Genomic DNA, 455086 nt, shown 5'->3' with positions numbered 1-455086 from the left:
CCAGGACGAAGTCGTCGACGTCGCCGGTGAACTCGCCGTACAGCAGGTCATGGACGGTGAACGACGAGACCTCGGCGCGCAGGCGGATCGCGGCGGGCCGCTCCGACCGTCGTTGCGCGCGCTGCGCCTCGCTGAGGTCGCGGCACGTTCCGGGGTAAGCGCCCTGCGGCGCGTGCGGTGCGCTCGGCGCTTCGAGGATCTCCCGGCGAGTGCAGTAGCACTCGAACGTGCGTCCGGCGGCCACCAATTCGTCGACCACGGCGCGGTACTCCTCGAGCCGCTGTGACTGGTAGACGACAGGCTCGTCCCAGCTGAGGCCGAGCGCCGCGAGATCCCGCAGCTGCCGGACGTCCGATCCCGGTCGGACGCGGTCGAGGTCTTCCATCCGGATCGCGAAACCGCGGCCCGTGGCATGGGCGAACAACCATGCCAGGACCGCGGTGCGCAGGTTTCCGATGTGCAGATCGCCCGACGGCGACGGTGCGAAGCGGCCCGCGGGGCTCGGCGGCAGCATGTCTACACGGTAGTGTCGACCGCCGCCGTCGTCTCCGCCCGGTACCCCGGCCTCGTGCTCTCCGGCCGGACCAGGAAGAGCGCCGCGACCACGCCGACTATCAGGATCGATGCGGGCAGCAGCATCGACTGCGCCATGGCGGTGGAGAACGGCGCCACCAGGAAGTCCGGCAGTTGCCCGACGCCCACCGAGCCGCTGTCGCCCGCGCCGGGCACGTTGGCCTCCAGCCGGGACTGCATGCCGGCGGCGATGGCGGCCGACCCGATCACCGACCCGATCTGTCGAGTGGTGTTGTAGATGCCGGCTCCGGCGCCGGCCTGCCGCGGCGGGAGATTGCGGGTGGCGGTGGTCGCCAGCGGTCCCCACATGCCGGCGTTGGCGATGCCCATCAGCGCGGCGGGCAGCAGGAACATCGGAATGGCGGTGTCCGCGTTCATCATCGACGCATACCAGAACAGCGAGACGCTGTAGAGGCCGAGGCCGGGTACCAGCAGGAATCGGGGATCGGTCCGGTCGAGGAGCTTGCCGGCGAGCGGGGCGAGCACCCCGGCGAGGACGGCCATCGGAATCAGCAGCAGCGCCGACTTCGTGGGGCTCAGTCCGCGTGCCACCTGGACGTAGAACATCATCGGGAGCGTCATACTCGTGACCGCGAAGCCGACGACGGCGATGCCGAGGTTGGAGATGGAGAAGTTCCGGTCGCGGAACAGTGCCAGCGGAACCAGCGGTTCGCTCGCGGTGCGGGATTGCTGCCAGAGGAACAGCGCCATGATCGCCACACCGCCGATCACCATCGTCCACACCCAGGCGGCCCAGTCGTACTTCTCGCCCTCCTGGAGACCGAAGACGATGAGGAAGAGGCCGATCGTGCTGATCGTCACGCCGACGACGTCGAACCGGTGCTGGTGGGTCTCGAGGCGGGGAACCAAGCGCCACGCCGCGGCGAAGCCGATGACGCCCACCGGGACGTTGATGATGAAGATCCACTCCCAACCGGCGTGATCGACCAGCAGACCGCCGGCCAGCGGGCCGACCAGCATCGCCACACCCGCCACCGAACCCCACAGACCCATCGCCGCGCCGCGCTGATGCGCCGGGAACGTTCTGGTGATCACAGCCATGGTCTGCGGGGTGATCATCGCGGCGCCGAGACCCTGGACGGCGCGGAACGCGACGAGCATGGCCAGGGAATTCGACAGACCGCAGCCCAGTGACGACAGGGTGAAGACGGTGATGCCGATGAGGTAGAGATTGCGGGGACCGAAGCGGTCGCCCATCCGCCCGGTGATCAGCAGCGGCACGGCGTAGGCGAGCAGGTAGGCGCTGGTGACCCAGACGACGTTGTCGAGATTGTCGGTGTCGGGGTCGAGCGCCTCTTTGATGGCCGGATTCGCGACCGACACGATGGTCGTGTCGACGAGGACCATGAAGAAGCCGATCACCAGTGCCCACAGTGCGGGCCACGGGCTCCGCTGCGAGTCGGCGGTGCCGGACGAGACTGTCATTTCGAGTCCTTCGAGTCGGTGCGGAGCATGGGTGTCGGTGATGTCGCGGAGTCGACGCCCCACGCGTAGTCGGGATCGGCGAGGCGTTGGAGCAGGCGGTCGGTCCAGCGGAGATCGGTCTCGATCAGATCGGCCTGACGATCCACTTCGATGAGGAACTGCGATTGCACACCGCGGCCGGTGGCATCGCTCAGGCCTCGGCGGTGGACCTCGAGATCGGCGGCGAGCCCCTCGCGCCGCAGCGTCAGGAGAGTGATCACCTCGTCGCGGTCGAGGTTGTGGGCCTCGGCGAGAGCGACCCGGAATTGCGCCGTGCGGTCGCTCCGGGGCAACTCTCGGCGAACCCACTCGGTGACCGCGTCGCGCCCGGCGTCGGTGAGTCGGTACGTGGTCCGCTCGGGGCGGTTGCCCTCGCGGTCCACTCCGACTTCGACCAGGAGTTCTTGCTGATTCAGTCGGTCCACGGTGTGGTACAGCGTGCCGTTCGTGATCGACACCATGCGGTCGTCGCGCCGTTGCCTGAGCAGGCGGACCATCTCGTACGGGTGCATGGCGCCCTCGCGCAGCAGCGCGAGGACCATCACACCGAGCGGCGTGAGCCGCGGTTGTTCAGCCGACATCGAATGCTCCAGATCAATTAGTCCATGTGGACTATATGACGCTGGGTGGTCTCGGTCAATCGGATGGTGTGGGCGGTGGAGGCTGTCTCGACGGTTCGACTAGCCGGGCGGGCGGCGCAGGGGACTCGTACGGGTGACGGCTCCGCTCTCGAGGCGGCCGGTGAAGTACTGCCTCCCCTCGGGGCCGACCACGGTCACCTCGTACCAGCTGCCGTGCACGCGCGTTGCGGTGACGTCACGCCCGTCGACCGACAGGCGCCCGCGGTCGTGGTCGGGCATCACCTGCGCCGACGATCCTCCCGGGCGGAGGGACAGATCGCGCAGGAAGCGGTCGGGACCGGTGACGACGACCCGTCGCGCGCGCTGAGGAAGAGGGACCCGGCGGCGTCCGAGCACCGTGTGATGAGCGGCGTCGCCGTCTGCGAAGACGCCGAAGACGGCGGCGCGACGGCCCGTGTTCACCAGTTCCAGGACACCGTCGACCACGTTCGCGGACAGCCGGTACGGCGTGGGCAGCGCCGTGGCGGTTCCAGTCTCCTGCGTCGGAGCGGCGCCGCCCGGCCGAGCCGTCCAGCGGCGACGGAAAGGTGGCGGCGGTGCGGGCTGTGCCGGAACGCGCAGTCCGTCGGTGCGGCCGAAATCGAAGGTCGACACCAGATCTCCGCACACCGCGCGGCGCCAGGCGGAGATGTTGGGGCAGCGCACGCCGGTGACCGCCTCCATCAGCCGGATCACCGACGTGTGGTCGAAGACCTCGGAGCAGACCCGGCCGCCCACGGTCCACGGGGACACGATGGTCATCGGCACCCGGAATCCGAGCCCCATCGGCTTTCCCTCCCACCACTCGTCGGCCTCCCCGACCGGCGGCAGCGGCGGAACCACGTGATCGAAGTAGCCGTCGAACTCGTCGTAGTTGAGCAGCACCGCCGTCTTGCGCCACACCTCCGGGTTCGACGCCAGCGCGTCGAGCAGTCGGTAGGTGATGCCCGCCGACTGGACCGGCGATGAACTGCGGGGGTGTTCGGAGTCGGCCTCGGAGGTGACGATCCACGACACCGCCGGGAGTCGCCCGCTCTCGACGTCCCGGCGGAAGCGCGGGACCAGAGTGCCCGGTTCGCTGCGATACAGCGCGCGGTCGTAGAGCTCTGCGGCCTGTTCGCCGAGGCCGCGGGCGGCCCGATGCACCGCCCGTGCCCGGGAGCGTTGATCCGCCGACGGGACCACGTTGCCGTGCGCGTCCTTGGCCCCGGTCTCGATCAGCAGAGTGTAGAAACCGGTGAGATCCACTCCGAGCTGTCCGGCGCACGCCACCGCGTCGCGTCCTATGCCTCGGAAGTGCGCGAAGAAGTCGAGGTTGTTGTCGGTGAAGTTGTCCCATTCCTGGTACACGCGCCAGTCGACGCCCTCGCGGTGCAGCGACTCGGCGTACGTCTCCCAGGTGAGACCGGGATGGACGGGTGCGTACATCTCGTTGCCCACCGACCTCGCGCCCCACGGTTCGAATCCGCTGGTGCCGGAGAACAGGTAGTTGCGGTTGGTGCCGGTCCCGGTCGGCGACGATGCGAAGTAGCCGTCGCACACGGTGAACGTCTCGGCGAGCGCGTGGTGGAACGGGATGTCGCGGCGGTCGTAGCAGGCCATCGTGGCCTTGCCCTTCGCCGCGACCCAGCCGTCGCACCGCCCGCCGGCCAGGGCCTGCTGTCCGTCGGCCCACTCGTGAGGCAGAGATGCGAGGTACTCCACCGACAGGGAGCCGCGATTGGCGGCCTCGCGGGCGAGGAACGGGTGGACGCCGCTCTGCAGGAAGACCCCCGGCTTCGCCGAATTGTCGGCGAAGCCGCGGACCCCGCGCATCGTCCCGAAATAATGGTCGAAGGAACGGTTCTCCTGCATCAGGACGACGATGTGCTCGACATCCTCGAGCGATCCCGCAGGCCGGTCCTGTGCCGCTGCCGACACCAACGAAGGAGGAAGAAGCGTTGCGGCGCTTGCGATTCCGGCCGCGCTCGCGGTCAGGCCCAGGAAGTGCCTGCGGGAGTACTCGGAGATCCGTTCGGGAGGAGTCGCCATGAGTGCGCAAGTGTATCGCCCGGCGTCTCCTCCCGGCTCCCGTTACGGGAGCTCGGCACTACCGTGCCTGCGACAGCCGTTCGGCGACGATCAGCCGGGCGGCGTCGCCGCAGGTGATCTTCTTCGATGCCGCGGTGTCCAGGACGTGGCCTGCACGGTCGCGCAGCGCCTCCACCTTCTCCTGGGCGCGGTCGCGGGTCCAGTTCTGCTGCTCGCCGAAGGCCTGGATCACGCCGCCCGCGTTGGCGATGTAGTCGGGAACCCAGGTGACGCCGCGTGCGCCGAGAACCTGCTCAACCGACGGGCTGGTCAGCTGGTTGTTCGCCGCGCCGCAGATGATCGCCGCGGCGGTCTCGCCTGCGAGCGTCTCGGTGACGGTGCCGCCCATCGCGCACGGCGCGTACACGTCGAGCTTGGCCGAACGGACGTCGTCGACGATGCGCGCCTGCGGGAAGCGGGCGGCGAAGGCCTCGCGGGCGGGAGCGTACGGATCGGCCGCCAACACGGTCGCTCCGGCACCTGTCAGCAGTTCGGCCAGCTGGACGCCGACCTTGCCGACGCCCTCCACGCCGACCGTTCGGCCGGTGAGATCAGCCGAACCCCACACGCGTTCGGCGGCCGCCAGCAGTGAGTAGAAGACTCCGAGAGCCGTCATCGGCGCGGTGTCGCCCCAACCGCCGCCCGCGACGGTCTTCGACGCCACATACGAGGTGCCCTCGCCGATCAGGTCCATGTCGTCGGAGGTGGTGCCGACATCGCCGGCGGTGATGTAGCGCCCGCCGAGGGTGTCGACGAACCGGCCGTAGGCGCGGAGCAGATCCGGCGTCTTGTGCACCGCGGGGTCGCCGATGATGACCGCCTTCCCGCCACCCAGGTCGAGTCCGGCCGCGGCCGATTTGAAGGTCATTCCGCGCGAGAGCCGCAGCACGTCGCCGACCGCATCGGCTTCCGCGGCGTAGGGATACATGCGCGTTCCGCCGAGCGCCGGCCCGAGGGCGGTGTTGTGCACCGCGATGATCGCGCGCAGTCCGGTCTCGGCGTCGCGGCAGAACACCACTTGCTCGTGCGGGGGATCGATCGACATGTCCGGGTGCGAGAAGACGCTGGTCTGGGCGAGGACGCGAGTGGCTTCCGACGATGAGTGCGCAGTGGTCATGGTGGTTCCTCCGGGGCGGTTGAGACGGTCGGTTTTCAGCGGATGGGGGTGGTGTCGACGCCGAGTTCGGCGAGACGCGCGCGGTAGCGGTCGATGTTGCGGAGCTTGACGTCCTCGTAGCCGACCACCAGTTCGGGGGCGCGGGCCACGTCGACGGCGGCCGCGTACCGCTGCTCGTCGAACTGAGCGGCGGTGAGGCCGGCGACCAAGTCGGTCACCAGATCGCGGTAGTGCGCGAGCAGGCGGCGCTCGATCTTGCGCACCTCGGCGTAGCCGAACGGGTCGAGCTTGGTGCCGCGCAGGAACTTGCCCTTGGCGAGCACGCGGAGCGCGACGTGCGAGCGCGGACCGAGACCGATCTTCTTCTCGCGGCCCATGGCGCGCAGCACCGGCGGATGCAGCTTGTAGGTGAGGCCGGTGGCACCGGGGATCTCGGCGGCGACCGAGTCGATGAACGCCTGGTCGGTGAGCATGCGCGCCACCTCGTACTCGTCCTTGTAGGCGGTCAGGCGATGCAGGTTCTCGGCGACGGCGGCCGACAGCTCGGTGCTGTCGGTGACCGCCCGCTCACGCTGCCACACCAGCTCCACATCCCGGACGTACCGAGCGGCGGCCCGCTCTCCGGAATGCGCCATCAGCTGCGCCGCGCGCCGCTGAACCAGTTCGAGGACGGTCCCGGTGAGCGTGGTGCGGGTGAACAGATGCGTGGGCACCACGGTGTCGCTGCGCGAGACCACCTCGGCGGCCGCGGTGGCCGCGGCGAACGCCTCCGGATCGGCGACGGCCACCCGGCCCCAGCGGAAGGCCGTCTGATTGGCCTTCACCGCGACGCCGTTGACCGCGATCGCCTCTTCGATCGAGGCGGCCGGGATCGGCAGGGCACCCGCCTGGTAGGCGGCGCCCACCAGCAGGAAGTTCGCCGCCGCGGTGTGGCCGAAGATCGCCTCGGCCGCGCTCAGCGCGTCGAACGAGACCACTCGTCGCGCGTGGTCGGAGACGCGGCGCAGCAGCGTGTCGTCCTCGGGGTAGGCGACGTTGCGGTCGTAGACCATCTCACCGGTCGCGACCGCGCTGGTGGAGGCCACCGTCAGGGTGCGCTCGGCGTCGCCGACGCCCACGTGCTTCGCGTCGGCGGCGGTGAGCAGATCGAACGCCAGGACGCAGTCGGCCGAGGCCGGGCTGATCCGGTTCGATCCCGCGCCGGCAGTCGTCCGGGCCGTTCCGTTGGACGCGGTGTCGTCACTGAGCCGCAGGTGCGAGGTGACCGGACCGGCCTTCTGACTCAGGCCGGTCTGGTCCAGGCCCTCCACGTGGAGCCCGGCGCGCAGGGCGGCGGTGCCGAGCACCTGGTTGACGGTCACGATGCCGGTGCCGCCGATACCCGCGAGGAAGATGTTGTGCGTGCCGCGCAGGGTGTCGACCTCGGGGTCGGCGACCGCCGGCGGCACCGGCGCCGGCTTGCTCGGCGCCTTCGCCCCCGCGCCGTCCTCGGGCAGTTCGACGGTGACGAACGACGGGCAGTCGCCGTCGAGGCAGCTGTAGTCGGTGTTGCAGCTGGTCTGGTCGATCCGGGTCTTGCGGCCGAACTCGGTGTCCACCGGCTGCACCGACAGGCAGTTCGACTTCACGCCGCAGTCGCCGCAGCCCTCGCAGACCGCCTCGTTGATGATGACGCGGGTGCGACGGGTCGGCAGGGTGCCGCGCTTGCGCTTGCGGCGCGCCTCTGCCGCGCACTGCTGGTCGTAGATCAGGACGGTGACGCCCTTGACCTCGCGCAGCAGTCGCTGGGCCTCGTCGAGCCGGTCGCGGTCCCACAGGAGCGTGCCCGCGGCGAGCGAGCCCTTCGGGTGGCGAGACGGATCCTCCGCGCACACGATGATCTTGGCGACGCCCTCGGCGCGCAGCTTGTGCGTCAGCTGTCCGACGGTGAGACCGCCCTCGGCGTCCTGCGCGCCGGTCATCGCGACGGCCGCGTTGAACAGGATCTTGTAGGTGATGTTGACCCCGGCGGCCACACATGCCTGGACCGCGAGCTGGCCGGAGTGGAAGTACGTGCCGTCGCCGACGTTCTGGAAGATGTGCTCGACGTCGGTGTACGGCGCTTGGCCGATCCACTGTGCGCCTTCGCCACCCATCTGGGTGAGGCCGGTGACCTGGGAGTCGGTACGCGAACTCATGGTGACGAGGGTGTGGCAGCCGATGCCGCCGCCCGCGAGGGAGCCGTCGGGCACCGCGGTGGAGCGGTTGTGCGGGCAGCCCGAGCAGAAGTAGGCCGTGCGCTTGGTGTCGAGGAGAGTCAGCTTCGGCGGTGCCGGCTTCGGCACGGTGATCGTGACGCGCCCGTCGAGCACCCGGCGCAGCGGCGCGAGCAGACGGGCGGCGGTGAGCTCGCCGTCGGCGGGCACCAGCGGCCGGCGGTCGGCGTCGCGCTTGCCGAGGATCCGGGGCGCGTCGGCTCGGCCGTAGAGGATGTCGATCACCTGGGACTCGACGAACGAGGTCTTGTCCTCGATCACGAGAACGCTCTCGACGCCGTCGGCCAGACGACGCACCTTCTCCGAGCCGAGCGGGTAGGGCATGCCCACGCGCAGGATGCGGATGCCGGCGTGGAGGAGGTCGTCCTCGGTGAGTCCGAGTTCGCCGAGTGCCTCGCGGACGGAGTCGTACGCGGTGCCGACGGCGACGATGCCGAGCCAGGCGTGCGGCGGATCGACCTCGATGCGGTCGATGTCGTTCGCGGTGGTCATCTTCTCGACCATCGCCCAGCGCGGGCCGTACAGGTCGGCCTCGGCCAGGACGCTGTCGGGCGGCGCCGCCATGACGCGCTGGCGGTACGTCCACGGGCGGCCCTCCCACTCCAGGTCGGGAACCTCGATGTGCAGGTCCGCGAAGTCGCGGTTCAGGGTCCACAGGCCGTCGCACACATCGGCGACGAGCTTCATCGCAGGCCAGCAGCCGGAGGCACGCGAGAGTTCGATGCCGAACATGCCGAACGAGATGATCTCCTCGGCGTTGCGCGGGAACAGGACCGGCATCGAGAGCGCGGCCAGGGAACGTTCACTGGCGGCCGGCACGGTGGACGATTTGGCGGCCGGGTCGTCGCCGACCATCGCCAGGGCGCCGCCCTTCGGGTGCGCGCCGTACATCGCGGCGTGGCGGAAGGCGTCACTCGCGCGGTCGAGACCGGGGCCCTTGCCGAACCAGACGCCGACCACGCCGTCGTGGGTCCGCTTGCCCTTCGGCAGCTCCTGCTGGCTGCCCCAGACGGCGGTCGCGCCGAGTTCTTCGTTCAGGCCGGGGACGAACCGGATTCCGTGCCCGGCGAGATCGGGTACCTCGCCGAAGACCTTGTCGACCGCGGCCAGCGGGCTGCCCTGATAGCCGGAGACGAAGGCGGCCACGTCGCGGCCGGCGCGGCGCTCGCGTTCGTGGTTCTCGATCAGCATGCGTGCCACGGCCTGGACGCCCGTCAGCAGGACCGGTCCCGAATTGGGGCGGTACTTGTCTGCCAGATCGAACGTCGGTGCCTGCGGTTCGGCGACGGAGGTCATATGGGCCACCAATCTGTCGGTCCGCATCTGTGAGGCGGATCACCGGATGATGCTTAAATGGTGGCCATCGGGTGGCAAGGTGGTCAACTGATCGATCTACAACTGGTAGATTTGTTCAGTTGGTGACGTGGATCTCAGTGAGAGGTGACGAATATGCTCAGCATCGACGAGCTCGACGTGGAGTTGTTGAAACTGCTCGAGCGGGATGCCCGCCAGGGCGTGGCGAGTCTGTCGACGACTCTCGGGATCTCGAGGAACACGGTGCAGTCGAGGATCCGGCGGCTCGAAGAAGGCGGCTTGATCGCCGGCTACCGTCCACAGATCGACCTGGCGCAGGCGGGTCTGGTGGTGCAGGCCTTCCTCGCGCTGGAGACCGAGCAGGGCAGCCTCACCAGAATCGCGCGCGAGGTCACCGAGATACCGCAGGTGATCGAGGTGCACACGGTGACCGGGCGGGAGGATCTGCTCGTGCGAGTCGCGACAGCCACTCAGCCCGAGCTGCTGGAGCTGATCGAGACCATCGTGGGGTACCCCGGCGTGATCCACTCCACCACCTGGCTCACCTTGACCGAGCCGCTGCCGCGCCGTGCGGTGCCGGCGCTGGCGGAGTTGGCGAAGGGGACGGGTTGGGGTCGATCGACTCCGCCGCGCGCAGGTGGGGGAGGATGAGACGATGCCGTTGGTTGAACACGATGAGCGAGACGCCCGTTCCTTCCTGGTGTTCTGGCTCTGTCGATTGATCGTCAAAACGCTCATGCGCATCATTCCGGCGACGCCCTCCACCCTCCGCCGGCTGGCGGTCCTCGATCAGTGGGCGGCGCGGAACGCCCGCCCGATCCGAGGCGTCGTCGTGACGCCGGAGACGATCGCCGAGGTTCGCGTCGAGCGCATCACGCCGGACGGGATCGAGGATTCGCGGATCGCCGTGCTGTACACGCACGGCGGCGCGTTCCTGGCGGGCGGCCTCGACACCCACCGGCCGATCGCCGCCGCGATCGCGCGGGCGGTCGGAGCGCCGGTGGTCAACGTCGCCTACCGGCAGTGCCCCGAAGTCGGCGTGGGCACGTCGGTGCGCGACGGCTATGCGGTGTACCGCGAACTGCGGCGGTCGGGCGAGTTCGACGCCGTGGTGGTCGCGGGCGACTCGGCGGGCGGCTACATCGCGGCCAAGATCGTCGAGTACGCCGCGCGGGACGGCCTCGCCTGCCCCGACGCGTACGTCGGGCTGTCGCCGCTGCTCAACCTCTCGCCGGGCGCCGATCGGACGAGCCGTCACGACGCGATGCTGCCGATCAAGAAGATCGAGAAGCTGCGACAGTTCTACGACCAGGGCCCGGAGGTGCTGGACGGCGAGCTGAACGTGACGCTCGACGCGGTGGCGCGGCTGTTCCCGCCCGCGATCGTCGTCTGCGGTCGCGGCGAGGCGCTGCAGAAGGACGCGATGGACCTGTGCGCCGCCCTCGACCGCGCCGGGGTGACCAACGAACTCCACCTGTACGCCGGTCAGATCCACGCCTTCCCCGCCGCGGTCCCCGGTTCGGCGCAGACCAGGGACGCTGTGGCCAGGGTGGCGGAGTTCGTCCGGCGAGCAGTGGGCGCCGGGCGGGAACGCGCCGACATCGCCTGAGCCGTGCCGCCGACGGCCGGGGTGATTGCCAACCACCGGTTGCTCGGCGACGATGAACGGGTGGACCTCCCGGTGAACCCGCCCGTGCAACCGATGCTGGCCAAGGCGGTCACCGCCGTGCCCGACCAACCCGGCGGCGAGCCGGTGTGGTCGTACGAACCCAAGTGGGACGGCTTCCGGGCCTTGATCTTCCGGGACGGGGACGAGGTCGTGATGTCCTCGCGGGGCGGCAAGGATCTGGCCCGCTATTTTCCGGAGCTGGTCGACGCGGCGCATGCGGTGCTTCCCGAGCGGGTGGTCCTCGACGGCGAGGTCGCCGTCGCCCGGCCCATCGGCGGGGTGAACCGGCTCGACTGGGATTCGCTCTCGCAACGCATCCACCCCGCGGCGTCGCGCGTGGCGAGACTGGCGGAGGAGACACCGGCCGTGTTCATCGGCTTCGACGCCCTGGCCACCGACTCGATGGACCTGACGGCGGAGCGATTCGAGGTCCGGCGCAGCGCGCTGCTGGACGCCGCTGCCGAATCCGGAGACGACCGCATCCAGGTCAGCCGCGTCACCCGGGACTCGGCGGTCGCGACCGACTGGTTCACCGCGTTCGAGGGCGCCGGGCTCGACGGCGTCGTGGGCAAGCGGCTCGACGGCGTCTACGTCCCCGGGAAACGGGAGATGGTCAAGGTCAAGCACAAGCGCACCGCCGACTGCGTGGTGATCGGGTATCGCATTCACAAGTCGGGCACCGGACTCGGGTCGATGCTGCTCGGGCTGTACGCCGAGGGGGAACTGCGGATGGTCGGCGGTTCCAGTGCGTTCTCCGACAAGAAGCGGATCGAACTGCAGGAGATGCTCGAGCCGATGCGGCTCGATCCGGATCGCGTCGCACAAGGCGAGGTGAGCCGCTGGCGCGCGGCGGGCAGCGGCGAGTGGATTCCGATCCGGCCGGAGCTGGTGGCCGAGTTCGCCTACGACCAGATGGAGAATCAGCGATTCCGGCACACGGTGAAGTTCCTCCGGTGGCGCCCCGACCGGGAGCCGGAGAGCTGTGGCTACGACCAGCTCGACGTGCCCCTGACCTACGACGTCTTCGACGTTCTCGTGACCGGAGGACAGTGACATGCCGAAACCGAAGCCGGTCCTGCTCGACGTCGACGGGATCGAGGTGAAGCTGAGCAACCCCGACAAGATCTACTTCCCCGAACTGGGCGAGCACGGCGGTCGCAAGGCCGATCTCGTCGAGTACTACCGGAGCGTGGCGCTCGCCGGACCGCTGCTGAGCGCGATCGGCGGGCGCCCGACCTTCCTGCAGCGCTTCCCGGACGGCGTGGACGGTGAGCAGATCTATCAGAAGCACCTGCCGAAGCATCACCCCGATCATGTGCAGTCCACGCGAATCGTGTTCCCGTCCAAGCGGACCGGCGACGCCTTCTGCCCCCGGATCCCGGCCGACGTCGTATGGGCCGCCAACCTCGGGACTGTCACATTCCACACCTGGCCGACGATGGCGCCCGACAACGACCATCCCGATCAGCTTCGGATCGACCTCGATCCGCCGGACGGCAAGGGTTTCGACGACGTCCGCCGGGTGGCGCTCGATCTGGTCAGACCGTTGCTCGACGATCTCGGGATGACCGGGTACGTGAAGACCTCGGGCAGTCGCGGGGTGCACGTCTTCGTACCGATCCGCCCGGAGTGGGATTTCATCGCCACGCGGCGCGCGGTGATCGCGTTCGGTCGCGAACTGGAACGGCGCGACCCCGCCGCCGTGACCCTGTCGTGGTGGAAGGAGGAGCGCGGCGACCGCATCTTCATCGACTACAACCAGAACGCGCGCGACCGGTCGATGGCCTCGCCCTACTCGGTGCGCAAGTCCGCGCGCGCCCGCGTCTCCGCACCGGTGACGTGGGAGGAGTTGGTCGACGTCGATCCCGATGATCTCACCGTCGCCACCGTCCCGGCTCTGGTGGAGCGGCGCGGCGATCCGTGGTCGGGCATCGACGAGCACCCCTCGGGGCTCGAGCGCCTGCTCGAGATGGTCGAGCGCGACGAGGCGAACGGTCTCGGCGACGTGGTCTACCCGCCGAACTACCCGAAGATGCCGGGCGAACCGCCGCGCGTCCAGCCGAGCAAGAAGGTCGCCGAGCATTGGGATGAGGCGGGGAACCGGGTGGAGTGACCGGCAGTCGGAGCAGCGCTCACGCGAACTCCTCGGCCCTGCGCTTCAGCAGGGCGCGCGGCGAGTATCCGGTCAGTTCGGTGAACTCCCGTGACATGTGGGCCTGGTCGGCGTAACCGCACGATGCGGCCACGTCCACGGCCCGGCGCCCGGACTCCAGCCGTGCGCGGGCGGTCTCGAATCGGGTGAGGCGGGCCGCCTGTTTGGGGCCGATGCCGAACTCTGCGTTGAACATCGCGGTGAGGTGCCGCGCCGACCAGCCCGACGATTCGACCAGTTCGGAGACGGTGACATCACCGCGGCGGCGGGCGATCACCTCCCAGACCGACAATGCGTCCGACCGCGGTGTGTCCTCGGAGACCGTCTCGGCGAGCATCGCGGCGCACACCGCGCCCCGCTCGCCTGCCGGAGTCTGCGCGAGTCGTTCGTGAAGTCGGCGGGCGAACGCGGTGTCGATCTGTGACAGTTCCACCATCTGCCCGGCCAGCTCGCCGGCGGGCATCCCGAGCAGTGCGCGTACCGCCTCCGGCGAGAGGTCGAGCTGCACGCCGCGTTGGACGCCGTTGTGGTGGATCGTGACCGGTCGCAGGTGGATCCCGGCGATACAGCACCGGAAGGTGGTGGTGACCGGGCTGTCGCCGGAACTGAGGACGAGGCCGTCGGCGAGGTCGACGACCAGGGTGGCGCTGGTGCCGGGCAGCCCCAGGTGCTCGCCTGGAGCGCTGCCCGTCACGTCGTAGGGGACGATCCCGACGCCGGTCAGCCCGCGTAGGTTCCGAAGCTCCATGTGTTCCCCTCCGGGTCGGCGACGGAGAACCCTCGTGATCCATAGTCCTCCTCCGCCATGTCGCGGACCAGTCGCGCACCGATCGCCGTCGCCTTCGCGTACACGGCGTCGGGGTCGGTGACGACCACGTAGAGGGAGGCCGATCCGACCGGAGTGGAGAACGTCGTGTCCTTCTTGCACGCGGAGTGGACCATGACCCGTCCTCCGTCGGGCCAGAGCATCTCCGAATGCAGGACCTCGCCGTCGCCGTCGCCCTCCACGAGGATTCCGGGTTCGAAGCCGATGGATTCGAGCCATTCGCGCAGTGCGACGGGGTCGTCGGAGGTGATGCCTGCCCAGATGTTGGTGTCTTTTCTCTCGTTCATGTCTCCAGTGTCGGCCCGTGCGTCGCCGTGTTCTTGAAGAAATCGGCACGCGGTGCAGTCTCGGTCGCGGGACTTAAGCCCCATTCGACCGGAAGTGGACATAGGTTAGGCTCGGCTCATGAACAAGCTCCTTCGGGTGGCCGTGCTGTTCGCCGCCGGCCTGACGGCACTGTCGCTGACCGCATTCTGCGTAGGGACTGCCGACGCCAAGACGTGGAAGCCCGCCATCGAGGTGTTCCTCGCCGACGGGGTCACCCCGGCCGGCGCGACGCGACTGCACCCCGGCGATCAGGTGGTCGTCAAGGGCACCGGCTTCGATCCGCGCGCCAACACCTCCGGTCTTCCGGTTCCGGTCCCGCCGGGCGTGCCGCACGGGACGTTCGTGACCTTCGGTGCGTTCGCGCCGGATTGGCGGCCGTCGCAGGGAGCTCCCGAATCGTCGCGGACCACCGTCCGAGCCCAGACCAAGTGGGTGCTCTCGCGCGACGCGCTCGACCGGGTGCCCGACGTTCCGTTCGACATGCGCCGCACCGTCCGGCAGCAGTGGGTGCCGCTGAGCCGCAGCGGCGAGTTCACCGCCCGCATCACGCTGGCCACGCCGAAGACCTCGCCGGCCGGCGGCCGCTGGGGCATCTACACCTTCGGTGCTGCGGACGCGGTGAACGCGGCCCAGGAGCTGTCGGTGCCGCTCGACTATTCGACGCAGCCGGGCCCGAACACGCCTCAGCCCGCACCGAAGAACCTGGTGTGGGCGTATTCGCCGAGCTTCGCGCAGACCGTCCGCGGCACCACCTCGGGTGCGCTGTCGGGGAGCGGCGGCGCGGGGGTGGACGACGCGGGAGCGATGTCGTTCGCGCTCGCCGAGAACACGGTCCGCAACGGGCGGGGAGAACTGCGGTACCGCGGAACCGTCGTCGCGTCCACGAAGTTCCACCTGCTCGAGATCGCGCTCGCCGATCCGATCATCCGCGTCGACGGCACCCGCGCGGTGCTGAGCATGCGCACGTCCACCACCGACATGAACGGCGACGACGTTCTGCGGCGCGTCGATGTCGCCGATCTGACGCTCACGCGGTCGCAGGTGGAGCGGCTCTCGCGCGGTGAGGACGTCACGGCGATCGCCGCCGCTTTCCGCTCGGGGATCACTCCCGTCTCCCTCGCCGTGCTGTCGCTGGGGCAGGCGTCGCCGGTGACCGTGCGGTTCTGACGGCGGATCGGCGGCCTCGACACCGCTCGCGGATCGCCGAGCCCAAGTAAGCTCGCCGTGTGAGCGCCGAACCGGGCGACCGCCCGTCCCCGAACGACCCGTCGTGGGCCGCAGCACAGGTCCATCCGGGCGTTCGCGCGGCCGCCGCGTGGACCTGGCGTCTGTTGATCCTCGCCGCGGGGCTGTACGCGCTCGGCAAGCTCTTCCTCTTCGCACAGGAGGTCTTCGTCCCGGTCGCCGTCGCGATCCTGCTCTCGGCGCTCCTCGTACCGTTGGTGGGATGGCTTGAGCGGCACCGGATCCCGCGATCAGTGGGGGTTCTCACCGCGGTGGTCGCGACCTTCGCGATCATCGCCGCCGGACTCACCTTCGTCGTTCAGCAGCTGATCGTGGGCATCCCCCGGATGTCGGGCGACATCGCCGATTCCATCTCCAAGACCCGCAACTGGCTCGAGACCGGGCCGCTGCACATGGACTCGGAGAACCTGCGCAACGTCAGCAACGACATGATCGACTGGCTCAAGGCTCACGAGGCCAGCATCGCGACCGGAGCCCTCGACACCGCAACCGTCGCCACCAAACTGGTGACGGCCGCACTGCTGACGGTGTTCCTGCTGATCTTCTTCCTGTACGACGGCCACCGCATCTGGGAGTTCGTGACGAGGATCGTGCCGTCGGCGCACCGGGAGCACGTGCGCGGGGCGGGCGACGCCGGCTACCGGACGCTGCAGTCGTACGTCCGCGCGACGGTGCTGGTGGCGTTCATCGACGCCGTGTTCATCGGCATCGGCCTGGCGATCCTGCGGGTGCCGATGGTGATGCCGTTGATGGCGCTGATCTTCCTCGGCGCGTTCATCGCGATCGTCGGATCGGTCGCCGCGGGATCGCTCGCGGTCCTCGTCGCGCTGGCCACGCACGGCTGGTTCACCGCGGTGCTGGTGGTGGTCGTGCTGATCGTCGTGATGCAGGTGGAAGGGCATGTGCTGCAGCCCTTCCTGCTCGGGCGTTCGGTGAAGCTGCACCCCGTGGCGGTGATCCTGGTGATCGCGATCGGCCTGATGGTCGCGGGAATCGTCGGCGGCCTGCTCGCCGTCCCGCTGCTGGCCTTCGCGAACACCGCGGTGAGTTTCCGGCCCCAGGAGGGCCTCGATCAGGACTGGCTCCTGGAGGAGCCCGTCGACGTCTCCGGAGGGGAGAATCCATGAGCTACACGGTCGCAGACCTCATCGTCGACACCATCGCGGCAGCCGGGGTGCGACGGATCTACGGCATCCCGGGTGACTCGCTGAACGGCTTCACCGACGTCCTGCGGACGTCGAAGGACGTGACATGGACGCATGTGCGTCACGAAGAGGGGGCCGCTTTCGCGGCGGCGGGTGAGGCCGCGATCACCGGCGGGCTCGCAGTGTGCGCCGGCAGCTGCGGTCCGGGAAACCTCCATCTCGTCAACGGCCTGTACGACGCGCATCGGTCGCGGGTGCCCGTACTGGCGATCGCGGCGCAGATCCCGGCGGGCAATGTGGGGACGCGGTACTTCCAGGAGACTCATCCCGAGCAGATCTTCGCCGAATGCAGTTCTTTCTGCGAGACGCTGAGCACCGTCGACCAGCTGCCCTACCTTCTCGACATCGCCGTCCGGACGGCGGTGGAGGAGCGCGGCGTGTCGGTCCTGGTGATTCCGGGCGAACTGTTCCTGAAGAAGATCGACAGGCCGGACCGTGTGTCCCGGATTCGGGCGGCGGGCACCGTGATGCGCCCGGACGACGAGTCGCTGCAGCTCGCCGGCGTCCGGCTCAACGAGTCCGAGCGCGTGACCATTCTCGCCGGCGCGGGAGTGGCGGGTGCCCACGACGAGCTCGTGGCGCTGGCCGAGGCGTTGCGGGCGCCGATCGTGCATGCGCTGCGCGGCAAGGAGTTCGTGGAGTACGACAATCCCTACGACGTCGGCATGACCGGCTTGCTCGGCTTCTCGTCGGGTTACCGCGCCATCGAGCACTGCGACACGCTGTTGATGATCGGCACCGACTTCCCGTACTCCCAGTTCCTGCCGTCGAAGGCGTACACGATTCAGCGCGACGTCCGCGGCAGCCAGATCGGTCGGCGCTGCCGTGTGGATCTCCCGCTCATCGGATCCGCGGCCGACACACTGCCCCTGCTGACAGCGCTCATCTCCGGCGGCCGCAGCGACGAGCACTTGACCACGGCACTCGACCACTATGCGCGCACTCGCGCCGGGCTCGACGAACTGGCGACGTCGTCCGCCGACGGCGATCCGATCCATCCGCAGTACCTGACGAAGCTGCTGTCGGAGATGGCCGCCGACGACGCCGTCTTCGTCCCGGACGTCGGGTCGCCGGTGGTCTGGGCGGCCCGCTACCTGAAGATGAACGGCCGGCGTCGTCTCATCGGATCGTTCAACCACGGATCGATGGCCAACGCGCTGTCGCAGAGTGTGGGAGTCTCGGCGGTCGACCCCGCGCGTCAGGTGATCGCGATGGCCGGTGACGGCGGACTGGCGATGCTCCTCGGCGAGCTGTTGACGCTGGTCCAGAATTCGCTGCCGGTCAAGGTGGTCGTCTTCGACAATTCGTCGCTCAACTTCGTGGAGCTGGAGATGAAGGCGGCGGGCTTCGTCACGTTCGGCACCGATCTGGAGAATCCGGACTTCGCCGCGCTGGCCGAGTCGGTGGGGATCTGGGGCCGCCGCGTCACCGATGCCTCGGCCCTGCCCGCCGCGGTGCGCGACTTCCTGGCGCACGACGGCCCCGCCGTCCTCGACGTCACCACCGCGCGGCAGGAGCTGTCGATTCCGCCAGCGATCTCCGCCGCTCAGGCGAAGGGCTTCGCACTGTACGCGCTGCGGACCGTGATGTCTGGCCGCGGCGACGAACTGGTCGACCTCGCCGAGACGAACCTGCTCAAGCGGCTCTTCTGAGCTAGCGCCAGAATCTTGTCGAGTTGAGTACCTGAGAGGGTGCCGACTCGACAGGATTCTGCGCGCGAAATTCAAGTGGTCCCCTGCCCGGAAACGGGCAGGGGACCACATCTGCGGAGGATAGGGGATTCGAACCCCTGAGGGCTGTTTAAGGTTCACCGCACTATCGGGTGAGATTGACTGTGATTCAAACGTGTCATAAAACGCCACTACCAGTGGATACGTGCATCACGGGGGTCATGATCGACAGCGAAAGATCAGATTCAATTCCTGGGATATTCCTGGGATCTATCCGCCGGGGCCAGCACTTCCAGCACCTCCGAAGAGTCCGCCGTCGGACGCTCCTTGGGCTTAGCGACATAGTGCCGAGCAGTCACCTCAGTACCCGCATGCCCCAGCTGCGCCGCTGCATCCTCCAGTGACATCTCCCGCTCCACGAGCGTCGCCACAGTCCGCCGGAACGTATGCGGCGTCACCCACTCCCATTCCGTGCCGCGCGCTGCACGAAGCTGCGTCGCGAGGTTCTTCGGAGCTCGGAGAGTTCCAGTCGACGACGGGAAGATCACGTCATAGTCGTTCGGCACAGCGTGCACTTTCCTCCGCAGCAGCATGTCCACAGCGAACCTCGGCAGCGTCACCGAGAACCGGTCCTTCGCCTTCCGATGCTCCTGACGGGTCAGTCCGCCGCCAGCCTTCTTCCCTCCGGGGATGCGGACGATAGTGCCGCCGATCGTCGCCGTCGGCTTCTCAGCCTCGAGGTCGACGTCCTGCCAGCGCAAGGCAAGTACTTCACCGATGCGGGCGCCGGTCGCAAGTTGCATGTCGACGATGTCGAGCAGGTCCTGGGTGCGCGGCGGGCCGGATCGTTTGCGACCACCGCGGCGCTCGCGTGCTTCGATGTCCTCCGGTGTCGACTCAGTCATCCACAAGAGCACGCGCTGGCGGTATGCCTTCAGCTGGTCGGTGGTGATCTCCTGGGCGTCCTCGCGCTTGGATGGTCCGACAGTGAGTTCGCGGGCTGGGTTCTCACCTTCGTAGGCGTCATGTCTGATCGCGATGGTGAACATCGCGCGGAGCGTGCGGCGCAGGTTCGCGGCCTTTGCGGGGCGATCGCCGGCCTCCGTTTCGATGAACCATTCGAGGGTTCCTGGCGTGACATCACCGATGCGGAGTTCGCCCAGACTCTTCTTGATGGTGTCGCGGTATCCGCGGTAGTCGGGGATCGTCTGAGGCGACAGTTTGCCTTCGTTCTCTTTCTGCTGCATCCACTTGTCGGCCAGCACCGACAGTGGTGTCGTCGGCGTGATGGTCGCGGCTGCGGCGCCGGGCCTCGGGCGGCCGGCCGCCACTGCTCGTTCGGCTGCTCGGGCCTTGACTGCGTCGGTTGCCGCGCCTTTGGACGGGCCGTCGGCTTGCACTGATCGGATCTTCCCGTCGCGGCATCGGACTTCGCAACGTGCGCGGTACTTCTTCGGGGCGAGCTGGGTGACCTTGATCTGTCCGTGCTCGCCGACCTCGAGGCGCCGGCGCCCCATCAGGCTGCCCGCCGTTCGAGTTCGTCTTCGATCCACCGCCGTTCGGCTGGCGTGAGGTCGGCGACGCGTGCTTTGAGCATGGGGACATCGATCCACAGTTCGTCGGCGATTTCGCCGATGTGCTGGGACCAGCAGAGGACATCGAGGAGCTGGTCGAGGGTGACGAGGCGGCGCGCGGCGATGCGTTCGACGGTGGCTTCCTCGCGAGCGTGCAGAACCGGGTCGACGGGGACGAGGCAGCCGCGTTCGATGTGGCCCATCTCGTGGGACAGTGTCGAGCGCCGCTCGTCGCTGAGCGCACCGGCGCTGATCTCTATGCGGTTCCCGCAGCTTTGGCCGCGCACCCCCGGCGGGAGGTTGTCGACGAACACGATCTCGAGGTCCTTGATTCGGGATGCCTCCCGCCACGGGTGGTAGCGCATGATGATCTCCTTCGGGCAGCACGGCTGGTGAGACCGTGCCCGGGTCGTAGTCGGGGCTAGCTGGCGCGACGGTCCTGGTCGTGTAAGTCCTGTCGCGTCAGCGGGTGAGGCTGGTACTGGCCGTACTCGGCGCCGGGGCGGCCGGCGAGCCATGCCTGATTCTCGGCGTCTGCGCGCGCGGCGATTGCTGCGCGAGCGTCCTGTCTCGCCTGCCACCATTCGCCGACCGCCTGGAAGAGCCAGAAGATCGCGACGGCCATGTACGCGTAGGCCAACCAGGTCAGCCACAGCATCCAGAAGATCCAGGCGATCGACCAGTGCAGTCGAGGTGCGCGCCGCGGCAAGGGTGCCGGCCACTTTACGTTCGGCATCGGGTTACCCGCGCTGTTCGCGCTGAAGAGCGTTCTGCTCGGCCAGCAGGCGGTTCTGTTCCGCGATGAGCTTGTTCTGCTTCTTCGCCGCCTTGGCGGCTTTGCCCGTGTTGCTGGCCGCTCGTTCCTTGTCGGAGCGGAAGTCGACGGCACCGAGCGTGCTGATGGACATGAGCTTGCGGGTGATTCCCATGGTGTTCTCCTTGGTCGGGTGATCTGAGGTACAGCGGATCGTATCGGTCGTATCCGACAGCTTTGCGGTTATGCGCCGAACTCTGGGCCTTCTGGGTCCGGCTGCTCACCGCGGCGGGAGGACTCTCGGTTGATGTGCTCCGACTGCGACATCCCATCGATCTTGCGCGCGGCCCAGCGTTCCTGGTCGGTTGGCGGGGTGCCTGTGAGCCCCGCGCGTTCGGCTCGAGCCAGCTTCAGTTCGAGCGACGCGACTGTGTCGTCTGTGCCAATCGTGATTGCCGGCGCAGGCTTGTTAGTGCGCTCGGCAAGGAGCGCGGCGAGCTGAGGCGTGGTCAGCCTTCGGTCGACCAGTTCCGCGAACAGTTTCTCCTCGTCGGCGGTCGCGAGGAGTTCGCCGTCGGAGTCGACGTAGTCCATGGCCTCGTTGATGGTTACGAACTTCATCTCGACAAGTGCTTCGACGGGATTCACTTCGACTGCCCGGCAGATCGTGATGACGTCGTCGGCGGTCAGCCCGTCGGTGAGCCGCTTGTGTGCAGTCTTTCGACTGACTCCGAGGATGCGCGCGATGTCTGCGACGTAGATCCGTCGACCTGCGAGGGCTCCAAGTAGCTCCTGCTGTTCGTCCATGCCCAACAACTGTAGTGGGTAATTTTCTACACATCAAGTGTGTACCTACCTGGCCATATCTCACACCGTTGTGATCCGAGGTGTGTCGTTTCCTTGCCAATGGTCTGAGTAGTGTTTAGATTCGGTGACACCAACTCACCGAAGGAGGCAACAGTGGGAACCTTCCTACTCAGTCTCGATGAGATCGCGCGGGTCAAGAAGGCGCATCGCATCGAGCACACCACCGAACTCGCGGAGCGGACGAACGTCTCCCGGAAGACGTGGACGACCGCTCTCAAGACGCGGCGCGCAACCCCGGACATTCTCGCCGCACTGGCGAACCTTGGAGCTCGACCGGACAAGGTGCTGATCCTCGACGATGCGCCGATCCAGGCGGTGTCGGCATGAGCACCGATCTGGCGCTCGACTTGTCCGATGCTGACCAATCCTACGGCGCGACCGCCGTCATCGAACGATCCAACCCCATCATCTGGCCCGATACGGAGGCACCATGACCGACAATCTGATCGCTGCGCGACTGCGGATCGCTGCAGCCCGCGAGGAGTACCTCGCCGAGCACCCCCTCGATCCGCACGAGAACGCGTTGCTGGGTCACGACCTCGACGGGATGCCTGCAGGGTTCCTCACGATGCCGAACCTCGGCGACATGCAGATCGTGGCCGCGAAGCTCGGCACCGAGTACCTCGCGATCTGCCACGACGAAGACTCGGTCGAGGAGTGGATCAACCTCGTCCTCAAGCTCGCGCAGTCGCCCGAACTCGCCGGGATCATGTTCGCCAATGTCCTTCGAGGCATGAACCTGCTCATCGGGTCGATCCTCGAACGAGCTGGCCTCACCGACGCGATGACGGGGATCGCTGTGGAGGGATGGACCAAGGACTTCTCCGACTTCAAGGAGCAGTCATGACCGGTCTCGCCCTTGTTCCCGAGCCGACACCCGAACCGGCACCGATCGACCCGAACACCCTGATGTCGCCGGACGATCTCGCCGCGCGGCTCAACGTGAGCCGCGGCCAGATCATCCAGATGCGGTACCGCGGCCAACTGCCGCCCGCCATCAAGATCGGCCGCTACGTCCGCTGGGACCCCGCCGACATCGAAACCTGGATCAACAGTCTCAAGGAGAAGGCATGAGCATGCAGAACCTTGACCAGTCGGCCGACGGTGAAGTCCTCGACACTCACGTCGACGACATGCCCGTCCGGTGCCATCACGTCTCAGTGATGTCCGGCATGCAAGCGCGATGCGAACGGATCGACGGGCACCGCGGCCCGCACCGGGTGACCGCGACGTGGATGGGAGGCGAGTTCCTGTGATCGACGCCGATGAACTCCTCGCCCGCGTCCGAGCGCGCCGCGCCGAAGACGGCGACGACATCCCCGCCCCCCGCGCCGACCAGGCACGCCTCCTGGCCGACCTCATCAGCGGGACCCGGAACTAGTTCGGCCGGGCAGCTATGCGGCCCGGGGCACCACCCCCGAGCCAGCTACCCGGCCTGGGCCCGAAGGAGATCGTGCCCTTGACCACCGATCGTAGCCGCTCACCACGGCAATCACCGAAGGAGAACCCTCACATGTCCAACACGAACCTCGTGAATCTGATCGCGCTCGCCGACTCCGCGGCGAAACACGCGTCCGGGTCCCTCGCCTCGTCCGTGTCTGTCGACGTCGAAGTCACGCCCGGGACGGTACTGCCGCGCGTCGTCGCGACCTTACTGGACCTCGACGCATTCCCGCCGCGCGGGGAGTTCGGCGACCGGATCCGGATCACTCACAGCGGCTCATACGCGTTGCTTCGGATCACCGGCGATGTCGGCGACGACGTCGAGCAGCTGCTGCACGAAGCGATCGACATCCTCACCGAGCAGCCGCTGGTCGAGACGGCGGTGACACTGTGATCGCGCAGGCGATGCTGTTCACGCTCGGCGTCGCTGCCCTGTGGTCGCTGATGCCCGATCGGCCGGCGCCGCGGTTCACGGTCGACCCGGATCAGATGCCGGTCGGCCCGATCATCCGGAACGGGGTCCCGCTGTGAGCATCATCGAAATCGACCTTGACCACCCGAGGTTGCGGACGGTCTTGAAGTCCGCGAATCCGGGGGAGTCGGACCCGTCGTGGGAGTTGACCGCTCGCACCGTGATGGGCAACGTCCTCGACTTCAACAGCTCGGACACCAAACCTGGCCTCGTCACGCTGCTCTGTGACCTGCTCGGTCAGCCGGAACTCGTGACCCGGATTGACCTGATCGTGTGGGTGCCGTCGTGACCGGTCACCGACTGCTGCCGTGCCGGTGCGCTGCGGGCCTTCACAGCGCGGGCAGACATGAGGGGTTCTGCCCGCGCTCCCAAGGCCGCTCGTGGTGCGAGGACTGCGGCCGCGAGCACTGTGCTTGCCGCCCCGTCGACGTCCTGATTCCCGCTGACCGTCCCGATCCATGGGAGGAGAAACTCTGATGACTACCACCGTTTTCAAGCCCAGCACCGACTGGAACCCGTACGAGCTTCACGCGACGCTGCTGCCGACGCCGGCCGACGAGATCGCCTGGCTGATGCAGCGACGCGAAGGCGTTGGCGCCAGCGAGTGCGCCGCGATCCTCGGGATGGGGAAGTGGACCGGACAGACACAGTACGGAGTCTGGCTCGACAAGACCGGTCAGATCCCGCTGTCGACGGCGATGACCGAGCAGATGGAACTCGGCCACATCCTCGAGCCCGTCATCCGCGATACCGCGGCAGCGCGCCTCGGGTTCGACGTCATGACGATCGGCGGCCTCGCTTCGCGGGAACGTCCGTGGCAGCGCGCGTCACTCGACTCGGTGGTGATCACCCCGGACGATGGTCCGATCCCGATGGAGGTCAAGAACACCTCGCAGTACCTCGCTTCCGACTGGTCTGACGACCAGGTCCCGGACGCCGCGGAACTGCAGGTTCAGCATCAGCTCGCCGTGTGCGGCGCACCGTATGGCTACGTCGCCGGCATGATCGGCGGATCGCGCATCGTGACGCGTCGCGTCGACCGTGACCAGGAACTGATCGACCACATCATCCGCGAGGAGGAAGCGTTCTGGACGCATGTGGTCGACGGTACGACTCCGCCGGTCACGTCGCGGGAGTCGCTGTCGGACATCATCACGGCCGCGGGCACTCCTGACGTCGACGAGCTGGTCCTCGATCCGGCGGCAGCGGGCGAGGTCCGCCGTTGGGTCGCAGCGTACGAGCAGGCGCGCGCCGAGGAGAAGGCCGCGGTCGCGAAGAAGGACGAGGCTCGCAACAACCTCCTCGTTCTCGCGCAGGGGCATTCGACGTTGCTCGAGCAGACCGGCGACGTCCTCCACGCGGTTCTCAAGGTGCAGCGGGGTGTGTTCTCCAAGAAGCGGTTCCGGGAGGAAGAGCCTGACCTGGCACCGCTTTTCGAGAAGAAGGTGATCGACGTCGACACCGCCGCGCTCAAGGCGGAGGATCCCGATCTCTTCGCACGATTCCAGTCCCGCTCAATCCGCATCCCGAAAGGAGCGTGACCCATGCTCACCATGACCGATTTGTTCTGCGGCGCCGGCGGATCCTCGACGGGCGCGATCCAGGTGCCCGGTGTGTCGGTACGCGTGGCGTCGAATCACTGGGACCTCGCGGTCCAGACGCACAACGAGAATCATCAGGACGCCGACCACATCTGTGCTGACATCTCGCAGATCGACCCTCGGCTGTTCCCGACCTCGGACGTTCTCTGGGCTTCGCCCGAGTGCACCAACCACAGTGTCGCGAAAGGTCGCAAGCGCGCAGGTAACCAGCCGGACTTGTTCGGCGAGGTCCTTCCGGACGCCGCAGCTGAACGATCAAGGGCGACGATGTGGGACGTTCCTCGGTTTGCTGAACACCACCAGTACAGGGCGATCATCGTTGAGAACGTGGTCGACGCCGCCCGGTGGGTGATGTTTGACGCCTGGCTGATGGCGATGCACTCGCTCGGCTACCGCCACCAGATCGTGTGGATGAACTCGATGCACGCGAACTACGTTGGCGCGGGTGCCGCGCAGTCCCGTGACCGCATGTACGTCGTGTTCACGCTCGAGGGCAACCCAGTCCCGAAGCTGAACCGTCTGTGCCGACCGCTCGCGGTCTGCGACACCTGCGGCCCGGTCAAGGCGATGCAGTCATGGAAGAAGCCGGACCGGCCAGCCTGGGGACGCTACCGCGCCCAGTACGTCTATCGCTGCCCGAACGTCACGTGCAGGAACGCGATCGTCGAGCCGATCGTCAGGCCTGCGGCCGACATCATCGACTGGACGCTCGAGGGGCAGCGGATCGGGGACCGACCGCTCAAGGAGTTTTGGGCCGACAAGAAGAAGACCAAGTCGCTCGGATTCCATCCGTTGGCGCCGAAAACTCTCGCGCGGATCCAAGCCGGGATCGACCGCTACTGGCGGCCGCTGATCGTCGAGGCCGCGGGCAACACCTACGACAGTGCCGACCCGAAGCACCCGAACCACGGGCAGAGCGGCGCGTACATGCGAGCATGGCCGATCGACGAACCGCTCCGCACTGTCCACACGACAGCGTCGAAGGGGCTCGTTGTCCCGGTCGAAGGGCGCGTCGGTAAGACCGCCACGTCGACAGCCGACCCGCTGCGCACCATGACCACCCGCAACGAGACAGGGATCGCGGTCCCGTGCGGCGGCACATGGCGAGAGACCGCGAGCTCGCTCGCTGACCCGCTCCCGACCAGAACGACCGTCGAGACCGACGGCATCGCGTTCACCAAGACGCCGCCGTTCATCGCCGAGCTGCGCGGCGGCGGATCGGACGCACGATCGACCACCGACCCGCTGTCCACCGTAACCGCGAGCGGCAACCACCACGCCCTGCTCATGCGGAACAACAGCACAAAGGGGAGCGGTGCGGAGCATGTCACTCCGGTTGCCGAGCCCGCGCGGACGATGACGACGGCCGGCCACCAGTCCCTACTCGCCGCACCCGCTCCAACGATCGACATCAACGACGTCCTGTTCCGGATGCTCGAGCCGACCGAGATCATCCGCGCGATGGACTTCCCCGACACATACACAGTCCTGGGGAACCGCCGCGAGAAGGTCCGGATGGCGGGCAACGCAGTCACTCCCTGCGCCGCACGGGATCTCCTCGCCGTCGTTGCTGAATCGCTGGGGGTGGTGGCGTGATGGCGGCCCCGATCGACGAAATGCTTGTCGACCGGATCGCCGAAGGCACCCGCCGCGGCGAATCGGCCGAACTGATCGCACAACGCATCGGTGTCAGCGCCCGCACCGTCGTCCGCTGGCGAAAGCGCCTCGGCATCGGAAAGAAGCGATCGGCGCTACTCACCGACGAACAGATCACCGTCGCCCGCACGCTTCTCGAGTCCGGAGTGTCGTACCGGATCGCGGCGCAACACATTGGCTGCAACGCCGACCACCTCCGCGTCCGCATCCCGGGGCGCGGACGCGCCGAGGCGGGTGCCGGATGATCCAGACCCGCACGCTCCCGATCGCATCGACTGTCTGCTCGATCTGCGGTGCGATCTACCCCGCCCGTGACGTGCACACCTGCACGTACGAAACCCCCGAAGGAGAAGGAGAACCCATGCCCATCGAACACCCCGACAAGGTGCCCGTCGACCAGCCGTACGTCACCCCCGGCGACCGCAACCGCCACCAGGACGTCCGTCTCGGCTGCCTGCGACTCGCAGCCGAAACCGGCATGCCCGTCACCGACATCAAGACCACCGCCGAACAGTGGGCCACCTGGGTCCTCGGCGGCAACCAGAAGGAGAACTAACCGATGGCCTCGAACCTCAAACAGCGTGCGATGGCACCCGCCCAGCAGGGACAGCCGACGCTCACCCAACTCATCGACCAGATGAAGCCTGAGATCGCACGGGCCCTCCCGAAGCACATGAACCCCGACCGCATGGCCCGCATCGCCACCACCGTTCTGCGGCAGACGCCGGCCCTCGCACGCTGCACCCCCGAGTCGTTCCTCGGTGCCCTGATGACCGCCTCCCAGCTCGGCCTTGAACCCGGGCCCCTCGGCGAGGCGTACCTCGTCCCGTACGGCCGCGACGTCACGTTCATTCCCGGCTACAGAGGGCTGGTCAAGCTGGCTTGGCAGTCCGGGAAACTCGCATCGTTCAACGCTCACATCGTGTACGAGAACGACCAGTTCGACTACGAGTACGGACTCGCACCCACCCTGTCGCACAAGCCGGCGATGAAGGACCGCGGCCAGCCGGTCGCTGCGTACGCCGCGGCCGTGTTCAAGGACGGAGGCAACGTCTTCGAAGTCATGTCGGTCGACGACATCGAGGCAATCCGCCGCCGCTCCAAGGCATCGAACAACGGCCCGTGGAAGACCGACTGGGCAGCCATGGCCCGCAAGACCGTCACCAAGCAGCTCGCGAAGTGGATGCCCCTCTCACCCGAGTTCGCCGATGCCGTCGTCCGTGACGGCACCGTCCGCACCGATCACGGCGATCTCGTCGACGTTGCACCCTCGTACATCGAAGGTGACACCGACGATCCCGCGCCGGCCGAAGTCGAGGCCGCGTCCGAGCCGCAGATGGATCGGGAATCGCTCGAGGCCGCGGTCCTCGCCGCGTTGGCGGACGCCGGCGTCACCGACATCGCCGCCTACCTGTCCAAGCAGTTCGGCGACAAGCTCGAAGCCCTCGCAGACCTCAACGACGAGGAACTCCTCAACACCCTCAACGCGCTGCAGGCGCAGAAGGAGCAGTAGACCATGGCCAAGGTCACCAAGCACAACGGCGAAGGCGGCACCAGCAGTGGCCTGTTCTTCCACCAGTACTCCGGGAAACCGATCGATCAGTACGAGTGGCCGAACAGCGACGGCGACCCCCGCGCGAACATCGGCGACGTCTTCGTCCTCACCGTCCGCGCCGAAGTCGTAAAGGTCGTCGAAGACGAGGTCAAGGACGGCCGCCGTCAGACGATCGGGTTCAAGGTCATCGACTCGCAGCTCGGGAAGATGGTCGCCAAGGCCGACGGCAACGACCCGAACCAGACGTCGATCGACGACATGGGCGAGGGGAGCAGCGACGACTACGGCGACTACAGTCCGCCGCAGTTCGACGCTGACCAGCCGACCATCGACGACCCCGAAGGCGACGGCCCGAACCACAATCAGCCGTTCAAGGTCGTCTGACATGGCGGCCGTCGCGATCCGGATCTGCCCGGTCTGCCTCTGCCATGTGCGCGTCAGTCGCACGGTGTGGACCCACCTCGATACCGCGGGAACGAGATGCCCGATGTCCGGGCAGTTGTCCGTCGAGGAAGCAGCTTGATGGAGGCGCGCCGGGGAGACTGTCGGAATGTCTCCTCGGCGCGCCGAACAACAGTAACGGTGTAACAGTTACTGGCTGATACGGGCAGGAAAGTGAATAGGAAAAGTGACAACAAACCGAAAGGGCAGCACCATGGCGAACTACACGCGCCTCTACCCGTGGACGCTCCGGCACCCCGCCGTCCGCAGCCTCACATTCCGAGCGCGCATCGCCTACGTGGAACTCCTCGCCGACACCGGAAGTGACCCCGACCGCGTCGACGCGAACACGCTCGCCCACCTGACCCGCAAGGATCACCGAGAAACCCTCATCGAAGCCGGTCTGATCCGAGCCAACGGCGACGGGACCTACGCCGTCATCCAGCCCAGCGATCCCCTCGCAGCCCTGGGGAGCGCGTAGATGAGAGCCACCGGAAAGGACCACGCGCGCGTCAACCTCGCACTCTGGGGCGACGACGACTTCCTCGACCTCAGAGTGGACGAACAACTCCTCTACCTGTCCCTGTGGACCAGCCCCGGGCTGTCATACTGCGGCGCCGGAGACTGGCACCCAGGCCGTATCGCCAACCTCGCAGCCGACTGGACACGCGACCGCGTCGAGCATGCCGCGGCCGGACTGTCCCGCAACCTGTTCCTCATCATCGACACCGACACCGACGAATACCTCCTGCGGTCATGGATCAAGCACGACGGCCTCTGGAAGACCCCGAACATGGCCGTCAGCCTCGCGAACGCTCGCGCGGAACTGTCCTCTCGAATGCTGCGAGGAGTAATCGTCCACGAGGTTCGCCGCGTCCGTGATGCGCACCCCGAATCGACGTCGTGGCAGCGCGAAGCAGTCATGTCGATGCTCGACCAGCGAGCAGTCGATCCCGCGGAACTCGAACCGTTCAACCCCCCGTCCAACCCCGTCGCTAACCCCTCGCCTAACCCTTGGGGTCAACCCATAGGGTCAACCCCCGACGCAACGGTTAACCCCAACCCCACGGCTAACCCCGGCCCTACTCCTGCTCCTTCTCCGGCTACTACCTCCATTTCTCCAACTCCACGCGAAATCGTTTACGAGGAACCTCACCTCGCGCACGCGGAGCGCGCGCCAGCGCGACGCGAATCCCGAGCCGAAACCCGCCTCCGCGAACTCAACCGGACCGCACGATCCGCCGACGCCGACGCCGTCGCCCGCCAGTTCAACCAATGGGCCGGTGGAGGCGTCGCATCACAGACCCTCGTCGAGGTCGCGATCGAAGTCGACCGGCTCATCACCGACGGCATCCACCCCATCCAAATCGCGCAAGGCATCAAAGCCTGGCACCACTCCGACCGGCTCTACCCGTCGCAGATCCCGCACTTCGTGTCCAAGGCCGCCCGCCCCGCCGAACGCGAAGCTCAACCGACTAAAGCCACCCAGAAAGCCATGGACACCCACGCCTGCGCCGAGCAGATCATCGCCGAAATGCAGAAAGAAACCGCATGAACCCCGAACCCGAAGTCACCGAACACACCATCCGCGCCGTCGCCGCCGCCATCAGCCGCGCCGAAATCCACGACGACCGCATGACCAGCGACGCCAACCGCATCCGCGTCTGGGCAGACACCTGCGCCAAACACGGCATCGACGACACCCAACTCGCATGCCAAGCAGTCGACGCCCACTACGAGCAACGAGACCCCGACACCCTCCGCGTAGGAACATTCATCGCCAACTACCGCCGCATCCGCGCCCTCGCAGGCGAGATCGACAAAGGCGAACAGATCGCAGCCGCAGAAATCGCCCCACCCGACCCACAACTCGCCGGACTCCCCATCGGCAGCGCAGACGGCAAACCGATCTGGACCGCATACGAGCACGCCCACAACGCGATCGCGCACCCATGCACCACCTGCGGAGCCGCACCCGAAGAATCCTGCACCAACCCCGTCAACGGCAAAGCCCGGAAGATCCCCTGCATCGCCCGCGTCATCACCGGACGGAAAGCCCAGGACAACGCATGAACACCATCCGCATCACCGGCCTCGACCTCAGCCTCACCAGCAGCGGCATCGCCCACATCACCATCGACCGACCACCAACATTCGACCCAAAAACGCAGGTAACCACACACACCATTACCTCGACCGGACGCCGCGACGACACCCTCCCCCAACGCGTCGCCCGCATCCGGAAACTCCGCAACGCGATCGTCGACCAAGCCCGCCACTCCCAACTCGTCGTGATCGAGGCGCCGGCGTACTCACGGAACGTCGGCAGCGTGTGGGACCGCGCCGGCCTGTGGCATTCGGTCGTTGGTGCCCTCGACCACCTCGGCGTGCCGTACGTCGACGTGATCCCGCAGCGCGTGAAGCAACTGGCGGCAGGGAAGGGCAACGCGGACAAGGCGGCCGTCGCGGCCGGAATGGCGCGGCTATGGGGCGAGCAGCTGCAGGCCCGCGACAACAACCAGTTCGACGCGGCGGCACTTGCCACTCTCGGTGCGATTCATGTGGCGCGGCGGCAGCTTCCCGTCAGGGTGTTGGAGCGGCACTTGGAGGTGGTGTCGGCGATCGCGTGGCCGTCGGTCGAGTTGCGGCATGGGTTCCGACCGGCTGGCGGCAACGGAGCGCGACTTTCAGGCGCTCCCGGCAGGTCGGTGCCCGCCGGGTGATTCCGGCCGTTCCTGCGGACACTCAGGCCGATGAAAGAACAGTGACGATAGCAACTGTTACTGTCGAACCACACCGAAGGAGAACCACCACATGCCCACCTGGATCAACCTCATCGCCGCACTCACCTCAGGCCTCGGATGGGGATACCTGCTCACCACCACCGCCATGCGCCGCGGCTGGCTACCCACACCGCCGCGCGCCCCGTCGAACGCAACCCGCTGCCACGGCTGCGGAGGACACCACGGCACCGGCACCGACGCCGACCGGACCGTCGACATGCTCGCCGACATCGGACAGACCGCACTCATCGCCGCCGGCTTCACCCCCGGCATGGCCCCGGGGGCAGCAGCATTCTTCGCCCCTGACCGCGGCGGTGTGGTGCGGCAGGTCATCGTGCATCCCGACGCGTTCCCGGACGTGGCGGTGCTCGCGGACGCGATGTCGGCGGCAGCGAAGGACCTCCGCGACGAGCAGGGCCAGATCAACCACGACACCCACCAACTCCGCCAGAACGGGGCAGGGCAGTGACCACAGATGCCGATTCCCGCGTGAGCGAAAACGCTACAGCGGACGAAACCGCCTCTCCCGGCACCGACCCCCAGCCGATCCCCAATACGGCGATCCGCTGCCCTCGATGCCCGAGCTGGTGGACCGGTACCAGGTCCGGACACTGCACCGCCTGCCACCGCACCTTCACCAGCATCGCCGCCTTCGACAAGCACCGCTCCGGATCGCACGCGAAAAGCACCCGACACTGCGTCGACCCCGAAACGGTCGGCCTCGTCCCGGCCGGCCGCGCGTGGCCCGGATGGTCCCTGCCCGGCACCTGGGCAGGACCAGCGGACGACGCAGCAGCCAGCGAGCCCGAAACCTGCTGATGTTCACGCTCGTCGACCTCGAGAACGTCCTCGAACCCGAGACCTACCGAACCATCAGCCAAGCCCTCGACCGCGCCACCAAATACGCAATCTGGGCCGGCCGCCCCTGGCAAATCACCGATCCCACCGGCCGCCCCGCCTACTCCGCCCGCTACCCGAAAGGCACCTGACATGACCGTCCCGACCGCACCCCGATACCCTTCGCCCGCGTCGACCGCCGTCGACATGCCCGCACTCACCCCCGAGCAGCGCGCCCGCGTCGCAGCACTCCGCGCCGCCAACGGCGTCCTCAACGCACCAGACCCCATCGACCTCGTCAACCTCGCCCAGTACATCGTCACCGGCGACGACCCATGGGAATCCTCCATCACCCGCATCGCCACCGCGGCCGCAGACACCGCCGCAACAGCCCTCGGAGACGCGATCGGAAACACCACCACCACCGGTGGCGAGGACGGAGAAGACCAGTGACCGTTCCCGCACACAACCCGTACCCACCCGACAGCGCCGACAACTACCCCGACTGGCCGGCCGACGACAACGGCACCATGCCCGACAGCGTCAACAACCTCGCCGCCGCCGTCATCGGCCGACGCATCGTCAGCGTCGAGCCGCACGTCTCGTTCAACAGCAACGACTTCGAAGCAGCAGGCGACAGCGAATGGTGGCACGACAGCTTCGCCGCGCTCATGCTGACCCTCGACGACGGGCGCCGCGTCGCCATGGTCGAACAGGGTGACTGCTGCGCGTTCACCGACATCAAGAAGTTCCTGCTGCACCCCGACAAGGTCAACCACGCCATCACTGGCGTCGCCACCGAGAACGGCTACACCAAGTGGCACATCCTCGCAGACCTCGGCGACGTCCTTGAGCTCGACGTCGACTGGTCGTGCGGCAACCCGTTCTACTACAGCTACGGCTTCACAATCGGCATCTCCAACACGATCGACGGCCACGTCATCACCAACGAACTCCCCGCAGGCGGCGACACATGAGTGAGAACACCGGGATGTTCCAGCAGCCCGACGACACCTACACGCACGTCCCCGACGGACCACCGAAGCTGGCCGGCCGCGACTTCTACACTCCCGCGATGCGGATTCAGCGGCTGCCGATCCCGGTCGCAGACGAGGTACTGCCCCCCGGACCCGGATGGGCCGACGCCGGAACCATCAGCGGAGACAACCCGCACACGCCCGAGTACACCGACACTGCGAACTTCGGCACCATCCCAGATTCACCATGGATCCTGACCGGGCCATTCACCGTGCCGATCGAAGTGAAGTTCATCGACATCAACCACGACGTCGTCACCTGGCTCGTCGGTCGTACCCCATGGAACTGGGTCGTCCGCCCCAAGATGAAGCGCCGCGCGGCCCGCCGCATCGCCGGCTACACACGGACAGGACGACGCCGATGATCGCCGACATGCCCTTGGCCGCGTTCGATCTCGAGACCACCGGAACCGACGTCACCCACGACCGCATCGTGACCGCCACCATCATCACCATCGACGGCGCGAAAGTGAACGCCGACGAATGGCTCCTCAACCCCGGCATCGACATCCCCGAAGGCGCCGCCAAGATCCACGGCATCACCACCCAGAAGGCCCGCGCGGAAGGCCAGGACTACAGCGACGGCTACCGGCAGATCCGCGACCGCCTCGAAACCGTGTGGGCCCAAGGGCACGCCGTCGTCATCATGAACGCCGCATTCGACCTGTCGATGCTGCACTGGGAAGGCCTACGGCTCGGGCACCCCGAACTCGTCGTCGGCGCCGTCGTCGACCCATACGTGATCGACAAGCAGATCGACCGGTTCCGGCGCGGGAAGCGCACCCTCACCGCGCTGTGTGAGCACTACGGCGTCGACCAGGGAGCCGCGCACGACGCGACGGGAGACTGCCTGTCGGCGGCGCGCGTCGCATGGAAGCAACTCCGCCTACCGGACATGGCGTCGTTCGACGACGTCGAGTCCCTGATGCGCGCGCAGGCCCAGTGGCGCGCCGAGCAACAGCAGTCCCTGCACGAGTACTTCCTCCGCCAGGGCAACCACGAAGCCGCCGCGACGGTCGACGGCGAATGGCCAGTCAGGAGAACAGCATGAAGCCCAACAAGCTGGGCGAGGTCGTCGAGTCGATCCCGCTGCCGATCGTGTTCACTGCGACCGAAGGTGGCGACGCACCGACCCCGCAGGACATGCACGAGCAGGCCTGCAAGATGGCTGGTATCAACCCGCGGTGGGTCGACACCGTCGGCATGGAGAGCGACAGCGCCGGTACGCGCCTCGTCGTCGAGATGAAGACCATCCGCATCCCTCTGGTGGAGCCATGAGGATCACCCCGAACAGTCCGGCGATCTGCATGCACGAGGAACTCGACACCGACATCGTCGAAGTCCGGTCCGCAGGCGTGCTGCGCGTCGACGTCAGCATCGTGTGCCGCGACTGCGAAACTCTCCTGCAACGCGAAACCCACACCATCCCGATCGGAGACACGGCATGAGGCACCTGATGTGGTGGTGGCAGAACTTCACCGACCGACTCTGGGTCCGCATCGACATCGCCCTCTACCGCGCGCACCGCCGCCGCTGCGAAGCGTGCCGCAACGGCGACGTACGCGACCAACTCGCCGACGACATCGGCGACACCAAATAGCCGCCAGACAACCAGCAGTGACAGTCTGACTGTCACTACCATGATCGTCATGGGTGACGCGAACAAGAGCCCGCGAGTGCAGATCCCCCGCACAGAAGCACACGCCGAATGGCTCGACGACTACATCAGCGGAATGAGCCTGCGCGCGATCGCAGCCAAGCACGGCGTCACGCACCCCGCCGTCCACCACGTCATCCACCGGCAACTCGCCGCAGCACGCGAACGACGAGACCAACTCGCCGACGAACTCTACGAGATCCAAGCCCGCCGCTACGAACTCCTCTGGACCGAAACCGTCAAAGCCCTCGCCGACGCCAAAGCGAACCGCGAAGTCGGCGTCGCCCAACTGATCAGCGCCGGCCGCGGCGTCCTCGACTCCCTCACGAAACTCCACGGCCTCGACCAACCGATGCGCGTCGACGTCACCGTCACCGAAACCAGCGACGTCGACCGCGAACTCGCCGACCTCGCCACCAAACTCCGCGACAAGGCGATCAAGGACGCACAGGCGGCAGGCCTCCCCGCGCCGGACCTCCCCGTCCTCGACGGGATCGTCGAATCCGTCACCGAGGACTGACGCGTGTCCGTCCTCGCCGGGATGACGCACGAGCAGAAGCTCGCCCTGAAACGCGACCTCGCGGAACGCGTCGTCAAAGCCGGGCTCACCCTGCCGTCCGCCTCATCGCCGGGCGCGTTGGCCGCGCACTGCGACCTCGGCCTCACCGTCGAACGGCCCCACACGACCGCGATCGACAACGCACTGACCCCGCTCCTGACGCAGGAGAACGGGCGCGTCATGATCTTCTCGCCGCCCCAGCTCGGCAAGAGTTCCCGCGGTGCGCGCTGGTTCCCGTTCTGGTGGCTCACCATGCGACCCCGCGACCGGATCCTTCTCGCGTCGTTCGCCGCGTCCCTCGCCCAAACGCACGGCGGCGCCGTCCGCGAGTACATCCGCATGTACGGCGCCGACTACGGACTCCGACTGTCCTCGACGCAGTCAACGAAAGCCGCGTGGGAACTCACCACCGGCGGCGGCCTCCGCTCCGTCGGTGTCCGCGGCGGCCTATCCGGTCACCCGATGGACCTCGGGATCATCGACGACCCGTTCGCCGGCCGCGCCGAAGCGGACAGCCCGACGATGCGGGAAGCAGTGTGGAACTGGTACTCGGGTGTGTGGTCGGCCCGACGGTCGCCGACGGCCCGCGAGGTCATCATCATGACGCGCTGGCACCAAGACGACCTCGCTGGGCGGCTCCTCGACCGCGACGGCCGCATCGAAGAAGGCGGCGACTGGACTGTCCTGCATATGCCGGCGCTCGCACTGAAGCCGGAACCCGCGAAGGGAGTGTTCGCGGACCCTCTCGGGCGTGAGCCGGGGGAGCCGCTGTCGCATCCGAAGATCGCCGACGGCGACCACGGTGCGCTGCTGGCGCACTGGGCGCGGCAGAAGCAGCGGTCGACGGCCCGCGACTGGGGGTCGATGTATCAGGGCACGCCGTGGTCGGCGGAAGGATCACTGCTCGATGACGATGCGATCCGTGCAGCGACGATGGGGCGGCCGGATACGTTCAAGCGGGTAGTGATCGGGGTCGACCCTGCGGGTGGTGGCCGGGACAGTGTCGGCATCGTGGCGGTCGGTCTGGATAGTCAGCGGCATGCATGGTTTCTCGACGACCGGACGGGCAAGTTGTCGGCGGCGGAGTGGCCGGAAGCGGTGTGTCTGGCGGCGGCTGAGCATGATGCGGGGACCGTGGTGGTGGAGAAGAACTTCGGCGGCGACATGGCGAAGCAGTTGATCGCGCAGGCGTGGGAGAAGCTCGCGGATCGTGGCGCGGTGTCGGGGTTGTGTCCGCATGTGTCGGAGGTGACGGCGAAGAAGTCGAAGGTGTTGCGTGCGGAGCCGATCGCGCAGGCGATCCTCACCGGGCGGGTGTTCTTCGCTCGCGGTGTCGACCTCAAGCAGTTGGCGACGGAGTGGACGATGTGGGAGCCCGGTAGTACGTGGTCGCCGGGTGCGTTGGATGCGGGTGTGCATGCGGTGACGGAGGTGTTGCCGGCGTCGCCACGCGGCAGTGAGGTGTCGAATCCGGTGCGTCGGCGTCGTGGTGAGGGTGGGTCTGGTCGTGGTTTGGCGGGGCGTCGCCGCTGAACGGAACGTGAGTAACAGTGAGCACTGTTACTGTGTGATGGTTGGGTTCACACCGCCCCGACATGATTCCGAAGGAGAAACCCTGTGAGCATCACGAATCCGGCAGTCTGCCGGTGCCCCCGCAAACCGCGTTTCACGGCGTGGTTCCGCCGCGACTGGACCTGCCCGCGGTGCGGCAGGGCGTGGTTCAGCATTCGCCGTTGGGACGGTCGCCTCGTCGGCCGGGAATGGCTTCCGGCAGGGAAGGGGCAGGCATGACCACCACCGAAGACCTGTACCAGAAGGCGTATGCCGTAGTCGATGACACACTCGGGTGGGAGGCATGTGTCCGCGCTGTCGTGGACCTCGCCCTCGACGCTGAGTATCGCCCCGGATACAGCTCGGGCGACCTCGGAGCGCTTGCCGAGCAGACGGCAGACGGAGAAGCCCTAGCGCAGTTGGTCCGCGACGTGCGGGACGGAGACGGGCACACCGTGCAGATCGACGGCGTACTCATCGCCCAGTGTGACGAGCACGGACGCGTGGAGGCCCGTCACACACAGGCACGTCCCGACTGGGAGGTGCTGCGGGAAGCGGCGGACCTCATACACCCGAAGTCGCACCCGACAGGGATGTGGCTGCCAGCGGAAAGGGTTTTGCGCGACGAGGCGAAGCGCCTCGAAGCCGAGCACCAGGCCGCGCAGGAGGCGGAGGCTGCGGAGGCTGAGCGGGAGAAGCTGATCGAGCAGGCGGCACCGCTTCTGTACGACGGGTACATCACGGAACCTCAGGCATGGCCCGACGACTACCACCCTGGTGGCGTGGAGGTCGCGCGTAGTCGTGCGGCGTCTCTCGTGGACGCTGGTTGGCGACCCGCCCCGGAGTCGGACGGCGGTGAGCAGGCATGAGCGGGCAGGACGCGCGGGACGTCATCGCCGAAGCGATCAACGACGACGGCTGGACGTGCGACGTGCACGAGCCTCATCGGTTCGGCGAGTGCACGCCGTGCCGAGACGCGCAGACGCACACTGCTCAAGCCGCACTCGACGCGCTCACCGACGCCGGCTACGCGATCGTGCGCCTGCCCGAGAGGGACATGACCAGCGAACACGCCACGCCCGAGTCCCAGCACGAGGTGCCCCTCTGGGCGCTCGGCGACGGCCTAGTCGCGGTGGTATCGACCTGCTGCGGCGAACTCTCAGTCACCGGTGGCGATTACCAGCCCGACGAGGGGCGCACTCTCGCCGCCGCTATCCTCGCTGCTGCCGCTCACGCTGAGGCGGGTGAGAGCGATGAGTGACCAGATGACCATCGAGCAGATCGGGTTGGTCGAGCCTGCGGTGATACGGGCTGCACTGGCCGAGCATCAGCGAGTAGCGGGGATAGCTCGCACCGCGATGTGCGTTTGCGGCTGGGAGGTGCCGCTGCGCGGCAATGCGAATCCGGCAGTCCTCTGGTCAGCACACTTCATCGAGGTGGTGACGGCATGACCGGCACTGATCCCGCGATCCTGGCGGCGCAGCGGGCGTGGGAGTCCGAGGGCTGGGGCGGCCCCGGTCGTCCGCTCGAAGAAGGAATGAGCGAGGGGAGGCTCGCCGTGGCCGCCGTCCGCGAGGCTTTCGCCTCGATCCGCGAACTACACAAGCGAAGACGATCCCCTGGCCGTACTTCCGGCGCTACGACTCTCCTACGCACATCACCGGGTGCGATCACTGCAACGGTCAGTGGCCGTGCTCGACCGCCCGCCTCATCTACACCAACGAGGAACTGAACCAATGACTGAAATCCGTATCCGCCACGAGTTCGCTAAACGCGGCGCAGTGCTCGGTGACGTCCCGCTCTACGAGGTCGACACCGTCATCCCGGTGATCAGGCGGTGGGGCCTGTACGACGACGAAGGCAACGTTGATCCGTCGCGACTGTCCGGGCAGTTCTGGTACAGCGCCGATGCCAACGCAGCGTGCTTCGAGGTCCTCATCGAAGCGGAGGCGACCGATGACTGAACAGCCTGCGGAGCCTGACACCACCGACATCGTGCAGCGTGCACGGGAAGCACTCGACGGCATCACGCCCGGACCGTGGAAGATCGATGAGCACGATGAATCGGCGCTCGCCTCCATTGTGTCGGTCGCCGACGACCGACTTGGCGGGTGGGTCGAGGTCGCGCGATCGCTGGGTGACGACGCCCGCTTCATCGCCGCCGCACCCGACCTCGTGCGCAAACTGGCTGCTGAGGTGGAGAAACTGCGGGCACAGCCTGTAGAGCTATCGGCCCAACTCCTGGCCGACGCCGCAGGATGGGAAGCGGTCGCAGAAGAACACGCCGACACTCTCGGCAAGGTCGACGCTGAGGTCGAGAAGCTATGCGCCACCGTCGATCGGGTGCAGAAGATGGCCGAGCGTTGGGAAGCTGATCCTTGCGTGTGCGGCTATCGCATCCCCGACGGCAACGACACGGATTCGCAGTGCCTCCACTGCGGTGCGACTTCGTTGCTCCGCGCACTCGACGGGGAGTCCGGCCGTGGGTGACTTCACGCCCGCCGGCAGTACGTCCGGTGCCCGCACCCGAGGCACTCGTAGAACACGGTCGCGGACGGATGCCCGGGCGGTGCACCCCACGAGCGGACCACGTTCCCGCGCACGATCTGCAATCCCAGATCCGACCACCGCAGACCGCAACCGTGGCAGTCGAGCGGCATCGTCGACACCCACCCACCACCGGGCGCCTCAACCAGGCCCGGCGAATACCAGCACCACGACACCCCATCCACGCGCGCACCCTAACGCGCACCACCGACAGGACACTCCACATGACCGAGCCTGACCGTTCCGATCCCTGCGTCCTCATCGGCGCAGCGATCTGGACACTCCTCGTCCTCATCCTCGCCATCGTCATCGTGACCGCCATCTAATGCCCGCCGGCGTCCACCCCCACTGCGACATCTGCGGAAGCACACTCAACTCCTGGGTAGTCCGTGTCTGCCATCGCTGCGAGACACAAACGGCAGTTACAGTTAACTCTGTTACTGATGCCCCGCCCGAGGAGATCCCTTGTCGACGCTCGTCGCCGTCCTCACAATCGGACTGATCGCACGCCTCACCAGGCTCTGCGTCGCCGACCAACTCACCTACGGCATCCGCGCCCGGATCGTCGTACGCCTCGGCCCCGACCACCCACTCTCGTACCTCGCGACCTGCTCGTGGTGCCTGAGCGTGTGGATCGGGGCCGCAGTCAGCTGCGCCGCATACTTCTGGGCCGACACCCGCTGGTGGTTCATGGTCGCACTCGCTGGCACCGCATCACTGATCACCGGATGGGCCGCCAACTGGCTCGACCCCGCACCCGAGAGCGAGGACGCGTGATGGCACACCTGCCCGGCACCCTGCACATCGCGTGCGGCCAGTGCGGCGACACCATCGCACTGCTCGTCCAGCCGACCACCGTGCATCCCACCGGATACACCAACCCCACCACAGTCCTGTCCGTCGACACCCGCCTGCTCGACGCCCACAACACCAGCCACCACCCGACGAAGGAGGCGTGATGGGACGCGCACCCGACTCCAACGCATCGATGTACGCGCCCCGCCGCCGCGCACCACTCGGCCGCCGCCTGCGCGTACCCGACGGCGCCCAAGTCATGCACGCCGCGAAAGACGCCAACACCCCGTGGCCAGCGATCACCGCATCCGCCCAAGTTCTGTCCAAGCGGAAGATGGACCGCAAGGTCAAACGAGCCCCCGTCGAAGGCTGGCAGAACGAAGCATGGGCGATGCGCGCCGAGACCGGCGAACTCCGCTTCATCGGCGACCGCCAAGCCAACGCCTGCTCCCAGGCCCGCCTCTACGTCGGGAAGAAGGAAACTCCGAGCAGTGACGTCGTCCCCGTCGACGACGGCAGCATCCCCGCACAACTATCGGCCGCACTGTTCGCGAACGCCGGCATGGTCGAACAAACCCTCCGCCGCGCCGCGCAGCACCTGATCTTCAACGGCGAATCGAACCTCCTCATCCGCGAAGACGAGAACGGGCAACTCACCTGGGACGCGCACTCGATCACCGAGATCACCGGCAGCCCTGGCCGCTGGAAGCTCAACAACGGCGTCGACAAGCCCCGCGACATCGGCGACGACGAAATCCTCATCCGCGCATGGCGTGCCGACCCCGAATACTCGGCGCGCGCCGACGCACCCGTCCGGGCGATCCTTTCGACCGCCCGTGAACTCCGCGCCATGAGCATGTACGTGTCCGCGCAGATGGAATCCCGCCTCGCAGGCTCCGGGCTGCTGCTCATTCCAGACGGTCTCGAGTCGATGCACTCGCAAGGCGGCGACGATGACGACGACTTCGACCTCGCCGACGAACTGACCGACTACCTCGTCGAAACAGTCAAGGACCGAGACCTCGCATCGAGCATCGTGCCGTTCATGCTGACCGGTACCCCGGACCTCATCGAGAAGGTCCGGCACATGACATTCTCCACCGAACTCGACCAGCAGGTCCCAGACCTGAGGGACGAGTCGATCCGCCGCATCGGCCTCGGCATGGACTCCGACCCCAGCGTGCTCCTCGGACAGGCGTCCAGCAACCACTGGTCCGCGTGGGCTGTCGACGAGAACGAGATCAAGTTCGGGGTGCAGCCGATCGTCGCGATCATCTGCCATGCCCTCACCGTCGGTCTGCTGCGGCCGCTGCTCGTCGAGCAGGGTGTCTCGGACCCGGATCTGTACTCGGTTTGGTACGACACGACGCCGCTCCTGGTCCGCCCGGACCGGTCGAAGGACGCCCAAGCCTTGTATGACAAGGGCGTCATCTCCGATGCGGTCCTGCGGCGCGAGAACGGGTTCGACGACACCGACGCCCCGAGCGATGAGGAACGCACCCGCGCGATCATCCGGGAACTCCTGTCGACTCGCTCGGACCTCATCGACAAATGGCTCCCCGCCCTCGGGATCGTCGTACCCGGTGTCACCGACAACCCTGTCCGCGTCGACGACACCCTCTCCGACGCGGTCCTCGAACAGCAGCAAGACAACAGCACACCGCCGGCCCCCGACACAACACCCGCGGTGGCACCCGAAGCGGACAACGGCCCACCGATTCCGGGGGAGACGGAGGCAAGCCAGTGACAGACACCGCCCGCGACGTGCTCCTCGCCTGCGACATGGCCGTCCGCCTCACCCTCGAAGCCGCAGCCCGCTCCATCCGCAACCGCCGCGGCCGCGCCGCCCGCGCACTCTACGACGGAGTCCCCGACGACAAGCTGTACCTCGCGCTCACACCAGCACCAACAGTCGCCGAATGGGAACGCTTCGCCGACACATTCACCCGCTGGTGGGGCCTGCCGTCCGTCCTCGCCGACACACCGCGGCAACGGGCCTACATGGTCGCCTGCCACGAATACGTGCGCGCGGCGATCCTGTCGCAGACACCGCACGACGTCGACGCCCTCCACGCATTCCTGGCAGAAGCCGATGCGGTCGCACCCGCCCGCTAGCCTGTCCCGCATGGCAGCCGAACACCGGCTCGTCCTCGCCGAAACCAGCATCGAGGACGCAGTCGTCGCCGCGATGCGCGCCTGGCTCGACGCCGCACGCGTCCTGATCATCGCCGATGCCGCCAACCAACTCGGACTCACCGCCGCCGGACGGCACCGCCAGCCCGAACCCATCGGCCCGGACGTCCCGATGGCGACACCCGGCGTCAACCCCGAAGCCGCAGTACAGGCCGCGACCGGAGCCTGGAACGACTGGCGACGAACGATCGACAACAACGTCCTCCCCGCGGTGTCGATCGCGTTCGGCGACGCATTCCAGCAGTACCGCCTCGAACACCGCGACACCGGCAGCTTCACCCCGCAGATGCAGTACATGGAGACCGTCGCCGACCGCCTCCGAATCTGGCCGGAAGGAGCATTCGAAGAGATCCGGCCCGAACTCGTTGAAGCCCTCGCCAACGCAGAGACGATCGAGCAGATCACCGACCGCGTCGGCATGGTCCTCGGCATCGACAAAGACCAGCGCGCGATCAAGGCCCGCATCAACGAGATTGAAACGATCCTCGACGATCAAGACAACGGGCTTGATAAGGACGAAATCAAGTCTCTCCGCGCCGAACGCCGCGCCCTGTGGGAAGCCCACGACGAGGAAGAAACCCGCTGGCGGTGGAAAGCGCGACGCATCGCACGCACCGAAGCACACGGCGCCGTCAACGCGGGCGCGCTGGCCGCCGCCAGACAATCACAGGCAGCCACGGGCGACCGCTACTGGAAGCGGTGGCTCGCAACTGACGACGTCCGCACCCGCGCATCCCATCGCGTCGCCGACGGACAGACGGTGCCACTCGATGAGAAGTTCCGCGTCGGCGGATTCCTCCTCGACTTTCCCGGCGACCCGATCACCATCGCGCCGCACGAGACGATCAACTGCCTAACCGACCCGGATACGCCGATCGCCACAGACAGAGGGCCGAAGCGGGTGGCCGACATCCAGATCGGCGACCGCGTGCTGACGCACCGAGGGCGGTTCCGCCCCGTGGTTCGGCTCGCACCGTCCCGGACTCACTCAGGCGACGTCGTCTGCCTCGACGTCGGCGACGGCGTTCTTCGCCTGACGGAGAACCATCCGGTGCTGACGGACCAGGGCTGGGTGATCGCTGGGGAACTCAGCCGAGGCCGGATCGTCCTTTGCGCCTCTCCGATTGAGCTCGGCCATGGTTTCGAAGAGCCGAGTCTGCTCGGCGAGCGCCGCAGCAGCGCGCGGACCACGTCCGCCACGGACCCCGACGGGCCAGTTCGCGACGAGTGCGGCATGGCGCTTCTTGATGACGAGGTATGGGAGCAGTGCCGCGCACAGCTCGGTCGCCTGAGAGTTGGTGACCTGCCAGCGGAACATCTTGGACCAGCCGTCCTTGAACGGCTTCCCATTCGTGTAGACGATCCCGACACCGGTGACCTCGTGGAGAAACCGGATGATGCCCTCGTGGCTGTTCACCGCCAGAACCTTCGCGTGGTAGTTGAAGGGCCGAGCGGGGTCCTGTCCCTTGCTGCGCGCACGACCGATGGTGATCGTTCCCTCGCCGTCGATGAAAGCAGCGATGTAGGCGGCAGTGACGGGATCGAGTTTCATCCCACTATACTACCTCGCACAGTGGTGCGTTACTGGGTTGAACGCGCTGATCAAGTCCAGTTGTTCAACTTCGCAGTCGATGAGGACGAGTCCTATGTTGCGAACGGAATCGTCGTCCACAACTGTCGATGCACCGTCCTCATCTACCACGACGATGCGCTGCAGGATGAGTTGCAAGGGCCCGACGGAAGTATGGGGGAGGTACGGCCCGAAGGTGTCCGCATCGGCCCCGATGATCCTGACGATGTGCAGGCCGCGGTCGAGAAGGTCGTTGAGGACGAGCATCGTGCGCCACCAGTCGCACCGGATGACCGCGGAGAAGACCACGGGCAGACACCGCCGGCCGCTCCGGAACCCGTCGAACTGACCGACGAACGAGAGACACCGGTCGGTCCGGCACCAGACCTGGCGTCGTTCTCCGATGACGAACTGCTGGACCTGATGCGCGAAAAGGTCCGCTCCGACGACGGCGTGTACGAGGCGGCGATGGCCGAGTACGACCGCAGGCAGGACGACCGCGACGACTGACGTCCACCGGACCGTACCGGCGGTGGTGGATACTGGCAGACGAGAATGTCGCTGGCGGTAGGGGCCGGACACCCGAAACACCAGGGAGTCCCGCCATGCCCGACACTCTCGCCGCGATCACCGCTGCTGGCGTCGTCTACGACCGCTCCGATTTCGCCGACCCGCACCTCGACGGGCCGACCGCGCTCACTGTCACCGCGGACGGTCGAGTCTTCGGTCACCTCGCCGCCGCCGGTACCTGCCACATCGGGTACGGCGATCGCTGCGTCACCCCACCGACGAGCAAGAGCGGATACAAGTACTTCCACCAGGGAGTGGTCCGCACCAAGGATGGTGACCTCCCGGTCGGGAAGCTCACGATCGGCACCGGACACGCCAGCCTCGGACAGGACTCCGTCGCGGCGGCCGCTCACTACGACAACACCGGTACGGTCGTCGCCGCAGTCCGCGCCGGAGAAGACGCACACGGCATCTGGCTCGCCGGCCGTATCGTCCCGGGCACCCCGCCGGAACGGATCGACGAACTCCGCCGATCCGGAGTATCGGGGGACTGGCGCGGAATCGACGGGAACATGGAGCTCGTCGCGGCGCTCGCGGTGAACGTGCCGGGCTTCCCGGTTCCGCGGACCGAGGAACTCGTCGCCGCCGGCGGGGTCGCATCGCTGGTAGCGGCGGGTGTGGTCGCTCCGGATGCTCCGATGTCGGGGGAGGACTTGGAGCAGATGGTCGCGTCGGCGGCCGAACGGATCGTCGACGAGCGCCTCGCGGAGCAGCGGCGGCGGGCCGCGATCGTCGCGCGGGTCGAGCCGATCGTCGCGTCGGCGGGTGTGGACCGCCGTCAGCGTGTGGTCGCCAACGTAGAGCGGGTGCAGGCGGCGCGCGCGGCCGAGGACGTCGACGCGCTGACTGCCGCGGTCGATTCCGGGATCCCCGGCCACCTGCCCCGCGATCTGAAGAACTATTGGACCAAGGGCGCCGGACTGTCGCGGTGGGCGACGTCTCCTCATCCGTACACCGCGCTGACTCGTGCCCTGCGATCGGAGTTGCCGGCGAAGGCGCAGCACATGGTGAATGGGCTGGCGGCGAACCTGTTCAAGGCGGTGTTCGGGATCTACCCCGGCCAGCGGAAGGAACTCACCGCGGCGTCGGGTCGCCGTGTCCGCACGCAGGAGGGTGCAGATCGGTTCGGTGTGTCGGTGGGGGATCTGATCCCGGAGGCGGTCGAGCAGGCCCAGCAAGTCGGTGGTGACTTCGCAGAGGCCGCGGGCAACGACATCGCGAAGATGATCGACCCGAGCCGCAAGAACAAGCCGAAGCCGCCAGCACCGAAGGACGCGGTCTCGGAGCCAGCGCCGAAGCCCGACCCCAAGACTGAATCGAAGGCGAAGACGGCCGAACCGGTCGCCGCTCCGAAGAGCGGCCCCGGCGCCCTCGTCCCTGAAGGTGACGAGGCCGCGAAACCGTTTACGCAGGATGTCACTCCTGCGCCTGCGGAGAAGGCCGAGGACCTCGATCACGGCCCAGACGGTGCACCTGTCGTCCCCGACGACGCCCCTCCGGCCCGACTCGAGGGGACCGGTCCGATGGACGAGGACCAGTCTCCCTACTCGGGCGCGCTCGGCGGAAAGCTCCTGTCGTTCGATGACGGTAAGGCGTACTACGACGACGGTTCCTGGACCGACGGAGAGCAGTGGCATATCGGCGACGCTCCGACCCAGACTGAATCTGATCCGGCCGCGGCACTGACCGAAGCCGACGTGTACGACCCGGGAGACCCGGCAGCGAACCCCGAAGGCGCAGCGGACGGGGCCAGCATCGATGAAGGCTCTCCGACGCCGGGCACCGAGGTCACCGACACCGAGGTCCCTGCACGTACGGACGGCTCCGGCTACCTCGAGGAAGACCAGGTCCCGGAGACCGGCGCCTACGGTGGCGCGCTCGTCGACTACAGCGACGGCGTCGCGTTCTACGACGACGGCACCGACACCGACGGCACGACGTGGCGGCACTCCGAACCCTACGAGGACCCGGAAACGATTGCCGCGTCCGCAGTCCGCCACGCCCGCATCATGCGCAGACTCGGGTACACGGTCGCGAACCCCCGCCCAAAAGCCTGACCGCTGCCGGACGTCGGCGCGCACTTACCGCTGCTGGTGTGCGCCGCGTCCGGACCGCAGCGGGCGCCGCACGCTACAAGCAGCCCATCGGATCCATCATCGTCACCCAAGGCGGTGGCAAGAAGCCGCTGAACCTGTCGCACATGGACGACGGGCACCTCATGGATCTCATGCACGACCAGATCGCGCAGCAGAAGAACCCGGACATCTACGAGGCGGCCGCCGCTGAATGGTCGCGCCGGCAGCCCCCGTTGGAAGAACCGAGTGCACCGTTCCCCGATCCGTGGGATGAGCCCGATCCAACGCGCACCGACCGACTCGACATGATGACCGCCGAGCGCGATGCTGCCTACGCGCGACTGGCGTCCGGCGCGCACGTCACCGACAGCGAGTGGCAGGACGACGCCGACCGCTACGAGGTGTACTCCGAACTCATCGCGAACGAGCAGAAACTCGCCGCGACCAACTCGACGCCGCAGGGTGCGGTTCCGGGTCTGGTAGAGGAACGGCCGCAAGGTGACGGCGCATCGACGGTCGAGGTCTCAGCCGCGACGCGGAAACGGTGGGCGATCATGGAGCAGGCCGACCAACTCGCCGAAGCCGAGGGGATCAGCTACGAGGACGCGCTCGGTCGCGTTCAGGGCCTCGACCCCGAACAGGTACGACGTCGTGAAGCAGTCCGTCGCGGCACCGAACTCGGGTACTCGTCGACGAGTTTCAACGCGCTTGTCGACGAGATCCATCATCAGTACGTCTCCGAGATGGAACTCCGGATGGAGGACGCCACAAACGGGCACTTCATCGCCACTGAGCACAAGAACAACCCCGAGTTCTGGAAGTGGTGGAACAACAACGGGAAATCACTGTTCTCGATGACTGATGCTGAGGCTCGCAAGTACCTGTCTCCTGAAGCTCGCGAGTACCTGGATTCGATCGGTGGACGCGTCACCAAATCAGATGTGGTCGCGCTGATAGAGCAGGGTAAGCTGAGTGAGAACTTCGAGCCTGACTCTATCCAGGCAGCGTTCTCCAACTCGGAGACCAGATTCCGTCGAGGGGACTACCTCCAATGACTACTACCCGGGAACAGTTTGCGCAGGCGCAGCACGCCGGGGCAACGTCGTCGCTCGATGACACCTGCCCGTACACAGGTCTTCTCGCGCGGGCATGGCGGGATGCACGTCGAGAGATGGTCGCCGAGCGTCGTGAGGCCATGATGGCAAGGGCGCGCGGTGGGATGTAACTGCGGGTCGGGCCGTAAGGTCGTCGTGTACGAAGCGACGCGCTCCAACGGGACGGTGAAGCGGTATCTCACTCAGCGTGAGGCCGAGTCTGATGTGGCCAAGAACGGTGGCTCGTGGCGGCAGGTGACGCAGACCGTGCGGTGAACGCGCTACTCTGAGACTCGATAGCCGCTGGCGGTAGGGGCCGGGCACGCGCGAAATGCGCTCCCCGAGCCTCAAGGAGCACCCCGTGGCTACTCTCAACCTCCAGGCCATCCTCGATCAGACCGCGGGCAAGACCGCGGAAGACGTTGCTGGCATCGTCAAGGCCGCAGCATCCGCCGAAGGCGTCGACCGGGACCAGATCACCGCAGTCATGGACGAGGCGGTCGAGAAGTTCCAGGCGCTCAACGATCAGGACGACCTGAAGGGTGACGACCTCGCAGCGTTCGAACTGATCGGCGAGGTCATCACCGCGACCCGCGCCGTACAGACCGAACTCGCTGAGGCCGACGCCGCGGCGAAGGCCAAGCGTGACGAACTCGCGGCGAAGGTCCTCGGCACCGACGAGACCGCCGAGACCCCCGCCGAGGCGGAGGACCCCAGCGATGACGACGCGCAGACCGACAACACCGCGGCCGACACTGCTGACGAGGCCGCAACCCCGGAGGCCGCGCCGGAACCGGTGACCGCATCGGCGAAGCCGCTGCCCCGGATCAACCTCGCCACCATCAAGGGCAAGGCGCCCGAACCCAAGCCCGTCGAGACTCCGTCCGGACTGGCGATCACCGCCGCCGCCGGCGTCCGCGGCGTCGAGAACGGCGCCAACCTCGACATGGACGGCCTCGTCGCCGCCGTCCAGGCCCGCATCCAGGGCATGCCGCGCGGAGGCAACGGCTACGTCAAGGACGGTGTCGCACAGATCGCGGTCACCTTCCCCGAGGACCTCGTCGCGTCCGGCGACGGTGACGACACCCGAGTCATCAATCACGCCGGAGACCAGAACCGTCTCGACGGTGGACTGGTCGCATCCGGTGGTTGGTGCGCACCCAGCGAGACGCTGTACGACCTGGCTCCGATGCTCGCCGATCCCAACGCCGGACTCATCGATGTCCCCGAGACGCAGGTGAAGCGTGGCGGCATCAACTTCACCCAGGGAGTCGACTTCGCATCGGTGTGGGCGGGCAACGCCGGCCTCATGCAGACCGAAGCGCAGGCCGAAGCGAACGAAACCAAGGCGCTGTACCGGCCCACCTGCCCCGAGTTCACCGATGTCCGCGCGGACGTCATGTACTCCGGCATGACTGTCGGGTTCCTGCAGAACGACGCCTACCCCGAGACCACGAAGGACGCGCTCGCCGGCGTGACCGCGGTGCACGCGCACCGCTTCAACGCCGAGACCATCAAGCGGATGGCCGCCGCGTCGACCGCCGTCGACCTGACCGGCAAGATCGGACCGTCGGCGACCGGGTCGATCCTCAACGGCATCGGCCTGCAGATCACCGACTACCGGTACAAGTACCGTGCACCGGAATCGCTGGTCCTCGACGTCGTCCTCCCGATCTGGACCAAGGAAGTCGCACGCGCCGACTACAGCCTGCGCGAAGGCATCCCGCTCGAGAACGTCACCGATCAGATGATCGCGAAGTGGATCGCCGACCGCGGCGGCCGAGTCCAGTGGGTCTACGACTGGCAGGACGCCTACACCGGTGTCACCGGCGGCTTCGGGTCGACGACTGCGATCACCGAGTACCCGACCAGCGTGGAGGCACTGATCTACGTGTCGGGCACGTTCGTCCGCGGCCGCGGTGAGGTCGTCAACCTCGACATGGTCTACGACTCGGCAGAGGTCCAGAAGAACGACTACTTGCAGATGTTCATGGAGGAGAAGCTGCTCGTCGCCAAGCGCGCGTACAGCTCGCTCAAGGTGAAGCTGGCGCTCGGGGTGAACGGCACCGTCGGTGCCGCGCAGGTCCTCGACAGCAACGGCAAGGTCGTCCCGGCGACGCCGTAGTGACGTCGGGTCGGGTACCGATGACCGCCCCCGTCCGGTACCCGGCCCGGCAACCACCGCCCCTTCTGACTTGAGGAACATCTGATGGCAGTCGCCCCGCCCCTCTTGATCCCCACCCCGCAGCTCGCGCCGCCGCGGGGCGGCCTGCTGTCGGTCGCCGACATCGTCGCCCCAGGGGATCTGCACTGGCAGAACGGCGTCGAGTACGCCACCAATCCCACGCCTGGCGGTGTCGCCGACGAAGTGTCATGCGACCCGATCGACCCGGCCGACCTTCCCGAGGGCGTCCCGGTCGTGACCGACGACCCGCTCCGTGTCCACACCGGATTCACATGCAAGCACCCCGGACTGACCCGCGACGAAATCCAGGCGTACGCGCGTAACAAGCTGACCGCCGGTGAGGGGCCAGCCGTCGAGCGTAGTGTGTGGCCGACGATCATCGCCGACGCGACCACGATCGCCGGAACCGGTGCGGTGTCGCTGCTCGCAGGGCTCGGCGACCTCGAAGCGTGGCTCTACGAGTCGTACGGCGGCACCGGAGTGATTCACGTGCCCCGCGGCGCGCTGCCGTTCCTGGTGAAGGCGAAGCAGATCGTCGTCGGCAGTGGAGGCTCCCTGACGACCGTGCTCGGCACCAAGGTCAGCGCCGGAGCCTATCCCGGGACCGGGCCAGCCGCCGCCGAGCCCGCGGCCGGCGCGGCGTGGATCGCGGCGACCGCCGCGGTCCAGGTCCGACGCTCCGAAACCAAGGTCCGCACCGACAACGGGGCCGCCTACTTCGACCACCGCGACAACAGCGTGATCGGCCTGGCGGAACGCCTCTACGTCGTCAGTTGGGAACACCTGGCCGCCGCTGTTCAGATCACTCTCGAGGAGGCTCCCTGATGCCGACGATCATCCCGAAGGACCGCGCTGATTCACAGCGTCTCGCTCGCGCTCTGCTCGACGCGGCCGGCGATCGACCGGAGCGGGTCCGCACCATCAACCCGCGCGGGCGCCTGGCGTTCGTAGTCGACGACGAACTCGCCGCGGCGGTCGGCACCGGAGACTACGCACCGCCGCCGGAGGCGCCGAAGAAGCGCGCACCACGCAAGACCAGCGCGAAGACCACCGACTAACGGTCCGATCGACCAACAACTGCACATCGAGATTCGCCGCTGGCGGTAGGGGCCGGGCATCGACAACGACCAGAAGAGGTCCCCGTCATGCCGAACAACGTATGGCCCTCCATCCACGCCAAGATCATGCGACTGACCAAGCTCGACAGCTGCGGACAGCCGATCACCGGGGCATCCAACAAGTCGATGCTCGTCACGAAGGGCATCGTCAAGATCAGCATCACCGCCGAAACCGAGGACGGTGAGGACACCGTCAAGAAGAACGGCAACGGCGAGATCTGCGTCCAGCACAAGGACCCCGACCAGATCAAGTACCTCGCCCCCGAGATCGAGTTCTGCGGCGTCGACCCCGAAGCGTGGTCCATGATCACCGGGCAGCCACTCGTCCTCGACGGCGCGGGCGATGCGGCCGGCATCAAGATCAGCTCGGCGCCGATCGAAGCGAACTTCGCGTTGGAGGTGTGGACCGATGTTCCCGGCGCCGCGTGCGGTGCGGGAGGCAATCAGCCGTTCGGATACTTCCTGCTCCCGTTCGTCGGGTCAGGCAAGGTCGGCGACATCGAACTGTCCGTGTCGGCCGCCGAGTTCACGCTGTCGGCGCAGACCAAGCCCGGCACCGGGTGGGGCGTCGGCCCGTACGCGGTTGTCCGCGACGAGGACAACGCCGCCGTGCCGCTGCTCGAGGCGCTGACACCGCAGGATCACGCGATCATGCAGACGGTGACCGTGGCTCCGCCGACCCCGACGGACGGCGCAGTGGAACTGACGCCGGTGACCCCGCCGACCGGACCGTAATTGAACACCCACGGAGGGCGCGCACTGGCCGGACGGCCGGTGCGTGCCCTCTCGTCGTATCGGATCAGAGGGAGACAGTAGATGAGTTTCTGCGGGTGGCCGGTGACGATCCCGGCCGAGTACGCGGAGCGGTGGGCCGAGGCGACGCCCGAGCAGCAGGACCGGGCGACAGCGCTCGCCGGCCGCGTCTTGTGGGCGCTGACCGGGCAGGTGTTCGGGGTGTGTTCGGCGACGGTGCGGCCGTGCTTTCAGCCGCAGCGCGGCGGCTCCCTGTACCGCGGGTTCTGGCCCGGAGTGTCGGTGACACCGGGGGCATCCGGTCCGTGCGGCTGCTCCGACGGCTGCACCGAGGTCGGCTATGACCGCGTGTCCCTGCCGGGGCCGGTCGCCGCGGTGGACGAGGTCATGATCGATGGCGTCACGATCGATCCGGCCACCTATCGGGTGCAGGATCGTCGGTGGGTGCACCGGGTTGACGGTCAACTGTGGCCGACGCACCAAGATCTTCATGCCCCGGACGACGGTCTGGGTGCGTTCACGATCCGCTATCAGCGGGGTATCCCGCTCACTGATGACGCGAAGGCCGCCGCCGGGCGCCTGGCGGTCGAGTTCCTCGAAGGGATGGCGGGTGGGTCGTGCAAGCTCCCGGACCGCGCGACATCGGTGTCCCGGCAGGGAGTATCCATCGATTTGGCAGACATCCGCGAGTGGTTCACCAACGGTGTCACCGGCGTCGCGGAGGTCGACCTGTGGATCATGGCCGTCAACCCAAACCGGTCGAAGCGACCAGCCCGAGTCACGTCGCCGGATCGTCGCCGCACCGTCGTGAGGATGCAGTGATGGAATGCTCCCCGTACGTGCTCGCGGCGTCGTTGCTTGCGAACCTGCAGGCAAACCTGGCCGACACCCGGGCCGGTGCCGCTGACCGTATCGCCGTGTACCCGCACCAGGAACCGGCGGTCGAGTTCTGCGACTCGATGGCATGGGTCGGTATCGGTGCGATCGCCCCAGCGCAGACGAAACCCGTCGGTGGATGCGGAGTTCTCACGTGGCGACTCACGCTGACGATGGGCGTGCACCGCTGCTACCCGGTGACCGAGGACGGATCGGCACCGGATGCGGCCGCGGTGGACTCAGCGGCCCGCGACATCCTCGATGACGGCGAAGCGATGCGCCGCGCGGTCACGTCAGCGTTCGAGGACGAGCAGCCCCAGATCACGGGATGGCGGCCGGTCCCGCCGCAGGGCGGGTCGCATGGATCACGGATGGACGTCCAGGTCGAAATGGCTTGGGGCGCGTACACCGAACCGCGGGCGCCGATGCTGCCGGGAGACCCGCGTCAGCCGTGACGAGAACGGTGAGGGCCCGCACGCTTCCCCTGAAACCGTGCGGGCCCTCTGCACCAAACTCGACCAAGAACCAGATGCACCACCGACGATACCGCACGAGTGACAGTTCAACAGTTACTGTGGACCGTATGAGTGAAGTGACCGTCAAAGCCATCCAGCCCGTGCTCGGCCTCGCCGACGGCGACGTCGTCACCATCGAACGCACACCCCGCATCGACACCGCGATCAAGGCAGGCCGTCTCGTCGTCCAGGACCAGCCGGTCCAGACGACCGACGTCGGCACCACGAGCGACGACCCCGAACCGGTGCCCGACGACAGTCCGCAGCCGGAAACCGCTGAGGCCCAGTCGGAGCAGCCGCGCGTCAAGCGGGTGAAGAAGCTCGCAGGCCTCGACAAGGACACCGATGGCTAGCGTCCGCCTCAACCGCGCGAACTACCAGCGCGCGACTCAGGCCGCCGGCCGCCGCTGGGCTGACCGGGTCGGCAACGACGTCGTCGACGAGGCACGGAAGCGGTGCCCAGTCGATGAGGGAACCTTGCGGGCGTCGATCACTCACGTCACCACAGTCCGAGACGGATCCGCCAAGGTCGTCGTCGGGTCACCGCTGCCGTACGCCGAGTACTTCCACACCGGCACCGGCATCTACGGGCCGAAGGGCACACCGATCACGCCGGTCACCCGCCAGGCCCTCAAGTTCAAGTGGGACGGGCCCGGCGGCGCGACCCGCTCGAAGGACAAACGCGGCTACGTGTTCGCCAAGTCCGTCAAGGGCATCAAGCCCAACCCGTTCCTGGCCGACGCACTGCAGTCCGTCATGGGCGTCGTCCGACGCCGCACCCGATAGAAAGAAGACACCCCGAATGGCTACTGCTCCCGCTCACACCGCACCGAAGGCACGCTGGGCGAAGTTCCTCAACGAGCAAGGCATCGATGTCCCCGACAGCGCGACACGCGCCGACATGATCGACCTGTGGCGACTGAACCAGGACGACCATGACGACGACGTCGATGCGCCGGCCGAGGCCGGTTCGCTCGAGTATTTCCGGCCTGCTCCCGACGAGCGCCTCGCCGATCAGGTCCCCGACGACCTCTCGTTCTCGACCGATTCTGGCGAACGCCGCGACCCCGAGAAGCTGCTGATCTCGATCGACGGGAAGCCGACGTACCTGTACCAGCCGTCGACCGCGCTGCTGATGCTGGTCGCTGGAAGCCTGTCGGCCGAGGCCCCGATCGAGGACCGTCTCCGCACCATGCTGAACCTGGTATCCCAGTGCCTCGATTCCGAAGCTGAGCGTCTCGTCCGCGCGAGGATGTTCGCCCGCGACAACAGCTTCGACGACGGACTCCTGGGGAAGCTCGTCGCGACGATCATCAACAAGTGGGCGCCGTACACGCTCGACGCCGCGGACCTCGATACGTCGTCGAAGCCGAAGGCGTCCCGGCAACAGCGTCGCGCCGCAGCACGCGCCAAGTAGCGTCCCTTGGCGCTCGGAGCGCCGTGGGCGCCCCCACCGGACCGGTGGTTGCTGGACCATCACCTCCTGAGAGTGAGAGAGCCAGCGACCGCCGGTTTCGTCATGGCGCTGATCGTCCCCGAGGATCGGGGCCCTGGCCTCTGGACGACCATCGAATGCACTCATCCTGCTGATCGGTCGGTGATCATCGAATCGATCCTCGTCGACGGCACCGACCTCGATGTCCTCGATGACGTCGCCGACACTCTCGTCGAGAAACTGATCGGCTGGAAGCGGTGGGAAGCGACATTCGTATGGCGCAAGACGATCGAGGCGTGGCCCATCGTCGACGGCGACCTCACCAGCCGCGGCGTCGACATCACCGCGATCCCACCCGCTCGCGCCACCAACACCGCCTACTCATGGTGGAGGCAGAACCTCGGCCGTGACGAGCAGGCGTGGAAGAAGTTCACCCGCGACATGACCCGGGAACCCCGCCGGATCCTGGAACGGGAAGCGTCCAAGCCAATGGACCCGGCGGTGTTCGGTCAACTGCAGGCGTTGACAGCGCGGAAACCGAAACCGGCGACCGCGGTGCCGGAGTCCACGATCACGATGCCTGACCACGTATCCTGAGCAAGAAATAGCTTTGCGCTGCTGGCGGTAGGGGCCGGGTGCTGTAGGTCCAGGAGGCCACAGCATGACCGCACCCGGCGGCGCTTGGGCCTCCGCACACGTCGACGTCGAACTCGACTGGGGCAACCTCGACGAGGAACTGATTCGCCGTCTCGAGCGGTCAGCCCAGATCGCGCAGCGAGCGGTCAACAAGCATCTCGACAAGATCGCCACGAACGCCGAACGCACCTTCGACAAGGTGGAGCGCGGTTTCGACTCGCAGATGCGGGCGATGGAACGACGCTCAGACGTCGCGGCCCGGCAGGTCAACAAGAACCTCGGCAAGATCCGCGACCGCGACATCACGCTGAACGTCGACGTCGACGACACGCAGGCAGTCGGGCAGGTCCGCGGGGCACACCGCGCCATGCAGGCTTGGGCGTCTGCGAACCCGATCGAGTTCGGCGTCAGTGTGGACCACCGCGGCGCGCGGTCCGCTCTCGGAGGGATTCTCGGGACTCTCCAACGCGAAACGTCCCGCCGCCAGGTCAAGGTCGATATCGACGTTGATCGCAGAGGGCTAGGGCGTGCAGCCCTCGGAAGCATCGGATCGATGCTCGGAACCGTCGGTGGGAAGGCTCTGACGGGGGCGAAGTTCCTCGGTAAGTGGGCGGGCATCCTCGGTAGTGCCACGATCGCTGCGGGGTCACTCGTTCCTGTCATCGGCGCACTCGGTTCCGGTCTTGTCGCTATCGGTGGGGCGGCCGGCACGGTCGCGGTGGGCGGATTGTTCGCGCTCGGAGCGGCCGGCGCGGCGGTGATGGTCGCATTCAACGGGATGGGTGACGCCATCAAATCCGCCCTCGACCCGGAAGCATCGCCAGAAGACTTCGCCAAGGCCATCGAAGGTCTGTCTCCGGCAGCCCAGTCGGTCGCTAGATCGGTACGCGGACTCGGACAAGCCTGGGAGGAAGCCGGGGTCAAAGCCGCGGTACAGGAGGCGATGTTCGCTGGCCTCGGACCGAAGATCGCAGGTCTCGGTCGCCTCATCGTGCCGCTTCGGGAATCGCTGCGCACAGTCGCTGAAGGATTCAACGACGGCGCCAACGGCGCGCTTCGGATGATCAACTCTGCGTCCGGCATGTCTATGGTGAAGTCACTTCTCGCCGACGCCGGGAACATGGGCGCGAACCTCGGGGCCGCGGTCACCGCATCGATCCCTGGGTTCCTATCCCTCGGGTCCGCGGCATCCTCGGTGATCTCGCCGCTGACTGATGGCATCGGCGCGATGGCGCAACGCTGGTCGGAGTCGATGCTGCGGATGCAGCAGGACGGGACCCTGCAAGCGAAGATGCAGGGTCTGCTCGACACCGCTCGGCAGGTCGGCGCGGCGCTGATGAAGGTCGGCGAGATCGTCGGCGGGGTGTTCCGGGCTGCTGCTGCGGCCGGCAACGGGAACCCACTCGGCAACATCATGGGGACGTTGACTGCGGTGTCGGACTGGGTTAACGGGCCCGGCCAGGCAGCGCTCACATCGTTCTTTACCTCGGTCGGTCAGGTCACGTCGACACTCGCACCGATTCTGCTGCAGGTCGCCGGGATCATCGGAGGCCAGGTTGCCCCGATGATCGCGCAGTTGGTCACGATGATCGGGCCGGTTGTTGGGGAGATCGTCACCCAACTCGGTTATGGGGTAGCCGCGCTCCAGCCCGCGATCGCACCGCTGGGCGCCGCGCTCTCGCAGATCGGGGCAGCGCTCGCTCCGGTCCTGCCAATCCTGGGTCAGCTGATCGCACAGTTCGTGCAGCTCGCGGGGCCGATCCTAGGAGCCCTCGCCCAGGCACTATCTCCGATCCTGCAGGCCGTAGGTCAGGCGCTGATCGCTGCGTTCCAAGCTCTCATGCCTGCAATCGCGCCGATCAGTAACCTGTTCGCCACGCTCGCGCCGATCATCGCGCAGATAGCCACCGTGCTCGGGCAAGTGCTCGCGTCTGCGATTACCGCGCTGATGCCGTTGTTCCAGACGTGGCTCGACGTGATGAGTCAACTGTTCGCGGCTCTGTCGCCGATCATTCCAGTGATCGGCGAGGCCCTGGTGAGCGCGATCTCGGCGGTTGCGCCGTTCATCCAGCAGCTGGCGACGATGCTGGGCGATGCACTCGGCGCGGCGATCCAGACGATCGCGCCGCTCATCCCGCAGATCGCGTCGGCATTCATGCAGATCCTCGACGCCGTCATGCCGCTGGTGCCGATCCTCCTGCAATTGGTGCTGACGTGCCTGCAGCCGATCATCGGACTGCTGCCGACACTGATGTCGGTAATCGCGTCCCTGGTCCCGGTGCTCGTGCAACTGGCATCCATGTTCGCGTCGCTGGTGTCCGCGGTGATGCCGGTCGTCGCGATCATCGCGAAGGTCATTGGGTTCTTCGTGCAGCTTCTCGGCACGATCATCAACTTCGCTGCTCAGGCACTCGCGACGATCATCGGCTGGGTAGCAGGCATCATCGCGGGATTCCTGAACATGGTGACCACTGTCGTGTCGACGGTGTCGGGATGGGTCGGCAACATCCTGGGGTTCTTCGGCGACCTCGTCTCCCGCGCGATCTCGTTCGTGACGGACATGTGGCAGCGCGTCACGACGGGGTTCTCCGACGGTGTCAGCAAGGCCGTCGATTTCGTGAAGGAACTCCCCGGCAAGATCATGGGGGCATTCGCCGACGCCGGAAAGTGGCTGTGGGACGCCGGCAAGAAGATCATCGGCGGCCTCATCGACGGCATCAAGTCGATGCTGTCCTCGCTCGGGAACGCGATCGTCTCGATCTTCCCGTCGATCATCCAGGGCCCCGTCCGCCGCGTCCTCGGTCTGGCACTCGGCGGCCTGGTGCCGGGACTGGCGGCCGGCGGCATCCTCGATGCGCTCGGCGGCGGTGAGGTCACCGGAGCGACGACCACGATCCGGCCGGGTGGATTCATCGTCAACGCTGCCGCGACCCGCAAGAACAAGGGCCTGCTGAAGCAACTGTCGCCCCGCGGCCGTGTCCTGTCGGGCCCCGGCACGGGTACGTCGGACTCGATCACCGGCCGCTACAACGGGCGCGCGGTCGCTCGAGTGTCGAAGGGTGAGTGGTACGCGCCGCCGCAGGATGCCGCGCAGATCCTGCCGCTGCTGATGGCGGTCAACGCCGGGAAGAAGACCGTCGCGCTGGCGAGGGCTGCGGGTGGGCTGATGCCGGCGTTCGCGCCGGGCGGCATGATCCCGACCGAGCTACGGGACCGCGCCCGCCAAGCCGTGCAGTCGGGCTACGTGTGGGGCGGTTGGGGCAACGGCTGGAACACCGACTGCTCCGGCCTCACCAGCAGCCTGGCGAACATGGCGACCGGCCGCGCATCGGGTCCGGGTGAGGGTGAGCGCACCGCGACCGGCGGTATGCGGGCGTTCCTGGAAGCCAGGAACTTCCAGGACGGTGCGATTCCCGGTGCCTTGCAGGTCGGCTGGTCTGACACCCATTCGGCGGCGACGCTGCCGACCGGCGAGAACATCGAGCACACCGGACCCGAGGGTGCGCCGGCGTCGTTTGGTGCGGACGCGAAGGGCGCGGACAGTCTGCCGAACGTGATGTCGCTGCCGATGGGCGGCGACACCGATTCGGGTGCGCTCGGCGGCGGCCTGACCCCGGGAAGCACCGGTGGCGGTGGCGGGTCGACGCCGATCGGGTCCGGTATCGGCTCCGGGTCCGGCGGCGGTGCGTCGTGGGGCAACTCGGGCGGCTCGTCGAAGGCGAACAGTGCAGCCGACGCCGAGCGGATCGGTCTGACGCCGGTGTGGGTGGAGAACTGGCCCGCCCAGATCGGCGGAGGCGGTGGCACCGGTGGTCTGTCGGTGGGCGATACGACACCGAACGCCGGTGTCGCGCCCGCAGCGACGCCACCGGCGCCGAAGCTGACGGCATCGTCGTCGAAGAAGGACGTCGCGGCGGCGATCTACGCGAAGGCCCGCGACCGCGGCTACAGCCACGAAGAGGCGCTGGCGATCGTGTCGACGGCGATCCAGGAATCCAACCTCGACGCCAACGCGTCCGGTGGTGGTGGAGCGTGGCACGGCTACTTCCAGCAGGACGAGTCCTACCCGGACCGCGACGACCCCGAGGGCAACGTCAACGGGTTCCTCGACCGTCTCGACGAGAAGACGAAGGCCGACCCGAACAGCGATATCTGGAAGCGGATCTTCTGGCTGCAGCAGCGGCCGGGTGAGTCGTCGGCGGAGGCCGCGTACGGCAACGGCCGGCAGGCGTACCTGTCCGAGATCCAGTCCCGCCAAGGCGAAGCGAAGGACCTCGTCGGGCAGGTGCCGGTGACTCCGCAGGGCACCGTCCCGGTCACTGTCACCGATGACCAGACGACGGCGCCGCAGACACCTCCGCCCGCGACGACGACCCCGCCTGCTGATGCCGGACTGTCACCCGGCGGTACGCCCGCCGCGGACAAGCCGCTGTCGGAGTCGATGCCGTACGGGAAGGCCCGAGCTGACCAATACCTGCGCGAGCAGAACCTCGGCCCGGCGTTGCAGGACATCGGAGTCGCCGGCCTCAAGGAGACCTTCGGCGAGTTCGGCGACCTGATCGGCGTGAAGCCGTACGTCGAGCAGGGGATCGATCAGGCCGTCGCCTACCTGAAGCAGATCGCGGAGAGGAAGCCTGCGCCGTCGACGGTGAAGCTCGCCGACACCGTCAACAACTACGGGGACCCGCAGGAGACGAAGCAGAAGACCACCGCCGGGATGACCGCGGTGATGGACACCTACAGGGGAGATTGATCGATGGCGGCGTGTACGAGCGGCATCACGAACGCAGCGAAGGTCGTCCAGCTGATCCTGCGGGACCCGAGGACGAGGGAGGACCTGGTCGTTCTCGATGTCTTGCCGCATGCGGCGTTGGGTTCGGCGGGGTTTCAGGGGATCACGCTCGGCGAGAACATGAGCGGGTTGTATCGGGTGCCGATCGATCAGCCGCTGAAATCGGCCGCGTACCAGGAAGGTGCGACGCCGTCGCAGTACCCCCGGAAGAAGGAACGCCGCCCGAAGGTCACGTTGCATGCGCAAGCATCGACGCCCGAGGCATACGCGCAGGTTGAGACACTGCTGTGGACAGTCCTGTCGGTGAAGTGGGACTGCTACCTGCGGTCGTTCGAGCCTGACGGCACCTGGCGTGAACTGAAAGTCCGTCTGCTGAACGAGCCGGATGATCAGGTCCGCCGATACCACGGGTCGATCACCTACTCCGAGTGGCAGTGTGAACTCCTCGCCTGCGACCCGTTCTGGTACGGGCCACCGTACGAGAAGCGGTTCACGCGCGCCGACATGACCGCAGTGAACGGCGGCTGGGAGATCGACGTCCCGATCACGAACCCGACCGACCAACTCGGTTTCATCGAGTGGAACAGCGGCGAACTCACCACGACGGAGACCTGGTCGTTCCAGGACGGCGAACTGACGCTCGACAACGGCGGTCCCGCGATGATTCCGCTTCCGCCGCTCGCGCCGCCGGTCACCGCCGCGTTCTGGGTGCAGACGTATCCGACCGAGATGCAGTTATTCGTGCGTCGCTCCGACGGCGGTGAACCGTCGCAACAGTGGGCGCGCATGCGCAGCCGGACGTTCACGAAGGCGATCGCGGCGAACACCCCGCACGAACGCCCGATCCGGGCCCGTCTGGTGGGCGGCACCCCGGCGTCGGAGATGCTGCTGACGATCCCGCGGCGCTGGGACCGCCCATTCGGCGGGGAACTCCCGCTGGCAGCGCAGATGGTGAGCGCCTGATGCCGGCGACAGCGCAGGAGATGCGCGCGCAGCTGATGACGGACTACCAGGACTGGATGACGACGGCCCGGTCCCGGCCGATCGTTGAGATCTACGACAAGAACTGGGAGTCGTCGATCCCGATCCTGTCGGAGACGCAGGCCAGCTTCTTGCGCAAGCACAACGACACCGGGGAGGGCACGCTCGTCATCTTCGGGTCCGCGGCGGCCCGGCAGTATATCGTCGACGAACTCGGCGAATGGGAAGACCTCCACGTCCGCGTCCGGACCGGCTACTGGGAGTGGACCGGCAAAGCCTCGAGCATCGAGCACGAGGAGGACGCCGAAGGGTTCGAGTACATCTCGATCAAGTTCCTGCACGAGTTCGAGCACGTCAAGAAGATCATCGCCTACTGCAATCCGTTCTTCCCGGCCGAGTTGCAGTGGCCGAAGATCTGGGCGTACGCCGGCCCGTCCCAATTTGGGATCACGGCGATGATCTTCCTGAACCTCCTGCGACGGTTCGCGCTGCCGTGGACCATGAGCGACAACCTGTTCGACCCGGCGTCGTGGGTCGCGAACTTCAACCCGGCGAACTGGCCGATTGTCGTCGTCCCGAAGCCGGTGTTCACCGACACGTCCGGGTGGACGGTGCTGGCGACGCGTTTCGGGAACGTCTACGACGTCGTCGCGCCGACACTCAAGGACGCCGGCCTGCGTCTGCGGGTGTACCGGTGGTTCCCCGGGATGGCGCAACCCGCGCCCAATCACTACACGCTCACGAAGTCGACACTCGTGATCGACGTCGAGGACGTGTCCGGATACGTCGGCCCGACGGGCACCCTCCTCGACGGCGCGCTGCGTCTGGTGTCCGAGGTCGCCGACGACATGATCAACGAGGTCGTCAACGAGTGGACCTACGAAGAGTCCCCGGAGTACTCGGTCGGTGGGTGGCTCGGCACGACGCGCGAGAACCCGTGGGTCACCTTCCGCGCGCCGAGCAGCACATACGGCATCTCAGGGGTGACGTCGTGGAAGTCGAAGGTCAACAAGGCGACCGCGTCGACGATCATCACTGGCGGCCATTCTCCGGACTGGATCAACGCGGGCATCAAGCTCCTGATGAACGCGGCCCTCGGCTATCTGGGCGCCCTGTTCGGGAACCCGGGTCTCGCGCTCGGGATCTTCGACAAGCAGGTCGAGGACGTCGTCCTCGCGTTCCATCGCGTCCACAACCAGGTGCGAGCGGAGAAGATGGGGGAGTGGGGGCCACCGTACGGTGAGCGGTGGGAATCCACCGGCGGTAAGGGATTCAGCCTGTCCGCGTTGCAGGCGATCCGCGTCGGCTTCTACCGCACCCGCGCCTACCGTGTCTTCGAAGCCACCGTGCAGGCCGGCCGCCCGTACTGGCCGGGCGCGCACTTCATCGAAGGCGACCGCGTCAACGTCGAGATGGGCAACACCGGCCGCCTGTGGACCGACCATGTGTCGGCGATCGGGTGCGAGTGGTCACGCGACTCCGACGTCGACTACCCGGTCACGATCGGTGACGGGCAGATCGAGGACACCCCGGGCGCGATGCTGTCGCGGCAGTTGGCGTCGGTGAAGGAGATAGTGCAGGCCGTCGGCGTCTCCTCGTGAGCGCTGCAGCGGTTTCGTGACACACTGGGTGCAGCGCTGCTGGCGGTAGGGGCCGAGCCACCTGAGGTGTGAGGTGTGCTCGGTTGTCCCGCCGAAAGAAGTCTCCGCTGCAGCGCGGCATCCTCCGCGACGACCAAGGCGTCGTCGTCGGCCGCCGCACTCAGCATCCGCACAGTCATCTGCTGACCGCGATCCCCACTGCGAACCCCGACTATCCGGGGATGCCGCCGTTCAACATGCCGGCGGAGATGAAGCAGCTCATCGCGATCCACGTCTTCGACAACCTCTATCCGGGGTTGCCGGAACCTCCGGCCGAGGGGGAGTCGTGGACGATCACCGACGCGGACGGCAATCACGTCGCGGACGTCGGGTCGTCGCGGTACCGGCTGGTGAACCCTACGGGCGACTCGAAGCCGATGGGCGGCAACGGCGAAACGTGGCTTGCGCACGCGGTTCCGGCCGAGGCTGCGGTGCCTGCGGAGATGGACGAGGACGAGTTGGCCGCCGTCCCGGACGTGGATGATCTGACGGAGGCGCAGTTCGCGGCGTTGCAGGCGAAGGTCGATCAGCGTCTCGAGGACGATGCTCGTCTGGCGGCGATGGATGCGCAGGCGCAGCCGACCGAGACCGAGTGGCAGAAGTGGCGGCGCGAGAAGTTCGGTCTCGACGGCGGTGATGAGTCGTGACGTCACCGGATCACCTGAGGCCTGACGGGACGCAGATCGGGACGACTGTCGGCCCGTACTACCAGAACGCCGACAATTCGGCGATCGGGCGCAGCAAGAACGCCGAGATGAACTCTCTGCTCGGCTTGATGCAGAACAACTTCTTCTTCCAGATCCTGGGCGGTTTCGCGTCCGCGGTCAGTGCCGTTGCGGACGGGATCACGTCCATCGTGGAGGCGATCACGGGGATTCTCGGCGGCACGCTCGGTGATCTCGATCGTTGGTCGAATGACATCGTCGACGGGCAGCTTGCCCTGAACGAGAGCGTGGACCTGTTGAGCCCGCTGCAGGACTACGGCTCGTGCTACGCCAAGGGCGTCGGCGGTCTCGTTACTATGGGGAAGGTCCCGTTCAACCAGCAGATCGGACCTATGACCGGCTGCCACCTCGCCTCAAATGGGATCGTTCTGGACGACAAAGGGCTGTGGGATATTCGGGCCCGGTTGTGGTTCAGCTATACCCTGTCGCCGCTCAACGGGGTCATCAACTGGGAAATCCGAATCGTCAAGGACAGTGACGGGTCGATCTTCTCAGTGCAGCGCGATCAGGTCGAGGACACTGCGGTGAACTCGCGCGAGATAAACACGACTGTCGTGATCCCCTCGGCCGGATATCGGGCTGAGGTGTGGGTGACGAATCTTGCGGCGGCCCGCGCTGTTCAAGGTGGCTCTGAGTTGAACCGTCTTACCGCGCAACACATCACGCGTTCGACTGATTTTCAGATCCAGGATTGAGGCTGTCATGACTGTTCTGTTCGACAGGGTGAGTGACATCGCGGGTGCGACTGAGCACACGCCGATTGTGTTCTGGGCTCCTGAATTGCGGGAATCTGATAGCGGCGACGGCATTGTGACGTTGCAGCATCATTCGGTGTACGCGGAGAACGGTGAGTTCACGACACCGGATATGGATGCCGGTCCGGCGGTCGTGCAGATCGGTGTCCGGCAATACCAGATCACAATTCCGGAATCACCGGACCCGATTCGTTTGTGGCCGCTGATCGACGCTGGGATGCCGGCACCTCCACCGTCTGAGCAGTATCAGTTTGTTCGCAATGGTGGCGGTCTGGTCCGTGTCCAGGCGGTGAACCTCGAAGACTACGAGGACATGGTGTGGGATCCAGGCACCATGTACATCATCAAGGATGCGCAGGTGACGGAGTGAGTGCGGTCCGGTTTGATGCGACACCGTCTGACGGGATGACGACGGCGGTGATCCGCTACGGCACCCCGACTCAGAGCACTGAGGTCGAGTACCCGGATGCGGTTCTGATGCGTGTGTGGGACGACGGCGCGCTCGCTGTTTTCGCGGCTTCTGGCTGCACTCTCGAATTCGCCCAGCCGGGCACTTACTGGTCCTTCACCTGGAAATAGAAAGAGGCACATCATGGCTATCACCCACAACATTTACCGCGGGTTCTTCGAGTCGGTATTCAACAAGGAAATCGATTTCGACTCCGACATCATCAAGGTGATGCTGGTCGGAGCCGGGTACACGCCGGACCAGGCGGCGCACCGCTACAAGTCGTCGGTCACCAACGAGGCGTCGGGCCCCGGCTACACGGCCGGCGGTGTCACTCTCGGTACGGCTTCAATCTCGGGATCAGGCAAGACCGTGACGCTCAAGGGCGACAACGTGTCGTGGCCGTCGTCGACGGTCTCCGGCCGGTATCTGGTGATCTACGACGCGACGCCCGGATCAGATGCACAGCGTCCACTGATCTCGTATGTCGATTTCGGTGAGACCGTCAGCTCTACGTCGGCCGCTTTCCAGGCGACCTGGAACACGTTGGGCATCCTGTCAGTATCTGTGGCCTGACGCATGTCGATCAGTCTCGGCGGACGCTCGATCCGCGGTCTCCGGTACGTCGACGAGGTAGGCGAGGAGCACGTCATCATCCTCGCCTACCTCGACGGCGTCGCGGTGTGGGATGGGCGGATTCCACAGCTCATCCAGGTCCCGCGGGCCCGGGCGTCGGCGGTCGCGTTCGTGCCGGAGGTCGCGGCTGAGGCGCTCTTGGTCGCTCCGATCGCTGTCGCGTACGCCGAGGCGGCCGTCCCGACGGTGGCGGGCGCGGTCGGGATTTCTCCGCCGACTGCCACCGCATCGGCGGTCGCGCATGTGCCGGGTCTGACGAACGGTCACGTACTCGACATTCCGACCGCTATCGCGTCGGCCGAGGCACATGTCCCGGTGGTCGCTGTGGTGGCGGGCATCATCGCGCCGACCGCTGTAGCGACGGCTGTCGCGCATGTTCCGGAAGTGTCCGCGGCGGTCGACGCGGCTGTCCCGCAGGCGCGCGCGTACGCGGAGGCGCATGTCCCGGAGGTGGGGTCGCGCGTTGAGGTGCTGGTGCCACTCGCCGAAGCGACGGCGCTCGCCCACCTGCCAGACGTGCAGGCCACGGTGGCCGTGGCGGCACCGATGGCCACCGCGACCGCAGTTGGGAGCAAGCCGACGGTCTCAGCCGGAGCGGAGGTCGCCGTCCCGCAGGCAATGGCGTCGGCGGTCGCTCACGTACCGGAAGTGAAAGTCAGTACCGGACCGGACCTGGTGGGCACCACTACCTCGTCGTCGACGACAGTGCCACTGCCAGCGCATCAGTCTGGTGATCTCATCCTCGTCTTCGCGTCGAATCTGTCGTCGAATACGGCTACGGCACCCACATTGCCGTCGGGGTGGACGTCGGCAGTTGTGGCGTCGTCGGGTGCGCGTGCCGGATGGAAGATCGCGGCCTCGGGCAGCGAGACGTCCGGGACGTGGACGAATGCGACGCGGATGATCGCGATGGTGTGGCGGGGCGCGCAGATCGGCGCGACCGCCACGGACACGTCAGGCAACGTCGGTCTGACGTCGGTGAATTGGCCGGCGCTCGGGACGAAGCCGGATTCGTGGACCATCCGGTATCTGCACGCCCGCTCGAACGGCGGCGAGGCTATTTCGGCAGATCCGTCGACGGAACCTGACGCGCTGATCTCGTCTATCGGGAACGGTGTGAAGCTGTGGGGCGAGAAGACGCCGGACCCGGTCGAGGCCGGTACCGCGTCTCTGAGTTTCTCGCAGTACTGGCGGAATCTGACGGTGGAGATTCAGCCGGAGGGCGCCCAGTATCCGCTGGACCCGATCGCGTCGGCGACGAATGGAACCTCCGCATCATCGACTGTCACGATCACCCTCCCGGAGGCGGCGACAGTCTTCGCCGCTGTGGCAGGAGTCGGCGGCGGACCGCCTGAGGCATCGACGATGACTAGCGGAGGTATCACAGGCACTCAGGTGTACACGCACGCCGGAAACAACATCCGTCTCACAGTGGCGCGATTCGACCTGCCGGAAGGGACACACACGATCACCAGTGACTCGGATCGGGCGATCGTGGCGGCCGCATACCGAGGTACGGCGACGCTCGGTACACCGGTGTGGACGAACGGCGCTACCTCGGCGTCCGTCGCCGCCGACATGAAGGTCGCGGTCTTCACAACCGGTGGCCAGGTGTCATCTACGACGTCAGGGACGCTTCGGGCGACCGCCTACAAGGGCGGCGGCTGGTCGTGCTCGGTCTCCATCGTCGAGGGCGCCCAGTCATCGATCTCCGGTGCGGAAGGATCTGTCGTGCTGCCGCTGACCTGACCCGCTGTCACACCCTGGCGGTACTGTGCACAGTGCGCGTAGGGAAGATACGCGCAACGAGGCCCCCGACCTTTTTGAGGTCGGGGGCCTTTCGTCGTCTCGATGCATCCTCGCTCCACGTGCCGTATCGTCCGTTCGGGTTAACGTTCGTCAACTATTCGCCTAAGACCGACATTCTGTGCGACCCTCCCGAGCGTGCGTACACGATCACTACTAGCCGTAGTAGCCGCAACAGCCGGCCTCATCAGCATCCCCGTCATCGCGACCCCCGCCGTCGCCGACGCAGCCCCCGCCGCCACCCAAGCGCTCCACACCCTCGACACACTGCAGGTCAAGGGCCGCGCACCCAAAACCGGGTACGACCGCGACCAGTTCAACGTGTGGTCCGACGACGTCGACGTCGCCGGAGGTCACAACGGCTGCGACACCCGCAACGACATCCTCAACCGCGACCTGACGAACAAGACGTACAAGCCCGGCACCCGCAACTGCGTCGTCCTGACCGGCACCCTCGCCGACCCGTACACCGGCAAGACGATCGCCTTCCAGCGCGGCGCGAGCACGTCCAGCAAGGTCCAGATCGACCACGTCGTCGCACTCAGCGACGCCTGGCAGAAGGGCGCCCAGTCCTGGTCGGCGGCCAAGCGCCACGACTTCGGCAACGACCCGCTCAACCTGCTGGCCGTCGACGGCCCCTCGAATCAGCAGAAGCGCGACGGTGACGCCGCGACCTGGCTGCCCGCCAACAAGAGCTTCCGCTGCACCTACGTCAGCACCCAGGTACAGGTGAAGGCCAAGTACGGCGTGTGGGTCACCGCGGCCGAGAAGACCGCAATGCGCACCGTGCTGTCCAACTGCGACAACGCGCCCGCCCCGCAGACACAACCGGCACCGGTAAAGCCCCAGCCGCAGCAGCCGTCCGGCGTGTACTACCAGAACTGCTCGGCCGTCCGCTCCGCCGGCAAGGCCCCGCTGTACCGCGGTGAGCCCGGATACCGGTCCGCTCTCGACCGCGACAACGACGGCGTGGCGTGCGAATGACGTACCCCGAGCCCACCCCGGCCAAGAACACCAAGCGCAACGCGATCATCGGTGTCGGCGCCCTGTTCGCGCTGCTCGCCTCGTGCGGTGTCGGAACAGCGATCGGTGGTGACGACGCACCGAAGGCAGCGGCACCGACCACGGTGACCAGCGTCCAGACTGAAACAGAGACCGTCACCGTCACCAAGTCGACGTCAGTGTCCGCTGCTCCGGTCACCGCGACGGAGACGACCGAGGACACGACCGCGGTGCCGATCCAGGACGAGCCGGAGACGACGCGGCAGCGTGTGCAGCCGCTGATCCCGCAGACCACAGAGGATGTGCCGGCGGCGCCCGCTGCGCCGGAGAGCGCGTACTACGCGAACTGCGCAGCGGCGCGTGCGGCCGGCGCGGCGCCGCTCTATCGCGGGTCGCCCGGGTACAGCAGCAGCCTCGACCGCGACGGCGACGGAGTCGCCTGCGAATAGGTGATCGGTCACCGGGCAGACAAGCCGCCCCGACTCTCATTTCGAGGGAGTCGGGGCGGCTTTCGTCACTGCCCCTGCTGTTCTCGCCGCTTCCGCTCGCGGTAGTACTGGCGCTCGTCCGAGGACGCGGCACGGCATGCGTCGCACCGGCACCCGTACGAGTATCTCGCTACTGTCCCGTGCTCTGCCGTCGTGCCGAGCGCGCGCATCGCCTCATTCTGTCTGGCCTGCCGCCGCAACGCCTCATCTCGCGCCCACACCAGATCAGACGCGAACCACGGTGGGCCCTGCGGCAGTATCTCTCGCTTGATCCAGTTCCTGAGCGCCGTGTCCGACCTGCCCACATACGCCGCAGCCGCCCGCTGCGTGTAGAACGTCCGCTCATCGTCGGCGTGCTCTCGCACCTCCGTCATCAGGAGAGCCTCCCGATCCTTTCGGTCGCGGCGGACGATCTGCCTGATCCGATCCGGCGTCACCCCATACCGTGCGGCGAGGTCGGTAGCCGAGACTCCCTGGGCGGCCGCATCGCGAATCTGGCGATCACGATCCGCATTCGGCGGGGCCTCCTGCATTGACACGGCCGTTTCCCACGCGGCCCAGCACTCGTAGCTGCATGTACGGGCCTGTCGTGCTCCGCCGAACTGGCACCAGGTCGCCCCACACATCACGCACTCGTAGACGCGGCCGACTCGAGTCGCCTTGCCTTTCTTCGCCGATGACTCCGCCCGGGAGGCTTGTGTCTGCGCGCGTACCCCGGAACCGCGGAGCTGATCCATGTCGCGGGATGCGGACGCTGCGAGCGGATCCCGCTTGGCCTCGAAACGTCGCCATCCAGCCGATCCGAGCCGGGCTTTGGATGCCTCGCTGCGCCGCTGGTGGCTGGCCTGGGAGACGAGTGCGGTCCCGCGCGCGAGGCCATGCCTGGCCTTGTACTCGGCAGCCGACATGCCGTGCGCACCGCCCACATGCGCTCCGACCGACTCGAATCGCTGCCCGCACTCGTGGCACAGGACGGTCGTGCCGTCGTCGTCGAGGACCCCGTACAGGCCATGTCCCGACGGGTCTCCGAAGATCTTCTCGGGCCGCGATCGGACATCGACGCCGCGCTGCTCACGCTTGTAGTGCATGAGGCACAGGCGTCTGGCGTGCTGGGGACGGTCGCATTCCCACGCTTCGCAGATTTCGACCGGGCCGCGCTCCCCACGGATCGGCACGTCAGCTGTCCTTTCCGAGCCAGAGGCGCAGGGTACGGCGTGTGACCCCGAGGTCCTGGTGCAGCTGGTACTCGCTGGCACCGTCTTCGACCGCGAGCAGTGCGATCGCGCGGGCCGCGGCCTTGGCATCTTCGAGGGCCGCATTCAGCCGACCGATTTCGCGGCCGGCGTCGGTCGCTGTCGCCTCGCCGAGCAGGTATTGAGTCGCGGCCGACAGGGCAGCGTTGCGGAGGTCCTGGTCTTCGGGCTCGGGGTAGCGGGTGCCGGTGTCGTCCCAGATCGTGATGAAACGGTCGCGCTGCTCGTCGGTGAGGGTGTCAGCGGCGTCACCGAGCCAGGCGTCGATCGCGGTGTCGTCGTTGTGCATCAGAATGCTCCTTCTCCGTAGATGCGGTCGGCTGCGGCGTCGATTTCGTCGAGGAAGCCGTCGTTGATGTTCTCGACCGAGATGATGGCGGTGGGGTAGACGAGGTACTCGCCGAGTTCAGCGTCGACCGCGGCGTTTCCGCTCATCTGGCCTTCGAGTTCGATGAGGTTCCATTCGCCAGCGCCGAAGGGGATCGCGGCCTGTACGAGGTACTCGGCGAGTTCTTCGCGGGAGCCGCAGACCGAGATACCTTCGCGGGAGTCGCGCTCCTCGTCACCTCCCCAGGGTCGGCTGATCTGGTTGTCGGCGACGAGGAGGTCGGCGGCTTCGTAGCCTGCCTCTTGGATTCGGAACCAGCTGCTCATGTATACGAGTATACACACTATGGATACCGGTGTACATACTTGACGGTGAATCACCCAAACGGACTACTCGTGCGACACTTCTCCGCATGCTCGTCACCCTTCACGGCGGACCGCACGACGGCCGCATCATCGACGCCGACACGAGCGTCCCGCTGCGGTTGCCGGTCCTGATGCCGGGCGCAGGCGGTGAAGCGCCTGAGCTCGGCGAGATCGCGGCGTACGCGCCCGATGACGGTGGAGTCTGGCGGTACGCAGGCTCATCGTCATGATGGGCGTCGCCGAGCGGGCCAGTCCGCATCGCACGGTTAGAGGACACTGCGCGATACCCTCGACATAGCTGCTGGCGGTAGGGGCCGAGCGAGCATCATTCGCATCGGAGCAGCACCTTGGTCACCGTCATCGACACCGCCGCGGGATTCCCGTCAGCGACAGCCATCAAGAACGCCGGCCACACCGGCATCATCGCCTACGTGTCGCCGTCCCGGCCCGGCACGAACTTCGCCGGAAAGCCGATCACACGCGCGGTCGCAGACAGCTACCGCGCGGGCGGCGTCGACATCGCGGTCGTGTGGCAGCTCGGCAAGCCCGGCGACCCACAGACGCCCTCGGACTGGACCACCGGATACGCGGGCGGCCGACGCATGGCGAAGCAGGCGCTGGCGAACGCGCGCGCGGCCGGAATGCCAGGCTGGTGCCCGATCTACTTCGCCGTCGACGAAGACATCACCCTCGACCAATGGAACGCGACGGCCAGCCAGTACTTCAAGGGCTGCTGCGACGAGATCGGGCAGGCCTGGGTCGGGATCTACGGGCACTCCCGCGTCGTGGAGTGGGCGGTCGAGGACGGTGTCGTCGACCCGCGGCGGCTGTGGGTGACGCGCGCCTGGTCTGACGACGACGGCCGCGGCTACGCGGCCCTCTACCAGCGGGTGATCGACACGCCCAGCAATCCGGGGCCGACGGTCGGCGGCATCACCGTTGACGTCAACGACGTCTACCGCCCGGATTGGGGCCAGTGGTCGATCGACCGCACACCCGGCGCCGCGCCGACCCCGGAGCCGCCCGTGACGGGTGGCGTGGCGCCGAGGTTCGAGGCAATCAGCCGGATCGGCCAGGCGTCTCAGCCGCGGACCAAGACGCCGATCAACTGGCTGATCCACACCGAGCAGGGCGGCGGCCAGAATCCATCGGAGGATGCTGAGCGCCTGGCCCGGTACTGCAACAACACCGCCAACGGTGTCAGCTACCACTACTCGCTCCGCGCGGGGAAGCTCGTCCAGATGGTGCCGCTCGATCGCGCCTCCTGGTCGGTCCTCGACGCCAACGCGTACACCGTCAACCTGTGCTTCGCCGGATCGTATGCGGAGTGGACACGCGAGCAGTGGATAGCGAACTGCCGCGACGACATCCGGATCGCCGCCTACATCGCGGTCCGCGACTGCAAGGCTCTCGGTATTCCGACCACTGTCATCGCGCCGCCGTACAATCGCGGCTCCGGCATCAGCGACCACCGGTACGTCACGCGTGCGCTCGGTATCGGCACCCACACCGACGTCGGTGGGCCGATGCAGGCACCGTGGTCAGGGTTCCCGTGGGACCTGTTCGAATCCGATATCCGATCGTTCCTCGCACCGGCACCGAACCTCATCGACGCCGAAGCCGCCCGCGCCGCCGCGTGGATCGGGAAGCGCCTGGCACCCGTGGGGGCCGTGGGGGAGACGATCATCCGCAAGGACGGCCGCGAGATCGGCCGGTTCGTCCCGTACGAGAACGCACACATCTACTGGCGGACCGGTGCGACATCCGCGTTCGCCATCCCGCACGCCGACCCGCAGATCCCCGGCTCCGGGCTGTTCGAGACGTGGGGCGCCGACTACCGCTACGAGCAAGGGCCGCTCGGATTCCCCAAGGTCGCGCACTCCGTCGTCACCAACGGCGCCGTCCAGACGTTCGAGGACGGGCAGCTGTTCCGCAAGAACGGGACGCCGCGGGGCTGGCGGGTCCACGGCCGGATCCTCGATGCCTACGCCGCGCACGGCTACGAGCAGGGCCCGCTCGGCTGGCCGATCGGCGACGAACGCGCGGTCGACGGAACCGACAACCGTGAGCAGCAGTTCGAGCGCGGCCGACTCGTCTGGTCGCCGACCGGAGTGACCGTCGACCTCGCGAAGGGAGCATGACGTGTGGACGAAGACATTCTGGGAGGACGCTGCCGAGCGTGCGGTCAAGACCGCAATCCAGACGCTGCTCGCCGTCGTGAGTTCCGCCGCGACCGCCGCGACGATGTCCGGCGGCGACTGGGGCCTGGCACTCAAGACGGCCGGGTTCGCGGCCCTGTTCTCGATCGCGACGTCGATCGCGTCAGCCCGCGTCGGCGACCGCGCGACAGCGGCGGCACTACCAGTGGCCGCGCCCGGCGGCCGACACTCCCGGACAGACGAATGATCCGCCGCGGCACATGGGTCCCGCTCCTTCCCGAGGGAGCCAGATTCGGTGTGATCATCGTTGTCCCGATCGAGCCGATCCTGCGAGGACTCGACTACGTGCTGCCGGGCGCGGTACCTCCCGCCGTTCAGCTATCCCAGGTCGAGCAGGCAATGCCTCTCTGGCTGTGGGGAACCCTGTGCCTGATCGCTGGGCTGACGGCCCTGACTGGGTTCCTCGGCCGCTGGCGCCGCCTGACGGTCGTCGGCCTGTGGATCGGGGGATCGGTGTACGCCGCGCTGGCTGTCGGGCAGTGGATTGCGGTCGCTCACCAGCCCTGGCTCGATGGGCTCCGCGGCCCGTCGATCGTCACCCTGCTGTGTCTCGCGCAGCTCGGGATGGCTATCGGGTACGCCGCGCAGCCGGACGACCGTGAGGTCGAGCGTGAGGCTGCCGAATGAACGACTTGGCGACGGCCGGAGCGCCGTGGTGGGTGATCGGGATCCTGGTGGTCTTCGGCGTCGTGGTCCCGGCCGGCACCTCGCAGCGTGCCGCGACGATCCCGGGACTTCTCGGATCTGCCGCCCGGTGGTGGCAGGACCGCAAGGACCGCCGACGGCGGGAAGCGGTCGCAGAGGCTCGCGCTGCCGCGGAACCGTCTCCGTCAGCGCTGATCGCGGACCGCGAGATCGAGCGACTCAAGGCGTTCTACAAGGGTCTCGCGGATGACTGCGCAGAAGAGGCCCGGCGGTCGAGGGCGGTCAGCCAGGCATTGACTGAGCGCGTCGAGAAACTCGAGGACCGGGTGACCGCGGTGTCGAGGAAGTTCTTCGTCCTCCTCGGCCACTACCGAAAGTCGGTGGATCGACTGCAGCGGGGCGAACCGCTCCCGGAGCCGCCGGAAGAACTGCGCCAGTATCTCCCGTGACCCGGTAATGTAACAGTCCATGAACTGTTACATCGTGGGTGGCGCGTGAGTCGCGCGTACGGCTGGACCGTCGACGGCCAGATCATCGACACCGAGGCCGACACTATCCGCCGGGTCGCCGACCTGGTCCTCGACGGTACCCCGGTCCGTGCAATCGCGAACACCCTCAACCGCGAAGGCATCACGACCGGGACCGGCGCATCGTGGGCGATCCCGCCGATCACTCGCATGCTCAAGAACCCGCGCCTCATCGGGAAACGCGACGAGGACGGGCATCTCGTTGACAACCCCGCGGTGCCCGCGATCCTCGACGAGGACCGGTGGGTCCGGATCAACGAGATCCTCTCCGACAGTGACCGGCAAAAGCACACGCGGAAGCCGCACAGGAAGCACCTCCTGACCGGTGTCTGCCGCTGCGGGGTCTGCGGTGAGCCCGCCTACCCGAGCGGGACGACGGTTCGCGCCTCCTGCTCGCATGTGCAGGCCACCACGGCGGCCGCCGAATCCGAGATCACTGAGCGGCTCCTGGCGCGCGTGACGTCGCGGCCGTGGCTCGACGCTGTCCAGCAGCAGATCGACCGCGGCAGCGATCACTACAGGTCGGTCATCAGCATGGCCGATGAACGGATCGAGGTCCTCGCGAAGACGTTCGGCGGCGGCACTACCGATGCCGCGGCGTTTGAGGCCGGCGTGGCGGCCGCGCGAGAAGTGCGCGCGGAGGCGGAGTCGTCGCTGGCGTTGATCGACGTCGTGGACCGGTTTCCGTCGCTGACGGACGAGGACGTCGTTCGATGGTGGGCGGACGAATCGACGCCGCTTGAGGATCGGCGTGCACTGATCGCTTCGGTGATCGATCACGTCGACATCCTGCCGTTGCGGGAGTCGTCGGACCGGGACCGGTTCGTCGTTCACTGGCGGTAGTTCATGGTCAATCCCTGGGATATTCCTGGGATTTGATGCCGCCAGAAAGAAGAATGCAGGTCAGGAAATGTTTCCTGACCTGCATTTTCTCTGCGGAGGATAGGGGATTCGAACCCCTGAGGGCTGTTAACCCAACCCGCGTTCCAGGCGAGCGCCATAGGCCACTAGGCGAATCCTCCAGGCAGAACGATCGTAGCGGGTGGGGTGCATGGAACCCAAAACGACCCGCTACACTGTTCTACGGATCCCGCGCGGCGTGCATCCTGTGAACTCCCCCAGGGCCGGAAGGCAGCAAGGGTCAACGGGCTCTCTCGGGTGCGCGGGGTCCGCTTAACTTTTTTCGCGCGTTACATCTGCAGCCGCCGCGAGGCCGCGTCTGTGGGAGAGGTTCACGTTGAACTTTCACTCGATGAGTGTCGACCAACTCCGCACCACCCAAGACGATCTGCGAAAGCGCTACGAGGTCCTCCGGGCAGCCGGACTCAAGCTCGATCTGACACGCGGCAAGCCGGCCCCCGACCAGCTCGACCTCTCCAACGAGATGCTGTCGCTGCCGGGGCAGACGTACACCAGCCCGGACGGCACCGACTGCCGCAACTACGGTGGCGTCACCGGTCTGCCAGGACTCCGTGCGATCTTCGGCGAACTGCTCGGCACCGGCGCCGACCGCACCCTTGCCCTCGGCAACGCCAGCCTGCAGATCATGCACGACATCACGGTGCACTCACTGCTCGGCGGAAACCCCGACTCCGACAAGCCGTGGTCGGCCGAGCCGATCAAGTTCCTCTGCCCGGCTCCCGGCTACGACCGCCACTTCGGCATCACCGAGCGGTACGGCATCGAGATGATCACCGTCCCGATGAACCCCGACGGCCCCGACGTCGATGCCTGCGCGGCGCTGACCGCCGCCGATCCGTCGATCAAGGGCATGTGGCTGGTCCCGACCTACTCGAACCCCACCGGGTACTCGGTGTCGGAGGAGGTCGCGCGCAAGCTGGTCGCGATGCCCGCCGCCGCCGACTTCCGCATCTACTGGGACAACGCATACGCGGTGCACACGCTGGTCGAACGCGCACCCGAACCGCTGCCGATCCTGGATCTGGCCGCCGAGGCCGGCAACCCGAACCGCGTCTACGTCTTCGGGTCCACCAGCAAGATCACCTTCGCCGGCGCCGGCGTGGCGTTCTTCGCGTCGTCGAAGACCAACCTCGACTGGTTCACAAAGAACGTCAGCGTCTCGACCATCGGTCCGGACAAGCTCAACCAGCTGCGGCACCTGATGTTCCTGCGCGACGCCGACGGCGTGCGTGAACTGATGGCCCGGCACCGCGAGCTCATCGCACCCAAGTTCGCGAAGGTGCTGGAGATCCTCGAGGACCGGCTCGCCGACAGCAAGATCGCCTCATGGACTCACCCCGAGGGCGGCTACTTCATCAGCCTGGACGTCATCGACGGCACCGCGAAACGCACCATCGAGCTGGCGAAGGATGCCGGCATCGCGCTGACGGCCGCCGGATCCACCTTCCCGTACAAGAAGGATCCGCGCGACGAGAACATCCGTCTCGCCCCGACCTTCCCGTCGATCGACGAGCTCGCCACCGCAATGGACGGCGTCGCCACCTGCGCGCTGCTCGCCGCGACCGAGGTGCTGCTGGGCTCCGAGTAGCGACTCCCGGTGAAGCTCGAACGGTCGACGCCGGCGGTCGTCGGATTCCTCCTCGCCGGGCTGCTCTCGGTCTGGGCACAGCACTCCCTGATCCCCTTCACCGAGCCGTACTGGGGGCTGTTCCAGAACTTCCTCGATCTCGACGTGTACCGGGCGGGCGCCCAGGTGGTGCTCGACGGCGGTGATCTCTACCAGGCCAAGCTGCTCGGCCAGATGGACTTCACCTATGCGCCGCTGTCGGTGGTTCTCTTCGCTCCCTTCGCGTGGATGGCGGCGGGCCCGGCGCACCTGGTCTGGACCATCGCGATCTTCGTCGCGCTGTATCTGGTGGTGGTGCTCGGGTTCAAGAGTCTCGGACACGAGGTCACCTGGCGGCTGCGTGCGATCGCGGTGTCGATCGTGCTGCTGAGCGCGCTGCTCGAGCCGGTACGGTCGACCATCTGGTTCGGACAGATCAACGTCTTCCTGATGCTGCTGGTGATCGCCGATCTGGCGCGGCCCGAGGGCAGCCGGCTTCGGGGCGTCGGCGCCGGTATCGCCGCGGGCATCAAGCTGACACCGCTGATGTTCGGTGCGTACCTCCTGGCGATCCGGCAATGGCGGACCGCGGCGCGCATGGCCGCCGGCTTCGCGGCGTCGGTGGTGCTCGGGTTCGCCCTCATGCCGTCGGCGTCGAAGGACTTCTGGTTCGGCACGATGTTCGACTCCGACCGGGTCTCCTCGCCGCAGACCTATGGCAACCAGTCCATTCGCGGCGCGATCGCCAATTTCACCCACACCGACCACCCGAGCACCCTGCTGTGGCTGGTGCTCTCCGCCGCGCTGGTGCTGCTGGCGGGCCGTGCCTGCGTCCTGGCGCATCGGCACGGTCAGGAACTGCTGGCGCTCTCCATCGTCGGGATGACCTCGTGCGCGGTTTCCCCGGTCGCGTGGTCGCACCACTGGGTGTGGCTGGTCCCATTGCTGGTCGTCGCGATCCACCAGATCGCCGAACGGATCCCCGGCCCGGGCGCCTTCGCGCTGGCCGCGCTCGCCCTCGGCGGGTTCGCATCCGCGATCGCCTGGCGGACGCACTTCGCCTTCCCGATGTGGTACGCCAACCGCAGCGTGGAAGAGGCGTACCTGACGGGCCTGTTCTTCAAGCACCCCCCGCCGTTCGATTGGTTCACCACCCAGCCGTTGACACTGATCCTCGTCGTCACCTCGGTGGTGACGATCGTGGCGTATCGACGGCCCGGACCCGGGCGACCGGCGCCCGCGGCCGGCCGGTCGTGAGCGCCGGCACGGCTGTCGGGGCTCGCCGGTAGTCTTGCGTCGTGGCTCTCTATCGCACCTATCGCCCGGCAACCTTCGCCGAAGTCGTCGGCCAGGAGCACGTCACCGCGCCTCTGAGCCGAGCCCTCGATACCGGCCGCATCAATCACGCCTATCTCTTCTCCGGTCCGCGCGGCTGCGGCAAGACCTCGTCGGCCCGCATCCTGGCCCGCTCACTCAACTGTGAGCAGGGCCCGACGTCGACCCCGTGCGGCACGTGCTCGTCCTGCGTCTCGCTCGGTCCCGGCGGACCGGGCAATCTCGACGTGGTGGAGCTCGACGCGGCCAGCCACGGCGGCGTGGACGACACCCGCGATCTCCGCGACCGCGCGTTCTACGCGCCGGCCGAGTCGCACTATCGCGTCTTCATCATCGACGAGGCGCACATGGTGTCGTCGGCCGGCTTCAACGCGCTCCTGAAGATCGTCGAGGAGCCGCCGGAGCACTTGATCTTCATCTTCGCGACCACCGAGCCGGAGAAGGTGCTGACGACCATCAAGTCGCGGACGCACCACTATCCGTTCCGTCTGCTCGCGCCGCCGGTGATGCGCGGTCTGTTGGAGAACATCTGCGCCAAGGAGGGCGTGGTGGTGGCGCCCGAGGTGTATCCGCTGGTGATTCGCGCCGGCGGCGGATCCCCGCGCGACAGCCTCAGCATCCTCGATCAGCTCCTCGCCGGTGCGGGTGACGAGGGCGTCACCTACGACCGCGCGCTCGCCCTGCTCGGTGTCACCGACTCGGCGCTGATCGACGCCGCGGTGGAGGCCCTCGCGGCGGGCGACGGCGCAGCGTTGTTCGGCGTCGTCGAGCGGGTGGTCGACGCCGGGCACGATCCGCGACGCTTCGCGATCGATCTGCTCGACCGTTTCCGCGACCTCATCCTGGTGCAGGCGGTGCCGGACGCCACCGAGCGCGGGCTGGTGGAGGCCCCCGAGGATCAACTGGCCGCGATGCGCGAGGCCGCGGCCGAACTGGGGCCCGCGACTCTGACGAGGTACGCCGAGGTGGCGCACACCGCGCTCGGCGAGATGCGAGGTACCACGTCGCCGCGCCTGTTGCTGGAGGTGATGTGCGCCCGTCTGCTTCTGCCTGCGGCCTCGGCCGACGACGCTGCGCTGCTGCAGCGAATCGAGACGCTGGAACGGCGTCCCGCGGGAGCATCCGCCCCGGGCTCCGTGCCCGTCGCGGTGACGGACGCTCCCGCCGCCCCCGCCGCGGACGAGCCCGCACCGCGCTTCGTCCGGCCGTCGCAGCGCAAGGCCGTCGAAGAAGCGCGTGCGGCCGTCGACACGGCCGATGCGCCGACGCCGGCATCCGAGCCCCGCGCGCCTGAGCCTCCCGCTCCGCGGCCGAGCACGCCCGCACCCGAACCCAGCGCTCCCGAATCCAGCGCTCCCGCCTCCGAGGCCGCTGAGGCGCCGCGCGCCGAGGAGCCTGCGGTCTCGGCTCCGCATCCGCCGGAGGTGTCTGATCCACGGGCTCCGGAGCCGCCGCAGCAGCGCGAGCCCGTCGGACGCGAGCACACGCAGCGCGAACAGGTGCAGCGCTCCGCCGCGGACGAGGAGATCCCGCCACCGCCCGAACCGCCGATGGACGCTGATCAGCTCCCGCCGGCGGACGAGCCGCACCAGCCCGATCCTGCGTCCGAACCGGCTCCCGAACCGGAACCGCAGGCCCCGACAGGACTCACGGTGGACGCCGTCTCGGCTCGGTGGCCGGACATCCGTGCGGCTGTGCGGACGCAGAGCACCGTCCTCGAAGCGATGCTCTCGGCCGCTTTCGTACATCAGGTCGACGGCACCCAGGTGGTGCTCGGACATCCGCATCCCGCGCTGGTGGGACGCCTGTCCGACGATCGCGGACTGCGTGCCCTGACCGCCGCGGTGGTCGAGGTCTTCGGCGAGGGCTTCAGCGTCGCCGTCGTGCACGCCCAGCCCGGGTCGGCACCGGCGGCGGCGCCGACCCCGCAGCGCACCCCGGAACGGGAACAGCCCCGCCGTCAGACGTACACCCGGCCGAGCAAGCCCCGGTCGGAGCAGACGCACGGTGAGCAGCCGGCGCCGCCGCCCGCGCCGGAGGAACCCGAACCGGAGCCGCCGGTGCCCGACGAGGAGCTGACCGACGCCGAACGTGACGAGATGGTGGCGCAGGCCCAGTCGGGGACCCCGGACGACCGTCTCGACCCCGACCAGGTGGCTCTGGAGCTGCTCAAGTCGGAGCTCGGCGCTCGGCCGGTCGAGTAGCCGCGCGTAGACGAATCCTCGACCCGCCGACTACTCGGCCGCGCAGGCCGGACGGCGAATCGGGGATTCGTTCACGAACTCGGACCTACGGCTGCCACCAGGGGCGCAGCGGCAGATTCGTGGTTCCGTCGAGCTGCATCTTGGTCGCCAGGACGTGGTGCAGCTGCACGATGTCCCGTTCGAAGCCGATGCGGCATCCCGCCATGTACAGCCCCCACAGACGGGCGGTGCCTTCGCCGACCTCGGCGACCGCCTCGTCCCAGTTCGCGACGAGGTTGGCGTTCCAGTCGCGCAGCGTCATCGCGTAGTGGTGGCGAAAGTTCTCCTCGTGCAGCACTTCGAGGCGCGAGACGTCCTGCATCTTCGAGATGATGGTGCCCGATCCCGTGAGTTCGCCGTCGGGGAACACGTAGCGGTCGATGAACGGGCCGGCCTTGCTCCGCGAACGGTTGTCGGGGCGGGTGATCGAATGGTTCAGGATGAGGCCGCCGGTGCGGACCTTGTCGCGCATGAATCCGAAGTACTTCGGGTAGTTGGCGACGCCGATGTGCTCGGTGAGTCCGATCGACGAGATGGCGTCGAAACCCGTTTCGGTGACGTCGCGGTAGTCGCTGAAGCGGACCTCCGCGAACTTCGACAGCCCCTGCTCCTCGATCGCCTGCTGCGCCCACTTGGCCTGCTCGCTGGAGAGGGTCACTCCCAGTGCGTGGACGCCCTGGCGCGCGGCGTACCGGACCATCCCGCCCCAGCCGCAGCCGATGTCCAGGAGACGGTCGCCGGGCTGCAGGTTCAGCTTGTCGAAGATCAGCCGGTACTTGTTCTCCTGCGCCTCCTCGAGGGTGGCGTCGGCGTTCGGGTACACCGCACAGGTGTAGGTCATCGATTCGCCGAGCACCAGCTCGTAGAAGCGGTTCGAGACGTCGTAGTGGTAGTGGATGGCCTCGGCGTCACGCTCGCGGCTGTGTCGCAGCCCCTCGGCGAACCGGCGCCAACGGGGCAGGCTCTCCTGCGGGGGCGGTGGGATCAGCTTGAAATGCTCGAGCCCGATGGCCCTCGCCACCTGAGCCATCTCCAGCGGGCTCGGCTTGGAGAACTTCAGATCGGCGGCCAGTGCCTGCAGTGCGCTGTACGGGTCGCCGGGATGCGCGCCGATCAGCTCGAGGTCGCCGGAGACGTAGGCCCGGGCGAGCCCGAGGTCGCCGGGCGCCGTCACGAGGTACGTGGTGCCGCGCGAGGTCTTGAGATTCAGTCCGTACTCGGCGTCCTCGGGGCCCGCGGTGCTGCCGTCGTATGCCGTGATCCGTACGGCGAGATCGTCGCCGACGAGGGTTTCGAAGATCTGGGCCAGCTTCATGCGCGTTTCACCGCTTTCTCGTAAAGGCCGAGCAGACGGCCGCGGGGATCGTAGCGACGCTTGAGATCGTCGTACGCCTCGCCGCCGTAGAGGTCGTCGAATTCTTCCGGGCCGTAGAAGGATTCGGAGTAGAGGGACTTGTGTCCGCCCAGCTCGCTGACTTTCTGCTCGATGATCCGGTTGGTGTGCCCGGGCCGGCCGGGGGTGACGGGCACCCCGGACCAGAACCCGATGTTGACGTAGAACTTCCCGCGCTCCAACGGATACAGGGTCCACGGCTGGACGGTCTCGTCGTCGCCGGCGACGGCGATCGGCGACGGCTCGGCCAGTTTGAGCGGACAGAGCCAGATCGGTTCGATCGGGATCTCGGCCAGGAACCAGTCGACGAAATCGGCCGTTCGCTCGATCGGGACCTCGATGTCCTGAACCACCCGCTCGGTGGGCGGCAGACCTTTGACGGCGTTCAGCTTGTCGCCGATGTTCCACCGCTGGTCGTATCCGATCAGCTTCCAGTAGAAGCTGCTGCGCAGGTACTTGGCGGGCCAGAACCGGCGGATGCGCGGATTCTGGGCACCGAATGCGCGGGAGCACCAGAACCAGTCGGTGTCCCAGCGCCAGAGATAGTCACGGATGGTCAGCCGATCGCGTTTGGGTTCGGCGCCGTCGTGCTGGATGGATCGGTAGAAGATGTTCGCGTTGGTGTAGTCGCTCACCGGGCCGGGCTCGTCGGTCTGCCGTCCGAGCACGGCGTACGCCTCGTCGGAGGTGAAGACGACCCCGTCGAGATAGTCGACGCGCTCGCCGCGGTATTCGCGGTCGGTCGCGACCCGGTCGAGCAGATCCTGGAGCTCGCGGGTGCTGTGCACGCGAACGTGACGCAACTCGACGAAGGATGGAACCGGTTCGAGCCTGATCTTGAGTCGGACCGAATACCCAAGCGTCCCATAGGAATTGGGGAATCCGAAGAACAGGTCGCGGTGCTCGTTGTCGGGTGTCGCGACGATCAGTTCGCCCGATCCGGTCAGGATCTCCATCTCGAGCACCGACTCGTGCGGGAGACCGTTGCGGAACGAGGTGCTCTCGATACCGAGCCCGGTGACGGCGCCGCCGAGGGTGATCGTCTTGAGCTGCGGGACCACCAGGGGCACGAGGCCGTACGGCAGAGTCGCATCCACGAGGTCCTCGTAGGTGCACATCCCCGCGACCTGCGCGGTCTGTTCCTCGGGATCGACCGAGATCACGCGATGCAGTTCGGAGACGTCGAGACCCGGAGCGGACGTCTCGGCCCTCTTGCGGAACAGATTCGACGTCTTCTTCGCCAGTCGCACAGTGGCGCCGTCGGGGATAGCTCGGTAGCTGTCGAGAAGTTTCTGCTTGCCGCGCGCGAAGGCGGCATCGTCGTACTCGGATGCGTTCAAAGCCACATTCCTACCGTAGCCTGATCGCCGTACGGTGAACGAAGTGAATCGGACCCAAGACGAGTTCAGAAGGAGCCTTCCGACGTGGGACAGGTAACAGCCAGCGCAGCAATCCAGATCAACGCAGCTCCCGAGGCCGTCAGTGCGGCCCTGGCCGACTACGCGAACGTGCGCGAGGGCGTTCTTCCCGAGAACTACCGCGACTATCGCGTCGACGAGGGCGGCAACGGTTCGGGAACGGTGGTCCACTGGATTCTGCAGGCCACCGAGAAGCGCAAGCGCGACGTGCTGGCCGACGTGACGGTCGCGGGCGACACGATCACCGAGACCGATCGCAATTCGACGATGGTCACCACCTACCGCGTCACTGCCGAGGGCACCGGCTCGCGCGTCGAGACCACGACGAGTTGGAAGGGCGCGGGCGGCATCGGCGGGTTCTTCGAGAAGACCTTCGCCCCGAAGGGACTCAACCGCATCCAGACGGCCCTTCTCACCAATCTCAAGCAGCGTCTCGAGAGCTGAGCTGAGCCGCAGGGGACGCCGCCGCGTCAAACCGCTGACCGCCCGGGACGGCATCGATGCCACCCGGGTGGTTCTGCGTCTGCCGGACGGCCCCGGCGGGTGGTCGGTGCGTGAGGCTCTCCTCGCGGCTCCGGTCCTGACCGGCGTCACTGCGGCCGATCTGGAGTTGCGGTCGCGCACCGGTGAACTGGTCGACGCCGACGGCCGTCCGGTCGATCTCGATGCGCCGGTGCTCCGACCGGTTCCGGTGTACCTGTACCGCGACCCGCCGCGGGAGCTGCCGGTGCCCTTCGACATGCCGATCCTGCACCTGGACGACGATCTCGTGGTGGTCGACAAACCGCACTTCCTCGCCACGATGCCGCGCGGAGCGCATGTGGCGCAGACGGCGCTGGTGCGGTTGCGTCGCGAACTCGGCTCCGACGACGTGGCCCCGGCACACCGGCTCGACCGGTTGACGGCGGGCGTGCTGCTGTTCACGCGCCGCCGCGAGGTGCGGGCCGCCTATCAGGAACTCTTCGCGCAGCGGCGCGTTCGCAAGGAGTACCGGGCCATCGCGCCGGCGGACGCCGCTCTGGCCGGCGGCGTGCGGATCGAGAACCGGATCGTCAAGACCGCGGGCGACCTGCGTGCCCGCGTCGTCGAGGGCGAGGTGAACGCGATCAGCGACATCGAACTGTCGACCCGGCTCGGCGACGGGCTGGCCGAATACCGTCTGGCGCCGCACACCGGCCGCACCCACCAGCTCAGGATGCACATGGCTCAGCTCGGCGTCCCGATCGTCGGCGATCCGCTGTACCCCGAGGTCGACGCCGACCTGGCGGCCGCACCGGATCGCGGTGACTTCTCCCGGCCCCTCCGGCTCGTCGCCGCGGCGCTGGAGTTCACCGATCCGTTCAGCGGTGAGCGCCGGGAGTTCCGCACCGCCCGCTGAGCGTCGGGCGCGGGGATCGGCGGCGCGTATCCTCGCGGTCGTGGCGATCATCGGATCCTTCGAACGGCACCCGGACCTCGGCTGCGAGGGTGTGGTGTTCCTCGACGAGGACTCGGACGCCTGCTTCCAGTTGCTGCGCGATCTTCCCGGTGGTCCCCGGGCCGGTGAATACTGTGTGACCACGGGCGCGAGCGCCCCGGTGTACGGGGGCGTCGTGCAGTGGCGCCGTGTCGGTGACGACCGTTTCGAGTTCGCGCTCGCACCGCGGGCGGCTCGACTCTTCGGCGACGAGGTGCTGTCGTTCCGCGTGGTACCGGGTTCGGGCACCACGGTCGCCGAACTCGCCGAACACGTCGAGCGTCTCCTGGCCGGTCCCGGCGACTACCCTGGGAGTCGTGACTGACGCATTCGACCCCAGTGCGCTGTTCGGCGGCGCCGGCGGCGACAACCCGATGGCCGGGCTGATGGCCCAGGTTCAGCAGATGCAGACCCAGATGGAGACGGCGCACGCGGAGATCTCCGCGACGTCGGTGGTGGGGTCGGCGGGCAACGGACTGGTAACGGTGACCGGCGACGGCGCCGGGACGGTCTCCGCCGTCGAGATCTCGCCGGAGGTGGTCGATCCCGCGGACGTCGAGACGTTGCAGGATCTGATCGTCGGTGCGTTCGCCGACTTCGTGGCTCAGCGCGATGCGCTGGTCGCGGAGAAGATGGGGCCGCTGGCGGGCGGCGGACTGCCCGGCCTGGGCTGACGGACTGGCGCATGTACGAAGGCCCGATCCAGGATCTGATCGACCAGCTCGCGAAACTTCCCGGGCTGGGTCCCAAGGGTGCTCAGCGGATCGCCTTCCACCTGCTCGCGGGCGAGAACGTGGAGATCGACCGGCTGATCGCCGCCCTCGGACACGTGCGCGACGACGTCACCTTCTGCGTCGAGTGCGGCAACGTCGCCGCCGATCGGCTGTGCCGCATCTGCGGCGACCCCCGCCGGGACGTCACGAAGATCTGCGTGGTCGAGGAGCCGAAGGACATCTACGCGATCGAACGGACCAAGGAGTTCGACGGTCGCTACCACGTCCTCGGCGGTGCGCTCGACCCGCTGTCCGGCATCGGCCCCGACCAGCTCCGGATCCGCGAACTGCTGCGTCGTCTGGGCGACCAGCCCGACGGCCAGGACGTCTCCGAGATCATCGTCGCGACCGATCCCAACACCGAGGGCGAGGCGACGGCGACATATCTGCTGCGCATGCTCAAAGACTTCCCCGGGCTGTCCGTGACCCGTCTGGCGTCGGGACTTCCGATGGGCGGCGACCTCGAGTTCGCCGACGAACTGACCCTCGGCCGCGCGCTGTCCGGTCGGCGCATCCTGGTCTGAGCGTTGGCCGACGACCACCTTCCACCGGCGGAGCGCGATCCCTCACCGCAGGACTGGGCGTGGCTGGCCGACGAGATCGCGGTCCGCGGAGGGCTGACCGACGCCATGGTGGCGATCGACGGTCCGTCGGGGGCGGGCAAGAGCACGTTCGCAGCGCAGCTCGTCCGTGCGCTCGCCGAGCGCGGCCGCGCCTCAGTGCTGGTCAGCACCGACGACTACGCGACGTGGGACGACCCCGCCTCGTGGTGGCCGGAACTGGTTCACGATGTGATCCGCGCCTACGAACGGCGTCACGACTACTTCTATCGGCCCCGGGTCTGGGTGGACGGCCGACCGGAGGTGGGGCCGGAGGTCTGGATGCGGTGGCAGCCGATTCTGATCGTCGAGGGCGTGACGTCGGCGCGGCGCTGCACGGCCGATCGTTTCACGCATCGGTTCTGGATCGACGGTCCTCCCGCCGCCGACCGGTTGCGCCGAACCGTGCAGCGTGACGGCGAGGCCGAACGCGATCATCTGGCCCGGTGGCAGGACTTCGAGGAGGGCTGGTTCGCGGTCGACGACACGCGGGCGAGGTGCCGGGTGCTCGGTTAGCGAGCGGCGGCGAGCCGTTCCCGGCGCAGCCGGTCCACCTGCGGCAGGTCGAGAGGCTCCAGTTCCGTGCCGACCGCCTTCGACAGCAGATAGTCGGCCAGTTCGGGATTCCGTGCGAGGACCGGGCCGTGCATGTAGGTGCTGACGACACTGCCTTGCACGGCGCCTTCCACGCCGGCGCCGGCGCCGTTGCCGACACCGCGGCGGACCCGGCCCAGCGGTGCGGCCGCGGCGCCCAGGGAGGTCGCGCCGCGGTGGTTCTCGAACCCGGAGAGCGGTTGGCTGAGACCGTCGATGATCGGTGCGGTCACGAGCTCGCCGATCGCCCGGGACTGCCTCGGAGAGGTGGTGAGGTCGAGCATGCTGATCCCCGCGACGCGCTCGCCCGCAGCGGTCTCGTACCAGTGACCCAGCACTTGGATCGCCGCGCAGATCGCGAGCACCGGGCGTCCGGCGTCCGCCGCGCGCTGCAGCCCCGGATACCGCTGCAGATGACGGGTGGCGAGCCGCTGGGCGTAATCCTCGGCGCCGCCGAGGGTGTAGACGTCGAGCGACTCGGGTACCTCGTCGTCGAGCGTGATCGAGACGATCTCGGCGTCGATGGCTCTCATGCGCGCACGCTGTCGCAGGACGAGGGCGTTTCCGCCGTCGCCGTAGGTGCCCATCACATCGGGAAGCACCAGACCGATCCGCAGGGTCGATTCGCTCATCGGGCGTTGTCCTCCACAGTGTTCTCGACCGGCCGGGCTCCGGCGCGTTCCAGTGCGACGCCGAGGTCGCGGAATGCGGTGTAGTTGGCGAGCACTTCCACTCGGCCCGGTGGACAGGCGGCGATCGCCGCGAACGGATCGTCGGTCACCGTGTGCTCGGCGCCCGCGTACAGCAGACGCACCGAGAGGTCGGCGGCGCGCTCGCCCGAGGCGACCACCTCGACCTGCTCGAACTCTTCGAAGCGCACGTCCCAGAGCCACGAGAGGTCTTCCCCGTCGGGGACCTGCCCGTTCACCGCGATCACCAGACTGTCGGCGTCGGTGTCGATCATCGCCAGGGCCTCCTGCCAGCCGGCCGGATTCTTCGCCAGCAGGGTCCTGATCCGATGGTCGCCCAGCTGCACGGTCCCGTATCGGCCGGCCACTTCGCCGACGGTGCCGACGGCCGCGACGGCGTCCGCGGGGTCGGCGCCCATCGCGACGGCGGTCGCGACGGCCTGGGTGGCGTTGCCGCGATTGGCCCGGCCCGGCACCCTCAACGCCATCGGTGCGACGAACCCGTCCGGGCCGTAGATCTTGTCGTCGTCGAACCACCACTGCGGGGCCGGGCGCCGGAAGCGCTCGTCGCCGGTCGAGTACCAGCCCTCACCGTGCCGCACGATCGGCTCTCCCGACCGCGGGCAGCTCACCGAGTCGCCCACCCAGCCGGCCCCCGCGGCCACCCACACCACGTTCGGAGCGTCGAAGGCCGCCGAGGTGACGAGCACGTCGTCGCAGTTCGCGACCACCACCGCGTCCGGGTGGCGGGCGATTCCCCCGCGCAGACTCTGCTCGATGATGTTGATCTCGCCGACGCGGTCGAGCTGGTCGCGGGAGAGGTTCAACAGGGTGAAGACACGCGGCGACGTGTTGTCGGCGACGTGGGCCACGTGCAGTTCGTCCACTTCCAGCGCGGCGACCGGGGCGTCGGGCTGGAGGCTGAGCGTCGCGATGATGCCCGCGTCCATGTTGGCGCCGTCGGCCTGGGTCGCCACTTCGCCGAGCCCGGCGAGGGCGGCGGCGGTCATGCGGGTGGTCGTCGACTTGCCGTTGGTTCCGGTGATCAGCGCGATCTCGCGGCCGGCGGCGAGCCGGAGCATGATGCGCGGATCGATCTTCTCAGCGACGAGGCCGCCGATCATCGAGCCCTTCCCACGGCCGGCGGCACGCGAGGCCCAGCGGGCCGCGGCAGCGGCGGTGAGTGCCACGCGAGTGCGGACGGGCGGGCGCGGACGGTCAGGGATGCGGCGGGCTTCCGACATTCCACGAGTTTCCCATATCCGGGGAGCACGATCGCCCGGCGCCGACTGTGAGGGCGGTGACAGCCCAGCTCACGCGTGTCGCGGCAGCGTGCGGTCGGTCAATGTCAGGGTCGCCGCGCACAGGCCGATCGCCATGGTGGCCCATCCGACGATGTGGAACCCGGCGTCGGTGGCCCGACTGCCGAACGCCGCGGCGATCAGGCCCGCGGAGGTGATGGCGCCGATGTACGCGAAGGTCCGGTACAGGCCGGATGCGACGCCCACCTGGTCGGCCGGGGACTGCATGAAGAGGGCCGCCTGGTTGGCGAAGCTGTTCAGGCCGTTCGCCAGACCGACCAGCAGCGACATGGCGAGGATCGCCCAGACCGGGGCGTCGTGGCGCAGCGCGAGCATCACGGCTCCGGCCGCGCAGAATGCCATGCCGGTTGCGATCAGCGGGCTGCGGACGGTGCTGCGCCGGGAACAGACGGCGGCGACGACGATACTCGTCGCCGACATCGGAGCGAGGAGCATGCCGACCTGCGTCGGCCGGTAGCCGGCCGCGTCCTCCATCCACTGGCTGACGCCGTACATGGTCGTGTACATGCCGAGCGAGGCGAGCGTCTGCCGCAGATAGGTGCGGATCAGCGGGCGGTTCGACACCAGCATCCGGACGTCGATCAACGGAGTCGAGAACCGGCGTTCCCATCCGATGAGGACGGCGGTCGCCGCCACGGCCACCGCCGCGAGCCACCACGTCGACGCGCTGGGCGAGTCGATGAATTGGAGTGCGCTGACGATCGCCACGGCGAACGCCACGATGCCCAGAGGGTCGACGGCGGTCAGAGTCCGACGCAGGTCGGTCGGCTAGGCCACGGTGTCCTTCGGCACACCGGTGAGCACCAGGAGCAGAGCGGCGAGGGCGGCGGGAACATTGATGAAGAACACCGCTCGCCAGCCGAAGACGCCGGTGAGGACGCCGCCGATCGGCAGTCCGACCATCGCGATCACCTGTCCGGTGATCGAGAAGACGCCTAGGATCCGGCTGGGCACTCCGACGCCGGCGGCGTCCGACCGCTTGCGGATCAGCGACATCGCCATCGGATACGCGGCGGAGGTGCCGACGCCGAGCAGTGCGCGGGAGGCCACCAGCGCCCCGAACGACCAGCCCGCTGCGCCGATGACGCCGGCGGTCAGCACGAGCCCGATCCCCGCGATCATCACGCGCCGCTCGCCGAACAGCGGGCCCAGCTTGCCCATGGTGGGCTGGGCGACGGCGCTGCACAGATAGAGCACCGAGATCAGGATCGCGGTGTCGGCGGGGCCGCGGTGGAAGTCGACGCCGATGCCCACCATCGCGGTCGCGATCAGCGAGCTGTTGATCGGGTTGAGGACCGACGCCAGGATCAGCGGCGCGGTGAATCCGATGCCGAACGGATGGGCGTCGAGGCGGCGGTCGGTGTCTGTTCTCACGCCCGGGTCAGCGCAGCGATGACGTCCGCGGCCGATCCCGTCTCGGCGACCTTCGGCAGGACGGAGGCGGCGCTGTAGGCGTGCCGCGCCCCTTCGCTGTCCGAGCAGGCGTCGAGGGCGACGGTGACGTTGTATCCGAGCTCGTAGGCCTGCCGCGCGGTCATCTCGACGCCGATCGACGTCGACACGCCGACCACCACCACCTGGGTGACGCCACGCTCGCGCAGCAGTCGGTGCAGGGGCGTCTCGGTGAAGGCGCCCGGCGACCGCTTCGTGACGCGCCACGCGTCCGGGGCGTCGGAGAAGGGCGCTACCGAGTCGCTCCAGCCGGAGGGGAACTCCATGGGCGGGCCGGAGAGGTCGGTGCGGCCGGGCGGCACGGCGTCGACGGTGACGATGACCACCGGCAGCCGTCGCGCGCTGAACGCGTCGGTCAGCGCCGCGGAACGCTCGACCACGTCCGCGAAGCTGTGCGGTGCGAGGTCGCGGCCCGACAGCCCCTTCTGGAGGTCGATGACGATCAGGGCGGCGTCGCGGTCGAGTGCGGTGACAGGCATGGTGATCCTTTCGTGGGGCGGAGGTGCTTCAGGGCTGGTCCGCGATGCGGCCGAGCAACTCGATCGCATCGGCCAGGCGGGCCACCTCGTCCGGAGTGAGGGCCGCGTCGACGGCGTGCGCGAGCCAGTCCGCTCGCTGGAGCCGTCCGGTGGTCAGTTCCGTGCGGGCGTTCTTGGAGAGGGCGAGCAAGGTGCGGCGGCGATCGGTCGGATCGGGGGAGCCGACCACCAGGCCGGCGTCGGTGAGGGCGGCGACGATCGCGGCCATCGACTGCTGACGCATACCGTGCGCACGGGCGAGATCGGCTGTGGAACAGGCGCCGTGGCGATCGAGGTAGCCGATCACGGCCGACTGCGAACGGGTGAGGTCCAGGACCGACGAATTGGCCCTCAGTTTCCGGTTCAGCTCGGCGATCGTTGCGCGCAGACGGTTTCCGACTTCGGCGGACGAGTGCTGGACCATGAGTGCAACTCTAGCAATTAGACAGCTAACTGCACAGTCAACTGTTCTTATCTGAGGGGTGACCCGATGAGTTGACGGTGATAAGTTCTGCACTGTGAGTCGCGCAACAGCAGTCGAACTGCCTATGTCATTCAAGATCCAGCGGACCGCGCTCAAGGCGTCGGCCAAACTGCCCGCACCCGTGCGGAAGGCGATGAGCCGCCTGACGACGGTGAACGGCGACGGTGATCGTCTCGACCCGATGCTCGCACTGGTCGTGACCGCGGCGGCCTACATTCCATCGTTGGCGCTGGTCGGCGATCTGGTTTCCCGATCACGGCAGTCGATGGACTATCACAGCGCGATGATGGCGGAGGCCTTCGAGCCGTTCGCCGTCGAAGAGGATCTGGTGATCGACACCGACGCCGGAGGCGTGCCCGTCACGCGATACAGCCTCGAGGGCAAGGGCCGAGGACTGATCGTCTTCTATCACGGCGGCGGGTTCGTCCTGGGCAGCCGGGCCAGCCACGACTCGGTGGTCCGGGCGCTCGCGATCGCCTCGGGCGCCGACGTGCTGTCGGTGGATTACCGGTTGGCCCCCGAGCACCTCTTCCCGGCGGCGGTCGACGACTCCGTGGCGGCTTGGCGCTACGCCGTCGAGAAGGCGCCGGACTGGGGCGTCGATCCGCGGCAGATCGCGGTGGCCGGTGATTCCGCGGGAGGCAATCTCGCTGCGGTCGTCGCACAGCAGGTGCGTGGCGAGGAGATCACCCCGTGTCTGCAATTGCTGATCTATCCGGTGGTCGACATGTCGCGGAAGCGGCCGTCGGTCCATGAGTTCTCCACCGGCTACTACCTCACCGAGGAACAGATCGACTACTTCTGCGACACCTACCTGGCCTCGCGCGACCAACTGTCCGATCCTCGGGTCTCGCCATTGCTTGCCGAAGATCTCTCCGGGTTGTCGCCCGCCCACGTGGTGGTCGCCGGGTTCGACCCGCTGCGGGACGAAGGCCTCGAGTACGCGGCTGCGCTCGAACAGGCCGGCGTCCCGGTGACCGTGGAACGCGCCGGGACGATGATCCACGGATTCGCGAATATGGCGCTGCTGAGCCCGGACGCGCAGGCCACCGTCCGGCGGATGGGCGAGGCTGTGGCGAAGGCGGTCGCCTCGGCCGGATAGAGGGTCCGCCCGGCGCTCCCGCCGGGCGGACGTCCTCGCCCCGCCTGGGCCGCTACACCGCGATCCGCACGGGCTTCGGCATCAGTTGGGCGGCCGCTGCACCGACCGCGACCAGTCCGATCATCACCAGGAACGAGACCCGGTAGCCGGTGGCGAGGCCGTATGCGCTCGACACCGACGAGTACACCGTGCCGATCACCGCCGCACCCGTCGCCACCGACAGTGCCTGCACGGTGTTGAACACGCCGGACGCCGCGCCGGCGAGCCCGACCGGCACGTCGTTCAGAACCAGCAGGCCGGCGGCCCCGACGATGAGTCCGAAACCAGCGCCTGCGACGATGAGTGCGACGGTGAACCACAGGGCCGGATGGGCCGAGCGGTCGGCGACGATCATGGACGTCATCCCGACGATGAACACCCACGCTCCGCCCTGCAGGACGTGCTTGCCGAATCGGGCGGCCAGGACAGTCGCGGACAGACCGGCGAAGACGGGTACGGCGATCGAGAACGGCACCCACATCAGGCCGGTGTGCAGGACCGACCAGCCGTGCGCGGCCTGGACGTGCAGGGACTGGACGAGGAAGTACCCGCCGGTCGGGATGCTCAGTGCGGTGAACGCGGTCAGCCCCGCGGTGAACGAACGAGACCGGAACACCGCGGGCGGAACCAGCGGTGTTCCGCCTGCGCGAGCAGTGATGACCTGCCGCCGAGCGAAGAGTGCAAGGCCGGCGACGCCCGCCGCCATCATGACGAATCCCCAAGCGGGCCAATCATTCTCCGGTCCCAGTGTGACCGGCGCCATCAACGCTGCCAGCGAACCGCCGAGCAGCGCCGCGGAGATCGGCGTGATGGGCGCGGGACGGGAAGCGTAAGTCTCCGGGATGAAGACGCGCGCCGCGACCAGGGCGAGCAGCGCCACCGGGACGTTGATGAGGAACACCGGCCGCCACGAGAGTCCGAACCAGTCGCCCGAGGTGATGACGGCGCCCAGCACCGGACCGGCCACGGCGGCGATCCCGATGACGGAGGTGAACAGTCCCATCGCGCGGCCGCGTTCGGCGGGTGGATAGAGCACCTGGATGTTGGTCAGCACCTGCGGGATCATCAGTGCCGCCGCGGCACCCTGCAGGATCCGGAACACGACGAGTTGCGTCGGCGTGTCGGCGAGACCGCAGGCCAGTGAGGTGACGCCGAAGGCGACGAGACCGATGAGGAACAGTCGGCGTCGACCGAACCGATCTCCCAGACGGGCACCGAGCACGAGCCCGGTCGCGTAGGCGAGCGGATAGCCCGCGACGATCCACGACATCGCGGTCGGCGACGCGCCGAGATCGGCACTCATCGTCCGCAGTGCGACGTTGACGACCGTGGCGTCCATCAACTCCATGAACGACGCCGCCAACAGGCAGACCAAGGCGACGGTCCGGGCGCGCCCGACGATCGGCGGACTGTCCAAACTCCTCGTGGACGCGGTTGCCAGGGGAGGGGGCTCGGCTGTGACGGTCATCGGGAACTCCTGTGGTGATGGGGGTCTGTTGCACCGATGACGCTACGAACCATTGCGGACGATTCCCGTCCGGAAGAGCGGCGGATAATCCGGTCAGTTTCTGTCCGTTGTTTGGGGCATGATGCAGTCATGGCCGATACGACGACGCGGACGCTGAAGCTGCTGGCGCTGCTCCAAGCGCACCGCCTGTGGTCGGCGGTGGAACTGGCCGACCGTCTGGAGACCACCGAGCGGACCGTGCGCCGCGACGTCGAACGGCTTCGGGATCTCGGCTATCCGGTGCAGTCGGTGCGGGGCAGCGGCGGCGGATACCAACTGGCTCCCGGCGGGTCGCTGCCGCCGCTGGTTGTGGACGAGGAGGAGGCCGTCGCGATCGTGAGTGCGCTGCGGACGGCCGCGCACGGTTCGGCCGCCGGTATGGCGGAGGCCTCGGTGCGGGCGCTGGCCAAGGTGATGCAGGTGCTGCCGCCTCGGCTGCGCCGGCGTGCGGATGCGCTGCGGGCCATGAGCGTGTTGCTCCCCGGCGAACAGCAGGCGCCGGCCGTGGACGCCGAGACCCTGACGACAGTGGCATTGGCGTGCCGGGACGCGACGGAGCTCACCTTCGATTACGCGCCCGCACCGCGGGCCGGACGTGCGTCCGGCACTCGCCGCACCGAGCCGCTGCGGTTGATTCCCGTCGGTCGCCGGTGGTACCTGCTCGCGTACGACCTCGATCGTCAGGACTGGCGCACGTTCCGGCTCGACCGGCTCAGCGCTGCTCAACCGCAGAAGCGGCGGTTCGCGCCGCGTGCGGTGCCGGGCGGCGACCCCGCGGCCTATGTGCGTGAGAGCCTGCGCGGAGGCCGGGACCAACTCCAGGTGCGCGCCGTGGTTCACGCCGAGCCGGAGGCGGTGCGCGGCCGCATCGGCCGGTGGTCGGAGGTCACCGAGCACCCCGACGGCTGCCTGGTCACCATGCAGACCGACGATCCGGGGTGGATCGCGCTGGCGCTCGGCGGACTGGACGCCGACTACGAGTTCGTCGAGGTTCCGGCCGACGTCGTGCGCGCGTTGCGTGGACGCAACGTGCGGGAGGCTCGGGCGCTGTACCTGTCGGAGCGATAGCTTCCGGTCAGCGAGCTGTGAGCCAATCCAGGTACGCGGCGCCTCGCGGTGAGATCTCGCAACCGACCTCGTGACTGATCGTCAGGCCGTACGGCCCACCGGCGAGCCACGGCGGCGGATTCGGTGTTCGCACTCGCACTGTTTTGACCAGTTCTGTCGTCTATTCGGACGACGACCCGCCGGTAAAGAGGACTTTTGTGCCTCTGGTCACATTTCGCGATTCCCGGCCACGGCTTTCCTGACATACCTGTCCTACGAACGTTGTCAATCATCCCAGTGAAGGATTCTTGAATGAGACTGTCCACCAGCCGAGTGCTCGCCGTGGCGAGCGGATCGGTACTTCTAGCCGGAGCGATGGTGGTCGTCGACGCGCCGGCCTCGGCGGCGACGACCGACACCACCTTCCAGTCGATCTGCGTGGCGAGTTCGATCGTGACGGTCAAGAAGCCTGTCGGCAACACGATCACCGTCGACGCTCCGGAGTCGGTGTCCGAGGGTGAGAAGTTCACGATCCGGATTCAGCCGAACCCGTCCTCGTTCCCCGACAAGGATTCCGGTGCCACCACCACCAACCTGTCGCGTTTGAAGTACGACTTCGCCGTCCCGGCGAACTCCACCTTCGTCAGCGCCGATGTGGTGGCGGGATCGTCCGTCGGCCTCAGTGGCGTGGCGCCGAATGTTCTGCTGGTCGACAACAGCGGGAATGTGAGCCCGACGGGCTCGGTCATCAGGCTGTCGGGCAACAACCAGGTCATCGCGAACAGCCCTACGTCGAGCACGAACAGCGAGGGCGGCATCGTCATCCCGAAGACGAAGAAGAACCTCGACGGCACCACCAATTCGAGCGGTGAGACGTGGTTCCGCATGCCGGCGATCGACGTGACGCTGAAGGCGGGCACCGCCGGCGTCATCGAGCCCACCGTGCGGATCGCGGGTAACGCCGCGAACCAGAACGCGAACGAGAACTTCAGTACACAGTTGGCGAAGGCCAGTCTGTTCGGTACTCAGTGGGCCCCGACCCGTTGCTCGCCGCGCGACAGCGACGGTGGCCCGACCAATGCCGGCGCCGGTCCGCTCGCCACCATTCGCGTGGATGCCGCGCCGGTGGATGAGGACACGGTGACCACCTTGTCGGTGCCGGGCGCCGCGACGACCGGTGACGAGGTGACGTTGTCGGCGTCGGTGTCACCGAATCCGGGTGGGGGCACTGTGCAGTTCAAGGCTGATGGAGCGAATCTGGGTGCTCCGGTGGCTGTCTCCGGCGGTGCGGCTGTGCTGAAGCATTCGTTCGCCTCGGCCGGGGACAAGGAGGTCGCCGCGGTGTTCTCGGGTGCGGCCGGGTTCTCCGGCTCGACGTCGGAGGCCAAGACCATCAAGGTCTCCGATCCCGAGCCGAGCGAGACGGAGACCACGGTGAAGGTGATCGCTCCCGCGACCGCGAAGCCGGGTGCCGCAGTGGAGCTCAAGGCGGAGCTGACGCCGGCCGACCTGACCGGCGGGACAGTGCAGTTCAAGGTCAACGGCGACGACGTCGGCGGGCCCGTGACGGTCTCCGGCGGCGCGGCGAAGCTGCAGCACGCGTTCGCGGCCGCCGGAGACTTCACCGTCACCGCGGTCTACAGCGGCACGGCGGGCCATTCCGGTGCTATCTCCGGTCCGGTCATCGTCTCGGTGAATGACGACGCCGATCCTCCGACTCCCGGAACTCCCGACGGCGACGGAAGCCTCGGCAGCAGCAGCGGCAGTCTGGGCGGCGGTGTCGTCTCCGACCTCGTCCGAGGACTCTTCTGACAGCCGGGCACCGGGCGTGAACGCACCGAACCCCGCGAGCTTCGGCTCGCGGGGTTCGGTGCGTTCGGGGTTCAGTGCTCGGTTCGGCTGCGACGCGGGCGCGTCAGGGAGCCCACGTGCGGGCGCCCTCGGCGACGGTCTCGGCCGGCGTCTCGGTGCGGAAGGCCCGGTTCACCGCGGAGACGACGGCGCGCAGGCTCGCGGTCGTGATCGACGAGGCGATGCCGACGCCCCATACCGTCTCGCCGTTGATCTCCGCCTCGACGTAGCTCGCGGCCTCGGCATCGCCGCCGGCCGTCATCGCGTGCTCCGAGTAGTCGAGGACCCGGACGTCGTACCCGATGGTCGACAGTGCGTCGACGAAAGCGGCCAGCGGACCGTTGCCCGATCCGGAGATCTCCTTCTCGGTGCCGTCGACGAGAACCGTCGCGGTCACCGAGTCCTCGCCGTCGTCGGTCTCGGCAGCCGAAACCTGCTGCCGCACCCGCTCGAGTGGCTTCACGGGCTCCAGGTACTCGCGGGAGAACACGTCCCACATCGCCTTCGGGTTCACCTCGCCGCCCTCGCCGTCGGTGATCTTCTGGATCTCGCGGCTGAACTCGATCTGCAGTCGACGCGGCAGATCCAGTCCGTGGTCGGCCTTCATGATGTACGTGACGCCGCCCTTGCCGGACTGGCTGTTCACCCGGATCACGGCCTCGTAGTTGCGGCCCACGTCCTTCGGGTCGATGGGCAGGTAAGGGACCTGCCACAAGATGTCGTCGACGTCCTTGTCGGCTTCGTCGGCGTCGACCTTCATCTGGTCGAGGCCCTTGTTGATGGCGTCCTGATGGCTGCCGGAGAACGCGGTGTAGACCAGGTCGCCGCCGTACGGGTGCCGCTCGGGAACGTTCAGCTGGTTGCAGTACTCGACGGTCCGGCGGATCTCGTCGATGTCCGAGAAGTTGATCTGCGGGTCGACACCGCGGCTGAACAGGTTCATGCCGAGAGTCACCAGGCAGACGTTGCCGGTGCGCTCGCCGTTGCCGAACAGGCAGCCCTCGATCCGGTCCGCGCCCGCCATGTAACCCAGTTCGGCGGCCGCGACGCCCTCGCCGCGGTCGTTGTGCGGGTGCAGGCTCAAGATGATCGAGTCACGGCGCGCCAGATTCCGGTGCATCCATTCGATGGAGTCCGCGTACACGTTGGGCGTCGTCATCTCGACGGTCGCGGGCAGGTTGATGATCAACGGCTTGTCGGGGGTCGGGGCGATCACCTCGGAGACGGCGTCGCAGACCTCCTTGGCGTAGCTCAACTCGGTGCCCGTGTAGCTCTCGGGGGAGTACTCGTAACGCCAGTTGGTGTCGGGGTACTTCTGCTCCTCGGCCAGGCACAGCTCGGCCGCGTCGGTGGCGATCTTGGTGATCGCGGCCTTGTCAGCGCGGAATACGACGCGGCGCTGCAGGACCGACGTGGAGTTGTAGAAGTGGACGATCACGTTCTGCGCGCCGGCGCAGGCCTCGTAGGTGCGGGCGATCAGTTCCGGGCGGGCCTGGGTCAGCACCTGGATGGTCACGTCGTCGGGGATGGCGCCCTCGTCGATGATCTCGCGGACGAAGTCGAAGTCGGTCTGGCTCGCGGAGGGGAAGCCCACCTCGATCTCCTTGTAGCCCATGCGGACCAACAGATCGAACATGCGTCGTTTGCGGGCCGGGCTCATCGGATCGATCAGAGCCTGGTTGCCGTCGCGCAGATCGACGGCGCACCACATCGGTGCCCGGTCGATCACCTTGTCGGGCCAAGTGCGGTCGGGCAGCGCGATCTTCTCGACCTCATCGGCGAAGCTGCGGTAGCGGTGGACGGGCATCGCCGAATTGCGTTGCGGGTTCCAGCTGGGCTGGCCGTCCGGGATGGGTCCGTTGGGCTCGACGATGCGGCTCGGACCGGAGGTGAAAGCGTCTGCTGGTGCCATGAGGGGTCAATCTCCTGATCAAAAGAAGGGGTTTTGACCGGCGCGTGAAGAGGCCCCGCGACGGAGGGCCGGTCGGATCAGACCCCGCCGCGGCAACCGAGGAGGAGTGCACGCTGCATGACATCAACGATAGCACTTGAGTCCGGCGATGCCGGGGCCGGTTGCCATCACAAGAAGTTAGGTTAGGATCACCTTGTTTACAAATTCTTTAGAGAAATGGAGACGAGATGGGCAGCAGCGGAAGCGTGCAGTGGCATGAGGTGCCGATCATCGGCGACCTCGGGGTCGCCTTCGCACAGTCCGATTTCTACAACAGCGTCTGGCTGCCGGTGTGGGACGGATTCGCCATGGGTGTGAATGCGATTCTCGGGCAAGAGATTCTCTGGCACCGCTGATCCGTGAACGGATGCGCCGAGTAGGCGCACTCCTGCGGCAGGGCGCGGGTCTCGACTGTGGACGTCGGGGCCCGCGTCTTCGTCGTCACACCTCGACGGCTGCTTCGGCGCGGTGCTCGCTGCGGCGCATCGCGAGGACGGTGACGATGCTCAACACCGCGAGCAGCAGACCGCTCACCAGTGTGGTCGCGTGCAGTCCGTCGACGAAGGCTTCTCGCGCGGCCGTTGCCAGGGCGTCTCCGCCGGTGCTCATGGCGTCGGCGCGGACGAGGGTCTCACCGAGCGATCCCGTCACCCCGCTGTCGCCGCCGCGGGACAGGAAGACCGCGGTGGCCAGCGAGCCGAAGAGAGCCAGGCCGAGGGCGGTTCCCAGTTCGAAACAGGTCTCCGAGATGCCCGACGCGGCACCGGACTGCTCCGGCGGCACGGCGCCGACCACCACATCGGTCACCAGCGAGAACTGCACACCGTATCCGATTCCGGCGAGAGCGCTCAGGGCCATGTACACCCACAGCGACGACGTGGTGCCCAGTGCGATGAATCCGAGATTCGCCGTCGCGGCGACCACCAGCGAGCCGGCCAGGGCGTACCGCTTTCCGACCAGTCGGGCGATGCGATCGGCGACGACGGAGAAGACGGCGATCGTCACCGCCATCGGGAGTCCGGCGAGCGCCGCGGCCAGAACGTCGTGGCCCAGCACCGACTGGAGATAGACGTTCGAGAGATAGGCGATGCCGCCCTCGGCCATCATTCCCACCAGCGCGATGGCGAGGCACACGCTCACCGTGGGGTTGCGGAACAGGTTCAAGTCCAGCAGGGGATCGCGCGTGCGCGCCTCGTGGCGGAGGAATACTGCGAACATCGCGATGCCGACCAGACCCGCCGTCGCCGCAAGCGGTGAGACCCCCTCGGTCGCGAGCGCCTTGACCGCGTAGACGGCGGGGAGGATGCCGAGCAGTGACAGCGCGACACCGACGACGTCGAACCGACCGGTGCGGGCCGATCGGTACTCGGGGAGGACGAACGGCCCCGCCGCGAAGAGCACCGCGAGCACCGGCACGTTGATCAGGAACACCACTCCCCACCAATAGTGGTGCAGCAGAAGGCCTCCGAGAACCGGGCCGATGGCGGCACCGCCGGCGAACGCCGAGGTCCACACCCCGATGGCGCGAGCGCGTTCGTGACTGCGCTTGAACATGTTGGCGATCAGCGCGAGGCTCGCGGGCATCAGCGTCGCACCTCCCACGCCCATCAACGCGCGGGCCGCGATCAAAGCCCCGGCACCGGGCGAGAACGCGGCGAGCACCGACGCACCGCCGAATACACCCGCGCCGCACAGCAGAATCCGCCGTCGCCCGATCCGATCGCCGAGGTTGCCCATCGTGATGAGCAGCCCGGCGATCAGGAACCCGTAGATGTCGAGGATCCACAACTGCTGTGTGGCCGACGGGTCGAGCGCCGCGGTGATCGTCGGCATCGCCAGGTACAGCACTGAGAAGTCCATCGAGACCAGCAGCACCGGAAGCATCAGAACCGCCAGCCCGAACCATGTCTTCCGATCGGCCGCGGGTGCGGTGCCGGTGGGCGGCGGGACCGAGGGCATGCGTGCGGGCTCCAGATCTGTGAGGGGTGGATCGCGGGCGCGGCCGGCGATGCAAGCGCGACCGCGGCCCGTTCAGGCTACGCCGGATATGCGGTGGTCAGCGACCTCGTTTCCGGCCGATCGACATCAGAAGCACACCGGTGATTCGATCGCGGACCGCGACGGGCCCGGGTGGAGTACAACGGGCTGTGGAGGCCGCCCACGGCGGCCGGCAAGGAGAGGCGTGGCCACGATCGGCAGGCTGGCCGCCGCGACGATCCTCGTCGCGGCGACCGCCCTCGTGGCCGCTTGCGGCACCGCCGGTCCCGGCCCGGTGCCCATGCGATCGGTCCTCGGTCCGGCAGAGCGCGTGCTGAACGTCCTGGCATGACCGGGCTACGCCGAGGACGGGAGCAACAACCGGTCCGTGAACTGGGTGCAGCCGTTCCGGGACCTGACCGGCTGCCAGGTGGAGGTCAAGACCTTCGGCACCTCCGACGAAGCGGTGTCCTTGATGCGGACCGGTCAGTTCGACGTGGTCTCGGCATCGGGCGACGCGTCGCTGCGGTTGATCGACGCCGGTGACGTACAGCCGATCAACACCGCGCTGGTCCCCTCGTACTCCGACATCTATCCCTTCTTGAAGGGCAAGCCGTGGAATGCGAAGAACGGGATCACCTACGGTGTGCCGCACGGCTGGGGTGCCAATCTCCTGATGTATCGCACAGACGTCGTGCGACCCGCGCCCACGTCCTGGCGGGCCGTGTTCGAGGACGCGCCGCGCTATGCGGGCCGGGTGACAGCTTACGATTCGCCGATCTACATCGCCGACGCCGCGCTGTATCTGATGCGGCACCGGCCCGATCTCGGCATCACGAATCCCTACGCGCTCGACCGGAGGCAGTTCGACGCGGCCGTCGCGCTGCTCGAGGAGCAGTGCAGAGCGGTCGGCGAGTACTGGAACGACATCGTCCGCGAGGTGCAGGCGTTCAGCGCGGGCTGGAGCGTGCTCGGTTCCACGTGGCAGATGGCGGCCAACCTCGCCCGCGACGGCGGTGCTCCGGTGGCGACGGTGCTGCCCGATGAGGGATCGACGGGGTGGTCGGACTCGTGGATGATCAGTTCCCGGGCCGAGCATCCGAACTGCGCGTACCGCTGGGTCGACTACATCGTGAGCGCGCGGGTCAACGCGCGCGTCGCGGAGTACTTCGGCGAGTCACCCGCGAACGCGAAGGCGTGCGAACTGATGCGGGACCGGACGCACTGCGCGGTGTACCACTCCGCGGACCCCGAGTACGCCTCGCACATCTGGTACTGGACCACGCCGATGCGCGACTGCGTCGACGGTCGCAAGAACGTCGAGTGCGTCGGCTACGACGGTTGGTCGAAGGCGTGGCTTCAGATCAAGGGATAGCCGCGCGCCGTCGTCAGATGGCGTACTGGAAGACCGTGAGCATGCGGGCACCGAACCAGCCGGAGAACAGGGCGGCGACGGCGAGGAAGGCGATGATCTCGGTCCGCGGCCGTCGTGCGATCCGCACGGCCACCGGGATCAGCAGGACGAACGCGGGCAGGAGCAGTCGCGCACGGCTCATCATCAGGCCGTCCGACAGCAGGATCGACGCCAGCACGGCCGCCGCGTAGACGAGCACCGGCCACGGCACGCGGTCGGCGACCGACCAACCGAACAACACGAGCACCGAGATGATCAACAGGGCCGTTGCGATCGCTGAGAAGTCCGATCCGCTGCCGAGCGTCTGGGTGAGGAATCGCCAGGTGGCCGCGCCGCCGTCGAATGTGGTGTTCCACCCCGTCGTCTGGATCTGAAACCAGCCCGTCGCCGAGCCGGTCTGCGCCCACACCACTGCCAGGTAGCCGAGGTAACCGAGCGGCGCGAGAATCACGGCGGCCCACGCACGAGGGCCGTCGCGCCGGGCCACGATCGCTGCGAGCATCACGGCGGCGATCACCGCGACGCCGGTCGGCCGGACGAGTCCGGCACCGAGGGCGCAGAGTCCGGCGAGCAGCCACTGCCGCTCCAGGACTCCGACGAGCGCCCAGCCCGCGAGTGCGCAGAACACCGCCTCGGTGTAGGCCATGTTCAGCACCACCGACATGGGCGTGGCGGCGAAGAGGCCCACCAGGACCAGTCCGGCCGTCGAGGCCTGGTCGGGCGTCGACCGAACCGAGGAACGGATCCGCCCGGAGCAGATCACTCCGATACGACCCACCGCCACCGCGGCGAGGCATCCCGCGACCACGTTGACGATCATGGCCGCGGCGAACGGCGACAGGCCGGGGACCAGGGCGACGGTCCGCACCGTCATCGGATAACCGGGGAAGAATGCGTACGCGGTGAACTCCGTGTGGACGCCGTTTCCGTCGGTGAACCACAGGGGGATTCCGCCGTAGCCGTGCTGGGCGATGCCGAGCATCCACTCGCCGTCCCACATGGACAGCAGCGCGGTGAGACCGGTGTGGTGGAGTCCGGCGAAGACCGTGAGGATCACGATGCCGACGACGCGAATCGTCAGGTACACCCCGACGCATCGAAGGGCGAACTCGTGGGTGATGCCGAAGCGTCGCATGGTGGACATCGGGCGCACGGTAGTCATCGGAGGTGATCCTACGGTGGCCTCCGCGAAATGTGCCGCGCCAGGTCCGGCGGGTAAGGTGAACCCCGCGCGATTCCCGCAGAAGCTGCAGAAGCTCATGTAGACGAGACAGCTGTACAGATAAGGAAGGTTGCACGACGTGGCACTGGTCGTCCAGAAGTATGGCGGATCCTCGGTGTCGGATGCCGAGCGCATTCGCCGGGTCGCCGAGCGCATCGTCGAGACCAAGCGCGCAGGGAACGACGTGGTCGTCGTCGCCTCTGCGATGGGTGACACCACCGACGAACTGCTCGATCTGGCAGAACAGGTGAACCCGAATCCCCCCGACCGTGAGATGGACATGCTGCTCACGTCCGGCGAGCGCATCTCCAATGCGCTGCTCGCCATGGCGATCGAGGGCCTCGGGGAGAACGCGCAGTCGTTCACCGGCTCGCAGGCCGGCGTGATCACCACGAGCAGCCACGGCAAGGCCAAGATCATCGACGTGACTCCGGGCCGGGTCCGCAGTGCGCTCGACGAGGGGAAGATCGTCCTCGTCGCCGGTTTCCAGGGCGTCTCGCAGGACACCAAGGATGTGACCACGCTGGGCCGCGGCGGATCGGACACCACCGCCGTCGCCCTCGCCGCCGCTCTCGAGGCCGACGTCTGCGAGATCTACACCGACGTCGACGGCATCTACACGGCCGACCCGCGCATCGTCAGCAATGCCAAGCACCTCGATCACATCTCTTTCGAGGAGATGCTCGAGATGGCCGCATGCGGCGCGAAGGTGCTGATGCTGCGTTGCGTGGAATACGCCCGCCGATACAACGTTCCAGTTCATGTGCGCTCGTCGTACTCGACTAAGCCCGGCACCGTTGTGTCCGGCTCGATGGAGGACATCCCCGTGGAAGAAGCAATCCTCACCGGCGTCGCCCACGACCGCAGCGAAGCTCAGGTCACCGTGGTCGGCATCGAAGACAAGCCCGGTTACGCGGCGAAGGTGTTCCGCGCCGTCGCCGACGCCGAGATCAACATCGACATGGTCCTGCAGGGCGTGTCGGCGGTGGAGACCGGGAAGACCGACATCACCTTCACGCTGCCGAAGGAGCTCGGCGAGGTCGCCGTGGCCGAACTGGGCAAGCTCAAGTCGGAGATCGGCTTCCGCGAGGTGGTGCTCGACGACAACATCGGCAAGGTGTCGCTGGTCGGTGCGGGAATGAAGAGTCATCCGGGGGTCACCGCGACCTTCTGCGAGTCGCTCAGCGACGCGGGCATCAACATCGAACTGATCTCCACCTCCGAGATCCGGATCTCGGTCCTCGTCCGTGAATCCGATCTGGATCCGGCGGTCCGCGTTCTGCACGAGGCCTTCGGTCTCGGCGCCGACGAGGACGCCGTGGTCTACGGCGGCACCGGACGATAGGAGGACGCTCAGATGGGTATTCGACTCGGAGTAGTCGGCGCCACCGGCCAGGTCGGCGGCGTCATGCGTCAGATCCTCGAAGACCGGAACTTCCCGGCCGACGAGGTGCGGTTCTTCGCGTCGCCGCGGTCGGCGGGCAAGAAGCTGCCGTGGCGCGGCGGTGAAGTGGTGGTCGAGGACGCGACGACCGCAGATCCGGCGGGGCTCGACATCGCTCTGTTCTCCGCGGGCGGAACCATGTCGAAGGTGCAGGCGCCGCGGTTCGCCGCCGCCGGAGTAACGGTGATCGACAACTCGTCGGCCTGGCGCAAGGATCCCGATGTGCCGCTGATCGTGTCGGAGGTGAACGGTGAGCTCGCGAAGAACCCGCCCAAGGGCATCATCGCGAACCCCAACTGCACCACGATGGCTGCGATGCCGGTGCTCAAGCCACTGCACGACGCCAAGGGGTTGCGCCGGCTGATCGTCTCCAGCTATCAGGCGGTCTCGGGCAGCGGGCTGTCGGGCGTGCAGGAACTCGCGGGGCAGGTGCGCGCCGGCGTCGACGGCGCCGAGCAGCTCGTCTACGACGGGCACGCCGTCGATCTCGGCGAGAAGATCAATTACGTCGCGCCGATCGCGTTCAACGTGGTGCCGCTCGCGGGCAACCTCGTCGACGACGGCAGCGGTGAGACCGACGAGGACCAGAAGCTGCGCAACGAGTCGCGACGCATCCTCGGCATCCCCGAGCTGTTGGTCAGCGGAACCTGCGTCCGCGTCCCGGTCTTCACCGGCCATTCGCTGTCGATCAACGCCGAGTTCGATGAAGCGGTGACCCCCGAGCAGGCACGCGAGATCCTCGACGGCGCGCCCGGGGTCCGGCTCGCGGACGTGCCCAACCCGCTCGACGCGGCCGGCGGCGACGTCTCTCTCGTCGGGCGTATCCGTCAGGATCCGGGCGCTCCGGAGGGGCGTGGCCTCGCGCTCTTCGTCTCCGGAGACAACCTGCGAAAGGGTGCCGCGCTCAACACGATCCAGATCGCCGAACTGCTGGTCTGACGACGCGCGCCTGGCGGCGGGCGGGTTCGCTCGTCGGCGGCGAACGTCGAAATCGGGACTTACCAAGCGGTAACTTATGGCGTAGATTACTCCCGTGAGAAAAATTCGGGGATTCGTCTCGTCCAGAAGTTCATCCGTTTCCAGCGTCGTCAGGCGCACCGGTTCGATCGCCGTCGTCGGTGCGGTCGCGGCCTCCGGGCTCGTCGCCGGCACCGGCGACGCGGGTGCCGTCGGCGACTTCTATCGCCCTCCCGCTCGGTTGTCGGAGGCCCCGGGATCGGTGGTTCGCACCCAGCCCACGCAGCTCCTGCTGCAGATCCCGGGCGTTCGCAACCAATGGCCGGGGACCGCGACCCGCATCATGTACACGACCACGCGGCAGGACGGGAAGCCGACGGCCGTCACCGGCGCAGTGGTCGAGCCGACCGCGCCGTGGCACGGCAGGGGGCCGCGGCCCACCGTCGTCTTGGCGCCCGGCACCGTCGGACAAGGCGACCAGTGCGCGGGGTCGAAGATGCTCTCGCTGCCGATGTCCATCGACCCGACCAAGCCGAGTCTCGGCGTCAACTACTCCGGGCTCGAGATGAACCTCTTCCTGCTCAACGGCGTGCGGGTGGTGCTCACCGACTACGTCGGCATGGGCACGCCCGGCATCCACACGTACGTGAACCGTCTCGAGTCCGGTCGGGCCGTGCTCGACGCCGCCCGCGCCGCACTCAAGGTGGCCAAGGCACCCAAGGACGCTCCTGTCGCCTTCTCCGGCTACTCCCAGGGCGGCGGTGCGACCGCGTCGGCAGCCGAGCTGGCGTCCACCTACGCCTCCGACCTCAACGTGAAGGCCACCTACGCCGGTGCGCCTCCCGCGGATCTGTCCAAGGTGATCGGCCAGATCGACGGCACCTTCATCTCGGGCGCGATCGGCTACGCCATCAACGGACTCGTGGCGCGGTATCCGGCGCTCGACCCGATCCTGAAGAAGGAGACCAGCGCGACCGGGCGCCGCGCCCTGAAAGACGTCGCGACGCAATGCATCGCCGACACCGGTCTCACGCACGGATTCCAGCGCACCGACCAGTGGACTCGCAACGGGAAGTCGCTGAGCGCGGTCATCAAGAAGTACCCCCGCGTCCAGAAGATGCTCGACGACCAGCGGATCGGCCGCCTCAAGCCGAACGCACCGGTGCTGATCTCCACCGGGGTCAGTGACGACGTCATCCCGCACGGACAGGTGGTGCAGCTGTACCGCGACTGGAAGGCCCAGGGGGCGGACGTGCGGCTCGACAACGATTTCACGCCGCCGATCTTCCCCGGGCTGGTCGTGAATCACGCACTGCCGATGCTGGCCAAGATGCTGCCGGCGACGAGTTACATCCTCAGTGAGTTGAACAGCTGACCAGTCGGTCGTGTGCAAGTGGTCGCCCGTGATCGGCGATCATGTGATCGACTACTGGTCATGACTGACATGAAGCGCTTCCTGATCGCCCTGTCGGCGGCGGTCATCGGGCTCGTCACGGTGTCGACGACGACTGCCGTGGCGAGCCCGGCCGTTCCCGGCGTCGGCCCGGCCTCCACTTCGCTGATGCACGGTGATCCCGAATCGACCGACAGCACCGTCCTGCGCGGGCCGGGCAAGACCGGGCATGTCGCGGCGTCGAGCGTTCCCGGCGGTGTGTGCGCCGCGACTTTCGTGGGCTCGGACGGCTTCCCGGTCTCGTTGTGCACGGCCTACGTCGCGGGTACCCCGCCGCAGTTCGCCACCCCGGTGGTGACCATGTTCGATCCGCGGACCGCCCAGGTCGTCGCGCGGCTGCCGCTGACCAAGGGCAAGCTCCTCGGCGGGGTGTACGGGTTCCTCGACGACCGGAACCGGGTGGTGGTGGCCGACGGCTCGGGCAAGATCCTGCGGGTCGGTCACCACCGGACGCGGTCCGGCTGGGCGCTGCGCGTCGACGAGAGCACCGACGTGTCGAAATACCTCGGCGGCGACGGCGTGACCGGGTTGGCCCCCGACTATCAGGGGCGCACCTGGTTCGCGACCACCGAGGGCGTCATCGGCACCGTGCTGCCCGACGGCCGGGTCGGGGCCACGCGCCTGCCGAAGGGCGAAGAACTGGGCAACGGGCTCACCGTCCGTCGCTCCGGTGCGTCGGTGCTGACCACGCACGCACTCTACGAGATGCGCGCGGACGCCCACGGCGTGCCGCGGACGGTGTGGCGGCGCGCCTACGATCGCGGTGCCGCCCGCCGGCCGGGACAGCTGACCTGGGGATCGGGCACCACGCCGACCTACTTCGGTCCCGGCGGCGACGGCTGGGTCGCGATCGTCGACAACGCCGCGGTGCCGAACCTGATCGTCTACCGCTCCGACGACGGTTCGCAGGTATGCCGGACGCGGGCCTTCGCATCACCGAACCAGGGGACCGAGAACTCCCCGATGGCGTGGGGCGACAGCCTGGTGATCCCCAGCACGTACGGATTCCAGTACCCGCCGATGGCGGTGAGCGGTGGGCCGAGCGATCCGGCGTTCGCTCCCTTCCGCGGCGGTATGACGCGCATCGACGTCCGCGACGGGGCGTGCACGAGAGTATGGGAGAACACCACCGACCGAATGGCCACGCTGCCGCGGCTGTCCCGGGCGGACGGTCTGATTCACGGTCTCGCCTACGGCCCGTACGTGCCGGGACCGCAGCAGTCGGGACCGGTCGACTACGTCGCTGTCGACTTCCAGACCGGTCGACGGGTGGCGACGCGGCGCGTGGGGACCGCGCCGATCGACGAGCCGATGCAGCTCACCGGCATGATCGCGCCGGGCGGAACACTCTGGCAGGGCACCGTGACCCGGATGCTGAAGATCTCCGGCTAGTGCCCACCGGACCGGCGTGCGCGTCGTGCCATCATCAATGACATGACCACTCCCGGACCGTTCGACGACGACGCCGACCGCGATCGGATTCCGACGCAGGCCGAACTCGACGCCGAGGACCTCGCCGAGATCGCGCGGCGGTCGAAGGACAGCGATCTCAGCGGCAGGTATCCGGCGCGTCCCGTCGACCCCGGCCCGCCGCCGGTCGCGCTCGTCCGTGACGCGCGCGTGGTCTGGGCGATCGCCGCGGTGGCGTGCCTGGCGTGGGTCGTGTACGGATTCGCCAATCTCTCCTGGCTCGAGGGGTTGATGGCCGAGCGTCTGCAGCCAGGTCTGCAGAACGTCCCGGGGGTGGATCCGGGAGAGAAGGCGGCCTCGATGGCGTCGTTCTGGACGCCCGCGCTGCTCGTGGGCATCCCGCTGTTCACGGCACTGGGATATCCGCTGCTTGTCGGTACCGCGCGGGCGCACAGCCGCAATCTGCGCAGCATCTATCTCTCGGTGATCACCGTGACGGTCCTGTTCACCGTCGTCGGTGCGGATCTGCTGTTCCACTATCCGGAGGTCTCGGCGTCGCTGCGAGTGCTCGCGTGGGTGCAATGCGGGGTGCTCGTCCTCTCCGCGCTCATCACCCTGCGCAGGCCGATCAACGAGTGGCTGCCGAAGTCGATGGCCATGAAACCCTTCCGGCGCGCCTCCGGCGGGTAGCTTGGGGACAGCGGGTCCGGTTCGGCCATGCGCCTGGAACCGTTCCCGTTTCGAGTTGACCGAACTAAGGAGAACGCAATGACCGTCACCCCCGTGTACCACGTCTCGTCGACCTCGACCGGCGGCGGCCGCGACAGCGAGGTGGTCTCCGAGTCGGGCCGGATCGACCTGGTGCTCGCTCCGCCCGTCGAGATGGGCGGCAACGGCGAGGGCAGCAATCCCGAGGAGCTGTTCTCCGCGGGCTATGCGGCGTGCTTCATGGGTGCGCTCCGGCACGTCGCCAAGAGCAAGGGCGCCACTCTCACCGACGCCACGTCGGTGAAGGTGAACATCGGCATCGGCAGCGACGACGCCGACGGCGGCTTCGGACTCACCGCCGACATCGAGGTGTATCTGCCCGGGCTCGACACCGCCGAGGCCGCCGAACTGGCACAGGCCGCGCACGCCTTCTGCCCGTACTCGAAGGCCACGCGCGGCAATATCGCGAGCACTGTCACATCGCGCGTGTGATTCGCGGCACGGGGCCCGGTACGGTGAACTCTCGTGAACAACTGGGCTATCGTCGCCGCCGCCGCAGTGCTGGCGGCCACCATCGCGACCATCGCATTCGTGCGATACCGGCAGAATGAGACCGCGGTACTCAAACGCGACGCCGAACTCGCCGCGTCGCTGCGCGAGCTGGCGGGCACCGACGCCGTCCGGCTCGCCGCGGTAGAAGAGTTCGAGACAGCGGTTTACGAGCGGCTGTTCTTCAGCCGAGCGATCGGTCCGCGCATTCGATCGGCCGTCTGGGCCCTGCTCGGGGGCGTCCTCGCGGCGTCCGCGGTGCTGCTCCTGGATGGGATCGACAGTGCTGTGGGCGTCGTGGCCTGGGCCGCCGCGATCGTCTTCGCCATCGGATTCACCCTCGCCGCGGTGGTGCACGCCGCTGTGGCGGGATACTCGGCGCTGACCACCCCGCGGGTGTCCTTCGCGGACTCGTACGAGTCCGACGAGGAATGACGCCGGCTCGCACCACCACGGGCCGCGCTCGTCTGTTCTACATCACAGTCGTCACGCTGGCGGTCGCCGCACTGGTGACGGCATCGGCGATTCCCGTGGTCGGAGACCCCGCGGCCGTGGCGTTTGCGAGAGGGTCGATCCGCGTCGTCGACGACGCCGGTGCGCCCGGATCCGTCCTCGTGAGTCGCGAACTGTTCGCCTCGTCGCCGACCGCGGTCGTGGTCGCTCCGACGGCACGAGAGTCGGAGCGCCGCGCCGCGGCGGAGGCCGCGCGCGTCAATGGCGTGCCGGTCTTCGCGGTCGATGACACGAATTCCCGCACTGTCGCAGCGGAATTGGAGCGACTCGGTGTCGAGCGCGCGGTCCGGGTCGGCCGCGTCCCGGCACTGCCGGTTCCGGTCACCGACGACGTCCGGTTGCTCGCCGGCGGTGCCGCGACGCGCGGTGAGGGCACCGTGGTGCTGCTTTCGGCGGCCGGCGACGACGCGATCGCGACCGCCGAGGCGGCACACGCGGAGGTCGCGGCCGTGCCGTCGCCCGATCCGAGAAGCTCCGGGCGCGCAGTGAACCTCGTCAAGGCGCGGCCCGGGGCGCCGATCCTCGCGGTGGGATCGGGATTCGGCGACCCCCGGCTCCTGGCGCGCCGCGTCGAACTCGCGCGGAGCCTCCCGGAACTCCCCGGCGGCGGACAGTTGATGTTCCCGGGGCGCCGCGTCGTCGCGCTCTACGGATCGCCCGGTGCGCCCGAACTGGGGCCTCTGGGCAGGCAGAGCATCAGTGCGTCCATCCGGCGCGCGAAAGCCGTCGCAGCGCAGTACGACCGCCTCTCGCCCGTCCCGGTGGTCCCGGGCTTCGAGATCATCGTGACCGTCGCGTCCGCCGATCCCGGCCCGGGCGGCAACTACACCTCGGCGCTCGACGTGGCGGCGGTGCGGCCGTGGGTCGACGCCGCGCGCAAGGCCGGCGTCTACGTCACCCTCGACCTGCAACCGGGCCGGATGGACTTTCTCGACCAGGCCAAGATGTATCGGGAACTGCTGCTGCAGCCGCACGTCGGCCTGGCCCTCGACCCGGAGTGGCGGCTGAAGCCGAATCAAGTCCACCTGCAGCAGATCGGGTCCGTCTCGCCCGCGGAGGTGAACCGGGTCTCGACCTGGCTCGCCGACCTGGTCAAGAGTCGGAATCTGCCGCAGAAGGCCTTTGTCCTGCACCAGTTCGACGCCGACATGCTGGGTGACAGATCGAAGATCGACACCTCGCGCACCGAACTCGCGTTCCTCGTTCACGCCGACGGCCACGGTGTGCCGAACGTCAAGATGCAGACGTGGAACCGGATTGTCGCGGGCCTGCCTCCCCGGACGTGGCTCGGGTGGAAGAATTTCTACACGGAGGACAAGCCCATGTTCTCTCCACGCCGGACCATGAACGTCGACCCCGTTCCCTGGTTCGTCTCCTATCAATAGAGAGAAGGGAACCGGCCAATGGCTTTGCCCGTCGACCAACTGGCTGCGGTGCCGGAGGCCGCGACCCGCAGGGACTCGCTCGAGATCATCCTCGAACAGGACCGTACGCGGCTGCAGGAACTGACCCCGGTGCGACATCAGCGGATGTCGGCCACGCCGTTCACGTTTTATCGCGGTGCGGCGGCGGTGATGGCCTCCGACCTCGCGGCGACTCCCAGCACCGGCATCGTGACCCAGTTGTGCGGAGACGCGCATCTGAGCAACTTCGGCTTGTTCCGCTCACCGGAACGCGCGATGGTCTTCGACCTCAACGATTTCGACGAGACGCACCCCGGCCCGTTCGAGTGGGACGTGAAGCGCCTCGCGGCCAGCATGGTCATCGCGTCGCAGGCGAACGGCTTCGACGAGACGACGGGCCGCAGCATGGCGCGCCTCGCGGCCAAGGCGTACCGGAAGACGATGATCGCCAGCGAGGCCAAACCCGCCCTCGAATGCTGGTATGCGCGAGTCGACGCCGACGAGGTGGTCGCCGATCTCGGTGACCGCTTCGACACCGCCGCGTCGAAGCGGACGCAGAAGGCGCTCCGGAAGGCGCGGCACCGGGACAGCGCGCAGGCGCTCGAGAAGCTCTGCTACGTCGATCTCGCGGGGGCGCACATCAAGAGCGATCCGCCGCTGCTGGTGCCGGCGTCCGAGGTCGCGCCGTCGATGTCGAAGGTCCAACTCGACGACTACTTCGGTGAGGCCTTCGCACGCTACGCGCGCACCCTGCCCGCGCACGTCGCCGAGTTGTTCTCGCAGTACTCCTTCATCGAGGCGGCGCGAAAGGTCGTCGGCGTCGGCAGCGTCGGCACCCGGTGCTGGATCGCGCTCTTCGGCGGGGCGCGGGGGACCGATCCGCTCTTTCTTCAATTCAAGGAGGCCTCCGAATCGGTCCTCGCGCCGTTCGTGCCGGGCTGCGAGTACACCAATCAGGGACAGCGTGTCGTGTTCGGTCAGCAACTGTTGCAGGCGTCGAGCGACATCTTCCTCGGATGGGTCCGTGCGGCCGGCGGGGAGGCGACGGTCGACACCGACTTCTACGTGCGCCAGCTGCGCGACGGCAAGGGGTCGGTGGTCGTGGAGTCGCTGCTTCCGGCCGGGATGGAGTACTACGGGGCGCTGTGCGGCGAGGTGCTGGCGCAGGCGCACGCGCGTACCGCATCCCGCCACGAGATCGCGGCATACCTGGCCGACGCGGGAAAGGCCTTCGACGCGGCGATCGCCGACTTCTCGGTGGAGTACAGCCGCATCAACATCGGTGACCACGGACGCCTCGATGCCGCGGTCGCCGACGGGTCGGTCAGCTCCGGTGCCCTCGAAAACCCGTCCTGACCTGACGATTTAGTAGTTCGGCCGAGCTCGTTGTACGCTATTGCAGGTCATACACGGGGTATGGCGCAGCTTGGTAGCGCGCTTCGTTCGGGACGAAGAGGTCGTGGGTTCGAATCCCGCTACCCCGACGCTTTGGTTGAGAAGCAGTTGAGGCCCCCGGCCTGCAGAGATGCGAGCCGGGGGCTTCCTCGTATCGTGCGTGTCCGTTCTGCTCAGGTGTCAGATCGTCGTTGAGACCCGGCCTTGCGGTAGAGGTCAGGCTTCCGCGAGCTTACTGCTCAAGCAGATCGTGCCGACCCCGACGCTCGATACCGCGGCGTAACTGTTCCATCGGAGTTCTCTCGGTCAGTGATCGTGCTACGGCCGCCTTCTGGGCGGATTCGGGCTGACGGCGGACGCCCGGCCAGTTCATCAGCGATGGGACAGGCACCCACTCGAGTCGTTCAGAAGGAGGACTCCGGTGGCAGTTCACGCACCCAGTCTTGTGTTGAACTCGTGAGCCTGATTCACTTGAAAAAGTCCGTTGCTAACTGATGCAAGCGGACGCCGCCCCGTCCGGCGGTTGCTCTGGGGAGGGTAGTGAACCGGACGGGTGCGATGACGCGGTCCGTCCCGCTCCTGTCTAAGGGGAGGGAGCCGGACGGACCGCCCTCGAATAGCCGGTCTCGTGCGCCGGGAACTACGCCGCGACCTCAAGCCTCGATCGGCAACTCGCGGATCACTCGCGCGGGATTGCCCGCGGCGAATACATGGTCGGGGAGATCGCGAGTGACGACGCTCCCGGCTCTCATCTGACGCGGCATCACCCAGCTGCCCTCGCCGAGGCCGCCCAGCAATTCACGCAGCAGTGCGTCGCGCACGCCGTCCTCGTCGGCGGCGGTCGCGTTGAATCGGTCCAGCAGCCGCGCGCAGGCCTTGCGCAACCCGACCAATTCGGGATCGGCGTCGCGGTACAACTCGCCGGCCAGCATCCGTTCCCGGTCGGTGGTCATGCCGTCTCGGTCAGCTGAACTGGTCGGCGAGCTGGGGCAACGACTGCTGAACGCTGTCGACGTCGCCGCCGTTCGACACCGCGGTCAGCGTCAGCAGCGACGCCTCCGGGCGGCAGCAGAACCGGGCGGGCGCGTACGGCGAGGTACCGAGGCCCGCGCTGACGTGCAGCTTCATCGTCGAACCCCAGTTGGAGACGCCCTTGACCCGCGAACGATCGAGATGGCAGTTGGTCACCAGCGCGCCGTAGCCGGGCAGGCACAGCTGACCGCCGTGCGTGTGGCCCGCCAGCACGAGGTCGTACCCGTCGTCGGCGAAGGAGTCGAGCACGCGGGGCTCCGGTGAATGCGTCAGCCCCAGCCGCAGTTGCGCGAGCGGGTTGGGTCGCCCGGCGATCGCCTCGTAGCGGTCGCGTTCGATGTGCGGGTCGTCGACGCCGGCCGCGACGATGCGCACCGAGCCGACCTCGAGTTCGCGCACCGTGTGCGTGGCGTCGAGCCAGCCGCGTTCGGTGAAGGCCGCGCGCAGATCCTGCCACGGCAGCGGCTCGCCGTGCGTGCGTGTGTGGTTCTTCTTGAAGTACTTGAACGGGTTCTTCGGTTTCGGGCCGAAGTAATCGTTGGAGCCGAAGATGAACAGGCCGGGGCGCGCGAGCAGCCCGCCCAGTGCCTGCACCACAGCGGGGACCGCGCTGGGATGGGCGAGGTTGTCGCCCGTGTTGACCACCAGGTCGGGCTCGAGTCGCTCCAGCTCGGAGATCCATGCCTGCTTGAGATGCTGGTTCGGCATCATGTGGATGTCGCTGATGTGCAGCACGCGCAAGGGCGACGATCCCGGCTCCAGCACCGGCAGCGTCGCGTGACGCAGGGTGAATGCGTTGCGCTCGATCACCGTCGAATACACGAGACCGGCGGCGGCCGCACCGGCGGCACCGGCCACGACGCGGGTGAGAGCTGAGGCGTCACGTGTGGTGCGCGAGGGCGCACCGAATCCGGGAACCGAGACCATGGACTTCAGGATACGCGCCGAAGACGCCCGCCGACCCCGCGCTGCGCCGTCAGCCGCCGGGCACCTCGATGACCACCGGACCCACTCCCGGCACCTGCACCGTCTTCTCCGCCGGTTTGTCTGACGTGCCGTCGCCGGAGGTCTTGCCGCGGCCGTTGCTCACGTACATCGCGATGGTGCTTCCCGGCATCGCGCTGTCGGAAGGAGCGGTGAAGACGACGGTGCCCTTGGGGCGAGTGCTGTCGACTTCGAGTTCGGTGACCTTGAAACCGGCCTCCTGCAAGCGCGAGGTGGCCTGGCTGGCGGGCAGTCCGCTCACTTGCGGGATGCGTCCGCGGTCACTGCCCGCGACGTACTGCGGATCCACGGGAGGCAGCGCGACCGGACCGAACTTGGTCGCGATCGGTCCGATCGCCGAGAACCACGTCCGTGCCGGCTCGAAGCCGCCGTATAGATTTCCGTCGCCGCACTGGCGCAGCGGCGAGGTGCAGATGCCCGCCGGGTGCGAACCGTCGTTGTAGGTGTAGACGGCGGCGGCGAGGCGGTTGGTGAATCCGAGGAAGGCCGCCGAGCGGTGCGCCTCGGTGGTGCCGGTCTTGCCCGACAGCGGCAGGTTCCAGCCCGCCGCCGAAGCCGCGGCCGCCGACGTGCCGCCGCCCTTGTCGTCCTCGCTCATCGCGTTCGCGAGCGTGTTGGCCAGCCCGGACTCGACGACCTGTTCGCACTTGGGCGGGTTGAACGGGACGTTGACCATCGCGCGCTGTCCGTTCTGGTCGAGCACCGCGTTGCCGTACTGATCGCGCTTGACCTGCTGGATCGACGCGATCGGGTTCGGCGGACACCACGTGCCTCCGGAGGCGAGGGTCGCTGCGACATTGGAGAGTTCGAGCGCGTTCACCGCGAACGGGCCGAGCGTGAACGAGCCGAAATTGCCCTTCTTCACATACTCGGCGAGGCTCTGATCGCCAACACCCGAGGTACCGGGCTCGTTGTACGAGCGCAGTCCGAGCCGCACCGCCATGTCGACCGCGGGCTTCACCCCGACCTGCTGAAGCAGCTGGACGAAGGTGGTGTTCGGCGACGTGGCGAGGGCCTGCGTCACCGACGCCGACGGCGGATACGCGCCGGCGTTCTTGACGCAGTACGCGTTCACCGGACAACCGAACGCACCGTTGCTGTCGCCCATGCCGTACACCGCGACGCTCGACGGGATCGGCAGCACGCTGCCCGTGCCCAACCCCTTCTCCATCGCCGCGGCCGTGGTGAACAGCTTGAAGATCGAGCCGGCGCCGTCGCCGACGAGAGAGAAGGGCTGCGGTTGAACTGTCTCATCGCGTTTGGCGTCGAGGCCGTAATTGCGGCTCGAGGCCATCGCCAGCACGTCGTGAGAGTCCTTGCCGGGAGCGACGATGCTCATCACGGTCGCGATGCCGTCGGTGTCCGGAGCGGTGTGCTGCTGCGCGGACCGCACCGCATCGGCCTGGACCTCGGGATTCAGGGTGGTTCGGATGAGGTAACCGCCCCGCATCACCTGTGCGCGCGGGATGCCGTTGTCGGCCAGGTACTGCAGGACATAGTCGCAGAAGAAGCCGTTGTTGTGCGCGGAGATGCATCCCTGCACGGGGGTCTTCGGCGCGGGCACCACGCCGAGCGGCTTCTTCTTCGCCGCCTCAAGTTCGGCGCGACGTTCGGGGAAGTTCTCGATCATGGTGTCGAGCACGGTGTTCCGCCGCGCCATGGTGGCCTGCGGATCGGTGTACGGGTTCAGCCCGGAGCTCGACTGGACCATGCCGGCGAGCATGGCCGCCTGTTCCACCGTCAGCTCCTTCGCGGAGTGACCGAAGTACGTCTGGGCCGCGGCCTCCACACCGTAGGCGTTGTTGCCGAACGGTACGACGTTCAGGTAGCGGGTCACGATCTGCTTCTTCGCGTCCTGCTTCGCGGCGGCGTCGTCGAGTCCCTTCTCCCGCTTGGCCTGATCGGTGAGCGTCTGCTCCAGAGTCAGGGCCATCCGCACCTCCCGCAGTTTGCGCGCGGGTGTCGTCTCCGTGGCCGCTTCGCGCTCGGCCTCGGTCCGGGCCAGAACCAGCAGTTGGTAGTTCTTGATGTACTGCTGATCGAGCGTCGAGGCACCCTGTTGCACCTCACCCGACGACGAGTTCTTCAGGGCCGCACGGATGGTGCCCTTCCAGTCGACGCCGTCGTGTTCGAGGAAACGCCGGTCCTCGATCGAGATGATCGCCCGGATCATGTCCTGCGAGATGTCGTTGTATCCGACCTGGTAGCGGTACTGGTCGTAGAGGAGCGCAATCGGTGTGCCGTTCGCGTCGGTCACCGTGGTGACTTCGGGGACGGTTCCGCCCAGCAGCTCGGACGACGAGTTCTCCATCGTGGCGGCTGCCCGGTTCGAGAGCACGCCCATTCCGGTGGCGACGGGGAACAGGAGTCCGGCCACGAGGACCGCGGCCATCACGACGGCGACGGCCAGGCCTGCGAGGTTCGAAGTCTTGCGCACGATGGCCAGGATACGTGTGATTCGCCGCGGGGCGCCGTATCCACCTGCGCGGATGTCGGCCCGACCTGCGTCGAACTCAGGACCATAGCCCACCGACTTGCGTTGCATCGGCCGCCTCAATAGATTGGAAACGTGAGTTACCTAACAAAGAAACTCATTGGTAGGTACGAATCACAGCAGGATCTTATGCATGCGCTCAACCAGGGGCATGTCGATGGGTTTGTGAAAGGCGGGATTGCGCAATGACTCTGGCGCCGTTGACCACCGTTGACTCAGAGGCTCGACTGGCTTGGGTTTCCCAGGCGCGTTGTCGTGGAGGTGACCCGGACGATCTGTTCGTCCGCGGAGCTGCTCAGAGGAAGGCTGCGACCATCTGCAGACACTGTCCGGTGCAACTCGAGTGCGGTGCGGATGCGCTCGACAATCGCGTCGAGTTCGGCGTCTGGGGCGGAATGACCGAGCGGCAGCGTCGCGCGCTGCTCCGTCAGCATCCCGAAGTGACGTCGTGGGCGGCGTTCTTCGAAGCGCAGCGCCGACGACAGCGTCTCGGCGCAGTTCCCGACCAGAACTGAACGACGAGGAGCCCGGCACGCGCCGGGCTCCTCGTCGTCTGGGGCTGTGCGGTCCTTCGGTCAGCCGCGGCTGGTGATCTGTTCGGCGACTGCGCGCAGGGCCGACATGTCGGCCACCTCGAAGGGCAGCGCCGGCACACCCACCAGCGGAACGCTCGGGTGCGACGAGGTGAACCGCTGAAGCAGGCGCACCTCGCGCTTGGCGGTGGCGGCGCGCTCGGTGTGCACTTTCAGCACGCCGCGCGTCAGTTCATCGTCCATGCCGGTCATCGCGGTCTCGGCCGCAGCGGCCGTCATGGAGGTGAGGGTCGGGTGGGTCCGGTTCACGATCAGGCCGGTGAGCGGCATCGAGTCCTTCGACAGCCGTTCGACGAAGAACGAGGCCTCGCGCAGCGCATCGGGCTCGGGGGCGGCCACCACGACGAACTCGGTTCCGGGCTGCTTGAGCAGTTCGTAGGTGCGGTTGGCGCGCTCTTGGAATCCGCCGAACATCGAGTCGAGGGACTGTACGAAGGTCGCCACATCGCGCAGGATCTCCCCGCCGACGATCGTGGAGATGCCTCGCATCGCCAGGCTCATCGCCCCGGTCAGCACGCGGCCGACGCCGCGACCGCCGCCGACGAGCATGCGCATCAGTCGACCGGACAGGAACGAGCCGAGGCGCTGGGGGGCGTCCAGGAAGTCGAGCGCATTCCGGGAGGGCGGCGTGTCGACGATGATCAGATCCCACCGCTGCTCGTCGAGGAGTCGGCTCAGCTTCTCCATCGCCATGTACTCCTGCGTGCCCGAGAACGACGACGCCACTGTCTGATAGAAGCTGTTGTTCATGATCGACTCGGCGCGCTCCGGCGTCGAGTGTTCGATCACCATGTCGTCGAAGGTGCGCCGCATGTCGAGCATCATCGCGTCGAGACTGCCCGCGCCGTCGACCCTGTCGAGGGGAACCGGCTGCGGTTCGTTGGTCAGCTCCGACATTCCCAGCGACTGGGCGAGGCGACGTGCCGGATCGATGGTCAGAACCGCCACTCTGCGGCCGCGCTCGGCGGCGTGCAGGGCCATCGCCGCGGCGGTCGTCGTCTTGCCGACGCCGCCCGACCCACAGCACACCACGACGCGGGTTCCAGGGTCGGCCAGGACCGCGCCCATCTTCAGGTCGGGCATTACGCTCCAGCCTCCTTGAGCACGGCGGACAGTTCGTACAGGGCGCCGAGGTCGACACCGTTCTCCACGGTCGGCAGTTCCACCTGCGCGGCGTCGACGTCGTCGAGTTCGGCGCGCGCGATCTGCTGCGCCTGAAGCCGTGCCGCGTAGTCGATGGTCTCGGTCAGCAGACCGGCCAGATCGTCGTCGGACAGGTGAACGCCGGCCTCCGCCAGGCTCTTCTCGATCCGCGCCGAGTCGATGCGGCCCTCGGCGATGGCGTCCGCCTCGGCTTCGGGAAGATAGGACGGGTTGACGCGATTGACGACGATGGCGCCGATGTTGAGGTTCTTGGCACGCAGTTCGGCGACTGCCTCGATGGTCTCCTGCACCGGCATGGCTTCCAGGAGGGTGCATAGGTGTATCGCGGTCTCCGGCGAATGCAGCAGTGCCGCAACACCTTCGGACTGATTCCGAATGGGGCCGCTCTTCGCCAGATCGCGCATCGCGGTGGTCACGTCGAGGAAGTTGCCGATTCGGCCGGTCGGAGGTGAGTCGACGACGATCGCGTCGTAGGTCCGCGCGCCGTTCTTGTCCGTGGCGATGACGCGTTCCTTGATCTTGCCGGTCACCAGGACGTCCTTGAGTCCGGGGGCGACGGTCGTGACGAAGTCGATCGCGCCGACCTTCTTGATCGCCCGCCCGGCGAAGCCGAGGTTGTAGAACATCTCCAGATACTCCAGCAGGGCGTGCTCGATCTGAAGTGCGAGCGCCCACACCGAGCCACCGCCGTCCATCCCGACCAGTTGAGTGTCGGTGGGCGGAAGCGGGGGGACGTCGAAGAGCTGGGCGATGGCCTGCCGTTCCTCGCACTCGACGAGCAGGACCTTCTTACCCTCGGAGGCGAGGGTGAGTGCCAGCGCTGAGGCCACCGTCGTCTTTCCGGTGCCGCCCTTGCCGGACACGAAATGCAGACGCGCGCTCGCCGCCTGCGCCGGCCACGCCCCGGGACCGTCCTTGCGAACTTCGTTGACCACGCCGATCACCTTATCGACCGTGTCTACTGTGACCGCGGTTAACCGTTAAGGTTGGCACCATGAGTGAAGTCACCGCCTGGGAATACGTCACCGTTCCGCTGCTCACGCATGCGACCAAGCAGATCCTCGACCAGTGGGGCTCGGACGGCTGGGAACTGGTGAGCGTTCTGCCCGGTCCCACCGGAGAACAGCACGTCGCATACCTCAAGCGTCCGAAGGCCTGACCGATGAGCGGGCAGTGGTCGAAGCGCTTGGCGGAACTCGGAATCGATCTTCCGACGGTGGTCGCACCGGTCGGCAGTTACACCCCCGCACTCCGCGTCGGCGATCTCGTGTACACCTCGGGACAGATCCCGGTGGCCGACGGTCAGGTGAGCGTCACGGGGAAGGTGTCCGAGGGCGCGGAAGGTATCGTCACGCCGGAACAGGCGAACGCGGCGGCTCGGCTCTGCGCGCTCAACGCGCTCGCGGCCGTGCACGCCGAAGTCGGCATCGACTCGATCGTCCGGGTGGTCAAGGTGGTCGGATTCGTCGCCTCGGCACCCGGATTCACCGGTCAGCCCGGCGTGATCAATGGAGCGTCGGACCTGCTGGGTGAGATCTTCGGCGAGGCCGGCGTCCACGCGCGGTCGGCCGTCGGGGTCGCCGAACTCCCCCTGGGCGTGCCCGTCGAGGTGGAAATCGTCGTCCAGGTGAAATGACCCGACCGGGGAGCGGTGCCCGGAGGCTGCGGACCAGCGTGCGTCCCGAGGAACAGGAAGCGGTGATCCTGGCGGCGGCGCGCCGCGAGTTCGCGGAGGTCGGAGTGCGGCGGGCCGGCATGGACGCCGTGGCGCGCGCCGCGGGCGTCTCGCGCAGCACGCTGTACCGGCGTTTCCCGAACAAGGACGCATTGCTCGCGAAGGTCGGCGAGGCGATCGCACTCGCGACCATGCGGCATCTCGCCGCGGCCGTCCGCGGCCTGCCGCCGCGCGAGGCGGTGGTCGAGGCCTTCGTCGAATGCACGCGGATCGTCGACGAGGATCCGCTCGTGCGCCGACTGCTGCTCGACGAGCCGGACGTCGCCGACGTTCTGGTGAGCCAGACCTCCCGTACCGCCGGAGAGTTCCTGGAAGCCTCCGGCGCCGCGGTCGCGGGCACGCTGCGTCGTGCGGGCGCGACCATGCCCGACGACGATCTTCTGCTGGTGTCGGAGCATTTCGTACGCGTCGCGCTGTCGCTCACGCAGATCCGGACCTCGCGTCTGGACATCGCGGACGTCGAGACCGTCCGGGCCTACGCCACGAAGTTCCTGGCACCGGTGGTGTGGTGACGCGGCGGTCGCTCGGTAGGCTCGGTGAATGCCCCTTCATGCCGACGCTTCCGCCGACGACAAGCCGGTCCATCCCGCATACGGCGTAGTGCGTGAGGTGACGCCGTTCGCCTCTGTGCTGCTGTGTCACAATCCCGGCTCGTTCGAACTCGACGGCACGAACACCTGGATCCTGCGAGCGCCGGGTTCGTCGACCGCGGTGGTCGTGGATCCGGGACCGACCAAGCACGGCAAACACGTGCGGGCCGTCGCGGCCGCGGCCGGGGAGGTCGAACTCGTCCTCATCAGCCATCGCCATCACGATCACGTCGGTGCATGCAAGAGGATGCGCAAACTCGTGGGCGCACCGCAGCGGGCCTACTCGGACGAGTACTCGGTGGGCGCCCCGCGGTTGCGGGACCGTGAAGTCATCGAGGCGGCGGGTGTGACCATCACGGTGATGCACACCCCGGGACATACGGCCGACTCCACGAGCTTCCTCGTCGAGTGGGAGGGGCAGCGTGCGATCCTGACCGCCGACACCATTCTCGGTTTCGGCACCACCGTGCTCGATCCGTCGGACGGTTCGCTGAAGGACTACTTCAACTCGCTCAATCGGCTGCTGGTGGAGGCCTCCGACGCGGTCGTGCTGCCCGGACACGGCCCCGACCATCCGGAGCTGGAACCCATTGCGCGCTACTACAAGTCGCATCGCGAGGAACGTCTCGCGCAGATCGTCGCCGCGCTCGACGAACTCGGTGTCTCACCGGAGAAGGCCAAGCCGATGAAGGTGGTCCGGAAGGTCTACTCCGACGTCGATCAGAAGCTCTGGCCGGCCGCGAAGATGTCGGTGAAGACTCAATTGGAGTATCTCCGCACGCTGTGAGCGCGTGCGGCGGAGATCAGGACTGACAAACAGGTCCGAGGGCGAAATGCCCTCGGACCTGTTTGTCGGTACTGATTGTTGCGCTTGCTCAGCGTGCGCGGCGCGCGAGGCGCTCGGAGTCCGCGATCAGGACACTCTTGCCCTCGAGTCGCAGCCATCCGCGCTGTGCGAAGTCGGCGAGCGCCTTGTTGACGGTCTCGCGCGAGGCGCCGACGAGCTGGGCGATCTCTTCCTGCGTGAGGTCGTGCGTGACGCGCAGTGCGCCGCCCTCCTGCGTGCCGAAGCGCTGCGCCAACTGCAAGAGCTGCTTGGCGACGCGACCCGGGACGTCGGTGAAGATCAGGTCGGCGAGGTTGTTGTTGGTGCGGCGCAGGCGACGTGCCAGCACGCGGAGCAACTGCTCGGCGATCTCCGGACGGTCCTTGATCCACTTGCGCAGCGCGTCGCGGTCCATGGTGACCGCGCGGACCTCGGTGACGGTGGTCGCCGACGAGGTGCGGGGGCCGGGGTCGAAGATCGACAGCTCACCGAACATGTCCGACGGACCCATGATGGTCAGCAGGTTCTCGCGACCGTCCGGCGAGCGGCGGCCGAGCTTCACCTTGCCGGACAGGATGATGTAAAGACGGTCGCCGGGTTCGCCCTCGTGGAAGATGACATGACCGCGCGGAAACTCGACCGGCTGAAGTTCCTTCGCGAGAGCTGCGACGGCGGTGGGTTCGACACCCTGGAAAATGCCGGCCCGTGCTAGTACTTCTTCCACCTAAAGAACCTCTCTCAAATGCTTTTGCCGCGTCCAGTGATAAAGACTACGTGAAAGATCATAGATGTTGGATTGATCACTGTTCGCATTAGTAGGCAACTAGCGCGCGTCGTACCTGCGGCTCGGGCCGCCTGCACGCTCACCGGACTTCAGGACGCGCGACTGGATTCCGGTTCGTCTGTTTCCGCGATCGGCTTGCTGCGCCGGCTCCGGAGCTCGTCGAGTGCGGCGGGCAGCCCGTCTTTCGCGAGGTTGCTCACGTCGGTCTCATCCGCGGCTTCCAGGAACTCCTCGACGTGGGCCGGGCCCACTGACAGTCGGTCGAGTCCCGCCTGCACCCTCTCCATCGCGAGTGCGAAGAGCATCAGCACAGCGGGGAAGAGAAGTCCGGCCAGTCCTTGCATGAGGAACAGTAAACACCGGGGCCGTGGGGGTGCCGCAAACCCAGACGGCTCTCGTCACCGAGTTGTGACCTGCGGTTACCCGGGCCGGCGAGGTCAGCCGACCGCGCGGCCGGGGGCACGGCGGCTAACCTGGTCTGTTGTGAGTAGACGCAAGGAGGAGACCAGGCTGGGCCTGGTCCGGCGGGCGCGGCGGATGAACCGAGCGCTGGAGGCGGCCTTCCCGCACGTCTACTGCGAACTGGATTTCACAACGCCGCTGGAACTGTCGGTCGCGACGATCCTGTCGGCACAGTGCACCGACGTGCGCGTGAACCAGGTGACGCCCGCGCTCTTCGCCAGGTACCCGGACGCGCGCGCATATGCCGAGGCCGACCGGACCGAGTTGGAGGAGATGATTCGGTCCACCGGCTTCTATCGGAACAAGGCCAATTCGATCATCGGCCTGGGGCAGGCGCTGGTCTCACGGTTCGGTGGCGAGGTGCCGGCGAATCTCAAGGATCTGGTGAGCCTTCCCGGCTTCGGGCGCAAGACGGCCAACGTCGTCCTGGGCAACGCCTTCGGCGTGCCGGGGATCACCGTCGACACGCATTTCGGCCGGCTGGTCCGGCGCTGGGACTGGACTCGGGAGACCGACCCGGTGAAGGTGGAGCACGCGGTGGGCGCGCTGTTCGAGAAGCGCGACTGGACCGACCTGTCGCATCGCATCATCTTCCACGGTCGGCGCGTCTGCCATGCCCGCAAACCGGCGTGCGGTGTCTGCGTGCTCGCCAAGGACTGTCCCTCCTACGGTGAGGGGCCCACTGACAAGGGCGTGGCGGCGGCACTGGTGAAGGGGCCGGAGACCGAGCATCTGCTCGCCTTGGCCGGAGTCGAGCAGTCGGGAGCGGCTCAGTGAAGATCCTGAAGGAGCCCGCGGCCCGGGCCACGCTGGCGTTCGTCATCGTCGCGGTCGCGCTGATCGTGGCGCTCTGGCCCCGTGGCGGGCCCGATGACACCGCGGACGGCGGCGGGACGACGGCGGCGACCTCCACCTCTGGTGTGACCGATCAGCAGGTGTCCGAGGACGAGCTGAGCAAGGAGCGCGCGGCGGCCGCACTGCAGCCCTGTCCCGACGGCACGGGGCCGGCCGGCCCGCATTCCGTCCTGGCCGGTGTCACGGTTCCGTGCATGGCCACCGGCGCACCCGTGGACCTCGGCGTGACCACGGCGGGAAAGCCTCTGGTCATCAACATGTGGGCGGTGTGGTGTCTGCCCTGCCGTCGTGAGCTGCCGATCTTCGACCAGTTCTCCACGGACGCGGGCGAGAGCCTGAACGTGCTCGCCGTTCACGCAAGCCAGGGCGGCGACAAACCGTACTTCGTCCTGAAATTCCTGCAGGAGGTCGGGGTGCATCTTCCGGTGGTCACCGATCCGAACGGTGCGGTCGCCAAGGCGATCGGGGCGCCCCGGGTGTTCCCGTCGACCGTTCTGATCCGGTCGGACGGCACCGTGGCCGATGTGCTGCCGCGAGTGTTCGATTCGGAGGCGCAGCTCGCACAGGTGGTCCGTGAGAAGCTGGGTGTCGACGTAGGGGGAGCGCAGTGAGCGGAGTTCCGGTGGGGCCGCTCGTGTCCCGGGACCAGATCCCGCCGTGGCTGCGCCCGGTGACCGACGACCCCGAGGTCGTCAACGAGAAGGTGCTCAGCCGAGGCGGCGGTCGGGCACGGCTCGTCGCGGGCCTGCGCGGACACCGTGCCGCGGCCGTTCTGGTGCTCTTCGCCGGGTCGTTCGCCGCCGACCCGCTGGCGGCCGGAGGACTGCCCGCCGACGCGGACGTGCTGCTCACCGAGCGCGCCGCCACCCTGCGGACGCACAGCGGACAGATCGCCTTTCCGGGCGGCAGCCGCGATCCCGGCGACGACTATCCCGTCGGCACCGCGCTGCGAGAGGCGCGGGAGGAGACCGGACTCACCGACGACGGCGTCAAAGTGCTGGCGAATCTGCCCGCCTTCCCGGTGCCGACCGGTTTCGAAGTGCACCCGGTGCTCGCACACTGGGAACGCCCCAGCCACGTGTACGCCGTCGACCACGGTGAGACGGCGAGGGTAACCAGGGTGAACCTGCGCGAACTCCTGGCACCGGAGAACCGCTTCCAGGTGAGCCGGTCGCTCGTGGGAACCACCGTGTACAAGGGCCCGGCGTTTCTCTACGACGGCATGCTGGTCTGGGGATTCACCGGTGGACTGCTGGCGGCGATCAGCGAAGCCGCGGGCTGGGACGTCCCGTGGGACACCGACGACGTGCGCCCACTGGAGCAGATGATCGCCGAGACCGGCGGTCGGCAGGTGTCGGGGTTCTCCGACCCCCGGGACGGCGGCCTCGCCGCCGACGTGAACGGAGATCGATGAGCGGATCGGTGTGGGTCGACCTGGTGATCCTCGTCGTCGCCCTGCTGGCGGCGCTGAGCGGATACCGCCAGGGTGCGGCAGCGTCCGCACTGGCCTTCTTCGGCGTGGTCCTGGGTGCGGTCGCGGGAATTCTGCTGGCTCCCGTCGTCATCGAACGCTTCGACGACGCCCGGCTGAGGCTGTTGATCGGCGTGGTGCTGATCGTCGTGTTCGTCATCATCGGCGAAGTCGCGGGCATGGTCCTCGGCGGTGCGGTGCGCAGCAGTATCCACTCCCCGGGACTGCGGCGCGTGGACAGCTGGATCGGTTCGGTGCTGCAGGTGATCGCCATCGTGATCGCTGCGTGGCTGCTCGCCTTCCCTCTGCGGAGTACGGACCAATTCCGTCTCTCGTCGGCGATCGACGGCTCGAAGGTGATTCAGACGGTCGACAAGGTGGCCCCGCAGTGGGTGCGCGACCTGCCCGACGAGTTCACCGGTCTGGTCGACAGTTCCGGGCTCAAGGAGGTGATCGGGCCGTTCGGGCAGACGCGCGTGGCGAACGTCGGTCCGCCCGACGCGGCTCTGGTCGACCAGCCCACGGTGCGCTCGGCGAAGCGGAGCGTCGTCAAGATCAGCGGTGTGGCCCGCAGTTGCGGTCAGGCGCTGGAGGGCAGTGGATTCGTGGTCTCGCCCGAGCGCGTGATGACCAACGCGCACGTCGTGGCGGGTACCGACACCGTGAGCGTTCAGACGTCGGCGGGCGGCGATTACGAGGCCACCGTCGTCTGGTTCAACCCGCGCAACGACGTCGCGGTCCTGGACGTGCCGGGACTGCGCGCGCCGGCCCTCGAGTTCGCCTCCGGGCAGGCGCAGACGGGCGACGACGCCATCGCTCTCGGCTACCCTGAGAACGGGCCCTTCACGGTCACGCCGCTGCGCGTGCGGAATGTGGTGGAGCTCAACGGGCCGGACATCTATCAGAGCCCGCGCCAGGTGCAGCGCCAGGTGTACACGGTGCGCGGCAACATCCGTTCGGGCAACTCCGGCGGTCCGATGATCTCCACCGACGGCAAAGTCCTCGGCGTGGTCTTCGGCGCCGCAGAGGACCCTACAGAGGACACCGGCTTCGTCCTCACCGCGGAACAGGTTCAGCGCGATCTCGCGGCTTCGGAGCAGAGCGATTCCGAAGCGGCGACGCAGCAATGCGTCTCGGGCTGATCCGGGATCGATCGGACTCTCGAGCGGCGGCGTTCGTCACCGGCCGAGGAGCTGCAGCAGCAGCGCGTTGAACTCCTCGGGTGCTTCCTGGTGTGCGAAGTGCCCGGTGTCGGGAATGATCCGGTAGTCCATGTCGGCTGCCCAGTGGCGGCTCTGGACCATCACCGAGTCGAGGATGTACTCGTCGTCGTGGCCGCGCACGGCGAGGATGGGGATCGGCAGCCGCTTGTCCATGAGATCCATGAAACGCCGGCCGTCGTTGCGGAACTGCGATCGGAACGCCCACCGCCGGTACTCCAGGCTGCAGTGGGCCACGCCGGGGATCTGAATGGCGAGCCGGTTGCGGGCGATCGTCTCGGCGAAGTCGGGGCTCTGCTGCCAAGCCGGTCCGGAGCGTTCCCGGAAGTACTCCTCGATGAAGGCTCCGTCCGCCCGGGTGAGGCGACGCTCGCCCAGGCGAGGCAGCTGGTTGTGCAGGAACAGCGGGAGAAACGCCGACCGCTCCTCGGAGTTGAAGAGAACGCCGCGCTTGAGCGCGCGCGGATGTGGCGACGACAGCACCGCCACCCGTTCGACGACCGCGGGATGCAGTGTGGCCGTGGCCCAGCAGACGAGTCCGCCGTCGGCGTGACCCACCAGCGTGGCGCTCGTGTGGCCGAGTGCGCGCACGAGTGCGTTGGTGTCGCCGGCCAGCGTCCACCCGTCGTATCCGCGGGGTGGCTTGTCGGAGTCGCCGTAGCCGCGCAGGTCGACGGCGACGGCGCGGTAGCCGGCCTCGGTCAGTGCTTCGAGCTGGTGTCGCCACGACCACCAGACTTCGCCGAAGCCGTGCAGCAGCAGCACCAACGGACGGTCGGCCACGAACCGCTGCGTCTCCACGGCATGAAAGCGCAGACCGTTGGCGCGGACGTCGAAGTGCCGCCACGGTCCATCGAAGCGGACCAGGGTCGGGTCCGGAGGAGTGCTCGTCAATCTGGCGGTGATGGATCAGTTGCGCATCGGGTCGCGCGCAGGCGGGATCTGCGGGTGCGCCATACCGCCGGTCGACTCGTGGTGACCGGGGATCACGGTCGCCAGCTCGTTGACCGATTCGATCGTCTTCTCCGGCGCTCGAAGCCGTTTCAGGAACACGTACCCAGCGACTATCAGGGCGATCGAGACCACCAGGAGCACCAGGAAGACGATGCCGAACGCAGCCCAGGTCGGCAGCCAGATGTCGAGCAGGAAGCCGAGGAACACGAAGAAGAACAGGCTCGCGTACAGCAGCAGCACGGCCGCCACGATCATCAGTCCACCGCCGGCGCCGGCCTTCTTGGCCTCGCGGACCAGCTCGGACTTGGCCAGCGCGATCTCGGCGCGGAACAGGGTGGAGGCGCTCGCGGCGGCGTCCTTGACCAGATTGCCGATCGTCGGTTCGCCGCTCGGTCCGAGGTTCGCGTCCGACATGGGGATCGACGGAACGCGGGGAGCGTTGCTCGGTTCACTCGGCCAGGTGTCGGAATTTCCGCTCACGAATACTCCCTTGAAGATCGTTGGTCGGTCTCATGTTGCCATGTCGGGTCGTACCGCGAAACGACACCGCCGACCCGGGCAGGTCGGCGGTGTCGATGCGGACGGTCCGGCGATCAGCTCTTGCGCGACCGGATGGCTTCGAATACGGACGGATCGACGAGGGTGGAGGTGTCGCCCAACTCGCGGCCCTCGGCGACGTCCTTGAGCAGGCGCCGCATGATCTTGCCCGACCGCGTCTTGGGAAGCTCCGGGACGATGTTGATCTCCCGGGGCTTCGCGATCGGCGAGATGTCGACCGACACCTGTTCGCGGAGTTCGGCGATCAGCGAATCGCCGGAGGCGTCGGCGCCCTCCATGAGGATGACGAATGCGACGATGCCCTGACCGGTGGTCTCGTCCGCGGCGCCGATGACGGCGGCCTCGGCCACGGCCGAGTGCGCCACCAGCGCCGATTCCACTTCGGACGTGGAGATGCGGTGCCCCGACACGTTCATGACGTCGTCCACTCGGCCCAGGACCCACAGTGCGTGGTCTTCGTCGTACCGCGCGCCGTCGCCGGCGAAGTACCAGCCCTGCTCGGCGAAGCGCGACCAGTAGGTCTCCTTGAACCGCTCGTCGTCGCCCCAGATGCCGCGCAGCATCCCCGGCCACGGACGGTCGAGAACGAGGTAGCCCTGCTCGCCGTCGGGCACCGGATTGCCGTTGTCGTCCACCACATTGGCGCTGATTCCGGGCAGGGGGCGCATGGCCGATCCCGGCTTGGTCGCGGTGACGCCGGGGAGCGGGGAGATCATGATGCCGCCGGTCTCGGTCTGCCACCAGGTGTCGACGATCGGGCAGCGGCTGCCCCCGATGACCTCGTGATACCAGCGCCAGGCCTCGGGGTTGATCGGCTCGCCGACGCTGCCGAGGAGGCGCAGCGACGAGAGGTCGTGCGCATCGGGGATCTCGCGTCCCCACTTCATGAAAGTGCGGATGAGAGTCGGCGCGATGTAATAGATCGTCACGCCGTACTTCTCGATCACCTGGAAGTGCCGGTGCTCGTTGGGAGTGTTCGGCGTGCCCTCGTAGATCACCTCGGTGGCGCCGTTGGAGAGCGGTCCGTAGACGAGGTAGGTGTGTCCGGTGACCCAGCCGATGTCGGCGCCGCACCAGAAGACGTCGCGGCCCTCCTTGTGGTCGAAGACGTTGTGGAAGGTGTAATTGGCCTGCGTGAGGTAGCCGCCCGACGAGTGGACGATGCCCTTGGGCTTGCCGGTGGTGCCGGAGGTGTAGAGCAGGAAGAGGGGGTGCTCGGCGTCGAAGGCCTCGGGCTCGTGATGGGGTGACGACTCGCCGACCGTGTCGTCCCACCAGACGTCGCGGCCCTCCACCCAGTTCAGGTTCGGGTCGTGGTTGGTGCGCCGCACCACCAGCACCTTCTCGACCGACTTCGCGGCGTCGTCGCCGGTGCCGAGGGCCTCGTCGACGGCTTCCTTGAGCGGTGCCGGCTTGCCGCGTCGGTACTGGCCGTCGGTGGTGATGACGACCTTGGCCTCGGCATCGTCTACTCGCGACCGGAGGGCGGTGGCGGAGAAGCCCGCGAAGACCACCGAGTGGGTCAGGCCGAGCCGGGCGCAGGCGAGCATCGAGACGACGGCCTCGGGAACCATCGGCATGTAGATGGCGACGCGGTCGCCTGCCTGCAGCCCGATGGACGCCAGATAGTTCGCGGCGCGTGAGACCTCGTCCTTGAGCTGGCTGTAGGTGATGTCGCGCGAGTCCCCGGGCTCGCCGACCCAGTGGATGGCGACGCGATCACCCTTGCCCGCGGCGACATGACGGTCGACGCAGTTGTAGGCGACGTTCAGCCTGCCGCCGACGAACCACTTGGCGAACGGGGCGTTGGACCAGTCCAGGACCTCGCCGAATGGAGTGTCCCAGTCGAGGCGGCGTGCCTGCTGCGCCCAGAACTCGAGCGGATCGGCCTCGGCGCGGTCGTACAGCTGGGCCGTCGCATTCGCGTCGGCAGCGAATTCGGGAGACGGCGGGTAGACCTGATTTGCGCTCGAAGACATCGTCGTTTGCCTTTCCTCTGTTCGTTCATCGACTCCGGCCACACGGTGAGACCGGAACGGGTCTGCAGGGCGAAGAGACTTCCATTGTGAAGGTAATCACTACCGTCTGACAGTGTGACGGCGGGACGGTTGCATGCGGGTTGCGAGCGATGAGCGGTCGGTCGTCAGCGGTCGGCGGCGCTCGCGCAGGTGCCGCTACTGTTGAACGCGTGAGTTCAGATCCGTTGTCGCCGCTGCTCGACCTGCCCGGCGTTCGCGAGGCGTCCGACCGGGCCCGCGACGCGGTCAGCGCGGCACATCGTCATCCGATCAACCTGCGGCAGTGGGACAAGACCTCCCGCGAGGCCTCGTGGCGGGCCGGGCGGTCGTCGGCAGCGATCGACGGCGGCACCACGGACATCTCGCGGTCGGATCTCGGTGACCCGATCGCCGCCGGAGCGGTCCGGGTGGCCCAGTCGCTCGACAGCGATGCGATCGATCAGGCAGTCGCGGTGTTCCGGCGCGCGCCCGCCCAGTCGCTGGCCCGCCTGCACACACTCGCCGCCGCCGACCTGCTCGACGATCCGGAGCTGCTCGGCCGTCCCCGCCCCGAGCCGCATATCGCACAGCGTCTCGACCTGCTCGGGCAGTTGATCACCGGGGGCACGTCGGCGCCGGCTCCGGTGCTGGCCGCCGTGGTGCACGGGGAACTGTTGGCGTTGGCACCCTTCACCGAGGCGAACGGAGTGGTCGCGCGCGCCGCGTCGCGACTGGTCTCGGCGATGACCGGGCTCGACCCGCATCTGCTCGGCGTGCCGGAGGTGACCTGGCTCAAGCGTCTCGGTGAGTACCGGGAACTGTCCGCACGCTTCGCTACCGGCGATCCGGAGGCGATCGGTGCGTGGATCGTTCTGTGCTGCGAGGCGATGGAGGCAGGCGGCGCAGAGGCCAGGGCGATCGCCGACGCGGCCCGCGGCTGATCGGCGGCGTCACCGACGGATCGCCGTCAAGAGTAGGAGCCGCACACATATTTGCGGGCGGCCCACCGATCGGATCTCCGATCGGTGCGGCCGCCCGCAAGCACGGGCCCAAGTGACCAGGCGTGCATATGTGGGTTGTGGTATCCGCCTCGGCGAGGGACTGCTGGCATCTCGTCGTGAATCGAACGTCGGGTTGTCGGCCCAAAAGAGATTTCGCGAATGATGCCCGCAATGTCGCAGGCGCACAACACTTGTGCCAATGCGGCGCGCTCCGCGTGGGTGCTTGCCGCCCGTGCTGGGAGCTTGCCGGTCCGGGGGCTTCTGCCCTTCTCTTCCGGGAGAAGCTGGGCCGTCCGGGGCTCCGTAAGTCATTTGTACATGGTGATTCCCATCACATCAAGCCCTTCGTGAAAAATCTTCACGCGGCCTCTGACCTGGCGTTTTTCGAGTGCCGAAGCTGATAGACGATCGCTGCCGCGGCGGCGGCGCCAATCCCCGTGGCGCACAGCGCCGTACGCGTCACTGTGGCCTTGGACGACCACGGCGATGCGGGTAGCGGATTCGGGAAATCGAATATCTCCCAACCGTTCTCGGTCGCGTGGCGACGGAGCGCCCTGTCTGGATTCACCACGGCGGGGTGGCCGACCGCGGTCAGCATCGGCAGATCGGTGCTCGAATCGGAGTACGCGTAACACTCGTCCAGGCGGTAGCCGCGTTCGTCGGCGAGTGACCGCATGGCGATCGCCTTGGCCTCGCCGAAGCAGTAGAACTCGAGTTCTCCCGAGTATCGACCGTCGACCACGCGCATGATGCTCGCCCGGACCACATCGGCACCGAGGAGGCGGCCGATCGGTTCCACCATCTCGATTCCGGAGGCGGAGATGAGCACGATCTCGTGGCCTGCGCGTCTGTGTTGTTCGATCAGGGCTGCGGCCTCGCTGAAGATCGCCGGCCGGACCACCTCCTCGAGTGTCTCGGAGACGATCTCGCGAACCAGGCCGGCGTCCCAGCCGGTGCACATGTCGGTCACATGCTTGCGGAGCCGCTCCACCTGATCGTCGCCGGTGGAGGCGAGCAGGAATTGCAGCTGCGCAACCGCCGACCTCAGCATTGCGCGACGGGTGAGCAGCCCGCCGTCGAAGAAGGGGCGGGTGAATGCGAGGGCGCTGGATCGGGCGATCACCGTCTTGTCGAGGTCGAAGAATGCGGCGATCCGATCCGATGACGTCGAGGTCACAGGCCGAATCCTAGGTGGAATCCGACGCCCGGGGAAGGGCGCCGGGAAGTGTGACGTAGAAAACACTGGAACCAGATAGTTGGTATTGCAATGTTCGCGTCTACGCGTGTAGCTTGTAGTTATCCGGTTCACGCCGGTAGCTTTCAGCCCGACCCCCCGGGGCTGAAACGCTGATGACCCCGGCCTCCTCCCCCCTGGCCGGGGTCGTCCCATTTCTGCGGTCGGATCTTCCGTTCGAACTCCAGGGTTAAAGGCCAGAATGTGTGTACGGTTCGGGCGTGGCGTCGGGTGGTTTACCGGTTTCGGCCTCCCCATCCGTGTTGGATGCCGTTGCCGTCTTCCCAGTTGAAGCCTGTGTCGTAGGCGGCGGGCCCGATCTGCTCGTCCTCGACGGGCGTTTCCTTCGGTCGCTGCGGTGGTGGGTTGTGGTGCTCTTCGCGGACCAGGCTCCACGGATCGTGTGGGTGGGCGGTGAGGCTGTTGAGCTTCCATTCGGCGGCTCGGCGGGCGTGCTCGGTCAGAAGTCCTCGGTGAGCGCGGAACAGGTCTTTGAGACCTTTGTTGGGGCCGCCTTCGAGCGGTGAGGTGGTCCGCGGCAGGGGGTGCTCTTCATCGGTCAGGCGGGGGTCGATCCAGGTGAACAGGTGCTCTTCTGAGATCAGCCGCCGGAACAGTCCTCGGGTCTTGCGTAGGTCGCGGTGGGTGTACCACCAGGTGCTGGTCTCGGCGACGCCCTTCGGGCGCACAGCGTGCGGGCGGGCGTAGGTCCGGTGCCGGAGGAATCGGTCGTGCTTGATTTCCCAGTCGTTGTAGGCCTGAAGCCAGTGAATCGCCCCGGGTCTGATGGAGGCTCTCAATCCTGGGAAGGATGATGAGAGTCATGGCAGGACCGGGGAAGTACAGCGTTGAGCTCCAGCAGCGGGCGACGCGGATGGCGATGGACGCCAGGAAGGACCCCGAGTCCGCTCGTGGGGCGATCAAGCGGGTCGCCGATCAGCTCGGGGTTCATCCCGAAGCGCTTCGGAATTGGGTCCGTCAGGCCGAGATCGACGGCGGTGTTCGGCCGGGTACCACGACCGACGACGCGCAGCGGCTGGCCGAGCTCGAGCGCGAGGTCCGCGAACTGCGTCGGGCGAACGAGATATTGAAGACATCTGCGGCGTTTTTCGCGGCAGCGGAGCTCGACCGCAAGATCAAGTAGAGGTACCCACCGCGGTGCTGGTCGACTATATCGATCAGCACCGCGACCGGTTCGGGGTCGAGCCGATCTGCGCTGTGGTGAAGGACGCCGGCGTGCAGATCGCCCCGAGCACCTACTACGCCGCTAAGAAGCGGCCACCCTCGGCACGTGCGGTACGAGACGCTGAGCTGGTCATCGATATCCGGCATGCTCACAAGGCCAACCTCGGCGTCTATGGCGCCCGCAAGATTCACGCCGAGCTCAACCGCGAGGGCCTCAAGGTCGCCAGGTGCACCGTCGAGCGACTGATGAAGGATGAGGGCCTACGTGGCATCGGTCGGGAGAAGACCCGCAAGACCACCATCGGCGCCGACGCCGAGACCGAACGTCCGGAAGACCTCGTCGACAGGAAGTTCGTCGCCACTGCACCGAACCAGCTGTGGGTGGCCGATCTGACCTACGTCAGAACACACGCCGGGTGGGCCTACGTCGGGTTCGTCCTAGATGTGTTCAGCCGGATGATCGTCGGCTGGCAGGTGTCGACCTCGCTTCGCACTGACCTCGCTTTGGACGCCCTCGACATGGGGCTGTGGGCCCGGCAGCGCGCCGACCAGGACCTCACTGGCCTTATCCACCACAGCGACAGAGGAGTCCAGTATCGAGCGATTCGCTACACCGAGCGGCTCGCCGAGGCCAACGCCGTCGCATCCGTCGGGTCGAAGGGCGACAGCTACGACAACGCCATGGCCGAGGCGCTCAACTCGCTGTTCAAGGCTGAGTGCATCCGCAACCCCGTCATGCGGCCCAAGGGCGGCTGGAAGAACGTCGGTGACATCGAGATCGCGGTCGCTGAATACGTCGACTGGTTCAACCACCGACGGCTTCACGGCGAGATCGGGCTCGTCCCGCCAGCTGAATTCGAGGCCAACCACTGGGCATCACAACCCACGAAGCACTACCGTCAGAATCCGGTCCTCACCGAGGTCGGATCCAACTAACCGAGCCTCCACGAAACCCGGGGCGATTCACAGAGCACGGCCTGCTCGGAATTGCGGATGTTCATCAAAGCGGTTGTCAGAGTGACAATTTCACGGGCAGCATCGAGTCGGGGTTTGAAGGTGTGGTGGCGGCGCACGGTCTGGAAGATGTGGAAGTAGCAGCGCTGGACTCGAGTGGTGGGCCAATCGTCAGCGATCGCGGCGAGCAGGCCGCGGCCACCGTCGATGACCGCGACGTGCGGGGCGGGTTGGCGTTGCAGGATTTGCTGCCAGGCGATCTTCTTCTCGCGGTCGCACCATTGCCAGTCGACGACGTGGGTGCCGTCGAAGGCGATCAGCAGGCACCAGGATTGGAAGTAGGTGCCATCGAGCATCAATACCTGGGCCGGCTCAGTCGGGGGTGCAGGTGGTGGGACTTCGATGTTCCAGCACCAGGAGCGTGATCGGCGGAACGTGCGGGCGCTGATGTGGTCGGGTTGTCGGCCGTGCAGGAGCCAGGTGAGGAACGCGGTGAGTTCGGCTTTGCGGGTGATGTCGGGGCGTTTCTGGGTGCTGGAGGCGCCGCAGTCTTTGCAGCGCCAGCGGGTGCGGCCGGCGCTGGTGGTTCCGTTCTTGACGAGCTTGCGGCCGCATACACCACATGAGGGGGAATTCCGAGAACCTGACACCGAACATGCTTTCAAAGCATGTCCGGCGCACTGTCAGTCGAGGTCAGACACCGGAAACCAGCGTATCTGTACACACATTTTGGCCTTTAACCCGAACTCCACCCAAGCGAGACGAACATCCTCGATTGTCTCACCACGGTGTGGGCGTCGCGGTAGCTTCAGAGACCAGTGCACCCCGGAGGCGGGTGCGTGTCGTCTAGAGTTTGGACCCTCATGAAGCCCTTCGGACGTCTCGTCCTCGCGATCTGCGCGGTGCTGATCGGTGCCACGGCCCTGGTGGCGGCACCTGCTCAAGCCGCCCCCGCCCAGCCCGAGAACTACAACTTCTTCGGCGGAATCCCCTACGAGCTACAGCACCCGGGCGGTTCGTTGCCCGGATCCAACGACTTCCGCTGCAAGCCGACTGCCGCACATCCGCGCCCAGTGGTCCTGGTGCACGGTACCGGCGGAGCACGCACCACCAACTGGGGAGCCTATGTCCCCATGCTCAAGAACCGCGGATACTGCGTCTTCGCACTGACTTACGGCGCCTTGCCGGGCATGCCGTGGCCGCTGACCGCGGTGGGCGGCATGGACCGGATCGAGGTCAGCGCGGGGCAATTGCAGAAATTCGTCGCACGCGTGCTGGCGGCCACCGGCGCGAAGACCGTGGACATCATCGGCCACTCGCAGGGAACCTACATGCCGGAGTACTACGTCAAGTACCTCGGCGGCGCCGACAAGGTGACCAACTACGTCTCCCTCGCGCCCCTGTGGAAGGGGACCGGGTCGGTGAGTCCGTCCATGAATCAGCTCGGTCGGTTGCTCGGCGACGTCCCGATGCCGATGTGCATCGGATGTGGCGGCATGCTTCGCGGATCGTCGATGAACAAGAAGATCTGGCGCGGCGGAAGCCCGTATGTGAAGGGTGTGCACTACACCAACATCATGACCAGGTACGACGAGTTGCTGGTGCCGTACACCGCGGGCTTCGTCCCCGGCCGCCGGGGCGAGTCGGTGGACAACATCGTGGTTCAGGACAGCTGCGCACAGGACTACAGCGACCACCTCGCGATCGCGGGATCCCGCCGGGCGGCGTACCTGGCACTGAACGCGCTGGACCCGGCACACCCGGTCACGGTGCCGTGCGAGTTCGTGCCGCCGTTCACCGGGCAGTCGTAGCGACTGCGCCGCCGGGACCTGTGGACAACGCGATTTCCTGACTCGGCGCCTGCGGGCACGCTCGGAGCATGAGCGATGTGCTGCTGGTCCTGGCTCAGGAGTCTCTCCACGACGATCTCGCGCGGTGCAGTGCGGCCGCCGGCTTCGCGATGGTGGTCGGCGATCCGGCGCGCTGCAGACACCAATGGCTCAGAGCCGCCGCGGTCGTCGCCGACTCGGCGGCTCTCGACGTCCTCGCCGGGCAGGAGTTGCCGCGGCGCGACGGGCTGTTCGCGGTCAGCGGCGCCGGCGACGACGCGCGGCTGTGGCGGTCGGGCCTGGTTCTCGGCGCCGACGGCGGTTTCGTGCTCCCCGAGGAGGAAGCCGAACTGGTCGCAACGCTGTCGCGGGCGCGCGAACCGCGTCGGCATCCGGCGCGTGCGGTCGCGGTGGTGCCGGGGCACGGCGGTGCCGGGGCCAGCACGCTTGCCGCGGCGGTGGCGCTCGTGGCCGCACGGACGACCGGCGTGCTGCTTCTCGACGTCGACCAGGCCGGTGCGGGTGCGGATCTGCTCTTGGGTATCGAATCGGAGCCGGGCCTGCGGTGGTCGGACGTCAACGGGGAGACCGGTTCCATCGGCGGCGCGGCGTTGCGGTCGGCCGTGCCGCGCACGCGCGGTGTGGGGGTTCTCTCCGCCGGTCGCGAGCAGCCCTCGAGTCTGCGCCCGGAGACCGTGCTCGCGGCGCTCGACGCGAGCCGCGGTGCAGGAGACGCGGTGGTGGCCGACGTGGGACGGGAACCGGGGCCGGTCACGGCCGGGATCGTCGACTCCGTCGACCTGACCGTCGTGGTGACCACGGCGACGGTCGCCGCCGTCGCGGCCACCCGCCGCACACTCGACCGTCTGCTCCGTGAGCGCGAACCGCTGCTGCTGGTCCGCGGCCCGTCGCCGAGCGGACTGACCGCCCCTCAGGTCGCCGATGCCGTCGGACTGGAACTGCTCGGCGGTTTCCGAGCCGACGCATCGTTGCCCGGTCGATGCGAGGCGGGCGGGCTCACGCTGCGCCGGTTCTCCCCGCTGACCCGAGCAGCCGAAGCCGTCTGCCGTCGCGCACGAGTGGGTGCCCGGTGACCGGCGTCGACGCCGAGCTGCTCGAACGGGTCCGGCATCGTCTCGCGGCCGAGGCGGGGCCGGGAGCGCCGTCGCCGGGACCGGAGATGATCGCGTGTGCGATCCGTGCTGAGTCCGGCGGGCTGCTCGGCGACACCGACCTGCTCGCGGCGTTGCGTTACCTGCAGACGGAGATGGTCGGCGTCGGACGTCTCGAAGTGCTGCTCGCCGACCCCGCGGTGACGGACGTACTGGTGGTCGGACCGCGGCAGGTGTGGGCCGACCGCGGTGACGGTCCGCAGCTGACCGACGTGGTGTTCGACGACGAGGCGAGCGTGCGCCGCCTGGCCGCGCGGCTGGCGCTCAGCGCGGGCCGGCGGCTCGACGACGCCCAGCCGTGGGTCGACGGCCGGCTCACGGGAGTCGGCCGCAGCGGTTCGCATCTGCGGCTGCACGCCCTCATTCCCCCGCTGGCACCCGACGGAACCTGCATCTCGCTGCGCGTGCTGCGGAGTGCCACACACGATTTCGAGGCGCTCGTCTCGGGCGGCTCGATCGACGCCGAGGTGAGAGACCTGGTCGCAGGCGTGATCGCGGCTCGGCTCGCCTTCTTGGTCGTCGGAGGGACCGGGGCGGGCAAGACCACTGTGCTGGGGAGTCTGCTGGGTCTGGTCGACCCGAGTCAGCGGATCCTGTGCGTGGAAGACGCGCCCGAACTGGAGCCGTGCCACCCGCACGTGGTGCGCCTGGTGGCTCGCGCGGCCAACGTCGAAGGCGTCGGTGAGGTGACGGTCCGGATGCTGGTGCGGCAGGCACTGCGAATGCGACCCGACCGGATCGTCGTCGGGGAGGTCCGGGGCGCCGAGGTGATCGATCTGCTCACCGCGCTCAATACCGGGCACGACGGCTGCGCGGGCACGCTGCACGCTAACTCGATCACCGAGGTCCCCGCCCGGATGGAAGCGCTCGCGGCCCTCGGCGGGATGGCGCGCGAGGCTCTGCACAGCCAACTCGGTCCCGCGATCCAGGTGATCTTCGGAATGGCCAGGACCGCGGGCGGTCGACGGTCGATGACCGAGATCGGAGTGGTGGAACGGGATCGAGCCGGGCTGGTCCGGGTGGTGCCCGCGTGGCGGGCCGGAACCGGTTTCACCGACCGTCGGGAGACTCTCGTGCGGCTCATCGGGAGTCGGTCGTGACCGTGGTTCCGCTGCTCCTCGCGGCAGCGGCCGCCGTCTTGCTGTGGCCGGCGCCGCAGGCTCACCGCAGACTCGAGGAACTCTGCGGTCGTGCCGATCGGGGCTCGCGCCGGCGGACCGACCCCTGGCTGACGGTCTGGGCGCTGCCCGCGGGCGCGCTGATCGTGTTCGGCGTCGCACCCGGTGTCGCCGGGGCGCTGGTGGCCGGTGCGATTACCCGGCAGCGGAGGCAGACGCGACGGGACGCTGCGCGAGATCGCGACATGGGCGAGCTGATCGCCGCGCTCGGAGTGATGGGAGCCGAACTGTCGGTCGGTGCCCCTGTGGTCCAGGCGTGTCGCGCCGCGGCGTCCGACCTGCTGCAGTCCGGGTCGTCCGGACCGGTCGCGGACGAACTGGCCCGGATGGCGGCCCGGGCCGAACTCGGCGGCGATCCGGGACCACCCCCGTCAACCGCGTCGAACCCGGTCCGGCGTCTGGCGCAGGCATGGGCCATGTCGCTCGAGTTCGGGCTGCCCATCGGTGAGGTGCTCGCCGCGCTGCGGTCGGATCTCCTGTCGAGGCAGGACTTCGCCGCGCGGACCAGAGCCGGGCTCGCGGGGCCACGAGCCACCGCGGTGGTTCTCGCAGGTCTGCCGATGCTCGGACTGGTACTCGGACAGGCGATGGGAGCCGATCCGGCTCGAGTGCTGCTGGGCACGGGGACGGGCGGTGTTCTGCTGGTGATCGGCACGCTGCTGGCGGTCGCCGGACTCGCATGGGCCGGGCGGATCACGAATAGGGCGGTGGCGCCGTGAGTGCGGCGCTGGTGCTTCTGGCGGCGGCATTGCTCGCGTGGCCACCGCCCGGGTGGGTGCTCGCCCGGGTCCGGGAGTCCGAGCAGACCGGTGCGGGGGACGAGGCCGGAGGATCGCCGGATCCCTTCGACATCGCAGCGGGCTACGACACGCTGGCGGTGTGCCTCCGGTCCGGACTGCCGCTGGCGACCGCGGCGGCGGTCGCGGCCCGGACGTCGCCGCCGGTGCTGGGCAGGTCGCTCACCAGAGCCGCGGAACTCCTGGCGCTCGGCTCCGATCCGGACCAGGCCTGGGCAGCCGCAGAGTCCGACAGCCCGGAGTTCGCGGAACTCGCGGCGCTGATCAGGAGGGCATCGCGAGCGGGTTCGGCGGTGGCCGACGTGGTTTCGGGATTCGCCGACGGCACACGGCGGCGTGCGGAGAACGCCGCTCTCGAAGCAGCCGAACGTGCGGGAGTCAAGATCAGCGGACCGCTGGGGCTGTGCTTCCTTCCCGCGTTCGTATGTCTGGGCATCGCGCCGGTGGTGATCGGCCTGGCGTCGGGACTCCTCGCGGGCGTGTGACGGAGGCGTGCGCCGGTGCAGGGCGTCCCGGGTCATTCAGACGGCAGAATTCGGTTCTGCCGCTCTTTCCTCTTCCCGCCCGGACGCGCACGCTTCGTACATGGATACACGTGCGGTCACCCGATGGATGGCCGTGGCGGCCGGAGCGGCGCTGCTGGCGGTCGGAGTCGCGTCTTGCGACAACGGCGACCGCGCCGTGCGGCAGAGCGCCCCGTCGACGGTCGTCACGGTCACGAAGTCGGTAGCGCCCGTGACTGACAGTGGGTCGCCCACGGTGACGGTCATGCCGACTGAGTCGACGGAGACGACCGAGGCGGCCACGGAGACCTCTCCCAGGTCGGATCTGTCGAGCTATTACGGGAAGTGGACCGGGCACGGACGGCAGATGACGCTTCAGCCGGATGGGACCGCATTGGTCACCCTGGCCTCCGGCGCCGCGAATGTGGAGAAGTGGACCGCCACGTGGGGAGCGCACGGCAACGGCATCGTCGTCACGCTGGACACCATGACCTGGCACACGGGCGAACCGCTCGGAAACCAGCCCGGCACGTCGTGGACCGCGGTCCTGGCGCAGTCGGCGGAGGACGGTGTCACGGTGCTCCACATGCCCGGGTTCGCCGACTGGTGCTCGACGAGATTCGGCCGGTCGGTGGTGTGCGGGGCGTGACCGGCCGACGTCGGCCCGCGCGCAGTTCTTAGCCGACACGCCCTACCGCCGCCGTCGGAACCGGTCCGGCCTTTCGCGCGTCTAAGTGATGCAGGGTTTCATCGACGAAAGGGGGACGTCATGACGATTCCGGGGACCGCGCGGCAACGCTGGACGGAGATTCGGGAGTTAACGATCCGGCTCGCGGTCGAAGAGGAGGGCATGTCGACGGCGGAGTACGCGATCGGCACGATCGCGGCGGCGGCGTTCGGGGCGCTTCTGTACACGGTGGTCACCGGCGATTCGGTGCTCTCGGCACTGACCGGGATCATCGGCAAGGCGCTGAGCACGTCGGCGGGGTGAGCCGTGCGTGGCCGGACGGTCGCGCTGATCCGGCGGTGCGCCCGCGACGAGTCCGGGATGGTAACCGTGGAGGCGGCCTATGCACTCGCGGCGATAGCGGCGTTTCTGCTCATCGGCCTTGGAGCGGTGGCCGCGGTGTCGGCGCAGATCCGGTGCACCGATGCGGCACGCGAGGTGGCGCGGCTGACGGCCGCGGGAGACGAGTCGGCCCGCAGCGTGGGCGCGGAGGTGGCGCCCGCCGGTGCGGGAATCGCGGTGTCCGGTGAGAACGACCGGGTGGTGGTCGAGGTGTCGGCGGACGTCCCGCTGCTTCCTTTCGTCAGAGTCTCGGCGAAGGCGGTGGCCGCTCGCGAGCCGACCGGCGATGAGGCGGGCGGACCGGGGGGACGGCGATGAGCGTTCGGCGGACGGAGGGTGACGAGGGATTCTCGACCGTCGCCGGAGCCGCGGTGATCGCGGGTTTGGGGTTCCTGCTGGTGGCGATGCTGTATTCCGGAGCAGCGGTGGTGGCGAGGCATCGGGCGCAGTCGGCGGCGGACCTGTCCGCACTGGCGGCCGCCGCGGTGCGGGTCAGTGGAGACGGGGAGGCGTGTGCGGCCGCGCGGCAGCTGATGTCGAGGCAGGAGGGGGGTCCGAGGATGACCGGTTGCGTGGTCGACGGCGACGACGTGCAGCTGTCCGTCGCGGTCAGGGTTCGGTTGGGTCGCTTCGGTATTCGTGAGGCGCGTGCGGTCGCGCGGGCGGGGCCGGTCGAGTCGCCGTAGGGCCGCGGGTCGGCCCGGAGCTAGGTGTGCAGACGACCGATCAGGCGGAGCAGTTTGATCGCGTGCTCCTTGTCCAGCGGTTCGTTGCCGTTGCCGCACTTCGGGGACTGCACGCACGACGGGCAGCCGGTGTCGCAGCCGCATGAGGAGACGGCGGCCTCGGTGGCTGCGACCCACTCGGTGAACGCCTCGTACCCGCGATCGGCGAAGCCCGCCCCTCCGGGGAAACCGTCGTAGACGAACACGGTCGGCAAGCCGGTTCCCGGATGCAGCGCGGTGGAGAGTCCGCCGATGTCCCAGCGGTCGCACGTCGCGACGAGCCCCAGCATTCCGATGGCCGCGTGCTCGGCGGCATGCAGTGCGCCGGGGAACTTGTCGAGTGCGATGCCGGCGTCGATCATCGCCTCGGGCGTGAGCGTGTACATCACGGCGCGGGTCTCGAGTCGGTGCTCCGGCAGGTCGAGCGGAACCGAGTCGAGGATCTCGCCGCTGAGCGACTTGCGGAGGAAACCGACCACCTGACTGGTGACGACGACCGATGCGAGAGCGACGGTGAGGGGACCGAACTCGCGGCGGTCCACGGTCTCGAGGATCGACACGTCGCTGACCTCGCGAGCCGACGTCGTCCAATCGGGTTCCTCGGGGTGACTCAGTGCGAGGCCGTCGTCGAGATCGAGTTCGTCGACCACGAAGCTCTCGCCCTGGTGCAGGTACACCGCTCCCGGGTACACCGAAGTCATGGCGCGGGCGGTGTCGACGGTGCCGAGCAGACGGGAGGACGTGACATCGACGATCAGCACCTGTCCGCCGATGCCGCCGCGCAGATCGATGTCGCCGTGCGGGTCGAGCCCGGGTGCCGCGTACCAGCCGGCCTTGCGTCGTTTGAGCTTGCCCTCGGCGGCGAGGTCGGCCACCACCTGCTCAGCGGAGAAGGCCGCGACTTCGGCCTCGGTGAGCGGGAACTCGGTCGCCGCGCACAGCATGTGCGGACCGAGGACGAACGGGTTGGTGGGGTCGGTGACGGTGGCCTCCACCGCGCGCTCCAGGAGCGCCTCGGGGTGGTGCACCAGATAGGTGTCGAGCGGATCATCGCGGGCCACCATCACGACGATCGACCCCTCGCCCCGCCGACCGGCGCGTCCGGCCTGCTGCCAGAAGGAGGCGACCGTTCCGGGGTAGCCTGCCACCACCACGGCGTCGAGCCCGGAGATGTCGACGCCGAGTTCGAGGGCGTTGGTGGTCGCGACACCGAGCAATTCGCCTTCGGAGATGGCCCGTTCGAGCCGGCGCCGATCGTCGGCGAGGTATCCGGCGCGGTACGCGGCGACGCGGTCGACCAACTCCGGTGCCGTCTCGGCCAGGATCTGCCGGGCCCGCACCGCGGTCACCTCGACGCCTCGCCGGCTGCGTACGAAGCACAGGGTGCGTGCGCCTTCGATGACGAAGTCGGCGAGCAGTCGTGCCGCCTCCGATCCTGCGGAGCGGCGTACCGGAGCCTCGTTCTCCCCGGTGACCTCTTCGAGGAAACCCGGCTCCCACATGGCGACGGTCCGTTCACCGTGGGGCGAGGCGTCCTCGGTGACGGCGACGACGTCCTCGCCGATCAGCCGAGACAGGGCCTGCGCCGGGTTCGACACGGTCGCGCTGGCCCCGATCACGACGGGGTCGGCGCCGTACTTCCGCGCGATCCGCAGTGCCCGCTGCAGCACCAGCGCGGTGTGCGAGCCGAAGACGCCGCGGTAGTGGTGGCATTCGTCGACGACGATGTAGCGGAGCTTCGCGAAGAACGGCCGCCATCGGGGATGGGTGGAGGTGATGCCGATCTGCAGCATGTCGGGATTGGTGAAGATCCACCGGGAATGCTGCCGCGCCCACTGACGCAGCTCCGAATCGGTGTCGCCGTCGTAAGCGCACGGCTGCAGGTGCGCGAACTCCGGCCGGCCGGCGATCAACTGCGCCACCGACCGGAGCTGGTCGGTCCCGAGAGCCTTGGTCGGGGACAGGTAGAGCGCCGTCGAGTCGGGGTCGTCGGCGAAGGTGGTGAGCACCGGGAGCTGGTAGGCGAGGGACTTTCCCGATGCGGTGCCGGTGCAGACACAGACGTGACGACCGCCGGCGGCGAGGCTCGCGGCCTCGGACTGGTGACGCCAGGGACGCTGCACTCCGCGTTCGACGAACGCCTCGCGCACCGCCGGGTGCACCCAGTCGGGCCAATCGGTGAACTCCGCGCCGCGGGGATCGATCACCGACATGTGCGTGAGGCCCGCGGTGCCCTCCGGCGTTCCCTCGAGGGTGCGGCCGAGAAGTTCGCTGCCGTAACCTCGCTGCGACATGCCGTGTTCTCGCCTCACTGCCCTCAATTCGTCTTGCCCGAAGCACCCATGGTACGCAGGGACTTTGGCGCCTCCTCCGGCGTGTCGCCGAACGACCTGCCGAATGAGGGTGTCATTGGCGTGAGGAACGTGATTAGCTTAAGGCGGTCGCATGCTCCGATCTGATCGAAGTTCGTTGCGGCCGGTGTACTGCAGTTGGTTTCATCGCCCTACGGCGAGGCTTGTTGAAGTATGGCGGTCGGAACAGGCCCCCGTCGCGGCTCCGTTGCGATGGGTGATGCAATGCAATGTAAAGGAATGCAGTAAATGGCACAGGGAACTGTGAAGTGGTTCAACGCGGAGAAGGGCTTCGGCTTCATCGCGCCTGACGACGGCAACGCCGATGTTTTCGTGCACTACTCCGAGATTCAGGGCAACGGCTTCCGTACCCTGGAAGAGGACCAGCGCGTGGAGTTCGAGGTCGGTCAGGGCACCAAGGGCCCGCAGGCCACCGGCGTTCACGCCCTCTAGTCTTCTCTGAGCCCGCCAGGGTTCGACACAAGACTTCACCGGACTCCCGGACCGCTTCGGCGGCCGGGAGTCCGGTCTTTTCGTCCCGCGTCGGCCGGAGACCTCACTGTCACATTCGGGCCGTACCATGGTCGTGTGAGTCAGATGTCGCTGTTCTCTGCGGAGATCGAGGACCCGGCCATCGCGGACCTCGCCGGATTACTTGCGGCACAGGGTCAGTCGGTGCACACGAGTTGGGGTGCACGCGTCTCCGTGGTGATCGGGGAGCAATGGCGCGCGGAGGAGATCTGCGCGGAGATCCGCGGCGCCGGTCTCGAAGCGGAGATCGTGACCTCCGAGGAGGGCCGCCCGATCGCACGGACCGAGGCCAATCCGCGGATCACCGCGCTGCACCGTGCATGGTCTGCCGGTGCAGTGAAGGCGGTTCCTGAGGGGTGGACGCCGACCCCGCACGCGCTGCGCCTGTGGACTCTCGCGTCCGGCCGCCCGGACGGCGCTCATTACCTGCTCGGCCTCGACCCGAGTGCCCCCGACACTCACGCGCCGCTGTCGACCGCGCTCATGCGGGTCGGCATCGCACCGACCCTCGTCGGAACGCGCGGGCCGCACCCGGCGCTGCGGATCTCCAGTCGCAAGCGGGTCACCCGGCTGCTCGAGACCGTCGGCATCGCACCGGACGGGGCTCCGGAAGGTGTGTGGCCTTCCCCATAGGCCGTGAGGTGCGGCGACCCCACCGCATGTCGTCCGTTCGGACTACCCGACGTGTGTCATTCGGGACCAACGTCCCGACCCCACAATCCGAGGTGACGTGCAGAAGACGCGTTATATAAGGTACAACGGCATCGAGCAGCAATTCTCTGACTGAAGGGCACCCGTGGCCGCCTCCGACAACGCATCCTCAGCCGTCCGGCGTCTCGTCATCGTCGAGTCGCCGACCAAAGCCCGCAAGATCGCGGGCTACTTGGGCGGGAACTACGTCGTCGAATCGTCTCGCGGCCACATCCGCGATCTGCCGCGCGGTGCAGCCGACGTCCCCGCCAAGTACAAGGGCCAGCCCTGGGCTCGCCTCGGCGTGAACGTCGACGACAACTTCGAGCCGCTGTACGTGGTGTCCGCCGACAAGAAGTCGACTGTCTCCGAACTCAAGTCGCTGATGAAGGACGTCGACGAGCTCTACCTCGCGACGGACGGTGACCGCGAGGGGGAGGCGATCGCCTGGCATCTGCTCGAGACGCTCAAGCCGAAGATCCCGGTGAAGCGCATGGTGTTCCACGAGATCACCGAGTCGGCGATCCGCGCCGCCGCCGAGAATCCGCGTGAGCTCGACATCGACATGGTCGACGCGCAGGAGACCCGCCGCATCCTCGACCGGCTCTACGGCTACGAGGTGTCGCCGGTGCTGTGGAAGAAGGTCATGCCGAAGCTGTCGGCGGGCCGAGTGCAGTCGGTCGCCACCCGGATCATCGTCGAGCGCGAACGTGAGCGCATGGCGTTCGTCTCCGCCGACTACTGGGACATCGCCGCCACCGTGGACGCCGGCGAGTCCTCGTCGCCGCGGACCTTCGCCTCCCGCCTGGTGAACATCGGCGACGACCGCGTCGCCACCGGGCGCGACTTCGGTGCCGACGGCCAGCTCAAGAAGACCACCGGGGTCACGGTGCTCGATCAGGCGCGCGCGAGGGCCCTCGCGACCGCACTGGAGGGCGCGTCGCTCACGGTGACGTCGGTGGAGGAGAAGCCGTACACCCGCCGTCCCTACGCGCCGTTCATGACCTCGACGCTGCAGCAGGAGGCGGGCCGCAAGCTGCGGTTCTCGTCCGACCGCACGATGAGGATCGCGCAGCGGTTGTACGAGAACGGTTACATCACCTACATGCGTACCGACTCGACCACGCTGTCGGAGTCGGCCATCAACGCCGCCAGGTCGCAGGCCCGTCAGCTCTACGGCGACGATTACGTCCACCCGACGCCGCGTCAGTACACGCGCAAGGTCAAGAACGCGCAGGAGGCGCACGAGGCGATCCGCCCGGCGGGCGACTCGTTCCGCACCCCCGGCCAGGTGGCGTCGGCGCTCGACACCGATGAGTTCCGGCTCTACGAACTGATCTGGCAGCGCACCGTCGCCTCGCAGATGGCCGACGCACGCGGTACCACCATGAGCCTGCGGCTGACCGGGCACGCGACCGCCGGTCCCAGCCCCAGCGGTGAACAGGTCACCTTCGCCTCGTCCGGCCGCACCATCACGTTCCCCGGCTTCCTGTCGGCCTACGTCGAGACCGTGGACGCGCTGGCCGGCGGCCAGGCCGACGACGCCGAGAACCGGCTGCCGAACCTCCGCGAAGGGCAGACGCTCACCGCCGCGTCGCTCACCGCCGACGGACACTCCACCAACCCGCCGGCCCGCTACACCGAGGCCTCGCTGGTCAAGGTGCTCGAAGAGCTGGGCATCGGCCGGCCGTCGACCTACGCGTCGATCATCGGCACCATCCAGGACCGCGGCTACGTGGTGAAGAAGGGCAGCGCGCTGGTTCCGTCATGGATCGCGTTCGCCGTGGTGGGGCTGCTGGAGGGTTACTTCAACAGCCTCGTCGACTACGACTTCACCGCGTCGCTGGAGGACGACCTGGACCAGATCGCGTCGGGCAACGCCGACCGCACCCGCTGGCTCAGCGAGTTCTATTTCGGCGCGGACGAGGCTCAGCACGACGACGACGGAGACGCGGCGGGCGCGATGGCCCGCGTCGGCGGACTCAAGAAGCTGGTCGGAGTGAACCTCGAAGGCATCGATGCCCGCGAGGTGAACTCGATCAAGCTGTTCGATGATTCGCAGGGCCGTCCGGTGTTCGTGCGGGTGGGCAGGTACGGCCCGTATCTGGAACGCAACGTCGCGGGACCGGACGCCGAGCCCGATCTGCAGCGCGCCAACCTGCCGTCGGACATGACGCCCGACGAACTGACGCTCGACGTCGCGGAGAAGCTGTTCGAGACACCGCAGGAGGGCCGTGTGCTGGGCGTGGACCCGGCCACCGGACACCAGATCGTCGCGAAGGAGGGCCGATTCGGCCCTTACGTCACCGAGATCCTTCCGTCCGAGGACGACGAGGACGAGGACCCGGGGACGTCGGCGCCCGTCCCGACCATTCCGGCCGGGCCGACACCGCGCGGCGGCGCGGACGAGGTGGTCTCGCTCGACGACGTGCCGAGCGGCGGATCGGGCGGTGTCGCGACCGCGACGACCACGACGACGGCCAAGAAGACCGCGAAGAAGACGGCGAAGAAGGCTGCCAAGAAGGCCGGACCGAAGCCGCGCACCGGCTCGTTGTTCAAGGGCATGGACATCTCGACGATCACGCTCGACGACGCCCTGAAGCTCCTGTCGTTGCCGCGCGTGGTGGGTGTGGACCCGGAGAGCAAAGAGGAGATCACCGCCCAGAACGGCCGGTACGGTCCGTACCTCAAGAAGGGCACCGACTCGCGGTCGTTGACCAGCGAGGAGCAGCTGTTCACGGTCACGCTCGACGAGGCGCTGAAGATCTACTCCGAGCCGAAGCGCCGTGGTCGTGCGGCCGCAGCGCCGCCGTTGCGCGAACTCGGCAACGACTCGGTCAGCGAGAAGCCGATGGTGATCAAGGACGGCCGATTCGGTCCGTACGTCACCGACGGCGAGACCAACGCCAGCCTCCGCAAGGGCGACGAGGTGGCGACCATCACACCCGAGCGGGCGATGGAACTGCTCGCTGACCGCCGTGCCCGCGGTCCGGCCAAGAAGACGGCGAAGAAGACCGCCAAGAAGACCACGGCCAAGAAGACCACAGCGAAGAAGACGGCTGCGGCGAAGAAGACCACAGCGAAGAAGACCACAGCGAAGAAGACGGCTACGAAGAAGACGGCCGCCAAGAAGACTGCGCCGAAGACCGAGGACTGAGCGGGGCCCGAGGCTGCCGGGGCCGGCCGATCGAGGCATTGCGACCCTTGGCCGGGACCGGTCGGCCGGGGGACACTGGACTGGTGGACTCCCGATCGACGCCTCCGGATCACAGTGCCCCCGACCGCGCTGCCCGACCTGCGACGATGCGGGTCTGGCGCGTGACCGACACCGGCCCGGTGTCGACGACGTCGCCGATCGAATGGACGCGGGAACCGGTCCCGACGCCCTCACCGGGCGAGCTGCTGATCCGCGTCGACGCGTGCGGCGTGTGCCGCACCGACCTCCACGTGGTGGAGGGCGATCTACCGGTGCACCGACCGCATGTCGTGCTCGGTCACGAGGTCGTCGGCACCGTGGTGGAGATCGCGCCGGGCACGACCACCGAGTTCCGGGTGAACGATCGAGTCGGGGTCCCGTGGCTGCACAGCACTTGCGGTCGGTGCGTGTACTGCCGGCGCGGAGCAGAGAACCTGTGCCCCGACTCCACCTACACCGGATGGGACGCCGACGGCGGATACGCCGAGTTCGCGGTGGTGCCCGCCGCCTACGCGCTGCGCCTGCCGACGGGCTACAGCGTCGACGAGCTGGCGCCCCTGCTGTGCGCCGGGATCATCGGCTTCCGTGCCCTGCGCCGCGCCGAACTCCCGCCCGGCGGGCGACTCGGTCTGTACGGGTTCGGCGGCAGCGCACATCTCGTCGCGCAAGTCGCGATTCATCAGGGTGCCCGCGTTCACGTTCTCACTCAGGCTCCCCACGCGCGTCGACTGGCCGCCGATCTGGGAGCCGTGTCCGTCGGCGGCGCCTACGACAGCCCGACCGAACCGCTCGATGCGGCTATCATCTTCGCGCCGGTCGGCGAACTGATCCCCACGGCACTCGAGGCGCTCGACCGCGGCGGAATCCTGTGCCTCGCCGGGATCCATATGAGTGCGACCCCGCCGCTGGACTACCGCAGGCATCTCTTTCACGAGAAGGAGATCCGGAGTGTGGAGGCCAACACTCGCGACGACGCCGTCGCCTTCCTCCAGTTCGCCGACGACCACCGCCTGCAGGTGACGACGAGGCCGTACCGGCTCGACGAGGCGCTGCACGCGTTGCGTGACCTGAAGGCCGGCCGGTTCGCGGGGGCTGCGGTGCTGCATCCGGCCGTCGAACCGGAGCCGTGACGCCTACGGGACGACGAGCACCGGGCACCGCGCGTGATGCACCAGGTTCTGGCTCACCGATCCCATGAACGTGCCCGCCACCGACCCCATCCCGCGTGAGCCGACGATCAGGAGCCGGGCGGACGACGATGCGCCGACCAACCCTCGTGCCGCGGACGAGTCGCCATACACGATGTCGACGTCCACCTCCGGGAACTGCTCGCACGCGGGAGCGATCCGACGCCGCAGCCGTGCGATCCCGTCCTGCTCCACCAGGCTCCAGTTGACGAGGTTGAGCGCGTATCCGGCGCCGATCATGGCGGCGGCCGGGAAGTAATAGGCGACGGTGAGCTCTTCACCGAGAGCCCGAGCCTGATGCAGAGCCACGGTCAGCGCGCGGTCGGCGTGAGGTGAACTGTCGTATCCGACCACCAGTCCGTCGCGATCACTGTCGGCGGGATCGTCCTCGCGCCATGCGAGGACCGGACACGACGACGATCGGATGACCCCCATCACCTGGCTGCCGAGCAGGACGTCGCGAATGGGACCGGACCGCGTCGATCCGATGACCACCATCGACGCCCCGGAGGAGTACTCGGCGACGTGGTCGGCGAGGGTGCCGCTGTAGACCTGGGTGGCGATGTCCAGGTCCGGTGCGACCTCGCGGGCAGCGGCCAGGGCTTCGGTGAGCACCTTGGTCCCGGCTGTGTTCGCCTCTCGGCGGAGCGCTGGGTCGACGCACATCGCGAACGGATCGTGGGCGGCGAACCACACATCGTCCGGAACGGCGTACACGAGCCGGATCGGAGACCGCGTGCGGGCACACCACTCCGTAGCCCATCGGGCGGCTCCGAGCGCGCGCCGGGACCCGTCCACTCCGACGATCACGGGTCGGTCGAGGGTGTAGCTCATCGACCCATCCTCGCGCGTCGAGTCCCATCGCCGACAGTGCCGAACAGGACCGGAGACCACGTGACCAAGGACTGCCACCCCGGGTGACCTCGGGCCCGCCCCGGAACTACTCCAGCGTGGACGTCGGCTCGGCGACGTCGATGTCGGGGCGGGCGAGGAGGGTCTCGATGCCGCGGCCGCGCAATTCGACGCCCTCGCCGATCCGCCAGTGCTCGGCCTCGCCCTCGCCGGCGAGGAAGACGGCGCGGGCGGAGCCGAGCACGCGGGTCGGCTCGTCCTTCGCCAGTTCGGTGAGGCGTGCCGCCTCGTTGACCGGATCGCCGATCACCGTGTACTCGAGCCGCTGCTCCGCGCCGATGTGGCCGGCCACCGCCTTGCCCGCGGAGACGCCGATACCCATGTCCACGTCGCCGAGCCGTCGCGCGAGCTCGACGCGCAGGTCGCGTGCGGCGGCCAGCGCCGAACCGGCGAAATCGTCCTGCTCGAGGGGCGCGCCGAAGATCGCCAGCGCGGCGTCGCCCTGGAACTTGTTGACGAATCCGCCGTGCCTGCCGACCACGTCGACGACCACCTTGAAGAATTCGTTGAGCAGTTCCACCACCTCGCGCGGCGGCCGGTTCACCGCCAAACGCGTCGACCCGACTATGTCGACGAACAGCACGCCGACGTAACGCTCCTCGCCGCCGAGTTCGGTGCCCGTCTCGATCGCCCGACGGGCGACGTCCTCGCCGACATAGCGTCCGAACAGGTTGCGCAGCTGCTGGCGTTCGCGGAGGTCGGAGACCATCTCGTTGAAGCCCGCCTGCAGCAGACCGAGGTCGTTGCCGTCGTAGATCTTCACCGCGACGTTGAGGTTGCCGGCGCGGACCTGATTCAGCGCGACGCGCAGCTGTTTCACCGGATCGGTGATGGACCGGACGAGGCGGGTGATCGCGAGCAGCCCGAACACCAGGGCGGCCGCGGCCATCCACAGGATGGGCCGCTGCAGGCCGACGGCGTCGGTGTCGATGACCGCCGTGCGCTGCAGGATGATGAGCGCGGCGATGATCGTCATCGGCACGGCTACCGACACCACCCAGAACACGGTGATCCGAGTGGCGATGCCGGGTGCGTTGGAGTTGTCCGGGTCGTTGGCCATCGCGGCCACGGTGATCGGCCGCAGTACCTTCTCCGCCTGCATGAAGCTCAGCACGCCCGTGACGAGGGCGCCGATCAGGCTGGCGATGATCACGACGACGAAGTCCTTCATCGACGTGCGCAGGTTGATGACCGCGAGGATCACTCCGCCGATGCCCCACAGGCCGAGGTTCACCGCGGTCAGCAGAGTCGGGAGGTTCAGCGCCCGTTTGCGTGCGGCGTCGTCGTCGAGTCTGGTCCGCCGACGGTGCCAGATCAGCACCGGCATGCTCAGCTGGATGGAGAGATACGCACCGACGATGATGGCGATGAACAGGTACAGCCCGAAGGCCACCTGATTCTGGGCGTTGAACTCGCTGATCGAGATCGAGTCGACGCGCGGCATGCCGAAACGCAGGAAGGCGAATGTGAACAGAGCGCCGATCAGGTTCGCGCGAAGCATATCGAGTGCGAGGACCGGCCACGGTGTGTGTGCCAGCCAGCGCAGGGTGTGCGCTGCTCTGGACAACCACGACCGTCGTCTTACCATGTCATCCAAGGTAGCGGCATGCTTGCAATTGTTAAACAGCGTGCGGGATGCGTGTTGTCTGAACTGGCCTTTAGGCTGGCTGATGTGACAAATGTCTTTGACCGGATGATCGGGCAGCAAGCGCTGATCGAAGAGCTTCTGGCGGCCGCGACGTCGGCGCGGTCGGTGGCCGCTCGACTCGACGAAGCGGACGCCGGGGCGGTGTCGATGTTCGACGAGGGCCCGGGATCCGAGTCCGAGGCGGGTCCGCGCGAGTCGATGACCCACGCCTGGCTGTTCACCGGTCCTCCCGGCAGCGGCAGGTCGGTGGCCGCGACCTGCTTCGCGGCCGCGCTGCAGTGTCAGGCGGCCGACGAGGTGGGCTGCGGTGAATGCCGTGCGTGCACCACCGTGCTGGCCGGGACTCACGGCGACGTCCGGCACATCGTTCCCGAGGGGCTCACCATCTCGGTGGCGCAGATCCGCGACATCGTCCAACTCGCGGCCCGCCGCCCGACCACCGGTCGCTGGCAGATCGTGGTGGTCGAGGACGCCGATCGGCTCACCGAACAGGGCGCCAACGCGCTGCTGAAAGCCGTCGAGGAGCCGCCGGACCGCACCATCTTCCTGCTCTGCGCGCCCTCGGTGGCGCCGGAGGACATCGCGATCACGCTCCGGTCGCGGTGCCGGCATGTGGGACTGACCGCGCCCGCGGCCGCCGACATCGCCCGCGTCCTGGTGGACCGTGACGGGATCGACGCCGACCGCGCGTCCTGGGCGGCATCGGTGTCGGGCGGGCACGTCGGCCGGGCCCGCCGCCTCGCCGTCGATGGGTCGGCACGCGCACAGCGCGACCAAGCGCTCGGCCTGGCTCGGGCAGCCACCCGCGATTCCACCGCGTTCGCGGCGGCCGAGACGCTCGTCAAGACGGCGACCGAGGCAGCGAACCAGATCAGTGCCGAGCGCGACGCCGCCGAGACCGAGGAACTGATGACCGCCCTCGGTGCCGGCGGAACCGGCAAGGGCACCGCACGGCCGCCCCGCGGAACGGCCGGTGCGGTGAAGGAACTCGAGAAGCGGCAGAAATCGCGCCGCACCCGGACGATGCGAGACGTGCTCGACCGCGCGCTCGTCGACCTCGCGGCTCTGTTCCGCGACGGGCTCTCGCTGTCGATGGGAGCACAGGTGACACTGATGCACCCGGACAAGGCTCAGGACCTGACCGTCCCGATGGCGCGGCACGCGTCTCCCGAACAGCTTCTGCGGTGCCTTGAGGCGGTGCTGGAGTGCCGTGAGGCACTCGAGACGAATGTGAAGCCCAAGTTCGCCGTCGACGCCATGGTGGTGCGGATCGGCAGGCAGCTGGCACGCCGCTGAACGCCCGAAGGCGGGCTCCACCGGAGCCGGTTTCTCCGGACCGGAGAAATTCTTCAGTCCTTTGACCAGCAGGTTATCCCGATTCTCGGATCCGGCGATTTCATCCGTCACGCGTGGGCGCGTGAAATGGTTGCATGCTCACTTGGGAGAACTTGGAGGACCGGATCGGCCGGAACTGGGCCATCGTGTCCAGGCTCGTGCTGGCCACAGTCCTCTATTACGCGGTCTCCGTCCTGTACCACGGGACGGTCGGCTACGCCGGCGGCGAGGTGTTCACTCGTCCGCTGACGGGGACTGCGATCTTCGCGGGCATCATGTGCATCCCGGCCGCGGCCGGGTGGTACGTGTCGCGACGGTTCGCTACGGCGGGGGACGCCTAGCGATCAGTCGTCGCCGTCGGCGGCTTCCGCCTCGTCGTGCTCGGCGAGCGGATCGTCGCCGCCGGCACCCTCCAGCACTGTCAGCTCATTGTCGATCGCCGCGGAGACAGCTTCGGCCTTCTCTTTGATCTTGTCGATGAAGTCGGGCATATGAGTCTCCTCGGACGGTGCGGAACCTGCCTCAACTATAGGTGCGCAGGGGAGAGGGACGAGGGTCAGCCGCCGGGGAGCAGCGGCCGGCCTGTCGGGGCTTACGCCCACGGCGCGCTATGAGAGGGGTTAGCGCGTCGGGGCGTGACGTCGAGGAGGCGTCGGAGAGACTGACGGTCGGCACACGACCGTCGGCGTGACGGCCGGTGTGCCGCTCGCACTGTCGGGGATGCGAGCGGCACGCCGGCTGTCGCTGTTGAGCGAGCGTCTGGTTCCTAGGCCGCTTTAGTTCTCAGGCCAGTTGAGCGAGCGGAGCGAGTCGAAACACAGCCAGCGGGAGTTTCGACTCGCTCCGCTCGCTCAACAAGCCTGGGTGGTGGCTGCTCGCTTAACGAGCCTGGGGGCTGGACGCCGAACAAGCCTGTGCGACTGCCCGCTCAACGTCCGGTACCGGCAGGCAGAGGGCGCGGGTCACGCGGTGACGATGCTGCGCTTGGCCAGTCCCATCCAGAAGCCGTCGATCGGCTGCTCGGGTACGGCGTCGGCCCGGGTGGCGGCGCCGAGGGTGACGAACAGCGGCGCGAAGTGCTCGGTTCGCGGGTGCGCGTACGGCATACCGGGTGCGCGGTGCGCGAAGTCGAGGAGACCGTCGACGTCGCCGGCGGCGAAGCGTTCGCGTGTCCATTCATCGAAGTCGACCGACCACTGCGGGGGCGTCGCGCCGGGCGACGGATCGTCGAGGAAGGGCAAGCCGTGAGTGGTGAAACCGGATCCGATGATGAGCACGCCCTCGTCGCGCAGTTCGGTGAGCCGCTCGCCGAGACGCATGAGGCGCGCGGGATCGAGGGTCGGCATCGACATCTGCAGCACCGGGATGTCGGCGTCCGGGTACATGATCGTGAGCGGCACGTATGCGCCGTGGTCGAGCCGCCGCTCGGCGTCGCGATGCACCTGCTCGCCCGACGGCATCAGCCCGGCGACCCGATCAGCGAGATCGGGTGCGCCGGGCGATGGGTACGTCGTTCGGTAGTAGCGGTCCGGGAATCCCCAGAAGTCGTAGGTGAGGGGGACTCTCGAGTCCGTGGCTCCGATGGTCAGCGGTGCGGCCTCCCAATGAGCGGAGACCACCAGGATCTGCCGCGGTCGCGGAAGGTCGGCGGCGAGTCGTTCCAACTGGCCGACCCACCGTTCGTCGTCCACCAGGGGAGGAGCGCCGTGGCTGAGGAACAGTGCGGGCATGCGGTCGGCGGTCGGAGCGTTCATGGCTTCACAATCTCATCTGCGGTGTGACTGCGAATGGAACGTCGGCCAGCCGCCGGGTATTCCGCCCGCGTCAGCTGGCCGAGAGCAGGCTGAGGATGCTCGCGAAATCGGAGCTGCCGACGCCGGACTGCATCGCCAGGCTGCCGAAGTCCAGGACCGAGCCGATGCTGCCGATGCCGCTCGGGACGATCACCGGACGCACGGTGACGCCGACATCAGTCGGGTCGAGCAGGGTGCCCAAACCGCCGCACGTTCCGAGGAACAGGTAGACGCCGTCGCCGACCTTGACGTCCGTGGAGTTGCTGTTGGGTCCGGGACTGATCAGGTTGTTGCTCGCGGCGGGACCGAACCGCAGTCCGGAGTTCAGCATGATCTTGACGATCGTCCCGTAGTCGCCGGCGTTAAAAGCGACGAAGGCCTGCAGTGCCTGAGTGCCGTCGAGCAGCGCTGAGGTGCAGGAACTCCCCAGCACGGTGGCAGGGTTCGGATTGGTCAGTGTCAGCCGCACGTTCTTGCCATTGAACGAGCCCTGCTCCGATTTCAGGGTCGGACCCTGGTAGCGGTCGGCGGCGGCGGCCTCGCCGGGAGTCGCGACGGTCACACCGGCGACGGCCGTCAGCGCGACCGCGGCGGTTAGTACGAGAGTTCGGAGATTTCGGAGCATTCGGGGCACGTCCTGTCGGGTCCGGAACGGGGAGTTCGCCTGAAATATAGCCACCGAAGGCGGATTCGGCGTCATCGACGACGGTTCGTGGCACGGATCTGCACATGGCCGGAGAGTTTCGCGGAGCCGCCTGGCGTGTGAGACTGCGACCTCGGTGGCAGTGACCTCGACGCGGTGAGCCGATGCCACGATCGGGCATGACAACCGAAGACAAACGACTCGCGAAGGACCCGCAGGGCTGGCGCGCCGGGCTCACGAGCTCCCCGTCATCGCCCCGGAACGACCCCGGCAGTGATCACCGACCGAATCATCGCACTGCGCCGACAACTGACCGTCGAAGGCGAAGACGCCGGACCAGTGACCATCGGGTGGCACCGACAACCCGCGAACCCCCGGAAAAGCAATGAGTCGCGACATCGTGTGTAAACGATGTCGCGACTCATCACAGCGGAGCCGCCTGGGGTGTGTGAGACTGCGACATCGTTGACACGTCTCATCGGGGGTTTTCCGCGCACATCGTTGACACCTGCGGCGCGACATCGTTGACGTTTTGGCCGCGGACATCGTTGACACCTGCAGCGCGACATCGTTGACAGTGACCTCGACGGTGAGCCGATGCCACGATCGGGCATGACAACCGAAGACAAACGACTGGTGATCGTCCGCGCGGTCCGCGACCAACACCTCACACCGACACAGGCTGCCGCGCGTTACCGAGTGTCCCGGCAGTGGGTGTACGAACTCCTCAAGCGATACGACCGCGAAGGACCCGCAGGTCTGGTGCCGCGCTCACGAGCTCCCCGTCATCGCCCCGGAACGACCCCGGCAGTGATCACCGACCGAATCATCGCACTGCGCCGACAACTGACCGCCGAAGGCAAAGACGCCGGACCAGAGACCATCGGATGGCACCTGCACAGGGAAGGACTGCAGGTGCCTGCGGCCTCGACGATCCGCCGCATCCTGCACGCCGCGGGCCTGATCACCCCAGAACCCCGCAAACGGCCCCGCAGTTCCTACATCCGCTTCGAAGCCGACCTGCCCAACGAATGCTGGCAAGCCGACATCACTCACTGGTACCTCGCCCACGGAGACCGGGTAGAGATCCTCGACTTTCTCGATGATCACTCTCGATTCCTGCTCCACATCAGCACGCAGAACGCATACACCGGAACAGATGTCGTCACCGTCATGAACGCACTGATCAACCAGTACGGGGCACCGTCATCGACCCTGACCGACAACGGGATGGTGTTCACCACCCGACTCACCGCACGCAACGCCGGCCGTAACGGCTTCGAGAAACTCCTCGAAGCCCACCACATCACCCAGAAGAACGGCTCACCCGGACACCCGCAGACACAAGGCAAGATCGAACGCTTCCACCAAACCCTCAAACGGTGGCTCCGCGCCCGCCCCCGACCCACCACCATCGAGGACCTACAAGCACATCTCAACGACTTCCGCACCTGGTACAACACCGACCGTCCGCACCGTTCGCTAGGCCGCCGCACACCCTGCCAGGCCTACACCGCGCTGGCGAAGGCACACCCGCAGACCACCACCGAACCAGAGTGGCGTACCCGGACCGACCGGATCGACAACCACGGCAAAGTCAGCCTCCGCTACGCCGGCCGCCTACGACACCTCGGAATGGGCCGAGCCAACATCGGCCAGCCAGTACTCATGCTGATCCACGACCACGACGTCATCACCACCCACGCAGAGACCGGCACAATCATCGCCACCCACCACATCGACGACACCCGCGACTACCAGCCGCCAGACAAGAACACACCGACAACCCGCGAACCCCCGGAAAAGCAATGAGTCGCGACATCGTGTGTAAACGATGTCGCGACTCATCACACGGAGCCGCCTGGGGGAATCGAACCCCCGACCTATTCATTACGAGTGAATCGCTCTGCCGACTGAGCTAAGGCGGCGTGCCGTCTGACGACAGCGCTCATGATGGTACCGAGTCGTCAGCCTCGCAGGCAAAACGGGTGCTAGGAGACCGATTCCGCGATGCGTCGGGTCTCCGCTGCGATCACCGCGCGACAATCGTCCGGGTCCAGGACCACGCCGAAGACGTCCGCGAGCAGGACCGGGAGCTCCGCGGGTTCGACGTCGCGGACCTGTGAGAGGCCGTCCGGTTTCTCCGTGGTCCAGGTGACCCCGTCGAGGGTCTCGTGTGTGCGTTCGTCGAAGCGCTGAACGAAGGATCGGGTGACGAACGGTGACCGGGGTGAAGTGGAGACGAAGTGATTGCCGACGGCGTAATCGATCGGGAACTGCGGATCGAACGTGAACGCGTTGCGAGGGATCCACTCTTCGGCCCGCTGGGCGAGGACCCAGCGTGCGGTACCGAACAGGTCGCCGACCGGTGAAGAGGTGAGGCGGAAACCCCAGCCGTCCTGCTCCACCTCCGCGCCGTTCGCCAACGGGATCGGCTCGAGGGGGCCGCGGCCGAAGCCGACGTCACACAGGTATCGACTGCCGTCGTCGAACTCGACGGCGAGGAGCGCATGCGTCGCAGGCCGCGTCTCGGGGTCGCCGCCGAGAATCACCCGCCCGGACAGGGCTGTGAAGCGAAACCCGAGGCGTTCGAGTGCGGCGGCGAACAGCGCGACGTGCTCGAAGCAGTAACCGCCGCGCGATTGCTCGACCAGCTTGCGCTGGACGGCAGCGATGTCGAGCGGAATCGGTCGGCCGACGATGATCTCGAGGTTCTCGAACGGGATGGACGTGACGTGGGCGCGATGGAGCTCGCGCAGCGCGTCGAGCGTCGGTACGGGCGGTGCGGCCGCACCGATCCTGTCCAGATACGCCGTGAAGTCGAGGCCGTCGCTGCACCAGAGGGACATGCGTCCCAGTCTGCCGGTGCGGCGACGGCCTCGGCCAGTGGATTTCGCTATCCGGCGACGCCCTCGGCGCGGGCCGCGGCGGCGACGGCCGCGGCCACAGCGGGGGCCACCCGCTCGTCGAGTGGGCTGGGCACGATGCGGTCAGCGGCCAGATCGTCGCCCACCACCGAGAGGATCGCCTCGGCGGCGGCGATCTTCATGCCCTCGGTGATACGGCGGGCGCCGGCGTCCAGCGCTCCGGCGAAGACGCCGGGGAAGGCGAGGACGTTGTTGATCTGATTCGGGAAGTCGCTGCGTCCGGTCGCGACGATCGCCGCGTACTTGGCGGCCACGTCTGGATGGATCTCCGGGTCGGGATTCGACATCGCGAAGACGATCGCGTCGTCGGCCATCGAGGCGATGAGCTTCTCGTCGACGGTCCCCGCGGAGACGCCGAGGAAGACGTCGGCGCCGTCGAGGGCTTCGGCGACACCGCCGGTGAGCCCGCGCGGATTGCTCCAGGCGGCGACCTCGTTCTTGTACTCGACCATGTCGGTGCGGTCGGTGCCGACGATGCCCTTGGAGTCGAGCACCACGATGTCGTCCACGCCCGCGGCTTTGAGGATCTTGGCGCACGCCACCCCGGCCGCGCCGGCGCCCGAGACGACCACCTTGAGTCCGGCGAGCTCACGGCCCAGGAATCGGACCGCGCCCTTGAGGGCTGCGAGGACGACGATCGCCGTGCCGTGCTGGTCGTCGTGCATCACCGGGCAGTCGAGCGCCTCGATGACGCGGCGCTCGATCTCGAAGCAGCGCGGCGCCGAGATGTCCTCGAGGTTCACCGCGCCGAAGCTGGGCCGCAGCCGGACGAGCGTCTCGACGATCTCGTCGGGGTCGGTGGTGTCGAGCACCAGGGGGATGGAGTTCAGGCCCGCGAAGGTGCGGAACAGGGCGGCCTTGCCCTCCATGACCGGCAGCGAGGCGCGCGGGCCGATGTCGCCCAGCCCCAGGACGGCGGTGCCGTCCGACACCACCGCCACCAACCGGTCGGTCCAGGTGTAGTCGTTGACGAGTTCGGGTTCCCGGTGGATCGCGCGCGATACCTGCGCCACGCCGGGTGTGTAGGCGATCGAGAGATCGCGCTGGGTGGCGATGGGGGCGCTCAGTTCGACGGACAGTTTGCCGCCGCGGTGCGCGTCGAAGATCTCGTCGTCGGTGATGGGCATGTCGGTGGTCTCCGGCTCGCTCGGTGCAGCGATCGTCTCGTCTGCCGTACTGGTCACTGTGTCTCCTCGATGCGGACGCCGTTGTCCGTTGTCAGATCTGCTCCGCGGATGCTGCCGACACGCGCAGAGGTGAAGGGCGCCGCGGAGTGTGTGCAGCGTATTCGTCTCGGCGGCACGGTGGCGCCGAACGGTCGCGTCGTCGCGCAAGTCACATCGCGGGGAGGGTCGCTCGGCCGTCGACGGTGGCGGTGACGCCCGCGTCGAAGAGGATGGAGCCGACGCGGCACGGATGAGATTGTGCCATCGGCGCGCACGAGAAGTGCACGCGCCTGCGGGGTCGCCTCCCCGATGCGGCCGTCGAGGCCGCCGAGCGCTAACATACAACTTGTGTCTATGACGTATTCATCCGCGGACCGCGTGTACGACGAGGTCAAGGAATTGATCCTGACCTGCGACCTTCCCGGCGGGGAGATGATCAGCGAGGGCGAGATCGCCACTCGGTTCGACGTGAGTCGCACACCGGTCCGCGAGGCCTTCCTACGGCTGGCCGCCGAGGGCTGGATGCGTCTGTACCCGAAGCGCGGCGCGCTCATCGTCCCGATCGGCGAAGGCGAGGCCCGGGACGTCCTCGACGCCCGTGTGCTGCTCGAGACTCACGCGATGGAGTCAGTGTCGGGCGACACCGTGGCCATCGCCGCACTGGTCGGCCGACTGGAGGACAACCTCTCGCGGCACCGGCTGGTGGATCCGGCCGACGCGTCGGAGTTCGCGCGGCTCGACGCCGAGTTCCACCAGCTGATCGTCGCCGCCGGGCGCAACGGGCTGTTGGCCGACTTCTACGTCTCGCTGGGCGAACGGCACCGTCGGATGACGGCCGAGCGACTGCGTCACGACCCCGGAATCACCGAACGCATCGTGGCCGATCACGCCGACCTCGCGCAGGTGGTCGGAGCGGCCGACGCCGCCCGTTTCGCGTCGCTGCTGACCGCACACCTCACCGGTGTCCACGGCACGGACGGAAGCGCGGCATGAGCGCGGCCGAACGCGCACGCGGCGCGGTCGCCGGGTGGCCCGCGGTCTCGCTGGCGGTCTTCACCGCGGCATGGGGCGGCAATGAGTTCACACCGCTGCTGGTCATGTACCGGACCGCATCGCAGATGTCGGCGGTGGTGGTGGACGCCCTGCTGTTCCTGTACGTGTTGGGCATCGTCCCGGCACTGCTGGTCGGCGGACCGCTGTCGGATCGGCTCGGCCGCCGCGCGCTGATGCTGCCGTCGCCGGTGATCGCGGCGGCCGGGTCCGTCCTCCTGGCGCTCGGCGAGCACTCGGTTCCGCTGTTGGCCGCCGGCCGCGTGCTGAGCGGCGTGGCGCTGGGTCTGGCGATGGCGGTCGGCGGAACGTGGATCAAGGAACTGTCGGACCGGGCGGGCGATCCGCCGTCGGCCGGTGCCCGACGCGCCGCGTTGAGCCTGACCGCGGGCTTCGGGATCGGTGCCGGCCTGGCGGCCGTGCTCGCGCAGTGGGCTCCGCTGCCGGGACAGCTGTCGTACCTGGTCAACGTCGCACTCGCGGTGGCCTCGCTCGGTCTGATCCTGCGGACGCCGGAGACCCGGCCGCGTGCCTCGGACGGTCGGCTGCGGGACGCGATGCGCATTCCCTCGGCGATGAAGCCGCGGTTCTGGCTGCTCGTGGCGCCGGTGGCGCCGTGGGTCTTCGGCGCCTGCGCGATGGCTTATGCGGTGATTCCCGCGATGATGGCCGAACACACGCCCGGCACCGCGATCGCGTTCGCCGGTCTCTGCTGCGTCGCGGGACTCACGGCGGGCTTCTTCATCCAGACCCTCGGCAAGCGGATCGACCGCCCGGGGTCGGTGCGCACCCTGCTCGTGGCACTGGGTCTGGTGGCGGTGGGGATGGCGCTGGCGATCGTCGTCGTGCTGCACCCGTCGATCGTGCTCGCGGTGGTGACCGCCATAGTCCTGGGCTGCGGCTACGGCATGGCGCTCATCTCGTGCCTCATGGAGGTCCAGCGTCTCGCCGGACCCGACGATCTCGCCGGGCTCACCGCCGTCTTCTACACCCTGACTTATCTCGGATTCGCCTCGCCGGCTGTGATGGCCTGGGTCGTCGAGCGTTTCCCGTCGATCAGCTATCCCGAGATGTTCGGAGCGGGAATCGCGATGACCGCACTCGGGGCCGCGGTGGTCTCCCTCGCGAACCGCACGCGAGCGGCCGGTCCGCAGACCGTGGAGCCGGCCGAGCAGACCGTGGACCTCGAACGCGTCTGAAGCGGCTCCCGTACCCGCCCCGGGAGAGGGGGTGACATGATTTCGCGCATGGTTCCGACCAAGATCACCGGACCGCTGAACGCGGTGCTCGCGCGTCTGCCGGAGAGCGCCGCAGATCACCTCGTCCTCGGGTACCGGATGGTCCGCGCGATAGCGGTCAGCAATGTCAGCGACCGTGCGATGACCCTCGCGGCGCAGGCGTTCACCTCCATCCTCCCGGTGCTGTTGCTGCTGACCACGATTCCCGGAGACGGCGTCCTGGACCGAACGATCATGATGTTCAGCCTCGACGGACTCGTCCTGGGACACCCGGATTCGCCGGGGTCGTACGCGTCGTTCGGCATCGCGGGCGCCTTCATGACCATCGTGTCCGCGACTTCGCTCGCCCGCGCCCTCGACCGCATGTACGTCGGCGTCTGGGGTGTGCGGTCCACCGGGCTGCGCGGCTGGTGGCGGTGGCTCACCGTGGTCGCGGTACTCGCCCTCGCGACCACGGCGCAGGCGGTCGTCGTGCTCGACTACAACGAGGACGGCGGACGCATGGTGTTCGCGCTGATCTGGACCTTCGTCATCTGGATGCTGGCGTGGACCGCGGTCCCGCGGATTCTGACGGTGCGACAGCTGGCCGCACCCGACCTGTGGAGCATCGGCGCCCTGGCCGGCGCCGGACTGACGGTCTTCATGGCGATCACGCAGATCGGCTACGCGCAGGTCTTCCACTCCGCGCGCGCCTCGTTCGGATCGCTGGGCATGGTCTTCGCGGCCATCGGCTGGCTGTTCGTGTTCACCGCGATCGTCGTCGTCGCGACAGTTCTGGCACAGGTGATCCGCACGCCGAACGACTCGGACGACGCCTTGGTCGAGGAACCGGTGGAGCTGCGCTCCGACTACGCGTCCGGATAACCGTTCGGATTCTGCGACTGCCAGCGCCAGACGTCGGCGCACATGTCGTCGATGCCGCGGCCGGCGTGCCAGCCGAGTTCCCGATTCGCTTTCGACGGATCGGCCCAGTTCGCCGCCAGATCGCCCGGCCGGCGTGCGACCACCTCGTACGGAATCGTCCGGCCGCTGGCGCGCTCGAAGGCCGCGACCAACTGCAGCACCGACACCGGCTCACCGCTGCCCAGGTTCCACACCGACAGCGCGTCGGCGGTCTCACCGAGCCGGTCGAGTGCGGCGATGTGGCCGGCGGCCAGGTCCTCGACGTGGATGTAGTCGCGGACGCCGGTGCCGTCGACGGTGTCATAGTCGTCGCCGAACACCGACAGCTTCTCCCTGCGTCCGACAGCCACCTGTGCGACGAAGGGCATCAGATTGTTCGGCAGCCCGTTCGGATCCTCACCGATGCGGCCGCTGGCGTGCGCGCCGACCGGATTGAAGTAGCGCAGCAGGGCGATCCGCCAGGAGTCGTCGGCGAGGGCGAGATCGCGCAGCACCTGCTCGATCATCACCTTGGTCCAGCCGTACGGATTGTTCGCCGACGTCGGCATGTCCTCGGTGCGCTGGAGCACCGGGTTCTCGCCGTACACCGTGGCGGAGGAGGAGAAGACGAACTTCCGCACGCCGCGGGCGTCCATCGCGCGGAGCACGCTGAACGCGGTGTCGAGGTTGTTCCGGTAGTACTTCAGCGGCTCGGAGACCGATTCCCCGACCGCCTTGAATCCCGCGAAATGGATGACGGCGTCGATGTCCTCGGCGGCGAAGATCGCGGCGGTGGCCGCCTCGTCGGTCAGGTCCACGCGGTGCACCTTGATCGACTGTCCGCTCAGTTCCTCGAGCCGGTCGATCACCGCGGGCTTGGCGTTGCTGAAATCATCGGCGATCAGGACGTCGTGCCCCGCCGCCAGCAGTTGCAGGACGGTGTGCGAACCGATGTAACCGGCGCCGCCGGTGACGAGTACGCGCATGAGTGTCGGGTCTCCGATCAATCGAGGATCTGCTGAGTTCGGGCGTAGGCGGCTTCCACGCCCTCCTTGTGCGGCGCCCACCAGTCGCGGTTCTCGCGGTACCACGCGATCGTCGCGGCGAGGCCGGAGGCGAAATCGGTGTACGCCGGCCGCCACCCGAGTTCGGTGCGGAGGCGGTGGGAGTCGATCGCGTACCGGCGGTCGTGGCCGGCGCGGTCGGTGACGAAGTCGAAGGCGTCGGCGGGCTGTCCGAGCGCGGTCAGAATCGCCTCGACCACCGTGCGGTTGTCGACCTCGCCGTCGGCGCCGATCAGATAGGTCTCACCGATCCGACCGCGGTCGACGACGGCCCAGACGGCGTCGTTGTGGTCGTCGACGTGGATCCAGTCGCGGACGTTGCGCCCGTCGCCGTAGAGCTTGGGCCGCACCCCGGTCAGCACGTTCGTGATCTGACGCGGAATGAACTTCTCGATGTGCTGATACGGCCCGTAGTTGTTCGAGCAGTTCGAGATGGTGGCGGCGATGCCGAACGACCGGACCCACGCGCGGACCAGCATGTCGCTGCCGGCCTTCGTGGAGCTGTACGGGCTCGACGGGTTGTAGGCCGTCTCCTCGGTGAAACGCGACGGATCGTCGAGGTCGAGGTCGCCGTAGACCTCGTCGGTGCTGATGTGGTGGAGGCGCACGCCATGCCTACGGACTGCTTCGAGCAGCGTGTACGTGCCTACGAGATTGGTCTGGACGAATGCCGACGGGTCGGCGAGCGAATTGTCGTTGTGCGATTCGGCCGCGAAGTTCACCACGAGATCCGATTCGGCGACGAGCGGATCGACGGCCGCGGCGTCGGCGATGTCGCCGCGGACCACCCGGATCCGGTCGGCCACCGGTTGCAGCGTCGACGGGTTCGCGGCGTAGGTGAACTTGTCGAGAACGGTCAGCTGGGCGTCGGGCCGGGTGGCCAGTGTCCGCAGCACGAAGTTGGCTCCGATGAAACCGGCTCCGCCGGTCACCAGCACTCGCATACGGGTTCCCCCGGATCCGGGCATCGCTGCCCCGTGGCTTCGAAATCTGTCGCGGCCAACTGTACCGATAGGCTGATCGCATGCGCGGAATCATCCTCGCCGGCGGCACCGGGAGCAGGCTTCACCCGATCACGCTGGGTGTGAGCAAACAGCTGGTCCCGGTGTACGACAAGCCGATGATCTACTACCCGCTCTCGACGCTGATGCTCGCCGGGATCCGGGACATCCTGGTCATCACCACGCCCGGCGACCGCGCCGCCTTCGAACATCTCCTCGGCGACGGCGAGCGGTTCGGCGTCTCGATCAGCTACACCGTTCAGCCCGAACCGGAGGGCCTCGCGCAGGCCTTCCTGCTCGGTGCCGATCACATCGGCGACGATTCCGTCGCGCTGGTCCTCGGCGACAACATCTTCTACGGTCCGGGGCTGGGTTCGCAGCTCAAGGGATTCGACGGGCTCGAGGGCGGTGCGATCTTCGCCTACCGGGTCGCCGATCCCAGCGCGTACGGTGTCGTCGAGTTCGACTCGGCGGGGAACGCGGTGTCGTTGGAGGAGAAGCCCGCGAGGCCGAAGTCGCGCTACGCGGTGCCGGGGCTGTACTTCTACGATAACGACGTGGTCGACATCGCCGCCGGCCTACGGCCCTCCGCGCGCGGCGAATACGAGATCACCGACGTCAACGCGGAGTACCTGCGGCGCGGAAAGCTCCGGGTCACGGTGCTGCCGCGCGGCACGGCCTGGCTCGACACCGGCACCTTCGACGGTCTGCTCGACGCCGGGAACTTCGTCCGGACGGTGGAGCAGCGGCAGGGGCTCAAGATCGCGGTGCCCGAAGAGATCGCTTGGCGGCTGGGATACCTCGACGACGAGCGGCTCCGCGCGACCGCCGTGCCCCTTGTGAAATCCGGTTACGGAAGTTATCTGCTCGACCTGCTCGAGCGCGGACGGGAGTTGTGAGCGTGGATGTACGACCGCTGAGCATCGACGGCGCGTGGGCCTTCACCCCCGTGCTTCACGGCGACGATCGCGGAGTGTTCCTGGAAGCCTTCAAAGCCGACGTGGTCGCCGAGACCATCGGCCGACCGTTCCAGCTCGCCCAGGTCAACACCTCGGTGTCGGCGGCGGGCGTGGTCCGGGGCATCCACTTCTCCGATGTGCCGCCGAGTCAGGCCAAGTACGTGACCTGCTCTGCGGGGGCGGTGCTCGACGTGGTCGTCGACATCCGCGTCGGCTCGCCGACCTTCGGCCGCTGGGACGCGGTGCTGCTCGACGACAACGACCGCCGCGCCGTCTACCTGTCGGAGGGATTGGGCCACGCCTTCTGCTCCCTGCAGGACGGATCGGTCGTCACGTATCTGTGCTCCACCGGATATCGGCCGGGCAGCGAGCACGGCATCGACCCGATGGACCCCGAACTCGGCATCGAATGGCCGAAGATCGCGCGCGACGGCTCTCCGCTGGAGTACGTGCTGTCGAAGAAGGACTCCGCCGCGCCGGGCCTGTCGCAGGCTCGGGAGTCGGGATTGCTGCCGAGTCTCGATGACGTGCGCGAGTTCCTGACGGACTGAGCTCGAGTCAGGAAATTTTGGCTCCCGGAAGGGTCTGAGAGACCGTTCCGGGAGCCAAAATTTTCGGCGGAGGTCAGCCCAGGGACGGGAATGGCGGGAGCGCGGGGGTGAAGAGCCAGTCCTGCCAGATGTCGTTCAGCGACGATGTGGAGAAAGTGGAGGCGAGCGCGATGAAGTCCTCGGTGGTCACGCAGCCGTAGGCGTACTTCTCCGTCCACCGGCGGAGGAGAGCGAAGAACTCGCCGTCGCCGATCCGCAGACGCAGCGCGTGCAAGGTCATCGCGCCGCGCTTGTAGACCCAGTCCTCGAACATCTCCTCGGCGCCGGGGTCGGCGAGCGGGACGCGGACCGGCGCGGCGGCGAGCTTGGCGTAGTAGTGCCGTGCCCACTCGTCGGCCGACCTGCCGCCGGAGTGCTGGCTCCACAGCCACTCGGCGTAGCAGGCGAAGCCCTCGTGCAGCCAGATGTCGCGCCAGCGCGCGACCGTCACCGAGTTGCCGAACCACTGATGCGCGAGCTCGTGCGCGACGAGGCGCTCGTGTTCCCGAGTGCCGTCGCAGTGGTTGGCGCCGAAGGTGGAGAAGCCCTGAGATTCGAGGGGGATGTCGAGGTCGTCCTCGGTGACGACGGCAGTGTATTCGCGGAACGGATACGGGCCGAACATCTCGATGAAGGCGCGCATCATCTGCGGCTGCCTGGCGAAGCTCACGTCGAACCGAGCGCGGAGCGTGGGCGGGACCAGCGCATGCACCGGCACCGGTTCCTCCGCCATCGTCCGGTGTTCGTACTGTCCGATCTGAATAGCGGCCAGGTAGGTCGCCATCGGCTCCACCTGTTCGTACACCCAGGTGGTCTGCGCGGCGCGGCGGCGTTTGGACGCGAGCCGGCCGTTCGCGAGTGCAAAGTACGGGCTGTCGGTGGTGATCTCGATGCGGAACGGCGCCTTGGCCTCGGGATGGTCGTCGCAGGGGAACCACGACGGCGCGCCGTTCGGCTGATTGGCGCACAGCGAGCCGTTGTCGAGTTCCTCCCATCCGACGTCGCCGAAGGGACCCCGTATCGGCCGGGGACTGCCGCGGTAGCGCACCTCCACCGTCAGCGCACCGCCCGGCGGCACCGGCGCCGGCGGCGTGATCGACAGCTTGCCGAGCCGGTGGGAGAAGCGTGCGCGCCGGTCGTTGACCGTCACGCGGTCCACGCGCATGCCCGTCGCGAGGTCGAGGCTGAAACGGCTCAGCTGCTGGTACGACGACGCGGTGATGACCGCGGTCCCGGACAGCCTGTTGCTGCTGACCCGGTACTCGAGGTGCAGATCGTAGCGGGAGACGCGGTACCCGAGGTTGCCGTTGCGGGGAAGGTACGGATCCAACTCATGGGAAGCCGCACTGAGTTTGGGGGTGTGCCACGCGGACTTCTCGATCTTGCCTGGCACAGACAGCCTTCCCGTTGGTCGATTGGCGCGGCAGTTCGAGCCTACCGCTGAACCTGCGACGCCGCGTGACGACGGTCAGCGCGGCCACGGCGTGATCGGATTGCCCTGCCAGCGCGTGTGCGCCGGAACCACGTCGCCGCGCATCACGAGCGACGCGGGCCCGACCGTCGCCGACGTCTCGATGCCGGAGGCCGGCAGCGCCACGCAATGCGGGCCGAGTGTGGCACCCGCCGCGAGGGTCACCGAGTCGATCGCCATCACGCGGTCGTGGAACAGATGCGTCTGCACCACGCAGCCGCGCTGGACTGTCGCGCCGTCGCCGAGCGTCACCAGGTCGGCTTCGGGCAGCCAGTACGACTCGCACCACACGCCGCGGCCGATGCGCGCGCCCAGCGCCCGCAGCCACAGGTTGAGCACCGGGGTGCCGGCCGCGGCGTTGGCGAACCAGGGGGCGGCGACCGTCTCGACGAAGGCGTCGGAGAGTTCGTTGCGCCAGACGAACGAACTCCACAGCGGATGCTCCGATGCGCGGATGCGCCCCACGACCGTCCATTTGGCGATCGCCGCGATCACGCCCGCGACCGCTCCCGCCGCCAGCAGGGTCAGCCCGCTGCATGCGGCGGCCACCAGCACGTTCGTCGTCACGGCCAGCGACTGCAGCGCGAACAGCACCCCCACCCCGATACCGAACGAGACCATCACCGCGATGATCCGCAGAGTCTCGACCACCCCGCGCGCCGCGCGGAGCCGGGTGGGCGGGGCGAAGGTCCGTGACGTGTCGGACTCCGACGCCGTCCGCCGCAACCGCACCGGCGGGCTGCCGAGCCAACTCGACCCGCTCTTGGACTTCGTCGGCGCGGACGACAGCACCGCCACCAGCGAATTCTTCGGCAGCTTGCGCGAGGGCGCCACCATGCCGGAGTTGCCGAGGAAGGCCCGCTTGCCGACCTTGGCCTCGCCGACGCGCATCCAGCCGCCCCCGAGTTCGTACGACGCCATCAGCGTGTCGTCGGCGAGGAACGAGTCGTCGCCGACACTGGTGAACTTCGGGATCACCAGCGCGGTGGAGATCTCCGTCCCCCGGCCGATCCGGGCGCCAAGGGCGCGGAACCACCAGGGGGTGAGCAGGCTCGCGTGCAGCGGGAACAGGTAGGTGCGCGCCGAGTCCATGAGCCGTTCGGTGGCCCACACCTGCCACCCGATGCGCGACCGGACGGGGTACACCCCGGCGCGCATGCCGATCGACAGCAGCCGCACCGCCACCAGGATGAGCAGTGCGAACGCGGCCATCGCGGCCACGGCGGCGACCGGCGCCATCGCCAGGCCGCGTGCCGCGGCGGCGCCCATCGAGTCCGCGGGCAGCGCCCAGGAGCCGATCACTGTGAGCCCGACGGCCAGCGACACCAGCGGTATCCCGGAGATGAGGAAGGCGCTGCACGCATATACCGGCACCCACCGGCGACGCCGCGGGGGCCGGTGCTCGGGCCAGTCGGCTTTCGCTTTGCCGACTTTGGCGGCCGGCGAGCCCGCCCACCGCTGTCGCGACTTCACCTTCCCGCGCACCGCCGATCCCGGGTCGACGATCGCGTCGCGTCCCACGGTGGCGCCCGGGAACAGCGTCGAGCGCGATCCGACGGTGGCGCCGGGCTTGATCGCGATCTCGCCGATCACGAGCTCGTCTCCGTCGATCCACCAGCCCGCGAGGTCGACCTCCGGCTCCACGGCGGCGCCGTCGCCGATCTCCAGCAGCCCGGTGACCGGCGGCAGCGAGTGCAGGTCGACGCCGCGGCCGATGCTCGCACCGAGCGCCCGTGCCAGCGTCGGGAGCCACGGGGCTCCCGAGAGATTGTGGGCGCCGCTGGCCTGCATCAAGCGTTCGGCGGCCCACAGGCGCACGTGGACGGATCCGCCGCGCGGATACGTGCCGGGACCGACCCCCGCGAGCAGGGCGCGAGCTCCGGCGGCGGCGATCACCAACCGGCCGAAGGGGGTCACGAACACCAGGAACGCGACGATCAGCAGCCACCAGTTCACCGACGCCAGCCACGGCGCGGAGTAGCCGAGGGCGTCGGCGGCGGCGCGACCGACGTTGTTCGCGACGCCCAGCCAGGTGATCCACTGGATGCCGGTGAGCGTGGCGAGTGGGATGGATGCGGCCGCCTGCGCGAATCCGGTGGACCGCGGCACCGGCGTCACCGACCGCGGTGCGACGGTGGCCCCGGGTGCCAGGGAGTCGAGGAGCTCGGCCAGCGAGCCGAGCCGGGGGTGGTCGTAGAGGTCGGCGACGGTGATCTCGGGGTAACGGGCGCGCAGTGCCGTCACCAGTTGAGCCGCGGAGAGCGATCCGCCGCCCTCGGCGAAGAAGTCGGCTTCGGCCGAGGCGACACCGACGCCCAGCACCGCCGTCCACTGTTCGGCGAGCCACGCCTCGGTGGGTGTGAGATCGCCGCCCCCGTCCGAGGAGTCCGTGCCCGGCACCGGCCAGGGCAGCGCGTCGCGGTCGACCTTGCCCGAGGTGCGGGTGGGCAGCTCGTCCATGAGGACCAGCCGGGGCACCAGCGCGGCGGGCAGGTCCTCGCGCAGCAGCGCTTGCGCGGCCGCGACGTCGAAACTCGGGTCGGCCGACGCGAGATAGCCCACCAGCAGGGCGTTCCCGGTGGCTGTCTTGCGGACGGCGGCCGCCGCACCGCTGACCCCGGGGAGATTCTGGAGCGCGTTGTCGACTTCGCCGAGTTCGATGCGCCGACCGCCGATCTTGACCTGATCGTCCGCCCGGCCGACGAAGTCGAGACCGTCGTCGCACATCCGCACCAGGTCGCCGCTGCGATAGGCGCGATCCCAGCCGAGCGAGGGCATCGGCGAATACTTCTCCGCGTCCTTGACCGGGTCGAGGTAGCGGGCCAGCCCCACGCCGCCGATCACGAGTTCGCCAGTCTGCCCCGGCTCCACCGGCTGTTGGTCGGCTCCCACCACCGCGAGGTCCCAGCCGCGCAGCGGCAGACCGATCCGCACCGGCCGTCCCCGGTGCATCTGCGCGGCGCAGGCCACCACGGTGGCCTCGGTGGGCCCGTAGGTGTTCCACAGTTCCCGGTCGTCCGTCGCGAGACGGTCGGCCAGTTCGGGAGGGCACGCCTCACCCCCGAAGATCAGCAGACGGACGGCTTCGAGGGCCTCGGCCGGCCACATCGCCGCCAGGGTGGGGACGGTCGAGACGACGTTGATGTCGCGCTTCACCAGCCACGGACCGAGGTCCATTCCGGAACGGACGAGCGCCCGCGGCGCGGGTACGAGGCAGGCGCCGTTGCGCCACGCCAGCCACATCTCCTCGCAGGACGCGTCGAAGGCGACCGAGAGGCCGGCGAGCACGCGGTCGCCGGGTCCGAGCGGTTCGTCCTGCAGGAACAGCTGGGCCTCCGCGTCGACGAACGCGGCGGCGTTGCGGTGGGTCACCGCCACGCCCTTCGGCTTCCCGGTGGAGCCGGAGGTGAAGATGATCCACGCGTCGTCGGCGGTGGTCGCCGGGGACGACAGGAGTGCGGGGTCGTGATCGGTGCGGGTCTCGCGGTCGGTGCGCCGATGGACGCCGTCGGCGTCGATGATCGCGTCGACGTCGGCCTCGCCGAAGACCAGTCGCGCGCGTTCGTCGGGGTCGTCGGCGTCCACCGGCACGTAGGCCGCGCCCGCGTACAGGGTCGCGAGAATCGCGATGTACAGATGGCGATCGCCCGAGGGCATCCGGATACCCACCCGGTGCCCGCGTCCGATGCCGATCGACGCGAGCCTGCGGGCCACTCGACGCACCAGGACGGCGAGTTCGGAGTACGAGACCATGCGGTCGCCGTCGTCGACGGCCGGCGCGTCCGGGTACCGCTCGGCGGTGGCGGCGAGGATCTCGCACAGGGTGCGCGGAGCCGGTGCCTGGGACGAGAGCAGGTACTCGGGCGGGATCGGCACGGGTGATGGACCTCCGGGAGGCGACGCGAACGAGCAACGGGCCACCACGGCACGTCGAGGTAATTGTGCAACAGGGCGAACGGTCGCGCTGGGCGGCACACTGCGGGTCCGAGCCGGTTTCGCCTGCTCGACGAGCTCACCGGAGCGGACCGTAAGCTGGATCACGTCGGGCCGGCGACGCTCGATCACCGGCACGTATCGATGCTTGTATCACCAGCGCTCAGGAGATGAAACATGGCGGCACCGCTCAAACTCGGACTGAAGGCGTCGGCGGAGCAGTTCGACCCGCGCGAACTGGTCGAGGTCGGCGTGATGGCGGAGGAGTTCGGTCTGGACTCGGTGACGGTCAGCGACCACTTCCAGCCGTGGCGGCACAACGGCGGACACGCCCCGTTCTCCCTCGCGTGGATGGCCGCGGTCGGCGAACGGACGCAGCGACTGCAGATGGGCACCTCGGTGCTCACCCCGACCTTCCGCTACAACCCCGCTGTGATCGCCCAGGCGTTCGCGACGATGGCGTGCCTGTACCCCGGCCGGGTGATGCTCGGCGTCGGCACCGGTGAGGCGCTGAACGAGTACGCCACCGGGTTCCAGGGCGACTGGCCGGAGTTCAAGGAGCGCTTCGCGCGCCTGAGGGAGTCGGTCCGCCTGATGCGCGAGCTGTGGACCGGCGAGAAGGTCGACTTCGACGGCGATTACTACCGCACCCAGGGCGCCTACATGTACGACATCCCCGCCGAGCCGGTGCCGGTGTACATCGCGGCGGGCGGTCCGGTGGTGGCCCGGTACGCCGGACGGGCCGGCGACGGTTTCATCTGCACCTCCGGCAAGGGTATGGAGCTGTACACCGAGAAGCTCATCCCGGCGGTGAAGGAGGGCGCCGCCAAGGCCGAGCGGGAGTTCACCGACATCGACCGGATGATCGAGATCAAGATCTCCTACGACCGCGACCCGGAGACGGCCCTCGAGAACACCCGCTTCTGGGCGCCGCTGTCACTGACCCCGGAGCAGAAGCACAGCGTGAACAGCTCGGTGGAGATGGAGCGGCTCGCCGGCGAACTCCCGATCGAACAGGTCGCCAAGCGGTGGATCGTCGCGTCGGATCCGGACGACGCGATCGCGCAGATCAAGCCCTATCTCGACGCCGGGCTCAACCATCTGGTCTTCCACAACCCCGGGCACGACCAGCGCCGGTTCCTCGAGTCGTTCACCGCCGACGTGGTGCCGAAGCTGCGCGCGCTGGCCTGACCGGCCGAGGCGTTCCGGGGCACAGACGCCGAACCGTGCCGTCTGTGTCCCGTTTCGTGCCACTGGTCCGATACTCCCGCTTGGTCGGACCTGTGGCGACGATGAATGTTTGCAGGTAGGAGGATTTTTCCGGGGCCGACGGTTCTCGTTGGAGGCCCGATTTGAGAAAGTGCATTGCCTCCCGCGGGGCAAGGCTCTCGGATAGCGTTCCGAAATATGGGCAATGCGAAGGATTCTCGTAGAACTCTTATCAAGAATGCACGGGTGTTCGACGGTCTCGCCGACCGAGCCGCGGACGGAGTCGACGTCCTGATCGACGGACGCACGATCGCCGCGGTGTCCACCGATCCGATCGATGCGCAGTCGGCCGACGCCACGGTGATCGACGCGGGCGGCAAGTTCCTGATGCCCGGTCTGTCCGACGCGCACGTGCATCTGATGGGCAATGCGAACGGCTACCTGGACTTCGTGGCCGGGCCCACCGGCAGCCTGTACACGAACACCCTCGCCGAGGCGAGGCGCATGCTGCACCGAGGGTTCACCACCGTCCGCGACATGGGCGGCGACGTGGCGCCGATCAAGACCTCCATCGACCGCGGCGACTTCGAGGGCCCGCGGATCTTCCCCAGCCAGGCGATGATCTCGCAGACCTCCGGTCACGCCGACTTCGCGTTCGTCTATCAGACTCCGCAGGAGTTCGGGGGCGGCCCCTCGCGGACCGATGAGATCGGCTTCACGCGGGTGGCCGACGGCGTCGACCGGGTGCTGGCCGCGGTGCGCGAGCAACTCCGCAAAGGCGCGAGCCAGATCAAGCTCACCGTCGGAGGTGGCGCCGCGTCGATGTACGACCCGCTGTACACCCTGCAGTTCACGCCGGACGAGATCCGCGCCGCCGTCGCCGCGGCCGCCGATTACGGCACCTATGTGGCGACCCACGTCTACACCGTCGACGGAGTGCGCCGGGCGATCGAGGCCGGTGTGCGGTCCATCGAGCACGGTCACCTGGCGGATGAGGCGACCGTCGCGCTCATCGGGGAAAAGGGTTTGTGGCTGTCGATGCAGCCCTTCGCCGAGGCCGATCACCACTATCCGGACCCCGCGAGAGCAGCGAAGAACACACAGATCTGCGCGGGCACCGAAGCGGTGTACGGCTGGGCGCGCAAGCACGGTGTGCAGGTGGCCTTCGGCACCGATCTGCTGCTGGAGCCCGAAGCGGCGCCCCGGCAGAGCGTGATGGCCGCGCGGCTGGGCGACTACTACTCGAATGTCGAGGCGCTGAAGATGCTCACCTCCGGCAACGCCGCCCTGTTCGAGATGGCCGGTCCGCGCAATCCGTACGCGTCGGCCCGGCTCGGCGTGATCGCCGAGGGCGCGTGGGCCGACCTGCTGTTGATCGACGGCGATCCGATCGCCGACCTCTCGGTGATCGCACAGCCCGACGAGAAGTTCGTCCTGATCGTCAAAGACGGCGTCGTCGTCAAGAACGCGGTGTGAGGACGGACGTGACGATCCAGTACGAGACCGCGGCGTTCGACACCGATCCGCTGCTGCACGGCATCGACCTGGGGGTCGACGCGTCGTGGGGACACATCTACGGTCCCGTCGAAGTGACGGTGCCACGCGGCGGCGTCACCGTTCTGCAGGGGTCGGGCGGCCGCGGCCGGACGGCGTTGCTGCTGACGCTGTGCGGGCGGATGCGCCCGACGAAGGGAACGCTGACGGCCTTCGGCCGCACCGACGACGCCCACCATCTGTTCAATCACTCCGCGATGGCGTTCATCGACGAGGTCGACGGCATCGAGCAGACGATTCGCGTCCGGGACGTGCTCACCGAACAGCTGCGCTGGCACGCGCCCTGGTACCGCTGGGTGAAACAGGCGCGTGAAGACGACCTGGAACGGATCTGCCGTCCGGTGTTCGGGGACGATCTGCAACTGCCGCCGCTGATGTCGTACGTCGAGGAACTGCCCGAGCTGACCGCGGCGCTCTTCCGGATCGCGGTCGCGAACATCGGGAGGTCGGAGCTGCTCGTGGTGGGCGGGGTCGACAACCTGACGCGGGTGGAGAACTCGAACCTGTTGCTCGACCGGCTCGTCGCGCTCGGGCGCGAACAGACGGTGGTGACGGCCGACGTGAACGGCGCGCCGGCGCACCGGGGACTCGTCCGAGTGGAGCGAGTCGACAATCTGACGGACCGCGAATTCGTCCGGCTCGAGCCGGCAGATCGGAACATCTGACATGCTCGCCGCCTTTTCGCCGGGAAGCGATTTCAAGCGTTACTACCGCGGGCGGATGCCACGGCTCGCGCTGGCCGTCATCATCCTGATGCCGCTGCTCTACGGTGCGCTCTACCTGTGGGCGTTCTGGAACCCGTTCAACGCCGTCGACAAGATCCCGGTGGCTCTGGTGAACCTGGACAAGGGCGCCGAAGTGATGGGGAACAAGCTCGACGCCGGCGACCAAGTGGTGCAGGGGCTCATCGACTCGAAGCAGCTCGACCTGCACGTGGTGTCCGAGGAGGAGGGCGCCCAGGGTGTCGCCGACGGCAAGTACTACTTCTCGATCACCCTGCCCGAGGACTTCAGCGCCAAGGTGGCCTCGCCGACGTCGAGCGAGCCCGGCTCGGCCGAGCTGATCTTCACCTACAACGACGCGAACAACTACCTCGCGACCATCATGGGCCAGGACGCCGCGCAGCAGGTGGTCAACAAAGTGTCGGCGCAGGTCGGTTCCCAGACCTTCGAGATCGTTCTGAACGACGCGGGGTCGATGGTCGGGAAACTGACCCAGGCGGCCGACGGGGCCAACGAGCTGAGCGCCGGACTGGTCACCGCGCACGACGGCTCGGCGAAGCTGTCGTCGGCGTTGAACGAACTCAACGACGCGATCGTCGAGGCGACCGATCCGCTGATGGCGCTCTCGGAATCGCCGGGCCGCGGAATGAGCGCGGCCGAGTTGAGCGCGGCGGCCGACCGGATGAGTCGGACGGCGGCCGGACTGAGCACGATCAGCGGCGGCGCGGCCACCGCGGAGAGCGACGCCTCGCAGGCTCTCGCCCGCGTCACCGCGCAACTGAAGGGACATCCCGACCCCGCGGTCCGCGCTGCAGGTCAGGCGCTCGAGGGCGTGCGCCGCCAGCTGGCGACTCCGCAGCGACCCGATCTGCCGAGCTCGGCTGAGCTGGCGCAGTTGAGCACCGACACCGCCGCGGTCAGCCGCGAGCTCGCCGATCCGTCGAGTCCGGTGCGCATGGCGATGACTCTTCTCGAGCCGGGCGTCATGCACGACGATCTCGTGAAGGTCCGCGCCGGATCGGCCGAACTCAGTTCCGGCGCCGACCAGCTCACCGCCGGTCTCGTCGAACTGTCCTCCGGCTCCAAGGAACTGGCGTCGGGCCTGAACCAGGGCGTCGAAGCGATACCGCACTGGTCCGCCGCGCAGAAGAAGGAACTGGCCGACACCCTCGGGCAGCCGGTCAAGCTCACCGAGAACACCGAGCACGAGGCCGCGACCTTCGGTACCGGTTTCGCACCGTTCTTCTTCTCGCTCGCGCTGTTCGTCGGCTGCATCATCGCCTGGATGCTGTTCACCCCGATCCAAGCTCGGCCGGTGGCGCAGGGACTCGACTCGCTGCGGGTGGTGCTCGCATCCTATGCGCCGACCTTCGCCGTCGGTTTCCTCCAGGCGGCGATCCTGTACGCGGTGGTCGTCTTCGCGATCGGGATGCGCCCGGCGTATCCGGTGGCCACATTCGGCTTCATGCTGCTGATCGTCGCGATGTTCCTGGCGATGATCCAGATGTTCAACGCGCTGTTCGGGCCGGCCGTCGGGCGGGTGGTCACGCTCGCGTTCCTGATGATCCAGCTGACGTCCGCGGGCGGCATCTATCCGGTGCCGACGACGACCCTCCCGTTCCAGTACATCCACTGGGTGGACCCGATGACCTACACGGTCAACGGTCTGCGCCAGCTGACGCTCGGCGGAATCGACCATCGACTGTGGATCGCGATCGCCGTGGTGGCGGGCCTGACCGCGCTGTTCATGGCAGGGTCCACATGGGCGGCACACCGCAACCGCCAATACACGATGGACCGCTTGTATCCGCCAGTCGAGGTCTGACCGGCGCCGAGTTCCCGCGCTGTACCCACCGCTGTTGAAGGAGAAGAGATGCCCAACTCGCGTTCGACCGACTCGATGATCGTCAGTCCCGTGTTCACCCGCGGGGGAGAGGCGACCGAACTGCCTCGGTTCGAGATGCCCGACGAGATGATGCTGCCGGAGACGGCGTATCAGATCGTGCACGACGAGGCGATGCTCGACGGAAACGCCCGGCTCAACCTGGCGACCTTCGTCTCGACCTACATGGACAAGGAGGCGCAACTCCTGTACATGCAGACGGTCGACAAGAACATGATCGACAAGGACGAGTACCCGGCGACGGCGGCGATCGAGGACCGCTGCTGGCGTATCCTCGGCAACCTCTGGCACAACCCCGACGTCGACCAGGCGATCGGCACCTCGACCATCGGGTCGTCGGAGGCCTGCATGCTCGGCGGCCTGGCGCTCAAACGCCGGTGGCAGGCCAAGCGCAAGGCCGCGGGTGAGTCGATCGAGAAGCCGAACCTGGTGATGTCGACAGCGGTGCAGGTGTGCTGGGAGAAGTTCTGCAATTACTTCGAGGTGGAGCCTCGCTGGGTGCCGATCACCGAGGAGCATCTGTTCCTCGACGGCTATGAACTCGAGAAGTACGTCGACGAGAACACGATCGGCGTGGTGGCGATCATGGGCCAGACGTACACGGGCGCGTACGAGCCGGTGAAGGAGATCTCCGCCAAGCTCGACCAGATCCAGAAGGACACCGGCCTCGACGTGCACATCCACGTCGACGGTGCCTCGGGTGCGATGATCGCGCCGTTCTGCCAGCCGGATCTGGAGTGGGACTTCCGCGTCGACCGTGTCGCATCGGTCAGCACCTCCGGCCACAAGTTCGGTCTGGTGTATCCGGGCGTGGGCTGGATCGTCTGGCGCGACGCCGAGGCGCTCCCGGAGAGCATGATCTTCCACTGCAGTTACCTGGGGGGAGACATGCCGACGCTCGCGCTGAACTTCTCGCGGCCGGGCGCCCAGGTGCTGCTGCAGTACTACCAGTTCCTGCGGCTGGGGCGGGCGGGCTATGCCGCCGTCCAGCAGGGTTCGCTCGACGTGGCGCAGTACCTGTCGTCGGCGATCGCGGAGATGGGCCCGTTCGAGTTGATCAGCAAGGGCGACACCATCCCGGTGTTCGCGTGGCGGCTCACGAAGGACGCGAACCCGAACTGGAACCTGTACGACCTTCAGGACCGGCTTCGGATGAAGGGCTGGCAGGTGCCCGCCTACCCGCTGGCCGACGATCTCGCCGACATGACGGTGCAACGGATCGTGGTGCGGGCCGGGCTCAGTCACGATCTCGCCGACAAGTTGCTCGACGATCTGCGCGCGGAGGTCGACTTCCTCGAGAAGCTCGACGCGCCGATGCCGCGTGAGGGCAACAACTCGCACTTCCACCACTAGACGTCCGTGGTCCGCTGCTCGTCTCCTCAATGTGGGAGGCGAGCGGCGGGGAGTCGCTCAGGAGACACGTACCGTCCATGACCAATCGCAACGCCACCACGGCGCTGACGAGCCGGATCCTGACACCCTCGGTGGTTCATCAGTGCATCGGCTTCATGATCGGCTCTGCGCTGTTCGCGATCGGCTCGGCTCCCGGTTTCGGGAACTGGGCCGGCGCGTCCGTCGTGAACATCTGCTATTTCGCCGGCTCCTGGTTCTTCACCGGTGCGGCGTTCATCCAACTGGTGCTCAGCGGCAGTCCCACCGTCCCCGTCTCGTATGCGCCGGGGGTGATGGTTCGCGCCGAGTGGTTCGCGGCGGCGACGCAGTTCTTCGGCACACTGCTGTTCAACGTCAGCACCGGCGGGGCGCTCATGACGCACACCATCCGCGGCGAGAAGCATCTCGTCTGGACTCCGGACGCGGCCGGCTCGGTGGCGTTCCTGGTGAGCGGGTTCTTCGTCCTCGTCGCCTTCTCCCACGCCACGGGACGGATGTGGGCGCCCGGTGACCGGAACTGGTGGTCGGGCCAGATCAACTTCATCGGGTGCGTGGCATTCGGCGTCTCCGCCGTCGCCTCCTACATCACGGTCGGCGGCATCACCGTCGATGCCGTGGCCGCCAACGTGGGCACCTTCGTCGGCGCGATCTGCTTCTTCCTGGCCTCGGCCGTCGTCCTCCCACGGGCATCGGCGGCACGATGACTGCCCGGCCCGCCCCGGACGAGATCAGGGACTGGAGCCGGTCGGTCGGCGTGTGCGACGACGATCCGCCGCTCGTTCTCGGCGGGCGGCAGGGACTGGCGGCCTACCGGGACATGGTGGGCGTCGACCGGCTCGCGAGCGCTGACCCGGAGACTTTCGGCGCAGCGATCCACCAGCGCAGGCTGTCGGTGGTGACGGCCACACGGGCGCTGCGCACACCGCTGACGTGGCACGCGGAGGTTTCCGAACCCCCACCGGACGGCGACTTCCTGTTGATCGCGATGCCCGACGCCGCGGGATCGTCCGGCGACCACGTCGTGGTCGTGACCGGCGGCTCGCCGGAACCGCCGTCGTCCGGTGACCTGGCGGACGTGGCCGCGCTGCGGATCCCGGCCGACGAACTGGGAGTCGGGGCGAGGACGCTCGCCACGGCCGGTGTACTCATTCCCGACACCCTGTTGGCGGCGGTCGCGGCGCGCAGTGTCCGCGGGTTCGTCTCATCGGTCATCGCGCGCGATGTGCGGACGCCGACCCTGGCCGCCGAGATCGCGATGATCGACATGCTCTCCGCTGTGGTCGCCGAGACGGGCTGCCGGACCGGTGACGTGTCCGGCACCACCGCCTACGTCCGGGAGCAGACTCACGAACTCATCGAGCGGCACTTCCGCGATCCGTCGCTGTCACCGGCGGTGTTGGCCGGGCGCCTTCACCTGTCCCGGCGCCAGTTCTACCGCCACTTCGAGGACTGCGACCGGAGCGTCGCCGAGATGATCGCCGACCGGCGACTGCAGGCCGCGCGGGTGCTGCTGATATCGAACCCGGCGGCGTCGATCGCCTTGGTGGCACGAGCGTGCGGGTTCGCGTCGCTGGGCGCCTTCCGCTTCCGGTTCCGCCGCGCCTACGGTCTGGGCCCCAATGAGTTCCGTGATCGGCTGGCGCAGTCGAGGGCGGGAGGGGCGCCCGCGTCCGCGGAGACCTCGCGTCCGGTGGGCTAACCCGACTTCGCAGGCGGGGCGACGGTTTCGGTCACCGTCTTGGTGTCGGTCTCGGTCCGGGTCCTGGTGACCGTGTCGGTCACGGTGCGCGTGGCCGTGGCGTTCGACGTCGCTGTCTCGGTCGCGGTCTCGGTCACGGTGTCGGTCGCGGTGCGCGTGGCGGCGCTGCCGGTGGTCGTCGAGATCACCGTGGTGGTGTCGACGACGGTCTCGGTGACCGGAGCCTGGCTGTCGGACGATCGGCTCTGGCCGACGAGGAAGAAGCTGACGATGACGAGAGCGGCGGCGAGGCAGGCGACCGCGGTGATGATCCGCCAACGCCGGACGGCCGCGGTCTCCGCGGCGGCGGCCGTCACGGGTTCCGGAGGGCCGGTCGGCGGGCCGTACCCCGCGGGCTGGTTGCTGTAGGCGGTCTGTCCCGCGGACGCCGGGTACTGCGGCTCGCTCGACGGGGGTGTCGTGGGGCCGTCGTTCGGCGGCTGGGTCACGGGCGCTCCTAGGACGAGACGATGCGGGCCGCGGCGGGTCGACGCGCCGCGGTCTCCCAGAACAGTACCGCGCCGGGTATGCCGCGATGCCGGCCTGCTAGCAGTTACCCCCAGGTAGTGACAGTTGCGACGCAAGTTTGCCGATCGGACCCGCCCGATGTGACCCGAATATCACCTTGGCGCTTTTGGTGATTCGCTCGACACTGATAATTGGGTGTGCAAGTATGTCAGATGAGAAAGCAAGGCTCCCTCCCAAAGCCAGGCCCATCTCGCCATGTCCCCCATGCGTAGAAGGTCTCCTCATGCCCCATAGTGCAACCCTGCCCAAGACAAGTCTGTCCAATACGCGCGCTTCGTTCCCTCAGGCGGCACGTCCCGGACTGGCGACCCGGCTCACTCCGCGCACCGTCGCCGAATGGGAAGCGCGGCTCGGCGTCGGCAGTGTCCCGACGCGCCCGCGTCCGGACCGGTTCACCGGCCATTCCGGCACCACCGCCTACAGCCCGACGGTCGACGTCCGCATCGCGGAACCGGAGACCTTTCATGCGATGCGCTTCGCACAGAGTCTGTCGTCGATCGTGACCTACTGCGCACTGCAGCCCGCGATGACGATGGAGCGCACGGCGGAGCGGGTGCGGAACGAGCCGTCGGACTCTCTGGTGGTCAGTGTCAGCGGTATGCGCGGACAGTCACTCATCCGGCAGAACGGCCGGGAGTTCGTCTACGGCCCCGGCGACCTGGTGTTCGTCAGCAACGCGACCCCGCACAGCCTGGTGACCAACGCCGTGGCCGACCCGTCCGGACTGCTCATCCCGTTCAATCGGCTCGGCAAGCACCGCCACATCGCCGAGCGGCTGCAGCGTCCCATCGCGGCCAACACCCCGCTGGCCCGCGCGGCCGCGGTCTTCGTCCGCCGATTCGCCGCCGAGACCTCGGCGCTCAATGCGGGGCAGGCGACGGGCACCGTCTCGGAGCAGGCCGCCGTCGATCTGATCGTCGCCGCGCTGTCGGAACTCGACGGTTCTCCGACCGGCACCGAGGACAACGCCCTGTTCGTCCAGGAGGCCGCTCGCGACCTCATCGACCGCCACCACCGCGATCCCAGCTTCTCCCCGGACGCGATCGCCGAGCGGCTGCACCTCTCGCGCCGCCAGCTGTACCGCTACTTCGAGAACTGCGACACCTCGCTCGCGAGCCGGATCGCCGATCGCCGGCTGCAGACCGCCCACGAGATGCTCATGCAGAACGCGGGCGCCTCGATCAGCACCATCGCGCTCTCATCGGGCTTCCCGACGGTCGCGACCTTCCGGAACCGGTTCAAGCAGCGCTACGGCGTCGGACCGGTGGAGTATCGCCACCGCGTGCGCGGATAGCGGCGGGGCCGGCACCGGTCACGGCGGGGAGTCGGCCGCCGGATCGAGCCGCCACAGCGGGTTCACCGGGCCGTGGCCGGCGCCGAGCGGATAGGCGGCGGCCAGGCCGCGGGTGACCCACCGCTTCGCGAAGGCCACGGCGTCGGGCACGCGGTAGCCGTGGCCCAGCGCGCCGGTGATCGCCGCGGCCAGGGTGTCGCCCGCACCGTGGTCGTGCGGGGTGTCGATGCGTCTGCCCGGGAACTCCAGGAACTCTCGGCCGTCGTACAGGATGTCGGGGCTGTGTTCGCTGCCCCGCAGGTGGCCGCCCTTCACCAGGGCCCACCGGGCGCCCGTCTCGCGCAGTGCCGCGGCGGCCGCCCGTTGGCTCGCACCGTCCACGACGTCGATCCCGGTCAGTAGGCGCACCTCGTCCAGGTTCGGCGTGACGACCGTGGCGAGCGGCATCAACCGCTCGGTGAGCGCACCGAGGGCGTCGGACGCCAGCAGGGGATCGCCGTGCATCGACGCGCAGACGGGATCGACCACCAGCGGCACTCCCGTGTCACCGCCGATGCCGAGCTGCGTCGCGGCCTCGGCGATCGCCGTGATGATCGGATCGGAGGCCAGCATCCCCGTCTTGACCGCACAGACGCCGATGTCGGGAACCACCGAGTGCATCTGCGCCGCGACCACCGCCGGATCGATCTCCTGGATTCCGGTGACCCCGGTGGAGTTCTGCACGGTCACCGCGGTGACCGCGACGCAGGCGTGCAGGCCGAGCATCGCGAAGGTGCGCATATCGGCCTGAATGCCCGCGCCGCCGCCGGAATCGGAGCCGGCCACGGTCATCACCCGGACCGGGGTGACGCCGGGGCCGGCCTGCGGAAGCCGCAGGGTCACGGCGCGGCGGCCTCGGAGATCGGCAGGTACACCTGGTTTCCCGCCGCCGCGAACTCGGCCGATTTGGCCGCCATGTCCTGTGCCAGCCGCGCGTCGATGTCCTCCTGCGTGACGAGCCCGTTCTCCTGTGCATAGGTGCGGACGTCGGCCGAGATCCGCATGGAGCAGAACTTGGGGCCGCACATGGAGCAGAAGTGCGCGGTCTTCGCCGGCTCGGCGGGCATCGTCTCATCGTGGTACTCGCGTGCCGTGTCGGGATCGAGCGCGAGGTTGAACTGATCGGTCCAGCGGAACTCGAAGCGCGCCTTGCTGAGGGCGTCGTCGCGTTCCTGGGCGCGCGGATGACCCTTGGCGAGGTCGGCCGAGTGTGCCGCGATCTTGTAGGTGATGACGCCGACCTTCACGTCGTCCCGGTTCGGCAGCCCCAGGTGCTCCTTCGGCGTCACGTAGCAGAGCATCGCCGTGCCGGCCTGCGCGATCATCGCGGCGCCGATCGCGGAGGTGATGTGGTCGTAGGCCGGCGCGATGTCGGTGGCGAGCGGGCCGAGCGTGTAGAACGGGGCCTCCTCACACAGCTCTTCCTCGAGCCGGACGTTCTCGGCGATCTTGTGCATCGGGACGTGCCCGGGGCCCTCGATCATCACCTGTACGCCGTGGCTCTTGGCGATCTTCGTCAGCTCGCCCAGGGTCCGCAGTTCGGCGAACTGCGCCTCGTCGTTCGCATCGGCGATGGACCCGGGGCGCAGGCCGTCGCCGAGCGAGAAGGTGATGTCGTACCGCGCGAAGATCTCGCACAGCTCGTCGAAGTGCGTGTACAGGAACGACTCAGTGTGGTGGGCCAGACACCATGCGGCCATGATGGAGCCGCCGCGCGAGACGATGCCGGTCACCCGCTTGGCGGTCAGCGGGACGTAACGCAGGAGCACGCCGGCGTGCACGGTCATGTAGTCGACGCCCTGTTCGGCCTGTTCGATGACGGTGTCGCGGTAGATCTCCCAGGTCAGGCGCGTGGGATCGCCGTTCACCTTCTCGAGCGCCTGGTAGATCGGCACGGTTCCGACCGGGACGGGGGAGTTGCGCAGGATCCATTCGCGAGTGAGGTGGATGTCCTTGCCGGTCGAGAGATCCATGATGGTGTCGGCGCCCCACCGGGTGGCCCAGACCATCTTCTCCACCTCTTCGGCGATGGACGAGGTGACGGCAGAGTTGCCGATGTTCGCGTTCACCTTCACCGCGAAGGCCTTGCCGATGATCATCGGCTCCGACTCGGGGTGGCGGTGATTGACCGGAATCACCGCGCGTCCGGCGGCCACTTCGCTGCGGACCAGCTCGGCGTCGACGCCCTCGCGCGCGGCGATGTATCTCATCTCCGGCGTCACGATCCCGGCGCGTGCCCAGGCCAGCTGGGTGGCCGCGTCGTGCCCGCCCACGGGCACCGGTGCCGGCCGTTCCCAGGAGTCGCGCGTCTTCGCCAGCCCCTTCTCGAGGTCGATGGTCGCCGACGAGTCGGTGTACGGACCGGAGGTGTCGTAGAGGTCGAGGTGCTCGCCGTTCGTCAGATGCACTCGACGCTGGGGAACGGCCATGCCGTCGACGTCGAGGTAGACCTTGCTGCTGCCCTCGATGGGGCCGCAGGTCACCTCGGCGGTGGCGTCGTCACGTGTGGTTCCAGGCATGGATGTGCCCATGATGATCCTCCCTACGCCGGCATTATCCGGACAGGTTCAGGCGGTCGACGACCGCCTGTCGCCATCTCAGCCCCCGGTTCCGTGGGAGCCCCCGCGTGTGAAGTTGTGCGGTGCCCACCATACTCACGTCGTCCGGTCGCGTCGCATCGTGATGCAGATGTGACAGATGTGACTTGCGTCTCCCCGTCGAACGAACGTAATCTTGTGACGCTGGTCACAGGAGGTCAACGAATGCATCGCAAAGTCCGTCACTCGCATCCGCCGCAGTCGGCGCGCTCGCTGCTGCACCAGATCTCCGAGGTGTCCCACAATCCGGAGCGGGAGCGCTTCGAGTTGCGGGTGGGCGGCGACCTGGTCGGCGTGCTCGGCTATCGCATCGACGACGGTCCCGACGGCGAGGTGGTGACGATCCTCCACACGGTCCTCTACGACGAGTACAGCGGCCACGGGCTGGCCACTCGGCTCACCGGCGGCGCCATGCAGTACATGCGCGACAACCAGCTCAAGGTGCGGCCGCTGTGCACCTTCACCAAGCACTTCCTCGACGCCCATCCCGGCATGGTGGCGATGGCCTCCGCCTGAGGCGGACCGACCGGCGCACCCGCCGGGATCAGCTCAGGTCGAACACGAGGGGGGCGTGATCGCTGGCGCCCTCCGCGGCGCGGGCGTCGCGGTCGATGAAGGCGTCGTGGATACGGTCGTCCAAGGCGGGGGAGCAGAGCGCGAAGTCGATGCGCATGCCCTCGTTGCGGGCGAAGCGCCCGGCCTGGTAGTCCCAGAAGGTGTAGGTCCCCGGACCGGGGGTGAAGGGGGCCGCGCTGTCGACGAATCCGCCTTCGACGAAGCGGCGGAAGGCGGCGCGCTCCTCGTCGGAGGTGTGCGTGCGGGACGCGAAGTACTCGGGGTCCCACACGTCCTCGTCGGTCGGCGCCACATTCCAGTCTCCGGCGAGAGCGACCTGGGCGGCGGGATCGTGCGACAGTTCCAGCGATGTGACATCGGCGAGGGCGCTGAGCCAGTCGAGTTTGTACTGGAAGTGATCGTGTCCCGGCTCGCGCCCGTTGGGGGCGTACAGGCTCCAGACGCGCACGCCACCGCAGGTCGCCGAGATGGCTCGCGCCTCCCGTTCACCGGCGTAGAGCGGCTGCCCGTCGAATCCGATGTGGATGTCGTGCACCCCGATCCGGGACGCGATCGCGACGCCGTTGTATCCGCTCGACCCGTGGAACGCGACGTCGTAGCCGTGGGCCAGAAAACTCATCACCGGGAACTGATCGTCGGTGCACTTGGTCTCCTGCATCGCGAGCACATCGATCGCATGCCGATTCATCCATGCCACGACCTGCTCGGATCGGGCGCGGATCGAGTTCACGTTCCACGTCGCCAGGCGCATGGCGTCAATCCTGCCGCAACCGCATCAGGGGCGCACCGGCACCCTCCCATCGGCCTGCGACGGCGGCCGCGTCGTCGGCGGACGTGAGCAGGACGAGTCCGAAGCGGCGGCCCGATCGGCGCAGCCGCTCCCGCCAGTGCGCGGGGGAGGTGGCGAACCAATCGAAGTCGCCTTCCGGAGCGTCGGCCAGGAGTCGGCCGGCATCGGAGACGACGGTCAGCAATGCCGTCGCCCGAGCGCCGGTGGGGGTCCGCAGACCGGTGGGGAGGTCGCCCATGCAGTCGTCGAACGCGTCTTTGTTGTGCCCGAAGTGGCCGGGGAAGTCCCATGCGGCGGCGAAGAGGTCGTACAGTCCGTCCAACGTGCGCATCCGGTCGCCCGGCAACCGCCGGACCGCTGCGCCGGTGCGGTAAGTGGTGACGTCGCCGATCGCGAGCGCTGTCGCCGGGCCCTCGCCGGCGAGGAATTCGGTCAGGGAAGCGGTGGTCACGCCGACGGCCCCCGGATCTGGACGAAGGTCCGATAGTGGTCGAGGGTGTACCAGGCGGACCCGTCGCTGCCGGTCACGATGCGTTCGGCGTCACGTCCGCGTCCCGGCTTCTTGGGGTTGACGTCCCATTCCTTGTAGACGATGCGCCGCCCGTCTGCGGACTTGACCGGCAGCTTGCGCTCGTTGTTCCGGAAGGTGTCGCCGCCGTGGGTGCCCGGGGCGTTCGCCGCCTCCGGCCACCGGCCCGAATCGATCTCGTTCAGCGTCTTGGTGACCCGGGTGGGAGCGTCGCCGCCCCTCGCCTCGACCGTCGCCGGGCCGGGCGCCGCCGTGGACGTGCCGAGGAGCGGGCCGGCGGCCGTGGACGTCGGTGCGGACGACGCGTCGTCGGGGCTGTCGCGGCCGTCGATCCACCACGTGAACGCCGCGATGGCGAGCAGCGCGATGACGGCGAGCGCCGAAGCGATGATTCGTCGCCTGGTCAGGTCGGGGTCGGTGGAGTTCGGCATCGCCGTCCACCGTAATTCATCGCGCCGCCGCTACAGAGCCAGCAGGCGGCACGTGTGGTGCAGTTCGAAGTTCAGTGCTCGCCACGCCGCGCGGGCCGAGTCGTCGGACGCCGCCACCGTCACCGCGACCACCCCGTCGGCGATCGGCGCCCTGTCGCCGGGCGGAGTGGGGCCCGTCGGCTCGGGCCCGATCAGCACCTCGTAATCGGCCGAACTCGCGATCGCCGCACCCAGCGAGGCGACGCGCATCAGCCGGTCGGCGACGATCACGCGGCGCGGCAGCCCCCGGCCGTCGAGCCAGCGCAGCGCCGCGGGCAGACCGGCCGCGGTGGAGCCGAAGTCGACCGGTGCCGCGGCTCCCGACCGCAGAGAGTCGCCGGCGCCGTTGACGAGCCACCCGTCGGTCTCGGTTCGCTCGGCGGCCGGTGCGGCGCGCATCAGCGCTCGCTCCACGCCGCGGATCTCGGAGTTGCGCACCACCCGTCGCGAGAGCAGTCGCACCGACGTGATCGCATCGGTGCGGATGCGGTGGCGGACGCCGTCGCGCTCGACGACGATCGCCTCGCCGGTCCGCTCCCGGAGCAGCCCGGTGATGTCCGACAGGCTGGGGGAGCGATCGGTCGGGGGATTGGGTGAGGCCCGCCAATCGGCGGGCGCGTCGGCGCCGAGCCGGTACCGGACCACCACTCGATCGCCGACCGCGGGCTGCGGTCCGCGAGAGACGGGCGACGGGTCCGGCGACGGCACGGCGGGCGGGTCAGTCGTCGTGGCCGAACGGATCGGTGACGGTGCCCGGCAGCCAGGTGAGGCCGGGCACGCCCCAGCCGTTGCGCTTGATCGCCTTCTTGGCCGCCCGCGCGTTGCGCCCGATCAGCACGTCGACGTAAAGGAATCCGTCGAGGTGTCCGGTCTCGTGCTGCAGCATCCGGGCGAAGAATCCGGTGCCCTCGATCTCGACGCGGTCGCCGTTGCGGTCGGTGCCGACCACCTTGGCCCAGTCGGCCCGCCCCGTCGGAAAGCCCTCCCCGGGCACCGAGAGACAGCCTTCGTCGTTGTCGTCGGGATCGGGCATCGTCTCGGGGATCTCGGAGGTCTCCAGGATCGGATTGATCACCTCGCCGCGCCGGCGCACGCCGGCGTCGGGGCAGTCGTAGACGAACATCCGGAGCGGCCGGCCCACTTGATTCGCCGCGAGTCCGACGCCGTTGGCGGCGTCCATGGTCTCGTACATGTCGTCGAGCAGAGCGACGATCTCGGCCGAGGGCTTCGAGTCGGCGTCGAGTTCGACCGGGGTGGTCGGCTGGTGCAGCACGGGTTCGCCGATGATGCAGATCGGGAGAATTGCCATGACAGAGCAGTCTACTGCGCGAGAGGTCCGGTTTCGCTGCGGTGCGTCGGCACGGACGGCGGCCGCGATCGTGGTTAGATGTTCGACGGAACCACACTGATGTCATTCGTGCGCCGAGGCGGCGTGCGAGCCGGTGTGAATGCACGGTCCAGCTGTTTGAGGAGCGAGATGAACGGCGCAACGGCGAGTAGCCCGCAGGGCGACGACCCCTCGGCGATCGACGGAGCCCGCGACCAGGCTGCGAACCTCGACCCCCACGAGGTGGGTCCCGACGGACTGACCCGGCGTGAGCGGGAGATCCTGAACTTCGAGCGGCAGTGGTGGAAGTACGCGGGATCCAAGGAAGACGCGATCAAGGAACTGTTCAACCTGTCCGCGACCCGCTACTACCAGGTGCTGGGGGCACTGGTGGACCGCCCGGAGGCGCTCGCCGCCGATCCGATGCTGGTGAAGCGTCTGCGCCGGCTCCGCGCCTCGCGCCAGAAGGCCCGCGCGGCACGACGGCTCGGGTTCGAGATCACCTGACGCGGGCGCGGCCGGCGCACGGGCTGCGCGGGTGGCCGGTGGGTTAGAGTTGCCGTGATGAATGCTGAGCGAGAGAACAACCGACTTCCGCTGCGTGCGGGTGCCATGCTGCTGTTGGCGATCGCGGTCGTCTGCCTCGGCCTCGGCATCCATCAGTTGACGACCAGCGGTGAAGATCCCGACGCCGGCCTCAAGGCCGCCGGGCAGAGCGCACAGGCCGCCGCCGAGTCGGAGAAGCAGCAGGAGCAGGCGACGTCGAGCAAGTCTCCGTCCAGCAGCACCGCGCCCGCCGCGGACACCGAAGGCGTGCCCGAACTGTGCGTCCTCAATGCCGGCAACGTGACCGGTCTGGCCGGTTCGGTCAGCAAGGAGCTCACGGCCGCCGGATTCAAGGTCGGTGAGACGGCGAACCTGAGCACGTCCAGCGTCAGCGAGAACACCATCTTCTACTCCCCCGAGCAGGAGGAGGCCGCCAAGAAGGTGGCCGCGGCCGTGCCGGGCGGTGCCGCCCTGAACCCCCGGCCGACGGCTTTCACGCGTTGCCCGGAGGGCCTGCCGGTCGTGGTGGTGAGCCGGTAGCACGCGGGCCGGACGCACCCGTCATAATCATTGGCGAACAGTAAACATCAGCGAACACGGCAACAGCCCCAACGTGCACGCGAAGCGGATGGACATCCGCCCAGCCGACCACAGCGCCGACGACTAAGGAGCACACATGACCGTCCGTAGCACCAATCGCGCTTCGACCGTCCGGGTCATGGCGGCCGTGGCCGCCGCGGGCGGCGCGGCCCTGGCACTCTCGGCCTGCACCCCGAACGAGCAGCCGAGTGACGTGCCCGGCACCACCCCCGCGGTCGTTACCGGCGACCAGGTGGCTCCCGGCGACGTCGTGAACGCCGACGGCATCCCGGCGAGCGCGCAGTCCGCGTCGACCACCCTGGTCAACAAGGACGGCAACCGCGTGGGCTTCGTCAGCTTCTCGCAGGAGGGCGAGGCCGTGAAGGTGTCGATGCGGGTGGCCGGTGTGAAGCCGGGCGAGCACGGCATCCACATCCACACGGTCGGCAAGTGCGAGCCCGCGACCGGGTTCTCCACCGCCGGCGGTCACTTCCAGGCCGACGGTCACACCGGCAAGCCGGAGTCGGGCGATCTGGCCACGCTGAACGTCCTCAAGGACGGCACCGCCAGCGCCAGCACCACCACCGACGCGTTCACCGTCCAGGACATCCGCGGCAAGGCCGTCATCCTCCACGATCTCGCCGACGGCGGCTCTGAGGCACCGCGCCTGGCCTGCGGCGTGATCTCGCAGACCAGCTAGCGCCGACCCGAGGCAAGGAGCCGCGGTGACCACTCCGGCGGCGATCCCGTTCCACGGGTCGCCGAAGCCGACGCTCGGGGTCGAGTGGGAACTCGCCCTGGTCGACAAGTCGAGTCGCGACCTGTCGAACGCCGCAGACCGGCTCTTCGAGCTCGTCGATGCGCGCGCCGGCGATCAACGCGACAAGATCCATCGCGAACTGCTGCGCAACACGGTGGAATTGGTCACCGGCATCTGCACCACCGTCGGCGAGGCCATGGACGATCTCGGCGGGTCGCTCGACGTGGTGCGCGGGCTGTGCGACGAGATCGGCATCGATCTGTACGGGGCGGGAACCCACCCCTTCGCGGAGTGGTCCGCGCAGCAACTCACCGAAGGCCACCGATACGCCGAGTTGATCGAGCGGACGCAGTGGTGGGGCAGGCAGATGCTGATCTGGGGCGTGCACGTGCACGTGGGCATCGACAGCCGCGACAAGGTGCTGCCGATCCTGTCGTCGCTGCTGAAGTTCTATCCGCATCTGCTCGCGCTGTCCGCGTCGTCGCCGATGTGGGCCGGACGCTCGACGGGGTATGCGAGCAACCGCGCGATGATGTTCCAGCAGTTGCCGACGGCGGGGCTGCCGTTCCAATTCGAGTCGTGGTCGGAGTTCGAGGGCTTCGCGCAGGACCAGAAGACCACCGGGATCATCGACCACCTCAACGAGATCCGCTGGGACATCCGGCCGTCGCCCCATCTGGGAACCATCGAGGTGCGGGTCTGCGACGGAGTGTCGAACCGGCGTGAACTCGCGGCGATCGTCGCCCTGACCCATTGCTTGATCGTCGACCTCGACCGGCGCCTGTCGGCGGGACAGACGTTGCCGCAGATGGCTCCGTGGCTGGTGCAGGAGAACAAGTGGCGCGCCGCCCGCTACGGGCTCGATGCGATCATCATCCAAGACGCCGAATGCTCGGAGCGCCTCGTGACCGAGGACCTCGCCGAACTGCTGGTGCGTCTGGAACCGGTGGCGGCGTCGCTGGGCTGCCTCGAGGAACTGGGTACGGTCGCCGACATCATCACCGGCGGCGCCAGCTACCAGCGGCAGCGCCGGGTCCTCTCCGAGACCGGCGACATGCGCAAGGTGGTCGACTCGGTGGTCGCCGAACTCGGTTAGCGGACGCGTCCGCGACCGCGGTGGCGCTACCCGCCGTTTCGCGAGGACAGTTCGTCCTCGTCCAGAACGTCCTCCCCCAGGGCCTGCTCGCGATACACGAGGCGGCCGACGCGCTGGGCGACCACCGGCGCGGTGATGAGTGCGAACAAGCCGGTCAGGACCAGCATTCCGCCGTCCGGGTGGCTGTCGAGCCTGATGAAGGTGCCCGCGAGCACCAGGATCATGCCGAACGTCTGAGGCTTGGTCGCGGCGTGCATCCGGCTCAGCGTGTCGGGGAATCGGACGATCCCGATGGCGGCGGTGAGGGCCAGCAGCGAGCCGAGCAGGATCAGCGCCGCGGCCACGACGTCGAGGATCACTGGTCGTCCCTCACTCGGAAACGGGCCACGGCGATCGACCCGATGAAACCCACCAGGCTCAGCGCCACGATGCCCGGGACCACGGTGGTGTCGGTGGTGTAGGCCACCCACACCGACAGACCGGAGATCGCGATGGCGACCAGCGCGTCCACGCCGACGAGCCGATCGAGGGTCGAGGGCCCGCGAAGCGTGCGATAGACGGTCAGGAGCACGGCGGTGAGCAGCATCGCGGCACTGATGATCCAGACGACGGTCATGCCTTCTCCTTCCGTGAGCGCTCCTGCTCGACCACCCGACGGCGGTCGGCGAACGGGACGTGATGGTAATCGTCGTCGATTCCGTGGAACGGACTCGGATGCCACTCGTCGTCGCGCTCGAAGGTCTTGATGAACTGTCGCTCCACGTAGGCCATCTGCTTCAGGAACTCGTCGATGTACTTCTGTTTGCGCACGTCGAAGACGTGGATGTACAGCATCCGCTGGTCTTGATCGATCTCGACCACCATGGTGCCGGGCACCAGGTTGATGTAGTCGACGGCCAGCGTGAGCGTGAGGTCGGATTTGATGGCCATGTGCACGCGGACCACCGCACCGAGCGGCGGTTCGCCCGGCTTCACCGCGGCCCACGCCACCTGAGCGCTGGAGAGGAAGAAGTTGTAGATCATCGTGCCGACGAGCTTGAGCGCCGAGAGCGGGTGAAACCGACCCTCCACCGGCACCCGCGGCAGCGGCAGCAGGACCATCACCAGCAGGGCGATCAACGCGCCGACCACGATGTTGGCCCAGGTGACGTCGCCCCAGAGAAGCACCCAGACGAAGGTGAGCCAGGCGAAGCCCCACAGTCGCAGGCCGAACTCGCGCAGTGAGCCGCCGGCCCAGGCCGGGGCGTGCAGGTTCTCGTTCAGCCAGACGTAGGTCCGGACCGCGGGCCAGGCCAGGTGCACCAGGGTGACCCGCCACAGGTTGCCGAAGAATGCGGCCACCGGGCGCTTTCCGACGGGTTTCGCGTGCGGCTTGTCTGGGAACGGCGTGTTGCTCATGGCCGGCCTCCGTCGGTGGCGTGCGCGGGGTCGGGCCCGTGCAGAACCGTCGAGATGTACTCGCTGCGGTCGAGGACGCCGTGTGCGGCGTCGTCGGTGAAGTGGAAGATGGGCCCGCCCCACAGCGTCAGCGCCAGACCGGCGGCCACCATCGCCATCGTGGGCAGCACCATGGCCACCGGCATCCGGCCCACGTCCTCGCGTTCCTCGAGCAGGACGTCGGTGCCCTCTTCGATGAGCGCGGACGCGGTGCTCGACGCCATGGCGCCGTCGGGCGCGTCGGCGCGGGCCCGCCAGAACGCCTTGGTCCAGATACGGGCCATCACGTACAGGGTGAGCAGGCTGGTGACGACCGACCCGGCGACCAGCACCCACGCCAGCACCGATCCGTCCTGGGCACCGGCCTCCAGCAGCGCGACCTTGCCGATGAATCCCGAGAACGGTGGAATGCCGCCGAGATTCAGCGCCGGGATCAGGAACAGCCCGGCCAGCAGCGGACTCGCGATGAGTCCGCCGAGGCGCCGCAGCGACGCCGACCCCGCCTGCCGTTCGATCAGTCCCACCACCAGGAACAGCGTGGTCTGCACGAGGATGTGGTGGGCGACGTAGAAGATCGCCGCCGAGGTGGACAGCTCGGAACCGACGGCGATGCCGAACACCATGTAGCCGATGTGGCTCACCAGCGTGAACGACAGCAGTCGCTTGATGTCCGACTGCGCTATGGCGCCGAAGATGCCGACGAGCATGGTCAGCAGTCCCGCGATCATGAGCACGTTGTCCATCGATCCGCCGGGGAACAGCAGGGTGTGCGTGCGGATCAGCGCGTACACGCCGACCTTCGTCAGCAGACCCGCGAACACCGCGGTCACCGGGGCCGGAGCGGTCGGATAGGAGTCGGGAAGCCACGTCGAGAGGGGGAACACGGCCGCTTTGATGCCGAAGGCCACCAGCAGGACCGCGTACAGCGCGTTGCGGGTGCCGTCGGGCACGTCGTCGAGCCGGACGGCCATCTCGGCGAGATTGAGGGTTCCGGTGGTCGCATAGGCGAAGGCGATGCCGGCCAGGAAGATCAGCGACGACACCATCGACACCATGATGTACGACGCGCCGGCTCGCACGCGCTCGGCGCTGGCGCCCAGGGTGAGCAGGACGAAGCTCGCCGCGAGGAGCACCTCGAACGAGACGTACAGGTTGAACAGGTCGCCCGCGAGGAACGAATTGCAGACGCCCGCGGTCAGGATGAGATAGGTCGGCAGGAAGATCGACACCGGCTGCTCGGTGGTTCCGTCCCTGATGCCCTGCCCGATCGCGTAGACCACGACGCACAGCAGCACGGTCAGCGAGATGACCAGCATCAGCGCCGCGAGGCGGTCGACCACCAAGGTGATGCCGAGCGGCGTACCCGCGATGCCGCGGCCGTCCCAGCCGCCGACGTTGACCGCGAAGGTCCCGTGAGCGCTGGTGAGGTAGAGCATCAGGCCGGACGCGATCAGCGCGACGCCGATGGCGGACACCGAGACCGCGCGCTGGATGGTGGGGCTCCGGCCGGCCAGCAGCGTCACGGCGGCCGCCAGCAGCGGAACCATCGTCGGCAGCACGATGAGGACCGGGATCCAGGACGTCTGCGGCGTCATCGTGCCCCCTTCGCGTGCTCGTCGTCGTTCGGTTCGTCCGCGTCCCGCGGCATCTCGTCGCCGTCGTAAGGCAGGTACTCCAGGACCTCGGCGTCCTCGGGCATCAGGTCCGGCTCGTGGACGTTGAGGTGCGCCGCGATGAACTCCTCCGGCGTCAGCGGGTTGCCGTACTTGTCGAACAGGTCGCCCGCGACGGTGTCGGCGCCGGTGGCCGGATCGTCGCTGAGATCGCGATCGGGCTGGGACTCGGGTGTTCCCGTGAGGATCTTGATGTCTTCCTCGTCGTCGCCGAGTTCGTCGTCGGTCGCTGCCTCCGCGCCCGGCGGCAGCTTCTCCTCCTCGGCGGCCTGATTGATCTTGAAGAGCCGGTAGGTGACGGCCAGGACGAAGGCCGCGATGCCCAAGGTGATGACGATCGCGGTCAGGATCATTCCCTGCGCCAGCGGGTCGGTGTCGAAGCTCGCCCCGTCGGATTCGCGCCCGCGGATCGGCGGATGGCCGGGCGGACCGGCGAGGACGAGGATCATCAGATTCAACGCGTTGCCCGCCAGCAGCAGGCCGAACAGCATGCGGATGAGGCTGCGCTCGGTCAGCAGGTAGACGCCCGCGGCGGCCATGGCTCCGGCCACGATCAACAGGCCCAGGTTCACCGACATCACCTCACCTCCTCGGGCTCGGGAGCGGCCGGTTCGGCGGGCTCCGGCGGGGCGTCGGCCACGTCGAGCCGGGCGCCGAGGCTCCGGAGGATGTCCAGGACCAGCCCCACCACGATCAGGTAGATGCCGAGGTCGAAGAACAGGGCGGTGACGATGTGGAACTCGCCGAAGACCGGCAGGCTCAGATCGATGACGGCGGACGAGAGCGCCGGAGCACCGAGCGCCAGGGACACCGCCGCGGTGGTCGCCGAGACCGCGAGCCCGGCGCCGAGGATGGTGCCTGCCTCCACTCTCATCGCCTCGCCGAGTTCGTAGCGTCCGCCCGCGAGGTAGCGGAGCACCAGGGCCAGGCCCATCACCAGACCGCCGGCGAACCCGCCTCCCGGTGCGTTGTGTCCGGCGAAGAAGAAGTAGACCGAGAGCACCACCAGGGTCGGGAAGACGAGCCGCGTGGTGGCCTCGAGGATCAGCGACCGCTGCGCCGGATCACGCATCTCGCTGCCGCGCAGCCACGTGGTGCGCCCGTGTGCGGCGTCGTCCCCGTTGCGGCGCTGAGCGAGTGCCGAGTCGGTGACCCGGGGGACGGCGCCGAACCGGCGGCTCCGGAACACCATCGAGGCCACTCCGGTCGCCGCGACGATCAGGACGGAGATCTCGCCGAGGGTGTCCCAGGCGCGGATGTCGACGAGCAGGACGTTGACCGCGTTGGCTCCGTGACCGAACTCGTACGCGGCGTCGCCGAGGTAGACGTGCAGTGGCTCGGTGGACCGTGCCGCTGCGGCGAACAGCCCGATCACCACCAGCATCGCACCGAAGGCGACGGAGATCGCGATGCGGATGGGGCGATGACCGGTGCGCAGCTTCGGGGTCGCCTCCGACGGAAGTTTGCGCAGGACCAGCACGAACACGACCAGTGTCAGGCTCTCCACCAGAAACTGGGTCAGTGCGAGATCCGGGGCGCCGTACATGGCGAACAGGGCGCCGCAGCCGTATCCGGTGATGCCGAGGGTCAGCAGGCCGGCGAGGCGGTTGCGCAGCACGGCCGTCGCGATCGCCGCGGCGACCATCACGAAGCCGATGACGATCTCTTCGACGGTGTCGAATCCCGCCAGGTGCAGCGACTGCCTGCGTCCCAGGAACAACACGCTGACGGGCAGGATCACCGCGGTCGAGAGGATCACGCCCTGGGTGATGGGCAGTGAACCGCGTTGGGTGTTGCGGGTGACCCAGAGGGAGACGGTGTCGGCGGTGCGCAGCGCGCCGTCGTAGATCCGGTCGGCGTTGAGCCGCGGCGGATGAACGAAGACGTGCGCGCGGCGCGCACGCAGGAACAGGAACAGGCCGGCGCCGCCGGCGACCACGATGATCGAGAAGACGACCGGGAGACCGAAGCCGTGCCACTGCGCGAGATGCTCGATCTCCTCGCCGTAGGCGGGCAGCGACTGCGCATAGGGCTCGAACAGCGAGCCGATCCATCCCGACGCGAACGCCGCGACCACGCCGGCCGCCGACAGCAGTGCCGGAGGGACGAGGAACATGACGGCGGGCTGGTCGAGCTGTGCGACGGCCCTGGTCGGCAGGCGGCGGACCTTGCGTCCGAACGCGCCCCACAGGAAGCGCGTGGTGTACGCGAACGTGATGACCGAACCCACCAGCAGCACCACGTCGACTGCGTGCCGCTGCATCGGGGAGAGCGCGCCGGTGTCCCAGACGCTGCCGAAGGCGGTCTCCTTGCCGACGAAGCCGAAGGTGAACGGCAGGCCGGCCATGCTGGCGCCGGCCACCGCGGCGACCGCGGCGAGCCCGGGCAGTCGTGCGCCGAGGCGTGCGAGCTTGCGGATGTCGCGGGTTCCGGTGGACTTGTCGATGATGCCGACCACCATGAACAGGCACGCTTTGAACATCGCGTGCGCCACCACCATGGCCAGGCCGGCCATTGCGACGTTGGCGTCGCCCACACCCACCAGCACGGTGATGAAACCGAGCTGCGACACCGTGCCGAAGGCGAGGACGAGTTTGAGGTCCAGTTCGCGCAACGATCGCCATCCGCCGAGCACCATCGTGAGCAGACCGAGTCCGATGACCGGTATCTGCCAGCTCAGAAGGGGTGCGAAGGCCGGTGCGAGCCGCGCCACGAGGTACACGCCCGCCTTCACCATGGCCGCGGCGTGCAGGTATGCGCTGACCGGGGTGGGAGCGGCCATCGCGCCGGGAAGCCAGAAGTGGAACGGGACGATGGCCGACTTCGAGAGGGCGCCGATCAGCACCAGGATCACCGCGACGTCGATGTAGACGCTGCCGGCCGGCGGATGGGCGACGAGGTCCGACAGCAGGTAGCTTCCGGTCCGCTCGCCCAGCATGATGATGCCGACGAGCATCGCCAGCCCGCCGAAGGTGGTGACCAGCAGGGCCTGGGTCGCGGCGCGGCGCGAGGTGGCGCGAACCGTGTTGAATCCGACGAGCATGAACGACAGGACCGTCGTCGCCTCCCAGAACACGTACATGACCAGCGTGTTGTCGCTGACGACGAGGCCGAACATCGCGCCTGCGAAGGCCACGAGTTCGCCGCCGAAGACCGCGACTCTCCGGCGCATCTGCTGGAAGTAGTTGGCGCAGTAGATCAGCACCAGTGCGCCGACGCCCAGGATCAGCACCGACATGACGGCCGACAGAGTGTCGAACCGCAGCACGATGTCCATCTGCAGGCTGGGGATCCACTCGATCGTCTCCACGCGGGGCGGTGCGCCCGGGGCCGGCCAGTTGGCGACCACCCATGCCAGCCCGGCCGCCGGAGCGAGCGCCAGGACGTAGAAACCGCGGGAGCCGAGAGTCTTGATGATCGGTGGTGAAATGAGCGCACTGACGGCCAGGGCGATCAATACCAGGATCAAAATGGCACTCCGACTTGTGTCGAGGACGGGCGGGCGGGGTGTCGTGGTGACGAGAACTTGAGGTCTACCTTACCGTTTTCGATATGAAGGATTTTCGCAGACTGCTGGCAGCAGCGCTGATCATGGTGTGTGCGGGTGCGCTGTTCGTCGCATGCGGTTCCGATGACGAGCCGTCGCGGCCGGGTGTCGCGCTGCCGTCCGACTTCCCCGAATCAGACGTGCCGATGGTCGACGGAGCGGTGCTCACCGCATCGGGCGAATCGCCCCAGTGGCAGGTCACGGTGCAAGCGCACGCCTCCGACGGCAACCCGTTGACCAACGCGGTCACGAAGCTCACCGATGCCGGTTTCGCGGAGTCCTCCCGGGTCGACGACCCCCAGTCGAAGTCGGTGCTGCTGAGCAAGGACGTCGACGGCAGGCAACTGTGGGTCAACGTGGGACTGTCGTCGACGGCATCGGCCGGGGCCTCGACAGTGATCTATCAGGTGAGCTTCGCCGGCTGAGCGCCGTGCGGGTGAGGGCGGTATCGGTGCGGGCCGCGCCTCGCCGAACCCGAAGCGAACCGGTACGGGCGTCCCAGCGACCTCACAGATTCGGCGGGTTCCCTCGATGGTCGACGGCGATGACTGCGTCGCCACCGGACACGAGGATCGACCAGGATGACTGACCCCAACCGACCCCAGCACGACGACTCGGAGGCCCCCGGCGGGCAGACCGAGCCCCAAGCCGACCACCAGCCCGACCCGCAGGCCGGACCGGACCCCACGAGCACCACGGCCCCGACCGAGCCGATCGCACCGGTCGCCGGAACGCCGCCCGCCGACCCGGCGGCCGCGCCGGGACAGCCCGGGGCGGCCCATCACCGGCCGCCTCTGGTCGCGGCTCCGGCATCCACCGGCCCGCAGACCGTCGAGGTGCGGCGCAAGTGGCTCGTCGGGGGAGCGGTTGTCGGAGCCATCGCGTGTCTGGGACTCGCCTTCGGTGCCGGCTACGTCACGGGTGACCACACCGGCGGCCACCACAGGCAGAACGAGGCGCGATACGAGCGCGGAGCGACCATGCGCGGATTCATGGGGCAGGAGCGCAACGGCCTCGGTGGTCAGCGGTGGCGCATGATGCCGCCGGGATCGGCCAACGGCGACGGCCAGACGCCGGGGCAGCAGAACCAGACCCCCGATCAGAACCAGACTCCCGGGCAGCAGACGCCGGGCCAGTCGGGATCGGCGACCACGACGCCGGGAACCTCCAGCTGAACCGACGGCCCGCACGGGCCCGCGGCGAGACCGCACAGACGACGATGGCGGCGTCGGCACCCCTCGGGGTGGCCGATGCCGCCATCGTTCTGCGGTCGTCGCCTCGGCGACTCCCTGCCGGAATTACTTGCCGGGGCGCTTCTTCCCGGCGGCCAGACCGAAGCCCTTGGCCTTCGACGCACCGGTCTCGGTGATCGTCCGGCTGTCGGACGAGCCGGCCGCCGGAGCCGGAGCCTCGGCGGGCTCGTCGGTCTGAGCGGCGGTCTCGCCGGCCGCCGGCGCGGCGGGCTCTTCCGGCGCAGCAGGCTCCGGTACGGGTGCGGTCCCCGCGGGGGCCGAGGGCGCCGCCGCCGTCGCTGCAGCCTTCGGGGCGCCGGGCTTCCTGGCGCCCGGCTTCTTCAGGCCTGCGGCCATGCCGAACCCCTTGGCCTTGCCCTCGGTGCCCGACGTGGTGGCAGCGGCAGCGGAGGCCGCCGTGCCGGTGTCGGCGGCGGTTGCATCGGCCGGGGCCTCGTCGGCCGGCTCGGTCGCAGCCGACTCGGTCGCCGCGGGAGCCGTCGGCTCGGCCGGTGCTGCGGCTGCGGGCTTGGCCGCGCCCGGCTTCTTGGCTCCGGGCTTCTTGAGCCCGCCGGCCATACCGAAGCCCTTGGCCTTGCCCTCGGTGGCCGTGGTCTCGACCGGCGCCGCTGCCCCGCTCGTCGCTGACTCGGTTGCCGCTGACTCGGTCGCAGTGTCGTCGTTCGCGGGTGCCGCCGATGCCGCTGCCGCGGGCTTGGCCGCGCCCGGCTTGGGAGCGCCGCCGGGCTTCTTGAGTCCGCCCGGCTTCTTCAGCCCGCCGCCCATGGCCAGCCCCTTGGCGGGAACTGCCTGGGTGGTCTGCGCCGCAGGTGCGGCCGGGGCCGTGGCACCGCCGGGCTTGGGGGCACCGCCGGGCTTCTTGAGTCCGCCCGGCTTCTTGAGCCCGCCGCTCTTCGGCGCAAGACCCACGGCGGGCTTCGCCTCGGCCGGGGCCGCGGTGGCGGCCGGAGCTGCGGGCTTCGCCGCAGCGGCGACCGGCTCGGGCTCGGGGGCGCGCTCGGTCTGAATCGGCCCGAGGAAGTTGCCTCCGCGCTTGACCTCCGGACGGCCGCGCTTGACGCCCTCCAGGATCAGCTGGCTGACGTCCACGACCTCGACCTGCCCCTCGTCCTCGGTGCCCGAGGTCTGAGCGGTCACGCCGTCGGTGAGCATCACGCGGCAGAACGGGCAGCCGGTCGCGATCTTGCGGACCTGCTTGTTGCCGTCCGCGTCGGTCGGCCGGGAGTTCAGCGTGCTGAGCGCCTCGTCGACGCGGTCGACGTTGATGCGCTTGCCGATCTGCTCCTCCATCCACATCCGGGCGCCGCCGGCGCCACAGCACATGGAGCGTTCGCCGTGGCGAGGCATCTCGGTGAGCGTGGAGCCCGAGGACTCCATCAGTTCGCGCGGAGCGTCGTAGACCTTGTTGTGGCGGCCCAGGTAGCAGGGATCGTGGTAGGTGACCTGCTCGCCCGCCGGTGCGGCGACCGGCACCAGACGCTTCTCACGGACCAGCCGGTTCAGCAGCTGGGTGTGGTGGACCACCTCGTACTTGCCGCCCACCTGCGGGTACTCGTTGCCGATGGCGTTGAAGCAATGCGCACAGGTCACCACGATCTTCTTGCGCTGCTCGGGCGCGGTCGCGAACACCTCGTCGAAGGTGTCGATGTTCTGCTGTGCCAGCATCTGGAACAGGAACTCGTTGCCCGCACGACGAGCGGAGTCACCCGTGCAGGTCTCGCCCTGGCCCAGCACCATGAAGTCGACGGCCGCGATGTCGAGCAGTTCGGCAACGGCCTTGGTGGTCTTCTTCGCGCGGTCCTCGTAGGCGCCTGCGCAACCGACCCAGAAGAGGTACTCGTAGCCCTCGAACGAGTCGACGTCCTGGCCGTAGACCGGGATGTGGATGTCCATCTCGTCGATCCAGGCAGTGCGCTGCGAGGCGTTCTGGCCCCACGGGTTGCCCTTGTTCTCGAGGTTCTTGAACATGCCCGCGAGCTCGGACGGGAAGTCCGACTCGATGAGGACCTGGTACCGGCGCATGTCGATGAAGTGGTCGACGTGCTCGATGTCCACCGGGCACTGCTCCACGCAGGCGCCGCAGGTGGTGCAGCTCCACAGAGCCTCGGCGTCGATGACGGCACCGGTGGTGCCCTCGGACTCGCCGACCAGCTTGCGCTCGGCCTCGGCGCGAGCGGCCGCGGGGACCTTGTTCAGGCGGGCCTCGTCGACGTTGCCGTCGGCGTCGACGATGCCGACCTCGTCGCCGCCCATGTCCTTGCGGCCGCCGGCGAACAGGTACGGCGCCTTGGCCTGGCCGTGGTCGCGCAGCGACATGATCATCAGCTTCGGCGACAGCGGCTTGCCGGTGTTCCAGGCCGGGCACTGGCTCTGGCAGCGACCGCACTCGGTGCAGGTGGTGAAGTCCAGCCAGCCCTTCCAGCTGAAGTCCTCGATCTTGCCCGCGCCGAACGCGTCCACGTCCGGGTCGGCCGTCTCCATGTCCAGGACCTTGCCCTGGCTCATCATCGGCTTGGCCGCACCCAGTGCGACGCCGCCGTCGCTCTCACGCTTGAAGTAGATGTTGAAGAAGGCCGCGAAGCGGTGCCAGGCCACACCCCAGTCGATGTTGAGGCCGACGACGGCGAGCCAGACCATGCCGCTCATGAGCTTGACGACGGCCGCGGCGGTGACCCAGTAGACGGAGCTGCCCTCGAAGAGCTGGGCGAAGTAGTGCGTGAAGAACGAGGTCCAGACCGGCGGGTTCTCGATGCCCGACGAGATCTTGAAGGTCTTCACGAAGATCATGCCGAGACCCTCGATCAGGACCACTGCCTCGACGAAGTAGGCGGCGCCGAACCGCGAGCCCGAGAAGCGCGACAGCCGGGCAGGGACGCGGGGATGGTTCAGCTGACGGATGACCATCAACACCACGATGCCGATGACGGTGGCCAGACCCAGGACCTCGTCGGCGAAGATGTAGATGTTCCAGGCACCGATGACGGGCCAGTGGAATTCGGGATCGAAGATCTGACCGTACGCCTCGAACCAGAAGACGAAGCCGATCAGGAAGCCGAACATCACCAGCCAGTGGGCCCAGCCGACGGTGCGGAACTTGACCATGCGGGTGTGCGCGACGAATTCCTTCATCATCGTCGCGAAACGCTTCCCGGGGTAGGCGAACCGCGAGGGCTCCACCTTCTGGCCCTGGGCGATGGATCGGACCATCGTGCCCACGCCGCGAAGGAAGAGCGCCCAGCATACGAGGCTGAGTAATACGGCGATGGTTCCGATCACGGCGGTAGTCGTCGTCACTGGAAGTACCGGCCTTTCTGTCCAGGTCGTACCAAGACGTCAAAGCGCTCGGGTCATAGCACTCCGCGTCAACCTTTATTCCCTGGTTACCGTAAAGGTTCGACCCTGCTCGGGTCTGCCAAGGTTTGCCTAACTTCGCCTGCAGATCGGCCGTCACGGTTACCGTTCACCGGTACGTTACTCGCGAGTAATAAGAGGGTCCAGTCCGTATCGGGAGTGTGCTGAGGCGCACGAATCTGAGTCGACACGCCGAATTCGTGCCGTGAATCTGCGTCACCTGATCGGTTGAAAGTGGTGCTTATCACCCGAAAGTTACCGTTCGGTACGAGTCCGGCGGCGGGAGGCGGCAGCCCCGCGCGACGGGGGTGCCGGGCTCCTGTGTGAGCCATTCCCTTCGATTAGAGAAGAGTCCCAGGTGACCTCGATGGATACCCGATCTCGAAGCCGTCGGCAGCGACGCACCCGTCTGACGACGGGCCTCACCGCGGTCGCGGCGTCGGCCGCACTCCTCGCGGGCGGAGTCGGCGCCGCGCCGGCGAACGCCGCGAACGGCCTTCCGGATTTCCCCTCGTACAAGTGTGCGCCGGGGCAGCAGACCGCGCCCAGCCCCGTCGGCGACACCGTCGACTGCGGGGCTGCCCGCCCCGCGGTGCTCGCGAAGATCGGCGACGGCCTGATCGGCCTGGTGCTGCCCGATCTGGGCCTGAACCTCGCCGATATGAATTCGGCCACTGCCATCAGCCTGGCGCCGCTGTTCGGCACCTCGTACCCGGGCGCCGCGACGATCGCGGGCACCGGTCTGGCGTCGGCGCTCGCCGTCGGCGGCACCGCCAACGCGCAGGCCGACGCCTTCCTGTCCGGCGCCATCTCGGTCGGCAGCCTCGGCGCGGTCTCCGATTCGCGGGCCACCGGCGGCCTGGGGCTGTCGATCGGAGCGGGAGTGTCGGAGACCTCGGTCCGGGCACTCCCGCTCGGCGTCGCGATCGCGATGGGGCTGGGCGAGAACGCGACCGCCACGGCGCTCGGCGGCGTCGCGGTGGCGACCGGCTTCCTCGACGGCATCGCGAACGCGCCGGACCCGACCAAGAGTTCGGTGATATGCACGGCGCTGTACGGAAAGGCGCAGGTCACCGACGGGGAGACCGGAAAGAACTACTCGTCGTGCACCAGCGTGGCGTTCATCTTCCAGAAGTCGCAGCAGGGCGACGGGCCGGTGGTCTACTCGATCAAGAATCCGTTCTCGCTGACGCTCGGCTCTCCGCTGGCGCCGATGACGACCCTGCTCGACATGGTGGGTGCGCTCGGCATTCCGGCGCCCTTCCCGGACTCGGTGACCGGCATCCTCACCGGCAATGTGATCCCGACCTTCTCGCAAGACCTCATCCGTATCGTGATGACCGACCATGGGCCGCGGATCGAGACCGACCTGTTCGCCAAGAAGCCGGCTCCCACGCCGCCGGCGACCGAGCCGTCCACCGCGTCGACCGCGACACGGGTCGCCGATGTGCAGGCGACGAGCACCGCCGCGGCAGCCGACTCGGCGCAGACGACCGTTGGTTCGGAGGCCACTGAGAACACCTCCGCTGAGACCACGGCACCGTCCGGGGAGTCCTCGGCCACCGAGCCCGCCCCGGCGCCCGAGGCCGCGACCGAGGCTGCGCCGACCTCCGAGGCGCCGGCCGTCACCGACGAGCCCGCCGCCGAGCCGTCGCAGGACTCAGCGGCCGAGCAGCCCTCCGACGATCAGTCGTCGGAGCCCGCCGTTGAGCCGTCCGCGAACGAGAGCGTCGCTGACACCGCGGATTCCGCACCGGCCGCCGAGGCGCCCGCGGCGTGACCGATTCGGGCGATTTGCTGTGACCACCATCACTGCGAACTACCATGACGGTGTCGCAAACCGTCCGCGTTGGAGGGAGCAGTCCGATGATGAACAGCTGGAACAGAATCCGCCGGAGCCTCGCCGAGTACTTCGCGACGGGATCGGCTGTCGCACTGATCACGAGCGGACTGACCTGACTCGGTAGCGCGATCAACAGCCCGCCCCGCCACCGCGGGGCGGGCTTCGCGCTGCCGGTCACCGTGCCGGAGGCAGTGCCTCCAACTCGGCCAGCGACGTCTCCAGGTGGGCCAGTATGCGCTGGAGGCTCGGCAGCTGGGCCCGCGCACCGATGACGCCGAATCCGGCCTTGCCGCCGATCGTCGTGACGGTGATGTTCATGGCCTGCCCCTCCATCGGAATGGAGACCGGGTACGAGCCGTCCAGCCGGGCGCCGTTCCAGTACAGCGGCTCCTCCGGCCCGGGAACGTTCGAGATGATCAGATTGAACGCGCGCGGTGTGTACTCGACGAACCCGGGGACCGTCGCGAAGGCCAGCGGCCAGATGGTCGCGGCGCCCAGGGCGAGAGCCTGCAGCGGTTTGAGCCCGCGCACCACGTTCTTGGCGCCGTGGGTGGACGCCTTGATGGCAGCCACCCGGTCGGCGGGCGACTCGATGTCGGTGGCCAACCGCACGGTGATCGCGGTGACCGCGTTCCCGTCGGAGTCTCCGTCGCTGTGCAGCGACACCGGCATCATCGCCACCAGTGACTCGTCGGGCAGGCCGTCGTGATCGCTCAGGTAGCGGCGGAGTGCTCCGGAGCACATGGCGAGGATGACGTCGTTGATCGTCATCTGCTGCGCCCGAGCCACCGCGCGAAGCCTGGTGACCGGCCAGTCCTGCGCGGCGAAGCGGCGCGCCGAGCCTATCGACTGGTTCAGGATCGTCGACGGCGCCATCTGCATCGGGGCCACGTAATCCTTGTCGAAGACGCCCGCGGCGGCGATCCGGGCGGCGGCCGGCGCCATGCCGACCACCTGGCCCGCGGTGTCGGCGATCGCTCCGGCCACGCCCGTCACCGCACCGAGCAACCGCGACGAGCCCTTCGGCGGCCGTTGCTCCCGCCGCCGGCGGCGCCGTCGACGCACCAGCTCCATATCCCAGAAGGCGGTACCGGAACGGTCGTCGGGATCGGTGGAGAGGGAGCGCTGCAGCAAGCGCAGGGCGGAGACGCCGTCGACGATCGAATGATGGACCTTCGTGTAGAGCGCCACGCGGCCGTCCGCCAAGCCCTCGATGATGTGGATCTCCCACATCGGGCGACGGCGGTCGAGGAGGGCGCCGTGATTCAGCGACACGTAGCGGAGCAGGTCTTTGATCTCACCCGGACGGGGCAGAACGATGTGTCTGATGTGATAGTCGAAGTCGACCTCGTCGTCCTGCGTCCACGCGGTGTAGCCGGCGATCTGGGCGGGTGTGGCCGGGCGCTTGAGGAACATCGGCGAGACGTCGGTCGCGGCGTGGAAGCGTTCGGATATCTCGTCGGCCAGATCCTCGGCCGACTGGCCTTCGCGGGGTACGAACAGTTGCAGCCCGCCCACGTGCATCGGCTGATCTCGCGTCTCGGCGATCAGGAACATCGATTCGGTCACCGGCATGTACTGCATCGGCGTCTCCCCTCCCTGCGCGACCGCGCGTCCCGCTTGCGAGAGATTGTGACAGCCTTCCGGTCGGGATGACCGGGGGACCCGGGACCGGGTCGGTGTGCCCGGGTGGCCGGCGCTGCGTCTAGGTTGGACCGGTGCCCCTGCGTTCCCCCGCGATCCGGCGTCTGATTCCGGTGATTCTGCTGTCAGTGATCGCCGTCGAAGCGGTCGTCACGATCGCGTCGGTGTGGATGGCAGTGGGTGCGCGGGGACGAGTGGTGCAGGCCTCCGAGATCCCGGACGACGCGCCCCGCACCATGATCGTGCTCGGAGCCAAGGTCCGCGACGGGCAGGTCGGCGACTACGTCGGGCCGCGGCTCGACGTGGCGGTGAACGCCTACCGGTCCGGCCGCGTGGACCGCATCGTCGTATCCGGCAACGACGCCGACTCCGCGGGCAACGAGGTACGGGTGATGCGCGCGTACCTCCAGGCCCACGGAGTGCCGTCGACGAGCATCGTCGACGATCCGCTCGGGGTGAACACCAACGCCACATGCCGCCGGGCCGCGACGATGTACGACGTCCGCTCCGCGATGATCGTGACGCAGAACTTCCACGTGGCGCGCGCGGTGACGCTGTGCCGCGCGTGGGATGTCGACGCGCTGGGCGTGGTGGCGCCGTGCGACCGCTGCTCGCCGCTGAGCCTGGTCCGCAACCAGCTCCGCGAGGCGCTCGGCTCACGGCCGCGCGCGGTGATCGACACCGTCCGCGCACGCCGCTGAGCCGCGGGCTGCGGCGGTCATTCGGACGGCGTATCGCCGCCGTCGCCGGCCGTAGCGTGAGTCCATGCCTGACAACCCCGCCCGCAGCGGCGCGAGTGCGGCCGCCGCATCGGCCGGCCAGGTCCGGGTCTCGGGTCTGGCGGTCGCGACCGGCGCGTCGCACGACCGCCGTCTCGGACCGGCGCACGCCGCGCTCGGCGACGCGGGGCTCGAGGTCCGCGACGTGGTCGCGGTGATCCACGTGAGGCCGCCGGCCGGCGACACCTGGTCGGCCGAGCGGGTGCGCGACGAACTGGGACTCGGGGGAGCCCCTGCGGTGCGCGCACTCGATGTGGTCGACGACGGCTGCGGGGTGCCGTCGTCGATCGCGGTGGGATCGTCGATGCTGGCGCAGACGCACGGCGCGGTGCTGGTGGTGGTCGCGGGAGCGGCCGCGGTGCTCACCGGCACCCCGCAGCCGGGACACCGCCGCGGCGACCGGAACGGTTCGGCTCTGCGGTCGAGCGCCGACTCGGACGGTACGCATGCCGCAGTCGAGCGGGTGCTGACCGCGGTCGGCGACGATCTGCCGATCGTGGCCGTGGCGCCCGGAGGCATCCGGCTCGCGGCCGGCCGTCGCTTCGTGGCGACGAGCCTGTCGACGCACGCCGCCGCACCGATCGAGGGGCTCATCGACGCGCGCGCCGGCGGACACTCCGAGGTGGTGCTGGTGACCGCGAACGGGTCGGGCCACGCTGCCGCCGTGGTGTGCCGGTTGCGCGACTGAGTCCGAGCCGCGCCGAAGGTCGGCCCGGCGGGTCAGATCGTCGGCCGGAACGGAAGCCGCGGGCGTCCGGTGAGGTACAGCGACCCCGGGAGTCGGCGCAGCACTTCGACGACGGCGAGCGAGATCGTCAGTGTGCTGACGTACACCGTCAACGTCGCGAGCGGCTGCGGGATGTGGGCGACGAGCCACTTCTGGCCGTCGTCGGTGACCGGGCGCAGCAGGAAGAACAGCACCATCACGTGTACCAGGAACACCGGGAACGACCGGTTGGACGCGTAGGCGACCACTTTCGCCATGATCGGCGTCCGCTCACGGTGGAACGTGGCCCAGTGCAGTCCCGTCGCGTACACGCTGATGGCCGCGACCACGATGAACGGGAGCAAGGTGAGCTCGAACGGACTGCCCGGATCGTTGATCGGCGCACCGGAGAACAGCACCCGGTGCACGTAGGCGCCGACGGCGAGCAGACCCGTGCCCAGCAGGAGCCAGCCGAGCAGTTCGCCGCGCCCTCGCAGCCACTGCCCGATGCGTTCCCGGTGGTCGGCGGCCAGCGCACCGAGGATGATGAGCAGCTGGTAGGGCACCACGGTGGCGTACAGATGGCTCCACAGCTCGGCCATCCCGGTCGGCGGAGTCCAGTAGCAGATGAGACTGAAGACGGTGATCTGGAGCGCCGCGCTCGCGCCGAGCAGCCACCAGTGCCGGCCGCGGGTACGCGCCACCAGCCGGCGGATCAGCGGGAACAACAGGTACACCTGCAGCATCACGAACAGGAAGTACAGGTGGTAGGCGGCCGTCCCCCATTTGATGCGGTCGAACAACTCGTCCAGGCTGCCCGGGACGTCACCGAGGCGTCCGCTCGCCCACATTCCCTCGATTGTCCAGTACAGCACCGACCACACCAGGTAGGGCACGATGACCAGCTTGATCCGGCGCCGCCAGAACGACGTGGCGCGGAAGTCGGGACGGTCGAGGTACTGGTACATGAGCACGAAGCCGGTGAGCGCGAAAAAGATGTTCCGGGTGGAGTGGAACAGCAGCGCGGTCCCGTTGGTGCCCATGCTGGTGAACTCGGCGGTCGTCGACGTGAGCGTGTGCACGAAGATGACCAGGGCGAACGTCATCGTGCGCACCAGGTCGACGTGATGCAGGTAAGGGCGTTTGGCCGGCGCCGGCGCCGGCGGCGCGGAGCCTACGGCGGGAACGGTCGGGGTAGCCGCCTCGGGGAGGACAGCTGTGGACGACATCGGGTGACCTCACGGTTGCGGGGGAGCGGATCAATCGGACACGCTAACAGCCCACCCTGTGCACTCACTGTGTGCCCGCTGCCGGGCCGGTGTCGGTCCCGCTACCACCAGCCGGTGGCTTTCTGCAGGTCACGGTCGAGGAACGGCGCCAGGCTGCGCATGAAGGCGGTGGAGACGTGGTGGTAGTCGTGCCACACCAGGATGTTGCCGACCACAGCCGGGCAGTAGGTGTCGTTGCAGAAACCGTCGCTGTAGTCCAGGAAGGTCATGTTCGGGAAATCCGGGATCAGCGCGTCGGCCGGGTTCACCGGCGACAGCGCCCGTGACCGCTCCACGCCGCACACACGCGGAAGCTTGCCGGAAGCGATGCACTCCGGAGGTGAGAGCGGTCCGTGCGCCCATGGGGTGTCGCGTACGGCGACCACCTTCTGCCCGCGGTCGCGGAACTCCTTGAAGTAGTCGACGTAGCCGCGCGGCACCACGTCGCCGTTCTGCCCGGTGGGGGCGGGCCGGGTGGCGGTGGTGAAGACGACGTCGGGCCGGTCGACGGCCAGCTTGTCGACCACCGCCCGCGACCACTCGTTGCATTCGGTGAGGGTGCGGCCGTCGAGTTCCACCTCGGCCTCGGTCGAGAGCGCGCAGCCCGCCTTCATGTACGTCGTGACGCGGAAACCGCGGTTCTTGCCGATCTTGTCGAGCGCGGTCATCCAGTGCTCGGAATGCGAGCCGCCGACCACGGCGACGGTGTGCGCGCCCTGCGGATCGCCGTACACGCCGACCTTGATCGCGGGATCGCCGAAGTTGGAGAAGTGGTCCCAGTGGCTCAGCGGCCAGTCCTCGGCGGCGGCCTCCGGCGACGGCGCCACCGGCACGGCCGGACTCGGCGCACCCTCCAGGAGGGCTCGGGCACCGGGATACTCGCGGGGGTCGAGATTGGTGGTGTCGACGATCATCTGACTCTGGCGGTGCTGCCAGTAACCGGCACTCGCCACGGCGAAGACCGAGGCGACGATGAGGATCGCGGTGAGCCCGCGCCGGTAGCCCGCCGAGAAGCCGCCGCCGCGTCCCGCGCGCAGCGGCGTCTCGACGAACTTCGTCATCAACCAGGCGAGAATCACCGAGACCACCAGGATCGCGGTGCCCTCGGCGAAGTTCACGTCGTCGACGAATCGCCAGTTCATGTAGAAGATCAGCAGCGGCCAGTGGATCAGGTACAGCGAGTACGCGATGGAACCGAGCCAGACGATCCACGGGTGGGCCAGGACCAGGCCGCCGGGGCTCAGGTCGTTGCCGGGGACCGCCCGCGTCGCGGTGGCCGACGAACCGACCCAGATCAGCAGGAGCGTCGATCCGACCGGCACCAGCGCCATGACGGCCGGATACTCCTGGACGCCCGCGATCCAGAATCCGGACGAGGCGATCATCGCAACGGCGAACACCGTCAGCAGCGTGCGCAGCCAGTTCGTCAGGCGCAGCCTGGGCATCCAGACGGCGAGCAGACCGCCGGCCAGCGGCTCCCACATGCGGGCCACGGTGTCGTAGTAGTTGAACGGCTGGTTGATCCCGTGCCGGTAGTTGGCCCACGCGAAGGACACGAGCGTCACCGCGAGCAGCGACGTCCCGACGATCGCGCGGATCACGTTCGGGCGCGCCAGTGCCTCCCAGCGTGCGACACCCCATTTGAGGAGGCCGCCCAGGGCGAGCGCGGTGAGGAGGGTCAGAACGAAGAACTGGCCCTGCATCGACATCGACCACAGATGCTGCATCGGGCTGATCGCGGAGTCGGCGGCGCCGTAGTCCTGCGAGAGGAAGGCCAGGTGATAGTTCTGGTAGTAGAAGGCCGAGGCGATGATCTCCTCGCCGAGCGGACCCCAGCGGGTGCTCGGCATGAGCCACCAGACGCCTGCCGCGATGAAGGCGAGCAGCAGGAACATCGCCGGAAGCAGGCGGCGCAGCAGCCGGCTCAGCCGGGGCCACGGATCCACCGCCGCGCGCCAGGAGACATCGGCCGGCTGGGTTCGGATCACGTGCTTGAGCAGCGAGGCGACGAAGAAGTAGCCGGACAGCGTCAGGAAGACGTCCACGCCGCCGGACACGCGGCCGAACCAGACGTGGAAGACGGCGACGAGGAAGATCGCGATGCCGCGCAACCCGTCGAGGTCGGGCCGGTAACCGGAGGTGTTCCCGGTGGCGGCGTCTTCGTTGTGTCGAGTCGGCGGTCCCGCCGTAACGTCGGTTCCAGCAGACTTCACACGCCGGATGCTACTGGGATCGTCCCGGCGATTTCCATTCGCAACGCGCGGCGGCGGCCGGCTGCGCCAGCGGTCATGGACGAAGCGCTTCTGCGGCGATCAAGTCGATCAGTGAACGGTAGGCCGCCGAATGCGCCTCGAACATCGATGTGTGCGTCGCACCGGGCAGCAGTTGCAGTCGACCGTGCCCCCGGTGCAGCAGGTACTCGGCGACGAATCGTTCGGAGTTGACCGCCGACACGAGTCGGTCGGCCGTGCCGTGCACCGCTACGATCTCGGGCGCGGACGCCTCGTCGCCATCAGCGGCCAGTTCCAGCGGGTCCACGGCGCGGTAGCGGTCGGCGACCGCGCTGGGCGGTCCGCCGAGGGCGCGGATCACACGGGAGTCGCCGTGCGTGGCGGAGAACACCATGTCGAGCGGCCCGGACACGCTGATGACCGTCGACGGCCGCCAGCGCGGAGGGCCGAGACCGAGACCGGGATCGTCGGCAGTGCGGAGTGCGGACCACACCGCGAGTTGGGCGCCGGCGCTGTGGCCGGCGAGCACCGAGTTCCGCAGGGTGATCTGCGGATGCGCGCGGATCACGGCGGGCAGATCGTCGAGAGCGGCAGCGACGTCGGTGAACGTGGCGGGCCAGCCGCCGCCGCTCCCCAGGCGCCGATACTCCACGTTGTAGACGGCCAGGCCGCGGGCGGTGAGGTCGCGTGCCAGACGGTCGAAGCTGTGCGCACCGACACCGCGCGCCCAGGCGCCTCCGTGCACCAGCACCACCAGCGGAAGCCTCGGGTGGGCAGGTGAGACGGTCGGCAGATAGAGGTCGGCGTAGTTCTGAGTGGGGTCGGCGTGCGCGGCCGGATACGCGATGCGCTGGAGGAAGGGCTCGGCCGACGTGACGACGGCTCGATGCGCCGCCGGGGTGATGGTCGAGTGGCTTCGGTGCGCTGCCGGTGCGCCGTGCGGCGATGAGCCGGGCCCCGCTTGCCACAGCAGAACGCCGAGCAGCGCGGCCGCCGCGAGCAGAGTGGAGACCACGCCGACGATGACGGGGTGGTCGCGCTTGAACTTCATCGCCTCGATTCTCTGCGTCGCCGCTGACAGTTCGCAGACGAGTACCTCTCGTCCCGCAGGAGATCGCGGAAGAATCCGCAGTCGTTACCACCGATACGCCCAATCTCGCCTGACGGCACCGAGTCCGACGCACCATGGAGTCAGCCGCGCGCAGGTGACGCGCGGCACAGTCGAGAAGAAAGCGTGACGCGATGAAGACGAAGGCCGCGGTTCTGCACGGTGTCAACGAGGACTGGAAGATCGAAGAAGTCGAGCTGGGCGACCCCGTCGCGGGTGAAGTCCAGGTCCGGCTCGTCAGTTCGGGACTGTGTCACTCCGACCATCACCTGCGGACCGGCCAGAGTCCGGCGCCGATGCCGGTGGTCGGAGGCCACGAGGGTGCGGGCGTCGTCGTGAAGGTGGGAGAGGGCGTCACTCGTTTCGCGGAGGGCGACCACGTGGTCACCGCTTTCATCCCCGCCTGCGGTGTGTGCGGACCGTGTTCGCGGGGCCAGCAGAACATCTGCGACGAGGGAGCCGGCCTGCTCACCGGCAAGGCGATCTCCGACAAGACCCACCGGGTGACGATGAACGGTGAGGGCCTCACCCAGATGTGTCTGCTCGGCACCTTCTCTCCGTACATCACCGTCAACCAGGCGTCACTGGTCAAGATCGAGGACGACATCCCGCTTCAGCAGGCCGCGCTCCTCGGCTGCGGCATCGCGACGGGCTGGGGTTCGGCCACCGAGATCGGCGGAACCAAGGTCGGCGACACGGTGGTCGTCGTCGGCATCGGCGGAGTCGGAATCAACGCCGTCCAGGGCGCCAGTGCGGCCGGCGCCCGGCACGTCGTCGCCGTCGACCCGGTGAAGTTCAAGCGAGACATGGCCGAGAAGCTCGGCGCCACGCACACCTTCGAGAGCATGGAGGAGGCGATCCCGGCGGTCGGAGAGATGACATGGGGAACCATGGCGAACACGGTCATCCTCACCGTCGGCGAGATCAAGGGCGAGTACATCGCGCCCGCGATGGCCATGACCGCCAAGGGCGGCCAGACCGTGGTGGTCGGCATGGGCGACTTCCAGGCGATGGACGTCAAACTCAACCTCTTCGATCTGACGCTGATGCAGAAGCGGGTGCAGGGGGCCATCTTCGGCGGCGCCGGCCCGCGCACTCAGGTGCCGAAGCTCCTCAACGAGTACCGGGCGGGCAAGCTGAACCTCGCCGACCTCGTCACCCAGACCTACCGCCTCGAAGAGATCAACAAGGCCTACGACGACATGCTCGAGGGCCACAACATCCGCGGCATGGTGGTCTTCGACGAGGCCGACTGGTAGTCGCGGCTCGTTGAGCGAGGACCCTCTCAGGCCGGTTGAGCGAGCGCCCTCTCAGGCTGGTTGAGCGAGCGCCCTCTCAGGCTGGTTGAGCGAGCGGAGCGAGTCGAAACCACCACCGCCGCCCCGCTCGCCCACCCACCCCACCCCATCGAGCAGTTTTCGAGAAGCATCGCGAACCGTGCACTCGTAGCGTCAGTCGTATGACGAACATCAACACACTCACCCTGCAGGTCGCCGACGTCGAGGCGGCGAAGTCCTTCTACGACGAGGCGTTCGGGATCGGCGACCGTCTGCGCTTCGAACAGGCCACGCCGCCGACGTCGGGCTTCCGCGGATTCGTGATCTCCCTCGTGGTCGCCGACCCCGCGGTCGTCGATTCCTTCATCGAACCGGCGATCACGGCGGGCGCGCGCGTCGTCAAGCCCGCCAAGAAGTCGTTCTGGGGATACGGCGGTGTGCTTCAGGCACCGGACGGCACCCTGTGGAAGATCGCGGCGTCGTCGAAGAAGTCCACCGGTGCGCCCTTGCGCGTGGTCGACTCCCTGGTACTGCTGCTCGGCACCTCCGACATCACCGCCAGCAAAGCCTTCTACGTCGACCACGGGCTCACGGTGGCGAAGAGCTACGGCCGCAAGTACGTCGAGTTCGAGGCCGCCGACGGCGCCGTCACCCTCGCCCTGTACGGCAGGAAGGGCGCGGCGAAGGACGCGGGTGTGCCGCCGGAGGGCAGCGGTTCGCACCGGCTCGTCGTCGGTTCCGATGCCGACGCATTCGTCGATCCCGACGGTTTCGCCTGGTCACCGGCGAGTCTGACATCGGGTCAGCCGCTGTCGGCGCAACCTCGCCGTGCCGACGCCGGAGGGGCCACGGCCTGATCGCCCAGGGCGAACACCGTTCCGGAACAAACAAAGGGCACCCTCGGTTGAGTCGAGCAGACTGAACTTTGGAGGTGTGATGTCTGAGAACATTTCCGTTCCCGTGCTGTTCGTTCCCGATCTCGTGGTGCTGCCCGGGATGGTGGTGCCCGTGCCGCTCGACGATGCCGCGCAGGCCGCCGTCGACGCGGCCCGCGCGAGCGACAGCGCAGAACCCGGTGCGGGCAAGATCCTGATCGCCCCGCGCCTCGACGACCACTACCCGACACACGGCGTGATCGCCTCGGTGGTGCAGGTCGGTCGCATGCAGGGCCGAGACGGCCACGTCGCGGTGATCCGCGGCGAGCAGCGCGCACACATCGGTGCCGGAACCACCGGTCCGGGTGCGGCGCTGTGGGTGGAGGTGGAGCTGGTTGAGGAGACCGAACCCACCGAGACCACCCGCGGACTGGCCGCCGAGTACCGCAAGGTGGTACTCGCGATGCTGCAGCGCCGGGAGGCGTGGCAGGTGATCGACGCCGTCAACCGCCTCACCGATCCGTCCGCCCTCGCCGATACCTCGGGCTATGCGTCGTGGATCAGCGATGAGCGCAAACGTCGGTTGCTGGAGACCGAGAACGTCGACGAGCGGCTGCGGCTGTTGATCGACTGGACCGGGGAGCACCTGGCGGAGACAGAGGTCAGCGACAAGATCGCGGCCGACGTGCGCGAGGGCATGGAGAAGACGCAGAAGGAGTTCCTCCTGCGCCAGCAGCTCAACGCCATTCGCAAGGAACTCGGGGAGGACGAGCCGGACGGTGCCGAGGACTACCGGACTCGCGTCGAGGGCGCCGATCTGCCCGAGAAGGTCCGTGAGGCCGCTCTTCGGGAGGTCGGGAAGCTCGAGCGAGGAAGTGATCAGAGCCCCGAATCCGGCTGGATCCGGACCTGGCTCGACACGGTGCTCGACCTTCCGTGGTCGGTCCGGACCGACGATTCGACCGACCTGATCGGGGCGAGGGAGATCCTCGACGCCGACCATCACGGTCTGGAGGACGTGAAGGACCGGATCGTCGAGTACCTGGCGGTCCGCGCCCGGCGTGCCGAACGCGGATTGTCGGTGGTGGGCGGTCGCGGTTCCGGCGCGGTGATGGTGCTGGCCGGACCTCCCGGGGTCGGTAAGACGTCGCTCGGCGAGTCGGTGGCCCGCGCGCTCGGTCGCAAGTTCGTCCGCGTGGCGCTCGGCGGTGTCCGCGATGAGGCCGAGATCCGCGGTCACCGCCGCACCTACGTGGGCGCGCTGCCCGGACGGATCGTCCGTGCCATCGGCGAAGCCGGTTCGATGAATCCCGTCGTCCTGCTCGACGAGATCGACAAGGTGGGCTCCGACTACCGTGGCGACCCCGCGGCGGCGCTTCTGGAAGTCCTGGACCCGGCGCAGAACCACACGTTCCGCGACCACTATCTGGATCTGGACCTGGACCTTTCGGACGTGGTCTTTCTCGCTACCGCGAACGTGGTGGAGAACATTCCGTCGGCGCTGCTGGATCGCATGGAGCTGGTCACGATCGACGGCTATACCGAGGACGACAAGGTCGCCATCGCGCGTGACTACCTGGTTCCGCGACAGCTGGAGCGGGCCGCGCTCACGGCGGACGAGGTGAGTGTCACCGAGGGCGCCTTGCGTGAGATCGCCGCGAACTACACCCGTGAGCCGGGTGTTCGGCAGTTCGAGCGGATGCTGGCGAAGGTGGCGCGGAAGGTCGCGGTGCAGGCCGGCGCCGGGAGCGAAGCGAGCGGGCCGATCGTCGTCGACGAGACTGCGCTGGTGGAGTACCTCGGGCGACCGCGGTTCACTCCGGAAACCGCCGAGCGCACCGAGGTTCCGGGCGTCGCCACCGGTCTGGCCGTGACGGGAATGGGTGGCGACGTGCTGTTCATCGAGGCGCTGAAAGCGGCGGGCACGTCGGAGAAGGGCGAGCACGCGGCCGGACCGCAGCTGAAGCTGACGGGCCAGCTGGGTGATGTGATGAAGGAGTCGGCGCAGATCGCGCTCTCGTACGTGCAGGCGCACGCCGCCGATTTCGGCATCGATCCGGCTGATCTCAACGGCACGGTGCACATCCACTTCCCGGCCGGTGCGGTTCCTAAGGACGGACCGTCCGCGGGTGTCACGATGGTGACCGCGTTGGTGTCGATGCTGACCGGCCGGCGGGTGCGCAGCGATGTCGGCATGACCGGCGAGGTGACCCTGAACGGGCGCGTGCTGCCGATCGGCGGCGTGAAGCAGAAGCTGCTCGCCGCGCAACGGAACGGGTTGAAGACGGTCTTCATCCCGCAGCGCAACGAGGCCGATCTGGACGAGGTTCCGGCCGAGGTGCTCGAGGCGCTCGAGGTGAAGCCGATGACGGATGTCGCGGTGATCGTCTCGGAGGCCCTTGAGCCTGTGGAACAGGCGCGCGCCGCGGCGTGATGAGAATTTTGGCTCCTGGACGGGTCTCACAGACCTGTCCGGGAGCCAAAGTTTTCAGAGAAGTTCGGCGCGGCGGGCGGCGAGGGCATTGGCTAGCTCGCGCATGCAGTCGCCGGGCGCCAGATTGAGCTGCTTCCACGAGTAGGCCAGCGGGATCCAGCCGAGGCAGGCGATCGAGTTCGCCTTCGCGAGATCGCGGTTCCACCGGTCCTCGTGCCGATGGAAGGCGTAGCCATGGATCTCCACGCCGACGCGCTCGGCGGGCCAGGCGAAGTCCCACGGCCGACCGCAGATCGGGAACTGCTGCTTCCATCCGGTGATCTGTTCGCTGCGGAGCATCCGCACGAAGAGTCGTTCGGCCTCGGACTCCGAGCCGTCGGCGGAGACACCCAGCAGCTTGCGCACTCGGGCGAGTCCGTGGACGCCGCGGTTCCGGTCCAGCGCGGCGACCAGTTCGGGCACGGTCACCACGCGCTTCTGAATCATCCGATCGAGGAAGACCAGACCCTCCTCGTGTTCTGACGCCGCGCCGAGAACCGAGAGCGCGGTGCCGGTCACCTGGATTCCGCGGACCTCGGTGATGTCTTCGTGCGGGTAGGTGCGCCGCTTGAGGTCGGCAGCCACCCCGCAGGTCGCATTCGGCTTCGCCGAGCGCGGCACCGCGGCGGTGATCGGTCCGGGAACGTCCCGGACCAGGCCGTGCCACCAGGCGGCAGCGGTGCGATCGATGGTGGCCGCCCTCGCATGCGCGACCACGCGTATCCGCGCGGCGGCCTCCAGCGGGTGGGCGAGGGAGAGGAAGACTTCGCGGGCCTGCCGTATCCACAGGCCTCGCTCCACCTGCGAACGGATCTGGCCGACGGTGAGTCCGCAGGCCAGTGCTTGTCCGGTGGTGATCACGCCGTCGTGAGCGGCGAGATGGTGTGCGACCGCGATCTCCGGATGCTCCGACCACCGGCTGTTCGCCCGACGATCGGCTGTCGACTGTGCTTCCCCCACCTTCAATTAGACGCACGTGCCGGGCTATCGGTTCCGGTCTGCAAAATTTTGGCTCCCGGAACGGTCTGTGAGACCGTTCCGGGAGCCAAAATTCTGTGCGGGTCAGTGCGCGGGTTCCTCGGAGGTGAATCGCTGCGCGTAAGCCACGCCGAGCGAGAGCAGAACCAGTCCGGCGACGATGAAGGCGATCACCCGGAACATTCCGTCGAGGGCGGCGAGATCGAACAGGAAGAGTTTCGCGACCGCCGCCGCGATCACCGACAGCCCCGTGGCGAGGGTGAGGGTGCGGCTCGCTCCCTGCAGCCTCCGCGCCCACATCAGGGCCGCGGCGGCGGAGCCGAACCAGACGAGGGTCGCCGCGAGGTGACCGGCGCGGAATCCGGTGGTCGAGCCTCCGGTGGCGACTCCGGCGACGCCGACGCACAGTTCGGTGGTGAGCCACAGGCCGATGAGGCCGCCGATCAGCCAGATCTGTTGTGCGCGGCTCGGCGCTGCGGTGCCCCATTCGCGGGCCAGCACCATGGTGGCGGCCAGGCCGAGGAGTGAGCCGACGAGGAGGGTCGCGTGGACCGAGTCACTGAGCCCGCCGGGATACAGGAGCTGTTGCGCCCCGCCCGTCTCCAGCAGCGACGACAGTCCGAGGCCCGCGAACACGGTGGCCGCGATCCGCACTGCGCCCCGCAGATCGTCGGCCCAACGGGCCGCGAGACCCATGATCACCGCACCTGCCAGGAAGCCGAGCGAGATCGTGGAGGCGTCGAGTGCGACCCCGAGCGCCATCGAGATCAGCACCGCTCCCGCGGCCAGCCACACCACCCGGCAGACGAAGGGCACCGACGCCGGTCCGCGGGTAGCCACCGCGGCGACGACGAAGAGCACGGCGCCCAATCCGATCACCGCCGTCGACGATCCGGCCCCGGCGGTCCACTGACCTGCGATCATCGGCAGCGGGATCGCCGCGGCCACCGAAGTGAGTCCGAGCACCACGGCGCGACTGCTTGCGGGCGCCAGCATGATCGCCGAGCAGAGCGCCAGGGCGAGCCCGGTGAGCGCGGTGACCGCCAGGAACCACGCAGGGCCGTCGCCGATCACCACGAACACGGTCATCGGAAGCGTGGTGGCGACAGTGTTGACGACGAACAGCGAGGTCCAGTCCCGACCGGCCTGCAGCCACAGGGTGGCCGCCGCGTACGTCAGCATGAAGCAGACCAGGAGTTCGTCGACGCCGCCCGCGACCACCGGCGCGAAGACCAGCAGCGGCACCGACACCATGAGTGCGAGCGCCTGACTGTTCCACCGGTGCGCCGACCACAGTCCGCCGCCGCCGATCAGTGCGCCGGCGACCAGCGCTGCCGACTCCGGCAGCCAGCCGTAGATCGCGGTAGCGGCGAGGACGTCGAGTAAGGCCGCGGCGACGCCGGTCGCGATCAGGGCGACGGCGCCGGGACGCTTCTCGGGTCGGCGTCCGACCCGCCATCCGACGGCGACCAGTGCGGCGGCGAAGACCGCGCCGCCGGCGACGCGAAGCTCGGGCCGGAGCAGACCGGCCTGTGCTGCCAGAACCAGCAGCAGCACGATCCCGATCAGCGTGATCGCGACGCCGACCGCCGCCAGAACCCGGCCGACCAGCCCGCGTTCGGCGGCGTCGGAGAGTCGTTTGCTGAGGCTGGGCGCCGGCGTGGCCGGCGGTGCCGGGAACGGGCGCGGAGCGTACGACGGCGGGCCGTATGGATGAGGCGGGTAGGGCTGCGGGGCGTACGACGGGACACCGTACGACTGGGGACCGAAGGGCTGTCGCGTGAACGGCGTGCCCACCGTCGGCGGCACCGTCGCGTACTGCAAATGCGGCTGCGGCTCAGGCTGCGGCTGGGGCTCAGGCTCAGGCTGGGGCGCGGGCTGCGGTCCCGTCGCCGCGACCGGGGGCGCATCCGCGTCCTGCGGCGTCTCCGACTCTCGGGCGAGCGACGCGGTGAACGCCTCGAAGTCGGCCGACACCGCCGACATCCGGCCCGCGATGCTCTTCAGCTCGTCGCCGAGGCGGGCCGCCGCGACTGCTGGATCGTTGTTGTTCGTCATGCCTTCCAGCGTCGCGGTGCGGCGCCTCGCGGACATGCGCAGAATTACGCAGAATGTGTGGGGAGTTGGCCGTGGGGTCGGCGGTTACTCCTGGTCGAGGCCGTGCTCGATCGCGTATCGCGCCAACTCCACCCGGTTGCCGAGCTGCAGCTTCCGCAGCGCGGCGCCGACGTGGTTCTCGACGGTGCGCGGACTGATCGACAGCCGCGTCGCGATCTGCCGCGACGACAGTCCCTTCGCGACATGCCGCAGCACCTCCGTCTCGCGCTGCGTCAGCGTCGGTGCGTCGGGCTCGGGCGAGCGGGCTATCCTCCGGTACTCGCCGAGCACCAGTCCGGCGAGTCCGGGAGTGAACACGGCCTGCCCGTCGCCCGTCGCGCGGACGGCCGCGACCAACTCCGACCGCTGCGCGCTCTTCACCAGATACCCGGTGGCCCCGGCCTTGATGGCCTCGAGAACGTCGTCGCGCTCGTCGGACGCCGAGAGGACCAACACGTGCGCGCCGGGGTGCGCCGCGAGGACGGCCGCCGTCGCTTCGGCACCGGAGCCGTCGGGCATCTGCATGTCCATCAGGACGACGTCGGGCCGCACCGCCGCGGCACGCGCGGCCGCGCTCGCGCAGCCGTCGGCGGTGGCGACGACGTCGAAGCCCTCCTCCGACAGGTCGCGCGCCACGCCCTCTCGCCACATCGGGTGGTCGTCGACCACCATCACGCGCAGTGCGGCATCGCTCATCGGGACTGCGCCTCTCTCTCGCCGGCCGGGACCGTCAACTCCCATTCTGTCCCGGCACCGGGCGCCGACTCCAGCCGAGCGGTGCCGCCGAGTGCCTCGATCCGCCCGATGATCGACCGCGAGATCCCCATCCGCCCTTCCTTCACCGCCGCCGACAGCCGGCCGGGCTCGATCCCCGCACCGTCGTCGCGGACGCTGACGACGATCTCGGTGTCGAGGTCTTCCAGCAGGACGAAGGCGTGCGCGTCGCCGCCCGCGTGGCGTTCGACGTTGTCGAGGATGTTGCCGACCGCGGCGAGCACCTCGCCGGCGACCGCGGCGTCGATCAGGACCCGCTCGCCGGGTGTGCTGACCCGAACACGGTCGGTCGCCAGGGCGCGCAGGCCCGGTCCGAGGTCGAGGAGGGCGCCCCCGTCTGCCACCGGCGCGGGCGTCGCCGCGATGAGCTGCCGCAGCACGCGTTCCTGTTCGGCCGCCAGACTCGCGAGGTCGTCAGTGGGACCGCCGATCTCGCGCCCGCGACGAGCGATCAGTGCGAGGACCTGCAGCACGCCGTCGTGCACCTCGCGGGCGAGCCGTTCGCGTTCGGCCGATGCCGCGGCGAGTTCGACGGCCGCGGTGAGCCGGGAGTGCATCAGTCGGGCGCGGGAGGCGGCCATGCCGAGGGCGATCGACGCGGCGGCGAGCAGGATGGCCGTCGCGTTGCGTCCGAAGTTCAGCAGGAATTCGCCCTTGACGTAGTAGTTCGTCAGTCCGATCACCGCTGCGGCCGCGAAACCCCAGCGCGCCCCGCCAAGCAACGCCGCGGACAGTGCCGCGTTGGTCATCCAGAGAGTGGTGGGCCAGGTCTGGTTGTCGGCGATCCACTGGCCGGAGGCGACGAACTCGGTCGAGAGCATCATCGCGGCCGACACGATCACCTCGCTCGCGACGAACCACCGGCGGCGTCCGAATCCGGCGAGGTAGCCGGTGGTCCACCAGATGTTGGCCGCGGTCAGGACGGCGAACAGGATCCAGGTGACGGCGGGATGTTCCAGGTCGCCGTTGATCGCGACCTGGAAACCGAGTGCGTAGACGAAGGCGACGAGACGGAAGATCTGCGCCGCCCGCCACATGGGGCCGACTGGGTCGGCGTCGTCCAGACCCCGCCAGAGGGCGGTGGGATCGGCGGCGGGCAGGGCGCGGCGGTCCACGGTTCAGAACTGCCGGTCGCGGAACGGGGACGTCGTCATGGCTCCATCTAACAAGGGGCGCGTCACAGCGGCGACGGCTCTCGACGTTTCGTCGGCCGGAGGCGACCTCCTGATCGATGTCCTACGCTCGGCACGTGATCTTCTGGCCGCGACGACGGCGCCGCCCGCCGGCGCAGCAGCCTTCGCGGGTGCCGTTACCCGGACTGTGGTCGCGCGGCGTGGAGTTCGGCGACGACGCCCTGACCTTCGTCGACTACGTTCACCCGGCGGCCTCGGTGTGTGCCGAGCCGGTGCTGTCGGTGAGCGGCATCCGCGACGTCGACCCGGCTGGATTCCCGCCGGAGATCCGCACGACGGCGGGCGAGACGCTGTTCGTGTCCAAGCTGCGTGAGGGCGACCTCCGGCAGTTCGCCGAGCGTCACCGGATTCCGCAGATCGCCCGCCCCGACATCTGGATGCGGCTGCTCGAGCCCTTTCTCGACACCACGATCGGCCACGGTCGGCAGGCCGATACCGACGGCTGGCTGCGGGATCGCGGGTTGTCGGAGGCGGAGATCGCTCGGGCCCGCGCCCGCGTGGGACCGATGATGACCGCCTACAACGAGCTCCTGTGGGAGTGGGAGGATCTGAACCTCTCCGACCTCGTTCTGGCCTCCGCATCCAGCCCCGACGCGGGTCTGTATTGGTGGGCGATGGGGATCGCCGACCGCGCGGCCGTCGAGTAGGGCGGGTTCAGCTCGCCACGTACACCTTCATCGCGACGATCTGCCTGCGTTCGAAGGTGGCCATCGCCACCGCGTGTTCTTCGCCGCGCGTGAGGCTCACTGTCACGTATCGTCCGGCAGCCAGGCACTTGCTGGTCCGCCAGCCGTCCAGTTCGTCGCGCAGGTCTGCGACCGGCCCGACGCGCCCGGCACCGTACTCGACTCGTACGTCGGACCCGGACCGCCCTCCGCACGCCGCGTCTAGGAACGCGAGCGTCCGCCGCTTCTCCGCGGCGCCCGCGCGAACGAACCCTCGGGCGAAGCCTGCGGCTCCGCCGAGTCCCTGGTTCCGCAGCAGCGCCCCGGTCAGCCGCGTCGAGATCGGGAGTGCGTCGACTCCTTCGGCAAGGAGTTGTCGCACCATGGTCGGCAGTTCCCAGTGGGCGAACAGGCCCGCGATCAGATCGGCCGACGCCATCTCATACCGCAGGTGCACAGGCACCGTCAGCGTCACGGCGTCGCTCATGCGGATCTCCAGCGTGAGGTCGCGGATCACGGTGTCGCCGCAGACGATGTCGTGCGCCGGATGGAAGACGATCGTGTTGGGAGCGATGAAGGTGTCGTAGAAGCGGGAGAGGTGCTCGTCTCCGCGGTGCGGGCTCGACCCCACCGGGTCGTTGACTATCGCGTCCGGCGCGAACAGCGACAGCCACCGCTGTTTGTCGTGCGCGGCCACGGCCGCCGGCGACCCTTCGACGGTGGCCAGCATCTGCTCTCGCAGTCCCATCCCACTCCGTTCCTGAGTCGACCATCGCAATAGAACGCGTTCTAGTCTAACCGTCGGTCCGTCGTCCGGAAATGGGGAAGGCGCGTCCGGGTCGGGGTGCACCGGACGCGCCTTCGCATGGGTGGGTCAGGAGACTGCGCAGGTCTCCGTGTCGACCTTCTTCACCGTGGTCCCGTTGGTGATCGAGACGGTGTTGGTGGCGGAGTTGACGCTCGGTGTGTCGTCCTCGGCCAGCGGTGCCCGGCACTTCTCGACGCCGTCGTGGAAGAGGATCAGCGTCGACTTACCGGCTGCCGCCTCGACACCGATGGTCACCTCGGCCGGTTTTGCCTCGGCAACTGGATCGCTCGTGCTCGACGGGGATCCGGTCTCGTCATCCGCGGAGGGCTCGCTGGAAGCCGGAGTCGAGGGCTCCGTCTCAGCAGTCGTAGACGACGTGGGTGAGGCGTTCTCCGGCGTGGTGCTCGCGGACGGTGAATCCGTGGAACTCGCCGAAGGCGAGGCAGCCGCCGGGCTATTCAGTTTGCGGGACCGGCTGAACTCGCTGGCACCGTCAACGGCTGGCGCTGCGGGTGTAAAGCTCGATTGATCCTCCCAGGTCGCGTTCGCCTGGACTCCCGCACCTCCTTGGCATGAACCGTTTCGCTGTGCGTTGCTCCCCACGGTGATTTTGCGGTAGCCGGATGAGACCAGCCGGGAAGCGTCGGTCGTACCGCTCGCCACGTTCACAGTCTGAACTGTCAGAACGTAGTTCCCCCAGGCGAGGTCGTAGTTCACCGCGAGGACCCACGTGGTGCCGGTCTGATATGCGGGCGCACGCTCGATGCCGCTCATCCCGTCCTTCCACAGGGTGACGCGGTAGCTCATCCCCGGGCCTGCGCTTGGCCATGACACGTTGGCCTTGTGGAAGCCCAGACTGCCGCTTTCCGAGCATGAAATAGATGACGGCAACGGCGTGGGAAAGAAGTTCTCTGTCGCGATCTGAGAGACCTTTGCTGTCGACGCATCAGTACTCGCCGCCATGGTGTCGGTGGTCTGTACGACGCCGAGGGCGACTGCGGTCACGCCGCCGAGCGCAAGCAGCACACGCTTGGCCGGGATCTTGGATCGGACGGACTGGAGATTAGGCACGGTCGGCCTCCTGGTACTGCGGCTCGCGGTGATCGGCGGGCTCGTCGGATGAATGTGTCTGGGATGCGTCGCCGGTGTCGGACGTCGAGCCGTCCATTGATCGTCGGATCGGGCCGAACGCCAGCATCAGCAGTGCGCCGGCGAGAATGCCGCCGAGGAATATCGCGGTCTTGCTCGACAGCCACGCGGCGGCGTAGCCGAGGATCGGCACGTGAGCGACGATGCGGTCGGCTTCGGCGACGGTGTACGGCGAGGGGTCAGGCGCACGATTGGCGTCGCCCTTCAGAGTCAGCGACACTTCGCCGCCGCCGATCGGGTTCACTGCGACCACGCGGTGAGAGATGCGCGTGCCCGCCTCGTTCTCGACGCTGACCACGTCACCGACGTGCACATCGGTGGCGGGTACGGTCCGCGCAAGTGCGAGGGAACCGGTGGGGATCTGCGGCGACATCGACCCTGAACGGAACACCAGCGGGGTGATGTTGAACGCCATCGAGGCGATCGCGGCGACGATGCAGATCAATCCGATCACGGCACCGGCGTTGAGCGCGAGCTCACGCCGGGACCGTGGTCCGGACTGATCGTCGGGGTGCTGGCTCATCGTGGATCAGGCCTGAGTGGCTGCGAACTGGAAGTTGATCGAGAGCGCAGACATCCGGGCTCCGATCGGAGCAGTCGGGCTCACGCTCGCCTGAATGCACAGATCGTCCGCGGCCGAGACATTCACCTGCCGCGCCGCGGTGATCATGTCGACCGTGCCGATGGACAGCTTCTGCGGCGCCAGGATCTGCGTTCCCCCGCTGCACGTGGACCCGTCGCTCGTTCCGCCGCTACGGATCTCGATCGTCAGATTGTCGGCGAACGTGGCTGCGTCGGCACTGCCGTAGGTGGCGGTGCCGGCATCGGCGACCAGTGCCTTCATCGTGTACTTGAAGTCGTCGGAACCGGTGTTCTGAACCGGCAGAACTCCGGCGGTGGTGGCCCCGCGCGCGAGGTTGATCTTGCTGAGCGCGGCGAATGCATAATTCGGACGCTGGCCGTTGAGCTTCATCTCGATGTTCACCGCGCTCGTCGAGAACATTCCGGTAGTCGCGGTCGCGGTGTCCGACCACGCGGCCATCGTGCCGACGGCGCCGAGACCGAAGACCATTCCGAGTGAGGCGATCGCTCGGGCGCGCGTCCAACCGGTGTCGCCGAGGCGCCCGCGCAGTCGCGACCCCGACCGCTCGCGGTCGTGAGTTTCGTTGGATGAGGACATCTGTTTCTGCCTAATCATTCGGGAGGGAGTCACTTGATGAAAGGAATCGGTTGGGTGATCTCGGCACTGGGGATCACCGGCGCCGCCGACGGCGGATCGGGGACCGCCGAGTAGGCGAGCGGCGGACGTCCGGACTGATCGGCGCCGCACGCGTAGCAGCGGTTCTCAGATCCTGCGGAGTGCCGGCCGCCGACCTCGGCGTGCGCCGGAACCGCCTGCGTGGGAGCCGGCGGCATCGGCGGATCGGGCGGAGCGGCGCCGGGCTCGGGGTTCTCGGGAGGCTTCGGCTTCTTGCGGTCGCGGATGCTGCTGATCCACATCCACAACGCGTACGCACCGAGACCGCCGGCGATCACGAACACCGCGATGCTCCGCGACGAGCCGGAGATCAGGGAGTTGATCCGGCCGAGGTAGGGAACCGAGTACAGCAGTCTGCCGCGGACCTGCTCTTCGACGAGTTGGACCGGGTCCGTCGCATTGTTGGCATCGCCCTTGGTGATGAACCGGCGCTTACCGCTCGCGTCGTAGACGATGCTGATGATCCGATGCGTCGTGACCGACGGATTGCCCGACTCCGGCTGGAACGTGATGACGTCGCCGGCCTTCAATTGATCGCCCGGCGTCGGCTTCACCACGATCAGCGTTCCCGGCGCGTACGTCGGCTGCATCGACCCGGTGAGCACCGTGTACGCGGTGGAACCGGTCAGCCGCGGAACCACCACGAGCACAGCGAGCACGCCGACCGCGACGAGCAGTAGCGTCCACGACGCGATCGTCTTCACCCACCAGATGGGTGGAGTCGCGTCGGAGTTCTCCGCGTCGCTTGCGGACGGGAGCGCCTCCGTCTCGCTGGTGTGATGGGTTCCGCGACTGAACATCATGAGTTGCTGACCGACTGGGCGCCGAAGGTGAAGGTCGCGTTGGCCGACTGCGACGTCGATGCGTTGGTCGCGATGGTGGTACGCAGGCACAGCACTTCGGTAGTACCCGCTGGGACGTTGCGGGCTGCGGTGGCAGCGGTGTTCATCGCACCCGAGTAGATCTCGTCACCGACATCGCCGGTGGGGGTGCACGCGGCCTCGCTGCCGACTACCGCGACACGCAGCTGCAGCGGGGTGGTGCCGGTGACGGCCACCGAGTTCAGCTTGTACTGCATCGTCACGTTGCCGGAATTGATGACCGGCAGCGGCTTCTGGACGGTGTCGCCGGGGTTCGCGTCAGTCAGCGTCAGTCCGTCGAGCGTGAACTGCTTGACACCGTCTTGACCGGCAGAGATATCCAGGGTGCCGGCCGTGATGGTGCCTCCGTTGCTTGTTGCTTCCGAACGCCAGAGGGCGCCGGTCTGCTGGAGAGATATGAATCCCACCAGCAGAACCGCCGCCGCTGCGAGCGCCCATTTGATTTGGGGCTTCACGAAATCCTCTTAATCACGGGAGGAGTGGTTTAGTTCTGCTGCAGAGTGACCGTGGCGCCGGAGAGGTCAGCGGTCTTGCCCTGGCCGTTCTGGTCGCTTGTGTCCGCCTTGAATGTGATGTCGGTCGAGACCGTCTTGGTCGTGTTGTTGTCGGCAGGGGTCACCGTGATTCCGGGGCCACCACCTGCGGTCGTCGGATCGAGGTACTGTGCGAGATCGCCGGAGACACCGCCCACACTGGGAGTCAGGGTCGCCGTCAGGTTGGTTCCTACGGCCGTGATCTTGTAGCTGGCCGTGTACCGGACGGTGTCGCCCGGCACGAGACGGTCGGTGCCAGGGTTGAAGGTATCGCCATCCTTCGTGCCGCCGACCCACGTCCAGGTACCGGTGTCGACCGCGGTGAGGTTCAGCTGACCGGCGGTGACAGTGCCGCCGTTGGTGTTGACGTTGCTGTTCCAAGCCGCCATGGTGCCTGCGCCACCGGCGAGGATAGCTGCGCCGGCGGCTGCGGCGAGAGCGCCCTTCGTAACCTTGTTCATGTCTTCCCTTAATTGAATCGGGACACCCGAAGGTGTGGGAGAGGGTGACCCGCGCGGCGGGAGATGCCCGCGCGGGGGCGGTCACCGAAGTGACCGTCTACGGCCGGGATTCACCGGGGTGGATGGCCGAAGTTTGTGTGATCGGCCGGCGTACGACGGGTGCGCGAGCCGGCCGATCCGCCGTTCAGCGCCCGCCGGCGTGGATGGCCGGGGCGTTCAGGCTCACCTGAACGCTCTTGGCGGCATCACTGCTGCCGCCTCCGAGGCTGCCGAACATGCTGCCGAGCGAACCGGAACCGAGCGAGCCCGAGTCGAGAGATCCGGAACCGCCATCACCTCCGGGATCAGTCGGGTCCACGGGATCCACTGGAGCGTCGCCTGCGACCTCTTCGAGAGAGGTGCTCCAGTCAGGTTTGATCGTGAAGTTCTGTTCGGTCTCCCCTTGTGGAATGCCGACGAACAGTTCCACGTCGATCGGTGTGTTCTGGATGAGCCGACCAGTCTCGACGACGAGGATTCCGGGGCCGCCTGCCAGGCTGTGCTTGCTTCCCTTCACCGAGCCGGCGTTCGCGCGGACGGTGGCCGAACCTCCGCCCGGGAGTTCCCAGTTGCCGGCGAACACCTGGAATTTGGCGGGCGTGTCGCAGGAGTTCTTGATCTTGAACGAAGCCTGCTTCACCTCGTGGCCCGGGACCGGGCGGTCGGTGTTCCACGAGAGGACGTCCAAATTCCCCCACGTGGTTCCGCCGTCCTGCGAGTACTTGGTGCAACTCTGGTCGAGATTCTCGCCGACCGCAGCATGAGCGCTGCCGGCGCCGATGGCAGCGAGCGACACTGCCGCTGCTCCGGCGGCAGTGACGACGACTGCGCGTCGAGCGGTTGAGGTCAATCGTGCGATGGGTGCCATGCCGAGAATGATGGGACGCCGCAGCGCCCCACGGTGCCACTAACTCTGGGGACACAGTGCGAGGGAGCACTTCTGTGCCGGAAATGCGGCGTCGCGGGCGAATGTGTAACGAGGGATGTTTCCGCAGGTCGACGGGATCGAGGGGCCTCTGCTCAGGTCGTTCTCAGGTATCCGGTGACGCGCGTCACCATCTGTTCGTATGAATGGAACAGGTCATGGTTTTGACGCTCGATACGTGCCCGGCTGGTCTGCCGATGGCGCAGATGCTGACTTCACGTCCGACCGTCTCCCTGCGGTGACGGACATCACCCAGGATTGAGTCAACTTCGCTCAACTCTCCGGAATGAATCGTCCCTGCGTACAGTTGAACCCATCGAGAAACTTGAGTGAAAGCGGCTCAACAAGGTTGACGGGGTGAACATCCTCGATTAAACCTGAGTCGAAGGCGCTGAGGTTTCACAGACCAACAAGGCCCTCCCGGCCCAAAGAACTACCCGGCCCCCACCAGCAAGCCGGAACTAGGAGGAACACACATGTCACGTGCTGTCGGAATCGACCTCGGCACCACCAACTCCGTGGTGTCGGTTCTCGAAGGCGGCGAGCCCGCCGTCATCGCCAACGCTGAGGGGTCGCGGACCACTCCGTCGATCGTCGCGTTCGCGCGCAACGGCGAAGTCCTCGTCGGACAGCCGGCCAAGAACCAGGCCGTCACCAACGTCGACCGCACCATCCGCTCGGTGAAGCGCCACATGGGCGACACCGATTGGACCGTCGAGATCGACGGCAAGAAGTACACCCCGCAGGAGATCAGCGCCCGCACGCTGATGAAGCTGAAGCGCGACGCCGAGGCCTACCTGGGTGAGGACGTCACCGACGCGGTCATCACCGTGCCGGCGTACTTCAACGACTCGCAGCGTCAGGCCACCAAGGAGGCCGGCCAGATCGCGGGCCTCAACGTTCTGCGCATCGTCAACGAGCCCACCGCGGCCGCTCTGGCCTACGGTCTCGACAAGGGCGAGAAGGAACAGACCATCCTGGTCTTCGACCTCGGTGGCGGCACCTTCGACGTCTCGCTGCTCGAGATCGGCGACGGAGTCGTCGAGGTCCGTGCCACGTCGGGCGACAACAACCTCGGTGGTGACGACTGGGACGAGCGCATCGTCGAATGGCTCGTCGACAAGTTCAAGGCCAGCTCGGGCATCGACCTGACCAAGGACAAGATGGCCATGCAGCGTCTGCGCGAGGCCGCTGAGAAGGCGAAGATCGAACTCTCGTCCTCGCAGAGCACCTCGATCAACCTGCCGTACATCACCGTCGACGCCGACAAGAACCCGCTCTTCCTCGACGAGCAGCTCTCGCGCGCTGAGTTCCAGCGCATCACGAGCGACCTGCTCGAGCGCACCCGGACTCCGTTCCAGGCCGTCATCAAGGACGCGGGCATCGCGGTCAGCGACATCGACCACGTGGTGCTCGTCGGCGGTTCCACCCGCATGCCTGCCGTGACAGACCTGGTCAAGGAGCTCACCGGTGGTCAGGAGCCCAACAAGGGCGTCAACCCGGACGAGGTCGTCGCCGTCGGCGCCGCCCTGCAGGCCGGCGTCCTGCGCGGCGAGGTCAAGGACGTGCTGCTGCTCGACGTGACCCCGCTGTCCCTCGGCATCGAGACCAAGGGCGGCGTGATGCACAAGCTGATCGAGCGCAACACCACCATTCCGACCAAGCGGTCGGAGACCTACACCACCGCTGAAGACAACCAGCCGTCGGTGCAGATCCAGGTGTACCAGGGTGAGCGCGAGATCGCCTCGCACAACAAGCTGCTCGGATCGTTCGAGCTCGGCGGCATCGCGCCTGCACCGCAGGGCGTTCCGCAGATCGAGGTCACCTTCGACATCGACGCGAACGGCATCGTTCACGTCACCGCGAAGGACAAGGGCACCGGCAAGGAGAACAGCATCCGCATCCAGGACGGCTCGGGTCTGTCGAAGGACGAGATCGACCGGATGATCAAGGACGCCGAGGCTCACGCCGAAGAGGACCGCGTCCGCCGCGAGGAGGCCGAGACCCGCAACCAGGCGGAGTCGCTGGTCAACCAGACCGAGAAGTTCCTGAAGGAGAACGAGGACAAGGTCCCCGCCGACGTCAAGGACAAGGTCAACGCGGCCATCACCGGAGCCAACGAGGCGCTGAAGGGCACCGACACCGGCGCCATCCGCAGCGCGATCGAGAAGCTGTCGGAGGAGTCGCAGGCCATGGGCCAGGCGATCTACGCGGCGGCTCAGGCCGAGGGCGAGGCCGGTGCGGCCACCGGTGACGCCGGAGCCGACGACGTCGTCGACGCCGAGGTCGTGGACGATCCCGCCGAAGGTGAGAACAAGTGACAGCCGGTAACAACGCCGGGGAGAACACCGCCGAAGAGCCGGTGACGGTGACCGACAACCGTCGCGTCGACCCGGAGACGGGTGAGGTGCGCGACGGCGCGGGAACCCAGCAGGCTGAAGCCGCCGCGGACGACGCGGCGGCCCAGCCGGCCGGCGACCAGGCCACCCCGGCCGATGCGCAGGTGGCGGAGCTGACCGAGGCCCTGCAGCGGGAGCGCGCGCAGTTCGCGAACTTCCGTCGCCGCAGTGCCGAGGAGCAGCTGCAGGCCGTCGACCGCGGTAAGCAGATTCTCGTGGAGAAGCTGCTGCCCATCCTCGACGACCTCGACCGCGCCCGGGACCACGGAGACCTCGACGAGGGCCCGCTGCGGGCGTTCGCCGACAAGCTGGTCGACGTTCTCTCGGGTGAGAAGCTGGCGAAGTTCGCGGAGCCGGGCGAGGAATTCGACCCGGAACTCCACGAAGCCATTCAGAATGATGGCAGCGGGGACACCCCTGTCATCGGCAACGTCTTCCGGACGGGCTACCGCCTGGGAGACAAGGTGATCCGTCACGCCATGGTGACGGTCACCGACCCGGCGCCGAGCGACGCTGCGCCGGAGCAGTGATGCGAGCGCGGGGTCGCCGTTGCACGGCGGCCCCGCGGCCCCACTGCCACCGTGTGTCCGAACAGGAGCGACACATGACAACCACAGACTTTTTTCAAGGAGGTGACGCCTGATGGCTCCCCAGCGTGAATGGCTGGAACGCGATTTCTACGCAGACCTCGGCGTTTCTTCCGACGCCAGTGCCGACCAGATCAAGAAGGCTTACCGGAAGCTCGCCCGTGAGTTGCACCCGGACGCCAACCCGGGCGACACGGCGGCCGAAGAACGCTTCAAGAGAGTGTCGGAGGCGCACAGCGTGCTCTCCGACGAGACCAAGCGCCGCGAATACGACGAGGCCCGGACCCTGATGGCCAGCGGCCGGTTCCGCGGCGGCAACGGTTTCGGCGGCGGAACGCCGGGCGGTGCCGGCGGATTCGACTTCGGCGACCTGTTCGGCGCGGCCGGCGGTGCGGGCGGGGGCGGTGGCCTCGGCGACATGCTCGGCGACCTGCTGGGCGGACGCGGCGGCGGCTTCGGCGGGTCGGCCGGCGGACCCCGCCAGCGACGCGGCAACGATCTCGAGACCGAGACCACCCTTGCATTCCGCGACGCGGTGCAGGGAACCACGGTGACGCTGCGCGTCACCAGCCCGTCGCCGTGCACCAAGTGCCACGGCAGCGGCGCACGGCCGGGCAGCAGCCCGCGCACGTGCCCCACCTGCAACGGCACTGCCTTCGTCACCCGCAACCAGGGGCACTTCGGATTCTCCGAACCCTGCCCCGACTGCCAGGGCACCGGCACCAAGATCGACGATCCGTGCCCGGACTGCCAGGGCACCGGCATCACCGTGCGCCCGCGGACCATCAACGTCCGCGTCCCGCAGGGCGTCGAGGACGGTCAGCGGATCCGGCTCGCCGGGCAGGGCGAGGCCGGGATGCGCGGCGCGCCGTCCGGCGACCTGTACGTGACCGTGCACGTGATGGCCGACAAGGTGTTCACCCGCAGCGGCAACGACCTCAAGGTCTCACTGCCGGTGTCCATCTCGGAGCTGATTCTCGGAGCGACCATCTCGGTTCCGACGCTCGACGGTTCGGTCGGCGTCAAGATCCCGGCGGGCACCTCCGACGGACGGACCCTGCGGCTGAAGGGCCGCGGTGTGCCGAAGCGATCCGGCGGATCCGGTGATCTGCTGGTGACGGTGAAGGTCGCGGTGCCGACCAAGCTCGACGACGCGGCGACCGAAGCGATGAAGAAGTATGCGGAGGCCGAACGGGCCAGTGGATTCGACCCCCGCGCAGGATGGGGGCGGTGATGACCCATGGCAGTCGACGATCGAGGAGACCGGTCGCGCAATGACGACGTCGGCGACGCCGCCACGTTCATGATCTCGGTGGCGGCGGAGCTGGCCGGCATGCACGCCCAGACCCTCCGGACCTACGATCGGCTGGGTCTGGTGACCCCGCAGCGCACGCGCGGCGGCGGGCGTCGCTACTCCAACCGCGACGTCGAGATGCTTCGCGAGATCCAGCGGTTGTCGCAGGACGAGGGCGTGAACCTCGCGGGGATCAAACGGATCATCGAACTCAGCGACGAGGTGGAGGCCCTGCGCCGACGGGTCAGTGACCTGACTCGGCAGATGGAGTCGGCGTCGCGGGCACGTCACGGAGAACTGGTTCCGGTGCCCCGTACCAACGCCCTCGTGGTGTGGCAGCCGCGGGGAAAACGGAGCCGCTGACGCGGTAGCACCACGACGCGATAGAACCACAAGGCCGCCGACCGCCGTCGGCGGCCTTGCCCGTTTCGGTTCCACTATCCTCGGCGGCGTGTGCCCCGAGCACCCACCGTCTATCGAGAGGTCCCCATGAATCTGATCCACGCCGCAGGCCGCGCCCTCACCGGCATCCCGTACATGATCCTGGGCTACGACGCCGCCACGGCGCCGGGTGCCCGCGTCGAAGCGGCGTCGCCGCTGCTCGACAAGATCCGGACCGTGATCCCGCTGCCGACCGACAACGAGACGATCGTCCGGGCCAACGGTGCCGCCCAGGTGCTGGGCGGCGCGATGATCGCCACCGGTCTCGGTGCACGGCCCGGTGCGGTCCTGCTGGCGGCGTCGCTGGTTCCGACCACCTTCGCCGGGCACGCCTTCTGGGAGATCGACGATCCGATGCAGCACAAGATGCAGCAGATCCAGTTCCTGAAGAACGTGTCGATGCTCGGCGGTGCGTTGGCAGTGCTGGTCGCGTCCCGGCATCAGTCGTAGGCAGTGCCCGGTCCCGGGCGGTCAGTTCAGCGGGTCGTGCTGGATCGCGTCGGGATCCACGCCGGCGGCCCGTAGTCGCAGCGCGGTGTGGAAGACCATCGGGGCCGGGCCGGACAGCAGCACCTGGCGGCCCCGCCAGTCGGCGTACGTCGCGGCCACCTCGCCGACGCGGCCGTAGCGCACTTCGAGCCCCCAGCCGCGCGGATCGGTGCCGCCGGTGAGCCACCACGGGTCCTCGGTGTTCTCCGTGACGGCGGTGACGCGCAGCCACGGATTCGCGCCGGCCAGCTGTGCGAGCACGCCGAGCTCGTACAGTTCGCCGGGATTCTGTGTTCCGTAGAAGAGGTGGACCGGAGCCGGCTCGCCGAAGCGGGCGTGGTCGATCAGCAGCGCGCGCAGGGGAGCGAGCCCGGTACCGCCGGCGATCAGCAGCGCCGGTCGCGCCGGATCGATGTGCATGGTGCCGTGGCGCTGTGCGAAGGTCCACACGTCTCCGACCGCGGTGTCTCGCACGATGGAGCCGCTGACCCGGCCGCCCGGCACGGCTCGGACGTGGAACTCCAACTCGCCCTGCGGGTTCGAGGGAATGGCCGGGGAGAAGTTGCGCCAGGTCCGGGGCCACTGCGGGATCTGCGTCTCGAGGTACTGGCCGGCGGCGTACGGCGGATGCGGTCCATCGGCGATCAGCCGGATCACGGCCCGCTCGCGCGTGATCCGGAACTTCTGCACCACGCGGGCGTGCCAGCGCGGGGGACCCTCGGCGCTTTCCGCGGCGCCGCGCATCACACCGGTGGTCAGGAGCATCGCCTGCCCGACGGTCTCCTCCACCTCCGGCGTCCAGCGGTTGCCGAAGGCGAACTGGAACTCCGACATCAGGGCGTCGTAGATCAGCCAGTAGTGCTCGCTGACGACGCCGAACTTGCGGTGGTCGCGGCCCAGCTGCGCGAGGAACTCGACCAGCTCGCCGTGGCCGTCCGGTGCCCCGATCGCGTCGAGCACGTGGTCGATCACATCCACGAATGAGGCTCGGAGAGTGCCCATCTCGGCCGGAAACAACTCTCGGAGGCTGGGCCGCATCGCGAACAGCCGGGCGAAGACGCTGCTCGCGAAACGGTCGGGATCGCTCGCCAGGAGTGCCCGGGTCTGCGCCAGGATCGGCTGCTCGGGCTGAGTCACGCTTCCTGCTCGCTTTCCGCGTCGTCGCTGGTGTTCACGGGCCGCCCGGTGCCGGGCGTGGTCCACTGTAGTCGGCGTGACCGACTGGCCCCGATATTGTTCGGCGTGCCGCTTGTGGGTTGTGGCACGCTAGCGGTGTGACGATGCTCGGTGGACTGCTCCCTGGAATCGTCGACGCGCACGTCCACTACTTCAACCCCACCCGGTCGTCATGGGCGCTCGCCCGCTTCGCGCGGCTGTCGGCGCCCCGGCTGCGACGGTTCGTGCCCACGCCGGCCCTCTCGCTCGCCGCCCGCGTGGGCACCAGCGCCGACCGCCTGTACGGTCTCGATTCGAGCATCCTGACCTCAGCCTACGAACCGGCGCAGTATTCCAGCGACGCCGTCGCACTGCTCTCCATCGCGGGCGTCGGTGTGGAAAGCGTGGTTCAAGTGGAGTCGCACTGGCGGCCGGCGAGGGACCCCGAGTCGCTGATGAACTCGTCGTTCGACGAGCTGAAGTACCTCACGGCGCTTCCGCACGGTCAGAAGGGTCCGGCGCTCGGTGCCACGGTCACGGCAGCCGACCCGCGACATCCCCTGTTCGGCGCCGCTCTCGACCGTCAGCTCGCGTACTCCGACCGCGTTCGCGCCGTCCGGTTCAAGTGGGCGCGGCACGCCGATCCCGAACTGCCGGACTGGTGCGACGAACCGGATGTGGTCGCTTCGACCAGCTTCCTCAAGGGCTTCGAGGAGCTCGCCGAACGTGATCTGGCGTTCGTCTCGGTGGCCTACTCCCATCAGCTCGGGCAGCTGGACATGCTCGCCCGGCGGTTCCCCGACACCACGATCATCGTCGAGCACATGGGGATGCCCGCGGGTGCGTTCGGACCGGTCGGCGCGCAGACCGGCATGACGGCTGCCGCGCGTGCCGAGATCCTGAGTCTGTGGCGCGAACGCACCGCCATGATCGCGAATCGGCCGAACGTGGTGGTCAAGGTCTCGGGACTGGGCCTCGCGCTCCTCGGCTACGGCCGGGAGACGTCGGGCACCATCGCCAGCCGAGCGGTACTGGCCGACATGGCCGGGCCGCTGGTACTGCATCTGGTCGACCGGTTCGGTCCCGACCGCGTGATCTTCGGCTCCGACTCCCCGGTCGACCGCCCCAACTCGCCGATCGGCATGACGGTCGGCGCACTGCTCGACGTCCTCGGCGACCGCGGCGACCACCTGTTGACGCAGCTCTTCGCGGGGAACGCCAAGCGCATCTATCGATTCTGAGACGTCAGCCGGCGCGTCGACGAGGTGCCGAAGGGTGTGCCGCCGGATAGAACGTGTTCTAGAGTCGGGAGCGAGATCGCACCTGAGAGAGGTATTCGTGGGCAAGTACGTGGTGACCGGCGCGGCGTCGGGAATGGGACACGAAGTGGCGCGACGCCTGCGGGCGGACGGGCACGAGGTGATCGGCGTCGACCTCGCGGACGCCGACGTGGAGGCGGACCTCTCGACGAGCGCAGGCCGGGCACATGCGGTTCGCGCGATCATGACCCGGGCCGGCGGCAGGCTCGACGGCGCCGTGTTCGCCGCCGGGGTGGGCGCGCTGCGCGGCAAGGAACGGCTGACCGTCGAGGTCAACGTGCTCGGCGTCACCGAACTCCTGATGGGTCTGCAACCCGAACTGGCCGCGGCCGACAAAGCCAAGGTGGTGGTGTTCGGGTCCAATTCGACGACGTCGACGCCGTTTGTGCCGCGCCGGGCCGTCAGACTGCTGGAGGCGGGCGAGACCGAGAGAGCCGTGCGCATCGTGCGCCGGATGGGGCCGCTGTCGGGACCCGCGGCGTACGCGGCGTCGAAGATCGCGGTGAGCCGCTGGTGCCGGCGGCACGCGGTGTCCGATCAGTGGGCCGCCGCCGGTATCCGCATCAACGTCATCGCTCCGGGGCCGGTGCTCACGCCTCTGCTGCGCAAACAGCTCGCCAGTTCGACGGCCGCTCAGGTGCGCTCGTACCCGGTGCCGGTGCGTGAGTACGGCACGCCCGAGCAGATCGCTGACTGGGTGATGATCATGCTCTCGCCCGCGGCCGACTTCATGACCGGTTCGGTGGTCACCGTCGACGGCGGCACCGAGGCGCTGCTGCGGACCGACGACTGGCCCGCCCGTCTGCCGCTGCGGCGCGTCCCGCGGATGCTGTCGGCGTTGCGCAACGCACCGAGGAAGGGGCGGGTCGCGGACTACTCCGACGTCTGATCGGCCTTGCGCGGAAGACTGAGAGTGCGGTCGACGATGCGGCGCATCGCCCATTCGAACTCTTCGGGCCCGGCATCCGAGCACTGGTAGCCCACCAGGACCATCAGCGAATGCGCGGCGATCTGCTCGGGCTCGTCGGGGTCGGCGATCAGGTCGCCGACGAACTCGGCGACGGCCTCGCGCCGGGTCCGGTCCACCTCTCGTACCGCGGCGGCGACGTCGGGGTCTTTCGACGACCAGACGCGCAGCGCCCGCTCGGTGTGGTGCGGCAGATTCCGCGACGCCTCGACCACTGCGAGTATCCGGTCCACCGGGCTGCCGATGGTGCGCAGCTGTGCCACCACGTTGGCCGTCGCTTCGGTCTTCCAGTGCTCGATGAGCGCGGTCTCGAAGTCCCTCCAGCTCTTGAACGAGTGGTAGAAGCCACCGGTGGTGAGACCGGTCTCCGCGCACACCGTCGACTGTTTGAAGCCGCCGTAGCCGTCGCGGGCGAGGACGCGCAGGCCGGCGTCGAGGAACCGGGAACGGAGCGGGTCGAGCGCGGACGGTGATTCGGACATGGCCCGATTGTCGCACGTCGCCGGTGCCCTACAGTCGTGGTGACCTCGGCCGTACGACGGCCGCACCCGCAGGCGAAGGGAACCGCAGCGATGACTTCCGACCACCGAGGCCAGGTATTCACCACAGTCGAGGACCTGGTGGAGGCGATGCTGTCGTCACGGCCGCCGGTGGTGCTCGACGTGCGCTGGCAACTCGGCGACGACGCCGGCCACGACCACTACCGGGCCGGGCACGTGCCGGGCGCGGTGTACGTCGACCTCGACACCGAACTGGCGGCACCGCCCTCGCCTGCCGCGGGCCGACACCCGCTGCCCGACCTCGCCGACCTGCAGGCCGCGGCCCGTCGGTGGGGCATCGACGTCGGGTCCCGGGTGGTGGTGTACGACGACTGGGAGGGCAAGGCGGCGGCGCGCGCCTGGTGGCTGCTGCGCTGGGCCGGGCTGGCCGACGTCACCGTTCTGGACGGCGGTCTGGCGGCATGGAAGTCCGCGGGCATGCGCGTCTCCACCGGAGATGCGACCCCCCGCGTCGGCAATGTGGTGCTGTCGGGCGGGCATCTGCCGGTCGTGACGATCGACGAGGTCGCGGCGCGCGACGGTTCGGCCGTCCTGCTCGACGCCCGTGCGCCCGAGCGTTACCGCGGCGACGTCGAGCCGGTGGACCCGAGGCCCGGGCGCATCCCCGGTGCGGTGAACGCCCCGGCGGGCGCCAACGTGACCGCCGACGGCAGATTCAAGCCGTACGGCGAACTCGCCGACCACTTCCGGGCACTCGGCGCCGACCGGGACGCCGTCGTCTACTGCGGCTCGGGCGTCACCGCCGCGCACACGATCGCCGCCCTCGCATCGATCGGGGTGTCCGCGGCGCTGTATCCGGGGTCGTACTCGCAGTGGTCGGCCGATCCGGACCGCCCGGTGGAACGCGGCTGAGCGCGCTATCGCGCCTGGCTCGCACCCGCCAGGCGCGAACGCAGTGCACTCTTGTCGATCTTGCCCACCGAGGTCACCGGTAGGGCGTCGACGGTGTGCAGACGGTCGGGCAGCTTGAACGACGCGAGGCCGCGCTCGGAGAGGAAGGCGCGGACGTCGGGCAGCGAGGGTGCGGTGCCGTCGCGCCCGGGCACCACCACCGCGCAGATGAGTTCGCCCAGCGCGTCGTCGGGCAGGCCGACGACGGCGGTGTGCGCGATCCGCGGATGCGCCAGCAGGTGCTCTTCCACATCGTCGGCGGCCACGTTCTCGCCGGCTCGGACGATGGTGTCCTTGATGCGACCGGTGACGGCGAGGTGCCCGGACGGAAGCCGGCGCACCAGATCTCCCGATGAGTAGAAGCCGTCGTCGGTGAACGACCGCAGGTTGTGTTCGGGCGCCCGGTAGTAGCCACGGATCGTGTACGGTCCGCGGACCTGCAGTTCGCCCTCCTCGCCGTCGGGCACCGGCCGGCCGGCGTCGTCGACTATCCGGACCTCGTCGAGCGGACTCATCGGCAGCCCCTGGCTCACGTGCACCAGATCGCGTGGATCGTCGGCCCTCGTGTAGCAGATCAGACCCTCGGCCATGCCGAATACCTGCTGCACCACCGGGCCCATCGCGGCGTCGATCGCGGCCGCATCGGGTGCGGCGAGTTTGGAGCCGCCCACCTGCAGCAGTCGCAGCGAGGAGATGTCGGCGGGCTCCCATTCGGTTGCCGCGCACCACAACTGGGCCAAAGCGGGGACCAGCGCGGTGACCGTGACCCGGTATCGCTCCACCACGCCGAATGCCGAGTCGGGGCTGGGATCCTGGGTGAAGACGGTGCGGCCGCCCGCTGCGATCATCCCGAGCAGTCCGGGGCAGCAGAGGGGGAAGTTGTGCGCTGCCGGGAGCGCCGCGAGATACACGTCGTCGGCCGTCAGCTCGGCGACGGTGGCCGAGGTGGCCGCGTTGAAGGCGTAGTCGTTGTGCGTGCGCGCGATCAGCTTCGGCAGTCCGGTGGTGCCGCCGGAGACCAGGAAGAGCGCGGGCAGATCGGGATCGACGGTGACCGGCGGTCGGGCGTCGGCATCGGGCAGCGGGGAGAACACGCCGGGATCGCCGTTGACGAAGACGTGCTCGACGGACGGGACGCGGTCGCGCAGATCGGCGGCGAGCCCGCGGTAGTCGTAGCCGCCGCGAACGTCGTCGCACAGATACGCGCGCGCCCCGGAGCCTGCGGCGAGATGAGCGATCTCGGTGATCCGGTGGGCCGGCAGCGCCATGACGGGCACGATGCCCGCGCGCAGGAGGCCGAACGCAGTGGCGGCGAACTCGACGGAATTGTGCAGCTGCAGGACGACGCGCTCTCCGGGCTTCAGACCCGCGCCGATGAATCCGGCCGCACGGCGGTCGGCGGTGGCGAGCAGTTCGCGGTAGGTCAGGGTGAATCCGGTGGCCGCGTCGGTGACCGCGGGGCGGTCGGGATCGGTGGCGGCGCGGTCGGCGAGCGGTGCCCACAGGGGGAGATCGTCGAAGACGCCCTCGGCGCGGTAGAGGTCGGCGCGATCGGGCCGATGGGGTGCGAACCCGGTTTCGAGAGTGTCCGCTGAAGATGGCATGCTCGGTCCTAGCTCTAGTTGACGAGGGCAGCCTAACCTACGAGTCGCGGGTGATGTAGATTAGCCTCACCTAATTTTCTTGCGGATCTCCGCTGTGAACGATGGGACTGAACAATGGTTGTGGCACCTGCTTCTCCGGTGGGGGACGCGCCCGTCGACGACGATCTGGCCGCGCGGGCCGCCGCGGTGTGCGGCGCATGGGCGTCGTCGGGTGAATTCGGTGAGTACGTCGTCTACGAACGAGACGGACGCTGGACGTTCGCCGCTCGTCCGCAAGCACGCATCATCCTCACCAAGACCATGGTCATCGTCGATCCGGCGCCCGGAGACGACCACTGCACGCCTCGTGAGATCGCCTGGGACGGCGAACCCGCGGCGGCACTGAACCAGGCGCTCACCGGGCTGGGTCTGCCCCGGTGGCGGCTGTACGGCTGGGTCGGATTCGACTACTGCGCGCCGCACTACGGCCTGCTCGACCGCGTCCGTGACGACGTGGTGCTCGCCCATCTGATCGTGCCCGGGCTCGAGGCCTTCGTGGACGCGGACGGGATCTCGGCGCCCGGCGCCGACGAGGCCACTCTCGCGCGACTGCGCGAACTCGCCGATCTGCCGGTCCACGCCGGCGGGGAGGAGTCGATCCGCCGGGCGGAGCCCGTGGAGATCGATGTCTCGGCCGACCCCGACGACTACCGCGGCCGGGTCGCGACGGCCGTGCGCGAGATCAACGACGGCCGATACCAGAAGGTGATTCTGTCCCGCAGTGTCGATGTGGGCTTCGACGTCGACATCCCCGCGACCTACGTCCGCGGCCGCAAGGGCAACAACCCCGCGCGGTCGTACCTGCTGCATCTCGGCGGACTCGAGGCCGCCGGCTTCAGCCCCGAGCTGGTGGTCGCCGCCGACGGGCTCGGGTCGGTGGTCACCGAACCGCTCGCGGGCACCCGTGCCTTCGGCCGCTCGCCGGAGGCGGACGCCGCCGCCCGCGAAGACCTGCTCTCCGATGAGAAGGAGATCGCCGAACACGCGATGTCGGTGCGCGCCTGCTTCAGCGAGATCGAATCGGTGGCGCTGCCCGGCACCACCGCGGTGAACGAGTACATGGTGGTCCGCGAACGCGGCAGCGTGCAGCATCTCGCGTCCACGGTCTCCGGGCGGCTCGACCCGGACGCCGGACCGTGGCGGGCGCTGGGCGTGCTGTTCCCGTCGATCACCGCCTCCGGCATCCCCAAGGCACCCGCCCTCGAGGCGATCTACCGTCTCGAACCCGCACGTCGCGAGCTCTACTCCGGCGCCGTCCTGATCGCCGATTCGAGTGGCGAACTGGAGGCGACGCTGGCGCTGCGCACCATCTTCGCCGAGGGCGACCGCGCGTGGCTGCGCGCCGGCGCGGGCATCGTCGGGCAGTCGCGCCCCGAGCGGGAGTTCGAAGAGACCTGCGAGAAGCTGGGCAGCGTGGCCCCGTACGTCGTGCGGGCGGCGCGGTGAGCGCGCCGACCGAGCGGCCGACGGCCGCCGCAGTCCGCGAGGACGTCGCCGCGCTGCTCGACGTCGATCCGGCCACCATCGCCGACACGGACGACCTCATCGGTCTCGGCCTGGACTCGATCCGGATGATGCGGCTGGCCGGCGGCTGGCGCAAGAGCGGACACGACGTCAACTTCGCCGACCTCGCCGCCCGCCCGACCGTCGCCGACTGGGCGGTCATGCTCGGCGCAGACCCGGCGGACGAAGCGGCTTCCGCGCCTGCCGAGTTCGACGAGTCGGCGTGGTCGGAGGCGGCGTTCCCGCTGGCGCCCATGCAGCACGCGTACTGGGTCGGACGCACCGGTGCCGCCGACCTCGGCGGTGTGGCCGCGCACCTGTACGTCGAGTTCGACGGCGCGGGTCTGGACCCCGACCGGCTCGCCGCGGCGGCGCAGGCGCTCGCCGCCCGCCACGGCATGCTCCGCGCACGGTTCCGTTCCGACGGACGCCAAGAGGTGCTCGACACTCTGCCGCGACCGGCGCTGACGGTCGACGATCTGCGCGAGGCCGCACCCGGCGAGATCGACCGGATCCTCGAGCAGCGGCGCGAGGCCAAGAGCCACCAGGTCCTCGACATCGCTGCCGGACAGGTCTTCGACCTCACGCTCACTCTGCTTCCCGGCGGTCGCCACCGTCTGCACTTCGACATCGACATGCTCGCCGCGGACGCGATGAGCTACCGCACCCTGCTGCGCGACCTGGTCTCGGCCTACGACGGTGCGCAACTGCCGCCCCTGGCCATCGAATACCGCGACTACCTGCGGCATCGGGCCGAGCATCCGGATCCGGCACGCGCCGCCGACCGCGAGTGGTGGACCGCGCGGCTGCCTGACCTGCCGGGCGGACCGGTCCTGCCGACCCGCCCGCCCGGGCAGTCGCAGAGCGCTGCCCCGCGGGTGCGGCGGATGAACCACTGGCTCGACGCTCGGGCCCGCGAACGTCTTCTCGCGGCAGCACGCGAGCGCGGAGTGACGCCGGCGGCGGTCGTGGGAGCGGTGTACGCCGCGAGCGTCGGCGCGTGGTCTGCCACACCGCGTTTCCTGCTGAACGTGCCGCTGTTCCAGCGAGTGCCGATGCACGACGAGATCGAGTCGGTCTCCGGAGACTTCAGCTCCTCGATCCTGGTGGACGTCGACCTGAGGACGCTGACCGAACCAGGCCGCGGGTCGGTGCTCGACCTCGCGCGCGAGGTGCAGCGACGGATGCACGAAGCCGGTGCGCACAGCGCGTACGGCGCGCTCGAAGTGCTTCGCGACCTCGGCCGTCTGCGCGGCGAGACGGTGCTGGCCCCGGTGGTCTTCACCAGTGCGCTGGGGCTCGGCGAACTCTTCGCCGACGAGGTCTACGACCGGCTCGGCGAGCCCGCGCACATCGTCTCGCAGGGCCCGCAGGTGTTGCTCGACGCCCAGGTCACCGAGGTGGGCGGTGGCCTGCTGACCAACTGGGACGTCCGCATCGACCAGTTCCCAGACGGCGTGGTGGAGGCCATGTTCGAGCACTTCACCAATGCGCTCGACCGGCTCGCCGCCGCCGATTCGACGGCGGGCTGGCTGGCCGAGGCGCTGCCGCACCTGCCCGCTGCCCAGCGGGCGGTCCGATGCGAGGTCAACGACACCGCGGCGCCGACCTCCGGGCGTGTGCTGCACGAAGGCTTCTTCCAGATCTCGGCCCAGCACCCCGATCGCACCGCGCTCGTCTGGCGCGACGGGAGCGCCACCTACGGTGAACTCGCGGCACAGGCGCTCGCCGTGGCGGCCGCGCTGCGGTCGGCGGGAGTGCGGCCGGGCGATGCGGTCGGTGTGCAGATTCCCAAGGGCTACCGCCAGGTGATCGCGACGCTCGGCGTCTACGCCTCCGGTGCCGTGTGGGTTCCGGTCACCTACGATCAACCCGCTCCGCGGCGTTCGGCCATTCTGCGGACCGGCGAGGCGTCGCTGCTGCTGACCGACGGGGTCGCGGCACCAGACGCACTGGACGTTCCGGCGCTGGAACTGAGCGACGCGATGGCGGCGGCACCGCTGTCGGGCCCGTACCTGCCCGACCCCGAGGCAGTGGCATATGTGCTGTTCACCTCGGGTTCCACCGGTGCTCCCAAGGGCGTCGAGGTGCCGCACCGGGCGGCGATGAACACCATCGACGACATCAATCAGCGTTTCGGCGTCGGCCCCGACGACCGATCGCTCACGGTCGCGGCACTGGAGTTCGACATCTCGGTGTACGACATCTTCGGCCTGTACAGCGCGGGCGGAGCGGTGATCGCCGTCGACGCCGACGACGCCAAGGACCCGGCGGCGTGGCGCGAACTCCTCGTGACCCACCGCGCGAGCATTCTGACCTGTGTCCCCAGCGCGCTCGACATGTTGTTGACGTTGGCGGAGACGGAGGCCGACGGTGCGGCGCTGGGTGATTCGCTGCGCGCGGTGCTCCTCGGCGGCGACTGGGTGGGCGCCGATCTCCCGGACCGACTGCGCGCACTGGCCCCGCGGGCCCGTTTCGCCGGTCTCGGCGGAGCCACGGAGATCGCGATCCACGGCACCGTGTGCGAGGTGACCCGGGCGCCGGAGCACTGGACCAGCGTCCCGTTCGGGACACCGTTGAACAACGTGGCCTGCCGAGTGGTCAGCGAACTCGGTGCCGACTGCCCCGACTGGGTGACCGGCGAGCTGTGGGTGGGCGGCGACGGCGTCGCGCACGGCTACCGAAACGAGCCGCAGCGCACCGCGGAACGGTTCGTGGAGTTCGAGGGCCGCCGGTGGTATCGCACCGGTGACCTCGCGCGCTACTGGCCCGACGGCACGATCGAGTTCCTGGGCCGCGCCGACAATCAGGTGAAGATCCGCGGGTTCCGCGTCGAACTCGGCGAGATCGAAGGTGCTCTGCGCTCGCTGCCCGACGTGCGGCATGCGGTGGCGGTGCTGATCAAGGGGAACGGACCGGTCACGCTGGCCGCCGCGGTGGCACCCGAACCGGGTGCCGCGCCGTCACCGGAGGGCCTGCTCGCCGGGCTGGCCGGACTGGTTCCGGCGTACATGGTTCCGGCGGTGCTCCAGGTCCGGGACGAGCTCCCGCTGACCGGCAACGGGAAGCTCGACCGCGCGGCCATCACCGCGAGTCTGAGCGGCGCGTCCGACGTCGGCGCGCCCCGGCGGTCGCCGGAGACCGATCTGCACCGCGCTCTGCTCGACATCGTCGCCGGTGTCCTCGGCGGTGATCGCGAACTGGGCATCGACGACGACTTCTTCGCCGCGGGCGGCGACTCGGTGCTCGCCACCACCGTCATCGCCCGGATCCGCGACCTGCTCGACGCGCCGCAGGCCGGGGTGGCCGACATCTTCGCGGCGCGGACCGTGGCGGAGCTGGCGCGCCGACTCGACGCCGCCGACGAGCGGGCGGGACGGCTGGAGCGCGTGGCGACGATCTACCTGGAGATCGCCGCGATGGACGATGAGGAGTTGATGGCGCAGTGACCGTGAACCGCCCCGACGCCGGAGCGTCCGACGCCTCCTCCGCCGGCACGCTGGTGGCGATCGGCGCCGGACCCAAGTCGCTGTCGGTGGCCGCCAAGGCCAAGGTGATGGCCGATCTCGGCCTGCCCGCGCCGCGCGTGGTGATCGTCGACCGGTACGGGGTGGGCGGCAACTGGCTTCCGCTCGGCGGCTGGACCGACGGTCGTCACCGGCTCGGCACCAGCCCGGAGAAGGACCTCGGCTTCCCGTACCGCGGCGCGCCGCACCGCACTCATGCCGCGCAGATCAACGCGGGAATGCTGGAGTACAGCTGGATGGCGTTCCTGGTGGCGCATCAGACGTACACCGAATGGATCGACCGCGGCCGGCCCAACCCGCACCATCACGTGTGGGCTCGCTATCTGGACTGGGCGGCGGCCAAATCGGGGGCCGAACTGCACATCGGCACGGTGGAGCGCGTCCGCGTGGTCGACGGCGGATGGAGCGTCGACTTCCGCACGTCGGACGGCGGTCTCGACAGCGTCGACGGCGACGGACTGCTGGTGACCGGACCGGGTTCGAGTGACGAGCCGCTGCTCGACGATCCCCGCGTACTGTCGGTGGCCGGTTTCTGGGATGCGGTGTCGCGCAGGGCGATTCCGGCGTCGTCGCGGGCCGCGGTGATCGGCGGCGGTGAGACCGCGGCGTCGGCGCTGGACGAGTTGGTCCGGCACGAGGTGATGTCGATCTCGGTCATCTCACCGGCACCGACGATCTACACCCGCGGCGAGAGTTACTTCGAGAACTCGGTGTTCTCCGATCCGACGGGGTGGCCGTCGCTGCCCGCGGCGGAGCGGCGCGATGTGATCCGCCGGACCGACCGCGGCGTGTTCTCGGTGAGCGTGCAGGAGAACTTGCTGGCCGACGAGCGGATCCACCACCTGCGAGGCCGAGTGACCGCCGCGCGACGGGTGGGGGAGTCGGTGGCGTTGACCCTCGGCAACCCAGGCCGGTCGGCGGCCGAGCACTCGTTCGATCTGGTGGTGGACGCGACCGGCGGTCGACCGCTGTGGTTCCTGGACCTGTTCGACGCCGAGAGCGTCGACGAACTCGAGCTGGCGCTGGGCGGACGGCCCGACCTACCGCGTCTGGAGACGGCGATCGGGCACGATCTGGCGGTCGAAGGGTTGTCGCAGGCGCTGTATCTGCCGAATCTGGCCGGCTTCGCGCAGGGCCCCGGTTTTCCGAATCTGAGCTGCCTCGGCGAGCTCTCCAATCGGGTATTGCGCAGTGCGGTGGATCGGTCGGCGGCGCGGACGGGAGCGAAGCGATGAGTGCGTCCGATACGGGATACCGCATCGAGCGCGAGCTGACCGACGTCTCAGACGCGGTGCGCGAGGCGGGCGCCCCGCCGGTGCCGTCGACGATCGGCGCGTTCGCATTGCGCACGGTGGAGCCAGGGGGAGCCGACCCGGCACTGCTGGAGGAGTGGTTCGCGCGGCCGCACCTGGTGCAGACCTGGGAACAGGAATGGTCCGCAACGCGCTGGCGGGACGACGCCCGGTATCGCCTCGACGGCGACTACTCGCGGCCGATCATCTTCTCCCGCAAGGGCATTGATGCGGGGTACCTGGAGATCTACCGCGTGGCGCGCGACGAGATCGCCCGCCTGTATCCGGTGGACCCGCACGACCTCGGTCTCCACGTCGCGACGGCTGATCCGGAGTTGCTCGGCCGCGGGGAGATCTCGGCGTTCATCCGCGAACTCGCCGACGCACTCTTCGCCGCCGATCCCGACTGTCGTTGCATCGCCGTGGAACCCGCGTCGTCGAACACTCCCATGCGCCGAGCCCTGACCAAGCGCGGCTGGACCGATCACGGCGAATTCCAGGTCCGCCCGGACCGCCGTATCGCCCTCCACCTGCTCCCCCGCGAGAGGAGCTCCCCCCATGCCTGAGCACCCCTCACCCAGGCTTGTTCAGCGAGCGGCTCCCCCCAGGCTCGTTCAGCGAGCGAGTCCCCCGAGGTTTGTTGAGCGAGCGCAGCGAGTCGAAACGATCACTCGCGCAGGCTGGGACCGCCCCGCGTGTTGTGGACTCAGCCTGCGCCCGGTGGTTTCGACTCGCTGCGCTCGCTCAACCAGCCTGGAGGGTGGCTCAACCGGCCTGGGGTTGAGTGTTCGTCCAGCGGGCAGCGTGGCTCTCTCCAGGCTTGTTGAGCGAGCGAGTCTCCCCAGGTTTGTTGAGCGAGCGAGTCCCCCGAGGATTGTTGAGCGAGCGCAGCGAGTCGAAACGATCGCTCGCGCAGGGTGGGACCGCTCCGCGTTTTGTGGACTCAGCCTGCGTCCGGTGGTTTCGACTCGCTTCGCTCGCTCAACCCGCCTGGAGGCTCGCTCAACAAACCTGGAGGGTGGCTCAACCAGCCTGGCGGCTCGCTCAACCAGCCTGGCAATGAGGGCTTGCTCAACCAACATGGCGATGAGGACTCGCTCAACGGGCCCCGGCATGAGGACCTGCTCGACCACTGAAACACCGCACGACTTTGGGAACAAGAGATGACTACACCCGCGACCACTCGCAAGGCACCCGCACTCCGGGCGTTTCACAAGCCGGCCGACGCCGACGCGCCGATCCTTCTCGTCTTCCCCCACGCGGGCGGGGGAGCGTCGTCGTACCGTGACCTGTCGGGGCGGTTGTCGGCTCACTTCGACGTCCGCGTGATGCAGTATCCGGGACGGCAGGACCGGATGCGCGAGGACGCCGCGACCGGACTCGGAGAGTTGGCGACCGAAGCCGCGGAGGCCTTCACCGCCACCGCCGACTTCGCCGACCGTCCGGTGGTGGTGTTCGGGCACAGCATGGGCGCGATCGTCGCCTTCGAGTTCACCCGACTGCTGGAGGCGCAGGGCACGACACCCCGACGGCTCATCGTCTCAGCGGCTACCGCGCCGAGCCGAGTGGCTCAACTGCCGAAGCATCCCGACTCCGACGAGGACCTGCTGGCACACCTGACGGGCCTGCAGGGCACCGGCGGCGCGGTGATGGGCAGCGACTCGGTGATGCGGATGGCGCTGCCGGTGCTCCGAGCCGATTACCGGGCGTTCGACGCCTACGACTGCGCCGCCGACGTGCGGGTGTCGACCCCGATCCAGGTGGTCGGCGGAGCGGACGATCCGGTGATCCGGCCGCACCAGCTCCACTCCTGGTCCGACCACGCCCACGAGGTGGAGGTCAGCCTCGTCGACGGAGGTCACTTCTACCTCAACGAACATCCGGACGCGCTCGTCGACCTGCTGGTGCGGACCGCGACGGGCGGAGGAACCCGGTGACCGCGCACCACCCGCACGTCGCCGGAGGAGCGGATTCGGCACCCGACGACGCTGTCGTGATCGCGGGCATGGCGGTCGAGGCGCCGGGCGGCATCGACACCCCGGAGGACTTCTACGCAGCCCTCGCCGCCGGCGAGGACTTGATCGGGCCGATGCCCCGCGACCGCGGCTGGCCGGTGGACCAACTGCTTTCCCTCGACCGCGTTCCCGGTTGGGGTGCCGTGCCCGACGCCGGTGGATTCCTCGACGGCGCAGCCGAATTCGACCCCCAGTTCTTCGGTCTCAGCCCGCGAGAGGCGACGGCGATGGATCCGCAGCAGCGGGTCGCGCTCCGGGTGGCCTGGCGGGCCGTCGAGAACGCGGGCGTCAACCCCGCAGCCCTCGACGGCCGGGAGATCGGAGTCTTCTTCGGAGCTTCCGGCATGGAGTACGGACCCACGGTGGCAGCCGTGAACGACTACTCCGGCCACCGGATCGCCGGAACCGCACTGGGTTCGGTGTCCGGACGGATCTCGCACGCCCTCGGACTGACGGGCCCGGCGATCACCGTCGACACCGCGTGCGCGTCGTCGCTCACCGCCGTGCATCAGGCGGCCGCAGCGATCCGCTCCGGCGAATGCGACTGGGCGATCGCCGGCGGCGTGTGCGTGATGGGGTCGCCGGGAGCGTTCTTCGAGTTCTCCCGCAACAATGCGCTCGCCGCCGACGGACGGTGCCGCTCGTACTCGGCGGGGGCCTCCGGCACCGTCTGGGGCGAGGGCGCCGGCGCGGTGATTCTGGAGAGCGCCGGCGCGGCCCGGTCCGCCGGACACCGCATCTACGGAGTGGTGGCCGGATCGCGGGTGAACCACAACGGTTCCGGGGCGCCGATCGTGGTGCCGAGCGCGGACGCCCAGCGCCGGGTGATCGCGGGCGCACTCGCCGCCGCCGGCGTGGACGCGGCACAGATCGACCTGATCGAGGGGCACGGAACCGGCACTCTGGGCGACCCGATGGAACTCGACGCGCTCTCGGCCGTCTACGGCGCCGCCCGGGCCGACGACCGTCCCGCCGCCGTCGGGTCGGTGAAATCGAACGCCGGACACGCGCAGGCGGCGGCCGGAATCCTCGGTCTCGTCAAAGTCCTGCAATGCGGCCGGAACGGCACGATCGTCGGCACGCGGTTCGCCGACGAGCCGACCGACAAGATCGACTGGGACACCGCCGGGCTGCGACTGCCCGCCGCCACCGAACCCTGGCCGGCGCGCGACGGCCACCGTTTCGCCGCCGTCTCCAGCTTCGGCGTGTCCGGAACCAACGCCCATCTCATCGTCGACATGCCGGAGGCCCCGAATGCCTGACACGCCTCAGACCGGTGCGCAGTACCTCTTGCCCGACGGTCGCATCCCGGTGGTCGTCTCCGCGGACGCCGAAGACCAGCTCGGCCGGTTCGCGGCCTCCATCGCGCGCTATCTGCGGGCGCATCCGGCCGTCGACGCGCAGCGGGCGGCCGCATATCTGCTCGACGCCCGGCCGGTCCGCCGACACCGTGCGATCGCGGCGGTCGCCGACCGCGATGAGCTGCTGGGCGCACTCGATGCGCTCGCCGCCGGCCGATCGCACCCCGCGGTGGTCCGCGGGACCGCCGCCGCACACCGCTTCGCGTACGTCTACCCGGGCCAGGGCAGCCAGCGGCCCGGCATGGGTGCGGTGGACTACGACCGCTCCGCCGCCTACCGCGCCGCCGTCGACGAGTGTCACGCCGCCTCGCTCAACCTCTTCGGAACGTCGCCGATCGACTACGTCCTCGGCCGCGGCGACGCGGAACAGACCGACGACGTGCGGGTGGTGCAGCCGGCGCTGTTCATGCACATGCTGGGTCTGACGGCAATGTGGGACGCGGCGGGCGTCCGACCGTCGATGACCGTGGGACACAGTCAGGGCGAGATCGCCGCGGCGGTGCGCAGCGGCATCGCCAGTCTGCGCGACGCGCTGATCGTGGTGACCGTGCGGGCACGCGCGGTGGACGCGGTGGCGCCCCGCGGGTACACGATGGCCGTCGTCGGAATCAGTCTCGACGAGGCCGAGGCGCTGCTGGCCCGCAATTCCGGATGGATGGAATTGTCGGTGGTGAACTCCGAGCACATCCTGTGCGTGTCGGGGGAACGGCAGGCGGTGCTCGGGCTGATCGCCGCGCTGGAGGCCGAGGGCAAGTTCGCCAAGGAGATCCGCGTCGCCTACCCGGCGCACACCAGCATCGTCAGCAAGTTCGCCGACGAGTTCCAGACGGCGTTCGACGCCTACGGTCTCGGCCGGACGTTCACCGATCCCCGGATCCCGTGCATCGGCGCCACGCTCGGGGAGGCGATCGAGCCGTCGACCCCGGTGCGCGACTACTGGTTCTGGAACCTGCGCAACCGCGTCCGGTTCGACCGAGCGGTTCACACGGCGGCAGACGCCGGAGCCGACGTCTACATCGAGATCGCCGAGCATCCGACGCTGGTGCTGGCGTTGTCGGAGACGCTGGCGGGCTCGCCCGATGCCACGATCCTGAGCACCCGCCGCCGCGAGTGCACCGATCACACGCTCTTCACTCGCAACGTCGTGACGGTCGCGGCCACCGACCTGACCTTCGACTGGTCGAGCTGGGAGGTGCGCGGGCGCACTCGCGGGCTCCCGCTGGAGGCCTTCCCGAACTCGCCGATGCGCAAGACCCGCCTGTGGGCCAGGCCGGACGCCGGCGTCGGAGACGCCGTCAACCGCCCGGGGTGGGCCGCACCGCCCGCCGACCACGACGTGCGTGTGCTCGACGTCCGCTGGCAGCGTCCGGCGAGCCGGCGCTCGGCTGCCCCGCAGCGCATGGCGGTGCTGGCGCTTCCCGGATCAGATCTGAGTCTCGCCGCCGGCATCTGCTCGGCCGCGCCGCAGCACGGCGCCGTGGCCTGGCAGGTACCCGACGGCGGTGCCGAGATCGGTGAGGTCGACGCCGCACTGGTGCTCCTGCCCGCGCGCGGCGACGACGTCGAAGCCGAGCTCGCCGCGGTCCTGGCGGGTTCGGCCTGGCGCGGCGGTCTCGCGGAACTCCCGCCGACCGTGTGGATCGTCAGCACGGGGGCGGAGACGGCAGTGGACGGCGACGTCGCCGACCCGGTGCACGCCGCGGCCGTCGCCGGACTGCGCTGCCTGGCCACCGAGCAGTCCGGGGTGCGCGTCGCGCAGCTCGATCTCCCTGCGCGGCAGCCGGTCTCGGCTGACGATGTGCTAGCGGCCGTCCATGTCGCGGGCGAGCCGGCGATCGCACTGCGAGACGGCGCGGTACTCGTCAAGCGACTGATGCCGACGGAAGCGGGGTCGGTCGCCGACCTCGATCTCACGCACGCCGTCATCACCGGCGGCACCGGGAAGGTCGGACTCGCCGTCGCCGAACGCTTCGCGCGCGACGGTGCGCGCCGGATCACCCTGCTCAGTCGTTCCGGCGGCGACGAGACGGCTCATCGCGTCGCCGCCCGGTTGTCCCGGCGTCACGGAGTGGACGTAGACCTGCGGCGCTGCGACCTCACCTCGGACACCGAGCCGGCGCAGCTGGCGGATCTGCCTCCGGTCACCACTCTGGTGCATGCCGCGCTCGACTACGTCGAGCGGCCGCTGTCGGAGATCACCGAGGCCGATGTGCGGCGCGCCGTGGATGCGAAGGTGAGCGGACTCGCCCGGGTTCTCGACGGGATCGGGGGCGCACCGCGGGTCGTGCTCTGTGCGTCGCTCGCAGCCACCCTTGGAGGCCGGGGACAGGCGCTGTACGCCGCCGCGAACCGTCTCCTCGAGGTGGAGGCCGCCCGGCTGCGGACGACCGGGGTGGACGCCGTCGCGCTCGCCTGGGGCTTGTGGGCGGTGCAGGGACCGCTCGACGCCGACGGGCTGGCGCGCGTCACGGCGACGGGCGTGGTGCCGATGGCGCCGACCGCGGCACTCGACGCGGGTCTCGCCGTTCACGGGGGCGATGCCGTGGTGATGGCGGCGTCCTGGCCGGACCTGCGCCATCTGTTGGAGATGACCGGGTCGGGCGTGCTGATCGAGGAGGTGCCCGATCGCGTCGGCGCACCGGAATCGGGACACGAAGAGGAGGCCGCGGCAGCCGACGCCGCGGTCGAGACGGAGCACACCGAAGAAGCCGAGACGGCGCCGGCCGAGGTACCGGAGACGCCGCCGGCACCTGCTCGATCGGGCGACTTGACGGCGAACCTGATCGACGAGTTGGCGGTCGCGATGGGTCTCGCGGCGACGGACATCGATCCCGCTGCGCCGCTGGTGGCGCTGGGTATGGACTCACTGCAGGCACTCGACTTCCGCAAACGGGTCCAGACCGCGCTGGCGTGCGACCTTCCGGTGGAGGCGATCCTGGGCGGCGCCAGCCTCGATGAGGTGGTTGCGTTGATGGACGAGGCCGCGTAGCGCTCGCGTCATCTTCCGGGTGTGGGGCGCGCAGCGAAACGGACGAATCCGTGACCAGGGTAACCGTACTAAGGCTAGACTTACCTTCTTAAGGTTTGGTTCAATTACCGCATGTATGACGAAGAGCAGGTCACCCAGCCGATCGCCGCTGAGCCGGCGCCGGCGGCCGAGGAGTCGGGCACGTCGATCAACTGGCCCACGGTGATGATGGCGGCGGGCATCTCGGCGGTCGTCTCGGCGATCGTGCTCTCCATCGGACTGGTCGGTCTGATGCTCAGCGACGTCGGCGGCAACCGTGCCGCGGCGCAGGAGGCCCCCGCCACGGTGGTGAATCTCGGTGCGCAGCAGACGCAGCCGCACGCCGCCGCCCCGGCGTCCGACAGTGCCGCCCCTTCGTCGGACGCCCCGGCCGCCGACGCTCCCGCCGCCGATGCGCCGGTCGCCGATGCGCCCGCCGCGGACGCTCCGGCGGCGCAGGCTCCGGCTGCTGCTCAGCAGCAGACGCCCACCGCGCAGGGGCCGACGAAGCCGACGGCCGCGCAACTGCAGGCCGAGATGGACTACCTCGCCTCCGGTGCCTCGAACGCGCAGAAGGCTCAGCGCCTGGAGGGCGGGGCCCGCGCGGTGAACCAGGCGCAGGGCATCCTCGGTCTGGCCGCGAAGTTCAAGCCGATGGGGCTGACTTACCGGATCGTCGACCCGGTGACGGTCAACGGCAACATCGCCAGCGCGCGTCTCAAGCTGTCCTCGCCCGGATACCAGCCCACCTACATGACGATGAAGTGGGTGTGGAAGGACGGGCGCTGGAAGCTCACCAACTCGTCCATCTGTGAACTCGGTTCGTACGCCAACATTCCCTGCAACCTGTAAGGACCGTTGGACCAGGAAGGACCCGGGGCGATCGCCCCGGGTCCTTCCTTTAGGTAAGGCTAGGCTAAAATCGACCCATGACGAGTGACCTGGCCGCCCGCCGACGTGAACTCCTCCGCAAGCGTCTCCAGGAGGAGAGTCTGACTCACCGTGGCGCCGCGGAGGCGGTGCCGGCCCGGGCCGACGGTGCGCGCACGCCGCTGCCCATCGCGGCTCGCCGGCTCTGGTTCGCCGGCCACCGCGATCCGGACGACACCTCGCTCAACATCTCGGTGGCCTTCGCGCTGCACGGGGAACTCGATGCCGAGCGTCTCCGCCGCGCCGTCGAGTCCGTGGTCTCGCGACACGAGACGCTCCGCGCCCGCTACCTCGCGGGCGAGGACGGCGAGCCGGTGATGCAGCACCGCGTCGGCGCCCCGATCTCCTGGACCACCGCCGACCTGACCGAACTGTCCGGCTCGGCGGCGCAGCGGCGCCTGCAGGTGCTGGCCGCGCGGGAGGCGCGGACGCCCTTCCGGCTCGCCGACGACGCTCCGCTGCGAGTCACGCTCGCCGCGCTGGCACCCGAGCACCACGTGCTGCTCCTGACCGTCCACCACATCGCCTGGGACGACGACTCGTGGGCGGTGTTCTTCGCCGACCTCGCCGCCGCCTATCGGGAGACGGAGACGGCGGCGCTCGCGCGGGCGTACGCCGACGTGCCCGACCCCTCTGACGACCGACTCGACGCCGACCTCGCGCACTGGGCGCAGGTGCTGCGTCCCGCACCCGAACCGCTCGACCTGCCCGCCGCGACCGGCGCCACCGGCAGCGGTCGCGTGCACCGCCGCTTGGCGCCGGAGATCGAGGCTGCGGCAGCCGAACTCGCACGAGCTGCGCGCACCACCACGTTCGCGGTCCTGCTCGCGGCCACCCAAGCCTTCCTGCATCGCGTGTACGGCGCCGACGACGTGGTGATCGCGGTGCCGACCACCGTGCGCCCGGCCGGGGCCGAGGATCTGATCGGTTACTTCGGCAACACCGTCCTGCTGCGCGGCGACGTCGACGCGCGGTCGTCGCTGACCGAGCTGATCGGCTGTTCCCGTGAGTCGTTGGCCGCCGGGCTCGCCGCCTGCCGCGTTCCGATCGACCGAGTGGTGGCCGAGTTCGCGCCCGACCGCCGCGCCGGTCTGGCCGGGCTGGTCTCGGCGAGCCTGTCGCTGCGCCGTGATCTGTCCGGGCTCGGGCTCGACGGCCTCCGCGTCGAACACCTCGACCACCTCCACGCTCCCAACGCCCAGTTGCCGTTGGAGTTCGCGATCGTGTCCGGTACCGAACCCGTCCTGGAACTGCAGTATCAGTCGTCCCGCTTGCGCGATGCGGAGGCGCAGGCGCTGCTCGCCGCGTACGCGACCTTCCTCACCGACGTCCTCGGCCGGCCCGACGCGCCCATCCGGGACGCACGACTGCTCGATGACGAGGCGCTCTCGGCGGTGGTCTCCGCGGCCGCCGGACCCGCGGTCGACGATGTTGCCGACACCCTCGTCGGCATGTTCGAGGCCGCGGTGGCGCAGCGTCCCGCCCACCCGGCGATCGTCACAGACGACCGCTCGATCACTTACGCCGAACTCGGCACCGCCGTCGACGTACTCGCGGCCCGGATCGCGCACGCCGCGGGCCCGGCGCTGGCGGCGCCGGACGCCGTGGTCGCGCTGCGCATGTCCGCGAGCGAGGACTTCGTGGTCGCCGCGCTGGCGGTGCTCAAGACCGGCGCCGCCTACCTGCCGGTGGATCCGGACTACCCGGCCGACCGCACCGCCTTCCTGCTCGAGGACGCCCGTCCGGTGCTGGTGCTCGACGCCGCCGAAGTGCAGCGGCTGCGCGCCGAACCCGAAGAGGCGCCGCGGCGTCTCGACCTTCCCGGGCCCTTGCCGGAATCGTTGGCCTACATCATCTACACCTCCGGATCCACCGGCACCCCGAAGGGCGTGGCCGTGGAGCACCGGGCGATCGCCGAGCATCTGCGGGCATTCGGCGCCACCAGCGTCGTCGGCTCCGACGACCGCCTCGTGCAGACCTCGTCGGTCAGCTTCGACGCGTCGATGTTCGAGATCTTCGCGACCCTGACCGCCGGCGCCACCCTCGTGATCCCGAAGAAGGGCGCGCTCACCGACATCGCCTACCTGGCCGACCTGCTGGTCCGCGAGCAAGTGACGGTGATGCACATGGTGCCGAGCATGCTCTCCACGCTGTTGCTGATCCCGGAGGTCAAGCAGTGGACCACGCTGCGCACCGTGCCGGTGGGCGGCGAGGCGCTGCCGGGTGAGGTCGCCGACGAGTTCACCACCGCGTTCACCGCAGACCTCAGCAACAACTACGGGCCCACCGAAGCCGTCGTCGCGGCCACCCATCACCGGGTCGACGGACCGCGCGGCGGCGCGGTGGTGCCGATCGGCCGTCCCAATCCGGGGGTCGTGGCGCACCTGCTCGACGCCGGCCTGCAACCGGTGCCCGACGGAGTGGTCGGCGAGCTGTACCTCGGCGGACGTCAGCTGGCGCGCGGCTACCTGCGCCGCAGCGGACTGACCGCCGCGCGATTCGTCGCGGACCCCTTCGGAAAGGGTGAACGTCTTTACCGCACAGGCGATCTCGCCCGGCGCGGCGGAGACGGGGAGCTGCAGTTCGTCGGCCGCTCCGACGACCAGATCAAGGTCCGCGGCTTCCGCATCGAACCCGGTGAGATCGAGGCGGTGCTCGCCGCGCACGAGGACGTCCAGCGTGCCCTGGTTACCGTGGTCGACGACCGGCTGCTCGCGTACGTGATCGGCGAGTCCGGCGCGGTCCCCGACCCGCAGGCGCTCCGCGACCACGCCGCGCAGACACTTCCGTCGCACATGATTCCGGACGCCGTCGTCGTCATCGACGAGGTGCCGATCACCGTGCACGGCAAGCTCGACCGCGCTGCGCTTCCGGTGCCGGCCACCCAGGCCGCGGGTTTCGTGGAGCCGGCGACGCCCACCGAGCGGCGGGTGGCGGCGGTGTTCTCGGAGCTGTTCGGCGGCCGGACCATCGGGTCCGCGGACTCGTTCTTCGATCTCGGCGGCCACTCGCTGCTCGCGGCCCGCCTGGTGACCGCCCTCTCGGCCGAGTTCGGGCTCGACGTCGACGTCCGGGCACCGTTCGACGCCCCGACGGTGGCCGGGCTGTCCGCACTGCTGGTCGAGAAGGCGCGCGCCGAGCTCGGCGTCGACCTCGACGCGGACCCGGACCAGGACGGCTGGGCGGACGGCGCCTGGACAGAAGGCGGCGCGGAGGGGAGCGACTGGGCCGACGGGGACTGGACCAGCGCCGACTTCGGCGGGATCGCCCTGGGAACGCCGGAGCCGCAGCACACCGAACCGGTCCGACCTCCGCTGGTGGCCGGCGACGAGGTCGAGCGGGCGCCGCTGTCGTTCTCCCAGCTCGCCATGTGGTTCAACGAGCGGTTCGGCGGCGCGAGCGCGGAGAACAACATCGTGCTGACCCTCGCCGTCGAAGGGCCGGTGAACGACGACGCTCTGCGCGGCGCGATCGCGGACGTGGTCCGGCGGCATCGCTCGCTGCGGACCTCGTTCAGCGAGATCGACGGACTGCCGGTCCAGGTGATCCGCGACGACGCCGACATCGAGGTGCCGCTGAGCATCACCGAGGCCACCGATGCCGACGACCCCGTGCGCATCGCGGCGCAGACCGGGGAGCTGATCTTCGATCTGGCGGCGGCGCCGCTGGTGCGCGCACACCTGGTGCGGGCCGGGTCGTCGTCGGTGCTCGCGCTGGTGATTCATCACATGGTGGTCGACCACGGCAGCACCGACATCATCATTGCCGACCTCGCCGCCGCCTACCGTGCGCGGATCGGCGGTCCCGCCCTCACTCCTCGGCCGACCGGACCGGAGTACACCGACGTGGCGCGCTGGCAGCACTCGATGTTCGGTCTCGACGCCGACCCCGACAGCGACGCCGGCCGCTACGGGCGTGCCCAGATCGACTTCTGGCGCGACCGGCTCGAAGGACTTCCGGACGAGATCCTGGTGGCGGCCGACCGGCCCCGCCCCGAGGGCCTGAGCCACCGCGGGGTGATCGTCGACTTCGATATCAGCGCTTCGCGCTACGAGCGGCTCAAGACCGTCTTCCGCGGCAGTGCGGTCAGTGACTTCATGGCGCTCACCGCCATGTGGTCGGCTGCGCTGCATACGCTCGGCGGCGGCGTCGACATCGCGATCGGCACTCCGTCGGCGGGGCGGGCCGACCCGGCGACCGCCGACATCGTCGGGCTGCTCGCGAACATGGTGGTTCTGCGCACCGATCTGGCCGGCGAGCCGACACTGAACGACGTTCTGCACCGCTCCCGCGACGCCGTGCTCGACGCCTTCTCCCACCAGGATCTGCCGATCGAACGCCTGGTGGAGGCGCTGAACCCGCGCCGCACCCGGGCCCGGAACCCGCTGTTCCAGAGCATGGTCCACTTCCGCGATACGGCAGGCGAGCCCGTGGTCCAGCTCGCGGAGGGCACGTCCATGCACATCCTCCCGATGGAGGTGGACACCTCCTACCTCGATCTGAATCTGATCGTGACCACATGCGCCGACGGCAGCCTGAGCGGCCGGCTGGTCGCGAGCGCAGACCTCTACGACGAGGACACCGCGCGCGGTATCGCCGACCGATTCACGACGCTCCTCGACGCTCTGGCGGAGAATCCGCAGCGACGGCTGTCGGAGGTGACGGTCCGGCCGATACCCGATGCACTCGACGCCTCCATGCACGGTGAGGATCCCGCCGTGCTCGCCGAACTCATCGCCGCCCGGTCGCCGCGACGCGTTCAGGCGCGGCCCGCGACACTCGCCGGCCTGCCGCACGCGGGCCTGACGCACTGCGCCTCGGTCGCGACCTGGATCGTCGACGGTCCGGGTGCCGCCACCGCACTTCCGGAGACGCTGCGCGCGCTCTCGCCCGCGTCGCTGGTGATCGACAACTACGCCGCCGCACCGGCGGCCGCGCCGGTCGCCGAGGTGTACACCGCCGGCGGCGGCACCCAGACGCCGACCGAGCGGGCACTGGTGACCATGCTCGAGGAACTGCTCGGGGTCACCGGGATCGGGCGCGACGACAACTTCTTCGCGGTCGGCGGCGACAGCGTCATCTCGATCCAGTGGTCGGCGCGTGCGGCGGCCGCGGGCATCGCTCTCGATCCGCAGCAGATCTTCGACCACTACTCGATCGCCGAACTGGCCGAGGCGGTCGACGCCGCGCGGGCCCGGAACGACGACACCGTCGAGCCGCAGCCGGTCGATGCGTCGCCGATGTCGGCGTCGGGGCTGTCGAGTGACATGCTCTCGGCGCTCGGCTCGGCGTGGGAGGCGCAGCAGTGAGCCCGGAGCAGCAGTCGAAGCCGGCCATCGAAGACGTCCTCGCGCTCTCGCCGCTGCAGGCCGGGCTGTTCTCGCTCTCGGAGATGGCCGGCGACGGCCTCGACGTCTACAGCATGCAGTTCGTCGTCGAGATCAGCGGACCGCTCGACGCCGCGGTCTTGCGCCGCAGCGTCGCCGCCGTCCTCACGCGGCACCCCAATCTCCGTGTCAGTCTGTGGGATCAAGGCGTTCCGCACCCGGTGCAGATCGTGCCGACCCAGGTCACCGTGCCGTGGCGCGAGGTGCGGACCCATCCCGACGATTTCGACGCTCTCGCGCTCGCCGAACGCTCGCAGCGGTTCGACCTGCGTCGCGGCCCGGCGATGCGGGTGGTGCTCGCCGCACTGCCCGAGGGCAGGCACCGGCTGCTGCTCACCGCACACCACATCCTCATGGACGGCTGGGCGATCGCGCTCTTCTTCCGCGAACTGCTGGCGATCTACGGCGCGGGCGGCAGCGCCGACGGACTGGCGCCGGTGAAGCCGTACCGCAACTACATCGCGTGGCTGGCGGAGCAGGACACCGCCGCGGCGCTCGACACCTGGACGTCGTATTTGGACGGGGTGTCGCCGCTGTTGATCGGTGCCCCGGGGACCCCGGCCACCGAACCGGTGCGGCACCGGCGAACGCTCGACGCCGCGGAGACCTCGCGCGTTCTGGGTTGGGCGCGCCGGGCCGGACTGACTCCGGCGGCTGTGACGCAGTACGCGTGGTCGGTGGTCCTCGGCCGGCTCGCCGACCGGACCGACGTGGTCTTCGGGACCACCATCTCGGGCCGACCGCAGAGTCTGCCGGGGGCCGGCGAGATGGTCGGGCTGTTCATCAACACCGTCCCCGTGCGCGTCGACCTGCGAGCTCAGCCGACCGTCCTCGAGGCCTGCACCGCACTGCAGCGGTCGTCGGCCAGGATGCGCGACCTCGGATTCCTCGGCCTCGCGGACATCGCGCGCGCGGCCGGTACCCCGAACCTCTTCGACACGCTCTTCGTCTACGAGAACGCTCCGATCGGTTCGGCGACCGAACCCGTCACCGCGCCGGACGGCACCCGCTTCCTGCCTCTCGCGATGGAGTCGCTGTCGCACTACCCGCTGACCGTCGTCGCCTACGAGCTCGACGGGGAGCTGATCGTGATGAGCGAGTCGGTCGCCGAATCGCTGGGACCGATCGATCCGGCGCAGGCCGTCGAACGGGTGCTCGCGGTGCTCCGGGCGCTGCCCGACGCCGCGGACGCTCCTGCCGACACGCTCGACGCGCTGCTCGATCACGAGAGGGAATGGGCGGCACGGCCGTCGCGCGGTACGCCGCTGCCCGCCGGAACCACGGCGATCGGGCTGTTCTGCGAACAGGCACGGACCTCTCCGGCGTCCGTCGCGCTCGTCGCCGACGACGGCACGTGGACCTACGATCAGCTCCACCGCTGGTCGCTGGCGGTTGCGGGGGACCTGCGGTCTGCGGGAGTGCGACGCGGTGACGTGGTGGCGGTGGCGCCGCGACGGTCGGGCCGGACGGTCGCGGGCGTGCTGGGGGCGATGCTCGCCGGTGCCGCGTACGTGCCGATCGACGTGTCCATGCCGGTCGCCCGGATCGAGAATCTGCTCGACCAGTCCCGTGCGGACGTGGTTCTCACCGACCCCGAGTTCGTCGATCTGTTCGCGGGGCGCACCGTCGTCACCGATTGGGACGGCGGGGATCGGCATGGCGGGGAATCCGTCGAGGTGTCCCCGGCCGATGCGGCGTATCTCATCTTCACCTCCGGCTCCACCGGCGAGCCCAAGGGAGTGATCGGCACGCAGAGAGCGCTGGCCAGCTATGCCCGCGATCACCGCGACCGCGTGCTGTCGGTCGGCCGCCGGCGGCTCGACCGCCCGTTGCGGGTGGCGCACGCCTGGACGTTCTCCTTCGACGCGTCGTGGCAGCCGCTGGCCGCCCTGCTCGACGGCCACGAGGTCCATCTGTTCTCCGATGAGCAGACGCGCGACGCCACGCGTCTGGTCGCGGCGCTCGCCGAGCGCCGGATCGACATGATCGACACCACGCCGTCGATGTTCGGCCAGCTCTCGGCGGCCGGGCTGGTGTCCGGGGAACCGGGTCGGCCGACGTTGACGGTGCTCGCACTCGGTGGCGAGGCGATCGGTCCGGCGCTGTGGGACCAACTGGGGTCGTTGCCGCGGACGGCCGTCTTCAACTGCTACGGACCCACCGAGACCACCGTCGAGGCGATGGTCGCGCGCGTGTCGGAGTCGCCGGTGCCGACGATCGCCGGACCCACCGACCGGATGAGTGCGCGGGTGCTCGACTCCCGCCTGCGGCCGGTTCCCGACGGGGTGATCGGTGAGCTGTACCTGACCGGGGACCAGGTCACTCGCGGCTATCAGGGGCGCCCGGGGCAGACGGCGGCAGCCTTCGTCGCCGACCCGATCCGATCTGGGGAGCGCATGTACCGGACTGGAGACCTGGTGCGCCGCAACGCAGTCGGCGACATCGTCTTCGTGGGACGCGGCGACGACCAGGTCAAGATCCGCGGCTACCGCATCGAGGTGGGCGAGGTGGAGGCAGGACTCAGGGCGGTGCCCGGGGTTCGCGAGGCCGCCGTGGTGGTGGTCGATCGGCCGATCGGTGCGGCGCTGGTCGGATTCGTCTCGGGGGCGACCAACGGGGCGGCTCTCGACGCCGCCGTCGTCCGCGGCGAACTGGCGCAGAAGCTGCCGTCGCACATGATCCCGACGAGGATCGTCGTGCTGCCGGTGCTGCCGGTGAACCGTAACGGCAAGCTCGATTCGGTGCTGCTGGGGGAGTCGGCGCGCGCGGCGCTGGCCGGCGGCGGGGAGACGGGCCGACCGCTCGACGAGGTGGAGGAGCGGGTGGCCGCGGCCGTCGAGGGCGTGCTCGGCACCCGTCCCGGTCCCGACGACGACTTCTTCGACCTCGGCATGGACAGCATCGTCGCGATGGCGTTGGTGACCGCGCTGCGTGCGGGCGGCGACGAGATCGCGGCGCGCGACGTCATGGCCTTTCCCACCGTTCGCGACTTGGCCGACGCGGTCCGCCGGGGCGAGCGTCTGGCGCGGATCGCCGCCGAGCGCGAGTACGGCGAGGTGCCCGCGCTGCCGGTGGTGGAGTGGATGTACGAGGGCGGCCGGTGGCGGCGGTTCACGCAGACGGTGCTGTTCCGACTGCCCGACGGGTGCACGGACGCCGAGGTGGTCCAGGTGCTGCAGGCCGTGCTGGATGCGCACGACATGCTGCGGTCCACCCGGGAGAGCGGAGTGCTCGTGACCCGCGAACCCGGTGCGGTGGACGCGGCGAGTCGATTCTGGGTGATCGACGGGGAGCCGGGGCAACAGTTGGGCACGCTCATCACCATCGCCGCCCGCCAGGCCAACGAGGCCGTCGATCCCGATCGCGGAGACATGGTGGCCGCGGTTCGCGTGGTGCCGAGCGGGGGCGGCGATGTCCTGCTGCTCGCGATCCACCATCTCGCGGTGGACGCGGTGAGCTGGCAGATCCTCTTCGGTGACATGGCCCAGGCCGGCGCGGCCGTCGCCGCGGGCGCGCCGCCGGCACTGCCCGCGGAGTACACGGACTACCGCGCGTGGAGTCGTCGAATGCTCGCGAGGTCGGGAACGGAAGTCGTTGCCGCACAGCGGGATTACTGGCGGTCGCAGGTGCGTGCCGACGACCCGGTGATCGGTTCGCGTCGACCGGAGATCGGCCGCGACACCTGGAGCGAGTTGACGTCGGCGCCCGTCTTGACCGACGTCGCCGTGACGGCCGAGATCCTGGACCGGATCGATCAGCGGATCGGGATGCGTGAGTTCCTGCTGACCGCGCTGACGGCGACCTTCGCATCCTGGCGCGCCGAGCGCGACCAGGACCCGTCGGCGGGAGCGCTGATCGCGCTCGAAGGTCACGGCAGAGAGGATGCGACCGTCGGGGACGACATCGACACCGGGCGCACGCTCGGCTGGTTCACCACGGTGTTCCCGGTGCGGCTGGCCGCGGGCGCGACGGTCACGGTCGACGCATTGGAAGCGGACTCCGGCGAGGGGCGACGTCTGTTCGAGCGTGTCACCGCAGAGCTGGAGGCGGTCCCGAACCGGGGTCTGGACTATGGGCTGCTGCGCTATGCCGATCGCGACGCCGACCTGGTCGAGGGCGTCGAACCGCAGGTGGAGTTCAACTATCTGGGCCGCTTCGACCTGGGTGTCGCGGGTGAGGATCCGGGCGCGTGGCAGCCGGTCGTCGACCTGGAGTTGAACGAGCATCTGCCGACCGATCCCGAGCCGGATCTTCCGCTGCGATACGCGCTCGACGTGGTCGCCGTGGTCCGCGCGACCGACGACGGCCCTCAGTTGGTGACGAACTGGCGTTATTGCTCCACGGTCCTCTCGCCCGCCGACATCGCCCGCCTCTCCACCCTCTGGTCCCGCTCCCTCTCCGCCCTCTCAAGCGCCGAACCCCCAAAGCCTCTCGAGTAGCGGAGGAGCGGACCGAGACGGGGCATCGCACTGGCCCGAGGTGCCCCAGGTTTGTCGACCTCTGGCCTGTCGAGTAAGCGGAGGAGCGAAGCGACGAAGCGCATCGAGACGAACGGGTCTCCATGCGTCCTCGCCCTACTCGCCTGTCCTGGGCCGTTCTATCAGGCCTGTCGACCCCACAGGTTTGTCGAGTAAGCGGAGGAGCGAAGCGACGAAGCGCATCGAGACGGGCGAGTCTCGATGCGTCCTCGGCTTGCGCCTCGTCCTACTCGACGGTCCTGGGGGCGTTCTATCAGGTTTGTCGACCCCACAGGTTTGTCGAGTAAGCGGAGGAGCGAAGCGACGAAGCGCATCGAGACGTCGCCGCCCGGGGTCTCGATGCGTCCTCGGCTTGCGCCTCGTTCTACTCGACGGTCCTGGGGCACCGTTCAGGTTTGTCGAGTAAGCGGAGGAGCGAAGCGACGAAGCGTATCGAGACGTTGCCGCCGACGGGGTCTCGATGCGCCCTCGGTTTACTCATAGGCCTGGGCGATCACTCCTGCGGCCTCGACGGCGGCGTCTGGCCCGGGCGGAAGCCCTTCTTCGCCGCGCGGCGCAGCGCGTCGAAATCGCCGGCGATCAGCGCCTCTCGTTTCGCGCGCGACCACTTCGACACGCGTCTCTCCATCGCGTACGCATCCTCGATGGAATCGAACTCCTCACAGAAGACCAGCTCGACCGGACAGCGATTCCGGGTATATGCCGACCCGCGACCTGACTGGTGTTGCTCGAACCGATGCTCGATATTCCGCGTGCTCCCCACGTAATAGCTGCCGTCCGCGCATTTCAGGATGTACATGAAGCCGTGCATGAGGCGACTGTGGCGGACGTCGGGGCGGGGTGCAATGCGGGTATCCACAGCGTGTGACGACGGGTCTCGATGCGCTTCGTCGCTTCGCTCCTCCGCTTACTCGACTGGCCTGGGGGGCGCTGCGCTCCTGTGTGTTTGGGGTCTCGGTAAGTCCTCGGCTCGGCTCGACCGCCGACCAGGTGATCGCCAGGTACAAGAACATCATCGCCCGCCTGAAGGCCGACGGCGTCCGTGTTCACGTGGCGACGATCCTGCCGGCGTCCGACTCGCTCTTCAGCGGCTACGCCGCCCCGCGGGCCGATTCGGAGCGCCAGCGGGTCCGGCCGGCTACCGCACGATGGCCGAGGCCGTCGACCTCTCGATCTTCAGCTGAGCGGCCGCGGCCGGTCGCGTATCACAGCAGGCGATGGGCGGCCCGGCCCGCGGTGCGGCCGGTGAACAGGCACCCGCCCAGGAAGGTCCCTTCGAGTGCTCGGTAGCCGTGGACGCCGCCGCCACCGAAGCCGGAGGCCTCACCGACGGCCATCAGCCCTTCGACGGGCCGGCCGTCCGCGGACAGGACCCGGCCCGACAGATCGGTCTGCAGTCCGCCGAGGGACTTCCGGGTCAGGATGTTCATCTTGATCGCGATGAGCGGTCCCGCATCGCGGTCGAGGATTCGGTGCATCGGCACGGTGCGCACGAGGTTGTCGCCGACGTAGGCCAGCGACCGCCGGATGCTCTTGATCTGCGGATCGGTGCTCTTCGGGTTGAAGGCCTCACGGTCGCGGTGCGCGATCTGCTTCTTCAGAGAACCCGGATCGACCAGATCGGTACCGACAAGGGCGTTCATCTTGGCCGTCAGCGCTTCGACGCTGCCCGCCGTGACGAAGTCCGGTCCGCGATCGAGGAAGGCCTGCACGGGTTTCGGAACGTCGTCGGTGGCGCGGTGCACCAGGTACAGCGGGAGGTTCTTGGCGGTCAGCTCCGGGTTCTGTTCGGAGCCCGAGAGCACGAACTCCTTCTCGATGATCCGCTTGTTCAAGACGAACCACGAGTAGTCGTAGCCGGAGCGCTGGATGAGTTCGAGGGTGCCGAGAGTGTCGTGGCTGGGGATGCCCGGTTCGCCGAATCGGCGACCGGCCGCGTCGAACCACATCGACGACGGGGCTCCGAGCACCCGGATACCGTGTCCGGGCCAGATCGGCGAATGATTCCGCAGGCCCTCGGTGTAGTGCCACATGCGGTCGCGGTTCACGAGCCGGGCGCCTGATCGTTCGGCGATGCCGAGCATCCGGCCGTCTACGTGCTGCGGGACGCCGGTGACCATGAATTCCGGCGCCGTTCCCAGCCGTGCCGGCCAGTTGCGGCGCACCAGGTCGTGATTGCCTCCGATGCCGCCCGACGCCACGATCACCAGTGGGGCGTGGAGTTCGAAATCCCCGATCTGCTTGCGGGAACTGGCTTTTCCTCGCGGCAGCGAACTCGGTTCGAGGACGCAGCCGCGGACGCCGACCACGGCTCCCTGCGCGGTGATCAGTTCGTCGACCCGATGCCGGAACGCGAACCGGATCCGTCCGCGGCGCTGCGCCTCGCGCACCCGCCGGACGAACGGTTCGACGACTCCCGGACCGGTGCCGAGCGTGGTGTGGAATCGGGGGACGGTGTTGCCGGGAGTGCCCGGAACGCCGTTGCCCCGCTCGGCCCATCCGACCACGGGGACCCACGAGACGCCCATTCCCGCCAGCCACGACCGCTTCTCTCCGGCGGCGAATTCCAGGTACTTCTCGGCCCATCTCCGAGCCCAGTAGTCCTCGCCGTCGACGCTGTGCGGCGAGCGGTCGAAGCCCGCGGTGGCGAACCAGTCGCGGTGTGCCCGCTCGTGCGAGTCGCGGATGCCGGCGAGACGCTGCTCCGGGCTGTCGATGAAGAACAGTCCGCCCAGACTCCAGTGCGCTTGGGCACCGACGTTCTGTCCCGACTCCTGATCGACGATGAGCACCTTGCGTCCGCGATCGGCGAGTTCGGACGCCGCGACGAGTCCGGACAGTCCGTGACCGACGATGATGACGTCGGCGTCCGGTGACGGCCCGGCCGCTGCCGCGATCCCGTGACCCGGCGCGACCAATGCGGCGGCGACGGCCGCGCCGCCCGCGGCGAGTGCCTGGCGACGAGTGATGGTCGGATTGAACTCAGCGGGCACGGGTGACCTTTCGATGTCGTGAGGGTGGTATCGGTCGTGTTCTCAGACGGCCTGCACCAGACTGACCGGGCGCGGGCCGCAGCGCGCGCGGTATCGCCGAAATCTGGCACAAGAGACACGAAAATCTGGCACTCGATGATCGAGAGTGCTAAATTTGGTGGTGCACAGTCGACGATCATCAGTCGAACCGGCTGGTGACAAATGAATAGGAGGTGTGGTGCTGTGCTTCGCTTCGATCCATTCAGCGACTTTGACGCCCTCGCCCGTGGCCTGCTCTCCGGCCAGGCAGGAACTGCGCGGACTCCCCGATTCATGCCGATGGACCTCTACAAGGTCGACAGTCACTACGTTCTCGCTGCCGACCTTCCCGGCGTCGACCCCGGATCGATCGACGTCAGCGTCGACAACGGCGTGCTGACCCTGTCGGCTCACCGGACCGTGCCGTCCGAAGACGCCAAATGGCTGGCCAGCGAACGCTTCTCCGGAACCTTCAGGCGCCAGGTCACCCTCGGTGAGGGAATCGACACGTCCGGAATCAATGCGCAGTACGACAACGGCGTACTGACGGTCACCATCCCGCTGTCGGAGAAGGCCAAGCCCCGCAAGATCGAGATCGAGCACAAGGGCGAGCCGCGGTCGATCACCGCTGCGACGGAGTGACCCGCTGACAGCCGCCGCAGGCGTCGCGCATTCTCTTCACCGAAGGAGGTCGTCGATGACGAGTGTCTTGGAAGTCGATCCGATCGACTGGCTGGAACAGCAGCATCCGGTCGATGCGGACGGCGCCGAACCTGACGACTACCCCCACACCGTGCGGGGAGCGGCGCAGGCCGACGCACTCCCTCACCGTTCCGAAGTCCCGTAACCGAACCGTGTGCCGGGCGTCCCGGGGAGAAACCCCGGGCCGCCCGGCACCTCACGATCTCTCATGAGAACGACGATCAGAGCATTTCGATGACTGCAGTCCTGCCTCCACGGGAGTCCGCCGCGCCGCGGCCCACGAGTGAGATCCGATGTTCCCGATGCGAGCGCGCCTACTGGCTCCGATGCCGGTCGGGCGCCGCCGCCGTCGACTTCGCCGCAGCCGACGGCTGGGTGATCGAACCCGGGCAGACGTTGTGTCCGTGCTGTGCGGCGATCGGAGACGGCCGCAATCGATTACCGTGAGCCCATGAGCAGCGATTGGCGGGCGACCCGCGTCGACGAGATCCGTTCACTGATCCACCGCGCCGCACCCGGTGTCGTCGAAGAGGCGAAGTGGAAGAAGCCCTCGAATCCCGACGGAGTGCCGACCTTCTCGCTCGACGGTCTGATCTGCACCGTCGAGACCTACAAGGCGAAGGTCAAAGTCACTTTCGCCAAGGGCGCGTCGCTGCCGGATCCCGCCGGGCTGTTCGTCCCCGCGACCGGCGGAACCCGCCGTGCCGTCGACCTCGCCGAATCGGACGATCTCGACGCGGACGCGTTCGTGGCGCTGGTCCAGGCGGCGGTCGCGCTCAACCGGGACTGAGGCGCAGGCCCGGCTCAGACGCGGGGACGGCCCACCACGAAGGTCCCCACATTGCATTCCTCCAACTCGTCGCGGCCGGTGGCCGCGGCGAATGCCGCGGTGTCGCCGTATCCCTGCGCGACCCCGCCGAGACCCATCGCCGTGGCGGTGAGATACAGCGTCTGGGTCAGCACGCCGACGTGTTTGAGGATCACCGCGTACGCCATCTGCTCGTACGTCCACATCATTCGGCCCGCCCGAGCGGCCAGGGCGAGCATCACCTGCGGCAACTCGCCGTCGGCGAGGGTGAGAGCGGCGGGCGAGAGCAGCCGATTCACGGCGGGGTCGTCGATGTCGGCCACCCGGCGCAGTGCGTGCCGGTACGAGTCGTAGTGGTACATCCCGGGTGCGACGCCGTCGACGGTGCGGATCACCGGGTAGATCTCGAGTTCGTAGAGCGAGCCGCCGGAAGGGTAGGGGCGAGAAGGAAGCTCGGTGACGGCGGTGCCGGAACGCTCGAGGGTGGCCACGTTCCGAGTTCGGGCGCAGCGATACAGCAGCTCGCCCAGCTCCGCGACGGTCATCGGTGCGGCGTCGTCGAAGCTGCGGACGGACACCCGATCCTCGACGACGCGCGCCAAGGGAACGTCCGACTGCGACAGGCGGTCGAGGTCGGGCACGGGCAGCGGGATGCTCTCGCCCGGGTACGGTTCGGGCGACGCGGGGACCGGCGCGAAGTGCCCGTCGGCCCAGCGGGTGGGGCCGAAGTGGGCCCAACTGGTGCCGCGGTCGCCGACGGTGCTCCGACGGTGGAACCAGAGTTCGTGGGGACTCCACGCGGCCGCTGAGAAATCGGACTCCTCGCCGTCGGCGTCGAGAACGGCGTGACCGGTCCACAGCAGATCCGACCACAGCGAGTCGGCGACGAGGTCGTCGTCTCGGCCGCCGGCCAGGATCGCGGCCACCGAAGGGGCGCCGATCACCACGTCGCACCAGGAGCGCGGGTTCTCGGCGACGACCTCGCCACCCGTCCTGCGGAGCACCGTGAATCGAGACAGCACCCCGTCGGCGTGACGCGGCTCGGGGCGCGTGGAATCGACGGAGCGGAACGGCCGGAGGCGGTACAGCTCGGTCTCGCCGCGGGAGACGGCGAGTTCGAGTGCACCGGCCGACAGCAGATCGCGCAGCAGATAGGCGACCGGCGGAGGCGGTGCCGCGTCGAAGGCGACCGGGCCGGCGTTGAGTGCTTTGAGTACGCCGCCCTGCATGGGCACCAGTCCGGTCAACCGGCGTTTCGCCGGCAGAACCGTAGCGGTCCCGGGAGCGCCGAGCACGGCTTTGCTCCCGGGACGCCAGGTGTAGACGTTGCGCAGGGCGGTCCGCGAGGGACCCGTCATCCGATCAGGCCGTCGCCTTCTGGAAGGCAGGCTTCAGCTCGTCGAGCAGGTACGGGATCGCCAGCGGCGTCGGCTGATTGAGTCCGCTGATGTCGGCGACGGACAGATCGGCGACGGCCCCGCTGCGGACCGACTCGAGCTCCGAGTATCCCGGCAGCTTGCGCAGCGCGCTCTTGAGAGCCGGGGTGTTCGCCGTGACGATCAGGACATCGGCGTCGAGCATCGGGACGTTCTCGGTGGAGATCGGGAAGCGCGGGTTCTTCGTCTTCTCGAACTGAGCGAGCAGCTTGGGCGCGACCTTCATGCCGAGTTCGTTGAACAGGTACGCGGCGCCGTCGTTCGGATCGGCCATCACCTGGATCTGATCGGCGGAGTACATGTACGCCATCGCGTACGTCTTGCCCGCCAGACGCGGGAGCTCCTTCTTGAAGTCGGCGATCTGGTTGTTGACGCCGGCGGTGATCTCCTTGGCCTTGCCGTCCTGACGCAGCAGGGTGCCCATCAGCGCGACAAGGTCCTGCCACGGGTCCACCTGCTGACCGGTCACGCCGGGGATGGTGGGCGCGATCTTTCTGATCTTCTCGAAGTTCTCCGGCTGCGACTTGGGCATGTAGCCCTCGGCGAGGATCAGGTCGGGCTCGGCCTTGGCGATCTGCGCCACCAGGTTCTCCGGATCCAGTGCCGTCGATCCCTGCAGCTTGTCACCGGTCCAGGGCGACGGGCTGCCGGTGAGGATCTGGATGTTGTCGAGGTAGGCAACGGGCTTGACGCCGAAGGCCAGTGCGGTGTCGATCCACTGCGCGCCGAGGGTGACGATCCGCTTGGGAGTGCCCTTCACCGTCACCGGTCCCTGCGCGGTGTTCACCTGGATCGGGCCGCCCGAGGCCTCGTCCTCGTCGGGAGCGCTGCACGCGGACACCGTCAGGACGACGGCCAGCAGACCCGCCACCAGTGCCAGGACGGTCTTCATAGTCGACTTCATGAGCCGAATAGTAACCCAGGCTCACCTAACTTTGCTTAGTCGGCCCTGGGTTGGGAGTCGGACATCACGCATCCAGCGTCCGCAGGAGAGCGCGCGTGCGGGCGCGAGTCTCGCGGTCGCGATCGAACAGTATGCCGACGAACTCGTCGACGCCGAAGGCTCCCAGCTCCCGGACGCGGTCGGCGACGGTGGCTTCGTCGCCGACGATCGCGGCGTCGCCCGGACCGGTGAAGCCCTCGCGGTCGAGCATCGCCTTGTACGAGGGCAGGTTGTCGTACATCGCGAACTGCTCGGCCGCGGCGGCGCGGGCGCCGTCGGCGTCGTCGGTCACCGAGACCGGCAGCATCGCCACCACGCGCACGTCGGAGGCCGAGCGTTCCGCGGCCTCGGCGGCTGTGCGCAGGGTGGGGGCGATGTGATCGCGCAAGGTCTTGGGCCCGGTCATCCAGGTCACCGTGCCCGCCGTGCGACTGCCCGCGATGCCGAGCATCTTCGGTCCCAGCGCGGCCAGGTACACCGGCGGCGCGGGAACGTCGGCGATCGTCAGGGCGCCCCGCGTCGTCACGAGTTCGCCCGCGCTGCTGACCTTTTCGCCGTTCAGTAGCGGGAGCAGGCCGTCGAGGTACTCGTTGGTGCGCTGGACGGGCCGCTTGTAGGAGACGCCCCACATGCCTTCGGTGACCACTTGGTGGCTCAGGCCGAGTCCAAGATGGAGGCGCGGACCGATGATCGCGTTGGTGGTCAGCGCGCGTTGCGCCAGGAGCATCGGATGCTGCACCTGCATCGGCAGCACGCTGGTACCGAACTCGATCTCCGGCACCTCCCATCCCGCGACCGTCAGCATCGTCAGGGCGTCGGGCTCATTCGGCATCTGGGTGCACCAGACTCGGCGAAAGCCCTCCTCCTGGATCTCCGCGAGGCTCTCGACGGCCTTGTCGACGGAGGCGGTGCGGGCATTGATGGTCCAGACGACGCTGACATCCATGGGTGCTCCTGAGTTCGGGACGGTCGACGTCGATCCTATGCTTCGTCGCCGACGCGCGTGGGTGGCTCGGGACCCCGCCGCGGGGAGCTGGTGCGCGTGCAGCCGGTGAGACGATATAGTCAAACAGTCTCAAAATGGTGCGTTCATCTCTTACTCTTGCCGCATGGAACTGGTCGTGTCGCCCGCGCATCTGCGGTTGCGGAATCGAATCGAGCGGATTACGGGAGTGGATCTGTTTCCCGGCGACGACGTGCGCTCGGCGTTCGCTGCGGGACTTCTCGCCGGCGACCCGACGGCGGAGGCCTTCGTCGCCGAGACCTTTCACGGTGAGATGGGCGGTGCGGCGGCGCGCGAACTCCTCGACGAGGCGCTGCGAGTGGGGATCGACAACGTTCCCGACGCGCCCGAATCGATGCGGGCTCTCTTCGCCGAGTTCGAGACGGTCCCGGACTGGGTGGATCCGGACCTGGTGGAGCAGGGCGCGGCGGTGTGGCGACGCTGGGGCTACAACCTCGGAGCGGTCGGGAATGCGGGCACGATGGACACCTACACCGAGGCGTCTCTCGCGGTGCCGCTCTCACTCGCCGGCGGATACGCGGGATCGAGTGCGCTGAACCGATATCTCGAGACGAGTCGGTGGTGGCTGGAGGTCTGCCGTCCGGGGGCGGTGCTCACTCCCGGGTCGACGGCGCGCGCCATCTCGCTGCGAGTCCGCGTGATGCACGTGTCGGTGCGGGCGCGCGTCTTTGCGCATCCGGAGTGGGACGCCGAACGGTACGGTCTGCCGATCAGCCAGAGCGAGATGATGCTGACCCTCCTCGGCGGCAGCGTGGGTCCGGCTTTCGGGCTGACCGCGCTCGGCTTCCTGACCAGTCCGTCGGAGGTCCGCGCCGTCCTCCATTTCAATCGGTATCTCGGTCACCTGGTCGGTTGCCGGGTGGACGAGATGTATCCGGATACCTATGCCGACGGCCTCCGGCTGCTCTACTACTTCGACGCCACGCGCAAACACGACTCCGGCGGTCTCGGTTCCGAACTGGTGGAGTCGTTCGTCCCCGCGTTCGCGCCGCATCCGGGAATGCGCGGCCCGGGCCGGTTGCGTGCCCTGTTCCACCTGCATCTGCAGGCCGGCTACACGCGGCTGTTCATGCTGCCCTGGAACCGGCGCGCCCACCGGCTCCCGAGCGGGCTGCCCGGCGTCGCGATGCTGATCGGACGGGCGCCCTTCATCGCCGTGATCGAAGTGGCGCGCCGCGTACTGCCGGGTGTGGATCGGTGGTGGCAGGCCGGGTCTATGAGACGGTGGCGGCGCTGGCACGCCTGGCACAGCGGGAGCCGTGTGGAGGCGTTCGACGCCACGGCCCCGTTGCGCCGCTGACCGCCCGAGCTCGCGCAGCGGCGTCAGACGGCCGTCCGCAGTGCGCGGTACACGCTCTCGCCCAGGAATTCGGCCAATTCGTCCGGCGCCCAACGAGAATCGGCGAGCAGGGAGCGAACGGCGCCCTCGCTGGCGGAGACCCACAACTCCACCAGCGGGTACAGCTTCTTGTCGATGTCCGCCTCCGGCATCCCCCACGCCGCCAGGGTCGGCCGCAGCAGATCGGTGCAGCGGGCCACGGCGTCGGCCCGTCCCCGGCCGAAGAACTCCGCGACTTCGGAGTCGGGGGAGCCGTACACCAGCCGCCAGGTCTTGGGCTGTTCGGCGACGGTGTTGAGCAGCGCGCGGAAACCGTCGATGAAGACCGTCGCGTCGGCGTCGACGGCTCGCCTGCGGAGCACGGTCGTCATCGATTCGCGCAGCCGGCCCTCCTCGCGCTGGACCAGTTCGGCGATCATGTCGACGCGGTTGGCGAAGCACGCGTAGATCACCGGCCGGGTGACGCGCAGCCGCTCGGCCACCGACGCCACGGTCACGGCCGAAACGCCTTCGGAGACGGCGATGTCCAGCGCGGCGTCGAGGATCTGGGGCCGACGACGCTCGGGGCCGAGATGCTCGGCGCGTGGCCGGTGGGAGTTGGCAGCCATTGCGCTAAGAGTTTAGAGGTTCGGGACTCTCGTCGACGCTGAAAGCCGGTGTGCGGCCCGGAACGTGCGGAACCTACGATGACCGGACGACGAAGTGCGCGTCGACGAGAGGAACGCCGGTGGATAGAACCGTGAACGATGTGGCTCAGCAGGTCTCGACCGGCGCCATGCCGGGATGGCACCGCGTCGAGACCCTGGCCGTCCAGGCGCATGCGCGCTACGCGTCCAATGCCGACGGGCATGTCGCCGACTACATCCCGGGGCTGGCGGCCGCCGACCCGGAGCTGTTCGGGCTGGCGGTCGGAGAGATCGACGGATCGGTCCACGGCGCCGGCTCGTGCGAGACGCTGTTCTCGATTCAGTCGATCTCCAAAGCCTTCGTCTATGCGATGGTCTGCGACGCCGTGGGCCACGGCGTCATCAAGGATCGGGTCGGCGTGAACAACACCGGCTTGTCGTTCAACTCGGTGATCGCCGTCGAACTCAACAACGGTCACCCGATGAATCCGATGGTGAACGCCGGCGCCATCGCCACCACGGCGCTGGTCCCCGGAGCCACGCCGGCCGAACAGTGGGAGGTGATCCGGACGGGGATGTCCCGGTTCGCCGGACGGCAGCTCGAACTCGACGGCGAGATCTACCATTCGGAGATGCGAACCAACCAGCGCAACAGGGCGATCGCACAATTGCTCGAGAGCTACGGGCGCATCGACATCGATCCGTCGGACGCGGTCGACACCTACACGCGCCAGTGCTCGCTCCGCGTCAGCGCGCGCGACCTCGCGGTGATGGGCGCGACGCTCGCCGACGGCGGAGTCAACCCGGTGACCGGTGAACGGGTGGTCTCCGACCAGGTCTGCCGCGACACCCTCGCGGTCCTGGCGTCGACCGGCATGTACGAGCGTTCCGGCGAATGGCTGTTCGAGATCGGCCTGCCCGCCAAGTCCGGGGTCTCGGGCGGCATCGTCGCGATCGCCCCGGGCAAGGGCGCGATCGGCACCTTCTCGCCCCTCCTGGATTCGGCCGGGAACAGCGTTCGCGGCCAGTTGGCGACCGCGTATCTCTCACGTGCACTCGGCTTGAACATCTTCGCCTCGGCTCCCGCCCACCACTCTTCGGCACCAGCCGCCCGAAAGGATGCAGTATGACGACCACCGCCGTCCCGGTCAGCGAGGAGCGGCGCTCGTGGCTGCCGCTCATCGGACTGTTCTTCGCGCAGGTCCTGATGTCGTTCAACGTCGCGGCGCTGCCGGTCTCGATCGGCGGGATGGTCGACGACTTCGACGCCACGCCCACCGCCGTCGGCACCACCATCGTCATGTACGGGCTGGCCGTGGCCGCATTGGTGATGCTCGGCGGCAAACTCGGTCAGCGCGTCGGATGGGTGATGATCTTCCGGATCGTCGTCGTCACCTTCGCCTGCTCGTCGCTGATGATGATCTTCTCGCCGTCGGTCGGGTGGGCGATCGCCGGACAGGGCCTGGCCGGAGCATCCGCGGCCATCATCGTGCCGTCGCTGGTCGCATTGATCGCTGAGAACTACGTCGGCGACCAGCAGGCGACGGCGGTGGGATCGCTCGGCTCGGCTCGTGCGGTCTCCGGCATGAGCGCCTTCTTCATCGGCGGTGCGCTGGGTGCGTCGGTGGGCTGGCGGCCGGTGTTCGGCATCGTCCTGGCTGTGGCGGTCATCGTCTTCGCGCTCAGCTTCACCCTCCGCTCGGACAAGGGTGACCCGAGTATCGAGATCGACGTGATCGGCGCGGTGCTGATCGGTGGCTCGGTGGTGCTGCTGACGCTCGGCTTCAACAACCTCAACTCGTGGGGCCTGTTCTTCGCCGACGCCGGTGCGCCCTTCGACGTCGGCGGAGTCTCGCCGGCGCCACTGATGATCGTGCTCGGTCTCATCGTCGGCCAGGGCTTCTTCGTCTGGACCCGGTCGCGGATGAAGGCGGGCAAGGTTCCGCTGGTCGATCTGTCGGTGCTCGGCAGTTCGCGTGAGCGTGCCGCGGTGTACGCCATGTTCATCGTCGTCTCGCTGGAGGCCGCACTGAACTTCACCGTGCCGCTGTACATCCAGATCGTTCAGGGCCGTTCGTCGTTCGACACCGCGATCGCGATGATTCCGTTCAACCTGACGGTGTTCGTGACCGCGCTCCTCGTGATCAGGTTCTACCGGCGCTACAGTCCCCGCACCATCGGCGTCTTCTCCTTCGGCCTCACCACCGCGGCACTGCTGTGGCTCTCATTCGTGGTGAGCAACAACTGGGAGACGGCGGCGACGATCATCGGGCTCATCGTGTTCGGCATCGGGCAGGGCGCCCTCGTCACCCTCGTCTTCAACGTGCTCGTGACCGCGGCTCCGACGCGTCTGGCCGGTGACGTCGGATCGGTCCGCGGCACCACACAGAATCTGGCTTCGGCGGTGGGCACGGCGGTGGCCGGCGCGCTGCTGTCACCATCCTCGGCTTCACGGTCGCATCGTCGGTCGCGAGCCACCCGGAACTGCCCGACTCGCTGGTGGAACAGGTGAATCTCGATAACGTCAACTTCGTCAGCAACGACAATCTGCGGACCGCTCTCGAGGAGCAGACGGACGCGACCCCGGCACAGATCGACGCCGCGGTGGAGGTCAACGAGGACACGCGTCTGCGGACCCTGCGATTCGGACTGCTGTTCCTGGCCGCCGTGAGCGCGACCGCGATCATTCCGGCCGGCCGACTGCCGAACTACCGCAGGGAGGAGATCCCCGCACCCGGAGACGACGAAGGCGCGGCCTAGGCCGCGGCCTCGCTCTGGCGGGGTTTGATGCCCAGGCGGTCGGCGAACAGTCGCCGCTGGATGATCCAGCCCGCCACCGACAATGCGATCCACAGCGCGTTCGAGGTGATGCTGGCCGCTGCCGAGTCGGGACTGTCGACCCAGTTCAACGGCTCGAAGGCGCGCCCGACGCCGATCAGGACCATGCTGGCGCCGCCGATGGAGGTGAGCCACAGCAGTGCGCGTGCGCGGTACTTGTCGGCGCAGAACGCGGCCGCGACCGCGATGGCGACGATGATGATCGCGCTGGCCGCCCACGAATTGTCGCCGGGCTGAACCAGGTCGGCGAGGCGTGCGCCGCCCACCGCTCCGGTCAGGCCGCCCACGAAGTACGCGGCGAACCGGAAGATCAGCGAGCAGACCACCCAGGCCGACACCGCGCCGATCAGGCCGAACAGGAACATGGTCAGACCGCCGGCGTTGAACAGGCCGCTGACGATCCAGCCCAGACCGAATCCCGCGGCGATCACGCCCAGATGCACTGACCGCACCCCGTAGAAACACAGCAGCGCGCCGACTGCCAGGATCACCAAGCCGTTTGCATCAAACATCCTCGAGCCCTTCCGGTTCTGCCGTCGCGTCCGGCCGGACGCGATCGGCGCCGCGCCCGCGGTGGACAGGAACGTCAGAGTAGTCGAGAATCCCCCAGCCCCGAGCCGGATACCGCTGACGAGTCTTCCGTCTGACGGTAGGCGCGGAAATTACCGTAAATGGGTGAAATCGCCCTCGAAATCGGCTCTGCCGCAGAACAATGGGCGAATGGCGTGGTTCAGGGACGGGCAGGCGGTGAGACCGTTCGACCGTCCCGTCGTCCGCAATGCGTTGCCGCGCCGCACCGTCTACGCACTGCTCGACGAGTACCGGTCGACGCCGGTCACCGTGGTCTGGGCCCCGGCCGGGTACGGCAAGACGACCGCGGTCGCCGGATGGCTCACCGACCGCCGGCATCCGGCGGCCTGGGCCGATCTCGCCCGTGTCGGCGACGACCCGGCCGCGCTCTGGTCGGCGGTGGTCACCGCCGTGGCCGAGATGGGCATCGGTGATCCCCGTGCGCTCGCCGCGATGATCGACTTCTCCGCGTGCTCGCCGGCGGAGGTGCCCGCGCGGCTGGCGTCGTGCCTGGCCGACTCCGGGCCCCTGCTGCTGGTGCTCGACGACCTGCACTCGGTCACCGGGCCGCGCGCACGAGCAGTTGCTGGAACTGGTGGACCGGATGCCCGACAGCGTGCGCATCGTCGCGGTGACGCGCCACGATCCGCCGTGGCCACTGCACCGCATGCGGGTGGAATCGGTGCTGAGCGAGGTCCGCGTCGACGAGATCCGGTTCGGTGTTCACGAGGCGGCGGCGCTGCTGGCGGATGCGTCGGTGACCGTCGGTCCGGACGACGTGGAGCGGCTGGTCGAGCGAACCGGAGGCTGGGCCGCCGGTCTGCGCCTCGCGGCCATCGGTCTGGCTTCGGCGGCCGATCCGCACGCGTACGCCACCGAGTTCTCCGGACGGGACGGATACGTCGCCGACTATCTGATGCGAGAGGTATTCCTCGGCGCACCGCTGCAATGGCGCTACTTCCTCACCAGGGTCTGCGTCGCCGACGAAGTGTGTCCGGAACTGGCCGCTGCTCTCGGCGGAGGTGAAGACAGCGGTGAGCGGCTGGCCGAACTCGCCGGTCTCAACATGTTCGTCCACGAGAGCGCAAACGCCCCCGGCTGGTACCGGCTGCACCCGCTCCTGCTCGATCTGCTCCGTTCCCGGATCACCGACCGGCGCGATCTGGCCACTTCGCATCGGGTGGCCGCGCACTGGTTTCGTGAACAAGGCATGCCCAGACGGGCGCTGGAGCATGCGATCGAGGCGAACGAGTGGGAGGCGGCCTCCGAACTCGTCGGCACCCACATCATCGCGTGGGCGATGGCGCGCCCGCCGGACTGGCTGTCGGCGACGTTGAGCCGAGTTCCGCGGGACGCGGTTCTCACTCATCCCGGGTTGGCGATCGGGGTGGCGACGGCCGAGGCCATGACGGGCCGGACCGCCGACCTGGACGAGTTGGCAGCGGCGGCGCACGGTCGCGTCTGCCGCCTCGAGGGCCGCAGGCGTCGCCGGTACGAGTTCCTGTTGGAATTGGTCGAGTTGGGATTGCGGCCGTGGATCGACGATCCGGCGGGGTTGCGGGCACGCTGCGATCGACTGCACCGGAACCCAGAGGCGCTGGCGACTTCCGGACTGGCGGACTGGGACGTGATTCGGACGGCGCTGGTCGGCAACCTCGGAGCCTGTGAGCTCTGGTCGGGGGATCGTGTGGCGGGCCGAGCCGATCTCGCCGACGTGCTGCGGTATGAGGGCGGCCCGCGGATTCTGCTTCCCGTTCTCAACGCCCGCGCGAACCTCGCGCTTCTCGAGTGGCAGGACGGAGACTTGTCGGCGGCTGAAACTCACGCCCGCCGCGCGGTCGCAGATGCCGACGAGCTCGGCAGTCCTCTCGCCGTCCAGGCCGGGGCCGCACATCTGGCGCTTGCGGGCATCGCGCTCGACCGGGATGACCTCGACGATGCGGCGACGTGGCTCGATTCGGCGTCCGCATCGGTCCACAGCCCCCACGCGACCGTGGTGCTGGTGGTCCTCCAGGCGCGGCTGATGATGGCGCGACGAGCCGTCGCCGAGGCGCTCCGGTTCGCCGACGAGGCACTTCGCGCGGCGTCGGTCCCGGGCGTTCCGGACTCGTTGGTGACCGTAGCGATCGGCACCCATGCGGTGCTGAGTCGGAACCGCCACCGCAGACGTGTCGGCATCCGCTTCGCGGGCGACGCGGACTCGATCCGGGGAATGGTGGCCGAGTGCCTCGACGTCGCGGCGAACAGCGGCGGAGGGTCGAGCAGGGATCAGCGACTGCGGGCCCTCGACCGAGCCCTGGGCATCGCCGCCGGTCATCGGCTTCGCCGGTCGTTCCTCGAACGAGGAGTCCACTTGCGCGAACTGCTGTCCGACCGGGTCGCCGGCGGCACGGAGCACAGCGGCTTCGCACTCGACCTTCTCAATCGGATTCCGGTCCGTACCGGCGGGCTCGTCGACGAGGCGGGCCGGCTGGTTCCGCGGCTGAGCGCCCGCGAGATGGATGTCCTCCGGCATCTGCTCGGTGCCACGACCACCGCCGAGATCGCCGATCGGCTGTTCATCTCGGTGAATACCGTCAAGACGCATCAGCGCGCGATCTACCAGAAGCTCGGGGCGCGGCCGTCGTGACGCGATAACGCGGGCGCGGGAGCTGAGGCTGATCTGACCGGGACCGAGCACGCCGGATTCTCCCGTGCCGTCGGAATCACTCGCAAAGGGTGTTGTGCGAGGGATGGCCGAGCGCGATGATGGGGCCAGACGATCAACACGATGGGAGTTCTCTCATGTCCGTTCCCGATCAACGCGAATCGCATCCGGTACGGCAGGGCCTCGCAGGCGGAGCCACGTTCGCCGCTGCGATCCTGCTCTTCGTCGCCGGTCTTCTCGGTCTGTTCCAGGGTATTTCGGCGGTCGTCAACGACGACCTGATCGTCGTCGGCCCGCAGTACGTTTACCAGTTCGACACCACCGCGTGGGGCTGGATCCACATCGTGGTGGGCGTCCTCGCGATGATCATCGCGATCGGCATGTTCACCGGTGCGGTGTGGGCGCGCGTCGCGGCCATCGTCATCGCATCGCTGTCGATCATCGCCAATTTCCTCTGGCTGCCGTACTACCCCTGGTGGTCCATCTTGCTCATCGCCCTCGACCTGGTCGTCATCTGGGCGGTCGCCACCTGGAAGTCCGCTTGATCGGCGGTAGGTGTCAGCGCACCGCTTGATCGACGGGTACGTCGCCGTCGGTGAACGCGATGTCCTTTCCTGTCGTCGACGGTGTCGCGAGGACCGCGGCGGCGACCAGTGCGACGTTCGCCCGCGACGTACCGGGATTGTCGGGTGAGCGCGTCGCGCCCGGGTCGATCGCGCCGGTCGGTTCGTCGAGCGTCAGCCGGCCGGGCATCAGAATTGTCCAGTCGAGGTCAGCCGAGCGCAGAGCCGTGTCAGCAGCGGCTTTGGCCTCGGCGTACGGGAAGAACGAGTCGCTCTCGGGCACGCCGTGATCGGGGCCGGCGCCGAGGTAGGAGACCATCACGAAGCGCCGAACACCCGCGGACTGCGCGGCGTGCATCGTGGCGATTGCCGCATCGCGGTCGACGGCGTACGTGCGTGCCGGGTCGCCGCCGCCCGCGCCCGCGCTGAAGACCACGGCGTCGGTGCCCGTCAACGCCTCGGCGATCTGACCCTCAGTCGAGTTCTCGATGTCGAGGATCAGTGCCCGTGCGCCCGTCGCCTCGACGTCTGCGGCATGGTCCGCGTTGCGGATGATCGACGTGACCGCGTCGCCACGCGCGATGAGCAGGGGAGCCAGGAGTAGGGCGATCTTTCCGTGACCGCCGATGATCGCGATGTGAGCCATGCACTCGACCGTACGCGTGCGTTACGCTCGCCGCCGGGTCGCGCGGCGTCGGGCGTCACCCCGCCGACGCGCCTACGCGGAGTCGGGCTACGGAACCACCAGCGGCTCCGCGGAGCGCGAGCGCGCGGAGACGTCGGCGGCCCAGCGGATGGGGCCGGCGGACGGTGTCCACCCGGTCAGCAATGACGAGACCTTCGCATCCATCCGGGTGCGCAACCGGTCGAACGAGTCGCGGTAGTCCTCGCCCACCTGGCCGAGCAGCAGCCACCACGCCCAGGCGACGGCGCCGGCGTTGGCGATGAAGTCGGGGATCACGGCGATACCGCGGGCGGTGAGATCCAGTTCGGCGTCGGCGGTGGTCGGAGCGTTCGCGGCTTCCACCACGATCCGCGCTCGGACGTCGCCGCACCCTGCGCCGGTGATCGCGTACGACACGGCCGCGGGGACCAGGATGTCGCACGCGGTCGCCAGAACTGCCTCGCGAGGCAGGCGCATCACCCGCGACGGCACCGCGGTCCGATCGATCTCGCCGTACTCATCCCGTGCGTCGAGCAGCCCGGGGACGTCGAGCCCGTCCGGGTCGTAGAGCGTCCCGGCGGCATCGGCCAAGGCCACCACGCGCGCACCGGCTTCGTGCAGATAGAACGCGGCGCCGCCGCCCATCGTCCCGGCGCCCTGGACCGCGATCGTCGTCTCCGGCACCGCCCAGCCGCGAACCCCGGCCGCGGCCAGAGCGGCCTGCGCGGCGCCGTAGCCACCGACCACGTCGCCGAGGCGTCCTCCGGGCGCGTAGGCGTTGAGACCCGCGAAGACGCGGTCGGCGGTCGCGCGCGGGTCCGGCGACCGCTCGATCGCCGCGTGATACGACTGCCGCATCCCGAGACGGGCGAAGACGGTGTCGATCCGCTCCTGCGACACTCCGAGATCCTCGGCGGTGACCCAATGGTTGTCGAGGAAGGGACGCATCGCCTCGCAGTAGCGGGTCAGTACATCGACGGCCCGCGGATCCTTGGGATCGAAATCGATGCCGCCCTTCGCACCGCCGACGGGCAGGTCGAAGGCCGCCGTCTTGTTCGACATTCCGCGTGCCAGATCGGCCACCTCGTCGACGGTGCAACCCGCGCGCATGCGAGTTCCGCCGGTCGCCATCCCGTGCACCAGAGTGTCGATCACGAGGTAGCCCACGGCGCCGGTCTCGTCGTCGACCCATTCGATGCGCAGAAACGGCGGTCGACGCCCGCCGGAGCCGGGCGCGGGCAGGACGGTCTCGTGCAGAACGCCCTCGGTCGGGGGCAGACCGCCTGCGGCAGCCGGGTCGGTCGGGGTGAGCGTCATGGCCGGTCCTCCTCACGGTCGATCTCGCGGGTGCGTACATCCGCCGTCGTCCTCATCATCGGATTCCGGATGCGCCCGGGTCCATGTGGAATTTGTGAAGACGACCGTTCAGCTTTACCGATTAGGCTCGATGCATGGAGGTCTCGCTGCACCGCCTGAAACTGCTTCGGGAGCTTCGGTACCGCGGCACGGTCACCGCGGTGGCCGACGCCCTCCACTATTCGGCGTCCGCAGTGTCCCAACAGCTTTCGCTCCTGGAGCGGGAGGCGGAGACTCCGTTGTTCGAACGGCACGGACGCCGCATCTCACTCACCGAGGCCGGCATGGTGCTCGCCGATCACTCAGAGTCGATCCTCGACGCGGTCGAGAGCGCGGGCAACGCGATCGAATCACTGCGCGGTGCCTCGTCCGCCACGCTCCGCGCCGGCGTGTGGGCGTCGGTGGCGACGGGGCTCCTGCCGACCGGACTGGCGATTCTCGAACGGCGAGCGCCGGGAGTCTCGGTGCGGTCGGTGGAACTGGCGCCCGAGGCGGGTTCCGATGCGGTGCGCGACGGTTCGCTCGACCTCTCATTCGTCATCGACTACTCGAACTACGCGATGCCGCGGATCCGCACCCTGGAACGGCAGACGATCGCGGTGGAGCGGATGTACGTCGCGGCGCCCGCGGGTGCCGCCGGTCCCGACCCGATCGACCTCGCGGGACTGGCTGCCGACGCATGGATCCTGTCCGACTCGCGTTCGCACTTCGGCCGCGCGGTGCGCCTGGCATGCCGGGAGGCGGGATTCGAACCGGATGTGCGGCACGTCGTCGGCGAGCAGTCGACCGCGCTGGCGCTCGTCGCCGCCGGTCAAGGTGTGACACTGGTGTCCGACCTCGGCGGGATGACACCGCCGCCGGGCGCGGAGCTGACGCCGCTGGCCGGGAGATTCGAGCGCAACCTGTCGATCGCGTACCGCACCAGGGACTCGGACCGATCGTCGCTGCAGGCGTTCATCGACGCGATGGCCGAGGCCGCGCTGGAAGTGGGACTCCGGGCTCCGGGCGGTCAGCGGCCGGGAACGTAACCGCGTTGCTTGTCGACGGCGGGCCCGGGATCGCGCCCTGCGGCGTAGTCGGTCAGCATGCCGAGGAACTGGTCGGAGAGCGTGCCGCGCCAGCCGATCACGTCGCCCGACATGTGCGGGCTGATGTGCGCGCCGGGCAGCGTCCACAGCGGGTCATCGGCGGGAAGCGGCTCGGTGTCGAGAACGTCGAGATGCGCCGAGAGCCGTCCGGCCGCGATCTCGGCGGTGAGCGCGGACTGATCCACCAGGGCGCCTCGCCCGACGTTGACGACGTGCGCGCCGTCGGGCAGGGTCGCCAACTGCCCGGCGCCGAGCATCCCCCGAGTCGTCTCCGTCAGGGGCGCGACCATCACCAGGTGGTCCACGTCGGTGAGGTGGGCGGCGAGGTCGGCCGAGTCGACGACCACGCCGAAGTCGGGATCGTCCTCGCGGGGCCGTCGGCCGGCACCGCGCACCTGCAGCCCCACGCGCCGCAGCAGCCGGGCCGTGGCTCGCCCGATGCCCCCGGTTCCGACCACCAGCGCACGGCGGCCGGCGACGCGCCGGGTCTCCCGGTGCACCCACCGCTCCTCGCGCCTGAACTCCTCGGTCTCGTGGAGGAGCTTGTCGTGCGCCAGAATGCAGGCCAGCACGTATTCGGCGATCGGCTCGTCGAAGACGCCGCGCGCATTGGTGACCCGTACGGACGACGACCGGAGCCCGTCGAACAGGATCGCGTCCACGCCGGCCGCGGCCACGTGCACCCATCGCAGCGCGTCCGCCGCGTGCCAGGCGCGCGACAGGGCGTCGGAGAAGATGTCCCAGACCAGCAGGACGTCGGCGCCGGGTAGCGCGTCGGCGAGGGTGCCGTCCGTCGCGGTGCGGATCTCGGCGATCCGGGCCATCGCGTCGAGGTCGGCTGGCGGCTCGACTCCGTCGGCGGTGAGCAGGACGACGATGGGTCTGCGGTCGGACATGGTTCCACCGTAACGGTCGCCAGATTGTCGACAATCCTACCGTTGACAGTCGATGTGCGGGGGGACACACTGACCACATGAGCAGCGCGTCCCTGTCTCCGGTTCTGAAGCAGGCGACTCCGGTCGTCGTCGACCACGCGTCCGGATCGTGGATACACGGCACGGACGGCCGCCGCTATCTCGACTTCACCACGGGGATCGGTGTCACCAGCACCGGTCACTGTCATCCCGACGTGGTGGCCGCCGCGCAGGAGCAGTGCGCCAAGATCATCCACGCGCAGTACACGACGGTGATGCACCAACCGCTGTTGCGGCTCACCGAGAAGCTCGGCGAACATCTGCCGGACGGGATCGACTCGGTTTTCTACGCCAACTCCGGGTCGGAGGCGGTCGAGGCCGCGGTCCGGCTGGCGCGGATGGCGACGCGGCGCCAGTACATCGTCACGGTGCAGCGCGGATTCCACGGCCGCACCGTGGCCGCCGCCTCGCTCACCTCGGCGGGCACCAAGTTCTCGGCCGGGTTCGGACCGCTGATGGCCGGTGTCGCGACCACCCCGTTCCCCGACGCCCTGCGGCTGGGACTGTCGGAGGACGAGGCCGTCGACTACGCGCTCAAGGAGTTCGACTACCTCCTCGGCACTCGGATTCATCCCGACGAACTGGCCGCGGTTCTGATCGAACCCGTCCTCGGCGACGGCGGATACCTCGCGGTCCCGCCCGCATACCTCGCCGGCCTGCGCGAGCGGACCCGACGGCACGGCGCGCTGCTGGTGCTCGACGAGGTGCAGGCGGGCGTCGGTCGCACCGGACGATTCTGGGGGCATCAGCACACCGACGGGCTGGTGCCCGATGTCATCATCACCGCCAAGGGCATCGCCTCGGGGTTTCCGATCTCGGCGATCGCGGCGCCCGAGGCGATCATGGCGAAGGCCTGGCCGGGGTCGCAGGGCGGGACCTACGGCGGCAACGCGGTCGCGGCGGCCGCCGGCGTGGCCACGCTCGAGGTGATCGAACGGGAAGGGCTGGTGGAGAATGCGCGCGTACGCGGCGCGCAATTGCTCGACGGCCTGCGCGCAGGGCTCGACGGCGTCGATGAGATCTGCGACATCCGCGGAACCGGACTGATGCTGGCCGTCGAATTCGGCGATCCGACGGCCAATGCGGGGAGCCCGGACTCGGCCGAGGCGGTGCGGCTGGCGGGCGCCGTGCAGCGGGCGTGCATCGACGAGGATCTGCTGACCCTCACCTGCGGACCCATCGGGGCCATCGTCCGGATCATCCCGCCGCTGACCGTCACCGCAGACGAGGTCGCCACCGGCACGGAGAGATTCATTCGCGCCGTGGAGCGTGTAGTGGGAGGCTGATCTCATGACAGTCCCCGCCGCGCTGATCGATGCACTCCGCGCGGAAGGACTGGCCCCGGAGTCCTCTCCGCGGCGTCTCGCCGAGTACTCCTACGACGCCTCCAACTACCGCGTGGTGCCCGCGGCGGTGCTCTTCCCCCGGTCGGAGGGAGAGGTGTCCGCGGCGCTCACCGTCTGTCACCGTCTCGGAGTGCCGGTGACCGCCCGCGGAGGCGGCACCTCGATGTCGGGCAACTCGATCGGTGACGGACTGGTCATCGATCTCTCGCGCCACATGAACCGGGTGCTCCGCGTGGACGAGGAAGCGGGTACGGCCACGGCACAGGCCGGGGTGGTGCTCACCGCGCTGCGGGCAGCGGTGCACGCGTCCACCGGCGATCGCCTGACCTTCGCCCCGGACCCGTCGAGCCAGACCCGTGCCTGCCTCGGCGGGGCTGTCGGCAACGACGCCTGCGGCAACCACTCGGTGCGCTACGGCCGCACCGCCGATCACGTCGTCGAACTCGCCCTGGTCACCGCCGACGGACTGCGGGTCACCGCCACCCGCAACGGAATCAGGGCCACCGATCCCGCCGACACCCAGGCCGCGGCGCGCGCCGAACACCTCGAGTCGGAGTTGCGCGCGCTGGCCGCCGACCACCTCGCCGCCATCAGGACCGAGCTGGGACGCATTCCGCGGCAGGTGTCCGGCTATCACCTCAGGCATCTGCTTCCCGAGGAGGGCTTCGACGTCGCCCGTGCGCTGGTCGGCAGCGAGGGAACGTGCGGCGTCATCACCTCGGCCACGGTCGCGCTGGTACCGCGGCCCGCGACCACCTCGCTGATCGTGGCCGGATACGCCGACATCGTCGACGCGGCGCGCGACGTGCCGTTGCTGCTGCTCCACGGACCCACCGCCGTCGAAGGGGTCGACGAGGTGATCGTGGAGACGATGCGCCGCCGGCGCGGCGCCGACGCGGTGGCCGATCTGCCCTCCGGGCACGCATGGCTGTTCATCGAGACCGACCGCGGTGCCGACGCGGCCGATGAACTGGTGCACGAGCTGCGGACCGCCGGACACCCGGTCGACGTCCGCCAGGTGCACGATCCCGCGGAGCGCGCCGACCTGTGGCGCGTACGCGAGGACGGCGCCGGACTCAGCTCGCGGCTCACCGATCCCGCGACGGGCGAGACCATCTCCACCTGGCCCGGCTGGGAGGACGCCGCCGTGCGGCCGGACCTGCTGGCCGACTACCTCGCCGACTTCCGCGACCTGCTCGGCCGGCACGGTCTCACCGGCGTAATGTACGGCCACTTCGGCGCCGGCTGCATGCACATCCGAATCGACTTCGATCTGCGGACCTCGCAGGGGCGCACCGTGTTCCGCGAGTTCTGCACCGATGCCGCGCACCTCGTGGTGCGCTACGAGGGCTCGCTCTCCGGGGAGCACGGCGACGGACGCGCGCGGTCGGAGCTGCTGCCGATCATGTACTCCGACGAGATGCTGACGGCCTTCGACCGCTTTGCGTCGATCTGGGACCCTCGGGGCCTGCTCGCGCCGGGCGGACTCCGGGCCACCCGGCCGATCGACGCCGACCTCGCGCTGGCCGACGTCGACCCGCATCCCGCCCAGTCGTGCATCGGCATCGGACGGTGCCGGACTCACTCGGGCGGAGTGATGTGTCCGTCCTACCGGGCCACCGGCGACGAGAAGGACTCCACGCGCGGCCGCGCGAGGGTGCTGCAGGAACTGGTCCGGGGCGGTGCCGCCGCGAACTGGGACTCACCGATGGTCGCCGAATCGTTGGAGTTGTGTCTGGCGTGCAAGGCGTGCTCGTCCGACTGCCCGACGGGTGTGGACATGGCGGCGATGAAGTCCGAGGCGCTGCACCGCAGATATGCCCGACGGCTGCGGCCGCGGGCGCACTACACGCTCGGTCTGCTGCCCACGTGGCTGCGGTTCACCCCGTACGCCGCCGGACCGCTGAACCGGCTGCTGGCCTCGCGGGCCGGCCGCGCCGGTGCGCGGCTGGGCGGTCTGGCGCAGGGCCGGGTGCTGCCGCAGTTCGCGTCCGCAGCGCGGCTGCGCGCCGAACTCGGACGCGCTCCGGACAGTGTCGGCGCGCCCGGACCGGCCGAGGTGGTGCTGTTCCTCGACTCGTTCACCCGGGGGCTGCGTCCGGAGGTGGCCGGTGCGGCTGTCCGGGTGCTCGGCGGCGTCCACGCCGCGGTCGCCTGCAGCGAGCACCACTGCTGCGGGCTCACTCAGATCACCACCGGTCGGCTCGACGCCGCCCGCAGGACGTTGCGGCGCACGGCCCGGCATCTCGACGCCCTCGACCCGGAGGCGCCGATCGTCGTCGTGGAGCCGAGCTGCGCCGCGGCACTGCGCGAGGATCTGCCGCGACTGCTCTCGGAGGAGTCGGTGGGTGCGGCCGATGCGGAGCGGGCACGCCGCGTGGCGGCGCGCGTACGATCGGTGGCGGTGCACCTGGGGCGCCTCGCAGAGCAAGGGCGTGCGCCACAGTGGCCGGACGGACCACCTGAGGCGGTGGTGCTTCAGACTCACTGCCACGAATACGCGACCTTCGGAAACCGGGTCCAGCGTGCGACGCTCACCGCACTCGGCGTCGGCAGCATCGTCGAGGCGACCGGGTGTTGCGGTGTGGCAGGCGATTTCGGTTTCACCGCCGGTCATGAGGAGGTGTCGGACGCGGTGGCCGAGCAATCGCTGGCGCCCGCACTGCGACGTCATCCCGACACTCCGGTGCTCACCGACGGCTTCTCGTGCGCCACCGCGATCCGTCGCCTCGCCGTCACCGATCCGGCCGCCGGCGGAGCCACGGGCGCCGACCGGCGAGGACGGCATCTGCTGGAACTGCTCGACCCGGACCCACTCGAATCGCACTCCGCCGACCCCGCGGCCGGCGGGGGAGGACCCCGATAGCTCAATCACCACAGGAGGTATGTCATGACCCGTTCCGTCGCCGACATCATCGCCGGTCTAGGCTCCGGCATCCACATCGACGGACGCTGGCGCCAGGCGTCTTCCGGCAGCACGTTCGACGTCGAGAACCCGGCCACCGGGGAGGTGCTGGCGACGCTCGCCGACGGTGGCGAGAGCGATGCGGTCGCGGCGATCGACTCGGCGGCGGCACACCAGCGCGAGTGGGCGGCGACCCCCGCGCGCGAGCGGTCGGAGATCCTGCGGAGAGCGTACGAACTCCTCACCGAACGGGCTGACGAGGTCGCGGCGGTGATGACCGCGGAGATGGGCAAACCGCTGGCCGAGTCCCGCGGCGAGGTGGCGTACGGCGCCGAATTCTTCCGCTGGTTCGCCGAGGAGGCCGTGCGGATCCGCGGCGATGCGCGGCGCAGTCCCGACGGCAAGTCGCGGATCATCGTCACCCAGGAACCGGTGGGACCGTGCATCCTGATCACGCCGTGGAACTTTCCGCTCGCGATGGTCGCGCGAAAGATCGGGCCGGCCATCGCCGCCGGTTGCACGATGGTCTACAAGCCGGCCAGCCTCACTCCGCTGACCTCCCTGTACGTCACCGATCTGCTGCGCGAGGCGGGGCTGCCCGACGGAGTCCTCTCGGTGGTCTGCACCTCGTCGGCCGGCTCGGTCGTCGAGCCGTGGATCGATTCGGGCAAGGCGCGCAAGCTGTCGTTCACCGGCTCCACCGACGTCGGCAAGTCGCTGCTCGAACAATGCGCCCGCGGAGTGCTGCGGACGTCGATGGAACTGGGCGGCAATGCCCCGTTCATCGTCTGCGAGGACGCCGATCTCGATGTCGCGATCGAGGCAGTCCTCGCGGCCAAGATGCGGAACATGGGCGAGGCGTGCACGGCCGCCAACCGGATCCTGGTGCACCGTTCGGTGATCGGAGACTTCGCCGGGCGGCTGACTACCCGGATGTCGGAGCTGACCGTCGGAGACGGGGCGGTCGACGGCACCGATGTGGGTCCGTTGGTGAACCGCGCCGCCGTCGACAAGGTCGACGATCTGGTGCGCGACGCCGTCTCCCGCGGTGCGGAGGTACTGTGCGGCGGCGAGCGGCCCGAGGGGCGCGGATGGTTCTACCCGCCGACGGTCCTGACCGGCGTCGCGTCCGACGCCGAGATGGTGCGCACGGAGATCTTCGGGCCGGTGGCCGCGTTGGTGCCGTTCGACTCCGACGACGAGGCCGTCGAACTCGCGAACAACACGGAGTTCGGTCTCGTCTCCTATGTGATGACCGAGTCCGCGGATCGCGGCTTCTCCATCGCCGAGCGACTGGAGACCGGGATGGTGGGATTCAACACCGGGCTGGTCTCGAATCCCGCGGCACCGTTCGGCGGCGTGAAGCAATCGGGTCTCGGCCGGGAGGGCGGATTCTCCGGCATCGACGAGTTCTTGGAGACCAAGTACGTGGCGATGCCGGTGCGGAACGCGACCTAGGCCCGCTACGGCAGGTGGCCGGCGGCCGGTTCGGCTGTGCCGCCGGTCAACCGGGCCAGCCCGTCGCTCATGTGCGCTTCCAGGACGGCGACCGCACGAGTCCGGTCGCCGGCGCGAACGGCGTCGGCGATCTCGCGGTGCTCCGACACCCGGTCCGAGCCAGGAGCGTATGTCGGCGCCATGGCCCGAAGACACATGCTCGTCTCGACGATCACCGTCTCGTGCACCCGCGAGAGCCGGTCGCTCTCGGCGGACTCCACGATGGTGCGGTGGAACTCCAGGTCGGCGGCCATCATCGCAGGGGAGTCGCGTCTCGTCGCAGCCGCCGACATCCGCGCGACCACGGCGTCGAGACGGTCGGCGCATGACGGCCCCGTTCCGGCCGCGAGGATCCGCTCCACCGCGGCGCGTTCGATCGTCGTACGCAGCAGGTACATGTCGGCGACGGCGTCGGCGGTCAGTTCGGGAACGAACAGGCCCCGATTGCGGCGCGAGATCAGGAGTCCCTCCTGGGTGAGCCGCTGCATCGCCTCGCGCAACGGTCCCCGGCTGACTCCGAGCTGCTTCGCCAGGGTGGCTTCGCCGAGTTGGGATCCGGGCGGGAACTCTCCGGCGGAGATCGCCCGGCGCAGGGCGCGGGCGATGATCGCGGGGGTCGATTCCTGGACGACGGGTTCCAACGAACTCGCCGGACGGTCGCTCGCTGTCATCACGCTTCCCGTCATCCCGCTTCCCGTCTTCACGCTTCTTCGGAGCATGCGTGGATCCGCGGTCGCGGTACGCGGTCGGCGACTGCCGCCTGCAACGCGGCTCCCGCCCGCATCACCAGCAGATCGGCGAAGCGCGGTCCGATGAGCTGAGCGCCGACCGGAAGGCCGCTGTCGGTGACGCCGCACGGCACCGACAGTGCGGGTTGCTGAGTCATATTGAAAAGGTAGGTGTACGGCGTCCACGAGGTCCAGTCGTCGTCGGGCCATCCCGGAGGGACGTCGCTCCCGACCGGGAATGCCGGCACGGGGGTGGTGGGAGTCAGCAGCAGGTCGTAGTCCGTGTGCAGTGCGCCGAGTTGGACGCCGAGCGCCATCCGCACGGCGACGGCGTCGAGGTAGTGCTGCGCGGTGAACTCCGAATGCCGGTGCAGGGCCGCGCGAAGGGAGGGGTCGATCCGGTCGGACACATCGTCGCCGAACGGCTTCAGAACGGCCGCGGCTCCGGCGAACCAGAGGACGTGGAAGGCATCGGCCGGGTCGGCGAGTTCCAGCGTCACTTCCTCGACCCGCGCGCCGAGGCTCTCGAGCGTCCGTGCCGCGGCGCTCACCTCTCGCTCGACGTCTCGATGGTTGGTGCCGAAGCCGAGGTCGCGGCTGTACGCGATCCGCAGGCCGGAAAGCGGGCGGTCGGCGCGGGTGCCCTCGAGCACGGCCGCGAGAAATCCCCCGGGCTCGGGGGCCGTCGCCTGTGCCGGCACCGCGGACCAGTCGCGGTAGTCCGGCCGGACCAGCACATCCATATACGCGGCGGCGTCCGTGACAGTTCGGGTCATCGGACCGGCGTGCGCGAGGGTCCCGAACGGGCTGGACGGGTACATCGGCACCACGCCGTAGGTGGGTTTCAGCGCGACCGTTCCAGTGAAGGAGGCGGGGATCCGGACCGACCCGCCGCCGTCGGTGCCGACCGACAGCGGGCCGAGTCCGGCGGCGACGGCGGCCGCCGACCCGCCGCTGGATCCACCGGGAGTCAGTGCCGGGTCGTAGGGGTTCCGCGTTATCCCGGTCAGCGGAGAATCGGTCACCGCTTTCCACGCGAACTCGGGTGTGGTGGTCTTGCCGAGGACCACGCAGCCGGCATCGCGCGTCGCGGCCACGGCGGGGGCGTCGTCGGTCGGAGGGGCGGCCGCCTGCCCGTCCGCCAGCAGTCGCGAGCCGCGGAGTGTCGGGTGGTCCGCGGTGAGGAAGATGTCCTTGATCGTCACGGGTACGCCGTCGAGCGGGCCGAGCGGATCGCCGTGCCGGTAGCGTTGCTCGGCGGCGCGCGCCGCGGCACGGGCTCCCTCGGGATCCACCAGGCAGAAGGCGTTCAGCGCGGGGTCGAGGCGGGTGATCGCAGCAAGAGCTTCTTCGGTCGCCTCCACCGGCGAGAGGGTGCCGGCGCGATAGGCCTCGGTCAGCTCCAATGCGGTGAGTGCGCAGGTGCTCGCGTGCGGTGTGCTCATGACATCGACCGTCTCTCTCGATCGCGGTCTGTTGATTGTCGACAATCCTACGCAGGCGAGTCGGTTCGTCAAGGGTCTCCGGCCTGTGCGGGGTAGTCTTCTGAAAATGCTGCCCGCCGCGGGCCGGCGACGCCCGGCGCTACGACCTGCACGTCTGATCCTGATCGGCTTCGTTCTCGTCATCGTCGCCGGAACCGTGCTGCTGACGCTTCCGACGTCGTCGGCCGACGGACGGGGCACGGGCCTGGTGGCGGCGTTGTTCACCGCGACGTCGGCGACCTGTGTCACCGGGCTCTCGGTCGTCGACACCGCCGAGCACTGGTCGGGCTTCGGCCAGGTGGTCATCCTGGTGTTGATTCAGGTGGGCGGACTCGGGGTGATGTCGCTGGCGACGATCTTCGGTCTGCTCATCGCACGGAGGGTGCGGCTGCAGACACAGATGGCGGCGCAGCGGGAATCGAAGTCCACGGTGTTCGGCGACGGCCGGCGGGTGATTCTCGGGGTGATCGGCACCACGGTGGTGATCGAGGCCGTGGTCGCGGCGATTCTCGCGGTCCGGTTCGCGACCGGCTACGGCGAGTCGACGGGGCGTGCCGCCTACCTCGGCGTCTTCCATGCGGTCTCGGCGTTCAACAACGCCGGGTTCGCCCTCTTCAGCGACAACCTCGTCGGCTTCGTCGGCGATCCGTGGATCATCGTGCCCGTTTCGGCGGCGCTGATTCTCGGCGGACTCGGTTTCCCCGTGCTCTTCGAGCTGGCGCGCGAGATGCGCCGCGCCGGACTGAGGCTGCGGGGTGTGGGCCGCGCCGCCCGGCTGCGGCTGTCGTTGCACACCCGGATGACACTGGTCACCTACGCGGCGCTGGCCGTGGTCGGCGTGGTGGCGCTGACCGCCACGGAGTGGACCAATCCGGCCACGCTGGGCCATCTGGGACTCTCCGACAAGCTGCTCGCCGGCATGTTCTCCGGAGTCTCGCCGCGCACGGCCGGATTCAACAGCGTCGACGTCGGCTCGATGAAGTCGAGCTCGCTGCTGGTGACCGACGTCCTGATGTTCATCGGCGGCGGCAGTGCGGGTACCGCGGGCGGCATCAAGGTCACCACCTTCGCGATCCTCGGCTACGTGATCTTGAGCGAGATCCGGGGTGAGCCGAGCGTACATGCGATGAGGCGGCGGATCGGGCCGGACGTCCAGCGGCAGGCGATCACCGTCGCGCTCCTCGGCGTCGGCGCGGTCGTCGCCGCCACGCTCGCGCTGATGTACCTCACCGACTACACCCTCGATACGGTGCTGATCGAGACGGTGTCGGCGTTCGCCACCGTCGGACTGTCGACGGGGATCACGCCGGATCTTCCCGGCGCGGCGCAATTGTTTCTGGTCGGGTTGATGCTGCTCGGCCGCCTCGGTCCGATTACGCTGGGATCGGCTCTCGCGCTGCGGGAGAAGGCCCGCAGATTCGAACGACCCGAGGAGCGCCCGATCGTTGGCTAGGTTCAGAAGGACTCGCGACGACGAGCGGCGCGTGGCCGTCATCGGTCTCGGCCGGTTCGGGGCGTCGCTGGCGATCGAGCTCGTGAATCAGGGCGTCGAGGTGCTCGCGATGGACAGCGATCCGGCCCTCGTGCAGCGATACTCCGACGACCTGCCGAACGCCGCGGTGATCGATTCGACGGATCCACAGGCGCTGCGCCAGTTGGGCGTCGAGACGTTCGATCACGTGATCGTCTGCATCGGGGCCGACCTCGAGGCCAGTGTCCTGACCGCGTCGGTGCTCGCCGATCTGGAGGTTCCCGACATCTGGGCGAAGGCCTTGTCGCGTCAGCACGGGAGCATCCTCACTCGCGTCGGCGCCCATCACGTCGTGCTGCCGGAGCACGAGATGGGCGAGCGAGTGGCGCATCTCGTCATCGATCGGCGGCTGCTCGACTACGCGGAGTTCGACCACGAGTTCGCGATGGGGAAGTCGTCGGTACCGCACGACCTCGTCGGTCTCGATCTCAAGTCGAGCCGAGTGCGGAGCACCTACGGCGTCACCATCGTCGCGATCAAGAAGGGTGACGGCGCGTTCGAGTTCGCCGGCGTCGACACCGTGGTTCATGAGGACGATGTGTTGATCGTCGCGGGTCCGAGGCGGGCCGTGGAGCGGTTCGCGGACAACAAGTGAGCCCAGAGCTCGAAATTCGCCGATTTCTCCCATAACTCCTGGTCGGGCCGGGTATTCACGGCGAACGCCGACAACTGTCCAGATAACGGTTTTGTAACGAAAACCCGTCATTCTGTGATGGATCTGACACGAGGGCGCAACGTGATTAACGCGTTCGGTTGACAACTGATCGGACGACCTCCCCGATAGAGAAAAGAGTAGAAAATGGCAGACGGCCCGCTTCGCCTCGAAATCGACTTCTTGACCCCGATCATGGACGCTCTCGGTTCCAGCGGCGGCAGCAGCGGTGGAGACACCCCGGCGACGCCGTAGTTCGAGACGACGTAGCTCGATTCGACGAGAGGTCGCTTCGCTCATTGCGAAGCGGCCTCTCGGCTTTCTTCCGGCACCCGGTGCGGTCGAGCACCGGATCGCAGCGATGGGACCGCATGAATGACCGAGATCGTCACCCTTGATGACACCGACCTGACCGAGGCCGTGCGGCTCGCCGCCCACGGGATCCGGGAGATTCCGCTCTACCAGTGGTTGCTGGGCGAGCACGTCGGCGATTCGGACAAGCGGGAGTGGCTCGCTCGCCTGCTCCTTCGTCCGTTGCTGAGAGTCGGGTGTGTCACGGGCGCCCGCAGCGACGGGCGGCTGGTCGGAGTACTCGTCTGGCAGCCGCACGACGTCGATCTGTCGCCAGACGGTGAGCCGCCGCTCACTCCCGCGGACGTCGAGGTGGCGGCACGTACACCGGGTCTGCGCGAGAGGTTGGCCGAGCTCTGGACACAGCCGCCGCTGTGGTCGCCGGTCGAGGACGCGGTCAACTGCACCCTCACCACGGTCGAACCCGGGGGACGCGGCGGTCGCACGCTCATCGACATGATGCGGGTCGTCGAGCGATACTGCGCCGAGCGCGACAGGCCTTTTTACGCCTGGACCGGCTCGCCGGAATTGCGGGACTGGTTCGTGGCGGGTTGGGCGGCCGAGCCCTTCGCGACCACCGATTGGCACGGTAGGACGATGTACGGAGTCCTGTCCGGTCGTCCCCCGGTTCCCGCGGCGGTGCCCCGTGAACGCGACGCGGTGTGACCGGTACGGACCGCACCGTCGTCTGCCGGCAGCAGGATCACGTCCAGCAGCAACGCGGCGGACGCCATCAGGAGTGCTGCGTCCAGGTAGTGGCACGCCATCGCGCCGATGTAACCGGGTCCGCCCCAGGCGTTGACCGTGAAGTTCGGGTCGAGCCCGCCGATGACCTGGACGCCGGCGCGGTATACGCAGAACACGAGCAGTGCGGTGGGCGGGAGGGCGGCCGCGAGGCGCCAACGGCTCTGCCCCGCGGCTGAGGCTCTGAGCGTGCGTCGGACACGAAGAGCCGCCCGTCGTCCGAGAGGCAGCAGGACCGCCGGTCTGCGGCGACCCGTGCGACGGCGATGGATGCCGACGGCCATCGCGAGAGCGGCCGCGAGCCCGGCCAGTACCGCGTGTTGCCACCACGCCGATGTACCGGCCTGATGCTGCTCGTGGACGGGCGAGCGCCCGGCGTAGAGGAGTGCACCGTGAATCAGTCCCGCCACGAAAGCGGAACCGAACAGGGCTGCCGACAGCGACGAGATGTGGGAACGACTGCTGCAGGGACGTGAAGTGGAAATGGTCATGACTCAACGGTGCCGCCGGCGGTCTCGGCTGTCGTCGGCTTACGAGCCGGTTTCTCGGCGGTACTCCGAGACGATCCGCTAGCCGGGGTGGTACCGGGGGAGGACGTCAGGCGAGGACTCCGGAATGACGCGGCCGGAGTCTCATCCTTTCTAGATTGAGAGACATGGCAGATCCCGTGCATCCGTCGACAGTGCCGTCGGCGCGACCGCCGTGGCACGTTCGAATCGAGAACCGGTTGGGCGCCGGCGGATTCGCGATGCTGGTGGATCTGACGATCGCAATCACGTGCTTCGCGCTGTTCACCGGGCCACTGCTGCTCGGGGTGGTCGACCGTCACGGGTCTCCGGCCGCGCAAGCCGCGTTCGGGGCGCTGGCCGCGGCTCCGCTGATACTTCGACGGCGACGCCCCGTCGCGGTTCTGTGCGTGATCACCGCGGTGTCGGTGGCCGCGATGCTGTTACGCGTGCAGTTCACGCCGTTCGTATCCGATGCCGGGCTTGTGTTCCCGATCGCCGTCTACACGGTTGCGGACCGCTGCGCGCGTCGGCTGTCGGCGGTGGTCACTGCGGGCGCGGTGTTGGTCGTCTCGCTCGGCGGAGCGGTCGCCTTCTCGCTGCACCCCGAGATCGAGCAGGACGCGGTTCACCTGCTTCTCGCCGTCCCGGCCTGGATCATCGGCGACGCGACGCGGAGCCGACGGAAGTTCCAGGCTCGGGTGCGGGAACAGGAACGGCTGTCGGCGCTGGAGCGGCAGCGTCGATTGCGAGCCGAGGACCATCTCCGCCTCTCGCGCGAGGTCCACGATGTCGTCTCGCACGGGCTGAGCATGATCGTCGTCCGTGCCGGGATCGGCCGAGTGGTCTTCGACGAGCAGCCCGAGGAGGCACGTCGCGCACTCGCGACCATCGAGACTGCGGGCCGCTCGGCACTGTCCGATCTCCGCGGACTGTTGCGCGAGATCCGCGAAACTGCGCCGGACGACGCGGCTGCGGCCCCCGGGTTGGCCGACCTCACCGCGCTCGCGGCGCAGATCAGCGACGATGGGGTGGTATCGGTGAGTGTCGTCGAGGACGGACCGCCGAGGTCGTATCCGCCCGCGGTGGAACTCTCCGGATATCGAATCGTTCAGGAGGCCGTCACGAACGCCGTCAAGCATGCTCCGGGCGCCGCGGTGACCGTCCGGCTCACCCACCGTCCGGACCACCTGTTGCTGACCGTGTCCGACGACGGCGGACACGGGGTGCCGTCCGATCCGGTCGGTGCCGGGCTCGGCCTCGCCGGAATCGGTGAGCGCGTCGAACTCCTCGGCGGGGACGTCGTCGCCGGTCCAGATCCGGACGGTGGATTCACTGTCCGGGCACGACTGCCCGTGCGGGTGACGGACGCGGCGGGCGCGCCGTGAACGATCCCGCGGACACGACCACCGTGCTGGTGGTGGACGACGAACAGCTCGTGCGCGCCGGATTCCGGCTGCTGATCGACTCGGCGTCCGACCTGACCGCTGTCGGTGAAGCCGGGGACGGAGGCGAGGCGGTCCGCGCCGCCCGCCGGCTTGCGCCCGACGTGGTGGTGATGGACATCCGGATGCCCGGCATCGACGGAATCGAGGCCACCCGTCTGATCGTCGCGGACGACGCCGCGGCCCGAGTGCTGATCGTCACCACGTTCGACGACGACGAATACGTCTTCGCCGCGCTCCGCGGCGGGGCCAGTGGGTTCCTGCTCAAAGACACGCCGCCGGAGCAGATGCTGGAAGCGATTCGCACCGTCGCCCGCGGTGATGCGTTGCTCTCGCCGTCGATCACCAGGCGACTCATCACCGAGCTCGGGCGTTCGCCGGAGCGGCCGGCGGTGCGCAGCGGTGAACTCGACCGTCTCACCGACCGCGAGCGGGACGTGTTCGAACTGGTCGCCGCAGGACTGTCCAATGGTGAGATCGCCGACCGCCTGCACCTGGGGATCACCACTGTCAAGACTCATATCTGACGACTGCTCACGAAGCTCGATGCCCGCGACCGCGTGCACTTGGTCATCTGCGCGTATGAGAACGGCGTCGTCGCGGCGCAGCGCGAACGGTAGAGGTCGGCGTTGCCGCATTCGACTGCATAGTTTAGCCTTGCCTAAATTGTGTCGCGCGGTGGTGCGCGATCGGACAGCCGGGCAGACGGTTGTCCAGGGGCGATCAGGAGTGCAGGAAGAATGAGTCGGAGAACAGGTCAGTCGGGTACCGGTGTCAATTCGCCGACGGTGATCGCCGCGGCCGGTCTGGCTGCCGTGATCTCGTCCCTGATCGTCGTGGTCGGCGTGGTCGCCATGATGCTCAGCGGTGCCGCTCCCACGACTGCTGCGCAATCGCCTGCCACCGTGGTGAGTCTCGGTGACACCCAGCAGGCCCCTGCGGTCCAGGGCGGAACGCAGACCCCGGCGGCCACGGCCGACGCGTCGGCGTCGGTCGCCGAAGACGCGCCGGCGACCGACGAGCCCGGACTCGCACCCGGAGCCCCCGTCGTCGCCACCAGGCAGCAGGCGCCGACGACCGCTCAGTCGCAGGGATCCGGTCCCACTCCGCCGACGCTCGCCGAGTTCAACAGCCAGTTGACGACGCTGTCCGGCAATTCGTCGTCCGCTCAGAAGGCGAAGCTCCTCGAGGGCGGTTCCCGCGCGGTCGGTCCCATCTCGAAAGTGCTGTACCTGGTGAAGCAGTATTCGTACACCGGCTTCCGGTACCAGGTGGTGGGCCCGTTGACGCAGAACGGCACCACGGCGAACGCCCGACTGCAGATGACCCTTCCGGGGTCGGGCTCGCGCTATATCCCGCTGCGGTGGGTGTGGAAGGACAGCGCATGGAAGCTGTCCGACAAGTCGGTGTGCGACATCTCCGCGTACGCACAGATGCCGTGCAGCTTGTGACGGTGTGACGCGGCTGGAAGCGCGATGCGTGCTCCGGACGAAACGTTCGTCGAAGCGCGGCGTCGAAGACTCGTCGACGTCGGACGACAGTTGCAGGTGGGGCTACATTCGACCTGTGTCCTGTATCACTGACAACCCCTGGGGTTTAGTGGAATGGACTCAACTTTCAGATAGTTGAACTACTCGAGAGGCAAACCTGAGCCTCGTAGACTTAGGTTCGGCAGTGCCGAACCGGACAGCTCAACAGAAAGGCGAATGTCAGTGGACAGCTTCACCCCCACCACCAAGACACAGGCTGCACTGCAGGCTGCCGTCCAAGACGCGGCCGCGGCGGGCAACCCCGACGTGCGGCCGGCCCACATCCTCGTCGCACTCCTCGAGCAGACCGACGGCATCGCATCGCCGCTGCTCAAGGCGGTCGGCGTCGACCCCGTGCGGATCCGGAACGAGGCCAAGACCCTCGTCGACCGGGCTCCGACCGTGTCGAGTGCGAGCGCGCAGCCGCAGCTGAGCCGCGAGTCCATCGCGGCGATCACCGCTGCGCAGAAGCTGGCCACCGAACTCTCCGACGAGTACGTCTCGACCGAACATTTGATGGTCGGACTGGCCACCGGTGAGTCGGAGACTGCACGACTGCTGGCCGGCGCAGGCGCCACGCCGGAGGCACTGCGTGACGCGTTCGTGTCCGTCCGGGGCACAGCGCGCGTCACCAGCGAGAACCCGGAAGCGACGTACCAGTCGCTGGAGAAGTACTCCACCGACCTCACCAAGCGCGCTCGCGAAGGCGAGCTCGACCCGGTGATCGGCCGCGATTCCGAGATCCGCCGCGTGGTCCAGGTGCTCTCGCGCCGTACCAAGAACAACCCGGTGCTCATCGGCGAGCCGGGCGTCGGCAAGACCGCCATCGTGGAGGGTCTGGCCCAGCGCGTGGTGGCCGGCGATGTCCCGGAGTCGTTGCGCGGCAAGACCGTCATCTCGCTCGACCTCGGTTCGATGGTCGCGGGCGCCAAGTACCGCGGCGAGTTCGAGGAGCGGCTGAAGGCGGTCCTCGACGAGATCAAGGCGTCGGACGGACAGATCATCACGTTCATCGACGAGTTGCACACCATCGTCGGTGCCGGTGCGACCGGTGAGTCCGCGATGGACGCGGGCAACATGATCAAGCCGATGCTCGCCCGCGGTGAGCTGCGGCTGGTCGGTGCCACCACGCTCGAGGAGTACCGCAAGTACATCGAGAAGGACGCGGCCCTCGAACGCCGGTTCCAGCAGGTGTACGTCGGTGAGCCGTCGGTGGAGGACACCATCGGCATCCTTCGCGGACTCAAGGACCGGTACGAGGTGCATCACGGCGTGCGCATCACCGACTCGGCTCTGGTGGCTGCCGCGACGCTCTCCGACCGCTACATCACGTCGCGGTTCCTGCCCGACAAGGCGATCGACCTGGTCGACGAGGCCGCGTCACGGTTGCGGATGGAGATCGACTCGCGTCCGGTCGAGATCGACGAGGTGGAGCGCATCGTCCGGCGCCTGGAAGTGGAGGAGGTCGCCTTGGAGAAGGAGACCGACGCCGCGTCCAAGGAACGACTCGAGGCATTGCGCCGCGAGCTGGCCGATCACCGCGAGAAGCTCAACGAGCTGTCGGCCCGTTGGCAGTCGGAAAAGACCGCCATCGACGCCGTCCGCGATGTGAAGGAGGAACTGGAGCGTCTGCGCGGCGAGGCCGAGCGGGCCGAGCGCGACGGTGATCTCGGGAGGGCCGCCGAGCTCCGGTACGGCCGGATCCCCGGCCTCGAGAAGGAGTTGGAGGCCGCGATCGAGAAGAGCGGCACCGATCCCGACGAGGACGTGATGCTGCAGGAGGAAGTCGGTCCCGACCAGGTCGCCGAGGTGGTCTCGGCGTGGACGGGCGTGCCCGCGGGCAAGATGCTCGAGGGTGAGACGGCCAAGCTGCTGCGCATGGAGGACGAGCTGGGCAAGCGAGTCATCGGTCAGCTCGAGGCGGTCAAGGCCGTCTCCGACGCGGTCCGACGCGCTCGCGCGGGCGTCGCCGATCCCAACCGTCCGCTGGGCTCGTTCCTGTTCCTCGGTCCCACCGGAACCGGCAAGACCGAGCTGGCGAAGGCCCTGGCCGAGTTCATGTTCGACGACGAACGAGCGATCGTCCGGATCGACATGAGCGAGTACGGCGAGAAGCACAGCGTCGCGCGGCTCGTCGGTGCGCCTCCCGGGTACGTGGGGTACGAAGCCGGTGGCCAGCTGACCGAGGCGGTGCGTCGTCGTCCGTACTCGGTGGTCCTGTTCGACGAGGTCGAGAAGGCTCACCCGGACGTCTTCGACGTGCTGCTGCAGGTGCTCGACGAGGGGCGGTTGACCGACGGTCAGGGACGCACGGTGGACTTCCGCAACACCATCCTCATCCTGACGTCCAACCTGGGCGCCGGCGGTGACAAGGATCAGGTGATGGCGGCCGTCCGCGCGGCGTTCAAGCCGGAGTTCATCAACAGGCTCGACGATGTGGTCATCTTCGACTCTCTCTCGCCCGAGCAGTTGGTCCGGATCGTCGACATCCAGCTCGACAACCTGGCCAAGCGTCTGCACCAGCGTCGTCTCGAACTGGAGGTGACGCCGAAGGCCAAGGAATGGCTGGCCGAACGCGGATTCGATCCGCTCTACGGTGCGCGTCCGCTGCGTCGCCTGGTGCAGCAGGCCATCGGCGACCAGCTCGCGAAGGCGTTGCTGGCCGGCAGGGTACGCGACGGCGACACCGTCCCGGTGGACGTCAGCGGCGACGGTGAGACCCTCGTGGTCGGCTGAGCCGAGCCTCGTTGAATCTCATCGGTTGAGTTCCGCCGGTTGAGCGGTACCGATGGAATCGCACAGAGGTCCCGCACTCGGGTTTCGAGTGCGGGACCTCCGTCGTGTGGGATGGATCAGAGGTTCGCGGCCAGGAAGGGAATGACCTTCTCCAATGCCGCACCCGCACCCCGCGGCTGGTCGTACAGGTCGTAGTGCGAGACGCCGGGGAGCACCACCAGTTCCTTGACCTCGGACGCCGCGCGGCGGTTGATCTCGAATCCGTCGCGGTAGGCGCCGAATGCTCCGGGCTTGTCGCCGACGACGACCATGATCGGCTGGGTCAGCAGCGTCTCGGCGAAGGCGAAGGCGTCCCACACCATGGCTGACGCGCCGTGTGCGACGTCGAAGATCGCCTTGCCGTTCGCGGACTGTCCGCGCGGGGTGCAGTAGTAGTCGTAGGCCTCGACGACGTCGATGTCGCCGATCTGCTGCGCGGCCTCGGCCGATGGCGGCAGAGCAGCACTGATCGCGCCCTCGGCTCCCGCGGCCTCGGCGGTGCGCTGCTCGGCGATCTGCTTGAGCGCGGCCACCGGGCCGCCGGCTGCCGCCGCGTTCTCGCGGACCATGCGACCGTAGTTCACGCCGGTGATCGAGACGACTGTCTTGATCCGCTTCTCACTCTGCGCCGAAGCGAGCACGTATCCGCCGCCGCCGCACACACCCAGCGCGCCGATTCGGTCGGTGTCGACGTAGGGGAGCGTCGTGAGGTAGTCGACCACCCGGCGGAAGTCCTCCACACGCTGGGTCGGATCCTCGATCAGCCGTGGGGTGCCGCCGCTCTCACCCTGAAAACTGGCGTCGAAGGCGATGACCACGTAGCCCTCGTCGGCCAGGCGCGTGGCGTAGATGTTGCCCGCTGTCTGCTCCTTGCAGCTGCCGATCGGATGCGCGCTGATGACGGTCGGGTACTTCTTGGATTCGTCGAACGACGGCGGAAAGTAGAGGTCCGCCGCGATCTCCCAGAACATGTCCGGGTTCTGGAACTTGATGTGCTTGATGTCGTTGGACACGTGCTCGCCTCTCTGTCGATTCTCGGCCGATCATGTGATGGGTATGTCTCTGTCGGCCGCTGCATCCAGTCTTCCCACTTCTGTTGACGTGGCCCAGGCCCGGTAGTTGCCTAGGAATAATCCTTCCTGGGTACGAGTCCGTGGATGAGACCCCCACCCGACGAGTCGAACACTTGTACTATCTAGAAGTCGAATGTAGCATAGATCACAGATCGAGCGTGAAGGTCTCTTCGGGACGCTTCGAGTTCTTTGAGAATCGAAAGTGCAGATGGGGTCGGTGCCGGTCCGGATTCGTCGGACCGGCACCCGGCTCGGGGGTGACTGTTGAGCGACCCTGGCGTGCTTGTTGCGTGATGCAGTGCGTTGCGACTCGATCGCGACGAGGGAGGCCGTGCGAAAGGGGGAATCATGAATCTGACTGAAGCTGTGAAGGAGTTCGCCGATCGTCTGTCGGACGAGTTGTCTCCGGCAATGGGAGGCGAGCCGGGAGGTTCGCTCGCGCGACTGATCGACTCGGTGGCTCGCGCCGGCGTCGACGACCGCGAACTCCTCGTGTTGATGGCGGAGTTGACCCGCCTGCTGAATCTGACGACGACGGCGTTGGCTGGAGTGTCGGAGGCTGCCGCGCGATCGGGGCTTCCGACTCGCAAGCGAGTGAGATCGGTCGTCGACCTGTTGAAAGGACTCGGTCACTCGCCGGCGGCGGCACATCGTCTCGCTCGGGTGGGTGGCGTCGCGGCGACGCTCCCGTCGTTGTCGCGGCAGGCGCGCGCAGGCGGGGTCTCAGTGGAACACGTCGATGCCGTCGGACGCGGGATCGCTTTCGTGGAGAAGCGGATCCCGCTCGACTCCGCGGCGCGTGAGGATCTGGCTCGGCGGCTGACGGTGCAGGAGACTCCGGCGGATGTGGCTCGCCGAGCGCGGGAACTCGCGCTCGAATGGGCTCCGGAACTCGATGAATCCGATCCGGACTCGGTGCCGGTCGCGGAGAACTCGGAGCTCAATGAGATGAGTCTGGCAGTCGGGGCCGACGGTCGGATCTCGGCGACGCTCGACGTGGATGTGCTCACCGGAGAGGAACTCAGCGCGGCGCTGGATCGGTTGTGCCGACCGGTGCCGCTGCCGGACGGCTCACCCGATCCGCGCGCGGTGGGACGGCGGCGTGCAGATGCGTTCGGGCAGATAGTCCGCTCCTTCCTCAGCGGACGCGATCGCCCGTCGAGCGGCGGCGTCCTTCCGCACGTCACTCTGGTCGTGCCGAGTCGCACGGAGGAACGTGTGAGTGGCAGGCGGTCGGAGGCGGAGCAGAGGGTCTCGTCGCTCGGCTACACCGGGCCGGTGTCGTCGGCGACGGTGGGTCTGGTTCTCTGCGATGCGGCGGTGCGGCGCATCGTGGTCGACGGCGAGTCGGTGCCGCTGGACGTCGGCCGTGAACAGCGGCTGGTCACGGCGGGCATCAGAAGGGCACTCGAAGTGCGAGATCGAGGGTGCGCATTCCCAGGGTGCGGCCGGCCCGTCGGATGGACCGATGCGCATCACTGCATTCCGTGGTCGCAGGGTGGAGAGACATCGCTCGACAACAGCGTTCTGCTGTGCCGGATGCACCACACGCTGATTCATCAATCGGGGTGGGAGGTGTTCATCGGCCACGATCGGTATCCCTGGTTCCGTGAGCCTGCGGACACCGACCAGCCGCACCGGCCGCGAAGGGAGTTGCGGTCGAACGCGCGCAGGACGCTCACGTCGGCGCCGGCAGCCGCGTGACTGCGGCGGCTACCGCGGGCAGAAGGTCGTGGCGATCTTCATGACGGTCTCCAGCGGTGCGCCGCGGAGGCCGAGATCCCACGACACACCCTTGACGATCTGCAAGCACTGCGCGTAGTTCGAGTTCACCGAGTTGTCGACCTTCACGACGACCTTGTTGGTCCCGCCGAGGAGGTTGGTGGTGATCTGCTCGCCGGTCTCGGCGGCGTCGGACTTCGCTTCTCCGGACTTCGCGTCTCCCGGCTCGTCCGACGGCTCGGTCGCCTTGGTTCCGACGCAGGTGCCGGAGACGGTGTAGTCGGTCTTGTTGAACATTCCTGCGAAGTTCGCGATGCCGGTGTGCTGGTTCAGTGCGTTGAGCTTCACGGTGCGGGTCAACGTCTTGGTGCCGGTCTTGGCGTCCCTCCGGGTGGCGGTGACGGTGCACTGGTCCGCGTCCTTGCGGTTGATCACCATCACGTTGATCTCGTTGGTCCCGGAGGTGATCGAGACGGCTCCGGATGCCGGCTGCTGGTACCCGCCGACGACGCCGGCTGCGGCGTCGCCCGGGGCGAATGCGACCCCGACGGTCGCGGCGAGAGCGGCGGTCGCGCCGACGGTGGCCAACTGGATGCTGCGCTTCACGTGAAACTCCTGAGGGTGAGCTGGACCATGCAACTACACCGGAGACGGCGGTCCGCGCGCAAATCGCCGAGCGTGGGGGCATGCGGTGTGAACGGAGCCGTCAAGATCCTCGGCGCCGCCGTATAGATCGCGTTAAGGCATCTGGCGCAGCGCATCTCGTGCGACGAGCGTGAGGTCCGAGCCCGCCGGACCGGCGGGCCGTCGGATTGAGGAGGCCGGGAGATGGCTGACGTCGTAATGGTCTGCATCGCCGTGCTCGCGATAGCCGCGTGCGCTGGACTGCTGTTCGCACTGGAGCGGGGGACCGGGCGATGACCGGGGCTGGCACGGTGTCGGTGGTGCTGTTGATCGCCGCAATCGGCGTCGTCGGATATCTGGTGGCAGCGCTGCTGTACCCGGACAAGTTCTAGAGAGTCGGGGCATTGACTGATCTTTCGGCCGGCATTCTGCAGCTGGCAGCTGTTCTCGTCGTGCTCGCGGTGGTGTATGTGCCGCTGGGCGACTACATGGCGCGGGTGTACGAGTCCGTGAAGGACTCTCCGCCGGAGCGTCTGCTCTACCGGGTGATCGGCGTCGATCCGCGGGCGAATCAGACCTGGCGCGGCTACGCGCTGTCGGTCCTCGGATTCTCCGGTGTCTCGATTCTGGTGCTGTACGCGCTGCAGCGTCTGCAGGGGCATCTCCCGTGGTCGGACGGAAAGCCCGGCATGTCTCCGGCGGTCGCCTTCAACACCGCGATCTCGTTCGTCGCCAACACCAACTGGCAGTCGTACGAGCCCGAGACCGTCATCAGCAACCTGTCGCAGATGCTCGGCCTGGCGGTTGCGAACTTCCTGTCTGCGGCGGTCGGCATGGCCGTGGCGATCGCGCTGATCCGGGGCATCGTCAGCCGCCGGGGCAACGGAGTGCTCGGCAACTTCTGGGTCGATCTCGTGCGGGGCACCGTCCGGATTCTGCTGCCGCTGGCGCTGCTCGTGGCGACGATCCTGGTCTTCCAAGGGGCGGTCCAGTCGTGGCACACGGCAGCGGAATTCACCACTGTGGACGGGACCGCGGGACGGGTCCCATTGGGTCCCTTCGCGTCCCAAGAGGCGATCAAGCTTCTCGGCACCAACGGCGGTGGAACGTACGGGGCCAACTCGGCGCACCCCTTCTCCAACCCGACGCCACTGACCAACGTGGTCCAGGTGCTGGCGATCCTGATCATTCCGGTCTGTCTCACCCGCACTTACGGCACGCTGGTGCGCGATCGCCGACAGGGGCTCACGCTGCTGGGCGTGATGGCCGTCATCTGGGGCGCGATGCTGGCGCTGGTCTGGACCTTCGAGTCGCGGACCGACGGGATCGCGTCGCAGGCCGCGGGCGCCATGCTGGAGGGCAAGGAGTATCGGTTCGGGATTCCGGGCTCCGCTCTCTTCGCGGTGTCGACCACGGGCACGTCGACGGGTGCGGTGAACGCCGCTCACGACAGCTTCGCCGCAGCATCGGGCGGAGGGCTGCTCTGGAACATGCTGTTGGGCGAGGTCGCCCCCGGAGGCGTCGGCTCGGGCCTCTACGGACTCCTGGTGCTCGCGATCATCACGGTCTTCGTCGGCGGCCTGCTGGTGGGTCGGTCGCCGGAGTTCGCGGGCAAGCGGATCGGTCAGAAGGAGATCACCGTCGCCGCGCTCTACGTACTGGTGATGCCGGCGCTGGTGCTCGCGGGGTCCGCGGTGACTGTTCTTCTCGGATCCACACCGGAGGCTCTCGGCAACGACGGTGCCCGCGGCAGTGACAGTGCGATCCACGGGTTCAGCGAGATCATGTACGCATACGCGTCGGCGGCGAACAACAACGGCAGCGCGTTCGGCGGACTCGCCGCCACCAACGACTGGTTCCAGATCTCGTTGGGGCTGGCCATGCTGTTCGGCCGGCTGGTGCCGATCGTCCTGGTGCTCGCATTGGCCGGACTGCTGGCCAGGCAGAAGCCCAAACAGAACGAGACATCGGTCTCGCTGCTGCCCACCAGCGGAATCCTTTACGGCTCACTTCTTCTCGGCACCACGCTGCTGGTCGCCGGACTGACCTTCTTCCCGGCGATGGCGCTGGGACCGATCGCGGAGGCACTGTGATGACTGCGACGCAGACGAGCGACGAGAGTGCGAACGACACGAGCATGGCGGGGAGCGGTGCATTCGACGTGAGGCAGCTCGTGTCGTCGCTGCCCCAGGCGCTGCGCAAGCTCAATCCGCGCGATCAGGCTCGCAACCCGGTGATGTTCGTGGTGTACCTCGGTGCGGCGATCACCACCGTGCTGGCCATCGTCTACCCATCGGTGTTCGCGTGGACGGTGGTGGTGTGGCTGTGGTTCACGGTGATCTTCGCGGGTCTGGCCGAGGCGGTCGCCGAGGGGCGCGGCCGAGCGCAGGCCGACAGCCTGCGGAAGGTGAAGCGCGACACCGTCGCCCGGGTTCTCGGCGACGACGGCGCCATCAGCCGGATCCCCGGGGCGGAGCTGAAGCCGGGAATGCGGATCGTGGTCGAGGCGGGCGAGACCATCGCCGGGGACGGCGACGTGGTGGAAGGCATCGCAACGGTCGACGAGTCGGCCATCACCGGGGAGTCCGCGCCGGTGGTGCGGGAGTCAGGCGGCGACCGGTCGGCGGTCACCGGGGGCACCGTCGTGCTGTCGGACCGCATCGTCGTGCAGATCACGGCCGAGCCGGGCAGCACCTTCGTCGACAGAATGATCGCGCTCGTCGAAGGTACGTCGCGCAAGAAGACTCCCAACGAGATCGCGCTCGACATCCTGCTGACGGCGCTGACCATCATCTTCCTGCTCGCGGTGGTCGCGATCGGTCCGATGCAGAGCTATGCGGGACAAGCCGCCGACCCGGTGAAGCTGATCGCACTCCTGGTGTGCCTGATTCCGACGACGATCGGGGCGTTGCTCTCGTCCATCGGCATCGCAGGCATGGACCGGCTGGTGCAGCGCAATGTCTTGGCCATGTCGGGGCGCGCCGTGGAGGCGGCGGGCGACATCGACACCCTGCTGATGGACAAGACCGGCACCATCACCTACGGCAATCGCCGGGCCACAGAGTTCCATCCGGCAGACGGAGTGGAACTCGTGGAGCTGGCGGGCGTCGCGTACCGGTGCAGCCTGGCCGACGACACCCCGGAGGGCCGCAGCATCATCGACTTGGCGATCGAACGCTACGAGGTGACCCCGCTCGACGAGGTCTCGCTTGCCGCGGCGAGATCGGGCGCCGATCCGGGTATCACCGTGGTGCCGTTCACGGCTCAGACGCGGATGAGCGGCGTCGACGTGGACGAGAACGGGCGGCTCAGCGAATACCGCAAGGGTGCCGCAGACGCGGTGGAGAAGTGGGTCGGCGAGCTCCCGGCGCAGGTGCGCGCCGACGTCGACACCATCGCCACCCGCGGCGGAACGCCGCTGGTGGTCGGCATCCGGCGAGGGCTGCGGTCGCATGTGCTCGGTGTCATCGAACTGTCGGACGTGGTGAAGCCGGGGATGACCGAGCGCTTCTCGCAGTTGCGCGCCATGGGTATTCGCACCGTGATGGTGACCGGCGACAACCCGCTAACCGCCAAGGCCATCGCCGACCAGGCCGGCGTCGACGACTTCATCGCCCAGGCCACTCCCGAGGACAAGCTCGACCTGATCAGAAAGGAGCAGTCGGGAGGCCGACTGGTCGCGATGACGGGTGACGGCACCAACGACGCTCCCGCGCTGGCTCAGGCCGACGTGGGGCTGGCGATGAACACCGGAACCATGGCGGCCAAGGAGGCCGGCAACATGGTCGACCTCGACTCCGATCCCACCAAGCTGATCGAGGTGGTGGCGATCGGAAAACAACTGCTGATCACCCGCGGCGCCCTGACCACGTTCTCGCTGGCCAACGATCTCGCGAAGTACTTCGCGATCCTGCCCGCATTGTTCAGCACGGTGTACCCGCAGCTCGACGCGCTCAACATCATGCGGTTGCATTCGGCGCAGTCGGCGATCGTCTCCGCGGTCGTCTTCAATGCGCTGATCATCGTCGCGCTGATTCCGTTGTCGCTGAAGGGCGTGCGCTATCGGGCGACGAGCGCGGCCAATCTGCTGCGCCGCAACCTGCTGCTCTACGGGCTCGGCGGCGTGGTGACGCCGTTCATCGGCATCTGGCTGATCGATCTGCTCGTCCGGCTGCTGCCGGGGATGGGATGAGGACATGAAGAACGTCTTGCTCGGCCTGATCCGGCAGAGCGGTGTGGCACTGCTCGCTCTGGTCGCGTTGACCGTCGTCGTGGGCGGCCTGTATCCCGTTGCGGTCTGGGGCATCTCGCGGTTCCACACGACTGCTGCCGAAGGGTCGTTCCAGTCCGACGTGCACGGTTGCCGATCCTCCGACCTGCTCGGCGTCGACCAGCGGCCCGCGCCCGGACAGCCCGACCCGTTCCTGCACAACCGGGTCGCCGGCGGCGTCGACGACCCGATGGCGCCGGGCGATCCGGCGGCGTCGGGGGCGAGCAACCTCGGCCCGAACAGCCCCGAACTGGTCCAGATCATCGACGCCCGCCGCGCGGCGATCGCCGCGCGCGAGGGCGTGAAGCCGGCACAGGTGCCCGCCGACGCCGTCACCGCCTCGGGCTCGGGACTCGACCCCGACATCAGCGTGGAGTACGCCGCTCTGCAGGTGCCGCGGATCGCCCGGGCGTCGGGTCTGGCGCCGCAGGAGGTCCGCGAGATCATCGCCGACCACACCCGGGGCCGCCAGCTGGGTTTCCTCGGGCAGGAGCGGGTCAACGTCCAACAGGTGAACCGCGACCTGCAGAGCGCGCGCGAGACACGGGCCGGGACAGAGCCGCATGGCACCGCCTGCCGATAGCATCGGCGACATGCCATCAGCTGAGGAACCACGGGGCCAGCTCGAGGTATTCCTCGGCTGTGCCCCGGGCGTCGGCAAGACGTACGAGATGCTGGCGCGGGCTCGCACACTCGCCGACGAGGGCGTCGACGTGGTGGTCGGGGTGGTCGAAACCCACGGGCGAGCGGCGACGGCGGCACTGCTGGACGGGCTGGAAGTGATCGATCGCGTGCCCGTCGAGTATCGCGGAACCGTGCTGCTCGAAATGGATCTCGACGCGGTGCTCGCGCGTGAGCCGGAACTGGTGCTGGTCGACGAACTCGCGCATTCCAATGCGCCGGGCATGCGCCACGAGAAGCGGTGGCAGGACATCGAGGAACTCCGGGACGCGGGAATAGACGTGCTGTCCACCGTCAACATCCAGCATTTCGAAAGCCTCAACGACGTCGTCGCCCGCATCACCGGCGTCACCCAGCGCGAGACGGTGCCCGACGCGGTGGTCCGCGGCGCCGACCAGATCGAGCTCGTCGACATCGAGCCGCGTGCACTGCGGCAGCGACTCGCCCAGGGCAAGGTGTACGACGCCGGGCGGATCGACGGCGCCCTCGCCAACTTCTTCCGGCAGGGCAATCTGACGGCGCTTCGCGAGCTGGCTCTGCTGTGGCTCGCCGATCGCGTCGACGACAAGCTCGCCGCCTACCGTGCGGCCAACGCCATCACCGAGACCTGGGAGGCGCGCGAACGGGTGGTGGTGGCGGTCACCGGCGGACCGGAATCGGCCGGGCTGATCCGCCGGGCCGGGCGGATCGCGTCGCGGTCGAGCGCCGAGTTGCTGGTGGTGCACGTGGTGCGCGGCGACGGTCTGACGAATCGGGGAGCCGCCGACGTCGGCGGCCTGCGGCAGGTGGCGGCGGGCATCGGCGCGCGCCTGTATTCGGTGGTCGGTGACGACGTCCCGGAGACGCTCCTGGAGTTCGCGCGCGCGATGAACGCGACGCAGTTGGTCCTCGGCACGTCGAGGCGGTCGCGGTGGCGGCGGCTGTTCGACGAGGGCGTCGGCGCGGCCGTGGTGCGTGACAGCGGGCGCATCGACGTCCACATGGTGACGCACGAGAAGGCTGCGGTGCGGAATCGTCTCGACATCCGCGACACGCGATTCCACCGGCCCGGCAGCTGGATTCTCGCGGTGCTCGCGCCGCTCGCACTCACCGGGGTGCTCGCGCTGACGAACGAATACCTTGGCTTCACCAGTCAGAGCGCACTGTTCTTCGTGGTGATCCTCGCGGTCGCGCTGCTCGGCGGAGTGGTGCCCGCGGCGCTGTCGGCGGTGATGTCGGGCCTGCTGCTGAACTACTTCTTCGCCGCGCCCACCTTCACGTTCACCATCGCCGAACCGGACAACATCATCACCCTCGCGGTGATGCTAATCATCGCGGTCGCGATTGCGGCACTGGTGGATTCGGCGACGGTCCGACGCAGGCAGGCACAGCGCGCAGGTCGTGACGCCGAGCTGCTGGCGCTCTTCTCCAGCGCGGTCCTCGACGGGGCGGGGGTCTCCGGGCTGCTGCAGCGGGTCCGCGAGACGTACCAGCAGACCGCGGTCGCGGTCGCGCGGAAGGACGACCGCACCGAGACGGTCGCGCATTCGGTGGGGGAGAACCCGCCGCTGACCGCGGCTGAAGCCGACACCGTCTGTCCGGCCGCCGGCGGCGAGTACCAGCTGCTGCTGCGCGGACCCGAAGTGGGAGCCGCCGACCAGCGGGTACTCGCGGCCGTCGCCAGCCAGGTGGCCGCGGCGGTCGAGCGGGACCGGCTCGAGGCCGAGGCCGCGGAGGCTGACGAGTTGGCGCGCACCGATGAGCTGCGGCGCGCGCTGCTGGCCGCGGTGAGCCACGATCTGCGGACGCCGCTCGCGGCGGCGAAGGCGGCGGCGTCGAGTCTGCGCAGCCCGGAGGTGGTGTTCAGCGAGGAGGACACCGCCGAACTGCTCGCGACGATCGAGGAGTCCGTCGATCAGCTGGCCTCGCTGGTGGGCAACCTGCTCGACTCGTCGCGGCTGGCCGCGGGAGTGGTCCGTCCCCGGCGCACCCGCACCTACTTGCCGGAGGTGATCCACCGCGCGGGCGCCGCCGTGTCGCGTCGGGCGCCGGGGACTCCGGAGATCACGGTCGACATCGGATGCGACTGGGCGGTCACCGACGCCGGACTCCTGGAGCGGGCGCTGGCCAATCTGATCGACAACGCGCTGCGCCACGGCGGCGACGCGATCGAGATCCGCACCGAGTCGGTGCCGGCCGACGACTCCGACGAGCGCCGGTGCCGAATCCGGGTGATCGATCACGGTCCCGGTATCCCGGCGGAGGAGCGGTCGCGCGTCTTCACTCCGTTCCACCAGTACGGCGACCAGAACCGGCAGACGTCGGGTGTCGGGCTCGGATTGTCGGTGGCGAGCGGGTTCGTGTCGGCGGTCGGAGGAACGCTGGCGGTGGCGCAGACTCCCGGCGGCGGGACGACGATGGTCGTGGAACTACCCGCGGAGCACGACCCGGAGGGAGGCGCGTGATGGCCGAACACGGGCACGTCCTCGTGGTGGACGACGAGCCGCAGTTGCTTCGAGCCTTGCGAATCAACTTGCGCGCCAGGGGCTTCGACGTGACCACGGCGGCTACCGGCGCACAGGCGCTGGAGGCGGCGAGCAAGCGGACCCCCGACGTGGTGGTCCTCGACCTCGGGCTGCCCGACATGGATGGGTTCACCGTCCTCGCCGGCCTGCGCGGGTGGACGTCGGTGCCGGTGATCGTGCTGTCGGCGCGCACCGACGCCGCCGACAAGGTGCAGGCTCTGGACGCGGGTGCGGACGACTACGTGACCAAACCCTTCGGCATGGAGGAGTTCCTCGCCCGTCTGCGCGCGGCGATCAGGCGGGGCAGCGTCGCCGGAGCACCGGCCGAGAGCCCGGTGGTGCGTGCCGGCGCGCTGGAAGTCGATCTCATGGGCAAGCGGGTCCTGCGCGACGGTGAGCCCGTGCGGCTCACACCCACCGAATGGGGTGTGCTCGAACTGCTCGTGCGCAGCGAACCGAATCTGGTGAGCCAGCGGGAGATCCTCACCACCGTGTGGGGGCCCACATACGTGAACCAGACCAACTATCTCCGCGTCTACCTGGCTGCGCTGCGGCGCAAGCTGGAGGCCGATCCGTCGCATCCGCAGCACCTCATCACCGAAGCGGGAATGGGGTATCGCTTCGTCCGGTGACGGCCGGAGATCGGCAGTACCCTCGTGCCATGACCGCCACCGTCGCCCAAGTCGCCGCCGCCAAGTACGTCATGCTGACCACCTACAAGAAGGACGGCACCCCCGTGGCATCGCCGCTGTGGGCGGCGCCCGACGGTGACGACATGCTGCTGTGGACGGTCGGCGATTCGTGGAAGGTGAAGCGGCTGCGCCGCAACAACAATGTGCTGGTCCAGGCGTGCAACGCGAGCGGGCGCAGCACCAGCGGACCTCAGGTGGCCGGGCTCGGCGAGATCGTCGACCGGCAGCGAGCCGTCGACGCGATCATCCGCAAGTACGGGCTCATCGGCCGGCTGACCATCTGGGGATCGTCGTTGCGCCGGGGCGCTTCGGCGACGGTCGGGATCCGCGTCCGCGACGTGCTGTAGATCCCCGAAGGGCCTGTCGTGCGAGCGTGCCCCAGGCCGGTTGGGCGAGCGTTCTCCAGGCTGGTTGAGCGAGCGTTCTCCAGGCTGGTTGCGCGAGGTGTCCTGAGGCTTATTGAGCGAGGGTGCCCCAGGCTTGTTGTGCGAGCTTTCTCCAGGCTTGTTGAGCGAGCGAAGCGAGTCGAAACCCTCACCCGCCCCGCGCCAGCAACGACAGCGTGACCCGCACATACGCCTGTGCGGCCGTGACGAGTTCGGACAACGACACCGATTCGTCGGGCTGATGCGCCTGCCCGTTGATGTCGCCGGGCCCCATCACGACGGTGGGGATGCCGAGGGCGGTGCTGATCCAGCCGCCGTCGCACGCGGCGGTCCAGCCGCCGACACGGGTGGGCGCCCCGGAGTCGGCGACGGCCTGCGCGGTGGCATCGACGATCGGATCGTCGGCCGGGGTGGCGAAGCCGGGCAGGTACATCGTCGGAGTCACCGAGACGGCGACACCGTCGGACTCGATGCCCGCGGCGCGGATCTCCTCCGACAGGCGCCTGCCGATCTCATCGACGTCTTCGCCGGGCATCAGCCGACGGTCGACGCCCATCGCGCAGGTCGGGGCCACCACTGAGATGCCCTGTCCGCCGTCGATGGTCCCGACGTTCCACGTTCCGTAGCCGAGCAGCGGATCCGGGTCCGCGGCCATGCGGCGCTGGTCGGCGTCGATCAGCTCGATCACCCTCGCCGCGGCGAGGATCGCGCTCGCGCCGTCGCTGGGGCGGCCGGAGTGCGCCGCGCGGCCGGTCACGGCCACATCGAAGTACGACGCGCCACGGCAACCGCGAACCACCTCGAGCCGGGTGGGCTCGGCGACGATGCATCCGAGGTACTCGCCGGAAGGCGGATCGGCGACCAGATGCCTCACCCCGACCCCGTGTTCCTCCTCGTCGACGGTCACCACCAGGCGGACCGGTCCGGAGACCTCGACGCCGCCGTCGACGGCACGCGCGACGACCTTCATCGCCGCCACCACGGCGGCGATGCCGCCCTTCATGTCGGTGGCGCCGCGTCCGACGATCAGATCGCCGTCACGACGTGGCACGAACGGATCGCCCGTCCAGCCGGGCCCGGGCGGAACGACGTCGGAGTGCCCCAGGAACATCAGACCCGGGCCGGCGGCGTCGCCGTTGACCGTCGCGATCAGATTCGGCCGGCCGGGCGCGGCCTCGGAGACCTCGACGTCGAACCCCGCTTCGCGGCACGCATCGGCCAGAACCGCGACGGTCGACTCCTCGCTGCCACCTGGGTTGACGCTCGCCTCGGCGATCAGCGCACACGTCAGCGCCTCGACCTCGGCGGCGTCGACAGCGGCTGCCAGAGCGTCGACGACGTCTCGACTGACAGTCCTCATCGTCGGCCTTTCTCCTTCAGCTTCGAGTCGTCGGGCGCACAGGGAGCCCTCGATAGTAGGCTATGCCCGATGGCCATTGTGTATTTCGTGATTGCGGTGCTCGCGCTGTTGGGTGCGGGCGCCCTGTTGTGGCTGGACCGGAACCGGTCGCAACAGGTTCACCACCAGCGTGCTGTGTGGGGCGAGACGCATTCCTTCAAGTTCCGCGAGACCGACAGCAAGCTTCGCACCGTGTTCCATCGTGCCGCGATGGACGTGCCGGAGCACGTCCGGGTGCGCGATGTCGCCTACGGCGTCTACGAGGGTGCCGAAGCCGTGGTCTTCGACCTCGAAGACACGTCGACCATCGTCGCGGTGCGTCGTCCGGCCGCGTCGGCGGTGACCGTGGACCTGCGCTACGAGGATGTGCTCGCGCCCGCGGAAGACGATGTGGATCTGCTCGGCGCGATGGGATCGCGCGTCATGTTCGCGAGCAATCTCGACGCCGCACGCCGGATCTGCGACCGCCGCATGGTGACACTCGCCACCGACACCCCGGCCTACGTCGAGATCCTGTGGAACGAGGGCAACTGGGCGCTCGGCGCGATGCCGGTGACGGTGGAGGACGAGCGTCTCGACGTCGCACTCGACGCCGTTCGCCGCTTCGCGGATCTGCTGCGCGTGCTGCCGCCCGCCGTGGTGCCGCAGGACGCGCCCGACCCGCGCGATCCGCACGGTCCCACCAACGAGGAACTGGCCGACGAGAAGACCGAGTCTCTGCGCGACAAGGAGCGTCGTCGCCGGATGGAGGCATCGGCATCACAGCCGGCCCCGCGGCCGGAGCCGCGCCCGTCTCGGCTGGACGCGACACCGCGCCCGCCCGACTCCGCGGGCACCTCGCGGATCGAGCCGATCCGGCGGCCTGCGCCGCGACCGGTCGCCGATCCCCGCACGTCCCGGGAGCGTTTCGCTCCGCCGGACCTTCCGCCGCTGAACGACCCGCGCGAACGCTGATCCGCCAGCCCGGACCCCTGACCTCTCGAAGCCCTCTTAGGAGCTGGTGACCCATGTCGGCATCCGATGCCACCCCCGCCGTCGACGGCGCCGCGCGCGCCCGCCTCGCCGAACTGGTGACCGAACTGGCCGTCGTGCACGGCAAGGTCACGCTGTCGTCGGGCAAGGAAGCCGACTACTACGTCGACCTGCGTCGCGCGACGCTGCACTCGGAGGCCTCACGGCTGATCGGTCAGCTGATGCGAGAGCTGACCGCGGACTGGGACTACGCCTCCGTCGGCGGACTCACGCTCGGCGCGGACCCGGTCGCGACGTCGATCATGCACGCCGACGGTCGGGCCGTCGACGCGTTCGTGGTGCGCAAAGCCGCCAAGACGCACGGCATGCAGCGCCGGATCGAGGGCCCGGACATCGCGGGGCGTCGCGTGCTGGTGGTCGAAGACACGTCGACCACCGGTGCGTCGCCGTCGCAGGCGGTCGAGGCCGCGCGCGAGGCCGGTGCCGAGGTGGTCGGGGTCGCGACCGTGGTGGATCGTGCGACCGGCGCAGACGATGTCATCACCGCGCTCGGTGTGCCGTACCGGTCGCTCCTCGGGCTGGCCGACCTCGGCCTTGCCTGACCGGCCCGACGACGCCGTCGGGCCCACCGAGTGGGTCACCGGTGTCGGTCCAGCCGTCGGTGTCGGCCCGTGGCTCGAGGAATGCGAGGGACCGCTGCCCGGTGACCCCCGCTACGACCGCACGCTCCTCGCGGAGGGGGATCGGCGCAACGTCGTCGACGCCTACCGCTATTGGACCCGCGAGGCGATCGTCGCGGACCTCGACACGCGTCGCCACGAGTTCCACATCGCCATCGAGAACTGGGGACACGACGCCAACATCGGCACGGTGGTGCGGACCGCGAACGCCTTCCTCGCGGCCGAGGTGCATATCGTCGGACGCCGCCGCTGGAATCGGCGCGGCGCCATGGTCACCGACCGCTACCAGCATCTCCGGCACCACTCCACCGTCGCCGACCTCATGGAGTGGGCTCGCGCGGAGCATTTGACGGTGGTCGCTGTCGACAACACACCCGGCGCGGCGGCGCTGGAACGCACCGAACTCCCGCGGCGGTGCGTGCTGGTGTTCGGCCAGGAGGGACCCGGCGTCAGCGACGAGACGCAGGACAGCGCCGATCTCACGGTCTCCATCGCGCAGTTCGGGTCCACCCGCAGCATCAACGCGGGCGTCGCCGCGGGCATCGTCATGCACTCGTGGATCGCCCAGCACGCCGACCTCGATCAGGCGTGGTGATCGGCTTCCGGTTCGCCGTTCATCCGCGCTTCAGACGGGGTGGTTCAGCGCGTCGATCACCTGCTGGATGCAGTCGGACGGGCGGTCGTTGATCATGTGCCAGTTGAACTGCAGTTCGCGCCACCCGAGTGACTGAAGGTGGTTCGCCTTGGCGAGGTCGTTTCCGTGGCGCCGCGGATCGCGGTGAAAACTCCAGCCGGAGATCTCGACGGCCAGCCGGTGGTCGGGCCAGGCGAAGTCGAGTCGCCACCCGCCGGTCGGGAACTGCTGCACCCACCCGTCGAGTCGCCACTGCCTGAGTAAACGTGCGAAGAGTCGCTCGGCCTCGGACTCGCTGTCGGACCCCGCGATGCGGACGAGCCCGCGGGCTTCGCGGATCCCGACCAGACCGGCGTGGTCGGTGAGCGCGCGCTCCAGGTCGGCGAGCCGGACCTGCCGGGTCTGCAGCATGCGGTCGAGGAATGCGGTGCCCTCGGCGAGTTCGACAGCGGTCATCAGTGCGGTCAGCGGCTTGTGTGTCAGCGACAGCCCGCGGACCCGGGTGAGCGATTCGGGACGGTACACGCGGCGCACGGCACGGACGCCGACCGGCCACTCGAGGGAAGGCGCCTGCGACCGGCACGAGAGGGTGAGATGCGTCGGCAACTGATCCACCATGCCGTGCCACCACGCGGCGGTGGTCCGGTCGGCGACGCCGCGGTGCGCGAGAACCGCTGCGCGGACCATCGCGGCCTCAGTGAAGTCGTTCGCCGCCGATCGGTAGACGCCCCGCGCCAGGGCGGACCACTCGCCGCGCTCGATCCTGCCCTGGATCTGCCTGCGGGTCAGCCCCAGCTCGATCGCCTGCGTTGCCGTGATGACGCCGTCGTGCGCCGCCAAGTAGGCCGCGACGTCCCCTGTATCCCCCACATCTGATTAGACGCGGCGGAGTGCCGTTCGGTTCCACTGCGAATCCTGTCGAGTTGGTACCCGCCACGGGTACCAACTCGACAGGATTCACGGCTCGGCCGAGATCAGTCGAGTTCGACCGGGCTCTCGCTCTTCTGGATCCGGCGACGGCGCAGCCACTCGAAGACCATCGGCAGCACCGAGATCAGCACGATCACGATGAAGATGGGCTCGATGAGCTTCTGGATGATCTCGAACTGGCCCAGCCAGTAGCCGAGCAGGACGATGCCCGCGCCCCAGACGATCGCGCCCACCACGTTGTAGATCGTGAAGACGGCGAACTTCATCCGCGCGGCGCCGGCGACGATCGGGGCCAACGTGCGCACGATGGGTACGAAACGCGCCAGGAAGATGGTGATGGGTCCGTGCTTCTCGAAGAACTCGTGCGCCTCGTCGAGGTAGCGCTGCTTGAGGAAGCGCGCATCCGGCTTGAACATCGACGTCCCCGCGTAGCGGCCGATCCAGTAACCCACCTGGCCACCCAGGATGCCCGCGATCGGGACGCCGATCAGCAGAGGCCACAGGGTGAGGCCCGAGTCGGCGACCTTGGCTGCGTTCTCGCCCGCCTCGCCTGCGGCGATCAGACCAGCGACGAACAGCAGCGAGTCGCCCGGCAGCACCGGGAACAGGACGCCCGACTCGATGAAGATGACGAGGAGCAGACCCCAGAATGCGGCCGCTCCGAAGTACCCGATCAGATTGAACGGATCCATGAAGCCGGGCATCAGTGCCACGTTCGTCGTGGTCTCGGCAAGCAGAGTGTCGATCACAGGCCCCGATCCTACCGGCAGTCGCTTCGAGAACCCTTAACGATGTCCTTGGCAGGGGACCGGCCCGGCCCGGCGAGGCAACCGTCATACTGGATCGGACAGCTAACAATCGAGTGGAAAACATCCACTGGCTCTCTTAGGACGTGAGAATGCCTATCGCAACCCCCGAGAAGTACGCCGAGATGCTGGCCAAGGCCAAGGCGGACGGTTACGCGTTCCCTGCCATCAACTGCACCTCGTCGGAGACCGTCAACGCGGCCATCAAGGGATTCGCCGATGCCGGCAGCGACGGCATCATTCAGTTCTCGACCGGCGGTGCTGAGTTCGGTTCGGGTCTGGGTGTCAAGGACATGGTCACCGGTGCCGTCGCCCTCGCCGAGTTCGCCCACGTCGTCGCCGAGAAGTACGACGTCACCATCGCGCTGCACACCGACCACTGCCCCAAGGACAAGCTCGACGGCTTCGTCCGACCGCTGATCGAGATCTCCCGCGAGCGTGTCGCGAAGGGGCAGAACCCGCTGTTCCAGTCGCATATGTGGGACGGCTCGGCCATCCCGATCGACGAGAACCTCGAGATCGCGAAGGAACTGCTCGCCAAGACCAAGGAGGCGAACATCATCCTCGAGGTGGAGATCGGCGTCGTCGGCGGCGAAGAGGACGGCGTCGAGAACGCCATCAACGACAAGCTCTACACCTCGGTCGAGGACTTCGAGAAGACCGTCGACGCGCTCGGTACCGGCGAGAACGGTAAGTACCTGCTCGCCGCCACGTTCGGCAACGTCCACGGCGTCTACAAGCCGGGCAATGTGAAGCTGCGCCCCGAGGTCCTCAAGGAGGGCCAGGACGCCGCGGTCGCCAAGCTCGGTCTCGACGCGTCGGCCAAGCCCTTCGACTTCGTCTTCCACGGCGGCTCCGGCTCGCTCAAGAGCGAGATCGAGGAGGCCGTCGGCTACGGCGTCATCAAGATGAACGTCGACACCGACACCCAGTACGCGTTCACCCGCCCGGTGGCCGGTCACATGATGACCAACTACGACGGTGTGCTCAAGGTGGACGGTGAGGTCGGCAACAAGAAGGTCTACGACCCGCGCAGCTACCTGAAGAAGGCAGAGGCCTCGATGGCCGAGCGCGTGGTCGAGGCGTGCAACGACCTCGGGTCGTCCGGCAAGTCGATCGGCCGCTGACCGGCCGGGCCGCACGCGCCCGATACGAGATGAGACGGTCCCCCGGAGCGATGCTCCGGGGGACCGTCTCGTGAAGTGCGGGACCGCGGGCGTTACGGCTTCAGGCAGACCTTCCATTCACCGTCGATCTGGTGAAGCGTGATCTGCGCGGGCGCGGTCTTCGAAGGATCGTTGCTCGGGTACATGTCGACGCCGACGCGTGCGGTGTCACCGTTGATCTGGACGGCCTTGACGTCGTCGAAGGTCATCAGCTCATTGCGGTTCTTCTGGGCTTCGAAGGCCTTCTGGAAGTCGGCGTCGGAGACCTTGGAGTAGTACGCGTAATCCGCGCCGCAGGTCACCTCGCGCAGCTTGCCGAGGTCACCCGAGGTCATCGCGCTCCGGTAGTCCTTGGCGGCGTCGGCCACCTTGTGCTCCGGTGAGCTGCCGACCAGCGCATACCAGAGGCCGACCGCGATCGCCGCGATGACGATGACCGCGGCGACGAGGAGGCCGATCAGCTTGCCACGGCTGCGCTTGCGCTGCGTTTCGGCCGGCGCGACCACCTGCGGCGCGGGCTTGGCCTGTGCGGGCCGACCCGCAGGTGCGGCGGCGGCACCGGCTGCTGCGGCTCCGGCTGCGACAGCCGCGGGCACCGCCATCTCGGTGGTCGGCGCCTCCGATGCCGGCACCTCGACGGGCTGATCGGCCGGGGCGGCGACCTCGACGGTCGGGGCCGAGGCTGCATCCGTGTCGGAGGGCGCCTCGTCATCGGTGGCCGTCGGCGTCGCGGACTGATCGTCGGCGGGCAGGTCGATGGACTGCTCCACCAGATCGGCCTTCACCAGATCGACCTTCGCGTCGGTGCCGGCGTCCACCGCGTCACCGGTGGCCGCGTCGCCGGCCGAGAGCGCGTCTCCGACAACGGTCTCTTCGACGAGTGCGCCCTCCGCCTGCGGCGTCGCTCCCTGCGGGGCGGCCTGAGCCGGAATCTTGAAGGCCTTGGTGGGCGTCTCGGAATTGCCGCCGCCCTGAGGAGCCGGGGCGTCCTCGAGCTTCTTGACCGGGGTCGGCTCTGCAGTCATCTGTGCGTCTGTTTCCTTCGTGTCTGTTTCCTTCGTATCCGCTTTGCCCTGCTCGCGCTGGGCACGGAAAGCACCGACCACCTTGTCGATGGCAGCCGAAGTGTCTTTGTCCGAATCAGACATCTGCTCAATTTCCAATGTTCGTCGGGGACAGTACTGCTAGACGCGCAGCGTCAGGATATCGGACCTGTCGGTCTCGAGCTTCTCCGGAGCGTCCCACTCAGGTGATTGAATGATTACGTGACGTCATTTGGAGATCTCCTCGGACCCCCGCCCACCCTGCTGCCGGGAGACGACGAAGCGGAGTCGGCTCTGCTGAACGGAACCGATCCCGCGGCCGTCGCCGCCGCGCACCCGTCGGCCTCGATCGCCTGGGCCCATCTGGCCGAGGCGGCGCTCGACGGCGCGTTGGACGGCCCCGAACCGGACATCGCACGGGTCGTGGCCGCATACGCCTACGCTCGCACCGGTTACCACCGCGGCCTCGATCAGCTGCGGCGCAACGGCTGGAAGGGTTTCGGTCCCGTCCCGTGGAGCCATGAGGAGAACCGTGGCTTCCTGCGCTGTGTGGGGGCGCTGGCACGTGCCGCGCAAGCCGTCGGCGAGGAGGACGAGTACCTGCGGTGCCTCGACCTGTTGAACGACAGCGATCCCCGCGCGATCGCCGAACTGGGGCTGGACTGACACCGACGGTCGTGGTGTGAGTGCACGAGGCCGCTGAAGAACCGGAGTCCAAGGCGTCGTTCCGCGACCTGGGGTCGCAGGGCGTGCAGCGACTGCCGTCGGTCCTGCGCGTTCGGGTGCGCAGACTGTGGCTGTCGCTGGTGCCGATCGCGCAGTGCGCCATCGCCGCGGGGCTGGCCTGGTTCGTGGCCTTCGACCTACTTCACCACGCTCGGCCGTTCTTCGCGCCGATCGCGGCGGTGGTGTCCCTCGGGCTGTCGCTGGCCCGCCGCTGGCGTCGTTCGGCGGAGCTGATCGTCGGGGTCTCCATCGGGATCCTCGTCGGCGACCTGGTGGTGACCCAGATCGGATCCGGTGCGTGGCAGATCACGGTTGTGGTCGCGGCGGCGATGGCCCTCGCGGTGTTCGTCGACGGCGGCCCGATGCTCCCGACCCAGGCGGCGTCGTCGGCGGTGCTCATCGCAACACTGCTGCCGCCCGGCGGTGCGGCGAGCTATCAGCGTGCGGTCGACGCGCTGGTGGGCGGCTGCATCGGCCTGCTCGTGGGGGCGCTGGTGCCGGTGAATCCGGCTCGGCGGGCGCGCCGCGACGCCGCGGGCATTCTGAACACTCTGCGCGATCTGAGCCACGACCTCGCCGAGGCGCTCCGCGCGCGGGACGAGGACGCGGTCTATCGGGTCCTTGCGGCGGCCCGTGGCACCCAGCCCGCCGTCGACGGCCTCCGGGCCGACATTCTGGCCGGGCGTGAGGTCGGGACCCTCTCACCGCTGTACTGGGCTTCGCGCGACCGTTTGCGCAAGATCGCCGCGACCGCCGATCCGATCGACAACGCTGTCCGCAACTTCCGCGTGGTCACGCGGCGGGCGCTGGGGCTGACGCAGCGCGGGGTGGCGGTGGAAGAGCCGATGATCGACATCATCGAGGACATCGGCGGACTGTTCGAGACCCTGCGCGCGATGATGCTCGCCGAGCCCGGTCAGCCGCCGGATCCGGCAGACGCCGCGCGCGAGGTGCGCTCGGTGGTGCGCAGAGCGCGCACGTCGCTGGCCGACCACGTCGAGGACCTCTCGGAGGCCGCGCTGCTGGTGGAGTTGCGCTCGCTTCTGGTGGATCTGTTGATGGTCGCCGGACTCAAGCGTTCGTCCGCCATTGCGCAGTTGCACCTGAACAAATGAGTACTCGAGATCACCAGACGCAGCACTCTTGTCATATATGCAAAAGTTCGCATATATTGAGGTCATGGGTGCTGATCACGAACACGGCCACAGTCACGGCCCGACCGCGGCAGACTTGGCACGACCGGACGCGGGGCATCGGCGGATCTGGCCGCTGGCGGTGTCGCTGGGCCTGATCGGCACGTTCTTCGTCGTCGAACTGGTCACCGGCCTGCTGTTCGGCTCGCTCGCCCTCGTCGCCGACGCCGGGCATATGGCGACCGATCTGGTGGCACTGACGATGGGGCTGGTGGCACTGTTGCTCGCCCGCCACGGCCGGGTGACCGACGGCCGCAGCTTCGGGTGGTACCGCGCGGAGGTGTTCACCGCCGTCCTCAACGCAGTGCTGCTGCTGGGCGTCGGCGTCTACGTGCTGTACGAGGCCGTCGTCCGACTCGGGACGAATCCGGAGGTGCCCGGCGGGCCGATGATCGTGGTGGCGCTGCTGGGGCTGGCCGCCAACGTGATCGTCATGTACCTGTTGCGGGCCGACTCGGGCACGTCGCTCGCGATTCGCGGGGCCTACCTGGAAGTGCTCGCCGACGCGGTTGGCAGCGTCGGGGTGCTCATCGCCGGTGTGGTCGCGATGACCACCGGCTGGGGATATGCGGACCTGATCGTCGCGGTCTTCATCGCACTGTGGGTGGTGCCGCGCGCGGTGAAGCTCGCGCTCGACGCACTCAAGATCCTGAACCAGCAGGCGCCGTCCCACGTCGACCTGGACGAATTGCGTGCCGACCTCGCCGCCCTGCCCGAGGTGCAGGACGTGCACGACCTGCACGTGTGGTCGGTGACGACCGGCATGGACGTGGCGACGGTGCATCTGAGCAGCACCGGAGATCACTGTGCCGCGCTCACTGCCGCGCAGCGGGTCTTCGCCGAACGCGGCCTCGAGCACGCCACAGTCCAGGTGGAACGTCCCGGCGACCGCTCCCAATGCGAAAGTCTCACCTGGTGAGAGCGGACTGAACGTCTCGACCCGAAGTGCGGAGCAGCGCCTACAGCCAGAACGCGAACAAGCGGATCCCGTACGAGACGAACGCCGGGCTGATTCCGAAGGCCTCGAACGCGTGGTAGACGAGGCCGAAGAACGCGGAGTTCAGCTGCGGGATGAACAGCAGCAGGAACAGGATCAGGAAGCCGAAGGGTGCGATCTTCTCCGCCGCCTGACGGACGTTCGCAGGCAGATGCGGTTCGAGCGCGCCGTAACCGTCGAACCCGGGCACGGGCAGGATGTTGAGCAGCGTCGCCGACAACTGCAGGAATGCCAGTGCGGCGGTGGCGGCCCAGAGGTTCAGGTTCGCGGTGGTGGGAGTGGTCGACGCGAGTGCCGCCAGAAGCGCCAGTCCGAGGACCAGGTTGGTCGCCGGGCCGGCCAGCGACACCTTGGTGCGCTGCGCGGGGGTGAAGGCCGCGGTGTTGAGGTAGACCGCTCCGCCGGGGAAGCCGATGCCGCCGAGCGCGACGATCAGCAGCGGCAGGGCGATCGACAGCCCCGCGTGGGTGTACTTGCGCGGATCGAGAGTCAGATACCCGCGGACTTCGGCCGACCGATCGCCGTAGCGGAAGGCGGTGAACGCGTGCGCGAACTCGTGCAGAGACAACGAGATCACCCATCCGCTCAGCACGAAGAGCAGGGCGCCGAACATGCCGAGGGCGCTGCGTTCCGCGCCGGACCGCAGCAGCAGGTACACGCCGACGGCGAAGGCCGCGCACAGCCCGAGGAACACCGGTCCGGGTCGAACGGACTTGAGGGCCGCGGTGGTCGGGGTGGTCACGGTCGCACCAGTCTCCAGTCGATGTGATGCCGATAGAAGGTGGATCGCTTCACGACGCGGTCGGTCAGTTCGCCTTCGCGCTCGACCACGAGGTTGGTGCCTCCGGTCTGAACCGCCCGGCCGCTCTTCCATCCGCCGGGCAGCGCCCGGGCGCGGCGGCCGCGGACTCCGGGTTCGACGGTCAGTGGCTCGATCTCCACCGCGCGGACGGTGCCGTCGAAGATCGTCGCCGAGTCGGCGATGCACTCGCCGTGCAGCTTCTCGCCCGCTGCCCCCAGATGTCGTGCCCGTCCGACGAGGACTGTCGCGGCATCGTCTCGGATGAGTGGAAGCTGCTGCGCCGTACCGGTTTCGGCGAGACGCATCGCGGCATCGCCGTGCGGTAGACCGTAGTTCCCGGTAGCGGCGGTGACGTGCGGTGCGACGTAGGCCACCTCGACGTCGAGACGTTCGAGCTTCATCAGGGCGGCGACGACCCGCGCTAAGAACGCGTCCGGCGCCATCGCATCGGAGTCGGTGGGGGCCACCACGATCCGGGGGGCGGCGCCGGCGGAAGCGGTGGCGGCGGAGCCGGCCGACGGGTCGTCGAGCAGGCCGGCGAGGTGGCGGGTCAGGGCGGACGGTACTTCGTCGCCGGGGCTGACCGTGATCAGCAGAGAGGGCACCTACCCAGGCTATACGGCAGCGGGGACCAACATTTCGACCGCGACCCAGTAGGGTGGGCACGTTAGGAGGAGCACCTGATATGGCTGCGATTGTGCTGATCGGCGCCCAGTGGGGCGACGAAGGCAAGGGTAAAGCGACGGATCTGCTGGGCGGGAAGCTGCAGTGGGTGGTGCGCTACCAGGGCGGAAACAACGCGGGACACACTGTGGTCCTGCCGAACGGCGAGCAGTTCGCGCTGCACTTGATTCCGTCGGGGATTCTGACGCCCGGTGTCAAGAACGTCATCGGCAACGGCGTCGTCGTCGACCCGAGCGTTCTGCTCACCGAGCTCAAGGGGCTGGAGGACCGCGGCGTCGACACGACTTCGCTGATGCTGTCGGCCGACGCGCATCTGCTGATGCCGTACCACGTCGCCATCGACAAGGTCACCGAGCGCTTCCTGGGCAACAGCAAGATCGGTACCACCGGTCGCGGCATCGGGCCCTGCTACCAGGACAAGATCGCCCGCGTGGGCGTCCGCGTGGCCGACGTGCTCGACGAGAAGATCCTCGCGCAGAAGGTCGAGGCCGCGCTCGAGATCAAGAATCAGATCCTCACCAAGATCTACAACCGCAAGGGTCTCGACCCGCAGCAGGTGGTGGACGAGACGCTGGAGCTGGCCGAGGGGTTCAAGCACCGGATCGCCGATACCCAGCTGTTGCTGAACCAGGCGCTCGAACGCGGTGAGACCGTGTTGCTCGAAGGTTCGCAGGGCACGCTGCTCGACGTGGACCACGGCACCTACCCGTACGTGACGTCGTCCAATCCGACCGCCGGCGGCGCGTCGGTGGGCGCGGGCATCGGGCCCACCAAGATCACGACGGTCCTGGGCATTCTGAAGGCGTACACCACGCGCGTCGGTGAGGGCCCGTTCCCCACGGAGCTCTTCGACGAGTGGGGCGAGTACCTGGCCAAGACCGGCGGCGAGGTCGGCGTGACCACCGGACGTGCCCGTCGCTGCGGTTGGTTCGACGCCGTCATCGCGCGGTATGCGACCCGCGTCAACGGCATCACCGACTACTTCCTCACCAAGCTCGACGTGCTGTCGAGTCTGGAAGAGGTCCCGATCTGCGTGGCCTACGAGGTCGACGGCGAGCGGGTGGAGGACTGGCCGATGACACAGACCGGCATCCATCACGCCAAGCCGATCTACGAGACGATGCCCGGTTGGTGGGAAGACATCTCCGGCTGCCGTACCTTCGACGAACTGCCCCAGAATGCGCAGAACTACATCCACCGGCTCGAGGAGCTGTCGGGTGCGCGCATCTCGTGCATCGGCGTCGGCCCCGGGCGTGACGAGACGATCGTCCGGCATCAGCTCGTCTGACCGGCGACCTCGATGAACGAGCCGCGCGGGCTCAGTCGCGACTACGGGTCGACGCTGCTCGGTGCGGTCGATGAGGGGCCGCGCAGGCAGCGCATCCGGATCCAGCTGCTCCTGACGACGACCATCGTCGGGGCGCAGTTGATCGGGATCGTGGTGGCGATCTCGCTCGCGCTGGTCGGTATCCCCGACCCCTCGTTCCTGCGCGGCGATCTCGTATGGGTCAACTTCCTGGCCCTGCCGGTGTACATCGTGTGTTCGCTGGCACTGGGCGTGCTGGTCGGCACGGTGATGACGGTCCGGTCACTCAAGTGGTCGATGCGCGACCAAGTGCCGACTCGGGACGACGCGCGGCGCACCGCGTGGGCGCGCCGTCGGCTGACTGCGCTCCAGGCACTCCTGTGGGTGGGTGCCGCGGTGATGCTGGGTATCTGGTACGGCGTGGTCGACCCGATCCTCATCCCGAAAGTGGTGCTCATCGTTCTGATGAGTGGCATCGTCGTGATCGCCATCGTCAACATCTTCGTCGACGTGCTGCTGCGGCCGGTGTACGCCAAGCTCATGCAGGCGGGTTTCTCCGTGCGCGGCAGCTCCGTCCGGTCGCGAGCCCTCAGTGCGTGGCTCATCGGCACCGGCGTCCCGCTGAGCGGCGTGTTCATGGTGGTGCTGTTCGCGGCCACCAGCGGTCGCTCGTCGTTGGTCGGCGTGTTCGTTTCGGTGACGGTGCTGGTGGCGGTGGCTGCCGCAGTCGGCCTGCTCGCGATGTTCCTGTTCTCCTGGGATGTGACCGGACCGATCCGCAACGTTCAGGCCGGAATGAGCAAAGTCCGCGGCGGAGACGTCAGTCCGGCCGTCGACCTCGTCGTCTACGACGCCTCCGAACTGGGGGAACTGCAGTTCGGGTTCAACAGCATGGTCGCGGGACTGCGCGAGCAGGAGCGAGTGCGCGACATCTTCGGACGTCACGTCGGCCGCGACGTGGCCGCGCAGGCGCTGCGAAGCGATCCGGAGCTCGGCGGCGCCGAGCGGACCGTCGCGGTGATCTTCGTCGACGTCATCGGCTCGACGACACTGGCCACCGAGCACACACCGACCGAGGTGGTAGCGGTGCTGAACCGCTTCTTTCAGCAGGTTGTCGAGGCGGTGGAGACGCACCGGGGCCTGGTGAACAAGTTCGAGGGAGACGCGGTCCTGGCGATCTTCGGCGCGCCCCTGGAGATCGACGATCCCGCGGGCGCAGCGCTGGCCGCGTCGCGCGAGATCGCCGATCGTCTCGCCCGCAACGTGCCGGAGTTGAAGGCGGGTATCGGGGTGAGCTTCGGGACCGTGGTGGCCGGGAACGTCGGCGCGATTCAGCGGTTCGAGTTCACGGTGATCGGCGACCCGGTGAACGAGGGCGCACGACTGTCGGAGGCCGCCAAAGAGGCTCCGCACCTGCCGTTCGCGTCGGAGCGGGCGGTGGCGGCGGCAGGGGACGACGAGGCGCGTCTATGGTCGCCGCGCACCGCGCTCGTCCTGCGCGGACGGTCGGCTCAGACACGGATCTACACTCCGACCAGCCGGCGCACCGACTCCGGCAGCGGACGGTCGGAGGACCATTCGGCCGCGCGCGGCACCCCGTAGCCGCTGGTGAACGGAATCACGCCGCACCACGCGGTGACCTCGTCGTCGGGGCGGACGACGCCCTCGCCGGCATTCGCCTTGTAGACCCACTCGCCCTCCTCGATCCGCAGAACCGTCACATTGGTGGCCGCGATCTCCCGTTTCGTCATCGGACGTACCTCGTCGTTCCGGCCGGGTGTGAGTAGGTCGGTGAACCGGGTCAGCAGTTCGGCGCGGTCGTCGGCCCGTGCGTTCTCCAGTCGGCCGTAGACCACCGCCGAGCGGAAATGCACGGTGGAGTCGAATGTCGAGTTCGCGAGGACGAGGGCGTCCATCGCGGTGACGCAGAAGGCCGAGCGCTGATCGGCGGGGCGGCGTGATCCCATCACTCCGGCACCGGTGGATCCGTGCAGGAGGATGCGGTCGCCGTCGCGCACATGCAGGGTGGGCACGCTGCGTACGGCGGCGGTGCCTCCCTCACCGAAGGCCGTGGACAGCACTCCCCACCACTGCTGGTCGAGGAGACGGTCGAGGCTGTCGCGGTCGGTGCTCTGGCGGTCGCGCTTGCGGGTCAAGTTCTCCATGACTCCAGTACAGAGCCATACTGGACTTGAGAGAAGATCCAGAATCGAGCAATTCTGGAGACCAGTATCGATGGTGGTCGGGCCTCGGATGTCAGAGGTCGGTCGCCGGAAGGCGAGGTGACGTCGTGGCGCGGACTCCCCGGGACGTCCATCTGCCGATCAGTCTGCCCACGCCGGTGCGGAGCAGACGATTGGTGGATGAACTCCTCGCCGCAATCGTCGACGGCCGGCTCGCCGAGGGCGACTGGCTGCCGTCCACCCGAGTGCTGGCCCGGCAACTGAGCTGCTCGCGATCGGTGGTGACCGGTTGCTACGACGAACTGATCGCGGCCGGCTTCCTCGACGGGATCCCCGGTGCGGGCACACGGGTGCGTGCCGGTGCGCGCGCGGCGGTACGGCTCGGCGCGAGATCGCATGTGACGGAGGAATCGGCGCCCGTCGTCGTGCGTGGGGAGGGTGCGGTTCCGCGGATCATCGGAGATCTGCGGCCCGGGGTGCCGGACGGTTCGCTGATCGACGCGCGTCGGTGGCGCAGCTGCGTGCGGGCGGCGACGTGGACGCCCGAGCCGTCGACGGCCGGGACGACGGCTCTGACGGCCGCACTGGGGGAGCACCTGCGCAGGCATCGAGGGGTGCACGCCGAAGAGATCCTGCTGACTCCCGGATCGTCATGTGGGTTCGCACTGCTCGGCGAGGCGGCGTGGGACTCGGGGATTCGGCGCGCCTTCGTCGAAGCGCCCGGATACGCGGAGGCGCAGCGGGAACTCGCGCGCGCCGGTTTCTCGGTGGAACCGGTGGAGGTGGACGCGGACGGCGTGTGTGTCGGCCGGCTGCCGGACGATCGCTGCCTGGTGTACACGACGCCTGCGCACCAGTATCCGCTCGGCCACCGGATGTCGGTGGATCGACGCGCGCGATTGGTGGAGTGGGCGCGCCGGACCGGCTCGGTGATCATCGAGGACGACTACGACGGCGAGTTCCGGTACGACGTTCCGCCGCTGCCCGCTCTGCAGGCACTTCCCGGTGCGCGCGAATTCGTGGGGTATGTGGGCACAGCGTCGAAGACGCTCACCGTCGGGTTGGCGGTCGCGTGGACGGTGCCGCCGGGCGTGCTGTCCGACGCCGTAGGGCGGAGGTACGCCGAGCGTGCGTGGTCGGTGGCGGAGCCGGTGGCGGGCACCCTCGCGGAGTTCATCTCCCGCGGCCACCTCGCGACGCATCTGGCGAAGGTCGCCCGCACCTATCGTGATCGACGAAATGCGTTGTCGGCGGCGGTGATTGAGCGCTGTCCGGAGATGCCGATCATCGGCGTCGACGCCGGGCTGCACGCGACGATCGTGATCGACCGCGTTCCGGGAGCCCAGGTGCGTGATCGACTGGAACGATCGGGATGGCTGGTGCGCGCCGTCTCCGACTACCCGTTGGCAGACAAGCAGTCGGTGGACGGGGTCGTCGTCAGCTACGCACGATTGACGCCGGCGTCGGCGGTGAGATTCGCCGAGGCGCTTCGGCGGGCTGTGCCAGAGGTTTTGTCGGAGGGCGGCGGTATGATTCGAACATAGAAGCACAGCAGAAGTGTTTTCGGACACTGTGCAGGTCGAAAGGGGGTGGGTTCGATGGTCACGTCGGAGGTGCTGCTGCCGGACGATCCGGCCGCTCTCGCCCGCCTGTTGGAGGCTGCGGCGACCAAGTTCGCGTCGCTGCCGCTGTCCGCGGTGACCGAAGACGCCCTGCTGGAAACTGTCGAGACCTTGGAGCGTACGCATCGTCGTCTCGACGGTGTCGACGCCGCGGTGCTGGTGGAGGTCTCCGACCGGGCCGTGTATCGCAAGGCGGGGTATTTGTCGGTGCATCAGTATCTGGCGCAGGGGTTGCGGCTCGGTGACGGTGCCGCCCGCCGCCGACGTGTCAGTGCCGCCGGGATCGGACGGTTCACCGACCTGCAAGGCCAGACCCGCGAACCGGTACTGCCGGCGACCGCGGTCGCGGTGGGCGAGGGTGCGATCGGTGCCGACCACGTCCGCGAGATCGACGCCGTCATGGACAAGATCCCCACCGCCATCGACGCCGACACCCGAGCACGCGCCGAGGCACAGCTGGCGTGGGTCGCCCGCGAGTTGAGTCCGGCCGGTGTCCGCACCGCCGGCATCCGACTGCTGGCGCACCTGGATCCGGACGGGACCGTCACCGACGAACGCGACCGCAAACGCCTGCGCGGCTTCGCTGTGCTGCCGCAGGATCTGCGGTTGATGAGCAAAGTCCGCGGGTATCTGACTCCGGCGTTGCGGGCGGAAATGGAAGCCGCACTGCCGTCGTGGGCCGCACCGGGGATGAACAATCCCGACGACCCGGATTCCCCGTCGGGGACCGTGGAGTCGGCGGACCCGGCCGCTCTGGCGGCCGCGGTGGAGCGTGATACTCGCACGCCGGGGCAGCGCACCCATGATGGTCTGCAGGCGCTGCTGCGCGCCTCCCGCAGTGGTGTTGGGGGTGGTCGGCGGGCCGGTGATCTGGTCATCACTGTCACCGACCGGGAGTTGGCCGAGCGGGCCGGGGTGGCGTTGACCGGGACCGGGACTCGGGTGCCGGTGGCGGAGTTGATCGAAGTCGCCGCCACCGCAACCCCGCACCTGGCCGTCTTCTCCGCCCACACCGGGCAAGCCCTCTACCTCGGACGAGGTCGTCGGCTCGCGTCGCGGGCACAGCGGTTGATGCTCTTCGCCCGCGACCGCGGCTGCACCGCCCCCGGCTGCGACGCCCCGTTCACCCGCACCCAAGCCCATCACTTCCCCGACTGGGCCGACGGCGGCCCCACCGACATCGACCACCTCGGCGCCGCATGCGGACGCCACAACCGCTCCGTCGGCCCCCGCCCCGGCCAATGGCAGACCACCATCCTCATCGACGGACCCCACGCCGGCCGCATCGCCTGGCGACCCAGCGGCATAACCAGCCGCGGCGGGACAAGACCGCCCGGATGGCGGATCAACCAGATCCACCACGCCGAACTCCTCCCGGACCACCAACCCCAGCCGCCGCCCGAACCGGGCGAATCCCGGATCGAGAACTACCTCGACACACTCCTGGCCGCCTGACCGGACACACCCGGCCCGGGAGCATGCGGCCAGCGGCCTCAGCGGAACTCGGCAGCAGTGAATGAAGTTCCTCCGACGGCACGATGATCTGGGTTGCAGTCGTTCGGTATTACGAGCCGATCCTGCTGCGCTGCCGCCAGCAGGCTCCAGTGCTCCTTGACCCCGGCGGCCGCACGAGGTGCACGCCACTCGGTCATACCCCCAGCGTAGAACGTGTGCGTTCGGTGCACCGCCCGCTCACGAGGTCATTCGGCCGAGCGAGCGCCGACCGTCTCCGGAGCTGTGCACCCGTAGAATCCGGGGCATGGTTGCAAAGGTGATCGGAACTCCGCTGAGTCCGACCGCGGTGAAGGTGTTGCTGCTCGGCTCGGGCGAACTCGGCAAGGAGGTCACGATCGCGCTGCAGCGGTTCGGCGTCGAAGTGATCGCCGTTGATCGCTACGCCGACGCCCCGGCGCACCAGGTGGCGCACCACGCCGAGGTGATCGACATGATGGATCCGGACCAAGTGCGCGCGGTGATCGACAAACATCGCCCGCACTACGTGCTCCCGGAGATCGAGGCCATCGCAACCGAAGCCCTGGAGCGAGTGGAAGCCGAGTCGATCGCCGAAGTGATCCCGAGTGCGAAGGCCGTCTCCGCGACTCTCAATCGCGAGCGCATCCGGCGGCTGGCCGACGAAGAACTCGGCCTGCCGACGTCCCCGTACCTTTTCGCGGGATCGCTCGAGGAGATGCGCGCGGCGGCCGGGAGCATCGGATTCCCGTGTGTGGTGAAGCCGGTGATGTCGTCGTCGGGCAAGGGGCAGTCGGTCCTTCGCGGCCCCGAGGACGTCGACGCGGCGTGGGAGGCGGCCCGGACCGGAGCCCGAGTCAACAACGACCGCGTGATCGTCGAGGGGTTCGTCGAATTCGACTACGAGATCACTCTTCTCACGGTCCGCGCCGTCGACCCGGCCACCGGGCGACTGGCCACGTACTTCTGCGATCCGATCGGCCACCGCCAGGTGGACGGAGACTACGTCGAGAGTTGGCAGCCGCAGCCGATGAGCCCGGCCGCCTACGACATAGCGCGTTCGATCGCGGCCCGGATCGCGACCGCGATGGGCGACGGGGTCGCCACCGGCAGGGGAGTGTTCGGCGTCGAACTCTTCATCAAAGGCGACGAGGTCTACTTCTCGGAGGTGAGCCCGCGCCCGCACGACACCGGTCTGGTCACCATGGCCACGCAGCGCCTGTCGGAGTTCGAACTCCACGCTCGAGCCGTCCTCGGACTGCCGGTGAACACGATTGCCCGTGCGCCCGGCGCCTCGGCGGTGATTTACGGCGAGCACGAGGACACGGCCATCGGATTCGCAGGCGTCGCCGACGCCCTCGCCGATCCCGACGTGGATCTGCGCCTGTTCGGTAAGCCCGAGAGCTACGCGCGCCGGCGGATGGGGGTGGCGGTGGCGACCGCACCCACGATTGAGATCGCGCGCGAGAAGGCCACGCGCGCAGCGGGACTGGTGACGCCTCTGCGCGCGGACCACGACGCGGAGACGCCGACCGAGATCAAGCCGATTCCGCAGACCGCGCCGTCGCCGGCCGACGAGACCGATACCGAGGCGATGGAGGCGGGAACTCAGGCGATCCGGGTTCCGGAGCGCCCGATTCGGCGCGAGGCGCCCCCGATGCCCCGACCTCCGATGCCTCAGGGACCTCCGCAGCGTCCTGGACCGATGGCGCAGCCGGGACCGCGCGGACCGGTGGGGCCCGGTGGCCAGCGACCGGCCGGACCCCCGCCCCCTCGACCCGGGCGGATCCCGCCGGGTATGAGCTGATCCGCCGGCACCGACGATCCGCTACACCGAGGACTTGCGTGCCGCCTGCACGATCATGAAGACGAGGAACGGTCCGCCGACCGCCGCGGTGACCACGCCCACCGGCAGACCGTCGGGCAGGACCGTGCGGCACACGATGTCGGCGGCCAGGACGATGCACGCCCCGACCACGCCCGAGAACACCGGCGTGGGTTGAGAACTGCGGGCCAGGCGGACGGCGATCTGCGGCGCGGCCAGGCCCACGAAGGCGATGGGCCCGGCCGCCGACACCGCGAGCGACGCGACCACCACGGCGGTGAGCAGCGTTCCGTAGGTGACGACGCCGAGACGTACGCCGAGCGCACGGGCCACGTCGGGCCCGAGGCCGCTGACGGCGAGCGTGCGCGCGATGATCGCGGTCCAGACGATTCCGATGGCCGCGGCCACCGCCACCGGCGGCACCGAACTCCAGCCGGTATTCGCCAGCGAGCCGATGATCCACGTCTGCGCGCTCGCGGCGTCGTGCAGGTCCGCACGTGACATCAGGTATCCGACCGCGGCCTGCATCATCCAGGTCATCCCGACACCGATGAGGATGAGGCGCAGTGTGCTGGTGACCACCTGGCCCTTGGTCCAGGCCAGCACGTACATCAGCGCCGCGGTCGCGAGGCCGCCGATCAGCGCCGACAGCGGCACGCCGAGGTTCGCGAAGAAGCCGCCGAATCCGGTGCTCGCCGAGGTCAGGGCAAGTACGGCACCGGCACTCGCGCCGGTGGTGATGCCCAGCATGTCCGGGACGGCGAGCGGGTTGCGGGTGATCACCTGTGTGAGGCAACCGGCGAGACCGAGGCCGAAGCCGGCCAGCGCCGCCACGAGCACACGCGGCAGCATGTCGTCGAAGATGACGATGTTCTCGGCGACGCGGCCGCCGCCGAGCAGAATGCGCGCCACATCGACGGGCGTGGTGAACCCCACCGACAGCCCGATCAGGAAGAGGACCAGCGCGAGCAGGGCGCCGGCGAGGGAGCAGGCCGCGAGTCTGCGGCGGACGACCCATCGGGCGCTGCCGACGCCGATCGTGATGGGCGGGCGAACGGTGGCGGTCATACGGTCGGGAGCCTCCTGCGTCGGACCATGATCATGAGCATCGGCCCGCCGATCAACGCCAGCACCACGCTCACCTGTGCCTCGCCCGGCCGGGCGATGACCCGGCCGATGACATCGCAGACCAGGATCAGAAGTGCGCCGGCGAGTGCCGAGTAGGGGACGATCCAGCGGTAGTCGGGCCCGGTGAACGCGCGAGCGATATGGGGAACGATCAGCCCGAGGAACACGATCGGCCCGCACGCGGCGGTCGCGGCCCCGGCGAGGAGCGCGATGCCGATGATGCCGGTGACCCGGATGAGACCGACGCGACCGCCCAATGCCGTCGCCATGTCGTCGCCGAGGCTCATCAGGTTGAGGAACCATCCGCCCGCGAAGGCGAGAACCAGTCCCACCACGATGAAGGGCAGCGTGGTCCACAGCACGTCGGCGCCGCGGCCCGAGACGGCTCCGACGTTCCAGAACCGCCAGGTGTCGAGGGTGGCGCCGTCCGAGAGGACGAGTGCGGAGGACTCCGCCGTGAGACACGCGCTGAGCCCGGCTCCGGCCAGCACGAGTGTCAGCGGCGACGATCCGGTGACCGTCGACAGCCCGAACACCGCCGCCGCGGCGACGAACGCGCCCGCCAGCGCCAGGACGGTGTTGGCCAGAGGGCCGGAGGTACCGAAGACGAAGACCCCGGTGACCACCGCGCAGGCAGCGCCCGCGTTGATCCCGAGCAGACCGGGGTCGGCGAGCGGATTGCGCGTATGCCCTTGCGCGAGTGCGCCGGCCGCGCCGATCGCCAGTCCCACCACGAGACCGAGCACCGTGCGGATCAGCCTGCTGTGGACCAGAACTCCGAGCCCGTCGGGACTGCTCGATCCGTGCAGCAGTGCGTTCAGGACCTCACCCGGCGGCACGTCGCGTGTGCCGATCGCGATCGATGCGACGAACGCGATGCCTATGGCGACCACCAGAACGACGGCCCCGATCACCTTTTTCACAAAGGCATACCTTACCTAAGTCATGGCGCCGAACCCGGCCCGGGGCAGGTCTGGCGATGGTCTCAATCCTGTGCGTCTCCTGAACGATTGGGTAACAAAGGTCTGTGCGAGCCCCGATACACGAGTAAGGGTGGGACCAGTCGACCTACCGACCGACGACACGAAAGGCTCTTGACATGAAGAAGTCCCTGACACGGATGGCGGCGGCGGTAGCTGCCGCCGGCGCGATCGGCGCGGGTTCTCTGGCTGCGGTTCCGCAGGCGCACGCCGGCACCCCCGGCGACCTCCAGATCATCGGCGGGATCTCCTGCACCTTCAAACTGTGGGGTCCGAATTGGTCCGACGGTCCCGTCTGGCAGATGCATCGCTGGATGGGCGTCACGAACATCGGCGGCTCGACCATGACCGGTGTGACGGTGACCGAGTTCGGCGGTGCCAGCAAGTGGGTTCCGCAGACGAAGGACAAGGACGGCAAGATCACCAACAAGCTCGGTGAGCTGAAGCCGGGCAAGACCTTCGTCGCCTTCGACACCACATGGAAGGGCTGCTGGCCCGCGTCGATCTCCGGCTACACCATCGGGCAGCAAGTCGAGAACCCGATGAACAACGTCGGGTTCTGGCAGAACGTGCGTCGAGCGCAGCCGAAGGACAAGTCCACCACCGTCGGCAACGGCTCGTAGAGACCGGCGACGGCGGTGAACTGACGTCGCAGACGCGAAGGGAGGGCGACCGGGATCGGTCGCCCTCCCTTCGGTTTTCGGGTGTGGTGGGTGACGGTGGTTTCGACTCGCTGCGCTCGCTCAACCAGCCTGGGGGGTTGCGCTCGCTCAACCAGCCTGGGGGGTTGCGCTCGCTCAACCAGCCTGGGGGTTGCGCTCGCTCAACCAGCCCGGCGGCTGGGCAGCGCGGCCGTCAGCCCCGGTTCACCTTGTGGGGTTCGGAGGCGGCGAGCATGTCCTCGCGCTCGACCACCTTGACGCGGTCGCGGCCCTGCGCTTCGCCGAGCTTGCGCTCGTGCTCGTCGAGCCGGTACCAGCCGTCCCAGGTGGTGAACGGGATGCCGCGCGATTCGAGCAGATCCACGACGGAGGCCTCGGAGGCGTCCTCGACCTCGTTGAGGACACCATTGCGCATGTCCTCGAGGATGCACTCGACGGTCTCGTTCGCGTCGCCCTTGGTGTGGCCGATGAGGCCGACCGGACCGCGCTTGATCCAGCCGGTGGTGTACAGGCCGGTGAGGTGCTTGCCGTCGTCGAAGATCCGGCCGGCCTCGTTGGGGATCACGCCCGCCTGGTCGTCGAACGGGATCTCCGGCAGATTGTCCGACAGATAGCCGACCGCCCGGTAGACGGCGGTGACGTCCCAATCGCGGGTCTTGCCGGTGCCCTTGACGTTGCCGGTTCCGTCGAGCTCGGTGCGCTCGGTGCGGAGTCCGACCACCTTGCCGTCCTCGCCGAGGATCTCCGTCGGGTTCTCGAAGAAGTGCAGGAAGAGCTTGTGGATCGCACCCTGCTTGGGCTCGCGGATCGCGTAGTTCTCGATGATCGTCGCGACCTGGTCGGTGATCTTGCTGGAGCGGCGCGCGACGGCCGATCCCTCGTCGTACTCGATGTCCTCGGGATCGACGATGACCTCGATGTTCGGCGAATGGTCGAGTTCCTTGAGCTCCAGCGGAGTGAACTTGGCCTGGGCGGGGCCGCGGCGTCCGAAGACGTGCACCTCCACCGCCTTGTTGGCCTTGAGCCCCTGATAGACGTTGTCCGGGATCTCGGTCGGGAGCAGCTCGTCGCCGGTCTTGGCCAGCACGCGGGCCACGTCGAGGGCCACGTTCCCGACACCGATCACGGCGACCTTCTCCTCCTCCAGCGGCCATTCGCGGGAGAAGTCCGGGTGGCCGTCGTACCAGGCCACGAACTCGCCGGCGCCGTAGCTGCGCTCGAGGTCGACGCCCGGAATCTGCAGAGCGCGGTCGTCGGTGGCGCCCGTGGAGAAGACGACGGCGTCGTAGTGCTTGCGCAGGTCGGCGAGGGTGATGTCGGTGCCGTAGTCGATATTGCCGAGCAGGCGGACCTGGGGCTTGTCGAGCACCTTGTGCAGAGCGGTGATGATGCCCTTGATGCGCGGGTGATCGGGTGCGACGCCGTACCGGATGAGACCGAACGGGGCGGGCATGCGCTCGTAGAGATCGATGCTCACGCCGCGCTCGGACGCGGTGTCGGACTTCATCAGTGCATCGGCGCAGTAGATGCCGGCCGGCCCGGCACCGACGATCGCGACCCGCAACGGGCGGCTGTTGTCACTCATTTCCAGGTGCTTCCTCAGCTGGTTGGACAGGGATACCTCTACGTTATGTCTTGTGAGGTCGCCGCCAAAATTTCGATGTGAGGTATACCTCAGTCGAAGATCGGGTGCCGAAAACTATTGACGAATCGCGCCCGGTGAAGGTGGCCCGTCGCCGGACGGCACGGTTGAAAGTCCCTGGACATGGGCCGATACACTCGGCTGTCATGAACGAAGACCAGCCGGCGTCTCACGACCTCCCGGAGGACGACCAGCCGCGGTCGTGGAAAGCGGCGCTCCCGATGATTCTGGCCGGTGCGCTCGTGGTGGTGCTGCTGGCGTGGGTCCTGATCGCCGCCCTGGTGAATCCGCCGGAGGAACGGCTCAGCGACTCCGCTCAGGTGCAGCACACGGTCAACGACATGTACAGCGCGATGGGCACGCTCAACTACGACCAGTACGTCGGCTCGTTCTGTCAGGCCGATGTGGACGCCGCCGACTTCCCGAAGTCGGTCCAGTTCGCGGAGCAGAACCGCGCCGAGAACGAGGCCAAGGGCAAGATCGTCGTGCCGAACATGGACGTGGAAGTCACCGGCGACAGCGCCACCGTGAAAGCCCATTGGAACCGCGAGAACACCGCGGACGACGAGCAGACGACCTCGCTGCGGCTGATCCGGGAGAACGGTGAGTGGAAGGTGTGCAACCGATGACTTACAGCGGCGACGTGACGTGTGAGCAGGCATGGCAGCGGCTCGCGGAGAATCCGAAGGCAGTCCTCATCGACTGCCGCACGCAAGCGGAATGGAACTTCGTCGGAGTGCCGGACACCGAATCGCTCGGCAAGCGCACGCTGTTCGTCGAGTGGATCGACTACCCGAACGGTGCGCCCAATCCGCGCTTCGTCGACCAACTGCGCGAGGCCGGCGTGGAGCCGGACGACGAACTGCTGTTCCTGTGCCGCTCGGGCCATCGGTCCATCGGTGCAGCGGAGGCCGCGGTCGCCGCCGGATTCGGGCAGGCGTACAACATTCTCGACGGGTTCGAAGGCCCGATCGACGCCGACGGGCACCGTGGCGGGGCCGGTTGGCGCGCCGCGTCGCTGCCCTGGCGACAGTCATGAAGGAGTCTGTGAAATGAGCCGAGAGCTGCCCGACTGGGTTTCTCCAGAGACCGTCGCCGTGCGCGGTGGGATCCTTCGCTCCGGCTTCTTCGAGACCTCCGAAGCGCTCTACCTCAACAGCGGATACGTCTACGAGTCGGCCGAGGCGGCCGAACGCGCCTTCACCGGCGAAGAACAGCGTTTCGTCTACACCCGCTACGGGAATCCGACCGTCGCGATGTTCCAGGAGCGGCTCCGCCAGATCGAGGGGACGCAGGCCTGCTTCGCCACGGCGAGCGGCATGGCCGCGGTCTTCGTGGCACTGGGTGCGCTGCTGAAGAAGGGCAGCCGCCTCGTCGCGGCGCGCAGCCTCTTCGGTTCCTGCTTCGTGATCTGCAACGAGATCCTCCCGTCCTGGGGCGTCGAGACGGTCTTCGTCGACGGAGAAGACCTCGACCCGTGGGAGCGGGCCCTCGCCGAGCCGACGGACGCGGTGTTCTTCGAGACGCCGTCGAATCCGATGCAGACGCTGGTCGATGTCCGCAAGGTGTCGGAGATGGCGCACGCGGCCGGCGCGACGGTGGTGCTCGACAACGTATTCGCGACCCCGCTGCTGCAACGCGGTCTGGACATGGGCGCCGACGTCATCGTGTATTCGGGGACCAAGCACATCGACGGCCAGGGCCGGGTGATGGGCGGTGCGGTGCTCGGCACGCAGGAGTTCATCGACGGCCCGGTGCGGGAACTGATGCGTCACACCGGTCCGGCTCTCAGTCCGTTCAACGCGTGGGTGATGCTCAAGGGCCTCGAGACGATGAAGCTGCGGCTCGACCAGTCGGTCGCCACCGCGCTGCGAGTCGCCGAATTCCTCGACGCCGATCCCCGGGTGGCCAAGGCGATCTATCCCTTCCTGTCGTCGCACCCGCAGTACGAGCTGGCGCGCTCGCAGATGTCCGGCGGGGGAACGGTCATCACGTTCGAACTCGCCGACCGGCCGGGTCTTTCCGGCAAGGAGCGGGCCTTCGAAGTGCTCAACGGACTGCAGATCATCGACATCTCCAACAACCTCGGTGACGCCAAGAGCCTCATCACGCATCCGGCCACCACCACCCACCGGGCGATGGGGCCCGACGGCCGTGCGGCGATCGGTCTCACCGACTCGATGGTCCGGCTGTCGGTGGGTCTGGAGAGCGCGGACGATCTGCTGCGCGATCTGGACGCGGCGCTGGGCTGAGCTCAGGCGTCGGCACGCACCGGGCGGTCCGCGTCGGCCAGTGCACTGAGCACCGTCTGGAACTTCGCCGTGGTCTCGGCCACCTCGGCGTCGGGGTCGGAGCCGGCGACGATGCCGCCTCCGGCCCAGGCGCTGACCTTCGTGCGTGACGAGTCGAGCTCGAGACACCGGATCGAGACCACCCATTCCCCGTCGCCGGCGGCGTCGCACCAGCCGACGGTTCCGGCGTAGAACTCCCGCGGTCCTTCGACCTCCTCGATGATCCGCGCCGCGGCTTCGGTCGGTGTCCCGCAGACGGCGGGTGTGGGGGAGAGCAGCGCCGCCAGTTCCAGCGCCGTGATCGTCGGATCGGCCAGCTCTCCGGTGATCGGCGTCGCCAGATGCCAGACGTGGTTGGTGGAGATGGTCTGCGGCCGGTCGGGGATGGCGATACGGCTGCACAGCGGTTGGAGCAGGTCGCGCAGATAGTCGACGACGTACGCGTGCTCGCGCAAGTCCTTCGCCGAACGGCTGAGTTCCTCGGCGGCGTTCGGAACGGGACGGCCTGCGGCGTCGAACTTCGGGGCCGATCCCGCGTAGGGAACGCATTGGAGGATGGAACCGCGTTTGCGGAGCAGGAGTTCCGGACTCGCGCCGATCAGCCAGTTGCCGTCGTGTCCCGGCGCCGCGCTCAGATCGGCGGCGAACACCGTCGACCCGCCGGCAGTGGCCGTGAATCGGCCGATCAGTTCGACCGGCTCGACGGCCCGGGTGAGCGACGCGTCCAGACTGCGAGCCACGACCACCTTCTCGGCGGCGCCCGACGCGATGGCGTCGAGTGCGCGGACGACTCGCTCGCGGTGCACCGAGTCCGGGGTCACCGAGACCTCCGCGACCACCGAGCCGTCGACCGTGGCGGGAGTGGCTGCGGGGGAGAAGTCGACCCGTTCGGGGGCGATCAGTGATGCGGGACCGCCGGTGTCGAAGCCGAGGGCGCCGCCGACGAAGTCGACGGTGCCGGCGGCGAGGGCCTCTCGCGCCTGCGCCACGGAGCCGAACGCGGCGCGCACTCCGAATCCGCGGGCGTTGAGATCGGTGTTCGACAGCAGAAACGACAGACCGGCAGGCACCTGGCCAGGTTACCCGCGAGAGGCTAGACGGACTTCGTCGCTGTGATGCGCTTCTCCCTGATCAACCGCTTGAGGAGGTCGCGGCCCGCGGATCCGGCGGAGACGGGGTCGGCGCCCGCGTCGGCACCCGACATGTTGACGCAGGTGCGACCGTCGACGCTCGAGGTCGCGTACAGCCACTGCTCGGTGTGGCCGTTCGCGGAGTCGTCACGGCTCTTGGTCTTCCACTCGCCGACGGAGGCGGTTCCGGAGCAACTGTCGGCGAACACCACCACCGTGTGTACCGGGGTCCCCGAGCCGGATTCGCCGAGCGAGGTGAGGTCGTCGGACATCTGCGACAGCACCCGGTCGTCGTCGGCGGCCCGCAGCACCACGACGGGCGCGCCGTCGTTGGTGTCGGTGACGGCGGTCCAGCCGGCGGGCACCCGGACCTCCACGGACGTCCCGCCCTTGAGCGCGAACGTTCGCGTGGTCTCCGGCGCCGCACCGGTGTCGCGGTCGGAGTCCCAGGGGGCGAGGATCAGCAGCGTCGTCAGTCCGGCGACCACCAGTGCGGTCACCGCCACGATGCCGAAGAACATCGGCTTCGGACCCTTCACCGGCGGCTGCTGCGGCCACGGGCCGGGCGGGAAGGGGTTCGGTGCGTACGGCGGCTGCGCGGGTCCGTACCGGTGGGGCGGCCCGTACGACGACGGCTGTGGCGGTTGTGGCAGGGGCGGTTGTGGCAGGGGCCGGCCGGGAGCGCCGCTCGGATACTGCGGGTCGGACGGATGAACCACGGGAGGCCTTTCTGAACAGGGATGTTGAAACCACGCTAACTGCGGATCCGCCGGTGATTACACCCGCCGTGGTTTTAATGCTTTCCGCGAATGACGCGTACCGGCATCCTTGACGGCGGGTCACGAGAACCGGTGCGAAGCCCTGGCTGGCCGGTCGGCAACCCTCCACCGCGGTGGGGTGCTCCAGGTGACGACCCGGCCGGCGTCGACCGACGTCCGGCAAGTGCGGAGATCTACTGGAGTCGTGTCATGACCGCAATCCTCGACCGGGCCGTGTGCCCGGCACCCATTCGTCCCCTCGCGCCGGTGGTCGGTGCCGACACCACGGTGCCGACCACCGCAGGGGGCGAGACCGTCTACGCGAACCTCGACTACGCGGCATCGGCCCCGGCTCTCGTGTCTGTCGCGGAACGGCTCTCCGGCGCGTTGACCGAGTATGCGAGCGTGCATCGGGGCGCGGGCCATCTCTCTCAGGTCACGACAGCGCGATACGAGCAGGCTCGGGAGACCGTCCGGCGGTTCGTCGGCGGTCGAAGCGACGACACGGTGGTGTTCACGCGCAACACCACCGACGCCGTCAATCTCGCCGCGCACGTCACCCCCGGCGACGTGGTGGTGCTCGACATCGAGCACCACGCCAACCTGCTGCCCTGGACCCGGACCGGCCGTGCTCGCGTGGTGCCGGCGGCCCGCACCGTCGAAGAGACGGTGGGGCGGCTCGAAGCAGAACTCGCTGCCGCGCCCGCCGCGTTGCTCGCGATCACCGGTGCGTCGAACGTGACCGGCGAGGTGCTGCCGATCGGACGGCTGGCCGCGGCGGCGCATCGGCACGGCGCGCGCATTCTGGTGGACGCCGCGCAACTGGTCCCGCACCGCGCCGTCTCGATCGCGTCCTGGGGCATCGACTACCTCGTCTTCTCCGGCCACAAGCTGTACGCGCCGTTCGGTGCGGGCGCGCTGGTGGGCCGCGGCGACTGGCTCGATGCGGCGGAACCGTACCTGGCCGGCGGCGGCGCCACCGCCGACGTCGACCTCGACGGCCGGGTCGCGTGGCACACCGGTGCCGCTCGTCACGAAGCCGGATCTCCCAACACGCTGGGGGTGGTGGCGCTCGCAGCGGCGGCGCAGGCCCTGCAGGACATCGGTTTCGAGGAGATCGGCTATCACGAGCACCGGTTGCAGCAGCGTCTCGACGAGGGGTTGGCGCTGCTGCCCGGCGTGCATCCGCTGCGGGTCTTCGACGATGCGGCCGACCGCGTCGGCATCGCCGGCTTCACCGTGGAGAACCATTCCCCGCGCAGTGTCGCCGAATATCTGTCGGTGACGCGGGGGATCGGCGTGCGCGACGGCAAGTTCTGCGCGCATCCGCTGCTGCGGAAGCTGGGCTACCCCGACGGTGCGGTCCGGGCCAGCTTCGGTCTCGGGACGTCGTCGGACGATGTCGATCGTCTGCTGGCCGCGCTGTCGGATCTGGTGCGGCGGTAGATTTCTCGTCCGCTTTCACAGCGGGCGCGGTGGGGTTCGCGGGCGCGGGACGTACGTCCATTTATGCCGAAATTTCTCAGTTGCGGCCGGGAGTCGGCACCTCTCATACTTGCAGAGCGCAATTAGTTGATTGCAGACTGCAACGAAGAGGGATGAGAGTGAAAGCGACGCCCGAACAGCTCGACGAGATGTTCGTCGCCCTCAGCCGATACACGCGGCTCAGGGATCGGGCGCTGCACACCGGAATCTGGAACGGACGCAATGGCTCACTCGAGACCGCCGCGTACCGAGCGCTCTTCGTCCTGCGGAACGGCCCGATGCGCTCGCGCGACCTCGCCGATCGGCTGGTGACAGACCCCTCGACCACCAGTCGGCACGTCGCGCAGTTGGTGAAGGAAGGATTCGTCCGGCGCGAGGCGCACCCCGAAGACGGGCGTGCGTCGCAGCTGGTCCTCACCGACGACGGCCGGGAGAAGGTCTGCGAGATCGCCGAGTCGAGACGACGACTCGTCGGCGAAACCGTGGAGGACTGGTCCGCGGAGGAGTTCGAGATATTCGTCCGCCTCCTCGGCCGGTTCGTCGACGCGGTCGAAACCCGAATCTTCCCCTGCACCACGAAAGCTGATTGATGAGTTCACCAACTGCCGCCGCGGACTTCCCCGGCCGGAACCTGACGCATCGCCAGGTCCTCACGATCATGAGCGGACTCATGATCGGCATGTTCCTCGCCGCGCTCGACCAGACGATCGTGTCGACGGCGATCCGCACCATCGCCGACGACCTGCACGGATACGACCTGCAGGCGTGGGTCACCACCGCTTACCTGGTGACCTCGACGATCGTGACGCCGCTCTACGGCAAGCTGTCGGACATCTACGGACGCAAGCAGTTCTTCCTGCTCGCGATCACGATCTTCATCATCGGGTCGCTCCTGTGCAGCATGTCGACGTCGATGTACGAGCTGGCCGGCTTCCGTGCGCTCCAGGGTCTCGGCGCGGGCGGTCTGTTCACACTGGCGATCACCACGATCGCCGATATCGTCGCACCGCTGGAACGCGCCAAGTACCAGGGTTACTTCCTGGCGGTCTTCGGCACGTCCAGCGTGCTCGGCCCGGTGCTCGGCGGTTTCCTCGCCGGCGCGAACTCGATCCTGGGCGTCTCCGGTTGGCGCTGGGTGTTCCTGGTGAACGTGCCGATCGGCCTCATCGCACTGGTGGTGGTCTACAAGGTGCTGAACTACCCGCAGCAGAAGCTGACCGGACACCGCACCGACTACTGGGGCGCTACCGCTGTCGCGGTGGCCGTCGCGCCGCTGCTGATCGTCGCCGAACAGGGCCGTGACTGGGGCTGGACGTCGCTGAACAGCGTCATCTGTTACCTGATCGGCGCCGCGGGTATCGCCGCGTTCATTGTGATCGAGAACAAGATGGGCGACGAGGCGATCATCCCGCTCCGCGTCTTCAAGAACCGGGTCTTCGCACAGGGCATCCTCGTCTCCCTCATCGTCGGTGCGGTCATGTTCGGCGGTATCTCGATGCTGCCCCAGTACTTCCAGGTGCTCCGTGGCTCGAGCCCGATGGTCGCCGGTCTGCAGATGCTGCCGATGGTGGCCGGCATGATGATCGGTTCCATCATGGCCGGCCAGCTGATCTCGCGTACCGGGCGATACAAGGTGTTTCCGATCATCGGCTCCATCCTGATCACGACGATGTCGTTCCTGCTGCACTTCGTCGACACGCAGACCCAGCTGTACCTCGTGATGCTGGCGGCAGCCGGACTCGGTTTCGGCCTCGGCAACCTGATGCAGCCGCTCATGCTGGCGATGCAGAGCATCCTGCCGGTCCGCGACACCGGTATGGCGACCGGCACCGCGACCTTCTTCCGGCAGATCGGCGGCACGCTCGGCGTCGCGGTCTTCTTCTCGCTGCTGTTCTCGACGATGGGCCCCAACATCGCCGATCAGCTCAAAGACGCGTCGGGCACTCCTGAGTTCACCGCGGCCGTCCAGCAGGCGGCTACCAGCCATGATCCGCAGGTGGCGGCCTTCGGTCACTCGTTGATCACCGCGGCGGAGGACCCCGGTGCCGGCGGCGGCGCCGGGGCGACGATGAAGGACACCTCCGTCATCGAGAAGCTCCCGAAGGAGTTGTCGGAGCCGATCAAGCGCGGCTTCGCGGACTCGATGGACAAGGTGTTCCTGTCGGTCTCGATCCTGTCGATCCTGTCGATCATCGGCACGGTGACGTGGTCGGAGGTCTCGCTCCGCCGTCCGCCGTCGCCCGAGAGCAAGAGCGACGACCCGAAGCCGGTCGCGGCCGACTGACCGGAGCGAGTCGCTGCGTGTTGCTGGGTCTCGATGCGCGTGCTCGCTGCGCTCGCTCGCTTACTCGATGAGCCTGGGGCTGGGTGGCTGTTCGCGGGCTTGTTGAGCGAGTGTTCTCACCAGGCTTGTTGAGCGAGCGCAGCGAGTCGAAACTGTGTGGGGTCTCGATGCGCGTGCTCGCTTACTCGATGAGCCTGGGGGCTGGGTGGCTTTTCTCAGGCTTGTTGAGCGAGTGTTCTCACCAGGTTTGTTGAGCGAGCGGAGCGAGTCGAAACTGTGTGAGTTCTCGATGCGCGTGCTCGCTGCGCTCGCTCGCTTACTCGATGAGCCTGGGGGCTGGGTGGCTTTTCTCAGGCTTGTTGAGCGAGTGCAGCGAGTCGAAACGGTGTGGGGTCTCGATGCGCGTGCTCGCTGCGCTCGCTCGCTTACTCGATGAGCCTGGGGGCTGGGTGGCTTTTCTCAGGCTTGTTGAGCGAGCGCAGCGAGTCGAAACGGTGTGGGGTCTCGATGCGCGTGCTCGCTGCGCTCGCTCGCTTACTCGATGAGCCTGGGGGCTGGGTGGCTTTTCTCAGGCTTGTTGAGCGAGCGCAGCGAGTCGAAACGGGGGACGAGCCGCAGACGGAAGAGGAGCAGGGCGCGGGTGCGCTCTGCTCCTCTTCGGTCTGTGCGGGGATGGATCAGCCCTGGTAGCGGTCGACAGCCGCCTGGGCCACCTTGGCCGCCTCGGCCTTGCCGACCCAGCCGCCGGGGGTCACTTCCTTGCCCGGCTCGAGATCCTTGTAGTGCTCGAAGAAGTGCGAGATGGCGTTGAGTTCGAACTCACTGACATCGTCGATGTCCTGGATGTGGTCCCAGCGCGGGTCGCCGGCCGGAACGGCGAGCAGCTTGTCGTCGCCGCCGGCCTCGTCGGTCATCGTGTACATGCCGACGATCCGCGCCTTCACGATGACACCCGGGAACACCGACTCCGTGAGCAGCACCATCGCGTCCAGCGGATCGCCGTCCTCGCCCAGGGTGTGGTCGATGTAGCCGTAGTCGGCCGGGTAGCCCATCGGCGTGTACAGGTAGCGGTCGAGGTAGACCTTGCCCGTCTCGTGATCGACCTCGTACTTGTTGCGGCCACCCTTGGGGATCTCGACGGTGACTTCGAACTCCATGCTGCCTCCTGGCGTTGCTGACGGACTGTCCGGAAATTGCTTCAACGGCTGTCAAGGATACTGTTAACACCGTCGAACGCAGACCGCAGACCGGAGGATACGTGGCCCAGCCGACAAGTCCCGCCGCCCGGCGGCCGCGCAGAGCGCTGCGCTGGATCCTGATCGTCGTGCTGGTGATGGTGCTGGTGGCGGGCGCGGGCGTCGGTTGGTGGCTCTACCAGAACCGGGCCGATCCGGTTCCTCCCGGAACCCCGGCCCGTCCGGCCGCGGCATCGCTGGACCCGGCTATCGTCCCGGTGTCGCCGAACGCGCCGGTCCCCACGGCCGCGGGGGTCGCGAAGCAACTGGCGAAGCCCTTGAAGGATCCGGCACTGGGCAAACTGACCGGGCAGGTGTCCGATCCGCTGACCGGCCAAGTGCTGTGGTCGCAGGGTGCCGCCGAACCCCGCGTACCCGCCTCCAACGCCAAGATCCTCACCGCATCGGCCGTGCTGCTGGCCCTGCCGCACGATTCGCGCGTCACCACCGAAGTGGTCTTCGGCGCGAACGGTGAAGCGATCCTGGTGGGAGCGGGCGATCCGACTCTGACGTCGACGCCCGCGGGCGAGCCGTCGTTCTACTCCTCTCCCGGCCGGATCTCCGACCTGGCCGAGCAGATCAAGCGGAGCGGCACGCACGTCACGTCCATCGCCGTCGACACCTCGCTGTTCACCGGCCCGACGATGCAGAAGACCTGGGACCGTCGGGACATCGAGGGCGGCGACATCGCACCGATCGAGTCGCTGATGGTCGACGGCGGCCGACTCAAGCCGAACGACGAGTACTCGCCGCGCACCGACCAGCCGGCACTCTCCGCCGGCCGTGCACTCGCCGAGGCCCTCGGTCTCAACAGTCCAGTCGCCGAGACCACGGCCCCGTCGGGTGCGCCGGTGATCGCCTCGGTGAAGTCGGCTCCGTTGACCGTCCGGGTCGGCGACATGATGCGGTACAGCGACAACGTCCTCGCCGAGTCGCTCGGCATCGAGCTGGCGGAGGCGACCGGCGGTGAGCCGAGCATCTCGGGCGGAGCGCAGGCGGTGTTGAAGACCCTCCGCACCAACGGGTTCGACGTGGGGGATGCGACGCTGGTGGATTCCTCGGGCCTCTCGTACTCCGATCGCGTGCCCGCGTCCCTGCTCGACGAACTGATGTCGGCGGCCGCCGGGGACGGGCACCCGAAGCTGCGCTCGCTGCTCGACTCGCTGCCCGTCGCTCACGGCACCGGAACCCTGGCCGACCGGTTCTTCCCGGCGTCGACCGACGGGGCGGGATGGGTTCGCGGCAAGACCGGAACACTGACCGGCGTCAGTTCGTTGACCGGAACAGTGCAGACGGTCGACGGCAGAGTCCTGGCGTTCGCGATGATCTCCGGCGGGACCTCGCCGGCCGACGCGCGTCCGGCCGTGGACGCGGTGGTCGGGGCGCTCCGCGACTGCGGCTGCCGCGGCTGACCGACCGGAAGGAAGACTAATGAACGTTCCCGAGCACTCGGTTTCCGACGAGTCCTCCGCCACGCCGGTCGAGAACATCGACTGGGGCCTGGCCGCCACGGTGGGCAAGCGAGTCGCCCGGCCCGGCCCGCGGATCACGCGCTACACCTCCGACCAGGTGTACGCCGAACTGTCGGACGCGGCGGTGCGTGCGGAGGGCCCGGTACGGGAGGTCACCGGTCTGGCCGACGGACTCGCCGTCCCCGCCGCGCAGATCCTGGACCGATCGGGGTGGATCGACGCCGCCGCGCGCTCGATGCCGGCGATGCTCGGTCCGGACGATGCGGCCACGCGGCAACCGGAGGTCCGCCCGCACCGGCCCGGTTTCACCGGACGGATCGCGGGAGTGCAGGCCGGAGGTCTGCTGGCCTTCCTCTCGAGCGCGATCCTGGGTCAGTACGACCCATTCAGCCTCGATCCGCAGACCGGGGAACCGGGCGTGCTGATGCTGGTGGCTCCGAACATCATCGCGGTGGAACGTCAGCTCCGCGTGGACCCGTCCGACTTCCGGTTGTGGGTCTGCCTGCATGAGGTGACCCACCGGGTGCAGTTCTCGGCGAACCCGTGGCTCGCCGACTACATGAGGACCAACGTCGGAGCGCTCACCGGCGAGGGGGACGAGTCGGTGGCCGAGCTCGTCACCCGCATCACCGAGTCGGTCCGCAGCGGCAAGCCGCGCGAGAAGGGCGTGATCGGCCTCATGCAACTGCTGCAATCGCCCGAACAGTACGCTGCGTTCGAGCGGGTGCTGGTGCTCGGAACGCTGCTCGAAGGACACGCCGATCACGTCATGGACGCTGTCGGTCCGGCGCAGGTGCCGACGGTGGCGACCATCCGCGCGGCCTTCGACCAGCGTCGCAAGGCGCCCCGGAATCCGCTGCAGCGGCTCATCCGCGCGCTGATCGGGATGGACGCGAAGATGGCACAGTACGTGCGGGGCAAGGCTTTCGTGGACCATGTGGTCGACCGCGTCGGAATGGACCGGTTCAACACCGTCTGGTCGTCGCCCGAGACGATGCCGCTGATGTCGGAGATCGACGCGCCGGACGACTGGATCGAGCGGGTGCTCGGCTAGCGGCGATGACCAGGCGAGCGCAGCAGACGCTGATCGGCGCGGTCCGCGGCTTCGCCGATCGGCACCTGGACGACGACGCGGTGTGCGTCGCGCTGTCCGGCGGTGCGGACTCACTCGCTCTGACGGCCGCCGCGATCCGGGCCGGCCTCACCGTGCACGCGGTGGTGATCGACCACCGGCTGCAGACCGACTCGGCCGCCGTGGCCGCGCGAGCCGCCGAGACGGCCCGCGAACTGGGGGCCTCGGCCGAGGTCCGCGAGGTGACCGTGGAGGGTGCGGGTGGACTCGAGGCGGCCGCGCGCCGCGCACGGTACGCGGCGCTCGGCGAGGCCCGCGGCGCCCGGCCCGTACTGCTGGGCCACACGCTCGACGATCAGGCCGAGACGGTCCTGCTCGGGCTGGCCCGAGGTTCCGGGGCCCGGTCGATCGCCGGAATGCGGGAGTGGTCCGCGCCCTGGGGACGGCCGCTGCTCGGAGTGCGGCGTGCGGACACCCGCGAGGCCTGCGCCGGGTGGCGACTCCCGGTCTGGGACGATCCGCACAACGATGATCCCCGGTTCACCAGGGTGCGGATCCGCAAGGAGGTGCTGCCTCTGCTCGACGAGGTCATCGGAGGCGGTGCCGCCGAGTCACTCGCGCGCACCGCGTCGCAGCTGCAGGACGATGCCGACGCACTGGACCCACCGGCCACCGAACTGCTCGAAGAGTGTGCCTACGGCCGGGTGCTGGACGTGGAACCGCTGCGCTCGGCCCCGGCCGCGCTGCGGACCCGAGTGCTCCGCGGGTGGCTCCGATCGGTGGGGGCGAACGACCCCGTCTACCGGGTGGTCCGTGCCGTGGACGCGCTCATCACGGACTGGCGCGGACAGGGGCCGGTCGCGGTGGGCGGCGACGAGCGAGCCCGCCTCGTCGTGACGAGGCGGGCTCGAGAGCTCACGGTGAAGCGAGTACCGAGATGAGTCAGATGTTGCACACCTTGGGCTTGAACGGGCTGTTGATGGTCTTGAAGTAGCGGGCGAACGTGCCGTTGATGGCGGCACCCGCGACCGCGCCGCCTGCGCCGAGCAGTGCGCCGATCGGCGAGGCGAAGGCCACGAGCGGGCCGCCGGAGAGCCCGATGATCGCACCGATGATCGCGCCGGCGATGCCGCCGATGGTGGCCGCGGTGGCGAGCTCGGAGTTCATCTGGTCCAGCGCTTCCTTATCGCGCTGCTTGCGGGTCTGCGGTCCGCAGATGACCCGCTGAGCCGGCCTCTTACCCGCTTCCAGAACGCTCGCCGGCGTGGTCGTCGACCGCGCCGCGTCCTTCGACGGCACCAGCGTGGCGACGTCGCCCTTGACCGTGGCGTCGATCGGGTACGTGCGGGCGTCCTTGCCGACGTAGGTCAGCGGAACCACGTCGAGCGCTTTGCCGGACGCGTTACGGAACACCAGGTTGCCGCCCTCCACGGCGACCGTTGCCCCGAAGACTTTGACGGTGACGTCGTCGGCGTTGCGCTGGACCTGTGCGCGTGGCTGCTGCGGTGCGGCATGCGCGGGCGACGCCAGGAACGGCAAGGCCGTGGCGAGCGCGAGTAAGGCGATGAAGACGCTGCGTAGTGATGTGCGAAGAGACATGACTCCCTCTCATGTGACTGGCTGTGAGCCCGGAACCCCCGATCGTGATCCGGCACACGGAAGTGACGTCTCGACGCCGGATCGCAACTGAGCTGAGAGAAAACTAAGACTTCCCCGACAAATATGTGCCAGAACGGCACACACTGTGACTCATGTGACGGGGGATACGCCAAAAGGGTTCCTTCGGACGACGCGGAGCGGCCCGCCCGGATAGCCGGGCGGGCCGCGGTCGGCTCGGCGGTCGCCGAGTCAGTGCTGACGGATCAGTGTTTGGAGGGAGTGGCCGACGACGCGCGTGCCGTTGTGGAGGGCGACGTGGACGTCGGCGGCGTGAGGTCCTTGAAGGGCCGGTTGACGGTGTCGAAGTAGTGGAGCACGGCCGCCCCGGCGACGCCGCCCGAGATGATCACACCGAGACCGGCGCCGGCGGTCGCGCCGAGCGGCACTCCGGCGAAGAAGCACCCGAGCGGTCCCGCCGCGAGACCGAACAGGCAGCCGGCCGCACCTCCGAGGACTGCGCCCAAGGCGGCGCCGATCACGGTCGAGACGGTGGCGCCGGTGGTCACTTCGCGGCTCAGGCGCGACAAAGCGGCGTCGTCGCGTTCGTCCTTGCTCTTGTAGCCGTTGGCGTCGGCGACGCGGACCTTCTCCAGAAGCGCCGCGTCGGTCCGCGACGACCGCGCGAGGTCCCTGGACGGGGTCAGTCGCACGGTGCGTCCGGAGACATCGGCGTCGATGGGGTACGTGCGGTCATCGGGCGCGATGAACGTGAGGGGGAACCGTTCGAGCACCCGTCCGGAACGGTCTCGAAGCACAAGGGTGTGGTCCTCGCGGCTGACCGAGGCGTTGGCGACTGTGACGATGACGTGGTCGCGGCTCGACTGCACTCGGGCGTGCGGCCGAGGCTCGTTCGGCGCCGCGTCCGCGGGCGCGGCGAGGAAGGGGAGTACCGCGGCGACGGCAGCGATGACCGCGATGATCGCCCGCGGTGCGTTTCGGACAGACATGCTCGTACTTCTTTCCAGGTGGTTCGATGACGTCGCCGCCACGAGGCTCAGTCGCGACAACGTTCCACTACTAAGGGCGCGAACAGGGCGATCCGGACCAGGTATGCGCAGAATGCGTGAGAAACGCGTCACTTGTGTCACAGAATCGCCGCTGCGGACGCGCTCCGGACCTCCTCCCACCCTCACTTCCACAGTTCGCTCATCGAGAACCCGGACTCACCGGCGCCGCGGGCCGTGCGAAGCTATAGGGGTGGAGCGCGACGACAGCTATGGCGACGACATCGAAGAAGTCCTGATCACCCAGGAACAGATCCGTGCTCGAACGGTGGAGATGGCCCGTGCGGTGGGCGACCGGTATCGGAACGCTCCGGACGATCTGGTCTTGATCGGAGTCCTCAAGGGCGCCGTGATGTTCATGACCGACTTCGCCCGCGCCCTGCCGATCCCGTCGCAGCTCGAGTTCATGGCCGTCTCGAGTTACGGTTCGTCGACCTCCTCGTCCGGGGTGGTGCGCATCCTCAAGGACCTGGACCGCGACATCACCGACCGGGATGTGCTGATCGTCGAAGACATCATCGACTCGGGCCTCACGCTCTCGTGGCTCATCAAGAACCTCGCGACGCGTTCGCCGCGTTCGCTCGAGGTGGTGACGCTGCTCCGCAAGCCCGACGCGGTGCGGGCCACGCTCGACGTGGCCGACGTCGGCTTCGACATCCCCAACGAGTTCGTCGTCGGATACGGACTCGACTACGCCGAGCGCTACCGCGACCTGCCGTACGTCGGCAGGCTCCATCCGTCGGTCTACTCGTCCTGATCGGGTGGCAGCGGCACGGTCGGCGGAACAACCGGACCACCTGCGAAGTTGAGTCTTCAGCCGGCAACCCGGGCCGGGGCTCGACGGAGCAGGCCGTACGGCGGCGACGATCCGGCCCTCTACAGGTAGCCTCGTATTTCGAGCCGACGGGAAGGACAAATGGGCACGGCGGCGTGGTGAACACCGAACACAACGACCCGCGCCCACGCGTACACGCATGAATCGCAAGACACTGTTCCGGAATCTGGCCATCGTGGCCGTCATTCTGTTCGCCATCTGGGGCTTCAGCATGATGCGGAATTCCGATCGCGAGTACACCGATGTCGACACGTCGGTCGCAATGGCCCAGCTGGACAAGAAGAACACCAAGTCGATCCAGATCGATGACCGGGAGCAGCGGCTCCGCATCGAACTGAAGGATCCGATCAAGGTCGGGGACTCCGAGGCCAGCAAGATCTCGACCCAGTACCCGGCCGGCGTCACCAGCCGGATCTTCAACGCCGTGGTCGACACCGGGTCCGAGTACCAGACGAACGTCACCAAGGACTCCGGGATCTGGCAGTCGATCCTGATCTTCGTCCTGCCGATGGTGATCCTCTTCGGGCTCTTCTTCTTCGTGATGAGCCGGATGCAGGGTGGACGCGGCGGGGTGATGGGCTTCGGGAAGTCGAAGGCCAAACAGCTCAGCAAGGACATGCCGAAGACCACCTTCGCCGATGTGGCGGGTGCGGACGAGGCCGTCGAGGAACTCGACGAGATCCGCGACTTCCTGCAGAACCCGGCTCGATACCAGGCACTCGGCGCCAAGATCCCGAAGGGGGTGCTGCTGTACGGTCCGCCCGGCACCGGTAAGACGCTGCTCGCGCGCGCCGTGGCCGGCGAGGCCGGCGTGCCCTTCTTCACGATCTCCGGCTCGGACTTCGTGGAGATGTTCGTCGGTGTCGGCGCCTCGCGTGTGCGTGACCTGTTCGAACAGGCCAAGCAGAACAGCCCGTGCATCATCTTCGTCGACGAGATCGACGCGGTGGGCCGACAGCGCGGCGCCGGACTCGGCGGCGGGCACGACGAGCGCGAGCAGACGCTGAACCAGCTGCTCGTCGAGATGGACGGTTTCGGTGACCGTTCCGGCGTCATCGTCATGGCCGCGACCAACCGGCCCGACATCCTCGACCCGGCGCTGCTGCGTCCCGGCCGCTTCGACCGCCAGATCCCGGTCGGCAACCCCGACATCGCCGGGCGCAAGGCGATCCTCGCCGTGCACGCGAAGGGCAAGCCGATCGCGCCGGACGCCGACCTCGACGGGCTCGCCAAGCGCACCCCGGGCATGTCCGGTGCCGATCTCGCGAACGTCATCAACGAGTCGGCGCTGTTGACGGCGCGCGAGAACAAGACGGTCATCACCGGCGAGGCGCTGGAGGAGGCCGTCGACCGCGTGATCGGCGGCCCGCGCCGCAAGAGCCGGATCATCAGCGAGCACGAGAAGAAGGTCGTCGCCTACCACGAGAGCGGTCACACGCTCGCCGCGTGGGCGATGCCCGACCTCGATCCGATCTACAAGGTCACCATCCTGGCCCGCGGACGCACCGGCGGACACGCCCTGGCCGTTCCGGAGCAGGACAAGGACCTGATGACCCGATCGGAGATGATCGCCCGGCTGGTGATGGCCATGGGCGGTCGTGCCGCCGAGGAGCTCGTCTTCCACGAGCCCACCACTGGAGCCAGCTCCGACATCGACCAGGCCACCAAGATCGCGCGGGCGATGGTCACCGAGTACGGCATGAGTGCGAAGCTCGGCGCCGTCCGCTACGGCCAGGAGCAGGGCGATCCGTTCCTCGGCCGCGGCATGGGGTCGACACCGGACTACTCGGTGGGCGTCGCCGCGGAGATCGACGACGAGGTACGGAATCTGATCGAGGCCGCGCACACCGAGGCGTGGTCGATCCTGAACCAGTACCGCGACGTGCTGGACGTGCTGGCCGGCGCTCTGCTGGAGAAGGAGACCCTGGTCCGCAAGGATCTCGAGGCGATCCTCGGGGAGGTGGGCAAGCGCCCGCGCATCACCAAATTCGACATCTTCGGTGAGCGGATCCCGAGCACCAAGCCGCCGATCAAGACTCCCGGCGAGTTGGCGGCCGAGCGCGGCGAGCCGTGGCCGCCGGTGGAGGAGCCGGTACCGGTTCCCGCCCGCCAGGCCGATCCGGCGGCGCCCGCTTTCGGTCAGCCGGTGCAGTACGGTGCTCCGCCTCACGCGCAGGCACCGCAGTACGGCACGCCCTACGGTCAGCAGCCGTCCGGGCCGCCGGAACCGAACGCGCCGCACCAGAACGGGACACCCCAGAACGGCGGAACCCAGAACGGCGGACCCCACTACGGGGCGCCGCAGTACGGGGCACCGCACGACGGACCGCGCCAGTACGGGACGCCCGGCGCCGATCAGCAGCCCGGGCAGGGGCACGGCCACGGTACTCGGCCGGATTACGGCGCTCCCCGCGACTGGTCGGCACCCGGTTGGCCGCCGGCAGATGATTCGCGCGACGGTCAGTGAAGGAGACGCGAGTTGAACGCCGGAGTCCAGTGAACGGAGAGCAGGGGGAGATGACCACCAGCAGCATCGATCACGACGGTGATCTGAACGAGCACGCCGTCGACGCGCTGGGCGTACCGGCGGCGGCCGGCGAGCGGGTCTTCGATCAGGCCCGCGCCGAGGCCGCGGTTCGGGAACTGCTGCTCGCCGTCGGCGAGGACCCGGACCGCGAGGGGCTCAAGCGGACGCCGACGCGTGTGGCGAACGCCTACCGCGAGATGTTCGCGGGCCTCTACACCGATCCCGACGAGGTGCTCGCGACGGTCTTCGACGAAGACCACGAGGAGCTGGTTCTGGTCAAGGACATCCCGATGTACTCGACGTGCGAGCATCACCTGGTCTCCTTCCACGGTGTGGCGCACGTCGGCTACATCCCGGGCGAGACCGGTCAGGTGACGGGGTTGTCGAAGCTGGCACGCGTCGTCGACCTGTACGCCAAGCGCCCTCAGGTGCAGGAACGGCTCACCAGTCAGATCGCCGACGCCCTGGTCCGCAAGCTGAACCCGCGCGGCGTCATCGTGGTGATCGAAGCGGAGCATCTGTGCATGGCGATGCGCGGCATCCGCAAGCCGGGCGCCCGGACCACCACGTCGGCCGTGCGCGGCCTGTTCAAGACCAGTGCGGTCTCCCGCGGCGAAGCACTCGACCTCATAACGCGGTGAGTCCGCAGCGTCCGGTGAGTTCGGAGACCGACGAGCTCGATCGCACCCTCATCATGGGGGTGCTGAACGTGACCGCCGATTCGTTCTCCGACGGCGGCCGCTATCTGCAGCGAGACCGGGCCGTGGCGCACGGTGTGGCTCTGCTCGAGGCGGGCGCGGACATCATCGACGTCGGTGGCGAATCGACCAGGCCGGGAGCGGTTCGCGTCGATCCGGCCACCGAGTCGGCCCGCGTCGTACCCGTGATCCGCGAGCTGGTCGCGGCCGGTGCGCGGGTGTCGGTCGACACGATGCGCGCGGCAGTCGCCGCCGATGCGCTCGAAGCCGGTGCGGCGATCATCAATGACGTCTCCGGCGGTCGCGCCGACCCGGACATGGGCGCGGTGCTGGCCGAGGCGGGCGTGCCCTGGATTCTCATGCACTGGCGCCCGGCCGACGACGCACCCGGCGACGATCGCCACTTCACGCATCGGGTGGACGAGGCCGGCGGATACCGCGATGTGGTCGCGGAGGTCTCCGGCGAATTGTTGGGCCAGGTGGACGCGGCGGTCGCGGCGGGCGTCGATCCCGATCAGATCGTCCTCGACCCCGGACTCGGTTTCGCCAAGACCGCCGATCACAACTGGGCGCTGCTGCACGCGCTGCCGACGCTGGTGGGACTCGGCTTCCCCGTCCTGATCGGCGCCTCCCGCAAACGTTTCCTCGGTTCCCTTCTCCGGCGCGACGGCGTCGACCGTCCGCCGAGCGGCCGCGAGGTGGCCACCGCGGCGATCTCGGCGCTGTCCGCCGCGGGCGGGGCGTGGGGAGTCCGGGTGCACGACGTCGCCTCCAGCCGCGACGCCATCGAAGTGGCCCTCGCCTGGCGGGGCGGCGGCCGGAGAGGCAGGGACCATGGCTGATCGCATCGAATTGCGCGGACTGCGTGTGCGCGGCAACCACGGGGTCTTCGACCATGAGCGCCGCGACGGTCAGGAGTTCGTCATCGACGTGACGCTCTGGCTCGATCTGCAGGCGGCCGCGGCCAGCGACGACCTCGCCGACACCGTCGACTACGGTGCGCTGGCGCAGTTGGCGCACGACATCGTCGCCGGCCCGCCTCGGGATCTCATCGAGACCGTCGGCGCGGAGATCGCCGACGCCGTCATGAAGGATGGGCGCATATCGGCGTGCGAGGTGACGGTGCACAAGCCGTGCGCGCCGATTCCTCTGGCCTTCGACGATGTCGCCGTCGTGACGCGCCGGTCGGTGAAGACTCGATCGGTGGCCGCCGCGAGACAGGGGACGTCGTGACCTCGCGCGCGGTTCTGTCGGCCGGATCCAACATCGGTGATCGCCACGCGCACCTGCGGAGTGTGATCGAGGTGCTCGGTGCCGATCTGCGCGGCGTGTCGGGGGTGTACCTGACTCCGCCGTGGGGCGGCGTGGAGCAGGACGATTTCGCGAACATCACCGTGGTGGCGGAGGGCGCCCGCACCCCGCGGGAGTGGCTGGAGCTGTGCCGACGGCTCGAAGAGTCCGCGCAGCGGGTGCGCGAGGTGCGCTGGGGGCCGCGCACGCTCGACGTGGACGTCGTCTCGGTGGACGTGGACGGAGAAACGGTCGTCTCCGACGACCCGGAGTTGACGCTGCCGCATCCGCGGGCGGCCGACCGCGCGTTCGTGCTCGTGCCGTGGCTGGAGGTGGAGCCGCAGGCGCGGCTGTGGACCTCCGACAGTGTGCGGGCGGTGGCCGATCTGGTCTCCGCGCTCGATCCTGCCGAGGTCGCGGGGGTTCGGCGAGCGGGAGATCTCGGATGACGCTGCCGACCCCCCTCGGACCCGATCCGTCCCACAGCGACGACGACGGCGAGCGTCACAAGCTCGGCTTCACTCGGATCCGCGATCTGGTGCTGGTCGCCGTGGTCGCCGGAGTGGCCCTCTGGATCCTCATCCACTACAACTACGGGGCCTTCCCGAGCCTGCCGTGGCCGTCGGGCATCTCGTTGTACGTGCTCGCGGCGCTCGAAGGTGTGATCGGTTTCGTCGTCCGCAAACGGGTGGCGGAGAAGGAGGTCGGCCCGGCCAAGGGGCAGTTGCATCCGATCAACGCCGCGCGTCTCGTGGCGCTGGCGAAGGCGTCGGCGATCCTCGGCGCCGTCGCCACCGGCGGTTGGACCGGAATCCTGGTATTCCTCCTGCAGAACGGGATCCTGGAAGCGGCGCGCGCCGATCGGGTCGGAGCCATCGTCGGGCTGGTCGGGGGCGTGGTTCTGGTAGCCGCGGCACTGTGGCTGGAACACTGCTGCCGAGCGCCGGACGACCCGTCCGCCGACAATGCCGAGACCGCACCCGACAGTCCGCCCGCACCGGCCTGATTCTCCGACACGGGCCACCCGGTGACGGCTGTCGGCGTGTCAAGGGCGGTAAGTTTGCCTTCATGACCACTAAGGAACGATCCGAAGAGGCCGCCAAGAGACGACCGTCGTCGGCCGGACAATGGCTCATCGGTTTGTTCGTCGTGCTGGCGCTGGTCGCCAGCCTGCTGATGGTGATCGGTGATAATTTCTCCGTTCCCGCCACGTTGGCCGTGATCGCGGCGCTGTGGGCCGCGGTGATCGGCGCCGTGCTGGTGACGAAGTACCGGCGGCAGGCCGACGTCGCCGAGTCGCGCAGCCGGGACCTGCGCCTGGTCTACGAGCTTCAGCTGGAGCGCGAGATCGCGGCGCGCCGCCAGTACGAGTCGGATGTGGAGACCGCGATCCGCCAGGAGATCGCGGCCGAGTCGAACGTCGAACTGGAAGAACTCAAGGCGCAGGTGCTCGCACTGCGCGCGAGCCTCGAACAACTGCTCGGCACCCCGCTGCCCGACATGCGTGCGGCGATCGGCCTGGAGCGCCCGCGTGAACTGGGATCGGGACTCGCCGGAGCGGGCTACGCGGCGGCTTCGGCCGACGATCGCGTGGCCGCTGAGCGCGACTTCGCGACCACCGCGCCGCCGTCGGACCCGGGCAGGCATGTGCCGGAGGAGCCGCAGGACGTCGAAGAGGTCGATCCCGGCGAGCTCACCGAGATCATCCCGGTGGTCACCGACGATCCGGCCGACGCGGCCTCACCCGAGCCGCAGACCGAGACCGGACCCATCGAGCGGGTCGCCTACGGCGCCCAGGCCTACGAGCCGCCGGCAGTCCCGCCGACGGCGCCGCAGCAGCCCGCCGCACCCGAGCCGGAACCGCAGCCGCAGGGCCGCCGTGCGGCACCGTCGAGCGACGACGGTGCGCACTCGGCGGGACGTCCGGCCAGTGAACTGCTGAGCCAGCTCCGCGCGAGTTCGGCGGAGAACCGCGGTCGCGGGGGCCGACGCCGCCGCGACTGAACTTCACAGCCGGCGCCGATCCGGTGAAAGTTGTCACACCGCGTAGCCTCGACCGTCGTGGCGCGCCTATCGTTGTGGCGAACGTCTGGTACCCGAGGCTCCGAGATCACGAGCCGGGACTGGAACGAATGGAGGAACGGCGGTGAGTTCACCGATGGCCCCGGCGCGCCTGCGCGTCGGAATCATTTCGGCCGGTCGTGTCGGCACCGCACTCGGCGAAGCCCTCGCCTCCGCGGGCCACGATGTCGCCTCGCTGACCGCACGGTCTCCCCAGTCGCGCGATCGCGCTGCGCTCCGCCTGCCGCGAGCCCGCGTGCTCGATCTCCCCGGCGTCGTCGCCGGTTCACAGCTTCTGATTCTGGCGGTTCCGGACACGGAACTGCCCGGCGTCGTCGACGCCGTCGCCGCCGCCGGTCCGCGGCCGGGCACCATCGTCGCGCACACCGCGGGGGCGCACGGAGTGGCGATCCTCGAACCGCTCGCCCGCCTCGGTCTGGTCACCGTCGCGCTGCACCCCGCCATGACCTTCGTCGGCACGTCCGACGACACCGCCCGGCTGGCGTCGGCGTGTTTCGGAATCACCTCTGCCGACGAGATCGGCGACGCCATCGCCGCATCGCTGGTGCTCGAGATGGGTGGCACTCCCGTCCGCATCGCCGAGGCCGACCGAACCCTGTACCACGCCGCTCTCGCGCACGGAGCGAACAATCTGATCGCGTTGGTCACCGATGCGTTGACCGCACTCACCGCGGCCATCACCGGGCCGGCGGGGGAGCGGAGCGCCACCGCCACCGTCGACGGGCCCGACTCCGGGATCGCGCAGCGAGTGCTCGGGCCGCTGGTCCGCGCCTCGCTCGAGAACGTGCTCGAGATGGGCGGCGACGCGCTCACCGGTCCCGTGGCGCGTGACGACACCGAGGCGGTCCGTCGCCATCTCGCCGCGTTGGCGGCACTGCCCGACCGTCATCTGGTGGACGGCTACCGTGCGCTCTCGGCGCGGGCCGCCGCTCAGAGCGGCGCGAGCCGCGAACTGCACGAGCTCCTGGAGGAATACGCGTGACCGCATCCGATCTCTACGCTCCCGGCCGGACGACGGTGCATCGCGACCCGGCCGAGTTGCACCGCGTCACGAAGGCGCTGCGCGCCGCGGGCAAGCGTGTCGCGCTGGTGCCGACGATGGGGGCGCTGCACGAGGGGCACCTCCAGCTGGTGAAGACCGCGAAGCTGCGGTGCGACGTCGTCGTCGTCTCGATCTTCGTCAATCCGCTGCAGTTCGGTGCCGGCGAGGACCTCGACGCGTATCCGCGCACCTTCGACGCCGACTGCGCCCTGCTGGAACCGCTCGGAGTGGAACTCGTCTTCGCGCCCACGGCGTCGTCGATGTACCCGACCGGCCCGCGCACCACGGTGCAGCCCGGCGAGACGGGGGCGATCCTCGAGGGTGCATCGCGACCCACGCATTTCGCCGGCATGCTCACCGTCGTCAACAAACTGCTCAACATCGTCGCACCGCACGCCGCGTACTTCGGAGAGAAGGACTACCAGCAGTTGGTGCTGATCAACCAGATGGTCAACGACCTGAACATGGACGTGGAGATCATCGGGGTGCCCACCGTGCGCGAGGCCGACGGCCTCGCTCTCTCGTCGCGCAATCGCTACCTGTCGGCAGAGGAGCGCGAACTCGCGACCGTGCTGTCGGCGGCACTGCTGGCGGGAACGCACGCGGCCGAGGGCGGCCGCGAAGCGATCCTCGCCGCGGCACACGCAGTCTTGGCCACCGCCCCGCAGATCGAGGTCGACTACCTCGAACTGCGTGGGCGGGGTCTGGAAGAACCGCCGGAGGAGGGTGACGGCCGACTTCTGGTCGCCGCCCGCGTCGGACCGGCACGACTCATCGACAACGTCGGCGTCGCCATCGGCACCGGCTTCACGCAGCGAGAAGAAGGGTAAGGACAGCTATGTTCCGCACCATGATGAAGTCGAAGATCCATCGCGCGACCGTCACCCAGGCCGACCTGCACTACGTCGGCTCGGTGACCATCGACGCCGATCTGCTCGACGCTGCGGACCTGATGGAGGGCGAGCAGGTGTGCATCGTCGACATCGACAACGGCAACCGGCTCGAGACCTATGTGATCGCCGGCGAGCGCGGCAGCGGCGTCATCGGGATCAATGGTGCCGCAGCGCACCTGGTCCATCCCGGTGACCTGGTGATCATCATCGCCTACGGCATCATGAACGAAGCCGAGCTCGCCGAGTACGCGCCGCACGTGGTCTTCGTTGACGCCGACAACCGCCCGGTCACCTTGGGCGACGATCCCGCCGACGTTCCGGAGGGCTCCGGGCTGAAGGACCCGCGCCGGCTCGCGACTGCCGCGGTCTGAGGCCGGCGGACCCCGTGCTCCTCACCGTCACCGTCGGGAACACGAACATCCATCTCGGGGTGTTCGCGGGTTCCGGCGACCACGCGGAACTGATCCGCGACTGGCGGATCCACACGCAGCCGCACATGACTGCCGACGAGTTCGCCTTGCAGCTGCGCGGGCTCCTCGGGCCCGACATCGAGCAGGTGACGGGCGTGGCCGGTCTGTCGACCGTGCCGTCGCTGCTGCGTGAGATGCGGGAGATGCTGCCGCGATACTTCGGGCGCGGTCCGCATGTGCTGCTCGAACCGGGGGTCCGCACCGGTGTGCCGCTGCTGGTCGACAACCCGAAGGAGGTCGGGACCGACCGCGTGGCCCACAGTCTGGCCGCGCACGAGAACTATCCGGGCGGACCGTGCATCGTGGTCGCCTTCGGCACCGCGACCGTGGTGGACGCGGTCTCGGCCAAGGGCGAGTTCCTCGGCGGGGTCATCGCCCCGGGCGTCGACCTCTCCGTCGAAGCGCTCAGCGAGCACACCGTCACCGTCCGCAAAGTAGAGCTGATGCCGCCGCGCAGCGTCATCGGGAAGAACACCGTCGAGGCGTTGCAGTCGGGCATCATCTACGGCTTCGCGGGTCAGGTCGACGGTCTGGTGGAACGCATCCGGCGCGACGTGCCGGGTTTCGACGGCCCCGACGTGACCGTTGTGGCGACCGGATTCATGGCGCCGCTGATGGTGGGCGAGTGTCGCACCATCGCCGAACATCACCCGTACCTCGCGCTCGACGGACTGCGGCGCGTCCACGAGCGCAGCCGCCGCATCGGAAGGGGGCGGGCATGACCGCTGAGACCGGCAGCCGGACCGTCGCGTACGGTCGCGACATCGAGGTCGGGCGGGTCTATCGGCTCGGGGAGTACACCCTCACCGCCGACGACCTGGTCGACTTCGCGCAGCGCTGGGATCCCCAGGGATTTCATGTGGACGAGGACATCGCCGCCTCGAGCCCCTACGGCGGCCTGATCGCCAGCGGTGTGCAGAGTTTCGCGATCATGCAGCGCCTGAGTGTCCTGGCCGTCTACGACCACTGGGCGGTGATCGCGGGCAAGGAGATCCGCGACGTCGCCTTTCTCCGGCCCGTGCGTCCCGGCGACGTGCTGACCGGGACACTCACCGTCACCGGCGTCACCTTCGACGACCGCGACCGGGCATTGGTCGAGGTCGACACCGAGCTGACGGTGGAGGGGAAGCCGGTCCTGCGCACGCACTCGGCGTCCTATCTGCACGCGCGTCCGCCGGCACCCGCCGACTGAACCCTCCGCCGCCCGGCGTACGCGCCTCAGTTTCGGGCGTCGACCGTGAGCGCGGGCTTCGCGTCGTCGGCCGGACCGTCGACCAGCTGGCCCCACATCGCGTCGACCATCGGCTGCAGGAACAGTTGTCCGACGTTGCGGACCATCATGGCCACGGTCTGTTCCGCGACGCTGCGCCGCGTCGAGGCCAGTCCGGCGTCGCGCATCTTACTCACCTCGTCGCGTGCGAGTTCGGTCAGTTGGCGCAGCAGCGTCGTAGGGCTGTTCGGGTCGAGGAGAACGCGGCGCATGTAGCCGACGACGACCGGATTGTCGTTGAGCATCGCGCGTACGGCGGCGTCTCGTGCCGCAGCCACTTCCGCCGGCGTGCCGTCGTTCGGCACGCTTGCGATCGCCGCGCGGTGGTATTCGACGATCAGTTCTTCGACGGCCCGCCGCAGACCGTCTTTGGTCTTGAAATGGTGTTGGACCAGTCCGACGGTGACTCCGGCGGCAGCGGCCACGGCTCGCATCGACACCCGCTCCTCGCCGTGCTCGGCGTACAGATCGAGTGCCGCGTTGCGGATCTTGGCCTTCGCAGTCAGGTCCGCTTCGCCCGCCCTGGGATCGCTCATCGTCTCCTCCTCGTCCGCCGCAGATTCTACGATGCCGACGCGCCGTCGTTACATCTGCAATGCGTACGGTACGAACGTATAGCAGAGGGCGGGGGAGGCAGCGCTGATCGGCCTACTCGACGGCCATGGTGGTCAGGTGCTCGTACTGAGCGCGGGCGTCGGCCGGCGTGGCGGACGGCAGAGTGACGACGATGTTCTCCACGAGGAACGTGTCGGGGTGGGTCTGGTGATAGGTGGTGGCCTCGCGCGTGGTGCTGAACTGCATCACCGTGACCTGGTCCGTTGCGGCGGCAGCCTGACAATGGGCCTCGCCGCAGGCGGTCGCGGTCGTGTCGTGGTCGTTCGAGACCTGCAGACCTCCGCGACGGTAGGTGTCGATGATGGATTGGGGCGACGCGTCGTTCAGGATCGCGGCCTCGTTGGGCGGTGGCGGCGGGGCGGCGTCGTGTTGCTCGGTGCCGCCGCTGGAGCAGCCGGCGAGCAGCGGCAATGCGCACAGCGTGAGGCATGCGTACCGCAGCCGGGTTCCGCAGGCCGGGCGGTCAGCGGCGATGTGGTCGATCGTCATGGACGGACTCCTCTGATTGGTGGTGTGGCCGTGGCATGTGGTGCAGTGCGGCGAGCCTGGCGTTGTAGGCGTCCAGAGCGGCGGCGTCGTCGTCGAGCGCGGCGGTGTTCGCGCCGATGGTCGCGCGGGCGCGGACTCCGTCAAGCCAGCCGCCGAAGCTCGACTCCCTCGTCGCCACCCATTCGCGGGCGATGACCAGGATGAGGATCATCATCAGTCCGTCTCCCGCGACCCACATGATCGCTCCGGCCGCGGTCTGGTCGGCCAGCGCGGTGGGTCCCCAGTCGGGGCGCGATCGGCTGTACGCGGGGGCGATGATGTGCGGCGACATCATCAATGTCACTCCGACGATCGCGTCGGGGACCATGCACGCGATGATCGTGGCGGCGCGCAGCGGGAAGACCAAGTGGCGGCCGACGTACTCGTTGCCGAGCAGAGGAAGCAGAAGCAGATAGCCGGTGACGAGGTAGAGGACTGTCTCGGCGTGATGGATCCACATGTGCTGGGCCATGGCCTGCTGAAATCCGGTCAGGTGGGTGGTCACGAGCACGGCCGCGTACAGCGGGACGGTCACAGCCGGCCTAGTGAGCAACTGGAACGGAGTACTGGACACCGCTGACGTGACGGCCGTCCGTGTTCTCGCCGAACTCGAGCGGATCAGCCGGATCGGTGCCGCGGCGACCAGCAGCGCCGGAATGACGGTGATCAACAGCAGATGCACGATCATGTGCGCCCAGAACAGGTTGCCCGAGTACGTGGCCAGCGGGCTGTTCAGCGCGACGATCGTTGTGGCGACCGCGGCGAACCACCACAGCAGGCAGGATCGCGACCATGGCCGTCCGTCGCGCAGTCGGACCAGGACGCACAGAACATATGCCGCGGTCAGCACCGCGATCAGCGCTGTGGCCACGGGGGTCGCGGTCCAGACCGTCAGCACCTGGGGCCAGGCCGGGGGAGGCGCCGCCGTTCTCATGTCTGCGCCGGGGGTGATGAGGCATGGAGCACGTCCTTATGCGTGAGCCACCCGGCCAGCCGGGCTCCGTCGGCCGAGATCACCGGTACGCCGATGGCGGGGGCGGCGTCCAGTACGGGCATGGCCTGGCCGAGGGGCGCGTCGGCCGTCACGGTCGGGCACGTCGTCACCATCTCGCGGACGGTGGTCGGACCGTATCCGCGAGTGAGTGCGTCCGCTATGGCCTGCGCGCTGAGGATGCCGCGGTAGACCCCGGAGTCGTCCACGACCGGTACCGCGCCGACCTCTGTCCGTTGGAGGGCCTCGGCTGCCGTTGCCAACGTGGCCGTCTCATGCAGCGTCGTCGGTGGCGAGCTCACGACGTCCGCGACCCGGACGGTCGGAGGGCGGTGACGCTGCCCTGAGACGATGTCGACCCCGCGACGGGTCAGTTTGCGCGTGTAGATCGTGTCTTTCGAGAGGAGCTTGCCGACACCTGTGGACACGGCGACGGCGGCCATGAGCGGGAGGATGATCGAGTACTCGCCGGTGAGCTCGAAGATGATGACGACCGCCGTGATCGGAGCCCGGGTGGCTCCGGCCAATGCGCCGGCCATGCCTATCAAGCCGTAGGCCCCCGGCGAGCCGGTCATCGATGGCAGCAGTCCGTGAACGGCCGCGCCCACGCCGGTGCCGCCGACGGCCCCGATGAACAGGGTGGGGGCGAACACTCCACCGGACCCGCCGATACCGATGGTCAGGCTGGTCGCCAGCATCTTCCCCACCATCAGCGCAATCAGCAATGCCACCGTGTATCGGCCGGCGATGGCGTTCTCCAGCACGGGGTATCCGACGCCGTAGAGCTGCGGAAGCACCCACAGCACGCCGCCGAGCAGGAGCCCGCCGACGGCGGGGCGGAGCCATTGGGGGCCTCTCCACGCCCAGTCGCAGACGTCTTCGATGAGGTAGAGGACTTTCGAGAAGGCGACACCGACGAGCCCGAGAACCGCGCCCGCAACGATGAACAGAAGATATTCCACGCCGCCGTGCGGAGTGAACGAAGGCAGTGTCAGAAACGGACTGTCGCCCAGAAGCGACCGGCCGACGACACTCGCGGTCACACTGGCCAGGACCACCGCGGCGAATGATTCTGCGGCGAAGTCGCGGAGGATCAGTTCCATCGCGAAGAACGGCCCGGCCAGCGGGGCGTTGAACGTCGCCGAGATCCCCGCCGATGCGCCGCATGCGACCAGCAACCGCATGCGAGGAGTGTTCAGTTTCAGCAGTTGCGCCGCCGTCGAGCCCAGTGCGGCGCCGATCTGGACGATCGGTCCCTCACGGCCCACCGACCCTCCGCCGCCGATGCACAGGGCCGACGCCAGTGACTTCACCATCGGGATCCGTGCCGGTATGTGGCCGCCGCGCTCGGCTACCGCGAACATCACTTCCGGCACCCCGTGGCCGCGCGCCTCCGGCGCCAGCCACGACACCAACGGCCCGTAGACGAGCCCGGCGATCACCGGAGTCAACACGACGAACCAGAAGCCCAACGCCGGTACACCGTTGTGCCCGACCCGGCCCTGCGCCGAGAAGTCGGTGTAACCGGTGAACAACATCGTGGCGCCGACGATGAGCCACCGGAATCCGACGGCGGCCACACCGACGGCCACTCCCACCGAGACCGCCACCGGGACGATGCCGGTGGACGACTCGCGCAGCCATGTCGGGAACGGCGTCCGGCGCGGCATGATCGCGCCGTTCGGACTTCCAGAAGTGAACGCAAGCACGATTGCAGTATGCAACAGTTGCATCGGCTAATCGATGGGTAGGGTAGTTTTCTCTTGTGACGGCAGCAGCAGGACGCCCCGCGGACGGACATTCGATCAGCGTCGACGACGTGGCCGACGCCGTATTGACCGCCTCGCGTCTTCTGGTCTCGCTATCGGCGAAATCTATTGCTCAAGTGGATGATTCGATCACCATCGCCCAGTTCCGCGTCTTGGTGCTGCTGTCGAACAGTGGCCCGATGAACCTCTCATCGCTGGCGCACAGACTTGCGGTCCAGCCGTCGACCGCATCGCGGATGATCGACCGGCTCTCTCACGCCGGGCTGGTCGAACGGACCCCGAGCGAACAGACCCGGCGCGAACTCATCGTCACGCTGACCTCTCACGGGGCGGCGACGGTGCGGGAGGTCACTGATCGCCGACGTGCCGAGATCGAGCAGGTCATCAGCCGCCTCACCGCGGAGCAGCGGCATGAACTGGTCCGCGCACTCACGGCATTCTCCGAGGTCGGCGGCGAGCCCGCGGTGTCGCGGGCTCAAGACCTCTGGGCTTAGCGATCTCGGGGAAGGTGTTCGGGGCGCGGGCTCAGTGCAGCGGGTTCGGCAGCAAGAGCTCGCAGTTGCGGTCGTTCGGGGCGCCGAGCAGCGCGTCGTCGCGGTGGATGTCGTTGTACGACAGTTCGCGGTAGAGGCTGGCCAGCCCCGCAGGTGACAGGTCGGACGGGTCGGCGGTGTAGCGGCTGTCGGCTTCGATCAGCGGTGTGAAGATGCTGAGTGTGCCGTCGCGATTGTCGGCGACCTCGATGATCCGGGCCAGCTGCGGGTAGTCGATGTGGCTGGCGGTGTTGATCTCCCAGAAGCTGTTCTTCGGCGTGGCGCCGCGGTGGGCGATCATCTCGTTCCGGTGCGTATGGCCGTTCACCCACGCGATCACGTTGGTGTGCCGGTGGAGCTGCGCGACGAGGTGGTCGCCGCCGTACTGCTGCTCGCCGGGAGTCTCCGGGTTGGGCAGCTTCGCGGTCATCGTCTTGGATGTGTGATGGCTGAACACCATCACGAGCTTGTCGCGGTTGGCGGCGATGGTGCGGTTCATCCAGTCGAGCTGCTTCTGGCTGATCGACCCGTCGGCGATGCCGAGACTGTTCGTCGTGTTGAGTGCGAGTCCGAGGACGTTCTCGGAGATGTCGAATCGGTACCAGGACGGCCCGTCGGGATCGGCGAAACCGTGCCCGAGCGGACCCGCGCCCTTGATCGCGGGGTCGAAGTGCCTGCGGATGAATTCCCGCGGCGAGAACGGCCGTCGGCCGGCGTCGGCCGTCACCGGGATCACGGGGCCGGTGGTGCGCAGTTTCGCGAGCAGCGGACCGAGCGCCGCCGGGTCGGTGCTCAGCGCCCTGCCGATGGCGGCCGCCGTGGGATCGGTGTCGGGGAGGTCGTACTTGACGTTCGAGTGGTACAGCCAGTCGACGATGTTGTTCGGCACGGTGCCGAGCAGCTGATCGTCGTGGTTGCCGAACACCGCGTACCACGGCATGTCGAGGCCTGGGCTGGAGTGCGTCTTGATCGCGGCGTGAAGCAGGCCGGGGATCTGGATGAAGCCGCGGTCCTTGTAGATGTCCCACGAGTCGAGTTCGGGACGGTAGTAGAGCGACGACCCCAGCGCCTGCAGTCCTTCGAATCGGTTCTTCGCCCCCGTGTTCGGGGTGATGGAACCGCCCGACAGGATGTGCTGGAACCAACCGAGCTCCACGATCTCGTGGTTGTCGGTGTTGTCGCCGGTGGAGACGACGCAGTCGAACGACCTTCCGGTGAACGGCCCGCGCGCCAGAGCGTTGATGCGCTTCACCAGCGCGACGGCGCCCTGTGTGCCGAGCGCCTCGTGCGGGCGGAAGGCCGGGGCCTGCACGGGATGGACGTACTCGAACCGCGCGGGGCTCTGCACGTCGGCGATGTGGATGTCGGTGAGCTGGACGAACGAGGCGAGGGCGCTCCGGGCCGTCTCGCGTCCGGGCTTGGCAGCCGCCAGCTCCTGCCGGATGAACAGCGGCCAGCCTCTGCCCGCGACCAGCTGCCGGTAGCCGCCCTTGCGAGCCCGCCCCGGAGCCGCGACCTGCGCGAGGGTGGTACCCGCGGTGTTCGCGACGGAGGCGGGGTCGGCGTGGACGTGTCCGGCCAGGACACTGCCCGCGGCGACGGCTCCGGCGGTCGCTGCGCTCGCACGCAGGAACTGGCGGCGGGACAAGCGGTTCGACGGCATGGCAGACACTGTAATGCGGAGCACACTCGGATTATGCGTCTGCGACGAATTCGTGTCAGAAGTAGTTAACCGGGCGTTCGCCTTACGCCGTACTTCCTGACCCGAATCGGGTAACGGCGTACGGCACAAGACTTTCGGGTCGCCCGTTGTCCACAGGCGACCCGAACGTCGTCCGTGGCGACCGGGCCCGGCTCACACTCGACGGATGGGGGAATCGGGGGATCGACCACGGGTGGCGCTCACACATCTGCTGGCGAATCAGGAGGGTGTGGTCGCGCGACGACAGGTCCTCGAGTGCGGACTGACGTCCGCGTTCGTCAGGCAACGCTTGCGGAGCCGGGACTGGGTCGCCGCATGCCCCGGTGTCTACGTGACGCACACCGGACCGCCGACTGAGCGGCAACGCCAATGGATCGCGGTGCTGTGGGCGATGCCCGCGGCACTGAGTCACGAGTCGGCGATTCTCGCCGCCTCGTCGTCGACCGCCTCGGGTCCGATCCATGTCGTCGTGGATGCCCGACGACGGCTGTCGAGCCGGCCGGGCGTGGTTGTCCACTACAGCCGTCACCTGGCGGAGCGGGCGCTGATGCACACGCACCCGCCGCGTGTGCGGCCCGAGCACGCGGTACTCGATGTGGCCGGCCGGGCGCGAACCGACTCCTCGCGGCGCTGGCGAGCAGGCAGCGGACGAGCGGCGGGATCTCCTCGAGCGTGTGCTCTTCGACGTCCGCGACGGCACGTGCTCGGTGCTCGAACACTGCTATCTACGCGATGTGGAACGGGCCCACGGACTGCCGGCGTCGGTGCGGCAGACGCCGACCGGCGTCGGACGACGCGGGTTCCGCGACCTCGAGCGCGACCTGGACGCGATCGCCTATGGCCGCAAGCGGACCATCCGGCTCGGATGGGGGCAGACGGTCGACCGCCCCTGCCGCACCGCGGCCGGCATCGGCGCGATTCTCGCCGCGCGCGGCTGGCCGGGAACCGTGGTCCGCTGTTCCGCCGACTGTCGGCTCGAGTGAGTCTGTGCCGTATTGCGTTACCCGATTCGGGTAACGCAATACGGCATAAGCGCAGGCAGCGAATTCAACTCACGACTGCGCGGAGTCTGGTCAACGGCGCGAAGCTGTGGCAAACTCGTCGTCGTGATCAAGAGTTGTCAGGAGTGTTGTCGAGGCTGACACCGCGCTTACGCGGTCGGCCGATTTCGCCAACCCCCGCTCGTTCGATCACAGGATCACCTCTCCATGACTCTCGCATTCTCTTCACCCGTCACCACCTCGTACACCGACGCTCCGCTGTCCCTGCAGGCCGAGGAGTACCTCGCGACGCTCGCCGACGGCGCCGTGGCCGTCGACCTTCGCAGCGCCGTCGCACGATCGGCCGCCGGCGCGCTCGTGGGCGCGATGGCGCTCGACGTGGACAACGCCCTCGACCTGCTCTCCCCGGACTCGCCCGATCGCCTGCGCACGGCCACCGTCGACGCGCGGTGGGTGCTGGTGAGCGACGACGGATACGACGCCGAGATGCTGGCATGGCATCTGCAGGCGCGCGGCGTCCTCGGCGCACGGTTCGTGGTCGGCGGGCACGCCGCGCTGCGCGAGCGCGGGATCAACGGTTCCGTCGGCGCTGACGTGCTCGGACTGTTCGATACGCCGCAATGACCCGCTGATTGGTCTTGCCCCTGGTGGGCCGCTTAACCTTGGGTGCGTGAGTGACCAGGTTTCCAGCGCGCCGACCACCAAGACCGCAGCCGCCGACCAGACCCCCGAGCAGGTGCGGGTCCGTCAGGAGAAGCGTGAGCGCATCCTCGACGAGGGGCGGCAGGCGTATCCGGTCGCCGTCGCGCGCACGCACAGCCTCGCCGAGATCCGTGCGGAGTACCCGGATCTGGAAGCCGGCACCGAGACCGGGGTCGAGGTGGGCGTCGCCGGCCGCATCATCTTCCTCCGCAACAAGGGCAAGCTCTGTTTCGCGACCCTGCAGGAGGGCGACGGCACGCAGTTGCAGGCGATGGTGAGCTTCAACGGCGTCGGCGAGGAGTCGCTCGCGCGGTGGAAGGCCGACACCGACCTCGGCGACATCGTCTTCGTCCACGGCGAGGTGATCAGTTCCCGCACCGGCGAACTGTCGATCATGGCCGACTCGTGGGAGATGGCGTCGAAGGCGCTCCGACCGCTGCCGGTGGCGCACAAGGAGATGAACGAGGAGTCGCGCGTCCGCCAGCGGTACGTCGACCTCATCGTCCGTCCCGAGGCGCGGGCCATCGCGCGCACCCGGATCGAGGTGATGGCGCAGCTCCGCAAGTTCCTGACCGACCGCGGCTTCCTCGAGGTCGAGACGCCGATGCTGCAGACGCTGCACGGCGGAGCGGCGGCACGCCCCTTCGTGACCCACTCCAACGCCTTCGACATGGACCTGTACCTGCGTATCGCGCCGGAACTGTTCCTCAAGCGCTGCGTGGTCGGCGGCATCGAACGCGTCTTCGAGGTGAACCGCAACTTCCGCAACGAGGGCGCCGATTCCACGCATTCGCCGGAGTTCGCGATGCTGGAGACCTACCAGGCCTACGGCACCTACGACGACGCCGCCGTGATGACCCGCGAACTCGTCCAGTCGGTGGCGATGGGTGCGCTCGGCACCCTGACGCCGACCATGCCCGACGGCAGCACGTACGACCTCTCCGGCGAGTGGACCTCGCTGTCGATGTACCCGTCGCTGTCGGAGGCCCTCGGCGAGGAGATCGTCCCCGCCCAGACCTCCGTCGAGGAACTGCTGGCTATCGCCGACCGGGTCGGGCTCGAGGTGCCGAAGGACAAGGGCTACGGACACGGCAAGCTGGTGGAGGAGCTCTGGGAGCACCTGGTGGGCTCTCAGCTCGACGAGCCGGTCTTCGTCCGCGACTTCCCGGTGGAGACCTCGCCGCTGGTGCGCTCGCACCGCACGGTCCCCGGCGTGGTCGAGAAGTGGGACCTGTACGTGCGCGGCTTCGAGCTGGCGACCGGCTACTCCGAACTCGTCGACCCGGTGATTCAGCGTGAACGCTTCGTCGACCAGGCGCGGCTGGCCGCGGCCGGCGACGATGAGGCCATGGTCCTCGACGAGGAGTTCCTGGCCGCGATGGAGCACGGCATGCCGCCCACTGCGGGCACCGGCATGGGCATCGACCGGCTGCTGATGGCGCTGACCGGCCTCGGAATCCGCGAGACGGTGCTGTTCCCGCTCGTCAAGCCGATTCAGTAGCGGCAGTCACCGGCCGCCGGGATCGCGTCCCGACCGGCCGGCGACCGACGCACGCGGTCAGCGCTCCATGTAGCTGATCCACGGTTCGTTGGAGACCACACCTCCGTTCGGGCCGGTGATCAGCAACCGGTCGCGGTGCACGTGGTAGGTGTAGCCGTTGTTGTAGGCGTGGAAGCCGTAGCCGTTCTGGGTGGCTCCCCACAGGTCGATGGTGTTCCCGGTGACCTTGCCCTTCCCGCTGTACTCCCAGCCGGTGGGGCCCTGAACCGGGCAGATCGCGACCTGCGACCATGCCGATTCCGCGAGCACCTTCGCCGGGCCGTTGCAGTACGGTCCGTTCGGGAAGCCGTCGGCCGCGGCCTCACCGGCGCTGACCGCTCCGGCTCCGACCGCTACGGATGCGGCGATGGCGACCGCCGCGGCGATCCGTGTCGTGCTGCGAATGGGATTTCGCATCATGACCACTCCTCTCGCAGGTGCAGCGGCAGCGGCCGGGCCGCGGTGTCGTCCTGCGTGTGTCGGTGTATGTCGACCGCTACCCGGAATGTCACGAGGGATCGGCGAACCGTTAGCCCGTCGGTCGGTCGAACGAATGACGCTTCAGTCGCGGTGAACTGCGATTTCACTCACACGGCGCAGTCAGGGGAGGAGACGGATTCGACGGGCGTTGACGACCGCTTCGAAGCGGGAGTTCGCGTCGAGCTTCACCAGCAGCGACTTAACGTGACCCTTGACTGTGTGCAGTCCGATGCCGAGCCGCGCGGCGATCGCCGGATTGGTGAGCCCCGCGCCGAGGAGACTGAGCACGTCCTGTTCGCGGGCGGTGAGACGGACGGGCAGTTCCTCTGCGGGCGCCTCGCCCGCCAACTGCGCGGCGATCTCCAGCATCCGCGCGCGCACCGAGGCGTCGTCGATGTCGGCCGCGAGGGTCCGCAGTTCGGTGTACGAGGCCTGCACGCGGCTCCGCCACGCGGTCAGCTCACGCTCCTCGTCGTCCGTGCGGATCGCCCCGAGCACCTCGGCCACGGTGAGTTGTTGCTCGACGGCGCGGGCCTCGTCGGTGACGACGTCGAGTGTGGCGTCGAGCTGATCGTGCCGGCTCCGACGCGCCGCATACAGGACTCCGATGTGCTTGCGGCCCACGATGATCGGTGCGGCGACCATCGAATACAGCTGTTCGGCGCGGATGATCGCGTCATAGGTGTGCGTGATCAGCGGCGACTGGACGTAGTCGTGCACCGCGGTGGCCCGGCGCCTCGTCAGGACCCGTCCGCCGAGACCGTGACCGTAGTCGAGCTGGACTCCCCGGAGCGGACCGACCACGTCGCCGTCGAAGTAGCTGAGCTCGACGGCGTGCCCGTCGCCCGAGGCGGCATCGGGCACCACGCGGCCGGCGAAGGCGAGACTGGCGCCGGTGTGCCGGCGGAGCCGCTCGAGCGGGCGCCGGAGCTGCCGAGCCAGCTCGTCGTGGGGCGCACCCCTCTTCGGAGGGTTGTCGGTGTCACGGGTCACAAGAATGATTGTCCCAAATCATGCCGTCGACACGAGTGGAGAGTCGTATGAATGCAGAGCAGCAGACCCGGGCCTGGCTCGAGGAGTACCGGGCGCCGGACGCGAGTGCGGCCCACTTGCTCTGCGACAGGCACGATCCGGAGGGTGTCGCGTTCACGCTCGTCGAGCCGGACCTGACCTTCGAGTCGATGACCTGGGCCCAGCTCGCCCACGAGTCTCGCGCGATGGCGACCGTGCTGGCCGGGCGGGGCGTGCGGCGCGGAGATCGGGTGCCGGTGCTACTCGGCAAACGTCGTGCGCTGGTGGTGACGCTGCTCGGGCTGTGGCGGCTCGGCGCAGTGCACGTGCCGCTGTTCACCGCCTTCGCGACCGGGGCCATCGAACTGCGGACCGAGGGCTCGGGCGCCCAGTTCGTGATCACGGACGCCTCGCAGCGCGACAAGGTGGATCCGATCGATGCGGTGACGGTCCTCGACGTCGACGAGCTGGTCGCCGAATCGGTCTCGGCCGAGCCGTTGGCCGAGTCGGTCGCCATCGGCGGCGACGCCACGCTGGCGCAGTTGTACACCTCCGGCACCACGGGCAAGCCCAAGGGTGTCCCGGTTCCGCTCTTCAGCCTCGCGGCGTTCCAGACGTATCTGCACTACTCGCTCGACGTGAACGCCGACGATGTGTTCTGGAACGCCGCCGATCCGGGGTGGGCGTACGGCCTCTACTACGCGCTGCTGGCGCCCATGGTGGCGGGCCGGACGAGCCTGCTGCTGAACCAGGGCTTCACCCCTGAGTCGACCGTCGCCGTCATCCGCGAGTTCGGCGTCACCAACTTCGCGGCGGCGCCGACCATCTATCGCGCGATGCGTGCGAGTGCCGACCTCGACGGGATCGTCCTGCGACGGGCGTCGTCGGCGGGGGAGCCGCTGACGCCCGACATCGTGTCGTGGGGAGTCGAGAACCTCGGCTGCGAGGTGCGCGACCACTACGGGCAGACCGAGCTCGGCATGGTGATCGGCAACCACTGGCATCCGGAACTGGCCGAGCCGCTCAAGCCGGGCTCGATGGGGCAGGCGATGCCGGGCTTCACCGGCGGCATCGCCGAAGGGCAGATCGCGCTCGACGTGCAGGCCAGCCCGCTGCTGTGGTTCTCCGGCTACGACGCGGCTCCCGAGAAGACCGCCGAACGATTCACCGCCGACGGCAAGTGGTACCTGACCGCCGACACCGGCAAGGTCGACGACGAGGGCTACTTCTCTTTCACGTCGCGCGACGACGACGTGATCCTGGCCGCCGGCTACCGGATCGGCCCCTTCGACGTCGAGAGCGTCCTCGCGGGCCATCCCGCGGTGAACGAGGTCGCGGTGGTGGGCCGGCCGGATCCGGAGGGGATCCGCGGTGAAGTGGTCGAGGCCTTCGTCGTGCTCTCGGAGGGCTACGCCGCGGGCGACGCTCTCGCGACCGAGCTCAAGAACCTGGTCCGCGACGAGTACTCCAAGCATGCGTATCCGCGGACGGTGCACTTCGTCGACGCGCTCCCCAAGACGCCGAGCGGAAAGATCCAGCGCTTCGTCCTGCGCCGTGAGGGGTGATCACTCGCCGAAGATGGAAACGTACCGGTTGACCGGTTTTGGATGTGGCACAGTTGTCATGTGCAGAATGTCTGGATTCGGACCGGTATCGCCGCGTTGTTCGGATCAGTGGTCGGAGCCATCGCGTCGGTGGGCGGCCTGATCCTGATGGACGACGGGGTCGATCGCTGTCTGCCGGCTCTGCAGGATTCGCATACCGATGCCGCGGCGCGCGGGGCGTGGATCGCGTGGACGGCCTATCTCGCCGTCGTCGTGGTGGGGTCCCTGGCTGCGGTCTCGCTGTCGCAGCGCACGCGGACGTGGGTGATCGTCGGTGTGGTGACACTGATCGCGATGGGCGTCGCCGTCCTCGGGATGCACGACTTCGGCGTCTCGATGTGCGAGACGGAGTTCTCGCGCTCGCAGCGCGGCTGACCGGCCGCGCTGCGAGCGGTCAGTGCATCTCGCGCTTGAGGATCTTGCCCGCGGCGTTGCGGGGGAATGCGTCGACGATCTCGATGACGCGCGGGACCTTGAAGTTCGCGAGGTGCTCGCGAGCGAAGGCGATCACCGCCTCGGGCTCGACCGACGCTCCGGGGCGGACGGTCAGGAAGGCCTTGCCGACCTCGCCGAGGCGCTCGTCGGGGACACCGATGACGGCGGCCTCGGTGACGTCGGGGAACCGTGAGAGCAGTTGTTCAACCTCCGCGGGGTACACGTTGAAACCGCCGCAGATGTACATGTCCTTGAGGCGGTCGGTGATGGTGAGATTGCCGCGGTCGTCGAGGGTGCCGATGTCGCCGGTGTGCAGCCAGCCGTCGGCGTCGATGGTCTCCGCCGTGGCCTCGGGGTTGTCGAGGTAGCCGCGCATCACCATGAGTCCGCGGGTGAGCACCTCGCCCTGCTCCGACAGTGTCACCTCCATGCCCGAGAAGGCGCGGCCGCAGGTCTCGGCGACGGTCTGCGCGTCGTCGTCCGGGCGGCAGGTGGTGATGAATCCGCTCGTCTCGGTCTGGCCGTACGCGGTGATGACGGTGTCGACGCCGAGTTCGGACTGCAGTCGCTCCACCAGGACCACGGGAACGATGGTCGCACCGGTCACGATGAGCCGCAGGCTCGAGAGGTCGAAGTCCGCACGGGCCGGGTCGTCGAGAATCGTCTGGAAGATGGTCGGGGCGCCGGGGAACACCGTGATCCGCTCGCGTGCGACTGACTCCATGGAGGCGCTCGGCGAGTAGACGGCCAGGGGGAACATCGTGGCGCCGAACAGGATCGACGGCAGAATCCCCGCCTTGTAGCCGAAGGTGTGGAAGTACGGGTTCACCATCAGGTAGCGGTCGGTGTCGCGGAGGCCGCCGTTGTCGCCCCAGGCATGTGATCCGTGCAGCGTCTGGCGGTGCTCAGCCATCACGCCCTTCGGGGCCCCGGTGGTTCCGGAGGTGAACAGGATGTCGGAGAGGTCGTCCTCCCGCACCGCCTCGGCCCTTGCCCGGGCCTGCCGGACGAGGTCGTCGGTCGCGGACTCCAGCAGCGACTCCCACGGCACCGCGCCCGGACTCTCGGCAGCGTCGCCGAGCGGGATCGAGATCACGGTGCGGCCTTCGGGGATCGACGACGACAGCACTTCGCCGAGGCGGTCGATGCCGGCGAACTCACCGGAGACGACGACGACGCTCGCGCCGGAACGGTCGATGATGTCACCGGCCTCGCTTGTGGTGTAGCGAGTGTTCAGCGGGACCAGAACGGCGCCGGCGTACTGAATTCCGAGCGCGGCGATCGGCCAGTGGTGACTGTTGGGCGCCCATACCGCGACCCGGTCGCCGTGTTCGACGCCGAGTCCGATGAGGCCCGCCGCGAACCGCCGGACGCGGTCGGCGAACTGCGGCCAGGTCAGCGAGACGCGCTCGCCCCACTGGTCGTCGACGATCGCGACGCCGTCGGGCCACTGCCTCTCGGCGCGATGCAGGGCGGCGGGAGTGGTGAGCGGATTCGGGAGCATATCCAAAACCTAGCAAATGCTTGGTAGGTTAAGCTAGCGGTCATGACGACGATCAATCTCGCCGATCGCAGCGTCGATCTGGGCGAATGGGCAGCGGCGACGCCGAACGCCGCGGAAGTCTTCGCGGCAGCGGTTCGGGACTGGCTCGAAGCCAATCTCGTCGGCGACTTCGCCGAGCTCCGCGGTCGCGGCGGCCCCGGAAGCGAACACGAGTTCTTCGCCGAGCGGCTGGAGTGGGATCGCCATCTCGCAGCGGCGGGCTGGACGTGCCTCGGCTGGCCGGTGCGCCACGGCGGCCGCGGCGCGACCATCGAGCAGCGCATCATCTTCCACCAGGAGTATGCGCGTGCCAACGCTCCGGCGCGGGTGAACCATCTCGGCGAGGAACTCCTCGGCCCGACGCTCATCGAGTACGGCACACCGGCCCAGCAGGCGCGCTTCCTGCCCGGCATCGTCGACGTGACCGAACTGTGGGCGCAGGGCTACTCGGAACCGGGCGCGGGCAGCGACCTCGCCGGGGTCGCGACCACCGCGGTTCTCGACGACGCGTCCGGCGAGTGGGTGGTCAACGGCCAGAAGATCTGGACCTCGCTGGCGCATCTGTCGCAGTGGGCGTTCGTGATCGCCCGCACGGAGAAGGGCTCGACGCGACACCGGGGACTGAGCTTTCTGCTCGTCCCGCTCGACCAGCCCGGCGTCACCATCCGGCCGATCCAGCAGATCACCGGAACCTCGGAGTTCAACGAGGTGTTCTTCGACGACGCGCGCACCAGCGCCGACCTGATCGTCGGCGAACCCGGCGACGGCTGGAAGGTCGCGATGGGGCTGCTGCAGTTCGAGCGGGGCGTCTCCACACTGGGCCAGCAGGTCGGCTTCCGGAGGGAACTCGACGACATCGTCGCCATCGCGCGGGCCAACGGGTCGATCGACGATCCCGCCGTCGCCGAACGGCTGCGCCGGGCCAAGGTCGGTCTCACCGTGATGGAGGCCAATGCGCGGCGCACGCTCGCCGGCGACATCGTGTCGGAGGCCGGCGCGGCGTCGGTGACCAAGCTGCTCTGGGGCAACTGGCATCGCGACCTCGGCGAGCTCGCGGTCGCGGTGGTCGGTGCGCCCTCGTTGATCGGTCCGCCCGCCACCACCGAGGGTCGCGCGAACGACATCACCGACCCCGAGAACGTCGAACTCGACGAGTGGCAACGACTTCTGCTCTTCACCCGCGCCGACACGATCTACGGCGGCTCGAACGAAGTGCAGCGCAACATCATCGCCGAGCGGGTGCTCGGCCTTCCCCGAGAGGCACGCGCATGAGTGACACCCGACCCGTCTCGCCGTTGGCGACCGCGCCCGAGGAGGTCGGCGGCCACGGCCTGCTGACGGGCAGAAAGGTGATCGTCACCGCGGCCGCCGGCACCGGTATCGGGTTCTCGACCGCACGTCGGGTCCTGCTCGAAGGCGCCGACGTCCTCGTCTCCGACTTCCATGAGCGCCGCCTCGGCGAGACGGTGGAGAAGCTGTCGGCCGAGTTCCCCGAGCAGCAGGTGGCCTCCTTCGTCTGCGACGTCTCAAGCACCGAACAGGTGGATGCGCTGGTCGCCGATGCCGCCGAGCAGTTGGGCCGCATCGACGTCCTGGTCAACAACGCCGGCCTCGGCGGCGAGACACCCGTCGCCGACATGACCGACGAGCAGTGGGACCGCGTCCTCGACATCACGCTGAACAGCACGTTCCGCGCCACGCGCGCCGCACTGCGCTATTTCCGCGACGCGGCGCAGAACGACGCGGCGCAGTCCCGGTCGCCTCGGGGCGGGGTGATCGTGAACAACGCCTCAGTCCTCGGCTGGCGGGCGCAGCGCGGCCAGGCCCACTACGCCGCGGCCAAGGCCGGCGTGATGGCGCTGACCCGCTGTTCGGCCGTCGAGGCCGCCGACTACGGAGTCCGCGTCAATGCGGTCTCGCCCTCGATCGCCAAGCATCCCTTCCTGGCGAAGGTCACCAGCGACGATCTCCTCGATGAACTCGCCGCGCGGGAGGCCTACGGCCGCGCCGCCGAGGTCTGGGAGATCGCGTCGGTGATCGCGATGCTCGCGAGCGACTACACCACGTACATGACCGGTGAGATCGTGTCCGTCTCCAGCCAGCGTGCCTGACCCGACCCCGTGATTCTCTAGGAGCTCTCCCATGACCACTTCCGCTTACATCGTCGACGCGGTCCGCACTCCCGTCGGCAAGCGCAACGGCTCACTCGCCGCCGTCCACCCCGCCGACATGGGCGCACATGTCATCAAGGCGATCGTCGACCGCACCGGCATCGACCCCGAGGTGGTCGACGACGTGGTCTTCGGCTGTGTCGACACCATCGGTCCGCAGGCCGGCAACATCGCACGTACCGCATGGCTCGCGGCCGGACTGCCGCTGGGAGTCCCCGGCACCACCGTCGACCGCCAGTGCGGCTCGAGCCAGCAGGCCATCCACTTCGCCGCACAGGGCGTGATGAGCGGGACGCAGGACGTCGTCATCGCCGGCGGTGTGCAGAACATGAGCGCGATCCCGATCAGCCAGGCGATGATCGCCGGTCAGCCGTTCGGCTTCACCACTCCCACGGCCGAGTCGAAGGGCTGGACGCAGCGCTTCGGCGATCAGGAGATCAGTCAGTTCGTCGGAGCCGACATGATCGCCAAGAAGTGGGACATCAGCAGGCGGGAGATGGAGGAGTTCGCGCTCGCGAGCCATCAGCGCGCCAAGACGGCCATCGCCGAGGGTCGCTTCGACAACGAGTACGTGCCGCTGGGCGACTGCGTGGTCGACGAGTGCCCGCGCGAGACCTCCCTGGAGAAGATGGCCTCGCTCGACGTCCTGGCCGAGGGGTCGCAGCTCACCGCGGCCGTCGCGTCGCAGATCTGCGACGGAGCGTCGGCCACTCTCGTGGTGTCCGAGCAGGCGTTGAAGCAGTACGGTCTCACGGCCCGCGCGCGCATCCACCACATGTCGGTGCGCGGCGACGATCCGGTGATGATGCTCTCGGCGCCGATTCCGGCCACCGAGTACGCGCTGAAGAAGACCGGAATGAGCATCGACGACATCGACGTCGTCGAGATCAACGAGGCCTTCGCGCCCGTCGTGCTCTCGTGGCTCAAGGAGACCGGAGCCGATCCGGCTCGGGTGAATCCGAACGGCGGCGGGATCGCGCTGGGGCATCCGCTCGGCGCGACCGGAGCCAAACTGTTCGCCACCATGCTGAACGAGTTGGAGCGCACCGGCGGCCGATTCGGACTGCAGACCATGTGCGAGGGCGGCGGTACCGCCAATGTCACCATCATCGAGCGCCTCGGCTGAGCTGAGACGGCGCACGGTGACCACTCACCCGGCGCGACAGTCGCTGACCGGCGCCGTACCGCCCGCCCTGTGATTCGCGCCACCCGGTGGCTACACTTGGGATGACTACGAGAATTTGTCTCACAGAACGTCAGTGACTCACGAGTGGAGAGTGGAATGACCAAGCCGGCAGATGTGGCAGTGCGTGCGGGAGACAAGGTGTCGTCCGAGGCGCACACCATGGAAGAACTGGTCGACATCCAGAAGGCCGCATTCCTGCGCGACGGCATTCCGGATGCGAAGACGCGCATCGACCGGATCAATCGCCTGGGGCGGTTGCTGCTCGACCACGCCGACGAGATCACCGCCGCCCTGACCGAGGACTTCGGGTCCCGGCCCGCAGATCTCTCGATCGCGGCCGACGTGGCCGGCTGCATGATCGACCTCGCGCACCAGCGCCGCAGTGCCGAGAAGTGGATGCGCGAGACCAACGTGGCGAAGGTGGCCGGGATGGTCGGATTCACCCAGCGGCTGCGCCGCGACCCGCTGGGTGTCGTCGCGATCATGGGGCCGTGGAACTTCCCGCTGCAGCTGACGATCGTGCCCGCCGCGTCCGCGTTCGCCGCGGGCAACCGTGTCCTCATGAGGCCGTCGTCGATCACCGCGAAGACCACCGACGTCATCGCCCGGGTGGCCCCCGACTACTTCTCGATCGAGGAGCTCGCGGTCATCACCAGCAAGCACGGCGGCGGTTCGGACTTCGCGAAGCTGAAGGTCGACCACATGTTCTTCACCGGTTCGCCGGAGGTCGGTTCGTCGGTGGCGCAGGAGGCCGCGAAGAACCTCGTGCCGGTGACTCTGGAACTCGGCGGCAAGAATCCGGCGATCGTCGACCGCGGCACCGACATCACCAAGGCGGCGCACTTCCTGGCCGACGCCCGCATGATCAACGGCGGCCAGGTGTGCCTGTGTCCCGATTACGTCTTCGTACCCGAGGACAAGGTGGGCGAGTTCACCGACAAGGTGATCGCGCGGTGGACGGCGAACTTCCCGACGATCGTCGGGAACGGCGACTACACCTCCACCATCAACGAGAAGAACTACCAGCGGATCGTCGGCCTCATCGACGACGCGGTCAGCCTCGGCGCCACCAAGCGGCAGGTGGTGCCCGCCGGCGAGGAACTGCCGAACGCGCAGGAGCGCAAGATTCCGCCGACTCTGCTGACCGGAGTGAAGCCCGGAATGAAGATCGAGGACGACGAGGTCTTCGGCCCGGTCTTGACTGTCTACCCGTACCGCGAACTGTCGGAGGCGATCGACAAGATCAACTCGGCGGGTCACCCGCTGACCCTTTACTGGGCCGGGGACGACAACGCGAATCTGCGGACGGTCGCCGACAACACCCGCAGCGGTTCCATCTCCGGCAACGACTTCGGACTGCACATGCTCTCGCAGGGCCTGCCCTTCGGCGGCGTCGGACGGTCGGGCATGGGCAACTACCACGGTGAGTTCGGGTTCAACACGTTCAGTCATGCCCGCGCCGTCACCGTGTCGTCGCTGCCGATCTCCTTCGCCGAGGTCATGACTCCGCCGTTCACCAAGCGGGACGCGCGGATGACCGCGATGCAGATGAAGGTGTGGCGGTTCCTCAACCGTCGCGCGATCAAGAAGTCGAACAAGAAGCGCTGAGCCGGCGGCCGCGCGCGCAACGTGTTCGCGCGCGGCCGTATCCCGGCGACGTTCCCCAGCCAAACAAGCACTTGCTAGGGTGGGGGAAGTCGTACGAGGAGGCACGTTGGCGTCGAAGACATCCACGACCGGACCCACCCGCCGCGACGAACTGCTCGGGATCGCCGGTCAGCTCTTCGCCGAACGCGGGCTCCGCTCGACGACGGTCCGTGACATCGCCGACGCCGCAGGCATCCTGTCCGGCAGCCTGTACCACCATTTCGACTCCAAGGAGTCGATCGTCGACGAGTTGCTCCGGAGCTTCCTCGACGCGTTGTTCGCACGCTATCGGGAGATCACCGAAGCCGGGCTGTCCGCGACAGATACTATCCGTCGGCTCGTGATCGTGTCCTTCGAGGCCATCGACTCCCAGCACACCGCCGTGGCGATCTACCAGAACGAATCCCGGCAACTGATCGGGCAGGAGCGGTTCGACTACATCGCCGAACGGAATGTGGAGTTCCGCGCCCTGTGGGCGGCGGTCCTGCGGCGCGGCGTCGAGGAAGGTGACTTCCGCGAAGACCTCGACGTCGAACTCGTCTATCGGTTCATCCGCGACACGGTCTGGGTGGCGGTGCGCTGGTACCGGCCGGGGGGTGCCAAGACCGTCGAGCAGATCGCCGACCAGTACCTGTCGATCGTGCTCGACGGAATCCTTCCGCGCTGAATCGGGCGGGTCAGCGCGCTACCGACGCGGTGACGGTGAACTTCGGATTCCGCGCGATCTGCCTGGTGGGGCCGACGATCCGTTCGAGTGACCGGCGGTAGCGCAGGTGCGAGTTCCACACGCACCACAGTTCGCCACCGGACCGCAGGGCGCGGGCGGCCTCCGCGAAGAGGTGGTGGGCGATACCCGTCGAGAGAGCGGCGTCGCTGTGGAACGGCGGATTCAGCACCACGAATTCCTCGGTCCCGTCCGGGGTCGTCTCCAGACCGTCGGCCTGAACCGCGAGGACGCGGTCGGCGAGGCCGTTCGCTTCGGCCGTCGCTCGTGCGCTCGCCACCGCGGCGGCCGACCGATCGGTCGCGAGAACGGTGAGTCCGGGCCGCGACCGCGCGAGCGCGGCGCCGACCACGCCGTTGCCGCAGGCGAGGTCCACCGCGGTGGCCGCATCGGGTCGTGCGCCGTCGAGTACCGAGAGCAGGAATCGAGTGCCGACGTCCACGCGGGCTCCGGCGAACACGCCGCCGTGGGCCGCGACGGTGAGACCGAGGTCGCCGTCCCGCCGGGTCTGCGGCCACGAACGGGCTCGTTCGTCGGCGAGCCGGGCGCGCGGTCGGCGGGCGAACAGAACTCGCGACTTCTGCCGGGCGTGGCTGACGTCGACGCGATCGAAGAACTCGCCGAGCACGTCGTTCATCGCGACCGACATGTGCTTGATCCGGCCGCCGGCCACCAAGGTCACGTCCGCGTCGGCGTGGGCGGCGATCAGCGCAGCCACCTCGGCGAGCCGGTCGAGGCCGCGGGGCAGTCGTACCAGCACCACCCGGGCGTCGGCGACGGCGTCGGCGACAGAGGGCAGACTGCGGATGTCCGCACCCGCACCCATCGCCTCGGCGTTGCGCTGCAGAGCGCGTTCGCCGGTGATCAGGTCCTGATGACTGCGGACGTCGGTCGCCCCCGCGTCGACCGCGCCGAGTGCGAGGGCGCCGTAGGCGTCGTCGATCACCGCCACCGTGCCGTCCGGTGCGGCCGCGAGCAGATCGGCCGCCTCGTCCAGGATCAACCGGTCGGCGGCATCGGCTGCGACGAGACCGGGGCCTTCGACGTCGGGGGCACGTCGCAGCAGGGAGAAGTCCACGCCCGCAGGTTACCGGCCCGCGGCGGCGGATCCGGCATCGCCGGCCGTGGCCGGTAACTTCGACTCATGGCATCGGATACGTCTGACCGGACGTCCCGCCTCGACGGTGCGAGCGCTCCCGGCAGCGGCATCGGTCTGGCGATGCTGCTCAGCCTCGCCCTGCTGTCGGCCATCGCTCCGCTCGCGACGGACATGTATCTGCCCGGACTCCCGCGGGTGGCGGACGATCTTCAGGCGTCGCCGTCGTCGGTTCAGCTCACGCTCACCGCCTTCATGCTCGGGCTGGCGGCGGGGCAATTGCTGGTGGGACCGCTCTCGGACGGACTCGGACGCCGCAGGCCGCTGATCGTCGGTACCGTTCTGCTGGCCGTCGCGGGGCTCGGGTGCGCACTCGCACCGTCGATCATCGTCCTCATCGCCTGCCGCTTCCTGCAAGGAGTCACCGGCGGGATCGGTGTCGTGGTCGCTCGTGCAGTGATCGCGGACCGGACCTCGGGGGACCGCTCGGCGAAACTGTTCAGCGTGATGATGATCATCACCAGCGCGGCGCCGGTGGTCGCGCCGCTGCTCGGCGGAGCGCTGGTGGGGCCGATCGGGTGGCGCGGTGTGTTCTTCGTCCTCGCCGGCCTGGCGGCGGTGATGCTCATGGCCGTCGTCGCCTTCGTCCCCGAGACGCTGCCCGCGCCGCGCAGGCATCCGATCGAGCCGCGGGCGATCGGATGCGGCATCGGGGCGGTTCTCGGCAACCGCCGTTACCTCGGCTACACGTTGACCTTCGGCATCGGGTTCGGTGCGATGTTCGCGTACATCTCGGCCTCGCCGTTCGTGATCCAAGAGGTGATGGGATTCTCGCCCGGGATGTACTCGGTGCTGTTCGCCGTGAACGCGGTGGGCATCGGTATCGCGGGGTGGACCAACAACCGGCTTCTCGGGCGGTTCCGCCCGCACGCCCTGCTCGCCGCGGGAGTGGCCGTGCTCTCGGCTGTGGGCGTCGCGATGCTGGTCGTCGCACTGGCCGTGCCCGGCATCCACTGGCTGCTGCTCGTGCTGATGTTCTGCCTCACCTCGAGTTTCGGTTTCACTGCGGGCAACGCGACCGCGTTGGCACTCGGCGAGGTCCGGGAGCGCGCGGGCACCGGCTCCGCGGTCCTCGGGTCCCTTCAGTTCACGGTCGGTGCGATCGTCTCGCCTCTGGTCGGTATCGGTGGGGAGGCCAGCGCGACGCCGATGGCGATCGTCGTGTTCGGCTGCACCGTTCTGGCCGCAGGGTCGTTCGCGACTACGATCCGCTGACCGCCGGGTCGCAGATCACTGCGCGGGGGTGAGCCGGCGGGCGAGCGCTGCGGTCATGGCCCGGGCTGCCGCGGAGGGGTCCGGTCGGCGGGCCAGCGAGAGCGACGTCTGCCGCGAGCGCGCCACCGGGATCGCTACCACCCCCGGATGGCCGGCGGCCATCGACGCGGTGAGCAGTCCGACGCCGCTGCCGAGTTCGGCGAGCGCCAGCACCGCGGAGGGCGAATGCGCTGCCACGGCCGGAACGATGGGCACCTGCTCGGCTGCGGCGGTCTCGGCGAGGGCCGCCCGGACACCGGTGCCCTCGGGGAGCGAGAGCACGGTGACGTCGGCGAGTTCCGACAGCGGGACACGGTCGTAGTCGGCCCACGGATGACGGTTCGGAACCACGGCCGCCAACGGCTCGCGAATCAGGGTGCGAGGTCCGAGGGCGGCCGGCAGCGGTGCGGCGTGCGCCACCACCGCGACGTCGAGCCGGCCGAGTTCCAGATCGGCGATCAGCCGGTCGGAGCTGTCCTCGGTGACGGTGACCGAGACGTCGGGGTGGGCACTCCGGAAGTCGGCGAACCCACGCAGGTAGCCGGGGATGGTGCAGCCGATCACGGTGCCCAGCCGAACGTGCCCGCGGACGAGACCGGTGAGCTCGTCAGCGGTGGTCCGGACCGCCTGGACCGCCCGCGCGACTGCGCGCGCGTGGACCAGGATCTCATCGCCTTCCGCGGTCGGGACGACGGTCCGGCCGGAGCGGTCGAGAAGGCGATGCCCGAGTTCCTTCTCCAGCTTGGCGACCTGGGCGCTGACTCCCGATTGGCTGACCAGCAACTCCTCGGCGGCGGCGGTGAACGAGCCGTGGTCGGCGACCGCGACGAGATATCGCAGCTGGTGCAACTCCATAATCAGTGATTCTAGTTCGCAGAAGTACCAGCTGTTGGACGTATACCCGTATGCGGGCGGACAGTGAAGACATGACTGATACATCATCTGCCGTCCCCGCACGCACTCCGCTCCAGATCGCGGAACTCTACGTCGACTGCTGGCGGCGCAAGGACTTCTCCGACCTGCGGCCTCATCTGGCGGATGACTGCGAGTTCGTCGGAGTTCTCGGCACGGCATCCGGACCCGATGAGTTCCTGCAGGGGCTGAACGGCATGGCGGCCGGGACCGACAGCCTCGAGATCCGCAAACGGCTCGCCGACGACACCGACGTCATCACCTGGTTCGATCTCGGCATGGCCGGGGCGCCTCCGACCGCGGTCGCGAACTGGACGCATGTCGAGGCCGGCCTCATCACTCGTGTGAACGTCACCTTCGATCCCCGGGAGATCCTCGCCGTAGGCTGACCGCATGGCCGAAGTCACCGCGATCTGCGTCGTAGCAGCCCTGCATCCGGATCCAGGCAGTGTGGGGACCACGGCCATCGACAAGCGGCCGGTCAGCGGGCCGGTCCGGATCGGCGAATACGGGGCGTTCGCCGATGTGCAGGCCGATCGCAAGCATCACGGCGGCCCGGACAAGGCGCTGTACGTCTATGCGCAGGAGGACGCCGACTACTGGGCGGCCGAGCTCGGCCGGGAGATTCCGCCCGGCTTCTTCGGGGAGAACCTGCGGACGGTCGGAATCGATGTGAACGGTGCGCGGATCGGTGAGCGATGGCGTATCGGCGAGAAGGTGATCGTCGAGGTCACGTCGCCGCGGATCCCCTGTCAGACGTTCGCACGATGGATGGGCGAAGACGGCCGCGGGTGGGTGAAACGATTCGCTCAGGCCCGCCGCGTGGGGCCCTACCTGCGCGTCGTCGAGCGAGGAACGATCACCGCGGGCGATCCGATCGAGGTGCTGACCGTCCCGGACGCCCCCGCGATCCGGGATCTGTGAGCTCTTCGCGGAAATAGATCTCGCGTCGACCGATCAGTTCTGCCGGGCCGGGCTGTCTATCTCTATGACGGCCTCCGAGAGGGACGCCGCAGACTGCAAGGAGACCCCGATGCACAAGATGATCTTCGTGAACCTGCCCGTCGCCGACCTGGACGCGTCCCGGGAGTTCTTCGGGAAGATGGGATACACGTTCGACGACCGCTTCACCGATGAGAACGCCGCCGCGATGGTGCTGGGCGAGACCATCGTCGCGATGCTGCTGCGCCGCGACTTCTACCAGAGTTTCGTGCCCACCAAGCAGATCATCGACGCCACGACCACCAGCGGAGCGATCCTGTGCCTGAGCGCGGAGAGCCGTGAGGAGGTGGACGGCATCGTGAGCAAGGCCCTGGAAGCCGGTGCGACGGCCGGGGACGTGGAAGACCACGGGTTCATGTACGGAAGCTCGTTCTACGATCTCGACGGCCACGGCTGGGAGATCATGTGGATGGATCCGGCCGCGGTGGAGACCGGACCTGAGGCGTACGCCGCGCAGCAGCAGGCGCAGTGACGACCGGGACACCAGTGACCGCTCAGGAGCGGCGGAGGAGTTGACGAGGCGATGACCGACGACCGTGACTTCGAAGCGGCCACCAGTGCCCTGCGCGCCGAGCTTCTCGTGCACTGCTATCACATGCTGGGATCGGCCACCGACGCCGAAGATGTGCTGCAGGACGTGTATCTGCGTGCGTGGCAGGCCTTTCACAGCTTCGAAGGACGGTCGTCGGTCCGCACGTGGATGTATCGGATCGCGACCAACACCTGTCTCAACGCCCTGGAGAGCCGGGCGCGGAGGCCTCTGCCGAGCGGGTTGGGCACCGAGGCCTCCGATCCCCGTGAACCGGTGATCCCGAACCATGAGATCCCGTGGCTGCAGCCGCTGCCGGACGGCGCGCTGGGCGATCCCGCGTCGACGGTGACGGCGCGGGAGTCGGTGGGGCTGGCGATGGTCGCCGCCATGCAGGAGCTTCCGGCGCGTCAGCGCGCGGCGTTGATTCTGCGCGACGTGCTCGCGTTCAGTGCGGCCGAGACCGCCGAAGCACTCGACATGACAGTCGCGGCGGCCAACAGCGCGTTGTCGCGCGCACGCAGGGCGGTCGGCGAGGGCACCCGGCTAGAGGGCCGGCGCGTCGCGGAACTGTCCGACCACGAGCGGCAGGTGTGGGACGAGTTCTGCGCTGCTTTCGAGCGGCACGACATCCCCGGCGTGGTGGACGTGCTCGCCGCCGATGCGGTGTGGGAGATGCCGCCGTTCCCGGGCTGGTATCTCGGCGCCGAGAACATCGGAGTGCTCACCCTCAGCCAGTGCCCGGCCAAGGAAGCCGGCGACATCAGGATGATCAAGACGTCCTGCAACGGGTTGCCGGCGGCCGGGATGTTCATGCGCGACGGCGACGTCTGGCGTCGTTTCCAACTCGATGTCCTGACGATCGTCGACGGTCGGGTGGCGCACGTCGGTGCCTTCTTCGAGCCCGAACTGTTCTCGCTGGCGGGCCTGCCGGAGACGCTGTCGGGCGCCGCTGAGGACCGGTGAGGGTGGGGACTGGCTGAGGCAGATTGGCACATATGATCGATTCCCTAATGTGTTCTGTCATACCCCGTTGGTAGAGTTCTGGTAGGTCAAGAAAACATGGTTTGACCAGCTGAAACACTCGGGGGAGGTGGCAGTGATGAGCGGTCCGATCACCGATTCGATCGCGACTGTCGTTGCCACCGGTGCGCTGCCGGGGCGGCCCGCCGAACTACTCGCCCTGATCGATGCCGCGGCGGTCAAACTCGCCGAGACCTCCCTGTCGCCGGAGACCGAACCGGAACTGCTGGCCCACACACAGACTGCCGAACGGATTCGGCGACGCTGGGACGGCATCTCCGCGGCGCTGCTGGTGGAGGTCTCCGACCGCAACGCGCACCGCACCGCCGGCTATCTGAATCCGTACCAATACCTCTCACAGGGCTTGCGGCTGGGGACCCGGGAGGCGGGTCGGCGGTTGCGGATGGCTGAGGCGATCGGTGAGTTCTCGAACTTCCAGGGGCAGACCCTGCCTCCGCGCAAGCCGGCGACCGCTGCCGCGGTGGCGGGCGGGACTGTCGGCGCCGAACACGCGTTGGTGATCTCGGGCGTTTTGGCGAAAGTGCCCGGCTGTATCTCGCCGGAGGTCAAAGCCCGTGCCGAGGCGGAGTTGGCCGAGGCTGCGGCTGGGTTGAATCCGGATGATCTGGGCAAGGTCGGTGACCGGCTGCTCGCTCACCTGGACCCCGATGGTCAGGAGAGCGATCACGTCGACCGGCAACGCCAACGCGGAATCACGATCCTCCCGCAGGATCGGCAGTTGATGAGCAGAGTCCGCGGCGCGATGACTCCGGAGTTGCGGGCGAAGTTCGAGGTGATCTTGACCGCCTGGGCCGCACCCGGGATGAACAATCCCGCCGACCCGGATTCGCCGACTGGAACCATTGACGCCGACGGCATCGACGCCGAGGCTTTGGCGGCGGCGCGGGGTCGGGATCTGCGCAGTGCCGCTCAGCGCACGCACGATGCGTTGCTGGCGTTGTGTGATTACGTTCTCGCCCGCGGCGGGCTGGGTGCACCGAACCGGATACCGGCGGAGTTGGTCATCACCGTCACCGATCAGGAACTCGCCGCGCATGCCGGAATCGCGTTGACCGCGACAGGTAGCCGTGTTCCGATCGGTGAACTCGTGCGGCTCGCTGCCGAGGCTGTGCCGCATCTGGCGGTCTTCCGGAATCACACCAGCGAGGTCCTCTACCAGGGTCGTGGTGCGCGGTGTGCGAGTAGAGCGCAGCGGTTGGCGTTGTTCGCCCGCGACCGCGGTTGCACCGCCCCCGGCTGCGACCGCCCCTTCGCGCAAACTCAGGCCCATCATGCACCGGACTGGATCACCCCGGGAGGGCGCACCGACATCGATGCTCTCGGCGCCGCGTGCGGGCGCCACAACCGCGCCGTCGGCACCAACCGCGGCCAATGGGAGACCACCATCCTCCCCGACGGACCCGATGCCGGACGCATGGGCTGGCGACCGGCCACCACCGATCACCCCTGGCGCCTGAACCCCGTCCACCACGCCGGGCAGGCACGGCACCTGCACCCACGGGAGGATCAACAAGTTCCCGTTCCGCATCGCCGCGAGCATCCGCCGCCGGAGGCCGCGGCCCAACCCGATCGCGAGTCCCGGCCGGGACACGCGGCGGCCTGAGCCGTGGTCGCGGAGAGCCTCCCGGTCTGCGCCCGGTCACCCGGCGGGCGGATGCCCTTCGTCCGGAGGGAGCTGTGGGGGATCGGCTGCGAAGCAGGCCGGATCGCCACCCGCGCCCACCACGCCGACGATGCCGCCCCAGACGAGCATCGTCAGTTCCTCGGCCAGATCCTGCGAGGTCCGGTCCGGGACGGCGATCCACTCCTCAACGGCGACGGTGGTGGCCCCGACCATCGCGCGTGCCCAAGTGCGGGCGCCGCGAGTCTGGGCGCCGCGGGCCGCGAATCGCGCCTCGAGCGTCGATTCGAGGGCCCCCGCGAAGATCTTCTCGGCCTCGGCGGCGACCGGACGGCTGCCCGACGGCCGCGCCATCGTGAACCGGTAGACATTGGGATCCGACGACACCGTCTCCACGTACACGCTGATGACGGCCTGAACCAGGCGGTAGTCGCCGATGTCGCCCGACAGCGCGTCGATGAGTCGCGGCATCACGGTCGTCTCCACATACCAGAGCGTGACGGCGGCGGCGAGGTCGTTCTTGTCGGCGAAGTACCGGTAGAGCACGGTCTTCGACACCCCGATGTGGCGGGCGATGTCGTCCATTCCGACCTCCGGGCCGAGAGCCCGGATCGCTTCCACCGTGCCCGCGGTCAGCTCGGCGCGTCGCTCCTGCTTGTGCTTCTCCCAGCGCTGCTTACGGCCGTCGGAGGCGACGGCTTCCACCGCAGGCGTCAGGATGCGTTGTTCGAGCTCGCGCGTCAGCGTCGCCGCCGCGTTGACGGCGGCGCGCGCGGCACTCGTGGGTATCGGAGGGTTCGGCATCACCTGGAAACCCTAGTAGCTCGTACGGAACACTGGACGAGTGTCGTCAACCTTGGACCATCGACAGCGCACCCCGAAGTCTCCGGCGGTGCCCGCGGGACTGACGCAGGCGGACGCGAAACGAGCCCACGACCTGCGGCGGATGAAGATCGTGGCGACCGGCCTGCTGGTCGGCGCCGCGGTGATCTACTTCTGCATGCGCTGGCTCGAACACCGGGACGGAGCGGACGTGGCCGCGTGGGTCGGATTCGTCCGCGCCGCATCCGAGGCCGGAATGGTCGGTGCGTTGGCCGACTGGTTCGCGGTCACCGCGCTGTTCCGTCAGCCGCTCGGACTGCCGATTCCGCACACCGCGCTCATCCCGCGGAAGAAGGACCAGATCGGCGACCAGCTCGGCGGCTTCGTCCAGGAGAACTTCATGACCCGCGAGGTGATCGAGGATCGTGTCGCCTCGCTCGACCTGCCGCGCAGAGTCTCCACGTGGTTCGCCGACCCGGCGAACAAGCCGCGGGTGAACGACGAGGTCTCGAGGATCTTCAAGCTCTGCTCGGAGATGCTGCGCGACGAGGACGTCGAACGCCTCATACAGGCCGCCCTCAAATGGGCGGCGGAACCGCTGTGGGCACCGCCCGCCGGGCGCATCCTCGAGCAGCTCGTCGCCGAGAACCGTCTCGAACCGGTGATCCAACTCGCCTGCGACCGCGCGCACGAGTGGGCGCTGGGCAGTCAGCCGCTCATCGACCGCGTGGTGGACCGCGACGGTCCGGCGTGGGCACCGCGCTTCGTGACCCATCTCGTCGGCGACCGGATCTACCGCGAACTGACCGAGTTCACCTACAAGGTCCGCGCCGATCCGCAGCATGAGCTGCGGATCGCCATGCACGATTTCGTCGAGGACTTCGCCCGGGAACTGCAGGAGGACGAGGCGACGATCGCCAAGTTCGAGAACCTCAAAGAGGAACTCCTCGGACGAGACGAGGTGACCGGAGCGGCGTCGACCGCGTGGCAGGCGGGCAAGGCGGTCATCGAGCAGATGCTCGACGACCCGGAGTCGACGCTGCGTACCTCGCTCTCCGACGCGGTGGTGCAGTTGGCGGAACGGATCCGCGACGACGAACCGCTGCAGGCCAAGCTCAACGGCTGGGCGGTGCGGGCGGCCCGTCACGTGGCCGACAACTACTCGGCGGAGATCATCTCGGTGATCACCGAGACGGTCCGGGGATGGGATGCCGCGGAGACCAGTCGCAAGATCGAACTGCAGGTCGGGCGTGATCTGCAATTCATCCGCATCAACGGCACGGTGGTCGGATCGCTGGCCGGCCTGGCCATTTACACGGTCTCGGTTCTGCTGTTCCCCTGACGCGCTTGCACTTGTTAGCGCCCGGTGCGGATAATGGAATCCGGGAGGCACGAGTTTCGTATGACATCCGAGCATGATCACCAGGACGGCCAGTCCGAGACGGGAACCGTCGAGGCCATGGCCACCGCTGCGCAGGACATCGGCGAGTTCATCCGCAGTCAGCGGCTGTCCGCCAAGGTCTCACTCCGGCAGCTGGCCGAGCGAGCGGGCGTCAGCAACCCGTACCTCTCTCAGATCGAGCGCGGGCTGCGCAAGCCGTCGGCCGACGTGCTCTCGCAGATCGCCAAGGGACTCCGCGTCTCCGCGGAAGTGCTCTACGTGCGCGCCGGAATCCTGGAGGCGCGGCCGGCGAGCCCGGTGCGCGACGCACTGCTCGCCGACAGTTCCATCAGCGAGCGGCAGAAGCAGATGCTGCTGGAGATCTACGATTCGTTCCGCCGAGAGAACGGAGCGAGCGAGCAGTCGGACGGAGCGTCCGCGGCCGGCACGGTCGACGTCCTCCGGGCCGATTCGGCCGAGCCGGCGCGTGATTAAGGTGGAGTCGTGAGCGCAGCGAGTTTCGTCATCTACGCCCAGCAGTACATCCTGCTGGCCATCACCGTCATCGCGGGCGTCACCGCGGCCGTGGCCCTGGTGCACGCCGCGATCACGCGACCCGACGCCTTCACCGCCGTCGACGCGCAGACGAAGACCTTCTGGGTGGCCGTCCTCGCGGTGTCGACGCTGCTGATCTGGCTGGTGCAGGCATCGCTCGGCTTCGGACTGATGTTCTTCCTCGCCGCGATCACCGCGGTCCTCGTCTACGTCGTCGACGTCCGGGTTCGGACCGACGAGATCCTGGGCCGCTCGTGGTTCCGGAAGAACGCGTAGGGACGCGGGGACCCCACCGGTGAGCGAATACCGCATCAACGACCTCGCGCAGGTCTCCGGAGTCAGCGTCCGGAACATCCGCGTCTATCAGGACCGGGGACTGCTCCCGCCGCCGACGATCCGTGGGCGCACCGGCTGGTACTCCGACGAGCACCTCGTCCGGCTCAACCTGATCTCACGCATGCTGGAACGCGGCTACACGTTCGCGACGATCAGCGAACTCCTGCACGCCGCGCATTACGGAATGAAGGTGGAGCACGTGCTGCGCGCGGCTCCGAAGGGCGGAAGGTTCCGCAACATCAAGCGGGCCGCCACCATCACCTTCACCGAATTGAAGAAGACGCTGGGCGCCGACGAGCGGTCGATCAATCTCAGTCAGAAGCTGGGACTGCTCACGAAGGACGGCGCCCACTACGCAATCCGCAATCCGGAGCTGCTCGAAGGCGCCGAAGTGCTGGTGAAGGGCGGCATCGACATCGATGACCTGCTCGATCGATGGATGCGAGTCGAGTCGGATCTGACCGATGTCGCTCGGAGCTTCGTATCCATCATCACCGACAAGTACTTCGACGAGAATCTGCCGAACCTCGGCGAGGAGAAGCTGGCGAAGATGGCCGAGCTGATCCAGACCGTTCGGCCGATGGCCCACGAGATCGTCGAGACCACCTTCAGCCGGGCTCTCGACAAGGAGATCTCGCGGGCGATCGGCGAGGCCAGTACCTATTTCGATGCGACGCAGCAGCAGTCTGCGCAGAGCAGCCGGGCGACCGGCGGCCAGACGGAGGTCGACGAATGACGACGAAGAACACATGGACGCGAGCGCGCCGTTGGGCGACGATCGGCGCGGTGGGCGCCGCTGGAGTGGCGGCTGCCGAACTGGCGGTCGCCGGCGGATTCATGGTCCGCGAGGTGTTCAAGTACCCCGATCCCGTTCAGGACGGCCCCGACCCGATGCTCGCTCCGCCGACGCACCCCATGCGGTCGTCGGTGGTCGGCACCCCGGACGGCACGCTGCTGCACGTGGTGGCCTCCGGTGACGTCGAGGACGCCGACGAGATCGTCGTGCTGATTCACGGCTGGACCTGCAACACCGGATTCTGGAACGCACAGTTCAACCACTTCGGCAGCGGCCGCCCGATGGTGGCCTACGACCAGCGCGGCCACGGCCTCTCGGAGATGGGAACGGCCGCGGCGACCATCGAGATGCTGGGTCAGGACCTGCAGGCAGTCCTCGAAGCGATGATCCCCGAGGGCAAGCGCGCGGTGCTGGTGGGACACAGCATGGGCGGCATGACGATCATGTCGTGGGCCAAGCAGTTCGGTGCGGGCATGGAGGACCGGGTCTCGGCCATCGTCCTGTGTTCCACGGCTGCACGCGGAGTGGTCCAGCGACAGCATCTGATCCCCGAGGACATGCCGGCCGTAGCCGGTCCGGGCAAGCGAGTGCTGGAGCGGACCTTCACCTCCTCGCGGCTGCCCCTGCCGAGCAACTCGTTGACCGAGAAGTTCTCCCACTATGTGACGACCGGTCCCGTCGCCCGCCAGGCCCACGTCGACTTCACCGACGAGATGATCGCTTCCTGCTCGCCGAAGGCGCGCGGTGCGTGGGGCTCGGCGATGTACTCGCTCGACGTGCTGTCCGGACTCGACAAGGTGACGGTCCCGACGGCGGTGGTCGTCGGCAGTGCCGACCTCCTGACGCCGGTGGAACACGCCCAGGAGATGGCCAAGGTGCTGAGCCGACGCGGTTTCCTGTACTCGTACAACGTGTACGAGGGTGCGGGACACATGGTTCCCTACGAGCGGTCCGCTGAGTTCGACGCACTGCTCGGCAATCTGCTCTCCGGGGTCAGCGCGGCAACCGGCAGTTGACGAAGACGGGTTCGGGGTGCAGTTCGACGCCGAAGACGTCCCGCACCCCGTCCCGCACCCGCCCGGCGAGTTCGAGTAGATCCGCCGTGTCGGCGCCGCCGCGGTTGGTCAGCGCCAGCGTGTGCTTGGTCGACAGCCGGACGGGCGCTCCGTCGCCCGGGAAGCCCTTGGTGAAACCGGCGCGTTCGATCAGCCACCCCGCCGACAGCTTCACACCGGCGTCCGCCGGATAGCGGGGGACCGCGACGTCGGCGCCGACGTGCGCCGCGATGCGCTCGAGAATCGCCTCCACACGCTCTTCGGGAACGATCGGGTTGGTGAAGAACGATCCTGCGCTCCAGGTGTCGTGATCGGCGGGGTCGAGCACCATGCCCTTCGCGGCGCGGAGCCCGAGCACCCGGTCGCGCACGTCGCGGGCGCCGGCGGTGCCGCCCTCGTCCACGCCGAGCGTGCGGGCCAGTTCGCGGTACCGGATCGGCGCCGACACGCCGCCCGGATTGAGCCAGAACGAGACGGCCAGCACCACCTGATCGTGGCGGCCCTTCAAGTCGCTCGTCCGGTAGGCCAGGCCCAGTGTGTCGGGCGCGGCCCAGCGGATGTCTCCGGTGGCGCGGTCGAGCAATCGCACGCTCCGCAGAACGTCGGCGACCTCGACGCCGTAAGCGCCGACGTTCTGAACCGGTGTGGTGCCTGCGGCGCCGGGGATGCCCGAGAGGCACTCCAACCCGCCGAAGCCCGCGGCGACGGTGTCGGCGACCAGGGAGTCCCAATCGGTTCCGGCCTCAGCCGTCACGTACGGCCGTCCGTCCTCGTCTCCGTACTCGATTCCGGCGCTCGCGATGACGACCGCGGTGCCCTCGAAACCGTCGTCGCCGATCACGAGGTTGGAGCCGCCACCGATCAGCAACACCGGCTCGCGCCGGGCGTCGAGACCGGCGACCGTCGCGACCAGTGAGTCGGTCGTCTCGCACCGGACGACGGCGCGTGCGGGTCCACCCAGCCGCAGGGTGGTGAAGTCGGCCAAGAGGACGCTCGAGGCGTCGCGCACACGGGTGGTCTGCTGTGGGTCGGTCACGTCAGTAACGGTAACCTGGCTGCCATGTCGAGCAAGTTCGAGCATTCGGTCAGCTATCCGTTCTCCGTGTCCGCACTGTGGTCGCTGATCAGCACCGAACAGTACTGGCGGGACCTGGTGCAGGCGACCAACGCCGGGCACGGCTCGATCGAGTCGTTCGCACTCGACGGCGATCAGGTGACAGTGGTGAGCAAGCAGGGCGTCGGTGCGGAGAACCTGCCGTCCGTCGTGACCGCGGTCCGGCCCGGCGACCTGGAGATCCCGCGGACCAGCGTGTTCCGGCTGGCCGGCGAGCAGATCACCGGCTCGATGGAGGCGGCGGTCTCCGGTGCTCCGGCGAAGATCCACGGTGACATCGTCATCAGCGGGGACCCGGCGGTCGCGCGGTATTCCGGACAGGCCGATGTCTCGATCCCGTTCGTCGGCGGCAAGATCGAGAAGGCGATCATCGAGCAGGTCGGACTGCTGCTCGACGCCGAACGTGACGCATCCGTCGAATTTCGGCAGGGTTGAATCTGACGTTACGCTGTCCCACATGGCACGACGGCTCAGCTACTCAGCTCGGTACCCGCACTCGGCCGAGAAGATCTACCAGGCACTGTCGCAGAAGAAGTACTGGGAAGATCTCATGGTCGAGTTCCGCGAGCTGACCCCGATCTCGAACGTCGAGGAGTTCGAGACCGGTGACGACGGGATCCGCGTGGTCCTGCAGCAGACCATCACGCGGGACATGCTGCCGCCCATCGCCCAGACCGTCATGCTCAAGGACATGATGATCACGCGCACGGAGAACTACGGCGTGTTCGATCCGGTGAACACCGACGGCAGCTACAGCGCGTCCATCCCGGCCGGTCCGGGTTCGCTCACCGGGCGTCAGGAACTGTTCCCGACCGACACCGGGTGCACCATCCGCAAGACGACCGAGGTGAAGGTGTACATCCCGTTCGTCAACGCCAAGCTCGAACAGCTGATGCTGGTGAATCTGGTGGACCTGTTCCGCGGCGAAGCCGAGTTCACGTCGACCTGGGTCGAGGACAACCTCGCGTGAGAGGCGCCGGCCTCGCGGCCGGACGACCCAGCGGGCGCATCACCCGCGGTACCACGAACATCAATCGGCTCCGTCGCGTCGACCGCGCGATGGCCGCCGACCCCCGTGTCCGTGCCGCCTGCGACGTTCCGCGGCCGCTGGCCGTCGACCTCGGATACGGCGGCCGCCCCGACACCGCGGTGGAGATGGCGATCCGGCTGCGCCGGGTGATACCCGACCTGGACCTCGTCGGCCTGGAGATCGACCCCGCCCGGATCGTGGAACCGCGTCACGGGGTGCGCTTCGCGCTCGGCGGCTTCGAACTCGCGGGTATGCGGCCGCATCTGGTTCGGGCGTTCAACGTGCTCAGGCAGTACGGCGAGGACGAGGTGCATGCGGCGTGGGCGCAGATGCGGAGCGCGCTGGCCCCGGGCGGCCTGATCGTGGAGGGCACCTGCGACGAGATCGGCCGCCGATGCTGCTGGATCCTCCTCGACCGCGACGGACCGATCGAACTGACTCTCGCGTGGTCGCCCGCACACACCCGCCGCCCGTCGGAGCTGGCCGAACGGCTGCCGAAGGCACTGATCCACCGCAACGTGGACGGTGAGGCGATCCATCGGCTCCTGGAGACCGCCGATCAGTGCTGGGACCGGGCGGCCGGGCGCGAGGTCTTCGGCCCGCGCGACCGCTGGCGGTACGCGCGTGACATGCTCCGGGACTCGGGGGTCGACGTCCGCGTGCCTCGCGGCCGTCGCGTGGACAACCTGCTGACCGTGCCGTGGGGCGCCGTCGCTCCCGCTTGACCTGACGAGTTCCGCACGCGGCGGAAGCCCCGAGGCCACGCGCTGCGACTGTCGTCCGTTCGGTCGGGTTTCCCGAAGATGTCGGAGTTCGCCGATACGCTTCCGGCATGTCCACAGATGGCCGGCCGGATGACCCCGCACGGAATGACCCCGCACGGAATGACACCGCACGGAATGACACCGCACAGACTGCGCCCGACGTCGATCACTACGCCGAGACGATGTCGCGGCCGGTGCCCGACCCTCCGTCGGTGCCGCCGCTGCGGGAGCCGACCAGAACCTACGACACCCCCGGTCTCGAGGACCCGTACCGCTCGGGTCCGCACTACGCCGGCCCCGCATCCTCGGGACCGCTCTACGCTCCGACGCAGTATCCGAGCGGCCCGTATCCGCCGCCCGGCTACGGACCGGCACCGGCCGGCGGGGCGGGGCGTGCGGTCCTTCTCGGTCTGGCGATCGCCTGCGTGATAGGTCTGGCGGTGGCCGCCGTCGTCGTCTGGATGAAGGTCGTGAACGCCCCCGACGAGAAGACCGCGGACCCGGCCCCGACGGTCGTCACGCAGGCACCTCCCACGCACACCGTGACATCGGTGGTGGCCGATCCGGAGACCGATGCCGCCGGGCGCCTGCGCGATCAGGCGACGGCCGACGCCGCCGATTTCCGCGGTGCCCTCGCCGATCGCTGGGCTGCGCAGATCAGTGCGAAGCGCCCGGGCCTGTACGCCGACGGCCGTACTTGGGACAACCAGACCATCCTGGCGGAGTTCGAGTCGTCTCGGTCCCGGTACCCGCAGGTGCGGCTGCTCGACTCGAGTGAGTGGCCGGTGTTCTCCGAAAGCGGCTGGTGGGTGACGGTGTCGGCCCAGGGCTTCGCGAGCGCGGACGACGCACTGGCCTGGTGCCGCGGAAACGGGCTCGACAAGGACCACTGCTTCGCCAAGCTCATCAGCAGCAGCCGCGGGCCGGAGGGATCTACGCTTTATCAGAAGTGATGTTCTCGTGCCCGAGGGAGACTGCATGCGACTGGCGATGGCCCAGATGAGTTCCACCGACAGCCCGGACGCCAATCTGGAGATCGTGCTCGACGGCGTGCGGGACGCCTCCGCGGCCGGAGCCGACCTGGTGGTGTTTCCAGAAGCGGCCATGTGCCGGTTCGGAGTCTCCCTCCGCGATGTGGCGCAGTCACTCGACGGCCCGTGGGCATCGGCGGTCGCGGCCGCCGCGGACGCTCACGGAGTCGCGGTGGCGGCGGGGATGTTCACGCCCGCGCCCGACGGCCGGATCCGCAACACGGTCCTGGTGGCACGACCCGGACGCGCACCCCTCGCTTACGACAAGATCCACCTGTACGACGCCTTCGGCTTCGCCGAGTCGCGGACCGTGGCGCCGGGACACCGGCCGCTCGTCTTCGACGTCGGTGACTGCACGGTCGGCGTCGCCACCTGCTACGACATCCGGTTTCCCGCGCTGTTCACCGAACTCGCCCGACGCGGAGCACAGATGATCGTGGTCCCCACGTCGTGGGGTTCGGGACCCGGCAAACTCGAGCAGTGGGAGATCCTGACTCGCGCTCGGGCGCTGGACTCCACCGCCTACGTCGCGGGCGTCGGTCAGGCCGAACCCTCCGACCCCGCCATCAGAGACTCCTTGGCTCCCACCGGGATAGGTCATAGCCGACTCTCAGATCCATTCGGTAGCGTGATCGCCGACTATGACTCCGCGGTGCAGATGGGTGTCCATGACATCGATCTCGCCCTGACAGACAAGGCGCGCAGCGCGTTGGCCGTGCTGGCCAATGCCCGTGACATTCCCCGCCTGGATCGGACGAACCCGCATGACTGACTCTCCGCGCTCGTCGCATTCCTCCGACGACGAAGCCTCCGACGAGGCCGCCGTCGGCGAATCCGAGACCCGGGAGCACGTCGCTCCGGAGTCGGATGCGGCGGGGGAGCCCGCCCAGGCCGCGGGGTCCGACGAGTCCACAGGGTCCGAGGAGCCCGCGGCGACGGGCAAGCACAGCGTCCCGGACACCGACGGCGCTCTTCCCGACGACACCCCGACCGGGGAAGTCATCACCGGGCCGATCCGCTACACCTCGGACCCGGCCACGCACGCCTACTCGGAGTCCGGCAAGCCGCCGACCAAGCAGATGGACGCATTCGACTCGGGGGCGTTCACGCCGGTCGCGGCAGCTCCGCCGCCGCCACCGCCGTCGTCCGGTGCGCCGGTGATGTCGTCGCCGTCGGCCAAGCGCGGACGCGGCCGGACGATCGGCCTCATCGTGGCCGCCGTGGTACTGCTCGTGGTGATCGCCGGCGTCGGATCCGAACTCTACGTCCGGCACAAGGTCACCAGCTGTCTGCAGACCTCCTTCGAGAACCTGACCGGAACCGGAACCGACGTCTCGGTGTCTCGGCGACCGATGCTCATGTCGGTGGTCGACGGCGACGTCCCGTGGGTCCAGGTAGACACCACCGGTGGCGGCGACTCCACCATGCAACTGCACGCCCGGGCCGAGGGGATCAGCACCGACGGCGGCACCGTGCAGTCGCTGCAGGGCAACGGGTTCCTTCCCTACGAGCGCATTCAGACGATGAGCCAGGAGGGCCAGAACGGCAGCCCGACCATCGAGTCCATCAGCGCCGATCCGTCTGCGGGGACCATCAAGATCTCCACGACGGTCAACATCACGATCATCCCGATCCCCGCCACCGTGACGCTCAAGCCGGTGGTGAAGGACGGTGCGGTCTCGTTCGAGGTGAAGGACGCGACGGCGCTGATGTTCGGTCTCCCGTCCGACTTCGCTCAGCCGATCGTCGATCAGGTCACCGCGGCGATGTTCGGTCCGCTGTTCAAGCAGATCCACGTCACCAAGCTCGACGTCGGCAAGTCAGGCATCGACTTCGCCTTCGCCGGCGACGATGTGAACCTGAAGTCGGCCGCGGAGTCGACCAACGCGTCCAGCGGTTCCGGAGGCTGCGCGGTCTAGCCGTGCCGCTCGGCAGCCGTACTGCCGCGGCCTACTCGGCGAAGCCGTCCAGCACCGCGCGGGTGCCCGACAGCCCGAGGCGATTCGCGCCCGCGGCGATGAGATCGGCGGCTGCTGCCGCCGTGCGGATGCCGCCGCTGGCTTTGACACCGACGCCGTCGCCGACTGTCGCTCGCATCAACTCGACCGCGCGGACGCTCGCACCGCCCGCCGGATGGAAACCGGTCGAGGTCTTGACGAAGTCGGCGCCCGCTTCGACGGCGCGCCGGCAGACCTGCACGAGACAGTCGTCGCCGACCGCGTCGAGCAGGACCGCGGACTCGACGATCACCTTGAGCACCCGGTCGCGGCCGATCGCCTCGCGGACGGTCAGGACGTCCGCGAAGACCTCGTCGTACCGGCCGTCGACCGCGGCGCCGACGTCGATCACCATGTCGATCTCATCCGCACCGGAATCCACAGCGAGGCGTGCCTCGGATGCCTTCACCAGCGAGTGATGCTTGCCCGACGGGAATCCCGCCACGACGCAGGTGCGCGCGGACCCGGTGTCGATGGGCAGCATCGACGGTGACAGGCAGATCGAGTACACGCTGAGCTCCAGACCGTCGATGATGGTGGCCTGCGCATCGGCCCGGGTCGCTTCGGGCTTCAGCAGCGTGTGGTCGACCATCGCTGCGACATCCGCTCGGGTCAGGTTGGTGTTCGTCACGGAATCGAGCTTGGCACACTGAGAACTGTGAGCAACTCGCAGATCTCCTCCGGCGACGACCGTCGCTTCGTCCTGACCCTCGGCTGCCCCGACCGCACCGGCATCGTCGCTGCCCTCTCCGGCTTCCTCGCCGGCGTTGGCGGGTGGATCACCGAGGCGGCGTACCACTCGGATCAGACCACCGGCTGGTTCTTCACCCGGCAGGCCGTCCGTGCCGATTCGATCGGGATGCCGGTGGAGGAGTTCCGCAGCCGTTTCGCCGAGGTGGCCGCGATGTTCGGGCCCGAGGCCGAATGGCAGGTGTCCGACACCGGTGCCGAGAAATCAGTGGTGCTGCTGGTCAGCAAGGACAGTCACTGTCTCACCGATCTCCTGTCCCGTGCCGAGCGCGGCGAGTTCCCGGCTCGGGTCAGTGCGGTGGTCGGAAATCATCGGGACCTGGAGACCATGACCACGCGATTCGGTGTTCCGTTCCACCACGTGCCCTTTCCCGCCGGTGGCAAGGAAGAAGCGTTCGCGGACGTGCGGGCGATCGTCGACGGTTACGACCCCGACGCGATCGTGCTCGCGCGCTTCATGCAGATCCTGCCCGCCGACCTGTGCGAAGCCTGGGCCGGCAAGGCCATCAACATCCACCACAGTTTCCTGCCGAGCTTCGTGGGGGCCCGGCCGTACCATCAGGCGTTCGACCGCGGGGTGAAGCTGATCGGCGCCACCTGCCACTACGTCACCGCCGATCTCGACGCCGGCCCGATCATCGAGCAGGACGTCAGCCGGATCAACCACGAGTACTCTGCGGCCGACATGGTGCGTCAGGGCCGAGACATCGAGACGCTCGTGCTCGCCCGCGGCGTACGCTGGCACCTGGAGCACCGCGTTCTGGTGCACGACCGCAAGACGGTCGTCTTCCAGTAGTCCGCGACTCCCGGCGCCTACCCGGTCTTGATGTTGCGGCGCGAGGTGGCCTGATCGCGGGGGCGGACGACGATCTGGTCGAGGTCGACGTGCGACGGCCGGGACGCGGTGAAGGACACGATTTCGGCGATGTCCTCGGCGACCATCGGCGTCAGCCCCTCGTACACCGACTCGGCCTTCGCGGCGTCGCCGCCGAAGCGGACGAGGGAGAACTCGGTCTCGACCATCCCGGGGCAGATCTCGGTCAGCCGGATGGGCTTGCCGAGCAGTTCCAGGCGCAGCGTCCGGTGCAGGACGCCCTGCGCGTGCTTCGCAGAGGTGTAACCCGCGCCGTTGTCGTACGCTTCGAGTGCCGCGGTGGAGGTGATCGTGATGATGAGACCGTCGCCCGATGCCTCGATCTTCGGAAGCAGGGCCTTGGTGACGCGCAGTGTGCCGACCACGTTGGTCTCCCACATCCAGCGCCAGTCCTCGAGGTCCGCCTCCGCCACCGGGGCCAGGCCCTTGGCACCGCCCGCATTGTTGACCAGGACGTCCACGCGGTCGAGCGTCGCGGCGAAGCGTTCCACCGAGGCGGCGTCGGTGACGTCGAGGTACCTGGCGCGGCCGCCGATCTCCTGGGCGAGCGCGTCGATGCGGTCGACGCGCCGCGCGCCCAGCACCACGGTGTAGCCATCGCGGGCCAGGCTGCGCGCCGTCGCCGCACCGATACCCGAACTCGCCCCCGTGACGACCGCGATCTTGCCCTTGCTGCTGGAACTCTCGGAGCTAGTCATGGCATCGAGTCTAGTGGCGGCGGGTGCCGGCGATGCCCGGAGTCCGCGGGCCCCGAACTCGTCTGCTGATAGGTTCGACGCATGACCATCGCCGGCGTGGTGGCCGCGCCACTTCGTTTCGGATCCGGCCCTGCCGCCGCCGTTCTCAACGCTGTCCGTATCAGTGCTCCGGCGACCCGGGACCGACTTGTCGCCGACACCGGGCTCTCGGCCGCCACCGTCAACCGGCAGGTGAACGCACTCCTGGAGGCGGGCCTGGTGATCGAGCGACCCGATCTGCTCGGGCACAGCGGAGTCGGACGGCCCAAGCTGCCACTGACCCTGGACCCCGACCGGTTCTGCGTCGCGGGCATGCACATCGGTGCCCGCCGGACGGCGCTCGTCATCGCCGACGTCGGAGGCCGCACGCTGTACAGTCACGCGATCCGTACGAAGGAACTCGCGAACGCCGACGCCGCGTCGGCCGTCGATAGATTGTGCGAACTGCTCGCCGAACTCGCGGGGCGCTTCTCCGGTCGGCGGGTCCTCTGGGCGGGCGCAGCGCTCGGTGGGGTGGTCGACGACGCCACCGGCCTCGTCGACCACACGATCCTGCGCTGGCATCGGCAGCCGCTGGGGGAGCGTCTGCACGCGGCCCTCGGCGTGCCGGTGTCGGTGGCCGAACACGTTCAGGCGATGGCGGCCGCGGAATTACTGTTGGCGTCGACCGTTCAGCGCAGCGGATCGAGCCTGTTCTTCTACGCCCGTGAGACGGTCGGCATGGCCCTGATCATCGACGGCGAAGTACACCAGCCCGCGCACGGCGCGGGGACCATCGCCGGGCTCCGGGTGGAACCGGGGGTGCTGGCCGTCGAGCCGGTGGCGCCGTTGCAGTCGGTGATCGGCACGGCGGCGGTCAAGGCCGCGGCCGCCCGGCTGGACGTGGACGAGTCGGCCGGCGTGGTCGCCGACGATCGCGCGCGTGTGCTCGGCGAGGCGGTGGCGATGATGCGTGATGTGTTGAATCCCGATGCGATCACGGTGGCCGGCGACGCCTTCTCGGCCCATCCGCACGGGCTGGCTCCGGTGCAGGCGGCGTTCGACGCGGCCAGCCTGTTGCCGAGACCGCTGGAGATCGTCCCGACCTGCTTCGGGGTGCACGTACCCGAGGCGGCGGCCGTGGCCGTGGCGCTCTCCGCGGTGTACGCCGATCCACTGGGTGTCGTCGGCGGCTGAATTCATCCGGCTCGTCGAGTAGGCCGTATCAAGACTGCCTGTCTGAGGTTTCGACTCGCTGCGCTCGCTCAACAAGCCTGAAAGGTCGCTCGGTAGCTGTTTCCAGGGTTGCCGTATCGAGACTGCCTGTCTGGGGTTTCGACTCGCTGTGCTCGCTCAACGGGCCTGGAGGGTGGCTCGGTGGTGTTTGTCTGTTGAGGGTTGTCGAGTAGGCCTGTGAGCGTAGCGAGCATGCTGTATCGAGACTGCCTGTTTGGGGTTTCGACTCGCTGTGCTCGCTCAACGGGCCTGGAGGGTCGCTCAGTGCGCCTTCGCACGACCGTCAGCGGCGCAGAGCGGCCACGGTCTCCAGGACTGTCGCGACCCCGTTCGGATCCGCGACGCGGAAGTGCGCCGCCGTCGGGCCGTCTCCGACCTTGACTCCCACATCGTCCGGACCGAGGCGCGCGAAGGCCTTCTCGTCGGTCACGTCGTCGCCGAGGTAGAGCACGGCGTCCACCTCGAGCGCCGCGCGCAGGCGGTCGAGGGCGTGTCCTTTACTGGTCTCGATCACCGCGAGTTCGATGACCGCTTTGCCGTGGGTCACCTGCACCCCGTCCCACGACGCCGGACCGGACTCGGCGAGAGCGAGCGCGGCGTCGGCGTCGGCGGGGGATGCGTTGCGCACATGAAGGGTGGTGCTGACCGGCTTCACCTCCACCGAGGTGCCGGGGAACCGGGCACTCAGACCGCGGAACTCGGCGACGATCCGCCGCAGCAGTTCGCGTTGCCCGTCGGTGACCGGATCGTCGAAGCCTTCGGCGAACTCGGCGCCGTGGCTGCCGACCAGCGTGATGTTCTCACTCGCACCGGAGAGCGCGCGCAGGTCGGCGCGGGCCCGGCCGGACACCAGTGCCGCCGCGGTCCGCGGCGCCGCGGCGCACTGCTCCAGCGCGGCCATCGAGCGCGGTTCGGGGACGGCGTCCTCGGGCCGCGCCACGATGGGTGAGACGCACCCGTCGTAGTCGGAGGCGACGAGCACCCGCGGACGGGCGGCGAACGCTTCGAGCGCGGCCCCTAGGGCGTCGTCGAGCATCGTCTCGGTCATGCGCCGCCGGCGAGGGTGTCGAGGAAGCTGGTGGCCCACAGATCGACGTCGTTGGTCATAACCTGATCGTGGAGGATGCGCATCCGCTCACGGCGGACTTCGGCGGGATCGGTGACGGCGGCCTCGATCGCGTCGTCGACGTCGCGGTCGTCGTACGGATTCAGCAGGTAGGCCTCGCCGAGTTCGGCTGCGGCGCCGGTGAACTCGCTCAGGACGAGGGCGCCGCCGAGATCCGCGCGCGCGGCGAGGTACTCCTTGGCGACAAGGTTCATTCCATCGCGCATCGGGGTCACGAGCATGACGTCGGCCGCGCGGAAATAGGCGAGCAACTCGTCGCGGGCCACCGGCTGCAGCAGGTAGCGGATCGGCGGGCGCGCGACGGTCCCGTATTTGCCGTTGAGGTGACCGACCATCTGCTCGATGCGATTGCGCATGTCGATGTAACTGTCGACGCGCTCGCGGCTGGGGCTGGCGAGCTGAACCATCACCGTCTTCGCGGGATCGAGCCGGCCGGAAGCGAACAGCCGCTCCAGCGAGGCCAGCCGGACGTCGATTCCCTTGGTGTAATCGAGCCGGTCGACGCCGAGCAGGAGCACCTCGGGGTCGCCGAGTTCGGCGCGGATCGCGACCGCGCGGTCGGCGGCGGCCGTGGCCTGCACCGCCACATCGGCCGAATCGATGGAGATGGGGAACGAGCCGACCTTGACGGTGCGGCCGTCGTACTCCACCGCTCCGAAATCCTCGCGCGCGGTGATCGGGCCGTTCGAGGTGCGGGTGCCGAGGAGCCGGCGCGCGAGTGTCAGGAAGTTCTCGGCGCCTCCGGGCAGGTGGAAGCCGAGCAGGTCGGCGCCCAGCAGGCCTTCGAGGAGATCGGTGCGCCAGGGGAGCTGGCTGAACAGCTCGGTCGGCGGGAAGGGAATGTGCAGGAAGAACCCGATCCGCAGGTCGGGACGCGTCTCGCGCAGCATCGCGGGGACCAGGAGCAGCTGATAGTCCTGAACCCAGACCATCGCATTCGAGGCCGCAGCACTCGCGGCGGTCTCCGCGAACCGGCGGTTCACCCGGACGTACGCCTCCCACCAGTCATGCCGATACTCGGGCTTGACGAGTAGATCGTGGAACAGCGGCCACAGAGTGGCGTTCGAGAACCCCTCGTAGTAGTCCTCGACCTCTGCGGCGCTCAGCGGCACCGGGTGGATGTCGATGCCCTCGACGTCGGGCTTCTCCTCGGGGGACCCGTCCTGCGACGCGCTGCCCGACCACCCCACCCAGGCGCCCGACCGGGTCTCCAGGGTGGGGGTCAGTGCCGTCACGAGTCCGCCCGGCGAACGCGTCCAGACCACGGAGCCGTCGGGCCGAACCTTCTTGTCGACCGGAAGACGATTTGCGACGACGACGAAATCCGCACCCGTCGCAGGGTGCCCGGGGGCCGTCATCCGCGTCAGGCGGACTCGCCGGGAGCGATTCCGAGCATCGACAGCAGCATGCGGCATTCGTCGGCGTCGGTGGCGTAAGCGGCCACCACGCGGCGGGCCTTGTGTGCGGTCTCGTCGGTCACCGGCTCCAGTTCGTCATCGGCGATGTCGTCGGTCGTCTTAGCTGCCATGGCCGGGATTCTACCCGAGCCGATCAGCGGTGCCGGTCGGCGTTCGCGACGATCGCATCCCGTACGTACCGGGCCAGTCCGGGCTCGATCTCCTCGTACGAGGCGGTGAACCGCGGGTCGCTCACGTACATCTCGCCGAGGCAGGTGTGGAACTCGTGGCTGCACTCGTAGAAGCGCTCGTCGATGTGCTTGCGCGCCCGTTCTGCGGCGTCCATGGCTGCCGTGCTGTCGGCGGGTTCGCCCGCCCTCATGGCCGTAGCGAACGCCGCGTGGATCGCGTCGGTCTCCGCCTTGATCTGTTCCCAGTCCGCCTTGGTGTAGTCGCGAGTGCGGCGGGCCGACTGCTTCCACGCGTCGGTCTGCCCCCACCGCTCCTCGGCTTCGGCCTGGTACTCGTCGCGGAATCCGTCGCCGAAGATCTCTCGCATCTCTTCGGCGGTCGCTGGTCGTTGCTGCATCTGCGTCTCCATCGCTCGATCGATGGCTGCGACGAGTTCGGTCAACTCGCCCAGCCTGGACACGACGGCCTCGCGTCGCCTGCGCAGGTGATCGACTGGGTCGCCGTCGCCGTCGAGCAGTGCCGCGATCTCGTCCAGCGGCATCTCCAGCCGCCGGTAGAGGACGATGCGCCAGAGCCGGTCGAGGTCCGCCTCGGTGTAGAGGCGGTAGCCGGCTCCGGTGCGCTTGGCGGGCGACAGCAGTCCGATCCGGTCGTAGTGGTGCAGAGTGCGCACCGTGACTCCGGTCAGATCGGCCAGACGTCCCACCGTCCAGGTGGTCGTCCCCGTGCCGTCGGCCCCGTTCGTCGCCGTCATGGATTCCAGCGTGGAGGCTTACGTCGCGTGAGGGTCAAGCCGTGCGGCCGGCCGTCGCGCAGCGCGTCGCGTTGGCGCGCCAGCGCCGCGGGCAGCCGGGGCCGTTTGAGCGTGCGTGCGATGAATTCGCCGAGGGTGACTCCGGCGGCGATGGAGCAGCCGACCGCGATGGCTGTGGCCAGCTCGCCGAAGCCGGCCAGCGTCTCGCCGCTCATCACACCGTAGAGACCGCGGTACATCGCCAGACCGGGCAGCAGCGGGGTGATGCCGGCGACGGCGACCACGAGTGGCGGGACGAGGGCTCGACGAGCGGCGAGACCACCGATGAGGCCGACGACGATCGCGGCGACCGCACCCGAGACGATGGCTCCCGCGTCCGTGAGCGAGAGCCCGCTGATCACCCCGGAGGCCAGCACGCCCGCGCCGAGCGCGACCGGGATCGCGCGACGCTCGGCGTAGCTGGCGAGTGCGAAGGCGCCCGCGGCGATCGCTCCGCCGATCACCGTCGCGGCCACATCCGACGGTCCGAACGGAGACGTCGTCGTCAGGCCCGGCAGACTCCCGCCCAGCGCCTCGACCAGCCGGATCGCCATGGCCACGCCCGCCAGGATCCCGCCGGTCATCAGCACGACCTCGGAGAATCGGGCGGTGCCGGTGATCGGCGCCCCGGTGATCGCGTCCTGCACCGATCCGACCAGCGACAGTCCCGACAACAGCGCCACGATCCCCGCCGCGATGATCTGCGACGGCGCGAAACTCACGTCGAGCGCCTCGCGCCAGTGGTACAGGCCGGCCGCGGGGAGCACGGCGATGAACCCGCCGAGCATCTGCTGGAAGAAGATCGGGGTTCCGATGCGGGCCAGCCGCCGGTTGAGAGCGACGATGACGACGGTGGTCAGGAAAGCCGTCAGCACCACCAGCGTGGTACCGCCGAGAAGGATCGAGATACCCAGCGCCAGAACGCCCCAGGCCAGATTCGCGAGCCAGTACGGGTAGGGGTGGGGGGCGCTGACGATGCCGTCGACGATCCGGTGCGCGGTTCCGGGGGTGATGGCCAACTGCCGGATGCGCCGCACCAGGCGGTCGACGTGCGCGAGCCGGGTGAAGTCGAGCGACCGGTAGTGGACCGTGCGCACGGTGGTGACCGGCGGCAGCGTGGGGCCCCGCCGGGCACTCACCAGGATACGGTTGAACGTGACGTCCACGACGACGTCCTCGAGACCGTAAATGCTTGCGACGAAAGCGATCTGGTTGCCGGTGTCGATGGCGCCGGTACCCGAGTCGAGGAGCACCGCGCCGATACGTGCGGCGAGATCGAGGACTTCGGTGATCGCGGCCTCGTCGTCGAGCGGGATCGGTTTGCGGGGTGCGACGACGATGCTGCCCGGCTCGATCGTGTCGATCGTGGCCGTGGCGTCGCCGAGAATCTTGTCGAGTCCCTGACGGAACATCGCTTTCACACGCACCCTGCCTCCTCACAGGTCAGTCGCGGAGGCGGTCCGGTGGGGCCGCCGCCTTCGATCGTGGCATCGCACGCACCGGCCCGCGAGGGTTGTCCCGCGGAGGTGCCCGAGGTAAGTCGTCGGCCCGGGGACCGGGCGTTACTGGTTCGCGGTGTGACCCTATATACTTCCGCCGCAGGCCTCCTTAGCTCAGTGGTAGAGCACTCGCCTTGTAAGCGAGCGGTCGTCAGTTCAATCCTGACAGGGGGCTCCGCCGCGGGCCTGACGCATCCGATGCGTCGGGCCCGCTCCACTCTCCCGGCGGTGCGGTCCTCAGAGGAGGACCAGCAGATCGGTCCGCAGGTCGTCGTGTGCGACGACGCTGGGATCGGTCACGTAGATCTCGACCACCGCGCGGGGCACCGCACCCCCTTTGGCGAAATGGGTCTCCATGAGCAGCTCCCACGCCGACCCGAGACCGTCGAAGCCGCCGAGGTGCGACATCACCAGGGCGCGGCCGGTGGGGAAGGTCCCGTTGTCGATGCCCTCGAGGTCGGTGGGCTCGGCTACGGGGAAACCGATCGTGACGTCGAACTCGTCGGTGACGTCGCCCTCGTAGACGGCGAAGCCCGGTCCGATCGGCCGAGCCTGCGCCAGCAGGTGGAAATGGCCGTCGAAGATCTCCGGCAGGTCGTCCATGCGGACCTCGGGAAATTCCATGGTCACCACCCGCACCGCGTCCGGCAGGGACACCTCGGTGGCTTCGAAGAACGGCTCCTCGCGCAGGATCAGGGGCAGTGAACTGGTCATGAATCCATGCTACGGCCGCGCGGCCCGGAGTCGGCACATGCTGCACACCGGTCCATCGCCCGGCAAGATGGAGGCGTGACTGACACCGTTCACGTCGTCGACACCGTCTACGGTCCGCTGCGGGGCACCAGCACACCATCGGCCGACCTGTGGCTGGGAGTCGCGTACGCGGCTCGTCCGACCGGGCCGCGACGCTGGCTGCACGCGCAGCCGCCCCGTGAGCGCAGCGAGGTCATCGACGCCCGCAACTTCGGCCCGGTGTGCCCGCAGCCGGTGATGCAGGTGATCGATCTCGGGCCGGAGGCCTTCGCCAACGAGGACTGCCTGTATCTGAATGTCGGGACGCCGCGCGGTGTGGCCGGCACCGACGCACGCCTGCCGGTGATGGTGTGGGTCCACGGCGGCGCCTACCTCTGCGGATCGGGGTCGCAGCCGCTGTACGACCCGGGGTCCCTGGTGCGGTCGTCCGTCACCCGCGGGACACCGACGATCATCGTCACCCTCAACTACCGGATGGGCGCGTTCGGGTTCGCCGATCTGCGTCATCTCTCGTCCGGCGACGAGACCTTCCAGGCCAATTGCGGTCTCTCGGACGTGCTCGCCGCGCTGGGCTGGGTGCGCGACAACATCGAGCGTTTCGGCGGAGATCCGGGCAACGTCACGCTGTTCGGCGAATCGGCCGGCGCCGGTGTGGTGACCACGTTGCTGGCCTCGCCCGCGGCGAAGGGACTGTTCCATCGGGCGATCGCCCAGAGTTCCCCGGCCACCACCGTGTACGACGCCGAGCGTGCCGAGCGCTACGCGAACATGCTGCTGGCCGAGCTCCCGCCCGAGTACGTGCGGCCGAGCGAACTGCGCCGGACGCCCGCGCTGGATCTGGTGAACGCGTCGTCGGCGATCTTCAACCTGGTGCCCAACCGGTTCCCCGGCACCATCGCGTTCGCCCCCGTGGTGGACGGCGATCTGGTGCCGCTGGATCCGATGGAGGCCATCGTCTCGGGTGAGGCGCACCGCGTCCCGCTGCTCATCGGAACCAACCGGCACGAGACCTCGCTGTTCCGCTGGATGTCGACGCCGCTGCTTCCGGTGAAGAACGACGGTGTGGACGCGATGTTCACCCTGATCGGCACCGAGCGGCCGACGCTGCGCGTCCCCGAACCCGACCGCCTCGACTCCTCCTACCGTCACGTGCCCTCGGGAGTGCGCAGCATGGCCATCTCCCGCGACATCGGATTCCGGATGCCCGCGGTGTGGATCGCGGAGTCGCACGCCCAGGTGGCGCCGGTATACCTGTACCGATTCGACTGGGCGACACCGCTCCTCCGCGTCCTCGGCTACGGCGCCGCGCACGCCACCGAGGTGCCGTACGTGTGGGGCAACCCGGCGTCGAGCCGGCGTGATCCGATGTACGCGCTCGGCGGACGGGCCACCGGCGAGAAGGTGCGGCACCGGATGCAGTACCGCTGGCTCGGTTTCGCCGCGGACGGCGACCCGAACACCGGGGAGGACGGCGACGCGCTCTGGGAGGCGTACGTGCCGCAGCGCCACAGTTCGCTGTTGATCGGCGGCACCGAGGACACCTCGGTGACCGGACTGGACGACAGCACGCTGCGCGCGTGGGGCGACGAGGTGCTGAGCTTCCGATGACCGAACCCGAGTACTTCCGGTCCGCGACCCTGCACGACGGCGGATTCGCCTACGGCGCACAGACGGCGCCCGGAGCGCTGATCTTCACCGCGGGAATCTCGCCACTCGACGCCGACGGCGCGATCGTGGGCGCGAACGACCCCGAGGCGCAGGTCCGCCGCGCCGTCGAGTGTCTCGACGTCCTGCTCGCGGAGCGGGGCGCCGCGCGATCGGGAATCGTGAAACTGACCGTCTACGTCGCGGCCGCCGGTGCCGACGAGCTCGGCGCCGTGTGGCTCGCGCTGGACACCGCGTTCGACGCGACTCCGCCGTCGATAGTCCTCGGGGTGTCGGCGCTGCCCTACCCGGGGCAGCGGGTCGAGATCGAGGCGGTCGTCGCGGTCTCGGGCGGCCACATCCCGCGCGCCCCGGTCGAGCGGGGCTCGGTGTGACCGCCCGACCGCGCGTCGGCGACAGTCAGCGGCGCGCTCGGCTGCTGCGTCGCCATCTGCTGGACGGCTCCGCCGGACACCGGGTCACCGAGGTCGCCGACGCCGTCATCGGACTTCATGCCACCGTGCCGTCGACGGTCCACCTGGCGGCGTGGGCCCGGGGTGCGGCGCCCGACCCGCAGACGGTGGAGACCGCGTTGTACGACGAGCGCTCGGTGGTCAAACAGCTCGTGATGCGCCGGACGCTGTTCGTGATGACCCGGCCGGTGCTCGCCGAGGCGGTCGGCGCGATCGGGCCCCGGGTGGCAGCTTCGGAACGGACGAACATCCTTCGCGATCTGCGTCGCGACGACGGTCCGGACCATCCGGAGGCCTGGATCGAGCGGGCGCGCGAGGCGATTCTCGCGGAGCTCTCCGACGGGGCCGCACTTTCGGCACCGGAGTTGCGGAGACGGTTGCCGGAGTTCGACATCGAGATCATGCGCGACCACGGCAAGTCGTACGGCGGACCGTCGCCGATGCTGCCCCGAATGCTCAACCATCTGGCCGCGCGGGGAGAGGTGGTGCGCGGCCCGAACGCCGCCGACTGGCACCGCTCGCGGCCGTCGTGGACGTCGATGTCGTCGTGGCTGGGGGCGCCCCTGCCGCATGTCGACGAGGCGGCGGGGCACGTCGCACTGGTGGAGCGGTGGCTGCGCCGGTACGGTCCGGGCACCGAAGCCGATCTGGTGTGGTGGCTCGGCACCACCAAGACCGCGGTGCGCGCCGCACTGGCCTCGCTGCCGGTGACCGAGGTGGAACTGGACTCGGGTGCCACGGGCTATCTGATGTCCGACGATCTCGCGGAGGTGGAGCCGGTGCCGCCGCGGGCACTGCTGCTGCCCGGCCTGGACCCGGCCACCATGGGCTGGCGGGAGCGCGACTTCTATCTGGGATCCCACGGTCCGGAGCTGTTCGACCGTACCGGCAACGGAGGACAGACGGCCTGGTGGGACGGGCGGATCGTCGGCGGCTGGGTGCTGACCGAACAGGGGGTGAGGGTGGTTCCGCTCGAAGACCTTCCCGCCGAGGCCCGCGACGCGCTCGCCGAGCGGGCCGACGAGCTCACCCGGTGGCTGGGGGACGATCGGCCGGCGCCGGGATTCCCGTCGCCGCTGATGCGGCAGCACGGCCGGGCGCGACCCTCACAGTGATCTCCCAGGTTCTTGCCAGTCGGACCGCCGGAGGGGCAGGCAAGCTGGAACCATGACTTCTGCTGACAAACCCGCCAAGGTCCTCGTCGTCGACGATGAGGAGAACATCAGGGAACTGCTGTCGGTGTCGTTGAAATTCCAGGGATACGAGGTCGTCGCCGCCGCCGACGGACCGCGCGCGCTCGACGTCGTCCGTACCTTCAGGCCGGACGTCCTGGTCCTCGATGTGATGATGCCGGGGATGGACGGGTTCGGCCTGCTCCGGCGCCTGCGGGCCGACGGTGTGGACGCTCCGGCCCTGTTCCTCTCGGCCCGGGACTCGGTGGAGGACAAGGTGAACGGACTCACGATCGGCGGCGACGACTACGTCACCAAGCCGTTCAGTCTCGAGGAGGTGGTGGCGCGGCTGGCCGTTCTGCTGCGGCGCAGCGGCTTCGGCGAAGGCGAGGCGGAACCGACCCGAATCGTCTTCTCCGATCTGGAACTCGACGACGAGACGCACGAGGTGTTCAAGAACGGTGAACTGGTCTCGCTCTCACCGACCGAGTTCACCCTGCTCCGGTACTTCATGGTCAACGCCGGGACCGTGCTGTCGAAGCCGCGGATCCTCGACCACGTGTGGAGCTACGACTTCGGCGGTGACGTGAACGTCGTCGAATCGTACGTCTCCTACCTGCGCCGCAAGATCGACACCGGGCCCAAGCGGCTCATCCACACGCTGCGCGGCGTGGGATACGTGATGCGTGAGCCCCGCGAATGACGATGAATCCACCCGGCGTCGGCCCCGCTCCGCAACCGCCCGGGCCACCCCCTCCGCATCCGCACCTGCCGCACCGTGGCGGGCGCCGCGGCGTGCCGCTGCGGATCTCGCTGGTGGTGCTGACCGCCGTCCTCGTCGCCCTCGGTCTGGTGTTCTCCGGTTTCGCGGTCACCTCGGCGATGCGCGGCAACCTCATCTCGCGTACCGACGCCGGGCTGGACGATGCCGTCAACGGCTGGGCCCGGCCCCGCGATCTCTCCACCGACCACCGGACCGGCCCGCCCGGCCCCAAGCGCCCGCCGTCGCAGTACTACGTGTCCACGGAACTGCCGACCGGAATGACCCTGACGATCAGCGACTTCTCGTCGAGCCCGGACCTGAGTTCACTGCCCGACGGCGACGCGGCGCCGACGACCGTCGACTCCGCCGGCCCGGGGCCGCAGTGGAGGGTCATCAAGCGGCAGTCGGACTTCGGGTCCACGGTGGTGGCGATCCCGCTCACCGACGTCCAGGAGACGATGAACCGTCTCATCTGGCTGCAGGTGGGGATCGGCGCCGTCGTGGTGATCGTGATCGGCGTGCTCAGCTCGCTGCTCGTACGGTCGAGCCTGCGCCCGCTGCGCCGCGTGGAGGAGACCGCGCACGCGATCGCGGGAGGCGACCTGCACCGGCGAGTCGCCGAAGCGCCGGAGAACACCGAGGTGGGCAGTCTGGGCCGGTCGGTGAACGCCATGCTGACGCAGATCCAGGCGGCCTTCGCGGCGACTGCCCGATCCGAGCAGCAGGCCCGGCGGTCGGAGGAGAAGATGCGCCGGTTCGTCGCCGACGCATCGCATGAGCTGCGGACACCGCTCACGTCCATCAAGGGGTTCTCCGAGCTGCTCTCGATGGGCGCGGTGGACTCCGGCGACGCGGTCCGCCGGATCTCGTCGGAGGCCGACCGGATGAGCCTGCTCGTGGAGGACCTGCTGATCCTCGCGCGGCTCGACGCCCAGCGCCCGCTGAACCGCGGCGAGGTGGAGATCGTGCCGTTGGTGGCCGACGCCGTCGAGGGGGCGCGGGCCGGCGCGCCCGGATCGGACATCGCCTTCGACGTTCCGTCCGCCACCGGCGATCCGGTGGTGGTCGGCGACGTCGCCCGGCTGACACAGGTGGTGCGCAATCTGGTCGGGAACGCCGTCGCCCACGCGGGGCCGGACGCGCACATCCGGGTGGTCGTGGAATCGTCGCCGTCGGACGTGCGGGTCACGGTGGCCGACGACGGACCGGGAATGACGGCCGAGGACGCCGAGCATGTCTTCGAGCGCTTCTACCGGGGCGATCACTCCCGCCACCGGGAGGTCCCGGGGGCCGGGAACGGACTCGGCCTCTCGATCGTGGCGGCGCTCGTCGACGCGCACGGCGGCCGGGTCGGGGTCGACACCGCACCGGGCGAGGGCGCGCGATTCTGGTTCATCCTGCCCCGGATCGACACCGCGGGATTCGCCGGCGCCGCCGGAACCGACGAGCCGGACCACCCGCCTGCGGAGGTCTGAGGCTCGTCCTACACTCGGTTCATGCCTTCGGTCTTCACGCACATCATCAACGGCGATCTGCCGGGCCGCTTCGTTTGGAAGGACGGCGTCTCGGTCGGCTTCATGACCATCGCGCCGGTCACTCCGGGGCACGTGCTGGTGGTGCCGCGCAAGGAGATCGATCACTGGGAGCAGATCGACACGCCCACGTTCACGCATATGACCGACGTCTCGCAGAAGATCGGCCGAGCGGTCAAGGACGCCTTCGACGCCCCGCGGATGGGCATGCTGATCGCCGGTCTGGAAGTGCCGCACCTGCACATCCACGTGTTCCCGGCGCACTCGCTGGAGTCGTTCGATCTGACCAAGGCCGACCAGAATCCCTCGCCGGAGTCACTCGACGACGCCGCCGAGCGGATTCGCGTCAGCCTGCGCGCGCTCGGCTACGGGGAGAACGTCCCGGACTGAGGCGTCGCGGCCGCGCCTCACGCGGTCTTGTGGACCACCAGCGGCAGGACGGCGGAGGCCCCGGACTCGCGCAGTGCCGCGGCGGCGAGGGTGACCGGCCAGCCGGACCCGGTCTCGTCGATCACCAGGAGCACCGCGCCCGACACAGCGGGCATGGGCCCGAGGTGATCGCGCCAGTACGCCGCCTCGTCCGCGCCGGTGGCCTCTCGGCCGGGCCGCGGGCCGGGCTGCACCGGGAGCGCGTCGCCGGTGCGGCGGCCCACCTCGCGCAGTCGTTGAGCGAGGGTAGCGGCCAGCGTGCCGCCCGTGAGGTCGAGCGAGTAGATCACGTCCGGCCGCACTCCCGACGACCGTCCCCACTGCGCGACCACGGTCACGGCGGCTTCGGCGAGCGCGCTCGACGCCTCCGGGTCGCCCGCCTTCGCGGCGTCGAGGACATCGCGCCACTGGGGTGCGTCGGCGAAGGCCAGCACCCGTCCCGGTTCGGCCATGGCGCCGGGCGGGATCCGGCCGCGGCTGCCGAAGGCGCCGCCCGGCCACATCTTGCGGGGTTCGAGGAGTTCGGCGTCGCGCCGCAGCACGGCTCCGACCTCGGCGACGACCCGGGTCTCCGGTGCCTCGGCGAGCCCGGGGGTGATCTCGCCCCGGCACACCGAGCAGCGCCCGCAGTCCTGGGAGCGAGGATCGTCGAGGGACTCGGTCAGCAGCCGCATGAGGCACTTCTCGCCGCGGATGAACGAGCGCATGATGTCGGCCTCGCGACGCCGGACGGCGAGGACGCCCTCGTAGTGCTCGGCGTCGTACACCCAGGGCTTCCCGGTGACCGACCACCCCTCGCTCGATCGCTCGACCACTCCGTCGACCGCCAACTGTTTGCACATCAGTTCCACGCGGCCGCGGCGGATACCGGTCGCGGACTCCAGGCCCGGGACCGTCATCGGGCCGTCGGCGTCGCCCAGCGTCTGCAGCAGTCGTTCCATGCGCGCCGGGTCGGGGATCGTCGCGGTGGCGAAATGCTCCCAGATCGCGTCGTCGAGCCGGGAGGCGAGGAGCATCACCACCGCCTCGTCGAGCGCACGGCCGGCACGGCCCACCTGCTGGTAGTACGAGACCGGAGACGGCGGGGCTCCCACATGCACGACGAACCCCAGATCCGGTTTGTCGAAACCCATCCCGAGCGCCGACGTCGCGATGAGAGCTTTGACGCGGCCCGCGAGCAGATCGTCTTCGAGGCGATGCCTTTCCTCGGCGGGCAGTCCGCCGGTGTAGGCCGCGACCGCGAGTTCGTCCCCGTGGACGGCGCGGATCGCCCGGACAAGGCGATCGGCGTCCGCGACGGTGAGCACGTAGACGATTCCGGAACCGGGAAGCATCGGTAGTTCCTGTGCCACCCAGGCGTACCGCTGCAGTGGGTCGAGTCCATCGATCACGTTGAGATGCAATGACTTCCGTGCCAACGGGCCGCGCAGGACAAGCGTGGCGTCGCCGAGCTGCGCCGCGACGTCGTCGGTGACGCGGGCGTTGGCGGTGGCAGTGGTCGCCAGCACGGAGGTCTGCGGATTCAGCCGCTGCAGCACGTCCGACACGCGCCGGTAGTCGGGACGGAAATCGTGTCCCCAGTCGGAGATGGCGTGGGCCTCGTCGATCACGACCAGGCCGAGCCGCCCGGCGAGAGCTTCGAGCACGCGGCGACCGAAACCCGGATTGGCGAGCCGTTCGGGCGACACGAGCAGTACGTCGAGCGAACCGTCGAGCAACGCGCCCTCGATGGCCGACCATTCGTCGATATTCGCCGAATTCACTGTGGCAGCACGCAGTCCGCCGCGCGTGGCCGCCGCCACCTGGTCGCGCATCAGCGACAGCAGTGGCGAGACGATGAGGGTCGGTCCGCCGCCGGCCGCACGGATGACGGCCGTGGCCGCCCAGTACACGGCGGACTTGCCCCAGCCGGTGGCCTGCACCACGAGCACGCGGGCGCCGGGCGCGGCCAGGGCTGCCACCGCAGTCTCCTGGTCCGCCCGCAGCCGGGCGTCGGGGCCGGCGAGCGAGGTGATGACCTGATCGGCGATCTCCCGCTGCGGGGGAGTGAGCTGCTGCGGTGGGGACGTGACCATGGCGCCCAATGTATCGCCGCTCCCGGACTGTAACGACTCCGTCATCCACAGGAATCTCCCAGCAGTGGCCCAGGGCCGCGGGAGCGAACCGCACGATTCTCGTAGCCATGACAGAAGTTCTGAGCCGGGCATCGACCGAGGGCGAGTCGGTGCCCGACCGACCGGTCCTCGATGTGGTGATGCCGGTCTACAACGAAGAAGACGATCTGGAGCAGTCGGTTCGCCGGCTGCACCGCCATCTGGCCGACAGCGTGCCGTATCCGGCGCGGATCACCGTGGCCGACAATGCGAGTACGGACTCGACCCTCGCGATCGCGCTGAGGCTGCAGGCGGAGATCCCGGGCGTTCGCGTGGTCCACCTCGACTTGAAGGGGCGGGGGCGGGCGCTCAACCACGTCTGGCGCGACAATGACGCTCAGATCGTCGCGTACTGCGACGTCGATCTCTCCACCGACCTCAATGCGCTGATGCCGCTCATCGCCCCCTTGATCTCGGGGCACTCCGACATCGCGATCGGCACTCGGCTGTCGCACTCGTCCCGGGTGATCCGGGGCGCCAAGCGGGAGTTCATCTCGCGCTCGTACAACCTGATCCTGCGCACCGCGATGGGCGCCCGCTTCTCCGACGCGCAGTGCGGCTTCAAGGCGATGCGCACCGATGTGGCCCGCGGACTGCTGCCGTACGTCGAGGACACCGGATGGTTCTTCGACACCGAACTGCTGGTTCTCGCCGAACGCGTCGGTCTGCGAATCGCGGAGGTTCCGGTGGATTGGATCGACGATCCCGACAGTTCAGTCGACATCGTCGCCACCGCGATCGCCGATCTGCGCGGGTGCGCACGCGTCGGCTGGGCGCTCGCCACCGGTCGGATCCCGGTGGCCGAACTGCGCAAGACACTCGGACGGGATCGATTGCCGGGGCCGGTGATCGACGGTGTGCCGCACGGAATGGTCGGTCAGCTGGCCCGGTTCTGCGCCGTCGGCCTGGTGTCGACGGTGGCGTTCGCGCTTCTGTATCTCCTGTTGCGGCCGGCCGGTGCACAGGCCGCCAACTTCCTGGCGCTGGCGATCACCGCGGTGCTGAACACCGCGGCCAACCGCCGCTTCACCTTCGGCGTCCGCGGGCGCCAGGACCGGGCGCGGCACCACCTGTTCGGGTGGGGTGTGTTCCTCTTCGGCTGGGCGGTGACGGCGGGTTCGCTCTTCGCGTTGCACCGCTGGAACCCGGATGCCGGCCGCGCACTGGAACTGGCCGTCCTGGTCGCCTCCAACCTCGTCGCCACCGCGACACGTTTCGTCGGGCTGCGGTGGGTGTTCCGCCGGCGCCCCTCCGTCGCGGCGCCGGCCGAGCAGACCTCTATCGAACGGAGTGCCGCATGACTGCGACCGTCCTCGATCGGCCGCAACCGGCCGAACCCCTGCCCGATGATCCCGACCGGACGCGCAGTGCGCTGTGGCGCCGGCTGTCGCTGGCGGCGCTGCTGGTGGGGACCACCGTCCTCTACCTGTGGAATCTCTCGATCAACGGTTGGGCGAACTCCTTCTACACGGCTGCGATCCAGGCGGGTTCGCAGTCGTGGAAGGCGTGGTTCTTCGGGTCGTCCGACATGGCGAACTCGATCACCGTCGACAAGCCGCCCGCATCCCTGTGGATCCCCGCGCTGTCGGTGCGAGTCTTCGGCCTCAACTCGTGGTCGGTGCTGGTCCCCGAGGTGCTGATGGGTGTCGGGTCGGTGGCGCTGCTGTACTTCATCACCCGCCGCTACTTCGGCCACTGGGCCGGCATCGGTGCGGGCGCCGTGTTGGCGCTGACCCCAGTGGCCGCGATGATGTTCAGGTTCGACAACCCCGAGGCCCTGCTTATCCTGCTCATGATCGCGGCGTGCGGCGCGGTGCTGCGCGCGATGGAGCCCGGCGCGAAGAGCGTGTGGTGGATGGTCGCGGCAGGCACGGCGGTCGGATTCGGTTTCCTCACCAAGCAGCTGGAGGTGATGCTGATCGTTCCGGCGATGGCCGTGACCTACCTGGCGTTCGGTCCCGGACGGTGGCTGCGTCGCATCGGGCATCTGTTCGCCTCACTGGGTGCGCTGATCGTGAGTGCCGGCTGGTGGGTCCTGGCCGTGGAGCTCTGGCCGGCGTCGAGCCGTCCGTACATCGGCGGTTCGCAGAACAACTCGATCCTCGAGCTGACGTTCGGCTACAACGGTCTCGGCCGGCTCGACGGGAACGAGAAGGGCAGCGTGGGCGGTGGCGGACGCGCTCGCGAGATGAGCGGCGCGGCAGCCGAGATGTTCGGCCAGGGCGGTCCGGGGGGTCCCGGCGCCGGCGGCCCGGGCGGCGGCATGTGGGGCTCCACCGGCTGGCTCCGGATGTTCGAGCCGGCGCAGGGCGGTCAGATCGCCTGGCTGATCCCGTCGTCCCTGATTCTGGGAGTGGCGGCGCTGGTTCTGATCGGGCGGGCCTCACGTACCGATCTGCGGCGTGCCTACTTGAGCGTCTTCGGACTGTGGATGCTGATCATGGTCGGCGTCTTCAGCTTCATGGCGGGCATCTTCCACAGCTATTACACGGCGGCCATCGCTCCCGCTCTGGCGGCGGTGATCGCGGTGTCGGCGGTCGTGTGCTGGCGCGAACGGGCCGCGTTGTGGGTTCGGCTGGTGCTGGCCGCCGCGACGTGGACCGCGGCGATCTGGGGATTCGTGCTGCTGAACCGCTCGGCCGATTTCGTCCCGTGGCTGCGGTTCGTCGTCCTCGTCGTGGGGATCGTCGCGGGAGCGCTGATGCTGGGGGCTCAGCGTGGCGTGCTCGCCGCGGTCGCAGCGTCGCTCGCGGTTCTCGCCGGCCTGGCGGGTCCGCTCGCCTACACGGTCGACACGGTGACCACGGCTAAGCAGGGCTCGATCATCAGCGCCGGTCCCCAGGTCGAAGGCGAATTCGGGCCGGGGGGCGGGCACGGTCGGCACGGCCGGTTCAACGGCGCGTTCGGGCCACCGGGAGCGGGCCGGACGCAGGCCGGTGCACGTGGCGGATTCCCCGGCATGGGCGGTGCGCCGGGCATGGGCGCCCCGGGCCAGGCGGGCGGAGGTCCCGGAGCCTCACCGGCGGGCGGCCTGCTGAACGGATCCACGCCGTCTGACGAGATGGTCGCGGTCCTGCGGAACGACGCCGATCGGTACACGTGGGTCGCGGCGGCCATCGGTTCCAACGAGGCCTCCGGCTATCAGATCGCCAGCGGATACTCGGTGATGCCGATCGGCGGGTTCAACGGGACCGACCCGTCGCCGACCCTGGACCAGTTCAAGCAGTACGTCGCCGACGGCAGGATTCACTACTTCATCTCGGGCGGCCGGGGTGATCGCGGGGGTGAGGGCTTCGGCGGAATGCCCGGCATGGGGGAGAGCGGGACGTCGTCGGAGATCAGTTCGTGGGTCAAGGAGCACTTCACCGCCACGACGGTCGACGGTGTGACTCTCTACGACCTCACGTCGCCGAAGAACTGACCGATGGTGCTCCGGGGACGCCGCGTCGCCGGAGCACCGTCGTTCTTCTCGCCCGGGTGGGACGATGGTTGTGTGTCGTCCACCAGACGCCTCTCGCAGGATCACCTGCGCACGATGCTGGCCGTGTACCGGTCGGGGTCGTTTCATGCGGCCGCTCGGCACCTGGGGGTCTCGGCACCGACGGTCGCCAACCACATCCACCTGGTCGAGGACCATTTCGGCGTCCGGATGTTCGAGCGGAGCGCCGACGGCACGGTGCCGACGGTCGCGGCTCACGAGATCGCCGCACAGATCGCGACGCATCTCGACGAGATCGACCGCCTGATCGCCGGTGATCTGCGTCGGTCTCCGACCGGCGGTCTCATGGTCTCGCTGGGCGGACCGTGCGAGTTCGTCACCGAGCAGTTGCTTCCGGCGCTCGCCGGCGACACTGCGCGTCTGCCGCGAATCGCCTTCGAATTCGGTGATTCGCGGCGGATGCTTGCCGAACTCGACGCCGGGCGGCTCGACCTCGCGGTGGTCTCCGGGATCCGGCCGAGCGGAGCCGGAGTCCGGGCGTGGCCGGTGGCCCGGGAGCGGTTCTGGCTGGTCGCGGCACCGGGACTGACCGACGGGACCGAGCCGCCCGCCGAACTGGATGCGGCCGGTCTGATCGCTTACGACGATCACCTCCCGCTGCTGCGGCGGTATTGGAACACGGTGTTCGGAGTCGATCCGCGGTTCGATCCGACGATCGTCCTGCCCGATCTGGTGGCGATGAAGGCCGCGGCGCTCGCCGGGCTCGGCGTCACCGTCCTGCCGAGCTATCTGGTTCACGAGGAGGTCCGGAGCGGGGCCCTGGTGCGACTGGACCGCCGTCGGGACCCGCCGAGCAGCACGGTGTTCCTCGCCGCGGGCGAACCCGCGCTCGCGGCTCGCCCACCACTGCTCCGGTTCGCCGAACTGCTGGTGGATCGGATCACCGGGTACCAGGAGAACGTGACGCAGTAGCGCGATCGGCGGATGCGGGGGCGACCGCGCGCGGCGCGCAGTCGCTCCGCCGGTTCCTTGGCCCCCGATGCGGTGGGCTCTACGGTGTTCGACGTGAGCGTGTCGACCACCATCCGGCGCATGTCCGGACGCGATCCGGCCGAGGACGGCCGGGCCGCCAGCGATCTGGAGGTCTTCTACGACCTCGTCTTCGTCGTCGCCTTCTCGATCGCGGGCGCCCAATTGGCGGAGTACCTCGCCGAGGGGCACTACCGTGCGGCCGTGATCGGCTACGCCATCGCCACCTTCGCCGCGGTGTGGGCCTGGATCAACTTCGCCTGGTTCTCCTCCGCCTTCGACACCGACGACTGGGTGTACCGGCTGCTGACACTGGTGCAGATGGTCGGCGTGGCGATCATCGCGATCGGGTTGCCGCCGGTGTTCGCGTCGATCGACGCGAACCGCCACGTCGACCTCGCGGTGGTGGTGATCGGCTACATCGTGATGCGCGCCGGAATGATCGTGCAGTGGCTGCGGGCGGCCGTACAGGCTCCCGAATACCGCGCCACGTGTCTGACGTACGCGCTGATGACGACCGTCGCGCAGGTGGGCTGGGTGGCGGTCGCCGCGGTCTCGATGACGCTCGGGCCCACGCTCATCGCGATCGCGGTGTGCATGGTGGCCGAACTGCTGGGGCCCGCGATCGCCGAGACGCGGTTCCGGGCCACTCCCTGGCACCCCGGGCACATCGTCGAACGGTATTCGACGCTGGTGGTGATCACCCTCGGCGAAGGTGTGGTCGGGACGGTCGCGGTGTTGCAGGCGGTCATCGGACGAACCGGCTGGAGCACGGAGACCGCGGTGCTGGGCCTGACAGCGATGGGCGTCACGTTCGCCATGTGGTGGCTGTACTTCCAACTCGAGGTGGGGCGCCCGCTGGCGGCGCGGCCGGGAATGGCCTTCGTTTTCGGCTACGGCAGCATGCCGATCGTCATCGGCTGCGCGGCCGTCGGCGCCGGCCTGCACGTGGTGGCGATGTGGCTGGAGGGCGAGGCCGAGATCTCCCAAGCTGCGGTCTACGGTGCCGTCGCGGTGCCGTTGGCGGTGTTCTGCCTGGGTACGATCGTCATGTTCTATCTGCTGGCCGGCGCCGACCGGCTGCTGATCCCGCTGTTCCTCGCGGCGTCGGTGCCGCTCATCGCCGGCGGGGTGCTGGCCGTGTCCGGCGTGGGGCTGCTCGCCTGCGTGGTGGTGGGGTGCCTGACTCCGGTCCTGCCGTTGCTGTTGGTGGAGGCGTCGGCTCGCCGACGCTGATCCACCCGGTCGACGGCATCGCGCCCCCGTCGCCGGGCGGTGGCATCGCCGTCGGGCCGGACCCACTACCCTGAACGGCGTGCGCGTACTCGTGATCGGCTCGGGCGGCCGCGAACATGCCCTTCTCCTCGGACTCGACCGCGATCCGTCGGTGACGCAGTTGCATGCGGCGCCCGGCAACGCCGGTACGGCCGCGCTGGCCACCAACCACTCCGTCGACGTCGCGTCGGCCGACGCCGTCGTGGCACTGGCTCGGGAGATCGACGCGGATCTGGTGGTGATCGGCCCCGAGGTCCCGTTGGTCCTCGGGGTGGCCGATGCCCTGCGCGAAGCAGGCTTCGACACCTTCGGTCCGAGTGCCGCGGCCGCGCAGATCGAGGGGTCCAAGGCCTTCGCCAAGGACGTGATGGCCGCGGCGGGCGTGCGCACCGCCCGAGCGGAGATCGTCGACAACCCCGCCGACCTGGATGCCGCGCTGGACCGCTTCGGTCCCACCTGGGTGGTGAAGGACGACGGTCTGGCCGCAGGCAAGGGCGTCGTGGTGACCTCCGACCGCGATGCGGCGCGTGCCCACGCGGCCGACTGCCTCGAACACGGACATCCGGTGCTGCTCGAGAGTTTCCTCGACGGTCCCGAGGTGTCGCTGTTCTGCCTGGTGGACGGTGAGACGGTGGTCCCGCTGCTGCCCGCGCAGGATCACAAGCGCGTCGGCGACGGCGACGCCGGACCCAACACCGGCGGAATGGGCGCGTACACGCCGCTTCCGTGGCTGCCGCAGTCGATGGTCGATCGGATCGTCGACGAGGTGTGCGAACCCGTCGCCGCGGAACTGGTCCGGAGGGGCACGCCGTTCTCCGGTCTGCTGTACGCCGGCCTGGCGATCGGCTCCGACGGGCCCGCAGTGGTCGAGTTCAACTGCCGCTTCGGCGACCCCGAGACACAGGCGGTGCTCGAACTGCTCGAATCGCCGCTGGGCGAGGCGCTGGCCGCGACCGCTCGCGGTACGCTCGCCGATCTGCCGCCGCTGCGGTGGCATGACGGTGCGGCCGTGGTGGTGGTCCTCGCGGCGGAGAACTACCCGGGCCGCCCCCGGACCGGCGACGCGATCACCGGCGCCACAGCCGAAGGCGTACTGCATGCGGGAACAGCGGTCTCCGCCGACGGCCGGATCGTCTCCTCCGGGGGGCGTGTGCTGTCGGTGGTCGGCCGCGGCGCCGATCTGGCGTCCGCGCGGGCGCAGGCCTACGAGCGGCTGGCCGGAGTGCGGCTGCCGGGCGCGCATTTCCGGACCGACATCGGCAAGGCCGCCGAAGACGGACTCATCTCCATCTGATCGCGCCGCGTCCACCGCCCGAATGACGCGGGGTCACGCCGCTTCGCATGCCGTCGATCTATCCCGTGAGGTCGGGAGATTCGAGGGAGGCGACGATGAGGATCAGTCAATCGGTGCGAGGGGTGACCGCGGTGGCGGCGCTCGGCCTGGCATTGACCGCATGCACCACCGCCGGCACGGCGACCGACGCGGCACGCTCTGCGACCACCGCGGAGTCGACGGTGCCGAGCCAGTCGCGACACGGTTCCGCCCCGAAGCCGGATGCACAGCAGCCGACCGCACAGCAGCAGGAGACGGTCGACGAACCCGGCGTGCAGCCGCCGGCGGGGTCCGACCGGGACGTCCGGAGCACGCCCGTCGCCCAGACCACATCGGTCGCCGATACCGATTCCGATACCGACGCCGGCCGGCCGGGCAGTGGTCACGGGCTGTGCTTCGACCTGAACTCGGCGCTCGCCCGGGATGCGATCGCGACGCTGGGACCGGACTCGAACGGCGGATCGTGGGTGCCGCGGGGTGCCAGCGAGCACCCGCTGGCGCACGGCTGCGGACTGGACTGGATGCTCGTGGACGGCAGCGGATTCAACGACGCCACCTACACCTCGAGGGTTCTGCTGTTCGCCGGCGGCCAGTATCTGGGGACCGTGGAGCCGCACGAGTACTCGTACACCTCGGTCGCCGGCGACACCCTGAACTCGGTCACCGTCCGGTACCGGTGGCTGCGCGACGACGATCCGTTCTGCTGCCCGCAGGGCGGTCCGACCGATGTGACCGCGACACTGTCCGGCGGGGCAGTGGTTCGAAGCGGCCAGTTCCCGCCCTCGGTCTGACGCCGGGGCCGCTCGTCGATCTCGATCAGCGCGCGAGATTGCGGCCGAGGAACTCCACCTGATCGGGCAGCACCGACCGCCAGAACCGGTTGGTGTGTCCGCCGGGCGTGGTGGAGAAGGCGGCGGGAGGATGCAGGTCTGCGGCCCATTGCCGGGTGTAGGTGTAGAACTGGTCGGCCATGCCGATCGAGATCATCAGCGGGATCTTGCTGAACGCGTGTTGCTGCCCGAACAACGAATTGGCCTGGTAGTCGGCGTAGGAATCGAACGCCCGGGGCGGGAAGTTCGCGGGGTCGGCCCACATCGCCGGGGAACTCACGGCGATCGCCGCGACCCGCGGTGCGCCGATGAGAGCGCCGAGTCGGAGCGCGCCGTATCCGCCCATCGACCAGCCGTAGAGACCGATGCGGTCGGTCCGGAGGTTCAGCCGCTGGTCGCCGTCCAGCATCGGAATGAACTCGTCGACGATCATCGCGGCGCCGTCGGTGCCGTCGGTGCGAGCGTGGAAATAGTTGCGTGCCACGTCGACGCTCGCCACCGCGAACGGCGGGTTCCCCGCGTCCACGTACTGCTGAACCACGCCCTGGATGTTGAGCGCCTTGCTGAAGATGCTGCGCTCGTCGGTGTTCAGCGCGTGGGCCACTACGACCACCGGGAGTTCGCCGGTCACACCGTTGGGGCGGCTCACCGCCCACCGGGTGTCGCGGCCGGCCATCTTCGTCGAGACGAAGCTGCCGGTCAGTACGGGCGGATCGTTCGGGATCTCCGGGGGATCGGTCTGCACTGGAAGTCGGTCGTCGCCGCCGACGTTCGCGGCATCGCGAGGGACCAGCGGATCGGAAGTGCTGCAGGCCGCGACCCCGCCGAGCGCGGCCAGCCCGGCGACCCCGGTCAGCAGCGAACGCCGGGACAGCGCACGCCGCGACGTCGCCGAATCGTCGGCGACAGTCGCGGCGGATTGGCGGGAGGGATCGCGCAAGACCATGTCGGGAAGCGAGTCTACCGCGTGGGGCGACTCGGTTCCGACGACGAACGAGCGGTCCCTCCCAGCCCTCGGCGCTCGGACGCGGGCCGGCTCAGTGAGCGGCCGACCGCGGATCGGGGCAGGTGCAGCGGCGGTCGGCGGGGACCGGGCCCATCACGTCGGCGACGTGTTCACCACAGCCGTCCCAAGTGATCTTTCCGCACTTACCGCAGGTGACGGGGAAACACATGTCGAGTCCTTTCAGGGGGTGTCTGCTGATCGTTGACTACTGCTCGTTCAGGCGCCGGCCGACAGCGATTCGACGGCGGCGGTGAGCCTGGCGGTCGCCTCGTCCGCAACGTCGGCGAGGCCGGGGTTGTCGACCACGGTCACCATCAGTTGCGGGTTCATCGCCTCGACGATGCTGCGTCCCGGATCGTCGGTGTCGGCGCGGACGACGACGTTACAGGGCAGGAGGAGCCCGATCTGCCGCTCGGCGGTCACCGCTCGGTGGGCGAGGGGAGGGTTGCACGCGCCGAGGATCACGTAATCCTCCATCTCCGCGCCGATCTTCGTCTTGAGGGTGGCCGCCATGTCGATCTCGGTGAGGACGCCGAAGCCCTGGGCGGACAACGCTTCGCGCGTTCGGGCGACGGCCTCGTCGAGCGGGGCGTCGACGGTGGTGGAGATGGCGAGTTTCATGTCTTCCTCCGGGGTTCGGTCGGTGCGGTCGGGGCAGGGCGGGTAGTTCAGGCGAGGGTGAGGAAGAGCTTCTCGAGGGTCTCCATGTCGGGAGCGTCGTCGTTCTGGTCGCTCAGGCACTCGCGCAGGTTGGTGGCGATGATCTTGAAACCGGCGCGGTCGAGGGCGCGGGAAACCGCTGCGAGTTGCGTGACGATGTCCTTGCAGTCGCGCCCGTCCTCGATCATCGCGATCACGCCGCCCAACTGTCCCTGCGCGCGGCGCAGCCGGTTCAGTACGGCCGTGGTCGACTCGTCGTCACTGCGCATGCTGTTCTCCTGGAGTCCGGTTGAGTACCGTCTCCAGCATACCCCGAGGGGTATCTGTCGTGCACTGTCGTTTTCCGGGGGCGCCCGTCCGGGCACTACACTGCGTAGACGTGGGTAAACCTGCCATCAGCAATGTCCTGGCCAACCGTTACGCGTCTGCGGACCTCGCCGAGATCTGGTCGCCGCGCAACAAAATCGTTCTCGAGCGCCGCCTCTGGATCGCCGTGATGAAGGCGCAGCGCGACCTCGGGATCGACGTCCCCGCCGAGGCGATCGCCGACTACGAACGAGTGGTCGGCGACGTCGACCTCGATTCGATCGCCGACCGCGAGCGGGTGACCCGCCATGACGTGAAGGCGCGGATCGAGGAGTTCAACGCGCTCGCCGGTCACGAGCAGATCCACAAGGGCATGACCAGCCGCGACCTCACCGAGAACGTGGAGCAGCTGCAGGTGCTCGTCTCGCTGCGCCACGTCCGCGACCACGCCGTCGCCACCCTCGCGCGCATCACCGAGCGGGCCGCGCAGTACTCGTCGATCGTGATGGCCGGCCGCAGCCACAACGTCGCCGCGCAGGCCACCACCCTCGGCAAGCGGTTCGCCAGTGCCGCGGACGAGCTGATGACCGCGCTGACCCGCCTGGACGAGCTGATCGCGCGGTACCCGCTGCGCGGAATCAAGGGCCCGATGGGTACCAGCCAGGACATGCTCGATCTGCTCGACGGCGACGCCGCCAAGCTCGCCCGGCTCGAAGGGGAGGTGGCCCGGCATCTCGGCTTCGCGAACGCCTTCACCTCGGTGGGCCAGGTGTACCCGCGTTCGCTCGACTACGACGTCGTCTCCGCGCTCGTGCAACTGGCGGCCGGGCCGTCGTCGCTGGCCACCACCATCCGCTTGATGGCCGGCCACGAACTGGTCACCGAGGGCTTCCAGCCCGGCCAGGTGGGCAGTTCGGCGATGCCGCACAAGATGAACACCCGCAGCTGCGAGCGCGTCAACGGTCTCACGGTGATCCTCCGCGGCTACGCGTCCATGACCGGCGAACTCGCGGGCAACCAGTGGAATGAGGGCGACGTCTTCTGCTCGGTGGTCCGCCGCGTGGCGCTGCCGGACGCCTTCTTCGCGATCGACGGGCTGATGGAGACCTTCCTGACGGTCCTCGCGGAGTTCGGCGCGTACCCCGAGGTGATCGCCAACGAATTGGACCGGTACCTGCCGTTCCTCGCGACCACCAAGGTGCTGATGGCGTCGGTGCGCGCGGGCGTCGGCCGCGAGACGGCGCACGAGGCGATCAAGGAGAACGCCGTCGCCGTGGCACTCGCCATGCGCGAGGAGGGCCGCGAACCGGATCTCCTCGACCGGCTGGCCGCCGACGACCGGATCCCCCTCGACCGCGCGGCACTCGACGAGCTCATCGCCGACAAGTCCGCCTTCGTCGGTGCCGCGGAGGCACAGGTCGCCCAGGTGATCGCGAATGCCGCGGCCTGGATCGACGCGAACCCCGCCGCCGCGGCGTACACGCCCGCCCCGATTCTCTAGGAGCCCCGCATGCGTCCCACCCTCGCCGACTACCGGCACATCGCGTCGGGCAAGGTCCGTGACATCTACCAGATCGACGACGCCACGTTGCTGTTGGTCACCTCCGATCGCATCTCGGCGTACGACTTCATCCTCGACACCCCGATCCCGGACAAGGGCCGGATTCTCACGGCGGCCAGCTTCTTCTGGTTCGAGCACCTCGGGGTGCCGAACCATCTCGACGGCGGACCCGCCGACGAGCGCATCCCGGCCGAACTCGTCGGCCGGTCGATGGTCGTCAAGAAGCTGCCGATGGTGCAGGTGGAATGCGTCGCTCGCGGCTATCTGACCGGTTCGGGCCTGGCCGACTATCAGGCCACCGGCGCCGTCTGCGGCGTGCGGCTGCCCGCCGGGCTCGGCGAGGCCGACAAGCTCCCGGAACCGATCTTCACCCCGGCCACCAAGGCGGCCGTGGGTGACCACGACGAGAACGTCAGCTTCGACCAGGTGGCCGAGACGGTCGGCGCCGACCTGGCGGAACGGCTGCGCGACGCGACGCTCGACATCTACGGCCGCGGATCCCAGCTGGCCGCTGAGCGCGGAATCATCCTCGCGGACACCAAGTTCGAGTTCGGACAAGCGGCCGACGGTTCACTGATCCTCGCCGACGAAGTGCTGACCCCCGATTCCTCCCGCTACTGGGACGCCGCGACCTACGAGCCGGGCAGAGTGCAGCCGAGCTTCGACAAACAGATCGTCCGCAACTGGCTCACCGGACCGGATTCGGGTTGGGACCGCACGGGCGAACAGCGGCCGCCGGCCCTGCCCGCCGACGTCGTCGAGCGGACTCGGGCGCGGTACATCGAGGCGTACGAACGGATCTCGCAGCAGAGTTTCGCCGATTGGCCGGACGCCCAGCATGGCTGATCGGGTGGCCCCGCCGGTCGCGAAGAAGGTTCCGACGCCGCGCGTCCACCACGGTGACGTCGTCGTCGACGATTACGAGTGGATGCGCGACAAGGAGGACCCGGAGGTCATCGCCTACCTGGAAGCCCAGAACGCGTTCGTCGAGCAGGAGACCGCGCACCTGGCGCAGCTCAGGCGCGACATCTTCGGCGAGATCAAGTCGCGCGTCCAGGAGACCGACATGAGCGTGCCGACGCGCAGCGGACGCTTCTGGTACTTCACCCGGACCACCGAAGGACAGCAGTACGCCGTCAGCTGCCGCTGCCCGATCGCCTCGCCCGACGACTGGACGCCGCCCGAGGTGACTCCGGGCGTCGCGCTGCCCGGCGAGGAGATCGTCTTCGACGCCAACGCCGAGGCGAGAGGTCACGACTTCTTCAGCCTGGGCGCCACGTCCGTGAGCCACGAAGGCGACTGGCTCGCCTACAGCACCGACGTCAAGGGCGACGAACGCTACACCCTCCGCATCAGGAATCTGGTGACCGGGGAACTCCTCCCGGACACGATCGCCGGCATCGCGGCCGGCGCCACCTGGTCGCGCGATGCGAGGTACGTCTTCTACTCCACGGTCGACGACGCCTGGCGTCCCGACACCGTCTGGCGCCACGAGGTGGGATCGGCGGAGCCGGACGTGCAGGTGTTCCACGAACCCGATGAGCGCTACTGGGTGGGCATCGGCACCACGCAGAGCGAGGACTACCTCGTGCTGAGCGTGGGCTCCAAGGTGACGTCCGAGGCGCTGGTCCTGAGTGCGGACGATCCGACGGGCGAGTTCGTGTCCGTGGCGGGGCGTACCGACGGAGTCGACTACTCGGTCGAGCACGCGCGGATCGCGGGCCAGGACTGGTTCGTCATCGTCCACAACGGCGAGCGCGACGGCGTCAAGGCGATCGACTTCGCGGTCGACCTCGTTCCCGTGGGAGACTTCGGCGCGCGCCGGGAATTGATCCCGCACCGTCCCGGCCGCCGTATAGAGGACGTCGACTGCTTCCGCGACTACCTCGTGCTGTCGTACCGGGCGGACGCGCTGCCGCGACTGGCCATCGCCGACCTGCGGCGGGTGGACGGCATCCCGGCGCCCGACGACTTCGTCGAGGTGACCTTCCCCCAGGAACTGCGTTCGGCAGGGCTCGGCGCCAACGCCGAGTGGGACACCCCCCGGTTGCGGATCGTGTACACCAGCTACGTGGATCCGGCCGAGGTGTTCGACCTCGACGTCGCCACCGGTGAACGGACACTGCTGCGGAGGCAGCCGGTGCTCGGCGGGTACGACCCCGACGACTACACCGCGGTCCGGGAGTGGGCGGTGGCAGGCGACGGCACCCGGGTGCCGGTCTCGCTGGTGTTCCGCCGCGACCTCGACCGCTCCGCGCCCGCGCCGATGCTGCTGTACGGCTACGGCTCCTACGAGACCTGCCTGGACCCCGGTTTCTCGGTGGCACGGCTGTCGATGCTCGACCGTGGAATGGTCATGGCCTTCGCGCACGTGCGGGGAGGCGGCGAAATGGGACGGCTCTGGTACGAGAACGGCAAGACGCTCTCCAAGAAGAACACCTTCACCGACTTCATCGACGTCGCCCGGCACCTCATCGACACGGGCTGGACCTCGCCGGACCACCTGGTGGCAGAGGGCGGCAGTGCCGGCGGTCTGCTCGTCGGTGCCGTGGTGAACCTGGCTCCCGAACTGTTCAACGGAGTACTCGCCGCGGTGCCCTTCGTGGACGCTCTCACCTCGATCCTCGATCCGTCGCTCCCGCTGACGGTGATCGAGTGGGACGAGTGGGGCGATCCGCTCCACGATCCCGAGGTGTACGCGTACATGAAGTCGTACTCGCCGTACGAGAACGTCGCGCCGCGGCCGTATCCGGCGATCCTCGCCGAGAACTCTCTGCACGACACCCGCGTCCTCTTCGTCGAGGCCGCGAAGTGGGTGGCGCGATTGCAGGAGTGCACCACGTCGGAGAACCCGGTGCTGCTCAAGACCGAGATGACCGCCGGCCACGGCGGCGTCTCCGGCCGGTACAAGCAGTGGGAGGAGACCGCCTTCGAACTGGCCTGGATCCTCCAGCAGTCGGGGGCGCCGGCCGGTCGAGGCTGACAATCGGCCGGCAGGGTCCGCAGACGAGTGACGCCCCCGTCTCCCGGGGGCGTCACTGTCGGTCGGCTGATCGCGATCAGTGGAGCGCGACCGGCACCGGCTGCTCCTCGGTGTCGGCGGCGACCATCTTCTTGCGGGGCAGGAAGAAGGCGGGGATCAGAGTCAGGGCCACCAGCGCCGTCGCCACGATGAACGTGTTGCCGTACGTGGACGCGATGTCGGAGATCACGTTCTGGCCTGCCGCGCCGACCGCGGCGGGATCCCGCACATCGACGCCGTTCTCGATCATCGCGTTCATCGTCTTGGTCTGGTCGCCTCCGGCCTGCATGATCGCCCGCGACAGCGGGGCGAGCATGGTGGTGAAGATGACCGTGATGACGGCGGTGCCGATGGACGACGAGGTCTGCTGAATCGCGTTCATCAGAGTGGAGCCGTCGGCGATCTCCGAACCCCGCAGGGTGGCCAGCGACGCCGACATGATCGGCATCATCGTCATGCCCATGCCGAGGCCCTGGACGAACAGCGCGAGGCACAGGAACCAGTACGAGGTGTCGGTGCCCAGCGTGATGAACGCTGCCACGCCGACGGCGATGAGGACCAGGCCCGCGAGGACGAACTTGCCGGGACCGATCTTGTCGGTCATCTTGCCCGCGATCGGCATCGTCAGCATCGCGCCCAGGCCCTGCGGCGCCAGGAGCAGGCCCGCCATCAGCGTCGACTCTCCTCGCACCACGATGAAGTACTGCGGGTACAGCAGCGACGCGCCGAAGAAGGCGATCGCGAACAGCGACATCGTGATCACCGATACGCGCAGGGTGGAGTTGCGGAACAGGCGCAGGTCCAGCAGCGGGTTGGTGGTGCGGAAGGCGTGCCAGACGAAGGCGATGATCAGAATCGCGCCGACGATCATCGGGCCGTACACGCGCGGCGTGCCGAAGGTCCGCTCCTCGGCGCTCGAGGAGACGCCGAACAGGAACAACGCCAGACCGGGCGAGAGCATGAGGAGGCCGGGGAAGTCGATCTTCTTGCCGGGCTCGGCGCCGCCGCCGGGCAGCGCGAAGAAGGCGTACACGAGGGCGATGACACCGATCGGGACGTTGATCAGGAACACCCAGTGCCACGAGGCGATCTCGATCAGCCATCCGCCGAGGATCGGGCCCATGATGGGGCCGAGCAGCATCGGGATGCCGAGAACTGCCATCACCGAGCCGACGCGCTCGGGTCCGGCCGCGCGGGTCATGATCATCATGCCGATCGGCATGAGCAGACCGCCGCCGAAGCCCTGGAGCACGCGGAACGCGACGAGCGAGCCGATGTTCCAGGCCATCGCGCACAGGACCGAGCCGATCAGGAACAGGATGAGCGAGGCCATGTATACGCGTTTGGTGCCGAAACGCGATGCGGCCCAGCTGGCGGTCGGGATCACCGCGGCCAGCGCCAGGGTGTAACCGGTCATCGACCACGCGGCACCGGCCGAGGTGGTGTCGAACTCGGACATGAAGGTGGGCTGAGCGACGGCGACGACGGTCACGTCGAGGATCGACATGATCGCGCCGAGCACCACCACGCCGGCGACGATGAAGACGTCACGTCCCAGCTTGTCGCTCGCGGTCCCCGGTGGGGATGAGGTCATGAGGTTCTCTTTCTAGGTTCGTGAAGAGTCGGCGAAGGATGGGGTGGGAGGAAGCGCCTCCAGTGCGCTCGACAGCGCCGAGGCGAGGTCGCCGCGGACGTCGCCGGGAATCTCGGCGACGAGGTCGGCGAGGTCGTCGTCCCGCATCCGGAACTGAGTCGCGATCATCTCGCGCCCGTGATCGGAGAGGGACAGGCGCTTCACCCGGCGATCGCACTCGTCCTCCCTGCGGGTGACGAGATCGAGCACCACCAGCCGGTCGGCCCCGCGGCCGGCCGCGGCGAGCGACAGGCCGACGGCGTCGGCGAGTTCGTTCACCGACAGGTCGTGATCGCAGCGGGACAGGACCATCAGCATCCGGAGCTGCGAGAGGGTCATGTCGGTGGCCGCCACGCGGTCGACGGTGTTGCAGGAGGCGCGTGCCGCGACCCGCTCGAGAAATGCCACAAGAGCTCGGGTGCAGGCCTCGACGGAAGTATCGGATTCGGACACCTCGAAGAACTTACGCTGGCGCAACTATTGCTGCAACGCAATGAGTGGTGAGTTGCCTCACCGGTGTTTAGGCTGTGGGACATGGGTCACTCCAATATCAAAGACATCCCCGTCCGTGCCCTCGACGGCAGCGATTTCAGCCTCGCCGGCCTGCCCGGCCCGCTGCTCGTGGTGAACGTCGCCTCCAAGTGCGGTCTCACTCCGCAGTACACGGCGCTCGAACAGTTGCAGAAGGACTACGGTCCCCGCGGGCTCACCGTGGTCGGCGTCCCGTGCAATCAGTTCATGGGTCAGGAGCCCGGCAGTGCCGACGAGATCGCGACCTTCTGTTCCACCACGTACGGCGTCACTTTCCCGCTGCTGGAGAAGACCGACGTGAACGGCGCCGATCGGCATCCGCTGTACGCCGCGCTGACCCAGACACCCGACGCGGACGGCGAATCCGGCGACATCCAATGGAACTTCGAGAAGTTCCTCGTCGACGCCGACGGCACGGTGCTGCGCCGCTTCCGTCCGCGCACCGAACCGGACTCCCCGGAAGTGATCGGGGCCATCGAGGCGGCGCTCAGCGACGCCTCTTGAGCCAGGTAGAGTAGGCGCGTAACCGTTCTGCCCGCGTGGGTGGGACATTCGAGACCATCGGTGTGAGGAGCAGTGCCCGAATGGCGCGTGTAGTGGTCGATGTGATGCCCAAGGCCGAGATCCTGGACCCGCAGGGCCAGGCCATCGTCGGAGCGCTGGGGCGCCTCGGATTCGCGGGCGTGGCAGACGTCCGCCAGGGCAAGAGGTTCGAGCTGGAGGTGGACGGCACCGTCGACGACGCCGCCCTCGAGCGGATCGCCGAAGAGCTCCTGACCAACACGGTCATCGAGAACTTCAACGTCACCCGCGTCGCGGAGTAGCGGCCACATGACTGCTCGCATCGGAGTCATCACCTTCCCCGGCACCCTCGACGACGTCGATGCCGCTCGCGCGGTCGACGCGGCCGGCGGCGAGGCCGTGAGCCTGTGGCACGGCGACGCCGACCTCAAGGGGGTCGACGCCGTCGTCGTTCCCGGCGGCTTCTCGTACGGCGACTACCTGCGCTGCGGGGCCATCGCCAAGTTCGCCCCGGTGATGGGCGAAGTGGTGGAGGCCGCTCAGCGCGGCATGCCGGTCCTGGGGATCTGCAACGGTTTCCAGATCCTCTGCGAGGCCGGGCTCCTGCCGGGAGCGCTCACCCGCAACGAGGGACTGCACTTCATCTGCCGGGACCAGTGGCTCCGTGTGGAGTCGAACACCACGGCGTGGACCTCGCGCTACGAGGTCGGCGCTGAGATCCTCATTCCGCTGAAGTCGGGCGAGGGACGCTACGTCGCCTCCCAGCGCCAACTCGAAGAACTCAAGGGCGAGGGCCGGATCGCGTTCACGTATGCCGGCGACAACCCGAACGGTTCGAGCCTGGACATCGCGGGCATCGCGAGCGCCGACGGTCGCGTGGTGGGTCTCATGCCGCACCCGGAGCACGCCATCGAGGCGCTCACCGGCCCCAGCGACGACGGTCTCGGTCTCTTCTACTCGGCACTGGACGCGGTGCTCGCGGCCGTCTGATGACGGTCGACACGACTGCGACGGCGGCGGGGCTCGGTGACTTCATCGACGCCTCGCCGTCGCCTTTTCACGTCTGCGCGACCGTCGCCGCGACCCTGGACGCCGCCGGGTATCAGCGGCTGTCGGAGACCGATTCCTGGGCCGGACCGGACGGAGCCGCGTCGAATCCCGCCTCGGGCAGGCACTACGTGGTCCGCGGCGGCTCGATCATCGCCTGGGATGCCTCGGCCGCCGCTGACGACCCGCGCTTCCGGATCGTGGGCGGCCACACCGACAGCCCCAACCTGCGCGTCAAGCAGAATCCCGATCGCGTCAGCGCGGGTCTGGCGACCGTCGCGCTGGAACCGTACGGCGGCGCCTGGCTGAACTCGTGGCTCGACCGCGACCTCGGTCTGTCGGGCCGGCTGGCCTACGACGCCGGCGGAACGGTGGCCTTCGAGCTGGTCCGGATCGACGAGCCCATCCTGCGCATCCCTCAGTTGGCGATCCATCTGTCGGAGGACCGCAAGGGCGTGAGCCTGGACCCGCAGCGGCATGTCGACGCGATCCGCGGCGTCGGAGAGGCGCAGCCACTGCTGGCCTTCGTCGCGGACCGTGCCGGGCTCGACGCCGACGCGGTGCTCGGCTGGGAGTTGATGACGCACGACGTCGCGCCGTCGCGGATCGTCGGTGCGGCGGGGGATCTCCTGAGCGCGCCGCGACTGGACAATCAGGGCACCTGCTACGCCGGACTGCGCGCACTGCTCGACGCGGGATCGGGCGAGCGGTCGGGTGCGATCTCGATGCTGGCGCTGTTCGACCACGAAGAGGTCGGCTCGGGGTCGGAGCGCGGGGCGTCGTCGGACTTCCTCGTGACGGTGTGCGAACGGATCGTCGCCGCGTCCGGAGGTGATCGCGACGACTTCCTCCGCACGATGGCCGCCAGCGTCTGCGTGTCGGGCGACATGGCGCACGCGACGCATCCCAATTACCCCGATCGCCACGAACCGTCGCACCGCATCGCGGTCAACGGCGGTCCGGTGCTCAAGGTGAATCAGAATCTGCGGTACGCCTCCGACGCCATCGGCGAGGCCGAGTTCGCGCTGGCGTGCCGAGACGCCGGCGTGCCGCTGCAGCGATACATCCATCGCGCGGACCTCCCGTGCGGTTCGACGATCGGGCCGGTCACCGCCACGCGTACGGGGCTGCTGACCGTCGACGTCGGCGCACCTCAGCTCGCGATGCACAGCTGCCGCGAGTTGATGGGAGCCGACGACGTTCCGATGTATTCGGCGGCGTTGGCGGCCTTCCTGCGTCGGTAGCCGCCCGGGGCTCAGTTCAGTGCGGCCTCGATGACCTCGGTGAACGGTGTGCCGGGTCGGCCTCGGAGGTCGGCCAGATCCGTCGAATCGGAGTCGAGGGCGCCCTTGCCCGCCCCGGTGTCGGAATCGGCGAGGACGGCGGCGAATCCGGCCGGAACGCCGGCCGATTCCAGCGCCGCGGCGTATTCGGCCTCCGGGAGATCCCGGTAGGTCACCGGGCGACCGGAGACCGCCGCGAACGTCGCCGCGATGTCGGCATACGTGAGGTGCTCGCCGCCGGCGAGTTCGTACACCGCGCCCGCCGGAGCGTTGATCAGCGCCGCGGCAGCGGCGTCGGCGTAGTCGGCACGCGCCGCGGGTGCGACCACACCGTCTCCGGCGCTGCCCGCGAAGACTCCCGACTCGACGGCGGGCGCCAGCGAGCGCGCATAGTTCTCCGAGTACCAGCCGTTGCGCAGCAGCACCGTGTCGATACCGCTCGCCGCGAGGAGCTTCTCGGTCTCGCGGTGTTCGTCGGCCAGGACGAGTGGTGACGAATCGGCGCGCAGGATGCTCGTGTAAGCGATCAGGCCGACCCCGGCGTGCGTGGCCGCCTCGATCACGTTGGTGTGTTGCGGCAGGCGTCGACCCACCTCCGAACCGGACACCAGCAGCAGCTTGTCGACGCCCGCCAGCGCGGTGCGCAGGGCCGGCGGATCGGCGTAGTCGGCGACGCGCACGGTGACGCCCGCAGCCGCCAGGCCGCTCGCCTTCGTCTCGTCGCGGACCACGGCGACGATGTCGGAGGCCGTGACGCCTCGCTCGATCAAGGAGTGGACGGCGGCGGAGCCGAGTCCGCCGGTCGCGCCGGTCACTGCGTACCTGGTCATGGGGAGTCCTCTCGTGGTCGGCGTAATGATGACGCCGATGAATTTGCGCTGTCAATTCATCATGCACTTACGAAAAGTAATGTGCAACGGTGATGGTAAGCACATAGCGTCCAGGAGGGTAGAATGGCCGCATGAACGACGCGCAGCCCACGGAGAACATCGTCGACCCGTCTCTCGAGGCCGACGTCTTCTCGCGGAACTGCTCCTCGCGCGAGATCCTCCAGAACGTCACCAGCAGGTGGGGCCTGCTCGCACTGGTGGCGCTGCTCGACGGCGAACTCCGATTCAACGCGCTCCGCAGGCGGGTGGACGGCGTCAGCGAACGAATGCTGTCGGTGACCCTGCAATCGCTCGAGCGAGACGGCTACGTGCGGCGGGAGATGCTGCAAGCCATTCCGCCGCGGGTGGAGTACTCGCTCACCGAGGCGGGCACGCAGGTGGCGCAGCGGCTCTCCGGGTTGATCGAACTCGTGGAGGCGCAGGTGGACGAGGTCGCCGAGGCGCGTGCCGCCTACGACGGGCGCTGAATCCGCGTCTACTCAGTTCGGTCGCAAGGCGGTGAGTGTCGCGCCCTCGCTCAGCACGATGTAGCCGTCGACGTCACGGGCCGATCCCAGCACAGTCCGGTTCCAGAGCTGCGCGCCCGAGTCGATGTCGTAGGCCGTCAACTGGTTGGGGTTCGCGAACACGGCCACATCGTCGGAGGCGCCCACGCAGGAGGAGGCGTCGATGGCGGCGTCGGGATCATCGAGCGCCGGAGGAGGCATCGAGCCGCGCCGCGCACCGTCGGCGAGGTCGAAGAACACGCGTGAGCGATCCTTGCGCGCCACTGACAGCACTCGGCCGCACGGCCGGGCGTTCGCCTTCGACAGTTCGGGATCTCCGATCTGCCAGAGCCCGTCGCCGGTCGCCGGATCGACGATCTCGTAGTGCCCGGCGGCGTCGAGAGACGACCCCTCGCCGGCGGGGGCGATCACCGGGAGCGTCGACGGTCCGCGGAGCACACGCATGCGCCGCGCCGTTCCGACGGCCTCGTCGCTGACGCCGGCCTCGGTGAAGGGATGGAACGAGACCGACTCGGCGCCGTACGCCGTGTCGGTGACCGCGATGCCGGATTCGAAGACGTCCACCGTGCACTGGGTGCAGGAGATCCGGTCGGTACCGTCGGCGGGGTCGATGACGTGATGAGCGTCGTCGGAGGTGTCGACGATGAGAGCGCCGTGCGCCTTGCGGACCTCGGCGGCGCCGGCGAAGGTGCGGCTCCACGCGGTTGCGCCGTCCGGTGATCGCAGACTGACCTGGTAGCCGCTCTGATTGACGTGCACGAAGTCGGGACCCAGGCCGAGAACCGCGGCGGTGTCGTCGCCGTCGGCGGTGCGGGTGAGGGATCCGTCGTGTTGATCGACGAGGTAGAATCCGTTCTCCGGCCCGTCGATGCGCAGCCGAACGGCGCAGCCGATCTGACGGCGGTCGTTGATCGAGCAGTCGCCGAAACCCGCGTCGACCGGGGAGTCCCACTGCGGCTCGCCCGACCGTGCGTCGATGAGCATGAACTCGTGCTTGATGCCGACCGGGTACGAGATCAGCCAGCGGTGGCCGTCGGTGGCCGCGACCGTCGCCGGCCCACTCATTCCCGGCAACGTGCCGTCGTCGAGCGTCCACGCCGCGTCGGGTTCGGCGGAGTACGAGCGCAGCACGCCTTCGATCGAGGCGTCCGGTGCGGATTCCGGGGCACCGGAGAGGACTACCCCGGCGGTGACGACCAGCGCCGCGGCGCTGAGGGCTGCGACCGCCGCCATGCCTCCGGGCAGGTGTGGCAGGCGGCCCGCGAACGAGGAGCGCGAGGACATGCAAGACAGTCAATCACGGGCTCCGGCCGGGTGGTCGGAGCACCGTTCGCTCAGGGCGTATCGGGCCGGGAACATCCCCCTTGAGCGTTGCGTTGTCAACCACAGAACCCCGTCGCAGTACACAGCCGAGGACTGAGGACAGATGTAACTGCCTCGTCGCCTCCCGGGACCACTACAGTGGAGGCAGGGCTGGTCGCCGGAGTACGTCACACTTTCGTGACAGCGGCCGGGGCGCAAGCAATAGAGGGAGAACAATGTTCGAACGGTTCACCGACCGCGCACGCCGGGTTGTCGTCCTGGCGCAGGAAGAAGCGCGGATGCTCAACCACAACTACATCGGTACCGAGCACATCCTCCTGGGACTCATCCACGAGGGTGAAGGCGTCGCGGCGAAGGCGCTCGAGTCGCTCGGCATCTCGTTGGAGGCGGTTCGCAGCCAGGTCGAGGAGATCATCGGCCAGGGCCAGCAGGCGCCGTCGGGTCACATCCCGTTCACTCCGCGCGCCAAGAAGGTGCTGGAGCTGAGTCTGCGCGAGGCCTTGCAGCTCGGTCACAACTACATCGGCACCGAGCACATCCTGCTCGGTCTCATCCGCGAGGGCGAAGGCGTCGCCGCGCAGGTGCTGGTGAAACTGGGCGCCGACCTGAACAAGGTCCGCCAGCAGGTGATCCAGCTCCTCTCGGGCTACCAGGGCAAGGAGCCGGCCGAGGCGGGTACCGGCGCGCGGTCGTCGGAGTCGGGCACACCGTCGACCTCGCTGGTCCTCGATCAGTTCGGCCGCAATCTCACGACCGCCGCGAGCGAGGGCAAGCTCGATCCGGTGATCGGCCGTGAGAAGGAGATCGAGCGGGTCATGCAGGTCCTCTCGCGCCGCACCAAGAACAACCCGGTGCTCATCGGTGAGCCCGGCGTCGGCAAGACCGCCGTGGTCGAGGGGCTGGCGCAGGCGATCGTCAACGGCAACGTCCCGGAGACGCTCAAGGACAAGCAGCTCTACACGCTCGATCTCGGGTCGCTGGTCGCGGGCAGCCGCTACCGCGGCGATTTCGAGGAGCGCTTGAAGAAGGTGCTGAAGGAGATCAACACCCGCGGCGACATCATCCTGTTCATCGACGAGCTGCATCAGCTCGTCGGCGCGGGCGCAGCCGAGGGCGCGATCGACGCCGCCAGCATCCTGAAGCCGAAGCTGGCGCGCGGCGAACTGCAGACCATCGGTGCCACCACTCTGGACGAGTACCGCAAGTACATCGAGAAGGACGCCGCGCTGGAGCGCCGCTTCCAGCCGGTGCAGGTCGGCGAGCCGTCGGTGGAGCACACCATCGAGATCCTCAAGGGTCTGCGCGACCGCTACGAGCAGCACCACAAGGTGTCGATCACCGACGGTGCCCTCGCGGCTGCGGCCACCCTCGCCGATCGGTACATCAACGACCGCTTCCTGCCGGACAAGGCCATCGACCTCATCGACGAGGCCGGCGCGCGGATGCGCATCCGCCGGATGACCGCTCCGCCGGACCTGCGCGAGTTCGACGACCGCATCGCCGAAGCGCGCAAGGAGAAGGAATCGGCGATCGACGCCCAGGACTTCGAGAAGGCGGCGAGCCTCCGCGACAAGGAGAAGCAACTGGTCGCCGAGCGCGCCGAGCGCGAGAAGCAGTGGCGGGCGGGCGACCTCGACGTGGTCGCCGAGGTCAACGACGAGGAGATCGCCGAGGTCCTCGGCAACTGGACCGGTATCCCGGTGTTCAAGCTCACCGAGGAGGAGACCACCCGTCTGCTCCGCATGGAGGACGAGCTGCACAAGCGGATCATCGGCCAGGAGGACGCCGTGGCGGCGGTCTCGCGTGCGATCCGCCGTACTCGTGCCGGACTCAAGGATCCGAAGCGTCCGTCGGGCTCGTTCATCTTCGCCGGACCGTCGGGTGTCGGTAAGACCGAGCTGTCGAAGGCGCTCGCGAACTTCCTGTTCGGTGAGGACGACGCACTCATCCAGATCGACATGGGTGAGTTCCACGACCGCTTCACCGCGTCGCGACTGTTCGGAGCCCCTCCCGGCTACGTCGGTTACGACGAGGGCGGCCAGCTCACCGAGAAGGTGCGCCGCAAGCCGTTCTCGGTGGTCCTGTTCGACGAGATCGAGAAGGCCCACCCGGAGATCTACAACACGCTGTTGCAGGTGCTGGAGGACGGTCGCCTGACCGACGGTCAGGGCCGGACCGTGGACTTCAAGAACACGGTGCTGATCTTCACGTCCAACCTGGGCACGTCCGACATCTCCAAGGCTGTCGGCATGGGCTTCAGCAAGGACGACGGCCGCGGTTCCAACTACGACCGGATGAAGCAGAAGGTCAACGACGAGCTCAAGAAGCACTTCCGGCCCGAGTTCCTCAACCGCATCGACGACATCATCGTCTTCCACCAGCTGACGCAGGACGAGATCATCAAGATGGTCGACCTGATGATCGGCCGCGTGGAGGCGCAGTTGAAGAACAAGGACATGGATCTGGAGCTGACGGAGAAGGCCAAGAACCTCCTGGCCAAGCGCGGATTCGACCCGGTGCTGGGTGCGCGGCCGCTGCGCCGCACCATTCAGCGCGAGATCGAGGACCAGCTGTCGGAGAAGATCCTCTTCGAGGAGATCAAGGCCGGCCAGATCGTCGTCATCGACGTCGAGGGCTGGGACGGAGAGGGAACGGGCGAGGACGCCACGTTCACCTTCACCGGATCCGACCGCCCGCGGGCGATCCCGGATGCCCCGGCGGAACTGACCGAGGCAGCCGACGGCGAGGCGGGCTGACAACCGTCTGATACAGAATTTCGGCTCCCGCACGGGTCTCACAGACCGGTGCGGGAGCCGAAATTTTTGCGTCCGCGGCCGGGGAGCTCATGACTTTCGGACAGCAGCCGTTCCAACCTCCGCAGCCGCCGCCCGCGCAACCCGGAACACCGGTCGCCGCTGTCGGGGCTCTCGTTCTCATTGTCTGCAGCTTCTTGGCGTGGGTCTCGGGGTCCGCTAAGAGCGAGCAGAGCCTCGGTACGGCGAGGATCGCCGTGGGAATGGACTTCACGGTGACCGGCATGGGCTCGGGTGACGCGTCGTTGTACGTCATCGAAGCGCCCGACATCGCCCGCGCCGCGATGGAGAACCAGATCTCGGCGCAAGAGGACTCGTTCTCCTCCGATGCCGATGAGAAGGCGAAGAAGCCGGGTATCTGGATGATCGTCTTCGGAGTCATCGTCGCGGTGGGCGCGGTGCTGCTGCTGATCGGGCGCTACTCCGGCATCGGCGCGCTGGTGGCCGCGGTGGGCGGTCTCGCGGCCACGATCGCGGGCATCGTGTTCGTCGCCGACCCGACGGGCGCGGTCGGGATGAAGACGAGCAGCGAGATGCCGCCCGGCGCCGAACTCGGCGCTGCGTACGGGTTGTGGCTCGTGCTCGCGGGCGCATTGGTGACGTTGGCGGCGGGGGCCGCTGCGGTGCTGCTCACGATCCGTCCGGGCCTGTTCGGCGGTAAGCCCGCCGCAGGCGCTGCCGGTCCGGCACAGTCTTTCGGTCAGCCCCAGTACGGTCAGCCCCAGCAGCCCGGACCCCAGCAGCCGGGACCGGGGCCCTACGGGCAGCCGCAGCAGGGCTACGGACAGGCTCCGGGTGGATTCCCGCCGCCGCAGCCCGGCCCGTACCCGCCGGTGCAGCCGCCGCAGCCGGGCGCGTATCCGCAGCAGCCGCCGCAGACACCGCCGCACGGACAGGGTGGCGTTCCGCCGCGGCAGTAGAGCCCGGACGTCTGATGACGAACCGGGGGTGGGATTGCTTACACGGAACGGCGACAACCGGATCCGATTAGGGAATTCCACAGCTGAATATGTGAAACTCTCCTCCATGCGCTCTTCGGTCAATCGTCCCGCGGCGGTCGCCGCTGTGGTCGTCGCGGTCGTGGTGACCGCGGTGGTCGGATTCGCCCTGTCGAACTCCCGGGGAGCGGCCGGCCCGAGCTCGGCATCGGTGGTCGGAACGGCAGGTCGTACCGCGCCGCCGGTCAACTACGTCGCGATGGGCAGTTCCTTCGCGGCGGGCCCGGGTGAGGGTCCGGTGGTCGATCGGCGTTGCCTCCGTACCGGCGACAACTATCCGCACCAGGTGGCCGCGCGGCTCGGTATGCGCCTGATCGACGTGACGTGCTCGGGTTCCACCGCGGCGGAACTGGTCACCGGACCGGTGCGTAAGCACGGCAAGATCCGTCCGCAGGTGGAGGCCGTCGATCACAACACCCGCTTGGTCACCATCACGACGGGCGGCAACGACATCGACTTCGTCGGCCGCATCATCGCTCAGGCCTGCAATAACATGCGTGCGCTCGGACTGGCTCACTGCGGGTCGGGCCGGATGCCTCCGCCGCCGCCCGGCCCGGCCGACTTCGGCCGTCTCGAGCAGTCGCTGGTGAACGCGGTGGAAGCGGTGCGGGCGCGCTCTCCGCTGGCTCGCGTGGTGCTCGTCGACTACACGCCGGTGGTGGCGATCGATGCACCGCCCTGCCGGCTGTTGCCGCTGCTGCCGTGGGAGGTGGAGCAGGACGCCCAGATCGCCGCTGAGATGTCCGCGGTGAATCAGCGGGTCGCCGACCGTACCGGCGCCCAGCACGTCACGACCGCCTCGCTCGCGCCCCTGCATTCGGCCTGCGCGGCCGAACCGTGGATCCGCGGCTACGGCAACAAGATGGTGTTTCATCCGAATGCCGCGGGAAAGACCGGCATCGCCGATCTCGTGGCCGCGGCCGTGCGTTGACTCGTGATGACCACGATGTGGGCGCACCCAGCGTGAACGCCCGGGGGAAGCGGGAACTGCCCGTTCAGTGAAGAACGTTCAGCGAAGAAGGACCCCGGCTCGCCGAGCCGGGGTCCTTCTCGATGCAGTGGATCAGGCCGTCAGGGACGCGCGGGCTTCGCGTCGTGCGCCGCGTTGCTCTGCTTGACGCCCACGACGATCGCGGAGAGCAGCAGCAGCGCGCTGGTCGCCGTGATCAGGACGCCGAGTTCGGTGTTCACCGACTCGTACACGCCGAACCCGATCGCTCCGCCCACCACTGCGACGAACGACGACCGGCCCCAGCGCTGGATGCGCCAGTCGATCCGTTCGCGTCCGGTGGTGATGAGGCTGATCGGACTGCGGCGGAGTACCTCGACGAGGTAGACGGTGCCGAGAACGGTGACGAGGTAGGTCAGCAGGAGATTGATCCACAGCGGGGCGTCGAGGTGCTCGCGTGAGCTGACCAGGACGGTCGAGAGCACGATGACGTGCGCCAGATAGATGCCGAACGACCGGTCCGCCGCGGTTCGCATGAACCTGTCGGCGATCGAGCCCGAGCTCCGCCTGTCCTGCCAGATGGTTCCGCAGACGTACAGGATCACGATGATCGCGACGAAGGCGAACGCGTTGTGCACCATGAAGACGTTGGTGGCGCGGAACATCTCTTCGCCCTGGTCGACGTTGTAGACGAAGTACACCAGGGTCACGATGATCGTCACGAGGGCGACGAGCACCAACGGCCGGCGGAAGCGCCTCATGAAGCCGCTGAAGGCCTCGTAGTGATACGCGGCCAGGCAGCCCGCGAGGATGAAGAACTGATACGGGAACAGCGTGACGCCGAGGTAGCGCCAGATCAGGCCGGGCACACCGCTCTCGAAGAAGGAGAGCGGTGGACGCACCATGTGGAACAGCAGCCAGATGTGGAACGTCAGGCTGGCCGCGAGCAGGTACCGGTGGTATCCCCAGGTCCGCTTCAGAACCCACAGGACCGCCGGGAACACCAGATAGATCTGCATGCTCACGGACAGGAAGTACAGGTGGTAGGCGGCGTTGCCGGTGATCAGGTCGTACGCGAGACTCTTGAGTGCGAGGCGCTCGGAGGCGCCGTCGGTGAAGATGCCGCGGATCGCGTCCCAGCCGCCCTGCTGGTAGTGGCGATTGGTCCAGTAGAACAGCGACCACACCACGAAGGGCAGGCCGATCAGCTTGTAGCGTCTGCGCCAGAAGGTCGGTGCGTGCAGTTCGCGGTTGCGGTACTGGTAGGTGAGGACGAAGCCGGTGAGCGCGAAGAAGCAGTAGCGCGTGTACCGCAGGAGCAGACCCAGACCCTGGGCCGCCATCGCCGTCGCGGGGGCGAGCCCCAGGATGACGTGGTCGAGGATGACGCCGCCGAAGGTGAAGAGACGGACGAAGTCGATCTGGTAGAGATGCCCGTCTTTCTTCTTCTTGACGGGGGCCGGCACCTCAGCGGTGTCCGCGGGCTGCGGTGTCTGCGTGTCCGTCGGCGCCGAAGGCTCCTCGATTGCGTCGGGCCGACGCTCGGGCGCGTCGTCGATCTTCGGTTGGGCGTTTACCACCTGGCTACCCTGTCTTGTCGTTCATTCACCTGGCTCTGGTGCTGCTGCTGTGGCGAGGGTACTAGCCCAGGCTGGGTAAACACACATCAGCAACGGCGTCGATGTCCGTTCGGTCACGTTCGCCGGGCCCGTCCCTGGGGATTTGCAACGTTCTGATTCCGAAACGTCCGCTCAGGGTTTCGGTATGTCGGCCATGACGGGATACTCTGTGACAGAAGTGATTGGTGGGGCAAAAGGGGTTTGCAGTGCGACGATTCAGTTCACGAGCCGCGGTGGTCGCGGGAGTCTGCGCGCTCTTCTTGACGGGCGCCGGGGTGGCCTCGGCCGATCCGGCGACGTCCGCACCGAAGGAACCCGCCACGGCTCAGCTTCCCGCGCGTGTCGTGTCGCTGACGAACGTGGCACCCCAGGAGTCACTCCTGGAGGTGTACTCCGCCGCGATGGGGCGGACTATCTCGCTCAACGTGCTCCGGCCCGAGGACGATGCCCCGGCGCCGGTCCTGTATCTGCTCAACGGTGCGGGAGGCGGCGAGGACAGCGCCACCTGGCGCGCCAAGACCGACTACAAGAAGTTCTTCGCCGATAAGCGGGTCAATGTCGTGACGCCGGTGGGCGGGGCCTTCTCGTACTACACGGACTGGCAGCGCGACGATCCCGTGCTGGGCCGGAACAAGTGGCAGACCTTCCTCACGGAGGAACTGCCGCCGCTGGTCGACAAGGCCTTGAACACCAGCGGTGCGAACGCGATCGCGGGCATCTCCATGTCGGGGACCTCGGTGTTCAACCTCGCGATCGCGGCGCCCAAGCTGTACCGGTCGGTGGCTGCGTACAGCGGATGCGCACGGACCAGCGATCCGCTGGGCCAGGCGTACATCCGCACCGTCATCGGCGACCGCGGCCGCGGTGACATCACCAACATGTGGGGACCGCTCGACGGGCCGGGATGGCGGGCCAACGACCCCTACCTGCACGCGGCGGCACTGCGCGGTGTGAAGGTCTACATGACCTCCGGCAGCGGACTGCCGGGCCGGTACGACACCCTGGATGCGAGACTGATCAAGGGGGACCCGGCGGTTCTGGTGGATCAAGTGGTGATGGGCGGCGTCATCGAGGCCGCGGTCCGCAGCTGCACCGTGCAGATGGAGCAGGCGCTCAAGACGGCCGGCGTCGACACCGAGGTGATCTCGCGGCCGCTGGGCACCCACTCCTGGGAGTACTGGCAGCAGGATCTGCACACCACGTGGCCGATGATCGCCAAGGATCTGGGAACGGCCTGATCGGCACGAGTGTGTGGCGCGGTGTCAGTCGCGGTCGAGTAGCAATCGGACGGTCAGTTCCATCCGGTTGGTGACGTCGGTGGCCGATGCGCGCCGGGTCAGCCACTGCACCAGATTCGACATCCACACGTCCGAGATGACGCGGGCGATCGCGAGATCCTGGGCGGTCGGCTCGGCCGCCGGGTCCGCGTCGTCGATCATCGCGCCTGCGAGCAGTCGGTCGATGATGGTGGCGACTCGGTTGACCTCGCTGGTGGCCGAGGCGTCGGCGAACATGAAGGCCCGCGTCATCGCTTCGGTGAGCAGCGGATCCTTCTGCATCGCGAACGTGATCATGTCGAGGACGAAGCGCAGTCGCTCCACGGCGGTGTCACCCTGCAGGACGCTGCGGTCGGCGCGCGACTCCACCTTCTCGAGTTCGCGAGCGAGTGCGGTCACCAGCAGGTGCACCTTGGACGGGAAATAGCGGTACAGCGTGCCGACGGCCACGTCGGCCTTGTCGGCGACGGCTCGCATCTGGACGGCGTCGTATCCACCCTTCGACGCGAGCGCCAGGGTGGCGTCGAGGATGCGCCTGCGTCGTTCACGCTGTGCGGCGGATCCGACCTCGGCACCGGACAGTTGAGCGGGGGCTGGAGGCGGCGCCGGCATATCGGTCTCGGTCTTCGTCGTTCCCGCGCCAGCCATAGGTTTCCGTCTCCTCCGTTACGTCACGTCCATCGGCCGCCAGTTGGCAGCCGCCCTCCGATGGTGTACACCCAATGGATATTAGAACAGGTTCTAATTGACGTTACCAACAAAATCTCGGAGGAGGTCTCGGTGACAATCGCCACGTCAGCGGACCAAAGGGTTGTAAGTGACAGTATCGCTGCTTGGGCTCAGGCGCGCGATGTTCGCTCCGCGGTGCGGGGCGATCTCGACCACTCGGCGGACTCCTGGCGTCCGCTGTGGACGCAGATCGCGGACCTCGGGCTGTTCGCCGCCGGTGTTCCGGAGAGTGCGGGAGGTGCAGGCGGCAGCGTCGAGGACGTCGCCGTGATGTTCTCCGCCTGCGGTTCGGAGCTGGTTCCCGGTCCGCTTGCGCCGACGATGGCCGCCGGATACGTGCTGGCCACGCAGGGTGCGGAACTCGCCGACGAGGTGATGGCCGGACAGCGCCCGGTGGTGGTGCCCGCCACCGCGGTCGCCGAGTCCGCGGGCTTCGGCGTGGTCGACGGCTCAGTGGACCTCGGTCTGATCCCCGCGTACGTGTCCGACGCACTCGTCGCCGCACCGCTGACATTCGACGGCGGCACCGTGCGGTGGCGCCTCATCGATCCGGCGTCGTGCCGCATGGAGACCGACGCGGTCGCCGGGCCCCTGGACGGCACGGCGGTCCCGGTGCGGGTGCGGGTGTCGGAGCTCTCGGAGGAGGAGACACTCGCGCTGGACGACGGTGAGCGGTTCGTGGCCCTCCTGCACGTCGGCGTGATCGCCTATCAGGCCGGGGTCGCCGCGCACGTCCTGGACCTGGCGGTCGAGTATGCGAAGGTCCGCACCCAATTCGGTGCGGTGATCGGGTCGTTTCAGGCGATCAAGCAGATCTGCGCGGACATGCTCTGCCGGAGCGAGCAGCTCGCCGCCGCCGCATGGGACCTCGCTCGCGCGCTCGACGACGCGCGGACCGGTACCGGTGATCAGGATCGTGACCAGGTGGAACTGAGCAGACTGGCGGCCGCGGTGCTGACCGCGGATCTCTCGCCCGCCAACGCGAAGGACGCCATTCAGGTCCTCGGCGGCATCGGCTTCACCTTCGAGCACGACGCGCACCTGTATCTGCGTTCCGCGCTCGCCGCGCGCACGCAGCTCGCCGCCGGGGAGCCCCAGCGCGCGGCGTTGGCCGAACTCGGCCGTGCCGGCGGCCGCCGAGAGTTCTCGCTCGACCTCGCCGACGCCGAGGCCCGCAGGCCCGCGATCGCGGCCACCGCCGAGGCGATCGCGGCGGTACCGGAGTCGGAGCGACGCGCCGAGCTCGCTCGCACCGGATTCCTCGCCCCGCACTGGCCGGAGCCCTACGGATTGTCGGCCGATCCGGCGTTGCAGCTGCTCATCGACGCGGAGCTCGACCGGGTCGGCGTGGTCCGCCCCGACCTGGTGATCGCCGGATGGGCGCTGCCGACCATCCTGGAGCACGGCACCGACGAGCAGCGCGAGAAGTTCGTCTCGCCCACCCTCGCGGGCGAGATCCGCTGGTGCCAGCTGTTCAGCGAACCCGAGGCGGGCAGCGATCTCGCATCACTGCGCACGCGCGCGGTCCGCACCGACGGCGGCTGGCTGCTGACCGGACAGAAGATCTGGACGTCGGAGGCGCACATGTCGCAGTGGGCGGTGTGCCTGGCGCGGACCGATCCGGACGTGGCCAAGCACAAGGGCATCACGTATTTCCTGGTCGACATGTCGGCACCGGGCATCGACATCCGTCCGCTGCGGGAGCTGACCGGCCGGGCGATGTTCAACGAGGTCTTCCTCGACAACGTTTTCGTGCCCGATTCCATGGTGGTCGGCGACGTCGGCAACGGCTGGCGCCTGGCGCGCACCACCCTCGCCAACGAGCGTGTCGCCATGGGCGGGTCCGGGCTGGGCAAGGAGGTGGATGCGCTGCTCCGGCAACTCGACAGCAGCGGCGTCGAACTGACCGGGGCCCAGACGCTCGAACTGGGCCGGATCATCGCCGACGCCCACATCGGACGGGTGCTCGACGCGCGGTCGGTGGCTCAGCGGCTCAGTGGCACCGACCCGGGCGCCACGTCGAGTGTCCGGAAACTGATCGGTGTGGTGCACCGGCAGTCGGTGCCCGAGTTCGCCACCGATCTGCTGGGGTGCGAGGGGCTGGGCGCCACCGCCGCCACTGACCTGCTGCTGCTGAATCGCTGCCTCTCGATCGCCGGTGGAACCACCCAGATCCTGAAGAACGCAGCGGCTGAACGGATTCTAGGTCTACCCCGCGGCTGAGCGGGAAACGCGTCGACAACGGCACGAAAATCGCAGGGCATCGGCAAGATGTGACACCGGTCTCTGGGTCTCTGATAAACTAGAACAAGTTCTAATACTGCTGGAGGAGGAGCCGGGTGGATTTCACCCTGGAGCCCACCGCTGCTGCGGTCCGCGACGTCGCCGACGAGGTGATGCGCCGACTGCAGCCGGACTGGGAGAGCAAGTTCACCGAAGGAGCCGGCGGCTTCGATGCCGCCGCATGGGAGGCGCTCACCGGAGCCGGAGTGACCGTGCTTCCGCTGCCCGAGTCGCTCGGAGGCGACGGGCTGGCGATCGATTCGCTGGTGCCGCTGCTGACCCGCGCGGGTCACGACGCCGTCGTGGCTCCGCTGATCGGGACCCTGGTCTCCGGACTGGTGCTGGCTCGGTCGTCCTCGGCGGCCGAGCACGCTCGCACCATCGCCGAGGGCGGCTGGCACGCCGTCGCGATCGGCGAACGGGGTCGCGCACTGGGTGAGGCGCCGGCGGTCACGCTCACCGACACCGTCGACGGTGCCCGGCTCGACGGTGTCAAGACCGGCGTGCTCGCGGCCGAAGGCGCATCGGCGCTGCTGGTGGTGGCCGACAGAGGCGTCGCCGTGGTGACGCCCGACGCCGCCGGCGTCGAGATCAGCCGCACCACCGCGTCGTCGGGCTGGGGCGAGTACACGGTCGTGTTCGACGGTGTCGC

Annotated in this window: 433 protein-coding genes, 4 tRNA genes, 1 other RNA gene, 5 pseudogenes, 2 riboswitches and 1 other annotated feature (2 of these 446 running past the window's edge); of the genes and pseudogenes, 293 read left to right on the top strand and 150 right to left on the bottom strand. The window is 68.5% G+C overall.

Going from position 1 to position 455086, the window contains the following annotated elements; genetic code table 11:
• The 6 genes from gluQRS to ACK8HH_RS17425 form a co-directional block, all read right to left on the bottom strand.
• On the bottom strand, positions 1-514 hold the 5' portion of the coding sequence (gene gluQRS, locus ACK8HH_RS17450) for a tRNA glutamyl-Q(34) synthetase GluQRS (protein ID WP_006897426.1). Its footprint begins 392 nt before the window's first position; 514 of the gene's 906 nt are visible here — the first part of the coding sequence; it begins with the start codon at positions 512-514; the stop codon falls past the left edge of the window.
• 2 nt (positions 515-516) lie between these two features.
• Positions 517-2019 carry a DHA2 family efflux MFS transporter permease subunit gene (locus ACK8HH_RS17445; protein WP_375003389.1) on the bottom strand — a complete coding sequence of 501 codons (1503 nt, stop codon included), beginning with the start codon at positions 2017-2019 and terminating at the stop codon, positions 517-519.
• Positions 2016-2639: a PadR family transcriptional regulator gene (locus tag ACK8HH_RS17440; RefSeq protein ID WP_045539605.1), complete on the bottom strand. Its 624-nt coding sequence runs from the start codon at positions 2637-2639 to the stop codon at positions 2016-2018. The genes ACK8HH_RS17445 and ACK8HH_RS17440 overlap by 4 nt, the downstream gene beginning before the upstream one ends.
• A 99-nt stretch (positions 2640-2738) precedes the next feature.
• Complete coding sequence (locus ACK8HH_RS17435) at positions 2739-4709, bottom strand: alkaline phosphatase family protein (protein ID WP_412475411.1); 1971 nt, start codon at positions 4707-4709, stop codon at positions 2739-2741.
• Positions 4710-4767: 58 nt separating this feature from the next.
• Positions 4768-5865 (bottom strand): Glu/Leu/Phe/Val family dehydrogenase, encoded by a 1098-nt coding sequence (locus ACK8HH_RS17430; RefSeq protein WP_045539608.1) that lies wholly within the window; start codon positions 5863-5865, stop codon positions 4768-4770.
• A 35-nt stretch (positions 5866-5900) separates the two neighbouring features.
• Positions 5901-9416 carry an indolepyruvate ferredoxin oxidoreductase family protein gene (locus ACK8HH_RS17425; protein WP_412475410.1) on the bottom strand — a complete coding sequence of 1172 codons (3516 nt, stop codon included), beginning with the start codon at positions 9414-9416 and terminating at the stop codon, positions 5901-5903.
• Positions 9417-9569: 153 nt separating this feature from the next.
• On the opposite strand from ACK8HH_RS17425, the gene ACK8HH_RS17420 reads away from it, so the two are divergent.
• From ACK8HH_RS17420 to ACK8HH_RS17405, 4 genes are read left to right on the top strand one after another with little or no spacing between them, the layout of a single operon-like run.
• Positions 9570-10085 carry an Lrp/AsnC family transcriptional regulator gene (locus ACK8HH_RS17420; protein ID WP_006897420.1) on the top strand — a complete coding sequence of 172 codons (516 nt, stop codon included), beginning with the start codon at positions 9570-9572 and terminating at the stop codon, positions 10083-10085.
• Positions 10086-10089: 4 nt separating this feature from the next.
• Positions 10090-11043, top strand: coding sequence for an alpha/beta hydrolase (locus ACK8HH_RS17415; RefSeq protein WP_045539243.1), 954 nt, complete (start codon positions 10090-10092; stop codon positions 11041-11043).
• Between the two features lie 60 nt (positions 11044-11103).
• Positions 11104-12156 (top strand): ATP-dependent DNA ligase, encoded by a 1053-nt coding sequence (locus tag ACK8HH_RS17410; protein WP_006897418.1) that lies wholly within the window; start codon positions 11104-11106, stop codon positions 12154-12156.
• Position 12157: 1 nt separating this feature from the next.
• Positions 12158-13216 (top strand): DNA polymerase domain-containing protein, encoded by a 1059-nt coding sequence (locus ACK8HH_RS17405; RefSeq protein WP_412475409.1) that lies wholly within the window; start codon positions 12158-12160, stop codon positions 13214-13216.
• 19 nt (positions 13217-13235) lie between these two features.
• Here the strand turns inward: ACK8HH_RS17405 and ACK8HH_RS17400 are convergent, their stop codons facing one another.
• Positions 13236-14003 carry a helix-turn-helix domain-containing protein gene (locus tag ACK8HH_RS17400; protein WP_045539232.1) on the bottom strand — a complete coding sequence of 256 codons (768 nt, stop codon included), beginning with the start codon at positions 14001-14003 and terminating at the stop codon, positions 13236-13238.
• Positions 13976-14368, bottom strand: coding sequence for a VOC family protein (locus tag ACK8HH_RS17395; RefSeq protein ID WP_006897415.1), 393 nt, complete (start codon positions 14366-14368; stop codon positions 13976-13978). The genes ACK8HH_RS17400 and ACK8HH_RS17395 overlap by 28 nt, the downstream gene beginning before the upstream one ends.
• Before the next feature lie 118 nt (positions 14369-14486).
• Between ACK8HH_RS17395 and ACK8HH_RS17390 the strand changes: the two genes are divergently transcribed.
• Genes ACK8HH_RS17390 through poxB form a run of 3 tightly spaced genes read left to right on the top strand, consistent with a single transcriptional unit; the run spans position 14487 to position 18510 of the window.
• Positions 14487-15575: an HtaA domain-containing protein gene (locus ACK8HH_RS17390; protein WP_278125368.1), complete on the top strand. Its 1089-nt coding sequence runs from the start codon at positions 14487-14489 to the stop codon at positions 15573-15575.
• A gap of 59 nt (positions 15576-15634) precedes the next feature.
• Positions 15635-16780: an AI-2E family transporter gene (locus ACK8HH_RS17385; RefSeq protein WP_278125366.1), complete on the top strand. Its 1146-nt coding sequence runs from the start codon at positions 15635-15637 to the stop codon at positions 16778-16780.
• The gene (poxB, locus tag ACK8HH_RS17380) at positions 16777-18510 is read left to right on the top strand and encodes a ubiquinone-dependent pyruvate dehydrogenase (RefSeq protein WP_412475408.1); all 1734 of its coding nucleotides are present in this window, start codon (positions 16777-16779) and stop codon (positions 18508-18510) included. Before ACK8HH_RS17385 ends, poxB begins: the two co-directional genes overlap by 4 nt.
• A gap of 263 nt (positions 18511-18773) precedes the next feature.
• Here poxB and ACK8HH_RS17375 read toward each other — a convergent pair whose 3' ends face one another.
• The 5 genes from ACK8HH_RS17375 to ACK8HH_RS17355 form a co-directional block, all read right to left on the bottom strand.
• Positions 18774-20045: a tyrosine-type recombinase/integrase gene (locus ACK8HH_RS17375; protein WP_412475407.1), complete on the bottom strand. Its 1272-nt coding sequence runs from the start codon at positions 20043-20045 to the stop codon at positions 18774-18776.
• Positions 20045-20467, bottom strand: coding sequence for a hypothetical protein (locus tag ACK8HH_RS17370; protein ID WP_412475406.1), 423 nt, complete (start codon positions 20465-20467; stop codon positions 20045-20047). Before ACK8HH_RS17370 ends, ACK8HH_RS17375 begins: the two co-directional genes overlap by 1 nt.
• A gap of 56 nt (positions 20468-20523) precedes the next feature.
• Positions 20524-20838 carry a hypothetical protein gene (locus ACK8HH_RS17365; protein ID WP_412475405.1) on the bottom strand — a complete coding sequence of 105 codons (315 nt, stop codon included), beginning with the start codon at positions 20836-20838 and terminating at the stop codon, positions 20524-20526.
• 4 nt (positions 20839-20842) lie between these two features.
• Positions 20843-21031 (bottom strand): hypothetical protein, encoded by a 189-nt coding sequence (locus tag ACK8HH_RS17360; RefSeq protein ID WP_412475404.1) that lies wholly within the window; start codon positions 21029-21031, stop codon positions 20843-20845.
• A gap of 68 nt (positions 21032-21099) precedes the next feature.
• A complete protein-coding gene (locus ACK8HH_RS17355; protein ID WP_412475403.1) occupies positions 21100-21663 on the bottom strand; it encodes a hypothetical protein in 564 nt (187 codons plus the stop codon).
• A gap of 153 nt (positions 21664-21816) precedes the next feature.
• Between ACK8HH_RS17355 and ACK8HH_RS17350 the strand changes: the two genes are divergently transcribed.
• From ACK8HH_RS17350 to ACK8HH_RS17185, 34 genes are all read left to right on the top strand, one after another.
• Positions 21817-22050 (top strand): XRE family transcriptional regulator, encoded by a 234-nt coding sequence (locus tag ACK8HH_RS17350; protein ID WP_412475402.1) that lies wholly within the window; start codon positions 21817-21819, stop codon positions 22048-22050.
• Between the two features lie 103 nt (positions 22051-22153).
• Positions 22154-22570: a hypothetical protein gene (locus ACK8HH_RS17345; RefSeq protein WP_412475401.1), complete on the top strand. Its 417-nt coding sequence runs from the start codon at positions 22154-22156 to the stop codon at positions 22568-22570.
• Positions 22567-22797, top strand: coding sequence for a helix-turn-helix transcriptional regulator (locus ACK8HH_RS17340; protein WP_412475400.1), 231 nt, complete (start codon positions 22567-22569; stop codon positions 22795-22797). The genes ACK8HH_RS17345 and ACK8HH_RS17340 overlap by 4 nt, the downstream gene beginning before the upstream one ends.
• Positions 22794-22979, top strand: coding sequence for a hypothetical protein (locus ACK8HH_RS17335; RefSeq protein WP_412475399.1), 186 nt, complete (start codon positions 22794-22796; stop codon positions 22977-22979). Before ACK8HH_RS17340 ends, ACK8HH_RS17335 begins: the two co-directional genes overlap by 4 nt.
• Complete coding sequence (locus ACK8HH_RS17330) at positions 22976-23104, top strand: hypothetical protein (RefSeq protein WP_412475398.1); 129 nt, start codon at positions 22976-22978, stop codon at positions 23102-23104. The genes ACK8HH_RS17335 and ACK8HH_RS17330 overlap by 4 nt, the downstream gene beginning before the upstream one ends.
• A gap of 132 nt (positions 23105-23236) precedes the next feature.
• On the top strand, positions 23237-23560 hold the full coding sequence (locus ACK8HH_RS17325) for a hypothetical protein (protein ID WP_062367323.1): 324 nt from the start codon (positions 23237-23239) through the stop codon (positions 23558-23560).
• A complete protein-coding gene (locus ACK8HH_RS17320) occupies positions 23557-23697 on the top strand; it encodes a hypothetical protein (protein WP_156479432.1) in 141 nt (46 codons plus the stop codon). The genes ACK8HH_RS17325 and ACK8HH_RS17320 overlap by 4 nt, the downstream gene beginning before the upstream one ends.
• Positions 23694-23927, top strand: coding sequence for a hypothetical protein (locus ACK8HH_RS17315; protein WP_062367326.1), 234 nt, complete (start codon positions 23694-23696; stop codon positions 23925-23927). Before ACK8HH_RS17320 ends, ACK8HH_RS17315 begins: the two co-directional genes overlap by 4 nt.
• Before the next feature lie 187 nt (positions 23928-24114).
• Positions 24115-25179, top strand: a complete 1065-nt coding sequence (locus tag ACK8HH_RS17310; protein ID WP_062367329.1) for a YqaJ viral recombinase family protein — start codon at positions 24115-24117, stop codon at positions 25177-25179.
• 3 nt (positions 25180-25182) lie between these two features.
• Positions 25183-26835, top strand: coding sequence for a DNA cytosine methyltransferase (locus tag ACK8HH_RS17305; RefSeq protein WP_412475397.1), 1653 nt, complete (start codon positions 25183-25185; stop codon positions 26833-26835).
• Complete coding sequence (locus ACK8HH_RS17300; RefSeq protein ID WP_062367333.1) at positions 26835-27140, top strand: hypothetical protein; 306 nt, start codon at positions 26835-26837, stop codon at positions 27138-27140. Before ACK8HH_RS17305 ends, ACK8HH_RS17300 begins: the two co-directional genes overlap by 1 nt.
• Positions 27141-27256: 116 nt before the next feature.
• Positions 27257-27451 carry a hypothetical protein gene (locus tag ACK8HH_RS17295; protein WP_156479433.1) on the top strand — a complete coding sequence of 65 codons (195 nt, stop codon included), beginning with the start codon at positions 27257-27259 and terminating at the stop codon, positions 27449-27451.
• Between the two features lie 3 nt (positions 27452-27454).
• Complete coding sequence (locus tag ACK8HH_RS17290) at positions 27455-28408, top strand: recombinase RecT (protein WP_082781288.1); 954 nt, start codon at positions 27455-27457, stop codon at positions 28406-28408.
• Positions 28409-28411: 3 nt separating this feature from the next.
• Positions 28412-28834, top strand: coding sequence for a hypothetical protein (locus ACK8HH_RS17285; protein WP_062367340.1), 423 nt, complete (start codon positions 28412-28414; stop codon positions 28832-28834).
• A 271-nt stretch (positions 28835-29105) separates the two neighbouring features.
• The gene (locus ACK8HH_RS17280) at positions 29106-29372 is read left to right on the top strand and encodes a hypothetical protein (protein ID WP_062367342.1); all 267 of its coding nucleotides are present in this window, start codon (positions 29106-29108) and stop codon (positions 29370-29372) included.
• Positions 29373-30446 carry a hypothetical protein gene (locus tag ACK8HH_RS17275; protein WP_062367344.1) on the top strand — a complete coding sequence of 358 codons (1074 nt, stop codon included), beginning with the start codon at positions 29373-29375 and terminating at the stop codon, positions 30444-30446.
• Positions 30443-30964, top strand: a complete 522-nt coding sequence (locus ACK8HH_RS17270) for a hypothetical protein (RefSeq protein WP_062367346.1) — start codon at positions 30443-30445, stop codon at positions 30962-30964. The genes ACK8HH_RS17275 and ACK8HH_RS17270 overlap by 4 nt, the downstream gene beginning before the upstream one ends.
• Positions 30961-31614: a hypothetical protein gene (locus ACK8HH_RS17265; RefSeq protein ID WP_062367348.1), complete on the top strand. Its 654-nt coding sequence runs from the start codon at positions 30961-30963 to the stop codon at positions 31612-31614. Before ACK8HH_RS17270 ends, ACK8HH_RS17265 begins: the two co-directional genes overlap by 4 nt.
• Before the next feature lie 91 nt (positions 31615-31705).
• Entirely contained in the window at positions 31706-32143 is a 438-nt protein-coding gene (locus ACK8HH_RS17260; protein ID WP_412475396.1) for a hypothetical protein, read from the top strand.
• A gap of 280 nt (positions 32144-32423) precedes the next feature.
• Complete coding sequence (locus ACK8HH_RS17255) at positions 32424-32663, top strand: hypothetical protein (RefSeq protein ID WP_412475395.1); 240 nt, start codon at positions 32424-32426, stop codon at positions 32661-32663.
• Between the two features lies 1 nt (position 32664).
• Positions 32665-32964: a hypothetical protein gene (locus ACK8HH_RS17250; RefSeq protein WP_412475394.1), complete on the top strand. Its 300-nt coding sequence runs from the start codon at positions 32665-32667 to the stop codon at positions 32962-32964.
• A complete protein-coding gene (locus tag ACK8HH_RS17245; RefSeq protein ID WP_412475393.1) occupies positions 32961-33488 on the top strand; it encodes a hypothetical protein in 528 nt (175 codons plus the stop codon). The genes ACK8HH_RS17250 and ACK8HH_RS17245 overlap by 4 nt, the downstream gene beginning before the upstream one ends.
• The gene (locus tag ACK8HH_RS17240) at positions 33485-33913 is read left to right on the top strand and encodes a hypothetical protein (protein ID WP_062367357.1); all 429 of its coding nucleotides are present in this window, start codon (positions 33485-33487) and stop codon (positions 33911-33913) included. Before ACK8HH_RS17245 ends, ACK8HH_RS17240 begins: the two co-directional genes overlap by 4 nt.
• The gene (locus tag ACK8HH_RS17235) at positions 33910-34599 is read left to right on the top strand and encodes a 3'-5' exonuclease (protein WP_411815684.1); all 690 of its coding nucleotides are present in this window, start codon (positions 33910-33912) and stop codon (positions 34597-34599) included. The genes ACK8HH_RS17240 and ACK8HH_RS17235 overlap by 4 nt, the downstream gene beginning before the upstream one ends.
• On the top strand, positions 34596-34826 hold the full coding sequence (locus ACK8HH_RS17230) for a hypothetical protein (protein WP_062367361.1): 231 nt from the start codon (positions 34596-34598) through the stop codon (positions 34824-34826). Before ACK8HH_RS17235 ends, ACK8HH_RS17230 begins: the two co-directional genes overlap by 4 nt.
• Positions 34823-34996 (top strand): hypothetical protein, encoded by a 174-nt coding sequence (locus tag ACK8HH_RS17225; RefSeq protein ID WP_412475392.1) that lies wholly within the window; start codon positions 34823-34825, stop codon positions 34994-34996. Before ACK8HH_RS17230 ends, ACK8HH_RS17225 begins: the two co-directional genes overlap by 4 nt.
• Positions 34993-35148, top strand: coding sequence for a hypothetical protein (locus ACK8HH_RS17220; protein ID WP_412475391.1), 156 nt, complete (start codon positions 34993-34995; stop codon positions 35146-35148). Before ACK8HH_RS17225 ends, ACK8HH_RS17220 begins: the two co-directional genes overlap by 4 nt.
• Before the next feature lie 49 nt (positions 35149-35197).
• A complete protein-coding gene (locus tag ACK8HH_RS17215; RefSeq protein WP_411815683.1) occupies positions 35198-35725 on the top strand; it encodes a hypothetical protein in 528 nt (175 codons plus the stop codon).
• 3 nt (positions 35726-35728) lie between these two features.
• Complete coding sequence (locus ACK8HH_RS17210; protein WP_412475390.1) at positions 35729-37297, top strand: terminase large subunit domain-containing protein; 1569 nt, start codon at positions 35729-35731, stop codon at positions 37295-37297.
• A 254-nt stretch (positions 37298-37551) separates the two neighbouring features.
• Positions 37552-38184, top strand: a complete 633-nt coding sequence (locus ACK8HH_RS17205; RefSeq protein ID WP_412475389.1) for a hypothetical protein — start codon at positions 37552-37554, stop codon at positions 38182-38184.
• Complete coding sequence (locus ACK8HH_RS17200) at positions 38181-38576, top strand: hypothetical protein (RefSeq protein WP_411815680.1); 396 nt, start codon at positions 38181-38183, stop codon at positions 38574-38576. The genes ACK8HH_RS17205 and ACK8HH_RS17200 overlap by 4 nt, the downstream gene beginning before the upstream one ends.
• A gap of 4 nt (positions 38577-38580) precedes the next feature.
• A complete protein-coding gene (locus ACK8HH_RS17195) occupies positions 38581-38766 on the top strand; it encodes a hypothetical protein (RefSeq protein WP_411815679.1) in 186 nt (61 codons plus the stop codon).
• 285 nt (positions 38767-39051) lie between these two features.
• A complete protein-coding gene (locus ACK8HH_RS17190) occupies positions 39052-39279 on the top strand; it encodes a hypothetical protein (RefSeq protein ID WP_412475388.1) in 228 nt (75 codons plus the stop codon).
• On the top strand, positions 39272-39805 hold the full coding sequence (locus tag ACK8HH_RS17185; RefSeq protein ID WP_412475387.1) for a hypothetical protein: 534 nt from the start codon (positions 39272-39274) through the stop codon (positions 39803-39805). The genes ACK8HH_RS17190 and ACK8HH_RS17185 overlap by 8 nt, the downstream gene beginning before the upstream one ends.
• A gap of 2 nt (positions 39806-39807) precedes the next feature.
• Here the strand turns inward: ACK8HH_RS17185 and ACK8HH_RS17180 are convergent, their stop codons facing one another.
• On the bottom strand, positions 39808-40047 hold the full coding sequence (locus ACK8HH_RS17180) for a hypothetical protein (RefSeq protein WP_411815674.1): 240 nt from the start codon (positions 40045-40047) through the stop codon (positions 39808-39810).
• A 280-nt stretch (positions 40048-40327) separates the two neighbouring features.
• Between ACK8HH_RS17180 and ACK8HH_RS17175 the strand changes: the two genes are divergently transcribed.
• From ACK8HH_RS17175 to ACK8HH_RS17040, 28 genes are all read left to right on the top strand, one after another.
• Positions 40328-40639 carry a hypothetical protein gene (locus ACK8HH_RS17175; protein ID WP_411815673.1) on the top strand — a complete coding sequence of 104 codons (312 nt, stop codon included), beginning with the start codon at positions 40328-40330 and terminating at the stop codon, positions 40637-40639.
• Positions 40639-40821, top strand: a complete 183-nt coding sequence (locus ACK8HH_RS17170; RefSeq protein ID WP_411815672.1) for a hypothetical protein — start codon at positions 40639-40641, stop codon at positions 40819-40821. The genes ACK8HH_RS17175 and ACK8HH_RS17170 overlap by 1 nt, the downstream gene beginning before the upstream one ends.
• Complete coding sequence (locus ACK8HH_RS17165; RefSeq protein ID WP_412475386.1) at positions 40821-42404, top strand: hypothetical protein; 1584 nt, start codon at positions 40821-40823, stop codon at positions 42402-42404. The genes ACK8HH_RS17170 and ACK8HH_RS17165 overlap by 1 nt, the downstream gene beginning before the upstream one ends.
• A complete protein-coding gene (locus ACK8HH_RS17160; protein WP_062368052.1) occupies positions 42401-42772 on the top strand; it encodes a hypothetical protein in 372 nt (123 codons plus the stop codon). Before ACK8HH_RS17165 ends, ACK8HH_RS17160 begins: the two co-directional genes overlap by 4 nt.
• Positions 42773-42782: 10 nt before the next feature.
• The gene (locus ACK8HH_RS17155) at positions 42783-44930 is read left to right on the top strand and encodes a phage minor head protein (protein WP_412475385.1); all 2148 of its coding nucleotides are present in this window, start codon (positions 42783-42785) and stop codon (positions 44928-44930) included.
• 95 nt (positions 44931-45025) lie between these two features.
• The gene (locus ACK8HH_RS17150) at positions 45026-47047 is read left to right on the top strand and encodes a hypothetical protein (protein ID WP_062368050.1); all 2022 of its coding nucleotides are present in this window, start codon (positions 45026-45028) and stop codon (positions 47045-47047) included.
• Between the two features lie 38 nt (positions 47048-47085).
• Positions 47086-48120, top strand: coding sequence for a hypothetical protein (locus tag ACK8HH_RS17145; RefSeq protein ID WP_062368049.1), 1035 nt, complete (start codon positions 47086-47088; stop codon positions 48118-48120).
• 400 nt (positions 48121-48520) lie between these two features.
• Positions 48521-50284, top strand: coding sequence for a major capsid protein (locus ACK8HH_RS17140; protein ID WP_197462955.1), 1764 nt, complete (start codon positions 48521-48523; stop codon positions 50282-50284).
• Between the two features lie 84 nt (positions 50285-50368).
• On the top strand, positions 50369-51169 hold the full coding sequence (locus ACK8HH_RS17135; RefSeq protein WP_412475384.1) for a hypothetical protein: 801 nt from the start codon (positions 50369-50371) through the stop codon (positions 51167-51169).
• Positions 51169-51402 carry a hypothetical protein gene (locus ACK8HH_RS17130; protein WP_062368046.1) on the top strand — a complete coding sequence of 78 codons (234 nt, stop codon included), beginning with the start codon at positions 51169-51171 and terminating at the stop codon, positions 51400-51402. Before ACK8HH_RS17135 ends, ACK8HH_RS17130 begins: the two co-directional genes overlap by 1 nt.
• An 87-nt stretch (positions 51403-51489) precedes the next feature.
• A complete protein-coding gene (locus ACK8HH_RS17125; RefSeq protein ID WP_062368045.1) occupies positions 51490-52197 on the top strand; it encodes a hypothetical protein in 708 nt (235 codons plus the stop codon).
• An 81-nt stretch (positions 52198-52278) separates the two neighbouring features.
• Positions 52279-53037: a hypothetical protein gene (locus ACK8HH_RS17120; RefSeq protein ID WP_411815666.1), complete on the top strand. Its 759-nt coding sequence runs from the start codon at positions 52279-52281 to the stop codon at positions 53035-53037.
• Complete coding sequence (locus ACK8HH_RS17115) at positions 53037-53546, top strand: hypothetical protein (protein WP_411815665.1); 510 nt, start codon at positions 53037-53039, stop codon at positions 53544-53546. The genes ACK8HH_RS17120 and ACK8HH_RS17115 overlap by 1 nt, the downstream gene beginning before the upstream one ends.
• A gap of 128 nt (positions 53547-53674) precedes the next feature.
• Positions 53675-53959 (top strand): hypothetical protein, encoded by a 285-nt coding sequence (locus ACK8HH_RS17110; RefSeq protein WP_156479475.1) that lies wholly within the window; start codon positions 53675-53677, stop codon positions 53957-53959.
• Positions 53952-54392, top strand: coding sequence for an HK97 gp10 family phage protein (locus ACK8HH_RS17105; RefSeq protein ID WP_062368041.1), 441 nt, complete (start codon positions 53952-53954; stop codon positions 54390-54392). The genes ACK8HH_RS17110 and ACK8HH_RS17105 overlap by 8 nt, the downstream gene beginning before the upstream one ends.
• 16 nt (positions 54393-54408) lie before the next feature.
• Entirely contained in the window at positions 54409-55023 is a 615-nt protein-coding gene (locus ACK8HH_RS17100) for a hypothetical protein (protein WP_411815663.1), read from the top strand.
• Between the two features lie 72 nt (positions 55024-55095).
• The gene (locus ACK8HH_RS17095; RefSeq protein ID WP_156479474.1) at positions 55096-55638 is read left to right on the top strand and encodes a hypothetical protein; all 543 of its coding nucleotides are present in this window, start codon (positions 55096-55098) and stop codon (positions 55636-55638) included.
• Between the two features lie 64 nt (positions 55639-55702).
• Complete coding sequence (locus tag ACK8HH_RS17090; protein ID WP_412475383.1) at positions 55703-60430, top strand: hypothetical protein; 4728 nt, start codon at positions 55703-55705, stop codon at positions 60428-60430.
• A 3-nt stretch (positions 60431-60433) separates the two neighbouring features.
• Positions 60434-61432, top strand: coding sequence for a hypothetical protein (locus ACK8HH_RS17085; RefSeq protein WP_062368037.1), 999 nt, complete (start codon positions 60434-60436; stop codon positions 61430-61432).
• Positions 61432-63051 (top strand): hypothetical protein, encoded by a 1620-nt coding sequence (locus tag ACK8HH_RS17080; RefSeq protein WP_412475382.1) that lies wholly within the window; start codon positions 61432-61434, stop codon positions 63049-63051. The genes ACK8HH_RS17085 and ACK8HH_RS17080 overlap by 1 nt, the downstream gene beginning before the upstream one ends.
• Positions 63052-63134: 83 nt before the next feature.
• Positions 63135-63737 (top strand): hypothetical protein, encoded by a 603-nt coding sequence (locus ACK8HH_RS17075; RefSeq protein WP_062368035.1) that lies wholly within the window; start codon positions 63135-63137, stop codon positions 63735-63737.
• A complete protein-coding gene (locus tag ACK8HH_RS17070; protein ID WP_062368034.1) occupies positions 63734-64510 on the top strand; it encodes a hypothetical protein in 777 nt (258 codons plus the stop codon). The genes ACK8HH_RS17075 and ACK8HH_RS17070 overlap by 4 nt, the downstream gene beginning before the upstream one ends.
• 7 nt (positions 64511-64517) lie before the next feature.
• Complete coding sequence (locus ACK8HH_RS17065) at positions 64518-64940, top strand: hypothetical protein (protein ID WP_412475381.1); 423 nt, start codon at positions 64518-64520, stop codon at positions 64938-64940.
• Between the two features lie 35 nt (positions 64941-64975).
• The gene (locus ACK8HH_RS17060) at positions 64976-65149 is read left to right on the top strand and encodes a hypothetical protein (RefSeq protein WP_412475380.1); all 174 of its coding nucleotides are present in this window, start codon (positions 64976-64978) and stop codon (positions 65147-65149) included.
• 13 nt (positions 65150-65162) lie between these two features.
• Positions 65163-65594 carry a hypothetical protein gene (locus ACK8HH_RS17055; protein ID WP_006897608.1) on the top strand — a complete coding sequence of 144 codons (432 nt, stop codon included), beginning with the start codon at positions 65163-65165 and terminating at the stop codon, positions 65592-65594.
• 3 nt (positions 65595-65597) lie between these two features.
• Positions 65598-67403 (top strand): hypothetical protein, encoded by a 1806-nt coding sequence (locus tag ACK8HH_RS17050; protein ID WP_412475379.1) that lies wholly within the window; start codon positions 65598-65600, stop codon positions 67401-67403.
• Positions 67404-67598: 195 nt separating this feature from the next.
• The gene (locus ACK8HH_RS17045; RefSeq protein WP_412475378.1) at positions 67599-68444 is read left to right on the top strand and encodes a DUF1524 domain-containing protein; all 846 of its coding nucleotides are present in this window, start codon (positions 67599-67601) and stop codon (positions 68442-68444) included.
• Entirely contained in the window at positions 68441-68911 is a 471-nt protein-coding gene (locus ACK8HH_RS17040) for an excalibur calcium-binding domain-containing protein (RefSeq protein WP_412475377.1), read from the top strand. Before ACK8HH_RS17045 ends, ACK8HH_RS17040 begins: the two co-directional genes overlap by 4 nt.
• Before the next feature lie 65 nt (positions 68912-68976).
• Here the strand turns inward: ACK8HH_RS17040 and ACK8HH_RS17035 are convergent, their stop codons facing one another.
• Genes ACK8HH_RS17035 through ACK8HH_RS17025 form a run of 3 tightly spaced genes read right to left on the bottom strand, consistent with a single transcriptional unit; the run spans position 68977 to position 70857 of the window.
• On the bottom strand, positions 68977-70125 hold the full coding sequence (locus tag ACK8HH_RS17035; protein WP_412475376.1) for a MucR family transcriptional regulator: 1149 nt from the start codon (positions 70123-70125) through the stop codon (positions 68977-68979).
• A gap of 1 nt (position 70126) precedes the next feature.
• A complete protein-coding gene (locus ACK8HH_RS17030) occupies positions 70127-70492 on the bottom strand; it encodes a hypothetical protein (RefSeq protein WP_006897613.1) in 366 nt (121 codons plus the stop codon).
• Positions 70492-70857 carry a hypothetical protein gene (locus ACK8HH_RS17025; RefSeq protein WP_006897614.1) on the bottom strand — a complete coding sequence of 122 codons (366 nt, stop codon included), beginning with the start codon at positions 70855-70857 and terminating at the stop codon, positions 70492-70494. Before ACK8HH_RS17025 ends, ACK8HH_RS17030 begins: the two co-directional genes overlap by 1 nt.
• An 86-nt stretch (positions 70858-70943) precedes the next feature.
• Between ACK8HH_RS17025 and ACK8HH_RS17020 the strand changes: the two genes are divergently transcribed.
• From ACK8HH_RS17020 to ACK8HH_RS16995, 6 genes are all read left to right on the top strand, one after another.
• Positions 70944-71126 (top strand): hypothetical protein, encoded by a 183-nt coding sequence (locus ACK8HH_RS17020; protein ID WP_412475375.1) that lies wholly within the window; start codon positions 70944-70946, stop codon positions 71124-71126.
• A 117-nt stretch (positions 71127-71243) separates the two neighbouring features.
• Entirely contained in the window at positions 71244-73037 is a 1794-nt protein-coding gene (locus tag ACK8HH_RS17015; RefSeq protein ID WP_412475374.1) for a glycoside hydrolase domain-containing protein, read from the top strand.
• Between the two features lies 1 nt (position 73038).
• Positions 73039-73302 carry a holin gene (locus ACK8HH_RS17010; protein ID WP_062368103.1) on the top strand — a complete coding sequence of 88 codons (264 nt, stop codon included), beginning with the start codon at positions 73039-73041 and terminating at the stop codon, positions 73300-73302.
• 50 nt (positions 73303-73352) lie between these two features.
• Positions 73353-73742 (top strand): hypothetical protein, encoded by a 390-nt coding sequence (locus ACK8HH_RS17005; protein WP_412475373.1) that lies wholly within the window; start codon positions 73353-73355, stop codon positions 73740-73742.
• On the top strand, positions 73739-74209 hold the full coding sequence (locus ACK8HH_RS17000) for a hypothetical protein (RefSeq protein WP_062368105.1): 471 nt from the start codon (positions 73739-73741) through the stop codon (positions 74207-74209). Before ACK8HH_RS17005 ends, ACK8HH_RS17000 begins: the two co-directional genes overlap by 4 nt.
• A 45-nt stretch (positions 74210-74254) precedes the next feature.
• The gene (locus ACK8HH_RS16995; protein ID WP_412475372.1) at positions 74255-75130 is read left to right on the top strand and encodes a recombinase family protein; all 876 of its coding nucleotides are present in this window, start codon (positions 74255-74257) and stop codon (positions 75128-75130) included.
• Between the two features lie 93 nt (positions 75131-75223).
• Here ACK8HH_RS16995 and ACK8HH_RS16990 read toward each other — a convergent pair.
• Positions 75224-75309, bottom strand: a tRNA-Ser gene (locus ACK8HH_RS16990).
• A gap of 59 nt (positions 75310-75368) precedes the next feature.
• Here ACK8HH_RS16990 and ffs point away from each other — a divergent pair.
• The 4 genes from ffs to ACK8HH_RS16970 all read left to right on the top strand — a co-directional run bounded on the left by ffs (position 75369) and on the right by ACK8HH_RS16970 (position 80353).
• Positions 75369-75465: signal recognition particle sRNA small type (gene ffs / locus ACK8HH_RS16985), an RNA gene on the top strand.
• Between the two features lie 59 nt (positions 75466-75524).
• Positions 75525-76796 carry an aminotransferase class I/II-fold pyridoxal phosphate-dependent enzyme gene (locus ACK8HH_RS16980; RefSeq protein ID WP_006897411.1) on the top strand — a complete coding sequence of 424 codons (1272 nt, stop codon included), beginning with the start codon at positions 75525-75527 and terminating at the stop codon, positions 76794-76796.
• A gap of 9 nt (positions 76797-76805) precedes the next feature.
• Positions 76806-78071, top strand: coding sequence for a glycosyltransferase 87 family protein (locus ACK8HH_RS16975; RefSeq protein ID WP_006897410.1), 1266 nt, complete (start codon positions 76806-76808; stop codon positions 78069-78071).
• Positions 78072-78112: 41 nt separating this feature from the next.
• The gene (locus tag ACK8HH_RS16970; protein WP_278125362.1) at positions 78113-80353 is read left to right on the top strand and encodes a DNA polymerase III subunit gamma and tau; all 2241 of its coding nucleotides are present in this window, start codon (positions 78113-78115) and stop codon (positions 80351-80353) included.
• An 85-nt stretch (positions 80354-80438) separates the two neighbouring features.
• Here ACK8HH_RS16970 and ACK8HH_RS16965 read toward each other — a convergent pair whose 3' ends face one another.
• Positions 80439-81707 (bottom strand): class I SAM-dependent methyltransferase, encoded by a 1269-nt coding sequence (locus tag ACK8HH_RS16965; protein WP_006897408.1) that lies wholly within the window; start codon positions 81705-81707, stop codon positions 80439-80441.
• Positions 81704-83125: an FAD-binding oxidoreductase gene (locus tag ACK8HH_RS16960; RefSeq protein WP_278127468.1), complete on the bottom strand. Its 1422-nt coding sequence runs from the start codon at positions 83123-83125 to the stop codon at positions 81704-81706. The genes ACK8HH_RS16965 and ACK8HH_RS16960 overlap by 4 nt, the downstream gene beginning before the upstream one ends.
• 84 nt (positions 83126-83209) lie before the next feature.
• Here ACK8HH_RS16960 and ACK8HH_RS16955 point away from each other — a divergent pair, with 84 nt between their 5' ends.
• The 6 genes from ACK8HH_RS16955 (at position 83210) to ACK8HH_RS16930 (ending at position 86547) form a co-directional block, all read left to right on the top strand.
• On the top strand, positions 83210-83647 hold the full coding sequence (locus tag ACK8HH_RS16955) for an SRPBCC family protein (RefSeq protein ID WP_278125360.1): 438 nt from the start codon (positions 83210-83212) through the stop codon (positions 83645-83647).
• Positions 83648-83714: 67 nt separating this feature from the next.
• Positions 83715-84581: a pseudouridine synthase gene (locus ACK8HH_RS16950; RefSeq protein ID WP_278125359.1), complete on the top strand. Its 867-nt coding sequence runs from the start codon at positions 83715-83717 to the stop codon at positions 84579-84581.
• Positions 84582-84621: 40 nt separating this feature from the next.
• Complete coding sequence (locus tag ACK8HH_RS16945) at positions 84622-84984, top strand: hypothetical protein (protein WP_039867793.1); 363 nt, start codon at positions 84622-84624, stop codon at positions 84982-84984.
• Complete coding sequence (locus ACK8HH_RS16940; protein WP_006897403.1) at positions 84977-85333, top strand: YbaB/EbfC family nucleoid-associated protein; 357 nt, start codon at positions 84977-84979, stop codon at positions 85331-85333. Before ACK8HH_RS16945 ends, ACK8HH_RS16940 begins: the two co-directional genes overlap by 8 nt.
• An 11-nt stretch (positions 85334-85344) precedes the next feature.
• Positions 85345-85956, top strand: a complete 612-nt coding sequence (gene recR, locus ACK8HH_RS16935) for a recombination mediator RecR (protein ID WP_006897402.1) — start codon at positions 85345-85347, stop codon at positions 85954-85956.
• 3 nt (positions 85957-85959) lie between these two features.
• Positions 85960-86547, top strand: a complete 588-nt coding sequence (locus tag ACK8HH_RS16930; RefSeq protein ID WP_006897401.1) for a uridine kinase — start codon at positions 85960-85962, stop codon at positions 86545-86547.
• Here ACK8HH_RS16930 and ACK8HH_RS16925 read toward each other — a convergent pair.
• The 6 genes from ACK8HH_RS16925 to ACK8HH_RS16900 all read right to left on the bottom strand — a co-directional run bounded on the left by ACK8HH_RS16925 (position 86544) and on the right by ACK8HH_RS16900 (position 91030).
• The gene (locus tag ACK8HH_RS16925; RefSeq protein WP_006897400.1) at positions 86544-87257 is read right to left on the bottom strand and encodes a type 1 glutamine amidotransferase; all 714 of its coding nucleotides are present in this window, start codon (positions 87255-87257) and stop codon (positions 86544-86546) included. The genes ACK8HH_RS16930 and ACK8HH_RS16925 overlap by 4 nt on opposite strands.
• Entirely contained in the window at positions 87254-88558 is a 1305-nt protein-coding gene (locus ACK8HH_RS16920) for a MurT ligase domain-containing protein (RefSeq protein ID WP_045537266.1), read from the bottom strand. Before ACK8HH_RS16920 ends, ACK8HH_RS16925 begins: the two co-directional genes overlap by 4 nt.
• Positions 88559-88627: 69 nt before the next feature.
• The gene (locus ACK8HH_RS16915) at positions 88628-89356 is read right to left on the bottom strand and encodes an MFS transporter (RefSeq protein WP_278125357.1); all 729 of its coding nucleotides are present in this window, start codon (positions 89354-89356) and stop codon (positions 88628-88630) included.
• Positions 89357-89404: 48 nt separating this feature from the next.
• Complete coding sequence (locus tag ACK8HH_RS16910) at positions 89405-90010, bottom strand: MFS transporter (RefSeq protein ID WP_278125355.1); 606 nt, start codon at positions 90008-90010, stop codon at positions 89405-89407.
• On the bottom strand, positions 90007-90567 hold the full coding sequence (locus ACK8HH_RS16905; RefSeq protein ID WP_278125353.1) for an isochorismatase family protein: 561 nt from the start codon (positions 90565-90567) through the stop codon (positions 90007-90009). Before ACK8HH_RS16905 ends, ACK8HH_RS16910 begins: the two co-directional genes overlap by 4 nt.
• Positions 90568-90595: 28 nt before the next feature.
• Positions 90596-91030: a MarR family winged helix-turn-helix transcriptional regulator gene (locus ACK8HH_RS16900; RefSeq protein ID WP_278125351.1), complete on the bottom strand. Its 435-nt coding sequence runs from the start codon at positions 91028-91030 to the stop codon at positions 90596-90598.
• Positions 91031-91154: 124 nt separating this feature from the next.
• Between ACK8HH_RS16900 and ACK8HH_RS16895 the strand changes: the two genes are divergently transcribed.
• Positions 91155-92192 carry an alpha/beta hydrolase gene (locus ACK8HH_RS16895; RefSeq protein WP_156479396.1) on the top strand — a complete coding sequence of 346 codons (1038 nt, stop codon included), beginning with the start codon at positions 91155-91157 and terminating at the stop codon, positions 92190-92192.
• Between the two features lie 52 nt (positions 92193-92244).
• On the opposite strand, the gene ACK8HH_RS16890 is transcribed toward ACK8HH_RS16895, so the two are convergent.
• A complete protein-coding gene (locus tag ACK8HH_RS16890) occupies positions 92245-93699 on the bottom strand; it encodes an MFS transporter (RefSeq protein WP_062366380.1) in 1455 nt (484 codons plus the stop codon).
• Positions 93700-93828: 129 nt separating this feature from the next.
• On the opposite strand from ACK8HH_RS16890, the gene ACK8HH_RS16885 reads away from it, so the two are divergent.
• Both ACK8HH_RS16885 and ACK8HH_RS16880 read left to right on the top strand, forming a co-directional pair.
• Entirely contained in the window at positions 93829-94806 is a 978-nt protein-coding gene (locus tag ACK8HH_RS16885) for a helix-turn-helix transcriptional regulator (protein WP_006897393.1), read from the top strand.
• A 291-nt stretch (positions 94807-95097) separates the two neighbouring features.
• Positions 95098-96597, top strand: coding sequence for an Ig-like domain-containing protein (locus ACK8HH_RS16880; protein WP_278125348.1), 1500 nt, complete (start codon positions 95098-95100; stop codon positions 96595-96597).
• A gap of 103 nt (positions 96598-96700) precedes the next feature.
• Here the strand turns inward: ACK8HH_RS16880 and leuA are convergent, their stop codons facing one another.
• Positions 96701-98548: a 2-isopropylmalate synthase gene (leuA, locus tag ACK8HH_RS16875; RefSeq protein ID WP_278125346.1), complete on the bottom strand. Its 1848-nt coding sequence runs from the start codon at positions 98546-98548 to the stop codon at positions 96701-96703.
• A 227-nt stretch (positions 98549-98775) separates the two neighbouring features.
• Here leuA and ACK8HH_RS16870 point away from each other — a divergent pair, with 227 nt between their 5' ends.
• On the top strand, positions 98776-98943 hold the full coding sequence (locus ACK8HH_RS16870) for a hypothetical protein (protein WP_278125345.1): 168 nt from the start codon (positions 98776-98778) through the stop codon (positions 98941-98943).
• Positions 98944-99028: 85 nt separating this feature from the next.
• On the opposite strand, the gene ACK8HH_RS16865 is transcribed toward ACK8HH_RS16870, so the two are convergent.
• Positions 99029-100546, bottom strand: a complete 1518-nt coding sequence (locus ACK8HH_RS16865; RefSeq protein WP_278125343.1) for an MFS transporter — start codon at positions 100544-100546, stop codon at positions 99029-99031.
• 223 nt (positions 100547-100769) lie between these two features.
• Between ACK8HH_RS16865 and ACK8HH_RS16860 the strand changes: the two are divergent.
• Positions 100770-101939, top strand: a pseudogene (locus ACK8HH_RS16860) (ABC transporter substrate-binding protein).
• Between the two features lie 13 nt (positions 101940-101952).
• Here the strand turns inward: ACK8HH_RS16860 and ACK8HH_RS16855 are convergent.
• On the bottom strand, positions 101953-103140 hold the full coding sequence (locus tag ACK8HH_RS16855) for a hypothetical protein (RefSeq protein WP_006897387.1): 1188 nt from the start codon (positions 103138-103140) through the stop codon (positions 101953-101955).
• A gap of 139 nt (positions 103141-103279) precedes the next feature.
• Here ACK8HH_RS16855 and ACK8HH_RS16850 point away from each other — a divergent pair, with 139 nt between their 5' ends.
• The 10 genes from ACK8HH_RS16850 to ACK8HH_RS16805 all read left to right on the top strand — a co-directional run bounded on the left by ACK8HH_RS16850 (position 103280) and on the right by ACK8HH_RS16805 (position 113121).
• On the top strand, positions 103280-104545 hold the full coding sequence (locus ACK8HH_RS16850) for an aspartate kinase (RefSeq protein WP_039867782.1): 1266 nt from the start codon (positions 103280-103282) through the stop codon (positions 104543-104545).
• Between the two features lie 12 nt (positions 104546-104557).
• Complete coding sequence (locus ACK8HH_RS16845; RefSeq protein WP_006897385.1) at positions 104558-105583, top strand: aspartate-semialdehyde dehydrogenase; 1026 nt, start codon at positions 104558-104560, stop codon at positions 105581-105583.
• A 94-nt stretch (positions 105584-105677) separates the two neighbouring features.
• Entirely contained in the window at positions 105678-106976 is a 1299-nt protein-coding gene (locus ACK8HH_RS16840) for a lipase family protein (RefSeq protein ID WP_346074858.1), read from the top strand.
• Between the two features lie 60 nt (positions 106977-107036).
• Positions 107037-108446 carry a hypothetical protein gene (locus ACK8HH_RS16835; protein WP_412475371.1) on the top strand — a complete coding sequence of 470 codons (1410 nt, stop codon included), beginning with the start codon at positions 107037-107039 and terminating at the stop codon, positions 108444-108446.
• Between the two features lie 42 nt (positions 108447-108488).
• On the top strand, positions 108489-109154 hold the full coding sequence (locus ACK8HH_RS16830; protein WP_006897382.1) for a hypothetical protein: 666 nt from the start codon (positions 108489-108491) through the stop codon (positions 109152-109154).
• Positions 109155-109232: 78 nt separating this feature from the next.
• Positions 109233-109664: an Ohr family peroxiredoxin gene (locus ACK8HH_RS16825; protein ID WP_006897381.1), complete on the top strand. Its 432-nt coding sequence runs from the start codon at positions 109233-109235 to the stop codon at positions 109662-109664.
• A gap of 33 nt (positions 109665-109697) precedes the next feature.
• Positions 109698-110156 carry a hypothetical protein gene (locus tag ACK8HH_RS16820; RefSeq protein ID WP_346074861.1) on the top strand — a complete coding sequence of 153 codons (459 nt, stop codon included), beginning with the start codon at positions 109698-109700 and terminating at the stop codon, positions 110154-110156.
• Positions 110153-111619 carry a hypothetical protein gene (locus ACK8HH_RS16815; protein WP_006897379.1) on the top strand — a complete coding sequence of 489 codons (1467 nt, stop codon included), beginning with the start codon at positions 110153-110155 and terminating at the stop codon, positions 111617-111619. Before ACK8HH_RS16820 ends, ACK8HH_RS16815 begins: the two co-directional genes overlap by 4 nt.
• Before the next feature lie 18 nt (positions 111620-111637).
• On the top strand, positions 111638-112993 hold the full coding sequence (locus tag ACK8HH_RS16810) for a DUF2252 domain-containing protein (RefSeq protein ID WP_346074864.1): 1356 nt from the start codon (positions 111638-111640) through the stop codon (positions 112991-112993).
• Positions 112994-113047: 54 nt separating this feature from the next.
• Positions 113048-113121, top strand: a tRNA-Pro gene (locus ACK8HH_RS16805).
• A gap of 564 nt (positions 113122-113685) precedes the next feature.
• Here ACK8HH_RS16805 and ACK8HH_RS16800 read toward each other — a convergent pair.
• The 3 genes from ACK8HH_RS16800 to ACK8HH_RS16790 are packed head-to-tail and all read right to left on the bottom strand — an operon-like array spanning position 113686 to position 117461.
• Positions 113686-113985, bottom strand: coding sequence for a maltose acetyltransferase domain-containing protein (locus ACK8HH_RS16800; RefSeq protein ID WP_006897377.1), 300 nt, complete (start codon positions 113983-113985; stop codon positions 113686-113688).
• 10 nt (positions 113986-113995) lie between these two features.
• Complete coding sequence (locus ACK8HH_RS16795) at positions 113996-114991, bottom strand: metallophosphoesterase (protein ID WP_346074866.1); 996 nt, start codon at positions 114989-114991, stop codon at positions 113996-113998.
• A gap of 49 nt (positions 114992-115040) precedes the next feature.
• Positions 115041-117461 (bottom strand): penicillin-binding protein, encoded by a 2421-nt coding sequence (locus tag ACK8HH_RS16790; RefSeq protein WP_045537298.1) that lies wholly within the window; start codon positions 117459-117461, stop codon positions 115041-115043.
• Positions 117462-117748: 287 nt separating this feature from the next.
• Here ACK8HH_RS16790 and ACK8HH_RS16785 point away from each other — a divergent pair, with 287 nt between their 5' ends.
• The gene (locus ACK8HH_RS16785; RefSeq protein ID WP_006897374.1) at positions 117749-118078 is read left to right on the top strand and encodes a WhiB family transcriptional regulator; all 330 of its coding nucleotides are present in this window, start codon (positions 117749-117751) and stop codon (positions 118076-118078) included.
• A gap of 60 nt (positions 118079-118138) precedes the next feature.
• On the opposite strand, the gene ACK8HH_RS16780 is transcribed toward ACK8HH_RS16785, so the two are convergent.
• Together ACK8HH_RS16780 and ACK8HH_RS16775 are read right to left on the bottom strand one after the other, a co-directional pair.
• Positions 118139-119239 (bottom strand): ArsA family ATPase, encoded by a 1101-nt coding sequence (locus ACK8HH_RS16780; protein WP_222110848.1) that lies wholly within the window; start codon positions 119237-119239, stop codon positions 118139-118141.
• On the bottom strand, positions 119239-120264 hold the full coding sequence (locus ACK8HH_RS16775) for an ArsA family ATPase (protein WP_006897372.1): 1026 nt from the start codon (positions 120262-120264) through the stop codon (positions 119239-119241). Before ACK8HH_RS16775 ends, ACK8HH_RS16780 begins: the two co-directional genes overlap by 1 nt.
• A gap of 50 nt (positions 120265-120314) precedes the next feature.
• Here ACK8HH_RS16775 and ACK8HH_RS16770 point away from each other — a divergent pair, with 50 nt between their 5' ends.
• The 4 genes from ACK8HH_RS16770 to ACK8HH_RS16755 are packed head-to-tail and all read left to right on the top strand — an operon-like array spanning position 120315 to position 122432.
• On the top strand, positions 120315-120479 hold the full coding sequence (locus ACK8HH_RS16770; RefSeq protein WP_006897371.1) for a DUF4177 domain-containing protein: 165 nt from the start codon (positions 120315-120317) through the stop codon (positions 120477-120479).
• Between the two features lie 3 nt (positions 120480-120482).
• On the top strand, positions 120483-120956 hold the full coding sequence (locus ACK8HH_RS16765) for a RidA family protein (RefSeq protein WP_346074870.1): 474 nt from the start codon (positions 120483-120485) through the stop codon (positions 120954-120956).
• Positions 120953-121567, top strand: a complete 615-nt coding sequence (locus ACK8HH_RS16760; RefSeq protein WP_006897369.1) for a TetR/AcrR family transcriptional regulator — start codon at positions 120953-120955, stop codon at positions 121565-121567. The genes ACK8HH_RS16765 and ACK8HH_RS16760 overlap by 4 nt, the downstream gene beginning before the upstream one ends.
• Before the next feature lie 28 nt (positions 121568-121595).
• Positions 121596-122432: an MBL fold metallo-hydrolase gene (locus ACK8HH_RS16755; protein ID WP_222110851.1), complete on the top strand. Its 837-nt coding sequence runs from the start codon at positions 121596-121598 to the stop codon at positions 122430-122432.
• Positions 122433-122520: 88 nt separating this feature from the next.
• Here the strand turns inward: ACK8HH_RS16755 and ACK8HH_RS16750 are convergent, their stop codons facing one another.
• Entirely contained in the window at positions 122521-123195 is a 675-nt protein-coding gene (locus tag ACK8HH_RS16750) for a Crp/Fnr family transcriptional regulator (protein WP_006897367.1), read from the bottom strand.
• A gap of 149 nt (positions 123196-123344) precedes the next feature.
• Complete coding sequence (locus tag ACK8HH_RS16745; protein ID WP_006897366.1) at positions 123345-123599, bottom strand: hypothetical protein; 255 nt, start codon at positions 123597-123599, stop codon at positions 123345-123347.
• A gap of 193 nt (positions 123600-123792) precedes the next feature.
• Between ACK8HH_RS16745 and nth the strand changes: the two genes are divergently transcribed.
• The 4 genes from nth to ACK8HH_RS16725 are packed head-to-tail and all read left to right on the top strand — an operon-like array spanning position 123793 to position 127185.
• Entirely contained in the window at positions 123793-124494 is a 702-nt protein-coding gene (nth, locus tag ACK8HH_RS16740; RefSeq protein ID WP_278127465.1) for an endonuclease III, read from the top strand.
• Positions 124491-125183 carry a TlpA family protein disulfide reductase gene (locus tag ACK8HH_RS16735; RefSeq protein ID WP_278125334.1) on the top strand — a complete coding sequence of 231 codons (693 nt, stop codon included), beginning with the start codon at positions 124491-124493 and terminating at the stop codon, positions 125181-125183. Before nth ends, ACK8HH_RS16735 begins: the two co-directional genes overlap by 4 nt.
• Positions 125180-125986, top strand: coding sequence for an NUDIX hydrolase (locus ACK8HH_RS16730; RefSeq protein WP_039867779.1), 807 nt, complete (start codon positions 125180-125182; stop codon positions 125984-125986). Before ACK8HH_RS16735 ends, ACK8HH_RS16730 begins: the two co-directional genes overlap by 4 nt.
• A complete protein-coding gene (locus tag ACK8HH_RS16725) occupies positions 125983-127185 on the top strand; it encodes a MarP family serine protease (RefSeq protein WP_346074875.1) in 1203 nt (400 codons plus the stop codon). The genes ACK8HH_RS16730 and ACK8HH_RS16725 overlap by 4 nt, the downstream gene beginning before the upstream one ends.
• 36 nt (positions 127186-127221) lie before the next feature.
• Here ACK8HH_RS16725 and ACK8HH_RS16720 read toward each other — a convergent pair whose 3' ends face one another.
• The 3 genes from ACK8HH_RS16720 to acs form a co-directional block, all read right to left on the bottom strand.
• A complete protein-coding gene (locus ACK8HH_RS16720; protein ID WP_278125332.1) occupies positions 127222-128157 on the bottom strand; it encodes an alpha/beta fold hydrolase in 936 nt (311 codons plus the stop codon).
• Between the two features lie 15 nt (positions 128158-128172).
• Positions 128173-128697: a phage holin family protein gene (locus tag ACK8HH_RS16715; protein ID WP_006897360.1), complete on the bottom strand. Its 525-nt coding sequence runs from the start codon at positions 128695-128697 to the stop codon at positions 128173-128175.
• Positions 128698-128810: 113 nt separating this feature from the next.
• A complete protein-coding gene (gene acs, locus ACK8HH_RS16710; RefSeq protein ID WP_006897359.1) occupies positions 128811-130754 on the bottom strand; it encodes an acetate--CoA ligase in 1944 nt (647 codons plus the stop codon).
• Positions 130755-130963: 209 nt separating this feature from the next.
• On the opposite strand from acs, the gene ACK8HH_RS16705 reads away from it, so the two are divergent.
• Positions 130964-131713 carry a hypothetical protein gene (locus ACK8HH_RS16705; protein ID WP_045537288.1) on the top strand — a complete coding sequence of 250 codons (750 nt, stop codon included), beginning with the start codon at positions 130964-130966 and terminating at the stop codon, positions 131711-131713.
• A 418-nt stretch (positions 131714-132131) separates the two neighbouring features.
• Here ACK8HH_RS16705 and ACK8HH_RS16700 read toward each other — a convergent pair whose 3' ends face one another.
• Together ACK8HH_RS16700 and ACK8HH_RS16695 are read right to left on the bottom strand one after the other, a co-directional pair.
• Complete coding sequence (locus ACK8HH_RS16700; RefSeq protein WP_045537290.1) at positions 132132-132950, bottom strand: HAD family hydrolase; 819 nt, start codon at positions 132948-132950, stop codon at positions 132132-132134.
• 293 nt (positions 132951-133243) lie between these two features.
• Positions 133244-133783: pseudogene (locus tag ACK8HH_RS16695) on the bottom strand (IS256 family transposase); the annotation flags it as partial.
• A 47-nt stretch (positions 133784-133830) separates the two neighbouring features.
• Between ACK8HH_RS16695 and ACK8HH_RS16690 the strand changes: the two are divergent.
• Positions 133831-135128 (top strand): IS3 family transposase gene (locus ACK8HH_RS16690; protein ID WP_412475370.1). Its coding sequence is split into 2 segments (ribosomal slippage): positions 133831-134122 and positions 134122-135128, totalling 1299 coding nucleotides; the frame shifts between segments, so codons are not numbered across the junction.
• Positions 134109-134258, top strand: a sequence feature (AL1L pseudoknot). Its footprint overlaps the gene before it by 150 nt.
• Before the next feature lie 32 nt (positions 135129-135160).
• On the opposite strand, the pseudogene ACK8HH_RS16685 reads toward ACK8HH_RS16690, so the two are convergent.
• Positions 135161-135796, bottom strand: a pseudogene (locus ACK8HH_RS16685) (IS256 family transposase); the annotation flags it as partial.
• Between the two features lie 213 nt (positions 135797-136009).
• On the opposite strand from ACK8HH_RS16685, the gene ACK8HH_RS16680 reads away from it, so the two are divergent.
• The 9 genes from ACK8HH_RS16680 to ACK8HH_RS16640 all read left to right on the top strand — a co-directional run bounded on the left by ACK8HH_RS16680 (position 136010) and on the right by ACK8HH_RS16640 (position 142380).
• Positions 136010-136957 (top strand): esterase/lipase family protein, encoded by a 948-nt coding sequence (locus ACK8HH_RS16680; RefSeq protein WP_062366396.1) that lies wholly within the window; start codon positions 136010-136012, stop codon positions 136955-136957.
• A gap of 68 nt (positions 136958-137025) precedes the next feature.
• Positions 137026-138069, top strand: coding sequence for a septum site-determining protein Ssd (gene ssd, locus ACK8HH_RS16675; RefSeq protein WP_375003424.1), 1044 nt, complete (start codon positions 137026-137028; stop codon positions 138067-138069).
• On the top strand, positions 138066-139247 hold the full coding sequence (locus tag ACK8HH_RS16670) for a TadA family conjugal transfer-associated ATPase (RefSeq protein WP_412475369.1): 1182 nt from the start codon (positions 138066-138068) through the stop codon (positions 139245-139247). The genes ssd and ACK8HH_RS16670 overlap by 4 nt, the downstream gene beginning before the upstream one ends.
• Positions 139244-140044 carry a type II secretion system F family protein gene (locus tag ACK8HH_RS16665; RefSeq protein ID WP_412475368.1) on the top strand — a complete coding sequence of 267 codons (801 nt, stop codon included), beginning with the start codon at positions 139244-139246 and terminating at the stop codon, positions 140042-140044. Before ACK8HH_RS16670 ends, ACK8HH_RS16665 begins: the two co-directional genes overlap by 4 nt.
• Positions 140041-140607: a type II secretion system F family protein gene (locus tag ACK8HH_RS16660; protein WP_006898135.1), complete on the top strand. Its 567-nt coding sequence runs from the start codon at positions 140041-140043 to the stop codon at positions 140605-140607. The genes ACK8HH_RS16665 and ACK8HH_RS16660 overlap by 4 nt, the downstream gene beginning before the upstream one ends.
• Before the next feature lie 100 nt (positions 140608-140707).
• On the top strand, positions 140708-141274 hold the full coding sequence (locus ACK8HH_RS16655) for a hypothetical protein (protein ID WP_412475367.1): 567 nt from the start codon (positions 140708-140710) through the stop codon (positions 141272-141274).
• A gap of 120 nt (positions 141275-141394) precedes the next feature.
• A complete protein-coding gene (locus tag ACK8HH_RS16650) occupies positions 141395-141616 on the top strand; it encodes a DUF4244 domain-containing protein (protein WP_006898133.1) in 222 nt (73 codons plus the stop codon).
• A 57-nt stretch (positions 141617-141673) separates the two neighbouring features.
• Complete coding sequence (locus tag ACK8HH_RS16645) at positions 141674-142012, top strand: TadE family type IV pilus minor pilin (RefSeq protein WP_412475366.1); 339 nt, start codon at positions 141674-141676, stop codon at positions 142010-142012.
• A complete protein-coding gene (locus ACK8HH_RS16640; RefSeq protein WP_412475365.1) occupies positions 142009-142380 on the top strand; it encodes an Rv3654c family TadE-like protein in 372 nt (123 codons plus the stop codon). The genes ACK8HH_RS16645 and ACK8HH_RS16640 overlap by 4 nt, the downstream gene beginning before the upstream one ends.
• A 20-nt stretch (positions 142381-142400) precedes the next feature.
• Here ACK8HH_RS16640 and ACK8HH_RS16635 read toward each other — a convergent pair whose 3' ends face one another.
• A complete protein-coding gene (locus ACK8HH_RS16635; RefSeq protein ID WP_346076765.1) occupies positions 142401-144713 on the bottom strand; it encodes a DEAD/DEAH box helicase in 2313 nt (770 codons plus the stop codon).
• A 306-nt stretch (positions 144714-145019) separates the two neighbouring features.
• On the opposite strand from ACK8HH_RS16635, the gene ACK8HH_RS16630 reads away from it, so the two are divergent.
• The 4 genes from ACK8HH_RS16630 to ACK8HH_RS16615 all read left to right on the top strand — a co-directional run bounded on the left by ACK8HH_RS16630 (position 145020) and on the right by ACK8HH_RS16615 (position 150317).
• Complete coding sequence (locus ACK8HH_RS16630; RefSeq protein WP_006898129.1) at positions 145020-145223, top strand: cold-shock protein; 204 nt, start codon at positions 145020-145022, stop codon at positions 145221-145223.
• 135 nt (positions 145224-145358) lie between these two features.
• Positions 145359-145934, top strand: coding sequence for a hypothetical protein (locus tag ACK8HH_RS16625; protein ID WP_412475364.1), 576 nt, complete (start codon positions 145359-145361; stop codon positions 145932-145934).
• 163 nt (positions 145935-146097) lie between these two features.
• Positions 146098-149148, top strand: coding sequence for a type I DNA topoisomerase (topA, locus tag ACK8HH_RS16620; RefSeq protein ID WP_412475363.1), 3051 nt, complete (start codon positions 146098-146100; stop codon positions 149146-149148).
• Between the two features lie 146 nt (positions 149149-149294).
• The gene (locus ACK8HH_RS16615) at positions 149295-150317 is read left to right on the top strand and encodes a zinc-binding alcohol dehydrogenase family protein (RefSeq protein ID WP_412475739.1); all 1023 of its coding nucleotides are present in this window, start codon (positions 149295-149297) and stop codon (positions 150315-150317) included.
• Between the two features lie 3 nt (positions 150318-150320).
• Here the strand turns inward: ACK8HH_RS16615 and ACK8HH_RS16610 are convergent, their stop codons facing one another.
• On the bottom strand, positions 150321-151208 hold the full coding sequence (locus tag ACK8HH_RS16610; protein WP_062366414.1) for a universal stress protein: 888 nt from the start codon (positions 151206-151208) through the stop codon (positions 150321-150323).
• 106 nt (positions 151209-151314) lie between these two features.
• Entirely contained in the window at positions 151315-152874 is a 1560-nt protein-coding gene (locus tag ACK8HH_RS16605) for an adenylate/guanylate cyclase domain-containing protein (protein WP_062366416.1), read from the bottom strand.
• A gap of 84 nt (positions 152875-152958) precedes the next feature.
• Between ACK8HH_RS16605 and ACK8HH_RS16600 the strand changes: the two genes are divergently transcribed.
• Positions 152959-154230 (top strand): DNA polymerase III subunit delta', encoded by a 1272-nt coding sequence (locus ACK8HH_RS16600; protein WP_039868125.1) that lies wholly within the window; start codon positions 152959-152961, stop codon positions 154228-154230.
• Between the two features lie 134 nt (positions 154231-154364).
• On the top strand, positions 154365-154610 hold the full coding sequence (locus ACK8HH_RS16595; RefSeq protein ID WP_006898121.1) for a hypothetical protein: 246 nt from the start codon (positions 154365-154367) through the stop codon (positions 154608-154610).
• A 3-nt stretch (positions 154611-154613) separates the two neighbouring features.
• On the opposite strand, the gene ACK8HH_RS16590 is transcribed toward ACK8HH_RS16595, so the two are convergent.
• The 3 genes from ACK8HH_RS16590 to ACK8HH_RS16580 all read right to left on the bottom strand — a co-directional run bounded on the left by ACK8HH_RS16590 (position 154614) and on the right by ACK8HH_RS16580 (position 156687).
• Positions 154614-154760 (bottom strand): hypothetical protein, encoded by a 147-nt coding sequence (locus ACK8HH_RS16590; protein WP_197462905.1) that lies wholly within the window; start codon positions 154758-154760, stop codon positions 154614-154616.
• A 471-nt stretch (positions 154761-155231) separates the two neighbouring features.
• A complete protein-coding gene (locus ACK8HH_RS16585; RefSeq protein ID WP_006898120.1) occupies positions 155232-156023 on the bottom strand; it encodes a dioxygenase in 792 nt (263 codons plus the stop codon).
• Positions 156024-156093: 70 nt separating this feature from the next.
• Positions 156094-156687, bottom strand: a complete 594-nt coding sequence (locus ACK8HH_RS16580) for a hypothetical protein (protein WP_006898119.1) — start codon at positions 156685-156687, stop codon at positions 156094-156096.
• A 223-nt stretch (positions 156688-156910) separates the two neighbouring features.
• Here ACK8HH_RS16580 and ACK8HH_RS16575 point away from each other — a divergent pair.
• Together ACK8HH_RS16575 and ACK8HH_RS16570 are read left to right on the top strand one after the other, a co-directional pair.
• Positions 156911-157062: pseudogene (locus ACK8HH_RS16575) on the top strand (IS481 family transposase); the annotation flags it as partial.
• 255 nt (positions 157063-157317) lie between these two features.
• Positions 157318-158517: an IS481 family transposase gene (locus ACK8HH_RS16570; protein WP_278125250.1), complete on the top strand. Its 1200-nt coding sequence runs from the start codon at positions 157318-157320 to the stop codon at positions 158515-158517.
• Positions 158518-158560: 43 nt separating this feature from the next.
• Here the strand turns inward: ACK8HH_RS16570 and ACK8HH_RS16565 are convergent.
• From ACK8HH_RS16565 to ACK8HH_RS16555, 3 genes are all read right to left on the bottom strand, one after another.
• A tRNA-Thr gene (locus ACK8HH_RS16565) sits at positions 158561-158633 on the bottom strand.
• 63 nt (positions 158634-158696) lie between these two features.
• Entirely contained in the window at positions 158697-159554 is an 858-nt protein-coding gene (locus ACK8HH_RS16560; RefSeq protein WP_278125248.1) for an arylamine N-acetyltransferase family protein, read from the bottom strand.
• Positions 159555-159601: 47 nt separating this feature from the next.
• On the bottom strand, positions 159602-160759 hold the full coding sequence (locus tag ACK8HH_RS16555; protein ID WP_233500182.1) for an NADP-dependent malic enzyme: 1158 nt from the start codon (positions 160757-160759) through the stop codon (positions 159602-159604).
• A 393-nt stretch (positions 160760-161152) separates the two neighbouring features.
• Between ACK8HH_RS16555 and ACK8HH_RS16550 the strand changes: the two genes are divergently transcribed.
• From ACK8HH_RS16550 to ACK8HH_RS16540, 3 genes are read left to right on the top strand one after another with little or no spacing between them, the layout of a single operon-like run.
• Positions 161153-161791 carry a GntR family transcriptional regulator gene (locus ACK8HH_RS16550; RefSeq protein ID WP_222111458.1) on the top strand — a complete coding sequence of 213 codons (639 nt, stop codon included), beginning with the start codon at positions 161153-161155 and terminating at the stop codon, positions 161789-161791.
• Positions 161788-163047, top strand: coding sequence for an MFS transporter (locus ACK8HH_RS16545; protein ID WP_278125244.1), 1260 nt, complete (start codon positions 161788-161790; stop codon positions 163045-163047). Before ACK8HH_RS16550 ends, ACK8HH_RS16545 begins: the two co-directional genes overlap by 4 nt.
• A 48-nt stretch (positions 163048-163095) precedes the next feature.
• Positions 163096-163950, top strand: coding sequence for a hypothetical protein (locus tag ACK8HH_RS16540; protein ID WP_411815645.1), 855 nt, complete (start codon positions 163096-163098; stop codon positions 163948-163950).
• Here the strand turns inward: ACK8HH_RS16540 and galE are convergent.
• Both galE and rfbB read right to left on the bottom strand, forming a co-directional pair.
• On the bottom strand, positions 163935-164954 hold the full coding sequence (gene galE, locus ACK8HH_RS16535) for a UDP-glucose 4-epimerase GalE (RefSeq protein ID WP_278125241.1): 1020 nt from the start codon (positions 164952-164954) through the stop codon (positions 163935-163937). The genes ACK8HH_RS16540 and galE overlap by 16 nt on opposite strands.
• A 17-nt stretch (positions 164955-164971) precedes the next feature.
• A complete protein-coding gene (gene rfbB / locus ACK8HH_RS16530) occupies positions 164972-165976 on the bottom strand; it encodes a dTDP-glucose 4,6-dehydratase (protein ID WP_278127464.1) in 1005 nt (334 codons plus the stop codon).
• An 80-nt stretch (positions 165977-166056) separates the two neighbouring features.
• On the opposite strand from rfbB, the gene rfbA reads away from it, so the two are divergent.
• Both rfbA and ACK8HH_RS16520 read left to right on the top strand, forming a co-directional pair.
• Positions 166057-166932 carry a glucose-1-phosphate thymidylyltransferase RfbA gene (gene rfbA / locus ACK8HH_RS16525; protein WP_006897975.1) on the top strand — a complete coding sequence of 292 codons (876 nt, stop codon included), beginning with the start codon at positions 166057-166059 and terminating at the stop codon, positions 166930-166932.
• Between the two features lie 2 nt (positions 166933-166934).
• The gene (locus ACK8HH_RS16520; protein WP_346076779.1) at positions 166935-167543 is read left to right on the top strand and encodes a dTDP-4-dehydrorhamnose 3,5-epimerase family protein; all 609 of its coding nucleotides are present in this window, start codon (positions 166935-166937) and stop codon (positions 167541-167543) included.
• Positions 167544-167616: 73 nt separating this feature from the next.
• Here the strand turns inward: ACK8HH_RS16520 and ACK8HH_RS16515 are convergent, their stop codons facing one another.
• Both ACK8HH_RS16515 and ACK8HH_RS16510 read right to left on the bottom strand, forming a co-directional pair.
• Positions 167617-168975: a M1 family metallopeptidase gene (locus tag ACK8HH_RS16515; protein ID WP_412475362.1), complete on the bottom strand. Its 1359-nt coding sequence runs from the start codon at positions 168973-168975 to the stop codon at positions 167617-167619.
• Positions 168976-169050: 75 nt separating this feature from the next.
• The gene (locus ACK8HH_RS16510) at positions 169051-172929 is read right to left on the bottom strand and encodes a Pls/PosA family non-ribosomal peptide synthetase (RefSeq protein WP_412475361.1); all 3879 of its coding nucleotides are present in this window, start codon (positions 172927-172929) and stop codon (positions 169051-169053) included.
• 234 nt (positions 172930-173163) lie between these two features.
• On the opposite strand from ACK8HH_RS16510, the gene fgd reads away from it, so the two are divergent.
• The 7 genes from fgd to ACK8HH_RS16475 all read left to right on the top strand — a co-directional run bounded on the left by fgd (position 173164) and on the right by ACK8HH_RS16475 (position 181465).
• Positions 173164-174177: a glucose-6-phosphate dehydrogenase (coenzyme-F420) gene (gene fgd / locus ACK8HH_RS16505; protein WP_006897979.1), complete on the top strand. Its 1014-nt coding sequence runs from the start codon at positions 173164-173166 to the stop codon at positions 174175-174177.
• A 216-nt stretch (positions 174178-174393) separates the two neighbouring features.
• Entirely contained in the window at positions 174394-175671 is a 1278-nt protein-coding gene (locus ACK8HH_RS16500) for a metal-dependent hydrolase family protein (RefSeq protein WP_006897980.1), read from the top strand.
• A gap of 8 nt (positions 175672-175679) precedes the next feature.
• Positions 175680-176414, top strand: coding sequence for an ATP-binding cassette domain-containing protein (locus ACK8HH_RS16495; RefSeq protein ID WP_006897981.1), 735 nt, complete (start codon positions 175680-175682; stop codon positions 176412-176414).
• 1 nt (position 176415) lies between these two features.
• Positions 176416-178296, top strand: a complete 1881-nt coding sequence (locus ACK8HH_RS16490; RefSeq protein ID WP_006897982.1) for a YhgE/Pip domain-containing protein — start codon at positions 176416-176418, stop codon at positions 178294-178296.
• 48 nt (positions 178297-178344) lie between these two features.
• Complete coding sequence (locus ACK8HH_RS16485) at positions 178345-179727, top strand: glutamate decarboxylase (protein ID WP_006897983.1); 1383 nt, start codon at positions 178345-178347, stop codon at positions 179725-179727.
• A gap of 77 nt (positions 179728-179804) precedes the next feature.
• Complete coding sequence (locus ACK8HH_RS16480) at positions 179805-180470, top strand: hypothetical protein (protein WP_006897984.1); 666 nt, start codon at positions 179805-179807, stop codon at positions 180468-180470.
• Positions 180467-181465 (top strand): helix-turn-helix domain-containing protein, encoded by a 999-nt coding sequence (locus ACK8HH_RS16475; RefSeq protein ID WP_375003451.1) that lies wholly within the window; start codon positions 180467-180469, stop codon positions 181463-181465. The genes ACK8HH_RS16480 and ACK8HH_RS16475 overlap by 4 nt, the downstream gene beginning before the upstream one ends.
• On the opposite strand, the gene ACK8HH_RS16470 is transcribed toward ACK8HH_RS16475, so the two are convergent.
• Positions 181462-181953 carry a hypothetical protein gene (locus ACK8HH_RS16470; protein WP_006897986.1) on the bottom strand — a complete coding sequence of 164 codons (492 nt, stop codon included), beginning with the start codon at positions 181951-181953 and terminating at the stop codon, positions 181462-181464. The genes ACK8HH_RS16475 and ACK8HH_RS16470 overlap by 4 nt on opposite strands.
• 302 nt (positions 181954-182255) lie before the next feature.
• Here ACK8HH_RS16470 and ACK8HH_RS16465 point away from each other — a divergent pair, with 302 nt between their 5' ends.
• Entirely contained in the window at positions 182256-183326 is a 1071-nt protein-coding gene (locus ACK8HH_RS16465; RefSeq protein ID WP_412475360.1) for a helix-turn-helix domain-containing protein, read from the top strand.
• Positions 183327-183344: 18 nt separating this feature from the next.
• On the opposite strand, the gene thiD is transcribed toward ACK8HH_RS16465, so the two are convergent.
• Both thiD and thiC read right to left on the bottom strand, forming a co-directional pair.
• Positions 183345-184157 carry a bifunctional hydroxymethylpyrimidine kinase/phosphomethylpyrimidine kinase gene (gene thiD / locus ACK8HH_RS16460; protein WP_062366550.1) on the bottom strand — a complete coding sequence of 271 codons (813 nt, stop codon included), beginning with the start codon at positions 184155-184157 and terminating at the stop codon, positions 183345-183347.
• A gap of 47 nt (positions 184158-184204) precedes the next feature.
• A complete protein-coding gene (thiC, locus tag ACK8HH_RS16455) occupies positions 184205-185896 on the bottom strand; it encodes a phosphomethylpyrimidine synthase ThiC (RefSeq protein WP_082084081.1) in 1692 nt (563 codons plus the stop codon).
• Positions 185888-186001, bottom strand: a riboswitch (TPP riboswitch). (Overlaps the previous gene by 9 nt.)
• A 126-nt stretch (positions 186002-186127) precedes the next feature.
• Between thiC and ACK8HH_RS16450 the strand changes: the two genes are divergently transcribed.
• Positions 186128-186478, top strand: a complete 351-nt coding sequence (locus ACK8HH_RS16450; protein ID WP_006897990.1) for a GNAT family N-acetyltransferase — start codon at positions 186128-186130, stop codon at positions 186476-186478.
• A 28-nt stretch (positions 186479-186506) separates the two neighbouring features.
• Here the strand turns inward: ACK8HH_RS16450 and ACK8HH_RS16445 are convergent, their stop codons facing one another.
• Genes ACK8HH_RS16445 through ACK8HH_RS16425 form a run of 5 tightly spaced genes read right to left on the bottom strand, consistent with a single transcriptional unit; the run spans position 186507 to position 189636 of the window.
• Positions 186507-187289, bottom strand: a complete 783-nt coding sequence (locus tag ACK8HH_RS16445; RefSeq protein ID WP_045540517.1) for an exodeoxyribonuclease III — start codon at positions 187287-187289, stop codon at positions 186507-186509.
• Between the two features lie 4 nt (positions 187290-187293).
• Complete coding sequence (locus tag ACK8HH_RS16440; protein WP_412475359.1) at positions 187294-187779, bottom strand: barstar family protein; 486 nt, start codon at positions 187777-187779, stop codon at positions 187294-187296.
• Entirely contained in the window at positions 187776-188288 is a 513-nt protein-coding gene (locus tag ACK8HH_RS16435; RefSeq protein WP_006897993.1) for a ribonuclease domain-containing protein, read from the bottom strand. Before ACK8HH_RS16435 ends, ACK8HH_RS16440 begins: the two co-directional genes overlap by 4 nt.
• Before the next feature lie 30 nt (positions 188289-188318).
• Positions 188319-189035 (bottom strand): GCN5 family acetyltransferase, encoded by a 717-nt coding sequence (locus ACK8HH_RS16430; protein WP_260868776.1) that lies wholly within the window; start codon positions 189033-189035, stop codon positions 188319-188321.
• 10 nt (positions 189036-189045) lie between these two features.
• Positions 189046-189636 (bottom strand): peptide deformylase, encoded by a 591-nt coding sequence (locus ACK8HH_RS16425; protein WP_045539684.1) that lies wholly within the window; start codon positions 189634-189636, stop codon positions 189046-189048.
• A 168-nt stretch (positions 189637-189804) separates the two neighbouring features.
• On the opposite strand from ACK8HH_RS16425, the gene ACK8HH_RS16420 reads away from it, so the two are divergent.
• The 4 genes from ACK8HH_RS16420 (at position 189805) to ACK8HH_RS16405 (ending at position 192635) form a co-directional block, all read left to right on the top strand.
• Positions 189805-190161, top strand: coding sequence for a DUF3263 domain-containing protein (locus ACK8HH_RS16420; RefSeq protein WP_006897996.1), 357 nt, complete (start codon positions 189805-189807; stop codon positions 190159-190161).
• Positions 190162-190218: 57 nt separating this feature from the next.
• Complete coding sequence (locus ACK8HH_RS16415) at positions 190219-190740, top strand: LytR C-terminal domain-containing protein (RefSeq protein ID WP_006897997.1); 522 nt, start codon at positions 190219-190221, stop codon at positions 190738-190740.
• 136 nt (positions 190741-190876) lie between these two features.
• A complete protein-coding gene (locus ACK8HH_RS16410; RefSeq protein WP_006897998.1) occupies positions 190877-191479 on the top strand; it encodes a superoxide dismutase family protein in 603 nt (200 codons plus the stop codon).
• A 25-nt stretch (positions 191480-191504) separates the two neighbouring features.
• Positions 191505-192635, top strand: coding sequence for a glutamate--cysteine ligase (locus ACK8HH_RS16405; RefSeq protein ID WP_412475358.1), 1131 nt, complete (start codon positions 191505-191507; stop codon positions 192633-192635).
• A 26-nt stretch (positions 192636-192661) separates the two neighbouring features.
• On the opposite strand, the gene mnhG is transcribed toward ACK8HH_RS16405, so the two are convergent.
• From mnhG to ACK8HH_RS16375, 6 genes are read right to left on the bottom strand one after another with little or no spacing between them, the layout of a single operon-like run.
• Positions 192662-192994: a monovalent cation/H(+) antiporter subunit G gene (gene mnhG, locus ACK8HH_RS16400; protein ID WP_006898001.1), complete on the bottom strand. Its 333-nt coding sequence runs from the start codon at positions 192992-192994 to the stop codon at positions 192662-192664.
• The gene (locus ACK8HH_RS16395; RefSeq protein ID WP_006898002.1) at positions 192991-193251 is read right to left on the bottom strand and encodes a monovalent cation/H+ antiporter complex subunit F; all 261 of its coding nucleotides are present in this window, start codon (positions 193249-193251) and stop codon (positions 192991-192993) included. Before ACK8HH_RS16395 ends, mnhG begins: the two co-directional genes overlap by 4 nt.
• On the bottom strand, positions 193248-194033 hold the full coding sequence (locus tag ACK8HH_RS16390; protein WP_412475357.1) for a Na+/H+ antiporter subunit E: 786 nt from the start codon (positions 194031-194033) through the stop codon (positions 193248-193250). Before ACK8HH_RS16390 ends, ACK8HH_RS16395 begins: the two co-directional genes overlap by 4 nt.
• Positions 194030-195667 carry a Na+/H+ antiporter subunit D gene (locus ACK8HH_RS16385; RefSeq protein WP_278125215.1) on the bottom strand — a complete coding sequence of 546 codons (1638 nt, stop codon included), beginning with the start codon at positions 195665-195667 and terminating at the stop codon, positions 194030-194032. Before ACK8HH_RS16385 ends, ACK8HH_RS16390 begins: the two co-directional genes overlap by 4 nt.
• Positions 195664-196323 (bottom strand): Na(+)/H(+) antiporter subunit C, encoded by a 660-nt coding sequence (locus ACK8HH_RS16380; RefSeq protein ID WP_062366465.1) that lies wholly within the window; start codon positions 196321-196323, stop codon positions 195664-195666. Before ACK8HH_RS16380 ends, ACK8HH_RS16385 begins: the two co-directional genes overlap by 4 nt.
• Positions 196323-199214, bottom strand: coding sequence for a Na+/H+ antiporter subunit A (locus tag ACK8HH_RS16375; RefSeq protein ID WP_006898006.1), 2892 nt, complete (start codon positions 199212-199214; stop codon positions 196323-196325). Before ACK8HH_RS16375 ends, ACK8HH_RS16380 begins: the two co-directional genes overlap by 1 nt.
• 83 nt (positions 199215-199297) lie before the next feature.
• Here ACK8HH_RS16375 and ACK8HH_RS16370 point away from each other — a divergent pair, with 83 nt between their 5' ends.
• Positions 199298-199717 (top strand): hypothetical protein, encoded by a 420-nt coding sequence (locus tag ACK8HH_RS16370; RefSeq protein ID WP_006898007.1) that lies wholly within the window; start codon positions 199298-199300, stop codon positions 199715-199717.
• A 156-nt stretch (positions 199718-199873) separates the two neighbouring features.
• Positions 199874-200467, top strand: coding sequence for a hypothetical protein (locus tag ACK8HH_RS16365; RefSeq protein WP_346076803.1), 594 nt, complete (start codon positions 199874-199876; stop codon positions 200465-200467).
• A 123-nt stretch (positions 200468-200590) separates the two neighbouring features.
• Here the strand turns inward: ACK8HH_RS16365 and ACK8HH_RS16360 are convergent, their stop codons facing one another.
• Positions 200591-203839, bottom strand: coding sequence for a (Fe-S)-binding protein (locus ACK8HH_RS16360; protein WP_412475356.1), 3249 nt, complete (start codon positions 203837-203839; stop codon positions 200591-200593).
• A gap of 424 nt (positions 203840-204263) precedes the next feature.
• Between ACK8HH_RS16360 and ACK8HH_RS16355 the strand changes: the two genes are divergently transcribed.
• The gene (locus ACK8HH_RS16355) at positions 204264-205676 is read left to right on the top strand and encodes a hypothetical protein (protein ID WP_412475355.1); all 1413 of its coding nucleotides are present in this window, start codon (positions 204264-204266) and stop codon (positions 205674-205676) included.
• Between the two features lie 237 nt (positions 205677-205913).
• Here ACK8HH_RS16355 and ACK8HH_RS16350 read toward each other — a convergent pair whose 3' ends face one another.
• The gene (locus tag ACK8HH_RS16350; RefSeq protein WP_412475354.1) at positions 205914-207323 is read right to left on the bottom strand and encodes a WS/DGAT/MGAT family O-acyltransferase; all 1410 of its coding nucleotides are present in this window, start codon (positions 207321-207323) and stop codon (positions 205914-205916) included.
• Between the two features lie 134 nt (positions 207324-207457).
• On the opposite strand from ACK8HH_RS16350, the gene ACK8HH_RS16345 reads away from it, so the two are divergent.
• The gene (locus ACK8HH_RS16345; RefSeq protein WP_278125206.1) at positions 207458-208084 is read left to right on the top strand and encodes a vancomycin high temperature exclusion protein; all 627 of its coding nucleotides are present in this window, start codon (positions 207458-207460) and stop codon (positions 208082-208084) included.
• 64 nt (positions 208085-208148) lie between these two features.
• A complete protein-coding gene (locus tag ACK8HH_RS16340; RefSeq protein ID WP_062366477.1) occupies positions 208149-208850 on the top strand; it encodes a hypothetical protein in 702 nt (233 codons plus the stop codon).
• Between the two features lie 32 nt (positions 208851-208882).
• Here the strand turns inward: ACK8HH_RS16340 and ACK8HH_RS16335 are convergent, their stop codons facing one another.
• The 3 genes from ACK8HH_RS16335 to ACK8HH_RS16325 all read right to left on the bottom strand — a co-directional run bounded on the left by ACK8HH_RS16335 (position 208883) and on the right by ACK8HH_RS16325 (position 213418).
• Positions 208883-210097 (bottom strand): acyltransferase, encoded by a 1215-nt coding sequence (locus ACK8HH_RS16335; RefSeq protein WP_412475353.1) that lies wholly within the window; start codon positions 210095-210097, stop codon positions 208883-208885.
• Positions 210098-210198: 101 nt separating this feature from the next.
• Entirely contained in the window at positions 210199-212349 is a 2151-nt protein-coding gene (locus ACK8HH_RS16330; protein WP_412475352.1) for an acyltransferase family protein, read from the bottom strand.
• Positions 212350-212422: 73 nt separating this feature from the next.
• Entirely contained in the window at positions 212423-213418 is a 996-nt protein-coding gene (locus ACK8HH_RS16325; protein WP_375003474.1) for an alpha/beta hydrolase family protein, read from the bottom strand.
• Positions 213419-213609: 191 nt separating this feature from the next.
• On the opposite strand from ACK8HH_RS16325, the gene ACK8HH_RS16320 reads away from it, so the two are divergent.
• The 3 genes from ACK8HH_RS16320 (at position 213610) to lon (ending at position 218061) form a co-directional block, all read left to right on the top strand.
• Positions 213610-214734, top strand: coding sequence for an NDMA-dependent alcohol dehydrogenase (locus ACK8HH_RS16320; RefSeq protein WP_006898017.1), 1125 nt, complete (start codon positions 213610-213612; stop codon positions 214732-214734).
• 200 nt (positions 214735-214934) lie between these two features.
• A complete protein-coding gene (locus ACK8HH_RS16315) occupies positions 214935-215609 on the top strand; it encodes a hypothetical protein (protein WP_006896043.1) in 675 nt (224 codons plus the stop codon).
• Between the two features lie 79 nt (positions 215610-215688).
• Positions 215689-218061 carry an endopeptidase La gene (gene lon, locus ACK8HH_RS16310; protein WP_412475351.1) on the top strand — a complete coding sequence of 791 codons (2373 nt, stop codon included), beginning with the start codon at positions 215689-215691 and terminating at the stop codon, positions 218059-218061.
• 54 nt (positions 218062-218115) lie between these two features.
• Here the strand turns inward: lon and ACK8HH_RS16305 are convergent, their stop codons facing one another.
• The 4 genes from ACK8HH_RS16305 to macS form a co-directional block, all read right to left on the bottom strand.
• Entirely contained in the window at positions 218116-219060 is a 945-nt protein-coding gene (locus ACK8HH_RS16305; RefSeq protein WP_052692449.1) for a hypothetical protein, read from the bottom strand.
• Positions 219061-219162: 102 nt separating this feature from the next.
• Positions 219163-221136, bottom strand: coding sequence for a DUF2339 domain-containing protein (locus ACK8HH_RS16300; RefSeq protein WP_412475350.1), 1974 nt, complete (start codon positions 221134-221136; stop codon positions 219163-219165).
• A gap of 84 nt (positions 221137-221220) precedes the next feature.
• Entirely contained in the window at positions 221221-221871 is a 651-nt protein-coding gene (locus tag ACK8HH_RS16295; protein WP_006896047.1) for a response regulator, read from the bottom strand.
• Entirely contained in the window at positions 221868-223064 is a 1197-nt protein-coding gene (gene macS, locus ACK8HH_RS16290; RefSeq protein ID WP_412475349.1) for a MacS family sensor histidine kinase, read from the bottom strand. Before macS ends, ACK8HH_RS16295 begins: the two co-directional genes overlap by 4 nt.
• Positions 223065-223198: 134 nt before the next feature.
• Here macS and ACK8HH_RS16285 point away from each other — a divergent pair, with 134 nt between their 5' ends.
• Positions 223199-223789, top strand: coding sequence for a hypothetical protein (locus tag ACK8HH_RS16285; protein ID WP_375003485.1), 591 nt, complete (start codon positions 223199-223201; stop codon positions 223787-223789).
• A 7-nt stretch (positions 223790-223796) separates the two neighbouring features.
• Here the strand turns inward: ACK8HH_RS16285 and ACK8HH_RS16280 are convergent, their stop codons facing one another.
• The 8 genes from ACK8HH_RS16280 to ACK8HH_RS16245 all read right to left on the bottom strand — a co-directional run bounded on the left by ACK8HH_RS16280 (position 223797) and on the right by ACK8HH_RS16245 (position 229804).
• The gene (locus tag ACK8HH_RS16280; protein ID WP_375003487.1) at positions 223797-224555 is read right to left on the bottom strand and encodes a nuclear transport factor 2 family protein; all 759 of its coding nucleotides are present in this window, start codon (positions 224553-224555) and stop codon (positions 223797-223799) included.
• Positions 224556-224681: 126 nt separating this feature from the next.
• Complete coding sequence (locus tag ACK8HH_RS16275) at positions 224682-225686, bottom strand: hypothetical protein (RefSeq protein ID WP_412475348.1); 1005 nt, start codon at positions 225684-225686, stop codon at positions 224682-224684.
• A complete protein-coding gene (locus ACK8HH_RS16270; protein WP_412475347.1) occupies positions 225679-226287 on the bottom strand; it encodes a signal peptidase I in 609 nt (202 codons plus the stop codon). The genes ACK8HH_RS16275 and ACK8HH_RS16270 overlap by 8 nt, the downstream gene beginning before the upstream one ends.
• A gap of 6 nt (positions 226288-226293) precedes the next feature.
• Positions 226294-226944 (bottom strand): SipW-dependent-type signal peptide-containing protein, encoded by a 651-nt coding sequence (locus ACK8HH_RS16265; RefSeq protein ID WP_412475346.1) that lies wholly within the window; start codon positions 226942-226944, stop codon positions 226294-226296.
• Positions 226945-226973: 29 nt separating this feature from the next.
• Complete coding sequence (locus ACK8HH_RS16260) at positions 226974-227825, bottom strand: signal peptidase I (protein WP_412475345.1); 852 nt, start codon at positions 227823-227825, stop codon at positions 226974-226976.
• Positions 227822-228358 carry a hypothetical protein gene (locus tag ACK8HH_RS16255; RefSeq protein WP_412475344.1) on the bottom strand — a complete coding sequence of 179 codons (537 nt, stop codon included), beginning with the start codon at positions 228356-228358 and terminating at the stop codon, positions 227822-227824. Before ACK8HH_RS16255 ends, ACK8HH_RS16260 begins: the two co-directional genes overlap by 4 nt.
• Positions 228359-228387: 29 nt before the next feature.
• Entirely contained in the window at positions 228388-228897 is a 510-nt protein-coding gene (locus ACK8HH_RS16250) for an alternate-type signal peptide domain-containing protein (RefSeq protein ID WP_412475343.1), read from the bottom strand.
• 184 nt (positions 228898-229081) lie between these two features.
• Complete coding sequence (locus tag ACK8HH_RS16245) at positions 229082-229804, bottom strand: hypothetical protein (RefSeq protein ID WP_006896062.1); 723 nt, start codon at positions 229802-229804, stop codon at positions 229082-229084.
• A gap of 533 nt (positions 229805-230337) precedes the next feature.
• Between ACK8HH_RS16245 and dnaK the strand changes: the two genes are divergently transcribed.
• The 5 genes from dnaK (at position 230338) to ACK8HH_RS16220 (ending at position 235032) form a co-directional block, all read left to right on the top strand.
• Positions 230338-232182, top strand: a complete 1845-nt coding sequence (gene dnaK / locus ACK8HH_RS16240; RefSeq protein WP_006896063.1) for a molecular chaperone DnaK — start codon at positions 230338-230340, stop codon at positions 232180-232182.
• A complete protein-coding gene (gene grpE, locus ACK8HH_RS16235; protein WP_006896064.1) occupies positions 232179-232790 on the top strand; it encodes a nucleotide exchange factor GrpE in 612 nt (203 codons plus the stop codon). Before dnaK ends, grpE begins: the two co-directional genes overlap by 4 nt.
• A gap of 112 nt (positions 232791-232902) precedes the next feature.
• Positions 232903-234081, top strand: coding sequence for a molecular chaperone DnaJ (dnaJ, locus tag ACK8HH_RS16230; protein ID WP_006896065.1), 1179 nt, complete (start codon positions 232903-232905; stop codon positions 234079-234081).
• 6 nt (positions 234082-234087) lie between these two features.
• Positions 234088-234504, top strand: a complete 417-nt coding sequence (locus ACK8HH_RS16225) for a heat shock protein transcriptional repressor HspR (protein WP_006896066.1) — start codon at positions 234088-234090, stop codon at positions 234502-234504.
• A 126-nt stretch (positions 234505-234630) separates the two neighbouring features.
• Positions 234631-235032 carry a DoxX family protein gene (locus tag ACK8HH_RS16220; RefSeq protein WP_006896067.1) on the top strand — a complete coding sequence of 134 codons (402 nt, stop codon included), beginning with the start codon at positions 234631-234633 and terminating at the stop codon, positions 235030-235032.
• A gap of 21 nt (positions 235033-235053) precedes the next feature.
• Here ACK8HH_RS16220 and ACK8HH_RS16215 read toward each other — a convergent pair whose 3' ends face one another.
• Positions 235054-236208: an FAD-binding oxidoreductase gene (locus ACK8HH_RS16215; RefSeq protein WP_045539868.1), complete on the bottom strand. Its 1155-nt coding sequence runs from the start codon at positions 236206-236208 to the stop codon at positions 235054-235056.
• 143 nt (positions 236209-236351) lie between these two features.
• Here ACK8HH_RS16215 and ACK8HH_RS16210 point away from each other — a divergent pair, with 143 nt between their 5' ends.
• Complete coding sequence (locus ACK8HH_RS16210; RefSeq protein WP_006896069.1) at positions 236352-237467, top strand: amidohydrolase family protein; 1116 nt, start codon at positions 236352-236354, stop codon at positions 237465-237467.
• Positions 237468-237564: 97 nt separating this feature from the next.
• Positions 237565-238434, top strand: a complete 870-nt coding sequence (locus ACK8HH_RS16205; RefSeq protein ID WP_006896070.1) for an SDR family oxidoreductase — start codon at positions 237565-237567, stop codon at positions 238432-238434.
• Here ACK8HH_RS16205 and ACK8HH_RS16200 read toward each other — a convergent pair.
• Complete coding sequence (locus ACK8HH_RS16200; protein WP_045539864.1) at positions 238419-238994, bottom strand: TetR/AcrR family transcriptional regulator; 576 nt, start codon at positions 238992-238994, stop codon at positions 238419-238421. The two genes, ACK8HH_RS16205 and ACK8HH_RS16200, sit on opposite strands and share 16 nt — an antisense overlap.
• Positions 238995-239084: 90 nt before the next feature.
• On the opposite strand from ACK8HH_RS16200, the gene ACK8HH_RS16195 reads away from it, so the two are divergent.
• On the top strand, positions 239085-239924 hold the full coding sequence (locus ACK8HH_RS16195; RefSeq protein ID WP_375003501.1) for a sulfurtransferase: 840 nt from the start codon (positions 239085-239087) through the stop codon (positions 239922-239924).
• A gap of 5 nt (positions 239925-239929) precedes the next feature.
• Here ACK8HH_RS16195 and ACK8HH_RS16190 read toward each other — a convergent pair whose 3' ends face one another.
• The gene (locus ACK8HH_RS16190; protein WP_045539862.1) at positions 239930-241567 is read right to left on the bottom strand and encodes a (2,3-dihydroxybenzoyl)adenylate synthase; all 1638 of its coding nucleotides are present in this window, start codon (positions 241565-241567) and stop codon (positions 239930-239932) included.
• Positions 241568-241681: 114 nt separating this feature from the next.
• Here ACK8HH_RS16190 and ACK8HH_RS16185 point away from each other — a divergent pair, with 114 nt between their 5' ends.
• The 10 genes from ACK8HH_RS16185 to ACK8HH_RS16140 all read left to right on the top strand — a co-directional run bounded on the left by ACK8HH_RS16185 (position 241682) and on the right by ACK8HH_RS16140 (position 265067).
• The gene (locus tag ACK8HH_RS16185) at positions 241682-243052 is read left to right on the top strand and encodes a salicylate synthase (protein ID WP_222111488.1); all 1371 of its coding nucleotides are present in this window, start codon (positions 241682-241684) and stop codon (positions 243050-243052) included.
• Positions 243049-246558, top strand: coding sequence for an amino acid adenylation domain-containing protein (locus tag ACK8HH_RS16180; RefSeq protein ID WP_412475342.1), 3510 nt, complete (start codon positions 243049-243051; stop codon positions 246556-246558). The genes ACK8HH_RS16185 and ACK8HH_RS16180 overlap by 4 nt, the downstream gene beginning before the upstream one ends.
• The gene (locus tag ACK8HH_RS16175; RefSeq protein ID WP_006896076.1) at positions 246555-247871 is read left to right on the top strand and encodes a SidA/IucD/PvdA family monooxygenase; all 1317 of its coding nucleotides are present in this window, start codon (positions 246555-246557) and stop codon (positions 247869-247871) included. The genes ACK8HH_RS16180 and ACK8HH_RS16175 overlap by 4 nt, the downstream gene beginning before the upstream one ends.
• Positions 247868-248494 (top strand): GNAT family N-acetyltransferase, encoded by a 627-nt coding sequence (locus ACK8HH_RS16170; protein WP_412475341.1) that lies wholly within the window; start codon positions 247868-247870, stop codon positions 248492-248494. Before ACK8HH_RS16175 ends, ACK8HH_RS16170 begins: the two co-directional genes overlap by 4 nt.
• A 597-nt stretch (positions 248495-249091) precedes the next feature.
• Entirely contained in the window at positions 249092-249865 is a 774-nt protein-coding gene (locus tag ACK8HH_RS16165) for a thioesterase II family protein (RefSeq protein WP_006896079.1), read from the top strand.
• Positions 249862-251205, top strand: coding sequence for a polyketide synthase (locus ACK8HH_RS16160; protein ID WP_006896080.1), 1344 nt, complete (start codon positions 249862-249864; stop codon positions 251203-251205). The genes ACK8HH_RS16165 and ACK8HH_RS16160 overlap by 4 nt, the downstream gene beginning before the upstream one ends.
• Complete coding sequence (locus ACK8HH_RS16155) at positions 251198-254293, top strand: SDR family NAD(P)-dependent oxidoreductase (RefSeq protein ID WP_006896081.1); 3096 nt, start codon at positions 251198-251200, stop codon at positions 254291-254293. The genes ACK8HH_RS16160 and ACK8HH_RS16155 overlap by 8 nt, the downstream gene beginning before the upstream one ends.
• A 111-nt stretch (positions 254294-254404) precedes the next feature.
• Positions 254405-255163: a hypothetical protein gene (locus ACK8HH_RS16150; RefSeq protein ID WP_006896082.1), complete on the top strand. Its 759-nt coding sequence runs from the start codon at positions 254405-254407 to the stop codon at positions 255161-255163.
• Positions 255164-255240: 77 nt separating this feature from the next.
• Positions 255241-260550: an amino acid adenylation domain-containing protein gene (locus ACK8HH_RS16145; protein WP_375003508.1), complete on the top strand. Its 5310-nt coding sequence runs from the start codon at positions 255241-255243 to the stop codon at positions 260548-260550.
• Complete coding sequence (locus ACK8HH_RS16140) at positions 260547-265067, top strand: amino acid adenylation domain-containing protein (RefSeq protein WP_375003510.1); 4521 nt, start codon at positions 260547-260549, stop codon at positions 265065-265067. The genes ACK8HH_RS16145 and ACK8HH_RS16140 overlap by 4 nt, the downstream gene beginning before the upstream one ends.
• 532 nt (positions 265068-265599) lie before the next feature.
• On the opposite strand, the gene ACK8HH_RS16135 is transcribed toward ACK8HH_RS16140, so the two are convergent.
• Positions 265600-265917, bottom strand: a complete 318-nt coding sequence (locus ACK8HH_RS16135; RefSeq protein ID WP_045538273.1) for a GIY-YIG nuclease family protein — start codon at positions 265915-265917, stop codon at positions 265600-265602.
• Positions 265918-266311: 394 nt separating this feature from the next.
• The gene (locus ACK8HH_RS16130; protein ID WP_231875673.1) at positions 266312-268024 is read right to left on the bottom strand and encodes an FAD-binding dehydrogenase; all 1713 of its coding nucleotides are present in this window, start codon (positions 268022-268024) and stop codon (positions 266312-266314) included.
• A 297-nt stretch (positions 268025-268321) separates the two neighbouring features.
• Between ACK8HH_RS16130 and ACK8HH_RS16125 the strand changes: the two genes are divergently transcribed.
• The 3 genes from ACK8HH_RS16125 to ACK8HH_RS16115 all read left to right on the top strand — a co-directional run bounded on the left by ACK8HH_RS16125 (position 268322) and on the right by ACK8HH_RS16115 (position 269609).
• Entirely contained in the window at positions 268322-268759 is a 438-nt protein-coding gene (locus tag ACK8HH_RS16125) for an Hsp20/alpha crystallin family protein (RefSeq protein WP_006896087.1), read from the top strand.
• A gap of 55 nt (positions 268760-268814) precedes the next feature.
• Positions 268815-268964, top strand: coding sequence for a hypothetical protein (locus ACK8HH_RS16120; RefSeq protein ID WP_156479406.1), 150 nt, complete (start codon positions 268815-268817; stop codon positions 268962-268964).
• 306 nt (positions 268965-269270) lie between these two features.
• Positions 269271-269609, top strand: coding sequence for a DUF1801 domain-containing protein (locus ACK8HH_RS16115; protein ID WP_006896088.1), 339 nt, complete (start codon positions 269271-269273; stop codon positions 269607-269609).
• 14 nt (positions 269610-269623) lie between these two features.
• On the opposite strand, the gene ACK8HH_RS16110 is transcribed toward ACK8HH_RS16115, so the two are convergent.
• From ACK8HH_RS16110 to ACK8HH_RS16100, 3 genes are all read right to left on the bottom strand, one after another.
• Positions 269624-270985 (bottom strand): SagB family peptide dehydrogenase, encoded by a 1362-nt coding sequence (locus ACK8HH_RS16110; RefSeq protein WP_375003513.1) that lies wholly within the window; start codon positions 270983-270985, stop codon positions 269624-269626.
• A gap of 4 nt (positions 270986-270989) precedes the next feature.
• The gene (locus ACK8HH_RS16105) at positions 270990-271967 is read right to left on the bottom strand and encodes an ABC transporter substrate-binding protein (protein ID WP_412475340.1); all 978 of its coding nucleotides are present in this window, start codon (positions 271965-271967) and stop codon (positions 270990-270992) included.
• A gap of 64 nt (positions 271968-272031) precedes the next feature.
• Positions 272032-272952: a TIGR03564 family F420-dependent LLM class oxidoreductase gene (locus ACK8HH_RS16100; RefSeq protein WP_006896091.1), complete on the bottom strand. Its 921-nt coding sequence runs from the start codon at positions 272950-272952 to the stop codon at positions 272032-272034.
• Positions 272953-273115: 163 nt separating this feature from the next.
• Here ACK8HH_RS16100 and ACK8HH_RS16095 point away from each other — a divergent pair, with 163 nt between their 5' ends.
• The gene (locus ACK8HH_RS16095; RefSeq protein ID WP_375003518.1) at positions 273116-274330 is read left to right on the top strand and encodes an oxygenase MpaB family protein; all 1215 of its coding nucleotides are present in this window, start codon (positions 273116-273118) and stop codon (positions 274328-274330) included.
• A gap of 23 nt (positions 274331-274353) precedes the next feature.
• Here the strand turns inward: ACK8HH_RS16095 and ACK8HH_RS16090 are convergent, their stop codons facing one another.
• Positions 274354-274977, bottom strand: a complete 624-nt coding sequence (locus ACK8HH_RS16090; RefSeq protein WP_006896093.1) for a TetR/AcrR family transcriptional regulator — start codon at positions 274975-274977, stop codon at positions 274354-274356.
• A 119-nt stretch (positions 274978-275096) separates the two neighbouring features.
• Here ACK8HH_RS16090 and glsA point away from each other — a divergent pair, with 119 nt between their 5' ends.
• From glsA to ACK8HH_RS16075, 3 genes are read left to right on the top strand one after another with little or no spacing between them, the layout of a single operon-like run.
• Positions 275097-276125, top strand: coding sequence for a glutaminase A (gene glsA / locus ACK8HH_RS16085; protein WP_222111085.1), 1029 nt, complete (start codon positions 275097-275099; stop codon positions 276123-276125).
• Positions 276122-277507: an MFS transporter gene (locus ACK8HH_RS16080; protein WP_231650179.1), complete on the top strand. Its 1386-nt coding sequence runs from the start codon at positions 276122-276124 to the stop codon at positions 277505-277507. Before glsA ends, ACK8HH_RS16080 begins: the two co-directional genes overlap by 4 nt.
• Positions 277504-277755 carry a hypothetical protein gene (locus tag ACK8HH_RS16075; protein ID WP_231650181.1) on the top strand — a complete coding sequence of 84 codons (252 nt, stop codon included), beginning with the start codon at positions 277504-277506 and terminating at the stop codon, positions 277753-277755. The genes ACK8HH_RS16080 and ACK8HH_RS16075 overlap by 4 nt, the downstream gene beginning before the upstream one ends.
• Here ACK8HH_RS16075 and ACK8HH_RS16070 read toward each other — a convergent pair.
• Together ACK8HH_RS16070 and ACK8HH_RS16065 are read right to left on the bottom strand one after the other, a co-directional pair.
• Positions 277752-278345 (bottom strand): hypothetical protein, encoded by a 594-nt coding sequence (locus tag ACK8HH_RS16070; RefSeq protein WP_006896097.1) that lies wholly within the window; start codon positions 278343-278345, stop codon positions 277752-277754. The genes ACK8HH_RS16075 and ACK8HH_RS16070 overlap by 4 nt on opposite strands.
• A 288-nt stretch (positions 278346-278633) precedes the next feature.
• Positions 278634-278966 (bottom strand): hypothetical protein, encoded by a 333-nt coding sequence (locus tag ACK8HH_RS16065; RefSeq protein ID WP_045538282.1) that lies wholly within the window; start codon positions 278964-278966, stop codon positions 278634-278636.
• A 41-nt stretch (positions 278967-279007) separates the two neighbouring features.
• Here ACK8HH_RS16065 and ACK8HH_RS16060 point away from each other — a divergent pair, with 41 nt between their 5' ends.
• Both ACK8HH_RS16060 and ACK8HH_RS16055 read left to right on the top strand, forming a co-directional pair.
• Positions 279008-281032, top strand: coding sequence for a LuxR C-terminal-related transcriptional regulator (locus ACK8HH_RS16060; protein WP_412475339.1), 2025 nt, complete (start codon positions 279008-279010; stop codon positions 281030-281032).
• 155 nt (positions 281033-281187) lie between these two features.
• On the top strand, positions 281188-281595 hold the full coding sequence (locus ACK8HH_RS16055) for a hypothetical protein (protein ID WP_006896099.1): 408 nt from the start codon (positions 281188-281190) through the stop codon (positions 281593-281595).
• 13 nt (positions 281596-281608) lie between these two features.
• Here the strand turns inward: ACK8HH_RS16055 and ACK8HH_RS16050 are convergent, their stop codons facing one another.
• Entirely contained in the window at positions 281609-282259 is a 651-nt protein-coding gene (locus tag ACK8HH_RS16050) for an NAD(P)H-binding protein (RefSeq protein WP_006896100.1), read from the bottom strand.
• Between the two features lie 87 nt (positions 282260-282346).
• Positions 282347-283594, bottom strand: coding sequence for a Glu/Leu/Phe/Val dehydrogenase dimerization domain-containing protein (locus ACK8HH_RS16045; RefSeq protein WP_412475338.1), 1248 nt, complete (start codon positions 283592-283594; stop codon positions 282347-282349).
• Positions 283595-283728: 134 nt separating this feature from the next.
• Here ACK8HH_RS16045 and ACK8HH_RS16040 point away from each other — a divergent pair, with 134 nt between their 5' ends.
• Positions 283729-284661: a LysR substrate-binding domain-containing protein gene (locus ACK8HH_RS16040; RefSeq protein ID WP_006896103.1), complete on the top strand. Its 933-nt coding sequence runs from the start codon at positions 283729-283731 to the stop codon at positions 284659-284661.
• Here the strand turns inward: ACK8HH_RS16040 and ACK8HH_RS16035 are convergent.
• Positions 284643-285617: a D-2-hydroxyacid dehydrogenase gene (locus ACK8HH_RS16035; protein ID WP_006896104.1), complete on the bottom strand. Its 975-nt coding sequence runs from the start codon at positions 285615-285617 to the stop codon at positions 284643-284645. The genes ACK8HH_RS16040 and ACK8HH_RS16035 overlap by 19 nt on opposite strands.
• Positions 285618-285694: 77 nt before the next feature.
• Here ACK8HH_RS16035 and ACK8HH_RS16030 point away from each other — a divergent pair, with 77 nt between their 5' ends.
• From ACK8HH_RS16030 to ACK8HH_RS16020, 3 genes are read left to right on the top strand one after another with little or no spacing between them, the layout of a single operon-like run.
• On the top strand, positions 285695-286981 hold the full coding sequence (locus ACK8HH_RS16030; RefSeq protein ID WP_006896105.1) for an aspartate aminotransferase family protein: 1287 nt from the start codon (positions 285695-285697) through the stop codon (positions 286979-286981).
• 4 nt (positions 286982-286985) lie between these two features.
• Entirely contained in the window at positions 286986-289907 is a 2922-nt protein-coding gene (locus tag ACK8HH_RS16025) for an FAD-binding and (Fe-S)-binding domain-containing protein (RefSeq protein ID WP_412475337.1), read from the top strand.
• Between the two features lie 24 nt (positions 289908-289931).
• Positions 289932-291404, top strand: a complete 1473-nt coding sequence (locus ACK8HH_RS16020) for an NAD-dependent succinate-semialdehyde dehydrogenase (RefSeq protein WP_412475336.1) — start codon at positions 289932-289934, stop codon at positions 291402-291404.
• A gap of 5 nt (positions 291405-291409) precedes the next feature.
• Here ACK8HH_RS16020 and ACK8HH_RS16015 read toward each other — a convergent pair whose 3' ends face one another.
• Together ACK8HH_RS16015 and ACK8HH_RS16010 are read right to left on the bottom strand one after the other, a co-directional pair.
• Positions 291410-292114: a GntR family transcriptional regulator gene (locus tag ACK8HH_RS16015; RefSeq protein ID WP_039867311.1), complete on the bottom strand. Its 705-nt coding sequence runs from the start codon at positions 292112-292114 to the stop codon at positions 291410-291412.
• A gap of 29 nt (positions 292115-292143) precedes the next feature.
• The gene (locus ACK8HH_RS16010; protein WP_062366524.1) at positions 292144-293616 is read right to left on the bottom strand and encodes an amidase; all 1473 of its coding nucleotides are present in this window, start codon (positions 293614-293616) and stop codon (positions 292144-292146) included.
• Positions 293617-293722: 106 nt separating this feature from the next.
• Between ACK8HH_RS16010 and ACK8HH_RS16005 the strand changes: the two genes are divergently transcribed.
• The 7 genes and pseudogenes from ACK8HH_RS16005 to clpB all read left to right on the top strand — a co-directional run bounded on the left by ACK8HH_RS16005 (position 293723) and on the right by clpB (position 303149).
• Positions 293723-295108 (top strand): TrkH family potassium uptake protein, encoded by a 1386-nt coding sequence (locus tag ACK8HH_RS16005; protein WP_006896110.1) that lies wholly within the window; start codon positions 293723-293725, stop codon positions 295106-295108.
• A gap of 31 nt (positions 295109-295139) precedes the next feature.
• Positions 295140-295781 carry a potassium channel family protein gene (locus ACK8HH_RS16000; RefSeq protein ID WP_045538757.1) on the top strand — a complete coding sequence of 214 codons (642 nt, stop codon included), beginning with the start codon at positions 295140-295142 and terminating at the stop codon, positions 295779-295781.
• Between the two features lie 432 nt (positions 295782-296213).
• Entirely contained in the window at positions 296214-296855 is a 642-nt protein-coding gene (locus tag ACK8HH_RS15995; protein WP_006896112.1) for a hypothetical protein, read from the top strand.
• 733 nt (positions 296856-297588) lie between these two features.
• Positions 297589-298827 carry a sensor histidine kinase gene (locus tag ACK8HH_RS15990; RefSeq protein ID WP_231650258.1) on the top strand — a complete coding sequence of 413 codons (1239 nt, stop codon included), beginning with the start codon at positions 297589-297591 and terminating at the stop codon, positions 298825-298827.
• Positions 298824-299504 (top strand): annotated as a pseudogene (locus ACK8HH_RS15985) (response regulator). The gene ACK8HH_RS15990 and the pseudogene ACK8HH_RS15985 overlap by 4 nt, the downstream one beginning before the upstream one ends.
• A 120-nt stretch (positions 299505-299624) precedes the next feature.
• On the top strand, positions 299625-300335 hold the full coding sequence (locus ACK8HH_RS15980; RefSeq protein WP_045538761.1) for a hypothetical protein: 711 nt from the start codon (positions 299625-299627) through the stop codon (positions 300333-300335).
• Positions 300336-300596: 261 nt separating this feature from the next.
• Positions 300597-303149 carry an ATP-dependent chaperone ClpB gene (clpB, locus tag ACK8HH_RS15975; RefSeq protein ID WP_006896116.1) on the top strand — a complete coding sequence of 851 codons (2553 nt, stop codon included), beginning with the start codon at positions 300597-300599 and terminating at the stop codon, positions 303147-303149.
• Positions 303150-303265: 116 nt separating this feature from the next.
• Here the strand turns inward: clpB and ACK8HH_RS15970 are convergent, their stop codons facing one another.
• Entirely contained in the window at positions 303266-304201 is a 936-nt protein-coding gene (locus ACK8HH_RS15970; protein ID WP_082781257.1) for an alpha/beta fold hydrolase, read from the bottom strand.
• A gap of 408 nt (positions 304202-304609) precedes the next feature.
• Here ACK8HH_RS15970 and ACK8HH_RS15965 point away from each other — a divergent pair, with 408 nt between their 5' ends.
• Positions 304610-305965, top strand: coding sequence for an HNH endonuclease signature motif containing protein (locus tag ACK8HH_RS15965; RefSeq protein ID WP_006896119.1), 1356 nt, complete (start codon positions 304610-304612; stop codon positions 305963-305965).
• A 9-nt stretch (positions 305966-305974) separates the two neighbouring features.
• Here ACK8HH_RS15965 and ACK8HH_RS15960 read toward each other — a convergent pair whose 3' ends face one another.
• The gene (locus ACK8HH_RS15960; RefSeq protein ID WP_006896120.1) at positions 305975-306589 is read right to left on the bottom strand and encodes a hypothetical protein; all 615 of its coding nucleotides are present in this window, start codon (positions 306587-306589) and stop codon (positions 305975-305977) included.
• 311 nt (positions 306590-306900) lie between these two features.
• Between ACK8HH_RS15960 and ACK8HH_RS15955 the strand changes: the two genes are divergently transcribed.
• From ACK8HH_RS15955 to ACK8HH_RS15925, 7 genes are read left to right on the top strand one after another with little or no spacing between them, the layout of a single operon-like run.
• The gene (locus ACK8HH_RS15955) at positions 306901-306999 is read left to right on the top strand and encodes a potassium-transporting ATPase subunit F (RefSeq protein WP_081598092.1); all 99 of its coding nucleotides are present in this window, start codon (positions 306901-306903) and stop codon (positions 306997-306999) included.
• Between the two features lie 12 nt (positions 307000-307011).
• The gene (kdpA, locus tag ACK8HH_RS15950; RefSeq protein WP_062366526.1) at positions 307012-308700 is read left to right on the top strand and encodes a potassium-transporting ATPase subunit KdpA; all 1689 of its coding nucleotides are present in this window, start codon (positions 307012-307014) and stop codon (positions 308698-308700) included.
• Positions 308700-310799, top strand: a complete 2100-nt coding sequence (gene kdpB, locus ACK8HH_RS15945) for a potassium-transporting ATPase subunit KdpB (RefSeq protein WP_412475335.1) — start codon at positions 308700-308702, stop codon at positions 310797-310799. The genes kdpA and kdpB overlap by 1 nt, the downstream gene beginning before the upstream one ends.
• Before the next feature lie 4 nt (positions 310800-310803).
• Positions 310804-311460 carry a potassium-transporting ATPase subunit C gene (locus ACK8HH_RS15940; RefSeq protein ID WP_412475334.1) on the top strand — a complete coding sequence of 219 codons (657 nt, stop codon included), beginning with the start codon at positions 310804-310806 and terminating at the stop codon, positions 311458-311460.
• A gap of 10 nt (positions 311461-311470) precedes the next feature.
• Positions 311471-314002, top strand: coding sequence for an ATP-binding protein (locus tag ACK8HH_RS15935; RefSeq protein ID WP_412475333.1), 2532 nt, complete (start codon positions 311471-311473; stop codon positions 314000-314002).
• Positions 314002-314694 carry a response regulator gene (locus tag ACK8HH_RS15930; RefSeq protein ID WP_006896126.1) on the top strand — a complete coding sequence of 231 codons (693 nt, stop codon included), beginning with the start codon at positions 314002-314004 and terminating at the stop codon, positions 314692-314694. The genes ACK8HH_RS15935 and ACK8HH_RS15930 overlap by 1 nt, the downstream gene beginning before the upstream one ends.
• A 29-nt stretch (positions 314695-314723) precedes the next feature.
• Positions 314724-315101, top strand: a complete 378-nt coding sequence (locus ACK8HH_RS15925) for a PPOX class F420-dependent oxidoreductase (RefSeq protein ID WP_006896127.1) — start codon at positions 314724-314726, stop codon at positions 315099-315101.
• A 187-nt stretch (positions 315102-315288) separates the two neighbouring features.
• Here the strand turns inward: ACK8HH_RS15925 and ACK8HH_RS15920 are convergent, their stop codons facing one another.
• On the bottom strand, positions 315289-316500 hold the full coding sequence (locus ACK8HH_RS15920) for a M20 family metallopeptidase (RefSeq protein WP_412475332.1): 1212 nt from the start codon (positions 316498-316500) through the stop codon (positions 315289-315291).
• A gap of 69 nt (positions 316501-316569) precedes the next feature.
• On the opposite strand from ACK8HH_RS15920, the gene ACK8HH_RS15915 reads away from it, so the two are divergent.
• From ACK8HH_RS15915 to ACK8HH_RS15905, 3 genes are read left to right on the top strand one after another with little or no spacing between them, the layout of a single operon-like run.
• The gene (locus ACK8HH_RS15915) at positions 316570-317493 is read left to right on the top strand and encodes a hypothetical protein (RefSeq protein WP_006896129.1); all 924 of its coding nucleotides are present in this window, start codon (positions 316570-316572) and stop codon (positions 317491-317493) included.
• 53 nt (positions 317494-317546) lie between these two features.
• A complete protein-coding gene (gene pyrE, locus ACK8HH_RS15910; RefSeq protein ID WP_006896132.1) occupies positions 317547-318113 on the top strand; it encodes an orotate phosphoribosyltransferase in 567 nt (188 codons plus the stop codon).
• On the top strand, positions 318106-318786 hold the full coding sequence (locus ACK8HH_RS15905; RefSeq protein ID WP_006896133.1) for a TrmH family RNA methyltransferase: 681 nt from the start codon (positions 318106-318108) through the stop codon (positions 318784-318786). The genes pyrE and ACK8HH_RS15905 overlap by 8 nt, the downstream gene beginning before the upstream one ends.
• A 30-nt stretch (positions 318787-318816) precedes the next feature.
• Here the strand turns inward: ACK8HH_RS15905 and ACK8HH_RS15900 are convergent, their stop codons facing one another.
• Both ACK8HH_RS15900 and ACK8HH_RS15895 read right to left on the bottom strand, forming a co-directional pair.
• Positions 318817-319695, bottom strand: a complete 879-nt coding sequence (locus ACK8HH_RS15900; protein ID WP_375003542.1) for a DUF559 domain-containing protein — start codon at positions 319693-319695, stop codon at positions 318817-318819.
• Positions 319696-319799: 104 nt separating this feature from the next.
• Positions 319800-320504, bottom strand: coding sequence for a DedA family protein (locus tag ACK8HH_RS15895; RefSeq protein ID WP_006896135.1), 705 nt, complete (start codon positions 320502-320504; stop codon positions 319800-319802).
• 149 nt (positions 320505-320653) lie between these two features.
• On the opposite strand from ACK8HH_RS15895, the gene fbaA reads away from it, so the two are divergent.
• The gene (gene fbaA / locus ACK8HH_RS15890; RefSeq protein WP_062366561.1) at positions 320654-321688 is read left to right on the top strand and encodes a class II fructose-bisphosphate aldolase; all 1035 of its coding nucleotides are present in this window, start codon (positions 320654-320656) and stop codon (positions 321686-321688) included.
• 92 nt (positions 321689-321780) lie between these two features.
• Here the strand turns inward: fbaA and ACK8HH_RS15885 are convergent, their stop codons facing one another.
• Complete coding sequence (locus ACK8HH_RS15885) at positions 321781-322752, bottom strand: hypothetical protein (RefSeq protein ID WP_233500157.1); 972 nt, start codon at positions 322750-322752, stop codon at positions 321781-321783.
• A 240-nt stretch (positions 322753-322992) separates the two neighbouring features.
• Between ACK8HH_RS15885 and ACK8HH_RS15880 the strand changes: the two genes are divergently transcribed.
• The 3 genes from ACK8HH_RS15880 to ACK8HH_RS15870 all read left to right on the top strand — a co-directional run bounded on the left by ACK8HH_RS15880 (position 322993) and on the right by ACK8HH_RS15870 (position 325608).
• Positions 322993-323436 (top strand): DUF3151 domain-containing protein, encoded by a 444-nt coding sequence (locus ACK8HH_RS15880; RefSeq protein ID WP_006896138.1) that lies wholly within the window; start codon positions 322993-322995, stop codon positions 323434-323436.
• Positions 323437-323456: 20 nt separating this feature from the next.
• Positions 323457-324611: an FUSC family protein gene (locus ACK8HH_RS15875; protein ID WP_006896139.1), complete on the top strand. Its 1155-nt coding sequence runs from the start codon at positions 323457-323459 to the stop codon at positions 324609-324611.
• 64 nt (positions 324612-324675) lie between these two features.
• The gene (locus ACK8HH_RS15870; RefSeq protein ID WP_006896140.1) at positions 324676-325608 is read left to right on the top strand and encodes a cation diffusion facilitator family transporter; all 933 of its coding nucleotides are present in this window, start codon (positions 324676-324678) and stop codon (positions 325606-325608) included.
• Positions 325609-325648: 40 nt separating this feature from the next.
• Here the strand turns inward: ACK8HH_RS15870 and ACK8HH_RS15865 are convergent, their stop codons facing one another.
• Entirely contained in the window at positions 325649-326428 is a 780-nt protein-coding gene (locus ACK8HH_RS15865) for a site-2 protease family protein (protein ID WP_006896141.1), read from the bottom strand.
• Positions 326425-327084 (bottom strand): hypothetical protein, encoded by a 660-nt coding sequence (locus tag ACK8HH_RS15860; protein ID WP_412475738.1) that lies wholly within the window; start codon positions 327082-327084, stop codon positions 326425-326427. The genes ACK8HH_RS15865 and ACK8HH_RS15860 overlap by 4 nt, the downstream gene beginning before the upstream one ends.
• 89 nt (positions 327085-327173) lie before the next feature.
• Between ACK8HH_RS15860 and ACK8HH_RS15855 the strand changes: the two genes are divergently transcribed.
• Positions 327174-328460 carry an adenylosuccinate synthase gene (locus tag ACK8HH_RS15855; RefSeq protein ID WP_006896143.1) on the top strand — a complete coding sequence of 429 codons (1287 nt, stop codon included), beginning with the start codon at positions 327174-327176 and terminating at the stop codon, positions 328458-328460.
• A 12-nt stretch (positions 328461-328472) separates the two neighbouring features.
• Positions 328473-330080 carry an adenylate/guanylate cyclase domain-containing protein gene (locus tag ACK8HH_RS15850; protein WP_006896144.1) on the top strand — a complete coding sequence of 536 codons (1608 nt, stop codon included), beginning with the start codon at positions 328473-328475 and terminating at the stop codon, positions 330078-330080.
• On the opposite strand, the gene ACK8HH_RS15845 is transcribed toward ACK8HH_RS15850, so the two are convergent.
• A complete protein-coding gene (locus ACK8HH_RS15845) occupies positions 330002-330643 on the bottom strand; it encodes a pyridoxamine 5'-phosphate oxidase family protein (protein WP_006896145.1) in 642 nt (213 codons plus the stop codon). The two genes, ACK8HH_RS15850 and ACK8HH_RS15845, sit on opposite strands and share 79 nt — an antisense overlap.
• A gap of 125 nt (positions 330644-330768) precedes the next feature.
• Between ACK8HH_RS15845 and ACK8HH_RS15840 the strand changes: the two genes are divergently transcribed.
• The 3 genes from ACK8HH_RS15840 (at position 330769) to purT (ending at position 335560) form a co-directional block, all read left to right on the top strand.
• Positions 330769-332205 carry a PLP-dependent aminotransferase family protein gene (locus tag ACK8HH_RS15840; RefSeq protein ID WP_412475331.1) on the top strand — a complete coding sequence of 479 codons (1437 nt, stop codon included), beginning with the start codon at positions 330769-330771 and terminating at the stop codon, positions 332203-332205.
• A 54-nt stretch (positions 332206-332259) separates the two neighbouring features.
• The gene (locus ACK8HH_RS15835; protein WP_412475330.1) at positions 332260-333738 is read left to right on the top strand and encodes a DUF222 domain-containing protein; all 1479 of its coding nucleotides are present in this window, start codon (positions 332260-332262) and stop codon (positions 333736-333738) included.
• Positions 333739-334042: 304 nt separating this feature from the next.
• A complete protein-coding gene (purT, locus tag ACK8HH_RS15830; protein ID WP_278125078.1) occupies positions 334043-335560 on the top strand; it encodes a formate-dependent phosphoribosylglycinamide formyltransferase in 1518 nt (505 codons plus the stop codon).
• Between the two features lie 21 nt (positions 335561-335581).
• Here purT and ACK8HH_RS15825 read toward each other — a convergent pair whose 3' ends face one another.
• Both ACK8HH_RS15825 and ACK8HH_RS15820 read right to left on the bottom strand, forming a co-directional pair.
• Entirely contained in the window at positions 335582-336646 is a 1065-nt protein-coding gene (locus tag ACK8HH_RS15825; protein WP_222111716.1) for a FecCD family ABC transporter permease, read from the bottom strand.
• A complete protein-coding gene (locus tag ACK8HH_RS15820; RefSeq protein ID WP_412475329.1) occupies positions 336643-337629 on the bottom strand; it encodes a FecCD family ABC transporter permease in 987 nt (328 codons plus the stop codon). Before ACK8HH_RS15820 ends, ACK8HH_RS15825 begins: the two co-directional genes overlap by 4 nt.
• A gap of 176 nt (positions 337630-337805) precedes the next feature.
• Here ACK8HH_RS15820 and ACK8HH_RS15815 point away from each other — a divergent pair, with 176 nt between their 5' ends.
• Complete coding sequence (locus tag ACK8HH_RS15815) at positions 337806-338309, top strand: hypothetical protein (RefSeq protein ID WP_006896151.1); 504 nt, start codon at positions 337806-337808, stop codon at positions 338307-338309.
• 232 nt (positions 338310-338541) lie between these two features.
• Here the strand turns inward: ACK8HH_RS15815 and ACK8HH_RS15810 are convergent, their stop codons facing one another.
• The gene (locus tag ACK8HH_RS15810) at positions 338542-339933 is read right to left on the bottom strand and encodes an FAD-dependent oxidoreductase (protein WP_006896152.1); all 1392 of its coding nucleotides are present in this window, start codon (positions 339931-339933) and stop codon (positions 338542-338544) included.
• A gap of 203 nt (positions 339934-340136) precedes the next feature.
• On the opposite strand from ACK8HH_RS15810, the gene ACK8HH_RS15805 reads away from it, so the two are divergent.
• From ACK8HH_RS15805 to ACK8HH_RS15795, 3 genes are read left to right on the top strand one after another with little or no spacing between them, the layout of a single operon-like run.
• The gene (locus tag ACK8HH_RS15805; protein ID WP_045538260.1) at positions 340137-340619 is read left to right on the top strand and encodes a hypothetical protein; all 483 of its coding nucleotides are present in this window, start codon (positions 340137-340139) and stop codon (positions 340617-340619) included.
• Positions 340616-341029 (top strand): rhodanese-like domain-containing protein, encoded by a 414-nt coding sequence (locus tag ACK8HH_RS15800; RefSeq protein WP_006896154.1) that lies wholly within the window; start codon positions 340616-340618, stop codon positions 341027-341029. The genes ACK8HH_RS15805 and ACK8HH_RS15800 overlap by 4 nt, the downstream gene beginning before the upstream one ends.
• A 13-nt stretch (positions 341030-341042) precedes the next feature.
• On the top strand, positions 341043-342242 hold the full coding sequence (locus ACK8HH_RS15795) for an O-succinylhomoserine sulfhydrylase (RefSeq protein WP_062366091.1): 1200 nt from the start codon (positions 341043-341045) through the stop codon (positions 342240-342242).
• A gap of 2 nt (positions 342243-342244) precedes the next feature.
• On the opposite strand, the gene ACK8HH_RS15790 is transcribed toward ACK8HH_RS15795, so the two are convergent.
• Both ACK8HH_RS15790 and ACK8HH_RS15785 read right to left on the bottom strand, forming a co-directional pair.
• A complete protein-coding gene (locus tag ACK8HH_RS15790; protein WP_006896156.1) occupies positions 342245-343351 on the bottom strand; it encodes an isochorismate synthase MenF in 1107 nt (368 codons plus the stop codon).
• A gap of 23 nt (positions 343352-343374) precedes the next feature.
• The gene (locus ACK8HH_RS15785) at positions 343375-343950 is read right to left on the bottom strand and encodes a hypothetical protein (protein ID WP_231650172.1); all 576 of its coding nucleotides are present in this window, start codon (positions 343948-343950) and stop codon (positions 343375-343377) included.
• 298 nt (positions 343951-344248) lie between these two features.
• Positions 344249-344362, top strand: a riboswitch (SAM riboswitch).
• A 17-nt stretch (positions 344363-344379) separates the two neighbouring features.
• Here ACK8HH_RS15785 and ACK8HH_RS15780 point away from each other — a divergent pair.
• The 3 genes from ACK8HH_RS15780 to ACK8HH_RS15770 all read left to right on the top strand — a co-directional run bounded on the left by ACK8HH_RS15780 (position 344380) and on the right by ACK8HH_RS15770 (position 347938).
• Positions 344380-345615 (top strand): aminotransferase class V-fold PLP-dependent enzyme, encoded by a 1236-nt coding sequence (locus ACK8HH_RS15780; RefSeq protein WP_412475328.1) that lies wholly within the window; start codon positions 344380-344382, stop codon positions 345613-345615.
• 152 nt (positions 345616-345767) lie between these two features.
• Positions 345768-346244 carry a MarR family winged helix-turn-helix transcriptional regulator gene (locus ACK8HH_RS15775; RefSeq protein WP_062366082.1) on the top strand — a complete coding sequence of 159 codons (477 nt, stop codon included), beginning with the start codon at positions 345768-345770 and terminating at the stop codon, positions 346242-346244.
• A complete protein-coding gene (locus ACK8HH_RS15770) occupies positions 346244-347938 on the top strand; it encodes an MDR family MFS transporter (RefSeq protein WP_006896161.1) in 1695 nt (564 codons plus the stop codon). Before ACK8HH_RS15775 ends, ACK8HH_RS15770 begins: the two co-directional genes overlap by 1 nt.
• Positions 347939-348615: 677 nt before the next feature.
• On the opposite strand, the gene ACK8HH_RS15765 is transcribed toward ACK8HH_RS15770, so the two are convergent.
• Entirely contained in the window at positions 348616-349095 is a 480-nt protein-coding gene (locus ACK8HH_RS15765; RefSeq protein WP_006896164.1) for an inorganic diphosphatase, read from the bottom strand.
• Between the two features lie 176 nt (positions 349096-349271).
• On the opposite strand from ACK8HH_RS15765, the gene dacB reads away from it, so the two are divergent.
• Genes dacB through tilS form a run of 3 tightly spaced genes read left to right on the top strand, consistent with a single transcriptional unit; the run spans position 349272 to position 352658 of the window.
• Positions 349272-350585: a D-alanyl-D-alanine carboxypeptidase/D-alanyl-D-alanine-endopeptidase gene (gene dacB, locus ACK8HH_RS15760; protein WP_412475737.1), complete on the top strand. Its 1314-nt coding sequence runs from the start codon at positions 349272-349274 to the stop codon at positions 350583-350585.
• Between the two features lie 19 nt (positions 350586-350604).
• Complete coding sequence (locus ACK8HH_RS15755) at positions 350605-351699, top strand: zinc-dependent metalloprotease (RefSeq protein WP_412475327.1); 1095 nt, start codon at positions 350605-350607, stop codon at positions 351697-351699.
• Between the two features lie 5 nt (positions 351700-351704).
• Positions 351705-352658, top strand: coding sequence for a tRNA lysidine(34) synthetase TilS (gene tilS, locus ACK8HH_RS15750; protein ID WP_412475326.1), 954 nt, complete (start codon positions 351705-351707; stop codon positions 352656-352658).
• Position 352659: 1 nt separating this feature from the next.
• Here the strand turns inward: tilS and ACK8HH_RS15745 are convergent, their stop codons facing one another.
• Positions 352660-353316, bottom strand: coding sequence for a hypothetical protein (locus tag ACK8HH_RS15745; protein ID WP_412475325.1), 657 nt, complete (start codon positions 353314-353316; stop codon positions 352660-352662).
• Between the two features lie 263 nt (positions 353317-353579).
• Complete coding sequence (locus tag ACK8HH_RS15740) at positions 353580-354323, bottom strand: glycine zipper family protein (protein WP_062366070.1); 744 nt, start codon at positions 354321-354323, stop codon at positions 353580-353582.
• 250 nt (positions 354324-354573) lie between these two features.
• On the opposite strand from ACK8HH_RS15740, the gene hpt reads away from it, so the two are divergent.
• The 13 genes from hpt to ACK8HH_RS15675 all read left to right on the top strand — a co-directional run bounded on the left by hpt (position 354574) and on the right by ACK8HH_RS15675 (position 365409).
• A complete protein-coding gene (gene hpt / locus ACK8HH_RS15735; protein WP_006896170.1) occupies positions 354574-355137 on the top strand; it encodes a hypoxanthine phosphoribosyltransferase in 564 nt (187 codons plus the stop codon).
• A 217-nt stretch (positions 355138-355354) separates the two neighbouring features.
• Positions 355355-357682 (top strand): ATP-dependent zinc metalloprotease FtsH, encoded by a 2328-nt coding sequence (ftsH, locus tag ACK8HH_RS15730; protein WP_062366068.1) that lies wholly within the window; start codon positions 355355-355357, stop codon positions 357680-357682.
• Between the two features lie 50 nt (positions 357683-357732).
• A complete protein-coding gene (gene folE, locus ACK8HH_RS15725; protein ID WP_231650312.1) occupies positions 357733-358383 on the top strand; it encodes a GTP cyclohydrolase I FolE in 651 nt (216 codons plus the stop codon).
• A 53-nt stretch (positions 358384-358436) separates the two neighbouring features.
• Complete coding sequence (gene folP / locus ACK8HH_RS15720) at positions 358437-359282, top strand: dihydropteroate synthase (protein WP_045539927.1); 846 nt, start codon at positions 358437-358439, stop codon at positions 359280-359282.
• On the top strand, positions 359275-359673 hold the full coding sequence (gene folB, locus ACK8HH_RS15715; RefSeq protein WP_006896174.1) for a dihydroneopterin aldolase: 399 nt from the start codon (positions 359275-359277) through the stop codon (positions 359671-359673). The genes folP and folB overlap by 8 nt, the downstream gene beginning before the upstream one ends.
• Positions 359670-360179, top strand: a complete 510-nt coding sequence (folK, locus tag ACK8HH_RS15710) for a 2-amino-4-hydroxy-6-hydroxymethyldihydropteridine diphosphokinase (protein ID WP_412475324.1) — start codon at positions 359670-359672, stop codon at positions 360177-360179. Before folB ends, folK begins: the two co-directional genes overlap by 4 nt.
• Positions 360176-360736: a DUF3180 domain-containing protein gene (locus ACK8HH_RS15705; protein WP_006896176.1), complete on the top strand. Its 561-nt coding sequence runs from the start codon at positions 360176-360178 to the stop codon at positions 360734-360736. Before folK ends, ACK8HH_RS15705 begins: the two co-directional genes overlap by 4 nt.
• 62 nt (positions 360737-360798) lie before the next feature.
• Positions 360799-361734 (top strand): DUF6779 domain-containing protein, encoded by a 936-nt coding sequence (locus ACK8HH_RS15700; protein WP_006896177.1) that lies wholly within the window; start codon positions 360799-360801, stop codon positions 361732-361734.
• A 154-nt stretch (positions 361735-361888) separates the two neighbouring features.
• Positions 361889-362794, top strand: coding sequence for a DUF2520 domain-containing protein (locus ACK8HH_RS15695; RefSeq protein ID WP_062366059.1), 906 nt, complete (start codon positions 361889-361891; stop codon positions 362792-362794).
• Positions 362791-363684 carry a pantoate--beta-alanine ligase gene (panC, locus tag ACK8HH_RS15690; RefSeq protein WP_045537706.1) on the top strand — a complete coding sequence of 298 codons (894 nt, stop codon included), beginning with the start codon at positions 362791-362793 and terminating at the stop codon, positions 363682-363684. Before ACK8HH_RS15695 ends, panC begins: the two co-directional genes overlap by 4 nt.
• 8 nt (positions 363685-363692) lie before the next feature.
• Positions 363693-364118, top strand: coding sequence for an aspartate 1-decarboxylase (panD, locus tag ACK8HH_RS15685; protein WP_006896180.1), 426 nt, complete (start codon positions 363693-363695; stop codon positions 364116-364118).
• A gap of 14 nt (positions 364119-364132) precedes the next feature.
• Positions 364133-364939, top strand: a complete 807-nt coding sequence (locus ACK8HH_RS15680) for a type III pantothenate kinase (RefSeq protein ID WP_006896181.1) — start codon at positions 364133-364135, stop codon at positions 364937-364939.
• Positions 364936-365409 carry a MaoC/PaaZ C-terminal domain-containing protein gene (locus ACK8HH_RS15675; protein ID WP_006896182.1) on the top strand — a complete coding sequence of 158 codons (474 nt, stop codon included), beginning with the start codon at positions 364936-364938 and terminating at the stop codon, positions 365407-365409. The genes ACK8HH_RS15680 and ACK8HH_RS15675 overlap by 4 nt, the downstream gene beginning before the upstream one ends.
• 26 nt (positions 365410-365435) lie before the next feature.
• On the opposite strand, the gene ACK8HH_RS15670 is transcribed toward ACK8HH_RS15675, so the two are convergent.
• The 4 genes from ACK8HH_RS15670 to ACK8HH_RS15655 all read right to left on the bottom strand — a co-directional run bounded on the left by ACK8HH_RS15670 (position 365436) and on the right by ACK8HH_RS15655 (position 369330).
• Complete coding sequence (locus ACK8HH_RS15670) at positions 365436-366023, bottom strand: TetR/AcrR family transcriptional regulator (protein WP_006896183.1); 588 nt, start codon at positions 366021-366023, stop codon at positions 365436-365438.
• A gap of 112 nt (positions 366024-366135) precedes the next feature.
• Positions 366136-366591, bottom strand: a complete 456-nt coding sequence (locus tag ACK8HH_RS15665; RefSeq protein ID WP_375003567.1) for a hypothetical protein — start codon at positions 366589-366591, stop codon at positions 366136-366138.
• The gene (locus tag ACK8HH_RS15660) at positions 366566-367564 is read right to left on the bottom strand and encodes a cytochrome c oxidase assembly protein (protein WP_375003569.1); all 999 of its coding nucleotides are present in this window, start codon (positions 367562-367564) and stop codon (positions 366566-366568) included. The genes ACK8HH_RS15665 and ACK8HH_RS15660 overlap by 26 nt, the downstream gene beginning before the upstream one ends.
• Positions 367561-369330, bottom strand: coding sequence for a chloride channel protein (locus ACK8HH_RS15655; RefSeq protein ID WP_412475323.1), 1770 nt, complete (start codon positions 369328-369330; stop codon positions 367561-367563). The genes ACK8HH_RS15660 and ACK8HH_RS15655 overlap by 4 nt, the downstream gene beginning before the upstream one ends.
• A 56-nt stretch (positions 369331-369386) precedes the next feature.
• On the opposite strand from ACK8HH_RS15655, the gene ACK8HH_RS15650 reads away from it, so the two are divergent.
• On the top strand, positions 369387-369884 hold the full coding sequence (locus ACK8HH_RS15650; RefSeq protein WP_006896191.1) for a MarR family transcriptional regulator: 498 nt from the start codon (positions 369387-369389) through the stop codon (positions 369882-369884).
• Between the two features lie 31 nt (positions 369885-369915).
• Here ACK8HH_RS15650 and ACK8HH_RS15645 read toward each other — a convergent pair whose 3' ends face one another.
• Complete coding sequence (locus ACK8HH_RS15645) at positions 369916-371586, bottom strand: TIGR03767 family metallophosphoesterase (protein ID WP_412475322.1); 1671 nt, start codon at positions 371584-371586, stop codon at positions 369916-369918.
• Between the two features lie 605 nt (positions 371587-372191).
• Here ACK8HH_RS15645 and ACK8HH_RS15640 point away from each other — a divergent pair.
• The 3 genes from ACK8HH_RS15640 to lysS all read left to right on the top strand — a co-directional run bounded on the left by ACK8HH_RS15640 (position 372192) and on the right by lysS (position 374829).
• A complete protein-coding gene (locus ACK8HH_RS15640; RefSeq protein WP_412475321.1) occupies positions 372192-372608 on the top strand; it encodes a hypothetical protein in 417 nt (138 codons plus the stop codon).
• Between the two features lie 225 nt (positions 372609-372833).
• Positions 372834-373250, top strand: coding sequence for a rhodanese-like domain-containing protein (locus ACK8HH_RS15635; protein ID WP_412475320.1), 417 nt, complete (start codon positions 372834-372836; stop codon positions 373248-373250).
• 46 nt (positions 373251-373296) lie between these two features.
• Positions 373297-374829, top strand: coding sequence for a lysine--tRNA ligase (gene lysS, locus ACK8HH_RS15630; RefSeq protein ID WP_006896196.1), 1533 nt, complete (start codon positions 373297-373299; stop codon positions 374827-374829).
• Between the two features lie 57 nt (positions 374830-374886).
• On the opposite strand, the gene ACK8HH_RS15625 is transcribed toward lysS, so the two are convergent.
• Both ACK8HH_RS15625 and ACK8HH_RS15620 read right to left on the bottom strand, forming a co-directional pair.
• Complete coding sequence (locus ACK8HH_RS15625) at positions 374887-375288, bottom strand: hypothetical protein (RefSeq protein ID WP_006896197.1); 402 nt, start codon at positions 375286-375288, stop codon at positions 374887-374889.
• Positions 375289-375468: 180 nt separating this feature from the next.
• Positions 375469-376341 carry a LuxR C-terminal-related transcriptional regulator gene (locus ACK8HH_RS15620; RefSeq protein ID WP_222111783.1) on the bottom strand — a complete coding sequence of 291 codons (873 nt, stop codon included), beginning with the start codon at positions 376339-376341 and terminating at the stop codon, positions 375469-375471.
• Between the two features lie 47 nt (positions 376342-376388).
• Here ACK8HH_RS15620 and ACK8HH_RS15615 point away from each other — a divergent pair, with 47 nt between their 5' ends.
• A complete protein-coding gene (locus ACK8HH_RS15615; RefSeq protein WP_006896199.1) occupies positions 376389-377924 on the top strand; it encodes an AMP-binding protein in 1536 nt (511 codons plus the stop codon).
• Between the two features lie 60 nt (positions 377925-377984).
• Positions 377985-378338, top strand: a complete 354-nt coding sequence (locus ACK8HH_RS15610; RefSeq protein WP_231650100.1) for a hypothetical protein — start codon at positions 377985-377987, stop codon at positions 378336-378338.
• 19 nt (positions 378339-378357) lie between these two features.
• Here the strand turns inward: ACK8HH_RS15610 and ACK8HH_RS15605 are convergent, their stop codons facing one another.
• A complete protein-coding gene (locus ACK8HH_RS15605) occupies positions 378358-379902 on the bottom strand; it encodes a FadD3 family acyl-CoA ligase (protein WP_006896201.1) in 1545 nt (514 codons plus the stop codon).
• 42 nt (positions 379903-379944) lie between these two features.
• On the opposite strand from ACK8HH_RS15605, the gene ACK8HH_RS15600 reads away from it, so the two are divergent.
• From ACK8HH_RS15600 to ACK8HH_RS15580, 5 genes are all read left to right on the top strand, one after another.
• Positions 379945-381213, top strand: coding sequence for an acyl-CoA dehydrogenase family protein (locus ACK8HH_RS15600; protein WP_412475319.1), 1269 nt, complete (start codon positions 379945-379947; stop codon positions 381211-381213).
• Positions 381210-382052 (top strand): SDR family oxidoreductase, encoded by an 843-nt coding sequence (locus tag ACK8HH_RS15595; protein WP_006896203.1) that lies wholly within the window; start codon positions 381210-381212, stop codon positions 382050-382052. The genes ACK8HH_RS15600 and ACK8HH_RS15595 overlap by 4 nt, the downstream gene beginning before the upstream one ends.
• 31 nt (positions 382053-382083) lie before the next feature.
• Entirely contained in the window at positions 382084-383238 is a 1155-nt protein-coding gene (locus ACK8HH_RS15590; protein WP_006896204.1) for an acetyl-CoA C-acetyltransferase, read from the top strand.
• Between the two features lie 156 nt (positions 383239-383394).
• Positions 383395-384906, top strand: coding sequence for an aldehyde dehydrogenase family protein (locus ACK8HH_RS15585; protein ID WP_412475318.1), 1512 nt, complete (start codon positions 383395-383397; stop codon positions 384904-384906).
• A gap of 106 nt (positions 384907-385012) precedes the next feature.
• Positions 385013-385612: a TetR/AcrR family transcriptional regulator gene (locus ACK8HH_RS15580; RefSeq protein WP_006896206.1), complete on the top strand. Its 600-nt coding sequence runs from the start codon at positions 385013-385015 to the stop codon at positions 385610-385612.
• A gap of 10 nt (positions 385613-385622) precedes the next feature.
• Here ACK8HH_RS15580 and ACK8HH_RS15575 read toward each other — a convergent pair whose 3' ends face one another.
• A complete protein-coding gene (locus tag ACK8HH_RS15575) occupies positions 385623-386747 on the bottom strand; it encodes a class I SAM-dependent methyltransferase (protein WP_006896207.1) in 1125 nt (374 codons plus the stop codon).
• 66 nt (positions 386748-386813) lie between these two features.
• Between ACK8HH_RS15575 and ACK8HH_RS15570 the strand changes: the two genes are divergently transcribed.
• Positions 386814-388040, top strand: a complete 1227-nt coding sequence (locus ACK8HH_RS15570) for a multidrug effflux MFS transporter (protein ID WP_412475317.1) — start codon at positions 386814-386816, stop codon at positions 388038-388040.
• A 15-nt stretch (positions 388041-388055) separates the two neighbouring features.
• Here the strand turns inward: ACK8HH_RS15570 and ACK8HH_RS15565 are convergent, their stop codons facing one another.
• Positions 388056-388934, bottom strand: coding sequence for a LysR family transcriptional regulator (locus ACK8HH_RS15565; RefSeq protein WP_412475316.1), 879 nt, complete (start codon positions 388932-388934; stop codon positions 388056-388058).
• Between the two features lie 71 nt (positions 388935-389005).
• Between ACK8HH_RS15565 and ACK8HH_RS15560 the strand changes: the two genes are divergently transcribed.
• The 5 genes from ACK8HH_RS15560 (at position 389006) to ACK8HH_RS15540 (ending at position 393169) form a co-directional block, all read left to right on the top strand.
• Positions 389006-389380 (top strand): nuclear transport factor 2 family protein, encoded by a 375-nt coding sequence (locus ACK8HH_RS15560; RefSeq protein WP_062366133.1) that lies wholly within the window; start codon positions 389006-389008, stop codon positions 389378-389380.
• Positions 389381-389384: 4 nt separating this feature from the next.
• A complete protein-coding gene (locus ACK8HH_RS15555) occupies positions 389385-389915 on the top strand; it encodes an MOSC domain-containing protein (RefSeq protein WP_006896211.1) in 531 nt (176 codons plus the stop codon).
• A gap of 109 nt (positions 389916-390024) precedes the next feature.
• Positions 390025-390465: a VOC family protein gene (locus ACK8HH_RS15550; RefSeq protein ID WP_006896212.1), complete on the top strand. Its 441-nt coding sequence runs from the start codon at positions 390025-390027 to the stop codon at positions 390463-390465.
• A 51-nt stretch (positions 390466-390516) separates the two neighbouring features.
• Entirely contained in the window at positions 390517-391488 is a 972-nt protein-coding gene (locus ACK8HH_RS15545; protein WP_062366042.1) for a sigma-70 family RNA polymerase sigma factor, read from the top strand.
• A 136-nt stretch (positions 391489-391624) separates the two neighbouring features.
• On the top strand, positions 391625-393169 hold the full coding sequence (locus ACK8HH_RS15540; RefSeq protein ID WP_412475315.1) for a DUF222 domain-containing protein: 1545 nt from the start codon (positions 391625-391627) through the stop codon (positions 393167-393169).
• Between the two features lie 36 nt (positions 393170-393205).
• Here the strand turns inward: ACK8HH_RS15540 and ACK8HH_RS15535 are convergent, their stop codons facing one another.
• Entirely contained in the window at positions 393206-393991 is a 786-nt protein-coding gene (locus ACK8HH_RS15535; protein WP_006897352.1) for a TetR/AcrR family transcriptional regulator, read from the bottom strand.
• 142 nt (positions 393992-394133) lie between these two features.
• Here ACK8HH_RS15535 and ACK8HH_RS15530 point away from each other — a divergent pair, with 142 nt between their 5' ends.
• The 5 genes from ACK8HH_RS15530 to ACK8HH_RS15510 are packed head-to-tail and all read left to right on the top strand — an operon-like array spanning position 394134 to position 398093.
• Positions 394134-395351 carry a DUF445 domain-containing protein gene (locus ACK8HH_RS15530; RefSeq protein WP_346077371.1) on the top strand — a complete coding sequence of 406 codons (1218 nt, stop codon included), beginning with the start codon at positions 394134-394136 and terminating at the stop codon, positions 395349-395351.
• A gap of 60 nt (positions 395352-395411) precedes the next feature.
• Complete coding sequence (locus ACK8HH_RS15525; protein ID WP_006897350.1) at positions 395412-395885, top strand: helix-turn-helix domain-containing protein; 474 nt, start codon at positions 395412-395414, stop codon at positions 395883-395885.
• A 9-nt stretch (positions 395886-395894) separates the two neighbouring features.
• A complete protein-coding gene (locus tag ACK8HH_RS15520; RefSeq protein WP_006897349.1) occupies positions 395895-396221 on the top strand; it encodes a DUF2516 family protein in 327 nt (108 codons plus the stop codon).
• A 19-nt stretch (positions 396222-396240) separates the two neighbouring features.
• Positions 396241-397017: a MerR family transcriptional regulator gene (locus ACK8HH_RS15515; protein WP_006897348.1), complete on the top strand. Its 777-nt coding sequence runs from the start codon at positions 396241-396243 to the stop codon at positions 397015-397017.
• On the top strand, positions 397014-398093 hold the full coding sequence (locus ACK8HH_RS15510; protein WP_006897347.1) for an alpha/beta fold hydrolase: 1080 nt from the start codon (positions 397014-397016) through the stop codon (positions 398091-398093). Before ACK8HH_RS15515 ends, ACK8HH_RS15510 begins: the two co-directional genes overlap by 4 nt.
• Here ACK8HH_RS15510 and ACK8HH_RS15505 read toward each other — a convergent pair.
• Positions 398071-399168: a UDP-N-acetylmuramate dehydrogenase gene (locus tag ACK8HH_RS15505; RefSeq protein WP_231875648.1), complete on the bottom strand. Its 1098-nt coding sequence runs from the start codon at positions 399166-399168 to the stop codon at positions 398071-398073. The two genes, ACK8HH_RS15510 and ACK8HH_RS15505, sit on opposite strands and share 23 nt — an antisense overlap.
• Before the next feature lie 24 nt (positions 399169-399192).
• On the opposite strand from ACK8HH_RS15505, the gene ACK8HH_RS15500 reads away from it, so the two are divergent.
• From ACK8HH_RS15500 to ACK8HH_RS15475, 6 genes are all read left to right on the top strand, one after another.
• Positions 399193-399681: a DUF2505 domain-containing protein gene (locus ACK8HH_RS15500; RefSeq protein WP_006897345.1), complete on the top strand. Its 489-nt coding sequence runs from the start codon at positions 399193-399195 to the stop codon at positions 399679-399681.
• 22 nt (positions 399682-399703) lie between these two features.
• A complete protein-coding gene (locus tag ACK8HH_RS15495) occupies positions 399704-400216 on the top strand; it encodes a DUF2505 domain-containing protein (RefSeq protein ID WP_006897344.1) in 513 nt (170 codons plus the stop codon).
• A complete protein-coding gene (locus tag ACK8HH_RS15490) occupies positions 400213-401001 on the top strand; it encodes a hypothetical protein (RefSeq protein WP_006897343.1) in 789 nt (262 codons plus the stop codon). The genes ACK8HH_RS15495 and ACK8HH_RS15490 overlap by 4 nt, the downstream gene beginning before the upstream one ends.
• 107 nt (positions 401002-401108) lie before the next feature.
• On the top strand, positions 401109-401993 hold the full coding sequence (locus tag ACK8HH_RS15485; protein ID WP_006897342.1) for a hypothetical protein: 885 nt from the start codon (positions 401109-401111) through the stop codon (positions 401991-401993).
• 25 nt (positions 401994-402018) lie between these two features.
• Positions 402019-402843 (top strand): carbon-nitrogen hydrolase family protein, encoded by an 825-nt coding sequence (locus tag ACK8HH_RS15480; protein WP_039867769.1) that lies wholly within the window; start codon positions 402019-402021, stop codon positions 402841-402843.
• A complete protein-coding gene (locus ACK8HH_RS15475) occupies positions 402836-403990 on the top strand; it encodes an LmeA family phospholipid-binding protein (RefSeq protein WP_375003598.1) in 1155 nt (384 codons plus the stop codon). The genes ACK8HH_RS15480 and ACK8HH_RS15475 overlap by 8 nt, the downstream gene beginning before the upstream one ends.
• A gap of 31 nt (positions 403991-404021) precedes the next feature.
• On the opposite strand, the gene deoC is transcribed toward ACK8HH_RS15475, so the two are convergent.
• The gene (gene deoC / locus ACK8HH_RS15470; RefSeq protein WP_062366030.1) at positions 404022-404699 is read right to left on the bottom strand and encodes a deoxyribose-phosphate aldolase; all 678 of its coding nucleotides are present in this window, start codon (positions 404697-404699) and stop codon (positions 404022-404024) included.
• A gap of 27 nt (positions 404700-404726) precedes the next feature.
• Here deoC and purU point away from each other — a divergent pair, with 27 nt between their 5' ends.
• Complete coding sequence (purU, locus tag ACK8HH_RS15465) at positions 404727-405614, top strand: formyltetrahydrofolate deformylase (RefSeq protein ID WP_006897338.1); 888 nt, start codon at positions 404727-404729, stop codon at positions 405612-405614.
• Between the two features lie 17 nt (positions 405615-405631).
• On the opposite strand, the gene ACK8HH_RS15460 is transcribed toward purU, so the two are convergent.
• The gene (locus tag ACK8HH_RS15460; protein ID WP_006897337.1) at positions 405632-406390 is read right to left on the bottom strand and encodes an SDR family oxidoreductase; all 759 of its coding nucleotides are present in this window, start codon (positions 406388-406390) and stop codon (positions 405632-405634) included.
• 81 nt (positions 406391-406471) lie between these two features.
• Here ACK8HH_RS15460 and ACK8HH_RS15455 point away from each other — a divergent pair, with 81 nt between their 5' ends.
• Positions 406472-407605, top strand: a complete 1134-nt coding sequence (locus tag ACK8HH_RS15455; RefSeq protein WP_006897336.1) for an ROK family transcriptional regulator — start codon at positions 406472-406474, stop codon at positions 407603-407605.
• A 322-nt stretch (positions 407606-407927) separates the two neighbouring features.
• Here the strand turns inward: ACK8HH_RS15455 and otsB are convergent, their stop codons facing one another.
• The 5 genes from otsB to ACK8HH_RS15430 are packed head-to-tail and all read right to left on the bottom strand — an operon-like array spanning position 407928 to position 412573.
• On the bottom strand, positions 407928-408692 hold the full coding sequence (gene otsB, locus ACK8HH_RS15450; RefSeq protein ID WP_412475314.1) for a trehalose-phosphatase: 765 nt from the start codon (positions 408690-408692) through the stop codon (positions 407928-407930).
• Entirely contained in the window at positions 408689-410128 is a 1440-nt protein-coding gene (locus ACK8HH_RS15445; RefSeq protein ID WP_412475313.1) for an alpha,alpha-trehalose-phosphate synthase (UDP-forming), read from the bottom strand. The genes otsB and ACK8HH_RS15445 overlap by 4 nt, the downstream gene beginning before the upstream one ends.
• A 5-nt stretch (positions 410129-410133) precedes the next feature.
• Entirely contained in the window at positions 410134-410298 is a 165-nt protein-coding gene (locus ACK8HH_RS15440) for a hypothetical protein (RefSeq protein WP_006897333.1), read from the bottom strand.
• A 23-nt stretch (positions 410299-410321) separates the two neighbouring features.
• On the bottom strand, positions 410322-411113 hold the full coding sequence (locus tag ACK8HH_RS15435; RefSeq protein ID WP_412475312.1) for a MerR family transcriptional regulator: 792 nt from the start codon (positions 411111-411113) through the stop codon (positions 410322-410324).
• Positions 411110-412573: a threonine/serine ThrE exporter family protein gene (locus ACK8HH_RS15430; protein WP_039867752.1), complete on the bottom strand. Its 1464-nt coding sequence runs from the start codon at positions 412571-412573 to the stop codon at positions 411110-411112. Before ACK8HH_RS15430 ends, ACK8HH_RS15435 begins: the two co-directional genes overlap by 4 nt.
• Positions 412574-412754: 181 nt before the next feature.
• Between ACK8HH_RS15430 and ACK8HH_RS15425 the strand changes: the two genes are divergently transcribed.
• Positions 412755-412826 (top strand) — tRNA-Thr (locus ACK8HH_RS15425).
• 62 nt (positions 412827-412888) lie between these two features.
• Here the strand turns inward: ACK8HH_RS15425 and ACK8HH_RS15420 are convergent.
• Complete coding sequence (locus tag ACK8HH_RS15420) at positions 412889-413365, bottom strand: GyrI-like domain-containing protein (protein ID WP_006897330.1); 477 nt, start codon at positions 413363-413365, stop codon at positions 412889-412891.
• Positions 413366-413440: 75 nt separating this feature from the next.
• On the opposite strand from ACK8HH_RS15420, the gene ACK8HH_RS15415 reads away from it, so the two are divergent.
• Genes ACK8HH_RS15415 through ACK8HH_RS15390 form a run of 6 tightly spaced genes read left to right on the top strand, consistent with a single transcriptional unit; the run spans position 413441 to position 419378 of the window.
• Positions 413441-415012 (top strand): carboxylesterase/lipase family protein, encoded by a 1572-nt coding sequence (locus ACK8HH_RS15415; protein WP_222111001.1) that lies wholly within the window; start codon positions 413441-413443, stop codon positions 415010-415012.
• Positions 415009-415443 (top strand): RidA family protein, encoded by a 435-nt coding sequence (locus ACK8HH_RS15410; RefSeq protein ID WP_222111000.1) that lies wholly within the window; start codon positions 415009-415011, stop codon positions 415441-415443. The genes ACK8HH_RS15415 and ACK8HH_RS15410 overlap by 4 nt, the downstream gene beginning before the upstream one ends.
• Positions 415440-416636 (top strand): winged helix DNA-binding domain-containing protein, encoded by a 1197-nt coding sequence (locus ACK8HH_RS15405; RefSeq protein ID WP_062366022.1) that lies wholly within the window; start codon positions 415440-415442, stop codon positions 416634-416636. Before ACK8HH_RS15410 ends, ACK8HH_RS15405 begins: the two co-directional genes overlap by 4 nt.
• A gap of 52 nt (positions 416637-416688) precedes the next feature.
• On the top strand, positions 416689-417396 hold the full coding sequence (locus ACK8HH_RS15400) for a response regulator transcription factor (protein ID WP_006897326.1): 708 nt from the start codon (positions 416689-416691) through the stop codon (positions 417394-417396).
• Entirely contained in the window at positions 417393-418931 is a 1539-nt protein-coding gene (locus ACK8HH_RS15395) for a sensor histidine kinase (protein ID WP_006897325.1), read from the top strand. Before ACK8HH_RS15400 ends, ACK8HH_RS15395 begins: the two co-directional genes overlap by 4 nt.
• 21 nt (positions 418932-418952) lie before the next feature.
• A complete protein-coding gene (locus ACK8HH_RS15390; protein WP_006897324.1) occupies positions 418953-419378 on the top strand; it encodes an HIT family protein in 426 nt (141 codons plus the stop codon).
• Between the two features lie 17 nt (positions 419379-419395).
• Here ACK8HH_RS15390 and ACK8HH_RS15385 read toward each other — a convergent pair whose 3' ends face one another.
• Positions 419396-421492, bottom strand: a complete 2097-nt coding sequence (locus ACK8HH_RS15385) for a RecQ family ATP-dependent DNA helicase (protein ID WP_278124979.1) — start codon at positions 421490-421492, stop codon at positions 419396-419398.
• A gap of 107 nt (positions 421493-421599) precedes the next feature.
• Here ACK8HH_RS15385 and ACK8HH_RS15380 point away from each other — a divergent pair, with 107 nt between their 5' ends.
• From ACK8HH_RS15380 to ACK8HH_RS15355, 6 genes are all read left to right on the top strand, one after another.
• Entirely contained in the window at positions 421600-422871 is a 1272-nt protein-coding gene (locus tag ACK8HH_RS15380) for a bifunctional glycosyltransferase family 2/GtrA family protein (protein WP_006897322.1), read from the top strand.
• Positions 422868-424991, top strand: coding sequence for an ArnT family glycosyltransferase (locus ACK8HH_RS15375; RefSeq protein WP_062366018.1), 2124 nt, complete (start codon positions 422868-422870; stop codon positions 424989-424991). The genes ACK8HH_RS15380 and ACK8HH_RS15375 overlap by 4 nt, the downstream gene beginning before the upstream one ends.
• Positions 424992-425063: 72 nt before the next feature.
• Positions 425064-425981, top strand: a complete 918-nt coding sequence (locus tag ACK8HH_RS15370) for a LysR family transcriptional regulator (protein WP_278124975.1) — start codon at positions 425064-425066, stop codon at positions 425979-425981.
• Between the two features lie 120 nt (positions 425982-426101).
• Positions 426102-427274, top strand: coding sequence for a low temperature requirement protein A (locus ACK8HH_RS15365; RefSeq protein WP_039867759.1), 1173 nt, complete (start codon positions 426102-426104; stop codon positions 427272-427274).
• Positions 427275-427353: 79 nt separating this feature from the next.
• The gene (gene purD / locus ACK8HH_RS15360) at positions 427354-428607 is read left to right on the top strand and encodes a phosphoribosylamine--glycine ligase (RefSeq protein ID WP_006897318.1); all 1254 of its coding nucleotides are present in this window, start codon (positions 427354-427356) and stop codon (positions 428605-428607) included.
• 95 nt (positions 428608-428702) lie between these two features.
• Positions 428703-429437 carry an LppP/LprE family lipoprotein gene (locus ACK8HH_RS15355; protein WP_278124970.1) on the top strand — a complete coding sequence of 245 codons (735 nt, stop codon included), beginning with the start codon at positions 428703-428705 and terminating at the stop codon, positions 429435-429437.
• Positions 429438-429462: 25 nt separating this feature from the next.
• Here ACK8HH_RS15355 and ACK8HH_RS15350 read toward each other — a convergent pair whose 3' ends face one another.
• The 3 genes from ACK8HH_RS15350 to ACK8HH_RS15340 form a co-directional block, all read right to left on the bottom strand.
• A complete protein-coding gene (locus ACK8HH_RS15350) occupies positions 429463-430422 on the bottom strand; it encodes an alpha/beta hydrolase (protein ID WP_006897316.1) in 960 nt (319 codons plus the stop codon).
• Between the two features lie 276 nt (positions 430423-430698).
• Entirely contained in the window at positions 430699-431103 is a 405-nt protein-coding gene (locus tag ACK8HH_RS15345; RefSeq protein ID WP_006897314.1) for a DUF302 domain-containing protein, read from the bottom strand.
• Positions 431104-431150: 47 nt separating this feature from the next.
• A complete protein-coding gene (locus tag ACK8HH_RS15340; protein ID WP_006897313.1) occupies positions 431151-431411 on the bottom strand; it encodes a metal-sensitive transcriptional regulator in 261 nt (86 codons plus the stop codon).
• A 110-nt stretch (positions 431412-431521) separates the two neighbouring features.
• Here ACK8HH_RS15340 and purB point away from each other — a divergent pair, with 110 nt between their 5' ends.
• Genes purB through ACK8HH_RS15325 form a run of 3 tightly spaced genes read left to right on the top strand, consistent with a single transcriptional unit; the run spans position 431522 to position 435992 of the window.
• Entirely contained in the window at positions 431522-432949 is a 1428-nt protein-coding gene (gene purB / locus ACK8HH_RS15335) for an adenylosuccinate lyase (protein WP_006897312.1), read from the top strand.
• Positions 432950-432958: 9 nt separating this feature from the next.
• On the top strand, positions 432959-433855 hold the full coding sequence (locus ACK8HH_RS15330; RefSeq protein WP_222110996.1) for a phosphoribosylaminoimidazolesuccinocarboxamide synthase: 897 nt from the start codon (positions 432959-432961) through the stop codon (positions 433853-433855).
• Entirely contained in the window at positions 433848-435992 is a 2145-nt protein-coding gene (locus ACK8HH_RS15325; protein ID WP_278124962.1) for a S9 family peptidase, read from the top strand. The genes ACK8HH_RS15330 and ACK8HH_RS15325 overlap by 8 nt, the downstream gene beginning before the upstream one ends.
• Before the next feature lie 76 nt (positions 435993-436068).
• On the opposite strand, the gene ACK8HH_RS15320 is transcribed toward ACK8HH_RS15325, so the two are convergent.
• Entirely contained in the window at positions 436069-437625 is a 1557-nt protein-coding gene (locus tag ACK8HH_RS15320; RefSeq protein WP_006897309.1) for a DHA2 family efflux MFS transporter permease subunit, read from the bottom strand.
• 12 nt (positions 437626-437637) lie between these two features.
• Positions 437638-438072 carry a MarR family winged helix-turn-helix transcriptional regulator gene (locus ACK8HH_RS15315; RefSeq protein ID WP_308128694.1) on the bottom strand — a complete coding sequence of 145 codons (435 nt, stop codon included), beginning with the start codon at positions 438070-438072 and terminating at the stop codon, positions 437638-437640.
• 126 nt (positions 438073-438198) lie between these two features.
• Here ACK8HH_RS15315 and ACK8HH_RS15310 point away from each other — a divergent pair, with 126 nt between their 5' ends.
• The 4 genes from ACK8HH_RS15310 to ACK8HH_RS15295 all read left to right on the top strand — a co-directional run bounded on the left by ACK8HH_RS15310 (position 438199) and on the right by ACK8HH_RS15295 (position 441008).
• Entirely contained in the window at positions 438199-438699 is a 501-nt protein-coding gene (locus ACK8HH_RS15310; protein WP_062366016.1) for a glutathione peroxidase, read from the top strand.
• A gap of 80 nt (positions 438700-438779) precedes the next feature.
• Positions 438780-439019 (top strand): phosphoribosylformylglycinamidine synthase subunit PurS, encoded by a 240-nt coding sequence (gene purS, locus ACK8HH_RS15305; RefSeq protein WP_006897306.1) that lies wholly within the window; start codon positions 438780-438782, stop codon positions 439017-439019.
• A gap of 7 nt (positions 439020-439026) precedes the next feature.
• A complete protein-coding gene (gene purQ / locus ACK8HH_RS15300) occupies positions 439027-439707 on the top strand; it encodes a phosphoribosylformylglycinamidine synthase subunit PurQ (protein WP_006897305.1) in 681 nt (226 codons plus the stop codon).
• Positions 439707-441008 (top strand): M18 family aminopeptidase, encoded by a 1302-nt coding sequence (locus ACK8HH_RS15295; protein WP_278124957.1) that lies wholly within the window; start codon positions 439707-439709, stop codon positions 441006-441008. The genes purQ and ACK8HH_RS15295 overlap by 1 nt, the downstream gene beginning before the upstream one ends.
• An 11-nt stretch (positions 441009-441019) precedes the next feature.
• Here ACK8HH_RS15295 and ACK8HH_RS15290 read toward each other — a convergent pair whose 3' ends face one another.
• Entirely contained in the window at positions 441020-441877 is an 858-nt protein-coding gene (locus ACK8HH_RS15290) for an SDR family oxidoreductase (RefSeq protein ID WP_278124956.1), read from the bottom strand.
• Positions 441878-442008: 131 nt separating this feature from the next.
• On the opposite strand from ACK8HH_RS15290, the gene ACK8HH_RS15285 reads away from it, so the two are divergent.
• Entirely contained in the window at positions 442009-442404 is a 396-nt protein-coding gene (locus ACK8HH_RS15285) for a winged helix-turn-helix transcriptional regulator (RefSeq protein ID WP_278124955.1), read from the top strand.
• 12 nt (positions 442405-442416) lie between these two features.
• On the opposite strand, the gene ACK8HH_RS15280 is transcribed toward ACK8HH_RS15285, so the two are convergent.
• Complete coding sequence (locus tag ACK8HH_RS15280) at positions 442417-443727, bottom strand: PQQ-binding-like beta-propeller repeat protein (protein WP_278124952.1); 1311 nt, start codon at positions 443725-443727, stop codon at positions 442417-442419.
• Positions 443728-443981: 254 nt separating this feature from the next.
• Here ACK8HH_RS15280 and ACK8HH_RS15275 point away from each other — a divergent pair, with 254 nt between their 5' ends.
• From ACK8HH_RS15275 to ACK8HH_RS15265, 3 genes are all read left to right on the top strand, one after another.
• Positions 443982-446522 (top strand): ATP-dependent Clp protease ATP-binding subunit, encoded by a 2541-nt coding sequence (locus ACK8HH_RS15275; RefSeq protein WP_006897300.1) that lies wholly within the window; start codon positions 443982-443984, stop codon positions 446520-446522.
• 260 nt (positions 446523-446782) lie between these two features.
• Positions 446783-447499, top strand: coding sequence for a hypothetical protein (locus ACK8HH_RS15270; protein ID WP_278124951.1), 717 nt, complete (start codon positions 446783-446785; stop codon positions 447497-447499).
• Positions 447500-447605: 106 nt separating this feature from the next.
• Entirely contained in the window at positions 447606-448508 is a 903-nt protein-coding gene (locus ACK8HH_RS15265) for an SGNH/GDSL hydrolase family protein (RefSeq protein WP_278124949.1), read from the top strand.
• 140 nt (positions 448509-448648) lie between these two features.
• Here ACK8HH_RS15265 and ACK8HH_RS15260 read toward each other — a convergent pair whose 3' ends face one another.
• On the bottom strand, positions 448649-450106 hold the full coding sequence (locus tag ACK8HH_RS15260) for an acyltransferase (RefSeq protein WP_082781236.1): 1458 nt from the start codon (positions 450104-450106) through the stop codon (positions 448649-448651).
• A gap of 245 nt (positions 450107-450351) precedes the next feature.
• Here ACK8HH_RS15260 and ACK8HH_RS15255 point away from each other — a divergent pair, with 245 nt between their 5' ends.
• Positions 450352-451383, top strand: a complete 1032-nt coding sequence (locus ACK8HH_RS15255; RefSeq protein ID WP_411815636.1) for an alpha/beta hydrolase — start codon at positions 450352-450354, stop codon at positions 451381-451383.
• A gap of 24 nt (positions 451384-451407) precedes the next feature.
• On the opposite strand, the gene kstR is transcribed toward ACK8HH_RS15255, so the two are convergent.
• Positions 451408-452034 (bottom strand): cholesterol catabolism transcriptional regulator KstR, encoded by a 627-nt coding sequence (gene kstR, locus ACK8HH_RS15250; protein WP_085950754.1) that lies wholly within the window; start codon positions 452032-452034, stop codon positions 451408-451410.
• 168 nt (positions 452035-452202) lie between these two features.
• Here kstR and ACK8HH_RS15245 point away from each other — a divergent pair, with 168 nt between their 5' ends.
• Together ACK8HH_RS15245 and ACK8HH_RS15240 are read left to right on the top strand one after the other, a co-directional pair.
• Entirely contained in the window at positions 452203-454374 is a 2172-nt protein-coding gene (locus tag ACK8HH_RS15245; RefSeq protein WP_278124947.1) for an acyl-CoA dehydrogenase, read from the top strand.
• A 116-nt stretch (positions 454375-454490) separates the two neighbouring features.
• A protein-coding gene (locus ACK8HH_RS15240) for an acyl-CoA dehydrogenase family protein (protein ID WP_278124945.1) crosses the window boundary here: on the top strand, positions 454491-455086 show its 5' portion. 496 nt of this gene lie beyond the right edge of the window; the window shows 596 of its 1092 coding nt (coding positions 1-596); the start codon lies at positions 454491-454493; the stop codon falls past the right edge of the window.

It is taken from the genome of Gordonia sp. LUNF6, from assembly GCF_047041125.1.
Lineage (GTDB): Bacteria > Actinomycetota > Actinomycetes > Mycobacteriales > Mycobacteriaceae > Gordonia > Gordonia sihwensis.
This window is presented reverse-complemented; position numbering and strand designations above follow the sequence as displayed.

Coding starts and splice junctions, on each gene's coding strand:
- ACK8HH_RS17445 (WP_375003389.1), bottom strand. CDS start 2,019: ATGACAGTCTCGTCCGGCACCGCCGACTCGCAGCGGAGCCCGTGGCCC.
- ACK8HH_RS17440 (WP_045539605.1), bottom strand. CDS start 2,639: ATGTCGGCTGAACAACCGCGGCTCACGCCGCTCGGTGTGATGGTCCTC.
- ACK8HH_RS17435 (WP_412475411.1), bottom strand. CDS start 4,709: ATGGCGACTCCTCCCGAACGGATCTCCGAGTACTCCCGCAGGCACTTC.
- ACK8HH_RS17430 (WP_045539608.1), bottom strand. CDS start 5,865: ATGACCACTGCGCACTCATCGTCGGAAGCCACTCGCGTCCTCGCCCAG.
- ACK8HH_RS17425 (WP_412475410.1), bottom strand. CDS start 9,416: ATGACCTCCGTCGCCGAACCGCAGGCACCGACGTTCGATCTGGCAGAC.
- ACK8HH_RS17420 (WP_006897420.1), top strand. CDS start 9,570: ATGCTCAGCATCGACGAGCTCGACGTGGAGTTGTTGAAACTGCTCGAG.
- ACK8HH_RS17415 (WP_045539243.1), top strand. CDS start 10,090: ATGCCGTTGGTTGAACACGATGAGCGAGACGCCCGTTCCTTCCTGGTG.
- ACK8HH_RS17405 (WP_412475409.1), top strand. CDS start 12,158: ATGCCGAAACCGAAGCCGGTCCTGCTCGACGTCGACGGGATCGAGGTG.
- ACK8HH_RS17400 (WP_045539232.1), bottom strand. CDS start 14,003: ATGGAGCTTCGGAACCTACGCGGGCTGACCGGCGTCGGGATCGTCCCC.
- ACK8HH_RS17395 (WP_006897415.1), bottom strand. CDS start 14,368: ATGAACGAGAGAAAAGACACCAACATCTGGGCAGGCATCACCTCCGAC.
- ACK8HH_RS17390 (WP_278125368.1), top strand. CDS start 14,487: ATGAACAAGCTCCTTCGGGTGGCCGTGCTGTTCGCCGCCGGCCTGACG.
- poxB (WP_412475408.1), top strand. CDS start 16,777: ATGAGCTACACGGTCGCAGACCTCATCGTCGACACCATCGCGGCAGCC.
- ACK8HH_RS17375 (WP_412475407.1), bottom strand. CDS start 20,045: ATGGGGCGCCGGCGCCTCGAGGTCGGCGAGCACGGACAGATCAAGGTC.
- ACK8HH_RS17370 (WP_412475406.1), bottom strand. CDS start 20,467: ATGCGCTACCACCCGTGGCGGGAGGCATCCCGAATCAAGGACCTCGAG.
- ACK8HH_RS17365 (WP_412475405.1), bottom strand. CDS start 20,838: ATGCCGAACGTAAAGTGGCCGGCACCCTTGCCGCGGCGCGCACCTCGA.
- ACK8HH_RS17360 (WP_412475404.1), bottom strand. CDS start 21,031: ATGGGAATCACCCGCAAGCTCATGTCCATCAGCACGCTCGGTGCCGTC.
- ACK8HH_RS17355 (WP_412475403.1), bottom strand. CDS start 21,663: ATGGACGAACAGCAGGAGCTACTTGGAGCCCTCGCAGGTCGACGGATC.
- ACK8HH_RS17345 (WP_412475401.1), top strand. CDS start 22,154: ATGACCGACAATCTGATCGCTGCGCGACTGCGGATCGCTGCAGCCCGC.
- ACK8HH_RS17340 (WP_412475400.1), top strand. CDS start 22,567: ATGACCGGTCTCGCCCTTGTTCCCGAGCCGACACCCGAACCGGCACCG.
- ACK8HH_RS17335 (WP_412475399.1), top strand. CDS start 22,794: ATGAGCATGCAGAACCTTGACCAGTCGGCCGACGGTGAAGTCCTCGAC.
- ACK8HH_RS17325 (WP_062367323.1), top strand. CDS start 23,237: ATGTCCAACACGAACCTCGTGAATCTGATCGCGCTCGCCGACTCCGCG.
- ACK8HH_RS17310 (WP_062367329.1), top strand. CDS start 24,115: ATGACTACCACCGTTTTCAAGCCCAGCACCGACTGGAACCCGTACGAG.
- ACK8HH_RS17305 (WP_412475397.1), top strand. CDS start 25,183: ATGCTCACCATGACCGATTTGTTCTGCGGCGCCGGCGGATCCTCGACG.
- ACK8HH_RS17300 (WP_062367333.1), top strand. CDS start 26,835: ATGGCGGCCCCGATCGACGAAATGCTTGTCGACCGGATCGCCGAAGGC.
- ACK8HH_RS17295 (WP_156479433.1), top strand. CDS start 27,257: ATGCCCATCGAACACCCCGACAAGGTGCCCGTCGACCAGCCGTACGTC.
- ACK8HH_RS17290 (WP_082781288.1), top strand. CDS start 27,455: ATGGCCTCGAACCTCAAACAGCGTGCGATGGCACCCGCCCAGCAGGGA.
- ACK8HH_RS17285 (WP_062367340.1), top strand. CDS start 28,412: ATGGCCAAGGTCACCAAGCACAACGGCGAAGGCGGCACCAGCAGTGGC.
- ACK8HH_RS17280 (WP_062367342.1), top strand. CDS start 29,106: ATGGCGAACTACACGCGCCTCTACCCGTGGACGCTCCGGCACCCCGCC.
- ACK8HH_RS17275 (WP_062367344.1), top strand. CDS start 29,373: ATGAGAGCCACCGGAAAGGACCACGCGCGCGTCAACCTCGCACTCTGG.
- ACK8HH_RS17270 (WP_062367346.1), top strand. CDS start 30,443: ATGAACCCCGAACCCGAAGTCACCGAACACACCATCCGCGCCGTCGCC.
- ACK8HH_RS17265 (WP_062367348.1), top strand. CDS start 30,961: ATGAACACCATCCGCATCACCGGCCTCGACCTCAGCCTCACCAGCAGC.
- ACK8HH_RS17260 (WP_412475396.1), top strand. CDS start 31,706: ATGCCCACCTGGATCAACCTCATCGCCGCACTCACCTCAGGCCTCGGA.
- ACK8HH_RS17255 (WP_412475395.1), top strand. CDS start 32,424: ATGGTCCCTGCCCGGCACCTGGGCAGGACCAGCGGACGACGCAGCAGC.
- ACK8HH_RS17250 (WP_412475394.1), top strand. CDS start 32,665: ATGACCGTCCCGACCGCACCCCGATACCCTTCGCCCGCGTCGACCGCC.
- ACK8HH_RS17240 (WP_062367357.1), top strand. CDS start 33,485: ATGAGTGAGAACACCGGGATGTTCCAGCAGCCCGACGACACCTACACG.
- ACK8HH_RS17235 (WP_411815684.1), top strand. CDS start 33,910: ATGATCGCCGACATGCCCTTGGCCGCGTTCGATCTCGAGACCACCGGA.
- ACK8HH_RS17230 (WP_062367361.1), top strand. CDS start 34,596: ATGAAGCCCAACAAGCTGGGCGAGGTCGTCGAGTCGATCCCGCTGCCG.
- ACK8HH_RS17225 (WP_412475392.1), top strand. CDS start 34,823: ATGAGGATCACCCCGAACAGTCCGGCGATCTGCATGCACGAGGAACTC.
- ACK8HH_RS17220 (WP_412475391.1), top strand. CDS start 34,993: ATGAGGCACCTGATGTGGTGGTGGCAGAACTTCACCGACCGACTCTGG.
- ACK8HH_RS17215 (WP_411815683.1), top strand. CDS start 35,198: ATGGGTGACGCGAACAAGAGCCCGCGAGTGCAGATCCCCCGCACAGAA.
- ACK8HH_RS17205 (WP_412475389.1), top strand. CDS start 37,552: ATGACCACCACCGAAGACCTGTACCAGAAGGCGTATGCCGTAGTCGAT.
- ACK8HH_RS17200 (WP_411815680.1), top strand. CDS start 38,181: ATGAGCGGGCAGGACGCGCGGGACGTCATCGCCGAAGCGATCAACGAC.
- ACK8HH_RS17195 (WP_411815679.1), top strand. CDS start 38,581: ATGACCATCGAGCAGATCGGGTTGGTCGAGCCTGCGGTGATACGGGCT.
- ACK8HH_RS17190 (WP_412475388.1), top strand. CDS start 39,052: ATGACTGAAATCCGTATCCGCCACGAGTTCGCTAAACGCGGCGCAGTG.
- ACK8HH_RS17185 (WP_412475387.1), top strand. CDS start 39,272: ATGACTGAACAGCCTGCGGAGCCTGACACCACCGACATCGTGCAGCGT.
- ACK8HH_RS17170 (WP_411815672.1), top strand. CDS start 40,639: ATGGCACACCTGCCCGGCACCCTGCACATCGCGTGCGGCCAGTGCGGC.
- ACK8HH_RS17165 (WP_412475386.1), top strand. CDS start 40,821: ATGGGACGCGCACCCGACTCCAACGCATCGATGTACGCGCCCCGCCGC.
- ACK8HH_RS17155 (WP_412475385.1), top strand. CDS start 42,783: ATGGCAGCCGAACACCGGCTCGTCCTCGCCGAAACCAGCATCGAGGAC.
- ACK8HH_RS17150 (WP_062368050.1), top strand. CDS start 45,026: ATGCCCGACACTCTCGCCGCGATCACCGCTGCTGGCGTCGTCTACGAC.
- ACK8HH_RS17135 (WP_412475384.1), top strand. CDS start 50,369: ATGGCAGTCGCCCCGCCCCTCTTGATCCCCACCCCGCAGCTCGCGCCG.
- ACK8HH_RS17130 (WP_062368046.1), top strand. CDS start 51,169: ATGCCGACGATCATCCCGAAGGACCGCGCTGATTCACAGCGTCTCGCT.
- ACK8HH_RS17125 (WP_062368045.1), top strand. CDS start 51,490: ATGCCGAACAACGTATGGCCCTCCATCCACGCCAAGATCATGCGACTG.
- ACK8HH_RS17120 (WP_411815666.1), top strand. CDS start 52,279: ATGAGTTTCTGCGGGTGGCCGGTGACGATCCCGGCCGAGTACGCGGAG.
- ACK8HH_RS17115 (WP_411815665.1), top strand. CDS start 53,037: ATGGAATGCTCCCCGTACGTGCTCGCGGCGTCGTTGCTTGCGAACCTG.
- ACK8HH_RS17110 (WP_156479475.1), top strand. CDS start 53,675: ATGAGTGAAGTGACCGTCAAAGCCATCCAGCCCGTGCTCGGCCTCGCC.
- ACK8HH_RS17105 (WP_062368041.1), top strand. CDS start 53,952: ATGGCTAGCGTCCGCCTCAACCGCGCGAACTACCAGCGCGCGACTCAG.
- ACK8HH_RS17100 (WP_411815663.1), top strand. CDS start 54,409: ATGGCTACTGCTCCCGCTCACACCGCACCGAAGGCACGCTGGGCGAAG.
- ACK8HH_RS17090 (WP_412475383.1), top strand. CDS start 55,703: ATGACCGCACCCGGCGGCGCTTGGGCCTCCGCACACGTCGACGTCGAA.
- ACK8HH_RS17085 (WP_062368037.1), top strand. CDS start 60,434: ATGGCGGCGTGTACGAGCGGCATCACGAACGCAGCGAAGGTCGTCCAG.
- ACK8HH_RS17080 (WP_412475382.1), top strand. CDS start 61,432: ATGCCGGCGACAGCGCAGGAGATGCGCGCGCAGCTGATGACGGACTAC.
- ACK8HH_RS17065 (WP_412475381.1), top strand. CDS start 64,518: ATGACTGTTCTGTTCGACAGGGTGAGTGACATCGCGGGTGCGACTGAG.
- ACK8HH_RS17060 (WP_412475380.1), top strand. CDS start 64,976: ATGACGACGGCGGTGATCCGCTACGGCACCCCGACTCAGAGCACTGAG.
- ACK8HH_RS17055 (WP_006897608.1), top strand. CDS start 65,163: ATGGCTATCACCCACAACATTTACCGCGGGTTCTTCGAGTCGGTATTC.
- ACK8HH_RS17050 (WP_412475379.1), top strand. CDS start 65,598: ATGTCGATCAGTCTCGGCGGACGCTCGATCCGCGGTCTCCGGTACGTC.
- ACK8HH_RS17040 (WP_412475377.1), top strand. CDS start 68,441: ATGACGTACCCCGAGCCCACCCCGGCCAAGAACACCAAGCGCAACGCG.
- ACK8HH_RS17030 (WP_006897613.1), bottom strand. CDS start 70,492: ATGCACAACGACGACACCGCGATCGACGCCTGGCTCGGTGACGCCGCT.
- ACK8HH_RS17025 (WP_006897614.1), bottom strand. CDS start 70,857: ATGAGCAGCTGGTTCCGAATCCAAGAGGCAGGCTACGAAGCCGCCGAC.
- ACK8HH_RS17020 (WP_412475375.1), top strand. CDS start 70,944: ATGCTCGTCACCCTTCACGGCGGACCGCACGACGGCCGCATCATCGAC.
- ACK8HH_RS17000 (WP_062368105.1), top strand. CDS start 73,739: ATGAACGACTTGGCGACGGCCGGAGCGCCGTGGTGGGTGATCGGGATC.
- ACK8HH_RS16965 (WP_006897408.1), bottom strand. CDS start 81,707: ATGAAGCTGGCCCAGATCTTCGAAACCCTCGTCGGCGACGATCTCGCC.
- recR (WP_006897402.1), top strand. CDS start 85,345: ATGTACGAAGGCCCGATCCAGGATCTGATCGACCAGCTCGCGAAACTT.
- ACK8HH_RS16925 (WP_006897400.1), bottom strand. CDS start 87,257: ATGAGCGAATCGACCCTGCGGATCGGTCTGGTGCTTCCCGATGTGATG.
- ACK8HH_RS16920 (WP_045537266.1), bottom strand. CDS start 88,558: ATGTCGGAAGCCCGCCGCATCCCTGACCGTCCGCGCCCGCCCGTCCGC.
- ACK8HH_RS16905 (WP_278125353.1), bottom strand. CDS start 90,567: ATGCCTGTCACCGCACTCGACCGCGACGCCGCCCTGATCGTCATCGAC.
- ACK8HH_RS16900 (WP_278125351.1), bottom strand. CDS start 91,030: ATGGTCCAGCACTCGTCCGCCGAAGTCGGAAACCGTCTGCGCGCAACG.
- ACK8HH_RS16895 (WP_156479396.1), top strand. CDS start 91,155: ATGTCATTCAAGATCCAGCGGACCGCGCTCAAGGCGTCGGCCAAACTG.
- ACK8HH_RS16890 (WP_062366380.1), bottom strand. CDS start 93,699: ATGACCGTCACAGCCGAGCCCCCTCCCCTGGCAACCGCGTCCACGAGG.
- ACK8HH_RS16885 (WP_006897393.1), top strand. CDS start 93,829: ATGGCCGATACGACGACGCGGACGCTGAAGCTGCTGGCGCTGCTCCAA.
- ACK8HH_RS16880 (WP_278125348.1), top strand. CDS start 95,098: ATGAGACTGTCCACCAGCCGAGTGCTCGCCGTGGCGAGCGGATCGGTA.
- leuA (WP_278125346.1), bottom strand. CDS start 98,548: ATGGCACCAGCAGACGCTTTCACCTCCGGTCCGAGCCGCATCGTCGAG.
- ACK8HH_RS16870 (WP_278125345.1), top strand. CDS start 98,776: ATGGGCAGCAGCGGAAGCGTGCAGTGGCATGAGGTGCCGATCATCGGC.
- ACK8HH_RS16865 (WP_278125343.1), bottom strand. CDS start 100,546: ATGCCCTCGGTCCCGCCGCCCACCGGCACCGCACCCGCGGCCGATCGG.
- ACK8HH_RS16855 (WP_006897387.1), bottom strand. CDS start 103,140: ATGACTACCGTGCGCCCGATGTCCACCATGCGACGCTTCGGCATCACC.
- ACK8HH_RS16845 (WP_006897385.1), top strand. CDS start 104,558: ATGGGTATTCGACTCGGAGTAGTCGGCGCCACCGGCCAGGTCGGCGGC.
- ACK8HH_RS16835 (WP_412475371.1), top strand. CDS start 107,037: ATGACTGACATGAAGCGCTTCCTGATCGCCCTGTCGGCGGCGGTCATC.
- ACK8HH_RS16830 (WP_006897382.1), top strand. CDS start 108,489: ATGACCACTCCCGGACCGTTCGACGACGACGCCGACCGCGATCGGATT.
- ACK8HH_RS16825 (WP_006897381.1), top strand. CDS start 109,233: ATGACCGTCACCCCCGTGTACCACGTCTCGTCGACCTCGACCGGCGGC.
- ACK8HH_RS16815 (WP_006897379.1), top strand. CDS start 110,153: ATGACGCCGGCTCGCACCACCACGGGCCGCGCTCGTCTGTTCTACATC.
- ACK8HH_RS16810 (WP_346074864.1), top strand. CDS start 111,638: ATGGCTTTGCCCGTCGACCAACTGGCTGCGGTGCCGGAGGCCGCGACC.
- ACK8HH_RS16800 (WP_006897377.1), bottom strand. CDS start 113,985: ATGACCACCGACCGGGAACGGATGCTGGCCGGCGAGTTGTACCGCGAC.
- ACK8HH_RS16795 (WP_346074866.1), bottom strand. CDS start 114,991: ATGGTCTCGGTTCCCGGATTCGGTGCGCCCTCGCGCACCACACGTGAC.
- ACK8HH_RS16790 (WP_045537298.1), bottom strand. CDS start 117,461: ATGGCCGCGGTCCTCGTGGCCGGACTCCTGTTCCCCGTCGCCACCGGA.
- ACK8HH_RS16785 (WP_006897374.1), top strand. CDS start 117,749: ATGACTCTGGCGCCGTTGACCACCGTTGACTCAGAGGCTCGACTGGCT.
- ACK8HH_RS16780 (WP_222110848.1), bottom strand. CDS start 119,239: ATGCCCGACCTGAAGATGGGCGCGGTCCTGGCCGACCCTGGAACCCGC.
- ACK8HH_RS16770 (WP_006897371.1), top strand. CDS start 120,315: ATGAGTGAAGTCACCGCCTGGGAATACGTCACCGTTCCGCTGCTCACG.
- ACK8HH_RS16765 (WP_346074870.1), top strand. CDS start 120,483: ATGAGCGGGCAGTGGTCGAAGCGCTTGGCGGAACTCGGAATCGATCTT.
- ACK8HH_RS16760 (WP_006897369.1), top strand. CDS start 120,953: ATGACCCGACCGGGGAGCGGTGCCCGGAGGCTGCGGACCAGCGTGCGT.
- ACK8HH_RS16755 (WP_222110851.1), top strand. CDS start 121,596: ATGCCCCTTCATGCCGACGCTTCCGCCGACGACAAGCCGGTCCATCCC.
- ACK8HH_RS16745 (WP_006897366.1), bottom strand. CDS start 123,599: ATGCAAGGACTGGCCGGACTTCTCTTCCCCGCTGTGCTGATGCTCTTC.
- nth (WP_278127465.1), top strand. CDS start 123,793: ATGAACCGAGCGCTGGAGGCGGCCTTCCCGCACGTCTACTGCGAACTG.
- ACK8HH_RS16725 (WP_346074875.1), top strand. CDS start 125,983: ATGAGCGGATCGGTGTGGGTCGACCTGGTGATCCTCGTCGTCGCCCTG.
- acs (WP_006897359.1), bottom strand. CDS start 130,754: ATGTCTTCGAGCGCAAATCAGGTCTACCCGCCGTCTCCCGAATTCGCT.
- ACK8HH_RS16680 (WP_062366396.1), top strand. CDS start 136,010: ATGAAGCCCTTCGGACGTCTCGTCCTCGCGATCTGCGCGGTGCTGATC.
- ssd (WP_375003424.1), top strand. CDS start 137,026: ATGAGCGATGTGCTGCTGGTCCTGGCTCAGGAGTCTCTCCACGACGAT.
- ACK8HH_RS16655 (WP_412475367.1), top strand. CDS start 140,708: ATGGATACACGTGCGGTCACCCGATGGATGGCCGTGGCGGCCGGAGCG.
- ACK8HH_RS16650 (WP_006898133.1), top strand. CDS start 141,395: ATGACGATTCCGGGGACCGCGCGGCAACGCTGGACGGAGATTCGGGAG.
- ACK8HH_RS16645 (WP_412475366.1), top strand. CDS start 141,674: ATGGTAACCGTGGAGGCGGCCTATGCACTCGCGGCGATAGCGGCGTTT.
- ACK8HH_RS16640 (WP_412475365.1), top strand. CDS start 142,009: ATGAGCGTTCGGCGGACGGAGGGTGACGAGGGATTCTCGACCGTCGCC.
- ACK8HH_RS16635 (WP_346076765.1), bottom strand. CDS start 144,713: ATGTCGCAGCGAGGTTACGGCAGCGAACTTCTCGGCCGCACCCTCGAG.
- ACK8HH_RS16630 (WP_006898129.1), top strand. CDS start 145,020: ATGGCACAGGGAACTGTGAAGTGGTTCAACGCGGAGAAGGGCTTCGGC.
- ACK8HH_RS16615 (WP_412475739.1), top strand. CDS start 149,295: ATGCGGGTCTGGCGCGTGACCGACACCGGCCCGGTGTCGACGACGTCG.
- ACK8HH_RS16610 (WP_062366414.1), bottom strand. CDS start 151,208: ATGAGCTACACCCTCGACCGACCCGTGATCGTCGGAGTGGACGGGTCC.
- ACK8HH_RS16605 (WP_062366416.1), bottom strand. CDS start 152,874: ATGGTAAGACGACGGTCGTGGTTGTCCAGAGCAGCGCACACCCTGCGC.
- ACK8HH_RS16595 (WP_006898121.1), top strand. CDS start 154,365: ATGCTCACTTGGGAGAACTTGGAGGACCGGATCGGCCGGAACTGGGCC.
- ACK8HH_RS16590 (WP_197462905.1), bottom strand. CDS start 154,760: ATGCCCGACTTCATCGACAAGATCAAAGAGAAGGCCGAAGCTGTCTCC.
- ACK8HH_RS16585 (WP_006898120.1), bottom strand. CDS start 156,023: ATGAACGCTCCGACCGCCGACCGCATGCCCGCACTGTTCCTCAGCCAC.
- ACK8HH_RS16580 (WP_006898119.1), bottom strand. CDS start 156,687: ATGCTCCGAAATCTCCGAACTCTCGTACTAACCGCCGCGGTCGCGCTG.
- ACK8HH_RS16570 (WP_278125250.1), top strand. CDS start 157,318: ATGACAACCGAAGACAAACGACTGGTGATCGTCCGCGCGGTCCGCGAC.
- ACK8HH_RS16560 (WP_278125248.1), bottom strand. CDS start 159,554: ATGTCCCTCTGGTGCAGCGACGGCCTCGACTTCACGGCGTATCTGGAC.
- ACK8HH_RS16555 (WP_233500182.1), bottom strand. CDS start 160,759: ATGCCCATCACCGACGACGAGATCTTCGACGCGCACCGCGGCGGCAAA.
- ACK8HH_RS16550 (WP_222111458.1), top strand. CDS start 161,153: ATGACGTATTCATCCGCGGACCGCGTGTACGACGAGGTCAAGGAATTG.
- ACK8HH_RS16545 (WP_278125244.1), top strand. CDS start 161,788: ATGAGCGCGGCCGAACGCGCACGCGGCGCGGTCGCCGGGTGGCCCGCG.
- ACK8HH_RS16540 (WP_411815645.1), top strand. CDS start 163,096: ATGGTTCCGACCAAGATCACCGGACCGCTGAACGCGGTGCTCGCGCGT.
- galE (WP_278125241.1), bottom strand. CDS start 164,954: ATGCGCGTACTCGTCACCGGCGGCGCCGGTTACATCGGTTCGCACACC.
- rfbB (WP_278127464.1), bottom strand. CDS start 165,976: ATGCGAGTGCTGGTGACCGGCGGAGCCGGTTTCATCGGAGCCAACTTC.
- rfbA (WP_006897975.1), top strand. CDS start 166,057: ATGCGCGGAATCATCCTCGCCGGCGGCACCGGGAGCAGGCTTCACCCG.
- fgd (WP_006897979.1), top strand. CDS start 173,164: ATGGCGGCACCGCTCAAACTCGGACTGAAGGCGTCGGCGGAGCAGTTC.
- ACK8HH_RS16500 (WP_006897980.1), top strand. CDS start 174,394: ATGGGCAATGCGAAGGATTCTCGTAGAACTCTTATCAAGAATGCACGG.
- ACK8HH_RS16490 (WP_006897982.1), top strand. CDS start 176,416: ATGCTCGCCGCCTTTTCGCCGGGAAGCGATTTCAAGCGTTACTACCGC.
- ACK8HH_RS16485 (WP_006897983.1), top strand. CDS start 178,345: ATGCCCAACTCGCGTTCGACCGACTCGATGATCGTCAGTCCCGTGTTC.
- ACK8HH_RS16480 (WP_006897984.1), top strand. CDS start 179,805: ATGACCAATCGCAACGCCACCACGGCGCTGACGAGCCGGATCCTGACA.
- ACK8HH_RS16475 (WP_375003451.1), top strand. CDS start 180,467: ATGACTGCCCGGCCCGCCCCGGACGAGATCAGGGACTGGAGCCGGTCG.
- ACK8HH_RS16465 (WP_412475360.1), top strand. CDS start 182,256: ATGCCCCATAGTGCAACCCTGCCCAAGACAAGTCTGTCCAATACGCGC.
- thiD (WP_062366550.1), bottom strand. CDS start 184,157: ATGACCGTGGCCGGCTCCGATTCCGGCGGCGGCGCGGGCATTCAGGCC.
- thiC (WP_082084081.1), bottom strand. CDS start 185,896: ATGGGCACATCCATGCCTGGAACCACACGTGACGACGCCACCGCCGAG.
- ACK8HH_RS16450 (WP_006897990.1), top strand. CDS start 186,128: ATGCATCGCAAAGTCCGTCACTCGCATCCGCCGCAGTCGGCGCGCTCG.
- ACK8HH_RS16445 (WP_045540517.1), bottom strand. CDS start 187,289: ATGCGCCTGGCGACGTGGAACGTGAACTCGATCCGCGCCCGATCCGAG.
- ACK8HH_RS16435 (WP_006897993.1), bottom strand. CDS start 188,288: ATGCCGAACTCCACCGACCCCGACCTGACCAGGCGACGAATCATCGCT.
- ACK8HH_RS16425 (WP_045539684.1), bottom strand. CDS start 189,636: ATGGCAATTCTCCCGATCTGCATCATCGGCGAACCCGTGCTGCACCAG.
- ACK8HH_RS16420 (WP_006897996.1), top strand. CDS start 189,805: ATGAACGGCGCAACGGCGAGTAGCCCGCAGGGCGACGACCCCTCGGCG.
- ACK8HH_RS16415 (WP_006897997.1), top strand. CDS start 190,219: ATGAATGCTGAGCGAGAGAACAACCGACTTCCGCTGCGTGCGGGTGCC.
- ACK8HH_RS16410 (WP_006897998.1), top strand. CDS start 190,877: ATGACCGTCCGTAGCACCAATCGCGCTTCGACCGTCCGGGTCATGGCG.
- ACK8HH_RS16395 (WP_006898002.1), bottom strand. CDS start 193,251: ATGACCGTCGTCTGGATCATCAGTGCCGCGATGCTGCTCACCGCCGTG.
- ACK8HH_RS16390 (WP_412475357.1), bottom strand. CDS start 194,033: ATGAGCAACACGCCGTTCCCAGACAAGCCGCACGCGAAACCCGTCGGA.
- ACK8HH_RS16385 (WP_278125215.1), bottom strand. CDS start 195,667: ATGACGCCGCAGACGTCCTGGATCCCGGTCCTCATCGTGCTGCCGACG.
- ACK8HH_RS16380 (WP_062366465.1), bottom strand. CDS start 196,323: ATGTCGGTGAACCTGGGCCTGTTGATCGTGGCCGGAGCCATGGCCGCC.
- ACK8HH_RS16370 (WP_006898007.1), top strand. CDS start 199,298: ATGAAGGATTTTCGCAGACTGCTGGCAGCAGCGCTGATCATGGTGTGT.
- ACK8HH_RS16365 (WP_346076803.1), top strand. CDS start 199,874: ATGACTGACCCCAACCGACCCCAGCACGACGACTCGGAGGCCCCCGGC.
- ACK8HH_RS16355 (WP_412475355.1), top strand. CDS start 204,264: ATGGATACCCGATCTCGAAGCCGTCGGCAGCGACGCACCCGTCTGACG.
- ACK8HH_RS16350 (WP_412475354.1), bottom strand. CDS start 207,323: ATGCAGTACATGCCGGTGACCGAATCGATGTTCCTGATCGCCGAGACG.
- ACK8HH_RS16340 (WP_062366477.1), top strand. CDS start 208,149: ATGCCTGACAACCCCGCCCGCAGCGGCGCGAGTGCGGCCGCCGCATCG.
- ACK8HH_RS16335 (WP_412475353.1), bottom strand. CDS start 210,097: ATGTCGTCCACAGCTGTCCTCCCCGAGGCGGCTACCCCGACCGTTCCC.
- ACK8HH_RS16325 (WP_375003474.1), bottom strand. CDS start 213,418: ATGAAGTTCAAGCGCGACCACCCCGTCATCGTCGGCGTGGTCTCCACT.
- ACK8HH_RS16320 (WP_006898017.1), top strand. CDS start 213,610: ATGAAGACGAAGGCCGCGGTTCTGCACGGTGTCAACGAGGACTGGAAG.
- ACK8HH_RS16315 (WP_006896043.1), top strand. CDS start 214,935: ATGACGAACATCAACACACTCACCCTGCAGGTCGCCGACGTCGAGGCG.
- lon (WP_412475351.1), top strand. CDS start 215,689: ATGTCTGAGAACATTTCCGTTCCCGTGCTGTTCGTTCCCGATCTCGTG.
- ACK8HH_RS16300 (WP_412475350.1), bottom strand. CDS start 221,136: ATGACGAACAACAACGATCCAGCAGTCGCGGCGGCCCGCCTCGGCGAC.
- ACK8HH_RS16295 (WP_006896047.1), bottom strand. CDS start 221,871: ATGAGCGATGCCGCACTGCGCGTGATGGTGGTCGACGACCACCCGATG.
- ACK8HH_RS16280 (WP_375003487.1), bottom strand. CDS start 224,555: ATGGGACTGCGAGAGCAGATGCTGGCCACCGTCGAAGGGTCGCCGGCG.
- ACK8HH_RS16270 (WP_412475347.1), bottom strand. CDS start 226,287: ATGAGCCAGCACCCCGACGATCAGTCCGGACCACGGTCCCGGCGTGAG.
- ACK8HH_RS16265 (WP_412475346.1), bottom strand. CDS start 226,944: ATGTCCTCATCCAACGAAACTCACGACCGCGAGCGGTCGGGGTCGCGA.
- ACK8HH_RS16260 (WP_412475345.1), bottom strand. CDS start 227,825: ATGATGTTCAGTCGCGGAACCCATCACACCAGCGAGACGGAGGCGCTC.
- ACK8HH_RS16250 (WP_412475343.1), bottom strand. CDS start 228,897: ATGAACAAGGTTACGAAGGGCGCTCTCGCCGCAGCCGCCGGCGCAGCT.
- ACK8HH_RS16245 (WP_006896062.1), bottom strand. CDS start 229,804: ATGGCACCCATCGCACGATTGACCTCAACCGCTCGACGCGCAGTCGTC.
- dnaK (WP_006896063.1), top strand. CDS start 230,338: ATGTCACGTGCTGTCGGAATCGACCTCGGCACCACCAACTCCGTGGTG.
- dnaJ (WP_006896065.1), top strand. CDS start 232,903: ATGGCTCCCCAGCGTGAATGGCTGGAACGCGATTTCTACGCAGACCTC.
- ACK8HH_RS16225 (WP_006896066.1), top strand. CDS start 234,088: ATGGCAGTCGACGATCGAGGAGACCGGTCGCGCAATGACGACGTCGGC.
- ACK8HH_RS16220 (WP_006896067.1), top strand. CDS start 234,631: ATGAATCTGATCCACGCCGCAGGCCGCGCCCTCACCGGCATCCCGTAC.
- ACK8HH_RS16210 (WP_006896069.1), top strand. CDS start 236,352: ATGCTCGGTGGACTGCTCCCTGGAATCGTCGACGCGCACGTCCACTAC.
- ACK8HH_RS16200 (WP_045539864.1), bottom strand. CDS start 238,994: ATGTCCGAATCACCGTCCGCGCTCGACCCGCTCCGTTCCCGGTTCCTC.
- ACK8HH_RS16195 (WP_375003501.1), top strand. CDS start 239,085: ATGACTTCCGACCACCGAGGCCAGGTATTCACCACAGTCGAGGACCTG.
- ACK8HH_RS16190 (WP_045539862.1), bottom strand. CDS start 241,567: ATGCCATCTTCAGCGGACACTCTCGAAACCGGGTTCGCACCCCATCGG.
- ACK8HH_RS16185 (WP_222111488.1), top strand. CDS start 241,682: ATGGTTGTGGCACCTGCTTCTCCGGTGGGGGACGCGCCCGTCGACGAC.
- ACK8HH_RS16170 (WP_412475341.1), top strand. CDS start 247,868: ATGAGTGCGTCCGATACGGGATACCGCATCGAGCGCGAGCTGACCGAC.
- ACK8HH_RS16165 (WP_006896079.1), top strand. CDS start 249,092: ATGACTACACCCGCGACCACTCGCAAGGCACCCGCACTCCGGGCGTTT.
- ACK8HH_RS16155 (WP_006896081.1), top strand. CDS start 251,198: ATGCCTGACACGCCTCAGACCGGTGCGCAGTACCTCTTGCCCGACGGT.
- ACK8HH_RS16150 (WP_006896082.1), top strand. CDS start 254,405: ATGTATGACGAAGAGCAGGTCACCCAGCCGATCGCCGCTGAGCCGGCG.
- ACK8HH_RS16145 (WP_375003508.1), top strand. CDS start 255,241: ATGACGAGTGACCTGGCCGCCCGCCGACGTGAACTCCTCCGCAAGCGT.
- ACK8HH_RS16135 (WP_045538273.1), bottom strand. CDS start 265,917: ATGCACGGCTTCATGTACATCCTGAAATGCGCGGACGGCAGCTATTAC.
- ACK8HH_RS16120 (WP_156479406.1), top strand. CDS start 268,815: ATGACGAGTGTCTTGGAAGTCGATCCGATCGACTGGCTGGAACAGCAG.
- ACK8HH_RS16115 (WP_006896088.1), top strand. CDS start 269,271: ATGAGCAGCGATTGGCGGGCGACCCGCGTCGACGAGATCCGTTCACTG.
- ACK8HH_RS16110 (WP_375003513.1), bottom strand. CDS start 270,985: ATGACGGGTCCCTCGCGGACCGCCCTGCGCAACGTCTACACCTGGCGT.
- ACK8HH_RS16105 (WP_412475340.1), bottom strand. CDS start 271,967: ATGAAGTCGACTATGAAGACCGTCCTGGCACTGGTGGCGGGTCTGCTG.
- ACK8HH_RS16100 (WP_006896091.1), bottom strand. CDS start 272,952: ATGGATGTCAGCGTCGTCTGGACCATCAATGCCCGCACCGCCTCCGTC.
- ACK8HH_RS16095 (WP_375003518.1), top strand. CDS start 273,116: ATGGAACTGGTCGTGTCGCCCGCGCATCTGCGGTTGCGGAATCGAATC.
- ACK8HH_RS16090 (WP_006896093.1), bottom strand. CDS start 274,977: ATGGCTGCCAACTCCCACCGGCCACGCGCCGAGCATCTCGGCCCCGAG.
- ACK8HH_RS16080 (WP_231650179.1), top strand. CDS start 276,122: ATGACGACCACCGCCGTCCCGGTCAGCGAGGAGCGGCGCTCGTGGCTG.
- ACK8HH_RS16070 (WP_006896097.1), bottom strand. CDS start 278,345: ATGTTTGATGCAAACGGCTTGGTGATCCTGGCAGTCGGCGCGCTGCTG.
- ACK8HH_RS16060 (WP_412475339.1), top strand. CDS start 279,008: ATGCCCGACAGCGTGCGCATCGTCGCGGTGACGCGCCACGATCCGCCG.
- ACK8HH_RS16055 (WP_006896099.1), top strand. CDS start 281,188: ATGTCCGTTCCCGATCAACGCGAATCGCATCCGGTACGGCAGGGCCTC.
- ACK8HH_RS16050 (WP_006896100.1), bottom strand. CDS start 282,259: ATGGCTCACATCGCGATCATCGGCGGTCACGGAAAGATCGCCCTACTC.
- ACK8HH_RS16045 (WP_412475338.1), bottom strand. CDS start 283,594: ATGACGCTCACCCCGACCGACCCGGCTGCCGCAGGCGGTCTGCCCCCG.
- ACK8HH_RS16040 (WP_006896103.1), top strand. CDS start 283,729: ATGGAGGTCTCGCTGCACCGCCTGAAACTGCTTCGGGAGCTTCGGTAC.
- ACK8HH_RS16035 (WP_006896104.1), bottom strand. CDS start 285,617: ATGTCCGACCGCAGACCCATCGTCGTCCTGCTCACCGCCGACGGAGTC.
- ACK8HH_RS16030 (WP_006896105.1), top strand. CDS start 285,695: ATGAGCAGCGCGTCCCTGTCTCCGGTTCTGAAGCAGGCGACTCCGGTC.
- ACK8HH_RS16025 (WP_412475337.1), top strand. CDS start 286,986: ATGACAGTCCCCGCCGCGCTGATCGATGCACTCCGCGCGGAAGGACTG.
- ACK8HH_RS16020 (WP_412475336.1), top strand. CDS start 289,932: ATGACCCGTTCCGTCGCCGACATCATCGCCGGTCTAGGCTCCGGCATC.
- ACK8HH_RS16015 (WP_039867311.1), bottom strand. CDS start 292,114: ATGACAGCGAGCGACCGTCCGGCGAGTTCGTTGGAACCCGTCGTCCAG.
- ACK8HH_RS16010 (WP_062366524.1), bottom strand. CDS start 293,616: ATGAGCACACCGCACGCGAGCACCTGCGCACTCACCGCATTGGAGCTG.
- ACK8HH_RS16005 (WP_006896110.1), top strand. CDS start 293,723: ATGCTGCCCGCCGCGGGCCGGCGACGCCCGGCGCTACGACCTGCACGT.
- ACK8HH_RS15995 (WP_006896112.1), top strand. CDS start 296,214: ATGACCGAGATCGTCACCCTTGATGACACCGACCTGACCGAGGCCGTG.
- ACK8HH_RS15990 (WP_231650258.1), top strand. CDS start 297,589: ATGGCAGATCCCGTGCATCCGTCGACAGTGCCGTCGGCGCGACCGCCG.
- ACK8HH_RS15980 (WP_045538761.1), top strand. CDS start 299,625: ATGAGTCGGAGAACAGGTCAGTCGGGTACCGGTGTCAATTCGCCGACG.
- ACK8HH_RS15965 (WP_006896119.1), top strand. CDS start 304,610: ATGAATCTGACTGAAGCTGTGAAGGAGTTCGCCGATCGTCTGTCGGAC.
- ACK8HH_RS15955 (WP_081598092.1), top strand. CDS start 306,901: ATGACCGGGGCTGGCACGGTGTCGGTGGTGCTGTTGATCGCCGCAATC.
- kdpB (WP_412475335.1), top strand. CDS start 308,700: ATGACTGCGACGCAGACGAGCGACGAGAGTGCGAACGACACGAGCATG.
- ACK8HH_RS15940 (WP_412475334.1), top strand. CDS start 310,804: ATGAAGAACGTCTTGCTCGGCCTGATCCGGCAGAGCGGTGTGGCACTG.
- ACK8HH_RS15935 (WP_412475333.1), top strand. CDS start 311,471: ATGCCATCAGCTGAGGAACCACGGGGCCAGCTCGAGGTATTCCTCGGC.
- ACK8HH_RS15930 (WP_006896126.1), top strand. CDS start 314,002: ATGGCCGAACACGGGCACGTCCTCGTGGTGGACGACGAGCCGCAGTTG.
- ACK8HH_RS15925 (WP_006896127.1), top strand. CDS start 314,724: ATGACCGCCACCGTCGCCCAAGTCGCCGCCGCCAAGTACGTCATGCTG.
- ACK8HH_RS15920 (WP_412475332.1), bottom strand. CDS start 316,500: ATGAGGACTGTCAGTCGAGACGTCGTCGACGCTCTGGCAGCCGCTGTC.
- ACK8HH_RS15915 (WP_006896129.1), top strand. CDS start 316,570: ATGGCCATTGTGTATTTCGTGATTGCGGTGCTCGCGCTGTTGGGTGCG.
- pyrE (WP_006896132.1), top strand. CDS start 317,547: ATGTCGGCATCCGATGCCACCCCCGCCGTCGACGGCGCCGCGCGCGCC.
- fbaA (WP_062366561.1), top strand. CDS start 320,654: ATGCCTATCGCAACCCCCGAGAAGTACGCCGAGATGCTGGCCAAGGCC.
- ACK8HH_RS15885 (WP_233500157.1), bottom strand. CDS start 322,752: ATGACTGCAGAGCCGACCCCGGTCAAGAAGCTCGAGGACGCCCCGGCT.
- ACK8HH_RS15870 (WP_006896140.1), top strand. CDS start 324,676: ATGGGTGCTGATCACGAACACGGCCACAGTCACGGCCCGACCGCGGCA.
- ACK8HH_RS15855 (WP_006896143.1), top strand. CDS start 327,174: ATGGCTGCGATTGTGCTGATCGGCGCCCAGTGGGGCGACGAAGGCAAG.
- ACK8HH_RS15850 (WP_006896144.1), top strand. CDS start 328,473: ATGAACGAGCCGCGCGGGCTCAGTCGCGACTACGGGTCGACGCTGCTC.
- ACK8HH_RS15845 (WP_006896145.1), bottom strand. CDS start 330,643: ATGGAGAACTTGACCCGCAAGCGCGACCGCCAGAGCACCGACCGCGAC.
- ACK8HH_RS15835 (WP_412475330.1), top strand. CDS start 332,260: ATGGTCACGTCGGAGGTGCTGCTGCCGGACGATCCGGCCGCTCTCGCC.
- purT (WP_278125078.1), top strand. CDS start 334,043: ATGGTTGCAAAGGTGATCGGAACTCCGCTGAGTCCGACCGCGGTGAAG.
- ACK8HH_RS15825 (WP_222111716.1), bottom strand. CDS start 336,646: ATGACCGCCACCGTTCGCCCGCCCATCACGATCGGCGTCGGCAGCGCC.
- ACK8HH_RS15815 (WP_006896151.1), top strand. CDS start 337,806: ATGAAGAAGTCCCTGACACGGATGGCGGCGGCGGTAGCTGCCGCCGGC.
- ACK8HH_RS15810 (WP_006896152.1), bottom strand. CDS start 339,933: ATGAGTGACAACAGCCGCCCGTTGCGGGTCGCGATCGTCGGTGCCGGG.
- ACK8HH_RS15805 (WP_045538260.1), top strand. CDS start 340,137: ATGAACGAAGACCAGCCGGCGTCTCACGACCTCCCGGAGGACGACCAG.
- ACK8HH_RS15800 (WP_006896154.1), top strand. CDS start 340,616: ATGACTTACAGCGGCGACGTGACGTGTGAGCAGGCATGGCAGCGGCTC.
- ACK8HH_RS15795 (WP_062366091.1), top strand. CDS start 341,043: ATGAGCCGAGAGCTGCCCGACTGGGTTTCTCCAGAGACCGTCGCCGTG.
- ACK8HH_RS15780 (WP_412475328.1), top strand. CDS start 344,380: ATGACCGCAATCCTCGACCGGGCCGTGTGCCCGGCACCCATTCGTCCC.
- ACK8HH_RS15775 (WP_062366082.1), top strand. CDS start 345,768: ATGAGAGTGAAAGCGACGCCCGAACAGCTCGACGAGATGTTCGTCGCC.
- ACK8HH_RS15770 (WP_006896161.1), top strand. CDS start 346,244: ATGAGTTCACCAACTGCCGCCGCGGACTTCCCCGGCCGGAACCTGACG.
- ACK8HH_RS15765 (WP_006896164.1), bottom strand. CDS start 349,095: ATGGAGTTCGAAGTCACCGTCGAGATCCCCAAGGGTGGCCGCAACAAG.
- dacB (WP_412475737.1), top strand. CDS start 349,272: ATGGTGCTGGTGGCGGGCGCGGGCGTCGGTTGGTGGCTCTACCAGAAC.
- ACK8HH_RS15755 (WP_412475327.1), top strand. CDS start 350,605: ATGAACGTTCCCGAGCACTCGGTTTCCGACGAGTCCTCCGCCACGCCG.
- tilS (WP_412475326.1), top strand. CDS start 351,705: ATGACCAGGCGAGCGCAGCAGACGCTGATCGGCGCGGTCCGCGGCTTC.
- ACK8HH_RS15745 (WP_412475325.1), bottom strand. CDS start 353,316: ATGTCTCTTCGCACATCACTACGCAGCGTCTTCATCGCCTTACTCGCG.
- ACK8HH_RS15740 (WP_062366070.1), bottom strand. CDS start 354,323: ATGTCTGTCCGAAACGCACCGCGGGCGATCATCGCGGTCATCGCTGCC.
- ftsH (WP_062366068.1), top strand. CDS start 355,355: ATGAATCGCAAGACACTGTTCCGGAATCTGGCCATCGTGGCCGTCATT.
- folE (WP_231650312.1), top strand. CDS start 357,733: ATGACCACCAGCAGCATCGATCACGACGGTGATCTGAACGAGCACGCC.
- folP (WP_045539927.1), top strand. CDS start 358,437: ATGGGGGTGCTGAACGTGACCGCCGATTCGTTCTCCGACGGCGGCCGC.
- folB (WP_006896174.1), top strand. CDS start 359,275: ATGGCTGATCGCATCGAATTGCGCGGACTGCGTGTGCGCGGCAACCAC.
- ACK8HH_RS15705 (WP_006896176.1), top strand. CDS start 360,176: ATGACGCTGCCGACCCCCCTCGGACCCGATCCGTCCCACAGCGACGAC.
- ACK8HH_RS15700 (WP_006896177.1), top strand. CDS start 360,799: ATGACCACTAAGGAACGATCCGAAGAGGCCGCCAAGAGACGACCGTCG.
- ACK8HH_RS15695 (WP_062366059.1), top strand. CDS start 361,889: ATGGCCCCGGCGCGCCTGCGCGTCGGAATCATTTCGGCCGGTCGTGTC.
- panD (WP_006896180.1), top strand. CDS start 363,693: ATGTTCCGCACCATGATGAAGTCGAAGATCCATCGCGCGACCGTCACC.
- ACK8HH_RS15675 (WP_006896182.1), top strand. CDS start 364,936: ATGACCGCTGAGACCGGCAGCCGGACCGTCGCGTACGGTCGCGACATC.
- ACK8HH_RS15670 (WP_006896183.1), bottom strand. CDS start 366,023: ATGAGCGATCCCAGGGCGGGCGAAGCGGACCTGACTGCGAAGGCCAAG.
- ACK8HH_RS15665 (WP_375003567.1), bottom strand. CDS start 366,591: ATGACGATCGACCACATCGCCGCTGACCGCCCGGCCTGCGGAACCCGG.
- ACK8HH_RS15660 (WP_375003569.1), bottom strand. CDS start 367,564: ATGAGAACGGCGGCGCCTCCCCCGGCCTGGCCCCAGGTGCTGACGGTC.
- ACK8HH_RS15645 (WP_412475322.1), bottom strand. CDS start 371,586: ATGCCGTCGAACCGCTTGTCCCGCCGCCAGTTCCTGCGTGCGAGCGCA.
- ACK8HH_RS15635 (WP_412475320.1), top strand. CDS start 372,834: ATGACTCTCGCATTCTCTTCACCCGTCACCACCTCGTACACCGACGCT.
- ACK8HH_RS15625 (WP_006896197.1), bottom strand. CDS start 375,288: ATGATGCGAAATCCCATTCGCAGCACGACACGGATCGCCGCGGCGGTC.
- ACK8HH_RS15615 (WP_006896199.1), top strand. CDS start 376,389: ATGAATGCAGAGCAGCAGACCCGGGCCTGGCTCGAGGAGTACCGGGCG.
- ACK8HH_RS15605 (WP_006896201.1), bottom strand. CDS start 379,902: ATGCTCCCGAATCCGCTCACCACTCCCGCCGCCCTGCATCGCGCCGAG.
- ACK8HH_RS15600 (WP_412475319.1), top strand. CDS start 379,945: ATGACGACGATCAATCTCGCCGATCGCAGCGTCGATCTGGGCGAATGG.
- ACK8HH_RS15595 (WP_006896203.1), top strand. CDS start 381,210: ATGAGTGACACCCGACCCGTCTCGCCGTTGGCGACCGCGCCCGAGGAG.
- ACK8HH_RS15590 (WP_006896204.1), top strand. CDS start 382,084: ATGACCACTTCCGCTTACATCGTCGACGCGGTCCGCACTCCCGTCGGC.
- ACK8HH_RS15585 (WP_412475318.1), top strand. CDS start 383,395: ATGACCAAGCCGGCAGATGTGGCAGTGCGTGCGGGAGACAAGGTGTCG.
- ACK8HH_RS15570 (WP_412475317.1), top strand. CDS start 386,814: ATGGCATCGGATACGTCTGACCGGACGTCCCGCCTCGACGGTGCGAGC.
- ACK8HH_RS15565 (WP_412475316.1), bottom strand. CDS start 388,934: ATGGAGTTGCACCAGCTGCGATATCTCGTCGCGGTCGCCGACCACGGC.
- ACK8HH_RS15560 (WP_062366133.1), top strand. CDS start 389,006: ATGACTGATACATCATCTGCCGTCCCCGCACGCACTCCGCTCCAGATC.
- ACK8HH_RS15555 (WP_006896211.1), top strand. CDS start 389,385: ATGGCCGAAGTCACCGCGATCTGCGTCGTAGCAGCCCTGCATCCGGAT.
- ACK8HH_RS15550 (WP_006896212.1), top strand. CDS start 390,025: ATGCACAAGATGATCTTCGTGAACCTGCCCGTCGCCGACCTGGACGCG.
- ACK8HH_RS15545 (WP_062366042.1), top strand. CDS start 390,517: ATGACCGACGACCGTGACTTCGAAGCGGCCACCAGTGCCCTGCGCGCC.
- ACK8HH_RS15540 (WP_412475315.1), top strand. CDS start 391,625: ATGAGCGGTCCGATCACCGATTCGATCGCGACTGTCGTTGCCACCGGT.
- ACK8HH_RS15535 (WP_006897352.1), bottom strand. CDS start 393,991: ATGCCGAACCCTCCGATACCCACGAGTGCCGCGCGCGCCGCCGTCAAC.
- ACK8HH_RS15530 (WP_346077371.1), top strand. CDS start 394,134: ATGAAGATCGTGGCGACCGGCCTGCTGGTCGGCGCCGCGGTGATCTAC.
- ACK8HH_RS15525 (WP_006897350.1), top strand. CDS start 395,412: ATGACATCCGAGCATGATCACCAGGACGGCCAGTCCGAGACGGGAACC.
- ACK8HH_RS15510 (WP_006897347.1), top strand. CDS start 397,014: ATGACGACGAAGAACACATGGACGCGAGCGCGCCGTTGGGCGACGATC.
- ACK8HH_RS15500 (WP_006897345.1), top strand. CDS start 399,193: ATGTCGAGCAAGTTCGAGCATTCGGTCAGCTATCCGTTCTCCGTGTCC.
- ACK8HH_RS15495 (WP_006897344.1), top strand. CDS start 399,704: ATGGCACGACGGCTCAGCTACTCAGCTCGGTACCCGCACTCGGCCGAG.
- ACK8HH_RS15485 (WP_006897342.1), top strand. CDS start 401,109: ATGTCCACAGATGGCCGGCCGGATGACCCCGCACGGAATGACCCCGCA.
- ACK8HH_RS15480 (WP_039867769.1), top strand. CDS start 402,019: ATGCGACTGGCGATGGCCCAGATGAGTTCCACCGACAGCCCGGACGCC.
- ACK8HH_RS15475 (WP_375003598.1), top strand. CDS start 402,836: ATGACTGACTCTCCGCGCTCGTCGCATTCCTCCGACGACGAAGCCTCC.
- ACK8HH_RS15460 (WP_006897337.1), bottom strand. CDS start 406,390: ATGACTAGCTCCGAGAGTTCCAGCAGCAAGGGCAAGATCGCGGTCGTC.
- ACK8HH_RS15455 (WP_006897336.1), top strand. CDS start 406,472: ATGACCATCGCCGGCGTGGTGGCCGCGCCACTTCGTTTCGGATCCGGC.
- otsB (WP_412475314.1), bottom strand. CDS start 408,692: ATGACCGAGACGATGCTCGACGACGCCCTAGGGGCCGCGCTCGAAGCG.
- ACK8HH_RS15445 (WP_412475313.1), bottom strand. CDS start 410,128: ATGACGGCCCCCGGGCACCCTGCGACGGGTGCGGATTTCGTCGTCGTC.
- ACK8HH_RS15440 (WP_006897333.1), bottom strand. CDS start 410,298: ATGGCAGCTAAGACGACCGACGACATCGCCGATGACGAACTGGAGCCG.
- ACK8HH_RS15435 (WP_412475312.1), bottom strand. CDS start 411,113: ATGACGGCGACGAACGGGGCCGACGGCACGGGGACGACCACCTGGACG.
- ACK8HH_RS15420 (WP_006897330.1), bottom strand. CDS start 413,365: ATGACCAGTTCACTGCCCCTGATCCTGCGCGAGGAGCCGTTCTTCGAA.
- ACK8HH_RS15410 (WP_222111000.1), top strand. CDS start 415,009: ATGACCGAACCCGAGTACTTCCGGTCCGCGACCCTGCACGACGGCGGA.
- ACK8HH_RS15400 (WP_006897326.1), top strand. CDS start 416,689: ATGACTTCTGCTGACAAACCCGCCAAGGTCCTCGTCGTCGACGATGAG.
- ACK8HH_RS15395 (WP_006897325.1), top strand. CDS start 417,393: ATGACGATGAATCCACCCGGCGTCGGCCCCGCTCCGCAACCGCCCGGG.
- ACK8HH_RS15390 (WP_006897324.1), top strand. CDS start 418,953: ATGCCTTCGGTCTTCACGCACATCATCAACGGCGATCTGCCGGGCCGC.
- ACK8HH_RS15385 (WP_278124979.1), bottom strand. CDS start 421,492: ATGGTCACGTCCCCACCGCAGCAGCTCACTCCCCCGCAGCGGGAGATC.
- ACK8HH_RS15380 (WP_006897322.1), top strand. CDS start 421,600: ATGACAGAAGTTCTGAGCCGGGCATCGACCGAGGGCGAGTCGGTGCCC.
- ACK8HH_RS15375 (WP_062366018.1), top strand. CDS start 422,868: ATGACTGCGACCGTCCTCGATCGGCCGCAACCGGCCGAACCCCTGCCC.
- ACK8HH_RS15365 (WP_039867759.1), top strand. CDS start 426,102: ATGTCCGGACGCGATCCGGCCGAGGACGGCCGGGCCGCCAGCGATCTG.
- ACK8HH_RS15355 (WP_278124970.1), top strand. CDS start 428,703: ATGAGGATCAGTCAATCGGTGCGAGGGGTGACCGCGGTGGCGGCGCTC.
- ACK8HH_RS15350 (WP_006897316.1), bottom strand. CDS start 430,422: ATGGTCTTGCGCGATCCCTCCCGCCAATCCGCCGCGACTGTCGCCGAC.
- ACK8HH_RS15345 (WP_006897314.1), bottom strand. CDS start 431,103: ATGAAACTCGCCATCTCCACCACCGTCGACGCCCCGCTCGACGAGGCC.
- ACK8HH_RS15340 (WP_006897313.1), bottom strand. CDS start 431,411: ATGCGCAGTGACGACGAGTCGACCACGGCCGTACTGAACCGGCTGCGC.
- ACK8HH_RS15330 (WP_222110996.1), top strand. CDS start 432,959: ATGCGTCCCACCCTCGCCGACTACCGGCACATCGCGTCGGGCAAGGTC.
- ACK8HH_RS15325 (WP_278124962.1), top strand. CDS start 433,848: ATGGCTGATCGGGTGGCCCCGCCGGTCGCGAAGAAGGTTCCGACGCCG.
- ACK8HH_RS15320 (WP_006897309.1), bottom strand. CDS start 437,625: ATGACCTCATCCCCACCGGGGACCGCGAGCGACAAGCTGGGACGTGAC.
- ACK8HH_RS15310 (WP_062366016.1), top strand. CDS start 438,199: ATGGGTCACTCCAATATCAAAGACATCCCCGTCCGTGCCCTCGACGGC.
- purS (WP_006897306.1), top strand. CDS start 438,780: ATGGCGCGTGTAGTGGTCGATGTGATGCCCAAGGCCGAGATCCTGGAC.
- purQ (WP_006897305.1), top strand. CDS start 439,027: ATGACTGCTCGCATCGGAGTCATCACCTTCCCCGGCACCCTCGACGAC.
- ACK8HH_RS15295 (WP_278124957.1), top strand. CDS start 439,707: ATGACGGTCGACACGACTGCGACGGCGGCGGGGCTCGGTGACTTCATC.
- ACK8HH_RS15290 (WP_278124956.1), bottom strand. CDS start 441,877: ATGACCAGGTACGCAGTGACCGGCGCGACCGGCGGACTCGGCTCCGCC.
- ACK8HH_RS15285 (WP_278124955.1), top strand. CDS start 442,009: ATGAACGACGCGCAGCCCACGGAGAACATCGTCGACCCGTCTCTCGAG.
- ACK8HH_RS15280 (WP_278124952.1), bottom strand. CDS start 443,727: ATGTCCTCGCGCTCCTCGTTCGCGGGCCGCCTGCCACACCTGCCCGGA.
- ACK8HH_RS15275 (WP_006897300.1), top strand. CDS start 443,982: ATGTTCGAACGGTTCACCGACCGCGCACGCCGGGTTGTCGTCCTGGCG.
- ACK8HH_RS15270 (WP_278124951.1), top strand. CDS start 446,783: ATGGACTTCACGGTGACCGGCATGGGCTCGGGTGACGCGTCGTTGTAC.
- ACK8HH_RS15265 (WP_278124949.1), top strand. CDS start 447,606: ATGCGCTCTTCGGTCAATCGTCCCGCGGCGGTCGCCGCTGTGGTCGTC.
- kstR (WP_085950754.1), bottom strand. CDS start 452,034: ATGCCGGCGCCGCCTCCAGCCCCCGCTCAACTGTCCGGTGCCGAGGTC.